Source organism: Acidovorax sp. 94, assembly GCF_003634645.1.
Lineage (GTDB): Bacteria > Pseudomonadota > Gammaproteobacteria > Burkholderiales > Burkholderiaceae_C > Acidovorax > Acidovorax facilis.
In genome coordinates, this window is record NZ_RBJA01000001.1 from 2132501 (window position 1) to 2591324 (window position 458824).

Consider the following 458824-nt stretch of genomic DNA (forward strand, 5'->3'; position numbering starts at 1 on the left):
GGTTGGTCGGCAGGAATTCCACTGAATAGTCTGGCGTGAACGTCGACAAGCCCTTTGTCCAGATCACAGCGCTGCGCAGTTCGGTGATGGGCGCATAGTTGGTCTTCAACATGTTGATCACCGCATGCAAGGTGTGACCCGAGTCCGCAAGGTCATCCACCAGTAGCACCTTGCCTGCGATCTCACCCTTGGGCGTCGTGATAAACCGCGCGATATCCAGATGCCCCTGCACCGTTCCAGCCTCGGCACGGTAAGAGCTTGTGGACATGATGGCCAAGGGCTTGTCAAAGATGCGGCTCAAAATATCGCCAGGACGCAACCCCCCCCGAGCAAGGCACAGGATCGTGTCGAACGCCCAGCCCGATTGGTGCACCTTGAGCGCCAGCTTCTCAATAAGACTGTGGTACTCGTCATAGCTGACGTAAAGGTGTTTGCCGTCTTCGGTCAACATGCGGTAGCTCCTGGATAGATAGCTGTGGGTGCGGAAGTCACTGGCAATTTCAAATCATCAACCAGCGACATAAGGGTGACGCATCATGATGGTGTGATCACGATCGGGGCTCGTGGAGATCATATCGATAGGCACACCCGTAACCTGTTCAATACGCTCCAGATAACGGCGAGCGCTCTGTGGCAGTTTGACGTAGTCAGTCACGCCAACGGTGGACTCACTCCAGCCTGGCAACGTCTCGTAGACAGGCTTGCAGCGTGCGATATCTTCCGCGCCCATGGGCAGAAGATCGATGTGCTCACCGTCGAGTTCATACCCGGTGCAGAGCAATAGTTCTTCCAGCCCGTCCAGAACATCCAGTTTGGTGATACACAAACCGGAGAGACCGTTGACCTGAGCACTACGCTTGAGCAGCGCAGCATCGAACCAGCCGCATCGACGACTACGCCCCGTGGTCACACCCTTCTCAGCGCCCACCGTACTCATGTGATACCCAGGCGTACCAGGCACTTCCCAGTCCAGCTCCGTCGGGAAAGGGCCGCCGCCAACGCGGGTGCAATACGCTTTGGTAATACCGAGTATGTAATGCAACATGCCGGGACCGACGCCCGAGCCGGCCGCTGCGTTCCCGGCTACACAATTGCTCGATGTGACATAGGGGTAGGTCCCATGATCCACATCGAGTAGCGTACCTTGAGCGCCCTCAAACAGAAGATTGGCACCATCTCGATGGGCGTCGTTGAGCTCGCGCGATACATCAGCCATCATGGGCTTGAGCAACTCTGCATGCCGCATCGCTTCTGCATACACCACATCGAACTGAACTTTGCCGTCCTCGATATAAGGCTTGAGTGCATCACCAAACGCAAAGGTGCCCGAGCGCAGATAGGTCGTAAGGATATGGTTATGCAGATCCAGCAATTCACGAAGCTTGGCAGCAAACCGCTCGGGGTACTTCAAGTCTTGCACCCGCAGGGCACGACGGGCAATCTTGTCTTCATACGCGGGGCCAATACCGCGACCAGTAGTTCCAATTTTTTCCGTTCCACCCTGTTCACGTGCAGCTTCACGCGCCACATCAATGGCTGCATGGAACGGAAGAATCAGCGGGCAAGCTTCGCTAATTCGCAAGCGTGAACGCACTTCGACGCCCGCTTTTTCAAGGCCTTCGATTTCCTCAAACAGCTTGGCTGCCGACAAGACAACACCATTGCCGATGTAGCACTTGACGCCTGGGCGCATGATGCCACTAGGGATCAGATGCAGCGCCGTCTTGACGCCATTGATGACCAGTGTGTGGCCCGCGTTGTGCCCACCTTGAAAACGGACGACACCTTGTGCACTTTCGGTCAGCCAATCAACCAGCTTGCCTTTGCCTTCGTCACCCCACTGGGTTCCGACCACCACTACGTTGCGACCTTTGGTTGCTTTCATCTCAAACCCAATTCAATTGTCAATTGCTTAAACAGCCTGCACGACCCAGCGGCCCGCAATCTGCACCAGTTCCCGATCACAGTGGAACTCGTCCACTTCGCTCTCATGCCCCGGCAAAACACAAACCACCGTCTCACCAGACGTGCGGAGTTCCGCGATGGCTGCATTCACTTCATCCGACTCTCCCCAGGGAGCACGGATAGCAGCTTTCAATGCCCGTGGAGAGACCACGCCCACTACCTGCTTGATATCCAGACTAAACCCAGCTGCGGGACGATTGCGGCCGAACACAGCCCCCACCTCGTCATAGCGGCCACCTCGAACGAGCGCATCGCTTGCGCCCGGGGCATAGATCGCAAAACGCGCACCGCTGTAGTAGGCATAGCCACGCAGATCGGCCAGATCAAAAGTGACAGCAGCCCCCTCAAGGCGGGATGCCAGCCAATTCAAATTTGATAGCACTTGAGATATACCAGGAAAGCGCTGGAAGGCTTTTTTAGCTTCAATCAACACACCCTGATCACCGTAGAGCTGAAGCAACGCCAACAAACCCTCGCGCGACTCCACAGGGAAATCTCGGGTCAATGCCGCGAGTTCAGCCGCGTCCTTGGCTGCCAGTGCCGCATGGATACCGCTCAACACCTGGGCATTCACGGACACGCCCGCCAGAAGATTGCGCACGATGCGCACATCCGCCAGATCAATCGTGGTGCTGGGCACATTGGCAATGCGCAAGCATTCCCGGGCGAGCTGCAACGCCTCAAGATCAGCCTCCAGCCCCGCATGTCCGAAGATTTCTGCGCCGAACTGGAGCGGCTCGCGGGTGGCATGCGGACGATCAGGCCGGGTATGCAACACTGGCCCGCAATAGCAGAGGCGAGTCACGCCCTTGCGATTGAGCAAATGCGCGTCAATTCGAGCGACCTGGGGGGTAGTGTCCGCTCGAAGCCCCATGGATCGCCCTGAGAGCTGGTCCACGAGCTTGAAGGTCTGGAGATCGAGGGCCTCTCCCGTACCTGTCAGCAGGGATTCAAGATGCTCCAGCAACGGGGGCATGACCAGCTCATAGCCGTAGCAGCGGGCTGTATCAAGCAGCCCGCGACGCAATTCTTCGATGTGCCGTGCTTCGGACGGCAAGACATCGGCAATGTGATCCGGAAGGACCCAAGCAGACATGGAAAAAAGGGGAGGCTGTTAAAACCGTGATTCTACTGGGAGCGGCGAAGAGCCCAGAGAGACTCCACCCGCTACCGGCTCTGGCGCTGTTCAGAACCAGAGCATCAACACGCCAGCAACGATTGCCAGCAAACCGAAAAACCGAATCTGGCCATCCTGCATCAGCGCAATCTGAGCGACTGCACGTCGCCAACTCTGAGGCGAAAGAAATGGCAGCAGTCCCTCAATCACCAGCACCAAGGCGAGCGCTGCCCAGAGGCTTTCCGAATCCACAGCGGCAGGATGTCGAAAATCAGCAGGGGACTACTTCCGGGGTGCTGCAGGCATAGCCGCAGAGTTTCCACCTCGGAATGTCTTGAAAAACTCTGATGACGAGGGGTCCAGAACCATTACATCGCTCTTCTTGTTGAAGCTGGATTTGTAGGCTTCCAGGCTCCGGTAGAACTGCGCAAACTGCGGGTCCCGCCCAAACGCATCGGCATAAATGCGCGCGGCTTCGGCGTCACCTTCGCCTTTGATCTTCTGAGCATCCCTGTAGGCATTGGCAATAGTGATCTCACGCTGGCGGTCTGCATCAGCACGAATTTTTTCACCTTCCGCCGCACCCGTAGAACGGAGTTCATTGGCCACGCGTTTGCGCTCGGCCTCCATGCGCCGATACACCGATTCCGTAATCGCCTCTACGTAGTCGACGCGGGTAATGCGAACATCGACAACATCCACACCCCACGGTTTGGCGCCGCGAACGGTCTCCAGCACTTCACGCTTCACATCCGCCATCAGCGCTTCCCGCTTCAGGGAAAGAAGCTCCTTGACGGTGCGCTTGTTGATTTCCTCCTGGAACGCATTGCGCACCACGCGATTGAGTTGCATCGCTCCGGCACTCTCATCCAGTCCAACGTTGCGGATGTACTCCGTTGGCTCGGAGATTCGCCACCGCACATACCAGTCGATGACCACCCGTTGCTTCTCCGCAGTCAACATGGGCTCCGTGTCACTGCTATCCAGTGTCAAAAGGCGTTTGTCGATGTACGACACGTTTTGAAAAGGCGGGGGCAGCTTGAAATTCAAGCCTGGCTCTGTGATCACTTCCTTGATCTGCCCCAATGCGTAAAGCACACCAAACTGGCGCTGGTCCACCACAAAAAGCATGGAGCTCATCAGGGCCAGCACCACCAAGAGGGTAGATGCAATAAATCCGACTCTGTTCACGAGTTGCTCCTAGCGAGATTCACGATCGCGTGTGCGACTGCTGTCACGCGCGCGGGGGTCATTCGAAAAAGTGGTCGAAGGGGCTGCAGGGACTGCAACGGGGGCCGTCGTATTTGCAGCGGGAGCATCCGATGCCCCCCCTCCGCTGGCGACACTTTGCATGATCTTGTCCAGTGGCAAATACAACAGGTTAGAACCCTGCCGTGATTCAACCAGCACCTTGGTTACGTTGCCATAAATCTGCTGCATCGCCTCCAGATACATGCGGTCGCGGGTCACCTGTGGAGCCTTCTGATACTCTGCCAGAATCGAAGAAAACCGCTGGGCATCACCTTGTGCCTGGGCAACAATCCGAGCTTTGTAGGCTGCAGCTTCTTCGTTCAAGCGCGATGCGGACCCCACTGCACGTGGAATCACATCGTTGGCATAGGCTTGGGCTTCATTCTTGGCCCGCTCACGCTCCTGCCCCGCTTTGAGGACATCGTCAAAGGAGGCCTGCACCTGCTCAGGTGGACGGACACCACCTTGCTGCAGATTGATACCCACCACCTCGACACCTACCTTGTAGCGATCCAAGATGGTTTGCATGAGTGTGCGGACACGGGGAGCGATCTGATCACGCTCTTCGGCCAATGCCGTATCCATGCGCATCTTCCCGACCACCTCCCGAACTGCCGTCTCCGCAGCTTGCACCACCGCATCCGAAGGGTTCTTGCTTTCAAACAGCCACGCGCGGGCGTCACTCAAGCGGTACTGGACCGCGAACTTGATCTCGACGATATTCTCATCTTCCGTGAGCATGGCCGACTCACGCAGACCGGTGCTCTTGATGATGCTGTCTCGCCCCACATCGGCAGACCGAATCTGGGTGACAAATACCAGTTCGTGGCGCTCGATGGGGTAAGGCAAACGCCAATTAAAACCTGCACCCACGGTGCTTTTGTACTTGCCGAACTGGGTAATGACCGCCTGCTGACCTTCCTGAACAATAAAAAATCCTGTTCCCATCCAGATCACAAAGACGATCCCAGCGATCAGCCCCACGCCCACACCAGCGCTCTTCATATCTGGCTGGAAGCCCCCCCCCGAACTACCACCGTTGCCCGGACCACGGCCACCGCCGTTCTTGGAGCCAAAAAAACCTCCGAGCTTCTTGTTGAGGTCGCGCCAAAGTTCATCAAGATCGGGCGGCTGTCCATTGCTAGGCCGCTGATCGCCGCCCCGATTTCCGGCTGGAGGAGGCGCAGCAGGACGCTCCTCCGGACGTGAACCGTCGTCTGCCTTGTTATCGTCGCCGCGCCCCCACCGAGGGTCATTCAGATTGAACATGCCCCGAATACGTTCTGGCAGCGAAGCCCAGCGTAGGGTGCGATTTTGAAAATTCATGCGCAAAGTCTCTGGTTCTCTGGATGGCATTGGTAATGCTGGCATTGTGCCCAATCAGGGCGCGGCCCCTGGCAATTCAATGGCGGCATCAGGGGTCATGCATTTTTGAGCGGCAAGTACCCTTAGCGAGAGCGCATGGCGCAGGGCATCCAACCCCTCACCAGAACGAGCACTCACGAACAAGCGCGGGAAGACATGCCCATCCACGTCGTACTGGTCTTCAAGAAGCGGGGGGCGCTGCTCAGCCTGTAGAGAATCCAACTTGTTGAACACAAGTATCTGGGGGATGTCAGCTGCACCAATCTCGTTCAAGACCTTTTGAACCTGAGCCATTTGTTCAGGAAAGCCCGGATTGGAGGCATCCACTACGTGGAGTAAAAGGTCCGCATCAATGGCCTCTTGCAACGTTGCCTGGAATGCATCCACCAAGCCATGAGGAAGGTCCCGAATAAACCCTACGGTATCCGAGAGGGATACCGATCGCCCAGCATCGCCCAAATAGAGTTGCCGTGTTGTGGTGTCCAGTGTTGCAAACAATTGGTCTGCAGCGTAGGCGCGAGCCTTCACCAGCGCATTAAAGAGCGTGGACTTACCAGCGTTGGTGTACCCCACCAATGAAATATTGAACGTATCGCGTCGCTCACGCTGCCTTCTCTGGGTGGTCCGCTGGCGCTTGACCTTCACGAGGCGCTCACGCGTGCGCTTGACAGCGTCGCCAATCATCCGACGATCCAGTTCAATCTGTTTTTCACCCGGGCCGCCGCGCGCACCAATGCCCCCTGTCTGGCGCTCGAGATGCGACCAGCGGCGCACAAGGCGGGTGCTGAGATACTGCAATCTTGCCAACTCCACCTGGAGTTTGCCCTCGTGGCTGCGGGCACGTTGCGCGAAGATTTCCAAGATCAACAACGTTCGGTCATTGACTGGAAGCTCAAGATGACGCTCCAGGTTTCGCTGCTGCGCCGGACTGAGAGACTGATCGAACAAGACTTCCGCCGCGCCATGCATTTGTGCCAACGTACGGATTTCATCCGCCTTGCCACTACCAATAAACAAGGCCGCATCCGGTGCCTTGCGTTTGCACGTCAAGCGGGCGACAGGCTTCATACCAGCTGTCTGGGCAAGCAATCCCAACTCTTCGAGATCGGCGTCGAAGTGAGGAAGACCAAAATCAACCCCAACCAGAAGCACCGGGGTGCCATCTCCCGACGAAGCGGTCATCGATTGCAAAGTGGATTGCCCCCTCGCCCGATCAGGGCAAGACGCGAAAACGGCAACACAAACAACAACTTAAGCGTTGTTGCTATCTGCATCAGAGGTGTCGGCAGTAGAGAAGTTGACCGCGCGGCCCGGCACGATGGTGGAAATGGCATGCTTGTAGACCATCTGGGTGACTGTATTGCGCAGCAACACCACGTACTGATCAAACGATTCGATCTGCCCCTGCAGTTTGATTCCGTTCACGAGATAGATGGAAACAGGAACATGCTCCCGACGCAAAGCGTTGAGGAAGGGGTCTTGCAAAAGCTGGCCTTTGTTGCTCACGATATTCTCCGTGTTCAAAAATGTTGTTGTAAACCAGCACCTTACCACAGCACGGAGCACAACCCCGCCTCAGGATGCATGGCCCTTTGGAAACCCAGCCTTTGACTTACGCTTCCTCTTTATCAGCGAAAGGGTTGTGCGATGTCTTCATCTCTATCCGGAGCGGTGTACCCACCAAGTCGAATTCTTTGCGGAAGCGGCCCTCCAGAAAGCGCTTGTAGGCATCTGTGACGTGTTCCAACGAATTACCATGGATGATGATCACCGGGGGATTCATGCCCCCCTGATGGGCATATCGCATCTTTGGTCGGAACATGCCTGCGCGTTTCGGACTCTGAAATTGAACAGCTTCTAGCAACAGGCGCGTCAATACTGGCGTTGACATCTTGCAGGTTGCCGCCTTGTGGGCTTGGGCAATCGATGCCCACACCGGCCCCAAACCCTGCCGTTTTTTTGCAGAAATGAAATGCAAGGACGCAAATTTCAGAAATGCGAGCCGGGTCTCGATAGACCGCTCCAGCAACTGACGCTGGTAGTCATCAACGGCATCCCACTTGTTTACTGCAACAACCACGGCTCTCCCGCTCTCCAAGATGTACCCCGCAATGTGCGCATCCTGATCAGTGACACCCTGGGTAGCGTCGAGCAACAGCAGCACCACATTGGCCGATTCAATGGCTTGGAGCGTCTTGACGACCGAGAATTTCTCTATCGCCTCGAAAACTTTGCCCTTGCGGCGCAATCCCGCCGTATCCACCAATTCAAAGCGCTGCCCATTGCGTTCGAAGGGTACCGTGATCGCATCACGGGTCGTTCCCGGCATATCAAACGCAACCAGACGCTCTTCGCCGAGCCAGGTGTTGATCAGCGTCGATTTGCCAACATTCGGCCGACCTGCCACAGCAAGTTTGATGATGCCTTTCTCAGATTCAACATCAGAGTCGTCGGGGTCAGGAAGCTGAAGCGGCTCCAGCGCAATCTCCACCAGGCTTCGGATACCCTGCCCATGGGCAGCAGACACAGGGTAAACCTCGCCCAGACCCAACTCATAGAACTCGGCGAGTTGCACGCCTTCCAGCATGCCTTCTGCCTTGTTGGCAACAAGTACACAAGGTTTACCAAGGCGGCGCAAATAATTGGCGATGTCATGGTCTTGCGCAGATACACCTGCGCGCGCATCCACCACAAAAATGACCACATCAGCTTCGGCAACGGCCTGCTGCGTCTGCTTGGCCATTTCCTTGTAAATTCCGCTCGATGCATCAGGCTCAAAACCGCCGGTATCGATAACGATGTACTCGTGCTTGCCCTGCTTGCCATTGCCGTAATGCCGGTCACGCGTAAGCCCTGCAAAGTCCGCAACAATGGCGTCGCGGGACTTGGTCAGGCGGTTGAAGAGCGTGGACTTGCCGACATTCGGACGCCCCACGAGGGCGATAACTGGCTTCATTAAATAAAATCCATCAATCTGGACGGAATCCGTAGACACCACCATTGCGAGTAACTACCACCAACGTATCTGCGGCCACAGCGGGTGCTGCGGCGATGCCAGATCCGTCCGTGGCGATGCGGTTGAGCGGAGAACCATCCGTGCGGGATAGCAGGTGAACGAGGCCTGTGTCGTCCCCGACTACGACGGAACGACCCAACAACAAGGGCGCCGTCAGTTTGCGGTGTTTGAGCCTGTCGGTGGCCCACAGACGCGAACCATCGCTGCGACGCCACGCCATGACCGTGCCATTGCCCTCGGCACCGAACAGGGCCTCCCCGTCTCCATGCACGCCATCAGCACCACTGGCGGGTTGCGTCCAAGTCACTGCGCCTCTGGCAGCATTGACACAACCCACAGCCGCCTGGAAGGCACGTGCACAGATGGAATCACCTACTCTGCTGGTACGCCCAACCAACTCCACCAGTCTCTCAACATCGTTGGTCCCCCGCGCACTCGCCAAAGGAGCCTCCCAACGAACGCTGCCATTGTCTGGATTCAGACCTACGACACGGCCGGAAAACCCCGCAACCAAGGTATCTCCAACAGCCAGCAAAACGCCCGCCTGGCGCAAAACCAGAGGCTCACCGGGGCGCTGCTGACTCCAGAGTTTGCGGCCCGACACCGCATCAAATGCCGCCAAAGAACGATCGGCCGAAAGCACAAATACGCGCCCACCCGCAACGAGCGGGGGGGTGAATACTTGCGCAGCCAACGATTGACGCCACCGCTCGCGGCCAGTATCCAGAACGATCAAGGTATTGCTGCGGGAAACAACCGCAGCCGATTTTCCGTCGCTACCCACCCCCGCAGACAAAGGCTCTGAAAGCGCTACACGCCAAACGTCGCCACCGGTTCGGGCGTCGATGGCCGCCACAACCCCATCGGAGGAGGCAACAGTCACCACATTGCCTGCGGAATGGACATCAAGCGGCAATCCAGCAACGCTGCCAATGCGCGCAGTCCAAGCCTGCCGCACACCCAGCACCGCAACATTGGCCCCCAGATCTGCCGGCATCGGCTTGGAGCTCCCGCTGTTCCATAGCGAGCATCCAGCCAATGTGACAACCAGGACCGCTGAAGAAATGCACCGCAGGCCGAACACCCTGCCCTTTGCGCCGTCTTCACAAATGAATGCCATGGCTATTTCACCCCATCAATGGATCCGGCGGCAGCTACTGCAACACCTTGTGGAGAAACACCCAGAGCACCGAGCTTTACCTCCACAAGACGACGGTACTCCACCCCCTCCTCGAAGGACTTATAGGCCTTGGCATACTCCGCAATAGCTTCCGCACGCTTATCCTGCAACAGATAAATGTCTCCCTTGCGATCTGCAAAGACCGCTTCAAACTCCAAAGGAGCGCTGCCAGACAACTGCTTGAGTGCGTCGTCGTAGTTTTTTTGATCCATCAGCACGCTGGCCAAGCGCACCTTGGCCAATGCCTTGAGACCATCATCTCCCGACTGAGCAGCCACCCAGGCAAGAGCCTCCTTGGCGCCATCAGCATTGCCTGCCTCAACCATGGTCTTGGCCAATGCAAGCCCCGCCTGACTGGCCTGGGTAGTGCCCGCATACTTGGCCTTGAGGTCGGCAAACGCCTGAGCCATGCGCGCCTGGTCACCCGCTCGGGCAGCCACGTCTACAGCATCGTAGAGCGCTGCGGCCTGGCTTGCCTGCCGGTTCTGCCAATACTGGTATCCGTTCCAGGCGACCAAGGAGCCTGCCACCAAAATCAGCACGGAGCTGATGAGGGTGCCCCAGGTGTTCCAGAAATGCTTGAGCTGATCAAGCTGCTCTTGTTCTTCGAGATCAAGGTGATTTGCCATGGAATGTGTTCTGTTTAGCGGTTGGATTGTAGGTTGGAGGCCCAATCGGCCAGGGAATCTAGCGGATGGTCAGACTGCGCACCCACACCATCGCGCAATGACTTGACGACAACCATCCCCCGGGACAGCTCATCCTCCCCAAAGACCAGCGCATGCTGCGCGCCACTCCCATCTGCCTTCTTGAATTGGGATTTCATGCTGCCCATACCCTCGCCCCCTGCAGGCGCAGCATGCATCTGCACACTGAGGCCCAACTGTCGCAGGCGCTCGATGGTGGTCACAGCCACGGGCAGCGCCGCCACAGAGGGGATCACGGCATAGACATCAGGTACAAGGGCTGAGACCGTGCTGGTCTGCTCCTTGAGCAGTTCAAGCACACGCTCAACCCCTAGCGCCCAACCCACCGCCGGGGCTGCCTTGCCACCGATCTGCTCTATCAGATAGTCGTAGCGACCACCGCCACAAATGGTGCCCTGCGACCCCAGCTGATCAGTGACAAACTCAAAGACCGTAAGGTTGTAGTAGTCCATGCCCCGAACCAGCCGGGGGTTCACGGTCCAGGCCACATCATTGGCGCTCAGAATGGACTTCACTGCATCAAAGTGCGCGAGCGACTTTGGCCCCAGAAAATCAATCAATCGAGGCGCAGCCTCCACCACGGCCTGCATAGCGGGGTTCTTGGTATCCAGAATGCGCAACGGATTGCTATGCAAACGCCGACGCGCCTCCTCATCCAGCACCTCGACATGCTGTTCCAGGTACGAAATCAGCGCCGCTCGGTGCGCCTTGCGTTCATGCGGTTCACCCAGGCTGTTCAGTTCCAGGCGCACGTTCTGCAACCCCAGTTCGCGCCACAGCGAGTGGGCCAGAAGAATCAACTCCGCATCGACCTCCGCACCAGGAAAGCCGAGCGCTTCAGCGCCAATCTGGTGAAACTGGCGATACCGCCCGCGCTGCGGACGCTCATGGCGGAACATGGGCCCCATGTAGTAGAGGCGCTTGCCTCCGTCATACAGCATGGAATGCTCAGCAACTGCGCGAACCACCCCTGCAGTCGCTTCGGGACGCAAAGTGAGATGCTCGCCATTGAGACGATCCTCGAACGAGTACATCTCTTTTTCGACGATGTCCGTGACCTCACCGAGGCCACGAACAAACAGCGCCGTGGGCTCAACAATCGGCGTACGGATGTTGCGATAGGCATATCGAGCCATAAGGGTGCGGACCTTGGACTCCAGCCACTCCCATCGGGCGGATTCAGGAGGCAGGATATCGTTCATGCCTTTCACGGCCACCAGCTTTTCCGGCTTGGTCGACGAAGCGCTTTTTTCGTTACTCACAACTGTTCTTTTCTCTATCTGGCAACTATTCGAAGGACATCACCCACCATCTCAAGATAGCGGCTCAGTATCAATCAGGGTAAGGCGAGCAACGCTCAGGCCAAAGTCACAGCAGCGGCGCCAAAACGCTTTTCGATGTACTGCTCGACAATTTGGTGGAATTCATGGGCGATGTTGTCACCCCGCAGCGTCATCGCCTTCTCGCCGTCAATGAACACAGGGGCTGCTGGCGCCTCCCCCGTACCAGGCAGGCTGATGCCGATGTCCGCGTGCTTGCTCTCACCAGGCCCATTGACAATGCATCCCATCACCGCAACACGCAAGTTTTCGACGCCAGGATAGCGAACGCGCCATACAGGCATCTGGGCACGCAGAAAATCATCAATCTGCTTGGCGAGGTCCTGGAACGTGGTGCTGGTAGTGCGACCACAGCCAGGACACGCCGTGACACTGGGAACAAATACACGCAACCCCAGAGCCTGCAGTATCTCGGAGGCCACCACAACCTCCTGCGTGCGCGCTTCACCGGGCTGGGGCGTCAGAGACACGCGAATGGTGTCACCAATACCCTCCTGCAGCAACACAGACAACGCAGCAGCCGACGCTACTGTGCCTTTGGTTCCCATGCCTGCTTCCGTGAGTCCCAGGTGCAAAGGGTAGTCGCAGCGGCGTGCCAGTTCACGGTATACAGAAATCAGGTCCTGCACACCGCTAACTTTGCAGGACAAGATGATTTGGTTGCCATCAAGGCCCATTTCTTCGGCCCGGCGCGCAGATTCAATGGCCGAGGTAATCAACGCCTCGTACATCACTTGGCGTGCTTCCCAAGGAGTAGCACGGCGGCTGTTGGCATCCATCAAATCAACCAGCAAGTCCTGGTCAAGGCTGCCCCAATTCACACCAATACGCACGGCTTTGTTCCAGCGAATGGCTGCATCGATCATCTGGCCGAACTGCCGATCCCTCTTGTCGCCCTTGCCTACGTTGCCGGGATTGATGCGGTACTTGGAGAGCGCCTGTGCGCACTCAGGAAAATCCGTAAGAAGCCGGTGCCCGTTGTAGTGAAAGTCCCCCACCAAGGGGACGCTTTCTCCCATACGGTCCAATTGTTCACGAATGTAGGGTACTGCCGCTGCGGCCTCAGGGGTGTTCACCGTAATACGGACGAACTCCGAACCGGCCTGCGCCAGTTCCTTGACCTGAATGGCCGTGCCAATGGCATCCACGGTGTCTGTGTTGGTCATGGACTGCACTCGCACCGGAGCATCCCCGCCCACGGTCACCACGCGCGATCCCCACACAATCCTGGCTTGGCGGGACCGTCGTGGCAAGGGGGACGCTACCGCAATGGGCTCCATCTCACAAGGTAACCGTTCCATTATTTCACCTCGAAGCGAGCTACGTTCTCACGGGACACAGGCGTCAAGTCAAAAGGCTTTCCGCGCACGAATACCTCTGTCACGTCGGCACGACCAATCACCACGGCCAGCGGCATTTGGCCTGCGACAGACACCGACTCACCCGCCGCAAGATTCCTTTGCAACGCCACGGTGCCTGCGGAATCACGCACCTGCACCCAGGATTCGCTGCGCGCGCGCAGCACCAATGCCCCGGCCGGTGGCGTTGTAGCGCTTGCCGCCTCCACTGGAGCTGACGCAGCGTTGTTAGTAGCGGCAGCTGCAACGGCGGGAGCCGCGTCTGTGCGACCTGCCACTGACGGCAGAGAAACGTCGGGGATGCGCTGGGCAGCAGCGGGGATTGCATCCGACGCACCCGTGACAGCAGGGGCGGCCTGCTGCTCGACCACATTGGCCGGCGGTTGGATCGACGCGGGGGCAACAAGCGGGCTCGTTACACCGTCCTGCTGCCTGGGGAAAAAGACCAGGATCAGTGCCCCCACCAGCAGCGCCAAAACCACCACCGTTACGGACCGTGAGGTGGACCCGGAGGAAAAGGAAGCCGATGAGGAAGACGACTTCCCGATACTGCCTTTCACCGGAGCGTTCAATCCCGCACTGTCTGTAGCCAAGCGAGGGCTTTTACTTTGTGGCAACAGCGACAGAATGGGGGCTGGGTCCAACTTGAGCGTTCTGCACATGCTGGAGGCAAGCGCACGCACAAACACTGTATCGGGCAAGGCCTCATAGTTATCCGCCTCCAGCGCCTCCAGCTTGCTGACTGGCACTTTCAGTGCCACAGCCAAGGCAGCGATGTGCATACCAGACGCTTGTCGCGCCTCCCTCAGCAAACTACCCGCTGTTACCCCACCACTTTCCAAAACCTCACTCATTGAAAGCCCCACGCTCGTATGCACCCAACTCCCGTGAGTCCGGGAAACGCTTGCGCAACTGATCAGCCAGTTGCTTCATGGCCACGGAATCACCCAAAGCGCGCTCAACCTTGATCCCCAGCCACAACGACTCGGAATTGGCGTACTGGCTGTTGTTGAGCCGCCGGATATAGAACTGAGACCGGGTCAATTCATTGCGACGCAACAAAAGTGCCGCGAGGTGATAACCGACCACAGGGTTTGCCGCATCCAGTTCATAAGCTTTCAGCAGCGACTGCTCGGCCTCCGCAAACTGGCCAGCGCCTGATTGGCACAGGCCTTGGGCCATCAAGGTCTTGCTGCGTGCTGTGTATGCAGGATTTGCGAGAGCCCGACCAAAATGCTGATTCGCCTCGGCGTACTTTTGCTGCTGGCACAACAACCAACCGTAGTTGTGCAGCAGATTGGGATCTCCGCCCCGCAGCGCCAATGCTCGGCGAAAACTGTCGTCCGCCTGGGCAAAATCGCTCAACCTCATGTAGATGAGGCCACGAAGATTGAATGCATCGGCGTAGGTGGGATCAGCTGCAAGCGCCTGCTTGACTTCATCGAGCGCCACGGCCGTCTGACCATTCTCAAAATAGTTGGAAGCAAGCTCCAGACGGATACGGGCGCGGCGCCGCGTCTCTGGCTCATCAGACGGGGTGATCATTCCCGCGTTGGCGTCGGCGGTCGGCATGCCACTATTGGTTGCACACCCTTGAAGCGCAGCCACGCAGGCCACCACGCCACATGCCGTGAGAGTCCAGCGGCCCCATTGCTGCCAGCGTCCAACCAATCTCACCATGTAGAGCCTCCTTGAAGTATGCCGATTGCTTGTTGATCAAGTCACCGGTTTGAGCACGATTGTCCGCTGCTTTGCCATGCGCTCGGCAGCCCTTGTGCGGTCCTTGACATCGCCTGCGAGCTGACCACAAGCAGCGTCGATGTCATCTCCGCGGGTCTTGCGCACGGTCGTGACGATACCCGCTTCGCTCAAGACTTTGGCGAAAGCCAGCACCTGATTTTGTGGCGAACGCAACAGCCCTGACGCGGGAAACGGATTGAAAGGAATCAGGTTGAATTTGCAGCGCACACCCACACCACGGGCGGGCTTGACAAGTTCGATCAGCTGCCGTGCGTGATCAACCTGGTCATTGACACCATCGAGCATGCAGTATTCAAACGTAATGAAGTCGCGCGGCGCATGCGCCAGATATCGATTGCAGGCAGCCAGCAATTCTTCAATGGGATACTTGCGGTTCAGCGGCACCAGGTTGTCGCGCAAGGGGTCATTCGGCGCATGCAGAGACACCGCGAGAGCCACAGGACAATCCACGGACAAGCGGTCCATCATCGGAACCACACCCGACGTTGAAACGGTGACCCGCCTGCGCGACAAACCATACCCATGGTCGTCCAGCATGACGCGCAAGGCCGGAACGAGGGCCGAGTAGTTCTGCAGCGGCTCTCCCATTCCCATCATCACCACATTCGAAATGACGCGGTCCTCGGATTGGAGGCGCTGGCGCAGGGAATGTTCAGCAAACCAAAGCTGTGCAACGATCTCCCCTGTGGTGAGATTTCTGCTGAAGCCCTGGTGCCCCGTGGAACAGAAGCGGCAACCCACGGCGCAGCCAGCCTGCGAGGATATACACAGGGTTCCGCGATCATCTTCGGGAATAAAAACCGCCTCGACCGCATTGCCATCCCCCACGTCAAACAGCCACTTGACCGTGCCGTCTGAGGAGACATGTTCGGAGATGACGGGCAAGGCCTCGACGCGAGCACAGCCCTTGAGCTTGTCGCGCAAGGCCTTTGCCAGATCACTCATGGCGTCAAAGTCACTGGCGCCGCGCTGATGAATCCAGCGAAACAACTGCGTGGCGCGAAACCGCTTTTCACCCAACTGCTGGCAGAAAGCCGCCAGACCGTCGAGATCAAATTCTAAAAGATTGGTGGTCACTGCGCCCTCCCCGGGGTGGGCCGAACGCAGTCGTCCCCATGGCGCAGGTATCCCACGTGTGCGGGAACAGGCATGGGGACACCCATATCAGCGCGAGTAAATGTTCAGACCAGGGAAGAAGAAAGCCACTTCTGCCTGGGCAGTTTCCGCAGCGTCGGAGCCATGCACTGCATTGGCATCGATGCTGTCCGCGAAGTCGGCGCGGATGGTGCCAGCTTCTGCCTTCTTGGGGTCCGTGGCGCCCATGAGTTCGCGGTTTTTCAGAATCGCGTTTTCACCTTCCAGGGCCTGGATCATCACAGGACCGGAGATCATGAAATCCACCAGGTCCTTGAAGAAAGGACGCTCTTTGTGCACGGCGTAGAACTGCTCGGCCTCCAGGCGCGACAGGTGAGCCATACGTGCAGCCACGACCTTGAGACCAGCCGCTTCGAAGCGTGCATAGATCTGACCGATGACGTTCTTTGCCACTGCGTCGGGCTTGATGATGGAGAGAGTGCGTTCGATTGCCATATTGATTTCCTGAATTGATGTTGCTGTGATTCGTTTGTCCACCGGACAAAGCCCTCGATTCTAACCGGGGAGCCCCGGGGTAGCACAGCGCCTAGCGCCCGCCCCCGCCCCGACGTGGACCTCCGCCACCAGGGCGGCGTTTGTCCTGGCGATGCCGCGAGAGACTGTCCATGCCGATATAGCCCACCGATGTTTTCATCGGATCGGGCTGCGCCGCGCCGCGCGGGCGGTCTCCACCACCTGCATTGTTGCCACGGTCGAACCCTTGCCCCCCATCACGGCGGGGTTTCTGCCCTCGGGGACCACCGGGCGCACCCTGCGACATGTCGCGGCGCGGCCCGTCGCCCACGCGGGGACCATTGCGCCCCCGGTTGCGCTTGTTGCCACTCCGTCCGCCGCCAGCCCCCGACCCTTCATCCGAACGAGCTTCCGCTGCTTCCGGACGCCCGGCGCCCGCCGCCTGCACCAGGGCCCGGATGTCGCCCTCATCCAGTTCCAGCCAGGCACCGCGCTTGAGACCCCGTGGCAGCACCATGGCACCGTAACGAATGCGGATCAACCGACTGACCGCATGGCCCACAGATTCGAGCATGCGGCGCACCTCGCGATTGCGCCCTTCGGAAATGGTGACCCGGTACCAGCAATTGGAACCTTCGCCTCCACCATCTTCGATGGAACCAAACGACGCCATGCCATCGTCCAGGCGCACGCCATCGAGCAGCTTCTGCTTTTCCTCATTGCTGAGGGCGCCGAGCACACGCACAGCGTATTCGCGCTCCAGCCCAAAACGAGGATGCATGAGCTTGTTGGCCAGCTCTCCCGAGCTGGTGAACAGCAGCAGGCCTTCGGTATTCAGATCCAGGCGCCCGACCGACTGCCATTTGCCCTGCATGAGCCGGGGCAGCTTGCGAAAGACGGTGGGCCGGTTCTGGGGATCGTCATGGGTCACCACCTCCCCCACAGGCTTGTGGTAAGCAATCACCCGCGCTGGCGGCGGGTCGATGCGGTAGCGGATGGGTTTGCCATTGACCTTGACCTGATCGCCGAACTGGATGCGCTGGCCGATGTGGGCTGGCTCGTTGTTGACGGAGATGCGCCCTTCCAGAATAAGTTGCTCCATCTCCAGGCGCGAGCCAAGTCCCGCCTGCGCCAGCACCTTGTGAAGCTTGGGGGTTTCCACCTGGGGCAGAAGCACCCGCTTAGCCGGAACCATCTCTGCGGAGGCATCATCCTCATCGAAGCGGCCCGACACCACATCTTCAAACTGGTATCCCTGAACCGCAGGAGCTCCCACCTTGCGCTTATCGCGCCCAGCGCCGTCGAGGCGCGGCTGCCGAGCCCGCCCGTCCCCACGATTCTGGCGCTCGCCATGGCGAGGTTCGGGGGTGGCGTCAGACGCCCCCGCCTCTGCCTCTGGAATTGCAGGCTCATGCGCAACCACAGGAGCGACAGGTACATCCTGCTGGCTCAACCCATGCGGCGACTCCCCGGCCAGGGCAGGTGCCTCAGCAGCATCCAAAACGCGCACGTCCACAGCATCCTGCACTTCCACGGCTTGCGCTGGCTCGACTTTTTTCTTGCGCGGGGCACGTTTGACAGCGGCTTTTTTGGGCGCTGCGGCTGTCGCTGAAGGATCAGCATCCGGCAGATCGGCCGGGATTTCGGGGGTCGAATCGTTCATCAAGTATTTCCCTGGATACCACCCGGGGTATCGGCATCGTCATCACGGAGATCCGTCTCCGCACTCTGAAAAAAATCATCCACACGCAGCAACTGCCCACTGGCGGCAACAGCCTCCAAAGACTCTGATGGCTGACTATCCATCGCCACAGCCAGCAGTTCAGCCTCGGCCTCAGGCGTTGATTCCGGCTCTATCACTCCTTGCGCTGCAGCGGCCATTGCTTCCAGCACATTCGCATTGCCTGAGGGGTCGTCAAGCACCGGCAATTGGTCCAACGACTGCAATCCCATGTCATCCAAGAACTGCCGGGTGGTTGCAAACAGCGCGGGGCGCCCCACCGTTTCCCGGTGACCAATGACCTCGACCCAGCCGCGGTCTTCCAACTGCTTGACGATCAGGCTATTGACCGTTACCCCCCGGATGTCCTCGATGTCGCCGCGCGTAACCGGCTGGCGATACGCAATGATCGCGAGTGTCTCCATGGTGGCCCTCGAATAGCGCGGAGGCTTTTCGGGGTGCAACCTGTCGAGGTATTCACGCATTTCGGGACGGCTCTGAAAACGCCAGCCCGTGGCCACCTGCACCAGCTCTACACCCCGCTGCGTCCATTCAAGCTGCAACTCCTGCAACAGCAACTTGAGCGTGTCCGACCCCAGAGCGTCATTGAAAAGCACCCGCAGCTCGCGCAAGGGCACAGGCTGCTGCGCGCAGATCAGCGCAGTTTCGAGGACCCGTTTGGCATCCACCGTGTTCATGGTTCAGCGATTCCTGGAAAAGTGCCACGCGTTGCAACGGGTGGCACATCAACAGCAGGGGCAATCAATGGCGCGCTGTGCAAGGGCGCTGGCGCGACGCAGAAGCCCGGCGGGATTCCGTCTTCGGGCTGGGGCCAGTCTGGCCGTCAGGGCGCATTGTAGCCCAGCCCCCACAGGGAGAGGGCTTGGCGCATGTCTTCGGGCACAGGAGCATCGAATTCCAGCGCCTGGCCCGTGACGGGATGCACAAAGGCCAGGCGGTAGGCATGAAGGGCCTGCCGCTGCATCGCCCCGAGCGGAGCTCCCCCATAGAGGCTGTCCCCCACCAGTGGGTGCTTCAGAGATGCCATGTGCACCCGGATCTGGTGGGTGCGCCCCGTGTGCAGGGTGCATTGCACCCAGCAACCGTCATCAGTACCAGCCAGGCAGCGGATATCGGTCCGTGCCAGCTTGCCAGCATGGAGTGCCAAGTCCACCACCGCCATGCGCAGGCGGTTGCGTGGATCCCGGCCGATGGGAGCATCCACCGTTCGCGTCTTGGGACCCGACCAGGCGCCGTGGGCCATGGCCAAATACTGGCGCTGTACCTTGCGCTCCGCAATCAGTGCAACCAACGCGTCCATGGTGGCACGATCACGGGCAACCACCATCAAGCCACTCGTATCCTTGTCGAGCCGGTGCACGATGCCAGCGCGTGGCACGGTCAATGCCTTGTCGTCGCGGGCGAGCAAGCCGTTGAGCAAGGTGCCACTCCAGTTCCCCGGCGCGGGGTGGACCACCAGACCAGCGGGCTTGTTCACCACCAGCAGATGCGCATCCTCATGGACGACCTCAATGTGCATGGGCTCGGGCCGAAACGCCTGGCTCTGCAGCGTGGGCCGCATTTCCAGCACCACCTGATCGCCCACCTTCACCCGGGTCGCCGACTTCGTGACCGGTTTGCCATTGAGACTGACCAACCCCTGCACCAGCAATTGCTGCAGATAGCTGCGGGAGAACTCGGGCACCAGATCGGCCAGCGCCTTGTCCAGCCGGGCGGCGTGCTGCCCGGCGCCGATCTGCGTGGAGCGAAGCTCGCTCCCGGATTCGTCCGCCAGTCCTTCAGACTCCTCGCTCAGCAAGTCATCTGCGGCTCCGGCCGGTTCATCCGCACTGCCAGATCCGTCCAGAGGCGGTTGAGCCACAGCCGGGCTCAACGGGGAGGCAGGTAACGCGATGGATCCACCGGCTTGCCCTGGCGGCGGATTTCAAAGTGCAGCTTGACGCGATCGGCGTCGGTGCTGCCCATCTCGGCGATTTTTTGCCCCTTGCGCACGGCCTGATCTTCCTTGACGAGCAAGGTCTGGTTATGGGCATATGCCGTCAAAAACGTGTTGTTGTGCTTGAGGATGACAAGGTTGCCGTATCCGCGCAGCCCAGCGCCCGCATACACCACGCGGCCATCGGCGGCGGCCAGGACCGGGTCACCGGCCTTGCCAGCAATGTCGTAGCCCTTGTTGCGTGCCTCGTCAAAACCGGCAATCAACGAGCCAGGCGCAGGCCAGATGAACGCCATGTCATCCTCGGCCGCTGCAGCGGGTGCGGCAGGCGTGGCGGGGGCAACGGCCACCACAGGGCCAGAAGCCGCCGATGTTGCAGGTTTCGCGGCACTGGCCGCAGGGGCTGGCGTGCTCGCAGGTGCTGCAGGCGTGATGGAGGAAGACGTGACAGGACGGGTGACCACGCCGCTGTCCGACGCGACCGCCTGCGAAGCAGCAACCGGTGGCGCTACGCGCAGAACCTGGCCCACTTCGATCAGATTTGCGTTGTCAAGGTTGTTCCAACGCGCGATGTCTTTCCAGCTCTGGCCTGACTCCAGCCCGATTCGGATCAGGGTATCTCCAGGCTTGACTGTGTAATAGCCAGGCTTGCCCGCATTTTCGGCACCTGGCAGTGGCTTGATGGGGGTGCCAACCACCACACCTGGCTGTGCAGAGGATGAAGGAGCGGAGGAGGAGGATGTGCCTCGGTCTTCCACTGGAGCCTTGTTCAGCCGGGTGCCGCAGCCACTAAGCGCCAAACCCGCCAGTGCCACAGTAAACCCAACCACAAGACCACGCGATACGAACATAAGCAATTCCCTTCAGGCAATCCCCGATTTTAGAGGGACAAAATGCACAGGCTCCAGCACGCTTTGTTTCAATCCGTGTGGGGTTTTGTCGATCACAAGCAACATCTGCTGCCCCCCCGCAAGCGCCATGGGCGCAACCAGCCTGCCGCCCACGGCCAATTGGTCGCACCAGGCCTGGGGCACAGCGTCACCACCGGCTGCGGCAATGATGGCCGCGTAAGGCGCACCCTTGGCATAGCCCAGCATTCCGTCACCGAACAGCAGGTGCACATTGGCCAGCCGAAATGGGCGCAGGTTGTTGCGCGCCTTGTCGTGCAGGCCACGCAGGCGCTCCAGGGTGTAGACCTCGCGCGCCAGGTGGCTCAGCACGGCGGCCTGGTAGCCGCAGCCCGTACCGATTTCCAGCACACGCCCCAGCCCATCGGTGCGTGCGCCTTCGGCGCCCAGGAGCAATTCGCACATGCGGGCGACGACATTGGGCTTTGAGATGGTCTGCCCCAGACCAATGGGCAGACTGGTGTCCTCATACGCCTGGTTGACCAGGGCGCTGTCCACAAAACGGTGGCGTTCCACGGTGCCCATGGCCTGCAGCACCGCAGCCGATGTGATGCCCCCTGCCGCCAGCTTTTGCACCATGCGCGCGCGCACCGCCGCAGAATCCAGCCCAACGCCCACAGGGGGTGCCGCCACTGGATTGCGCGCAGCGGGAGCCACCGGCGTGGGCCGGACTGCCGCAGGACCCGATCCGGGCAGCCGGGCCGGGAATCCAGGGCGGCGCTGCATCAGAGCTCCGGGGCGCCAGCCGCCCCTGCCGCAAGCCGGGACGCCGTTTGCGCCCAGTAGCCAAGGTTGTCATGGTCGGTCAGGTCCACCTTCAGTGGCGTGATGGACACATGGCCCTGCGCCGTGGCATGGAAATCCGTGCCCTCCGCATCGTCCTTGGCGGCTCCCGCGCCACCAATCCAATACATCGCCTCACCCCGGGGGCTTTCCTGCACGATCACGCGCTCGGCCGCGTGGCGGCGTCCCAGGCGGCACAGCTTGATGGGCTGCAGCGCCGCAAGCGGCATGTTGGGAATGTTCACATTCAGCAGCCAGGGTGTATCGGTCACCAGGTTCTGGGCGCGCATCTGCTCCACAATCTCCCGCGCCTTGGCCGCTGCAGCCTCGATCTCGCCCCAGCCCTTGTCCACCTGCGAGAAGGCAATGGCCGGAATGCCAAACAGATAACCCTCCATCGCGGCGCCCACGGTGCCTGAATAAATGGTGTCGTCGCCCATGTTGGCGCCATTGTTGATGCCCGACACCACCAGATCGGGCCGGTAGCCCAGCAGCCCCGTCAGGGCGATGTGCACACAGTCGGCCGGCGTTCCGTTCACATAACGGAAGCCGTTGTGGGCCTTGTGCACATACAGCGGCGAGTGCAGGGTCAGCGCATTGGACTTGGCACTGTTGTTGTGCTCGGGCGCGACGACTTCAACCTCCACCCCGTCGAGGGTTTTCAGGGCATCGTGCAGCGCCACGATGCCCGGAGCCTGGTAGCCGTCGTCGTTGGAGATCAGAATTTTCATGGGTTGCGGTAGAGCTTGCAACGGATTGTAGGTGGGGCACCCGTCCACACCCAACGGCCCGCCCTCCGTCGCTCGTGGGACATCGTGCGCCCGGGTGCCCCGCCTATCATGCAGACCACATTGACAGGAGACTTTTCCCATGCACGCTTGGCTTTGCACCAACCCCACCGGCGTTGACGCCCTGGCCTGGACCGAACTGCCCACGCCCACGCCCAAGGCGGGCGAGGTGCTGATCGAAATCAAGGCGGCCAGCCTGAACTTCCCCGATCTGCTGATCGTGCAGAACAAGTACCAGATGAAACCGCCCCTGCCTTTCGTCCCCGGCTCGGAGTACGCAGGCGTGGTGGCAGCCGTGGGCGAAGGCGTCACCCACCTCAAGGTCGGCCAGAACGTGGCCTGCCTGTCGGGCACCGGCGGTTTCGGCACCCACACCATCGCCCCGGCAGCCCTGTGCATGCCGCTGCCGGATGGCTTTTCGCACGTGGACGCTGCGGCGTTCATCATGATCTACGCCACCTCGCACCATGCCCTCGTAGACCGCGCACAGCTCAAGGCGGGCGAGACCGTGCTGGTGCTGGGCGCCGCCGGGGGCGTGGGCACGGCCGCCATCCAGATCGCCAAGGCCATGGGCGCGCGCGTGATTGCAGCGGCCTCCAGCGATGAAAAATGTGCGCTGTGCGCCTCCATCGGGGCCGATGCCACCATCAACTACAGCAAGGACAACCTGCGCGACGCCATCAAGGCGCTTACCGACGGCAAGGGCCCCGACGTGATTTATGACCCTGTGGGTGGCGATTTTGCCGAGCCCGCGTTCCGCTCCATTGCCTGGCGCGGCCGCTACCTGGTGGTGGGTTTTGCCTCCGGCCCCATCCCGGCCCTGCCCTTCAACCTGGCGCTGCTCAAGGGCGCCTCCATCGTGGGCGTGTTCTGGGGCGACTTCGCCAAGCGCGAGCCCAAGGCCAACGCCGCCATGATGGGCGAGCTGGCGCAGTGGTACGCCCAGGGCAAGATCAAGCCCGTGATCGACCGCACCATGCCCATGGCCGAGCTGCCCGCCGCCTACGCGCACATGGGTTCACGGGGGGTGATGGGCAAGCTCGTGATGGTGAACTGACGCCTGCGCCTGCCAGGCCACAAGGCTTGGCAGAGCCAGCCCCTGAGAAAGCGGCCGCTGTGTCACACTCGCACCTCCTGCTCTCCTCTGACACTGGTGTCCGCACATGGCCGACCGACCACCTTCCGAAATTGCGCGCGAGACGCTCAAGCAGCTAGCCACCCGCCGCCTGCCCCCAACGCCCGACAACTACCTGGCGCTGTACGACGAGATCGCAGGAACCCGTAGCCCCCAGCCGTTCCCGGACGGCCAACTGCACCACATCCTGCGGGTGCTGCCAGGGCAGACACCGGCCCAGAAGCGGCTCTTGGGGCAATTTGAGCGCGCCGTCAACAACAAAGACTGGACTTCGCTACAAAGTGTGCTGGTCGGTTACGCCAACCTGGGGCTGAGCCCGGCGGCGGCTGCAGCCCCGGTAGAGACCGCTGCAAGCACCACCGCCCCCGGCAACCCCGGCGTCCTGCCGGACGAGTTTGCGCAAATGCTCGCCCGCCTGATCGACAACACGCTGCCCGCGCTGGGCGAAGACGATGCCCGCGTGATCGAGATGGCGCAAAAGCTCATCGCCTTTCTGAAAGAGCCCGCACCGCCCATCTCCACCGTCCAGCTCATGCTGGGGAACTTCACCTACCGGCTGTCTTTTGCCACCGAAGACCAGGCCGCCATCCGCTCCAGCCTGCTGGAGCTGTTGCACATGGTGTTCGAGAACATCGCCGTGCTCAGCGTGGAAGACCGCTGGCTGCACGGCCAGGCCGAGGCGCTGATGGCAGCATCCACCCCGCCGCTCACTTTGCGCCGCCTGGACGATGTGCAGCGCCGGCTCAAGGACGTGATCTTCAAGCAGACCGAGGCCAAGGCGCGCACCGTGGAAGCGCAGGAGCAGATGAAGGACATGCTGGCCACCTTCATCGAACGGCTGGCCAAAATCACGGCGTCCAGCACCACCTACCAGGGCACCATGGCACGCTGCGCCGACCTGATCGGCAAGGCCAACACCCTTGAGGAAATCGCCCCCGTGCTGCAAGAGGTGATGACCGCCACCCGTTCGATGGCGCTGGACAGCCGTGTGGCCCACGACGAGCTTCACGACCTGCGCGAGCGCACCGAAGCCAAGCGTGCCGAAGTCGCCAAGCTGCAGGAAGAGCTGGACCGCGCCAGCGCCCAGGCCCGGCACGACCCGCTCACCGGCTCGCTCAACCGCAAGGGCCTGGACGAAGCCATGGAGCGCGAAATCGCCCGCGCGCGCCGCCTGGGCTCGCCGCTGTGCCTGGCGCTGCTGGACGTGGACAATTTCAAGACCATCAACGACCGCCTGGGCCACTCGGGCGGGGACGCGGCCCTGGTGCATCTGGCCCAAGTCACACGCGAAGTCATGCGGCCACAGGACCTGCTGGCGCGTTATGGCGGCGAAGAGTTCGTGCTGGTGCTGCCCGACACTTCGGTAGAAAGCGGCGTGGCCGCGATGACGCGGCTGCAGCGCGAGCTGACCACACGCTTCTTCCTGCAGGGCAGCGAGAAGGTGCTCATCACGTTCAGCGCTGGTGTGGCCCAGCTGCACGACAGCGAAGGCAGCCCCGACGCCATCCGCCGCGCCGACCAGGCGATGTACCTGGCCAAGCGATCGGGCAAGAACCGGGTCATGGCGGCATAGGGTGAAGCACCCCCTGAGTCGCCTTCGGCGCCTTCCCCCTCTCCTTCGGGAGGGGGACGCCACCAGCGCACGCAAGCGAAGCGCCGCATCCGCAGCTTGGCGGCCCTTGCGCGGTGGCCGCTGGCCTGGGCCGCGCCGGTTCTAAGCGCAGCGCACCTATCCAGCGCCCCGCAATGAATCCAGAGCAGAGACGCGCATTTTTGCGGAAGGCCATCCTGGCCGCCGCTGCCACCCAACTGCCCCGCTGGGCATGGAGCAACGCACCAGCACTACAGAGCAACACCTTCGCGCTGGGCGTGGCCAGTGGAGACCCGGCGCCCGACGGCGTGGTGCTGTGGACGCGGCTGGTGCTGGCCGACCCGGCGCTGATGCAGGCCACCCACACCGTGCGGTGGGAGGTGGCGCACGATGTGCGTTTTTCACAGATCGTACAAAAAGGCGAAGCCACCGCCCTGCCAGCGCTCGGCCACAGCGTGCATGTAGAACTGCGCGGCCTGGCGCCCGGCCGCTGGTACCACTACCGCTTCATGCTGGGCAATGCCGTCAGCGCCACGGGGCGCACGCGCACCGCGCCAGCGCTCGGCGACTTGCCCGCCACGCTGCGGCTGGCCTTTGCCTCGTGCCAGCGCTGGGAACATGGCCACTACGCCGCCTGGCACCATCTGGTGGCCGACCAGCCCGACCTGGTGCTGTTCCTGGGCGACTACATCTACGAATACGCGACGCCGAAAAACACCACAGACCTGGCGCGCACCCACAACCTGCGCCACGCCACCACGCTGGCGGATTTTCGAGACCGCTACGCCCTGCACAAAAGCGACCCCGCCCTGCAAGCCGCCCACGCTGCCTGCCCCTGGGCCGTGACCTGGGACGACCACGAGGTGCAGAACGACTACGCCAGTGGTACCGGTAAGGGCGACGATGGCAGCTTTCTGACGCTGCGAGGCGCCGCATGGCAAGCCTTCTACGAAAACATGCCGCTGCGCGCCGCCAGCCTGAACGGCCCCGCCTCCGGCACCCGCTGGGATGCCCTGCAGGTCTACCGCCGCCTTCGCTGGGGGCGCCTGGCCCACATCCACCTGCTGGACAGCCGCCAGTACCGCACTTGGCAGGCCTGCCGCACGCCCCAGTCCACCAGCGCGGGCGCTGTGCGCGCGGCAGACTGCGCCGACCTGGCCAGCCCCGCCCGCACGCTGCTGGGCGCAATGCAAGAGCAGTGGCTGGACACCGGCCTGGCCGCCGACGCACACACCAAAGACACCACCCACTGGAGCGTGCTGGCACAGCAAACCCTGTTTTCGCCGCGCCACTACCCTTCGGGCGTTACGTCCGCCGACAGCTGGGACGGTTACCCCGCAGCCCGCGCGCGCCTGCTGCAGGCCTTGGCACAGCACGCCCCGCGCAACACCGTGCTGCTAGGCGGCGACATCCACCAGAACTATGTGTGCAGAGTGCACGCCAATCCCGATCGCCCAGAGTCGCCCGTGTTGGCCAGCGAGTTCTGCGGCACGTCCATCAGCTCGCGCTCGGGCACCACACAAGACAAGGTGGACGCCATCGCCCGGCACAACCCGCATGTGCTGCTGGCCCGCTGCGACCAGCGCGGCTATGGCCTGGCAGACATCACACCCACACGCTGGACCACCACCCTGCGCGCGCTGGACGACCCGCTGCGCGCGGACAGTGCCGCCGCCACGCTCGCCCGCTTTGTGGTGGAAGACGGGCGGCCCGGGCCCAAGCCAGCATGACGGCTGCTTGAATGCTATGCTATTTATAGCTATTAGCGCTTTATGGATAAGCGCTAGAGGCTAAAAACATCCAAATTTTCGGAGCCTGTAGCGCGATGTAACGCCCCGGCGTCGCTCCGGCTGGTCCGCGTACCATGGCCACTTCTTCGCCCCTTCGCTTCTCGCCACCCAGGAGTTGTCCATGCCCAAAACCACCACACACCCCCTGCCCTCCCCTCGTGCCATCACCTTCAGCCTGAGCCTGCTGGCCTCGGCCGTGCTGCTGGCAGGCTGCGCCAGCGCCCCGTCACAGTTCGCCTACACCGTGCCCGCCCAGCCCGAAGGCTCGTCCGGCTACACCGAAAAGCCCGGCTGGGCCACCGAGAAATTTGCCGTGGCCGCCGCCAACCCGCTGGCCACGGATGCGGGCTACCAGATCCTCAAGGCCGGGGGTTCCGCCATCGACGCAGCCATTGCCGTGCAGATGGTGCTGACCCTGGTGGAGCCGCAATCGAGCGGCATCGGCGGCGGCGCCTTCCTGCTGCACAGCACCGGCAAAACCGTGGAGGCCTACGACGGCCGCGAGACTGCCCCCGCCGCTGCGGACGAAAAACTCTTTCTCGGCGCCGACGGCAAACCCGTGCAGTTCTACGATGGCGTGGTGGGCGGCCGCTCGGTCGGCGTGCCCGGCACCGTGCGCATGCTGGAGATGGCGCACAAGCAGCACGGCAAGCTGCCCTGGGCCACGCTGTTCCAACCCGCCATCACCCTGGCCGAAGGCGGCTTCAAAATCAGCGCACGGCTCAACACCCTGGTCAAGGCCGACCAGCACCTCAAGAAGGACCCGGTGGCTGCCGCCTATTTCTACAAGGCCGACGGCGACGCACGCGATGTGGGTGTGAACCTGCGCAACCCCGAGCTGGCCGCCGTGCTGCGCAAGATTGCCGTCGAAGGCAGCAGGGCCTTGCACGAAGGCGAAATCGCCCAGGCCATCGTGGACAAGGTGCAAAAACACCCCACCAACCCCGGCAAACTCAGCATGGCCGACCTGGCCGGCTACCAGCCCAAGAAGCGCGAAGCGCTGTGCCACGACTACCAGGTGCAGGCCAAAGACTTCCGCATCTGCGGCTTCCCGCCGCCCAGCTCGGGCGCCATTGCCATCGGGCAGATCCTGGGCATCCTGAAAAACACCGACGCTGCCGCCAAGCCCCTGCAAGACGGCATTCCATCGGCCGACTGGCTGCACCTGTACACCGAGGCCGCCCGCCTGGCCTTTGCCGACCGCGCGCTCTACGTGGCCGACCCTGACTTTGTACAGCCCCCCGGCGGCAGCTGGACCAGCCTGATCGCCCCCGCCTACCTGGCCGAACGCGCCAAGCTCATCGGCACGCAAAGCATGAAGGTCGCCCAGCCCGGCAACCCGGCCGCCGTGAAGACCAGCTACGCCCCCATGCCCGACCAGCCCGAGTACGGCACCAGCCACATCAGCATCGTCGATGCCTTTGGCAACGCCGTGGCCATGACCACCACCATCGAAGACCAATTCGGCGCACGGCAAATGGTCAAAGGCTTTTTGCTGAACAACGAGCTGACCGACTTCAGCTTTGCCCCCACCGACGCCCAAGGCCAGCCCATTGCCAACCGCGTGCAGCCCGGCAAACGCCCCCGCTCGTCCATGGCCCCCACCCTCGTGTTCGACAAGGCCACCGGCGAGCTGCTGATGAGCGGCGGCAGCCCCGGTGGCGCGGCCATCATCCACTACACCGCCAAGACGCTCTACGGCGTGCTCAACTGGGGCCTGATGCCCCAGCAGGCCATCAACCTGCCCAACTTCGGCTCGATGAACGGCCCCACACTGCTGGAAGAAAAGCGCTTCCCCGCCGCCACGGTGGAAGCCTTGCGCGCCCGCGGCGCCGAGGTGCGTGAGATGAATATGACGAGCGGGTTGCAGGCCATCACGCGCGGGCAGGCGCATGGGAAGAAGCTGTGGATGGGCGGGGCCGACCCCAGGCGTGAGGGGGTGGTGATGGGGGATTGAGCGGCATCGTCTGACCTGGGTCCTTCAACCAGAGTCAAATCGGCCGCCTGCGCTTATCCATAAAGCGCTGGTAGCTATTAATTGAGGAGCGCCGCTGGCGGCGCGGCCGGTCACCGCGCTACAGTCCTGCCCATGGACCTGAGAAGCCTGCGCTATTTCATCGCCGTGATCGAAGCCGGCAGCCTCTCGCGCGCGGCAGGCAGCCTCTACATTGCGCAGCCCGCGCTCACGGCACAGATCAAAAAGCTGGAGTCGGAGCTGGGCGCGCAGCTGCTGGAGCGCTCCCACGCGGGCGTAACCCCCACGCAACCCGGCGTTCAGCTGTACCAGGACGCGCGGCGCCTGCTCAGCGATGCGGCGGCCATGCGCGAGCGCATCCAGCGCCTGCCCCAGGGGCCTGAAGGCTCGGTCACCATCGCCGTGCCGTTTCTGCTGTCGTCGCTGCTCATGGGCCCGCTGCTTGCGCACCTGAAGGACACCCATCCGCGCATCCGCGTGTTCGTGCTCGATGACCTCAGCCTCATGGTCAAGAAAGCCATGCTCGACCGGCGCGCAGACATCGGCATCCTGGTCGACACACCCCATGTCGAGGGCCTGGCGTGCCGGCCCTTCGCGCGCGAGTCCATGTATTTCTGCGGGCATGATGCGAGCGGCCGCGTGCGTGCGCTGCTGCAAAGCCCTTCGGCGTCTACACCATCCGCGCGCCCCGATATCGACTTCGCAGCTGCCGCAGAGCAGCCCCTGGTGCTGCAGTCGCGCCGCTACTCGATCCGCCAGCAGGTGGAAGACGCTGCGGCCCAGCGCGGCACTGCGTTGAACATCGTGCACGAACACGACTCGGCCCGTGTGATCCGCTCGCTCTACGCCTGCGGCGCGGGCTTCACCTTCACGCCTGCTTGCGCCATGGGTGACACGCCCGCCATAGGTACGGACTGGCTGGTCGCACGCGTGGTGAACCCGCAGATGACCCGCGCCTACACCCTGGCCACGGCGCCCGGACGGGACGGAGACGCTGGCGGCGATGGCGTGATGCTCGCTGTAGTGCAAGCCTTGACCGAGGTTGCACAGCGCCTGGTGTCCACAGGCCGATGGGACGCCGAAGTTGCCGACGACCCTGGCCCTGGGCGCGACAACCATCAACCGGATTAGCCATCAACCTGACTAGCCATCAATCGGATTGATGGCCACCGATCAGCAATCGGTATTTCCCTGATACCCCGTCTTCTGGAACAGTGACCCCATGCCCCCCGCTCGACGGGGTCTGTGTTTCAGGAGACAGCCATTACCACCTCGCCCCCCATTTCCCCGTGCGTGGTCGCCAACGTCGGCGCCCTCGTGGCGCGCAGCGCCCGTGCCCATGCCCGCCGCATGGCGGTCAAGAGCCCTGCGCGCAGCATCACCTACGCCGATCTGGAGCAGCGCTCGAACCGCCTGGCCAACGCCTTGCTGGGCCTGGGCCTGCAGCGCGGCGACCGCGTGGGCATCTACCTGCCCAACTGTGTCGAGGGGGTCGAGATCGAGATCGCCTGCTACAAGGCCGGGCTGATCAAGGCGCCGTTCAACGCCCGGCTCTCGCCCACCGAGGTCGGCGCCATTGCCGCCAACAGCGGCGCGGCGCTGATCGTGACCACCACCGAACGCGCCGAGACCATCCGCCCGCATGTGGCGCAAAGCATGCCCGACGCCATGCCCCAGCTGCTGCTGACCGACGATGCGGGCCCCGCAGGCTACGAAGCGGCACTGGCCCAGGCCAGCGACTCGTTCACCCCGGTGGCCGTTTTCGAGGACGAAGTCGCCGTGCTGCACTACACCTCGGGCTCTTCGGGTGTGCTCAAGGCGGCCATGCAGACCTTCGGCAACCGCCTTGCGCAGCTGCGCAAGTTCCTCACCCGCTCGGACGGGCAGCAGCCCGGCCACATCCTGGGGCTGGTGGGCCCGATCACCCACGCATCGGGCATGCAGATGGTGCCAGCGCTGTGCCAGGGGGTCACCATCCGCCTGTTCAACGGCTTCGAGCCCCCGCGCTTCATCGCCGACATGCGCGCCGACCGGGTGACCCACACCTTCATGGTGCCCACCATGATCAACATGCTGCTGACCGAGCTGGAGGGCCAGTACCGCCCCCTGCCCGACCTGCTGCGCCTGGGCTACGGCGCCGCCCCCATGGCGCCCGCGCGCATCCTGCAGGCCATGGATGTGTTCGGCCCCATCCTGCAGCAAGGCTATGGCGCGGGCGAGACGACCTCGGGCGTGTGTGGCCTGTCGGTGGAAGACCATCTGTTTGCCCGCGCCGCGCGGCCAGAGCGGCTGGCATCGTGCGGACGCCCGTTTCTGGAATGCGATGTGCAGATCCTGGGCGACGACGGCCAGCCCGTGGCCACCGGCGAGATCGGCGAGATCGTGGTGCGTGGCGACGACATCTTTGCGGGCTACTGGCGCGCCCCCGAGCTGACGGCCGAGGTGCTGAAGGACGGCGCTTACCACACGGGCGACCTGGCCCGCATGGATGACGAGGGCTACGTCTACATCGTGGACCGCAAGAAGGACATGGTGATCAGCGGCGGCTTCAACGTGTACCCGTCGGAGGTCGAGGCCGTGCTGTGCCAGCACGACGCCATTGCCGATGCCTGCGTGTTCGCCGTACCCGATGACAAATGGGGCGAGGCCGTGGCCGCGCACGTGGTGCTCAAGCCCGGCCGTGCGGCCGGTGCCGACACCACCGCTGCGATCGACGCGTTCTGCGCCCAGCACCTGGGCGGGTTCAAGCGGCCCCGGCGCATCGAGTTCGTCACCACCCTGCCCAAGAACCCCAATGGCAAGGTGATGCGCCGCGCCGTACAGGCCCCGTACTGGGAAGGGCGTGGGCGGATGGTGAATTAGAGGGCATCCCCCTGAGCGGCTTTGCCGCTTCCCCTTTCTCTCTTAGCGCTTCGCGCTGCGGGAAGGGGGACGACGCCCTCGCTGCGGGGCGGCCCTTGCTCGGCGCCCCTGGCACAGGGCGCGCCAGTTTCCAGCGGCAGCAGGTAGCCGCCAACCACAAGGAATACCGACCATGAACAACGACATCACATCCCCCCTCCCCGCGCCGCTGTTTCCCGGCATGCCTTTTGAAGGCTCGCCACAGGCGGCCGAACTGATCGCGCGCATCAACGAGTTTCTGTATGGCGAGCTGGCGGCGCTGGCGCGCGAGCATGGCATCGACCACGAGAACGCGCCCGACAAGGCCTTGCTGCAGCAGGTGTGGAAACGCTCGCACGCTTTAGGCTTTTACGGCATGACGCTGCCGCAGAAGATGGGCGGCCTGGGCCTGTCCACGCTGGACCATGTGCTGGTCAAAGAAGCCATCTACGCCAGCGGCTCGCCGTTCGCTCCCCATGTGTTTGGCGAGCTGAGTGGCCCGCCACGCGTGGGCGCGCTGGCGCGCATGGCCACGCCGCACCAGATGCAGCAGTTCATCCTGCCGGTCGCGCGTGCCGAAATGGCCATCTGCTTCGCACTGACCGAGGCCGAGGCTGGATCGGACGCTGGCAACGTGCAGACACGCGCCGTGCGCGAGGGCGACGACTACGTGATCACGGGCACCAAGCGCTTCATCTCGGGCTCGCCGTTTGCCGACTACGCGGTGCTGATGGCGTCCACCGCCACACACGTCGACCCCGACCCGAAAAAGCGCGAGGTCACGGCCTTCTTTGTGGACCTGCATGCACCCGGCGTGCGTGTGGAGTCGGGCTACAAGACCATGGCCGGCCAGACGAGCACGGGCAACATCGTGCTGGACGGAGCGCGCGTGCCCGCCGCCAACCTGATCGGCGAGCCCGGTCGCGGCCTGGCGCTGGCGCTGGGCCGCATCAGCGTGAACCGCTTGCTGCACTGCCCGGCCATGCTGGGCCTGGCGCAGGTGGCGCTGCGCGATGCACGCGACTACGCGCAGCAGCGCCACCAGTTCGGCCGCGCCATCGGGCAGTTCCAGGCCATCCAGCACATGCTGGCCGACATGGCGACCGACTGGGCCGCCGCGCGCGGGCTGATGCTGGCCACGGCCCGCGCCATCGACGCGGGCGCCGAGCCACGCGCCGAATCGTCCATGGCCAAGCTGTTCTGCTCGGAGGCAGCCTTCCGCATTGCCGACCGAGCGGTGCAGATCCACGGCGGCGAGGGCATCGTGCAAGGCCGTCGCGTGGAGTTCCTGTTCCGCATGCTGCGCATGTACCGCGTGCTCACCGGCACGAGCGAGATCCAGCGCAACACCATCGCGAAAGAGCTTTTGGCATCCCCCTGAGCGGCTACGCCGCCCACCGCGCGCCAAAACAACCCTCATAGAAAATGACAAGGAGACAAGACATGACCAAGCAACCCATCCCCCACCTGCGCCGCCGCGCACTGATCGCTGCGGGCTTGCTGCCGCTGCTGGCCGGCGCCCCCGCGCTGGCCACCGAGGCATGGCCTGCGCGCCCCATCAAATGGGTCGTTCCCTACCTCGCGGGCACGGGCCCGGACACCACGGCCCGCATCGTGGCCGAGGCCGTGTCGAAGGAGCTGGGCCAGCCCGTGGTCATCGAGAACAAGGGCGGCGCAGGCGGCAACCTGGGTGCGCGCCAGGCGGCCAAGGCGGCGCCGGACGGCTACACCTGGGTCTACGCCGGGTCGCCCATGGCGGCCAGCATGCGCATGTACAAACAGCCGGGCTACGACGCACTCAAGGACTTTCGCCATGTGATCGGGCTCACCAGTTCAGACACGGTGGTCATCGTCAACGCGCAAAGCGACATCCGCAGCTTGGCCGACCTGCTCGCGCGCCTGCGTGCGCAGCCCGGCAAGCTGGACTACGCCTCGGGCGGTGTCGGCACGCCCTCGCACCTGGGGGTGGAGATGGTGCTCAGCGTCAGCCAGGCGCAGGCCACGCATGTGCCGTACAAGGGCGCGTCGGAAATCGTCAACGCGGTGCTGGGCCAGCAGGTGGCCTTTGGCGCACCCATCACTGCGGTGGCGTACTCCAACATCGTGGCGGGCAAGCTGCGCCCGCTGGCCGTGACGGGACCCGCGCGCAACCCCAAGCTGCCCACCGTGCCCACGCTGGCCGAGGCGGGGCTACCGGGCGTGGAGCTGACCTCGTGGGGCGGCGTCTCCGTGCCCACCGGCACACCCGATGCCATCGTCTCGCGCGTGCGTTCCGCATTCGAAGCCGCCCTGCGCCAGCCCGCCGTGGTGGCGGCGCTCGAAGAGCAAGGCGGCATGGTCCACCCGCAAGACAGCGAGACCTTCACACGTGCCTTCGGCAAGGAAATCGGCTTCACCGAGGCCATGATGAAGCGCATCAAGCTCGAACCGATGTGACGGCGCCGGGTATGCGCCAGCAGATGACTCGCTTCAATTTTGATAGCCGTCAGCGCATATCCATCAGGCGATGGGGCCATTTTTAATTCTCAAACAGTTAGCTTCTCCATGCGAACCCTCTCCCTGTGCGCGGCACTCGCCCTGCCGCTTTGGCTGGGCCTGGCCCCTGCAACCTTTGCCCAGGTGGCCGACGTCCGGCAGGACGCAACCGCCGCTACGCGTGCGCGCCAGACCACATCCCTGGGCACGCTGGACGTGAATGCGCCCGCCAGCTTTGAGGACGCTCGCCGGGGCCTGATCGCCACACCCAGCGGCCAGGTGCGCAACGCCCAGGGCCAGGTGGTGTGGGACTTCGACGCGCTGCGGTTTGCGCAGGGCGAGGCGCCGCCCACCGTCCACCCCAGCCTGTGGCGCCAGGCGCGCCTGAACCAGACGCCCGGCCTTTACCAGGTGCGCGAGGGCATCTGGCAGCTGCGCGGTTTCGATCTGGCCAACCTCACGCTCATCCAGGGCCGCACAGGCTGGATCGTGGTGGACCCGCTCACCACGCAGGAGACGGCGGCCGCCGCCCTCGCGTTCGCACGCCAGCACCTGGGCGCACAGCCGGTGTCGGGCCTGGTGTTCACGCACAGCCATGTGGACCACTTCGGCGGCGCCCTGGGCGTGCTGACCGCGCAGGACGCCCACGCGCGCGGCGTGCCCATCGTGGCGCCCGTGGGTTTCATGGAAGAGGCCACCAGCGAGAACGTGCTGCTCGGCCCCGCCATGTCGCGCCGCGCGGGCTTCATGTATGGCAGCCAGTTGCCACGCGATGCGCGCGGCGTGGTGGACAACGGCCTGGGCATGGCCGTGGCGGCCGGGCGCATCGGCATCCTGCCGCCCACGGTGCTCATCGACCAGCCCACACAGGCGCTCGACATCGACGGCGTGCGCTTCGTGTTCCACAACGTGCCCGGCTCCGAAGCCCCGGCCGAGATGGTCTTCGAGCTGCCCGACCTGCGCGCATTCGGCGCGGCCGAGCTGGTCTCGCAGACGCTGCACAACCTCTACACCCTGCGCGGCGCCAAGGTGCGCGATGCGCTGGCGTGGTCGCGCTACATCGACGGCGCCATTGCGCACGCCAGCCGTGCGGATGTGGTCTTTCTGCAGCATGGCTGGCCGGTGTGGGGCCGCGAGCGCATCGACACCTTCATGACCACGCAGCGCGACACCTACCGCTACCTGCACGACCAGACGGTGCGCCTGCTCAACGCCGGGCTGACCCCCGGCGAGATCGCCGAAGCCGTGCAACTGCCCTCCACGCTCGCGGCGCAATGGGCGTCGCGCGGGTACTACGGCACCGTCAAGCACAACGTGCGCGCGGTGGCCCAGTTCTATCTGGGCTGGTTCGACGCACACCCCGCCACGCTCGACCCGCTGCCGCCCGTGGAGGCCGCACGCCGCTACGTGGCCCTGGCGGGCGGTGCAGACGCTGCGGTGGCCGCCGCGCGCCAGGCCTACGACGCGGGCGACTACCGCTGGGCGGCTGAATTGCTGCGCCATGTGCTTCTGGGGGACAGCAACAACGCAGCGGCCAAGGACCTGATGGCGCGCAGCTTCGAGCAAATGGGCTACGCCGCTGAATCTGCGCCGTGGCGCAACTTCTACCTCACCGGCGCGCAGGAGCTGCGCCAGGGCCCAGCCCCACGCAACGCGTCGGCCCCGCGCTCTGCCGTGGCCGACATGCTCATGCAAACGCCCATCCCGCAGTTTCTGGACGTAATGGCCGCCTCGCTCAACGGCCCGCGCGCCGACGGCCTGCGCCTGGCCGTGGCGCTGCGCTTCACCGACGCGCGGGAAAACCACGGCCTGTGGATCGAGAATGCGGTGCTGCACCACCACCCGGGCACACCGCCCTGGCCAGCCGCCGCCACACTGGTGCTCACCAAACCCGCCTTTCTGCGCCTGATGAACGGCCAGGCCACGCCGCAAGAGCTGGCTACCGCCGGCGCGCTGCGCATCGAAGGCGACCCTGAGGCCCTGCGGCAGCTGATGGCGCTGCTGGACAAGCCAGCGCGCGACTTTCCGATCATGACACGGTGATGTGGATGAAAAGGGGCTCTTCTAGCGAATGCTAGTGATGCCTCTTTAATCGCGCCCCATGGCCCTGATCTTTAAGGTACGACGCCTTTGCGTCTGCCCCAGGAGAAGGCCATGCGACAGCAACAGATGACGCGCTTGATCCACAGCTTGCCCCAGCTGACGCACCACCAGCGCCAGCAACTGGCAAGCTCCCTGCAGGTGCTGCTCGATCACAGTCAAGCCATCGCCGTTGTAGAAGCGCACAGCGGCGGTTCCCGGGCTTGCCCGCATTGCAACAGTTCCCTGCTTGTCAAGAACGGCTCGGCCAATGGGCTTCAACGCTTCAAGTGCCGCCATTGCGCGCGCACCTTCAACGCCTTGACTGGAACACCGCTGGCGCGTTTGCATCTGCGGGACAAGTGGATGGGTCAGACACAAGCTTTGGGCGAAGGCCTCTCGCTCAATCAGGTGGCCCAGCGCCTGGGCGTGGCACAAAGCACCGCCTTTCGCTGGCGTCACCGCTTCCTGGCCTGCCCAAGCAACCAGCAGGCTCGCCAGCTTGTGGGCATTGCCGAGGCCGATGAGTCCTACTTCCTGGTCTCCTGCAAGGGTCAAAGAGGGTTGCTGCGCAAGGCCCGTCGCCGGGGAGGTAAAGCGCTGGCTGGCTGCAAGGGTTCGGAGTACACACCCGTACTGATGGCGCGAGACCGTGCGGGAGCAACGGTCAACCTCATCCTGGAGACGAACAAGGCCGTCAGTGTGCAAGCGGCACTCAAGCCCTTGTTGCCACCGGACACCATCCTGTGCACCGATGGCAGCGTCACTCTGGCCAGTGCAGCGCGGCTCTTGGGTGTGCAGCACCAGGCAGTGAACGTGAGCCGGGGCCAGCGGGTGAGCGGCCCCTGGCATGTGCAGAACGTCAATGCCTATGTCAGCAGGCTGCGCGGCTGGATGCAGCACTTCAAGGGCGTTGCAACGAAATACCTTGATTCGTACCTGGGGTGGTTCAGGTTGTTGGACCGATCAGGCCCGATGGGCCCACAGCCCGCGCTGGTGCTGGGTGCGGCCATGGGGAATCAAGACGTCACTAGCATTCGCTAGAAGAGCCTGAAAAGGCCTCCAGCGCCCGTATGCAAAGCGCTTTCCGCTCCTGAATCAGGAGCACCTGCAACACGAGAAAACCCAACGCCAGCCGGTCGTGCCCGCCCGGTGGGCCTGCGCTTCACTCGGCCAGCGGGCTGGGCGTTGTGTCGGTGCTGAAGCGGTTCTTGCCCGCCTGCTTGGCGGCGTACATCGCGGCATCGGCCTGCGCCAGCAGCGCTTCGGCATCGCTGCCGTGGCGCGGGTACAGCCCCGCCCCCACGCTGGCCGACACCTGTGCAACCGCACTATCCAGCACAAAAGGCTGCGCCATCGCGGACAGCACCTTGTCCGCCACAACCTCGCAGTCCTCCACCTGGTCGATGGCCGCCAGCACGATGCCGAACTCGTCCCCACCCAGCCGCGCCACAGTGTCTTCGGCGCGCACGCAGTCCTCCAGCCGCCGGGCGACCTGCTGCAGCAGCTGGTCGCCCGCTGCGTGGCCCCACTGATCGTTGACGGACTTGAAGCCGTCGAGGTCCACGTAGAGCACGGCGGCACGCCGTCCGTAGCGGCGGGCCGATTCGAGCACACGCGCAAAGCGGTCGTTGAACATCACGCGGTTGGGCAGGCCGGTGAGAGCGTCGTGCAGCGCGTCGTGCGACAGGCGCGTCTCCAGCTCCTTGTGCGCGCTGATGTCCTGCGTCACCACCACCAGGAAGTCCGGGCGGCCCTGCGCATCCTTGACCAGGCCCAGGGCCTCATACACCCACAACAGGCCGCCATCCTTGCGCCGGTAGGCCTTCTCCATCTCGGGCGATAACACGGGCGAGTGCGCCACCAGGCGCTGCGCCAGAAAGCGGCGCACGGCTTCGCGCTCGCCCTCATCGCTCAGCGCAAACAGGTCGCGCTGGCGCAGCTCCTGCAGCGAGTAGCCCAGCATGCGGCAGAACTTGTCGTTGGCCCGCAGGATGCGGCCCTCGGGCGTGATGTGGGCGATGCCCGTGGCCGCCTGGTGGAAGGTGGCGCGGAACAGCCCCTCGCTGGACGCGAGCGCATCGGCCACGGCCCGCTGGCGCGCCAGCACCACGATGAGCAGCGCGCCAAAACACAGCAGCGCCACGCTCGCGCCCGCAGCCAGGGCCAGGTAGCCCGCACGCCGCTGCATCACGGGTTCCAGCACTTCGCTGAAGGCCGAACCCACGGTCACCATCAGCGGATGGCCCACCATGCTGCGGTAGCTGAGGATGCGCGGCACACCGTCCACCGCACCGTGGGCGTCGATCAGATCGTCCTCGGGCGCTGCCGCCTGGCGCTGGAACCAGGGCAGGCTGCGCGCGTCGGCGCCAAAGCTCACCTTGCCGCCAGACTTTCGGCCCCGCACCACGCCATCCAGCCCGGTCAGCTCCAGCAGCCCCTGGGCGCCCAGGTCGGCCTGCCGGTAAAAGTCCGTGAAATTCGTCGGGTCCACCGACATCACCACCACGCCACCAAAGCGCCCGCCCTCCCTCACGATGCGCAGCGCCATCGGGATGCGCCACTGCCCCGACACACGGCCCAGCACGGGTTCGCTCACGAACAGCTCGTCGCGCTCGCTGCGCTGCAGCGCCTGGAAGAAACTGCGGTCGCTGTAGTTGACGGCTCCGGTCTCCTGGCTGCTGCTGACGATGTCGCCTTGCTCGTTGACCACGCTGATGATGGTGAACATGGGCTCACGGATCACGCCGCGCGCCACCCAGTCGCGCAAGTTGATGTCGGTTCCCTGCTGCAGGTACTGCTCGCGCACGAAGGCCGCCACCTGCTCGGCCGCCTTGAGGGTGCGGACCACCTGCTGCTCAAAGGCAATGGCCAGGTTGGCGTTGGACTGCATGGCCGAAGCAACGGCCTGTTCGCGCTCGAACGCCACACGCTGCAGCGTGACCAGCCACAGGCCCGCAACGGCCGCGATGCAGCCCAGCGCAATCGCCAGGCTCAGCGGCGTGGCGAGCCGATAGCGGCGGCGCGGCGCCCCGGCTTCAAGACGGTCGTCCGCGTCCGGTGGCCGCGTGGTGTCATCTTTTTGGTGCATGCCCCTCCCAATGTAACGGGGCATGTGCGGCAAGTCGACAACAGGATGGCCACCGGGCGCGGCCCACGCAAAAGGAACCCTACGCGAGCCGCGCCAGCACCTTGGGCAGGCTGGCCACCAGCATCGCCACGCCCGACAAGGTCAACATGCCCAGCACGATCTGCCGAAACCGCGCATCGCTGATACCGTGGTACAGCCGCGCTCCCAGCAGCACGGGCACCAGCATGGCGGGTACCACAATGGCCAGCAGTGGCAGCGCCTCGCGGGTGACCAGGCCGGTGGCCAGGTAGGTGATGAAGGTCACCAGCAGCATGGTCAGGTTGAAGTTCTGGATGATGGCGCGCTGCACGTCCTTGTCCAGACCGCGCAAGGTGCACCACAGGGTGGGCAGCACGCCGGTGAAGCCGCCCAGGCCACCCATCACCCCACCGGCCAGGCCCACCACCGCGTCGGCCACGCGGCCGCCCCGGGTAATGCGGGGCAGCTGTTTGGCCATCAGCATGGCTGGGCACCAAAGCACCAACAGCGTGCCCAGGATAACCTTGAACGCATCCATGTCCAGGCGGGGCAACACAGCCACGCCAATGGGGATGCCCGCCAGGCCGCCCAGCACAAAGGGCAGCAGGCGCGCCCGGTCAAAACCCCGGCGCACGGTGGCCGCTGCCACCAATTGGCCCGTGAGCGCGCCGCACACGGCCAGCACGGCGGCCAGGCGGGGTTCCAGTGTCCAGGCCCAGAACGACATGGCCACCATGCCAAAGCCGAAGCCCGACAGGCCCTGCACAAACCCGGCGGCCACGGCGCCCAGGGCTACGATCAACAGCACGGAATCCATTGCACCTCCACTGCTATCGGATGCGTTCAACAATCCGCTCACGCTGAGCTTGTCGGAGCGCTGCACAAGGCTTCGACGAACTCCGCCTGAACGGCTTCGGTAGATCGCAGACACGCAATTCGTTTTAAGGGGCTGCCGAGCCAGCCGGGTCCATTGTGCAGGTTGGTTCGCAGGCGCACTCGGGCACAGGAGCACCTTGGCCCGCACACACCCTGTCCATCAATACAACGTGGCTTGCTGGCGCGCGGGCAGTTCGCGGTCGTAGGTGGCGCCGTCAAACCGGCCCTGCGTGATGGACGCGAGAATGGCGCCGGGGGTCGGCACCGTGCGCGGGGTGCCAGGCGGTACAGCGCTCCACAGGCGCGAGCGCTGTATGGCGCGGGCGCACTGGAAGTACACGGCTTGCACATCAACGACGATCACGCATTTGGGCGACTGGCCGTTGACCACGAACCGCACCAGCAGGTCGGGCGCCACGCTGATGCGCGCGTGGCCGTTGACGCGCAGGGTTTCGCCCACGCCGGGGATGAGAAACAGCAGCGCCACGCGCGGGTCTGCCACGATGTTGCGCAGGCTGTCGGCGCGGTTGTTGCCGCGGCGCTCGGGCAGGAGCAGAGTCTTATCGTCCTGCAGCTGCACAAAGCCCGCCGGGTCACCACGCGGCGAGGCGTCCAGCCCGCCAGGGCCGGTGGTGGCCAGCACGGCAAAGGGCGACGCCGCGATCATGGCGCGGTAGGCGGGGTGCACATACGGGAGCTCTTTGTGGACGGAGGCGTCGCTGAGTGGGCCCAGCAAGGCCTCCAGGCGTGGCAGGGTGTCGATGGCATGCTCGTCGCGGGTGGGGGTCATGGCGGTAGCTTCCTTGGGGTAGGGTGGCAAGGGAACGGCCATGGTGCGGCAGGCCCGCCGCCCCGACAAACGACTTTGCGGCAGGTCACGCGTGCAAAAAGCGCACACATGGAGTCCGGCATTGGGAGTGCCGTGCCAGGGGCGGTGCGCAATCCGGCCCGTAGGCAAGACACGCGCCGCTCCTTTGTTCAGCGTGCGGGACGCAGCTTGACGCCGGGGAAATCCACCGGCACCGCGAGCGCCACGTTCACGTAGTTGGTAAACAGGTTGAGCGCCACATGGCCCACGATCTCGACGATGTGCTCGTCGCTCCAGCCGTGGTCGCGCAGCGCCTGCACATCGGTGGCATCCACCTGGCCACGTTCATTGACCAGCTTCAGCGCAAAGCGCAGCACGGCGGCGGTGCGCGGGTCGGCGGATTCGCCCGACTGCGCGGCGGCCAAATCGTCGCCGCTCACGCCTGCCTTGCGGCCCAGTGCGGTGTGGGCGGCCAGGCAGTAGTCGCAGGCATTGCGGTTGGCTACGGCCACGGCGATCTGCTCGCCCAGTGCGGCACCGATCACGCCACCACCCAGCGCACCAAAGGCGGCCCACATGCTTTGCAGCGCGGCGGGAGAGTTGGCCACCGCGCGGAACATGTTGGGAGTGGCACCGAAAGCGCCGTGGATCTGGTCGAGCACGGTGCGCACGGAGCCGGCGGCGGCGGTGCGGTCAACGAGGGGGACGCGGGCAACGGAGGAGGAGCTAGCGGACATGGTGTGGATTTCCTTGAAGGTCATGAAAGACGGTTTGGTTTAAAGGGCCGGTGCTTGGTTAAGGGGTTAAGCACCGGGTGCCTGTTCTCAGCACCCCTTCAGTGTCCAGCGTCAGCCCGTACCATTGGGCACATAAAATCCACCATTCATACCTAATCATCCAAAATCACCATGAATGCCCGCGACACTTGCACCACGCCTCTGCCAACGCAGGCACCCGCTCCGTTTGACCGGCTGTCGTCGCTGCTGGAGCGCTTTCGGGTGCGCGCCCACCTGTTCCACAGCGGCCCGCTGTGCGGCGTGACCCACTTTGCGGCGGCGCCCGGGCGCGGGTTTCTGCATGTGCTGCGCCGTGGCGAGATGGTGGTGACGCACCAGCCCCAGGCGGGGCCACCGGAGCGGCTGGAGGTAGCTGAGCCCAGCCTGCTCTTCTACGCCCGACCGCTGGAGCATTTTTTTCACAACGCGCCCACGGAGGGCTCGGACTTCACCTGCGCGGCGCTGGACTTTGACGGTGGTGCCAGTCACCCGCTGGCCCGCGCCCTGCCCCCGCTGGTGCTGCTGCCCCTGGGCAAGGTGGACGGGCTGCAGCAGTCCCTGGACCTGCTGTTTGCCGAAACCGACCGCCTGCGCTGCGGCCACCGCGTGCTGGCCGACCGGCTGTTCGAAGTGGTGCTGCTGCAACTGCTGCGCTGGCTGCTGGACCACCCTGAGCAGGCGCACATGCCGCCCGGCCTGCTCACGGGTCTCGCCGACCCTGCCCTGGCCCGCGCCCTCACCGCCTTGCACGATGCGCCGGGCCAGCCATGGAGCCTGGCGCAGATGGCGCAGCAGGCAGGCATGTCGCGCAGTGCGTTTGCGGCCCGCTTCAAGGCGGTGGTGGGCGACACCCCCGCCGACTACCTGGCGCACTGGCGGCTGACGCTGGCACAGGCCCATCTGCGCGGCGGACGGTCGTTGAAGTCGATTGCCAACGAGCTGGGTTACGCCAACCCCTCGGCGCTGTCGCGCGTGTTTGCGCAGAAGGTGGGCATGTCGCCACGGGTCTGGCTGGAGGGCCTTGCAGCATAGCTAGCTAAGCCGCCACCTCCTCTGCCCGGCTGGACGCGCGGCCCACGGGCCGCCACAATTTCCTGCGCCGGCTGCGCAGCGCCAGGATTTTGATAAAAACGGCTCTCTTCCATTTCGGGTGGAACGCCACATTCCCCACCAGAGCCATGGTCAGGCCCTTGCTTTTCGCAAAGGACTGCCTGGCAGGTGAGTGAGCTTGCCAGCAATCAAGAACGCCATGGCGATGAAGTGATCGGTGGTGCCATAGCCACGCGCCTTGGCCTTAGCTGCTTGCAACAGTGAGTTCACCGCCTCCACATAGCCGGTGTGCAGATGAGAAGCATCAAACGCCTGGAGTATTCCCGCCCAGTGTTGCTGGATGGTCTTGGCCAAGTCCTTGAAGGGCTGCAAGCGGCTGCGTTGCGCCCAGTGCAGCCATTTCTTGAGTGCCTGTGCACTGCTGGCGGCATCCGCGTCTGAGTTCCTGTAAACATCGCGCAGCGCCTCCTTCATCCGCCACGCCCTGGCGGTCTTCAATCGGGTGCGAGGCAGCCAATCCATCTTTGCCTGCTCTTTGTCCGTCCACTTGGCTTTGTCCTTGAGCCAGCACCAACGGGTCTTCTTGAGCCAGCGCTCGCCCCGGGCCTCTTCCCGCCGCACTGCGTCCACTGCCCGGTTGGCCATCTGCACCACATGAAAGCCATCAAAGGCAATGGCCGCCTGGGGCAAGTGCTGGCCTGCTCCTGCGATAAAGGCCTTGGACATGTCCATGCACACCACCTGGATGGCTTCGGGCCTGCCTTGGTGGCTCTTGAGGTCCGCCGCAAAGCGCTGCACGGTGCTGGCATCCTTGCCGGGTGTGGCGTAGATCAGTCGCGCCCGCTCAAGATCGTGCACCAGGGTGATGTAGCTGTGGCCTTTGGCGCAGCTGGTCTCATCGATACCGATGACCGCCACACCCGCGTAGCTCTCCTTGGCGCGCGCCAAGCTGACATGGGCATCGATCTGGCGCCACAAGGCGTTGTCCGCACAGCGCAGGATGCGTGCACACGCGGCCACCGGCATCTCACGGGCCAGCGTCAGAGCCAGAGCCTCGAACATGAGCGTGAAGCGGCTGCCCTCTCGCGCCCAGGGAACACTCAGCTGGGTCGTAGAGCTGCAGGCGCTGCATGACACGCGAGGCAGCGCGCAGTGCACGTAGGCTTCGAACTGAAAGAAATCAAGATGCCGCCAGCTGCGCTGGCGGTGGTCATGCAGTTTCTGCTCAGCTGCGGCGCAAACGGGGCAGGCGGCACTGCCCGATTGCCAGACCACGTACAGGTCGATGCGGCTGCGCTCGACATCCAGTGCAACACGCTCCACAGCCCAGGGCGCGGCCAGCCCCAACGCTTGGCAGAACAACGCTTCTTGCATCGGGAGGGCTCCTGTTCAGGGGGTGTCAATGGATTTATTTGAACTGTAGTGTTCCACCCGAAACGGAAGAGAGCCATAAAAACAGGCCCTGGCGCTTATCCTGATTGCGCAAACAGCTATTTAATTGATAGCAAAGCTCTGCAAATTAATCAGCCGCTGGAAAGGACTCACACCATGAACGCCGCTCTCACCCAACTGGCAACCGACTGCGGGCTGGCCAGCGACGCCCACACCCCGCTGCGCCTGGCCTTTGGCCTGGCCTGTGTGCAGCGCGTGCGCCATCTGCTGGAAGATCCGGAGGCCATCGCTGGCCTCGACGTGCTGGCCGCGTTCACGGCGGGCACGGTGGATGCGGCCACTTTGACCAACGCAGCAGAGCGGCTGAAAGCGGTGGCCTCGCACCACCGGGGCTCGCAGTCGCTGGACGGGTCGGCCCATGCCGCCGTGTCGGCCACCTACGCTGTGGCCAACGCGCTGGCGGGCCGGGCGCTGGAGGCCGCCAGCTACGCGGCCTATGCCACGGTGTATGCCTATGGCGGGTATGCGGTGCAAGACCTCTCGGCGTTTGAGCCGGAGCACCAGTGGCAGGTGCAGGCGCTGCAGCGGCTGCTGGACGATGCGGCGACCCAGCGGTCGGCGAGGCCCCTTGCCGCCAGCCAGCCCTGCGCATGAGCCGCCAGCAGGTTCTCGCCGCGCTGGCCGCCCCGCTGCGTGCGATCCTGGAGGCCGAACTGGCGCAGGGCAACGTTATCGACGAGGTGGCGGACTGGCCGCCCCGGTGCGAGTTGCTCGTGATCCTGCGCCGCCCTTTCGCGAAGGCCTACCCGACCGGGCCTGGCGTGGAGTTCACCGCCATCGAAGACCGGCACTACTGGAAGTCCGAATACAACCTCGATGGCGGCCGGCAGACGCTGGCGTGCGGTTTTGGCTGAGCCGGGTGATCAGACGTTGATGGCGGCCGCCGAGCCGGCCTGCTTGCGCAGCTCGAACTTCTGGATCTTGCCGGTGCTGGTCTTGGGCAGCTCGCCAAACACCACGGCACGCGGCACCTTGAAGCCCGCCAGGTGCTTCTTGCAATGCGCCACGATGTCTTCGGGCGTGGTCTGCGCACCGGCCTTCAGCTCCACAAACGCGCAGGGCGTCTCGCCCCACTTGGGGTCGGGCTTGGCCACCACGGCAGCGGCCAGCACGTCGGGGTGGCGGTAGAGCACGTCTTCGACCTCGATGGACGAGATGTTCTCGCCGCCCGAGATGATGATGTCCTTGCTGCGGTCCTTGATCTTGATGTAGCCGTCGGGGTACTGCACGGCCAGGTCGCCGCTGTGGAACCAGCCGCCCGCAAAGGCCTCGTCGGTGGCCTTGGGGTTCTTGAGGTAGCCCTTCATGGCGATGTTGCCCTTGAACATGATCTCGCCCATGGTTTCGCCGTCCTGCGGCACGGGCAGCATGGTCTCGGGGTCGAGCACGCGCACATCGCGCTCCAGGTGGTAGCGCACGCCCTGGCGGGCGTTGAGGCGGGCGCGCTCGCCGATGTCGAGCTGATCCCAGGCTTCGTGTTTGGCACACACGGTGGCGGGGCCATACACCTCGGTCAGGCCGTACACATGGGTCAGGTCGAACCCCATTTTCTCCATGCCCTCGATCATCGAGGCCGGTGGCGCGGCGCCCGCCACCATGGCCTTGACGCCTGCGGGGATGCCCACCTTCATCGCGTCGGGCGCGTTGACCAGCAGGCCGTGCACGATGGGCGCGCCGCAGTAGTGGGTGACGCCGTGGTTGCGGATGGCGTCGAAAATGGCCTGCGCGTCCACGCGGCGCAGGCACACGTTGACGGCTGCACGCGCTGCCACCGTCCACGGAAAACACCAGCCGTTGCAATGGAACATGGGCAGCGTCCACAGGTAGACGGCGTGTTTGGGCATGTCCCACTCCAGCACGTTGCTGATGGCGTTGGTGGCCGCACCCCGGTGGTGGTAGACCACGCCTTTGGGGTTGCCGGTGGTGCCTGATGTGTAGTTGAGCGCAATCGCATCCCACTCGTCGGCGGGCAGGCTCCAGGCAAAGGCCGCATCGCCGCTGGCCACAAAGGCTTCGTAGTCGGTGCCGCCCAGGCTTTGCACGGCGGGGCCGTAGAGCGCGTCCTGCACCTCGATCACGCGGATGGGGGTAGTGCCCGTGCGCAGGGCCAGTGCCTTGGCCATGGTGCCGGTGAACTCCGCGTCCACGATGACGGCCTTGGCCTCGCCGTGGTCGAGCATGAAGGCGATGGCCTCCGGGTCGAGCCGGGTGTTGAGGGTGTTGAGCACCGCGCCCGCCATGGGCACGCCAAAGTGCGCCTCCACCATGGGTGGGGTGTTGGGCAGCATCACGGCCACGGTGTCGTTCTTACCAATGCCGGCCTGGGTCAGCGCGCTGGCCAGCTGGCGGCAGCGCGCGTAGGTCTGTGCCCAGGTCTGGCGCAGCGTGCCGTGCACGATGGCCAGACGGTCGGGGTAGACCTCGGCCGTGCGTTCGATGAACGACAGGGGGGACAGGGCAGCGAAGTTGGCTTCGGTGCGGGGCAGGTGCTGGTCAAAGATGGAGGTCATGGGTCGGTGCTGAGAGGTAAACAGAACGCAGCCTACCGCCCCAGGCTGACTCAAACCCTTCGGCGGCGACTCTGCTTGATACGGTACATCGCCGCGTCGGCGCTGGCCAGCAGCGTGTGCGCGTCCTGCGCGTCGCGCGGGAACAGACTCACGCCGATGCTGGCTCGCACCGGGAAGGGCTGGCCTTCGATGTCGAGCGGAGACTCGAAGGCCTGCTCCAGCTTGGCAGCGATCTGCAGGGCCGCATCTTCGGAATCCACGTTCTCGCACAACACGGTGAATTCGTCGCCCGCAAGCCGGGCCACGGTGTCGGCCTGGCGCACGGCGCCTACGATGGTGCGGGCCACGGCCTGCAGCACCAGGTCGCCCACGGCGTGCCCCCGCCCGTCATTGATGGCCTTGAAGTCATCCAGGTCCACAAACAGCAGCGCGCAGTCACGCCCGCTGCGGCGCGATAGCTCCAGCGCCTGCGCCAGGCGCTGCTCGAACATGCGGCGGTTGGGCAGGCCGGTGAGTGCGTCGTGGTGTGCCAGGTGGGCCATGGCATCGCGGCTGGCGTTGAGTTCGTTCATCTGGCGCAGGATCTGCTGCTCCATGTCTTGAAAGCTGCGCGCCAGCTCACCCACCTCGTCCTCGCGATCCACCGGCAGCACGCCGTGGGGACGGCCCTGCGGCAGTGCCTGCGTGGCACGCACCATGGCTTTGAGGGGCTGGGTGACCACGCGTGAAACCAACGCCGCCAGCACCACCCCCACGGCACTCAGCACCAGCAGGATCTTGAGGATGCTGTTGCCCAGGTTCACCACCTCGCCCTGGACCGCCGCCAGTGGTTGCGAGAGCCCCACCACCATAAACCGCTTTTCCTCCTCGCGCCCGAAGGGCATGCGTACGAACGAGAAGACGCGGGCCTCTTCGTCGTCAGTGCCCGGCAGGCTGAGCACCACCTCTTCCTGGTGGCCCCCGACCAGTGCGGCCACGGGCGCAAAGCTGTCCTGGATCAGGATGCGCTGGCCCCGGTCGAACCCGAAGGTCTGGCTGGCGTCCGGGTGCACCAGAAAATCGCCCCAGCGGTTGCTGAGGAAGAAACCATAAGGCGCGGGCAGCGCTGTGTTGAAGCTACGCAGGAAATGCTGCGCCGCCACACGCACCACCACCACGCCACGCACCTGGCCACCCCGCACCACGGGCGAAGCCATGCTGAACACGGGCAGCGGCTCGGCATCGGCTGCGCCTTCGTGGTTGATGCCGAACTCCGATACATAGACCTCGCCCGGCGCCAACGCCAGGGTTTCGAACACAAAGGGGAAATGGGCCTTCTCCTGCAGTTCGTCCTCGCTGGCGCGGACCCAGGCGTCGCCAGTCCGGTCGATGCGTACGAGCTCCAGGCCAAAGTCCTGCACGCCGATGAAGCGGATCTGCAGGTAGCTCGGGTGGGTGATCAAGCTGGCACGGAACACATCAGCCAGCACGTTCTTGTCCTGCTCTATGGCCGCCACACTGGCCAGAAAAGCCGTGTCGCGCGCCACGGTGCCAAAGCCGGCTTGCATGTGGCGCGCCAGCACCTGCGTGGTGGCCAGCAACGCCTGTTCGGCCCGCCCCTGCAGACGCGCGCGGCTGGAATCAAAGGTGTAGTAACCCGCAAGAATGGCCGCAAACACACTGAAGGACGCGAGCAGCATCCCCAGCCGAAGCGCAATGCCCCATTTCATGCGGGTTTTCATGGCTCAGAACCGGTTCGGTCGGTCGCCCGACAGGATGCGCTGCCACAGCTGCGCGCGGCGGGCCTCGTCCTCCACGGGCTCCAGCCACACAATAGCGCCTGCGGGGGCATCGCCCGACAGCGCGGGCGGCTCTTCGAGCGTGTTGGCCAGGCCCTGGCGCCGGGTCAGTTCGCGGCTGACGGAGGGGTCGAGCATGTAGTTGATCCAATCGGTGGCCAGCGCCACCTGGGTGGACCGGCGGGTGATGGCCCAGCAGTCCAGCCAGGCCAACGCCCCTTCGCGCGGTACCACGTAGCCCACATCCAGCCCCGCATCCCGCAACTGCTTGAGCTGCTGCTGGCCATAGTTGGCATGCATGACCGCAATGCGGTGTTTGCGAAACAGCTCCAGCGACTCTTCGGGAAGGCTGTAAAACGAGCGCACGTTGCGGCGCAGGGCCACCAGATCCCGCGCCAGCGGGCCAAACTGCGCGGCGGGGATATGGAACGGCGCCATCCCCCGGTACATCGCAGCCAGCGAAAAACCGTGGCTGCTGCCGTCAAATGCCAGCACGCGCCCGCGCCAGCGGGGGTCCCACAGCACGGCAATGGAGGCAGGCGGGGTAGTGATCTGCTGGCGGTCGTAGATCAGCCCCATCTCTGAATAGGTGTAGGGCATTGCATACACATCCGAACCCTGCGCAATGCCAGCGATGGCATGCAGTTGCCGAAAGCGCGGCAGTTGCCGCTCGGTGTTGGGGATGTTGTGCACGGGCAACGGTGCGAGCAGCCGGCGGGCCACCAGCCGCGCAATTTCGGCCGTATTGGCGGCCACCAGATCAAAACCGGCTCCCTGGGGGTTGGCCAGCTTGGCACGCAGCACATCGTCAGAGGCGACGGTGGTGATCTCCACCTTGGCGCCATGGCGCTTCTCGAAAACCGCCACGATATCGGGATCGGCATACCCGGGCCAGGACAGCACACGCAGCACCGGCGCCGCATGCGCTGCCGTGGGCCACAGGCCTGTTGCCACCAGCGGCAGCAGCACAGCCACATCCCGGCGCCGCAGCATGTGCTGCGCCGAGGTGCCTGCCCCACCCACCGCCTGGTGCCGCAACGTGACTGCCATGCCGAAAGCCCCGCTTCTGCAATATCTGGTAACAAATAGTTTACGCGGACAATACGGGGTGTGACGATCCCACAGTCTTTCATTCAGGAGTTGCTTGCCCGCGTCGATGTGGTCGACATCGTGGGCCGCTACGTGCCATTGAAGAAAGGTGGCGCTAATTTCATGGGGCTGTGCCCCTTCCACGGCGAAAAATCCCCCTCGTTCAGCGTCAGCCCCGCCAAGCAGTTCTACCACTGCTTTGGGTGTGGAAAGAACGGCAATGCCATCAGTTTCCTCATGGAACACGCGGGTATGGGGTTTGTCGAGGCGGTACAGGATCTGGCCCAGCAAGTGGGCCTGCAGGTACCGGACGACGACATCTCCCCACAGGAAAAAGAGCGCGCCGCCGCCGCCCGCCAAAAGCAGGCCACGCTGACCGATGTGCTCGAAAAAGCCGCCGACGCCTACCGACGCCACCTGCGCGAGTCACAGCGCGCTATCGGTTACTTCAAAGGCCGCGGCGTCTCGGGCACCGTGGCCAAGCGCTATGGCCTGGGCTACGCACCGGAGGGCTGGCGCAGCCTGGCCAGCGTGTTCCCGCAATACGACGACCCGCTGCTGGAAGAGAGCGGGTTGGTCATCGTCAACGACGAAGATGGCGGCAAGCGCTATGACCGGTTTCGCGACCGGGTGATGTTCCCCATCCGCAACGTCAAGGGCGAATGCATCGGCTTTGGCGGGCGGGTGTTGGGCGATGACAAGCCCAAGTACCTCAACTCACCCGAAACCCCGGTGTTTCACAAGGGGCGCGAACTGTATGGCCTTTTCGAGGCGCGCACCGCCATCCGCGAGCACGGCTACGCGCTGGTAACCGAAGGCTACATGGACGTGGTGGCGCTGGCGCAGCTGGGCTTTCCGAATGCGGTGGCCACGCTGGGCACGGCCTGCACACCTGAACATGTGCAAAAGCTTCTGCGCTTTACGGAATCGGTGGTGTTCAGCTTCGATGGCGACGCGGCAGGTCGGCGCGCTGCGCGCAAGGCACTCGACGGCGCCCTGCCCCACGCCACGGACACGCGCAGCATCAAATTCCTCTTCTTGCCTGCAGAGCATGACCCCGACAGCTTCATCCGCGCCAACGGCACGGACGCTTTTGCCCGGCACGTGAGCGAGGCCGTGCCGCTCAGCCGCTTCCTGGTTGAATCAGCAAGTGATGGCTGCGATCTGGCCACCGCCGAGGGCCGCGCCCACATGGCCAGCAACGCCCGCCCGCTGTGGACGGCACTGCCCGATGGCGTGCTCAAGCGCCAGGTGCTCAGCGATCTGGCGGACCTGACCCAGCTCAAGGCCCAGGACCTGGCCGACCTGTGGGGCCAGGCCACGTCGCGCGAGGCACCCCGGTCCTCTCACTCTGGCCACCCTGGCGCAGGCAGTGCGCCAGCCCGGCAGGCCCCGGCGGCCTACGATCACGAACCGCCGTCCTGGGACGCCCCGCCCGATGCCGGAGCGTGGCCGCCCCAAGGGGAACCGGCCGGAGGATATCCAGGCAGCTATAGCAATGGCAGCGGCTACGGCAACAACAGGCCCGCATTCCGCAAGGGTGGCGACTGGAAGAGCAACTGGAAGAAAAAGGACAAGGACTCCCCCTGGCCACCCCAGCCCCGCCTGCCACGCACCCCCACGGCCAGCCGAGCGGACCATGCTGCGCGCCTGCTGCTGTCGCACATGGCGTTTCTGGAGGAGCTGACCCACGACGACCACACCACCCTGTGCGCGCAGCCCGCCCCCCACGGCCCGCTGTTCAGCTGGCTGGAAGCGCAGTTTCATGAACATGGCCCCTTGGCCTGGGCTGTGCTGCGCGAAAGCCTGCGCGAGCACGAATGCGAAGCGCTGGCCGTCAAGGTGATGACGGGCTCGCACGCCCAGACCGAAGGCGCAATGCAGGAGCTGCGACTGGAACTGCGCGACCTGCTCAACCGCATGCAGATTGAGGACATCGAGGCACAGCAAAAGCTATTGATGCTCCAAGCGGCTGATGACCCGACGGCCCTGGAGCGTTACCGCGGCTTGGAACAAAAGCGCAGGGTTTTACTCGGCGTGGCTGCAAAGGCGGCTTGAAATCAGCGCCAAAGGTATAATGTAGGGTTAGTTATTGGCAAGAGCGACAGCAGCACCTCCGAGCCGGACCACCGTGACAAACGCGCACAACCGTCCAACCATCGCAAGGACTGCACACCAAATGATCGCCCAGACATCTTGCCCCTGAGGGCCTCCCCTCAAAGCGCAAAGCCCTCGTAGCTTTGCGTTGCCACCCGCGCCGGGACCTGAGGCGCTTGCGTTTTCTTTGTGTCCGTTTTTGATCCTGAGGTTGTTCCATGCCCGCTCAAAAGTCCGCGAAGCCACTCAAGTCTGCTCCAGGTACCGCCGCAAAGGCTGCCACCAAAACCGCTGCCAAAGCCCCGGCCAAGGCTGCTTCTCAAAAAGCTGCCGCCGCGCCCGCCCCGGTTGCCAAGAAAGTGAAAACTGTGCCTGTGAAAAGTTCTGCCGAGCTGACCAAAGCTGCCGATGAATTGCTGAAGAAAAAGCCTGCCCGCGCCAAGGCTGCAGCATCCGACGACGAAGAAACCCCGAAGAAGCGCCCAGGCCGCCCTGCCAAGGCCGCTGGTGCCGCCGAAGCCAAGGCCCCCGCCAAGCGCGGACGCAAGCCCAAGGCTGCGGCCGCTGGCGACGAAGGCGGTGACGACACCGACCTGTCCGACATCGAGGCCGACCTGGAAGGTGAAGTCGAAGAAACCACCGAAACCGCAGCCACGGTTGAGAAGGTCAAGCCGCTGCGCATGAAGATCAGCAAGGCGAAGGAACGCGCCTTGATGAAGGAATTCGGCCTGGACGAAACCGTCCTGTCCGAAGAGGACATGGCCAAGCGCCGTGCGCGCCTGAAGGCCCTGATCAAGCTGGGCAAGACGCGCGGCTACCTCACCCACGTTGAAATCAACGACCACTTGCCCGACAAGCTGGTCGATGCCGAAACCCTCGAAGCCGTCATCACCACGCTGAACGACCTGGGTGTGGCGGTGTACGAGCAGACGCCCGACGCCGAGGCGCTGATCATCACGGACAACGCCCCCGCAGGCGCCACCGAAGAAGAAGCCGAGGAAGCCGCTGAAGCCGCGCTGTCCACGGTGGACTCGGAGTTCGGCCGCACCACAGACCCGGTTCGCATGTACATGCGCGAAATGGGCACCGTAGAGCTACTGACCCGCGAAGGCGAAATCGAAATCGCCAAGCGCATCGAAGGCGGCTTGATGGCCATGATGGAGGCGATCAGCGCATCGCCCGCCACCATCGCCGAGATCCTGAACATGGGCGAAGACATCCGCGAAGGCAAGGTCGTGATCTCGACCATCGTGGACGGCTTCTCCAACCCCAACGAGGCCGACGACTATGTGGCCGAAGAAGACTTCGACGAATTCGACGAAGCCGATGACGACGACGGCAAGGGCGGCTCCAAGGCGCTGACCAAGAAGCTCGAAGAACTCAAGAAGCAGGCTCTGGAGCGCTTCGACAAGCTGCGCGAGCTGTTCGAAAAAGTGCATAAGGTGTACGACAAGGAAGGCTACGGCACCCCTGCGTACGTGAAGGCGCAGCAGGCCCTGTCGGCCGAGCTGATGACCATCCGCTTCACCGCCAAGACCATCGAAAAACTGTGCGACATGGTGCGTGGCCAGGTGGACGATGTGCGCAAGAAGGAACGCGAGCTGCGCCGCATCATCGTGGACAAGTGCGGCATGCCCCAAGAGACGTTCATCAAGGACTTCCCGCCCAACCTGCTGAACCTGCAGTGGGTCGAAAAGCAGGCCACTGCTGGCAAGCCCTGGTCGGCCGTGATTGCGCGCAACATCCCGCCCATCCAGGACCTGCAGCAAAAGCTGATGGACCTGCAGTCGCGCGTGGTGGTGCCACTGGCCGAGCTCAAGGGCATCAACAAGCGCATGAACGAAGGTGAAGCCACCTCGCGCGATGCCAAGAAGGAAATGATCGAGGCCAACCTGCGCCTCGTGATCTCGATTGCCAAGAAGTACACGAACCGTGGCCTGCAGTTCCTCGATCTGATCCAGGAAGGCAACATCGGCCTGATGAAGGCGGTGGACAAGTTCGAATACCGCCGTGGCTACAAGTTCTCGACGTATGCCACCTGGTGGATTCGCCAGGCCATCACCCGCTCGATCGCCGACCAGGCGCGCACCATCCGTATCCCGGTGCACATGATCGAGACGATCAACAAGATGAACCGCATCAGCCGCCAGCACTTGCAAGAGTTTGGTTTTGAGCCCGATGCGTCCATCCTGGCGGCCAAGATGGAGATTCCCGAGGACAAGATCCGCAAGATCATGAAGATCGCCAAAGAGCCGATCTCCATGGAAACGCCGATCGGGGACGACGACGACAGCCACCTGGGCGACTTCATCGAAGACGGCGCCAACACCGCCCCTATCGAAGCCGCCATGCAGGCCGGCCTGCGCGACGTGGTCAAGGACATCCTGGACGGCCTGACCCCGCGGGAAGCCAAGGTGCTGCGCATGCGCTTTGGTATCGAGATGACCAGCGACCACACGCTGGAAGAAGTGGGCAAGCAGTTTGACGTGACGCGCGAACGCATCCGCCAGATAGAAGCCAAGGCGCTGCGCAAGCTCAAGCACCCCAGCCGCTCGGACAAGCTGCGCAGCTTCATCGACTCGCTGTAATCCCTGCCCAGCCAGCGGCACACTGAACCCCAGCATTCGTTCAGTACAACGCCCTGCCCCGCAATTGCGGCGCAGGGCGTTTTTCATGGCCAATCCGTTGCGCAAGGCCCAGCGCGTTTACCCTGATACTCCCGACAGCAGACTGACAGCTTGGATGGTGACCATTGCCACCACGTCCAATCAAAAATTGGGAGACTTCCCTGCAGCGTTGCAAGCCGCCCTCTTGCGGCGAGGCTGCGCAGAGAAGCCGACCCTGCTGTCCGGTTGCGTGAAGGACATGCTTTTCACCCCCGCGTTTTCACGAGGTACCCCATGACCCCCCTCAGCCGCCGCAAGGCACTCGCACATGCTGCACTCGCCGCTACGGCGTGGACCGCTTTGACCCCGGCCGCGTGGGCGCAAGCCAGCACCACCGCAGCCCGCCCCACCGCCCCCAAGGCTCCCAAACTGGCGGGCACACTGCGCATCGTGATCCCGGCCAACCCCGGGGGCGGCTGGGACCAGACGGGCCGCGCGCTGGGAGCGGCCCTGGCTGCGGTGGGCGCGGCGGACCAGATCGAGTACGAGAACATTGGCGGCAAGGGCGGCACCATCGGCCTGGCCAAATACGCCGAAAAATACGGCAACGACCCCAACACCCTGCTGATGGGCGGCATGGTGATGGTGGGTGCCGTGGCGCTGCAAAAGCCCGCCGTGGACATGGGCCACATCCAGCCCATTGCCCGGCTCACCAGCGATTACCTGGTGGCAGCGGTAGCCGCCAAATCCCCCATCAAGAACACCAAGGACCTGGCCGATGCCATGCGCGCCGACCTGCGCGCCCTGCCGGTGGCGGGGGGCTCGGCCGGTGGGGTGGACCACATCTTCGCCGGGGTGCTGGCCCGTGCCTCCAAGGCCAAGCCGGAAGACCTGGTCTACAAACCCTTCCCCGGTGGCTCTGAGGTGGTGGACGCCCTGGTGTCGGGCAACGCGGCGGTGGGGCTGTCGGGCTACAGCGAATTCAGTGATGCGATAGCCGCAGGCAAACTGCGCGCCATCGGCGTGTCGTCCCGCCGCAGCGCCTTCGGCCTGCCCGCCTTCCGCGAGCAGGGGCTGGATGCCACCATGGCCAACTGGAGGGGCGTGTTCACCGGCAAAGGGGTGCCCAGCGCCCGCATGGCCGAGATGCTGGCCGCCGTGGAGGCCGCCACCGCCCATGAATCCTGGCTGCGCACGCTCAAAAGCAATCGCTGGGAACCCTCTTGGCTGACAGGCAAGGATTTGGCAGAGTTCATGGAACTGGACCTCACCACGGCACGGGTGATGGTGTACCTGCTCAAGCTGAAGGCATGAAGTGCAACAAGGCCTCTGTGCGGCTGCGGGGCGCCACCCTCGGGCCATACCGGTTTGAGGTTGCAGGCGACGTGCAGCAAGATGGAAAACCGAGATCAACCTTGGGAGCTGACCGATGAAAATGTCCAACCACTCCATCGGCGCACGCATGGCCACCGCACTGGGCCTGGTGCTCGCGCTCCTGCTGGGCGCTGCCCTGTTCGGCATTGCGGCGCTGTACCGCAGCCTGGGCACCTACGAGACCACGGTGCAGGAACGCGTGGCCCAGGAACGTGCAGTGAGCCGCATGGAAAACGAGTTCAAGACCCAGGTGCAGGAGTGGAAGAACACCCTGCTGCGGGGTGAGGATTCGCGCAAGCGCGAACTGCACTGGGCAGCGTTCCAGGCCAGTGAAAAGCGGGTGGCCGACGCCGCCAAGGCGCTGGAGCCGCAACTGACCGATGCGCAGGAAAAGGCGGCGCTGCAGAAATTCACCCAAGCCCACGCGCAGATGGCACAGGGCTACCGCAAGGGTTTTGAGGTGTTCCAGTCGCTCGGTTTTGTGCCCTCTGCGGGTGACGCAGACGTGGCCGACATCGACCAGGGCCCGGCCAAGCTGCTCACCGCACTGAGCGAGCAGGTGGCCGCCAGCAGCGCGACCATTGCAGAGCAGGCGGCCCTGAGCGCGCGGCGTGCGCTCATCAGCAGCCTGGTAGCGCTGGCACTGGTCACGGCCCTGGGCGGCTGTGCGGGCTGGCTGCTCACACGCTCGGTAGTGCGCCCGCTGCGGGTGGCGGTCTCGGTGGCCAACAAGGTGGCGGCCGGCGATCTGACCACCACCATCGAGGTCGATGGCAAGGACGAACCTGCTCGGCTGCTGGAAGCCCTGCGCACCATGCAGGAGAACCTGGAAAACGTGGTGTCGGGCGTGCGCAGCAACGCCGAGGGCGTGGCCAGTGCCAGCGCCGAGATTGCCCAAGGCAATGTGGACCTGAGCATGCGTACCGAAGAGCAGGCCTCGTCGCTGGACGAAACCACCTCTTCGATGCAGCAGCTGCAGGCCACCGTGCAGCAAAACGCCTCCAACGCCCAACGTGCCAGCGAGCTGGCCAAGAGCGGCGCATCGGTGGCCCAGCGCGGTGGCGACGTGGTAACGCAGATGGTGACGGTGGTTCAGGGCATTCAAGACAGCTCACGCCGCATTTCCGACATCATCGGCGTCATCGACAGCATCGCGTTTCAGACCAACATCCTGGCGCTCAATGCTGCCGTGGAAGCAGCACGCGCCGGCGAGCAAGGGCGCGGCTTTGCCGTGGTGGCCAGCGAGGTGCGCAACCTGGCCACCCGCAGTGCCAGCGCCGCGCGCGAGATCAAGGCGCTGATCCAGACCAGCGTGGAGCGCGTGCAGGCCGGCTCTGACCTCGCCCGCAACGCGGGCAGCACCATGGGTGAAGTCGTCTCGTCCATCCAGGGCGTGAGCGCGCTCATGGACGAAATCAGCCAGGCGAGCGCGGCCCAGACCGCCGACATGCTGCGCGTCACCCAGGCCATCGTGCGCATGGACGAAACCACCCAGCAAAACGCCGCCCTGGTGGAAGAAAGCGCCGCCGCCGCCGGCAGCCTGAGCGGCCAGGCCCGCCAGCTGGTGGAGGCCGTGGAGGTGTTCCGCCTGCGCCACCAGCAGCCGCAGCTTCAGAACCTTCACCACCACCCGGCAGGGCAGCGCGCCCTGACGGCACCGCAGGGCTGATGAATAGCTATAAAAAACATAGCTACCAGCGCTTGTCACATAAGCGCTAGCGTCCAAAAATATTCAAATTGCGGCTCGGCCGAGCGCAGCCTGACCCGGCAGACGACCTCATGCGGGGCGACGGCGCGTTACGCCCTTCGGGCAACCGCACCCCACACGGCGGCCCCGCGTCAATCCATCGTCACGTTGGCGTTTTTCACGACCTGCGCCATGCGCGCCACCTCGGATCGAAAGAACGCGGCTGCTGGCTCCGCAGGGGTGAGCTTGATTTCGTAGCCCTGGGCGATGAGCGCGTCGCGCGCCTCGGGCATTTCCATCGCGGCCTTGAAGGCGGCATACAGGCGTTGCAGCTCGGCCTTGGGCAGGCCGGCAGGCCCCACCGGGGCGATCCAGCCGTCGAGCTCGTAGCCCGGCAAGCCCTGCTCCGCAATGGTGGGCACACCGGGCAACGACGGCACGCGGCTGGCCGTGGTCACGCCCAGGACGCGCAGCGCTCCCGACTTGATGTGCGCTGCCGCAGGCGCTACCGCCACCACGGCCAATTGCACTTGGCCGCCCAGCACATCGTTCATGAGCGGGCCCATGCCCTTGTAGGGAATGTGCTGGATCGACACCTTGGCCTGGTCCACGAACATGGCTGCGGCCAGGTGCAGGATGGTGCCGTTGCCCGACGAGCCGTAGTTGAGGACGCCGGGTTTGGCCCTGGCCAGCGCGATCAGCTCCTGCACGGTCTTGACGGGCACCGAGGGGTGGGCCACCAGCACGAAGGGCGTGGCGCCCAGGATGGTGATGGGCGCGATGTCGGCGAGCGAGTCGAACGGAATGTTCTTGTACACGCTGGGGTTGACCACGTGGTTGTTGGACACCACGCCGATCACAGAGCCGTCCTTGGGCGCCCGCACGATCTGCGTGGTGCCGGTGATGCCGCCTGCGCCCGGCAGGTTCTCGATGACCACGGGCTGGCCCAGCGCCTTGGCCAGGCTGGTGCTGATGGCGCGCATGGCGCCGTCCACCCCGGAGCCCGCCGACAGCGGCAGGATCACGCGCAGCGGCTTGCCATCGCCCTGGGCACGGGCCAGGCGGGGCAGGCCCCAGGCCACAGCCCCCAGCGCGGCGGCGCCGGTGGCGAGGGCCTGGCGGCGCGTGAGCACGCTGCGGGCGGCAGGCGTGTCGTGGGGTGAAGCGGGGGCAGTGGTGGTGCGTGGCATGGGTTTGTCTCCGGTCGTGGTCAGGGAACCCTGGGCGGTGGTCTGCGCCACATTGCTATGCCCGGGGATGGTTTCAAAAAATCAGGCGATGGCCCCGGCGGCGTGCAACGCCGCCACCTCATCGGCCGTGTAGCCCAGGCCCTGCAGCAGCTCGGCCGTGTGCTGGCCCAGGCGGGGCGGGTCGCAGCGCACATCGAGCCGCTGGCCGTCCATACGCAGCGGCATCAGCGTGATCTGCGCGGTCTGCCCGGCACGTTCGCCATCGGGCAGCGTGATGTCTGCCAGTCCGCCCGTGGCTTGCAGGTGCGGGTCGTCAAACAGTTCTTCGGGCCGGCGGATGGGTGCAAACGGCAGGCCGTGGCGTTCGAAGATCGCGGCCAGTTCGTCGGCCGTGTGCTGCGCCAGCCGCTCGCGCAGCACGGGCATCAGCGTGGGGCGGGCGCGTACGCGGTCGTTGTTGGTGGCCAGGCCGGTGTCGGCCTTCAGGTCGGCATAGCCCATGGCGTCGCAAAAGGTCTGCCACTGCGCGTCGCTCACGGCGGCCAAAAAGATCTGTCCGCCGTCCTTCACGCTGAACACGTCGTACACGGCCCAGGACGAAATGCGGTCGGGCATGGGGGCCGCAGGTTTGCCGGTGACGGCGTACTGCATCATGTGCTGGCCGACCAGGAACACGTTGTTCTCGAACAGGGCCGAGTCCACCTCCTGCCCCCGCCCGGTGATGCCGCGCTGCATCAGCGCCGCCATCGCGCCAATCGCGCCGAACATGCCGCCCATGATGTCGTTCACGCTGCTGCCCGCGCGCAGCGGGTCGCCGGGGCGGCCAGTCATGTAGGCCAGGCCGCCCATCATCTGCACCACTTCGTCGAGCGCTGTGCGGTGCTCGTACGGGCCGGGCAAAAAGCCGGTGTGGTTGACGTAGATGAGGCGCGGGTTGAGCTGGCTCAGCGCCGCGTAGTCCAGGCCGTATTTGGTCATCACGCCGGGCTTGAAGTTCTGCGCCACCACATCGGCCGATGCCGCGAGCTTGCGCGCTGCCTCCAGGCCCTCGGGGCTGCGCAGGTCGAGCGCGATGCTCTTCTTGTTGCGGTTGAACATGGGGAAAAAGCCCGCGCCCGCACCCAGCAGGTGGCGCGTGCGGTCGCCGTCCACCGGCTCGACCTTGATGACCTCGGCACCCAAGTCGGCCAGCACCATGCCGCAGGTGGGGCCCATGACCATGTGGGTGAACTCCACCACGCGCAGGCCTTCGAGCGGCAGGCGGGGGGACGAGAGAGGGGGGGATGTGTCGTGCATGTTCAGAGCGTTCAGAAAGGGGTTCAGGCCGTTGCTGCTTCGCGCAGCACTGCAGGTGCGGCATTCTGCGGCAGCCCGGCCTGCCATAGGGTGCCATGCAGGGTCTCGCCCGCCAGCCATCCGGCCACGCGCTGGCGCAGCGCGAGCAGCGCAGTCACATCGATGCCGGTGGCAACGCCCATGCGCTCCAGCATGAACACCAGGTCTTCGGTGGTGACATTGCCGCTGGCGCCCGGCGCGTGCGGGCAGCCGCCAATGCCGGCCAGGCAGGCGTCAAAGCGCGTGATGCCTGCCTGCCAGGCGGCAACCACATTGGCCAGGCCCATGCCGCGCGTGTCGTGGAAGTGCGCGCAGGCCAGGCGGTCGCCCACCAGCGCACGCGCTTTGCCAAACAGGCGGGCGACCGAGGCCGGGTCGGCATAGCCCACGGTGTCGGCCAGGCTCACGCGGTCGGCGCCCGCATCCAGCAGCGCTTGCATCAGGCGCAGCACCTCGCTCTCGGCCACCTCGCCCTGCAAGGTGCAACCAAAGGCCGTTCCCACGCCACCTTCGATCAATGTGCGGCTGCCGCTGGCATCGCGCAGCGCGCGGATGTGGGCCACCTCGGCCACCACCTCGTCGGGCGTCTTGCGCAGGTTGGCCAGGCTGTGGGCGTGGCTGGCAGACAAGGGCACCACCATCAAGTCAGCGCCCTGCTCCAGCGCGCGTTCGGCGCCTTTGTAGTTGGGCACGAGCACCGAGGCCACCAGGCCCGGCAGGGTTTTGGCGTGGGCCAGCACCTCGGCCGTATCGGCCAGCTGGGGCAGCAGCCGGGCGGGCACGAAGGAGCCCACCTCGATCTCGCGCTGGCCGGCGGCGTAGGCGGCGTTGAGCCATTCGATCTTGTGCGCGGTGGAGACCACGGTGGCAATGCTTTGCAGGCCGTCGCGCAGACCCACTTCGCGGACGGTGGCACGCGCCGGGGTGGTGGAAGCGGTAGAGGGGGTCAGCACTGGTTGTCTCCGGCGGGTGGTGTTCTGCCGTCGATTCTAGAAATTCCCAACAGAATCAGAAAATACATTTTGGAAGCCATATGATTCCAAACAGGAATATCAAACACCTGGAGACAAGCCCATGCGCGATCTGGACCTGCAGACCCTGCGCCTCTTTGCCGCCGTGTGCGAGCAGCGCAGCATCGCGCGCGTGGCCGAGCAGGAGTCCATCGTGGGCTCGGCCATCAGCAAGCGGCTGGCGCAGCTGGAAGACACGGTGGGCACGGCGCTGCTACTGCGCAAACGCCGTGGCGTGGTGCCCACCCCGGCGGGCGAAACCCTGCTGGAGCACGCGCGCACCATGCTGGCCAGCGTGGGCCAGATTGAACGCGACATGGCGGCCTATGCCACCGGCACGCGGGGCCATGTGCGCATGCTGGTCACGGCCTCGGTGATGGCCGAATCACTGGCAGACGACGTGGCCGCTTTTCTGCAAGACCCGGCGCACCGCGACATCCAGGTAAGCCTGGAGGAGCGCGTGAGCCCGGACGTCGTACAGGGCATCCGTGACGGCAGTGCCTCCATCGGCATCTGCTGGGACGCGGCCGACCTTACAGGCCTGGAAACCTGCGGCTACCGTACCGACCACCTGGCCGTGGTGGCCCATGCGCTGCACCCGGTGGCCCAGCACCAGAGCGTGCGTTTTGCCGACGTGCTGGACCATGAATTCGTCAGCATGCCCGCGCTGAGCGCCGTGCAGGTGTTGCTGGCGCGCGCTGCGGCCGTGGAGGGGAAGATGCTGGCGCACCGGGTGCTGGTGTCCAACTTCGATGCGGCACTTCGGGTGGTGCGGGCCAACCTGGCCATCAGTGTCGTGCCGCGCGAAGTGGCCCTGCCTTTTGCCCAGACTGCGCCCATCCGGGTGGTTCCACTGAGCGACCCTTGGGCCCGACGGCGCTTCGCCATCTGTTACCGCAGCGCCCAGATGCTGGCCCCGGCCGCACAGTTGCTGGTCAGCCACCTGGCAGGGCTGGGCCGTCAGGAATGACCGTCCAGGAGCCTGTCAGGCTTGGCAAATGGACCGCAGCGGTCCATTTTTGGCTTAGCCGCTCTTCGAGAACACCGCCTTTTTTGCCCCACAGCCGGGCTATGGGGCTGCAAATCCGGCAAAAACTGTCCTCGCTGGGGCCAGTTTTCACTTTCTACGCTCCAAGTCCTACAGGCTCCTAGAACCGTGGCCCTACCGCAACAGTTTGACTTGTAACACAGGTTTTTCGGGGTGTAGCGCATGTGTGGTGTGCGTTCTGAGCTACCAAACTTGTAGCAAAATGGGTTCCGCGCTATAGTCTCAGCGCATCACCGGGCCCGGCATTCGCCCACCCGAATGAATATTTGATCCAACACTTGCGCGAGGAGAAGCGTCCATGAGCTCCAAAGAAAATGCCGCCATCAACCAGTTGTTCGAGCGGCTCGAATGCCGTTACGCACTGCGCGTGCTGTGGGCCCTGAAGGACGGTCACCCCCAGACCTTCCGCCTGCTGCAGGACAGCGTGGGGGGCATCACCCCCAACACGCTCAACACCCGCATCAAGGAACTGCGCGAAGCCGGTTTTGTAGACCACGGCAGCGACGGCTACACCGTCACCCCCTCGGGCGCCGACCTGCTCAAGCGCCTGTCGGACGTGCAGGCCTTCGCCACCCGCTGGGTCGCTGGCCGCGCCAAAAAAGCCTGACGCTAAACAGCTCCCCTGCCCCACTCAGGGAAAAGCCCCGCCGGACCTCCGCGCGGGGCTTTCGTTAAAATAGGGGTCAAAAATGCTGCTAGCGCTTAACCATCAAGCGCCAATAGCTCTTTTTTTAATAGCAAACAAGGAATTTCACCCATGGCACTGACCACCACCGCATCCGGCCTGCAATACGAAGACACCACCGTGGGCGAAGGCACCGAAGCCACCAAGGGCCAGAACGTGTCGGTGCACTACACCGGCTGGCTCTACAACAACGGCGAGCAAGGTGCCAAGTTCGACTCCAGCCGCGACCGCAACGACCCCTTCGAGTTCTCGCTGGGCGCGGGCATGGTCATCAAGGGCTGGGACGAAGGCGTGCAAGGCATGAAGATCGGTGGCCAGCGCACCTTGATCATTCCTGCCGCCCTCGGCTACGGTGCACGCGGCGCGGGTGGCGTGATTCCACCGAACGCCACGCTCAAGTTCGATGTGGAACTGCTCAAGGTCGGCCGCTGAGCGCTGCGCCCTGTGACGCACCAAACACAAAGCGGCCTGGGGCCGCTTTTTTTGTGCCAACACTTCACGCATGAACCTGGTGCGCCTCTCGGGGGAGAGGATCCGGGCGCCTCAATCAAAAAGCGCTTCGTCCAGCCGCTTGAATTTGGCGTCACCCACCGCCTCGCGGATCTTGGGTGCCAGCGCCGCCAGATCCTCAAAGCTGCCCGCCCCTTCAACCGCCAGATTCAACCGGAACCCGCGCAACCCCAGCCCCGCTGTCAGCTCGGTGGCGATGGGGTAGGCCGCCTGGTAACGCTCCTTGGGTGAGCGCCCGGAGCCCTCCAGCGGCGACGCCACCGTCCCCAGATCGATGGCCGGTGCAGGCTCTGCCGTCGCATCATGCGGGGTGGCAAAAGCTGCAGGCAGAGACTGCCCCGGCAGCGGAGCCAGCAGTCCCTGCGCAATCATGGCCTGGACATCCTCCTGCGTGATCCCCATGGCTGCCGTGGCCGCCAGTATTTCGCCCGTGGAGCGCTTTCCGTCAAAAAGAATAAAAGCCGAGCGCTGGCGTGAGCTGAGGCTACCGCGCCGATCCTTGAGCGCTTCCTGCCCTGCCTGCGTTTTGACGAGAACCATGAATCTCCTTGAGCTGAACCATTGTGGTGTGACCGAAGCTCACCCCGACAGGTGAGCTTTCACGCCCCAGATTCTCACGTTTGCGCAGGCTTGGTAATCGGGGTTTACGCATAACCCATTAGCAGGCGCACGGGCAGGGCACTCCAGTCTGCCAACCCAAGTCCCCCTACATCTCGGACCGGATGCGCGGCAGCGCCGGGGCAGGCCGGGTCAGCCAGCTCACCACCACCGTCGCTACCAAGCCGGTGGGCACGCCAAACACCCCGGCCGAGACGGGCTGAATACCAAACCACAGCCCGTCTGCCAGCAGCCAGCTGGGCAGCGCGCGCATGGCGGGCACATGCGACAGCAGGTAGTACACCGCCACGCCAAGCCCTGCCAGCATGCCCGCCACTGCCCCCTGCCGCGTGGTACCGCGCCAGAAGATACCCAGCACCATCACCGGCACAAAGGCCGAAGCCGCCAACGAGAACGACGCCGACACCATCGGCAGAATCTCAGAGGGTTTGAGCGCCGCTACAAATGCCGCCGACAGGGCCACGGACAGCAAGGCAAACTTGCTCAGAATCACACGCTGCTCCGGCGACGCCTGGCGCTTTGCGTCCTGAAAATACAGGTCGCGCACCAGGGCGTTGCTGATGGTGAGCAGCAGCCCATCAGCGGTAGACAGCGCCGCCGCCAGCCCGCCAGCCGCCACCAGGCCCGACACCACATAGGGCAAGCCCCCCAGCTCCGGCGTGGCCAACATGATGAGGTCGGCCCCCAGCCGGATCTCTCCAAACTGCACGATGCCGTCAGCGTTCACGTCTTCCACCGACAACAGCGAGCTGTCCACCCGCGCCCATTGGGCCATCCAGGTGGGCAAAGCCTCGAAACTGCTGCCCACCAGGTTTTGCATGACCTCGAATTTCACCAGCACCGCCAACGCGGGCGCACTCAGGTACAGCAAGGCGATGAAAAACAGCGACCACGCCACCGATGCCCGCGCAGCCGACACCGTGGGCGAGGTGTAGTAGCGCGTGAGCAGGTGCGGCAAGCCTGCCGTGCCCACCATCAGGCAGAACATGAGTGCCAGGAAGTTGCGGCGCGTCAGCTCGTAGTCACGTTGCTCGTCGGGCGTGCCCTGCGGGTCACCCACATACGCCTGGCTGTGCAGGGGCAAGCCGCCCAGGGGACGCGCACGCTCGTAGTTCTCGCGCATTTCGCGGGTCCAGCGTTCGCGCGCCGCTGCGGCATCGCGCGGCAGGGCCGCCAGCTCGCGGCTGGCCGTGACGATCAAACCTACATCGGCGTTCTGGGTGCGCAGCGCGCGAATGCGCTCCCGCCCTTTCTCGCGCTCACGCTCCAGGGCGCCTTCCACATCACGCAGCCGCGCCTCAAAATCCTGGGCGCGCCGCAGGTAGGTCTGCACCACCTGATGCTCTGCGGGGGAATCGAGCAGCTGCGCTTCCAGGTCGGCGATCTTGCTGATCTGCGCGCCATAGACTGCGGGCGCCAACGGGTTGCCCAACTGTTTGTACGCCAGCCAGGACACTGGGATCAGGAACGCCAGCAGCACCACCACATACTGCGCCACCTGCGTCCAGGTGATGGCGCGCATGCCACCGAGGAAGGAGCACAGCAGCACCCCGCCCAGGCCCAGCATGATGCCGATCTCGAACTGCACACCGGTCAGGCGCGAAGCGATCAGCCCCACACCGTAAATCTGCGCCACTACATACGTGAACGAACAGAGCACCGCCGCCAGCGCCGCAATCACACGCGGCCACCGGCCGCCAAAACGCACGTGGAAAAAATCGGGCACGGTGTACAGGCCCATGGCGCGCAGGTGCGGCGCGATCAGCATCGCCACCAGGCAAAAGCCTCCCGTCCACCCCAGCAGATAGGCCAGCCCCCCGGCCTGCCCCGGTGTGCCGGAAAAACCCTGCAGGTAAAGCGCCCCCGACAGACTGATGAACGATGCGGCACTCATCCAGTCTGCCGCTGCCGCCATGCCGTTGTACATGGGCGGAATGCGCCGACCCGCCACGTAGTATTCCTCGGGGTCGGTGGTACGGCCATAGACACCGATGCCCGCGTAGACCATCACCGTGAGGAACAGAAAAATCGGCCCGATCCAGTGCCGCGAAAGCCCCTGGTGCTCTGCCCAGGTCATCAGCGCCAGAAAGGCCAGCACCCCGGTCACATACAGCGCCAGGATGCGGTGCAACCGCCACAGATAGGCCCGATCGGTGTCGGAAGAATTGTTTTCAGCCATGGTCAGCCGTGGGGGCGGTCCGCGTCGTCCGAAAGGGCGACGGCATCCGCTGCGAGGCGCTCCGCATCCTGCCGTTCGAAGCGGTTCATGGCCCAGCCATAGACCACCACAATGCCAATGAACACCAGCACTGCCCCCTGCGCCGCAATCCAGTAGCCCAGGGGCCAACCGCCAAAGACCAGCACTTGCAGGTCCCGGGCGAAATAGGTGGCACCAAACGACACCAGCGCCCATAGCAGCAGCAAGCCGGCCTTGAGCTTGAGGTGCCGCACATCGTGCAGATCGGGCGGGAACGGGCCCGCCATTTCGGCGTCTGCAGAACGCCGGTGCTGCTGCGGGGGCTGCATCACAGGCACAGCATCAGGGACGCAGTGGCGGGTGGTGCAGTTGGCACATGGCAGCCCGGTCGGTGCGTCAGCCTGCCAGTTGCTGCCAGGTGGCAATCACGCTGTCGGGGTTGAGCGAAATCGACGAGATGCCTTCCTTGGCCAGCCACTGCGCAAAGTCAGGGTGGTCGCTGGGGCCCTGGCCGCAGATGCCGATGTACTTGCCCTGGGCCAGGCAGGCCTTGATGGCCTGATGAATCAGTGCTTCGACAGCGGGGTCGCGCTCATCAAAGTCCTGCGCCAGCAGCTCCAGGCCCGAATCACGGTCCAGGCCCAGCGTGAGCTGGGTCAGGTCGTTGGAGCCGATGGAGAAGCCGTCGAAGAACTCCAGGAAGCGCTCGGCCAGGATGGCGTTGCTCGGCACTTCGCACATCATGATGACCTTGAGGTCGTCCTTGCCGCGCTGAAGGCCGTGGGTGGCCAGCAGCTTGGTCACGCGCTCGGCCTGGCCCAGCGTGCGCACAAACGGCACCATCACCTGCACGTTGGTCAGGCCCATGTCGTTGCGCACGCGCTTGAGCGCCTCGCACTCCATCGCAAAGGCTTCGCCGAACTCTGCGCTGATGTAGCGGGCTGCGCCACGGAAGCCGAGCATCGGGTTTTCTTCCTCGGGCTCGTAGCGGCTGCCGCCGATCAGCTTGCGGTACTCGTTGGACTTGAAGTCAGACAGGCGCACGATGACGGGCTTGGGCCAGAAGGCGGCGGCGATGGTGGCCACGCCTTCGGCGACCTTGTCCACATAGAACGCGCGGGGCGACGCATGGCCCCGGGCCACGGATTCGACCGCCTTCTTCAGGTCGGCATCAATCTGCGGGTAGTCCAGGATGGCCTTGGGGTGCACACCAATGTTGTTGTTGATGATGAACTCCAGGCGCGCCAGCCCCACGCCTTCATTGGGCAGCTGGCAGAAGTCAAAGGCCAGCTGGGGGTTGCCCACGTTCATCATGATCTTGGTCTTGATGGGGGGCATCGCACCGCGCTGCACTTCGGTCACTTCGGTTTCGAGCAGGCCGTCATAGATCTTGCCCGTGTCGCCCTCGGAGCAGCTCACCGTGACCAGCGTGCCGTCCTTCAGCCGCTCGGTCGCGTCGCCGCAGCCCACCACGGCCGGGATGCCCAGCTCGCGCGCAATGATGGCGGCGTGGCAGGTGCGGCCACCCCGGTTCGTGACGATGGCGCTGGCGCGCTTCATCACGGGTTCCCAATTGGGGTCGGTCATGTCGGTCACGAGCACATCGCCGGGCTGGACCTTGTCCATCTCGGAGATGTTGTGCACCAGGCGCACGGGGCCGGTGCCGATCTTCTGGCCAATGGCGCGGCCCTCGGCCAGCACGGTGCCGTGGCCCTTGAGCTTGTAGCGCAGCTCGGCCTGGCCCTTGGACTGGCTCTTCACCGTTTCAGGGCGCGCCTGCAGGATGTAGAGCTGGCCGTCGGTGCCGTCCTTGCCCCACTCGATGTCCATGGGGCGGCCATAGTGCTGTTCGATCACCAGCGCATAGCGGGCCAGTTGTTCCACGTCGGCATCGGTCAGCGAGTAGCGGTTGCGCTGCTCGGTGGGTACATCAATGGTCTTGACCAGCTTGCCGCTGGCGGCCTTTTCTTCCGCGCTGGAGAACACCATCTGGATCAGCTTGCTGCCCAGGTTGCGGCGGATCAGCGCCTTCTTGCCCGCCTGGAGCATGGGCTTGTGCACGTAGAACTCGTCGGGGTTCACGGCGCCCTGCACCACGGTCTCGCCCAGGCCGTAGCTGCTGGTGATGAAGACCACGTCTTCAAAGCCGGATTCGGTGTCGATGGTGAACATCACGCCCGCAGCGCCCAGGTCGGAGCGCACCATGCGCTGCACGCCGGCAGACAGGGCCACCACGTCGTGCTCAAAGCCCTTGTGCACGCGGTAGGAGATGGCGCGGTCGTTGTACAGCGACGCGAACACTTCCTTCATCTTGTGCATGACTTCGTCGATGCCCACCACGTTCAGGAAGGTTTCCTGCTGGCCTGCGAAAGAGGCATCGGGCAAGTCCTCTGCCGTGGCGGACGAGCGCACGGCAAACGAGGCAGCGGGGTTGCCAGCGCTCAGCTTGGCAAATTCGTCGGCAATGGCCTTTTGCAGGTCGGCCGGGAAGGGCTGGGCCTCAACCATGGCGCGGATCTCGGCACCCACCTGCGCGAGGGCGCGCACGTCTTCGGTATCCAGGCTCTTGAGCTTGGCGCTGATCTTGTCGGCCAGGCCGTCGTAGGCCAGGAACTCGCGGAACGCGTGGGCGGTGGTGGCAAAGCCCGTGGGCACGCGCACGCCCTGGGGCAGCTGGGAGATCATCTCGCCGAGGCTGGCGTTTTTACCGCCAACGGCCTCGACATCGGTCATTCTCAGGTTTTCAAACGGTACGACCAGGGCGGTCGGGCTGAAAAGTGCAGACATGGGAAAGCTCCAGAAGTTGAAACCGGGTCTGCGTGCCGGGCCCTGGATGGCTCCTGGCAGGCGGCCATGCACGGCCTGAGGCTTTGTCGTTGTGGTTGTGGGCCGACGCGGTGCATGGTGAGAATTGGATAATTGTGACAATTGTAGGCCCGAGCATCTGGCAGCGGGCTGACGCTTTCACGCGACTTACGCAAATCGGGCAATCACCACTTCTTTGTGGTGGCAACCCGGCTGGCGCAAGCCGCATCCAAAAAAAGGGGCTCCATGCACTCGCGCACCGTATTTTTTGTCTCTGACGGCACCGGTATCACCGCCGAAACCTTCGGCAACGCCATCCTGGCCCAATTCGAGATGAAGCCGCGCCATGTGCGCCTGCCCTTCATCGACACCGTGGACAAGGCCCACCAGGCGGTGCGGCAAATCAACCACACCGGCGAGGTCGAGGGCAAAAAGCCCATCGTCTTCACCACCCTGGTCAACATGGAGGTGCTTAAAGTGATCCAGGACGGCTGCAAAGGCATGCTGCTGGACATGTTCGGCACCTTTGTGCACCCGCTGGAGCAGGAGCTGGGCATCAAGTCGCACCACCGGGTGGGGCGCTTCAGCGACGTGAGCCGCAGCAAGGAATACACGGACCGCATCGAAGCCATCAACTTCAGCCTGGCCCATGACGACGGCCAGAGCAACCGCGACCTGGCCGGCGCCGACGTGATCCTGGTGGGCGTGAGCCGCAGCGGCAAGACCCCCACCAGCCTGTACCTGGCCATGCAGTGCGGCCTGAAAGCCGCTAACTACCCGCTGATCCCCGAAGACTTCGAGCGCCGCCAGCTGCCACCGGCGCTGGTGCCGTTTCGCAGCAAGATCTTTGGCCTGACCATCAGCCCCGACCGCCTGGCCGAGATCCGCGCCGAGCGCCGCCCCAACTCGCGCTACGCCAGCCTGGAAAACTGCCGCATGGAGGTCTCCGAAGCCGAGGCCATGATGCGCCGCGCAGGCATCCGGTGGTTGTCCACCACCACCAAGTCGATTGAAGAGATTGCCACCACCATCCTGCAGGAGATTCGGCCGGAGAGGCTGGTGTATTGAGCAGCGTTGCATGGCAAGTACGACCCAACCTCCCTCGGGGGCCATGGCGGATTTATGCAAAAACAGGCTCTACCGCCCTACTGACAAGCGCAAAACGCTATAAATAATATAGCAATGTTCTCACAGGACCGGTGGTGCAGTCTGGCTTGCGCCGCAAGCCCCGCCCGCAGATCACGGCAAATCACCGCCAGCGGGGCCATCGCCCCCAAACAATTCAAACACCATGCTGCGCAGCCATTGGTTCACCGGCTCGCGGTGCACCTTGGCATGCCAAAACACGCTGATGGGCGCGTCAGGCAGTTTGACGGGGTGTGTGCGCAGCACCAGGCCAAAGGGCTCGACCAGCTTGAGCGCCAGCCGCTCGGGCACCGTCGCCACCAGCGCCGTGCTTTGGAGGATGTGGCCCACGCTCACAAAGTGCGGCACGCTCAGCCGCACCAGGCGGTCGATGCCAGCCTTCTGGATCAATTCATCTACCTTGCCGTGCCCCGTGCCCGCCGACACGATCACCAGGTGCTCTGCCGCTTTGTAGTCCGACAACAGCAGCTTGGGCCGGTCCAGCGCGTGGCCCTTTCGGAACAGGCACACATAACGCTGGCGGAACAAGCGCCGCTGGAAGAACCCGGCTTTCAGCTGCGGCAGCAGGCCGATGGCCAGGTCCACCTTGCCAGCCTCCATGTCTTCGCGCAGATGGGCGGCGTTGTTGCGCACGGTGTTCAGCGTGACGCCCGGCGCCTCCCGCCCCAGGCGCTCCAGCAGCGCGGGAAGGAAGACGATCTCGCCAATGTCTGTCATGCCGATGGTGATGGTGCGCTTGAGCGTTGCGGGCGTGAACTGTGTGCGCTGGTTCAGCCCGCTGTGGATCATGCCCAGCGCATACCCCACGGACTCGCCCAATTGCTCGGCAAAAGGCGTGGGCACCATGCCGTCCGAGGTGCGCAAGAACAGCTCGTCGCCAAAAATGCGCCGCAGCTTGGCCAGCGCGTTGCTGACCGCAGGCTGCGTCAGCCCCAGGTTGTCAGCCACCTTCGACACGCGCCGTTCGACCATGAGTTGCTGAAACAGCACCAGCAGGTTCAGGTCGATATCCGATAGCTCCATCGCCACTCCATCAGCTCGGGTGATATGAAGTGGCGATGGTATTGCAGCCAGTGATTCGCAGGCGCTTTCGTGGGCACAATGGGCTGGATGAAATCGAACGCAGCCCGCCATGGACATCCTCGTTCAGCCGCTTAACCGCGTGATCCGCGCCGAGCCCGGCGTGAACCTGCTCGACGCCCTGCGCGCGGCGCAGGTTCCGATGTCGTATTCGTGCCTTTCTGGGCGCTGCGGCATCTGCCGCTGCCGGGTGCTGTCTGGTGAGGTGCTCGATGGCGGGCGCGAGCAGCAGCGCCCGCTGGACGGCGTGGACGGCGCCGTGCTGGCTTGCCAGACCTATGTGACCGAGCCCTGCACCATCGAAGTGCCCGCCCCCGGCGAAGCCGTGGTGCACCGTGCGCGCGTGGCCAAGGCCACCGTGGTGGCCATCGAACCGCTGGCGGCAGACATCCGGCGCCTGCTGCTCAAGGTGGCAAAGCCCATTGCGTACTCGCCGGGCCAGTACATGCAACTGGGGTTCACGCCGACGCATGTGCGCCCCTACTCCATGGCAAACCTGCCCGGCGAGCCGCTGCTGGAGTTCCATATACAGCTCATGCCCCAGGGCCGGGTCAGCGGCTACATCGCCGGGCAGCTGAAGGTGGGGGACAAGGTCAAGGTCAGCGGGCCGCTGGGTGCGGCCTATTTGCGCCAGCAGCACACGGGGCCCATGCTGTGCGTGGCCGGGGGCACCGGGCTGGCGTTAGTGCTGTCGGTGGTGCGCGGCGCCATGGCCGCCGGGATGCGCAACCCCATTCACCTGTACTTCGGCCTGCGCTCCCCGCGCGAGCTGTATGGCCTGACGTGGCTGGACCATCTGCGCAGCGTGCACCCGGCGCTGCAGGTGCATGTGGTGGTGGCCTCGGGCGCCGACCCTGCCACGCAGCGGCGCGGGCTGGTGACCCAGGCCATCGAGCAGGACCACGCCAGCCTGCAAGGCTGGCAGGCGTATCTGTGCGGATCGCCGCCGATGGTGGAGACCACCACACTGCTGGCGCTGGGCAAAGGCCTGGAGGCGGCGCACCTCCATGCCGAGGCTTTTTACATGCAGGGCGACTGATTCCGTCTCCAAATCATCCGTGTCGTTGTTGCTTCGCCTTGCCGTGCTACAGCACTGTCTGCGGCTTCGCGCCTAGACACGAATGATTTGGAAACGGAATGAGGTTCGTGGAGTCTTCTGAATCCACTTGAACCGCTCACTCAGCGCGGTCGAAGCGCCGCGAGGGGCTTCGACAAGCTCAGCCCGCATCCGGCTGCGCACTGGGCGCCGCCTTGCGGAACGCTTCCAGTTGCCCGCAGGCAGCGTCCACTGCCTGGATTAGCGGCCAGCGTGACAAGTCCACCTTGAAGCGGCGCGCGCTCTCCACCTGCGGAACCAGGTACACATCGGCCAGCGTGGGGGTGCTGCCAAAGCAGAAATCACCGCGCTGCGGGTCCTTCGACAGCAGCGCCTCGATGGCGTCAAAGCCCGCGCTGATCCAGGTGCCGCACCAGTCGTTCACCGCCGCCTCGTCGGCACCAAAGCGATGGCGCAGCGCCTCCAGAATGCGGCGGTTGTTAATGGGATGGATGTCGCAGCCCACGATGGCTGCCAGGGCGCGCACCTGGGCGCGATCGCCTGCATCGCCGGGCAGCAGCGGTGGGGTGGGATAGCGCTCTTCGAGCCACTCGATGATGGCGGGCGACTGAATCATCAGGCGCTCGTCGGCCTCCAGCACGGGCACGAACTGCTGCGGGTTGATCACCTTGAAGGCATCGCCCAGATGCTCCTCACGCCGCAAATCGACCGCGACCTGCTCGTAGGCCAGCCCCTTGAGGTTGAGCGCAATGCGCAAGCGGTGGGAGGTTCCGCTGCGGAAGAAGGAATAGAGTTTCATGCTCAGTCTCTGTATAAGTCTCTGTCTCTGTCTCTGTCTCAGTCCAGGGCAATCTTGGCGCGCTTGACGACTTCACCGAACGTGCGCGAATCGCGTTCGATGGCCTTGGTGAGTTCGGCGGGCGGGCCGATGTAGGGCTCAAACCCGAAGGTCGCCAGGCGCTCCTTGACCTCAGAGGTGGCCAGCACCTTGCCCACGTCGGCATTGATCTTCTCGATGGCCACCTTGGGCGTGCCTGCGGGCGCAAACAGGCCCACCCAGGTCTTCACTTCAAACCCGGCCGGGCCGCCCGCTTCGCCCATGGTCGGAATGTCGGTGAAGCCCGCCAGACGCTGGGGCGCAGCCAGGGCCAGAAACTTCACCTTCTTGGCCTGGAACATCGGCCCGGCCGTCGCCGCCGTGCCAAACGCCCACTTGATGTCGCCCGTGGCCACCGAGGTGTAGACGCTGCCCATGTCCTTGTACGGCACATGCATCATCTTTGTGCCCGTTGCTGCCTCCAGACTCGCCGCGCCCACATGGGCCACGCTGCCGATGCCCCAGGAGCCGTAGGTGATGTCGCCCGGCGCCGCCTTGGCCGCCTTGATCAAATCGCCCACATCCTTCCAGGGCGAGTTGGCCGCCACCACCACAAAGAAGTTCGTGAAATACACCGGCGCCACGGGCTCAAAGTCCTTCAACGGGTCATAGGGCAGCTGCTTGAACACATGCGGCTGCAAGGCCATGTGCGTGTTGTCCACCTGCAGCAAGGTGTAGCCGTCTGGCGCTGCGCGCTTGGCATCGCCGATGGCGATGAACCCGTTGGCGCCGGGCTTGTTGTCGATGACAAGTTGCTGCCCCCAGTTGCGCGACAAGCGCTCGCTGAGGATGCGCATCACCGCGTCCGGGCCGCTGCCGGGCGAATACGGCGCGACGGAGCGAACGGGTTTGGCAGGGAAGGTCTGCGCCACGGCGTTGGGCACGCTCGCGGCGGCCACAAGGGCCAGCGCGCAAAGCGCCAGAGCGGGTTTAAAAATCTGTGAACGAATGGCGGTCAGCATGGGGGGTGTCTCCTTTGTTTTATGAAAGCCGAATCCGGCTTGGTGAGTGATGGATCAAACAGTGACTTGCACACGGTGGCTGTGCAGCGCCTCAAAAATCGGCGCGTCGCTGAAGCGGAACAGGTCGAGTGCGCCAGCAGCAGATGCCTGGGCCGAGAACGGCTGCCAGGACGGCACCACAAACAAGTCGCCCCGCGCCACCTGCCAGGTGCGCTCACCCACCGTGACGGTGCCGCTGCCGTCAAACACCTGGAACACCGACGACCCCACCTCACGCTGAACCCGCGTTGCGCCGCCCGCGCGCACGCGGTGCATTTCGGTGCGCATGGTGGGCAACACATCGGCGCCGGTAGTGGGGTTGGTAAAGCGCACCGCCGCGTGCCCTGGGCTCAGCGTGCCCGGCTGGCCTTCGTCTTCCAGCGCCAGCTGATCGGCCAGCGCGCGGTCGGTATCCACCCAGCGGTAGGCCAGCAGGGGCGTGGCAGGCTGGGCCTGCACCATCGACACCGGGCGCAGGCCGGGGTGGCCCCACAGCCTTTCGGAATAAGAACGCTCGGCGGTGGTGCGTTCGGCGGGTGGGAGCTTCTCGCGCCCCACTTCAAAAAACTGGCTCTCGGTGTAGTACGAGAACGGAATGTCCAGGCCGTCGATCCAGGCCATGGGCTCGGTGGCAGCGTTGTGGTGGGCATGCCAGTTCCAGCCCGCTTGGGGCAGAAAGTCGCCGCGCGACATGCGCACGGCATCGCCATTGACCACGGTCCACACGCCCTCGCCTTCCACCACAAAACGAAACGCGTGCTGCGTGTGCCGGTGCTCGGGCGCGTCTTCGCCGGGCATCAGGTACTGAATGGCAGCCCACAGCGTGGGCGTGGCAAAGGGGCGCCCACCCAGCGCCGGGTTGGCCAGCGCAATCGCACGGCGCTCCCCGCCACGGCCCACGGGCACGATGGCGCCCGCCTGTGCGGCCAGGGCTTTCAAGCGGTCCCAGCGCCACAAGTGCGGCACGGCCTTGGATTGGGGTTGGCGGGGCATCAGGTCGCCAATCTGCGTCCAGAGCGGTACCAGCAGCTCTTGCTCAAAGCCCCGGTACAGCTGCTCCAGCTCGGGCGTCGGATCGGGCTGGCCCTTGCCCGCAACGGCGTGCAGCCGCACGGGGGAAGGCGTGAGGTCGGTGGTCATGGTGGGGTTGTCTCCTGGATGTGGTTTTTTCTTATTCCGCCGAGCCAACGTGGAGCACGATGCTGCCCACGCCTTCAATGTGGCCTTCAATGCGGTCGCCTGCCAGCACGGGGCCTACGCCCTCGGGCGTGCCGGTGAAGATCAGGTCACCCGGCTGCAGGTGGTAGAACTTGGACAGGTCGGCAATCAGCTCGGGGATGTTCCAGATCAGCTTGGACAGATCGGACTTCTGGCACACAGTGCCGTTGACCGACAGCTCCAGGTTGCCCTGGCCCAGCACCACCTCGGGCAGGGGCACGACCTCTGAGACCACGGAAGACTGCTCCACATCCTTGCCCAGATCCCAAGGCCGGCCCTTGTCGCGCGCTACCAGCTGCAAGTCGCGGCGCGTCATGTCCAGGCCGCAGGCATAGCCGTAGATGAGGCTGGGCGCATCCGCCTCGCTCACTCGAAAACCGGGCGCACCAATGGCCAGCACCAGTTCCATTTCGTGGTGGTAGTTGTGGGTGCCGGGTGGGTAGGCCACGGTCGCGCCAGACTCGACCAGCGTGGACGGCGCCTTGGTGAAGTAGAACGGCACCTCCACCGCCTTGTCCACCGGGCGCCCCATCTCCACCGCATGCGCGTGGTAGTTGCGGCCCACAAAGAACAGCCGGTGGATGGGCAGGCGCTCGCTGCGGCCACGCACAGGCAGCGAATAGACGGGGGGCGGGGTCCAGAGGTAAGTGGTTGACGTGGTTGCGGTCATCGGTGGTTTCCTTAGCGGGTTGTCGTGTTCGGTTTCTTGTGGGCTTTGGTGGGGTGCGGGCCTCGGTGCTGCGCGGCATCCAGTTGGGTTCACAGCTTTGCCATCGGCGTGTTCAGGTCGGCCAGCCGCTCGGCATCCACCGGCTTGCGCTGCTCGATCAGCCTGCGGGCAAAGCGCAGGTCGCGCGCTGCGTTGGCCCCTACGGCGGCCTGCACCACATCGCCCGCCAGGTAGAACAGCACAAAGCTGCCGATGGCCGGGTCGCCGCGCTGCACCACGCGGTGCGCAGGCGTGGGCATGCCGTAGATCTGCAGGTTCATGCCGTACTGGTCGGACCAGAACCACGGCAGCGGTTGGTAGTCCACGGCCTGGCCCAGGGCCGAGCGCGCAGCGGCCATGCCCTGCTCTTGCGCGTTCTGCCACGACTCCAACCGCAGGCTGCGGCCCGCCCAGGGGTTAGGCGCCACGGCCACATCGCCTGCGGCCAGGATGTGGGGGTCAGACGTGCGGCATTGGGCATCGACCAGCACGCCACCTTCGCAAGCCAGGCCCGCCGCGCGCGCCAGCTCGTCGTTGGGCACCAAGCCAACGCCCAGCACGATGGAGTCGCACGCCAGCGCGCTGCGATCGGCCAGCAAGACCTCCGAGCGGCTATCTGCAGCGCGGGCAAAGCCCCGCACACCCGCGCCCAGCAGCACGCGCACGCCCTGGGCGCGGTGCAGCGCCAGCAGATACGCCGACACCTCAGCGGGCACGGTGCGTTCACACAAGCGGCTTTGCGTCTCCACCACCACCACTTCCGCGCCCTGCTGGCGTGCGGTGGCCGCCACCTCCAGGCCGATCCAGCCACCGCCCACCACCACCACGCTGCGGCCAGGCCGAAGGGCCGGGGCCAGCGCCTGCGCATCTTCAATGGTGCGCAGCGTGTGCAGCGGCACCTGGTCAGCGCCCGGCACGGCAAGCCGCCGGGCGCGCCCCCCGGTGCACAGGATGAGCTTGTCGTAGGGCTGCGCTGCGCCATCGGACAGCAGCACCTGCTTGGCAGCGCGGTCAATGCGGTGCACCTGCACACCGGGCCGCCATTGCACCGCCAGGGCGTCAAAGGCCTCGGGCTTCATGAGGCGCGTGCTCTCAGGGTCGGCTGCGCCCGATAGCACCGCCTTCGACAGCGGTGGCCGCTCGTGCGGCGGGTGGACTTCGTCACCGATCAGCACCACGCGGCCCGCAAAGCCTTCGCTGCGCAACGTTTGCGCGGCCCAGCCGCCCGCCTGGCCTGCACCGACGATCACGATGGTGGAAGCCGGGTCGGTGCTGGTGCCTGCATGCGGCCATGCAGCGGCCTCGACCTGGGGTCGTTCGGCAGTCATGGGGGTCTCCTTGAGAGGGGTTGCTGTGCTCAGCGGCGTTCAGTCCAGGGCCAGCCACACGCGGCCGCCCTCGATCTTCACGGGGTAGCTGCGCAGCGGCTCGGTCACCGGCGCACAGGTGGGCTGGCCTGATCGCACATCAAACTTGCCCTGGTGCAAAGGGCATTCGATCTCGTGCCCTTCCAGAAACCCATCGCACAGGCGTGCATGGCCGTGGGTGCAGATGTTGTCGGTGGCAAACACCTCGCCGCCCACGCCATACAGCGCAATGTCGCGCCCGGCCACGGCCAGGCCGATCACGTCATCCTGCGGCACATCGCCGTGCGCGGCGGCGTCAATCCAGTTTGTCGTCATCGTCGTCATGGCGGCTCCTCAGATGGGGTAGATCAGCGAGTTGGGGATCATCTCGCTGTCGTAGACGACGAGGCGCGATGCGAACTTCAGCCCCTCGGGCGTGGGCACAACTTCATCGAGCGTGCGCCCCACGTTGAACACCGTCGATTCCTTCGACAGGCGCGTGCGCAGCACCGCATAGTTGGCCTCGCAGTGGATGCGGCCATCGGCATCCACCTTGTGCACCAGCGGCGCGCCCACCACATGGCGCTGGTAGTAGGGGTCGTGGAACAGCGTCTCGCGGATGCCGTAGACGCGGTCTTTCAGCATGCCCTTGCTGTCAAACGCCAGTGTGGCCAGCGGAAACCCGCGCTCGTGGTTCTCGCGCGGCTGCAGCTTGTACACGCAGTGGTCGATAAAAAACTCAGGCCACGCCTCCCAGTCCGCCGCGTCGAGTGCGCGGGCGTAGCGGGCGTAGAGCTGGTTCAGTTCAAAGTAGGTCTGGAAGTCCATCATGGTCAAGCCTCCGCCTCCATCACCTTGCGCCAGTATTCATACATGCCCCGGATCAGCGTCTCGGTCACCATGTGGTCCGTGTCGCCCACATCGCGCCCGCCCAGTTCGGCCAGCGTGCGGTGCGCGGGCTTGGTCTCAAAGCCTTCTTGCGACCACTCGATCACCTCGCCATCGTCGGCCGACACAAAGCCCGCCGGGCCGAACAGATTGGCTTGGCGCAGGCGGCGCTGCGTCATCTCCTCGCTGTCGTCCTCAAAGCCGAAATGCGTCCACACAAAATCGAACGCTCCCTTGCCATCCGGCTGGATGTGGCGCGTGGACACGCTGTTGACCTGCTGCTGAAAAATCACGCTGGGGAACACGGTCATCATCACCGCCGTGGGCACCGATGCTGGCACGCTGGGCGCCGCAGCATCACCACCACCACTGCTGGCAGCCGGGGGCGGCCCCGCCCACCAGTCCTCCTGCGCAATGTCCAAAAAGCGCGGGTCGTTCAGCGACATGCTGGCCTTGAAGCTGGACACCTGCGTCACATCCTCCGCCTTACCCGCCGCGCCACGGGTCGAGACCATGGCCGCATGGCGGTGCTGCGCGTCCATCAGCAGTTGCGACTTGTTGTCGGCACGCCAGAGCCCAAACGTGACGAACCAGGTGTGCAGCAGGCCGGGGTGGTACGGGTCCTTGATGTTCTCTTGCATCAGCTTCCAGTTGCCCGGAATGCGCTGGCGGTTGTAGCCCAGGATGGTGAGCTTGCGGCCATTGAACAGCCGGTCAAAGTAGCCCAGGATGGTGGGGCCCAAGAATTCCTCCAGCGGCTCCACGCTGTGGTCAAACGACGCAAACACCACGCCGCCACGGGTAGCCACCTTGAGCTTGGTCAGCCCGTGCTCTGCCGGATTGAAATCCGCAGGCATGCCGCCATTGACCTTGCCATCCTGCTTCACGCCACGCCGAAACGGCACGCCCTGCAAGTCGCCCGACAGGGTGTAGTTCCACTGGTGGTACGGGCAGGTCAGGCTCTCGCGGTTGCCATGCCGCACGCGGCAAAACGCCATGCCCCGGTGGGCGCAGACGTTTTCCACCACATGGATCGAAGCATCCTTGTCTCGCACCAGCAGCACCGAACGTTCGCCGATCACGGTGCGCTTGAAATCCCCCGCGTGGGGAATCTCAGCCTCCAGGCCAACATAACACCAGTGCCCGTTGTAGAACAAACGGTCCAGCTCCTTGCGGTACAGCGCCTCATCGGTGTAGGCCTGAAAGGGAATGCGGCTGGTGCCGTCCGTCTCCCAGCGGATCTGCTGCGGGAACACGGTCACGGGGCATTCATGCATGGGCGTCTCCTTTGTTTTTTGTCATCGCGAGTCAATCGGTCGATCCATCGATCCATCAGTCTTTCGGGGCCGGTGCGGATGCATCCAGCGCCTGGGAACCGATCATTCGCTCTGCAGCAATATCAGTCAATGGAACGCTGGTGATGTTTCACATCACTCAGGTGAATATGACTTTGACGGCGGTGTAGGAGACTACTGCGCCATGCGGGGGTGCGAGGCGCGCAAGGCCACGCCGCACGCAGGTTGCGTGAGCGGGACAAACGGGAGCGGGTACTGGGGCGGTCGGCCGAGAGCCTCTACCGATGGGTCTGGGCCGGGCGGACAGCCTGCGTGGCAGGGAGGCCGTTGGGGACAATGCTCAGCCGATGGGTGGCTGGGCCATGCGAGGGCATTTCAGATCAGCTCAGATCAGCAGGGGCTGCTTTGCAGAGATTGCCATCATCCCGACTTGGCCGTTGAACACGTACCACCGGCCAGTAGCAGCCGATGACCACAAGAAAAAACATCGAGTAAACGGCCAAGCCAACCGATCTGCCGTAGGCGGGGCCGGTTGAGCGAAGGGCTCCGCATCACTACGCTTCCGTGCGCGGCTTAACAGCAGCGGATTGTCTAGCGATGACTCTCTCAACGACTCGAGCCAAGGTTACGGCCCCACTCCATTGGATATGCTTAAGGAATGAATCGCCGGAAAACCGGTGATCGACCTTTAGCAGGAAGGAGTCGATCCATGCGTGATAGTCCCAGCCAGTCCGAGTCAACAGCGCAAACGGTTTGAACTCAACGTTGACGGAGATTCCTACTTGGTAGACAGACACGTCGGGAAATTCGACCTCTCCCAAGTAGAGCTCTTCAAAGCCACGAGGAAGGACTGAGGCGAACCCGTCGAAGACTACCGACAGGGTCATTACAAACTTTGGCGCGTTTATTAGGATCGACTTCGAGTCAACACGAGAGACGGTAGCTTCTTTGGGTAGCACAAGGTCGAACTTGTGATACGCGATGCCGCCTGGGCCATAGGATGAAACTGTTTGATCCTGCCAAGGTTGCTCCGAAAGCGTTTGGTCAATGAATGCTGCGCGTTCACGCATCGGGCGTGAGAAGGTATCCAAGAAGCGATTCTTGAACAGTAGCGTCGGAACGTCTTCCCGCCCGAATTCTCTGAGCCTCGCCGCATCGAGTCCGGACTGATTGAAGTAGTCAGTCAAATGAGTCGAGAGTGTTTCTAAGACGAAGTACTCGGTTGCCTCGACCAGAAGTTGGCCCGCTGCTGTGACCCGCTTCTTCGCACTCAGCGTCTGTACGTCTACCTCAATGGACTTATGAACCGGATCACTTTCCCAGAGCTTCTTGGGTGCCTCGTTCTCGGAGAAGAGTGCGGTGACATGGTCTATGAGTTCTTCGACATACTCGTACCGAGGAACCGGAATCAGCTCCGATGTACCGCGACGAAAACAGACAAAACCTTCAAACTTGCGTTCGATTTTGCTGGCGCCAAAAAGTCGGCGTGCGGTGACTTAGATGCCAAGCACTACCAGGGAAGCGCCAAGAAGGGTAAGGGGCCAGACAGAATCTTGAAAGTAGACACCGACTGCGGTGGCAAGGAGATTGACGCCTAACCCAAGAACAACCGCTGCGAGAACCAACTCGACGATTGAGTTGCGGTCCTTGAGGACAGATTCTAGGAGCGGACGAGACGACATAGTTGGTTGTTGTGATATCTAACAATTTAGACCGAAAAACCTGCAGGACCAATTGGACCGAGCGGGATATTTCCGACACTGCTTTCTCCTGAAAGTGGCTTGCAGCTTAAGTCTGCAAGCGCCGTTCTGTTCAAACATTCAGGTATAAAAATTCCGGGAAGCTCAGCAAACTATAGCTTGCTCGCAGGCAAGGGCCGTGCTGTCTAACGGCTGTTTCGGACTGCGAGTAAGCGGGTAATGAGTCGATGACTACGTCGGGGATGTATCGTATTTACCGTCGGCTTCGGGCCCGTTACGGTCCAACTGCCTTCACAAGTGAATGACCGGTCCGCAACAATTGCGGTAATTGGATTTATCTGTTCCAGGCTTACGAAGCGCCTGTCTCAGCAATCGGGGATTCAAGCAATGGCTAAATGCACAGCACCAGTTCGTGGACACAATTCGGCAGCAGCTGCGGCCGCCTGTCCTGCGTGTCGATACAGCTACGGCCGGGGTTATGGCTATAGCGGCGGGTACAGCACCCCCTCCCACCCTTCGTATTCGTCATCCACCACGACCGGGAGCAGTAGCAGTCGCTCAAGCGGCGGTTCCCGCCCGCGTTGGTCGCGCACAGGCTCCACCGTCTTGTACACCCCGGCACAAGTGCAATCCCTCACGCCAATCCGTGAGGCCGTCGAAAGAGTGGCTGTCCAACAGCCCGATCTACGTGACTGTTTCCTTTGCCATGCATGGCCCGACCGGCAGGGTGCAGCCAAGGACCTTGACGACGCGCTCAAAGCAGCTGGCGTCAAAACATGGTTTAGTGAATTGGACCTAGGTCTGGGTGTGCCGATGATGCGAACTATTGACCGGGGGTTGGCGAATTCGCGCATCGGTCTTGTGCTGGTCACGCCGAACTTCATCAAGGGACTTCCAAATCAGGGTGTCGCCGACAAAGAACTCTCCGCCTTACTTGCCGGCAATCGTCTGGTCCCCATCGTGCACGAGACAACCTACGACGACTTGCGAAACGTGAGTCCTTTGCTTGCATCCCGGTCTGGTCTAGACACCAAGGAAGACACACTGGCCCAGATCGCCGACAAGATTGCCGAGTTGGTCAAGATCTGGACTTAGCGCAGCCAGAAAGAACGTCAGCATTGCCGGGAAAGAATCAATAGACAGTAGTCCGCCTAAAAAGCCAGGCACTGCGCGCCCAAAAATCCAACTTTCCCCGCCCACTGACGCTCAGAACCTTGCGCCCGGCATCAATCACATCACTACTAATTTGATAGCTATAAGCGCTTTATAGACAAGCGGTAGAGCCCAATTTTTCTTCAAATTTCAGTACACCTCACCACTGACACCACGCGCGCACCCACCTCGCCCGCGCTCATGGCGCACTGCAACTGGGACAGACCACACACCGCCACGTCAGCAAAAGCCAACGCAGCGGCGCGTGGCGCACAACGCTTTCTTTCTCTCTCCGGCAGCGGCTTACTTCACCGCAAACCGCACATTCGCCACCTTCTTCCCCGGCAGCGTCACCAGCGCCACCACCTTGGTGCCCGGCGCCACCTTGAAGATGCCTTTGGTTTCGAGCCTGCCCTCGCCTGCCGGTACAAGCACAGCCTCGGATTTTTCGGTGCCGTTGAGCAGGGTGAGCTTGGCGCTCACGCCCTCGGTCTTGGCGGGTTTGCCGTGGTCGCGCAGGTGCAGGGTGATGGTGTCGGGTTTGGCGACGAGTTCGTAGTCCATGTCGTTGGCTTCGGCCACGATGCCACCGTGTTGGGGCTTGTGGTCATGGCCTGCGCCGTGGTCGCCAGCGGCATGGACGGCGGTGGTGGCCACAGCTGCGAGGGCCAGGGCGGCGAAAAGTTGGCGGGTGGTTTTCATGAGAGTCCTTTCAACAGGTGAGTGAAAAAGCAAACGAACAAATAAAGAGAACAAGTACAAAACAAGAAAAGCTCAGAACGCCTCGGCGTTCTTGTCGTCCAGCAGGCGTTCGGCATCCTTGCGGCCAAACAGCCAGAACAGGGCCGGGGTGAGGAAGGTGTCGAGCAGCGTGGAGCTAATGAGGCCGCTGAAGATGACTACGGCCACCGGGTGCAGGATTTCGGTGCCGGGGCGTTCGGCCTCCAGCAGCAGCGGGGCCAAAGCAAAGGCGGTGACCAGGGCGGTCATCAGCACGGGGCTTAGGCGCTCCAGCGAGCCGCGCACGATCATGGCGGTGTCAAAGCGCTCGCCTTCCACGCGCATCAGGTTGAGGTAGTGGCTCACCTTCAAAATGCCGTTGCGCACCGAAATGCCCGCCAGTGTGATGAAGCCGATCAGTGCCGCCACCGACAGCGGCTGGCCCGACACCCACAGCCCCAGCACCGCACCCACCAGCGCCAGCGGGATGTTGGCCATGATGAGCGCCGACAGCGTGGCCGAGCGGTAGCGGGTGTACAGCACCACAAACATCAGCACCAGCGAGACAATGGCGAGCAGGCCTACCAGGCGGCTGGCTTCTTCCTGCGCCTGAAACTGGCCGCCGAGGGTGATGAAGTAGCCCTCGGGCAGGCGCGTGTCAGCCACAGCCTGGCGGATGTCGGCCACCACGTCGGACAGCGCCCTGCCCTGCGCGTTGGCCGAGAGCACGATGCGGCGCTTGCCGTCGTCGCGGCTGATCTGGTTGGGGCCGTCGCCCTCTTCGATGGTGGCCAGGCGCGACAGGGGCACGGGGCCACGCGGCGTGTCGATCAGCACACGCGCCAGGCCGTCGATGGAGCGTGCGCTGTCGGGCAGGCGCACCACCAGTGCAAAGCGGCGGCTGCCTTCCACCACCTGGGCCACTTTCTCGCCCTCCACCAGCGTCTGCAGCGCGGCCAGCACCTGGGGTGCGGGCACGCCCATTTGCGCAGCGGCGGCGTAGTCCACGCGCACGGTGATCTGCGGCGCCAGCACCTGCTTTTCCACCTCCAGGTCGGCCAGGCCGGGGATGCCCGCCAGCCGCGCGCGCAGGGCTTCCGCCTGGCCCCGCAGCGTGTCCAGGTCGTCGCCAAAGAGCTTGATGGCGATCTGCGAGCGCACGCCCGAGAGCATGTGGTCGATGCGGTGCGAAATGGGCTGGCCGATGGCGATGGCCGCAGGCAGGTGCGCGAGGCGGCCGCGGATGTCGGCCTGCACCTCGGCCATGCTGCGCTTGAGCTCGGCCGCAGGCAGCAGGCCCACGTCCAGCTCGCTCACGTGCACGCCTTCGGCATGTTCATCGAGCTCGGCGCGGCCACTGCGCCGGCCCACGTGCGTGACCTCGGGCACCTGGCGCACCAGCACCTCGGCCTGGCGGGCCAGCGCGCTCGATTCGGCCAGCGTGACGCCGGGGTTGAGCCGCATGCCGACGAGCAGCGTGCCTTCGTTGAACGGCGGCAGAAAGGTGGTGGGGAAAAACGGCACCGCCGCTGCCGAAAGCGCCACCGCCACCGCGCTCACAGCCAGGGCCGTGCGCGGGCGCGCCAGCACGGCCGCAAGCCCGTTGCGGTAGCGCGCTTTGAGCCAGGCCACCACGCGGGTGTCGCCATGGTCCAGGTTCTTCATGCGCGGCAGCAGGTAGAACGCCAGCACCGGCGTGACGGTGACCGACACCAGCAGCGATGCCAGCGTGGACACGATGAACGCAATGCCCAGCGGCACAAACAGCCGCCCCTCGATGCCAGGCAGCGCAAACAGCGGCAGGAACACCAGCACGATGATGGCCGTGGCGTAGAGGATGCCGGAGCGCACTTCCATGGACGCGAGCTTGACCACCTCGATGGGATGCAGGCGGTGGTGGGGGTGCTTGGCGCGGTCCATCTTCAGGCGGCGCAGCACGTTTTCCACATCGACCACCGCGTCGTCCACCAGCCCGCCAATGGCAATGGCCAGGCCGCCCAGCGTCATGGTGTTGATCGACAGGCCGAAATACTTGAACACCAGCGCCGTGATGAAGATGGACACCGGGATGGCCGTGAGCGCAATCACCGTGGGCCTGAGCGTGCCGAGGAACACGAACAGAATTACCGCCACAAACACCGAGGCGCCCATGAGCTTGCCCTGCAGCGTGGTGACCGAGGCCTCGATGAAGCTTGCCTGGCGGAAGGTGACGCGCGGTGCCTCCATGCCTGCGGGCAGCGAGTTCTTCAAATCCACCAGCGCGGCCTCGATGCTGCGCGTGAGCCCGATGGTGTCGGCCGTGGGTTGCTTCTGGATGCCCAGGATGACGGCGCCCTGCCCTTCAAAGCCCGCGTCGCCACGTTTGGTGGCGGCGGCAAAGGTGGCATCTGCCACTTGGCGCAGCAGCACGCTCTGGCCGTTTTTGGCGGTGAGGGCCAGGTTCTGCAGGTCTTCGAGCCGCGAGGTGCGGCCCAGGTGGCGGATGAGGTATTCGCGCCCGCCCAGCTCCAGAAACCCGCCCGAGGTGTTGGCCGCAAAGCCCTTGAGCGCGCCCGTGAGCTGGTCGTGCGTGATGCCCAGCGCTGCCATGCGCGCCGTGTCGGGCAGCACCTGGAACTGGCGCACCTCGCCACCGATGGGGATCACCTGCGCCACGCCAGGAATGGCCATGAGGCGCGGGCGCAGCACCCAGTCGGCGTACTCGCGCACGGCCATGGGCGTGGTCTTGCCCGCGTCAATGGGGATGGCCACCTGCATGATCTCGCCCATGATGGAGCTGATGGGCCCCATGCGCGGCGTGATGCCGCTGGGCAGGCCCTCTTCCATGGACGACAGGCGTTCGGACACCATCTGGCGCGCGCGGTAGATGTCGGTGCTCCAGTCAAAGGTGACGTAAATGAACGACAGGCCCGCGCTGGAGGTGGAGCGCACGCTCTCCACACCGGGCAGGCCGTTCATCGTGGTCTCCAGCGGGAAGGTGATGAGCTGCTCCACCTCTTCAGCGGCCATGCCGCCCGCCTCGGTCATGAGGGTGACGGTGGGTTTGTTGAGGTCAGGGAACACGTCCACCGGCGTGCGCGAGAGCGTGAAGGCGCCATAGGCCATTAGCACGGCGGCGGCGATGAGCACCAGCAGCCGGTTGACCAGGCTGTTTTCGAGAAGCCACTTGAACATCGTGACTCCTTAGCGGACCTGGTTGATGAGCGTGGCGCCCTGCGTGGCCACGCGGTCGCCGGGCTGCAGGCCCGAGGTCACGGCCACCGAGGCGCCGTCCAGCGGCACCGCAGTGACCACCCGTGGCGCAAAGCGCTCGGGCGACTCCTTGACCCAAACGATGGTCTGGTTGGCCGGGTTGCGCAGCAACGCAGCGGCGGGCACTTGCACGCCATCGACCTTGTCGGTGGACTGCACGAACACGCGCACCGGCTGGCCCAGGGCCAAGGTGCCAAGCGCAGACGAGTCGCCCGCAAACTGCAGCGGCTGCGCCTGATCACGCAGGCTGCGCGCCGCGCCCAGAAAGCGCAGTGGCACGCGCTGCCCGGCCACGGCCAGCGTGGCACCGGCCACGCTCTGGGCCTGTGCCGGGTCGTAGGCCAGGGCCTCGATGCGCAGGCGCGATGGGTCTACCACCTCGAACACCAGTTCGCGCGCATCCACCACCTGCCCCGCCACGGCATTGGCCGAAGCGATCACCCCCGAAACGGGGGCCACCAGCGCATCGCGTGTGGCCAGGCCCGCGCCCACGGCGCCCAGGCGCTGGGTGAGGCTTTGCAGCTCGCTCTCGGCGGCTTCGATGTCCTTGCGCGGCACGGTGTCGGCCAGCTCCGTCAGGCGCGCCACGCGCCGTGCGGCCAGGTCGCGTGCAGCGCGCAGCTCGGCCTGTTGGGCCAGCTGGTTGGAACGCTCGATGGCGCCCGCCGTGGGCACCACATAGGCCAGCACCTCGCCCTTGCGCACCGCCTGGCCCACACCGGGCAGGCCCTTGGGCCCGGCCTCCAGCCGCCCGGCCAACACGGCCTGCACCTTGCCGCCTGCGTTGGGGTCCATCACCACGGTGCCTGCCAGTTCAAAGGCCTTGGCGTGCTGCCCCGTGGCTGCCACCACAGTGCGCACGCCCAGTTGGCGCTGTGCGGGTTTGGGCAGAAACACGCTGCCATCGGGCTGGCGGCTGGGGCCGTTGCCGCTGGGTGCGGGCGGCGCGTCGCCATGGTCGTGGCCGGGGCCTGCCGAAGCAGGCACAGGGGCGCTGAGCGCGGCAGCCATGAGCAGGGCCAGCAAGGAAGGCATGGGGTGGAAGCGCTTCATGCGGCACCTCCCACGCGCTGGGTGTTGCCCATGCGGGCAGCACGGCCTCGGCGCAAACCCCACGCGGCGACCAGCGCCAGCAGCACGGCGGCCACGGCGCCTGCAATCAGCACAGTGCGGCGTGCCAGCCCTGCCGGTGCGGCATCGGTGTGGGCGGCGGGGTGCAGGTCGATCTCGCCTGCGAGCAGGTCGGTGTCAATGCCTGCGGCCACGGTGGCGGTGATGGGGCTCACACCCTCGGCCAGCGGCGCGGCCAGGGTGGCCTGGAACTCGCCCTCGGCCACGCGGGTGACGGGCACGCTGGTGCCTGCGATGTCCAGCTCCAGCCGGGCGTCCTTCACGGGGCTGTTGTCGCCCGCGTGGTCCAGGTAGAGCGCGATTTTTTGCCCGTCGAGCACGCCCACCAGTTCAAACAGGTCGGAGGTGGCGGCAAAGCGCGGCAGGGCCGTGCCCGTTGCTGCGGCTGGGGTTTCGCCGTGGTCGTGGCCAGCACCGGCCAGCGCTGTCGGCGGTAGCAAGCCCAGCAGCAGGGCCAGGCCCAGTGTGGAGAAAGTGGAAGAGAGTTTCATGGTGTTCAGCAAAAGTGGTGAGGGCCTCAAGGGCGTCATTGCGGCAGCAGGCCCAGGGCTTGGCGCAGGTGGGAGATGGCGGCCGCCGCGTCGATGCGGGCGCGGGCCAACTGGCGTTCGGCCTGGGCGGCCTCCAGCTCCACACGCAGGCGCGTGGGGCCATCGGCCTCGCCCAGGCGGAAGGCCTTGTCGATAAAGCCGCGTGTGCCCTGCGCCAGCGCCGCGTGCCGTGCCAGCGCATCGCGCTGGGCCTGCCTGGCCTTCACGCGGGCCACGGCGGCGGCGATGTCGGCGGCCAGGCGCCTCTGCTCCACGGCAGCACGCGCCTCGGCATCGATGGCATCGGCGCGTGCTGTAGCCTGTTTTGCCTGCGCACGGTCGCCCCCGCCCAGGGGTATGCGCAGACCCACGGTGAAGGTCTGCTGGTAGCGGTCGCCCGCCTGCTCGCGGCCGCGCGTGGCGGCCACCGTCAGCTCGGGGTTGGCGCGGGTTTGCACAGCGGCCAGGTCGGCGGCGCGGCGGGCCACCTCGGCCTGGTCCTGCCAGTCGGTCGCCGCAGGGTGCTGGGCTGCGGCTGCCGTGGCATCGGGCACGGGGGGCTCGGGCTCTGCCCCGTCCGCCAGCGCCAGGGTGGGCGCGGCCTGCACGCCCCAGGCAGCCAGTGCGGCCTGCGCTGCGTCCCCTGCGCCCTGGGCCTCGGCCATGGCGGCTTCGGCCTGGGCCACGGCGCCGTCGGCCTGCGCCTGGTCGGCACGCGCCAGGTCGCCTGCACGCACGCGGCGCGCCACGTCGGCGGCCAGGCGCTGGGCGTTCAGCAGCCGGTCTTGCGCCAGTGCCTGATCGGCCTGCGCGCGCTGCGCGGCCCACCACGCTTCGCGCACGGTGGCGGCCAGTTGCAGCTGCGCGGCGCGCTGGCGGCTGTCCAGCGCCTGCGCTTCGGCGTCGGCCAGCGCGGCCTTGCGGGCGCGCTCGCCCGGCAACCACAGCGGCAGGGCCAGGCCCACTTCGGCTTCGCGGCTGCCCTGGTTGCTGCCGGGGCGGTCGGTTTTGGTGGACAGCTCCAGTGCCATGGGCTCGGCCGTCCAGGCTGCCGCCGCGCTGCGTGTGGCATGCGCAGCCTCGCGCCGCAAAGCTGCAGACTGCGCTTCGGGCTGACGTTGCCAGGCCTGCTCGAACAGGGCCTGGAGTGTGAGCGGCGCTGTGCCGGGGTTGGAGGTCTGGGCCTGTGCGGCACTGCCCAGCAGTGCCCAGCCCAGCGCCATCACCACCAGCGCGGCGATGGGCGTGTGTTGTCGTTGTTTCGTTGCTTGCATCCGATTCCTCTGCAGTGGCCAGGGCCACAGGTTGAAATCGGCGAGGCGCGATGGATGGAGGAGACGGTCAGCAGTGCACGCACGCCAACAGCAAGACGCGCACCGCTACTGCCAGGAAAGGCAGGGCTCCAACACCATCAGGATAAGAAACGGAGCCACCCAAGCCCCCGCCTCGCCGCTCAGGCGAGGACGGACCAGTTGGGGCGTTCGGGGCGCGTAAGGGGTGCGGGTGGCCAGGCGGGTGCGGCCTGGCCCGGCGGGTGCGCCACGGCCACCACGATGGCCTGGGCGCTGGCACTGTGCGCCAGGCCGCCGCCTGTGCCGTGGCAGGCATGGCAGTCCATGTCGGCCAGGGTGCTGGGGCTGGCGCTCGGGGCCGAGTGGTCGGCCCCTTCGTCGCCATGGTGCTCGTGCACATGGTGGCCAAAGTGTGAGGCTTGCGGCGCCGTTTCATGCCCGCAATAAGGCGAAGCAGCCGCCCAGATGGACTGGAGCGGCATGAACACCAACAGGAAGAGCAACAGCAAGCGGCGCATGGGCAGCCGGATTCTAGGGAGGTTTGTAGAACCCCTACAAAAACAGCGGATCGCCCAGACCGGGTTGAAGGACTTTGGGTGATTGAGTGGCAAAGGGCCCCAGGCCTGAATCCGCAGCTGGATTCATTCTGCAGGCGGCCCTGCCTACACGGACGAGGGCAGCATCCGCCCCCATCCCCTGCACGACATCAAGCAGCAACGGCCTCGGGCTGCGCTGCCTGCGCCTTGGCCCCTTCGGCCACCACGGGCATGCGGATCAGGTGGTCAAAGGCGCTCAGCGCTGCCTTGGAGCCATCGCCCGCTGCAATCACGATCTGCTTGAAAGGCACGGTGGTGCAATCCCCCGCCGCAAACACGCCGGGGATGTTGGTGCGACCGTGGGAGTCGACAATGATTTCGCCGAAGCGCGACAGCTCCACCGTGCCCTTGAGCCACTCGGTGTTGGGCACCAGGCCGATCTGCACGAACACGCCTTCGAGCGGCACCAGGTGCTCCACGTTGGTGGCGCGGTCCTTGTACTTGAGGCCGTTGACCTTGCCGTCGGCACCGGTGATTTCGGTGGTCTGCGCGTTGGTGTGGATGGTCACGTTGGGCAGGCTCTTGAGCTTGTTGACCAGCACGGCGTCGGCCTTGAGCTGGTCGGCAAACTCGATGAGCGTGACGTGGGCCACGATGCCAGCCAGATCGATGGCAGCCTCGACACCCGAGTTGCCGCCGCCGATGACCGCCGTGCGCTTGCCCTTGAACAGCGGGCCGTCGCAGTGCGGGCAGTAGGCCACGCCCTTGTTCTTGTACTCGGCTTCGCCGGGCACGTTGACATTGCGCCAGCGGGCGCCGGTGGACAGGATCACCGTCTTGGACTGCAGCGTGGCGCCGTTGGCCATCTGCACGCTGATGAGGCCACCTGGCTCGGCCGCGGGGATGAGCTTGTCGGCGCGTTGCAGGTTCATGATGTCCACGCCGTAGGCGCGGGTGTGGGCTTCGAGTGCGGCGGCAAACTTGGGGCCGTCGGTTTCGAGCACCGAGATGTAGTTTTCAATCGCCAGCGTGTCATTGACCTGACCGCCAAAGCGCTCGGCAGCAACGCCGGTGCGGATGCCTTTGCGGGCGGCGTACACAGCGGCCGCGGCGCCTGCTGGGCCACCGCCGACGATGAGCACGTCGTACGGTGCCTTGGCGCTGAGCTTGGCGGCTTCGCGGGCGGCGGCGCCGGTGTCGAGCTTGGCGACGATTTCTTCAATCGTCATGCGGCCGGAGCCGAAGACCTGGCCGTTCAAAAACACCATGGGCACGGCCATGATTTCGCGCTCGGTCACTTCCTGCTGGAAGGCGCCGCCTTCGATGACGGTGGTCTTGACCTTGGGGTTGACGATGGCCATGAGCGACAGCGCCTGCACCACGTCCGGGCAGTTGTGGCAGGTCAGGCTCATGTAGACCTCGAAGTTGAAGTCGCCATCCAGCGCTTTGATGGAGTCGATCACGTCCTGCTCGACCTTGGGCGGGTGGCCGCCGGTCCACAGCAGGGCCAGCACCAGCGAGGTGAATTCATGGCCCAGGGGCAGGCCGGCAAAACGCAGGCTGTTGGTGGCACCCACACGCTGCAGGCTGAAGGATGGCTTGCGCGCATCGTTGCCGTCGGTGCGCAGGGTGATCTTGTCGCTGCGCAGGGATTGGATGGTTGTCAGCAGCTCGCGCATGTCGCGCGCAGTCTCGCTGTCGTCCAGGGATGCCACCAGCTCAAACGGCTGCTGCACGCGCTCCAGGTAGGCGGCGAGTTGGGTCTTGAGTTGTTCGTCGAGCATGGTGGTGTCCTTTGAATTTGGAGTTGTATGTGGGGAGCGTGATGGCAAGCGGGATTCAGATCAAGCCTGCGGGTCAAACTCCGGGCGTAAAAAAGCCGGACGGCACGGCGCACAGGCGCTATGACGCTGTCCGGCTTCAGAGGCCGAGAAAAGCGAATGCTTAGATCTTGCCGACCAGGTCCAGCGAAGGCGTCAGGGTCTTGGCGCCTTCCTTCCACTTGGCGGGGCAGACTTGGCCAGGGTTGGCGGCGGTGAACTGGGCAGCCTTGAGCTTGCGCAGGGTTTCCGACACGTCGCGGGCGATTTCGTTGGAGTGGATTTCCAGGGTCTTGATCACGCCATCGGGGTTGATCACGAACGTGCCGCGCAGTGCCAGGCCTTCTTCAGGGATGTGCACGCCGAAAGCGTTGGTCAGCTGGTGCGTTGGGTCGCCAACCAGGGGGAATTTGGCCTTGCCCACGGCGTCCGATGTTTCGTGCCACACCTTGTGCGAGAAGTGGGTGTCGGTGGTCACGATGTAGACCTCGGCGCCGGCCTTCTGGAACTCAGCGTAGTTGTCGGCAGCGTCTTCGATTTCGGTGGGGCAGTTGAAGGTGAAAGCTGCGGGCATGAAGATCAGCACGGACCACTTGCCCTTGAGGGACTGCTCGGTCACTTCGATGAATTCACCCTTGCCGTCACGGTTGACGAAAGCGGTGGTCTTGAAGGGCTGAACTTGCGTATTGATCAGGGACATTGCTGTTTCCTTAGTGGTTGGTTAACTGAACAGGACTGAAGTCTAGGCCTTTCGAGACCATCAATCCAATTAATTGATTTGATTGAATCAATTGCCTGTGACTATACAGTGACACCCTGCCCTCAGGCCGGGGCGGGCATTTTGCCCCCTTTTAAACCCCCAAAGACCGCAAGGAAGCCGCTGCAAGAACCACCGCCCACCCGGTCAACCCTTGCGGCATATCAAACATTCAAATACAACTGATTCGCGTTTAGTTTTATCATCTACTGCACTGCAGCAACGCCGCCCAGGCCACTTTGCTGCAGTGGGCCAGCCAAAGCTCGACGCCTCTGAAATATTGGTCAAAACGGCCTGCAGCGCTTTATTGATAAGCGCAAGCAGCTCATAAATTTATAGCAAAGACCTCAGACACCATGTTCCAAACACTTCTGATCTGTTTCCGCGAAGGGCTGGAAGCCCTGCTGGTGGTGGCGATTGCCACCCTGTACCTGCGCAAGACCGGGCGCCTGCACCTGTTGCTGCCACTGCGCGCGGGCGTGGGCGTGGCAGCCCTGCTCTCGCTGGTGCTGGGCTGGGTGCTCTCGCAGGTGGGCGCGCTGTCGCCCGCAGCCGAGGGTGGCATGGCGCTGGTGGCTGCCGCCACCGTGGCCTGGTGCGTGGTGCACATGCGCCGTGCGGGCCAAGGCATGGGCCAGGACATTGCCCAGCGCATGGACCGCGCCAGCGTGCTGGAAGGCCCGCGCGCCTGGGTGGCGGTGTTCCTGTTTGCCCTGTTCATGGTGGGCCGCGAAGGCGTGGAAACCGCCACCATGCTCGCCGCTCTGGCCCGCAGCGCCGAGCTGGGCTACATGGCCTGGGGCGGCTTGGCGGGCCTGGCGCTGGCCATTGCCATCGCCTGGGCCTGGACACGCTACGGCCGCGCAGTGAACCTTGCGCGGTTCTTCCGCGTCACGTCGTGGTTCATGGCGGTGTTTGCGGTGCAACTGGTGGTGTATGCGTTCCATGAGTTCACCGAAGGCGCAGCGATACCCGGCATCGACAACGCTTACTGGCATGCGGCCACCGAAGACCTGGCCGAAGGCACCATTGCCCAGGCCATCTCGCTGGCCCTGGTGCTTGTGCCCACGGTATGGCTGGGCCTGGCGCACTGGCGTGAGCGGCGCACGGTGCCATCGTCTGCAGCCGCAACCGCCATGGGCACACAGGCTGCCGCGCCACGCGCCGCACAATAGCCCCGCGCACGGCCTGCGCAGCCCCATCGGGCCTACCGGGCCGGACGGGGCCAGCCGGGGTGAACGCGAACGCCTATCAACCTCACACGCAGCCAGCGCGCTGTAGCAGGGATATGCCTTGCGCGTGTTGATATGGCTCACGACAATCGGGGCCGAATCAACACAACACAACAAGGAGTCCCCATGAAAGGTGACGCACAGGTCATTGGCCATCTGCAGGCCCAGCTCAAGAACGAACTCACGGCCATCAACCAGTACTTCCTGCACTACCGCATGCTCAAGCACTGGGGCTTCGACAAGCTGGCCAAGAAGGAGTATTCGGAATCCATCGGCGAGATGAAGCATGCCGACTGGCTCATGGACCGCATCTTCACGCTGGATGGCCTGCCCAACCTGCAGGACCTGGCCAAGATCCAGGTCGGCGAAGACGTACCAGAGATCCTGGCCTGCGACCTGCGCGCCGAACAAGGCGCCCAGGCCACCATCAAGGATGGCATCGCCCACTGTGAAACGGTGCGTGACTATGTCTCGCGCGACCTGCTGCAAAAGATCCTGGACGACACCGAAGAGCACATCGACTTTCTGGAAACCCAGATCGATCTGATCGGCAAGGTGGGCCTGCAGAACTACCTGCAGTCGCAGATGGGTGACGTGGAGTAACGCCTAGGCTGCATCAAAGCGCTCCACGAAAAGTACCAAGAAGAACAACAAAAAACGGGCCGAGGCCCGTTTTTTTGTGCCCACGCCATCACCAAGTTCCGCCGATTGCACGGGGCTGCGAAGCACAGCCCTACCCCCATGTCACAAGCTGTTGCAAGCACACATCAAACCAGTGCAAATAGCATTTTTATAAATGCGAATGCTTCTCAACAAAAGTAGAATGCGTTCTTACGACCAAGGCCATTCCTTCTTGCAGCTCCCGATCTGCAAGGGCAGGTCCCGTGATTCCCTTTAACACCTAGCCAGCCAGTCAGCCGGGCTCTCCGCCGCTGCAGCCAGCGTTTGTACGTTTGCCGTACGACACCTACTGCCTGGAGCCTTTCTGATGCCGCGCAGCACCGCCAGCCCCTGCTCTGCAGGAGTTCTGCTTCTCTCCTTTTTTGAAGGCCGCACCGCCCTGGGTGCCGCCGCAGATCGGCCATGAAGGCAGCCCGCGTTGACTGGCGCTACCGCCTGGCCATCACCTCCCGCGCCGTGGCGGCCATTGGGGGTGGGTATGCACTGGCCGCAGGGTTCACGGCTGCGCTTTCGCTGGTGTTGGCGCAGTGGATGCCGCGCGTGGAGGCCGTGCTGACCGCCACCATGCTGGCCTGGCTGGCCTATGCCATGGCGGCGGGATGGGCGTTTTATGCGCGCACGGCCTGGGGCGCCTGGGGCGGCACACTGCTGCCCGCCCTGGCAATGGGCGCGTGCGCCATGGCGCCGCAATGGATGAGGGGCGCGCCATGACAACAGCGACCTCCACCGTGCGCAAGAGCGCCGACCGCGAAGGCTTTCGCCAGGCGATGTCGTGGCTGCACACCTGGGCAGGGCTCATCCTGGGCTGGCTGCTGTTTGCGATCTTCCTCACGGGCACGCTGTCGTTCTTCAAGAACGAGTTCAACCTGTGGATGCGGCCCGAGATGCACGGGCTGCCGCGCACCGACGCGGCCGATGCGCAGGTGGCCCAGAAGTCCGTGGACGCGCTGGTGCGCAAGGCCCCTGACGTCACCCAGTGGATCCTGCACCTGCCCGATGACCGCGACCCAGCTGTCAACATGCTCTGGCGCGGCACCGGCAACGGGCGCTTTGAAACGCTGCGCATGAACCCGCAGACGGGCGAGCCCATCGAGGCGCGCCAGACCATGGGCGGTGATTTTTTCTACCGCTTTCACTTCGAGCTGCGTACCGCGCAAAAAGGCCGCTGGACTATCCAAGGCCGCTGGGTGGTGGGCGTGGCCACGATGCTGATGTTTGTGGCGCTGATCACCGGCGTGATCACGCACCGCCGCATCTTCAAGGACTTCTTCACCTTCCGCCCTACCAAGGGCGGGCAGCGTGCCTGGCTGGATGCGCACAACGTCAGCGGCGTGCTGGTGCTGCCGTTCTATCTGATGATCACCTTCAGCGGGTTGATGATCTTCCACACGCTGTACATGCCCGCAGGCATTGCCGCCAACTACAAGAACGAGAAAGGCGTGGACTCCAACGCGTACTTTGCCGACCTTCAGGGCGAAAAGCCCGAAAGCCGTCCCCGCCGGGGTGCGGGCGACAAGGTGGAGCCCCTGCCCGCCATCACCCTGCAGCCCGTCATCGACGCGGCCACCACCCGCTGGCAGGGCGGGCGCATCGGCAGCGTGCAGGCGCGCCGCGATGCCAACGGCCGCGCCGTGGTGGAGGTAACGCGCCACGAAGGCGACCGCCTGCAGTACCGCCCGCCGCGCCTGCTGTTTGATGCCACCACCGGCCAATGGCTGGACCAGGCCGACGCCACCAGTCCCGCCGTCAAGACCTATGGCGTGCTGTATGGCCTGCACATGGCGCGGTTTGCCGATGTGGGCCTGCGCTGGGCGCTGTTCGGTTTTGGGGTGCTGGGCAGCCTGATGATTGCCACGGGCATGGTGCTGTGGTCGGTCAAGCGCAGCGCCAAGTCGCAGACACAGGCCAGCCGCAAAGGGGCAGCCACAGCCACCGCCACCAGCACCGCGCCCGCTGCGCACCCCAAAGCGCCGTTTGGCGAGCGCCTGGTGGCTGGTATCAACATCGCGACACTGACCGGGCTGCCGCTGGCGTGTGGCGTGTATCTGGCCGCCAACCGCCTGATCCCTGTGGGCATCGAGGGCCGAGCGGATGCAGAGCTGGCCTGGTTCTTCAGCGCCTGGGGCATCACGCTGCTGTGGGCGCTGGCCTGCGCGGTGGTGCGCCCGCACCGCCTGGGCTGGACAGTGCCGCTGGCCGCTGCGGGCCTGGTGTGGGTCGCGCTGCCGCTGATCAACGCGCTGACCACACACACCCACCTGGGCGTGAGCCTGCCCGCGCGCGAATGGGTGTGGGCCAGCATGGACCTGTCGTTTTTGGCCACCGGGCTGCTGCTGGGCTGGCTGGCGTGGCGCGTGCGCCCCGGCCGCGTACCCCGTCGCGGTGCGCCTGCAAAGAATGCGCGGCCTGCCCCGTCGGTGCCCGTGGCGCCCGCCGAAACCTCCACCTCGGGAGCCTGAGCCATGTCTGCCTTTCTTCTGTGCTTTGCCGCCTGGTCGGCCATTGCGCTGGGCATGGATCGCCACCACGAAGACGCACTGGGCCAGGAAGGCGCCGCGCGCCGCCTGGTGGCGTTGCGCCGCTCGGGCTGGCTGCTGCTGGTGCTTTCGCTGTGGCTGGCAGCGGCGCACCCGCCGGGGGGCGTGCCTGCATCCCTGGGCGTAACGGCATGGTCCGTGGCCCTGTCGGTGGCCGCCGTGGCGGTCACGGCCACCGTCACCTGGCAGCCCCGGCGCACGCCCGAACTGGCTGGCGCCGCCCTGCTGGCGGGCCTGCTGGCGCGGGCGCTGGGGTGGTGATAGCCAGGCTCCACGCTCCCGCAGCCGTGCGCTGAGCCGCTCGGGCTCGAACTCGCTTTTCTGTTTTCACGGCCCCACCACATCCCAGACAGCGGGCCTTTGCGGCGCGCGCCAGGCCACGAGGTGCAAGGGCTTTTCGCCAACCGCGTTGCGCTCACTCCAAGGAAAACCATGCACGCTTACACACCAACCCCCTATCGCCTCCACCCGCTGGTGGCCGCCCTGCTTGCCACGCTGTGTGGCACGGCACTGGCGCAGACGACGGCGCCGCCCCCTGCAGTTGCGCAGACCACGCCGCAGACGCTGGGCGAGGTCACCGTGCAATCCAGCGCGGACGACGACGGCTATTCACCCGCCGCCGCCAGCACGGCCACCAAGGGCAGCGCGCCGCTGCGCGATGTGCCCCAGGCCGTGAACGTGGTGCCCGCGCAGCTCCTGCGCGACCAGGGTGCGCGTTCCATGGAAGACGCGCTGCGCAACGTGCCCGGCGTGGCCATGAGCCACGGCGACGGCCAGCGCGACCAGGTGGTGATACGCGGCTTTACCGCCATCGCCGACCAGTTTGTGGACGGCGTGCGCGACGACGCGCTGTACTTCCGCGACCTGGCCGACATCGAGCGTGTGGAAGTGCTCAAGGGCCCTGCCGCCGTGCTGTACGGGCGCGGATCGTCGGGTGGCCTGATCAACCGCGTGACCAAGAAGCCCAAGTTTGGCGAGACCTCGGGCGAGGCATCGCTGGGCCTGGGCAATTTCGACTACCGCCGCGCCACGGCCGACGTGAATGTGGGCATCAGCGACACCGCCGCCTTCCGCATCAACGCCGCAGTGGAGGACTCCGGCAGCTACCGCGACCAGCAGTTCGTCAAGCGCCACAACTTCGCACCGTCGCTCGCGCTCAAGCTCGCGGCGCAGACCGACCTGCTGCTGCAGTACACCAACGCGCGCGACAAGCGGCTGACGGACTTCGGCATCCCTGCGCTCAACGGCCGCCCCGTCAACGTGCCCGCGAGCACCTACTACGGCTCCAGCAACGCCGCGCAGGACGACACCACCACCAGCACCATGCAGTCGTTCGCGGCCACGCTGAACCACCGCTTCAACGACGACTGGTCGGTGCGCAACGTCACGCGCCTGTACGACTACGCGCTAGACCGCTACAACACCTTGCCCGGCGGCACCACCGACCCGGTGAACCTGACGGTGGGCCGCACGCGCTCGTTCATCCTGCGCGATGAAAAAGGCTTCTTCAACCAGACCGACGTGACGTGGCGCAACCAGCTCGGCGGCTTGAAGCAGGAGTGGCTGATGGGTGTGGAACTGGGCCAGCAAAAGAAACGCTCCGAGTCCGTCACCGGTGGCGCAGACCGCGTGCCACTCTTCAACCCCGGCAACCGCCCTGCCCCCGCCATCCCAGCGGCCAACTACAACGCCGACAGCGCCATCCCCAGCCACACCACGCAAGACACAGCCGCGCTGTACTGGCAAAACCAGATCACGCTGGCGCCCCAATGGAAGGCGCTGGTGGGCGCCCGCTACGACGTCTTCGGGCAAGAGACCACGTTCGACCGCAAGCTCGCAACGCTCTCGCACACCGACAAGAAGTTCAGCCCTCGCGCGGGCCTGGTGTGGCAGCCGAGCGATGTGGTGTCGTACTACGTGTCGTACAGCAAATCCTTCCAGCCCTCGGCCGAAGCGTTTGCGCTGGCCGCCAACAACACCGGCGCCGAACCAGAGATCACCGAGAACAAGGAAATCGGCGTCAAGCTCGACCTGCTCGATGGCCGCATGAATGTGACCGGCGCGCTCTTCAACCTGGAGCGCACCAACATCAAGAACACCGACCCCGCCAATCCCGGTCGTCAGATCAACGTGGGCACCCAGCGCACCAACGGCCTGGAGCTGACTGCCAACGGCCGCCTGCCCGGCCGGTGGGACGTGAGCACCGGCTACGCCTGGCTGGACGGCCGCATGACGAAGTCACTGGCCACCACCACATCCACACAGCTGCCCACCGCCGCCATCGCCGCCCAAGGCAAGGTGCCCGCGCTCACGCCGCGCAACTCCGCCTTCCTGTGGGCCATGAAAGACCTGGGCCACGGCCTGCGCGTGGGCGGCGGCGTGAACTATGTGGGTGCGCGCTTCACCTCGCTGACCAATCTGGTCACCCTGCCCGGCTACACCACGCTGGACGCGGCCCTGCAGTACACGCTCGGCCAGTGGGATGTGGACGTGAACATCAAGAACCTGGCCAACCGCAAGTACTACGTGTCGGCCCACGGCAGCAACGACAACCTGATCCTGCCCGGCTCGCCGCGCGCGGTGCAGGTGACGCTGCGCACGCGGTTCTGACGCTGCGCCTGCAGGCGCAGCACGCAAATTTGAAGAATTTTGGCTGCTAGCGCTTGATGGATAAGCGCTAGAAGCTATTAATTTAATAGCATATATCAAACACCGAGGAGGAGAAGCACCATGCAAATGCACCCACTGGCCCTTGCCGCCCTGCTGGCCACCGTGGCAACGGCGCAAGCACAGACCAGCTCCGGCCCCACCACGGGCACCCCCACCACGACAGCGCTGCCCGAAGTGAAGGTGACCGACGAGGCCAACAGCGCGGCGACCGAAGGCTCGGGCCAGTACACCGCCCGCGAAGTCAGCGTAGGCAAGCTCCAGCAGGCACCGCGCGAGACGCCGCAGTCCCTCAGCGTGGTCACGCGCCAGCAGCTGGATGACCGCAACCTGACCAAGGTGGAAGACGCTATCAAGCTGAGCACCGGCATGACGGTCACGCGCTTTGATGGTGCGGGCAACTACAACACCTTCCAGGCGCGCGGGTTCGATCTGGGCTCCATACAGCTCGATGGCGTTCCGATCCCCCAGGGCAACTACAGCACGCTCGACACGGCCATGTATGACCGCATCGAAGTGCTGCGCGGCCCGGCCGGCCTGCTGCAGGGCGCGAGCGAGCCCGGCGGCACCGTGAACCTGGTGCGCAAGCGCGCCCCGGCCAAGCTGGCCATTGGCGCCGATGCGGCGGTGGGCTCCTTCGGCCTGCGCCGGGGCACCGTAGACGTGGGCGGCGGCCTCAATGCCGAAGGCACGATCCGCGCGCGCGCCGTCGCGGTGGTGGAAGACAAAGACAGTTTTGTAGACACCCTGTTCAACAACAAGCGCCTGGGCTACGGCACGCTGGAATGGGACATCGCTCCCTCCACCACCGTGTCGGTGGGCGGGGCGCAGCAGCGCGTGCGCGCCGCCATCGACCAGGGCCTGCCCACCTATGCCGATGGCCGCCTGGCCGACCTGCCCCGCAGTGCCTTTGCTGGCCTGCGTGCCAACCGCCAAGACCTGGAGACCACCGACGTTTTCGCAGAGCTGGAGCACCGGCTGGATGGGGGCGGCTTGGTGCGCCTGTCCGCGCGCGACATCGACCGCACGGCGTTCTACCGCTCGGCCCGCGCCAACAGTGCCCTGGCCGCCGACGGCAGCTTCACCATGGAAACCGTGGACGGCGACTTTCACGTGCGCACCCGCAACTACGACGCCTTCCTGGCCACACCGGTGCAGATGGCAGGCCGCACCCACAAGCTGCTGGTGGGCGCGAGCCACAACGAGGGCAAGAGCTGGGACGGCAACTACGCCTACGGCCCCAGCGTACCGTTCAACCTGCTGCAGCCCCACTACGACCTGGCCTACCCAGACATCCGGCTACCGGGCTTCACCTCGATCGTCACGCGCCGCGAGAACGCGCTGTACGGGCAGGCGCAGATCGGCCTGACCGACACGGTCAAGCTGCTGGCAGGCGGGCGTCTGTCGTGGGCGGAGGTGGTGACGCGCAGCACCAGCACGGGCGCAGTCACCGCATCGGCAGACCCTGGCCGCCAGTTCGTGCCGTCGCTGGCTCTGATGTGGGACTTCCACCCGCAGTACACCGGCTACGCCAGCTATGCAGAGACCTTCGTGGTGCAAAGCCAGCTCAACGCGGCCAAGCAGTTGCTTGCCCCACGCACAGGCAAGCAGGTGGAGCTGGGCGTGAAGGGCGAGTTTTTGCACAAGCGCCTGCAGGCCCATGCAGCGCTGTTTCGCATCATTGACGAGAACCGCGCCATCGCCGACCCGGTGGTGACAAACGCCTACATCGCCGGCGGCAAGGTGCGCGCACAAGGCTTCGAAACCGAGGTCAGCGGCCAGCCCCAGCCCGGCTGGGACATCGTGGCGGGCTACGCCTACAACGACACCCGCTACCTCCAGGCCCCCGTGGCGCAGCAGGGCCAGGTGTTCAGCCCCATCACGCCGCGCCACAGCGTGAACCTGTTCACCCGCTATGCCTTCACCAGCCCGGCGCTGCGCGGCTTCAGCGTGGGCGGCGGCATGACCTACCGCAGCGAGTTCTTTGCGCAAAGCGGTGCGTTGCGCATCAACGCACCGGGCTACGCAGTGTTCAACGCCCAGGTGGGCTACCAGATCAACGACCACCTGTCTCTGAACCTGTCGGTGGACAACCTGCTGGACAAGACCTACTACGAGAAGGTATCAGGCATTTCGCGCCAGAACTTTTATGGCGAGCCGCGGCGTGTGACGGTGGCGCTCAAGGCGCGGTATTGAGGCGGGACGAGGGAAAAGACATAGGCATCGGTGAAGATGCCATGCACCTTGAGCCGATTCCGCGCGAGGCACTCTAGCACTGCGCCCGACTGCTCGGCCAGGCTGAGACTGGGTGTGTTGTGCTGGGCCACGACGATTTCAACGCGGCCCAGCTTGAGCTCTGCAAAGGCGAACTGACTGAGTGCCTGAACGGCGGCGAGCGCTGCGCCTTGGCGCTGCCAGGACTGGCGGACCCAGTAGCCCAGGTTGCAGAAGCCGTTGACTAGGTTGAATTGATTGAGGCCGCAGCCGCCCACAAAGGTATCGGACCCGGCGTCGAAAATGCCGAACTCGTAGCTGGAACCGCGCTCCCACTCGGCCTCGCAATGCGCAAACCAGGACGCAGCATCGGCGGTTGAGTAATTGGGATGGGCCCAGGGCATCAACTTCCCGACGGTGGCAGTGGACTCCAGAACGGCCTCGACGAAGGCGGGGAGATCGGATTCAGCGAAGGGACGGAGCTCGAAACGACCGGAGGCAAGCATGGGGCAGGAACTGCAGAGGTTTAACGTCGAAGCTGACCGGAACGCAGCGCCTTGCGATAGCGCTTGAGGTTCTTCGCCTTGCGTCCCGTCGGAAACTGAGTTAACTCCATGCCGCAGCCAGCGACCGCCAGCGCCGCAATCAGGTCGGCGGGGAAATGGTCAGACTGTACGACCACATCGCGCATAGCGATCCCAAAGTCCAAAGTCGCGTGCTCCACGCCTGCGACTTCGCTCATGTTCTTCAAAATGCTTGAATGGGCACGGAGAAACTGGATTGCGTCGGCCTACTGCTACTCCAGGTCTTCAAACTCAGCGTCACTCACCACCAAGGTCAGCCCAGAAGTCACTGCAGGCCGACTATTCGGCCGGGAACTGCGCGGCACACCGCGCCGCCAAACGTTGCACGGTTCAACCGGACTCAGCGCGACGAGGCTTTCCACATCAGCCTCACGGCCCACAAAGTGAAGGATGCAACCCATACGATTTAAGGTTTGAGAAGAGCGCTGGCACTGGGGACTGAAAAATTTGGTGCCCAGCGATTGACTACACGGATTTCACAGGTCTTCCATCGTAAGAAGATGGTTGATGTGCGCAAAAAATACCCACGGCTACCCATCCACATCTTCGTCACGCACAGCAGCAATCTCGCCAAACTCGGACTGCAACGCATTGCGAATCAGCGCGGGATAAGCAAACCAGTAGTGCCGACGAACCGCATCACGAACGAACTCCGCTCCAAACATCTCACTGAAATGGCGCTGCTCCCACACGGCAAGCCGGCTGCGATCATCCGCCAACAACGACCTGCGGTGCCGGGTCATCAGGCGTTTGAGAGTACCTCGGTCTGCTATCCCAAACCTGCGTAGCTCTGGCAACAAGTCCTCGTACAGCACCATGTCCTCCACGTAGTCGTTTTTCGGCGGAAAGATGCCACTCATGACCTGTCGCACCAGTTCAGCGTTCAGCAACTGAAGCGATGCTCTCTTTCTTGCGGAAACGTGCTTTTTCATGGATTCGGCAACTTACTTTTCAGGATTGGATGAATCGGAGAGGGCGACGCGTGCTCGCGAAGCCTTGCACAACAAGCTGCGGGCTCCTTCGACGAACCCGCTCCGCATCATGGGGGCGTCCCGCCTTTCTTGTGCACCTTGAAACTTTCATCAAGGTAGACCGTAGAACTCGTCATGCCGTAGCCTTCGCAGACAAACCCGTTCAAAGGCAGCACGCCAGGCGCATCGGTGAGCCGGCCTCTCACTTCCTTGTACTTCTTTCCCACACGCCGTGAATGAATGGCGGCGTTGGTCAGGTAGTTGAGACTCACTCGGTAATAGGAGTTGCTGGAATAGTCTTCGTCATCCTGTTGCTCGCCGATGTGTTCCAGGTCTTCGGTCTTGGCGTTGTAGCGGAACTGCAGCGTGAAGCCCGAGAACCGAGCGGCGTCTGCGTAGTAGACCGCCTGAACGAACAACGAATTGTTTTTGATGTCCAGGTTGTAGAACTTGCTGGGGTGGCAGAACTCGCCGGACACCGAGAGCACCTGATAGCTGCCATCTGCCCTTCCGGTCAGGACAAGCAACCGCTCCTCTCGCTGGCCTTCTCCTTTGTGCCTTGTCAGCAACAGGGCCAGGTCGGGAACGCCGTCGCCGTTCAAGTCGCCTTCTGCAGTGGTCCAGACAAAATCGGAATGCCGAAACTCGAGGGGTATTGCGAGCCGGGCCCTTTGCTCTGCGGATGTGTTTCCGTCTGCGGCATGTGCATTGCCCGTGCACAGCATGGCCAGAACAGCGGGCCCGAGCAAGGCAGCCCTGTGCAGCGCCCGACACAAGGCACCCATGCAAGCCGCAGATGCGTGCGCGGCAGGCTGAACGGCGCGGGATATCGTGGACACGGAACTCTCCTGAAAGCGGCTCGCAGCCTGGTTTTGAAGCCGATGCACTGGTTTCAAACGCATGTGTGAATGCCTGCAAAACCAACGCGTTGTGGCGATGGGAATATAGCCTGCAGACTCAAACCACGCCCTGCATCCGCAGCCCCTGTGCGCAAAGCCATCCCTCCCACAAAGCGCCTGATGGGCAGCAGGCGGAGCCGATTTCGCAACATCCTTACCCCCCACGTAGTCACGAATAAAAACAATTCCCATTTGCAATGTAAAATTAGGTTTCCGCAAGCCACAGCCCTCCCCCGGAGCCTTTTTTGAACAGGCCTCCCGGCTGCAGCCAGCACCCACCGTCTTCCGATGTTTCCGGGTTGTCTGGCTTGATGAACCACTTTTTCGCCTTTTCTGTTGCGACAGCGCGCTCCGTGCCGTGGGCGGCGCTAGCGGTGGTGCGACTGCCCGACTGCCCTTGCCACCTCGCCCCCACGCCATGCTGAGCCCCACCGCCCTGCGCCGCTGGAGCTGGACCCACAAGTGGTCCAGCCTGGTGTGCACCGTCTTCATGCTGCTGCTGTGCATCACCGGCCTGCCGCTGATCTTTCACCACGAAATTGGCCACCTGCTTGGCACCGAGGTGGAGGCGCCTGCGATGCCCGCCAACACGCCGCGCGCCAGCCTCGACAAGGTGCTGGCCACTGCGCAGGCGCTGCACCCGGATCGTGTGGTGCAGTTCGCGTCGCACGCGGAGGACGATGACAACGTGTGGTTCGTCACGCTCACGCCCACACCGGCGCCCACGGACGATTTCCGCTCCGTGGCGGTGGATGCGCGCACGGGCCAGGTGCTGGCGCAGCCACGGTTTGACGAGGGCTTCATGTACGTGATGTTCAAGCTGCATGTGGACCTGTTTGCGGGGCTGCCGGGCAAGCTGTTTCTGGGCTTCATGGGCTTGCTGCTGCTGGTGGCCATCGTCACGGGGGTGGTGCTGTATGCGCCGTTCATGCGCAAGCTCGCGTTTGGCGAGGTGCGGCGTGATCGCTCGACCCGCGTGAAGTGGCTGGACCTGCACAACCTGCTGGGCATCGTCACGCTGGTGTGGGCGTTTGTGGTGGGCGGCACGGGCATGATCAACACGTGGGCCGATCTGCTCATCAAGTACTGGCAGTACGACCAGCTGTCAGTGCTGCTCAAGCCCTATGAGGGCCAGCCCATCGTGCCCGCCGCAGAGCGCGGGCCGCTGCAGCAAGCGCTGGAGGTGGCGCAGGCCCAGGCGCCGGGCACCAAGCTGTCGTTCATTGCGTTCCCGGGCACGGCGTTTTCCAGCCCGCATCACAACACATTCTTCCTGCGGGGCAACGAGCCGCTCACCTCGCGCCTGCTCAAGCCCGTGCTGGTGGATGCGCGCACGGCGCAGGTCACAGCAGCGCCCCAGCTGCCGTGGTACCTGACTGCGCTGCTGGTCTCGCAGCCGCTGCACTTTGGCGACTACGGCGGCATGCCGATGAAGATCCTCTGGGCGCTGCTCGACATTGCCACCATCGTGGTGCTGGGCAGCGGGTTGTACCTGTGGTTGCGCAAAGGTGCGCAGGCGGGCAGCGCCAGCAACGCCAGTACCAGCACCGCCACGGCGGCAGCCACCGTGCACGGCCACACCGGCCTGCCGCCAACGGCTGCCGCACGCACTGGCGGCGCGCTGCCAAGCACGGAGGGCCGCGCATGAAGGCGAGCCCTTTCTGGTCGCTGTGGGGCTGGCCCATCGTGATGGGTGTGCTGACCACCACCGGCCTCATCACGGCACTGGTGTCCGACACCTGGGGCGACTGGTGGTCGTGGGTGGGTCTGGGCATTCCGGTGGCGGTGATGGGCTGGACCTGCTGGCCGCGCACCACGCCAAGGGCCACTGCGCAACGCGCCCATGACAAACCCCGCACCGATGCCGACGAAGCGGGCACCAACGCCAACGCCACGCCACTCTGAACATTCCCCGCACCTTCACCACGCCATGCGCAATCCCCATTCCCCTCGCCGCCCTGCCCTGACCCCAGCCGCACTGGCCGCCGCCCTGCTCTTCACACTGGGCGCGCCTGCCGCTTGGGCGCAAGCGACGGCCAGCGGCACCGAGCCCGACGGCAAAACCCTGTCCACCGTCACCGTCAACGCCAGCGCTGACGCATCGGCGCAAGGCCTATCGCCCGCCTACCCCGGCGGCCAGGTGGCCCGTGGGGGCCGTGCGGGCATCCTGGGCACCAAGGACGCGATGGACACGCCGTTTTCCATCACCAGCTACACCAACGAACTGATCCAGGACCGCCATGCCCGCAGCGTGGGCGATGTGCTGCAGAACGACCCCACGGTGCGCGTTGCACGTGGCTTTGGCAATTTTCAGGAGGCGTTCTTCATCCGGGGGTTCATCCTCGATTCGGACGACACGGCCTACAACGGCCTGTACAGCCTGCTGCCGCGCCAATACATTGCCACCGAGCTGTTCGAGCGTGTGGAGGTGCTGCGCGGCGCATCGGCCTTTTTGAACGGTGCCAGCCCCAACGGCGGCGGTCTGGGCGGCAGCATCAACCTGCTGCCCAAGCGCGCGCCCAACGAACCCTTGAGCCGCGTGACCTTTGGCGTGGCCAGCGGCGGCCAGACGCAGGTGGCGGCCGACATTGCCCGGCGCTTTGGGCCCGATGGCAATACGGGCATCCGCGTGAATGCTGCTGGCCGCAATGGCGGTACGGCGGTGGACCACGAAGACGTGCAGCTCGGCCTGCTGGCCGTGGGCCTGGACTGGCGCAGCCGCGATGTGCGCCTGTCGGGCGATATCGGCTGGCAGGACCACAAGCTCAAGAACACCCGCACCAACGTCACGCTGGGCAGCGCTGTGACCACGGTGCCGAGCGTGCCCGACAACCAGACCAACTTTGCCCAGCCCTGGAGCTACTCCAACGAGCGCGATGTGTTCGGCACGCTGCGTGGCGAGTGGGACCTGTCGCCCAGCACCACGGCCTGGGCTGCGGCGGGCGCGCGCCGTGGCGAAGAAGCCAATTCACTGGCCAACCTCACGGTGACCAACGCCGCCAGCGGAGCCGCCACCACCTACCGCTTTGACAACACCCGCAAGGACAGTGTGAACACCGGCGAGCTGGGCCTGCGCGGCAAGCTGCAGACCGGCAGCGTGGGGCATGAATGGGTGGCGGTGGCGTCGCACTACGACTTCGAAAAGAAGAACGCCTACGCCATGGATTGGCGCAACACGCACGCCACCAATCTTTACAACCCCATAGCCACCAACCTGCCCGGCTTCAGCGCCAACACCCTGTTTGGCGGCGACCTGGCCAATCCCCTGCGCACCGGCAGCACGCGCCTGTCCAGCTTTGCGCTGGGTGACACGATGGCGTTCATGGACAACCGCATGCTCTTCACCGTGGGCTTGCGCCACCAGAAGATGGAGATCGCCAATTACGACTACGGCACCGGGCTGCAGACCGACCGCTACGACCAGAGCCGCACCAGCCCGCTGCTGGCGGCTGTCTACAAGGTGGACAAGGGCCTGTCGGTGTATGCCAATTATGTGGAAGGCCTGAGCCAGGGCCAGACCGCGCCCAGCACGGCGACCAACCGTGGCGAGATGCTGGCGCCGTATGTCTCCAAACAAAAGGAAGTGGGCATCAAGTTTGACGCCGGCCGCGTGGGCGGCAGCGTGGCGCTGTTTTCCACCACCAAGCCGCGTGCGTTTTTGAACGCGGCCAACCTCTTCAGCACCAGCGGCAAGGACCGCCACCAGGGCATCGAGCTGGCCGTGCAAGGCGAGGCCACCAAGGGCCTGCGCCTGCTGGGCGGCCTGACCTGGCTGGATGCCAAGCAGCAGACCACCGGCGCTGCCGCCACCGACGGCCAGCACGTCATCGGTGTACCCAAGCTGCAAGCCAACCTGGGGGCGGAATGGGACGTGCCCGGCGTGCCGGGCCTGGCCGTGGACGGCCGCTGGGTGCACACCGGCGCCAGTTATGCGAACGCGACCAACACCCTGCGCGTGCCCGGCTGGAACCGGCTCGACGTGGGTGCCCGCTATATGACGGAAGTGCAAGGCAAGCTCGTCACACTGCGCGCCCGCATCGACAACCTGACCAACCGCAACTACTGGGCCTCAGTCGGCGGCTACCCCGGCTCGGGCTACCTGGTGGTGGGTGCGCCGCGCACCTTGTCGCTGAGCGTGAGCGTGGACTTCTAGAGCGGCACCCCGCGCCACACAGGCACTGCCAAGACCCGTTTCAGGGTCAAAAAGCCACCCAGCGCTTATCCAACAAGCGCAGGCAGCTATCAAAAAATGAGTTTTTTCCCCCGTAGCGCCGGGGGTGTGGAGCACTGCGCTCCGCTGTTTTTTGCTGTCACTAAAACCACCGAAAGGAAAACGTCCATGTCCTCGAACCAACGCCTCCAAGCCCCGCTGCTGTCCGCCCTGCTGGCCTGCGGCGCCCTCACCGCGGTGAACTCCGCCCAAGCCCACCAGGTCTGGCTCGAAAACGCTGGCGGCCAGGCGCGCCTGCACTTTGGCGAGTTCAACGAGAACCTGCGCGAGACCTCGCCCGGCCGGCTGGACCAGTTCAAGGGTGTGCCCGCACTGGAACAACAACGCGCAGGTGCCGCCGCCCAGCGCGTGGAAGGCCAGCTCGCCAAAGACGCTTTTGTCTACACCACCACGGGCACGCCCGACACGCTGTTCGCCGCCGCCACCTACCCGCTGATCGACCGCAGCAAGCGCAACCTGCCTGCCATGATCTGGCAGCCCTCGGCCCGCTGGGTGGCCAGCCTGGCCAAGCCCGTGGCACCCACCGCGCCGCTGGACCTGGTGCCCACCGGCAAGCCCGGCGAGCTGAAGGTGGTCTACAAGGGTGCGCCGCTGCCCAAGGCCAAGGTGCAGCTGGCCGCCCCGTCGGGCTGGACGCGCGAGGCCGAGGCAGGTGAAGACGGCACGGTGACCTTCGTCACCCCCTGGAAGGGCCAGTACGTGGCCGAGGTGAAGCACAGCGACAAGACCCCCGGCGAAGTGCAAGGCGAGAAGTACGGCGAAGCCAGCTACGTGACCACGCTCACGTTTGTGCTGGCCGACGGCATGGCGTCGCCCGCCCTGCCCGAGCCGCCCAAGGCCCACTGAGCCCCGGCTGCCGCCACCGCCGATTCGCTAACCGCACAAATCACCGCCCTCTCGCGGCGCGTGGTACTGCCTTGGCACGCCCCGGCGGTCGGCATTCATATCAAACAAAAAGGGCTGCAGCGCTTTACCGACAAGCGCCAACAGCTATTAATATGATAGCACCATGATTCACCCCAATCTCTTGCGCACCGCTGTGGCGCAAGCCGCACTGCTGGCTGTGTGCGGCACCGCGTTCGCGCAGAACAGCACAGCACCCGCACCTATACCCTCCGACGCTCCAGCAGCCGCCCCCTCCTTGCGCCAGGTCGATGTCATCGACTCCACGGCAGGCGAAGCCGCCACGCCCGCACGGCGCGCGCAAAGCAGCTCGCGCCTGGGCCTGTCGGTGCTGGAGACGCCGCGCTCGGTCAGCGTGATCGACAACGCGTTGCTGGAGCAGCAGATGGCCACCACCGAGCGCGATGTGCTGCGCAATGCCTCGGGCGTTTCGTCGCGCAGCGAGTACTACGGCTCGTACTCGCAGTTCTCCATCCGGGGGCTGTGGGCCAACAACACCTACAACTTCCTTCGCGACGGCGCCAAGTTCATCCACCTGCTGGACCCACCGCTGTTCAACATCGAGCGGGTGGAAGTCATCAAGGGCCCCGCCGCGCTGGAGTTTGGCCAAGTCGCGCCCGGCGGCCTCGTCAACTACGTGAGCAAGCGGCCACAAGCCGATCCGCTCCGCACCGTGAAGATCGGCGCCGGCAGCCATGGCTGGCGCAGTGCCGAGTTCGACCTCACTGGCCCGCTCAACACCGATGGCACGCTACGCTACCGCCTGGACGGCGGCGCCAGCCGGGGCGGCAGTTTTGTGGATGGCAACACCCCGCGCAAGCAAGGCATTGCGGGCAGCCTGGAGTGGCAGATCACGCCCGACACCGTTTGGCGTGCGCAGGCCGAGACCCAAAGCATCGACGGCACTTCGACCTCCGGTTTGGCCGTGCCCGACCCCAAGAATCCACGCAGCGCGGATGTGCTGCCGGTGGGCGCGTTCTACGGCGAGCCCTGGTTGAAAACCGATGGCCATCTGCGCTTTTATTCCACCGAGCTGCAGCACCGCTTTTCGGACCAGCTGGAAGGCCGCGTGCACCTGTCGCGCAACGAGACCTTTCGCAACGTGAACATCGTGTCGCCCATGGGCCCAGTGACCAACGGCCGCGTGGCGCGCGGCTACTGGATGGCGCCGGGGCAAAAATACACGTCGGACACGGCTCTGGCCGAACTGCGCGCGCAGCTGCAGACCGGCGCGGTCAAGCACACGGTGCTGGCGGGCCTGGACTGGCGCGCCATTGCGGGCTTCTATGGCGCGCGCACCACAGGCAACCTGGGCGCTATCGACCTCTACAACCCCGTTGCAGGCCTGGTGCCACCCGTGGCCTCCACGGGCGTGGGCAAGCTCTCCTCCGACGCCCGCAACACCGGTGTGTTTGTGCAAGACCGCATGGTGCTGGGCGATTTCGGCCTGTTGCTGGGCCTGCGCCACGACCGCTTCAAAGACGCCTACACCACGCCCGTCACCGACGTGACCAAGACACAGCCGAGCGCGGCGATCAGCTGGGAGCCCCGCCCGGGCAGCATGCTCTACGCGAGCCATGCGCGCTCGTTCCAGGCCAACTCGGGCACGCTGGTGTGGGGGGCGCAATCGGCCCCGCCCTCGGAGGGAAAGCAGCTGGAGGTGGGCTGGAAGCAGGAATGGCTGGACCAGCGCCTGATGACCACCGTGTCGGCCTTTGACCTGGAGCTGACCAACGCCCCCGCCACCGACCCGGCGCGCCCCGGCTACTCGGTGCTCACCGCGCGCCAGCGCATCAGGGGCATCGAGCTGGAGCTGCAGGGCCGCATCACGCCCGGCTGGACGGTGACGGCCAACACCAGCTTCCACGACCCCAAGGTGCTGGCCGACACCACGGCCGGTGCCAACGTGGGCAACCGCGTCGAGCGGGCCACGCGCCGCACCGCATCGCTGTGGACGCAATACCGCCTGCCCCAGCTGCCAGGCCTGTGGGTGGGTGGTGGCCTGGTGCACCAGGGCGACAAGTTCACGGCCAACGACAACAGGTGGCGCCTGCCCGGCTACACCGTGGCCGACCTGGCCGTGGGCTACCAGTTTGCAGGCGGCGTGCGGCTGCAGGCCAACCTGAAGAACGCGGGCAATCGCCGCTACTACATCGACGGCACCACCACCGCCGCCGGTTTTGGCGCCGTGGTGCCCGGCACGCCACGCAGCCTGCAGGTGTCGCTGGACTACACGTTCTGAAGACCTGCGCCAAGGCTGCGCCTGTCCCATCGCCAGCCCCAAAGCCAAGCGTTCCAGGCGCGCCACGCGCCGTGCCTGGCCTTCGGGCCCGCCCCCTTTTTTCAACCATCGGAGAAACAGCACCATGCAATCTGGCATCACCGTTTGCCGCACCGCCATCGCGCACGCGGCCCTGCTCGCCCTGTGCGGCGCCGCCCATGCGCAGCAGGCCACACCCACAGCCCCCACCGCTCCCACGGCGCCCGCTGCAGAGAAAGCCCTGGCCCCCGTCACCGTGAGTGCGGGCGCCGAGCAGGAAAGCCCCACCGCGCCGGTCACCGGCTTTGTGGCCAAGCGCGCCCTCAGCGCCACGAAGACCGACACCCCGCTCATCGAAACCCCGCAGGCCATCAGCGTGATCACCCGCGACCAGATGGAGGCCCAGGGCGTGCAGACGCTGCGCCAGGTGACGGCGTACACGGCGGGGGCCGTGTCCAACTATTTCGACAGCCGCCAGGACACCTTCAAGGCGCGCGGCGGTGACGTGACGCAGTACCTCGATGGCATGGTGCGCTTCATCGGCTACTGGAACGACACCCGGCCCGACCCCTACACGCTGGAGCGTGTCGAGTTCCTGCGCGGCCCCTCGTCGGTGCTGTATGGCCAGGGCAGCGTGGGCGGTGTGCTCAACCTCACCAGCAAGCGCCCGCAAGCCGAAACGCAGCGCGAAGTGCAAGTGCAGCTGGGCAGCAACGCACGCAAGCAGCTCGCCGCCGACATGACCGGCAAGCTCACGCAGGATGGCGAATGGCTCTACCGCCTGGTGGCCGTGGGCCGCGACAGCGACACGCAGGTGGACCATGTGCGCGACGACCGCGTAGTGATCGCCCCCACCGTCACCTGGAAGCCCAGCGCCGCCACCTCGCTCACGCTGCAGCTCACGCACCAGAAGGACAAGAGCGGTTCGCTCATCGGCTTCTTCCCCTGGCAGGGCACGCAGCTGCCCAACCGCTACGGGCAGATCCCGACCAACACCTTCATCAGCGAACCCGGCTGGGACCGCTACAACTCCGAAAGCACCTCCTGGGGCTACCTGTTCAGCCACCAGATCGACAGCGCCTGGACCGTGCGCCAGAACCTGCGCCGCAGTGTGAGCGACGTGGACTACCGCACGCTGTACACCAGCTTTGCCGCCAATGCCGCACTGGGCCGCCCCGCGCGCCCCGTGTTCAACGCCGACAACCGCACCGTGCTGCGCGACGCCTCGTGGACGCTGGGCAACGCGCGCATGCTGCTGGTGGATACGCAAGTCGAAGGCAAGCTGCGCTGGGGTGAAACCGAGCACACCGTGCTGGGTGGCCTCGATGTGCAGCGCAACCATTGGGGCCAGCAAAGCTGGCGCGCCGTGGCACCGGCCATCGATGTGTACAACCCCGTGTACGGCAACTTCACGGCGCCATCGGCATCGGCCCTGGCACGCGTGCCCAGCGTCGAGCAGCGCCAGCTGGGCTTCTACGCCCAGGACCAGATCAAGTGGGGCCGCTGGACCGCCACGCTGGGCCTGCGCCACGACAACGCCAAGAGCGACACCGAAGGCCGACCCGCCGCTGCAGCCGACGACAAGGCCTGGAGCAAACGCGCGGGCGTCACCTACCAGATGGATGGCGGGTGGGCACCGTATGCGGGCTACTCCGAGTCGTTCCAGCCCCTGGGCGGTGTGGACGCCTATGGAACGCCTTACAAGCCCCAGCGCGGCGAGCAGTGGGAGGCCGGTGTGAAGTGGCAGCCGCCTGGCCAGGGCATCAACGCCTTCGCCGCCGTCTACCAGCTGCGCGAAAAGAACCGCAAGACCACCGACCCGACCAACCCGCTCAACAGCCTGCAGATCGGCGAAGTGAAGGTCAAGGGCTTCGAGGCCGAGGTGCAGGCCAGCCTGGCACGCAACTGGGACTTCACCGTGGGCTATGCCTTCACTGACGCCAAGATCAGCCGCAGCAACGCCGGCGACCAGGGCACCCCGGTTGCTAGCGTGCCCAAGCACACAGCATCCGCGTGGCTGAGCCACCGCTTCGCCAGCGAAGGCCGTGGCGGCTGGACGGTGGGCGCTGGCGTGCGCTACACCGGCTCGCAGTGGAGCGGTACCAGCGCCATCAGCACCCCGGCCGCCACGCTGGCCGATGCCATGGTGGCCTACGACGCAGGCGACTGGCGCGTGGCCTTCAACGTGGTGAACCTGGCGGACAAAGTGCACATCACGCAGTGCCTGGCGCGAGGGGATTGTTTCTATGGGCAGGCGCGGACGTACACGCTGACTTCGACGTATCGGTTCTGAAGAAGCCACGGGCCGCATCGGTGCCTGCCGCCCGCTGGGCTCGCTCCTCTTTTCAACAGGTTCTTGCCTCCGGGGCATGGCCCAGCGATGCTCAACCGACCCACACGGCGGCGCTCAAGGGGCAAATTTTCAGATTTGTTGCACAGCACCAACACCCCCACGGGTAAAAGGTGTTTACCCCTGTGGCGGACATACAAATAGGCCATTAGCATCCCCCTCCGTTGCAAAGTGCAACGATCACATCACCACAGGCATCAAACTTGCTTGTAGCGACGGCCCGAAAGCATCACCCCTGTGCGTTTTTGGCCGGTGATTATTTGTCATCAAACAAAATTTGATTTAAGGAAACCTTGCTAATGAAAACGATTAACCACTGCGCCCTCGCCGCGCTGGCCCTGGTGGGTACGTCTGCTGCCTTTGCACAGAGCAGCGTCACCCTGTACGGCCGGGTCAACACCACGTTCGAGCACCAAAAAGAAGGCAATGTGTCCAAGACCGGCCTGTTCAACAACTCCTCCCGCTTCGGCTTCAAGGGCCAGGAAGACCTGGGCGGCGGTTTGATGGCAGGCTTCCAGCTGGAAAGCGGCTTTGACTCCAGCACCGGCGCCACAAGCTCCACTTTCTTCGGCCGCCAGAGCGAAGTGAACCTTGCCGGTGGCTTCGGCATGCTGCGTCTGGGCAACTTCACTTCAGAGTCCTACTACGCCACCGCTGACTTCATCAGCAACCACAACCACGACACCGGTTCGTCGTCGGATGCGCTGTACGCCTACCCTGCCCGCGACGCAAACAAGATCGCCTATCGCGCCCCCAGCCTGGGCGGCGCCACGTTCGAAGCCGGCTGGGCCATGCATGAGCAAGCCAGCGGCACCGGCGGCAAGAACAGCCTCGACCTGGCTGCCAACTACGAGATCGGCAAGCTGGGCCTGGGCGCCGGTTACTCCAAGCTGGACGACCAGAACCAGTTCGCGGTGCGTGCTTCGTACTCGACCGGCCCCTTCGTGGTGGGCGCCTACGTGCAGCGCGACAAGAACGTGTTTTTCGCCAACGGCGGCAACCGCACCAACGTGCGCCTGTCGGGTGCCTACATCATGGGCGTGTCGGAATTCCACCTGAACGTGGGCCGTGCCGGCAAGTACTCCAACGTGGCCGACAGCGCCGCCACCCAGTACACCGTGGGCTACAACTACAACCTGAGCAAGCGCACCAAGATCTACACGTACTACACCCGCATCAACAACAACCACAACGCCAGCTACGGCGTGGCCACTGCGGGCAACGACTTCAGCTCCTTCGCGATGGGTGTGCGCCACAACTTCTGATGGCCTGATCCCGCTGCTGCCCTAACTGGTGGGAGGGCAGACATACAGCTATTTACCCCCGCACTTCTTCGGAGTGCGGGGTTTTTTTACGCTACAGCATCCGGCCTTTTGGCAGCGGTTTTATTTGGCAATATTCTGCCGCACGAGTTTCGACGTTACGGGGTCGAAATAGGCCTCGACCATATTGCCACTCTTGAATCCGTATATTTCGTAGCAACTGCCATTGGCGATTTTGAATGTGGCGATTTTGTAGCCACGAAACTCCGCCAGCAGGCGCATTTCCGCCTCAGGCAACCACTGGCTTCGCGGCTCCCGCGTACACACATCTTCAGCGCGCTCGCGGCTGAAACTGGATGGCCCCGCCGACTGGACGGGCGGCTTATCGGCCTCCGCCGCCAGCGCGGACACAGCCAAGGCCAAGGCTCCCACCGCACTCGCAGCGACGTTTCTCACAGCATGGTTCATCGACAGGCCTCCAATGGAATGATGGTTTCATGCTAGCCATGCCAGATTAATTTTTGCTTAACTCAATTGATCCTGCAAAAAATATCAATGGTTCGGTGCATTTTATTTTCACTCTTCAGAATTTTATTATCTCAAGTCCGCTTAGCCCCTTGAGATGGTCAGCATAAAATGCGGCGGTCTGGGATGGCGTGTCCTCAGCCGGTCTACTGCCTTATTTTCCCAAGACAGTCACCTGCACCTCCGTGCGGATTTCAAACCCCAGGCTCTCGTACAAGGCAATGGCGGCTTCATTCGTGGTCCAGGCATGCAAAAAGGGCTGGTCCCCCCGCTGTTGAATGGCGTGGGCCACCACGGATGAAAGCCGGCGGGCATAACCGCGCCCTCGAAACTCGGGGTGGACACACACGCCGCTCACTTCGGTGCCGCCTTCAAAACGCATGCGTTCACCCGCCATGGCCACCAGCACACCTTCGGACCGGATGCCCACAAAGCGGCCCATGGTGTGGGTGCGCACAAGGAACGGGCCGGGCTCAGTCAACTGCGCCAGGGCCACCATGGCAGCAGCATCGGCATCCCCCAGCACGACGACGGCCTCCGCGCCGGGCTCGGCTGCGATAGCCCGCCCGGCCACCATCTGCACGCCCACGGCGCGGCGAAGGGCCTGCAGCCCCTGGGGCACCGGCATGGGCTGCGCTTGCAGCACGAAGACCGATTCCCCCTCGGCCACCAGACCGGCCAGCGCGGCAAGGCTGGCGTCATCGGCGTCATCCCGGGCCGAAGCAAACAGGTTGACGTCCCGCCGGTAGCGCTTGGCCAGGTCGCCACCTTCTGCCAGGCCGGGCGTGGAGGTCAGCGATGCCCAGACGGGCCGGTCGAAGGGGTTGGTGGTGGTCATCGTGCTGTTTCCTTTCCTGGGGCACGGGGAGTTTTTTGGCGACGGCCTGTGGCGTGCTCTGCGGCGATGGTGGCAGCCGAGCGCTGCAGCAGCGAGGTGCGCGCAAGCCCCGCCTCCAGCGCCTCCAACTGGTCCAGCAAGGGGCCTTCAAGCGACGCACACACCTGGGCTACGGAGGCTTCCAGCACGGGCCAGACATCGCGTTGCGCCCGCTGCACAAGTGCCTGGCCTTGCGAGCTGAGCGCCACGCGGCGCACACGCCGGTCACCCTCCACCGCCTCCGACTGCACCAGCCCGCTGTCTTCCAGCCCTTTCAAGGAGCGCGTGACCACCGGCTGGCTGACGCCGACGGCCTGGCTCAGCTCGCCCACCCCCAGCGCACCATGCCAGTCCAGCGCCGCCAACAACGGGAAGTGCGCTGCAGGCATGTCGATGCCGTGCTGGGTCAGCAGTGCCTGCGTTTGCGCCTGCAGCGCCTCACCAATACGCTTGAAGCGGGTGCCGAGGGTGAGGAATCCGAGTTCCTTGACGACATCTTGGATCATGTTTTTTCCTTAGATATATATCATGATATGTATTTGACAGGCCACGTCAATCGATTTCTTCGCGGCTGCCCTGGCACTGCTTGCCAGACTGGTTCAGCGCGCAAAAACAAAAGCCTGCGGACGATCTCGCAGGAAGGCTCCTGAAAGATCGCGCGCAGGCTTTGACTTGGCCACACCCGCAGCCGGGCTGCGCGCGACAGCCCTGCCGCGCCAGCTCTCCGGCGTTTCGTCCTTACACGTTCATGATCGAGACCAGGCGCGTGTTCAGGTGCGCCTCGATGGCCTCGGGGCCGCCTTCCGAGCCATAGCCCGAATCTTTCAACCCGCCAAACGGCAGCTCGGCCGCGGGCGCGGCGGCCTGGTTGATCCACAACATGCCCACTTCCAGGCGCTGCGCCAACAGGTGCGCGTTCTTCAGCGACGAAGTGAAGGCATAACCGGCCAGGCCAAACGGCAGGCGATTGGCTTCGGCAATGGCGTCTTCAATCTTTTCAAACCCGCGAATCGCGGCCACGGGGCCGAAGGGCTCTTCATTCACGATGCGGGCCGACAGGGGCACGTCGTTCAGCACCGTGGGCTGGAAGAAGTTGCCTTCGCTGCCAATGCGCTCGCCACCCGTCACCAGCGTGGCGCCCTGCTGCACGGCGTCGGCCATCAGGTCGGCCATCGCCGTGATGCGGCGGGGGTTGGCCAGCGGGCCCATCTGCGTGCCGGCCGTGAGGCCATCGCCCACCTTCAGGCCCTGCGCGTACTTGGCGAAGGCAGCCACGAAATCGGCACGGATGCTCTCGTGCACCAGATAGCGGGTGGGCGAGATGCAGACCTGGCCTGCGTTGCGGAATTTGGCCCCGCTGCCGATCTTGATGGCCAGTTCCAGGTCGGCGTCTTCCGCAATGATGACCGGTGCATGGCCGCCCAGCTCCATCGTCACACGCTTCATGTGCTTGCCAGCCAGCGCGGCCAGTTGCTTGCCCACGGGCGTGGAGCCGGTGAAGGTGACCTTGCGGATGATGGGGTGCGGGATCAGGTAGCTGGAGATTTCAGCGGGGTCGCCATAGACCAGGCCCACGGTGCCTGCGGGCACACCGGCATCGGCAAACGCGCGGATCAGCTCGGCGGGGCTGGCGGGGGTTTCTTCGGGTGCCTTGACCAGAATGGAGCAACCGGCGCCCAGCGCGGCGGCCAGCTTGCGCACCACCTGGTTGATGGGGAAGTTCCAGGGCGTGAAGGCCGCCACGGGGCCCACCGGGTCCTTCAGCACCATCTGCGTGGCCTTGAGGTTGCGCGAGGGCACGATGCGGCCATACACACGCAGCGATTCGTCGGCAAACCATTCGATGATGTCGGCAGACGCCATGGTCTCGACCTTGGCCTCCGCCAGGGGCTTGCCCTGCTCTTGCACCATGATGGCGGCAATGGCCTCGGCGCGCTCGCGCATCAGGGCCGCTGCGCGGCGCATGGTCTTGGCGCGCTCGGCGGCAGGCATGTCACGCCAGGCTTCAAAGCCCTTTTGTGCGGCGTCCAGCGCGCGGTCCAGGTCGACCTTGGTGGCATGGGCCACGCGGCCGATTTCCTTGCCCGTGGCGGGGTTGAACACGGCAAGGGTCTTGCCTTCAGCGGCGTCTTGCCACTGGCCTGCGATGAAGAGCTGGGTGTTGGGATAGGTCATGAGCGTTGGTTGGTCAGCCAAGGTGGTGAAAAAATCAAAAAAACGACTATACGCCTGCGATGATGGCTGTGTATTTCAAGGAGATTGCATGCGAGAAGTAGTCCAAAGCCTCGAAGAGTCGCGCATCCGCGAAGTGGCCAACGAAGGCCTGGGGCGCAGCGATGTGCTGAAGTTCTGGTTCGGCGAGAGCGACGAGGTGACGCCCGATTTCATCCGCGACGCGGCCATTGCCTCACTGCAAAAGGGCGAGACCTTTTACGCCCACAACCTGGGTCTGCCCGAACTGCGCCACGCTATTGCGGGCTACATGCACGGCCTGCACCCGCAGCAGCACACCGATGCGTGGTTTGACCGCATCGCAGTGACGTCCGGCGGTGTGAACGGCCTGATGGTGGCCGTGCAGGCGCTGGTGGACGCGGGCGACGAGGTGGTGCTGGTCACCCCCGTGTGGCCCAACCTGGTGGCGCAGCCGCGCATTCTGGGTGCGCAGGTGCGCACCGTGCCACTGGTGGCCGACGTGCACGGCGCGTGGCAGCTGGACATGGATACGCTGCTGGCCGCCATCACACCTGGCACGCGCCTGCTGGTCGTCAACGCACCCAACAACCCCACGGGCTGGACGCTGACGCGCGAGGAGCAAGCCACCATCCTGGCGCACTGCCGCCGCACGGGCACATGGATCCTGGCGGACGAGGTGTATGAGCGTCTGTACTACGCGGGCGACACGGCCAATGGCGCGGCCCCCAGCTTTCTGGACGTAGCCGAGCCGGAAGACCGGCTGGTGGTGACGCACAGTTTTTCCAAGAGTTTTTTAATGACCGGCTGGCGCCTGGGGTGGCTGGTGTTGCCGCCATCGCTGACGCATGCCGTTGGCAAGCTGATCGAGTTCAACACTTCGTGCGCGCCGGTGTTCGTTCAGCGCGGGGCCACGGTGGCGCTGCAGCGCACGGAGGAGGTGACGCCTGCGCTGGTGAACCATCTTCGCAACTGTCGAGACACGCTGGTGCCGCTGCTGGCCGATGTGCCGGGAGTGTCGGTGGCCACGCCGCGTGGGGGCATGTATGCGTTCTTCCGCATCGACGGTTACGACGACTGCCTGACGCTGGCCAAGCTGCTGGTGCGGGAGGCGGGGTTGGGGTTGGCGCCGGGCAGTGCGTTCGGGGGCGAGGCACAGGGGTGGTTGCGGTGGTGTTTTGCGAGCCGGGATGTGGGGAGGTTGGGGGAAGGGGTGGGGAGGTTGAGGGGGTGGTTGAAGGGGTGATGGAAAGGGATTTTTGAACGATTTTGGCTGCTGGCGCTTTTGGAATAAGCGCTAGCAGCTATTGTTTTTATAGTTATTGGGGCTCTCCTTCCCGTTCGCGCTGAGCTTGTCGGAGCCGGTGGAAGCTCGTTCTCTAGTTTGGGCGGCGTGCTTGGGTTGAGGGCAGAGGCCGGGATGTCGCCCCGGCGGGCGAGTCCCTTTCTTTCGCGTCGCCGAAAGAAAGGAACCAAAGAAAGGGCGACCCTACTGTCTGCGACCCCTTCGCTGCGCTGCGGGGCAACCTGGGGTGCTCGGTCACGGGGTGCACCGCAGAACTCGCTGCGCGCCTGCGGCGCTCCGCTCGGACAACTGCGGTGAGTCAGTTCACGAAGCATGCGCGCTCCGACGCCCATGCCACCCCGCGCCCTGCGCGCCCCAGGCGCATCCAGAAGGGAACCCGGGGGAGCGGACATCCACACGGGCCATTGCTTCGCTCGGCCCCATCTCGCGGGCGCAAGCGCCACGCGCTGCGACGGCAGGGCCGAGCGCAGCGATGGCCCGAAGGGCAGTTTGGCTGTTCGGATGTTCTGCTGCCCCACCCCTGCTGGCTGCGCCTGCGGCGGGGCGGTTGCGGGGTGGCATGGGCGTCGAAGCGCCCATGCCTTGTTAACTGACTCGCCGTGGTTGTCCGAGCGGCGCTGCGCAGCAGCAAAGCGAGTTCCACGGCGCACCCCGCAACCGCCCCGACGCAGGTTTGCCCCGTAGCGAAGCGCAGGGGCCGCAGACTGGGGGTCGCCTTTCTTTGGCTTACTTTTCTTTGGCGAAGCAAAGAAAAGTGAGTCGCCCGCCGGGGCGACAACCCGGCCTCCGCCCTCAACCCCAGCATGCTTTTCAAACCAGCACGCCAAGGCTTCGACAAGCTCAGGCCGAACGGGTCCCCAAGAACAAAGAACTACAAAAACAATAGCTGCCAGCGCTTTATAGATAAGCGCCAGCAGCCGAAATCACTCAAAAAAACTACTGCGACACCTGCGCCACCTTCACAGCAGGCTGATCCCCCCACCCGCCTCCAAGCGCCCGAATCAACCCCACCGTCGCCACATACTGCGCCGTCCGCACCTGCAACTCCTGCCGCCGATTGCGCAATTCGCTGCGCCGCGCGTCCAGCAACTCCAGCTGACTCACCAAGCCATTGCGATACCGCACATCCGACAACTGCGTGGCCCGCCGCGCCGCAGTCACCGCACGCCCTTGCGCCTCGGCCTGGCCAGACAACAAGCGCAGCGAGGTCAACTGGTCCTCAACGTCACGAAACGCGTTGAGCACCTGCCCCCGATGGTCCGCCAGCGCAGCCTCCAGGCGGGCCTTGGCGCCCTCGATCTGTGCATCGCGCTGGCCGCCGTCAAAGATCGGCAGCGACAGCAGCGCACTCACGCCCCAAGCACGGGCCGACCACTTGAACAGGTCACCCAGCTCGGGCGACGCATGCCCCGCATTGCCGGTGAGCGTGACGGCCGGGAACCACGCCTTCTGTGCCACGCCCACGCGTGCCTGCGCGGCCAGCACGGCAGTTTGCGCGGCCGACACATCGGGCCGGCGCGCCAGCACCGTGCCGGGCACGCCCGGCGGAATCACCGGCAACGCGGCATCGCCCGTTGCGGGCGGCAGCACAAAGCCGCTGGCCACCTCGCCGGCCAGCACAGCCAGCGCGTTGGTCAGCAAGGCCTGCTGGCGCTGCAAGCCCAGGGCATCGGACTCGGTGGCCGCCACCTCGGTCTGCACACGGGCCACGTCCAGCTCGGCCACATCGCCGGCTTGCAGGCGGCGCTGTGTCAGGCGCAGGGTGTCCTGGTAAGCGGCCAGACTCTCTTGCACCAGCACCTGCTCGGCCTGCACGGCGCGCAGTTGCAGGTAGGTTTGCGCCACATCAGCCTGCACCATAAGGCGCGTGCTCTGCAGCAAAGCCTCGCGCGTGTCGGCGTCCAAGCGCGCGGCGTCGCTGGTTTGCGAGAGGCGGCCGAACAGGTCCAGCTCGTACGAGGCATTGAGCCCCGCCGTGCCCAGCGTGGATGGCACCACGCTGCCCGTGCTGTTGGCACCGGCCTGGCGCGCAACGCCCGCCGAGGCGCCCACTTGCACCGAGCGCGCGGCGTCAGCAGAACGCAGCAGCGTGCGCGCTTCGGCCAGCCGCGCGGCGGCCTGCTGGATGCTGGTGTTGGCCTGGCCCGCGCGCTGCACCAGGTCGGCCAGCACCGGGTCTTGAAAGCCCAGCCACCACTCGCCGCGCGGCTGCGCCTCGGCGGGGACGGCCACCGTCCAGGGGGCCGTGGGCAGCGCGTCGCCCCCTGCCGTGAAGCTGGCGGGCACGGGCACACCCGCATGCGGCGCGGGGGCCACGGGCTGGGTCATGCAACCGGCCAGCACCAGGGCGGCGGCCAGGGGCGCCAGCAGGCTGCGCTTGCGCACGCCAAAGGCAGCACCCTCGGTGGAGTTTTTCTTCAATAGCAAATCGGTCATGGTTGTTCTCCTGCCCCAGTCGTTACGCCCGCTGCATTCGGCAGCGCGGAGCACGTGGCGAGGGCCACAAAGATTTTTGTTGTCACCGTTTTCAAAAGCATCATTCGTGCTCCTTGCGCGGCGCTGCCAGCACCGGGTGGGCAATGCCGCCGCTGCCCGGGGTGTGCGAGATGGGCGCCACATGCGCGCCATGCTCCACCAGCGGGCGGTTGCCTGCCAGTTTGCGCAGCAGCACGTAGAACACGGGCGTGAGGAACAGGCCGAAGGCCGTCACACCAATCATCCCGGCGAACACCGCCACGCCCATGGCGCTGCGCATTTCGGCGCCGGCACCGGTGGACAGCACCAGGGGCAGCACACCCATGACGAAGGCCAGTGAGGTCATCAGGATAGGACGCAAGCGCAGACGGCTGGCTTCGATGGCGGCCTGCACGGGGGTGCGCCCGGCAAACTCCAGTTCGCGCGCAAACTCCACGATCAGGATCGCGTTCTTCGCTGACAGCCCCACCAGCACGATGAGCCCGATCTGCGTGAACACGTTGTTGTCGCCGTTGCTCAGCCACACGCCGGTCATGGCCGCCAGGATGCCCATGGGCACGATCAGGATGATGGCAATCGGCAAGGTGAGGCTTTCGTACTGCGCGGCCAGCACCAGGAACACCAGCAGGATGGCCAGAGGGAACACCAGCACGGCAGAATTGCCCGCCAGGATTTCCTGGTAGGTCAGCTCGGTCCACTCGAAGGTGATGCCCTGGGGCAGCGTCTCAGCCGCGATGCGCTCGATGGCGGCCTGCGCCTGGCCCGATGAATAACCGAGTGCAGGGCCGCCGTTCACATCAGCAGCCAGGTAGCCGTTGTAGCGCATGGCACGTTCGGGGCCGAAGCTCGGCTCCATCTTCATCAGCGCCGACAGCGGCACCATCTCGCCGGTGCTGGAACGCACCTTGAGCAGGCCCACATCTTCAGCCCGCGCGCGGTAGGCCGCATCGGCCTGCACGCGTACGCTGTAGGTGCGGCCGAACTGGTTGAAGTCGTTGGCATAGAGGCTGCCCAGGTAGATCTGCAGCGTGTCGAAGATGTCCGTCACGGGCACGCCGAGCTGGCGTGCCTTGGTGCGGTCGATGTTGGCGTACAGCTGCGGCACATTGACCTGCCAGCTACTGAAGATGCCGGTCAGCTCGGGCGTCTGGTAGGCCTTGGCCATGAAGGCCTTCACGGCGCCGTCCATGGCTTCGTAGCCCAGCGAGGCACGGTCTTCGATCTGCAGCTTGAAGCCTCCCGTGGTGCCCAGGCCCGCCACCGGGGGTGGCGGGAACATGGCGATGAACGCGTCCTGAATGCTGCCAAAGGCCTGGTTCAGCTGGCCTGCCACGGCGCCGCCGCTCTGGTCGGCGCGGGTGCGCTCGGCAAAGGGCTTGAGCGTGGCGAACACGATTCCGGCGTTGGAGCTGTTGGTGAAGCCGTTGATCGACAGGCCCGGGAAGGCAATCGCGTCTTCGACGTTGGGGTTCTCCTTCATGATCTCGCCCATGCGGCGGATCACGTTCTCGGTGCGGTCCAGCGTGGCGCCGTCGGGCAACTGCGCAAAGCCGATGAGGTACTGTTTGTCCTGCGCGGGCACGAAGCCGCCGGGCACGATCTTGAACAGGCCCATGGTGGCCCCCACCAGCGCGAGGTAGATCACGAACATCAGCGCCTTGCGGCCGATCACGCGCTTGACGCCGCCGCTGTAGGCCTCGGAGCCACGGTGGAACAGGCGGTTGAAGCCGCGGAACAGGCCACCGAACACTTTGTCCATGCCGCGCGTGAGCGCGTCCTTGGGCTCGTTGTGGCCCTTGAGCAGCAGTGCTGACAGGGCGGGCGACAGGGTCAGCGAGTTGATCGCCGAGATCACCGTGGAGATCGCGATGGTCACCGCGAACTGCTTGTAGAACTGGCCTGTGAGGCCACTGATGAAGGCCAGCGGCACGAACACGGCCACCAGCACCAGCGCAATCGCGATGATGGGGCCGGACACTTCACGCATGGCGCGGTAGGTGGCCTCGCGCGGGGTCAATCCCGCCTCGATGTTGCGCTCCACGTTCTCCACCACCACGATGGCATCGTCCACCACAATGCCGATGGCCAGCACCAGGCCGAACAGGCTCAAGGCATTGATCGAGAAGCCCAGCAGGTGCAGCACCGCAAACGTACCCACCACCGACACCGGCACAGCCAGCAGCGGGATGATGGACGCGCGCCAGGTCTGCAGGAACAGGATCACCACCAGCACCACGAGGGCGATGGCTTCGAGCAGCGTGTGGATCACGGACTTGATCGAGGCACGCACGAACTGCGTGGGGTCGTACGCAATGCGGTACTCCACACCTTCGGGCATGTTCTTCTGGATCTCGTCCATGGTGGCGCGCACGTTCGACGAGATGTCGAGCGCGTTGGAGCCCGGCGCCTGGAACACGCCCATGCCCACGGCCGGGTCGTTGTTGAGCAGCGAACGCAGCGAGTAGTCGGCCGCGCCCAGCTCCAGGCGGGCGATGTCGCGCAGGCGCGTCACCGCGCCGTCGGCACCGGTCTTGACGATGATGTCGCCGAACTCTTCTTCGGTCTGCAGACGGCCCTGCGCGTTGATGGACAGCTGCAGGTCCACGCCGGGCAGTCCGGGCGATGCGCCCACCACCCCGGCAGCGGCCTGCACGTTCTGGCCGCGGATGGCGGTCACCACGTCGCTGGCCGACAGGCCGCGCTGCGCGACCTTTTGCGGGTCGAGCCAGACACGCATGGAGTAGTCGCCGCCGCCGAAGATCTGCACCTGGCCCACGCCGCCGATGCGGGCGAGGCGGTCCTTCACATTGAGCACCGCGTAGTTGCGCAGGTAGTCGATGTCGTAGCGGTTGTTGGGCGAGACCAGATGGACCACCATGGTCAGGTCCGGCGCGCTCTTCACAGTGGTGACGCCCAGGCGGCGCACTTCCTCGGGCAGGCGCGGCTCGGCCTGCGAGACGCGGTTTTGCACCAGCTGCTGGGCCTTGTCGGGATCAGTGCCCAGGGCAAAGGTCACGGTCAGCGTCATCACGCCGTCGGTGGTGGCCTGGCTGCCCATGTAGAGCATGCCTTCCACGCCGTTGATGGATTCCTCCAGCGGCGTGGCCACGGTCTCGGCGATCACCTTGGGGTTGGCGCCCGGGTACTGGGCGCGCACCACCACGGACGGCGGCGCGACTTCAGGGTATTCGGAGATGGGCAGACCGCGCAATGCGATCAGCCCCCCGAGGAAGATGAGCACCGACAGCACCCCGGCAAAGATGGGGCGGTCGATGAAAAAACGGGACAGGTTCATGGATGCAAATTCCTGGTGTCCAGCGCGCTCAGGCGGCTGGCGACTTGGCGGCGTTCTTGGCTTCCTTGCGATCACCCGCAATCTCGGCCTTGGCGGTCATGGGCACAGGCTGTGGCGCCACCACGGCGCCGGGGCGCACGCGCTGCAGGCCGTTGACGACGATGTTCTCGCCCGCCTTCAGGCCCGAGGTGACCACGCGCAAACCGTCAATCGGCGCGCCCAGGGTGACCTCGCGGTACTCGGCCTTGTTGCCCTCGCCCACCACCATCACGAACTTCTTGTTCTGGTCGGTGCCCACCGCACGTTCGTTGATGAGCAGCGCCTGCGTGTTGCGGGCCTGGCCCATGCGGACGCGGGCAAACTGGCCGGGGATGAGCGAGCCGTCTTCGTTGTCGAACACGGCGCGCACGCGCACGGTGCCGCTCTTGGCATCGACCTGGTTGTCGATGAGCTGCAGGCGACCGGCGTGCGGCGTGCCGCCCGCAGTGCCGGTGCCCATCTGCACAGGAATGCGCTCGATGAGCTGGCGGGCGCTGTTGCCGCGCTGGCCGCTTTGCAGGTCGGCCAGGGCCTTCACCACGATCTGCTCATCGGTGTCGAAGCTCGCGTAGATGGGGCTCACGGAAACCAGCGTGGTCAGCACGGGAGCGCCCGGACCGGCCGCCACCAGGTTGCCCACGGTGACTTCGATGCGGCCCACACGGCCCGCCACCGGGGCGCGCACCTGGGTGTAGCCCAGGTTCAGCTTCGCGGTCTGCAGCGCAGCCTGGGCGGCGCGCAGGTTGGCATCGGCTTCGCGCTGGGCGTTCAGGCGCTCATCGTGCTCGCGCTGGGCGATGGCTTTTTCTTCGAGCAGGCGCGTGGCGCGCTCCAGTTCGCTGCGGGTGTACGACACGCGTGCCTGTGCAGCCACCACCTGGGCTTCGGCGCGGTCCACTTCGGCGGCGTAAGGGGCGGGGTCCACCGTCACGAGCAGCTCGCCCTGCTTGACCAGCGAGCCTTCGCGGAAGTGCACGGCCTGCACGGCGCCCGAGACGCGCGGGCGCACGTCCACGCGCTGCACGGCTTCGAGGCGGCCGGAGAACTCGTCCCACAGGGCGATGTCTCTTTGGAGCACGGCCGCCACCGACACCGGCATGGCCGGGGGCGCAGCAGGGGTGCCATCGGCCTGGGCGGCGGGCGCCTGGAACACAAGGATGATGGCGGCCACGGTGGCCGTCACAGCAGTGGCAAGGGTGGCCAGTCCCAGCGGGCGGCTCTTGGAGAGAGGATTGGAGTTCATGGTCGTTTCAATCGTTAAGGCCGCCCTTGTGGAGCGAGCCGGTGGAGGTTTTCTGCCGCGCCCCGGTAGGTGGCGTTGTGCCGACAAGAGTCAAAAAAGGTGTCACAACCGTGGGCAGATGGGCAGTCTCGGCAATGACACCGTGGCAAAGTCAAGGCCCCGGCAGCACACCGCCGGGACACTGAGAACCGACGTCAGAAGACGCGGCAACACTGTGTGTTGTGACAGCCGTGGCTGCAGACAGGCAAGTCGCCCAACGGGTTGTTCATGGTGTGATTTCCTCCGTATGTATCGTTGACATCAATGGCACCTGCCCGCCGTCTGCGCCCTGATGGGCTCGGCGTGCAGAAATACGTGGGCAAAGCTTCTCCCTCCGGCACGTGTGGGCCGGAAAAATCAGCGTTGATAACCAGGTGGTTGGCGGTAAGGCCGCAGTATCAAACCTCAACCAAAGTTGAGGTCAATGACTTTCTGGAGACAGCCTTGCCGGGTTCAGGGTCTCAGGAAGGCACCGGACATCGGGTGGCTTCAAAGAACAGGCGGAACTGTTCCTGCGCACCGGTTGCGCAAGGGCATTCGTGGGGGCCGGTTTGCAGCAAGGCATCGGGCCACTGCGCCGTTTTCGAGAAAACATGGCGGGTCACCTGCAGGCCCGCCGCCTCCAGCCGGGCGGCATAGGCCAGTGCCTCATCGTGCATGGGGTCGGTGTCGCCCACCAGCACCAGCGTAGGCGGCAAGCCGGCCAGACGGTGTGCTGCGGCAGGCACTGCATAGGGGTGCTCGGCATCGCGCGGGCAACGCAGAAAATTGCGCCAGCCTTCGGCCCATTTGCAGCCAGTGGCATTGCCCGTGGCTTCGCGCAGCGAGGCTGTGCCCACACACGGGTCCAGCATGGGCGAGAGCAGGATCTGCCCGGCCAGCGGCGGGTGCGACTGGTCGCGCGCCATCAGCCCCACAGCCGCAGCCAGATTGCCGCCCGCTTCTTCACCCGCCAGGTAGACCAGTGCACCTTGCCCGCCGAGCTTGGTGCGGTTGCGGTGCACCCACTTGAGCACGTCATAGCCCGTGTCCACCGGCTGCGGGAACGGGGTGAGCGGGTACGCCACCGACACCACAACGGCCCCCACACCTTCCAGCAGCGAGGCCACGGTGCAGCCGTTGTCCAGCCCCCCCGAGGTAAATGCGCCTCCATGAAAATGCACCACCACCGGCGACGCCTGGCCCGTCTTCTTGCGCCCATACATGCGCACGGCCACATCCTGCCCCTTGGTCACTTCAATAGTGGAGTCGGAGCACACGGAGGCGGCCTTGCCCCCTTCGGTGGGTTTGGCAACGGGTGGCAATGTGGAAGATAGCGAGGACGGCTGGTCGGGCTGCATGGCATGTACCCATTGGATTGACGATGGATGAAATGTAGTGGCTCGGGCCTTTCAGATAAACAGGTCAAACACCACCGCACTGTTTCCAAAAGCTCAACAATCAAACGACAGTGCCCGTGTGAGAATTCCGCAGCACCCACTGGTGGGTGCTGACGTTCCAGATTCAAGGAGAAGCCATGGACCAAATACAGGCCATGCGCATATTCGTGCGGGTGGTGGAGGCCGGCACGTTTACCCGGGCAGCGGATTCGCTATCGCTACCCAAAGCCACCGTGACCAAGCATGTGCAGGCGCTGGAGGAGCGCCTGCGCGTAAAGCTGCTCAACCGCACCACGCGGCGCGTGACAGTGACGCCCGACGGCGCCGCCTACTACGACCGCACCGTCCGACTGCTGACCGACCTGGATGACATCGAGGCCAGCATGACCAATGCACGCGCCAATCCGCGCGGTCGCCTGCGCATCGATGTCGGCACGTCGGTGGCACAGCTGCTCATCATTCCGAACCTTGCAGAGTTTCATGCACGGTACCCGGACATCCAGGTGGACCTGGGGGTGAGCGACCGCATCGTGGACCTGATCGGAGATAACGTGGACTGCGTGATTCGCGGTGGCGAGCTCAGCGACCAGTCGCTGGTGGCGCGGCGGGTGGGCAACCTGGAGTTCATCACGGTGGCATCGCCCGACTATCTGGCGCGCAAGGGCACGCCCACCCATCCGCTGGAGATCGAGGAAAAACACGCCAGCGTGATCTATTTTTCTCCGCAAAGCGGCCGGCACTACCCGCTGGAGTTCGTCAAGGGCTCCGAATCCATCGACATCACGGGTCCCTACCAGTTGAGCGTGAATGAAGCCAATGCCTATGTGACGTCCGTGCTGGCGGGGCTGGGTATCGGGCAGATCACCAGCTACCAGGCGCAACAACACCTGCAAAATGGCGCCCTGGTGCGGCTGATGCCCGAGTGGACCCAGCCGCCACTGCCTGTGTACGTGGTGTATCCACCCAACCGCCACCTGAGCGCCAAGGTGCGTGCGTTTGTGGACTGGGCGGCCGAGCTGTTTCAGCGCGAGACCCACCTGCAACGCACGCAGTGAAGGCATTCCACAAAGGCAGGCAGGGGCCTTTATGCTTGGGCCCATGAACGCTACCGAGTCCACCCCCACCCCTGACGCGCGCACCACCGAGGGCAGCCACACCGCGCAAGCTGCTGAACCCACACCTCCAGCAGCTTCTGCCAAACAGCCCCGCAACCCCCTGCACGGCGTAACGCTGGAAGCCATGGTAGTGGGCCTGGCAGACTATTTTGGCTGGGACGAGCTGGGCCGACAGATCCCCATCCGCTGCTTTCAGATCGACCCCAGCGTGGGCTCCAGCCTCAAGTTTTTGCGCAAAACCCCCTGGGCACGTGAGAAGGTCGAGAGCCTTTACCTCTTCATGCTGCGCGACCAGCGGCGCAACGCGCAAGAATGACTGGTAATGCGCGCTACCACGCCCCAAACATCGCCAACCCCGAATGCGTATTCGGCACGGCTGAGCGCACGGTATCGCAATTTTCTGGTCCCCCTGCTGACGCTGGGCGTCATCGGTGGGCTCAATGCTTTGCTGGCGGCTCAGTCCGGAAGGGGTGATGCGGGATGGTGGCCTGTGGCGTGGCTGGCAACCATGTTCTTGGGAGTTTTCTTCAGTGCAGCCTTCATGGCCATGGCGGGTCGCCGCAAGCTGCCGGTGGCCTACGGCATCGCTCTGGGTGCGACTGTAGGTCTGGGGCTGACGACCTATGGGTTTCTGCAGACGAGCCTGCACGCCCCTTGGGGCGCAGTGATGCCCGACTGGCTGCGTGGCGCGCAGGCAAGAGCCTGGCTGGGCTCTCCCTGGGCACCGCTCATTCCCTACGCAGCGGGGCTGGCCTTGCATGGCGCGGCCATGCTGGTTTTCAATCGCCGGACGTCACCAGAAAATCGCGGCTGATGCCGCCACCCAGGTCGTTGACCCGGTCCAGGAACTGCGTGAGGAACGCGTGCAGGCCCGTGGCCAGGATCTCGTCGATGCGACCGTACTGCAGGTCGGCCAGCAAGCGCCCTGCCCTGCGGCTGGTTTCGGCGGACTGCCCGTTGGCCAGAACGGCCAGGTTGTCCACCACCTCGCGCAGGCAGGCGTGCAGCGATCGGGGCATATCGCGGCTCAGGATCAGCAGGTCGGCCACGCGCCCCGGCGTGATCACATCGCGGTAGACCTTGCGGTACACCTCGAACGCCGACACGCTGCGCAGGATGGCGCTCCAGTGGTAGAAGTCGCTCTCCTGGTTGCGGTCGCTGGGGCGGCCGAAGAAGTCGTTCTTGACCGCGTGGAACTTCACATCCAGCAGGCGCGCGGTGTTGTCCGCGCGCTCCAGGAAGGTGCCCATGCGCAAAAAGTGAAACGCCTCGTCCTGCAGCATCGTGCCGAGCACCACACCGCGTGAGAGGTGCGAGCGGTACTTCACCCATTCAAAGAACTGGCCTGGGTCGCGCTCAAAGGCGCCACCCTCCAGCTGGCGGTGCAGCTCCAGCCAGGTCTGGTTCTGCGTTTCCCACACCTCGGTGGTCAACGCACCGCGCACGGCCCGCGCGTTCTCGCGCGCGGCACGCAGGCACGACAGGATGGACGACGGGTTGTTGCCATCGTGCACCATGAACTCCAGCACGTTGGCGGGCGTCACTTCGCCATGCTTGGCGGTGTAGGCAGGAATCAGCTCGCTGATGGACAGCAGGCCCTCCCAGCCTTTCTGCGCCACATCGGCAGCCTGGGGCAACAGGGAGGTCTCGTAGCTCACATTGAGCATTCTTGCGGTGTTCTCAGCCCGCTCGGTGTAGCGGGACATCCAGAACAGATGGTCGGCGGTGCGGCTCAGCATGCGCCCTCCTTGATCGAGCAGGGCTGAGAACCCCGCACGTGCTGCGCACGCACGCGGTGTTGTGTCGAAAGCCCCATGGCATGGGGCTTTTCAGCCCGCTCGGTGTAGCGGGACATCCAGAACAGATGGTCGGCGGTGCGGCTCAGCATGTTCAGAGGCTCCCTTGCGATTGACTTTGCGACTGGCCCTGGGATTGCGATTGCGACTGGGATTGCACGGCCTTGGGTTGCGCGGCAGGCGCACCCTCGCCCAGCACCCAGGTGTCCTTGGTGCCGCCGCCCTGCGACGAATTCACCACCAGCGAGCCCTCTTGCAGTGCCACGCGCGTGAGGCCCCCTGCGGCCATCTGCACCTCGCGACCGCTGAGCACGAAGGGGCGCAGGTCGATGTGGCGCGGGGCGATGCCGCTTTCCACATAGGTCGGGCAGCTCGACAGGCTGAGCGTGGGCTGGGCGATGTAGCCCGCCGGGTTGGCCAGCAGGGCACGGCGGAAGTCCTCGATCTCGGCCTGTGTGGCGGCCGGGCCGATCAGCATGCCGTAGCCACCGGCACCGTGCACTTCCTTCACGACCAGGTCCTTCAGGTTGGCCAGCACATGCTGCAGATCCTCCTGCTTGCGGCACATCCACGTGGGCACGTTCTTGAGGATGGGCTCCTGCCCCAGGTAGAAGCGGATCATCTCGGGCACGTAGGGGTACACCGACTTGTCGTCGGCCACGCCCGTTCCCACGGCGTTGCAGATGCCCACGTTGCCTGCGCGGTAGGCCTCCATGAGACCGTGGCAGCCCAGCGTGGAGTTGCGGCGGAAGACCTGCGGATCGAGGAAGTCGTCGTCCACCCGGCGGTAGATCACGTCCACCCGCTGCAGGCCGCGCGTGGTGCGCATGTAGACGAACTTGTCCTTGACGACGAGGTCCTGCCCTTCGACCAGCTCCACGCCCATCTGCTGCGCGAGGAAGGCATGCTCGAAGTACGCGCTGTTGTGCATGCCGGGCGTGAGCACCACCACCGTGGGCTCGTCGGCCGCTGCGGGCGCGCTGGCGCGCAGGGTTTCGAGCAGCATGTCGGGGTAGTGGGCCACGGGCGCCACCTTGTGCAGGCTAAACAGCTCGGGGAACAGCCGCATCATCATCTTGCGGTTTTCCAGCATGTAGCTCACGCCGCTGGGCACGCGCAGGTTGTCTTCCAGCACGTAGTACTCGCCCTCGCCCTGCGCGTTGGGCGCGCGCACGATGTCGATGCCGGCAATGTGCGCGTAGATGTTCTGCGGCACATGCAACCCGGCCATCTCGGGCCGGTACTGCGCGTTGTTGAGGATGAGGTCGGCGGGCACAATGCCGGCGCGGATGATGTCCTGGCCGTGGTACACGTCGTGGATGAAGCGATTGAGCGCCGTGACCCGCTGCACCAGCCCCTGCTGCATGCTGCTCCACTCATGGGCCGGAATGATGCGCGGAATCAGGTCAAACGGAATCAACCGTTCATTGCCCGCGCCGCCCTCGTCCTTTGCGCCGTAAACTGCGAAGGTAATGCCCACGCGCCGGAAGATCATCTCGGCTTCGGCCCTGCGGGCCTGCATCACATCAGGGGGCTGTTTGCTCAACCACTGCGCGTAGCGCTTGTAGTGTTCCCGCACATCGCTGCCATCAAAAGGCAGCATGGCGTACATCTCGTCAAATTTCTGCATGAACTGGCCTCCTGAAGACAGGATAGCAAGTTGCGCGCCCACACTCTGCAAACGGCCCCTGGTGGCACTACGGCATCGCGCCTGCTGAGTCCGCCCGGGGCGCCATCTGGTGCTGCCAGTAGCGTCGGCCCGCATCGCGTTCACACCCTATCGCTGCGGGTTTGACAGAGGCCCAGGTCGCGGCGCCGCAGCGCGAAGACTCCACCACCTCGATGTCGCGAAGGCGATAGCGCTGCAACACCTGCGGGGCTGGATGGCCAAAGCGGTTGCGGTACCCGGCTTGCACCAAAGCAGTGCGCGGCTGGACGGCATCCAGAAACGCCGGGGATGACGATGTCTTGCTGCCGTGGTGGGGCACCAGCAGCAGGTCGGCCTGGAGCGCCGCACCGCGCGCCAGCAGGGCCTGTTCCTGCGGGGCTTCGATGTCGCCCACCAGCAAGGCCGACACGCCCTGCGGCCCGGCGGAGGTGATGCGCAGCACACAGCTCAGCGCATTGGGGCGCACGCTGCGCACCGCCGCGTCGTCCGGCTGCGGGTGCAGCACTTCGAAGGCCACACCATCCCACTCCCAGCGCTGGCCCGCCAGGCAGGGCTGGACTGGGCGCAAGGCCTGCAAGGTGTTCTCTGCCTCGATCGAGCCCAACAGCTCCGCATGCGGCTGCTGCGCCAGCACCGCGGCCGCACCGCCGGTGTGGTCTGCATCGCGGTGGCTGAGCATGAGGGTGTCCACGCGCTCCCCCAGTGCCCGCAGCAACGGCACCAGCACGCGGTGGCCCGCGTCGCTCTCGCGGCTGAAACGCGGCCCTGCGTCGTACAGCAGCGTGTGGGTGGCGGTGCGCACCAGCACCGCATTGCCCTGGCCGATGTCTGCGGCCAGCAGTTCAAACTGCCCTGCCGCCGGGCGCACCGGCTGCCACCACAGCGCGGGCCACAGGAGGGGAAATGCCAGCAGCCGCAGCCGCCAGGGCAGGCGCGTGGCCAGCAGCGCGCCTCCGGCCACGGCCAGCATGCCCGCCCACAACGGCGCGGCAGGCAGGAAGACCACGGCCCAGGGCCACAACGCCAGCCATTGCAGCAGGGCTGCCAGCGGCTGCAAACTGAGGGCGGCCAGGCTCCACAAGGGTGCCCACAGCACGCCGCCCAACGCCAGCGGGGTGACCACCAGGGTGACCCAGGGAATCGCCACCAGGTTGGCGGCAAAACCCACCACCGACACCTGGCCAAACAACAGCAGGGTCAGGGGCGTGAGCGCCAGCGTCACCACCCACTGCTCCCGAATCAATGCATAAAAATGGTGCCTAGCGCTGGATGGATAAGCGCTACCAGCTATTGAATTAGTAGCAAACAGAATACCCACCGCCACAAAGCTCAGCCAGAAGCCCGCCTGCGCCAACGCCCACGGGTCTGCCACCACCACGGCCGCACACGCCCACAGCCACACCTGCGGCCAGGGCCAGCGGCGGCCGCTGAGCTGCAGCACGGCAATGGCCGCCAGCATGATCACCGTGCGCTGTGCAGGCACGCCCCAGCCGCTGAACAGCGCGTAGGCTGCCGCCAGCACCACCCCGGCAGCCAGTGCTGCAGAGGGCGCGGGCACCGCCAGGCACAGCCGGGTGGAACGCCGCCACAGGGCACCCACCACCAGCGCGGCCAGCCAGGCAAACAAGGTGATGTGAAGCCCGGAGATGCTCATGAGGTGAGCCACGCCCGTGGCGCGGAACACATCCCAATCGGCACGGTCAATGGCGCGCTGGTCACCCGTCACCAAAGCCGCCACCACGCCCGCAACGCGCGTGCGGGCCGGGTCACTGCCATCCTGGTCGCCCGCCAGGCGCTCCAGGATCGCATCGCGCACCGACTGCCGCGCCCGCTCCACCGGATGCAGCCAGGTTGCAGCCACAAACTCCGGCGGCTCGTCCTTGGGCCCTGCACGCACGTAGCCTGTGGCCTGCACGCCCTGCTCCCACATCCACAACTCGTAGTCAAAACCATGGGGGTTGCGCAGCCCGTGCGGCGCCTTCAGGCGCACCGTCAACGCCCAGCGGTCGCCGGCTTTCAGGGCGGGCGGTGGGCGCTGCAGGTCCACGATTCCGGCCGCATCGCGGAACGGGCCGCCGTACCAGGCCACATCGATGCGCGGCGGCAGCGTCACCGGGGCACCGTTCAGGCGCGCGGCCTCCACGTCCACGCGGATGCGGGTGCCAGCCTCGTTGGTCTGCGGCATGGCCGCCACCACGCCGGTCACCCGGATGTCCTGGCCCTCCAGCGCGGGCGCGAGACCCTGGGCCGCATAGTCCACAGCGCGCAGCCCACACAGGGCGAACATCACCAGCACTCCGGCGCCCACCGCCAGCGCGGTGGCGGCATGAGCGCCCCATCTGCGTCGCCTGGACGCTGCCCGCGCGCACCCGCCCACCACACACGCCGCCACCAGAACCGCCCCGTAGACCACCCCGGGCCACAACACCGGCTGCTGCAGCTGCAGCGCGGCCCCCAATACGGCCCCCAGCAGCCACGCAGGCAAGCGCCAGGGAACGGCGGCGACCATCGCGGAGCTTTCGCTGGCCACGGCGCCATCCAGGCCCACAGGGGCGGAGGGAATGGCATTAGGGGCGCTTATGGCGGGCATGGGCTGATGCTAATGCGATGCCTGAGGGCTGGCCGCTGGATTCTGCACACCAGGCTGTGTAACACTCGCGGCCATCCGGGTGCCGCCGGACCGCGAAGCCACCGCGCTGACCAGCAGGCCGTGCCGGCGCACCTGCACCGGCAAGCCCCCGCCATCCACCTTCACGCCAAACCGAGGAAAGACCATGAGCGTTTACGACAAGCTGAAAGAACTCAACATCACCCTGCCCCCCGTGTCGGTGCCCGCTGCCGCCTATGTGCCCTATGTGCAGACGGGCAACCTGGTGTTCCTGTCCGGCCACATCGCACGCAAGGACGGCAAGCCCTGGGCCGCGCAGTTTGGCCGCGATATTGGCACCGATGAAGGCAAGGAAGCTGCACGCTCGGTAGCGATTGACCTCATGGGCACGCTGCAGGCGGCCTGTGGCGGCGACCTCAACCGCGTCAAGCGCATCGTCAAGGTCATGAGCCTGGTGAATTCCACGGGTGATTTCACCGAGCAGCACCTGGTGACCAACGGCGCCAGCGAACTGCTGGGCCAGGTCTTTGGCGAAAAAGGCGTGCACGCCCGCAGCGCTTTTGGCGTGGCGCAGATCCCCCTGGGTGCCTGCGTGGAAATCGAGCTGATCGCCGAGCTGGCCTGACAGACCCCACCCCTCACCAAAAAACCCATGGCATGGCTGCCATGGGTTTTTTGTTTTCTGCGCAGGGCGGCGACGGATGCGCCCCTCCCAGCCGCCATGACACCATGGCCGCCAGTTGTCAGAGCGTCAGAAAGACTCCCAGTCCTCTTCCGATCCCTGGGCCACCGCGGGCTTGCGGCTGGCGGGTGCAGGTGCCGCAGATACCTTGGAAACAGCGGCCGCTGCAGCCGGAGCCTTGGCCACCGCAGCGGGCGTGCCGTGGAGTGCCTTCGCACCAGAACCCGGTGCGGGCCGTGCGGGTGCCGAGGGGACAGCGGTGGCGGCGGGTGCCTGTGGCCGCTGGGCAGCCGTGGCGCGCGCCGCACCAATGGCCGCCTGCGCGGGCCCATAGCTGGCGGCATTCACCTTGAACATGGACACCTCGCGCGCCAGGTGGTCTGCCTGCTCACGCAGGCTCTGGGCGGCGGCGGCGCTTTCTTCCACCAGCGCCGCATTCTGCTGCGTCATCTGGTCGAGGTTGCTGATCGCCTTGTTGACTTGCGACACCCCCGCACTCTGTTCGGACGATGCTGCGGTGATCTCGCCAATCATGTCGGTCACGCGCTGCACCGACTGCACGATGTCGGTCATGGTGGTGCCTGCGTCCGACACCAGGCGCGAGCCCGTCTCCACCTTCTCGACCGATGCACTGATGAGCAACTTGATCTCCTTGGCGGCCTCGGCGCTGCGCTGGGCAAGGCTGCGCACCTCGCTGGCCACCACCGCAAAACCCCGGCCCTGCTCACCCGCGCGGGCAGCTTCCACAGCGGCGTTCAGCGCGAGGATGTTGGTCTGAAAGGCTATGCCATCAATCACGCCAATGATGTCCGCGATCTTCTTGCTGCTGTGGTTGATGTCCTCCATCGTGGCCACCACCTGGTTCACCACCTCGCCGCCCCGCCGCGCCACGCCCGTGGCGCCCGCCGCCAGGCTGCTGGCCTGCTGCGCACTGCCTGCGCTTTGCTGGATGGTGCTGGTGAACTGCTCCATGGCGGCCGCCGTCTCCTGCAGGTTGCTGGAGGTCTGCTCGGTGCGGGCCGACAGGTCGTGGTTGCCCGTAGCAATCTCGGCGCTGGCGATGGCGATGCTGTCGGTGCTCTGGCGCACCTGGTGCACCATGCGGCCCAAGGCGCTGCTCATGGCATACAGCGAACGCAGCAGATCGCCAAACTCGTCGCCCCGGGTCACGGATTCCTGCATGCTCAGGTCTCCCCCCGCAATGCGTTCGGCCAGCCCGTTGGCCTGCTCCAGGGGCCGCTGGATGCTGCCGATCAGGTAGTAGGCACCCACAATGATGGCCAGCAGCAGCAGGCCCACAGCCACGGCAGCAATCTTGACCGTCAGCATGCGCTCTGCCGCCATCTGCTTCTGAACGGCCTCGGCACCTTGCTGCTGCTGCTGAACGAACTCACGCAGCGTGGTGGTGTAGGCCGCCACCGAAGGGTTGTACTTCTGGGTGATCAGCGTCACCGCCTGTTCTTGCTGCCCATCGCTCTTGAGTTTGCGGGCCTCGCCGCGCAGGTCGATCATGGTCTTGCGCGCAGCGGCGATCTTGGCCATCTGCTGCTTGTCGGCCTCTGACAGGGCCATGGATTCCAGCGACTTTTGCACTTCGCTGATCTGCGCCGATGTGGCCGCAATCACATCCTTGAACTCGGCTTCGACGGCCGGGTCGCTGCTGACGATCAGGGCCTGGGTTCTGGCGGCATTGGTCTCGGTAAGACCCGACCAGCGCAGTGCCGCCTGCACGCGCGACTCCATGTCTTTGCTCACCGCATCAGCATGGGCCTGTACCTTGGCAGACCGGTAGGCCGCAAAGCCCACCACCGCCACCAGCATGACCACAATCAAAATCACCGCCAGCCAGAGCTTGTGAGCCATCCGAAGATGCTTGGGCATGGTTGTCTCCTGAAGCGTTGTGTTTGTGTACAGATGTTGCACGCTTTTTCACGATTGCACAAACTCCGTCACTGCACATCAGGGTCTGCCCTGCCTGCATGGGCCCCAGCACATCTCCCGGGGTGCACGTCATTGCGCCGCCAGAGTTCGGCCACGGGGTTTCAGCAGGTCGTGTCGCTCGGGCAAATGCCCCATTCGCATGCCATCTGTACGCCCATCGTCGACAAAAGCGTGGTGCCAGCGGCCCCTGTTGCCCGCTGCAACACCCTGAAAAAAACTGGCGACAGGTGCTAACTCGCAGGCCCGGGGTGCCGGGTGCGTGAGCGGGCTGTCAGGCTGCGGAGCCGAGGAAGGCCTCAAAACGCGCCAGTTCGTCGCCCAGCGCGCGCCGGAACCCCGCGTCGCGTGGTGGGCGCCCGGCCACAAAACCCAGAGCATGCTGCAGCCGACCGCGCTCCACGCGCAGGTTGGCCCAGCCCACCATCTGTTCGCCCCACAGCACCGGCAACGCATAGTGGCCCATGGTGCGCTTGGGTGCCGGTACATAGGCCTCGAACCGGTACGCCCAGCCCCACAGCATCTCAAAGCGGCGTCGGTCCCACACCACGGGATCGAACGGTGCCAATAGCCGCACGCCGTTATGCGGCTGGTGGCGGCGCGATGCCGGGCTTTCAGCGACAGGCCAAAACCAGGTGGTTCCATCGACCACCGCATGGCCGTAGCGTGACGGTGCGGCCTTGGCCACCGCGCGCGCCTCGGCAGCCAGCTGCGGTGCGCCGTAGCGCAGCAGCGTGACCAGGTAGCCCAGGCTGGGTGCAGGCAACGGGGCATACAGCGCCACGATGCGATCCACCAGGGCTTCGGCGCGCGCCATGCGTGCGGCAGGACTGGCATCCTGCTCGGGGTGCGCCACCGGCGCATACACCCGGGTACCCGATTCGCGGCGGCACACGCGCAACCAGCCGTGGTGGTGCATGGCGTCCAGCAGGCGCGTGCTCGCGTTGAGTTCTCCGCCCCAGTAGCCTGCCACGCGGCCATGGTGCGCAAACGCCTCGCTGACCTCACGTGGATGCACCGCGCCCCGCTCCCGCACAAACGCCAGCACCTCGCGCGCACGCTCGGTCGTGGCTGCGTCCCACGGCCTGCGCGGCGTGCGCGGGTGCAGCAGCGCCAGCATCTCGCGCGACACAAAACCGTAGTTGACGAAAGCGTCTTCCTCAATGCCCAGCCGCTCGTAGCGGCGTTCCAGGTCACCGGCACGGTAGTCACGCACCCGTAAACGCAAAATCAGGTCCTGTGCCCGCGCGGGCGCCCGCATCGGATCGGCCTGCACAAAACCCAGCGTGCGGATCGCACCGGGCAGGGTCTGTGGTTTGAACAGGCTGCGCGCAATCGCGTAGCGGCGCAGCTCATCCAGCGTGGGTGAGCGCGACGCCACACCCTTACTCCACGCGCGTCACGGCGTTGGGCTTGAAGCCCAGGTCCGCCGCCTTGCCCTTGCGGCCGCGTGCGGCGCGGGCGTTGTTCAGGCTGCGGATCTCGAGCGTCTCGTCGCGCTGCTTGCCGCCCCGGCCAATGCCATCCAGGCGAATGCTGCGCGTGTAGGCTGCGGCTCCCGCCAGCTGGTCCTTGTCTTCGAGGTCGATCAGCATCAGGCCGCGACCGCCGTTGACCATGGTTTTCAACTCGGTAATTTCGAACGTGAGGATGCGTCCGCCCGTGGAAGCGCAGGCCACGTGCGTGGCAGGCAGCACCGGCTTGCTGCCTGTACTGCCTGCGGCATGCGAAGGCACACACACGGTTTCGCCCTCGCCCAGCGTGAGGAAGGCCTTGCCGCCCTTCTGGCGCGAGACCATGTTCTCCACCGCCGCCAGAAAGCCGTAGCCACCGGAGTTGGACAGCAGCAGCGTGGCGTTGGCGGGCCCTGCAAAGTAGTGGAGCAGTTGTGTGCCCGACTCCAGCTCGATCAGCGTGGTCACCGGCTGGCCGTCACCGCGTGCGCCGGGCAGCAGCGACACCGCCACCGAGTACACGCGGCCATTGCTGCCAAAGGCCAGCAAGGTATCGACCGTACGGCATTCAAACGTGCCATACAGGCCATCGCCCGCCTTGAAGGCAAAACTGGCAGCCTCGTGGCCATGGCCGGTGCGAGCGCGCACCCAGCCTTTTTGCGAGACGATCACCGTGACGGGCTCGTCCACCACCTTCACTTCGGCCACAGCCTTTTTCTCGGCCTGGATCAGCGTGCGGCGCGCATCGGCAAAGGTCTTGGCGTCGGCCTCGATCTCCTTGACCATGGTGCGGCGCAGCGAGCCGGGGTTGTTCAGAATGTCTTCGAGCTTGCCCTGGCTTTCGCGCAGCTCTTTCAGCTCCTGCTCGATCTTGATGGCTTCGAGCCGCGCAAGCTGGCGCAGGCGAATTTCGAGGATGTCTTCGGCCTGCCGGTCGCTGAGGTTGAAGCGTGCAATCAGCGCGGCCTTGGGCTCCTCGGCCGCACGGATGATGGCGATCACCTCGTCGATGTTGAGCAGCACGGTCTGCCGCCCTTCGAGGATGTGAATACGGTCCAGCACCTTGTCCAACCGGTGCTGGCTGCGGCGCGTGATCGTGGTCTGGCGGAAGGCGATCCACTCTTCCAGCATCACACGCAGCGACTTTTGCACCGGCTTGCCGTCGAGCCCCACCATCGTCAGGTTGATCGGGGCCGAGGTCTCCAGGCTGGTGTGCGCCAGTAGCGCGGTGATCAGCTCCTGCTGCGGGGTCTTGCCCGTCTTGGGCTCGAACACCAGGCGCACAGGGGCGTCTTTGCTGGATTCGTCGCGCACGACATCCAGCACGGCCAGCATGCTGGCCTTCAGTTGCGTCTGGTCCTGGCTCAGCGCCTTCTTGCCGGCCTTGACTTTGGGGTTGGTGATTTCCTCGATCTCTTCGAGCACGCGCTGCGTGCTCACGCCCGGTGGCAGCTCGTTCACCACCAGTTGCCACTGGCCACGCGCCAGTTCCTCGATCTTCCAGCGTGCGCGCACCTTGAGGCTACCCCGGCCGCTGCGGTAGGCGTCGGCAATGTCGCCGGGGCTGCTGATGATCTGGCCACCGCCGGGGTAGTCCGGGCCGGGCACGATGGCCAGTAGCTCGTCCTGGCTCAGCGAAGGTGTCTTGATGAGTGCAATGCAGGCGTCGGCGATCTCGCGCAGGTTGTGGCTGGGGATTTCGGTGGCCAGGCCCACGGCGATGCCGCTGGCGCCGTTGAGCAACGCAAACGGCAGGCGGGCGGGCAACTGGCGCGGCTCCTCGGTGCTGCCGTCGTAGTTGGGCATGAAATCCACGGTGCCTTCGTCGATCTCGTCGAGCAGCAGGCTGGTGATGCGCGACAGGCGCGCCTCGGTGTAGCGCATGGCAGCGGCGCCATCGCCATCGCGGCTGCCGAAGTTGCCCTGGCCGTCGATCAGCGGGTAGCGCTGGGCAAAGTCCTGCGCCATGCGCACCAGCGCGTCGTAGGCCGACTGGTCACCATGCGGGTGGAAGCGGCCCAGCACATCGCCCACCACGCGGGCGCTCTTGACCGGCTTGGCGGCAGTATTGCGCGTGGGGCCGCTGTAGCCCAGGCCCATGCGGTCCATCGAATACAGGATGCGCCTCTGCACGGGCTTGAGACCGTCGCACACATCGGGCAACGCGCGGCCCTTGACGACCGACAGTGCGTATTCAAGGTAGGCGCGCTGGGCATAGCCTGCCAGGCCCAGGGAGTCGCCCCCGTCATCGCCTGCGGTGGTGAAATCCAAAGTCGGTTGGTCGCTCATTCGTTAACTACAGGTTCTTGATTCAGGTTCTGGTCGCGTGTCTGCGCGACGCGGGTGGGCGGCAGGTTGCCCCTGTTGGTGGCACCGCCCGAGAGCTCCATGCGTACGCGGCCAGGCGCTGCACGCTGTGCCAGCACGGGTGCCGGGGGCTTGAGCTGGGCATACAGGCCCAGCACGGTGCGCACATAGTTCTGCGTTTCCTTGTACGCGGGGATTTGGTTGCCCGCGCGCTGCACCGCACCTTCACCGGCGTTGTAGGCTGCCACGGCCAGGTCCATGCGGCCGGGGAACAGGTCCAGCAGGTGGCGCAGGTAGCGGGTGCCGGCGGGCACGTTCACCGCTGGGTCGGCCAGTTTTTGTTCCACCGTGCGCTTGGCGTCGCTGCTCACGCCAAAGCGGTTGGCGGTGGCAGGCATCACCTGCATCAGGCCCACGGCGCCCTTGGGCGACACGGCGGTGGCGTCAAAGCCGGATTCGGTCGCGATCACGGCCTGCAGCAGCTCGTAGTCCACACCGTGTTTGACGGACGCAGCGCGCAGGTGGTGTTTGACGCGTTTGTAGTCGGGGGCGATGTCAAAAAAGGCCAGCAGGCGCGCGCCCGCTGCGGGCAGCGCGTAGGGCATGGGCGACGCATTGGCAGGCGCGTCGCGGGTGGAGTCAAAGTCGTTGCCGCGAAAAAACAGCTGGTAGCGCGCATCGACCTGCTCGGCCGCAAAGTGCGTCACGCCACGCTCGTCCACATGCGCCCACAGGTCCGCATGGGCCATTTGCTGCACAAAACATAGCAGCAAACCCAATACAGACAAGCGCAGGGCACTGTTTTTATTCATATTTTGATCACAAACACCGGGCGGAGCGCGTCGATGCGGTCAGATATCGATCTCGACCGCATCGCCATGCAACTCCATCAGCTCGCGGCGCGCGGCGGCTTCGCCCTTGCCCATGAGCTTGGTGATGAGGCCTTCGGTGGCGGCAAAGTCCATGTCGCCCAGTTGCACGGGCAGCAGGCGGCGGGTGTCGGGGTTGAGCGTGGTTTCCCACAGCTGCTCGGCGTTCATCTCGCCCAGGCCCTTGAAGCGGCTGATCTGGCACTTCTCTTTGGGCACACCGTCCTTGGCGCACTTGTCGAGGATGGCAGTCAGTTCGCCATCGTCCAGCGCATACATCTTGGCGGCGGGCTTCTTGCCGCGCGCGGGTACATCCACGCGGAACAGCGGCGGGCGCGCCACGTAGATGTGGCCGGTTTCGATGAGCTTGGGGAAGTGGCGGAAGAAAAGCGTGAGCAGCAGCACCTGGATGTGCGAGCCGTCCACGTCGGCGTCGCTCAAGATGCAGACCTTGCCGTAGCGCAGGCCCGACAGATCGGGCGTGTCGTTGGGGCCGTGCGGGTCTACGCCGATGGCCACCGAGATGTCGTGGATTTCGTTGTTGGCAAACAGGCGGTCGCGCTCCACCTCCCAGGTGTTGAGCACCTTGCCGCGCAGCGGCAGGATGGCCTGGCTTTCCTTGTCGCGGCCCATCTTGGCGCTGCCGCCAGCCGAGTCGCCCTCGACCAGGAAGACTTCGTTGTGGGCGATGTCCTTGCTTTCGCAGTCGGTGAGCTTGCCGGGCAACACGGCCACGCCCGAGCCCTTGCGTTTTTCGACCTTCTGGCCCGCCTTCTGGCGGGTTTGCGCGGCCTTGATGGCCAGCTCGGCGAGCTTCTTGCCGTATTCAACGTGCTGATTGAGCCACAGCTCCAGCGCAGGGCGCACGAAGCCGCTGACCAGCCGCACCGCGTCGCGCGAGTTCAGGCGCTCCTTGATCTGGCCCTGGAACTGGGGGTCGAGCACCTTGGCACTGAGCACATAGCTGGCGCGCGCAAACACGTCCTCAGGCAGCAGCTTCACACCCTTGGGCAGCAGGCTGTGCAGTTCGATGAAGCTCTTGACCGCATTGAACAGGCCGTCGCGCAGGCCGCTCTCGTGCGTGCCGCCTGCGCTCGTGGGAATCAGGTTGACGTAGCTCTCGCGCACGGGCTGGCCGTCTTCGGTGAAGGCGACACACCAGGATGCGCCCTCGCCTTCGGCAAAACTTTCGTTGTTGCGGTCGGCAAAACCCTCGCCCTCAAACAGCGGGATCACCGGGTCGCCGTTGAGCGTCTGCATCAGGTAGTCGCGCAGGCCGCCTTTGTACTGCCAAGTTTGTGTATCGCGGGTTTTCTCGTTCACCAGCTGCACCGTCACGCCGGGCATCAGCACCGCCTTGCTGCGCAGCAGGTGGGTGAGCTCGCCCATGGGCAGCACGCTCGACTCGAAATACTTGGCGTCGGGCCACACGCGCACCGACGTGCCCTGCTTGCGCTCGCCCGCCTCCAGCGGTCGGGCCACCAGGGGTTCGATCACGTCACCGGCCGAGAACACCAGGCGTGCCGCCTTGCCTTCGCGGTAGCTCGTTGCCTCCAGCCGTGTGGCCAGTGCGTTGGTCACACTCACGCCCACGCCGTGCAGGCCGCCCGAGAAGCTGTAGGCACCACCCTTGCCCTTGTCGAACTTGCCACCCGCGTGCAGCCGGGTGAACACCAGTTCGATCACCGGGGCGTTTTCCTCGGGGTGCATGCCAAACGGAATGCCCCGGCCGTCGTCCTCCACGCTGACCGAGCCGTCGGCATGCAGCGTGACGCGGATCTTCTTGCCGTGCCCGGCCAGCGCCTCGTCGGCCGCGTTGTCCAGCACCTCCTGAACGATGTGCAGGGGGTTGTCGGTGCGGGTGTACATGCCCGGGCGTTGCTTGACGGGCTCCAGGCCCTTGAGCACGCGGATCGAGCCTTCGGAATATTCGCTGGCGGATGCAGAAGACGGTTTGACAGACATGGGGCGGATTGTAGTGCGGCAACGCAGCAATAGCTGGATATAAAACCAGCCCCACCTTCGCCCCTGCTGCCAACTGTATTGGTCCCCGGTGTATCAGCACGTTTCACGCAATCTGGCTACATTCCTGCGCATGCATACGAATCCTCCCAAACTGTCCATGTTCCAGGTGCTGGCCTGCGGCGCGGCCATCGTGACACTGTCGATGGGCATCCGCCACGGCTTCGGGCTCTGGCTCTTGCCCATCACCCAGGAGATGGGCTGGACGCGCCAGTCGTTCGCACTGGCAATTGCCATCCAGAACCTGTCCTGGGGCCTGATCGGCATTTTTGCGGGCATGGTGGCCGACCGGTTTGGCGCGTTCCGCGTGCTGATGGGCGGTGCCGTGCTGTACGGCCTGGGCCTGGCGGGCATGGCTTTGTCGCCCACGCCCACGCTGTTTGCGCTGACGGCGGGCGTGCTGATTGGCGCGGCCCAGGCAGGCACCACCTACGCCGTGATCTACGGTGTGCTGGGGCGCCAGATTGCACCCGAACGCCGGTCCTGGGCCATGGGTGTTGCTGCTGCGGCAGGCTCGTTCGGCCAGTTCCTCATGGTGCCGGTGGAAGGCTGGCTGATTGCCGGACTGGGTTGGCAGCAGGCGCTGCTGGCGCTGTCCTTGATGGTGCTGCTCATCGTGCCGCTGGCCTTTGGGCTGCGCGAGCCCAACTTCGCGGGAGCGGCCCCGGTCAAGCGCGAGCAGACGATCCTGCAAGCGCTGGGCGAGGCGTTCCGCTACCCCAGTTTCAACCTGTTGATGGCGGGCTACTTCGTCTGTGGATTCCAGGTGGTGTTCATCGGCGTGCACATGCCCAGCTACCTCAAGGACCACGGCCTGTCGCCCCAGGTGGCCAGCTATGCACTGGCGCTGATTGGCCTGTTCAATGTGCTTGGCACCTATGTGGCCGGCACACTGGGCCAGCGCATGCCCAAGCGGTTCATCCTGGCTTTTATCTACTTTGCGCGGGCTGCGGCGATCAGCGTGTTCTTGCTGGTGCCGCTGTCGCCGCTGTCGGTGTATGTGTTCTCGGCGGTGATGGGCACGCTGTGGCTGTCTACCATCCCGCCCACCAACGCCACCATCGCGCAAATCTTTGGCGTGCAGCATCTGTCGATGCTGGGCGGCTTCGTGTTCTTCAGCCACCAGATCGGCAGCTTCCTGGGCGTGTGGCTGGGGGGCTATCTGTATGACGCGACGGGCAGCTACGATATCGTCTGGTACATCGCCATCGGCCTGGGTATTTTTGCCGGGCTGGTAAACCTGCCGGTCCGGGAAAGCCCCATCCAGCGCGGCGCAGCCCAACCTGCCTGACCATCCCCTGCAAAGAACTTCTTCATGCCCACCGTCAGCGCATCCACCACCCCGCCCGGCAGCAGCGTGCCACGGGTATGGCGCTGGCTTGGCTGGATCACGGCGGTGGTGCTGTGCCTGGCGGTGTTTGGCATGTACACGGTGCCGGACTTCATGGTGATGCTGGCCGACCAGATGTGGGCGTGCTTCTGAGCCCGCGCCTTCCTCTTTCAAGTTTTTTGGCCGCTAGCGCTTGATGGACAAGCGCTGATAGCTATATTTTCAATAGCACATGCACGGTAACGAAGCTCCCTCCGACTGGGTCCGCCGCTGGTCCCACCTGATTGCGCCGGGCAGCACGGTGCTCGACGTGGCTTGCGGCGCCGGGCGCCACCTGCGCTGGCTGCGCGGCCTGGGGCACTCCGTGGTGGGGGTGGACCGCTCTGCCGAGGCTCTGGCCGCTTGCGAGGGTCTGGGTGAACTGGTACTGGCCGACATCGAGAGCGGCCCATGGCCCTTTGCAGGCCGCCAGTTTGGTGCCGTGGTGGTCACCAACTACCTGTGGCGGCCCCTGCTGGCCACCCTGGCGGAAAGCGTGGCCCCAGGCGGTGTGCTGATCTACGAGACCTTTGCATACGGCAACGAAACCGTGGGCCGCCCGGCCCGGCCGGAGTTCCTGCTGCGGCCCGGAGAACTGCTGACCGCCTGCACGGGGCTGCGCACGCTGGCCTATGAAGACGGCTTCCAAAAAAAACCCGACCGTTTTGTGCAACGCATCACGGCCGTGCAGGAACTCCCGCCGCCTGGGGGACCCTCACGACATCTTCTGCCCATGTGGGCTAGTTAGAATGCTCTTTTACCGTTTACCACTGCGGACATGACCTCTTCCTCCGTCGCTCTCACCGGCAGCATCGTCGCCCTCGTCACTCCCATGCACGAGGACGGTAGCGTGGACTACCCGGCCCTGCGCAAACTGATCGACTGGCACATTGCCGAAGGCACCGACTGCATCGGCGTGGTGGGCACCACGGGCGAGTCGCCCACCGTCAACGTCGAAGAACATTGCGAGATCATCCGCGTGGCCGTGGAGCAATCTGCCAAGCGCGTGCCCATCATGGCGGGCTGTGGCGCCAACTCCACCGCCGAAGCCATCGAGCTGGCCAAGTTCGCGCGCGGCGTGGGGGCCGACAGCCAGTTGCAGGTCGTGCCGTACTACAACAAGCCTACGCAAGAGGGCCAGTTCCAGCATTTCAAGGCGATTGCCGAAGCCACGGGCGACCTGCCCATCGTGCTGTACAACGTGCCCGGCCGCTCGGTGGCCGATATGCAACACGACACCGTGCTGCGCCTGACCCAGGTGCCCGGCATCATCGGCATCAAGGAAGCCACCGGCAACATCGAACGCGCCCAGTGGCTCATCCGCGACGTGCCCAAGGACTTTGGCGTGTATTCGGGCGACGACCCGACCGCTGTGGCGCTGATGCTGTGCGGAGGCCACGGCAACATCAGCGTGACGGCCAACGTCGCCCCGCGCCTGATGCACGAACTGTGTGTGGCTGCCCTGGCGGGCGATGCACGCCGGGCCATGGAAATCCAGTTCAAGCTGATGTCGGTGCACAAGAACCTGTTTGTCGAAGCCAACCCCATCCCGGTCAAGTGGGCCATGGCCCGCATGGGCCTGTGCGGTGGCACGATGCGCCTGCCCATGACGCCGCTGACCACCAGCAACGAGGCTGTGGTCGAATCTGCGCTGCGCACCAGCGGCCTGATCTAATCCGGGCTGCGCCCGCTCCCCGAGACACTCTCCAAGGATTTCCGCGTGAAAGCTGCTACCACCCGCCTGAGCCTGCTGGCCCTTGCCATGGCCCTGTCTGCCTGTGCCGCCCTGGAGGGCGACAAGATCGACTACAAGAGCGCGACCAAAGGCTCGACCCTGGAAGTCCCGCCAGACCTGACCCAGCTGTCGCGTGATTCACGCTACAACGTCCCAGGCGGCGCCGTCTCGGCCGCCGCCATGCAGGCCGGCCAGGCTGCTCAGCCATCGGGCACCGCCAACGCCGCAGCCCTGCAACTGGGCGACGTGCGCATCGAGCGCGACGGCAACCAGCGCTGGCTGGTGGTCAACCGCCCGGCCGACAAGCTCTGGGAACCCGTGCGCGACTTCTGGCAGGAAAGCGGCTTCAACCTGGCGCAGGCAGACGCCAACGTGGGCATCATGGAAACCGACTGGGCCGAAAACCGCGCCAAGCTGCCGCAGGATTTCATCCGCTCGACCCTGGGCAAGCTGCTCGACTCGCTGTACTCCACCGGTGAACGCGACAAGTTCCGAACGCGCCTGGAGCGCAACGCCAATGGCGGCACCGAGATCTACATCACCCACCGCGGCATGATTGAGGTCTACGGCAACGTTTCCAAAGACAGCACCGTGTGGCAACCCCGCCCCTCCGACCCGGAACTCGAAACCGAATTCCTGCGCCGCCTGATGGTCAAGCTGGGCGTGAGCCAAGAGCAGTCCAAGGCAGTGGCTGCAGCCCCCGCCCCACGCGCTCAGTCGGCCCGCATGGCCACGGTAGACAACAAACCCGTGGTCCAGCTTGACGAGGGTTTTGACCGCGCCTGGCGCCGCATCGGCCTGGCCCTGGACCGCACCGGCTTCACGGTGGAAGACCGCAATCGCAATGAAGGCACCTACTTTGTGCGCTATGTGGCGCCCAATGCCGAGAAGAAGGAGCCAGGGTTCTTCGGCAAACTCTTCAGCTCGTCCAACGCCACACCTCCACTCAAGTACCGCATTCTGGTGCGCAGCCAAGGGGAGTCCACCACGGTATCGGTGCTCAACGAAGCCGGCGTCCCCGAATCGTCCGCCAATGCCGAGCGCATCGTCCGCGTGATTGCCGACGATCTGAAATAAGCGACGAACCGCGCGCCTCTTCGCTCCCCCTGACTGGGCCCGGGATCCAGGCTACAGAGGCGCTGCGCGGCAAGCGCCTTCAACCACGACATGCTGCGTTTCAAGAACCTGGGTAGCGGCAGCACGGGCAATGCCACGGTGGTGGAAGGCAGCAGCGGCACACAGGTACGCCGCCTGCTGATCGATTGCGGATTCGGCATCCGGCAACTGCAGACCCGCCTGGCGCAAGCGCAGTTGCAGATCGAAGACCTGGATGCCGTCTTCATCACCCACGAACACTCGGACCACATCGGCTGTGCACTGGCCGTGGCCGTGCGCTACCGCATCCCGGTATGGATGAGCCAGGGCACCTACGCCGCCCTCGGAGCCCCCGACTTTGATGGCATGCTGCGCATCGCACACGACATGGAGGCTCTGGACCTCGGCACCTTCAGCGCCCTGCCCTTCACGGTGCCCCATGATGCGCGCGAGCCGCTGCAGCTGCGCTGCTCGGACGGCGCATCCCACCTTGGCGTGCTCACCGACCTGGGCCACGCCAGCGACCATGTTCTGCAGCAACTACAAGGCTGCCATGCGTTGATGATTGAAGCCAACCACGACCCCGCAATGCTCGAAGCATCCCGGTATCCGACCTTCTTGAAACGCCGCGTCGGGGGACCGTATGGGCACTTGGCCAATTTTGCGACAGCCGACATCCTGCGTGCCGTGCGGCACCCTGGCCTGCAGCGTGTGGTGGCCGCCCACCTGAGCGCACAGAACAATGCACCCAGCCTCGCTCAACAGGCGCTAGGCCTTGCACTGGAGTGGCCCGCCGAGGAAATCACCGTCGCCAGCCCAACGGTGGGAACGCCCTGGCTGGCAGTTGCAGGATGAAGTGACTCCGGTCACGCCGCAAACGACCAACTCCGGGGAAGGAAAACGCCCCCAAAAAGAAAAAGCCCCGACCTTGCGGTGCGGGGCTCTCGGTCGATAGCAGGTTTTGCAACCTGCTGCGGCCTGCAGCGAATTACTTGGCTGCGGAAGCGCCAGTAGCAGCGGTGGCAGCAGCGTCAGCGGCAGCCTTGGCAGCATCGGCAGCAGGAGCCGAGGCAGCGTCGGAAGCGGCAGGAGCGGCTTCAGAAGCGGCAGGAGCTGGTGCGGGTGCTGGAGCTGGGGCTTCCACGGCAGCTGGTGCTGGAGCAGGAGCGGGCTCTTCCTTCTTGCCACAAGCGGCGAGTGCAGCAGCGGCGATCAGGGCGGCCAGAACGAGAGAGTTCTTCATTTCGATTTTCCTAGTTGGACAGACAGAATCTTGAAAAGCCACGGCGTCAGGCTTTTTGGAAGCCCCGGTACGCTTTGGCACAATGCGCTTGGCTTGCACCTTTTCGGCGCAGCCGCTGATTATATTGGTATTTAGTCAATACAGACTAACACTGACGAAACCTTTACGCCCAATTGACAAGGCGCAAAGCGCGCATTTGGCTCATAACCCCAGCGTCGATGCGGGGAAACCGGGCGTGCTTTTGCTACGAACCCACTCATTGAGCGTCTCGCGCAGCAGCACACGGCGATCTGGTTCAAAGCCTGCAACCCCCACGCACCGCTCCGGGTCCAGCCGTTGCATCACCCAGTGCGGGGACCACAATGCGCTGGGAATATCCAGGGGATCAGCCGCCGGGCTGCGACGGCAATTGATGATGTGGTCCCAGGTGCCCCGCCAACGCACAAAACGCGCGTGCCGACGGATCACATCATCGTAGCTGCACGCCAGCATGGTGAAACGCCGACTTCCATGGGCCCAATCCTGCAAGGCCTCCACCACACTGCGTTCGCCCAGGGGCCAGTCATGGAAATTCGCATCGCTGATCACAATTTCCTTCCAGCCATCCCGGGCGGCTGTGGCAATCGCGTCGCGCACCATTTGCTGAAACACTTCACGGCTGCTGAAACGACCCACCGGGAGATCGGGCCGCGAATCGGCGGAACTGGCAGAAGTCTCGGTCATGGCGGTGTCTCCTGGGGTGCCTCGATCTATCCAGCCCAGACGTGGGCCCAGCCCGCATCACACCAGGACGACAGCAGCTCCAGCGCGTCGTCACTGGCGCGCGCAAGCTCGCGGGCGGTCAACTGACGTTCATCAGCCAGGCGGCGCATTAGCGTCGCATCGCGGCCTGCTGCGCGGTAGCTCTCGCCATTGATGAACACATGGTGCGTGTCGTACATCATGCGGCTGCGGCGGTCCAGGCGCACCCCTTCCAGCATCACGCCTGTATCGCCAGGTTCGAACCACACATTCGGCTTGGGCTCAGTCAGATACTCCCCCAGTGCGCGCTCCAAAACAAGGGGCTGCGCCAGTGCGCGGCTCAAAGCATCCCGCGCGAAGTCCTGCAAACCCGCCGGAATGGCCGCGGGTTGAGACACAGCTTCCTGCTGGGCATCGCGGTACAGCAGGGGCTTGTCTTGATCCGCAGCATCCTCGGCCAGGCGCACCAACAATTCCTGGCCCAGTTCGGCGCGGGACGGCACCTTAAAGCCGATCGAATAAGTCATGCATTCGCCCTCGGCGATGCCATCGTGGGCATATCGCGGCGGCAGGTACAGCATGTCGCCCGGCTCCAGCAGGTACTCCTCTTCAGGCTCGAACTGCGCCAGCACTTTGAGGGGAATACCCTCGCGCAGCGTGAGATCCTTCTGGCGGCCAATGCGCCAACGACGCGTTCCGTGGGCCTGCAACAGAAAGACGTCGTAACTGTCGAAATGCGGGCCCACACCACCGCCGTCGGACGCATAACTGATCATGAGGTCATCAAGCCGCGCCTCCGGCACAAACCGGAACTGCTGCATCAGCGCATGCACGGCGTCGTTGTGCAGGTCAACGCCCTGCACCAGCAAAGTCCAATCGGGCTGCTGGAGCGCAGGCAGGGCACGCCTTTGAAAGGGTCCATGGCGCAGCTTCCACGCCCCTTTGGCCAGTTGCACGAGGCGGGACTCCACGCCCTCCTGGGCGGCAAGCGCGAACAGCTCCGACCGCAACACAGGGGGAGCAAACTGGGGAATGGCCTGGCGCACCAGCAAGGGCTTCTTCTGCCAATGGCGGCGCATGAACTGGGCGGGGGTCAGGCCACCGAGCAGGGTAAGGGGTTGCTGGATATCCATGGGAACTGGTCTGCCCCTTTGCGGAGCCGTTGGTCAAACTGCGACAATTCTCCTATGGAAATTACCCAACAATGTGTGGTCGCACTGACCTGGACACTGAAAGACACCCTTGGCGAAGAACTGGATGTGCTCGACGATCCCGTAGAGTTTCTGGTGGGGGGCGACGACCTTCTACCCCGCATCGAAGAAGCCCTGCAAGGCCACGGCCCCGGTGCCACGCTGGCGTTGCACCTGGAGCCCGAAGATGCGTTTGGTGACTTCAACGACCAACTGCTGTTCCTGGAGCCACGCGATCTTTTTCCGGCAGAGATCGAAGAGGGAATGACGTTTGACGGCGCCGCGCTGCCCGAGGGCTGCAATCCCGATGCCCCCCGCACGGGGCTCTACACGGTCACGGAGATCTATCCGGAGCATGTGGTCCTGGACGGCAATCACCCGCTGGCGGGGATTGCGCTGCGCTTGCAGTTGACCGTACAGGCCGTGCGGGAAGCCACCGAAGAGGAAATTGGCCGGGGCAGCGCCGGCACAGGCTTTTTTCGGGTACAGCCGCAGGCGCCTGGCAGTAACCTGCTCCACTGAGCTGGGCGAAAGGAAGGCCCTGAACGGTTTTCAGAGCCTAGCCAAGCCCGAATGGTCGATTAAAGGCGTGAAATCTGGCCGTTGTACAGGCGTACACGGTCGCCAATGCGCAAATCGCCGGGGCTGCTTACGTCGTAGACGCGGTAGCCGCCGTGATCGAGTTGCACCGACAGGCGGTAGCCCTGTACTTCCTGGCTGTTGTTGCGGCCTTCAATGGCATTGCCTGCTACTGCGCCTCCAACAATGCCCACGCCGGTTGCGGCGGCACGACCGGAGCCCTTGCCGATCTGGTTGCCCAGAACACCACCGACGACAGCGCCGATCACAGCACCAGCCCCGGAGGTCTGGCCTTGCGACCGCCCCTGCAGCACTTCGATATTGGAAACCCGACCGTACTCCGTGCCGGCCGGATTGTTCGGGTAGGCCGGCGCCGTTTGGTAGCCGCCCGAGTAGCCCCCCGAATATTGTGGCGCAGGGGCCGATCGGTTGTGGCCGCAGGCGGCCAACGAGCCCACAAGGACCACGGCGCCAGCGATGGCGAAAGAACGGGTAATTTGCAGCATTTTCGTACTCCTAAAGTCAGGGGGTGCACACGGCTTGCAGGGAATCCGGCCTAGGTGCGCATACCTAGATTGGAACAACGCCCCAGCCCCCTGTCCCGTAGACGCAGGGGCTGCGCCTGCGTCAGTAACAAACCCATCCAAAGGTAAGCGGCGTCTTACAACCCCAACCTCCCCCGACCCCATTCAGCCCGGTGCTCAGGCCTTCCCGGTTGACCCGTAGCCACCCTCGCCCCGCTCCGTCGCTGCAAACTCAGTCACCACACTGAACTGCGCCTGCACAACCGGAACGATCACCAGCTGTGCGAGCCGCTCCATGGGCTCCAGCGTGAATGCGGTGCTGCTGCGGTTCCAGGCGCTCACCATGAGCTGCCCCTGGTAGTCGCTGTCAATCAGGCCCACGAGATTGCCCAGCACGATGCCATGCTTGTGGCCCAGACCCGAGCGCGGCAGGATCAGCGCGGCGTACCCGGGGTCTTTGAGGTAGACGGCAATGCCCGTGGGCACCAGTTGCCAGGCATTCGGCTGCAGGGTGAGCGGAGCATCCAGGCAAGCGCGCAGGTCCAGGCCAGCACTGCCGGGGGTGGCATAGGTGGGCAATTGGTCCGCCATGCGCGGATCCAGAATCTTCACATCAATCTTCACGGCTATTTCTTCTTTCCAGTTGTGCGCTGCTGGGCCACTTGCCGCAGCCGCTCCTGCAAGGGCTCCACGCCAGACGCGGCCCCGAAGGCTGCGGATGATAGGGCCTTGGGAGCCACGTCAATCAAACGCCCCAACCCCCACCAGGTGGCCGCCATGACCGCGAGCCCCGGCAAAGACCCTTGACTGAACATGAACAGCGCCACCCCGTGCAAGGCAATCAACACCAGCAGCACGGCGCGCACCGCACGCACAACGCCCAGCAAAGGCTTCAGAACCAGAGCGAGATCCGGCGGACCGGACTGGGGCGCCGGGCGCACCCCACCCGCCCCAGCGGGCTTCTGGGCGGTGGTGGAGCCAGGGGCTGGAGCCTGTACACCTCTGGCAGGTGCAGGCGCGGTCAGCCGTTCCACGTAGCGTGCAAAGTCGCCATCGGGCGGCGTATCCCATTCAGGCTTGGTGGCACCAGTCTTCATACGGCCTCCCGGCAAAGACCTCTAGGAACCCACAGGGGACAACCGCGCCGCAATCTCCCCGATCAGCTGCTGGGCCAGCACCCGCTTGGAAGCCCGGGGCAGCTCGCGGTGCCCTTGGGCGTCCACCAACAGCAGGGCATTGTCATCCTGCCCAAAGGTGGCAGGGCCAATGTTGCCCACCAGCAGCGGCACCCCTTTGCGCGCACGCTTGGCCGTGGCGTGGGCCAGCAGATCATGGCTTTCAGCAGCAAAACCGACGCAAAAGAGATCACCCTCCAGGGCATGCGATGACTTCGCGACCATGGCCAGGATGTCGGGGTTTTCCACGAAACCCAGGGTCGGTGTCTGGCCCGAGCCGTCTTTCTTGATTTTCTGGGAGGACTGGCTGGCGGGTCGCCAGTCCGCCACGGCAGCGGTGGCAACGAACACCGACGCCGCCTGCACATGGCGCTGTACAACCGCCAGCATCTCCTGGGCCGACTGCACATTCACACGCTGCACCCCACGTGGCGTGGGCACATGCACAGGCCCGGCCACCAAAGTGACTTCGGCACCGGCCTCGCGGGCCGCACGGGCAATGGCAAAACCCATCTTTCCGCTCGAGAGGTTGGTGATGCCACGCACAGGATCGATCGCCTCAAAAGTGGGCCCCGCCGTCACCAGCACCTTGCGCCCCGCCAGGACCTTGGGCGCGAAGAAGGCAATCAACTCTTCCAGCAGCTCCACAGGCTCAAGCATGCGGCCATCGCCAGTCTCGCCACAAGCCTGGTCTCCGTTGCCCACGCCCAGCACCACCGCGCCATCCTGCGCAACCTGGGCCAGGTTGCGCTGCGTGGCCGGATGGGCCCACATCTCGCGGTTCATGGCCGGAGCCAGCAGCAACGGCACCCGCTGCGCAGGGCGGGCCAGGCACAGCAAGCTGAGCAGCTCATCCGCCCTGCCCTGCACCAGCCGCGCGATGAAATCGGCGCTACATGGGGCTATCAAGATCGCGTCGGCCTCACGGCTCAGGTTGATGTGGGGCATGTTGTTGGGCTCGCGCGCATCCCATTGCGAGCCGTACACCGTGCGGCCAGACAGCGCCTGCATGGTGACCGGGGTGATGAACTGCTCTGCCGCCTCGGTCATCACCACCTGCACGGTGGCGCCCTCCTTGATGAGCTGGCGGCACAGATCGGCCGCCTTGTAGCAAGCCACGCCCCCACTCAGACCCAGAACAATGTGTTTGCCAGCAAGCTCATTCATGGCGCGAATTTAGCAGACGGGGGTGACCCTGCCCTCGGGGGTGTCGCCGGGGTGCCATCTATAATCCCAATTTCCCACCACCAAAAAAGACATGACCAAATTTGTCTTCGTCACCGGCGGTGTGGTGTCTTCCCTCGGTAAGGGAATCGCCTCAGCCTCCCTTGCCGCGATCCTCGAATCGCGGGGACTCAAAGTCACCCTCATCAAGCTTGACCCCTACATCAACGTAGACCCGGGCACCATGTCGCCGTTCCAGCACGGCGAGGTTTTCGTGACCGACGACGGCGCAGAAACCGACCTGGATCTGGGCCACTACGAGCGTTTCATCGAAACGCGCATGAAGAAAACCAACAACTTCACCACGGGCAAGATTTACCAGTCCGTGCTGGAGAAGGAACGTCGCGGCGACTACCTGGGCAAAACCGTGCAGGTCATTCCCCACGTCACCAACGAAATCCAGGAATTCATCAAGCGCGGCGCCGGCATCGCCACGCCGGATGCCGTGGATGTGGCCATTGTCGAAATCGGCGGCACCGTGGGTGACATCGAATCGCTGCCGTTCCTGGAAGCCGTGCGCCAGATGAGCCTGCGCATGGGCCCGAACAACGCAGCCTTCGTGCACCTGACCTACCTGCCCTGGATCGCTGCAGCGGGGGAGCTGAAAACCAAGCCCACCCAGCACACCGTGCAAAAGCTGCGCGAAATCGGCATCCAGGCCGACGCGCTGCTGTGCCGCGCCGACCGCCGCATCCCTGAAGAGGAGCGCGCCAAGATCTCGCTGTTCACCAACGTGCCCGAGTGGGGCGTGATCAGCATGTGGGACGTGGACACCATCTACAAGGTGCCCCGGATGTTGCACGAACAGGGCCTCGATGGCCTGATCTGCGACAAGCTGCGTCTGAACACCCCACCCACCAGCCTCAAGCGCTGGGACGACCTGGTGTACGAAACCGAACACCCCCAGGGCGAAGTCACCATCGCCATGGTCGGCAAGTATGTGGACCTGTCGGACAGCTACAAGTCCGTCAACGAGGCCCTGCGCCACGCGGGCATGCGCAACCATGTGCGCGTGAAGATCGACCATGTCGATTCCGAGACCATCGACAGCGCCGACGCGGCCGCCAAGCTCGCCAAATACGACGCCATCCTGGTGCCCGGCGGCTTCGGCCAGCGTGGCGTGGAAGGAAAGATCGCCACGGCGCAGTTTGCCCGCGAGCGCAAGGTGCCCTACCTGGGCATCTGCCTGGGCATGCAGGTGGCCACCATCGAATACGCCCGCCATGTGGCAGGCCTGGCCAACGCCAACAGCACCGAGTTCGACCCCTCCACGCCTCACCCCGTGATCGCGCTGATCACCGAGTGGAAGGATGCAGACGGCACCATCAAGAAGCGCGATGAAAACTCGGACCTGGGCGGCACCATGCGCCTGGGCGCGCAGAGCTCGGACGTGTCCAAGGACACGCTGGCCCACAGCATCTACGGCGACGTGGTGACCGAGCGCCACCGCCACCGCTACGAAGCCAACGTGAACTACCTGGACCAGCTGCGCAAGGCGGGCTTGGTGATCTCGGCGCTGACCCAGCGTGAAGAACTCACCGAAATCGTGGAGCTGCCGCAAACCGTGCACCCCTGGTTCATCGGCGTGCAGTTCCACCCCGAGTTCAAGTCCACGCCCTGGAACGGCCACCCGCTGTTCAACGCCTTTATCAAGGCCGCAGTGGAACACCAGCAAGCCGCAAAAAAAGCATAAGGGGACTCAAGCATGCAGCTGTGCGGATTCAACGTTGGCCTGGACCAGCGCTTTTTCCTGATCGCGGGCACTTGCTCCATTGAAGGCCTGGAAATGTCGCTCGACGTCGCAGGCCAGCTCAAGGAAGCCTGCGCGCCGCTGGGCATTCCGCTGATCTACAAGGGCTCGTTCGACAAGGCCAACCGCTCCTCCGGCACCAGCAAGCGCGGCGTCGGCATCGACGCTGGCCTCAAGATCCTTGATGAAGTGCGCCGCCAGCTGCAGCTGCCCATCCTGACCGACGTGCACGACACCTCGCACGTGGCCGAGGTGGCCAGCGTGGTGGACGTGCTGCAAACGCCTGCGTTCCTATGCCGCCAGACGGATTTCATCCGCGCGGTGGCGCAAAGCGGCAAGCCGGTGAACATCAAGAAGGGCCAGTTCCTGGCGCCCTGGGACATGAAGAACGTCATCGACAAGGCCCGGGCTGCAGCGGCCGAAGTTGGCCTGTCGGAAGACCGCTTCCTGGCCTGCGAGCGCGGTGTGAGCTTTGGCTACAACAACCTCGTGGCCGACATGACCAGCCTGGCCGAGATGCGCAACTCCGGTGCGCCCGTGGTGTTTGACGTCACCCACTCGGTGCAAAAACCCGGCGGCCTGGGTGCCGTGAGTGGTGGCGCGCGCGACATGGTGCCCGTGCTGGCCCGCGCCGGTGTAGCCGTGGGCGTGGCGGGCCTGTTCATGGAAACCCACCCCCGCCCTGCTGAGGCTTGGTCGGACGGCCCCAACGCCGTGCCGCTCAAGCACATGAAGGCGCTGCTCGAAACCCTGGTGGCACTGGATGACATCACGAAGAAAAGCGGATTTCTCGAAAACAACTTCAACTAACAGGACGACCCCATGCCAGCTGCCTACATCATCGTGGACATGAAAGTGTCCAACCCCGAACAGTACAAAGACTACATGGCGGCCGCGCCCGCAGCCGTGAAGGCCCACGGTGGCGAATACCTGGTGCGCGGCGGAAAGTTCGAGACCCTGGAAGGCAACTGGACGCCCGCGCGCGTGGCGATGCTGCGCTTTCCCAGTTTCGATGCCGCCAAGGCTTTCTACGACGCCGAGCTGTACCGTGCCGCGCGCAGCAAGCGCGCCGGTGCGACCGAGTTTTTCAATATGGTGCTGGTCGAAGGCGTTGACGCCCCGGTCTGACCTCTATCTATCCAAAGGAAAAAAATGAGCGCAATCGTTGACATCGTAGGTCGCGAAATTCTGGACAGCCGCGGCAACCCCACCGTCGAATGCGACGTGTTGCTCGAATCGGGCGTGATGGGCCGGGCCGCCGTGCCGTCGGGCGCCTCCACCGGCAGCCGCGAAGCCATTGAAATGCGCGACGGCGACAAGAGCCGTTACCTGGGCAAGGGCGTTCTCAAGGCTGTGGAATACATCAACACCGAGATCAGCGAAGCCGTGCTGGGCCTGGACGCCTCCGAGCAGGCCTTCCTGGACAAGACCCTGATCGATCTGGACGGCACCGAGAACAAGAGCCGCCTGGGCGCCAACGCCATGCTGGCTGTGTCGATGGCCGTGGCCCGTGCTGCCGCCGAAGAGTCCGGCCTGCCCCTGTACCGCTACCTGGGCGGCATGGGCAGCGTGCAACTGCCCGTGCCCATGATGAACGTGATCAACGGCGGCGCGCACGCCAACAACAGCCTGGACCTGCAAGAGTTCATGATCATCCCGGTGGGCGCTCCCACGTTCCGTGAAGCCGTGCGCTGGGGCGCCGAAGTGTTCCACGCGCTCAAGAAGATTCTGCACGACAAGGGCATCAGCACCGCCGTGGGCGACGAAGGCGGCTTTGCCCCCAGCGTTGAAAACCACGAGGCGGCCATCCGCCTGATCCTGCAAGCCATCGAAGCCGCTGGCTACACGGCGGGAGAACAGATCGCCCTGGGCCTGGACTGCGCCGCGAGCGAGTTCTACAAGGACGGCCACTACGTGCTGGAAGGCGAAGGCGGCCTCAAACTCACCGCCCAGCAGTGGACGGACATGCTGGCGGCCTGGGTGGACAAGTACCCGATCATCAGCATCGAAGACGGCATGCACGAAGGCGACTGGGACGGCTGGAAACACCTGACCGAACGCCTGGGCGACAAGGTGCAGCTGGTGGGTGACGACCTGTTCGTGACCAACACCAAGATCCTGAAGGAAGGCATCGACAAGCGCATTGCCAACTCGATCCTGATCAAGATCAACCAGATCGGTACGCTGACCGAAACCTTTGCCGCCATCGAGATGGCCAAGCGCGCAGGCTACACCGCCGTGATCTCGCACCGCTCGGGCGAAACCGAAGACAGCACCATTGCCGACATCGCCGTGGGCACCAACGCAGGCCAGATCAAGACCGGCTCGCTGAGCCGCTCGGACCGTATCGCCAAATACAACCAGCTGCTGCGCATTGAGGAAGACCTGGGTGAAATCGCTCAGTACCCCGGCCGCGCTGCGTTCTATAACCTGCGCTGATCCCCATCCAGCCCGAGCGAGCCATGGGCTCCCGCCTTGTGCCTGTGATCCTGCTGGCTCTGCTGGCAGCGCTGCACGCCCAGCTCTGGCTCGGGCGGGGCAGCGTGCCGCGCGTCAACGAGATGCAGCGGCAAATCGATGTGCAAAAGGCTGCCAATGACCAGGCCAAGCTGGCCAACGAGCGCTTGTCGTCCGAGGTGCATGACCTCAAGGAAGGGCTCGACATGGTGGAAGAAAAGGCGCGCAGCGAACTGGGCATGGTCAAGCCCAACGAGGTCTACGTGCAGTTCACGCCACGCTGAGTCCTTGTGCTCACCCCTCCGGGGGTCAGTGCCCCGGCCCCCAAAAACTGCCCTTCGGATGTCTTGATGGTGGATTGGGGACGACGCCCCACCTTCTGCCCCCCTGCCACCGTGCCCCTCCCGCCCACAATTGTTCTCCTCGGCGCGCCCGGCACCGGGGCCCAGGCGCTGCGCGATGCGCTCCACGCGCAACTTGCCCCCGGCTCCGCGCAAATTCTCTGCAACCATGGCCTGCCCTCTGAGGGGGTCGTGGATGCCAGCCTGATTCTGCTCATGGGGCTGGATCTGCCCTGCCCCACCAGCGAGCGGGCCGCACAGGAAGCCGCCGATGCACGTTTGCGTGCGGATCTGACCCAGGTGGGTATGGGCTATCGCGTTGTGTATGGCCACGGTGAGCAGCGCATAGCCAATGCGCTGAATGCTATAAAAAACATAGCATCTAGCACATACCCATCAAGCGCCAGAGGCAATTTCGATTCAGATTCTGGCTCCAGTACCCGGACAGCGCCCCGCCTGCGCGCCTGGAACTGCGAAAAATGCAGTGATCCCGAATGCGAACACCGACTCTTCACTGCACTGATGGGGCGGGACACAGGCTCCACCTAAAACCCGCGACCCGAGGCATATCCCCAAAAAACGTGGAGGGGATGGAGGCAGAGGGATGAGATCAGGCCTGCTGCACCAGACCGCGCTTGAGCTCCTTGAGCAGCAGCACCACCTGGCTGGAGCCATAGCGGTAGCCGCCATGGAGCACCTGCACGGCCTTGTCCCACTCGCCCTGCTGGGCCAGCTCCACCAGCATCGCGGCCTGTTCGTGGAAATACTGGTGGCGTGCCATCAGCACCGCATACGCAGGCTGGTCGCCCAGCAATTCACCGCCCACCCCATGCAGCCAGCGCCCGAGGGCACCCCGGTCACTGCGGCGCACCTCCGCAGGGTCCAGACCCTCGGTGGTACGGCCTTCCAGGTAGTCCATGAGATGGGTTTTCCAGCGCTCGTGGGCATTGATGGCGGCGTCGATGTCGAGGGCCGCCAGCACGGTGTCCGCGCGCAGCGAATCCTGCGTGCCGGAAGCCCGGCTGCTGTCGCACAGCTCCAGGGAAGGCACAGCCTCTTGCCCCCGGGCACCCCCAAACACACGGCGTAGTAACCCCATAGCTCCTCTTGCACTTGCAGCACCACACCAAGAAAGCGGTGCGACTGCGGGCCTGCCCCTGGGGTGGCCTTGCAGAGAACCTGCCGTGTGGAAGGCGACATCTTAGGGGCGCACAGCGTGATAAAGCGCGTGCGATTGTCAACGATGGTCATCCGCCCGGCACGTCGGCTGGCCCGTGGAGCGCAGGCAGCCGTGGCTGCGACGGGCGCCGGAAGACCTACCAGATGCCCTACTGGATGCCGGTGGGTCCCGGCGGCTGGCTGACGGTGGGTGGCACAAAAATCTGCGCGGCATCGACCGCGTCAAAGCGGTACTGCTGCCCGCAGAACTCGCAGCCCACCTCGATGTCTTCGCGTTCGGAGAGGATGCTCTCGGCTTCTTCGACGCCCAGGTTGCGCAGCATGTTGCTCACACGTTCACGGCTGCAGGTGCAGGCAAACCGCGGGCCGCTGGCGCCCTGCTGGGGCTCGAAGCGCAGCAGCTTTTCCTCCCAGAACAGGCGGCGCAGGATGGTATCGACGTCCAGGGTCAGCAGCTCTTCGCGCGTGAGGCTGGCAGCCAGGTGGGCGATCCGGTTGTAGTCTTCGTTGTGGCCGATCTGGTCTTCGTTCTCGCGGTGCGTGAGGCCTGCGGCCAAATTGCCCTCGCCCTTGATCGGCATGCGCTGGATCAACAGGCCCGCAGCCACCTGGTCATTGGCGCCCAGCACCAGGATGGTGTCCAGCTGCTCGGACTGCAGCATGTAGTGCTGCAACACGTCGGACAGACGCTCCAGCTTCTCGTGGCGGTCGCCATACAGCGGCACCACGCCCTGGTAGGGCTGCTGGCCTGGGTGGCGGTCCTTGGGGTCGAGCGTGATCGCGCAGCGGCCGCCACCGCCCACATTCACCATCTGGCTCAGGGCTGCGCCCTCTGGCACCTCGCTGTTCACGGTCGCCGTGGCTCGCAGGCTCAGGTCCGACTGCACTTCGGCCACGGCGAGCTTTACGGGGCCATCGCCAAACACCTGCAGCACCAGTGCTCCGTTGAACTTGATGTTGGACTGCATGAGCACACCGGCGGCGGCCATCTCGCCCAGCAGCTCGCTCACGGGCGCAGGGTAGGCTCCCGTGCTGGTGTTGCTGGCGCGGCGGCGCAGGATTTCGGTCCAGGCATCGGTCAGGCGCACGATCATGCCGCGCACGGGCAGGCCGTCGAAAAGAAACTTGTGGAGTTCAGACACGCAGGGGTTCCAGGAGAAAAGTGGACGGCAGCAACGAAAAAAGTGGCCGCCGCTCAGGCGAGCTTGTGCAGGCCGTTGTGATAGCGGCGCGCGTTGTCGATGTAGTGCTGGGCGCTCTGGCGCAGGCCTTCGATCTGCTCGGGGGTCAGTTCGCGCACTGCCTTGGCAGGGCTGCCGATGATCATGGAGCCATCCGGGAACTCCTTGCCCTCGGTCACCAGCGCGCCCGCGCCCACCAGGCAATGCTTGCCGATCTTGGCGCCGTTGAGCACCACGGCGCCAATGCCGATGAGTGATTCGTCGCCGATGGTGCAGCCGTGCAGCATGACCTGGTGGCCCACCGTCACACGCTCACCCACCACCAGTGGCTTGCCGATGTCTGCATGCAAGACACTGGCATCCTGGATGTTGGAGCCAGCGCCGATGGTGATCGTCTCGGTATCGCCGCGGATCACCGTGCCGAACCAGACGCTGGCGTCTTCGCCCAGCACCACATTGCCCATCACTTGGGCACTGTCCGCCACCCAGGCCGATGCCGCCAACTGGGGCACCATGCCATCGAGTTCGTAAATCGCCATGCACCACTCCAAAAAAGAGGAAAGGCCAGCGTTTGCACAGGCCCAGGGAAGTCGCCAGACGTTACAAAGCGTGCGCCGTGTTCCGCATGGCAGGGCCTAGAATTGTAAGGATGGAGCTTCGCCACCGTGCACTGCAGGTCTTGTGCCTTGCAGACCCTGAACAAAAAGCGGCCGCAGCGCTTGACCTGCAAGCGCAATCAGCTACTCTTTCGATAGCAGAACAATCCCCCACTCCCCCATCCGACGCCAGTGCACTGCCTGGCCGTCCCGAGCGGCCGGAGCTGCTTCGCCATACCGACGTCGCCCGCCGTTCGCCGGCCACTCCACAGGGGCGCGCCATTTTGATCCACGCCATTGCGCACATCGAGTTCAACGCCATCAATCTGGCACTCGACGCGGTATGGCGCTTTGACGGCATGCCCCGCAGCTACTACACCGACTGGATGCTGGTCGCAGGGGAAGAGGCCCGGCACTTTCGCCTGTTGCGCGATCACCTGCGCCGCCAGGGCCATGACTATGGCGACTTCCCGGCCCACCAGGGCCTGTGGACGATGTGCGAGAAGACCCAGCACGACATCCTGGCCCGCATGGCGCTGGTGCCGCGCACCCTGGAGGCGCGCGGGCTGGACGCCACGCCGCAGATTCAGGCCAAGCTGCGCCAAGTGGGCACGCCCGATGCGCTGGCCGCCGTGGGCATTCTCGACACCATCCTGCGCGACGAGGTGGGCCATGTGGCCATCGGCAACCACTGGTACCGCTGGCTGTGCGAGCGCCAGGGGGTAGACCCTGAAGCCCACTATGGCACCCTGGTCAAGCAGTACGAAGCCCCCCGCCTGAAACCCCCGTTCAACGAAGCCGCCCGCCGCAAGGCCGGGTTCACTGACAACGAGCTGCGCTGGCTCCAGCAGATCTGACATGGCTTGCGCAAAACAAGGCTCTGTCAAGCGGCCAGTCCCCGGGCGAGAAGGCTGGCGCATCCCGATGTATGCAAGCACTGTCTGAATTCCTGGTTACAGCGCGCGCCCGCAGCGGCTCCTACAATTTGCCGCGCCAGCCCCGCCCGCTGACACTGGCCCCTCTTTCTTCGATACTCCCTCCATGACTTCACCCACTGCCCCCGGCACTCCCACCGCACCGCCCTCCGGCAACCAGTCCTCGGTCGCCATGATCGCGCGGCAGGCCATCGTGAATGCGCAGCAGGTGGTGGTCGGCTATGAGCTGTTCAACCGCTCGCGCAGCGGCGCCGCACACACGGCCGCCACCGACGTGATCCTGGTCTTCACCGCCCTTTCGCACGCTGGCACCGAAGAGCTGGTGGGCAAAAAGCTCATCTTCGTGAACTGCACGCATGAAAGCCTTTCCGGTGGCCACCTCGAACTCGTGGAGCCCGACAAGGTGGTGCTCGAAATTCCTCCACTGGGCCACACTGCGGCCGAAGAAGTCGCCACACGCCTGCCTATCTTGACCGAGCTGCGCGACCGGGGCTTTCACCTGGCGTTCAACCATACGGTGTTGCAGTCCGCGTATGCCCCGTGGCTGCCGCTGGCGGACTACATCAAGCTGGATCTTTCGGTGCTGGCGCCCGACCAGCTGGCCGTGCTGATCAGCTACGCCGGGCGCCACAGCCAGGCCGAACTGATCGCGGAAAAGGTGGAAACTGCTCAGCAGTACGACATGGTCTCCAGCCAGGGCGTGCAGATGTTCCAGGGCTACTGGTTCGCACGGCCCGCGCTGGTCGAGGCCAAGCTGCTGACCCCGTCGCAGGCCAGCATCATTGAACTCATCAACCAGGTGCGCAAACAGGCCAGCACCGATGACATCGAAGAAACGCTCAAGAAAGATGCTGGCCTGGCCTTCAACCTGATGCGCCTGATCAACTCGGCGGGTTTTGGCCTGTCGCGGGAGATCACGTCTTTCCGCCAGGCCGTGATGCTCATGGGCCTGAAAAAGCTGTTCCGCTGGGCGGCGCTGCTGCTCACTGCCTCGCGCACGGGCGGTACTCCGTCATCCGTGGGCCAGACCGCCGTGGTGCGGGGCCGCCTCATGGAGCTGCTGGCACTCGAAACCCTTCCCCCCGAAGAAGCCGACCAGGCCTTCGTCGTGGGCATCTTCTCGCTCCTGGACGTGATGCTGTCCATGCCCATGGAATCCGCGCTCGGCCTGCTCAACGTGCCCGAGCCCGTGGCGGCGGCGCTGCTCCGGCGAGAAGGCTTCCTGGGAGACCTGCTGACCCTGGCCGAAGCCTGCGAATCCAGCGACGATGTGGTGTTCGACCGCACGGCGGGTCTGCTGCACCTGACCAGCCAGCAGATCAACTTTGCGCACCTGCAAGCCCTGGCCTGGGCGGACCAACTCGCTGACTGAGTGGGCGGGCAACAAATTCACTCATAGGCAGGCACCACCCGCCGGTCTAGAATCGTTGCAGAGCCCAGCCCTTCACCACTGCGGACCCCATGTCGACCACACCTGAACAAGACGCCCCCGAAGCTGCATCGCCTGCGGTTGACCCTGTAGACGAGAACCTCGCCATCATTGCGCGCCAGGCCATCGTGGACGAATCCCGCGCTGTCTATGGCTATGAGCTGTTTGACCGGTCCACCGCCTCCGACGCCCACACAGCGGCCAGCGACGCTGCCCTGCTGTTCAACGCCCTGTCGTACGCTGGCACCGAGGCCCTGGTCGGCAAGAAGACGGTATTCATCAACTGCACGCACGACAGCCTCTCGGGCGGCCACCTGGAACTGATCCACCCCGAAAAGGTGGTGCTGGAAGTCCCCCCTCTACCCGAAGGCGCCACGCCCGAGGAGATCGAAGGCCGCATTCCCACGCTGGAAGCCTTGCGCACGCGCGGTTTTCGCCTGGCGTTCGACCAGCAGGCCCTCAAGCGCGCCTACACCAGCTGGTTGCCCATGGCCTCCTTCATCAAGCTCGACATGCAGGCCTTCAAGCCTGAACTGGCTGGGCCGCTGGTCAAGTTCTCCACCACCCACAGCAAGGCCACGCTGGTGGCCGAAAAGGTGGAAACCGCCGAACAGTACGAACTGATGCGCGGGCTGGGCGTCAAGCTCTTCCAGGGCTACTGGTTTGCCCAGCCTTCGCTGGTGAAGGCCACCACCATCCGCCCCTCGCAGGCCACGATCATCCAGCTCATCAACCTGGTGCGCAAACAGGCCAGCACGGCCGAGATCGAAGATCTGCTCAAGAAAGACCCCACGCTGTCTTTCAACCTGCTGCGCTTCATCAACTCCTCCGGTTTTGGCCTGTCGTGCGAGATCACCTCGTTCCGCCATGCCGTGATGATTCTGGGCCTCAAGAAGCTGTTCCGCTGGGCAGCCTTGCTCATGACCACGTCCCGTGCCGGCGGCGCGCCCCCCGCCGTGGGCCAGACCGCCGTGGTGCGCGGCCGCCTGATGGAGCTGCTGGCCGCCGAGCTGCTGGCACCCGAAGAATGTGACAACGCGTTTGTGGTGGGTGTGTTCTCGCTGCTGGACACCATGCTGGGGGTTCCGATTGAAAAGGCGCTCGAATCCGTGGCCCTGCCCGAGCCCGTGATGGACGCCCTGCTGCGCGGCACCGGTGTGTTCGCGCCCTTCCTGGAACTGACCAAGGCCTGCGAAAGCGGCGACGAAGTGGCCTTTGCCAAGAACGCCGATGCGCTGCACCTGTCCAATCGCCAGGTCAACTGGGCCCACCTGCAGGCACTGACCTGGGCCGAGAGCCTCAACGAAGACTGATTCGTCCCAGAAACACCTTTGCCTGCACGGGCCCTGGTCATCCAGGGCCCGTGGTTTTTCAGGCAGTCATTGATTTCCCTGGATACCCGCCGCGCGGATGATGCGCGCGTTGTTCTCCGACTCCTGCGCAATCTGGCGCGCGAATTCGGCAGCCGTGCCGCCGGTCGGCACGTTGTCCGTGGCTTCGAGCTTGTTGCGGATGTCGGGCAGAGCCAGCGCCTTGTTCACCTCGGTATTGATGCGCTCCAGCACGGCCACAGGCGTCTGCGCTGGCGCATAGATGCCAAACAGGGAAGACAGGTTGGCTGCAGGCTGGCCCAGCTCTGCCAGCGTGGGCACCTGGGGCAGCGAGTCGAGCCGCGCTGGTGCGCCCACCGCCAGCGGCTTGAGCTTGCCCGCCTTGATGTGCTGCAGCACGGCAGGGCCCGCGTTGGTGGACAACACCTCGTACTGGCCGCCCAGCGCGTCGTTCATCTGCTGGCCGCCGCCCTTGTAGGGGACATGGGTGATCTGCACCTGGCTTTTGCCCATGATCTGCTCCAGCATGATGTGGCCCAGCGACGCCTGCCCCGAGGTCGCCCAGCGCACAGCCCCCGGCTTGGCCTGTGCGGTGGCGATGAGGTCCTTGAAATCCGCCGCCTTGCTGGCGGATGTGCCCAGCAGCAGCACGGGTGAATACATCACGCTCACGACCGGCGCAATGTCCTTTTGGGGATCGAACGGCGACTTGCCCAGGTGCGGATTGAGCGCCAGCGGGCTCACCGCCGCAAAGCCCAGGGTGTAGCCGTCGGGAGCCGCCTTGGCCACCGCGTCCACGCCCAGGCTGCCACTCGCACCGGCCTTGTTCTCGATGACCACGGGGGTGCCGAGTTGCACAGCCAGCTTGTCGGCCAGCGCTCGGGCCACCGTGTCGCTCACGCCGCCAGCGGGGTAGGCCACCACGATGCGAATGGGTTTGGCCGTGGGCCAGGCCTGCGCCATGGCCAGGGTGACCGTGCTCAGCAGCAACGCGCCGACAAATAGTTTTTTCATGAGTGTTTCCTTGGGTGAAGGGGGGTGTATCCGCAGGGGCACCACAACCAGGGCGCCTGCGCTACCCGCGCGGATGGTGTTGCGCATGAAGCGATTTGAGCCGCTCGCGCGCCACGTGGGTGTAGATGGTGGTGGTGGAAATATCGGCGTGGCCCAGCAGCAACTGCACCACCCGCAAATCTGCACCGTGGTTGAGCAGATGCGTGGCAAACGCGTGCCGCAGCGTGTGGGGCGACAGTGGCACGGTGATGCCCGCCACCTGCGCCCATTTCTTCACGATGACCCAGAACATGACCCGCGTCATGCCGCTGCCCCGCTGGGTAACGAACAGGTCGTCTGTCTGCTGCCCGCCCAGGATGGCGCTGCGGCCCTCCTGCAGATAGCGGTCCAGCCACTGGCGGGCCACTTCGCCAAACGGCACGAGCCGCTCCTTGCTGCCCTTGCCCATGACCCGCAGCACGCCCTCGTTCAGGCCCAGCTGAAAGGTCTTGAGCGTGACCAGCTCCGTCACGCGCAGGCCGCTGGCGTACATCAGCTCCAGCATGGTGCGGTCACGCAGCCCAAGCGGGTTGCCGACGTCTGGCGCATTCAGCAGGGCTTCCACCTGCGCCTGCGACAAGGTCTTGGGCACGCGCAGGGGCCGGCGTGCTGCCTGCAGCCGCACCGTGGGGTCGACCGTGATGCGCCGCTCCCGCAGCGCCCAGTGAAAGTAGCGGCGCAGCACCGTGAGGCGCCGGTTGGCAGACGTAGCGCGGGTCTGCGCATGCCGGGCAGCGAAGTAACCCTGCAGATGGTGCTCGGCCGTGCCGTCCAAAGCCAGCGGAGGCTGCTGGTCGGCCAGCCACTGCGCGTACAGCGTCAGGTCGCGCCGGTAGGCGGCCAGCGTGTTGCGCGAAAGCCCGTCCTCCAGCCAGAGGGCGTCCACAAAGGTGTCGATGGCGGTCAGGCTGGTGGCAAGCATGCAAAAAACGATAGCACGTAAAAAAGCCGCCCGTGGCAACGGGCGGCTTTGACTGAGAAGTATGGAATACGGCGCTTGCTTATTCCAGCGTCAGCTTCTGCTTGACGACCACTTGCTTGTAGACCGCGAACTCGGCCTTGATCTGCTCGGCAAACTGCTCGGGCGTGTTGCCCACCACGATGGAGCCGGTGTCTTCAATGCGCTTTTTCACTGCAGGGTCTGCAAGTGCCGTGCGCACGGCGGCGTTGATTTTGTCAACGATGTCCTTGGGCAGTCCCTTGGGGCCCAGGATGCCGTAGTAGGCCATGCGGTTCACGGGCTCCAGGCCCAGTTCCTTGAACGTGGGCACATTGGGCAGTGCGGCAACGCGCTGTGGCGCGGCCACGGCAATGGCCACCAGACGGTTGTCCTTGATGAAGGGCAGCGCGGATGGAATGTTGTCAAAGATGATCGGTACCTGGCCGGCCACGGTGTCATTCAGCGCCGGACCCGCACCGCGGTAGGGGATGTGCGTGACGAAGGTGTTGGACAGGCTCTTGTACAGCTCCATCTGCAGGTGGCCGATGCCGCCCGTGCCCGACGATGCATACGAGTACTTGCCGGGGTTCTTCTGCACTTCGGCCACAAACGACTTGTAGTCCTTGGCGGGGAAGCTGGGGTTCACGGCAATCAGATTGGGCGTGGCCGCAATGTTGATGATGGGCGTGAAGTCCGTCAGCGGGTTGTACGGGGTCTTGGGGTTGATGGCGGGGTTGGCGGCCGTGGTGGACACGGTGGCCACGCCCAGCGTGTAGCCGTCTGGTGCCGAGCGTGCCGTTTCTGCCGCACCCACGATGCCGCCGCCACCGGCCTTGTTCTCCACGATCACGCTCTGGCCCAGGGCCTTGCCCAGCGGGTCGGCGATCACGCGCGCAATGATGTCGGTGGTGCCACCGGGTGCAAACGGCACCTGGAGCTTGATCACCTTGTTGGGGTAGCCCTGGGCGGCTGCGGTGCCTGCGGCGGCAGCCAGTACGGTCAGCGCGAGCCATTGACGACGATGCATGGGGTTCTCCTTCGAGCGGGGGTAACAAACAGCGCTGATGGTATGCGCAATGGCTGCCTTGGAGCCCTGCGGATTCCACATAAGGGCTAACCCGCAGAGACTGACACGGATCAAGTATTCTCGGCACGTGAATTACGCCCAGCTCCTGATCCCGGACTTCTCCCTCATCCTCTGCGGATACCTCATCTGCCGGTACACCGCCCTCAACCGCTCGGTATGGCAACCCGTGGAGAGCCTGGTGTACTACCTGCTGTTCCCTGTGCTGTTGTTCCAGTCCATCGTCAAGAGCCCGGTGGACATCGGCGCCGCGTCGGGCCTGGTCGCTGCGGGTTTGACCATGGGTGTCACGGGCATTGCACTGGCCTACAGCCTGCCGCACTGGCCGTGGCTGGGCAAACACATCGACGCACGCGACCACGCTGCCAGTGCGCAGGTGGCGTTCCGCTTCAACTCGTTCATTGGCCTGGCCATTGCCGAGCGCCTGGCGGGCGCTGAGGGCTTGCTGATGATTGCCGTGCTGATCGGCGTGTGCGTGCCGCTGTTCAACGTGGCGGCCGTGTGGCCCATGGCGCGGCATGGCCAGCACAGCTTTGCGCGCGAGCTGGTGCGCAACCCGCTCATCGTCGCCACGGTGTCGGGCCTGGTGGCCAACCTGCTGGGCTTTCAGATTCCGGAATGGGCCAGCCCCACGGTCAGCCGCATCAGTGCGGCGTCGCTCGCACTGGGGCTGATGGCGGCGGGCGCAGGCCTGCAATTTGGCCTGCTCTCGCGCGGCAAGGCGCTGAGCGTGGCGGTGTTGTCCATCCGGCACCTGGTGCAGCCCCTGCTGGCGTTTGCGATGGCGCGGCTGTTTGGGCTCAATGCCGTGCAGACCACCATGCTGCTCGCGTTCTCGGCCCTGCCCACTGCCTCTACCTGCTATGTGCTGGCGGCGCGCATGGGCTACAACGGGCCGTATGTGGCCGGGCTGGTGACGCTCTCCACATTGCTGGGCATGGTCAGCCTGCCGTTTGCGCTGGGGTTTCTCCGATGACCGATTCTCGCAGAGCCCTGGGTTCCGACGCCTTGGCAAGCCGCCGCGCGTTGATGGCAAGCCTGGGGGCACTGGCGCTGGCGTCGTTGGTGGGCTGCGGGCGCAAAACCCCGCGCGCGCAATCGTTGCCGCCCGATGCCACCGTGCTGGCCCTGGGCGACTCGCTGACATCGGGCGTGGGTGCCTCTGCCGACACCGCCTACCCGGCCGTGCTGGCACGCCTGACAGGCTGGAAGGTGGTCAATGGTGGCATTTCGGGTGACACCTCGGGCGATGCGCTGGCACGCCTGCCGGGCTTGCTGCAAAAGCACAAGCCGGCGTTGGTGATCGTGAGCATTGGCGGCAACGACTTTCTGCGCCGCCAGAGCGCCACCGCCACCCGCAGCAACATCCGCCAGATCTGCGCCGATGCTCAGGCCAGCGGCGCACAGGTGCTGCTGGTGGCGGTGCCCGAGCTGACGATGCTGGCGGCGGTAGGCCGCCTGAGCGACCACGCGATGTACGAAGAGATCGCCGGCGAACTGAAAGTGCCGCTGCACAGCAAAGGCTGGTCGGGTGTACTGGGGCAGGAGCGGCTGCGGGCGGACCAGATCCATGCCAATGCTGCGGGGTATGAAGAATTTACCCAGGGGCTGGTGTTGACCCTCAAAGACACAGGTTTGCTGGCGCGCTAGCCGCAAGAGCAAAAGCAACACGCCCCAGCAAAGCTGGCACCAATGCTCTTATTTTGATAGCTGTTTGCGCTTATACATCAAGCGCTAGATGCCAATTTCATTCAAATTCCAGCGCCCAGGCGACATGCTCGCGCACCAGCTCGCTGGTGTCGTCGGCGCGGGACTGCAATGCCGCACGCACCGCCTCGTCGCCCGTCGCCCGCAGCGCATTGCCCAGCGCCACAGCCACATTGCGAAGCCAGCGCTCGTGGCCGATGCGGCGGATGGGGCCACCTTCGGTCATGCGCAAAAAGGTGGGCTCGTCCCACGCAAACAAGTGCACCAGCTGCTGGCCCGCCAGGCCCTTGCGCTCGTCAAAGTCCGGCAGGCGGCTCACCTGGGCAAACTTGTTCCAGGGGCAAATCAGCTGGCAGTCGTCGCAGCCATAGATGCGGTTGCCCATCAGCGGGCGCAACTCCACGGGGATGGGCCCGGCGTGTTCGATGGTGAGGTACGAGATGCAGCGCCGCGCATCAACGCGGTGCGGCGCAATGATGGCCTGCGTGGGGCACACGTCAATGCACGCACTGCAGCTGCCACAGTGCGCGGTGACGGGCGCGCTTTCGGGCAGGGCCATGTCCACATAGATTTCGCCCAGAAAGAACATGGACCCCGCCTCGCGGTTGAGCACCAGTGTGTGTTTGCCGCGCCAGCCCTGCCCGCTGCGCGCGGCCAGCTCCGCTTCCAGCACGGGGGCCGAGTCGGTGAACACGCGGTGGCCAAAGGGGCCGATGGCCTCGGCGATGCGGTCGCTGAGTTTTTGCAGGCGCGCGCGCAGCACCTTGTGATAATCCCGGCCCCGGGCGTAGACCGAGACGATGCCCTCCTGCGGGCGCTGCAGGCGCGAAAGCTCCGCCGTCTGCCAGCCTACGGGCGCGTCCATGGCGGTATCGCGCGGCAAGTAATCCATGCGCGCCGTGATCACGCTCACGGTGCCGGGCACCAGTTCGACCGGGCGCGCACGCTTCATGCCGTGGGATGCCATGTAATGCATGTCACCATGGAAGCCCTGTGCCAGCCAGGCCTCAAGCCCGGGCTCTGCCGCAGACAAGTCCACCCCCGCCACGCCGATTTGGGAAAATCCCAGCTCGCGGGCCCACTCCTGCATTTGAGGAACGAGTTGACTGTTGCACCACATACCGGCCAGATTGTAGAAAGTGGCAACCATGCTGCTTCTGCCCACCATGCCGAAGCTTCACGCCACTTCACCTGGCACAGCGAGGACGACACCACCGCCTTCGCGCAGCGCCTTGCCGCGCAGCCCCTGCTGGCCAATGCCTTTGTAACCCTGCACGGCGACCTGGGCGCGGGCAAGACCACGCTGGTGCGCCACCTGCTGCGCGCGCTGGGCGTAGAGGGCCGCATCAAGAGCCCCACCTACGCCGTGGTGGAGCCGCACGAGGCCCCGGGCATCGCCATCTGGCACTTTGACTTCTACCGCTTTGACGACCCGCGCGAGTGGGAGGATGCGGGTTTCAGGGACATTTTTGCCAACCCCGGTCTCAAGGTGGCAGAATGGCCGGAAAAGGCTGCAGCGCTTACCCCGCTTGCGGACCTTGCTATCCACATTGAAGCAATCGACGACACCGAAAGGAAAGTCACCGTGCACGCCCATACCCCCATCGGGCGTGCCTTGCTGCAAGCACTCTGAGACGCCGTGAACGAACCCACCCTGCCCGCTCATCCCCCCGCTGCCCCCCTGCCCTCGCGCCGCGCTGTGCTGCAGGCAGGCAGCCTGGTGCTGTTGCTGGGCACGCAGCAGATTGCACGCGGCGCCACCATCCTGGCCGTGCGCGTGTGGCCCGCCCCCGAGTATTCGCGCGTGACCATCGAATCCGACGGTGCGCTGGTGGCCAAGCAGTTTTTCGTGACCACCCCGCCCCGGCTGGCGGTGGATATCGAGGGCATTGACCTGAGCCCCGAGCTGCGCGAGCTGGTGGCCAAGGTCAAGCCCGACGACCCCAACATCGCCGGCATCCGCGTGGGCCAGAATGCGCCCGGTGTGGTGCGTCTGGTGGTCGACCTGAAACAGGCGGCCATGCCTCAGGTGTTCACGCTGCCCCCCGTGGCGGCCTACCAGCACCGGCTCGTGTTTGACCTGTACCCCGCCGCACCGGTGGACCCACTGGAGGCGCTGATTGCCGAACGCCTGCGCGAGGTCCCCGCCAAGCCCGCCCCCGCACCCAATCCGCCGCTGACGGCCGCTGCTGCGGCCAACGCCGCCGCAGCGCGCGCCCCCGCAGCGCCCGAGCACGACCCGCTGGGCGACCTGATTGCGCAGCGCAGCCAGCGCCCTGGCCCGCCCGAGCCCCCACCCATGGTGGCCACCGCGCCGCCACCGCCAGAACCCGCGCGCCCCGGCAACCGTGCCACATCCACCCAGACCGACCGCATCATCATCGTGGCGCTGGACCCTGGCCACGGCGGCGAAGACCCCGGCGCCATCGGCCCCGCAGGCACGCGCGAAAAGGACGTGGTGCTGCGCGTGGCGCACCTGCTGCGCGATCGCATCAACGCCACCACCGTGGGCGGCAACCCCATGCGCGCCTACCTGACGCGCGACGGCGATTACTTTGTGCCCCTGGGCACCCGCGTGCAAAAGGCGCGGCGCGTGCAGGCCGACCTGTTCGTCAGCATCCACGCCGACGCGTTCACCACCCCCGCCGCCCGGGGCGCCAGCGTGTTTGCGCTGAGCCAGGGCGGCGCCTCCAGCACGGCTGCCCGCTGGCTGGCCAACAAGGAAAACCAGGCCGACCTGGTGGGCGGGATCAACGTGCAGTCCAAAGACCAGCACGTGCAGCGCGCGCTGCTGGACATGAGCACCACCGCACAGATCAACGACAGCCTGAAGCTGGGCACCGTGCTGCTGGGCGAGATCGGCGGCATGGCCAAGCTGCACAAGCCCCGCGTGGAGCAGGCAGGTTTTGCCGTGCTGAAGGCGCCCGATATTCCGAGCGTATTGGTCGAAACCGCCTTTATCAGCAACCCCGAAGAAGAAAAGCGCCTGCGCAGCAGTGCCTACCAGGAACAACTGGCCGATGCGCTGATGCGCGGCATCACACGTTACTTTGCCAAGAACCCGCCGCTGGCGCGCAGCCGTTCGGTGTAAGAACCTGTTCAAGACAGCCCAATGGTGACTCCCCCGCCTTGCGCGGGCCGCGAAGTGCAGGCACAGTAGCCTTCATCGTCCCAGCCCGGCGCGCATCGCGCACCGGCAGGAAAGGAGGAAGTCATGGCACTACCCCACGCCCAATCCGGCCAGATCGTCAGCATGCGCCCCCTGGGCGACCGCTTGCCCGAAACCGTCACCACCGCCATCCTCAAAGCAGGTCAGCTTGAAGTGATACGCGTGGTGCTGCCAGTGGGCAAATCCATGAAAGAACACCAGACCCCCGGCGAGGGCACCGTGTTGTGCATTGAGGGCATGGTGGAATTTGTCAGCGAGCACGGCGTTCAGCAACTGCGCGCGGGCGATTTTGTGCACCTTGCGCCCCGCGCACTGCACTCGCTCAAAGCCGTGGAGGATGCATCGCTGCTGGTCACCATGTGCCTCAAGCCTACCCAAGCAGCATAGGCCCATCCGCCGATCCGCCCCCGCTCAGCGCCCCAGCCGGAACACACTCACAATTTCGGCCAGCTTGGCAGCCTGGTGCTTGAGGCTGTCGGCCGCTGCGGCGCTCTGCTCCACGAGCGCCGCGTTCTGCTGCGTGACCTGGTCGAGCTGCGTGACGGCCTCGCCCACCTGACTGATGCCAATGGTCTGCTCGCCCGTGGCACTCGATATTTCGCCGATCAGGTCACTCACGCGTTTGACCTGGGCGACGATGTCTTCGATGCTCTGCCCCGCGTTGTCGACCAGGTGCGTACCAGCATCCACCTTCTCCACGCTGGCACCAATCAGCGCCTTGATTTCCTTGGCAGCCTCGGCACTGCGCTGGGCCAAATTGCGCACCTCGCTGGCCACCACGGCAAAACCCCGGCCCTGCTCGCCCGCGCGGGCGGCTTCCACAGCGGCATTGAGCGCCAGGATGTTGGTCTGGAACGCGATGCCATCAATCACCGCGATGATGTCGGTGATCTTGCGCGATGCGGCCGAAATGTCCTGCATCGTGGCCACCACCTGCCCCACCACCTCGCCGCCCTTCACGGCCGCAGCCGATGCGGTGCCCGCCAGCACGGCGGCGCGCTGGGCAGTGTCGGCATTGTTCTTCACGGTGCTGGTGATCTCCTCCATCGAGGCTGCGGTCTGCTCCAGGTTGCTGGCCTGCTCCTCGGTGCGCTGGCTCAGGTCGGCATTGCCCGAGGCGATTTCGCTGGAGCCGGTGGCAATGCTGTCGCTGCTGTGGCGCACATCGCTCACGATGCGCACCAGCGAGGTCTGCATGGCCTCCATCGCCCGCATCATCTCGGCCACCTCGCCCCGCCCGCTGGCATGGATGGGCTGCGACAGATCACCCTCGCCAATGCGCTGGGCGACGGCGCTCACTTCCCCCAGCGAGCGGCGGATGCGCTGTACCACCACCCACGACAACACCGCCAGCAGCGCCAGCCCCGCCACACCCGCCACCAACACGGTCATGCGGTAGGACTGGATCAAGCCCGCCGCCTCGGCCGCCTGCTCGGCCGAGCGTTGCACTTGGTAGTTCACCATCTTGTCGGCCACGGCGTTGTACTTGTCCAGCACCGGGGCAAAGCTGCCCAGCGCATAGGCGCGCGCCTGGGCCATGTCGCCCGCCTTCTTCAGCGCGAGCGACTTGTCGCGCGTCTCCAGGTAAGACTTGCGGATGGTGGCCAATTCCTCCTGGATGAGCAGCCCCTGCGGGCTGTTTTCCAGCTCGGTGTAGCGCTTTTGCACCTTGCTGGTGTCAGCGGTGGTGGCCGCCACGACGTCCTTGAAGTAGTTCTGCAGGTCATCGCCCTCCGTCTGGACGATGGAGAACACCCGCGTGGAGTTGACGGCAATGTTGCTGCGCCAGCGCAGTGCCAGCTGCAGCCGCTCGACCTGCTCGGTGGCCAGGCGGTCCACCGTATTGCCCAGGGTCTGCACCCGCACCAGGCTCAGGACCAGGATGAGCACCAGCGCAAAAACAGCCACCCCCACAATCAATCCAATCTGTTGCGCCACCGTCAGCTGCGCACCCATCCCCCGTGGTTGCTGGTCCATGGTGTCCCCTTTTGTAGATGTATGTGATGGGTTTGCAGAGAGAAGAAATGATCTTCCTGCGCCCGCCCGTTGGCAACCACCCCACGGGCCACGTAAACCCTGATCACCGGCCTCTGGCCCATGGGCCAAGGACGCCTTACGGCCAACCGCAGCGCCCGCCCCGCACGAGGCCCCATGTCCTACAGACGCTTGCCACAGCTGCCTACGCCGGGCCCCAGCCGCCGAATGGATAGTGAAGCCACAGGTCGAGCCCCGACGCACCCGCTGCTGGGACCCCAGGCCTGACTCCATTCACAAAGGACTCCTGCCATGAAAATCCGTCACATCCTTCTCGCCACCACCTGCACTGCAGCCCTTGCTCTGGGTGGTTGCGCTTCCAATCCGTCGGGCGCCCAAGTGGGCACCGGTGTAGGCGCCGTGGTCGGCGGTGTAGCCGGCAACGCTGTCTTTGGCGGCCCCGTGGGCACCATTGGCGGCGCGGCGGCCGGCGCCCTCATCGGCCATGAGATCGGCGAAGACCGCGATCAACGCAAGCCCTACCGCCGTTAACTCCCCCTCTGTGCCTGACCCCCTGGGAATCAGGCAAAAAATAGCTGCTGGCGCTTATTTTGTAAGCGCCAGCAGCTATATTTTTTATAGCATTTGCAATTGATAAATCAGGCCGCCTTGGCCTGCCGCCCAGCCCGCCAGGCGCCAAAAATCGCGATCAGGCCGGGCACAAAAATCATCGCCCAGATGATCTTGTCCAGGTTCTCCTTGACCCAGGCAAAGTTGCCAAAGAAGTAGCCAGCGGAGCAAATGCCCAGCACCCAGATGAGTGCCCCGGCCACGTTGAACGCTGTGAACTTGGCCCGGCTCATCTCGGCCACGCCCGCCACAAAGGGCGCAAACGTGCGGATGAAGGGCATGAAACGCGCGAGGATGATGGTGATGCCCCCATAGCGCTCGTAAAAATCGTGCGCCTGGTTAAAGGCCCGGCGGTTGAACCAGCGCGAGTCCTCCCACTGGAACACCTTGGGGCCAAAGAAGCGGCCAATCGAATAGTTGCACTGGTCCCCCAGAATGGCCGCCGCGATGAGCACCGCGCAGGCCAGCGGAAAACTCATCATCCCCGCGCCGCAGAGCGCGCCCACGATGAACAGCAGCGAGTCGCCGGGCAAAAACGGCATGACCACCACACCGGTTTCGACGAACACGATCAGGAACAACAGCGCATACACCCAGGCGCCATAGGTTTGCACAAAGGCTTCGAGGTACTTGTCGACATGCAGGATGAAGTCGATCAGAAAGGTCACCAGTTCCATGGGGTAGCCGGTGGGGGCACCGGACGCAAAAAAGTTGCGGGCATTATCCCCATCGGCCAATAGGCACCGGCCGATACCCCTGCGCGGCCCCCGCCCTAAAATTGGCCGGGTGAACGACACCACCCCCACCCTTGCAGCCGCAGAGCCGGCCTCTTTTACGCACCTCACCACCCGCCGCCCCATCCGCGACCTGCCGGACGAGCTGATCAGCCAGATCGCCGCCGGTGAAGTGGTGGAACGCCCCGCCTCGGTGGTGCGCGAACTGGTGGACAACGCGCTGGATGCAGGCGCCACGCAAATCACCGTGCGCCTGTCGGCCGGTGGCGTGCGCCTGATCACCGTGGAAGACGACGGCGGCGGCATTCCACACGAAGAGCTGCCCGTGGCCCTGCGCCGCCACGCCACCAGCAAAATCACCAACCTGAACGACCTGGAAACCGTGGCCACCATGGGTTTTCGGGGCGAGGCGTTGGCGGCCATTGCCTCGGTGTCGGAGATGTCGCTGCTCTCCCGCCCCATCGCCCAGTCCAACGCCTTTTTGCTGAACGCCCGCAGCGGCGAACTGCGCCCCGCCGCGCGCAGCACCGGCACCACCGTGGAGGTGAAAGAGCTGTTCTTCTCCACCCCCGCGCGCCGCAAGTTCCTGAAGACCGACGCCACCGAGCTGGCCCATTGCATCGAATCGGTGCGCCGGCACGCGCTGGCCCGGCCCGATGTGGGATTTGCCATCTGGCACGAAGGCAAGCTGGTGGAGCAGTGGCGCGCCACCTTCGTGCCTGGCCAGGGGGATGCACAAGATGCGCTGGCCCGCCGCCTGTCGGACGTGCTGGGCGAAGACTTCGTCACCCAGTCCGTCGCCGTGCAGCACCGCGTGGGCCCCGTCATCGTGACCGGCCGCGCAGGCCTGCCCGACGCTGCCCGCTCGCGCCCCGACCACCAGTATTGCTACGTCAACGGACGCTTCGTGCGCGACAAGGTGCTGACGCACGCCGCCCGGAGCGCGTATGAAGACGTGCTGCACGGCCACAAGCAGCCCATCTACGCGCTGTATGTCGAGATCGACCCGGCGCGCGTGGACGTGAACGTGCACCCCACCAAGATCGAAGTGCGCTTCAGAGACAGCCGCGAGGTGCACCAGGCCGTGCGCCACGCCGTGGAGAACGCGCTGGCAGCGCCCCGCGCCGCAGCGCTGGCGGCGGCTGCAGGGGCTGCCGCTTCAGCAGACACGGGCTCCACGGCACAGGCCCCCATTGAGAATTTCAAGCCAAATCAGCCTCTAGCGCTTAACAGACAAGCGCAAGCAGCTATCAAATTTGAAGAACGTGGCCACCATGTGGCGGACCTGCAGGCGCTGTGGGGACCAAGGAAAGAGGACGCAGCCACACCGTCTGCAGAGCTCACCGCACCGCTGGTGAACTGGGGCGCTGCGGCCAACACCGGCGAGGCAGATGCCATGCCGCAGCCCGTGACGCCCACGTCATTCGCCCCCCCTGCTGCGGCCTGGGCCAACAACAGCACCGCGAAAGAAACCACCTGGCCCCAGGGCCAGGGCGGCAACGACACCGCCTGGCCGCTGGGCAAGGCCGTGGCCCAACTCCACGGGGTCTACATCCTGACCGAAAACGCCCAGGGCATGATCATCGTGGACATGCACGCCGCACACGAACGCATCGTCTACGAACGCCTCAAGTCCCAGGTGGACAGCGGCGCCCGAATTGCCAGCCAGCCCCTGCTGATCCCCGCCACCTTTGCCGCCACCCCGCAAGAGGTCGCCACCGCCGAAGAATCGGCCGAGGTATTGGCCACGCTGGGCATGGAAGTCGTGCCGTTCTCCCCCAAGACCCTGGCCGTGCGCGCCGTGCCCACCACGCTGGCCCAGGGCGACCCCGTGGAACTGGCCCGCAGCGTGCTGGCCGAACTGGCCGCCCACGACGCCACCACCGTGGTGCAACGCGCGCGCAACGAAATCCTGGGCACCATGGCCTGCCACGGCGCCGTGCGCGCCAACCGCAAGCTCACCATCGACGAGATGAATGCGCTGCTGCGGCAGATGGAAACCACGGACCGCAGCGACCAGTGCAACCACGGACGGCCAACGTGGCGGCAGCTCAGCATGAAGGAACTGGACGCGCTGTTCCTGCGGGGCCGGTAAGGTACCCGCAAAAAGATCGGCCCGAGGGCCGATGGTCCACCTGCACATCAAGCCCAGGAGCCGCCACAACCAGCACAGCCCCAGGCCAGAGCACCCGTGGAACCGGGCTTGCCGGCCCACCGGGTACGTCCCCCTTTGGGGGAAGGCGCGCCGGGCCTCAGTGGGCTTCAGTTATCCCGCGCCGCCTTGGCATGGTCCGGGAAGTCGCTGAACACGCCATCCACGCCTAGCTGATAGAACAGCTTGTATTCCGCCTTGGGGTCGCCCTTGAAGTCCGACGCCAGGCGCTTGGCCTCGCTGCGGAAGGTGTAGGGGTGCACCAGCAGGCCTGCGGCGTGGGCGTTTTTCACCACGTCGGTGGCGGGCATCATCACGCGGTCGCGTTCGTCGATCTTGCCGTCGCCATTGAGGTCGTCGGCCTTGCCGTCCTTGTTGGCGTCCACCTGCTTGGAGGGGATCAGGTAGGGCTTCCAGGGGCCGATGCCGTCGGCGTAGGTCTTCACTTCCTTCAGGCCCGCAGGCGTGAGCAGGCTGGCGAAGGTGCGCGTGTCTCCCGCCACGGCAAAGTCGTACGGTTTGTCGTAGGGGGCGGTCAGGTCCATGCTGCCGTCGGGGTTCACGTCGTTCGCGTCCACCAGTTGCACCAGGCGGATCTGGGTCTTGGTGCGCAGGTACTTGAGGTTGGAGACCTCAAACGACTGCACGATGACCGGCGAGCTCTTGGTGGTGTAGCTGTACTTGGCCAGGATGGTGAGCAGGCGGTCTTCGAGTGGCAGGCCCAGGCGGACGTGGTAGGTGGGGTGCTTGGTTTCGGGGTACACACCCACGGTGCGGCCCGCCTTGGCGCCTTCGCTCTTGGCCAGGTCCAGCACTTCTTCGAGCGTGGGGATCTGGTACTTGCCGTTGTGCGACTGGTCGCGGTCGGCCAGGGGCTGGATGGCGCGCAGGGTCTTGATTTCGGCCAGGGTGAAGTCCGAGGCGAACCAGCCTTCTTCTTCCACGCCGTCGACCACTTTCTTGGTCTTGCGGCTGGCAAATTCGGCGCGGGTGGACACATCGGTGGTGCCGGTGATGTTGGGCTCGTGGCGTGCAATCAGCGCACCGTCCTTGGTGGCGACCAGGTCAGGCTCGATGAAATCGGCGCCCATCTCGATGGCCCGCTTGTAGCCTTCGAGCGTGTGGTCCGGCAGGTAGCCCGCGGCACCCCGGTGGCCAATCACGAGGGGCTTGTCGCCGCTCAAAGTGGGATAAGGGTTGTCATCGCTGCCACCGCAAGCAGCCAGCGTGGCCACCAGGGCCAGCGCACCCAACTTAGCACCGGAAATGTGCATGCTCTTCTCCTCGTTGTGTTTAGAACCGCCGAACTGTGGGCGCCCCCTGTGACAAGGCGATGACGCCCGTTTTGCGAATGGATGACAGCTTCACTGCACCATCCAAACGCACCAAAAAGTGGCAATCACCCTGCCACATTCCCCACCATTGTGCAGAGTCATGCGCATAAACGTATAACTTTTAGACATAATTCGATGTTGCAGCGCGCCATGGCGTGCCACCGCCCCTTGATCTTCAGAAAGTTTTTTGAAATATGAAACACGCGTCCGCAGGCAGCTTCCTCTCACACGTCGCCCTTCGCAACCCAGGGCAGCCCGAGTTTCTGCAAGCTGTCACCGAGGTGATGGAAAGCCTGTGGCCCTTCATTGAAGAACACCCCCGCTACGCCGAGCACGGCCTGCTGGAGCGCCTGGTGGAGCCCGAGCGCATCGTCATGTTCCGCGTGTCGTGGGTGGACGACCACGGCAGCGTGCAGGTCAACCGGGGCTACCGCATTCAGCACAGCATGGCGATTGGCCCGTACAAGGGCGGCATCCGGTTCCATCCGTCGGTCAACCTCTCGGTGCTGAAGTTTCTGGCGTTTGAGCAGACCTTCAAGAACGCTCTGACCACCCTGCCCATGGGCGGCGGCAAGGGCGGCAGCGACTTTGACCCCAAGGGCAAGAGCCCGGGAGAAGTCATGCGCTTTTGCCAGGCCTTTGTGTCCGAGCTGTTCCGCCACGTGGGTGCCGACACGGACGTGCCCGCCGGCGACATCGGCGTGGGCGGCCGCGAGGTGGGCTTCATGGCCGGCATGATGAAAAAGCTCAGCAACCGGGCCGACTGCGTGTTTACCGGCAAGGGGCTGTCGTTTGGCGGGTCGCTGGTGCGCCCCGAAGCCACGGGCTACGGCACGGTGTACTTTGCGCAGGAAATGCTCAAGTCCAAAGGCCGCTCGCTCGACGGCTTGCGTGTGTCGGTCTCCGGTTCGGGCAACGTCGCGCAATACGCCGTCGAAAAGGCCATGGAACTGGGTGCCAAGGTGGTCACGGTCTCGGATTCGAGCGGCACCATCGTGGACGAAGACGGGTTCACCCCTGCCAAGCTGGCCGAACTCATGGAAGTGAAGAACCATCTGTATGGCCGCGTGAGCGACTACGCAGCCCGCACCGGCGCCACCTTTGAAGCCGGGGTACGCCCTTGGCATGTACCAGTGGATGTGGCCCTGCCCTGCGCCACCCAGAATGAGCTGGACGCGAACGACGCGGCGGTGCTGATCAAGAACGGCGTGGTCTGCGTGGCCGAGGGCGCCAACATGCCGTCGACCATCGACGCAGCCAAGGCGTTTGAGGCTGCGGGCGTGCTCTATGCCCCGGGCAAGGCCAGCAACGCAGGCGGTGTGGCCACATCGGGCCTGGAGATGAGCCAGAACGCCGCGCGCCTGTCCTGGCCGCGCGAAGAGGTGGACGCGCGCCTGCTGCAGATCATGCAGGGCATCCACGCTGCCTGCCTGCACTACGGCAAACGCAGCGATGGCACGGTGAGCTATGTGGACGGCGCCAACATCGCCGGTTTTGTGAAGGTGGCCGACGCCATGCTGGCGCAGGGCGTGGTGTAACCCTGGGGTTTCGAGCCCTGCACACCAACAACGATGGGGCTGCGGCCCCATTTTTGTTTTTGGCGTACTGCGCGGCACAGGCTATGCTGTTCTTGCCGATCTTCGTGTCATCTGTTGGGAGTCCATCGTGGAAATTTTCAGCTTTCTGAACGTCATGGTTGAAAAAGGAGGCTCCGACCTCTTTTTCAGCGTGGGCGCGCCGGTCAATCTCAAGATCGAAGGCGTGACCCACCCCTTGAAGATGCCCGTGCTGCTGCCCGGCCAGGTCAAGCAACTGGCCTACTCGGTGATGAACGAAAAGCAGATCAGCGAGTTCGAGGCCAAGCAGGAGATGAACCTGTCGATCTCGGCCGAGAACCTGGGGCGGTTTCGGGTTAATGTGTTTGTGCAGCGTGGCGAAACCGGCATGGTGGTGCGCTACATCAAGAACAAGATCCCACCCCTGGCAGCGCTGGGCCTGCCCCCGGTGCTGGAAAAGCTGGTGCTGCGCAAACGCGGCCTGGTGCTGGTGACGGGCGCCACCGGCTCGGGCAAATCGACCACGCTGGCCTCGATGATCAACTACCGCAACGAGAACGTGACGGGCCACATCCTCACCATCGAAGACCCGCTGGAGTTTTTGCACGCACACAAGCGCTCGGTGGTGGACCAGCGTGAGGTGGGAATCGACACGCAGTCGTACGAAGAAGCTCTCAAGAACGCGCTGCGCGAGGCACCCGACGTAATCATGATCGGCGAGATCCGCGACCGCAACACCATGAAGCAGGCGATTGCCTATGCCGAGACCGGCCACCTGTGCCTGTCCACGCTGCACGCCAACAACGCCAACCAAGCCATGGAGCGGGTCATCAACTTCTTCCCCGAAGACGCCCACCACCAGCTGCTGATGGACCTGAGCCTGAACCTGGCCGGCGTGATCTCGCAGCGCCTGATCCCCGGCCTGCACGAAAAGCTGGTGCCTGCGGTGGAAGTGATGCTCAACTCGCCCTACATCGCCGACCTCATCGCCAAGGGCGAGTTCTCGGGCATCAAGGAAGCCATGGGCCACAGCACCGAGATTGGCATGTGCACGTTTGACCAGGCGCTGTACCAGCTGTACAAGGACGACCGGATTTCGCTGGAAGAAGCCCTGCACAACGCCGATTCGCGCACCGACCTGGCGCTGCGGGTGCGCCTGGCAGCAGGCGTTTCTACGCAGGACGCGGGGGATCTTTCCATCGACACGTCTTCGCCCATGCAGTCGGCCTCGCGGCTGTCGTGACGGCCGCCGCGCGCATGCAGCAGTGGCCGTTTCCGCCGTTCTTTCGGGACGCCCGGCCGGCCGACGCCGTGGCGCCGGCCGAGGCCATCGTGTTCACCACCACCGGAGACACCCACCACGGCGTGCTGGAGCGTTTTGATCCGCAGGCAAAGCTGGCGCTGCTGGCACCGCATGAAGGCGCCGCCGCTGTGGCGCTGCCTTTTGAAGCCATCAAGAGCATCCAGCTCATGCCGCCGATTGCACTGACGGCCGATGCCGAGCTGGCCCTCCGCTACCAGGCCCCCGGAGGGCACGAGGTCAACACCACGTCGCGCCCCTTCACCGTGCAGTTCATCGACGGAGAACACCTGCGTGGCGAGACCAAGGGTTTTGTCAAAACCCGCCAGGGCCTGTTCTTCTATCTGACCACCGACGCCGAGCACTGTGTGCGGATTTTTATCCCCACCACCGCGCTGCACAACTACCAGGTGGGGGGCCTGCTGGGCCAGCACCTGATCCGGTCGCATCTGGTCAGCGCCGAGACTGTGCAACAGGCCCTGACGGAGCAGGAGCGGCGTCGGCAGGAACTGCCCGCGGGCGGCCCAAACGGCCCGGCCACCCACGACGCGGCGCAGCCCATCGACAACCCGGCGCAGTTGGCCGGGCAGATCACGCAGATCGGCAGCTTTGTGCCAGTGCGGCTGGGCGACATCCTCATCAACCAGGGGCTGGTGAGCAACGACCAGATACGCCAGGCACTCACGCTGATGCAGCGGGGCCACAAGCACCTGCTGGGCAACATCCTGGTGGAGATGGGAGCGCTGAGCCGGGCCCAGCTGACCGAGGTGGTAGCACAGCAGTTCAGCATTCCGCTCGTGGCGCTGGATGGGTTTGTGGTGCAGCCGGAGGTGCTGCGCATGGTGCCCAAGGAATATGCAGTGGAGCACCAGGTGCTGCCGCTGCTGGTGAGCGACAAAAGCCTGGTGGTGGCGGTGGAAAGCCCGGTCGATGCCGACTACCTGGACGAACTGCGGTTCTCGGCCCAGAAGCAGGTGGTGCCGGTCATCGCCAACCCCGAAGAACTGGCCGCGCGCATCACGCTCGAATACTCCAAACTGGGCATGGACCGCACCGATCTGTCGATCGAGGAAGAGCTGCGGCAACTGTCGCAGCGGCTCAGCGCCAGCGATTCCGCTCCCGGCTACCCCGATCTGCAGCGGCAGGTGTCCGACAACGACAGCCTGGTGGTCCGGCTGGTCAACAAGACCATCCTGGATGCGCAGGCGCGCGGCGCCTCCGACATCCACATCGAGGCCTACCCCGAGGAGCAGCCCACACTGATCCGCCTGCGCGTGGATGGCGATCTGACGGAGTACATGCGCATCCCTTTCGTGCTGCGCGCGGCGCTGCTGTCACGCGTCAAGATCATGGCCAACCTGGACATCTCCGAGCACCGGCTGCCGCAGGACGGCAAGATCGACTTCTCGCGCTTTGGCCACACCAAGCTGGAGCTGCGCGTGGCCGTGCTGCCCACCACCAATGGGCTCGAAGACATCGTGATGCGGCTGCTGGCCTCGTCCAAACCTATCCCCCTGGCCAAGCTGGGCATGGATGCGGCCCTGGTCGGGCAGCTGCAGCAGATGGTGCACCGCAGCTATGGCCTGATCCTGGTGTGCGGGCCGACCGGGTCGGGCAAGACCACCACCCTGCACTCGCTGCTGGCCGAGGTGAACCATCCGGACACCAAGATCTGGACCGCCGAAGACCCGATCGAGATCACGCACCAAGGCCTGCGGCAGATCCAGATGCACCCCCGCATCGGGCTCACCTTTGCCACCGCCATGCGCGCGTTCTTGCGGGCGGACCCGGACGTGATCATGGTGGGCGAGATGCGCGACAGCGAAACCGCACACATCGCCATCGAGGCCTCGCTGACCGGCCACATGGTGATGTCCACCCTGCACACCAACAGCGCCCCCGAGAGCGTGATCCGCATGCTGGACATGGGGCTGGACCCATTCAACTTTGCCGATGCGCTGGTGGGGGTGCTGAGCCAGCGCCTGGCGCGCCGCCTGTGCCCCGACTGCAAGCAGCCCTACACCCCAGGTGCCGACGAGCTGCAGCAGATCGCCACCGACTACACGGCTGGCACCGGGCTGGCGCCGGACGCACTGCTGGCCACATGGCGCACCCGCTTTGTGCCCGCTGGGGCCACCGGCTGGGTGCTGTATCGCGCACAGGGCTGCAGCCATTGCGACCACACGGGCTACAAAGGCCGCGTGGGCATCTACGAGCTGATGGCCGCCTCGCCGGGCATCAAGAAGCTGATCCAGACCCGCGCGCCGGTGGACCAGTTGTTCGAGGCCGCCACCGAACAAGGCATGCTGCGGCTGCTGCAGTATGGGCTGCTCAAGGTGCTGGAGGGCGTGACCGACCAGCGCAGCGTGCGCGGTGCGTGTTCGTGAGGCTGGGCCTGGCCCAGTCCACTGCAGCAAGCACAACCGCCCGTCGAACTTTGTCGCGCTGAACGACTCAGTCGGACGATGAAAAGAACCGCCCTCCTCCTGTCCCTGACGCTGGCCGTTGCTGTCAGCGTGGGCTGCGCCACCCTCGACGCCAAGCAGCGCGAATGGATCTTCCAGCCCAGCGACCGCAGCTGGGGCGGTGCGCAGTCCACGGCAGACATGCAGGATGTCTGGATCGACTTCCAGCCCGACGCCAGCGGCAAGACCGAGCGCCTGCATGGCCTGTGGCTGGCCCATGAACGTGCCGATGCGCCGGTGCTGCTCTATTTGCACGGTGCACGCTGGAACGTGGCGGGCTCGGCGGCCCGCATCCGGCGCATGCAGGAGCTGGGCTTTTCGGTGCTGGCCATCGACTACCGGGGCTTCGGCCAAAGCAGCGCCGGGCTGCCGTCCGAGGCGACCGCCAGCGAAGACGCCCGCGCCGCGTGGGACTGGCTGGCCCAGCAGCAACCGGGCAAGCCCCGCTACATCTTCGGCCACTCGCTGGGCGGCGCCATTGCCATCGACCTGGCCCGCCAGGTGTCCGACGAACAGGGCACCATGGTGGAAGGCACGTTCACCAGCATCCCCGATGTGGTCAGCACCTTTAAGTGGGGCTGGTTGCCCGTGTCGGGCCTGATCACGCAGCGATTTGAGTCCGTCCGCAAGGTGGCCGAGATCGGCTCGCCCCTGCTGGTGGTGCACGGCAGCCAGGACAGCCTGATCCAGCCCGCCCTGGGCCGCAAGCTCTTCGAGGCGGCGCAGGAGCCCAAGCAGTTTGTGTTGGTGGAAGGCGGGTCGCACCACAACACCAACTCGGTAGGGCAACCCGCGTATCGGCAAGCCATGGCATCGCTGTTCAAGCTGAGGTAGAGACACCCCCCTGAGGCGCTGCGCGCCTTCCCCCCGCTCTCGCAGCGCTGCGCGCTGTGGGCAGGGGGACGCAGCCCTCGCTGCGGGGCGGCCCTTGCTCGGCTGCCCTGGCCTGGGTCGCGCCGGTATCGAAGGCCCTGTCTGGTACGCTCCAGCGGTTATGTCCGCTCCCTCTACCGCAGCTGCTGGCGCTGCTCCCCCTGCCTCCATCAACCCAGGCATGGCCATCCTGGTGCTGGCCATGCTGCTCTCCATTCAGCCCGTCACCACTGACCTGTACCTGCCCGCATTGCCCGCCCTCACGCGCAGCCTGGGGGCTCAGATGGCCGCTGCACAGCTCACGCTCAGCGGGCTGCTGCTGGCGTTTGGCTGCTCGCAAATGGTGTGGGGGCCGTTGTCAGACCGCTTTGGCCGCCGCCCCATCCTTCTGGCGGGGCTGGGCATCTACACCGTAGCTTCGCTGGGTAGCGCCTTTGCGCCCACCATGACACTGCTCATCGTGTGGCGCATTGCCCAGGGTGCCGCCATGGGCGCGGTGGTGATGTGTGCCCGGGCCATCGTGCGCGACCTGTACACCCCGCTCGATGGCGCGCGCGCCATGTCCAAGGCACTCACCGGGCTCGGGATTGTGGCCTGCATCTGCGCACCACTGGGTGGGGTGCTGAGCGAGTGGCTGGGCTGGCGCGCGGCGCTGATGGCGCTCACGGTGTATGCCGTGGCCACGCTGGCACTGGTGGCGCTGCGCTTGCCCGAGACCCTGGCGCACCGCAACCCGAAAGCCCTGCAGCCCCGCGCCCTGGTCGGCACCTGGATGCATGTGTTGCGCAGCCCCACATTCTGGGCGTTCTCGCTGCAGACCACAGCCACCTATGGCGGGCTGTTCACCTTTCTGGCCGCGTCGTCGTTTGTCTTCATCGACGTGCTGGGTCTCACGCGCACGCAGTTCGGGTGGACGATGGCGTCGGCCTGCGTGGCGTACCTCGCGGGCACTTTCCTGTGCCGGCGCCTGCTGGTACGCCAGGGCCTGCTGCGCACCGTGGCCATTGCTGGCGCGCTGAGCGTGAGCGGCGGCACGCTGATGGCGGCCGTGGCCTTCATGGGCTGGCACCAGCCGTGGGCGCTGCTGTTGCCCTTTTACCTGTTCATGCTGGGCCACGGCATCCACCAGCCCTGCGGGCAAAGCGGTGCGGTGGGGCCGTTTCCCAAAGCGGCCGGCGTGGCGTCTGCGCTCAATGGTTTCATGATGATGCTGGCCGCGTTCGGGATTGGCGGCTGGCTGGGCATGCGGCTGGACGGCACGGTGTGGCCGCTGGTCAACGGCATCTGGTTCTGGTCGGTGGTGCTGGCCCTGATCTCGTGGACGCTGGTGCAAAAATTTGGAGCGCCGCGTGAGCATGCCTGAGCCCCTGCTGCACGCCGCTCTGCCCGCCATCGCACTGGCAGGCCCCACAGCCTCGGGCAAGACGGCGGGTGCCCTCGCGCTGGCGGCTGTGCTGGGCAAGCAGGGCACGCCGGTGGAGATCATCAGCGTGGACTCGGCCCTCGTGTACCGGGGCATGGACATCGGCACCGCCAAGCCCACGCCCGACGAGCTTGCCGCTGTCCCGCACCACCTTATCGACATCCGCGACCCGCTGCAGGCCTACAGCGCGGCCGAGTTCGTGCAGGACGCCACGCGGCTCATCGCCGAGATCCGTGCGCGCGGTGCCCTGCCGCTGCTGGTGGGCGGCACCATGCTGTACTTCAAGGCGCTGTTTGACGGCATTGACGACATGCCCGCCGCAGACCCTGCCGTGCGCGCACAGATCGAAGCCCAGGCCGCAGAGCAGGGCTGGCCCGCACTGCATGCCGAGCTGGCCCGCGTAGACCCCGTGACGGCCGCACGCCTGGCCCCGGCCGACAGCCAGCGCATTCAGCGCGCGCTGGAGGTGTGGCAAGTGTCCGGCCAACCCCTGTCGAGCTTTCACACTACTAAAAAGATAGCTGGTGGCGCTTGTGGGATAAGCGCTAGAGCCTTATTTTCCTTAGAACCTCACGACCGCGCCTGGCTGCACGGCCGCATTGCCCAGCGTTTTGACGCCATGCTGGCCAGCGGCTTCATCGACGAAGTGCGGGCCCTGCGCGCGCGCGGCGACCTGCACCCGGACCTGCCCTCCATGCGCTGCGTGGGCTACCGCCAGGCGTGGGAAGAGCTGGACTTCCAGGCGGCCAAGGGCCCCGACGCGCCGCTGAACCTCGCCTTTTTGCGCGAGCGCGGCATTGCGGCCACACGCCAGCTGGCCAAGCGCCAGATCACCTGGCTGCGCAGCATGCACGAGCGCCACACCATCGCCTGCGACCAACCCCACGCCGTCGCCCAGCTCGTGCAGGCCGTGCTGCAGCGGCTGCAGCAGCAGCCGGGCGGACAAGAGCCCCCCACCCCATGACACTGCTGCGCGCCGAACAGCTGGGCAAACACTACGGTGAAACGCCGGTGTTCTCGCACGTGAACTTCACTGTCGAGCCGGGCGAATTCGTGGCCATCGTGGGCGATTCGGGCGTGGGCAAGTCCACCCTGCTCAACTGCCTGGCCGGGCTCGACACCTGGGACACCGGCCGCATCACGCACGGCGCCACCGACCTGGGCCAGCTAAGCGACACAGAGCGCGCCCTGTGGCGCCGCGCCCATGTGGGTTTTGTCTTCCAGGCTTTTCATGTGCTGCCGCACCTGGACGTAGCGCAGAACGTGACCCTGCCGCTGATGCTGCTGGGCCAGAAAGACCCGACGCGCGTACAGCAGATGCTGGACGCCGTAGGCATGGCCGACCTGGGCGCGCGGCTGCCGCAGCAGCTCAGCGGGGGGCAGCTGCAGCGCGTGGCCATTGCCCGTGCCCTCGTGCACCGCCCCGCCCTGCTGCTGGCCGACGAACCCACCGGCAACCTCGACCCCACCACCGCCGCTCGCGTGATGGACCTGCTGCTGGCGCAGACACGCGGGCATGGGGCGTCGCTGGTGCTGGTCACGCACTCCGACGCGGCGGCAGCCCGGGCCGACCGGGTGCTGCGGCTGCGCAGCGACGGCATCAGCGCGGGCGGCTGACTGAGAGGCCTGCCTGTTCAGGGCTCCAGGCGGGGCGCCTGGAAGCGCCCGTTCTGGTGCAGCACCACGGCACGCACCTCGCCGCCGGGATAGCGCTCAAACTCCAGCTCGGCCCGTACCGCGTCATACGCAAACCGGTCTGGCTGCCCCGGCAGCGGATAGACCGTGAAGCGCGGCTGCGAGCCCAGGCGCACCTGCAGGCGACCGTCTTCAGCCTGCACATCCAGCACATTGCCGCCGCGCAGCCTGTAGCGGCCCAGGTAAGGGGCCAGCACGCCCTGGGCCTGGGGTGGTACCAGGCCAAGCACCGGCTCTTCGGACCGGGTTGCCGTCAGGCGTGCCCCAAAGCGTGTGTAGTGAAGCACTGTGGGTCGGCCTTCCGTATTGCGCTCCAAGCGGAACTGGCGGCCGGTGGCTGGCTGCGTGAACGCATCCGGCCCCAGCACCTGCAGCGGCTCAAACACCCCACCCGTGGGGCGGGCTTGCAGTTGCCCATCCACCATGGCAAGGCTCAGGGCGACGGCAGGAGATACCCGGTACACCCCTTCGTACGGGGCAAGCACGGTCGCATCGGTGGCGGGCTGACCGGGCGGCACGGGGTAACGCTGCTTCAACAGTGGCGTCATCACATCCTGCTGCGCGGCACGCGCGTTGCCCACCAAGGCGATCACCGCCTCACCCCTGTCGGGCGCCAGCAACCACACGCTGCGAAAGCCTCCGGTGCCGCCGCCATGCAGCCAGGTGCGCAGCCCATCGCGCTCGCGCAGCATGATGGCGTAGCCGATCTGGCCACCGTCGTGGTCCGCAAGCGGTGTGAACAGGCGCTCGGCCGCTGGGCCCAGGGGCCCTTGCGCGCCCGCCAGCAGCGCGCGGCTGAGCACCAGCATGTCGGCCGTGGTCGAGCGCAAGGCGCCCGCACCGGCAAAGGCATCAAACTCCCACACCGACACCGGCGTCTCGCCCTCGTGCGGTGCAGCAAGGCGGGGTGCCTTGTCGCCCAGCGACTGCACCGTGTCCTGCATGCCCAGCGGGCCGGTGATGCGCTCGTGCACCAGCACCGCCCAGGGTTTGCCGTAGCGCTGGGCCAGCAGCTCGCCCAGCACCGCAAAACCGAGGTTGCTGTATGCGCCAGCGCACGGCGGCGACTGGGTCAGCCGTGCATCGGCCAGGGCTTGCCACAGGCGGGGGCGGTCGTAGCGCAGATAAGGGTTGGCGGGATCGGAATTGTGGCGGAAGTCCGCTGGCAAGCGTGGCAGGCAGGAGGTGTGGGTCACGAGTTGGCGCAAGGTGATGGCTACCACCGGGGCGGGCAAGGCGGGAGCCAGCGCAGATGAGCCATTGAGCAGCCGGCCCAGCGTGTCGTCCAGCGCCAGATCGCCGCGCTCTACGGCCTGCGCCAGCAGCAGGCCGGTAAACACCTTGCTGATCGAGCCCACTTCAAACAGGGCCTGCGCGGGTGCCTCCGCCACGCGGTTGCGGGCTGTGCCGAAAAGGGCCCGCCCCCCGTGCCACACGCCCACCTCAGCCGCGCCGCGCAACGGGCCCAGCGCTGCAGCCGCCATGGCGTCCGCAGGGCCCGACCAGTCGAAACGGGGTGGAGGGGCAGGCACAGCGGGTGTGGTTGCAGCGTGCCCGGCAAACGCTATCCACAGCGCCCCGGCAGCAAGGGCTTGCCACGCAAGGTGGCGTACCGGGGCAAGGATTCCATCACTGCAAACCATTTGATCGCCTCCCTGAAAGGCACCACGGTACGGGTGCCATGGCCGGCATGGTCGCATGCACTGGCTGTGAGCAGGCTTAAGAAGTAGTTCAACATCTATTGGGGAGCGCCATCCGGCGGCGCTCCGGACGGCCATCCGACGCTCCACGGGCCACAGAGATCCCGGCCACGCAGCCCCATGGATCTGCATGCGGCAGGCCGTTGGCGGGCGACCCAACCGCCGTTCGAGGTTCGTCTTGCGCCCACGGAATCAACCAACCCACTCGCCCTGGGAGGGGCGGTGGATTGCATTTTTTCGCGCAAGTCCGATGGAGTTACTCGATGTTCAACCGCTGCGCCGCCTTGTTCACCTTCTTGGGCAGGTTCAGCGTCAGAACACCGTTGTCGTATTTGGCCTTGGCTTGTGCAGCGTCCACATCGGCGGGCAACTGGAAGCTGCGGGCCACCGCGCCGTAGTAGCGCTCCGAGCGCAGCACCTTCTCGCCTTCGCGCTTTTCATCGTGCTGGCGCACCTCGGCGCGCAGGCTGACCACGTTGCCTTCGAGCGAGACATGGATGTCTTCCTTGGCCACGCCGGGCACTTCGGCCAACACGGTGTAGCCGTCCTCGGTTTCCTTCACGTCCACCTTGATCTGGCCGGGGCTGGGCAGGTTGTCGCCGTGCAGCGGGCGCACGTAAAAGCCCGGTGCAATGTCCTTGAAGAAGTCGTCAAACAGACTGCCGCGTGTCACAAGAGAGTTCATGGTTTTGCTCCTGAAAAGGGGTTGAGACAAACAACTGGGCCTGCGCAGGAGGGCGGGCCCCTGAGAAGGTGTGAACGAACCCCACATGCCCGCTCATCCCGCCAAAACGCTCCCGCTCGTTGTGGCAAATGCTCGCCATAGCCCGAGCTATGGCTGCGCTTTGCACCTAGATCGGAAACGTTTTGGCAGCCTGCTCGGGCACGCGGGGCTCATTCACACCTTCTGGCTCCAAGATAGGCGCAGCCTTTCGGCACTTCAAGAGGATGCAAAACGCAAGGTTGACCTGCATCAAACGCTGCTGGGACCAGCCCCTGCGGCCACAATGCAGGCCATGCTTGCATTGCTCCGCACCTTCTCCTGGCAGGACCTGCGCCACCACCCCTGGCGCAGCGCTGCGGCGGTGGCGGCGGTGATGCTGGGCGTGGCGCTGGCGTTTGCGGTGCATGTGATCAATGCGTCGGCGCTGGACGAGTTTTCGCAGGCGGTGCGCGCCGTCAACGGTCAGCCCGACCTGGAATTGCGCGCCATGCAGGGCGATCTGCCCGAGGCGTTGTATGGGCAGCTTGCCACGCACCCCCAGGTGGCGCGCGCCAGCCCGCTGCTGGAGCTGTCGGCCGTGGCGCGAGCCCTGCGGCCGCAGCCAGGTGCTGCAAGCGTGCCCTCCCCCACCAGCGCCCCGCTGCGCGTGCTGGGCGTGGACGCCCTGCTGCTGCCCACCATGGCGCCCGCACTTATGCCACGGCCCTGGGCGGGGGCCGACCGGCTGGCCCTTTTTGCACCGGCCACGGTGTTCCTCAATGCGGCGGCGTTGCAGGCACTGGGTCTGCCCACCACGCCCGCCTCATCGACTGAACCGGCACCGCAACTCCTGCTGCAGGCCGGGCTGCAGCAATGGCCGGTGCGCGTGGCCGGCACGGTGGCCGCCGGGGGCGCCCCCCTGGCGGTGATGGACATCGGCGCAGCGCAGGACCTGTTTGGCCGCGCAGGCCAGCTCAGCCGCATCGACCTGCAGCTGCAGCCGGGCACCGACCGCAGCGCGTGGGAGCAGGCCGTGCGCGCGCTGCCCGGCTGGCCGTCGCAGGTGGTGTTTGCGCAGCCGGGCGACGCGGCGCAGCGCATCAGCAATCTGTCGCGCGCCTACCGCGTGAACCTCACGGTGCTTGCGCTGGTGGCCTTGTTCACGGGCGCATTTCTGGTGTTTTCGGTGCTGGCGCTCAGCGTGGCGCAGCGTGCGCCGCAGTTTGCGCTGCTGGCCGTGCTGGGCGCCACACCGCGCCAGCGCCTGGCGCTGGTGCTGGCCGAATCCGCCATGCTGGGCCTGGTGGGCAGCGCCGCCGGCATCGCCCTGGGCACGGCCCTGGCCGCTGCCGCGCTGCGCTTGCTGGGGGGCGACCTGGGCGGTGGCTACTTTGCAGGGGTGCAGCCGGTTCTGCAGTGGAGCGCGCCAGCAGCCCTGGCCTATGCCGCGCTGGGTGTGCTGGCAGCACTGGTGGGTGGCTGGTGGCCCGCGCGCGCCGCGCAGACACTGCCGCCCGCGCAAACCTTGAAAGGCCTGGGCACCGTGTCAAGCCAGGCGGGCAAAGGCTGGATAGGTATTATTTTGATAGCTATTGGCGCTGTACTGACGAGCGCTCCGCCCATTTTTGGCATACCACTTGCCGCGTACCTGGCCATCGGCCTGTTGCTGGTGGGTGGCATTGTTGTACTGCCCTGGGCCATGGCCTGGCTGTTGCACCACCTGCAGCCGCTGGCCGCACGCCACGCCCTGGCGCTGCTGGCGCTGGAGCGCGCGCGGCGCATGCGTGGCACGGCCGCTATCGCAGTGGGCGGCGTGGTGGCCAGCCTGAGCCTGGCCGTCGCGCTGACGGTGATGGTGTCGAGCTTTCGCGGCTCGGTCACGCAGTGGCTGGACGCAGTGCTGCCATCGCCCCTGTATGTGCGCTCGGCCCTGGGTGTGCCGGGCAGCGAGGCTGCACTGCTGCCTGCGGGCTTCGCCGAATCCGTCGCGCAATTACCTGGACTGGCGCGTGTGCAAGCCCTGCGCGCGAGCCCGCTGCAGCTGGATGCCACGCGCCCCGCGCTCACGGTCATGAGCCGCCCACTGGGTAACGATCCGGCGCAAAGTCTGCCACTGGTGGGCGAGGCCCTGCGCGTGCCCGCGGGGCGCACCGGCGTCTACATCAGCGAGGCGGTGGTGGACCTGTATGGGCTACGCCCTGGTATGGAGTGGCCTGCACTTTCTGATGCTTTTAGCCCCCTGGCGCTTGATAGACAAGCGCAACCAGCTATCTTTTATATAGCAGGCGTATGGCGCGACTACGCCCGGCAGTCGGGCGCCGTGGCCATGGACCGCACCGTATGGCTGCGCCTGACCGGCGATGCCCGCACCAGCGACCTGGCGCTGTGGCCCGCCGAGGGAGCAGACATCGCAGAGTTGCAGGACTCGATCCGCGCAGTGGCAGCCGCGCAGGCGGGCCGTGTGCCCAAGGCCCGGAAGAGCGCCAGCGCGGTGGACGGGGCCCTGGTGGAGTTCGTCTCCGCAGGCGCTATCCGTGAACGGTCGCTGCGCATCTTCGACCGCAGCTTTGCCGTCACCTACTGGCTACAGGCCGTGGCCATCGGCATCGGCCTGTTTGGTGTGGCCGCCAGCTTCAGCGCCCAAATCCTCGCGCGCCGCAAGGAGTTCGGCCTGCTCGCCCACCTGGGCCTCACGCGGCGCCAGATCCTGGCTGTGGTGGCCGGCGAAGGCGCCGCCTGGACGGGCGTGGGCGCGGCCGCAGGCTTGCTGCTGGGCCTGGGCGTATCGGTGGTACTGGTGCACGTGGTCAACCCGCAGAGCTTTCACTGGACGATGGATCTGGCGGTGCCGGGGGGGAGGCTGCTGGGGTTGTGTGCTGCGGTGGTGGTGTCAGGCACGGTCACCGCATGGCTGGCGGGGCGGGCGGCGGCGGGGAGGGATGCGGTGATGGCGGTGAAGGAGGATTGGTGATAGCACCCAAAGGATCAGCAAGAGCCCTTCCGCGCTAGATGCCTCAAATACAGTCCATTCGCATGTAGAAATACTAACCAAGACGAGGCAGATGGTCCTGATGCAAGGCCCGCATGATCTACTTCGCACGTTTTGGGAGCTGCATCGTTGTTGAATGACAGGAGAAAAGGGTGCTTCAAAAGAAAGTTCTGGATTGGCTACATTCGACCGGATTCCCTTTGGAGATGGCGGTGGCGAACGCGTTCCGACGCGAGAAATTTGAGATCAGACAATCGACTCCTTATCTAGATCCCGAAACGGGCAAGGGAAGAGAAATGGATGTCGTAGCGATTGATCCTGACTACATTGGTGCAATCGAAATTAACTTCGTATTGGAGTGCAAATCATCGGCTAAACCATGGATCGTGCTTACCTCCGATGACGCTTTTGGGAACTACAACAGGTTCTCGGCCTTTGCTGCAATGACCAACTCAGCTCGCAACGCACTGGCCAACAAAGAGTCCAATCTTCTTGATTGCTGGCCATCTATCGAACGCGGAGACGAGGGCGGATACGGCTTTAGACAGGCATTGAGCGACGGAGGAGATGCGGCATACACGGCCTCCATCGGCGTTATGAAGGCATGCGTGGACATGGTCCGCTCCGGTGAAAACTGGCCCGCCAAGCCTATGGTTTTCGCGTTTCCCGTAATTGTTGTTGATGCGCCGCTATTCGAGTGTCGATTGCTAACAGATGGAAATCTTGAATTGAAAGAGGTGGCTGAGAGCGAGTTCCTGTTTAGAGCACATTTACCTAAGCCTCTTGGCTGTTCAATTCGAGTCCTAACAAAATCCCAACTACCTGCGTTCGCTGCACGTTCGCGTGAACTGGCACGCGCTTTACGCAAAGACCTCAAAGACGACGAGGCAAAGCTGCTCTCAGCACTTAAGTGACATTCAGGAACCAACTACGGTTGAGAGCGAGCCACTCAACGTGATATCTCCGCCACCTCAATACAGTCAGCGTTGCTCATGACCAGCAATTGCCCCTAATACAAAACGCCCCATGACCCTCCCCACCCCCTGGCTCCACGAAGCCATCGCCCGCATCGAAGCCGACTACCAGCGCAGCGCCGATACGCACCTGATCCCACTGCGCATGCCTGCCTTTGCCGTGCATGGCATTGACCTGTACCTCAAGGACGAATCCACCCACCCCACAGGCAGCCTCAAGCACAGGCTGGCACGGTCGCTGTTTCTGTATGCACTGTGCAATGGCTGGGTGCATGAGGGCTCGACCATCGTCGAGTCGTCCAGCGGCTCCACCGCAGTGAGCGAAGCCTACTTTGCGCGGCTGCTAGGGCTGCCGTTCGTGGCGGTGATGCCGCGCACCACGTCGCCCGAAAAAATTGCGCAAATCGAGTTCCATGGCGGGCGTTGCCACTTCGTGGACAGCGCGGGCGCGGTGTACGACGCGGCCCGCACCATTGCCGCCGAAACCGGCGGCCACTACATGGACCAGTTCACTTATGCCGAGCGGGCCACCGACTGGCGCGGCAACAACAACATTGCCGAGAGCATGTTCACGCAGATGGCGCGCGAGCCGCACCCGGTGCCGCGCTGGATTGTGGTGGGCGCGGGCACGGGCGGCACCAGCGCCACCATTGGCCGCTATGTGCGCTACCAACGCCATGCCACGCAGGTGTGTGTGGCCGACCCGGCGGGTTCGGTGTTCAGCGCCTACCACCGCTCAGGCGATGCCGCGCTGACAGCGCCGGGCTCACGCATTGAGGGCATTGGGCGGCCACGGGTGGAGCCGAGCTTTATCCGCACGCTGGTGGACCGCATGGTGGATGTGGCGGACTGCGAATCCATCGCGGCCATGCGCGCGCTGTCGCAGTTGCTGGGGCGGCGTGTGGGGCCGTCCACCGGAACCAATTTTGTGGCCATGCTGGCGCTGGCCAGCGAGATGCGCGAACGGGGTGAGCGAGGCTCCATCCTGTCGCTGCTGTGTGATGCGGGCGAGCGGTATCTGCCCACGTATTTCGATACCGAGTGGGTGGACCGCACGTTTGGCGATTGCACGGCCGCGCAGCAGAAGGTGGATGCGTTGATGGGCTGAGCGCCCTGCCCCATCCCACCATTCCATCCCGTACCTTGATCCCCACACCATGCACAGCTCCACGCGCCGCCAGTGGCTGATGGGGGCCAGCCTGCAGACAGCGGGGCTGGGCGCGCTGCTCTGGCCGGGTGCGGCGCAGGCGCTGCCTGCGCGCCCGCTGGCCTTTCCGCGCGACCACGGCAGCCACCCGGAGCTGCGCACCGAGTGGTGGTACATCACCGGCCATGTGCAAGCGCAGGGCCAGCCTTGGGGGTTTCAGCTCACGTTTTTCCGCTCACGGGTGGACGCCACACAGGGCCTGCAGTCGGCGTTTGCTGCCAAGCAGCTGCTGTTTGCGCATGTGGCCATCACCGATGTGAAAGGCCAGCGCCTGCGGCATGACCAGCGGATTGCGCGTGCGGGTTTTGGCGTGGCGCAGGCCAGCGAGGCGGACACGCGCATCCGGCTGCAGGACTGGACGTTGGAGCGCAGTGATGTGCCGGGCAGCACGCCCGGTGAGGCGCCGCGCAGCCGCTACACCACGCGCATCACCGGCAGCGAGCTGGGGCTGGAGCTGCAGTTCGACAGCACGCAGCCCGTGCTGCTGCAAGGCCAGCAAGGCCTGTCGCGCAAGGGGCCGGAAGCGACGCAGGCGAGCTACTACTACAGCCAGCCGCAGCTGGCCGTGAGCGGGCACCTGACAGTGGCGGGCCGCCGCATGGCGGTCGAGCCGGGCACCGGCCGCGCGTGGATGGACCACGAGTGGAGCGAGGCGCTGATGCACCCCGAGGCCCAGGGCTGGGACTGGATTGGCATGAACCTGGCCGATGGCAGCGCGCTCACGGCCTTCCGCCTGCGGCGCGCGGATGGGTCTGCGCTGTGGGCCGGAGGGTCGTGGCGGGCACCCGGGCAGGCCGTGCAGGTGTTTGGCGCGCAGGCCGTGGTCTTCGCCCCGCTGCGCACCTGGACCAGCCCGCACAGCGGCGCGCGCTACCCGGTGCAGTGGCGGGTGCTGACGCCGGTGGGGCAGTTTGAGGTGCGCGCGCTGTTGGACAACCAGGAGCTGGACAGCAGTGGGTCCAGCGGCGCGATTTATTGGGAGGGGCTGTCCGACCTGCTGGACGGCAGCGGACAGCCCGTGGGCCGGGGCTATCTGGAGATGACCGGATATGCAAAGCCGCTGCGCCTGTAAGGGCGGCAGCGGATTTTTGAGCAGCATCCAGGTAGCAGCCCGCCGTTGCGGGCCATGACGGGGTCAGTGCTTGGCAGTGTTGCCCGCGCGGCGCTGTGCCAGCCAGGCAATGATTTCGCCCATGATGCCCCGGCGGAAGGCCAGCACGCAGATCACGAAGATCAGCCCCGTGACCATGGTGACGGATTCGCCCAGGGTCTTGAACCACTCCACGCTGGTCAGCGCCGCCAGCAGGTTGCCGAATTCACCGATCTTGTTTTCGAGCAGAACCACCACGGCCGAGCCGATGAGCGGGCCCGACAGTGTGCCCAGGCCGCCCACCAGCGTCATCAGGATGACCTGGCCCGAGGCCGTCCAGTGCACATCCGACAGCGTGGCAAAGCCCAGCACAAGCGTCTTGAGGGAGCCCGCCAGCCCCGCCAGCGCAGCCGACAGCACAAAGGCCAGCAGCTTGAAGCGGTGTGTGTCGTACCCCAGAGAGATTGCGCGGGGCTCGTTCTCTTTGATTCCCTTGAGCACCTGGCCGAACGGCGAGTGGATGGTGCGCACGATAACCAGGAACGCAGCCACCACGATGACCAGCGCCACGTAGTACATGACCAGATCGTCCTTCAGATCGATCAGGCCAAAGAGCTTGCCGCGCGGCACGCCCTGCAAGCCGTCTTCACCCCCGGTGAAGGGGGCTTGCAAGCACACAAAGAACAGCATCTGGGCCAGCGCCAGCGTGATCATTGAAAAATAAATGCCCTGGCGGCGGATGGCCAGCCAGCCAAACAGCAGGCCCAGCAAAGCCCCCCCGGCCGTGCCCAGCAGCAGGCCCACCTCGGGCGTGAGGCCCCACACCTTGATGGCATGCCCCGCCACGTAGGCCGCCCCGCCCAAAAATGCTGCATGCCCGAATGACAGCAGGCCGGTGTAGCCCAGCAGCAGGTTGAACGCCGAAGCAAACAGTGCAAAGCACATGAGCTTCATCACAAAGATGGGATAGGCACCAAGGAAGGGTGCGGCAATCAGGCCCAGCAGTAGCAGGCCGTAGCCGATGGTGGCAGTGTTCTTGAGATTCATGCTGGCTGCCCCTTATTTTTCTTTGCCGAACAGGCCGGCGGGGCGGATGAGGAGAACGATGACCATGATGACAAACACCACGGTGGACGATGCTTCGGGATAGAAGACCTTGGTGAAGCCTTCGATGACGCCCAGGCCCAGCCCGGTCAGGATGGAGCCCATGATGGAGCCCATGCCGCCAATCACCACCACGGCAAACACCACGATGATGAGGTTCTGGCCCATGAGCGGCGTGACCTGGTAGACCGGGGCCGCCAGCACGCCAGCGAAGGCAGCCAGCGCGGCGCCAAAGGCGTAGGTCAGGGTCACCATCACGGGCACGTTGATGCCGAAAGCTTCCACCAGGCGTGGGTTTTCAGTGCCAGCGCGCAGATAAGCGCCGAGCTTGGTCTTCTCGATCACATACCAGGTGGCAAGGCACACCACCACCGAGGCCACCACCACCCAGGCCCGGTAGTTGGGCAGGATCATGAAGCCCAGGTTGGTCGCGCCTTCCAGCAGCTCAGGGGTGTCATAGCCCAGGCCCGACACGCCATAGATGGAGCGGAACACGCCTTCAATCAGCAAGGTGAGGCCGAGCGTGAGCAGCAGGCCATAAAGATGGTCGAGCTTGTAGATCCAGCGCAGCAGCAGGCGTTCGATCAACACCCCAAACAAGCCCACCACCAGCGGCGCCAGCACCAGCATCCACCAATAGTTGATGCCGAAGTAGTTCATCGCCATCCAGGTCATCAGGGCGCCCGTCATGAACAGCGCCCCGTGGGCGAAGTTGATGACGTTGAGCAGGCCAAAGATCACGGCCAGGCCGAGACTGAGGATGGCGTAGAACGACCCATTGACCAGCCCCAGAAGGAGCTGGCTCAACAGGCCCGGCAATGAGACACCAAAAATTTCCATGGGAGGCAGCGGCAGGTGGAGGGGGTTCAGGTCAGGGGGCACAACGCGCCAGGCCAGCCCATCTGGGCGGCTGAGCGCGTTGAGTCCGGCTCAGGGCTTTACTTCCAGAGCGCGCACTTGCTCTCAGCCTTGGTGGTGAACACCGTGTCGCCGGGCAGCTTCTTGACGAGCTTGTAGTAGTCCCAGGGCTTGGTGGACTCCGAAGGCTTCTTCACTTCCATCAGGTACATGTCATGCACGTAACGGCCATCGGGGCGCAGTTGGCCCGACGCAAAGAAGTCGTTCATCTTCATGCCGCGCCATGTGGCCATGACCTTGTCGGCATCCACCGTCTTGGCTGCTTCCACGGCCTTGAGGTAGTTCATCGTGGCGGAGTAATCGGCCGCCTGGATTTCGGTGGGCATGCGCTTGGTCTTCTCGAAGAAACGCGCGGCAAACTTGCGCGTGTCGTCGTTCAGATCCCAGTACCAGCTGGTGGTGAATTGCAGGCCTTCGGTGTTGCGCAGGCCCAGGCTGTGCACGTCGCTGATGAAGATCAGCAGACCCGCCAGCTTCATGCTCTTGCCAATCCCGAACTCCTTGGCAGCCTTGATGGCGTTGATGGTGTCGCCGCCAGCATTGGCGAGACCCAGAATCTGTGCCTTGGAGTTCTGCGCCTGCAACAGGAAGGACGAGAAGTCGGACGCGTTGAGCGGGTGGCGCACGGTGCCCACCACGGTGCCGCCCTTGGCCTTGACGACCGTGCTGGTATCGGCTTCGAGTGCATGGCCGAACGCATAGTCTGCAGTGAGGAAGTACCAGGACTTGCCGCCGGTATCCACGATGGCCGAACCCGTGCCCTTGGCCAACGCCACGGTGTCATAGGCATAGTGCACGGTGTAGGGCGTGCACTGGTCGTTGGTCAGCGCCGAACTGGCGGCGCCGTTGTTGATGTACACACGTTTCTTTTCGGCCGCCACCTTGGCCGATGCCAGGGCCGTGCCAGAGTTGGTGCCACCAAACAGCATGGTCAGGCCCTGGGTGTCGATCCACTCGCGGGCCTTGGAAGCCGCGATGTCGGCCTTGTTCTGGTGGTCTGCGGTGAGCAGCTCGATGGGCATGCCCAGCACCTTGCCGCCAAAATCATCAATCGCCATCTGGATGGCCACCGCACCGTTCTTGCCCTCCACGTCGGCGTACAGGCTGGACATGTCGGTGATGAAGCCGATCTTGACCTTGTCTTGCGCATGCGCGGCCGAGGTGGCCAGGCCAGCGGCGCCCAGCACCAGTGCCAGCGTTTTGAGTTTGTTCTTCATGGATTGTCTCCTGTGGGTGTGGTTGAAGAAAACGGGAAGCAAGACTTCGGGGCGCGTTCAAACGCCCAGCAGTTCGGTGAGCACGGGCATCTTTTCTTCCAGCTCCGACGCGCCAAATTTTTCGACGATGCGGCCGTGCTCCATGACGTAAAAGCGGTCGGCGAGCGGTGCGGCAAAGCGGAAGTTCTGCTCGACCATGACCACGGTGTAGCCTTTCTCGCGCAGCATCATGATCATGCGGGCCAAGGCCTGCACGATGACCGGCGCCAGGCCCTCGGAAATCTCGTCGAGCAGCAGCAACTTGGCGCCAGTGCGCAGAATGCGGGCCACGGCCAGCATCTGCTGTTCGCCGCCCGACAGGCGTGTTCCCTGGCTGTTCTTGCGCTCGGCCAGGTTGGGGAACATGGCATAGATCTCCTGCACCGACATGCCGGGCGTGCCGGTCTTCAGTGCCGGGGGCAGGAGCAGGTTTTCTTCGCACGACAGGCTGGAGAAGATGCCGCGCTCTTCCGGGCAGTAGCCCACGCCCAGGTGCGCAATGCGGTGCGTGGCCATGTGGATGGTCTCCACACCATGGATCTTGACCGAGCCCTTGCGCGCACCGGTCAGGCCCATGATGGCGCGCATGGTGGTGGTGCGGCCCGCGCCGTTGCGGCCCAGCAGCGTGACCACCTCGCCGGGCTGCACAACGATGTCCACACCATGGAGCACGTGCGACTCGCCGTACCAGGCTTCAAGGTTCTTGATTTCGAGGGCGGGAGCGGCAGCCATCAATGCGCTCCTTGGAGTTGACCGTCGGTGGTGCCCATGTAGGCTTCCATGACCTGTGGGTTGTTCGAAACTTCTTCGTAGGGCCCCTCAGCCAGCACTGCGCCGCGCTGCAGCACGGTGATGCGGTCCGCAATGGTGGAGACGACCTTCATGTTGTGCTCGACCATCAAGATGGTGCGACCGGCAGAGACCTTTTTGATCAGCTGGGTGACGCGGTCCACGTCTTCGTGGCCCATGCCCTGGGTGGGCTCGTCCAGCAGCATCAGCTCGGGTTCCATGGCCAGTGTGGTGGCAATCTCCAGCGCGCGCTTGCGGCCGTACGGCAGGTTGACCGTCACTTCGTCGGCCAAGTCTTCCAGGCCCACTTCTGTCAACAACTGCATCGCGCGGTCGTCCAGTTGCGACAGGGTGCGCTCGCTGCGCCAGAAGTGGAACGAGGTGCCCAGCTTGCGCTGCAGGCCCAGGCGCACGTTCTCCATCAGCGTGAGGTGGGGGAACACCGCCGAGATCTGGAACGAGCGGATGACGCCGCGGCGCGCGATCTGTGCGGGCTGCTCTCGCGTGATGTCGTGCCCGTTGAACCGGATGGTGCCCGAGGTGGGTGTGAGAAACTTGGTCAGCAGGTTGAAACACGTGGTCTTGCCTGCGCCGTTGGGGCCGATCAGCGCATGGATGGAGCCCCGGCGGACGGCCAGATTCACATCGCTGACGGCGGTGAAGCCCTTGAACTCTTTGGTCAGGCTGTGGGTTTCAAGAATGACGTCGCTCATTGCGCCTGGGTCGCTCCGTTGGGTGCTGGGGAAAGAAGCCTTGGCCAGCAAGGTCCTCATACATGCGTTGTGATCGCAGTGCATCGTATGCCCCCCTACCCCGCAGTAGATACTGGGACTAATGCCTATGTATAAACGCCTACGCTTTCGGACATCGCGACCTGCGGCGGTGCCCATGGCAACGGTGCACAGGCACGGCATCGCCCGCCCTTGCTGGTTTTGGAGGCGATACCCCGCACAAAGCGGTCTGTGGCTCGCCCCCGCTCACGCGTCAGCCCGCCAGGCAGAACACTGACTTTTTTCTTACATCTTGTCTTGCCAGTGCCACGATGGCGCGCCCAGCGGCGCATGGACGGTCCCTCTACACTGACCCCCATGGCTTCCACCCCCACTCAACCCTCCAGCGGCGCCCCACGGTCCCTGACGGGCCTCCTTCCCTTTCTGCGACCGTACCGCGCACGCATCGCGCTGTCGGTGGTGTTCCTGGTACTGGCAGCGCTTGCCACCCTGGCCTTCCCCCTGGCCTTGCGCAACCTGGTCGATGGTGGCCTGGTGAACCCCGACAAGGGGGCCCAAACCATGGCACTGCGCAATCATTTCGAGGCGCTGTTTGCCGTGGCGGTGGCACTGGGGGTGTTCTCCGCCGCGCGGTTTTACATGGTGAGCTGGCTGGGCGAGCGGGTGACCGCCGACCTGCGCAACGCGGTATACGGACATGTGCTGCAACAAAGCCCGCAGTTCTTTGAGACCACCCAGACCGGCGAAGTGCTGTCGCGCCTGACCACCGACACCACGCTGGTACAGACCGTCGTCGGCTCCTCCCTGTCGATGGGACTGCGCAACGCCGTGATGGGGGTCGGGGCGCTGGCCATGCTGGTGTGGACCAACCCCTACGTCATGTCGGTGGTCATGGTGGCCGTGGTGCTGGTGGTGCTACCCACCATGTGGATCGGCAGGCGCGTGCGGCGCCTGTCGCGCGACAGCCAGGACCGGGTGGCCGATTCCAGCGCCATAGCGGCCGAGGTGCTCAATGCCGTGCCGGTGGTGCAAAGTTACACGGCAGAACCCCGCGAGACCACCCGCTTCATGCAGGCCACCGAGAACGCGTTCCAGGTCGCCATCAAGCGCACCGGGGCCCGCGCCCTGCTCGTGGCCTTCATCATCATTGCAAACGCCGCACTGCTGCTCTGGGGGCTGTACCGGGGCACGGAGGCGGTGTTGGCGGGCAAGATGACAGCCGGGCATCTGGGGCAGACCGTGGTGTATGTGATCTTGCTGGCCGGTGCCGTGGCCGTGCTGGGCGAGGTCTATGGCGATCTGCTGCGCGCTGCGGGCGCCACGGAGCGGCTGATGGAATTGCTCGCGACCCGATCGCCCGTGGCAGACCCGATCGCGCCGCAGGACCTGCCTGTATCGGAACGGGGGCTGGAGGTGGAGTTTGAGAGCGTGTGGTTCCACTACCCCTCGCGCCCCGACCAGCCCGCGCTGCACGACTTTACGCTGCACCTGGCGCCGGGCGAAACGGTGGCGCTGGTGGGCGCCAGCGGCGCGGGCAAAACCACGGTGTTCCAGCTGCTGCAGCGCTTTTACGACGTGGACACCGAGGCACAGGGCCAACCCCAGGGCGCCATCCGCCTCAACGGTGTGGACATCCGCCAACTGCGCCTGGAAACCCTGCGCTTGCACACGGGCACCGTACCGCAGGACGCCGTGATTTTCTCGGCATCGGCCATGGACAACATCCGCTACGGGCGCCCCCAGGCGACAGACGAAGAAGTCATGGCAGCCACACGTGCCGCCTTTGCACACGACTTCATCATGGCGCTGCCCGAGGGCTATGGCACTTTCCTGGGTGAACGGGGCGTGCGGCTGTCCGGCGGCCAGCGACAGCGCATTGCCATTGCCCGGGCCATGCTCAAAAACCCGCCCCTGCTCCTGCTAGACGAAGCCACCAGCGCGCTGGACGCAGAGAGCGAACGCATGGTGCAGGCGGCGTTGGATACCGCCATGCAGCGCCACACAGGTCGGCGCACCACGCTGGTCATTGCCCACAGGCTGGCCACGGTGCAGAACGCGGACCGCATTGTGGTGCTGGAACATGGGCGCATCGTTGAGCAAGGCACCCACACGGCCCTGCTGGCGCAAGGCGGCGTCTATGCCCGCCTGGCGGCGTTGCAGTTCACGGTGTAACGCCCGCACTGTCAGATCGCGGCCAACAGTGGGGGTTTACGGAGGGTTTCCGGCTAATCCCAGGCCGCCCGTCATATTGATATCAAATTGATAGCAATACTGTCTTACCCATCAAGCGCCAGCAGCCTAAAACATTTAATATTTTGGGCCCAAGCATCGATGGCCTACTGGAGCGTTTCCTTGGCGGCGGCGGGCAGAGGCAAGGGCATGACGGCGATCCCCTCCTCCAGCAACTCCATCGCCTCATCCGGAGTGGCCTGCCCGCGAATCGCGCGCTCCTGCACCTCACCGTGGTGCATGCGCCGGGCCTCCTGCGCAAAGCGCGCACCCACATCCTCGGTATTCGCGACGATCTTGCGGGCAAGGTCCAGCCAGGCAGCCTGTAATGCGGGGGGAAGTGCCGGAGAGTTTCCGACCTGGAGACTGCCGCCCTCGGGTGCGGCAGACGGTGTAGGCACGGCTGACGGTGCAGATGGCTCGCGCGCCCCCAGGTTCAGCCGGGGAGCACTCAAGCGTTTTTCAATGTGATCGTCCGCGCACAGCGGGCATTGCACCAATCCACGTTGCTTCTGGCCCTGGAAATCGTCTTCCGAAGCGAACCAGCCTTCAAAGACATGGCCCTGCCGGCATTGGAGATCAAGCACCTTCATGGCAAACCTTGGGCACGCTGGCCATCAGCCGTGGCGGCGCAGCAGGTAACGATAAACAAAACCTGGAAAGGCGAGTGTAAGGAACAGCGTCCCGGTGATCGCATAGAACTCCCAGCCTTGCGAAGCAATCTGCCCGGCCCTGCGCTCCAGCAACAGCGCCAAGCCACCCACCAGAAAGTACAGCAGGATCAGCTCGCCCAGGCGGCCCACCAGCGGCTTTCTCGGATTGGACTGTGGCCCTACCGCCAGCCAGCGGTGGTTGACAAAAGGCAGGTTGGCAGCAATGAACGCTGCCACGATGACCAGCCAGACGGACCCGGTAAGCGACACAGGAACAGCAGGCAGTGGGGAACGCTTAGGTGGCCAGCGCGCGCACGACAGCGTCAGCGCAAAGGGCCATCAAGCCGCCGGGCAGAAGGCCCAGCACCAGCAGGAGCGCGCCGTTAAGGGTCAGCACCACACGCACATCCGCCGGGGCGGACACGTTCGAGGCCGTCAACGGTGCGTCGAAGTACATGACCTTCACCACCCGCAGGTAGTAGAAGGCGCCGATCAGCGACATGATCACCGCGAACACCGCCATCGCGATGTACAGGGTCTGGCCTGAGGCCACCAACGCCTGCAGCACGGCCAGCTTGGCGTAGAAACCCACGAGCGGCGGAATACCGGCCATCGAGAACAGGCAGACGGCCATCACACCGGCGTACAGGGGGCTACGCTGGTTGAGGCCAGCAAAGTCCGAAATTTCCTCGCTTTCGAAGCCTTCGCGGGCCAGCAGCAAGATCACGCCAAAGGCTGCCAGCGTGGTGAGCACATAGGTCACCACGTAGAACATCGAGGCGCTGTAGGCGTTCTCAACGGCCGTAGCATCCACATTGCCGTTCACCACACCCGACATCAGACCCAGCAGCACAAAGCCCATTTGCGAGATGGTGGAGTACGCCAGCATGCGCTTGAGGTTGGTCTGCGCGATGGCGGCCAGGTTACCCACGAGCAGCGAGCCAATCGCCAGCACTGCCAGCATCTGCTGCCAGTCGATGGCCAAGGGCAACAACCCGTCCACCAGCAGGCGGATGGTGATGGCAAACGCTGCCAGCTTGGGCGCACCACCGATCATGAGCGTGACCGCCGTGGGAGCGCCCTGGTAGACGTCGGGAATCCACATGTGGAAAGGCACGACACCCAGTTTGAAGGCCAGGCCGGCCACCACGAACACGAGGCCGAAAACCAGCACCTGGTGGCGAATCTGGCCTGAATTGACGGCCTTGAACACCTGACCGATATCGAGCGAACCCGTGGCGCCGTAGATCATGGACAGGCCGTACAGCAGGAAGCCGCTGGCCATGGCGCCGAGCACGAAATACTTCATGGCCGCTTCTGTGGCCGTGGCATTGTCACGGCGCAGGGCCACAAGCGCGTAGCTCGACAGGGTCAGCAGCTCCAGACCCAGGTAGATCACGAGGAAGTTGTTGCCCGAGATCATGATGAACATGCCCAGCAGCGCAAACATCGACAAGGTGAACATCTCGCCGCCACGCATCATGCCGCGATCTGCCGCGTAGGGTCGGGCATAGACCAGCGTGATCATCATGGCCACCGTGGCGAAGCACTTGAGCCAGTTGCCCATGGCATCGCTCACCACCATGTTGCCAAACCCATAGAAGGTGTTGCCGCTGCTGGCGTACATGGCCTGCAATCCAGCCACCACGGCGAGCGTGAGCAGGGTGAGCACGTAGGTGGCGGTGCGGCGGGCGCTGTGCACGCCCAGGTCGACCAGCGCGATCACGCAGGCCATGGTCAACAGCACGATTTCGGGGTAAATCGCGAGCCAGCTGATGTTGTCAATCATCTTCTTGAATCTCTTAGTTCAGCTTGGACAGCGCAACATGCTTGAGCAGTTCCGCCACCGAGGTGTCCATCACGTCCGTGAACGGACGGGGATACAGGCCCATGGCCAGAACGGCAATGCCTAGCAAGGCAAGCACCAGGAATTCGCGGCTGTCGATGTCGGTCAGGCCCTTGACGTTGTCATTGCCCACGGGCCCCAGGTATACGCGCTTGAACATCCACAGCGTGTAGGCGGCACCAAAGATCAGCGCAGTGGCGGCGGCCAGACCGATCCAGAAGTTGGCCTTGACAGCGCCAAGGATCACCATCCACTCGCCCACAAAGCCGGCAGTGCCTGGAAGGCCGCAGTTGGCCATCGCAAACAGCAGCGCAAAGGCCGTGAAGTTGGGCATGGTGTTGACCACACCGCCGTAAGCGGCGATTTCACGCGAATGCACGCGGTCATACAGCACGCCAATGGACAGGAACATCGCGCCCGAGACAAAGCCGTGGGCAATCATCTGCACCAGACCGCCAGACACGCCCAGATCGTTGAAGATAAAGAAGCCCAGAGTCACAAAGCCCATGTGCGCCACAGACGAATACGCCACCAGTTTCTTCATGTCCTTCTGGACCATGGCCACCAGACCCACATAGATCACGGCAATCAGCGACAGGGCAATCATCAGCCAAGCCCACTCGCGCGAGGCATCGGGGGCGATGGGCATGGAGAAACGCAGGAAGCCGTATGCGCCCAGCTTCAGCATGATGGCGGCCAGCACGGCGGAGCCTCCGGTGGGCGCCTCCACGTGCACGTCGGGCAGCCAGGTGTGCACCGGCCACATCGGCACCTTCACAGCAAACGCCGCAAAGAAGGCAAAGAACAGCAGCGTCTGCGCCGTACGGCTCAACGGCAACTGGTGCCACGTGGCAATGTCGAAGCTGCCGCCTGACTGGTTGTACAGGAAGATCAGTGCGATCAGCATCAGCAGCGAACCGAGCAGCGTATACAGGAAGAACTTGAACGCCGCGTAGATCTTGTTGGGGCCACCCCAGATACCGATGATCAGGTACATCGGAATCAGCGTGGCTTCGAAGAACACGTAGAACAGCATGCCGTCCAACGCCGTGAATACGCCAATCATGAGGCCCGACAGGATCAGGAAAGCCCCCATGTACTGGTTGACGCGCTCGGTGATGGACTCCCAGGAAGCCACTACGACGATGACCGTGATGAATGCCGTCAGCGGCACGAACCAGAACGAGATGCCATCCACACCCAGGTGATAGTGGATGTTGAAGCGTTCGATCCAGGCTGCCTTCTCGACAAACTGCATCGCCGCCGTGCCCAGCTGGAACCCATCGTACAGGGGTAACGTCACCAGGAAGCCAACCACGGCCCCCACCAGCGCCAGCCACCGCACCGCGCGGGCATGCTCATCCCGCCCAATGGCCAGCAGCAGTACACCGAAGGCAATCGGTGCCCAGATTGCAAGACTCAACAGACCCATTTGTTGTTTTCCTTATTTGATGAGCTGCAACAGAGCATCGCCCCAGACAAACCAGGTCATCAGCGCGAAGACACCCAGGATCATCACCAGCGCGTAGTGGAAGATAAAGCCCGACTGCATCCAGCGCACGATGCCGGAAACTCCACGCACCAACTTCCAAGAACCGTTCACGAGAGCGCCGTCGATGATGGCCTGATCGCCTACCTTCCACAGCCCGACACCCAGCGCACGAGCACCACGGGCGAGGATGTTCTCGTTGATCCAATCGAGGTAATACTTGTTCTCCAGCAAGGTGTACAGCGGCTGGACACGTGCCTTGATGCCCGCAGGCAGCGCAGGATTGACCATGTACATGTAGTACGAAGCAGCCACCCCCGCCAAAGCAAGCCAGAAAGGCGCTGTCTGCAGACCATGCAGTGCCATCCCCACCGGACCGTGGAAGATTTCTGCCAGCTTCGCCATGGCCGGGTGCTTAGCCGCATCGACAAAGATCACGTCCTTGAAGAAGTCACCAAACAGCATGGGCTGGATGAACATGAAGCCCACCACCACCGAAGGAATGGCCAGCAGCACCAGCGGCACCGTCACCACCCAGGGGGATTCGTGTGGCTTGGCATCGTGCCCGTGGTGATCATCATGACCATGATGGTCGTCATGGTGCGCATCCGGGTTCTGGTCGTAGCGCTCCTTGCCATGGAAGACCAGGAAATACATGCGGAACGAATAGAACGCCGTGATGAACACACCTGCGAGCACGGCAAAGTGCGCAAAACCGGCTGCGGGCAGTTGGCTGAAGTGCACGGCCTCAATGATGCTGTCCTTGGAGTAGAAGCCCGAGAACAGCGGTGTACCGATCAACGCCAGCGAACCCAGCAGTGAGGTGATCCAGGTGATGGGCATGTACTTGCGCACGCCGCCCATCCAGCGGATATCCTGGTTGTGGTGCATGCCCATGATGACCGAGCCGGCCCCGAGGAACAGCAGCGCCTTGAAGAACGCGTGGGTCATCAGGTGGAACACGGCCACCGAGTAAGCCGATGCGCCCAGCGCTACGGTCATATAACCCAGCTGCGACAGCGTGGAATAAGCCACCACACGCTTGATGTCGTTCTGGATGATGCCCAGGAATCCCATGAACAACGCCGTGATGGCACCAATCACGAGGATGAAATTCAGGGCCGTATCAGACAGTTCAAACAGGGGCGACATGCGCGCCACCATGAAAATGCCCGCGGTCACCATGGTTGCCGCGTGGATCAGCGCCGAGATAGGGGTTGGACCTTCCATCGAGTCGGGCAACCACACGTGCAGCGGGAACTGGGCCGACTTGCCCATCGCACCAATGAACAGGCAGATGCAGATCACGGTGATCAGCATCCAGTCGGTGCCGGGGAATGGCAGACCACCCAGCTCACCCGTCTTCGCGAACACTTCGCCGTAGTTCAACGTGCCAGCGTAAGCTGCGATCAGGCCAATGCCCAGGATGAAACCGAAGTCGCCCACCCGGTTGACCAGAAAGGCCTTCATGTTGGCAAAGATCGCCGAAGGCTTGTTGAACCAGAAGCCGATCAGCAGGTAAGACACCAGGCCCACGGCTTCCCAACCGAAGAACAGCTGCAGAAGGTTGTTGCTCATCACCAGCATCAGCATGGAGAACGTGAACAACGAGATGTAGGCGAAGAAACGGTTATAGCCGTCGTCCTCTTCCATGTAGCCAATGGTGTAGATGTGCACCATCAGCGACACGAAGGTCACCACGACCATCATCATGGCGGTGAGGCTGTCCACCAGGAAGCCCACTTCCATCTTCAGACCACCAACAACCATCCAGGTGTACAGCGTCTCGTTAAAACGCGCGCCATCGATCGCAACGCTCTTGAGCGTCATCGCAGACAACACGAACGCCACGAGCACGCCCAGGATCGTCAGGGTATGGCTCAGGCGTCGGCCTATCCAGTTACCACCAAAGGTCGTACCAAAGATGCCGGCCAGCAAAGCACCCGCCAGAGGAGCCAGTGGCACGGCCAGGAGCGTTGAAGCAGAGAGGGTTTGACTCATTCTTGAGAACCTTGGGAATACGGGTAGCCCATCAACCCTTGAGGGTGTTGAGGTCTTCCGCGTTGATGCTGGACTTGTTGCGGAACAGCAGCACCAGGATGGCCAGGCCGATGGCCGATTCGGCTGCCGCCACGGTCAGGATGAAGAACACAAACACCTGGCCGTGCATGTCGCCCAGGTAGTGGGAGAAAGCCACGAAGTTCATGTTCACCGCCAGCAGCATCAATTCGATGGCCATCAGCAGCACGATCAGGTTCTTGCGGTTCAGGAAAATCCCGATCACCGCGAGCGCGAACAACATCGCACCCAGCGAGAGAAAGTGTCCCAATGTCAGCGTCATGCTTTTTTCTCCTCGACGGCCGGCTCTGCCTGTGCTTCGTCCACCGGCTTCTGGGTCGCTGCGACCTTCACCACTTCCAGGCGGTCCGCAGCACGGACGCGGATCTGCACCGAAGGATTGATGGCCTTGCTGTCCTTGCGCTGGCGCAGGGTGAGCGCAATGGCGGCAATCATGGCCACCAGCAGAATCACAGCTGCGATTTCAACGGGATAAAGGTATTCGGTGTAAAGCAGCTTGCCCAACGCCTTGGTATTCGAATACGGGACCACCTGCCCCGCAGCATCCACCATGGTGGCGACGGCCTTGGGCTCGTCCATGCCACGAAACCCGCCCATCAGCACAGCGGCCATTTCCAGCGCAATCAAAGCGCCTACCGTGGCGGCCAGGGGAAAGTGCTTCCAGAAGCCTTTGCGCACCGTGTCGATGTGAATATCAAGCATCATCACGACGAACAGGAACAGCACCATCACCGCGCCCAGGTACACGAGCACCAAGGCAATGGCGAGGAATTCGGCTTTGAGCAGCAACCACACCGCTGCCGCCTGCGAAAACGCGAGGATGAGATAGAGCACAGCATGCACAGGATTGCGCGCAGTGATCACCCGGAAGGCTGCAAACAGCAGCACAACCGAGAAGAGGTAGAAGAAACCAGTCTTGGCGTCCATGAATCGGGTCTTTATAGAAAGTCTGGCAAAGAGGCTGAAGCCTGCACCGCTCAGCGGTACTTTGCGTCCGCAGCCTTGGCTGCCGCAATTTCACCTTCGTACCGGTCGCCCACGGCCAGGAGCATGTCCTTCGTGAAATACAGATCGCCACGCTTTTCGCCGTGGTATTCAAAGATGTGCGTCTCCACGATGGAATCCACCGGGCAGCTTTCTTCACAGAAACCGCAGAAGATGCACTTGGTCAGATCGATGTCATAGCGAGTGGTGCGGCGGGAGCCATCGGCACGGACGTCTGACTCAATCGTGATCGCCATGGCGGGGCAAACGGCCTCGCACAACTTGCAGGCGATACAACGCTCTTCCCCGTTGTCATAGCGTCGCAGCGCATGCAGACCGCGAAAACGGGGTGAAAGAGGCGTCTTCTCTTCCGGGAACTGCACAGTCACCTTGCGGCGAAAGGCATAGCGGCCCGTGAGGGCCATGCCCTTGAGCAACTCCACGAGCATGAAGCTCTTGAAGAAATCCTTGAACGAAAAAGGTGCAGCAGCAGCAACAGCAGTCATTTGTGTCCCCGCTTATTTCCAGATATTCCAAGGCGAGAGCAACCACCCGCCGACAAACAACAAATACACCAGCGTGACTGGAATAAAGATCTTCCAGCCCAGACGCATGATCTGGTCATAACGGAAACGGGGGAAGGTCGCCCGGATCCAGATGAACATGGACACCACAAGGAAGGTCTTGATACCCAGCCAGATCCAGCCGGGAATCCAGTTGAACAACGCACTGTCGATGGGGGGCAGCCAGCCGCCAAGGAACATCAGTGCAGCCAGGATGGAAACGAGCCACATGCTGGCGTACTCAGCCAGGAAGAAGATCGCAAAGCCCATGCCGGAATACTCCACCATGTGGCCGGCCACGATTTCCGCCTCGCCTTCCACCACGTCAAACGGGTGGCGGTTCGTTTCAGCAACCCCAGAGATCAGGTAGACCAGAAAAATGGGCAGCAGCGGGAGCCAGTTCCAGGACAGGAAGGTCAGGCCCTTATCCGCAGCCATGCCACGCCCCTGCCCCATCACGATTTCGGTCAGGTTCATGCTACCGGAGACCATGATCACGACCAGGAAGCAGAAGCCCATGGCAATTTCGTAGCTCACCATCTGTGCGGAAGCACGCAGCGCACCGAGAAAAGCATACTTGGAGTTCGAGGCCCAGCCAGCGATGATCACACCATAGACCTCGATCGAGGTGATGGCCATGACCAGCAGCAGACCTGCATTCACATTGGCCAAGGCCACATCGGGGCCAAAGGGAATAGCCACCCAGGCAGCCAGTGCCGGCATGATGGCCATGACAGGTCCCAGGACAAACAAGCCCTTGCTGGCCGCCGTGGGCTGGATGATTTCCTTGGTCAACAGCTTCAGCGCGTCAGCGATAGGCTGCAGCAACCCCATGGGACCCACGCGGTTGGGTCCATGGCGCACCTGCATGAAGCCCAGGAGCTTACGCTCCCACAGCGTGAGGTAGGCCACCGCACCCATCAAAGGCGCCAGGATACAAACGATCTTGATCAGGATCCAGAGCACCGGCCAGACGATGCCAGTCCACCACCCAAAAGAAAGCAGGTTCAGGCCCGCGTTGTAGATCGCGTCGATCATGCGGCCACTCCTTCACGTGCCATGCGCGCGTCGGCAGTGAGCTGCAGCGACGTGGAACGGCGCACCAGGCCGTCCAGTTGATAGATGGATGCGACCACGGGTTCACCTGCTGCGGCTGTCGCAGCGACTGGCACCGTCCTCACAGCGTTCGACATCTGAGCAGCCGCCAATTGCGTGACCGTGCCCGCTGGGGCATTCGTGGCACGGGCCAGCACGTCCTGCGAGGTTTCAAAGTCGAAGCCCGGCACACCCAGCAGATTGGCCAGAACGCGCAGAACCTTCCATGCAGGACGGGCGTCACCCAGAGGGCGCACCACGGCGTGGAAGCTCTGCAGACGGCCTTCCGCATTGACGAAGCTGCCAGACGTTTCGGTGAACGGGGCAATTGGCAACAAAACGTCACTGAACTCCATGTTGGCCTTGAAGGGGCTCAACGTGATCACCATGTCTGCACCAGACAGCGTGGCAGCAGCGCTGGCGCCCGCAGCGGAGTCGTACACCGGCTCAGTATTGAGCAACAAGGCTGCCTTCAGACCACCGGAAAGCATCTGGCCCGCATTCAAGCCACCATTGACAGGATGAGCCCCCACGAACTGAGCACCCACCGTATTGGCGGCTTCCGTCAGGTAGCCGACGGATGCCCCCGTGTTCTCACCAATCCAGTTGGCCAGCGCCAGCAATTGCGTAGCCTGTGCATGGTGCGCAGCTGCGTTGCCCAACAGCAGCGCCTTGCGTTCGCCACCCAGCAGGGTACGGGCGATCGCCAAGGCACCCTCGGTCACGGCACCTGCCCCCGCAGGCGCAGAAGCACCCTTTTCCTGCGCCACCGCAGCAGCGATGCCGCCAAGCGCCGCCACCCATTGGGCAGCAGGCTGCAGCAGGGAGTGTTTCACCGGCATTGCCCAGTCAGCCAGGGCCGAATCGACCACACTGACCTGACAGCCGTGGCGTGCTGCCTGGCGAATGCGCTGGGCGAACAACGGATGGTCCTTGCGCAGGTTGGAGCCCACCACAAGCACACTCTGCAACGTGGACAACGAGGCAATGGACGTGCCAAGCCAGCGGATACCTTCGGGCGCTGCAAATTCAGCATTGCGCAGGCGGTAGTCAATGTTGTCACTGCCCAGACCACGCACCAATGCAGAAGCCAAGTACAACTCTTCGACCGTGCTGTGCGGACTGACCAGAGCGCCAATGCTGTTGGCGCCGTGGTCATTCTTGATGTTCTTCAAACCGTTGGCGACGTATTCCAGTGCGGTCTGCCAATCGACCTGCCTCCACACCCCGCCCTGCTTGAGCATCGGCTGGGTCAGGCGTTCGTCGCTGTTGAGCGATTCGTACGAGAAACGGTCACGGTCGGCAATCCAGCATTCGTTGACAGCCTCATTCTCGAACGGCACCACGCGCATGACCTTGTGGTTCTTGACCTGAACAATCAGGTTGGAACCGGTCGAATCGTGGGGGCTCACCGAACGGCGGCGCGACAACTCCCAAGTACGGGCGCTGTATCGGAAAGGCTTGCTCGTGAGCGCACCGACGGGGCAGATGTCGATCATGTTGCCCGACAGCTCGGAGTCCACCGTATCACCGGTGACCGTTGTGATCTCCGAGTGCTCGCCGCGATGGATCATGCCCAGCTCCATCACGCCAGCCACTTCCTGGCCAAAGCGCACGCAACGGGTGCAGTGGATGCAACGGCTCATTTCCTGCATGGAAATCAACGGGCCAACATCCTTGACAGGTACCACGCGCTTTTCTTCTTCGTAGCGAGAAGAAGAGCCGCCGTAGCCCACGGCCAGGTCCTGCAACTGGCATTCACCGCCCTGGTCGCAGATGGGGCAATCCAGCGGGTGGTTGATCAGCAGGAACTCCATGACCGACTGCTGGGCTTTGATAGCCTTGTCGCTCTTGGTGCGCACGATCATGCCCTGCGTCACCGGCGTAGCGCACGCTGGCATGGGCTTGGGAGCCTTTTCCACATCCACCAGGCACATACGGCAGTTGGCGGCGATCGAAAGCTTCTTGTGGTAGCAGAAATGCGGAATGTAGGTGCCCGCCTTCTCGGCCGCATGCATCACCATGCAGCCTTCGGCGACTTCCACTTTCTGACCGTCCAGTTCAATTTCAACCATATGTTTTCTCGCGATCAGACGGAGGTCGCGGCCTGCGGGGCCTTGTTCCGGATCAGTGCCTCAAACTCGGGACGGAAATGTTTGATCATGGCGCGCACAGGCATGGCAGCGGCATCGCCCAGCGCACAGATCGTGCGCCCCTGGATGTTGTCTGCCACAGAATTGAGCAGGTCCAGATCGCCTTCGCGCCCCTGACCGTGCTGAATACGGTCGATCACGCGCCACATCCAGCCCGTGCCTTCACGGCATGGCGTGCACTGGCCACAGGATTCGTGGGAATAGAAGTACGACAGGCGCAGCAGACTCTCGACCATGCTGCGGGAATCGTCCATCACGATCACAGCGCCCGAACCCAGCATGGAGCCAGCCTTTGCAATGGAGTCGTAATCCATCGTGCATTCCATGATGATGGAGGCAGGCAGCACCGGGGACGAGGACCCACCGGGAATCACTGCCTTGAGCTGGCGCCCCTTGCGCACGCCACCGGCCAGTTCGAGCAACTTGGCAAAAGGCGTGCCCATGGGCACTTCGTAGTTGCCGGGCTTTTCCACATCGCCCGAAACCGAGAAGATCTTGGTGCCACCGTTGTTGGGCTTGCCACACTCCAAGTAGGCTTGGCCGCCATTGCGGATGATCCACGGCACGGCCGCGAAGGTCTCCGTGTTGTTGATGGTGGTGGGCTTGCCGTACAGACCGAAGCTGGCAGGGAACGGCGGCTTGAAGCGCGGCTGGCCCTTCTTGCCTTCGAGCGATTCGAGCAGCGCAGTTTCTTCGCCACAGATATAGGCACCGAAGCCATGCGCCGCATGCAGCTGGAAGCTGAAGTTGCTGCCAAGGATCTTGTCACCCAGGTAACCGGCTGCGCGCGCTTCTTCCAACGCTTCTTCAAAGCGGTCGTAGGTCTGGAAGATTTCACCGTGGATGTAGTTGTAGCCCACAGAGATGCCCATCGCGTAGGCCGCGATGATCATGCCTTCGATAACGATGTGTGGGTTGAACTGAAGAATGTCGCGATCCTTGCACGTGCCAGGCTCGCCTTCATCGGAGTTGCACACGAGGTACTTCTGGCCTGGGAACGAGCGGGGCATGAAGCTCCACTTGAGGCCGGTGGGGAAACCCGCACCGCCACGGCCGCGCAGGCCGGATTCCTTGACAGTGGCGATGACCTGGTCCTGCGTGAGCGGTTCACCGCCATCGGTGCCCAGGATCTTGCGCAGCGCAGCATAGCCGCCGCGCGCTTCGTAGTCCTTGATGTTCCAGTTCGCACCATCCAGGCCCGCGTAGATCTGCGGGTTGATGTGGCGGTCGTGGAAGCAGGTCTGGACGCCCGTGGCCTGGAACTGCGAGAGGATCTGTGCAGCGGTGGTCATGCTTGTCCCTCCGCCGCACGCAGGCCGTCGACCAACTGGTCGAGCTTGTCGTTGTCCATGAAGCTGCACATCGTGCGGTCGTTGACCAGCATCACGGGCGCATCGGCGCAGGCGCCCAGGCACTCACACTGCTGCAGGGTGAACAGGCCATCGGCCGTGGTCTCGCCCATGGTCACACCAAGCTTCTTTTCAAGGTGGTGCAGCGCCTTCTGTCCGTCGCGCAGCTGACAAGGCAAGTTGGTGCACACGTTGAGCTTGTACTTGCCCACCGGCTGCTGGTTGTACATGTTGTAGAAGGTCGTGACTTCATGCACGGCGATCTGGGCCATGCCCAGATACTCGGCAATCACCGCTTCACTTTCAGCACTGACAAACCCCTGCTCCTGTTGCACGATAGACAGGCAGGCCATCACTGCAGACTGCTTCTGCTCGGCGGGGTACTTGGCCACTTCACGCGCAAAACGCGCGCGGGTCGATTCGGTAATCATCGGTCAATCTCTCCGAACACGATATCCATGGTGCCAATGATGGCCACGGCGTCCGCAATCATGTGGCCGCGAGCCATTTCGTCCAGCGTGGCCAAGTGCGCGAAACCAGGCGCACGGATCTTGAGGCGGTACGGTTTGTTGGCGCCGTCGCTCACCAGGTAGATGCCAAACTCGCCCTTGGGATGCTCCACCGCAGCATAAGCCTCACCCTCGGGCACGTGAAACCCTTCAGTGAAAAGCTTGAAGTGGTGGATCAACTCCTCCATGTTGGACTTCATGGATTCACGAGCGGGCGCAGCCACCTTGTGATTGTCAGTAATGACAGGACCCGGATTGGCTTTGAGCCAATCCACACACTGCTTGATGATGCGATTGGATTCGCGCATTTCCTGCACGCGCACCAGATAGCGGTCGTAGCAGTCACCTGTCTTGCCCACGGGTACATCGAAGTCCACACGGTCGTAAACATCGTACGGCTGGGTCTTGCGCAGGTCCCAGACAATACCGGAGCCACGGATCATGGGGCCGGTCATGCCCAGGTTCAGCGCACGCTCTGGCGGCACCACACCAATACCCACGGTGCGCTGCTTCCAGATACGGTTGTCGGTCAGCAGGGTCTCGTACTCATCTACGCAACCGGGGAAGCGCTTGGTGAAGTCGTCGATGAAATCAAGCAAAGAACCTTGGCGGTTCTGGTTCATGGCCTCCAGGGCCTTGGCGTTCTTGATCTTGCTGACCTTGTATTGCGGCATGGAGTCCGGCAGGTCACGGTACACACCGCCTGGACGGAAATACGCTGCATGCATACGCGCGCCAGAGACGGCTTCGTACATGTCGAACAGGTCTTCGCGCTCGCGGAAGGTATAGATCAGGATGGTGGAGCTGCCGCAGTCGTTGCCATGCGAACCCAGCCACATCAGGTGGTTCAGCAGGCGCGTGATTTCCGAAAACATCACGCGGATGTACTGCGCACGCAGGGGCACTTCCAGGCCCAGCAGCTTTTCGATGGCCAGGCAGTAGGCGTGCTCATTGCACATCATCGAAACGTAGTCCAATCGGTCCATGTAGGGCAGCGACTGGATGTAGGTCTTGTGTTCGGCCAGCTTTTCGGTGGCACGGTGCAGGAGGCCGATGTGCGGGTCGGCGCGCTGTACGACTTCGCCATCGAGCTCCAGCACCAAGCGCAGCACACCGTGCGCCGCCGGATGCTGCGGACCAAAGTTCAGGGAATAGTTCTTGATTTCAGCCATGGTGGTTCACATGGGGCGCGGGCGCCTTAGTGCAGGCCTCCGTACTTGTCTTCGCGGATGATGCGCGGCGTGATCTCCCGCGGCTCGATCGACACGGGTTCGTAAACCACCCGGCGCAGCTCTGCGTCGTAGCGCATCTCAACATGACCAGACAGCGGAAAGTCTTTGCGGAAGGGATGGCCAATGAAGCCGTAGTCGGTCAGGATACGGCGCAGGTCGTTGTGGCCGTCGAACACAATGCCGAACAGATCAAACGCTTCGCGCTCGTACCAGTTGGCGGAGTTCCACAGGTCGGAGACCGAGGCCACCACCGGAAAATCATCATCGGCGCAGAACACCTTGACCCGCACACGCTGATTCAGACTGACGGACAACAGGTGCGAGACCACGCAGTAGCGGGCTCCTTCACGCACGGCATCGGCATATGCCGAATAGTCCACGCCACACAAATCGATCAGTTGCTCAAAGCGGCAACCTTCAGCGTCACGCAACACGCGCATGGATTCGAGGTAGTCAGCCGCATCAACGACCAAGGTGACCTCATCCAACGCCACCGTGATCTGACGCACCATCGCCCCCAGGGCGGCGGCAATATTGTCTTTGAGTTTTTCAGGCCGAATGGCAACAGCGGTCATCATCAACCCTTCAGACACGAGCAATGGTGTTGGTACGGCGAATCTTCTGCTGCAGCTGGATGATCCCGTAGATCAACGCCTCCGCCGTGGGCGGGCAACCTGGCACGTAGACATCCACCGGAACAATGCGATCGCAACCACGCACCACGGAGTAGCTGTAGTGGTAGTAACCGCCGCCGTTGGCACACGAGCCCATCGACAACACCCAACGCGGCTCGGACATCTGGTCGTACACCTTGCGCAACGCAGGCGCCATCTTGTTGCACAGCGTGCCGGCCACAATCATGAGGTCAGACTGGCGCGGGCTCGCGCGGAACACTTCCGCCCCAAAACGACCAATGTCGTAACGCGCCGCCGCAGCATGCATCATTTCGACGGCACAGCAAGCCAAGCCAAATGTCATCGGCCACAGAGAGCCGGTCTTGGCCCAATTCACCACCGAGTCGTAACTCGTGGTGATGAAGCCTTCCTTCATCACGCCTTCAATCATTGCATCATCCTTGTTGAGGCTCGCTCATTCCCAATCCAGGGCACCCTTTTTCCACTCGTAGGCAAAACCCACAACCAGAATGGCCAGGAAAATAACGACCGCCACGAAACCAGCGATCCCCACCTCATGCAGCGTCACCGCCCACGGGAAGAGGAATGCAATTTCGAGATCGAACAGAATGAAGAGAATGGCCACAAGGTAGTAGCGCACATCAAACTTCATGCGCGCATCCTCGAAGGCTTCAAAGCCACATTCGTAGGGAGAGTTCTTCGCGGCATCCGGGCGGTTGGGGCCCAGTATGTAGCCGAGTACAAGGGGGACAACGCCTACGGCGATGCCGACCAAGATGAACAAAAGGACGGGGAGGTACTGATCGAGGTTCATCTTGAGGATGTGCTCACCGCTGTGGCCTTGCCCGTCAGGACCCGAGCCGGGTCATGCAGGCAGGCCTTTGTTTTGGTGCCGTCGGCGAGACTCGAACTCGCACAGCTTTCGCCACTACCCCCTCAAGATAGCGTGTCTACCAATTTCACCACGACGGCTGATTTTTGCATCTGGATGGCATGAGGAACCTTGCGGTTTTGGCTTTCCAGACAATCCAGAATTCTACTCCGGAAAAACCCTGCTTCGGCTTACGGAGCCCAATTTAGTGCAGATTATTTGGTGGGGATCTGCGCTGCACCCGAGGCGGGCACGGCAGGAGCCACAGCAGCATCCGAAGCCGACAACGAAGGCGCACCTGCAGGCACTGCAGCAGCGGGATTTTCCAGCACGCTACCCGAACTGGCAGGACGCGCATTGCCGAAATAGGCCAGTGCCAGCGTTGCCACAAAAAACACCGCAGCCAGCACCGCCGTAGTGCGCGACAAGAAGTTGGCGCTACCGCTGGCACCAAACAGACTTCCGGAACTGCCACTGCCAAACGCTGCGCCCATATCGGCACCCTTGCCATGCTGGATCAGGATCAGGCCAATCATCCCCAAGGCCGTCAGCATCTGCACAGCCAACACCACATTCACGATCACGTTCATTCTCTGTTCACTCCTGATTGAATAGTTTGAAGGGCAGCCTCACCGGGCGGCCGCAATGATTTGAAGGAAATCGGGCGCTTTCAGCGAGGCACCGCCAACAAGGCCGCCATCGATATCCGGCTGGGACAGCAACTGGGCGGCATTGGCCGCATTCATGCTGCCGCCGTACAGCAGGCGGATTCGATCCGCATGCTCGCTGGCCGCAGACAGCTGTGCCCGCAGCACTGCATGCACTGCCTGCGCCTGCTCAGGCGACGCCGTGCGGCCCGTGCCAATGGCCCAGACCGGTTCGTAAGCCACCACCACTTCGCTGATGCAGTGACCATTGAGGTGGATCACAGCCGCCAATTGACGCTTGACCACAACCTCGGTCTGCCCAGCTTCGCGCTCCTGAAGGGTCTCGCCCACGCAGACGATAGGCGTGATACCTGCCGCCAGTGCGCGTTGCGCTTTCTCGGCGACCATCACATCGGTTTCACCATGGTATTGGCGGCGCTCTGAATGCCCCACCAGCGCGTACCGCACACCAAACTCTTTCAACATGGCGGCCGACACCTCTCCGGTGTAGGCACCTGCTTCGTGCTGCGATACATCCTGGGCAGCCACAGCCACCAAAGACCCCAACGCAGCAGCCTGCACCTGCGCCAGATAGGGCGCCGGCACCGCAACGGCCACGTCACAAACCGCGTCAGCCAGCCCCGCCAAGATGCCTTTCAGCAAAGCATCGTTGGCAGCCAGACTGCCGTTCATCTTCCAGTTGCCTGCGATGAGTTTTCTCTTGTTTTTCATGATCACCACGTCAAAACAATCTTGCCAATGTGCTGATTTGACTCCATCAGCGCGTGGGCCTTAGCAGCCTCTGCCGCCGCAAATGTGCTGTGAATGACAGGCCGCACACGCCCCGCCACCAGCAGAGGCCACACATGCTCGCGCAATGCACGCGCAATCGCCCCCTTGAATGCCACAGAGCGCGGACGCAAGGTGGAGCCAGTAATGGTCAGCCGGCGGCGCAGCACCAAACCCGCATTGAAGTCGCTCTTGATGCCACCCTGTACCGCAATGATGACAATGCGGCCGTCCTCAGCCAGGCACTGCACCTCGCGCGCCACGTAGTCACCTGCCACCATGTCCAGCACCACATCCACGCCTTTGCCCTGCGTAATGCGATTGGCTTCTGCCACAAAATCCTGCGTCTTGTAGTTGATGGCCTCGTGGGCCCCCAGCTGCAGGCATGCCGCACACTTTTCGTCGCTACCTGCAGTTGCAATGACCGTTGCGCCAAAGGCCCGCGCCAATTGAACAGCCGTCACACCAATACCACTGGTACCGCCTTGCACCAGCAAGCTTTCACCCGCCTGCAGATGCCCCCGGTCGAACACATTGCTCCACACGGTGAAGAACGTCTCGGGCAGTGATGCAGCCTCAACATCGCTAAAGCCATCAGGCACCGGCAGGCACTGCACCACAGGCACCACGCACCATTGGGCATAACCACCACCCGCCACCAGCGCACAGACGCGGTCACCCACCCGGATACCCGCCTCGGCCATGGCTGCGGCATCCCCCGACTCCACCACTCCCGCAACTTCCAGGCCCGGCAGGTCAGACGTGCCAGACGGAGGGGCATAGTGCCCCATCCGCTGAAGCACATCGGGGCGATTGATTCCGCTGGCAGCGACACGGATCAGCAGCTCACCGACACCCGGCTGAGGCACGGGGCGTTCACCCAGGCGCAAGACCTCGGGCCCGCCAAAGGAAGTGATCTCGACAGCACGCATATTGCGATTCATGGGACGGTTAATTTTTGAGTGATTTTGGCCGCCGGCGCTTTATTCACAAGCGCAAGCAGCTACAAAATCAATAGCAAACAACCCAATCAGCCAACGATCTGCCCGGAACCGCTGTCCGAGGGCAAGGATTGTTGCTGCTGCTGATCCGCGGGCTGACGGCCCCCGTCACGACCATGGTCACGGCGTGGTTCGCGGTCGCCGCGCTCTGCTGGAGCAGGGCGGTCGCTGCCGCCGGCAGGACGATCGGCCAGCACCTTCATCGACAGCTTGACGCGGCCCTTCTCGTCGGTTTCCATGACCTTGACCTTCACGATCTGGCCTTCGGTCAGGTAGTCACCCACGCGCTCAACGCGCTCGTGGGCAATCTGACTGATGTGCAGCAGACCATCCTTGCCGGGCAGCAGATTGATCAGTGCGCCGAAGTCCAGGATCTTGGTCACAGGGCCTTCGTAGATCTTGCCAATTTCGACTTCCGCCGTGATCTGCTCGATGCGCTTCTTGGCCTCGTCGGCCTTGGCCGCATCAGTGGCGGCGATGGTGATGGTGCCGTCTTCCTCGATGTTGATCTGGCAGCCGGTTTCTTCGGTCAGCGCACGGATCACCGCACCGCCCTTGCCGATCACGTCACGGATCTTCTCGGGGTTGATCTTCATCGTGTAGAGCTTGGGCGCAAAGTTCGACACCTCAGTCTTGGCTTCACCCATGGCCTCTTGCATCTTGCCCAGGATGTGCATGCGCGCTTCCTTGGCCTGGGCCAGGGCGACCTGCATGATCTCCTTGGTGATGCCCTGGATCTTGATGTCCATCTGCAGCGCGGTAATACCAGCCGTGGTACCCGCCACCTTGAAGTCCATGTCACCCAGATGATCTTCATCACCCAGAATGTCGGTCAACACGGCAAAACGGTTGGCATCCTTGATCAGGCCCATGGCGATACCCGCCACATGCGCCTTCATCGGAACGCCCGCATCCATCAGCGACAGGCAGCCACCGCAGACCGATGCCATCGACGACGAGCCGTTGGATTCGGTGATTTCGGACACCACGCGCATGGTGTAGGGGAATTCTTCCTTCGTCGGCAACACGGCAATCAGAGCGCGCTTGGCCAGACGACCATGGCCGATTTCGCGGCGCTTGGTCGAACCCATGCGACCCACTTCACCGGTGGCAAAGGGAGGCATGTTGTAGTGCATCATGAAGCGGTCTTCATACTCGCCAGCCAGCGCATCGATGCGCTGAGCGTCGCGCTCGGTCCCCAGCGTGGTCACCACCAGCGCCTGGGTTTCGCCACGCGTGAAGAGCGACGAGCCATGGGCGCGGGGCAGTACGCTGCCACGGATTTCGATAGGGCGCACGGTGCGCGTGTCGCGGCCATCGATCCGGGGCTCGCCGGCTAGGATCTGGCTGCGCACGATGCCAGCTTCGATATCGAACAGCATGCCTTCAACCTTGACAGCGTCGAACTCGACACCCTCAGCCTTCAAGGCTGCCATCACGGCCGCATAAGCTTCGCGGCAAGCCTGCGTGCGGGCTTGCTTGTTGCGGATCTGGTAGGCAGCGCGCAGCTTGTCGTCAGCCAGGGCCACCACTTTGGCGATCAGGGTTTCGTCCTTGGCAGGGGCTTCCCACTGCCATACGGGCTTGCCAGCATCGCGCACCAGTTCGTGGATGGCGTTGATGGCCACATTGCCTTGCTCGTGGCCAAACACCACGGCACCGAGCATGATTTCTTCGGACAGTTGCTGTGCTTCGGATTCCACCATCAGCACGGCGGCCTCGGTACCCGCCACCACCAGATCCATCTGCGAGTTTTTGCGGGCAGTCTGACCAGGGTTGAGCACGTATTCGCCGTTGATGTAGCCCACGCGTGCGGCGCCAATGGGGCCATTGAACGGGATGCCGGAGATGGCCAGGGCTGCACTGGTAGCGATCAGGGCTGCGATGTCAGCGTCCACCTCTGGGTTCAGCGACACCGTGTGGATCACCACATGCACTTCGTTGAAGAAACCTTCGGGGAACAGCGGGCGGATCGGACGGTCGATCAGGCGGCTGGTAAGGGTTTCGTGCTCGCTGGGCTTGGCTTCGCGCTTGAAGAAGCTGCCAGGGATCTTGCCTGCAGCATAGGTCTTCTCGATGTAGTCCACCGTCAGGGGGAAGAAGTCCTGTCCTGGCTTGGCACCCTTGGATGCCACCACGGTGGCCAGCACCACGGTGTCATCAATGTTCACCAGCACAGCGCCGGAGGCTTGGCGGGCGATCTCACCCGTTTCCATGATGACGGTCTTGTCACCCCATTGGAAGGTCTTGGTGACTTTGTTGAAAATGCTCATGTTCAGCTCCTTTTTTAATAGCTGGTAGCGCTCTACCAGATTGGCTTGGAGAGCAATTCAGAACACGATGCCATTCCAGGGAACCTGCACACCAACCCATGGCGGCAACTTCATTGGAATGACACAGCTTCGCTCTGTTTTGCGACTCCGAAGTAAAAAACGCCTGAGCTAGCGGACTAACCCAGGCGTTTTCGCATGCGATTGCAATTACTTGCGCAGACCCAGCTTGGCGATCAGCGCGGTGTAACGGTCAGCGTCCTTGGCCTTCAGGTAGTCCAGCAGCTTGCGACGACGGCTCACCATGCGCAGCAGGCCACGGCGACCGTGGTGGTCCTTGGCGTGTGTCTTGAAGTGGGGGGTCAGTTCGTTGATGCGGGCGGTCAGCAGGGCCACCTGCACTTCTGGGCTACCAGTGTCATTGGCAGCACGGGCGTTCGCCTTGACGACTTCGGCCTTGATGGAGGATGCGATCATTGTTTTTCCTTGATAAGGCCCGCGAAGGAAGCTGGGCCGTGGTTTTTACTTGCGCCAGCGGCTGGAACGGCTGCAGGCGTGCGTCTTGCACCATGCAAAACCAGTCGAGTATAACCCAGCCGCATTTTCACCTTGCCAAGCACAACCCGATCCGGAAACACTACACACATTCATTTTCGATCGAAAACCGCATGATGCAATCTCAGCGCACTCCCCACCGCACCACTCCTCACACCCTGCATCAGAGTCTGCCTGCCTTGCTGGCTGCAAGTATCGCGCTAACACTACTCACAGGTGTCGGCGTCGCGCAGGCCAAAGGCTCCACAGACAACAAAACCCATGCAGCCAAAACCTCTCCCAAGAAAAAAAGCGTGAGCAAGGTCACCTACCAACGCAGCGCCTCTGAAGAGACGGCGGCTGAACGCGACCGTCGTATGTTCCGGGAGTGCCGAGGCTTACACAACGCCGGGGCCTGCAGGGGATACACACGCAAGTGACAGGCTGAAGCCCGCCTCTCGTCGGCGTGTAGGCGCCACCTGTCACCTGACCTGACTACCACGCACCTCATCTTCGTAGGATCACGATATGCAAGTACTACCCCCATCTCTTCCACCGCAAATGCAGACACGCTCTAGGCCAAGTCGTGGATTCACGGCGATCGAATTGATGATTGTTGTAGCCATTGTGGCCGTTCTGGCAGCTTTGGCTGGACCAAGCTTTAGAGACTTGATGGACGGCTTCAGGGTCAGGGCTGCGACCGAAGAGATAACAAACAGTATTTATTTAGCCCGCTCAGAAGCAATCAAGCGGGGAGGGCTTGTCTCTGTGAGAAAGAATTGCGCCACCGGGACCGTCCAACAATGGGAATGTGGATGGATTGTTTTTACGGATGCAAATAATGATGGGATTCTGAATGGAACAGATACAGTCCTGCAGACGTTTCCCAACTTGCCCAATGTCAACGTTAACCACCTTTTCAATGGTGCATTTTACAAAGTGGATCGCTGGGGACAGATCAACGGACTTGGGGCTGCCAGTTTCAGCGTCACACCCCAGCCGCTGGGCGTAGCGTCGAGGCATGCAACAGCTCTGTGCATTTCTTCAGGTGGCCGCATTAAAGCAACGAAAGGAGCAACCACATGTCCGTGAAAAATAATCGACAACGCGGTGTTAGCCTGATTGAATCGCTTGTTGCTATTGTCGTTACAGCGCTAGGCATTTTGGGAATTTTGGGGGTACAACTTCGCACACTCGCGGACACACAGACAGGGGTACGGCGTGCGCAAGCCATTCGACTGATTGAAGACCTGAGCGAGCACACCAAGGTGAACCCCAATGCCCTAGGAAATATCAACAGCTATTTAATGAATTGGGGCGCAACACCTACAGCACCCGTTGATTGCAAAACGGCACCCTGCAACTCTCAACAACTAGCTCTCTATGACGTCTCACGCTGGCGTCAGGCTGTTACCAGCGCACTTCCCAATTCGGATGTCAATGTCTTTATTGTTCCAGATGAAACCGTTGCAAACAACAATCGACAATTGGGGGTTATGGTTAGCTGGCGAGAAAACGAGAAAGATACGGGAACAGGCGCTGTTTTCAAAATTACAAACACAGAAACAGGCAGTGTTTCCTGCCCCGCAAACAGCATCTGCCATCTTCAATACGTTCAACTGACAGCCCGTTGCGCGCCCTACACAATGGGAGGCCCGACCTTGCCGCAGACTTTTTGCCCTGGAGTCTGAACAATGAAAAAAAACTATCTCCCAAGATCTGAAAATCTATCCACTCAACATGGCGCCACACTCGTGGAGTTATTGGTTGGAATTACCATTGGCCTTATGACGATTGCCGTTGCTGCCAGTGCACTAATGATTTCGCGCGGGGTATCTGGCACTGTGAGTGATGCCAGCCAAATTCAACAACAAGCCTCTTATATCTTCCGCATTATTGGACAGCAACTGCGGCAAGCAGGGTCGATGCGCCTGGATCTGGCTGCCAATAAGGGCCCTGCTGATCCCATTGACGCAGCAGATGTTGTTGCCTTCACTCCAGATATATCACTTCACTCGCTGACAGCATCTACACCGCCAATCTCTGGAAAAGACTCACCAACAGCGTCTGAATACAAACTCTCTGTCGCTTATCAGAATTATGCTGAACCGAGTTTCACCTCCGCATCCAACGTTTCTTTTTTCCGCGACTGCCTCTCCAACGCACCGAATTTACCGGTAGCCCCTCTTGAACAGAACATCCTCCAGAGCCAGTTCATTCTACAAGGTGAGGAATTTCGCTGTGCCGGAACAGGCATTGGATCACAAGCGCTGGCCCGCAATATCGCAGACTTCCAAGTCAACTACCTTCGGCAAACGGATAGCACTACAGGCGCTCCGAAAATTCAAACTGTCAATGCAACCACGATTGGAACTGCCTGGAATACTGTTTATGGAGCAGATGTATGCATCGTACTTTATGGCGATGAACCCATCGATATGCCCGCCGGCAGCTCCTACACTGGCTGTGATGGCACTGCCGTCAATATGAGCAGTACCGGCACACTTCCGGCCAATCGAAAAAATCGCCTTCACATGACCTTTCGCACCACATACCAGTTGCGAAGCCAAGGGCTGACGGGCTGATTACGGACAATGACCATCATGCAAAGCATGTCAAAAAAAAACCCTCAATTACAACGTGGCATTTCTCTATTCGTAGTAATAGTTATTGTCATGCTCTCAGCTTTATTGGCAATGTGGGGTTCCAGAACCTCTCTGTTCAATGAAATGATTGTTGGCAACGACGCCGACTACCAGAGAGCTTTTGAAGCAGCGCAAGCGCTCGTCCAGGATGCAGAATTCGACATCCGTGGTGAGCGACCAGATGGGACCGCCTGCGTCCCGGCCGCAGGTAAACCCGAGGTATGCAGAGTTCCTGACGCGGTAGTAAATAAAGTATGGATACCCACTGAAGACAAGGAAATTGGGAACATTTTGAGCGAACTGGATGGTGCAACTACAAAATGCATCAAGGGAATATGCCTGAAACGCACAGGCAACCAGGATTTCTGGAATGACAAGACCACATTGACTGCACTAATGGTGGATGGTGTTGGTGCGCGCTATGGCCAATTTACTGGCGCCGAGGCAGGTAGCAAAAGCAACCCAATCCTGAAATTAAATCAGCCAGGAGATGATGCCACCAAAGGCGGCTGGTACTGGATTGAAATTCTTCCCTACGATAACAATGCAGGGAATACTGGCCTTATCACCAATGGCTCCAACAGCCTTGCACTAAACCTCCTTCCAAGCGTCGCATATCGCATCACTGCCGTAGCTCGAGGGCTTAAGCCGAGTACGCAGGTTGTACTGCAGTCAACTTTTGTTCGTCAGAAAATGAAAAACTGACAGGAGAATTTTTATGAAAAAATCGCCATTATTCAAAAAAACGGCCATCGGCGCTCTGATTGCTGCAGTCTGCACCCCTCAAGTAACGCTAGCTGACCCCCTGGATTTTTCAACACTTCCCCCGGGTTTGGTATCCATACCCCCGACACCGAATGTCATTCTGTCTGTAGATGATTCCGGGAGTATGAGCGAACAAGTAGGAGGCGGGGATACCAAGACCAAGATGTTCCGCTTGAAAGAAGCTCTCGCAACAGTATTTAATGACAAACTGCTGCTGCCCGATGGGAAGATTCGCTTGGCATGGCAGGTGATGCACAACAATGGTGGATCCACTGGGGCAGGCAATCTGACTGCAGGTGCTGTCAACTCCATGAAAGTTCTTGACGACACCCATCGGACCAATTTTTTGAGCTTCGCAGGCAGCCTTTCACCAAATAGCGGAACCCCATCTCACCGGATGATGAAACAAGCCTACAACTATATGAAAGTGGGTAAGAGCTTGAATAGTCCTTGGGCCTATACACCTGGGACAAAGGAAGAACCCTACTTGGGTTGCCGCCGCTCCTACCACATTTTCATGACCGATGGCGGCTGGAATGGCTATGCCGCCAGCGAACTGCCTGGAGAGGCAGACAATGTGAATTACACACTCCCAGACGGACAGATTTACGATACAGCATCTGATCAAACCAACGTCTATCGGGGTGCACAAGGTGATTTGTTAGCAGATTGGGCCATGAAAATGTGGCGAGAAGATTTGCAGACAGGCATTGACGACTTGATCAAGCCCAGTACAACTGATGGAGTTCCCTCTACAGAAACTTTTGGTTCAACCACATTACAACGGTACTGGAATCCGAAGCACAACCCTGCTAAATGGCAGCACATTGTAAACTATACCATCGGATATGGCACCGGTGCTTATTCGTGGCCAAACGCACCCAAATGGTCGATGGCAGATGATGACAACTACGGTGCGGGCGGAGATTACTCAAAGCTCGTCGCAGGCACAACGACCTGGGTGCCCACAGTACTCCAAAATCTGAATGCCAACAATCCTGCCGAACTTTGGCACATCGCAATTAATAGTCGCGGAAAGTTTTATCCTACGGGCCCCGGTCGTAAATATGATTTAAAAGAAGCCTTCAAAAAGATTCTTGAAAATATCAACTTAGAAAATACAGCAGATGTTGCCAGTATGGGAAGCAGCTCTACGACAATTATACGCAATGATCTCCAAGCATTTACATCTGGCTATGACCCAAAGAAATGGTCAGGATATGTAAGAGCTGATAAATTTCTAACGACTGGCGGCATAATTCCCGATCCGGGCTGGGGTGTCGTAAGTGGCTCTACCCACAAAACGACAGCAAATAAACTGGACGCCAGGGACATTTCGACGAGAGTCATCTTAACTACAAACGATGATACGAACAAAGGCGTTTCTTTCGAATGGGAAGCTGGTACGACGAAATTGAGTGCAACTCAAAAGGCGCTCCTTGACGGGGGCAGCCTTGGGGAGAAGCGTACCAACTTCATACGGGGTGAACGGACCTATGAGGAAGGAACCGTCAGCAAGCCGTTCCGCGTGCGCGACTCAAGACACGGGGATATTGGAAACTCAGGAATCTGGTATGTGGATCAACCCGCTAGCAACTATTCTTTCAAAGGCTATAAATCCTTTGTCTCTACGCATAAAAACCGCCTGCCCATGATTTATGTAGGTGGTAACGATGGCATGCTACATGGTTTTTCAGCCGTGGATGGGGAAGAAAAAATTGCGTATATTCCCAAAGCCGTTGTTCCAGAACTCGCCAAGCTAAGCGATCCTAGCTATGTCCATCGTTATTATGTTGACGGATCTCCATTTACTGGTGATGTCAACCTTGCAGACAACGCTTCGCCTTCCGATTGGCGAACCATGCTGGTCGGTACCCTGGGAGCGGGCGGCAAAGGCTATTTCGTGCTCGATGTCACCCAGCCCGGCGGGAAGTCAGGCACGCCTGCAACGACGTTTTCTACCGTGAATGCCAAAGACTTGGTATTTATGGACAAAACCCTGCATCCCAGCGCACCGTTGGCGGCAAATAGCGATGACGAGGACATTGGACATATTTTTCATCCACCTGTTGTTGATGACAATAATCCATTCAAAGCCAGCCAAGTCGCAATGATGAACGACAATCGGTGGGCTGTAATTATGGGCAATGGTTATAACAGCAAAAATGAGCGCCCTGTTTTACTGATTCAATATTTGGATGGCCTCAAGGAATTGGTGAAAATTGTTGCCACAGGCAACCAAAAAATCAGCTCTCCAATTGATGCTGCTCTCGACACGAATGTCATTGCCAACGGCCTTTCGGCACCCAAACCGGTGGATATCAACAGCGATGGTAAAGTAGATATCGTTTACGCTGGTGATCTGAAAGGCAATCTCTGGAAGTTCGACCTGACCAGCACTAATGCCAGCGTCTGGTCAGTCGCGTCGTGGGGAAGCACCGATGCCACACCTTGTGCCTGGAAAACTTCTATTTGCAAGCCTTTGTTTACCGCAGAGTACTCAGGAAAGCGGCAGCCCATCACCGCACCTCCCACCATCAAGGCGAATGACCGTGGTGCGGGCGGCATGATGGTGGCCTTTGGCACCGGCGCTAATCTCACTGATAATGATCGGAGCAGTACGGATGTGCAATCTGTTTATTCCATTCTTGACAACACACACTACAAAATCGATTCTGGCAAGCTTGTCATCAATACAGATATATCCGACGATGGTGTGATTCCTACTGCCGTCAGTGGAACCAGCGATCTGGTCAAACAAGACATGGTGAATACCACGGGTATTGCGGGTCAAGGAGTGAGCTCTGCTCGGCGCTTCTGGCAGATGACGCAGAATAATGTCAACTACGATGCTACCAAAGGCCCAGTGAAGAAAGGCTGGTACTTCAATTTCCAGGTAACCAGTGAGCGTGTGCTGCGTCCGATGAGTTTCTTCGATGGAAGCAACAACCTGATGGTGTATTCAGTTACTCCAGCGTACGGTGGCAACGGTTCTACTGACGAAACCTGTGAACCAGCAGGCACGCCGGAGAAAGCCTACCTTACCTTGCTCAATATCATGGATGGCAAGAAGCCAGGCGTGCAAGTTATGGACCGCAATGGGGATGGCTTTTACAACACGACAGATGACGGCGTGTCACGGATGACACTGCCACCCGGAGCGGTCAGCGTCGTTTCCAGCAAGAAAGGCATTACGATTTCCGGTGGAGACAAGAAGCCCGACACGCTTGCACCCATGCCCGAACAACCTGCACGCCCCAGCTGGCGCCAGCTGCAATAATCGGTGCTTCAACCAGGGAGCAAAACCATATGCACAAAAAGCACCAAGGCTTCACGCTGATCGAGGTGATGATTGTGGTGGCCATCATCGGCATCCTCACCGCAATTGCAATTCCTTCGTACAGCGAGTACATCCGGCGTGGGCACCGTGCAGACGCCCGTGCTGGGTTGCTGCAGGCGCAGCAGTGGTTGGAGCGAGCCTCCACTGCCACCGGTAGTTACCCAACCGCGCTGCCAAGCACGCTGACTTGGGCTGGGGATGCCACCAAGCGATACACCATAGCCATTGGGGGCCCTGCTACGACCTCATCATTCACGTTAACGGCGACGCCTCGGGCAGGCACGCCCCAGGTAGGTGACAAATGCGGCAACTACACATTGACCCACACAGGGATACGAGGTGCCAACGGGAAAATCCAAAGTGATGCTGGCTTTGATGCCACCTGCTGGAACAAATAGCCACTAAGCTACCATCTTGGGCGCCATGATTCACAAAGCGCCCCCTCACATCCACCAAGCGCTTGGGCTCGCCACCCAGGCGCTTTTTGTTTCCAACCCCAACCCGCGTGTTGGCTGCGTGCTTGTCTCTCCAAGCGGCGAAGTGATAGGCCAAGGGTTCACGCAGCGTGCGGGTGGGCCGCACGCTGAAGTGGTGGCCTTGCGCGACGCCAGCGGCAAGGGGTTCGGTACGGCAGGCGCCACAGCCTATGTCACGCTGGAGCCCTGTTCCCACCATGGGCGAACTGGCCCCTGCTGCGATGCACTCATTCAAGCTGGTGTTGCCAAAGTGGTGGCCTCGTTGGCGGACCCAAACCCTTTGGTGGGCGGGCGCGGGTTTGACCGGCTGCGTGCGGCAGGGGTGGAGGTCGTGGTCGGCCCTGGGGCTGAAGAATCCCGAGAACTCAACATTGGTTTTTTCAGCCGCATGATCCGGGGTACACCCTGGGTGCGGCTGAAAGTAGCAAGCTCGCTGGATGGCACTACGGCCCTGAACAATGGCGCCAGCCAGTGGATCACGTCCCGCGCTGCGCGGGCGGATGGACACGCGTGGAGGGCCAGGGCGTGCGCTGTATTGACGGGCATTGGCACAGTGCTGGATGACAACCCCCGGCTAGACGTCCGCGAAGTTCCCACGCCACGCCAGCCCCATGTGGTGGTGGTGGACAGCCAGTTGCAGTTGCCGACCGACGCCAATCTGCTGATGAAAGGGCGCGATTGTTATGTCTACACAGCCTCTGACAACGAAACCAAGAAGACAGCTTTGCAAGCCTGTGGTGCTACGGTGATCCACCTGCCCAACGCGAACGGCAAGGTCGATCTTTCGGCAATGCTCCAGGACCTGGGCCAACGGGGCATCAACGAGCTGCATGTAGAGGCTGGGCACAAGCTCAATGGCTCTCTGGTCCGAGAAGGCCTGGTCGATGAGCTGTTGCTGTACCTGGCACCACGGCTTTTGGGTGCGGGACGGGGAATTGCAGACTTTGGCCCGTTGACGGCCTTGGCCGATGGGCTGGCGCTGGAATTCAAGTCCGTAGAGACCTTGGGCGCGGACTTGCGCGTTGTGGCACGGGTGCAGGGACGCGACAGGTTCTAACACCTCCACCCTGCCCGCAGGCACGGGCTTCGCAGTGCGGATGGTGAAAGACAAACGGGTGAGGCGAGGCTGAACAGCAGCAGGTGGACTCTCACGGCGTAGCCCAGTGGGAATGCCTGCAAGACAATGCTCTGCGCCATAGGCCCTCATCTGCGCAGCACGAAGATATGCCAGATAGCTACCGTCACCCAGCTCACCCACCTGTCCCGGCAAATCCCATTGCCCCCTACCCCTCCACATCACACCAAAACAGTGCAAAACAACGCACCATCCTTTGGCGCGATTTTTGCTTCAACTTGGTGCAAATCTGGTAGCTAGGCTCGAAACGCACCAGAACAGATCAACCAATCGCGCGAGGACGTTATGGAAGCACTCAAACAGGGCAATGATGCCCTGTTCATTCTTCTGGGGGCCATCATGGTGCTGGCCATGCATGCAGGGTTTGCCTTTCTGGAACTGGGCACGGTTCGCAAAAAGAACCAGGTGAATGCGCTGGTCAAGATCCTGGTGGACTTTTCGGTGTCCACCGTGGTGTATTTTGTGGTGGGATACAGCGTGGCCTATGGCACGCATTTCTTCGTGGGCGCTGAATCGCTGGCGCAGCAGAACGGCTACGCATTGGTCAAGTTCTTCTTCTTGCTCACTTTTGCGGCTGCCATTCCGGCGATTGTGTCGGGCGGGATCGCGGAGCGGGCCAAGTTCTGGCCCCAGCTGATGGCCACGGCGGTCATTGTGGGGTTTGTGTATCCGTTCTTTGAAGGCATTGCCTGGAACCAGCACTTTGGGGTGCAGGCCTGGATCAAGGGACTAACGGGCGAAGAGTTCCACGACTTTGCGGGCTCCATCGTCGTGCATGCCATGGGCGGGTGGATCGCCCTGCCGGCCGTGATCCTGCTGGGCTCGCGCGCCAACCGCTACCGCAAGGACGGGGCCATCTCTGCACATCCGCCTTCCAACATCCCGTTTTTGGCGCTGGGCGCCTGGGTGCTGGTGGTGGGATGGTTCGGCTTCAATGTGATGAGCGCACAGACCGTGGACAAGCTCTCCGGCCTGGTAGCGGTGAACTCGCTGATGGCCATGGTGGGCGGCACGTTGGCGGCGTTGGTGCTGGGCAAGAACGACCCGGGCTTCGTGCACAACGGCCCGCTGGCCGGGCTGGTGGCTGTGTGCGCGGGGTCGGACCTGATGCACCCGCTGGGAGCGCTGGTGGTGGGTGCCGTGGCAGGAGCAATCTTTGTGGTGATGTTCACGCTCACCCAGAACCGCTGGAAGATCGATGACGTGCTCGGCGTGTGGCCGTTGCATGGCCTGTGCGGCACATGGGGCGGGCTGGCAGCAGGCATTTTCGGCAGCAAGGCGCTGGGTGGGCTCGGTGGTGTGAGCTTCTCGGCCCAGTTGATCGGCAGCACCCTGGGCGTGGCCTGGGCGCTGGTGGGTGGCCTGGTGGTGTATGGCATTCTCAAGAGCACGGTGGGCCTGCGGCTCACGCAGGAAGAGGAATTTGACGGGGCTGACCTGTCGATCCACAAGATCAGCGCCACGCCAGACCGCGAAGTGAGCTGGTAAACCCGGTAAGACGCTGAGGAGGCAGCTGCCAGCCTGGGCAGCCACTGTGGCGGAGTTGGCGCCGCGTCTGACAAGCGCGGCCACCGCCACACGGTCACAATCGCGCCATGCTTTTATCGACCCCTGCCATTCCAGCGTTTCTGGGCACCACCGCCCGCTACGGCTGGCTGGCGCTTTTGGCCCTCACCATCGCAGGCACAACCAGCGGCTGCGCTGGCCTGCCCAAGGATGTGGAGCGGCCGGTGTCGAGCGCTCTGGCCTCCCCCGCAGGGACACCCCTAGGCCAACTCGTCGAGGAGCGCCGGGCATCGGCAGGCGGCCGCCACCCCTCGGGGTTCCTGCTGCTCAGCGGGCCACAGGCGGCCTACAGCAGCCGCTTGGCGCTGGTGGATGCCGCGCAGAAAACGCTGGACCTGCAGTACTACGCCATCCACGCCGACGCCAGCACCGAGCGCCTGCTGCTCAGTGTGGTGGCCGCAGCCCGGCGCGGTGTGCGTGTGCGGGTGCTGCTGGACGACTTTCACAGCGTGGGCCGGGATGCGCAGGTGATGCGCCTGGCCTTTGTGCCCAACATCGAGATGCGCATGTTCAACCCGCTCACCGGGGCACGGGGCTCGCCGCTGGGGCGCATGTTCAGCGCGCTGAGCGACTTTTCGCGGGTGCAGCAGCGCATGCACAACAAGCTCTTCATCGCCGACAACGCCATGGGCGTCACCGGGGGCCGCAACCTGGGGGACGCCTATTTCGGCAATGCCGATTCCGGCAATTTTGTGGACCTGGACGTGCTGGCAGCAGGGCCTGTGGTGCAGGATCTCTCCCACAGTTTCGACAGCTACTGGAACAACGAGCGCGCCTACCCCGTGCAATCGCTGGTCACGCGGGAGGAGCTGGACACCCTTCGTGAACGCATGCGCAACTCGGATGCCGTGCAGCGCGAGCGTATCGCAGGCCAGGGTGGCGCACTGGCACCGGACAGTCAGCCCGTGCAAGATGGCCGGCGCACCACCGCCGCCCAGCGTGCGCGCATCTGGGACTACCAGCCCATGGACCTGGCGCAAGCGCAGTTCACCTGGGCCCCGGCGGCGGTGCTAGTGGACAAGCCTGCCAAGATTCCGCCCGATGGCACCTCCCTTGCCGCGCTGCCTGAACAGCCCCCGTCCCGGGCAACCCCCCTGGCCGTCGTGTCGCGGGGCGCTGCGCGTGCGCCCGCCAAGGCCTCCACCGAAGCCCTGACCGTTGCTGCCGGGGCCGCTGCCCCCCCCGAATCGTCAGCGTCCAACACCACCAACGGCATCCCATCGGCCACCGCAGCAGTGTCTACCCCCGACCCTGCAACTCTTGATGCCCAGACCGATACCGTGGTGGATGGGCTGCTGCACCTCATGGGACAAGCGCGGCGCGATCTGCTCATCATTTCGCCCTACTTCGTGCCAGGGCCCGACATGAAGCAGGCCTTTGCAGCCGCGCGCGCGCGGGGCGTTCGGGTGCGGGTGCTCACCAACTCGCTGGCCTCCAACGATGCACCCATTGCCCACGCAGGCTATGCGCGCCACCGGCCCGATCTGCTGGCCATGGGCGTCGAGCTGTACGAAATGCGCAGCGAGCTCACGGGCGTGCTGCGCGGGGCACTGGGCTCCACGGGCAGCACGGGGGGGCGTGATGGGCTCAGCGGTGCGGCCAGTTCTGTCGGCAGCTCACGCGCCATGCTGCACTCCAAGATTCTGATCATGGACGGCCGCCTGCTGGTGGTGGGTTCGATGAACCTGGACATCCGCTCGCAACGGCAGAACACGGAGATCGCGCTGCTGATCCGCAGCAGCGACCTGTCACGCCGCGCCACCACGCAGATCGAAACCGCGTTGCGCGAAGCCGCCTGGCATGTGCAGTTGCGCGACGGTGGCAAGCTGGTGTGGCACGCCCCCGAGGGCAGCGGCCTGCCAGATGCCACCACCGAACCTGATGCCAGCGCACCACTGCGGCTGATGCTGCAACTGCTGGGCCCGCTAGCGCCGGATCACCTGCTTTAGTCTGCGTTGGAAGCACCGCCGGGCAGCGCCGCCACCCACGCGGTGATCGCCCGCTGGTCCGTCATCGTGCGCACGTGGTGGTAGGCCACCTCAGCCTCCGGGAAGCGCCTGCGCAGGAGGTTGAGCCATTGTTTGAGCCGCCCCGCGCGCTGGCGTGGTTCCAAGTCGTCACACACCAGTTGCCAGAAGGCCGCCAGGTGCGGCAGCAGGTCGGCCCACGCCACCGTGTCCACGCCGGGCTGCCCCGCATCCGAAGCGCGGATGGCCCGCGCCAGGCCGGGGTCAGCCACCATGCCGCGCCCGAGCATCAGCGCATCGCAGCCCGACACTTCGCGGCAGCGCTGCGCGTCGGCCACGGTCCAGATCTCGCCATTGGCCACCACGGGGATGCCGACCGCCGCGCGGATGGTGGGGATGTGCTCCCAATACGCTGGGGGCCGGTAGCCGTCGGCCTTGGTGCGGGCATGCACCACCAGCTCAGCAGCGCCGCCCGCCTGCATGGCCTGCGCACATTCGCGCATCAGCCCGGTGTCGTTGAAGCCTAGGCGCATCTTGGCGGACACGGGCAGGTGCAGAGGCACGGCGCGGCGCACAGCGGCCACCACGGTGGCGATGCGTTCGGGCTCCTGCAGCAGCGCCGCGCCCCCGCCGTGGCGGTTGACTACCTTGGCCGGGCAACCAAAGTTCAGGTCGATCCCCTCGGGCCCCAGGGCCGCCAGGCGTGCGGCGTTCTCAGCCATGCAGACGGGATCAGAGCCCAGCAGCTGCGCACGCACCGGCACACCGGCCAGCGTGCGGCTGCCGTTGTGCAACTCCGGCACGTAGCGCAGAAACACCTTGTCCGGCAGCAGCGTGCCGGTGATGCGGATGAACTCCGAGACGCAGCGGTCCACCCCGCCCACGCGGGTCAGCACATCACGCAGCACAAAATCCAGGAGCCCCTCCATGGGGGCAAGCAGCAAGGTCATCACGAGAAAGGCCACCGGGCCCAGCACCCCAGCACAGGGCGCGGCCCGCACACAGCCAAAATATGAATCAAAAAGGGCCCTAGCGCTTGATGGATAAGCGCAAGCAGCTATTAAATATATAGCAAATACTGCTTTTGCAGCCATGCTACGACCAGGGGCAGCCCGCCATTGTGCGGCAGCGAGGTCATCACAGCGTCATGGCGGCTTGCTGCAATCACCGCCATTCACCCGTGAATGGAGAACCCCATGCTGCTACAAAAAACCGAAAAAGCCCGCCTGGAACTCTTGCCCGGCGTCCGCACCCTGAGCCTGCGGGAGCGTTCTCTGCTGCTCCTGGTGGATGGCAAGCCGCTGTCCGACTTGCAGGCCATGTACAACGGCATCGGCGCGCAGATTGTCGACAACCTCATGCGCCAGGGTTACCTGGCCGGCCCGGCCGAGCTACCTCCGCCCTCCGCCGCGCAAACCGCTGCACACAACAAGCCATCCATCCAGCGCCCGGAGCCCGGCGATGCCCTGCGCTCGCTGGCCGGCGCACGCATGTACCTGTTCGACACCTGCGAGCGTCTGTTTGTGCGCCGCGACCCCGTGCTGGCGCAGCAGTTTCGCGAGGCGCTGCGCGCCGCCAAGGACCGCGCGAGCATGCTGGACGTGGGCGAAGCCATGTTTGAAGAAGTAGCGATGACCGCGGGGGCCGAACGTGCTGCCAGCCTGCGCGAAAGGTTCGAGCAGTTGCTGCCTTCTGCGCCTTCGGCCTCCGAGCCGTTTGATTCGACCCAACCCTCAGCACTGGCTTGAGGGGTAGGTTTTTTGAAACGTGTCTTGCGCAAAACAGGGTTCAGGCAAGCGGTTCACCCCATGCCGAGGCGGCTGTTGCATCCCGACTTGCGTAGGTCCTGTGAAAATGATGCCGTGATCAGGCCGCAGCCAGCCGCCACAACGAAGTGACCTCCGCCGCGCGGGCAGCGTGCAGGGCGTCACCCGCATCGGCCGCCTTGGCGTGGTGCGGTTTCACATCGTGCCGGCCACGCACCACCAGCCCCGCATCGGCAATCCATTCGAGCAGTTGCGCGCGCGGGCGCAGGCCCAGGTGTTCTGCCAGGTCCGACAGGATGAGCCAGCCCTCGCCATCGGGCTCCAGATGGTCGGCCAAACCCGCGAGAAATCCCTTGAGCATGCGGCTGCCTTCGTCGTACACCGCGTGCTCAATGGGCGAGCTGGCGCGCGCGGGCACCCACGGGGGGTTGCACACCACCAGCGGCGCGCGGCCGGGCGGAAACAGGTCGGCCTGCAGCAGCTCGACCTGTGGCATGACACCGAGGCGCTGCAGGTTCTCCCGCGCGCAGGCCAGGGCGCGCGGGTCCTGGTCGGTGGCCACCACGCGCTGCACCCCACGGCGTGCCAGCACGGCAGACAGCACCCCCGTGCCCACACCAATGTCAAAGGCCAATGTCTTGCTAGGCAGAGCCGTGTCGGCCACCAGGCCCACGTATTCGCCGCGCACGGGCGAGAACACGCCGTAGTGCGGGTGGATGCGGTTGAGCGGTGGAGCGCCAAGCGCTTGCACTTCTACCCCCTTTTTGCGCCATTCGTGCGCGCCCACCAGGCCCAGCAACTCACGCAGCGTGGCCACCGAGCGCTCGCCCGTGGCCGTGCCCCAGGCTTCGGTACAGGCCTGGCGCCAATCGGGCGCGCGGCGCAGGTCAATGGTGTAGTCGCCTTCGAGCGGGATGAGCACCGACGCCAGCACCCGCGCGCGCTGCGCCTGCGCCTGGCGGTACAGGTGAAAGGCCTCGGCGGGGGTGGCGGCAGCGGCTTTTTCGGCGGCCTTGGCAGCGGACTTGCGGGGTTTGGCCGATTTGCCCGCCTTGCCTGATTTGGCATCGGCCCGGCGCATCAGCGCCTGTAGCAGCATGCGGGCGTTCTGGAAGTCGCCCTGCCACAACAGACCCGTGCCTTCACAGGCCATGCGGTAGGCCGTGTCGGCGGCCAAGGTATCGTCGGCGATGACAACCCGGCGCGGGGCCGGGGCACCGCTCTCGGAGCGCCACTGGGCTTGTTGAATCTGGCCCTGGAGGCTCCATTCGATCATTGAGTGCCTTTGCGTGATTACGCGTTGATGGGGCGCTTCAGGCGCACTTCTTCGATCTTGACGCCCCCCACCACAGCCGTCTTGGCGGTGGAGAGTTCGCGCTTGAAGCCCGCCAGTTCGTGGAACCGGATGGCGCGCTCGTTGCGCAGCGGCACCCACGCCGTAACGTTGGTGCAACCTTCTTCCTGCAGGCCGTCGCGGGCAGCATCCCACAGAGCCAGACCCACGCCTTGGTTCCAGTGGGTAGGTGCGGCGTAGATGGCCCAGATTTCACCAGTGGTGGGGCGGGATTTTTCATCGCGCGAGCGGTCGTAGCCGACAAAACCGACGATCTTCTCGCCGTCCACGGCCACCTGGACCTGGGGCTCGCAATATTCAATGGCCTCGCGCCAGTAAGCCTGGCGCTTTTCGACCGACATGGATTTCAACTGCTCGTCTGGCACCAGCCCTTTGTAGACCTCTTGGGCTGAGACGGTATGGATCTGGGCAATGGCTTTGGCATCGCGAAGCGTGGCGGGACGAACCTGGATACTGGACATGAAAAAACCGAACGAAAACAGGGAAAGAAAAAACGAAAGGACCGGCATTGTCGCCGCAAACGGTTTTTCCCCCTGTCCGGCCCCCTCGCAAACCCTCTGGGGGCCCTCTCAAATGCCTGTGTACATAGCATTGCGGCGCCGGTAAAGCGACTGCCGCTGCGGGCTGCGCCGCAAGCAACACCCAGCAGCGGGCGCCAAGCAGGATCTCAGGCCAGCGCCATGGAGCCCGAGAGCGAAGTCCCCGCCGCACCGGCTGCCGCCGCAGCACGCTGCACCAGCGCGCGCTTGTTACGGGGGCGCGGCACATGCACGGCAGGAGGCGCGCCGTTGATGGCCGAGAGCCCCAGCACCAGCGTGACGGTGCGCGAACACCCATCCTCGCGCTCGTCGCTCGCGTAGGCGCGGTAGCTGCCGTTGCCTTGCCCGTGGCGACGCTGCACCGTGTGGAAAGCCACACGCACGCCGCTGACGCGGTGGCCCCCGAAAGGCAGCACGCGCAGCCGCGCATCGCAGTCCAGCGCCAGCCCCAGATTGCCGTCGCGGTTGATGAGATCGGTGCGGATGGCACGCCATGTCTGCCCCTCGTCCATCGAAAACTGCCAGGTGCCTGCCTGGGCGTCCAGGTGCTCGATCACCACGCCAGCCGACGCCTGCGTGCCCGGGCAGTTTTCTTCCACGATCTGGGCCAGCGTGTTGCCCCCCAGCCCCGTGCTGCCCTGCGGCGAAGCGATAGCCCCCGGTCGTCGTTCGCCGTGGTGGCGGGACACATCGGAAGCGGCTGAACCTGGGTGAAGTGCATTGGCAGTCATGGGAAACCCTTTGAAAAACGAAGGTTGCGCATTGATGGATGGTTGGTACGCACCCCCTCAGGTGCTTTTCAATGCTTGACGGAAAGTCTAGAAAGTGCACAACGGAGCGTCCATCGCACAAATGGACTAGTCCGCAACAGTGTGTTGTGCGCAATACTTGCTCATGACTTACGCAAAACAGAGCTCAGGCAAACGGTTCATCCCAAGGCAAGGCGGGTGTTGCATCCCGGTTTGCGCCGGGGCTGTTGCTGTATGACTGCCCGCCTTTTGCTGGTGGACGACCACAACCTGTTTCGCACCGGGCTGCGCCTGATCGTGCAGGACCACCCCCGCGTGGGCACGATTGCCGAGGCGGGCTCGATTGCCGAAGCCTGCGCACTGCAACTGGCCGATGCCGACCTGGTGCTGCTGGACATCCAGCTGCCCGGCATGAGCGGCCTGGATGGGCTGCGCCTGTTGCGCCAGGCCTGCCCCCGGGCGCGCATCGTGCTGGTCTCGGCCAGCGTGGCGCCCGATGCGATCCATGAAGCGCGCGCCCGTGGCGCCGATGGTTTCCTGCCCAAATCCGCCAGCGCCGAAGACATCCTGGAGGCCATTTCGTGCGCCTTGTCGGGGCAGCCGTGTTTTCCGATCAACAGCGGCAACAGCGCCACCACGCGCGGGCCGGACACGCCGTCGCTGACCGCTCGCCAGCTCGACGTGCTGTCGCTGCTGTGCACCGGCAAGCCCAACAAGGTCATCGCACGCGACCTGGGCCTGAGCGAAAACACCGTGCGTGTGCACGTGGCGGCCATCTTTGCGCAGCTGGGCGTCAACAGTCGCAGCGCCGCCTTGCTGGCGGCCCAGCGCCTCGGCCTGTCCACCCCCCAGCTCCATGACTCCCTCTGAGGCCCTGCCGGTGCAGCCGGATGCCGCCCAGCCCCCCACCCGCTGGGGGTGGCCGGCGTGGGAGCGCGATGAGGTGCTGCGCGAGCAGGTGGCCCTGCTGCGGCACAACTTTCCGATGACGCTGCTCGCGTCGCTGGCCACCGCGCTCGGCACGTTGTGGGTCATGGCGCGGGTGGCCGAGCCCCAGGCCATCACGGTGTGGCTGGTGTCCCACGCACTCGTGGTGGCCGGGGTGTACCTCACGCTGCGCAGCATTGCGCCTTTCACCGACCCGGCGCAGCAGGCGGCGCGCAAACTGATCGCCTGCATGGCCGCCATGGGGCTGAGCTGGGGCAGCCTGGGGTATGTGGTGCTCTACTGGGGCACCCCTGAAAGTGTCATCTACGCCATCGGCATCATCAGCACGGTGTCGTCGGGCGCACTCGGGCTGGGGGCCCCGCTGTACCGCGCCTATGTCACCTACCTCACCTGTGCCATCGGCGGCGTGATGATGGCGGTGGCGCTGGCTGGCGGGCCTGTGATGTGGCCCGCGCTGTTTCTCACCGGTGTCTACTACGCGCTCACGGGCATGCAGGCGCGCACCGCCGACCGGGCCACACGGCGCAGCATTGCGCTCAAGCTGGAAAACGACCGGCTGGTGAGCCAGCTGCGCGCCGAATCGCAACGCGCCCTCGCGGCCCAGGAGGCCGCCGAGAAGGCCGACCGCGACAAATCCCGTTTCCTGGCCGCTGCCAGCCACGACCTGCGCCAGCCCTTGCACGCGATGGGCCTGTTCCTCGAATCGCTGCAGCGCAGCCCGCTCAACGACCACCAGCTCACCGTGCTAGGGCATGCCCATGCCGCCTCGGGCGCGGCGGCCGAGATGCTGACCACCCTGCTCGACTATTCGCGGCTGGAAGCCGGTGTGGTGAAGGTGCGGCCCGATGCCTTTGCCGTGCAGCCGCTGCTGACGGCGCTGGAGCAGGAGTTCGGCGTACAGGCCGACACGGCGGGGCTGGTGTACCGCACACGGGAGACTTCGGCAGCGGCCTTTGCCGACCGCTCGCTGGTCGGGCTGGTCATGCACAACTTCATCTCCAACGCGCTGCGCTACACGGCCAAAGGCGGTGTGCTGATTGCGTGCCGCACGCGCGGCAAGCGCCTGGCGCTGGAGGTCTGGGACACGGGGCCGGGCATCCCCCGGAGCCAGTGGGACAACATCTTCAAGGAGTTCCACCAGCTCGGAAACCCCGAGCGCGACCGCCGCAAAGGTCTGGGGCTGGGGCTGGCCATCGTGCAGCGACTTGCGCGCGAGATGAACACCTCGGTCGAGGTGCTGTCGCAGCCGGGGCGGGGTTCGGTGTTCCGGCTGTGGCTTGACCGCTGGCAGGGTGCACTGGAGGACGACACCGCGCCTGCGCCCGATACCGTCAGCCTCGTGGGCCTGAAGGTGCTGGCCATTGACGACGATGAGGCCGTGCGCCTCGGCATGCAATCGCTGCTGCACAGCTGGGGCTGCCAGTGCATCACCGCCGAGTCGAGCGCCGATGCGCTCGAATGCCTGGAAGACATCACACCCGACATCATCATCACGGACTTCCGCCTGCGCCACGAAGAGACCGGCAAGCAGGTGCTGCAGGCCCTGCGCGCCTACCTGGGCACCAGCGTGCCCGCCATCATCATGACGGGGGATACGTCACCCCAGCGCCTGCGCGATGCGCAGTCCACCTCGGCCCTGCTCCTGCACAAGCCGGTGTCCACCGGCCAGCTGCGCGATGCCATGGTGCAGCTCATCACCCAGCCGCAGCCCGTGCCACCGGACAGCATGCCGCAGGACGACGACGAGGGGACGGCTACAACCAGCGCCGCAGCATCCCCATGACCTGGTCAAACCGGGCGCCATAGGGAGGGTAGAACAGCGAGCCCATGGACCAGCGCGACTGCACCAGCACCGACTTCTGGTGGCAAAAACGCAGGAAGCCTTGCTCGCCGTGGTAGGCGCCCCAGCCGCTGTCGCCCACACCACCAAAGGGCAGGTTGTCGTGCGCAATGTGCATCAGCGTGTCGTTCACCGTCACGCCGCCGCTCACGGTGCGGCGCAGCACATCGTCGCGCACGGCCTCGCTCTGGCCAAACCAGTACAGCGCCAGCGGGCGCGGCCCGGCATTAATGTGGGCGATGGCATCGTCCAGCCGTTCGTAAGAGATCACGGGCAGGATGGGGCCAAAAATCTCTTCCTGCATGAGCTGCATCTGCGACGTAGCGCCAAACACCAGCGTGGGCAGCATCTGGCGGCTGGCGCCGTCGCCCAGGGTGCCCACCGTGTTCACAACGGGCTTGCCAGCAGCGGGGTCAATGGTCTGCACTTCGGCCCCCTGCGTCTGTGCCTGCTGCAGCATGGTGCGCAGGCGGGCGTGGTGGCGCGGCGTGATGATGGACGCGTAGTCAGCGTTGCCCTCGATGGTGGGGAACAGCCGCGCTACCGCGGCCCGGTAGGCCTGCGCAAACTCGCCCTCGCGGCCGCGCGGCAGCAGCACATAGTCGGGAGCAATGCAGGTTTGCCCCGCATTGAGCAGCTTGCCGTGCGCAATCTTGAGCGCCGCATCCGCCATGTCGCAGTGGCCGTCGATGATGCAGGGCGACTTGCCACCCAGCTCCAGCGTGGTGGGTGTCAGGTTCTGCGCCGCCGCTTGGGCCACCTTGCGGCCCACGGCGGTCGAGCCGGTAAACACCAGATGATCGAACGGCAGGGAGGCAAACAGGGCCGACAGGTTGGCATCGCCCTGCACCACACAGAACTCGTCGGGTGAAAAAAACTGGGCCACCAGCAACGCCAGCTGGGCCGAGGTGTGGGGTGTCAGCTCGCTGGGCTTGAGCATCACGCGGTTGCCCGCCGCCAGCGCCGTGATGGCGGGCGCCAGGGCCAGCTGCACTGGGTAGTTCCACGGGGCAATCACGCCCACAACGCCCAGCGGCTGGCGCTGGATGTGCGCACTGGCGGGCTGCAGGAAGATGGGCGTGCGAACCTTGCGGGGCTTCATCCACTTCGCCAGGTGACTCAGCGTATGCGACAGCAGAGTGCGCAGCACAAAGAAGTCGGCCACCTCGGTCAGGCGCGGAGAACGCATGCCAAAGTCGGCCTGCACGGCCGCTGCCAGCACCGGGCCATGCTCATTGAGCATCTTGGAGATGCGCAGCAGCCGCTCGCGGCGCACCAGCAGTGGCACATCCACATGCGCGCGGCTGGCCTGGCGTTGAAGATCGAAATGGGCGTGGATATCGGCGGGTGTCATGGTTGGATCATAGAAGACACCCCGACAGGCGCGTCACGAAAAAAACGGAGGTGACACCGGTGCAGGCTCCCTGTGGCTCCGCACTGGATGGGGCATGGTGCGGGGCAGTGCCCGGTCAGAAGCGCCCCTTCAGCGCACTTCGCGCGCCTCGACGTCCGTGACCTCAGCGGCGCCAGGCAGGATGCCACCTCGGCGCGATGCTGCGGTCTCTTCGCTGGCATCAGGCGCCGCTGGCGCGGCGCCACGGCGGCCCGAGGACCAGCGCTCGGTAGAGCGAAACACCGTGCTGAAGCCCGTGCGCGGGTCCATGCGCATGACCCACGGGGTCACGGGGCGGCCAGTCAGGCGAGCCCAGCCCGCCCGCAACGCCCAGACCAGCGCGAGCACCATCACCGCCACCAGCAGGCTGGCAAACAGCACCAAGCCCATGGCGACGACCACTACCCGAAGCAAAAGGCGCACAACGCCCGCAACAAAATCATTCAAACGTCACCTCTCCTTCACATCTGGGAAGAGGGAAAAAGGGGTTACCCCCTTTTCCCCTGGTCCCGATCAACCCTGCGGCGCGGCGCTGAACTGGAACACCCCCGGTTCCAGCACCGGGTTCACGCTCACTGCGATCACGCTCTTGGGAGGGAACTGTCCTTCCAAGAGCAGCTTGGACAGCGGGTTCTCAATGCGCTGCTGGATCGCCCGCTTGAGCGGCCGCGCACCAAACACCGGGTCGAACCCCACCTTGGCCAATTCTGCCAAGGCAGCATCGGACACCTGCAACTCCAAATCCATCTTCGCCAGCCGGGTTTGCAGCAGTTGCAGCTGGATCTTGGCGATCGAGGCAATGTGCTGCGCATCGAGCGCGTGGAACACCACGGTCTCGTCGATGCGGTTCAAAAACTCGGGCCGGAAGTGGTTCTTGAGCTCGCCCCACACCGCTTCCTTGATGTCGTCCGAGTCCTGTCCCACCATGGCCTGGATCAGGTGCGAGCCGATGTTGCTCGTCATCACGATCACCGTGTTCTTGAAGTCCACGGTGCGGCCCTGTCCGTCCGTCAGACGGCCATCGTCCAGCACCTGCAGCAGCACGTTGAACACATCTGGGTGGGCCTTTTCCACCTCGTCGAGCAGCAGCACGCTGTAGGGCTTGCGGCGTACGGCCTCGGTCAGGTAGCCACCCTCTTCATAGCCCACATAGCCGGGCGGCGCGCCGATCAGGCGGGCCACGGAGTGCTTCTCCATGAACTCGCTCATGTCGATGCGGATCAAGTGGTCCTCGCTGTCGAACAGAAAGCCCGCCAGCGCCTTGCACAGCTCGGTCTTGCCCACGCCCGTGGGGCCGAGGAACAGGAACGAGCCCGTGGGCCGGTTGGGATCGGACAGGCCCGAGCGCGAGCGGCGGATGGCGTTGGCCACCGCAGCAATCGCCTCTTGCTGGCCCACCACACGGTCGTGCAGCTTGGTCTCCATCTGCAAGAGCTTGTCCTTTTCGCCCTGCATCATCTTGGCCACGGGGATGCCCGTGGCACGACTCACCACCTCGGCGATTTCTTCGGCACCGACTTGTGTGCGGAGCAGGCGGCGCGCGGCAGGGGCGCCGTCCTTGCCCGCCTCTTGCGCCTGCGCTTCCTTCAGCTGCTTTTCCAGCTCGGGCAGCTTGCCGTATTGCAGCTCGGCCACCTTGTTGAAGTCGCCCTTGCGGGTGAATTCTTCGATTTGGAATTTGAGCTTGTCGATGGCCTCGCGCACATGCGCGCTGCCCTGCGCCTGGGCTTTTTCGGACTGCCAGATTTCGTCGTAATCGGCGATTTCCTTTTGCAGCTTGGTGATCTCTTCCTCAATGAGCGCAAAGCGTTTTTGCGAGGACTCATCCTTCTCGCGGCGCACCGCTTCGCGTTCGATCTGCAGCTGGATCAGGCGGCGGTCGAGCTTGTCCATCACCTCGGGCTTGGAGTCCATCTCGATCTTGATCTTGGACGCGGCCTCGTCGATCAGGTCGATCGCCTTGTCGGGCAGGAAGCGGTCGGTGATGTAGCGGTGGCTCAGCTCGGCCGCGGCCACGATCGCCGGGTCGGTGATGTCCACGCCATGGTGCACTTCGTACTTTTCCTGCAGGCCGCGCAGGATGGCAATGGTGGCTTCCACCGTGGGCTCGCCCACCAGGATCTTCTGGAAGCGGCGCTCCAGCGCAGCGTCCTTTTCGATGTATTTGCGGTACTCGTCCAGCGTGGTCGCGCCCACGCAATGCAGCTCGCCGCGCGCCAGGGCGGGCTTGAGCATGTTGCCCGCATCCATCGCGCCTTCGCCCTTGCCCGCGCCCACCATGGTGTGCAACTCGTCGATGAAGACGATGGTCTGGCCTTCGTCCTTGGCCAGCTCGTTCAGCACGCTTTTGAGGCGCTCTTCAAACTCGCCGCGGAACTTGGCGCCCGCGAGCAACGCAGCCATGTCGAGCGACAGCACGCGCTTGCCCTTGAGGCTCTCGGGCACCTCGCCCGCCACAATGCGCTGGGCCAGGCCTTCGACGATGGCGGTCTTGCCCACGCCGGGCTCGCCGATGAGCACGGGGTTGTTCTTGGTGCGGCGCTGCAGCACCTGGATGGCGCGGCGGATTTCATCGTCGCGCCCGATCACCGGGTCGAGCTTGCCAATGCGCGCGCGCTCGGTCAGGTCCAAACAGTATTTGGCCAGCGCGCCACGCTGGCCTTCGGCCTCGGCACTGTCCATCTTCTGTCCGCCGCGCACGGCCTCAATCGCAGCCTCCAGGCTCTTGCGCGTGAGGCCGTTGTCCTTGGCGATCTTGGCGGCTTCGCCCTTGCTATCGATCACGGCCAGCAAAAACAGCTCGCTGGCAATGAACTGGTCGCCGCGCTTGATGGCCTCTTTCTCCGTGGCTTGCAGCACGCGGCCCAGCTCGGGGCCGCCCTGCACCTGGTCGTTGCCCTGTACCTGGGGCAGACGCTTGACGGCGGCTTCCGCCGCTGCCAGCAGGCCGGGCACGTTGGCGCCCGCACGCTGCAGCAGCGCCTTGGGTCCGTCGTCCTGCTTGAGCATGGCCACGAGCATGTGCACAGGCTCGATGTAGGCGTGGTCGTTGCCCAGCGCAATGCTCTGTGCATCGCTCAGGGCTTCCTGGAACTTGGTGGTGAATTTGTCGAGACGCATGTGGATGTCCTCCGAATTGCGCTGCACTTGGGGCAAATCTTCCGGAATTTCAAGACGACGCCCCAGCGCAGGCCTTGCGCCAGATCAATCTTCGCCCAGGCGCCCTGATGCCTTGAACAGATTCATTTGATCACCGCCGGCTCAGACCGCCTGCGCCGAGCCCGCAAAGCAAAAAAGCGCAGGCGGAATACCGCCTGCGCTTTTTTTAGGGTCCGCGAGAAATTACTTGGCGGGAACGACGATCACGGTATCGCCCTTTTTGCCATCGGCTCCCGTATCGCCCGTGGCACCGGTAGCGCCAGTGGAACCCTTGGCACCGTCATAACCGGGAGCACCCGAGGAACCGGTGGCGCCAGTGGCACCCGTCTCGCCCGCAGGACCGGGAACGGCCACCGTGGCACCGGTCGAGCCGGTTGCGCCCGTAGCGCCAGCAGGGCCTGCCGGGCCCGGGACCACGACCACGGGGGCAGTAGCGGGAGGGGTCACAACCGTTTTCTCGCAAGCGGCAAGACCAAAAGTAACGATAAGTGCAGCGAGCAGCAGGGATTTTTTCATGGGAAGCCTTGTAGGAGATGAAGCGCACGCGATGATGAAACTGTGCGGAGAGTTTCTTTCTGGCTGCAACTGTGGCGTTCAACAGTCACTGCCAGCGGTAGCGCTAATTTATCGATGCCCCCCCTGCCGCCTTGTAGGACGGCCCGACGACTGCTTGTGGTTCCTGACGATGCCTCACCGCAACCCAGTGAGCCGACGAAGTCCTGGTGCAGATGAAACCTTCCATCCGCCCCATTCACAATCACTACAAAATTTATAGCTGCCAGCGCTTTACCAATAAGCGCTAGCAGCCAATTTTGCTCAAAATCTTGTTTGAGCCACCGCTCCAACAAACCGCGCAGACGTGCGTCGGCCGCTCCGCAACGCCAGCAGCCCCAGCAGCGCGGCCAGCCCACCCAGGCCCCATGTCGACAGGGTGGGGATGGCCGCCGGGCTGGGCGCCAGCAGCACGGGGACCACCGGGTCGTTGATGGTGCCGTCTTGCGCGCCAAAGCTGTTGTCGCCCCAGCCACCGTCCGTCACGTCGTAGGTCACGGTGTTGCCGCTGATCTGCAGGTTCACGGGGTCGTAGTAACGGCTGGACAAGGGGCTGTCGGGTGTGGGGCCGTACTTCTTCACCGTGAAGCCCGTGAGGTCTGGAAAGGTCACCGCCACACGCACCGTCTCACCCGGCTGGCAGTTGATGAGCCGCAGGCGGAACGCCCCGTGCGGCATAGTGGCGCCGGGGTACGGCGCCGGTGCCGCCACCGGGCCGGTGCCCGCCAGGTCCAGCTGGCAACCCGCGCTGCCATCCACCACGCCCACGTTGACCGGCCCCGACCCGGTGTTCGTGGGTGTGGGCAGGGTTTCAAAACGCGCCTGCACAGTGCAAGCGGCCGTCACCGCTGCCGTGGTGTAGGTGCTGCCCGCCAGCGTGCCGCCGCAGCCCGTGACGGCCGCAATGCGGTAGCCCGCAGCGGGCGTGACGGTGAAGGCGCCCGTTTGGCCTTCGGCCACGTTGACGGCCCCAGCCGGATTGATGCTGCCGCCCGCCCCCGCTGTGGCGGTGACCGTGTGCAGGGCGGGTTGACTCCGTTCCACGGTGACGGTGTAGGTGCGCCGGGCCACGCCGTTCTCAGCCACCACGTCCACCTGGATGACATTGGCACCGACCGCAAGCGGCAGCGGCGCAGTCACCATTCCGCTGGTCACCACCACACCGTTGACCGTGATGGACGCCCCGGCCTGCGCCGCCACCGGTGTCAGCGACAGCTGGGCCACCCCATGGGGCACCGTGGCGGTATACGCCGTCACGCCACCGGCAAATGCCGGGCTGAGCGCCACCTGCGACAACGCCAGCGACGCGAGCGCGGCATTGGGGGATGGCGAGGCATTCACCAGCACGGTGATGCCCCCCAGACCATTGGCGATGGCAATGTCCAACAGGCCGTCCCTGTTGAAGTCGGCAACCACCATCTGCTCGGGCGTGCCGCCCACAAACCGCAGGAGCGGCGCACCCAGCCCACCGGGGGCGCCCTGACCACGCACGATGGCAAGCTCGCCCGAAGCTGCGTCAGCGGCCACCACATCGGGCCCGCCATCGCCATCAAAGTCAGAGGCGGCAAGAACGCTGGCAGAGATTCCCGCGCCGTAGGTGTCGACCATGCTCAGCGCCTGCCCGGGCGCGGCAGCCAACGAGGCAATCTGCACTCCTGCGGAGGCAAACACCCCTGCCCGGCCCGTCTGGCTCCAACCGGCAATCGCGCTCAGGGCGCCTACGCCCGCCGGCACATAGACGGGATCGCCCGGATACGAGGCTGAGGACAGCGAGGTGCCCACGGTGCCCACGGACGTTGCGGCCACGATGTCGGCACGGCCGTCCTGGTCGACATCCAGCGGGGCAAACCCCTTCACGTCATCCCACGACGCCACATCCAACATTTCGATGGAGCCCTGCGGGCTCACGCCGACCCACTGGATGCCTTCGTAAACACCTGCCGTCTCTGGCGCCCACACGGCCGCGTACGCGGGGTAGCCAGCCCCCCGGAAATTGCCAATCACCACTGACCGCGGGGCCAGGCCGATGAAGGACCGCTGCCCGGCCACCGTGAAGGTGCCCCGGCCATTGCCGAGGAAGACCATGATCGTCTTGTCAACCTCGTTCACCACGGCCAGGTCCACATGCCCGTCCCCATTGAGATCGCCAGCAGCCACGGATCCCGCGCCCGCACCGGCATCAAGCCGGGTGCTGAATTCAAATCCACCAGCACCATCGCCACGCATGATCCAGACAGCATCATCGTCACGGTGCGTCACGGCGACGTCGGCGCGCCCGTCTTCATCAAAATCGGCGACGGCTATCGCCTGGGTGTAACGCTCTGGGATTCCGTAGGCACGTGCTGCAGCGAATCGGCCCGCGCCGTCTCCCCGCAGGTTGGCCAGGTAGCCACGCTGGTCGTCCAGTACGACGATGTCTGGATGCCCGTCGCCACTGAAGTCCGCCACTGCCGGGGGGCTGGCAGATTCGCCCACCGGGTATTCCAGCCCCTGGGCACTGAATCCGCCGCCGGCAAGGCCCGGCACAACCACCACCGTGCCGCTAAAGCGGGACAGCACCACGTCGGCCCGGCCATCGCCCGTACCGTCCACGATCTGCCCGCCGCTGAAGCGCCCAAAGGCAGGGCCCACCCCTCTGCGCGAAAAGCCACCCTGCCCATCTCCGAGCAGGAGGACAGGGCTGGCGGAGGTGTTCTGCACAAGTGCCAGGATGTCCAGGTGGCCGTCGCCATTGGCATCCCCTGCGGCCACAAACGGGACGTACTCGTCACCGGTCACGCGCTGGGCCGCCGCAAAACCGCCCGCGCCATTGCCCAGCAGCAAAAACACACCGTCGCCCGACCCCGCAACAATGTCCACATGACCGTCCTCGTTCCAGTCGCCCGAAACAACATGGCGCCCTGCAACACCCAAACCGATGTCAGTGCGGGGGCGACCGTCAAACCGCCCGTCACCATCACCCCACAAGACGGAGACGCCTTTTTGCGCCCCGGAAAAGACGGCAATGGCCAGGTCGAGCCGCCCGTCACCGTCGAAATCCGCCACTGTCAGATCGCGCGGATTGAGCCCCGCACCAAAAGTGACCGGAGCAGACAAACCACCGCTGCCATCCCCCAGGTGAATCGTGGCGGTTCCGTTGTTGAAGCTGGTCACGGCAACATCCAGATGCCCGTCACCATTGAAATCCGCCGCCGCCACGCCATAGGGAGCAGAGCCCACGCTGAATGCTCCCGCCTCGGAAAAACCTGCAACCCCGCCTGTGTTGAGCAGGATCTTGACGGTACTGCCCAGGCGATCCACCACCACGAGGTCGGGCCGGCCGTCTTCATTGAAGTCTCCCGTCGCCATCTCACTGGGAAGCCCACCCAGGCGCAAACTGGTCGCGGCCCCGAAAGCCAGATCAGCACGGGCCTGCCCAGAGACCGCCAGGCACAAACCGACGACGGCCAGGCTCAGCCTCCACGCGCGCCACAGCGCTCGTGCTACAGATTTCATGAAGAATTCCTCCCTGTTCAGGCCCTATCTGGGCAGGAGGCGATTCTCGAAATGGACGTGGCTGCGCACAAGTCCAAACATTGCATGGATGTGAATGACGTGCCCGGCAGGATGCGTATCCGCAACGCCGCAGGGCGCCCGCTGCAGCGACTGTCTAGGCGTTGTTCGCCACAATGCCCCAGCGCGCCAGCGCCGCGTCGTCAGACACGCGGGCATCCACCCAGCGCGCGCCCTGGGCGGTTTCTTCCTTCTTCCAGAACGGCGCCTGGGTCTTGAGGTAGTCCATCAAGAACTCGCAGGCCTGAAAACTCTGGCCCCGGTGGGCACTGGTCACCGCCACCAGCACGATCTGGTCGAGCGGCTGCAGCAGGCCCACGCGGTGGATCACGCGGGCGCCAAAAATATCGAAGCGCCGAAAGGCCTCGTCCAACATGGCTTCGATGGATTTTTCGGTCATGCCGGGGTAGTGCTCCAGCTCCATGGACGACACCTGGTCGCCCTCGTTGCGATCCCGCACTGTGCCCACAAAGCTGCACACTGCGCCGATGCCTTTGTTTTCGCGGCGCAGCGCAGCGACTTCGGTGGACAGGTCGAAGTCCTCGGTCTGGATGGAAACGCGGGGCAGGGTCATGGCAAAAAACTCTCTACGGGGCGTGTGGAAGTCAGACAAAAAGAGTCTTCAGGGCGAGCGGTGCAACCGGGGCGCGGCCAGCAGGGCACGCTCTTCTTCCACCACCTTGTTCAACTGCGCCAGTGCGGGCGACGGAGGCAACTGGGCCAGCAGGGTCTGCAGGCGCGTGACGTCACCGACGGTGGGCGCGACCTTGATCTGTGCGATGGCGGCGGGCAGGTTGCCGCCCCGGACCAGCGCCAGCACCTTGGCGGGCCATTCACTTTTGTTGCGTGCCATAAATAGGTCAAAAGGTTTGTCTGTACGATTCGCCCGCACTGTACCCGTACTTGCTCGCACCACAGCCACCCCTGCACCTTAAGCCCATGGCCACACAAACGATTCAGACCGCTCATTACAAGCTCTACCCGTCCCCGCGCAATACGGTCCGCAACGTGTTCGAGCACCAGGTGTTCGTGCCCCACCCCTACGCCCTCATCGACCTGGATGTGATGGAGCTGGCGGGCAAAACCACCCTGTTTGGCGCCTGCCGCCTGTCGGACATGAAAATGGGCCAGGTGGTGACCTTTGAGTTGGCGTCAGACCAGGCCAAGTTCGAGCGCCTGTTCACGCCGGACTGAATCAGCAACCCTGCACCGCAACACGCCCCATGGACCTGCAAGAATCCTTCGAGGCGCTCGACTCCCGAGCCCCGGACACCTATGCCCAGGCCGTAGAGGCCTATTGCGACGGCATTTTGCGGCTGCACTGGAACGAGCGCCTCATCAACAAGATCTTTGGCCGGGCACTCCAGTCGCATGCGGCGGGGCGGCTGGTGGTGCAGCACTACCAATGGCAATTGCGGGGGGCCCCCCGGCCCACACTGGCACTGCTGCAGCGGCGCATGCCCGGGGGCGCGCGCACGCTGGCCACGTTCTTTGCAGTGCTGCGCCTTGCCGGTATGGTGGCGGTGGACATTGACCCCGACGACCGCCGGGTGCGCTACCTGGTGCCCACCCCCCGGCTGCTGGACGGCCTGCGCACCTGGGTGCGGCACCACCTGCACTGCGCTGAGGCCCTGGGCGCCCTGCCCCCAGGCCATGCACAGCGGCTGGACAGCGATACGGACTACTTTGCCGCCTTTCTGGCCGGGGCCGACCACATCCTGGATCGCCTGGCCGAAACCCGGGGCCGGTTTGGCGGCTGGGACTGGTTTGACCAGCGAGACGGCGGTGGCCGTATTGCCATGCTGCTGTTGCGCGAACACTGCCGGGTGCACCGCCCTGGAGAAGAAGGGTCCACGCCGTTTCCCCTGCGGGCCAGCGAGCTTGCGCAGCGCCTGGGTTTTTCGCACTCGCATGTGCGCAACCTGGTCAATGAAGCCACAGCGCAGGGCCACCTCACCCAGGACGCGCCCCGGGGCCTCGTCGCGCTCACACCCCGCTTTCAGGCGGAGCTGCAAATCTGGCTGCAGCACCTGCTGGGCTGGTTTGCAGAGACAGCGGCCATGGCGCAGCACCACCTGCAAGCCCGCTCACAAGCACCCACGCACAATAAGGCCGCTGGTGTGCACAACCCCTGACTGCACCGCTCTGGCGGGCTTTTTAACTGCCCCCGAACCGCGCCCACCACCCAACAAGCCATGTACGACGACAACCAGATCCACGTGCCGCCCTCCTTCATGGCGGTGTACACCGACACCCGAGGGCGCCTGACGGAAAAGGCGGACGGCGTGCGCGCCCGCTACGAACTGTGCGAAGACCTGGCAGGCCACCTGGTGGAGCACGCGCAGACGCTGTACCACGTGCAGGCGCCTTCCGAGACCGAGATCCTGCAGCGCATCCACGCGGGGCTGTGCACGGCCGAATCTGGCGTGGCGGTGGCCGAAGCGACATGGATCGTCACCCGGCTGGCCGAGCTGCTGGTGTGGCAATGCCCCGTGCTGGTTCCGCCGCAGCCTGAATCTGCAGCCGACGCGGCCCAGCCACCGCAGGCAGGCTGACCAACTTTGGGACACGGTGGGCGCTTGGCTATACTGCGGCCCATGTCCACGCACACCCCCTTTGCCATGACCGCCGCACTTGCGGTGGCGTTGCAGTGCGTGGGCAAAACCAAAAAACCAGAGCTCATCTGACCGGAGCTGTGGTTCCGTCCGGATGAGCGACGGAACCACCTGGTAGAGAAATTTCCTTTTCTCTTTTCACTCCCCGGCATTCCGCGCGCGCTCCCTCCGGACGGTTCTTCCCCTGGTCGAACCCTAAAAGGACGCTTCGCATGTCTGCCACCGATACCGCTACCTCCCACCAGCCGCTGTTCAGCGGGCTCTGGATCGCCTTGGTCACACCGTTCAAGGACGGCGCCGTGGACCACCCGGCCCTTGCCGCCCTCACCACCCGGCTGCGTGCCGACGGCGTTGCGGGCTTCGTTGCCTGCGGCTCGACCGGTGAGGCCGCAGCCCTCGACAAGGCCGAGCAACTGCAGGTACTGGAGACCGTGCTCAGCGCCGCCCAGGGTTTGCCCGTGGTGATGGGCGTATCGGGCTACCACCAGGGCCAGGTGCTGGAACAGGTGCGGACCCTTGCACACTACCCGGTTGCAGGTCTGCTGGTGTCCGCCCCGCACTACATCCGCCCCTCGCAGGAGGGCCTGCTGCACTGGTTCCGCACCCTGGCCGACGCCAGCGCGGTGCCCCTGCTGATCTACGACATTCCGTACCGCACGGGCGCCACGCTCACCACCGAGACGCTACTGGCGCTGGCGGCGCATCCGCGCATAGAGGCCATCAAGGACTGTGGCGGCAACACGGCCAAGACGCAGGCCCTGATCGCCGATGGACGGCTGCAGGTGCTGACCGGTGAAGACGCGCAGATCTTCCATACGCTGGCCCTCGGCGGTGCAGGCGCCATCTCTGCCTGTGCACACTGGCAGACGCCGCGTTTTGTGGAGTTGATGGCATTGCTGCGCCTGGGCGACCTGCCTGCAGCCCGCCACTTGTGGCAGGCCTTGCAACCCTGGGTGGAAGCGTGTTTTGCAGAGCCCAACCCTGCCCCGCTCAAGGCCATGCTGGCGCATGCAGGGTGGATGCGCAGCGAACTGCGCGCGCCGATGATGCCGGCCTCGGAGGCGCTGCAGGATCGTTTGAAGGCGCTTTGAGGTGACGTGCCAGAGCGCGCGAGAGCGCCCCGGCTAACCGCCCGTCACAGGCGGGAAAAACGCCACCTCAGCCCCATCGGCCAGGGTGGCGGACTCATCGCTCAAGGTCTGGTTGAGCGCCATGCGCACGGCCCGGCCCCGCGCCAGGCTGCTGGCATGGGCGCCACCGCGTGCGATGAGTTCATCGCGCAGGGCACCCAGCGTGGTGGCAGCGGTATCGACCGCCTCGCTGCCTTGCCCAATGGCCTCGCGGATGGAGGCAAAGTAGCGCACGGTGACCGTCATGACAAAAGCTCCGAAAAGGCAATGAACCGCACCGTGTCGCCGGATGCAATCGTCTGGCCCGCCGGGTTGTCCACCACACCATCACCCCAGGCGGCCGAAGTGAGCACGCCCGAACTCTGGTTGTGAAACAGATCCAGCCCACCTGCCGCATTGTGGCGCACGCGCAGAAACTCGCGGCGTTTATCGGCCTTGGGCCAGGCAAAATCAGCGCGAGCAGCTATGGGTTGAGGAGCAACGTCCACCACACCCTGCAGCCGCAGCACAAACGGGCGCACCAGCAGCGCAAAGGTCAGAAAGCTCGACACCGGGTTGCCGGGCAGGCCCATGAAGTGGGCGGCGCCACCGTCACGCGGGATCTGGCCATAGGCAAACGGCTTGCCGGGCTTCATGGCGATCTGCCACAGGTCGAGCGTGCCCAGCGACTCGACGGCGGGCTTGATGTGGTCTTCCTCGCCCACGCTCACGCCGCCGCTGGTGAGGATGAGATCGTGCGCTGCGCTCGCGCTGCGCAGGGCGTCGATGGTCGCGTCGCGCCGGTCGGGCACGATGCCAAAGTCCGTCACCTCGCAGCCCAGGCGCAGCAGCATGGCGCGCAGGAAGAAGCGGTTGCTGTTGTAAATGGCACCAGGGCGCATTTGCTCAGGCGGCACCTCGCCGGGCATGACCAGTTCATCGCCCGTGGAGAACAGCGCCACGCGGGGGCGGCAGGCCACCTGCAGTTCGTGCAAGCCGATGCTGGCGGCCAGGCCCAGCTCGGCCGGGGTCAGGCGTGTGCCGGCCGACAGCACCACGGCACCACGGGTGATGTCCTCGCCCGCGCGGCGGATCCACTGGCCCTGTGGGGGCACGGCGTTGATGCGCACCAGGCCCAGGCCGTCGCCCGTGGCGAGGGCTTCGCAGTCTTCCTGCATCAAGATGGCATCCGCCCCCTCGGGCACTGGCGCGCCGGTGAAGATGCGAGCGGCGGTGCCCGGCAAGAGCGGATCACCCGCGCTGCCCGCAGCAATGCGCTGCGAAACAGGCAAGGTGATCGGCAGCGCCACACCCACGGCCGCCACATCGGCGCAGCGCACGGCGTAGCCGTCCATGGAGCTGTTGTCCTGCGGCGGCACCTGCAGGGCCGAAACACAGTTTTGCGCCAGCACGCGGCCGTCCGCGTCAAACGTGGTAACCGTCTCAGCCTCTGGCAACGGCGTGGCCTTGGCCAACAGGTCGGCCAGGGCCTCGTCGAGCGGCTTCAGGGGCTTCATTGGGGGGCGCATGGCACCAGGCCTCCGTGCAGATCCCAGTTGTACTCAAAGCGGTGTTCGTATTGGAGCAGCCAGTCCACCACCTGCGCCGGGCTGTTGAGGTCCAGCAGGGGCAACTGTGTGGGCACAGGCAGGCCCTGCGGTGCATCGGTGGCCACGGCGACCACAAAATCGTCTTCGGGGTAGCGCACGGGCTTGGCCACCTGGCCGGGTTCGGGGGCACGCCAGACCTCGATCTTGAGCAGGTCGCTGTCCTTGAAGCCCTCCACCAGCACCCAGTCCACGCCCTGGTACAGCTCGGCCAGCAGGTGGTGCACGCTGAGCGTGGCGGGCTGCTCGAACTCGCGCACCAGCATCAGGCGCTTGTCCGATGCCGCGACCACCTCGAAGGCCCCTGCCTCGCGGTGGCGGTAGGTGTCCTTGCCCGGGTGGTCGATGTCGAAACTATGGTGGGCATGTTTGACCACCGACACGCGCAACCCCCGCAGCCGCAGCTCGGGGATCAACTGCTCGACCAGCGTGGTCTTGCCACTGCCGGAAAAACCGGCAAAACCGACAACCTTCATCCACTGCTCCTTGGTTAGCTATTTTATTTATAGCTGCTAACGCTTACCAGACAAGCGCCAGGGGCATTTTTAGTTCAAACCCAGTATCCTGAGCCGCTCCCGCATCCGCAGCGACAGAGCGGCTACGGATTGCCCACCCTAGAGGGCGGGCGTGCAATGGCGCTCGATGTATTGCTTGACCAACTGCACGTTGGCCGGCATCACCTGCACGCGCTTGGGCAGGTCTTCGATGCCCGCGAACTTGGCGGGCCGCTCGGGCGCATGGCCCAGGGCTTCGACGATGGTCTCGGCAAACTTGATGGGCAGCGCGGTCTCCAGCACGATCATGGGCACCTTGGGGTCCTGGTGGTGTTCGCGCGCCACCTTCACGCCGTCGGCCGTGTGGGTGTCGATGGTGACGCCGTGGCGCTCGAAGTTGTCCTTGATGGTGGCCAGGCGGTCGGCGTGCGTGCTCTTGCCGCTTTCAAAACCGTATTTGGTGGCGGCATCGGCAAACAGCGGTTCGGCGCTCAAGTCGAACCTGCCATAGGCGGGCAGCGCTTTGGCAAACAGCGCGTTCGTGCGCTGGCCGTTGCGGCCCAGCAGGTCAAAGATGAACCGCTCGAAGTTGCTGGCCTTGCTGATGTCCATCGAGGGGCTCGATGTCTCGTGCGTGTCGGCAGCCGCGCGCACGCGGTAGGCGCCAGTGCGGAAGAACTCGTCGAGCACGTCGTTCTCGTTCGTGGCCACCACCAGCTTGTCAATGGGCAGGCCCATCATGCGCGCCACATGGCCTGCACACACGTTGCCAAAGTTGCCGCTGGGCACCGTGAAGCTGACCTTCTGGTCGTTGGTCTCGGTGGCCTGGATGTAGCCCGCGAAGTAGTACACCACCTGCGCCAGCAGGCGCGCCCAGTTGATGGAGTTGACGGTGCCAATCTTGTACTTGCGCTTGAAGGCCAGGTCGTTGCTGACGGCCTTGACGATGTCCTGGCAGTCGTCGAACACGCCTTCGATGGCGATGTTGTGGATGTTCTCGTCCTGCAGGCTGAACATTTGCGCCTGCTGGAACGCGCTCATTCGGCCGTGCGGGCTGGTCATGAAGACGCGCACGCCCTTTTTGCCGCGCATGGCGTACTCGGCCGCGCTGCCGGTGTCGCCGCTGGTGGCGCCCAGGATGTTGAGTTCTTCACCGCGGCGGTTCAGTTCGTATTCGAACAGGTTGCCCAGCAATTGCATCGCCATGTCCTTGAAGGCCAGCGTGGGGCCGTTGGACAGGGCTTCGAGCCACAGGCCGTCTTCGAGGTGGCGCAGGGGCACGATCTCGCCCGTGCCAAACACCTCGGCGGTGTACGTCTTGGCGCACAGGGCCTTCAGATCAGCGGCGGGGATGTCATCGATGTAGAGCGACAGGATCTGGAACGCCAGCTCGGCGTAGCCTTGCTCGTGGTAAGCCTTGCGCAGCTTTGTCAGCATCGCGTCGCTGACCTGCGGGTAGTGCTCGGGCAGGTACAGGCCGCCATCGGGCGCCAGGCCTTCGAGCAGGATGTCGCAGAAATGCTTGCGGTCGGCGTGGCCGCGTGTGGAGATGTACAGCATCAGTTCAGTTCCTCCTTGCGGATGCGCGTGATGGGCGCCAGCACCGTGGGCAGGGCCTGCATCTGGGCGATCACGGCGTCCATGGTGCCTTCGCGGGTGTCGTGGGTCAGGATGATCAGGTCCGTTTGCGTAGATCCTTCACCACCGACTTCGTCAGCCTCACGCTGCAATACTGCGTCGATGCTCACACCGGCCTCGGCCAACAGGCCGGTGACCTTGGCCAGCACACCGGCCTGGTCGGCCACGCGCAGGCGCAGGTAGTAGCTGGTGACAACTTCGCTCATGGGCAGCACGGGCAGCGTGTCCATGGCATCGGCCAGCGTGTTGGCCTGGAAGGCCAGGTGCGGCACGCGGTGCTCAGGGTCGGCCGTGTGCAGGCGCGCAATGTCCACCAGGTCGGCAATCACGGCGCTGGCGGTGGGCTCGCTGCCCGCGCCCTTGCCGTAGTAAAGCGTAGTGCCCACGGCATCGCCCTGCACCACCACGGCGTTCATGGCGCCTTCGACGTTGGCGATCAGGCGCTTGGAGGGCACGAGGCTCGGGTGAACGCGCAGTTCGATACCTTTGTCGGCGCGCTTCGTGATGCCCAGCAGCTTGATGCGGTAGCCCAGTTGCTCGGCGTACTTGATGTCGGCCGCGCCGAGCTTGGTGATGCCTTCGACATAGGCCTTGTCAAACTGCACGGGGATGCCGAACGCAATGGCACTCATCAGCGTGACCTTGTGCGCGGCGTCCACGCCTTCGATGTCGAAGGTGGGGTCGGCCTCGGCGTAGCCCAGGCGCTGTGCTTCCTTGAGCACCACATCAAAGTCCAGCCCCTTGCTGCGCATCTCGGACAGGATGAAATTGGTAGTGCCGTTGATGATGCCGGCGATCCACTGGATGCGGTTGGCGGTGAGGCCTTCGCGCAGCGCCTTGATGATGGGGATGCCCCCCGCCACGGCCGCCTCAAAGGCCACCATCACGCCCTTGGCCGATGCAGCCGCGAAGATCTCGGTGCCGTGCACGGCCAGCAGCGCCTTGTTGGCGGTGACCACATGCTTGCCAGCGGCGATGGCTTCGAGCACCAGCGCGCGGGCAATGCCATAGCCACCAATCAGCTCGATGACGATGTCGATGTCGGGGTTGGCAATGATGGCGCGGGCGTCGTTGACGACCTGGATGTCAGCACCCACTACCGCCTTGGCGCGCTCCACGTCCAGATCGGCCACCATGGTGATCTCAATGCCACGGCCAGCGCGGCGGCTGATCTCGTCCTGGTTGCGCGCGAGCACGTTGAACACGCCGCTGCCGACGGTGCCGATGCCCAGAAGGCCTACTTGGATGGGTTTCATGGGATTTTTATCAGTCAAAATGGGCTCTGGCGCTTATCCATAAAGCGCTAGCAGCTATGAAAAAATGAGTTTCTGCACCGCTCAACGTGCAAGTTACGCAGCCGCCGCCATTTGCACGCGCTTGCGGTATTGCTCCAGGAAGCGCGCCACGCGGCCAATCGCGTCGCGCAGATCGTCTTCGTGTGGCAGGAACACGATGCGGAAATGGTCCGGCGCCGCCCAGTTGAAGCCTGTGCCCTGCACCAGCATGACCTTGGTCTCCTGCAGCAGCTCCAGGAAGAACTGCTGGTCGTCCTCGATGGGATACACGGCAGGGTCGAGGCGCGGAAACATGTAGAGCGCCGCCTGGGGCTTCACGCAGGTCACGCCCGGGATGGCCGTGATCAGCTCGTACGCCAGATCACGCTGCTTGCGCAGGCGGCCGCCCTCGCCTACCAGCTCATTGATGCTCTGGTAGCCACCCAGCGCCGTCTGCACCGCCCACTGGCCGGGCACGTTGGCGCACAGGCGCATGTTCGAGAGCATGTTCAGGCCCTCGATGTAGTCCTTGGCGGGCTTCTTGTCGCCCGACACCACCATCCAGCCCGCGCGGTAGCCACACGAGCGGTAGCTCTTGGACAGCGAATTGAAGGTGAGTGTGAGCACATCCTCGCTCAGCGAGCCAATGGCCGTGTGCTTGGCGCCGTCGTACAGCACCTTGTCATACACCTCGTCGGCAAAGATGACCAGGCCATGCTCGCGTGCAATGGCGACGATGCCCTTGAGCAATTCGTCCGAATACAGCGCGCCCGTCGGGTTGTTGGGGTTGATGACCACGATTCCCTTGGTGCGGGGCGTGATCTTGGCGCGGATATCCTGAAGGTTGGGCATCCAGCCGTTGGCTTCATCGCACACATAGTGCACGGGCGTGCCGCCCGACAGGCTGGCGGCGGCGGTCCACAGGGGGTAGTCGGGCGAAGGCAGCAGCAGCTCGTCGCCGTTGTCCAGCAGCGCATTGGTGGCCATCACGATCAGCTCGCTGGCGCCGTTGCCCAGGTAGATGTCGTCCAGCATCACACCCTTGATGCCCTGTTTTTGGGTCTCGTGCATGACGGCCTTGCGCGCCGCAAAGATACCCTTGCTGTCCGAGTAACCCGCCGAATTGGGCAGGTTGCGGATCATGTCCAGCTGAATCTCTTCCGGCGCATCAAAACCGAACACCGCCAGGTTGCCGATGTTGAGCTTGATGATCTTGTGGCCGTCTTCCTCCATCTGCTTGGCCGCGTCCATGATGGGCCCCCGGATGTCATAGCAGACGTTGGCGAGCTTGGCGGATTTTTGGACGGTTTTCATGCGCTGACGGTGGTGCAGTGGGGTCAGGTGGCGGCCAGAGCGGCTGGCACCTTGGCGAAACCTATAATTTGACCACAGATCACAAGCGCGCCCAGGCCCTGCGCCGGGCCTACCCGCAGCGCCACCGCCTGCAACCGACGCCAACACCCATGAAATTCCAGCCCGACCGCTCGAACGCACAAACCATCAGCGGCTACGGCCCCGGCTGGATCGGCGTGGATGCCGAGAAGATCACGCACAGCGTCATCATCGGCTCGTCGGGGCTGCGCCAGGCCTGGCCCTGCACGCGCTTTGAAGACCTGACCCCCGAACATTTCGCGCAATTGGCAGCCCTGGAGACAGAGCTCGTCATTTTTGGCAGCGGCACACGCAACCGGTTCCCGCCACCGGCGTGGCTGGCGCCGCTCATCGCCCGCCGGTTGGGGCTGGAAACCATGGACACCCCTGCCGCCTGCCGCACGTACAACATCCTGGCCAGTGAAGGGCGCAACGTGGTGGCAGCACTGATTCTGGAAGCCTGAGCTGCAGGCCCGCAACCGCCGCGGCAAGCTGCAAATCCGGCGCTTGCACCTATGCAAGGCCTTGCCTAAATGCCCGCCACTGCGGGCCGGACACACTGTCTTACATTTGGCCGAAGAGTGAATTCGGGGTAAAATCGCCGGTTGCGGTCGGGGGCACCACCAAGAGCAATAACACACTAGCTCCCCCGGCTTACCAACGACTACATCCTGAGAGATTGAAGTGATATGGCGATCGTTGTCAACAAACCCCTCCCTGAATTTGAAGCCAACGCTACCGGTGGACTCAAGGTCTCCAACACCTCCCACCTTGGCCAAATTCTGGTTCTCTACTTCTATCCCAAGGACAACACGCCTGGCTGCACCACGGAGGCCATGCAGTTTCGCGACAAGTACAAGGACTTCGTGAAGGCAGGCGCTGCCGTTTTCGGCGTGTCCCGCGACAACATGAAGTCGCACGACGAATTCAAGGAAAAGCTGGAACTGCCCTTCGAACTCATCGCCGACACCGAAGAAAAGATGTGCCACATGTTCGGCGTGGTCAAGAACAAGATCATGTACGGCAAGAAGGTCAAGGGCATTGAGCGCAGCACCTTCCTGATCGGCCCCGATGGCCTGCTGGTGCAAGAGTGGCGCGGCCTCAAGGTTCCCGGCCACGTGGACGAGGTCCTGAAAGCCGTCAAATCCATCAAGGCCCTGAAAAAGGCCGCCTGATCTGCACATTGGGGCATCGGCGCGACACCCCGCTTGTTTTGCCCAGGCAAGACATCCGGAGTAGGCATAATGGTTTTATGCCCCTGGTTATCGCAACGTTTGCCCTCCTCCAAAAAGCCGCCTTGGCCTCCAGGCGGCTTTTTGCTTTCTGACCCACCCGTTACCCCTTTACCGACCGAGGCCCTGCCACCATGCCCCTGCCCCCCGCCCCCAGCCGGCGCGCTGCACTCCTCGCGCCAGAAGCCTTTGAAGTCGCAGCCCGCCCCCGCGTAGCTACCACCTCGGCCAACGAAGCCGTTGCTACGCCCCAGCGCACCACCACCGCTACAGCCCCCACCCGCGCCGGACGCAAGGCAGACAGCGTGGCCTCGTCGCTGGCAGCGCCTGACACAGCTCCATTGGTCCAGATTGAGACCCGAGCACGTACACCTCAACCCTCCGCCGCCCCCGTGGCCCGCAGCACCGGCACGCGCAAGGCACGCAGCACCGGCACACCTGCCGCCGTCACCGCCAGCGCCGCCCCGGCCACGGCGACCACCACACGCACCCGCAAATCCGCACCGCAAGGCCCGACCAAGCTCTTTGTGCTGGACACCAACGTGCTCCTGCATGACCCAACCAGCCTCTTCCGCTTTGAAGAGCACGACATCTTCCTGCCGATGATCGTGCTGGAAGAACTGGACGGCCACAAGAAGGGCATGACCGAAGTGGCCCGCAACGGCCGCCAGGCCAGCCGCACGCTGGATGCCCTGGCTGCCGCCCAGGGCGCCGACATGGCCAAGGGCCTCAAGCTTGACTCCACCGGCCAGCGTGCTGCGGGCGGCCACCTGTTCTTCCAGACGGTGCCACTGGACTACAGCCTGCCCACCAGCCTGCCCCCGGGCAAAGCCGACAACCAGATCCTGGGCGTGGTCGAAGCCCTGCGCAAGCTGCACGCACCGCGCGAAGTGGTGCTGGTCTCCAAAGACATCAACATGCGCGTCAAAGCCCGCGCGCTGGGCCTGACTGCCGAGGACTACCAGAACGACAAGACGCTGGAAGATGGCGACCTGCTCTACGCTGGCGTGCTGGCCCTGCCCCCCGACTTCTGGGCCAAGAGCGGCAAGAACGTGGAAAGCTGGCAAAGCGGCGCCCACACCTATTACCGCATTGGCGGCCCCATCGTGCCGCAGCTGATGATCAATCAGTTCGTGTACTTCGAAGCCCCCGGCGAGCCCAGCCTGTTTGCGCGCGTGAGCGAAATCCGCGAGAAAACAGCGGTACTGCAGACCCTGAAGGATTACGGTTCGGCCAAAAATGCCGTGTGGGGCGTGACCACGCGCAACCGTGAACAGAACTACGCCATGAACCTGCTCATGGACCCCGAGATCGACTTCGTGACCCTGACCGGCACGGCCGGCACCGGCAAGACCCTGCTCGCCCTGGCTGCAGGCCTGACCCAGGTGCTGGACGATCGCCGCTACACCGAGATCATCATGACCCGCGCCACGGTGAGCGTGGGCGAGGACATCGGCTTTTTGCCCGGCACCGAAGAAGAAAAGATGGGCCCCTGGATGGGCGCGCTGGACGACAACCTGGAGTTTTTGGCCAAGGGCGACGGCGGCAATGCTGGCGAGTGGGGCCGCGCTGCCACCAACGAGCTGATCCGCAGCCGCATCAAGATCAAGAGCATGAACTTCATGCGCGGGCGCACCTTCCTGAACAAGTACGTGATCATCGATGAGGCGCAGAACCTGACGCCCAAGCAAATGAAGACGCTGATCACCCGCGCCGGTCCCGGCACCAAGATCATCTGCATGGGCAACCTCGCGCAGATCGACACGCCGTACCTGACCGAAGGGTCATCCGGGCTTACCTACGCCGTGGACCGTTTCAAGGGCTGGCCGCACAGCGGGCACATCACGCTGGCGCGCGGCGAACGCTCGCGCTTGGCAGATTTCGCCAGCGAGGTGCTCTGAGTTGGCTGCAGGCTGGGTTGCAGCACTGAAGCTGGTGCCCTGGGGCGACGTCATCGAGGCAACGCCCCAGATTCTCCAGGCGGCCAAGAAGCTGCTGGGCACCACCCGAAAAGGGAACGCTGAAGCTGCTGCGGGAGCACTCGAAGGCGCTGGGGTCGAACCCGACATTCCCGTGGCCTTGCAGCTGGAACATCTGCGCGACCGGGTGGCAATGCTGGAGCAGGAGCAACAGGAATCCGCCGTGCTGATCCAGTCACTGGCCGAACAGAATGCCCAGGTGGTGCAGGCGGTAGAAGTGCTGCGCCAACGCCAGCAACGGCTCACTGTGGCTGTGGGTGTTCTTGCAGTGGGATGTGCGGGTTTGCTGGTGTGGGGGCTGCGACCGTAACGGAACTCCGACCAACACCATCTACCCCGAACAAAAACCCCTAATTTGATAGCTACTTGCGCTTACCCAATAAGCGCTAGTGGCTATTTTTATTAGAAATCGTCGCCCGAACCCATGGCCAGGTTCTCGAAGCGCGTCTGGTTCTTCTGGAAGAACAGCTTCACGGTACCCGTGGGGCCGTTCCGCTGCTTGCCGATGATAACCTCGGCCACGTTGGGCTCCTTGGAGTCCTTGTTGTAGTAGTCGTCGCGGTAGATGAACATGATGATGTCGGCATCCTGCTCGATGGCGCCCGACTCGCGCAGGTCGGACATCATGGGGCGCTTGTCGGTACGTTGTTCCACCGAGCGGTTGAGCTGCGACAGCGCGATCACCGGGCACTGCAGCTCCTTGGCCAGCATCTTGAGGCCCCGGGAAATTTCACCCAGCTCGGTCGCCCGGTTGTCCGAACTGGCCGCCGAACCAGAGCCGCTCATCAGCTGCAAATAGTCGACCACGATCAGGCCCAGCTTGCCGCACTGGCGCGCCAGGCGCCGCGCGTTGGCGCGCAATTCGCCGGGTGTGAGGCCCGGGGTTTCATCAATGTGCAGCGAGACGGTGCGCAGTTTTTCAATCGCCTCGGTCAGGCGCGGCCACTCATCATCGGTGAGCTTGCCGGTGCGCAGATTGCCCTGGTTCACCCGGCCAATCGAACCCACGATACGCACCGCCAGCTGGGCGGCGCCCATTTCCATCGAGAAGATGGCGACCGGCAGGCCCTCATTGAGCGCCACGTGCTCGGCAATGTTCACCGCGAACGAGGTCTTGCCCATGGAGGGGCGCGCTGCCAGCACCACCATGTCGCCCGCTTGCAGCCCACTGGTCATGCGGTCCAGGTCTGCAAACCCGGTGGGCACACCCGTCACATCCACAGGGTTGTCTGCCATCTCCTGCACGCGATCGAGCAGGTCGATCACCAGCGTATCCAGCGACTGGAAACCTTGCTTGGTGCGCGAGCCTTCCTCGCCAATAGCAAAAATCTTGGACTCGGCCTCGTCCAGAATCCGTTCGACCGTCTTGCCTTGCGGGTTGAACGCATTGGTGGAAATTTCGTCGCTGGCCGTGACCAGCTTGCGCAGGATGGCACGCTCGCGCACGATTTCCGCATAGCGGCGGATGTTGCTGGCGCTGGGCACGTATTGCGCCAGATTGTTCAGATAAGCCAGCCCACCCATCTCTTGCACCTTGCCCTGGTTCTGCAGGTGCTCGAACACGGTGATCACGTCGGCCGGCTTGCTGGCGTTGATCAGTGCGCCGATGGCCGAGTAGATCATCTGGTGCTCATGGCGGTAGAAATGGCTTTCTACCAGCAGGTCGCCCACGCGGTCCCAGGCGTTGTTGTCCAGCAGCAACCCGCCCAGCACGCTGGACTCCGCTTCTATCGAGTGCGGCGGCACGCGCAACTGGGCGATTTCACGGTCGGGCACCGGCGTGAAGCCATCGTCAAGGGGCGGAAAAACAGCAGACATGGAATCCTCGGAGCTAACCCGGCATGCTAGCGCCCGTGCGGCGCGCCGTCATGGCACAAGTCTGTGGATAAAGTTGGGGCAACCAGTGGGTAACCATGTACAACCCAGAGCCGCACAAAAACAAAAGCCGCCCGAAGGCGGCTTTGCGTGAAACACCGAAGTGAATCTCAGGCGGTTTCGCCGTAGACCGACACGGTCACGTCCACCACCACATCGGTGTGCAGAGCCACACTGACAGTGCTTTCGCTCACAACCTTGATCGGGCCGTTGGGCAGGCGGATTTGCGACTTGGCAACCTTGTAGCCTTGCTTGCTCAGCTCTTCGGCGATGTCGTGGTTGGTCACGGAACCAAACAGACGACCGTCCACGCCAGCCTTTTGCGTCAGCTTGACGGTGGTGCCAGCCAGCTTTTCGCCTTGGGCTTGAGCTTCTGCCAGCTTGGCAGCTGCGGCCTTTTCGAGTTCAGCGCGCTTGGCCTCGAACTCTGCCTTGGCGGCTTCCGTGGCGCGACGGGCGCGGCCAGCGGGGATCAGGAAGTTGCGGGCGTAGCCGTCTTTGACCTTGACGATTTCACCGAGGTTGCCGAGGTTCACAACCTTGTCGAGCAGGATGATTTGCATGGGTTGTGCTCCTTAGATCTTGTGCTGGTCGCTGTAAGGCACCAGGGCCAGGAAGCGGGCGCGCTTGATGGCGGTGTTCAGCTGACGCTGGAAGATGGCGCGCGTGCCGGTCAGGCGTGCGGGGATGATCTTGCCGTTTTCGGCGATGAAGTCGCGCAGCGTATCGACATCCTTGTAGTCGATTTCTTCAACACCGGTCACCGTGAAGCGGCAAAAGCGCTTGCGCTTGAACAGCAGGGACTGGGTGTTGCGCTTTGGGCGCTTGTCTTTGTTGAACTTCTTGAACGTGGCCATTGCGGACCCCTTGAAAATTAATTTTGTTGAATATCCTGGATGTGCAGCACTGCGGTCTTGCCATTGCGCGGGTTGGCCAGAAATCCATGGAAAGTCCAGAGACTTCCGATGTTCTGCCGTGCCAGTCGCTCGGCCATCGCTCCAAAGGCGATGGCTTTCATGGCAGCCTTGACTTCGCGGGGGTGGCCTGCCTCGGTTTGCTGGGACTCGTGTTCGAGACGCAGCGTAAGGGCAGGCAATCCGGCGGGCGTGTAGCGCAGGGGTTCAGCCTCTGCGATACAGGCGGTCAAGGCAACGCGGTTCTCCACTCCAACGGGCTAGATCAGCGCTCGGCGCGATCTGGGCGCTCGCCGCGCTCACCACCGGCCGCTGCATATTCAGCTTGGCTGGCCTTGCGGGCTTCTTCGCGCTCGACGGTCTTCATCATGGAAGATGGGCCCGTATCGGCCTTCTTCTTCTGAACCGTCAGGTGGCGCAGCACGGCGTCGTTGAACTTGAAGGCGTGCTCCAGTTCAGCCATCACGGCCTGATCGGCTTCGATGTTCACGCACAGGTAATGGGCCTTGGCCAGCTTGTTGATCAGGTACGCCAGTTGACGGCGGCCCCAGTCTTCCACGCGGTGCACCTTGCCACCGCCAGCGGTGATCATGCCCTTGTAGCGCTCCAGCATGGCTGGAACTTGCTCGCTTTGATCCGGATGGATCAACAAAATGATTTCGTAATGACGCATGCATACTCCTTTTGGGTAAGACCACCCACTGCGTCTTGAAGTGGTGTGGCAAGGGAAAGCCTGCGATTATAGCCCGGCCTGCGTCGCTTGTACACTCAGTGCTTCGCCGTCCCTGTCCAGGCGTACAAAAAGATGCCATAGATGCGTTCAGCCCCTTGCAAAAGCAGTGGCTGGGCCGACATGTACTACAACAAACCGCGATGCATACGGGGCCCGAGAGACCATACCCCTGGTACAGACCTTGATTTGTGGTGACACGCCCCCAGATCCCGCGCGTACCGTTCATTTACTTCCAGACCAAGACATGTCCGACACCAGCCAAACCACCCCCGCACAGAGCGCCCCCGCCCCCGAAGAAGTCGAAGCCGCCATGGCTGCCCACGCCTCTGACGAGCTGGCACGCCTGCAGGGCGAGTTGGCCGAGCTCAAGGCCAAAAGCGCTGATCTGGCCGACCAGTTCCTGCGCGCCAAGGCCGAGGCCGAAAACGCCCGCCGCCGCGCCGAAGACGAGGTTTCCAAAGCCCGCAAATTCGGTATCGAGAGCTTTGCCGAGAGCCTGCTGCCCGTGGCCGACAGCCTGGATGCCGCCCTGGCCATCAAGGAAGCTACGCCCCAGCAGCTGCGCGAAGGCGCCGACGCCACCCTGCGCCAGCTGACGTCGGCACTGGAGCGCAACAAGGTGATTGCCATCAACCCGGCCGCTGGCGCCAAGTTCGATCCGCACCAGCACCAGGCCATCAGCGTGGTGCCTGCCGAGCAGGAAGCCAACACCGTGGTGGCTGTGCTGCAAAAGGGCTATGTGATCGCCGAGCGCGTGCTGCGTCCGGCCCTGGTCACGGTGACGGCTCCCAAGTAAGCCTCAAAAAAATCGACCCGGAAGACTTGAACCACACCAAGTTATCCACAAGTTACTAGCCATCCAAACCATTCAAGCATTCGGAGAAAAATCATGGGAAGAATCATCGGCATTGACCTGGGTACGACCAACAGCTGCGTCTCCATCATGGAGGGCAACACGACCCGCGTGATCGAAAACAGCGAAGGTGCACGCACCACGCCCTCCATCGTGGCCTACCAGGAAGACGGCGAGATCCTCGTCGGTGCCTCGGCCAAGCGCCAGGCCGTGACCAACCCCAAGAACACGCTGTACGCCGTCAAGCGCCTGATCGGCCGCAAGTTCACCGAAAAAGAAGTGCAAAAGGACATCGACCTGATGCCCTACAAGATCGTGGCCGCCGACAACGGCGACGCATGGATCGAAGTGCGCGGCAACAAGCTGTCGGCCCAGCAAGTGTCTGCCGACATCCTGCGCAAGATGAAGAAGACGGCTGAAGACTACCTGGGCGAGCCCGTGACGGAAGCCGTCATCACCGTGCCCGCGTACTTCAACGACGCACAGCGCCAAGCCACCAAGGACGCTGGCCGCATTGCGGGCCTGGACGTCAAGCGCATCATCAATGAGCCTACCGCTGCAGCCTTGGCCTTCGGCCTGGACAAGCAGGAAAAGGGCGACCGCAAGATCGCTGTGTATGACCTGGGTGGCGGCACGTTCGACGTGTCTATTATCGAAATCGCCGATGTGGACGGCGAAAAGCAGTTCGAAGTGCTGTCGACCAACGGCGACACCTTCCTGGGCGGCGAAGACTTCGACCAGCGCATCATCGACTTCATCATTGACGAGTTCAAGAAGGAGTCGGGCGTCAACCTCAAGAACGACGTGCTGGCCCTGCAGCGCCTGAAGGAAGCGGCCGAGAAAGCCAAGATCGAACTGTCGAACTCGGCCTCGACAGACATCAACCTGCCCTACATCACGGCAGACGCATCGGGCCCCAAGCACCTGAACATCAAGCTGACCCGCGCCAAGCTGGAACAACTTGTGGAAGAGCTGATCGAGCGCACCATCGCTCCTTGCCGCATGGCCATCAAGGACGCTGGCGTGTCGGTGTCTGACATCCATGACGTGATCCTGGTCGGCGGCATGACCCGGATGCCCAAGGTGCAGGAAAAGGTCAAGGAATTCTTCGGCAAGGACCCCCGCAAGGACGTGAACCCTGACGAAGCCGTGGCCGTGGGCGCCGCCATCCAGGGCCAGGTGCTGTCGGGTGACCGCAAAGACGTGCTGCTGCTGGACGTGACACCCCTGTCGCTGGGTATCGAAACCCTGGGCGGTGTCATGACCAAGATGATCACGAAGAACACGACCATCCCGACGAAGTTCGCACAGACCTTCTCGACGGCCGATGACAACCAGCCTGCCGTGACCATCAAGGTCTACCAGGGCGAGCGCGAAATCGCTACCGGCAACAAGCTGCTGGGCGAATTCAACCTGGAAGGCATTCCACCGGCAGCCCGCGGTGTTCCGCAGATCGAAGTGTCGTTCGACATCGACGCCAACGGCATCTTGCACGTGGGCGCCAAGGACAAGGGCACGGGCAAGGAAAACAAGATCACCATCAAGGCCAACTCGGGCCTGTCGGAAGAAGAAATCCAGCAGATGGTGAAGGACGCCGAGCTGAACGCAGCCGACGACAAGAAGAAGCTGGAGCTGGTGCAAGCCCGCAACCAGGGTGAAGCCGCCGTGCACAGCGTGAACAAGAGCCTGGCCGAACACGGCGACAAGCTCGACGCAGGTGAAAAGGACGCGATCACTGCCGCAGTCAAGGCACTGGAAGAAGCCTTGAAGGGCGAAGACAAGGCCGCGATTGACGAAAAGACCACGGCGCTGATGGCTGCCAGCCAGAAGCTGGGCGAAAAGATGTACGCCGAGTCCCAGGCAGCGCAAGCTGCTCAGGCAGCCGGGGGTGCTGAGGCCGCAGGCGCGTCGGCTGGTGGCGCGTCCGCCAAGCCCGCAGACGACGACAACGTCGTCGATGCCGAGGTGAAGGAAGTCAAGAAGGGCTGAGCACGCCCCCGTTGACCCCAGCCGCCGCGCGGGGCCCTTGACGGGGCTTGCGCGGCGTTCCTGTTCCAACCGGGCTCAGAATGACCATGTCCAAAAGAGACTTTTACGAAATCCTGGGCGTTCCCAAGAACGCCTCGGACGAAGAAATCAAGAAGGCCTATCGCAAGCTGGCGATGAAGCACCACCCTGACCGCAACCAGGGTGACGCAGCCAAGCCTGCCGAAGAGAAGTTCAAGGAGGCCAAAGAGGCCTACGAGATGCTCTCCGACCCGCAAAAACGCGCGGCCTACGACCAGTACGGCCACGCCGGGGTGGACCCCAACATGCGCGGCCCCGGCGGCGCGGGGGCGGAGGGCTTTGGTGGTTTTGCCGAGGCCTTTGGCGACATCTTCGGCGACATGTTTGGCCAGCAGGGCGGGCGTGGGCGCGGTGCCGGCGGCCGACAGGTGTACCGGGGCAGCGACCTCAGCTACGCCATGGAGATCACGCTGGAAGAAGCCGCCCGCGGCAAGGATGCTCAGATCCGCATCCCCTCGTGGGAGAGCTGCGACACCTGCCACGGCAGCGGTGCCAAGCCCGGCACCAGTGCCAAGACCTGTGGCACCTGCCAGGGCGCAGGCACGGTGCAGATGCGCCAGGGCTTCTTCAGCGTGCAGCAGACCTGCCCCCACTGCCGCGGCACGGGCAAGATCATTCCCGAGCCGTGCACGACCTGCCATGGCCAGGGCAAGCTCAAGAAGCAAAAGACGCTGGAAGTGAAGATCCCTGCGGGCATCGACGACGGCATGCGCATCCGCTCCACCGGCAACGGCGAGCCGGGCACCAACGGCGGCCCACCGGGTGACCTGTACATCGAAATCCGCCTGAAGAAACACGACATCTTCGAGCGCGATGGCGACGACCTGCACTGCCAGGTGCCCGTGAGCTTCATCACGGCAGCACTCGGCGGCGAGATCGAAGTGCCCACGCTGGCTGGCAAGGCAGCGATCGACATTCCTGAAGGCACCCAGGCCGGCAAGCAGTTCCGCCTGCGTGGCAAGGGCATCAAGGGCGTGCGTGCCAGCTACCCGGGCGATCTGTACTGCCACATCGCAGTCGAGACACCCGTCAAGCTGACCGAGCACCAGCGCAAGCTGCTGCGCGAACTGGAAGATTCGCTCAAGAAGGGCGGCGCCCGCCACTCGCCCAGCGGCGAGAGTTGGACGGACCGGCTGAAGAACTTCTTCAGCTGACCGCGCACCGGCATCCCATCGAAAACCGCTTGTGGCCTTTTGGCCCAGGCGGTTTTTTCTTGACGCAGGGCAAGAAACTCCCTAAGGCCTGTGCGATGCACGCACAGCGCAGTAGGATGGGTCTCATCGATGATCACCCGGGAGCTTGGGCACATGAACGTCAACATCACCTTCCTGGGCGGCTCCGGCACGGTCACCGGCTCCAAGTACCTGGTGCGTTACAACGGAAAGAGCCTCCTGGTCGATTGCGGCCTGTTCCAGGGCTACAAGCAGTTGCGCCTGCGCAACTGGCAGCCTCTGCCCGTCACGCCGCACCAGATCGACGCCGTGGTGCTGACCCATGCCCACCTGGATCACAGCGGCTACCTGCCGCTGCTGGCGCGCGACGGCTACACCCACGCCATCCACTGCACACCGGGCACACGCGACCTGTGCACCATCCTGCTGCCCGACAGCGGGCACCTGCAGGAAGAAGACGCGGCCTTTCTCAACCGCCACCAGCTCAGCAGCCACAGCCCCGCCCTGCCCCTGTACACCCGGCTCGACGCGCTGCACTGCCTCAAGCAGTTCCAGATCCACCCATTTCACAAGGCGTTTGAGCCCCTGCCCGGCTGGCGTGTGACGTTTTCGCCCGCAGGCCACATCCTCGGAGCAGCCAGCGTGCTGCTGGAGGTGGGAGGCAGGCGCATTCTGTTTTCGGGCGACCTGGGGCGGCCCGATGACCTGCTCATGAACCCGCCTGACGCGCCGCCCCAGGCCGACACCGTGCTCATCGAGTCCACCTACGGCGACCGCGAGCACCCACCCGAAGGCTTGCTCGATGAACTGGGCCCCGCCCTGCAGCGCTTGGCAGCGCGCGGCGGTATTGCCGTGGTGCCGGTGTTTGCCGTGGGGCGTGCGCAGGTGGTACTGCACGCCATCGGCCTGCTCAAGGCGCAGGGTGTGGTGCCTGCATCGCTCAAGGTGTTTCTGGACAGCCCCATGGCCGTCAGCACCACGGGGCTGTTCCAGCACCACATGCAGGAACACCGCCTGAGCGGCCGCGAAGTGCAAGCGCTGGAGCATGGCGCCACCATGGTCCAGACGCCCGAGCAATCCAAGGGGCTGGCCAAGCTGCACGGACCCATGGTCATCCTGTCGGCCAGCGGCATGGCCACCGGGGGGCGCGTGTTGCACCACCTGGCACTGCACGCGGGCGACCACCGCAACATGATCATCCTGACCGGCCACCAGGCCCCGGGCACGCGCGGCGCGCGGCTGGCAGAGGGTGAGAAGACCATCCGCATCCACGGACAGGACGTGGCCGTTCGCGCCGAGGTGGTACGGCTGTCCTCTGCATCAGCCCACGCCGATGGCAACCAGCTCATCGCCTGGCTGCGCAGCATGGGCCACGCGCCCGACCAGGTGTATGTGGTGCACGGCGAAATGGGCGCCTCGGACCTGCTGCGCCAGCGCATTGAGCATGAGCTGCGCTGGCGTGCCGCCGTGCCAGAACACGGCAGCACCTGCGCCGCCTGAGCTACGGTAGCTTTCTGGGCCTCAGCGGTTCTACCCTCGCGCAGAAGGGCAGTGCCGCCATCGCGTATCGCGATGTCAAAGCGGTAATAATGGGGAGAAAATAGGCAACCTTCTCATTTCGAGAAGTTAAAACCCCATGAAAAGCTCCGAGCGCAGTTTTGCGCGCCGTATCGACCTGACCTCGCTGCAACTGTTTGTGGCGGTGTGCGAGCTCGGCAGCATTGGCCGCGCGGCTGAGCGCGAATTCATTGCGGCATCGGCCGTCAGCAAGCGCCTGTCGGACCTGGAAACCGCCGTGGACACCGCCCTGCTCTACCGCCACAGCCGGGGCGTCACGCTCACACCCGCAGGCGAGAGTCTGCTGCACCATGCGCGCACCGTGCTGTTTGGCCTCGAACGCATGCAGGGCGAGTTGAGCGAATACGCCGACGGCGTGCGCGGCCATGTGCGCATGCACGCCAACATCTCGGCCATCTTCCAGTTCCTGCCCGAAGACCTGGGCGCCTTCGCGCGCGAGCACAGCCAGATCAAGATCGACCTGCAGGAGCACCTCTCCAGCGACGTGCTGCATGCCGTGCAGGAGGGCGCCGCCGACCTGGGTATCTGCAACATCGGCATGGCCAGTGGCAACGGTGCCCTGGAATTGCAAAGCCGCCCTTACCGCGCCGACAATCTGGTGCTCGTTGTACCCCTGGCGCACGACCTGTCTGCGCTGAATGCTATCAATTTTGAAGAAGTTCTGGACTGGGACATCGTGGGCCTGCATGCCAACAGCAGCATCAGCCTGGCCATGCGCGCCGCCGCCGCCGCCGCCGGGCGCCCGCTGCGACAGCGCATCCAGGTCACAGGGCTCGATGCCATGTGCCGCATGATCGACAACGGCCTGGGCGTGGGCCTGCTGCCCGACCGGGCGTTTGCACTGATGCGCGGCGTGGGCAACCTGCAAGCCATCCCGCTGACCGATGCCTGGGCCCACCGCGAGCTGCGCGTGGTGGCTCGCGACTTCGACGCCCTGCCCGTCACGGCCCGTTTGCTGGTGGAACACCTGTCACCCCGGCCAGACCCCGACACTAAAATCCAATCACCCACCTGAAAAGCAGAAAGAAAGCCACGCCATGGGACGCACCCTGTACGACAAGATCTGGGACGAGCATGTCGTCCACACCGAAGAGGACGGCACCTCCATCCTCTACATCGACCGCCATCTGGTGCACGAGGTGACCAGCCCCCAGGCGTTTGAAGGCCTGCGCGAGGCGGGCCGCAAGGTCTGGCGCATGAGTTCCATCGTGGCCACCGCCGACCACAACACGCCCACCACCGGCTGGGAAAACGGCTACGACGGCATCACCGACCCCATCAGCAAAGAGCAGATCACCACGCTGAACGACAACATGGCGCAGATCTCTCCCGCTGCGTTCTTCCCCTTCATGCACAAGCGCCAGGGCATCGTGCACGTCATCGGCCCTGAAAACGGTGCCACCCTGCCCGGCATGACCGTGGTGTGCGGCGACAGCCATACCAGCACGCACGGCGCGTTCGGCGCACTGGCCCACGGCATCGGTACCTCCGAGGTCGAGCACGTGATGGCCACGCAGACGCTGCTGGCCAAGAAGGCCAAGAACATGCTGGTGCAGGTGGACGGCACGCTCGCCAAGGGCGTGACGCCCAAGGACGTGGTGCTGGCCATCATCGGCAAGATCGGCACGGCCGGCGGCACCGGCTACACCATCGAATTTGCAGGCTCCGTCTTCCGCGCGATGAGCATGGAAGGCCGCATGACCGTGTGCAACATGGCCATCGAAGGCGGCGCGCGCGCTGGCCTCGTGGCGGTGGACGACAAGACCATTGAATACGTCAGGGGCCGCCCCCTGTCGCCCACGGGCGTCGAATGGGACCAGGCCGTGGCGTACTGGAAGACGCTGCACTCCGATGCCGACGCGAAGTTCGACACCGTGGTGAAGCTCGACGCCTCCGAAATCGTGCCGCAAGTCACCTGGGGCACCTCGCCCGAGATGGTGCTGGGCGTGGACGCCCGCGTGCCGGACCCCGACAAGGAAAAGGATGCCAACAAGCGCGGTGCAATCGAGCGCGCCTTGACCTACATGGGCCTGCAGCCCGGCAAGGCGATCAACGACATCACCATCGACAAGGTGTTCATCGGCAGCTGCACCAACAGCCGCATCGAAGACATGCGCGAAGCCGCTGCTGTGGTGAAGAACCTGGGCCGCAAGGTGGCCAGCAACGTGAAGCTGGCCATGGTGGTTCCCGGCTCGGGCCTCGTCAAAGAGCAGGCAGAGCGCGAAGGCCTGGACAAGATTTTTGTGGCCGCAGGCTTTGAGTGGCGCGAGCCCGGCTGCAGTATGTGCCTGGCCATGAACGCCGACCGCCTGGAGCCGGGCGAGCGCTGCGCATCCACCAGCAACCGCAACTTCGAAGGCCGCCAGGGCGCTGGTGGCCGCACCCATCTCGTCAGCCCCGCCATGGCAGCAGCCGCTGCCGTGCACGGTCATTTTGTGGACATTCGCCAATTCGCCTGAAGGAGCCCGCCATGAAGAAAATCGCCGCCATCCTCATCGCACTGTCTGCCGCCTTGCTGCTGGGCGGATGCAACACCGTCAAGGGCGTAGGCCAGGACGTTCAACGGGCAGGGGGCGCGCTCGAACGCGCCGCCAACAAGTAACAAGGCACCCATGCAGAAATTCACCTTACTCAAGGGCCTGGTGGCCCCGATGGACCGCGAGAACGTCGATACCGACGCGATCATCCCCAAGCAGTTTCTGAAGTCGATCAAGAAGACCGGCTTTGGCGTGAACCTGTTTGACGAATGGCGCTACCTGGACCACGGCGAACCGGGCCAGGACCCGGCCAGCCGCAAGCCCAACCCCGACTTCGTGCTGAACCAGCCGCGCTATGCAGGCGCCTCCATCCTGCTGGCACGCAAGAACTTCGGCTGCGGCTCCAGCCGCGAACACGCGCCCTGGGCACTGGACCAGTTCGGCTTTCGCGCCGTGATCGCGCCGAGTTTTGCCGACATCTTCTTCAACAACTGCTTCAAGAACGGCCTGCTGCCTATCGTGCTGCCCGAGGCAACGGTGGCCCAGCTGTTCGATGAAGTGCACGCCTTCCCCGGCTACCAACTCACCATCGACCTGGAGCGCCAAGTCATCGTGCGTCCGCAAGGAGAAGAAATTCCGTTCGAGGTGCAGGCCTTCCGCAAGTACTGCCTGCTCAACGGCTTCGACGATATCGGCCTGACCCTGCGCCAGTCCGACAAGATCAAGGCGTTTGAAGCGCAGCGCCTGGCGACCAAGCCCTGGCTGGCGCACACCATGGTGTCGTAAGACACCGCAGGCATCCAAAAATATCATTTAAATTAGCCTCTAGCGCTTTATCCATAAGCGGTAGCAGCTATCAAAATCAAAGCAAATTCAATGAAAATCGCAGTTCTGCCGGGTGACGGCATCGGTACCGAAATCGTCTCCGAAGCCGTGAAGGTTCTGGAAGCCCTGGACCTGAAGTTCGAGATGGAATCTGCCCTGGTCGGCGGCGCCGCCTACGAGGCCCACGGCCACCCGCTGCCCGAATCCACCCTGAAGCTCGCCAAGGAAGCCGACGCCATCCTGTTCGGCGCTGTGGGCGACTGGAAGTACGACAAGCTCGACCGGCCGCTCCGCCCCGAGCAGGCCATCCTGGGCCTGCGCAAGAACCTGGGCCTGTTCGCCAACTTCCGCCCCGCCATCTGCTACGAGCAACTGGTGGGCGCATCGAGCCTCAAGCCCGAGCTGATCGCGGGCCTCGATATCCTCATCATCCGCGAGCTGACGGGCGACATCTACTTTGGCCAGCCGCGTGGTCGCCGCGTGGCCACCGATGGCCACTTCCCCGGTGCCGAGGAAGCCTTCGACACCATGCGCTACAGCCGCCCCGAGATCGAGCGCATCGCCCACGTCGCCTTCCAGGCTGCCCGCAAGCGCAACAAGAAGGTCACCAGCGTGGACAAGGCCAACGTGCTGGAAACCTTCCAGTTCTGGAAGGATGTGGTCACCGACGTGCACAAGGAATACCCCGACATCGAGCTGCAGCACATGTACGTGGACAACGCGGCCATGCAACTGGTCAAGGCCCCCAAGGCGTTTGACGTGGTGGTGACCGGCAACATGTTCGGCGACATCCTGTCGGACGAAGCCTCCATGCTCACCGGCTCCATCGGCATGTTGCCCTCGGCCAGCCTGAACAGCAGCAACCAGGGCCTGTACGAACCCAGCCACGGCAGTGCGCCCGACATCGCCGGCAAGGGCGTGGCCAACCCGCTGGCCACCATCCTGTCGGCCGCGATGATGCTGCGCTTCAGCCTGAACCAGGAAGCCGCCGCCCAGCGCATCGAAGCCGCCGTGCAAAAGGTGCTGGCGCAGGGCCTGCGCACGCCCGATATCTACAGCGAAGGCACCACCAAGGTGGGTACGGCGCAGATGGGCGATGCAGTGGTGAAGGCGCTGACCGCCTGATCCCCCGCTCAGCGGTCACAAAAAAAGCGCCGGACACTCCCGGCGCTTTTTTATTGTGGAGCCGGGGTACTGCCCGTACCGCCTACAGCCACCCGTTGTCGATGAATTCGATGATGGCGTAGCGCCGGTTCTCCAGCGGCCGCTCGCGCACGGCTGCCACGATGTGCGCAACGCCCTCCGCATACGGCGCATCGCCATAAACACGGGTTTCCAGCGTCACGCTGCAAGCCCCATCCTCTATCAGAACCTGGTGGTAGGCATGGCGGCCAAGATGTTCTGGGGGAATCTGCAGCACGCGCTGCTGAACCTCGGCATCGCGCACAGACCGGATATCACTGGGCACCAGACCCAGCGCCTGCGCCATGCTCACGGCCGTGCCCGGCACCGACGACTTCTGAGCCTGGTGCGACTCGGTCAGCCCGATGCGATAGCCACGGAACAAGTGCCCACTGCGCTCCAGCATGGCCATGAACTTGAGCATGAGAAGGTTGGTGTTGGGACACAGGACCACCGGAAAATCTGCTGCCACGTGTTCCAGCGCTGATCCCGTGGCCAGCTCCACCAGGGGAGAGCATGTTGATTCACAGAACGCGCTCACCGCTTGCAGCTCCCGGCCCGAGCCTGCATGCACCACCACCGATTTTTCTGCAGGCAGCCCCTCGGCAGCCCAGGGCACAACCTGCCCTGCGTCCCCAGAGGGCAGCGCCCCCAACAGCTCCCTGGCCAGCTTGCCAGACCCCACAACGATGACTTGCATTTTTCCACTCTCGATGAATCGCAGACAAAGCGATAGGCAGGACTGTAGTGCGGTGCAGACCATGGGCGCAGGCTCTCCCCCAAGTCATTGGCTTTTTTCTACCGTCTATCCCGCCGATCGCTCCCCAGAAATGCCTGTTGGAACAACGGCACAGAGCCCAAAGCCCGCATCCGCTACAATCTTCGCCTATGTTTGCCGCCCACACGTTCGCCCTGAACATTGCACCCGCCGCCACGGCCGGTGTGGCTGCGCGCGCAACCATCACCAAAACCACGACCATTAAGGGCTGACTCAGCCTGGTTCGTCGTGCGCCCTTCCTGGCCAGACGAGCCAGGCGAGCAGTCCGGTCTGGCACTGTTTCTTACTTAGAAAGGGCGTTGAAATGAGCAAGTTGGTAGGGTTGGTCGGCTGGCGCGGCATGGTCGGCTCGGTCCTGATGGACCGTATGGAACAAGAGAAGGACTTCGATCTGATCGAACCCATGTTCTTCTCCACCTCGAACGCAGGCGGCAAGGCCCCTGCCCAAACCAAGAACGAGACTGCACTGCAGGATGCGTTCAACATTGAGGCTCTCAAGCGCTGCGAAATCATCATCACCGCCCAGGGCGGTGACTACACCTCTGAAGTGTTCCCAAAGCTGCGCGCCGCCGGCTGGAACGGCCACTGGATCGATGCCGCCTCCACCCTGCGCATGGACAAGGACGCCGTGATCATTCTCGATCCGGTCAACATGCCCGTCATCAAGAACGCCCTGGCCAACGGCGGCAAGAACTGGATCGGCGGCAACTGCACCGTGAGCTGCATGCTGATGGGCGTGGGCGCTCTGTACAAGGCAGGTCTGGTGGAATGGATGAGCACCCAGACCTACCAGGCAGCATCTGGGGGCGGCGCGCAGCACATGCGCGAGCTGCTCACGCAGTACGGCACGCTGAACGCCGAAGTGCGCGCACTGCTCGACGATCCCAAGAGCGCCATCCTGGAAATCGACCGCAAGGTCATCGCCAAGCAGCGCAGCCTGTCAGCCGCTGAAACCGCCAACTTCGGCGTACCGCTGGGCGGCTCGCTGATCCCCTGGATCGACAAGGACCTGGGCAACGGCATGTCCAAAGAAGAGTGGAAGGGCATGGCCGAGACCAACAAGATCCTGGGTATGGGCGAGGGCTTCAACGCCTCCGCCATTCCCGTCGATGGTTTCTGCGTGCGCGTGGGCGCCATGCGCTGCCATAGCCAGGCGCTGACGTTCAAGCTCAAGAAGGATGTGCCCGTGGCCGACCTCGAAGCCATGATCGCCGCCGATAACCAGTGGGTCAAGGTGGTGCCCAACACGCGTGAAGCCACCATCCAGGACCTGACCCCCGTGGCGGTGACCGGCACCATGAACATCCCCGTGGGCCGCATCCGCAAGCTGGCCATGGGCCCTGAATATGTGGGCGCCTTCACCATTGGCGATCAGCTGCTCTGGGGCGCCGCCGAGCCCTTGCGCCGCATGCTGCGCATCTTGCTCGACGCCTAAGCCGGCAATCCCCAAAAAGCGCGCACGGCCCTCGCCGTGCGCGCTTTTTTACGCCGGGCGCCTTGACACACTCAGTTACGCCACGTTGGCAATTGGCAACATTTGAATGCCCCAATCTGGTGCGTCTGAACCTCGCTCAAAGCTTCGGAGCCACCTCAGCTTGTCAGTGCAAAACATTGATGCTATGGTGCTTTTTACATATTTTCACGCGCCGGGGCGGGACCAGACCATGAGAAAAAAAGCACCGCTCGACCGAGCCGCACAAAAACCTAATCAGTTGTTGGCAAACATGCATCGTTGGAAATTTTCTGTCCTGGCGGCTGCGGCCGTAGCGTCGGCTGGCTTTTACGCTGGCGACGCCTCGGCCCTGGCGTTGGGCCGCATCACCGTGCAGTCTGCCTTGGGCGAGCCTTTGCGCGCCGAAATTGACCTGCCCCAGATCACCCCCGCCGAAGCCGACACCCTGCGCGCTACGACGGCTACCCCGGAAGTTTTTCGCGCCCAGGGCATGGAATACACGCCCGCGATCAACAACCTGCAAATCCAGCTGCAGCGTCGCCCAGACGGCACCGCCGTGCTGCGTCTGACGAGTGATCGCCCGGTGAACGACCCCTTCCTTGATCTGGTGCTGGACGCCAACTGGGGCTCGGGCCGCATTGTGCGCAGCTATACCATGCTGTTTGACCCGCCAGCACTGCGCCGCGCAGCACCGAATGTGACGGCGTCCCCTCAGATCTCGGCACCTGCTGCCCCATCGGCGCCCGCCGTGCGCGCACCGGTTGCCCCGCGCGCCACCGAATCCTCTGCCGCTGCTGCACCGCCAGCACCACGCCCGGCAGCAGCTGCCTCTCGTCCAGCCCCCGCAGACGGCGTCAAAGTGCAGGCCGGTGACACCGCTGGCCGCCTGGCGAATGCCTACCGCCCCGCCAGCGTGTCTCTGGATCAGATGCTGGTTGCCATGATGCGTGCGAACCCGGACGCATTCATTCAAGGCAATGTCAATCGCCTCAAAGCTGGCGCGGTACTGCAGATGCCCGATGAAGTTGCGGCGCAGGCAACCCCAGCCCCCGAGGCACGCCAGATCCTGGCAGCCCAGGCCAAGGATTTCAACGAATTCCGCCGCAAGCTGGCAGGTGCCGCCCCGACCACGGCAGTGGCCGCTGCCGAGCGCTCTGCGTCGGGCACGGTGCAGACCCGCGTGGAGGACAAGAAACCTGCCACGACCGCACCCGACAAGCTGACGCTGTCCAAAGGCTCCGTGAAGGGCCAGAAGGCCGCCGAGGACCAGCTCGCCAAGGACAAGCAAGCCAGCGAGGCCGCCACCCGGATGGCCGAACTGTCCAAGAACATTACCGACCTGAACAAGCTGGGCGCAGCATCGGCCGCTGCTGGCAGTGCCGCGCCCGCTGGCGGTGCCAGCGCCCCCGCTGGCGTGGCCGTGCAGGCCCCCGCAGTCCCCGCCACGCCTACAGCACCCGCCGCGCCTGAAACACCTGCGTCGGCCCCCGTGCCCCCAGCCAGTGCCCCAGCGGATGTTGCCGTTCCTGCCGAGGCGGCCTCCGAACCCGCCTCTGCACCGGCTCCCGTCGCATCCGCACCCGCAGCCCCCGTACGGATGCCTGCGCCAGCACCAGCCCCTGTTGAAGAGCCGAGTTTCCTGTCCGGCCTCATGGACGATCCGATCCTGCCCCTGGCCGGTGGTGGCCTGCTGGCCCTGTTGCTGGGTTATGGCGCTTACCGTGTGGTGCAGCGTCGCCGCCAGAACGCTGGCGTAGACAGCTCGTTCCTGGAAAGCCGCATCCAGCCTGATTCATTCTTCGGTGCCAGCGGCGGACAACGCGTGGATACCGCCAACAGCGAAATGACGACCGGCTCGTCCATGGCCTACTCCCCGAGCCAGCTCGATGCTGGCGGCGATGTGGATCCCGTGGCGGAGGCAGACGTTTATTTGGCCTATGGCCGCGACCTTCAGGCCGAGGAAATCCTGAAGGAAGCGATTCGCCACAATCCGGCCCGCGTGTCGGTCCATGTGAAGCTCGGCGAAATTTACGCCAAGCGCCAGGATCGCAAGGCACTGGAAGCGGTGGCAGGGGATGTGTTCAAGCTGACGCAGGGCGAAGGCCCGGACTGGAACCGCATTGCCGAACTCGGCCGCGACCTGGACCCCGAAAACCGCTTGTACCAGCCTGGCGGCCGCCCCGGCATGGCCGAGGACGAATCTCCATCGCTGCCCCCAGGTGGCTTCCCGAGCACCTTCACGGGCGGTGCTGGCAATGCGGCGGCCACAGCGGCACTCCCCCCCGATCTCGACCTGGATCTCGATCTGGACCTGCCAGATGACGCACTGACCGACGCTCCCTCGGTGGCACCAGCACCCCCAGGCGGGTTTGCAGCGGCTGCCGCTGCAGCAGCGGCCGCAGGTGGCACCCGTCGCACTACGGACGCCGATGCCAGCGATGAACCACAAACACTGCGCCCAGAACTGGATTTGCCAGAGCTGCCCTCTGCAACGGCACCAGCCTGGGGTGGTCAAGATACAGCCCCCGGCCCGATGATGGCCCCTCCGCCCGTCGCCAACCTCGACTTCCCGAGCGCAGACGACCTGAGCATGGCGCCATCTGGCCCCATGCCGCTGGCAGGCGACGCCAAGGATTCCGGCCCCATGGAATTTGATCTGGGCGAACTGTCTCTGGACCTGAACGCACCGTCCAAGCCCATGGCAGCCCCTGCGGTCAAGGCACCCGCTCCGGCACCCGAGTTCGTCGATGACGGCTCGGCTGCGGCGCAGGATGATCCGCTGGCTACCAAGCTGGCATTGGCCGAAGAGTTCAACGCCATTGGCGACACCGACGGTGCTCGCACGCTGATCGAAGAAGTGGTGGCCGAATCCAGCGGCGCCCTCAAGACCCGCGCCCAGCGTATGCTGGCCGAACTGGGCTGATGCAGCCGGGTTCTCTCACGGCGCGCTTTCCCCACCCCCAGGCCGCCCCATGATGCGGGTGGCGCTGGGTGTCAGCTACAACGGACAGGCCTACAGCGGCTGGCAAAGCCAGTTGTCGGGCAACACGATTCAGGACAAACTCGAAGCGGCCCTGGGCCGCTTTGCCACGCACCCTGTCAGCACTTTGTGTGCAGGCCGTACCGACGCAGGTGTGCATGGATTGATGCAGGTGGTGCACTTTGACACGCCGCTGAACCGCCCGCCCTCCTCCTGGGTACGGGGTACCAACACCTTTCTTCCTGCCGATATTGCCGTGCAATGGGCGCAGCCCGTGCCGGACGGCTTCCATGCCCGCGCCAGCGCGATCGCGCGGCGCTATGCCTATGTGCTGCTGCAGTCCCCCGTGCGGCCGAGTGTGGACGCCGGTCGCGTGGGCTGGATTTTCCATCCGCTGGACCACCAAGCGATGCGGCAAGCTGCGGACTACCTGCTGGGAGAGCACGACTTCACCTCGTTTCGTGCGTCGGCGTGCCAGGCCAAGTCCCCCGTCAAGACCCTGCAGCGCATCGACATTACGCGCCGGGGTCTGGGAGAACCACACCCGGAGCTGGGCTGGAGCCCCTGCTACTGGCGCTTTGAGTTCGAAGCCAACGCGTTTTTGCACCACATGATCCGCAACATCATGGGCTGCCTGATTGCCGTGGGCCAGGGCAACCAGCCTCCTGAATGGGTGGCGCAGGTGCTCGCCGCCAAATCCCGCGATGCGGCAGCGCCCACGTTTTCGCCGGATGGGCTGTTTTTTCAAGGCCCGGTCTATGACGCCGCCTGGGGCTTGCCCCAGCGCACGGCTGCGTATGATTGGTTGCCATGAACGCACAAGACATCTCCAAGCTGCCGCATGCACGCACCCGCATCAAAATCTGCGGCCTGACCCGCGAGCAGGACGTGGATGCCGCCGTGGCGGCAGGCGCCGATGCAGTGGGTTTCGTGCTGTATGCCCCCAGCCCGCGTGCGGTAACACCCGAACGCGCAGCACAACTGGCCAGACGCCTGCCGCCCTTTGTCACACCAGTTTTGCTGTTTGTGAACGAGTCCGCTATCAATGTGATAGCTACCAGCGCTTTGATAGCAGGCGCTACGATCCAGTTTCACGGTGATGAATCTCCCCAGGATTGCCTAGCCGCCACCCACCAAGGCGCACGCCCTTACCTGCGAGCCGCCCGAATTCCCCTGGGCGACGGTGCGGCCAGCTTTGACCTCGTAAAATACGCCCACGATTACTCTCACGCCCAGGCCATCCTGCTCGACGCCCATGTCGAAGGTTTTGGCGGCAGCGGCAAGGCATTCAATTGGTCACTCCTTCCACCAAGCGTCAGCTCTCACCTCGTTTTGTCTGGTGGACTCACGCCTGCAAACGTGACCGATGGCATTTTGCAAGTCCGTCCGCGGGGTCTCTCGCTGGCGGTTGATGTCAGTTCCGGCGTCGAAGCCGATGGCCCCGATGGAAAGCCCATCAAGGGCATCAAAGACGCACTGAAGATCCAACGCTTCGTTGCCGCCGTGCGGGCGGCCGATGCACAACTTGCAAAGAATCCCCATGAATTCCTATCAGCAACCTGATACTTCCGGCCATTTCGGCCCCTACGGCGGCAGCTTCGTCAGCGAAACCCTGACCCACGCCATCCAGGAACTGCGCGAGGCCTACGCGCGCTACCAAAACGACCCCGAGTTTCTGGCCGAGTTTCACTACGAACTCAAGCACTTCGTCGGTCGCCCATCACCCATCTACCACGCAGCCCGTACCAGCCGCGAAATGGGTGGCGCGCAGATCTACCTCAAGCGCGAAGACCTGAACCACACCGGCGCCCATAAGATCAACAACGTGATTGGCCAGGCCATGCTGGCCAAGCGCATGGGCAAGCCCCGCGTGATTGCAGAAACGGGCGCAGGTCAGCACGGCGTGGCCACGGCCACCATCTGCGCGCGCTATGGCCTGGAATGCGTGGTGTACATGGGTGCAGAGGACGTCAAGCGCCAAAGCCCCAACGTGTACCGCATGAAACTGCTGGGCGCCACGGTGGTGCCCGTGGAATCGGGCAGCAAGACGCTGAAAGATGCGCTCAACGAGGCCATGCGCGACTGGGTGGCCAATGTGGACAACACCTTCTACATCATCGGCACGGTGGCAGGCCCACACCCCTACCCCATGATGGTGCGTGACTTCCAGAGCGTGATCGGCAAGGAGTGCATCGACCAGATGCCCGCCATGTTGGCAGAGCAAAAGGTGCTGGGCGACCAGCCCGATGCCGTAATCGCCTGCGTGGGTGGCGGCAGCAACGCCATGGGCATCTTCCACCCCTACATCCCGTTCGAGAAAACGCGCCTCATTGGCGTGGAAGCGGCAGGCGAAGGGCTGGAGTCGGGCAAACACTCGGCATCGCTGCAAAAGGGCAGCGCGGGCGTGCTGCACGGCAACCGCACCTTCATCCTGCAGGATGACAATGGCCAGATCACCGAAACCCACAGTATCAGCGCAGGTCTGGACTATCCGGGCGTGGGCCCGGAGCACGCCTGGTTGCAGGAAATCGGGCGTGCCGAATACGTCGGCATTACCGACAAGGAAGCTCTGGAAGCCTTCCACTACCTGTGCCGCACCGAGGGCATCATCCCCGCGCTCGAATCCAGCCATGCCGTGGCCTACGCCATGAAACTGGCCAAAACCATGCGCCCTGACCAATCGATCCTGGTCAACCTCTCGGGCCGTGGTGACAAGGACATTGGCACCGTGGCCGACCTGAGTGGCGCCGATTTTTACTGCCGACCCAGCTGCCAGGGGCAGTCCGTCAAGGGCGGCGAGCAATCCATCAAGGTGGTGAAGTAAATGAGCCGTATTGCATCCACCTTCTCTGCCCTGCAAGCGCAGGGCCGCAAAGCACTGATTCCCTATGTGACCGCTGGTTTCCCGTTCGCCGACATCACCCCTGCACTCATGCACGGCATGGTGGAGGCCGGTGCAGACGTGATTGAGCTGGGCGTGCCCTTTTCCGACCCCATGGCCGATGGCCCGGTGATTCAAAAGGCGGGCGAAAAAGCCCTCAGCCTGGGCATTGGCATGGTGCAAGTGCTTGACCATGTGCGCGAGTTCCGCAAGCGCAACAGCACCACACCCGTGGTGCTGATGGGCTATGCCAACCCCGTGGAGCGCTACGACCAAAAGCACGGTGCAGGTGCCTTTGTGCGCGATGCAGCGGCCGCTGGCGTGGACGGCGTGCTCATCGTGGACTACCCACCCGAAGAGTGCGAGACCTTTGCCGCCAGCCTGCGTGAGCACGGCATGGACCTGATCTTCCTGCTGGCCCCCACCAGCACCGATGAGCGCATGGCCCAGGTGGCGCGCGTGGCCAGCGGCTACGTGTATTACGTGTCGCTCAAGGGCGTGACCGGCTCGGGCGCGCTGGACACCTCGGCCGTGGAGCAAATGCTGCCCCGCATCCGCCAGCATGTGACGATCCCCGTGGGTGTGGGCTTTGGCATTCGCGACGCAGCCACCGCCCAGGCGATTGGCAAGGTGGCCGACGCCGTGGTCATTGGCAGCCGCATCATCCAGCTCATCGAAGATCAGGAGCACGCCAAGGTGGTGCCCCTCACGGTGGACTTCCTCCGTGGTGTGCGCAAGGCGCTCGACGCATAATGCTGCCCGGCGCGCACTTCGCGGTGCGCGCCCTCATTTCACTCCAGGCCGCAGCCGGGACGTCTACCGACCCCGCTTGCAGGTCTTGCCATTGAAGAGGAAAACACCATGTCCTGGCTCGAAAAACTTCTGCCCTCCAAGATCCAGCAAACCGACCCTACCGAGCGCCGCCAGGTGCCTGAAGGGCTGTGGATCAAGTGCCCGAGCTGCGAAACGGTGCTCTACAAGGCCGATCTGGAGCAAAACCAGAACGTTTGCCCCCATTGCAGCCACCACCACCGCATTGGCGCGCGCGCGCGGCTGGACGCCTTTCTGGACGCCGAAGGCCGCTATGAAATCGGCCAGGAAGTGCTGCCTGTGGATGCCCTCAAGTTCAAGGACAGCCGCAAATACCCCGAGCGCCTCAAAGAAGCACTGGAAAACACGGGGGAGACCGATGCCCTCATCGTCATCGGTGGCGCGGTCAAGAGCATCAACGTGGTGGCAGCGTGCTTTGAATTCGACTTCATGGGCGGCTCGATGGGCTCCGTGGTGGGCGAGCGTTTTGTGCGCGGCGTGGAGACCGCCATCGAGCAGAAGGTGCCCTTCATCTGCTTTACCGCCACCGGCGGCGCACGCATGCAGGAAGGCCTGCTGTCCCTGATGCAAATGGCCAAGACCAACGCAGCGCTGACCCGCCTGGCCAAGAAGGGCCTGCCCTACATCAGCGTGCTGACCGACCCCACCATGGGCGGCGTGAGCGCAGGTTTTGCCTTCGTAGGCGACATCGTGATTGCCGAGCCCAAGGCCCTGATCGGCTTTGCCGGCCCGCGCGTGATCGAATCCACCGTGCGCGTGACCCTGCCCGAAGGCTTCCAGCGCGCCGAATTCCTGCAAACCAAGGGCGCCGTGGACTTCATCTGCGATCGCCGTGAACTGCGCAACACCGTGGCCAGCAGTCTGGCCATGCTGCAGCGTTTGCCTGCTGACGCAGTGATGTAACACCACCGGGTGGGTGCGTGCGCAAAGCCTCGTGCTGAGGTGATGCGCCCGCCAAAGCCGCGAAAACACTATTATTTTGATAGCTGCTAGCGCTTTATGGATAAGCGCTAGGGGTCGATTTCACTGATATTTTGGTATCAGATATCTATTGCCGCGCATCATGCGCAGCCGCCGAAACCGGCGCGGCCCCAACCAGGGACGGCAAGCAAGGGCCGCCCCGCAGCAAGGCCGTCGTCCCCCTGGGGGGAAGGCGCCAAAGGCGACTCAGGGGGGCTACTTCATTACGCTGGCCTGCAAATGGCCCAGCACGATCATCGCCACCTGCAGCAACACCAGCACGGCCAGCGGCGACAGGTCGATACCGCCCACCAGCGGGATGATGCGGCGAAACGGCCGCAGGATGGGCTCGCACAGCCGGGCAATCACATCGGCCAGGGGTGACCGCGCCTGCACCCACGACATCACGGCATAGACGATCAACAAGCCAATCAGCCCCGACACCGCCACCCGCGCGAGGCCAAACAATGCCAGCCACGGCAGCCAGGCCCATGCCGAGGCGGCGCCCAGCAGCAGGGTCAGCAAAAAATACTGCGCCAGCTGCAGCAACACGGCTGCCACCAGGCTCGACACATCCCAGCGCCCCACCGGCGGGATCACGCGGCGCAGCGGCATGATGAGCCAGTCCGTCAGCGCAAAAACCAGTCCGCCGACGGGGTTGGAAAACGGCACGCGCTGCCACTGCATGTACAGCCGCAACAGGCATGCCCCGGTGAGCAGGCCACCAACAACGTCGAGCAGGAAAGAGGCGATCTGGTAGAGCATGGATGAGACAAAAATAAGGGGCCGCCGCGAAAGCAGGCTGCGCCATGGGATGATAGCGAGCCAAGGTATCCCCCCTTTCATGACACAACCCCTCACCCTGTCATCCTTGCCCCTTTTCCCTCTGGGCTCCGTGCTGTTCCCAGGTGGTCTGCTGGCCCTGCGCGTGTTCGAAGTGCGCTACCTGGACATGGTGCGCAAGTGCCATCAGGCGGGCGCCCCCTTTGGCGTGGTCGCCCTCACGCAAGGCCGCGAAGTGCGCCAGGCGGGCGCGCCTGAAGAACAGTTCAACGATGTGGGCACCCTGGCCGTCATCGAGCAGATCGACACCCCGCAGCCTGGCCTGATCACACTGCTATGCCGTGGCAGCCAGCGCTTTCGCATCACCCAGCGCAGCCACCTGCCCCATGGCCTGTGGATCGCCGATGTGGGGCACATCGACCCGGATCTGATGGTGCCAATCCCGCAAGACCTGAGAAAGGCATCGACAGCCCTCGCCCAGGTGCTGCACACCCTAAAGCAGCGTGACCCCGAAATTCCGACTGCGATTGTCCCCACGGCAGCCCAGCTGGACGACTGCGGATGGGTGGCCAACCGCTGGTGCGAGCTTTTGCCCGTGCCCCTGGAACTCAAGCAGCGCCTGATGGAGCTGGACAACCCGCTGGTGCGGCTGGAACTGGTGGGAGATATCCTTGAGCGGACCGGGATTGCGCCCACGCAATGAGCCGCCGAATCGCAACTACCCCCTCTTCTTCTCATAGCCCATGCTGAACCGCATCCTGGGCTGGTCACGCGCAGCCAAGCGCCTCGTGGTGGTGGCCATGGACATCTGTCTGGGCCTCATCGCCATGTGGCTTGCCTTCACGCTGCGGCTGGAGACGCCCCACTGGCCTGAGGGCATGCAGTGGCTCGCGTATGCACTGGCGCCCGCCCTTGCGTTTCCGATTTTTGCCAAGCTGGGGCTGTACCGCGCCATCTTCCGCTACACGGGGATCACGGCGCTCATCACTACCGGCAAGGCCGTGGCCATCTACGGCGCGCTTTTGCTGGGCTGCCTGCTGGCGGCTCAGTGGGAGGGCGTACCACGCAGCGTCGGCATCCTCCAGCCGCTGTTGTTCATGCTGCTGGTGGGTGCCAGCCGTGCACTGGGGTGGCTGGCGCTGGCGGGGCGCAGCAGCCATGCGCCGTACCGCCTGCTGATCTACGGCGCTGGCAGTGCGGGGGCACAGACGGCTGCAGGGCTGGGCAGCATGCGCCAGTACCTGCTAAAGGGGTTTGTGGACGACGATGCCAGCAAGATCGGGCGCAGCATCAACGGCGTGCGTGTGCACGCCTCCAACGCGCTGCCCGAGGTGGTACGCCGCCTTGGCATCACCGACGTGCTGCTGGCGCTGCCCAGCACCACGCGCGAGCGACGGCGGCAAATCATCGAAAGCCTGCGCGAGCTGCCCGTGCGGATCCGCACGCTGCCGGGCCTGTCGGACCTGGCCAGCGGCCGGGTGACCGTCACGGACTTCCAGGACCTTGAAATCGAAGACCTGCTGGGCCGGGAGCCGGTGGCGCCGGACCCAGGTCTGCTGGGGCGCAATCTGGCGGGCACCGTGGTTCTGGTGACCGGCGCGGGCGGCAGCATTGGCAGCGAACTGTGCCGGCAGATCGTGCGCGAAGGGCCGTGCCAGTTGCTGCTGGTGGACCATAGCGAATACGCGCTGTACTCCATCCACCACGAATTGGCGGCGCTGGTGCACCAGGGCGAGCATGCATGTGCGCTGGTGCCCCTGCTCGCCAGCGTCACCCACAAGGCGCGCATGGCAGACATCTGCCGACAATACCGGCCCACATCCATCTACCATGCGGCCGCCTACAAGCACGTGCCCATGGTGGAGGCCAACGCGGGCGAAGGTATTTTGAACAACGTGTTTGGCACCTTGAACATGGTGCAGGTGGCGCTGGAGTGCGGTGCCAACCATTTCGTGCTGATTTCCACCGACAAGGCCGTGCGCCCGACCAACATCATGGGCGCCACCAAACGTGTGGCAGAGATGGTGCTGCAAGCAATTGCAGCGTCGCCCCGAGCGCCTTTCCCGCAGCTTGCCGACAGCTCACCCGCCTGGACTTGCCCCACCCGCCTGTCGATGGTGCGCTTTGGCAATGTACTGGGCTCTAGTGGCAGCGTGATACCGCTGTTTCGCAAGCAGATCGCGGCCGGTGGCCCCCTTACCGTGACGCACCCGAACGTCACGCGCTACTTCATGACCATTGCCGAAGCCGCCCAGCTGGTACTGCAGGCAGGGGCGATGGCCGAGGGCGGCGACGTGTTCCTGCTGGACATGGGCGAGCCTCTACAGATTCTGGAATTGGCAGAGCGCATGGTGGCCCTGTCGGGATTGACGGTGCGCGACGATCTGCACCCCGAAGGAGACATCGAAATCGTTTTCACCGGACTGCGCCCGGGTGAAAAACTTTTCGAGGAACTGCTGATTGGGGACAATCCCTTCCCCACCGACCACCCCCGCATCCTGCGGGCGCGTGAAGAATACCGCCCCTGGGAGGAGCTGCAGACCTTGCTCCAGGCATTGCAGAAGGCAGCCCATGCCGGCGACCCCATCGCCATGACCGCTCTGCTGCGACAGCTGGTGCCTGGCTACCACCCCGAAACGCAACCCGTACTGCCATGAAGTCGGGACTTGTACGGGCAACGCTGACCCTGCTCACGGGCAGCGTTGCAGCCCACGCCATCCCGCTGGTGCTGGGCCCCGCACTCACACGCCTCTACAGCCCTGAGGACTTCGGACAGTTTGCACTGCTGTGGGCGCTGGCCACCAACCTGGCGGTGGTGGGCTGTGCGCGCTATGAATTCGCACTCCCCCTCGAAAGCACCGAGCCGCGCGCCGCCCAGCTCATGGCGCTGTGCGCTCGCATCTTGCTCGCTGTCACCACGGCATCTGCTGCAGCCGCAGCCGTGCTTCTGCTGTGGCGCGGCATGCCGATGGTGTGGGCGCTGCCATTGGCGGTGTTCGCAGGCGGTGCTGTGCAATGGCTCACGCTGTGGGCGACACGGTCCCAACGCTTTGGTCTGCTGTCGGCGGCCAGGCTGCTGCAACAAGGCGGTGGCGCCATCCTGCAATTGCTGTTCGGATTCATGAAGACCGGCCCGCTGGGTCTGGTGCTGGGCGCCACATTGGCCAGCCTGGGCGCGGCATGGATGCTGGCCAGGCCTGCCCCTGCGGGTGGCTGGGTGGGTCTGTGGCGCCAGCCGTTGGCCACACTCCGGTCCATGGCCCAACAGCACCGGGACTTTCCGTTGCTCAACACACCCCACGCTTTCATGGGGGCGCTGCAGGACACCCTGACTCTGGTGTTGGTGGCGGCCTGGACCGGAGATGCCGCAGCGGGATTCTGGGCGCTGGCGCTGCGCTACCTCAAGGCCCCTGCGACCCTCATCGGCGGGGCCTTGTCGCAAACCCTGTACCCCCGCCTTCTGAAGGCGCAGAGCCCCAACGAAGCGCGCACCCTGGTGCGCCAGGCCCTGCTGGGGCTGGCCGCCCTGGCCTGCCCGCTGGCGGCAGTGCTGCTTGTCTGGGGCCCGGACATCTTTTCCCTGGCCTTTGGCGACCAATGGGCGCAGACCGGGGAACTGGCCCGGGCCATTGCGCCGTACATCGCCGTGCATTTCATGGCATCGCCCCTCGCGGTGGTCACCATGGCCTGGGGCGCGCAGGCCTGGGCGCTGCGCCTGGCGTTGATTGGACAATGCCTGTTTTTTGCGGGCCTGCTGCTGGGCCTCCATCTGGGCGGGCTGCCCGGCGCCGGATGGGGCGTGTCAGCGAGCATGCTGGCCTACTTTGCCTACTATTTCTGGGCGTTGGCAAACTGGAAGGACATCCCCCATGAGAGCCGTGCTTAACCGCTGGCGCCGCCGCCTCTGGCAGGCGCTGTTCTACCGCATGGTGTTCGGGGAAAGCGACCACCTGGGCCGCAGCCTGCCCCACACCCGCATTGCCCCCAGCACCTGCATCGAAGGCGCCGAGGGGCTGCTGCTTTCCGACCACGTGTTCATTGGGCAATTCAACTTCATCGACGCCACGGCAGGCCTGCAGATTGGGCACGGGGTACAGATCACCAACTTCGTCAGCATCGTCACCCACAGCTCCCACCGCGCCATTCGCCTCCTGGGCAGTGGCTACGCCGTCCACGAGGGCCCCAAGCCTGGCTACATCAGCGCGCCCGTGGAGATCGGCGCCTACACGTTCATCGGCCCCCACAGCCTGATCGAAGCGGGTACACGCATCGGCAAGGGGGTGGTGGTGTGTGCCTACGCGCAGGTGCGCGGCGAAGTGCCCGACTTCGCCATCATGGCAGGGGCCCCAGCGCGCAAGATTGGCGACGTGCGCGAGCAGGATGAGCGCCTGCTGTCGCAGCATCCGGAACTGCGCCCACACTACGAATCCTGGACACGGGCAAGCTGACATGGCCACACACCTGTGCCTGCTGGGCGATGCCACCAGCCCCCATGTCCAGCGGTGGGCGCGGGAGATGCTCCAGCGTGGCTACCGCGTTTCGCTGATCACGGCCCGCCCCGCAGCCATCGATGGCGTCACCGTGCGGGCCATCCGGCCTGTGCACCGATCGCTGGACTGGCTGTCCCGCGTTCAGGAAACGAAGCGCCACGTGGCCGAACTGGCTCCTGACCTCCTGCATGCCCATTACGTCACCTCCTACGGCTATCTGGCCGCACGTTGCGGCAAACATCCGCTGGTGATGACCGCCTGGGGCAGCGACCTGTTGGTGACCCCAGGCAAAAGCGCCTGGATGCGCTGGCTGACCGGCTGGATACTGCGCCAGGCTGACCTCATCACGGGCGACTCAGCGAGCCTGATGAGCGCGGTGGCAGACTTCCGCCCGCCCGGCGCCGCCGAGGAAATCCATTGGGGTGTGGAACTGCAGCGCTTCCACCCCGTTCCCTGGAGTCACAAGCAAGGCAGCCAGCTGGTGAGCCTGCGCGCCTGGGAACCCAACTACAACATCGACACCGTCATCGAAGCGTTCGCCCTGCTGCAGGCGCGATTGCCGGGCGCCGATCTGCGCTTGCACCTGCTCGGCGGAGGCAGTCTGGAAGGTGCCCTGCGCAGCCAGGTGCACAAGGCGCAGCTGGACAACAAGGTGCAGTTCCACGGCCGACTCGATGACGCTGGCATGACCCGGGTACTGGGCGAAAGCAAGATATCTGTGTCGGTGCCCAGCAGCGATGCAACATCGGTCGCCATGCTGGAGAGCATGGCGTGTGGCCTCGCCGTGGTGGCCAGCGAACTGCAGGCCAACCGGCACTGGATCGACGCTGAGTGGCTGGTTGCAGCCGGAGATGCCACAGCGCTCGCCGCCCGGCTCGAAGCCCTGATTGCCAATGACGCCATCGCGGAACAAGCCGGACTGCAAAATGCTGCCCGCATAGCGCAAGACGGCGACCGCGCGGTGCAGATGAACCGCATGCACGCGCTGTACCAGCAACTGCTCCGTACACCTTGAACCCCATGCCCCAAGGCCTTGAATTGGACAACCTGATCAGCGTGATCGTGCCGTGCCGCAACGAGCGCCAGCACATTGACGCATTCTGCGACTCCGCCCTTCGCCAGCAACTCCCGGCGGGCTGGCGCATGGAAGTGCTGATTGCAGACGGTGACAGCGATGACGGCACGCGCGAACACCTGATGCAGCGCTGTGCTGCAGACCCCCGGCTCGTGCTGGTGGACAACCCCGGCCGCATTGTGTCCACCGGGCTCAACGCCTGCATTGCCCGCGCACGGGGCAGCACCATTGCCCGCATGGACGTGCACAGCCAGTTTGCCCCCGACTACCTTGCGCAGTGCATCCAGGCGCTTGAACGCACCAGCGCTGACAACGTGGGCGGCCCATGGGTCGCCCACGGAACGGGCCCCACCGGGGCCGCCATAGCCGCCGCCTTCCAATGCCGCTGGGTGGTAGGTGGCGCACGGTCGCGCGATGTGCAGTACGAAGGCGAGGTGGATACCGTCTACCTCGGATGCTGGCCCCGCAGCGTGTTTGACCGATTCGGGCTGTTTGACGAAACGCTGGTGCGCAACCAGGACGACGAGCACAACCTGCGCATGCGCCTGGGGGGTGCACGCATCTGGCAGAGCAGCCTCATCCATTCCACCTACCACCCGCGCAATTCGCTCAGGCACCTGTTCGCGCAACAACGGCAATATGGCTACTGGCGGCCTTTTGTGATGCGCAAACATGGGCAGCCGGGCTCCGTGCGACAACTGGTGCCCGCAGCTTTTGTGGCCGCAGCAGTGGGAGCCTCCGCTGCCTCGCCGTGGTCCGCCTGGCCCCTGGCTGCACTGGGCATCGCCTACGCAGGGTATCTTCTGGCGGCATCAGTGGCGGCAGCCCGGTCGGCCCGCAACGGGGGACTGCTGCCCCGCCTCCCGGGGACGATTGCAGCGTTTCATGTGGGCTACGGCCTGGGTACCTGGCGAGGACTGTGGGACATTGCGCGCTCGCGCGCCCCTTCGTCCGACTTTGCACGCATCACCCGATGACCGACAACGAACCCCAGGCCGTCAAGGCCCGCTACGCCCGGCGCGACACAGTGGCCGACGAAGCGCGCTACAGCCTGTATGCCAACGCTGCGGCGCTGCAGGCACAGCAGGAGCGCCTGCGCGCCATGGCACGCATCTGGCGGGCCCACGGCTGGAGCAGCCTGGCCCAGCGGCCCATGCTGGAGGTTGGCTGTGGGAGTGCGGGCAATCTGCACGATCTGGTGCGGCTGGGCGCCACGCCCGCTTTCCTGACGGGCCTGGAGCTTCTTCCAGAACGTGCCGCCGCAGCGCGCGCCTTGCTACCAGCGGGCGTGGCCATTGCCGAAGGCGATGCCGCCTTGGCCCCGGTGCAGCCCGCCAGCCAGGATGCCGTGCTGGCGTTCACACTCTTCAGCTCCTTGCTCGACGAGGGCTATCGCCGCCATCTGGCCGACGTGATCTGGCAATGGGTCGCGCCCGGCGGCGGTGTTCTCGTCTATGACTTTGTCGTCAACAACCCCGCCAACACCGATGTACAGGGCATTCCACTGCGCGAACTGGGCATCCTGTTTCCCGGGGCCCAGATACACTCCCGCCGCGTTACGCTGGCACCTCCGCTGGCACGGCGCCTGCCCGCGCCAGCGATTACGCCAGCATCCGCACTGCTGTGGTTTCTGCGCACCCACCGCCTGACCTGGGCCGTGAAGCCACGCTGAGCGCGGCCTCGCTCTGGCCCTTTTAGCACTCACCACAACGCCCATGAACTCCCCCGCCGACCTACCCTTTCTCCCGTTCGCCCGCCCCGACATCGGGCCGGCAGAAATCGATGCCGTCAGCGCGGCCATGCGCTCGGGATGGGTCACGACCGGGCCCAAGACCAAAGAGTTTGAGCAGGCATTCACCGCCTTCCTGGGCGGCGGTGGTCTGCAGAGCATCGCCGTCAACTCCGCCACGGCGGGCCTGCACCTCGCGCTGGAGGCCCTGGGCATCGGCCCCGGCGATGAAGTGATCGCGCCCACACTGACCTTCACCGCCACCGTGGAGGTGGTGCGCTACCTGGGTGCGGACCCGGTACTGGTGGACGTGGACCCGGTGACCCTCAATATCGACCCGGCCAAGGTGCGCGCAGCCATCACGCCCCGCACCAAAGCCATCATGCCCGTGCACTACGGCGGGCTGGCCTGCGACATGGACGCCATTCTGGCCATCGCCAAAGAACATCACCTGAAGGTGGTGGAAGACGCGGCCCATGCCTTGCCCACCACCTGGCGCGGCACCCTGGTGGGGCAATTGCAATCCGATGTCACGGTGTTCAGTTTTTACGCCAACAAGACCATCACCACCGGCGAAGGAGGCATGGCCGTCACGCACGACCCCGCGCTTGCGCAACGCATGCGCACCATGCGGCTGCACGGCATGAGCCGCGATGCGTTTGACCGCTTCACTTCCAAAACCCCGGCCTGGTACTACGAGGTGATCGCGCCCGGCTTTAAATACAACATGACGGACGTTGCAGCCGCCATGGGCGTGGAGCAGCTGGCACGGCTGCCGCAGTTTGTGCAGCGGCGCCAGGCCCTGGCAAACCGCTACCACGAACAGCTGGCGCCCCTGCCCCTGAACTTGCCAGCCAATGCACCCCAGGGCGACATCCACGCATGGCACCTGTATGTCATCCGGCTGCGTGCCGATGCACCGCTGGGGCGAGACGAGGCCATCCAGGCCCTGTCGGACCGGGGCATCGGCACCAGCGTGCACTATGTGCCGCTGCACCGGCACCCGTACTGGCGGGACCGCTATCAGCTCACGCCGGAGATGTTCCCCCAGGCCGATGCAGCCTACCAGGCCATGATCAGCATCCCCCTGTTCACCGCCATGGGTGACAGCGATCAGGACCGTGTGATTGCCGCGCTGCACGAGGTGCTGGGCTGACATGCCCAAGCGGCTGTTCGACCTGTTCTTGGCCGCCCTCGGGCTGCTGCTGCTCGCGCCCGTTCTGCTGGCCGTGGCACTGTGGGTGGTGTGGGATTCGCCCGGCCCGGCATTCTTTCGCCAGCAGCGCGTAGGCCGCGCGGGCAGGTTGTTCCGCATCGTCAAGTTCCGCACCATGCACCCGCGTGCAGAAGCTGCGGGCCCGGCGATTACCGTGGGGGCCGACGCCCGCATCACCCGGGCGGGCCACTGGCTGCGGCGCACCAAGATCGATGAATTGCCGCAGCTTTTCAACGTGCTGCTGGGCCATATGAGCCTTGTCGGCCCCCGGCCCGAGGTGCCGCACTATGTGGCACTTTACCCGGACTCTGTGCGAGACCTGGTGCTCAGTGTGCGGCCCGGCATCACAGACCGCGCCTCCATCGAGTTCCGCGACGAAAGCACTTTGCTGGGCCAGAGCAGCGATCCGGAGCGCACTTACGTGGAGCAGATTCTGCCCATCAAGCTGCGCTATGCCGCGGAGTACGCCCGCTCGCACACGCTTTGGAGCGACCTGAAGATCATCGTGAGGACGGCATCCGCGCTGTGGGGCGACCGGCCGTCCAGGGGATAAGAACCTGTTCTAAATCTTTTCGGGGTCGCACAAGGTCCTTGCCGGGATGGGATGCAAGGCGCGGAGCGCAGTGGATAGCCCGGCTATCCACAAGCGCCGCAACGCCGCAGACCGCCCGGCAAGGCACTTGCCCGAAGGGTTTGAGTGAAATCGGGCGATTGGAAGCCTCGGCTGCTTGCATGGGCGTGCGCCCATGCGGCGCATCCGTTGCGTCCACTCATCCCGATTGCACTCCAATGCGATCCCCGAAAAGATCTTGAACAGGTTCTTAGGACCTGTCGGCAACACATAGCCGATAAAATGAGGGGTTTGGCTGAACCCAGCCCCCATTTCACGCCCCCGCACCGACGGCACCTATGTCAGACCAAAACCACGCCCCCGCTCCCCAGGACGAAAACCAGCTCATCGCCGAGCGCCGCGAAAAGCTCCGCGCTCTGCGCGAAGTCCAGGCCACTGGCGGTGGGGTTGCCTTCCCCAATAACTTCAAGCCCGGCCACAAGGCTGCCCAGTTGCACCTGGAACACAGCACTGCCACGAACGAGTCCCTCGAAGCCACGCCGGTGAACGTCTCGGTCGCTGGCCGGATGATGCTCAAGCGCGTGATGGGCAAGGCCAGTTTTGCAACCGTGCAGGATGGCTCGCTGGGCGACGTGGGCGGCCGCATTCAGCTCTATGTGACCCGTGACGCCGTGGGCGAAGACCTGTATGCCGCCTTCAAGCACTGGGACCTGGGCGACATCGTGGGCGCCGAAGGCACGCTGATGAAGACCAAGACGGGCGAGCTGTCGGTCAAGGTGACCAGCCTGCGCCTGCTCACCAAGAGCCTGCGCCCGCTGCCCGACAAGTTCCACGGCATGGCCGACCAGGAGCAGAAATACCGCCAGCGCTACGTGGACCTGATCACCGACGAGCACGCCCGCAAGCGCTTCATGGCGCGCAGCAAGGCCGTGAGCGGGCTGCGCGAGTTCATGGTGAGCCACGGCTTCCTCGAAGTCGAAACGCCCATGCTGCACCCCATCCCGGGCGGCGCGAATGCCAAGCCGTTCGTGACGCACCACAACGCGCTGGAGCAGGAGATGTACCTGCGCATCGCGCCCGAGCTCTACCTCAAGCGCCTGATCGTGGGCGGCTTCGAGCGTGTGTTCGAGATCAACCGCAGCTACCGCAACGAAGGCATCTCGGTGCGCCACAACCCCGAGTTCACCATGATGGAGTTCTACGCGGCGTACTGGAACTACCTGGACCTGATGGACTTCACCGAGACGCTGATCCGTGAAGTGGCCCTGAAAGCCACGGGCTCGCTGCAGATGACCTACCAGGGCCGTGCGGTGGACCTGACCCAGCCGTTTGCCCGCCTGACGATCCGCGAAGCCATCTTCCAGCACACCGAAGCAGGCGCCCATGTGGACGATGCCGCCTGGCTCATCAGCGCATTGAAGAAGCTGGGCATGACCGAAGAGAAGGACAAGCTCTCGGCCCGCACGCTGGCCAGCCTGCAGGTGCTGTACTTTGAAGAAACGGTGGAAGACAAGCTGTGGCAGCCCACCTTCATCATGGAGCACCCCACCGAGATCTCGCCCCTGGCGCGCGCCAACGACGCGCGCCCCGAGGTGACGGAGCGCTTTGAGCTGTACATCACCGGCCGCGAGTTCGGCAATGGTTTCAGCGAACTGAACGACGCCGAAGACCAGGCCGCCCGCTTTCACGCCCAGGTGGCCGCCAAAGACAGCGGCGATGACGAAGCCATGTTCTACGACCACGATTTCGTGCGCGCGCTGGAATACGGCATGCCCCCCACGGGGGGTTGCGGTATCGGCATTGACCGTCTCATGATGCTGCTGACTGACAGCCCCAGCATTCGCGACGTGATCCTGTTCCCCGCGCTGCGCCGCGAGTCCTGAGTCGCGCGCCCCGGATGCGCTCGGGGCATCCCGGACCCGCCCTTTGACGGCCCCAAGGAGACACTACCGTGCCCTTCAGTTCCAGCAACGCCCCCTACCCGGCCAGCCAGCCCTTGCCCTCGGGCAACGCTTTTTCGGTGCTGGTGGTCGAAGACCAGGGATCCGTGCGCGCAGCGCTGGTGGCCGAGCTGCGGCGGGCTGGGGTGTCAGACATCTTTGAGGCGCCCGAGGGCAACGCAGCGCTGCACCTGTTCAAAACCCACCGCCCCGATCTGGTGCTGCTGGACATCCGGCTGCCCGGCCAGGACGGCTACTGGGTCGCCCAGCAGATGCGCGAAAGCGAAGCGGGCGACTGGACGCCCATCATCTTCCTCTCGGGCCTGGACAACGAACTCGATGTGTGGCGCGGTATTGAAGTGGGTGGTGACGACTACCTCGTCAAACCCGTCAAGCCTATCGTGCTGATGGCCAAACTGCGCGCCATGCGCCGGCTGCTGGACATGCGCCGCAGGCTCGTCTCCATGTCGGCCGAGTTGCATCTGGCCAACCAGCGGCTCAACGAAATGGTGGAAATCGATGCGCTCACCGGCCTGGTCAACCGCCGGGGGTTTGACCGCATTTTGCACAACGAGATCCTGGCTGCGCGCCGGGACGGTACGCCGCTCACGCTGATGCTGTGCGACCTGGACCACTTCAAGCTCTTCAATGACGCCAGCGGGCATGTGCAGGGCGATGCCTGCCTGAAGGAAGTCGGCCGCCTGTTGCGCGAGGTGTGCGTGCGCCCGCGTGACATCGCCTCACGCTACGGTGGTGAGGAATTCGCCCTCATCCTGCCCAACACGCCACGCTCGGGTGCCATGACCTTCGCGCGGGCCCTGGGACAGCTGCTCAAGGTGCGCGCCCTTCCACACGCAGATTCACCGCTGGGCAACATCCTCACGCTGTCAGGCGGCATCACCACCTGCGTGCCTGACGACAGCACCAACGCCGAAAGCATGATCATGCGTGCCGACCAGGCGCTTTATGCCGCCAAGGCCCAGGGCCGCAATCGCTTCTTCAGTTTCGAAATGCAGATGGACACCGTGGAGCAACTGCGCAATTGAGTTTCTTTTCTGCCCTCACGTTTGACGCCACCGAGCGCAACGCCCGCACCGCCGTTTCGCGCATGCAGCTGCTGAAAACCCGCCTTCCCGACTGGGTACAAGACTGGCTCGAAGTCATCATCCCCGGCACGCAGATCCTGCTGATCCTGTTTGTCGCCTGGCTGCTGCAACGGGTGCTGCGCCGCATCGTGCGCCGCGCCAGCGCGCACTACCAGGTGCCCGACGAACTGGTGGTGCCCATGAACGGGCTGATCCGCTGGCTCATCATTGCCAGTGCGGCGCTGCTGGTGCTGGAACGCATGGGGGTGTCGGCCACCGTGCTCTGGACCGCGTTCACCGGGTTTGCCACTGTCGGGGCCGTGGCCTTTTTCGCGGCGTGGAGTGTGCTCTCCAACCTGTTTTGCGCGCTGCTCATCTTCACCGTGCGACCCTTCAAGATTGGCGACTACATCGAGGTGCTGGACACCGCCGAAAAGCCCGGGGCCAAAGGACGTGTGGTGGACATCAACCTGCTCTACACCACGCTCGAAGACCATGGCGCTGCGGCGGACCAGGTCGCCTGGCTGCAGATTCCCAATGCGCTGGTGTTTCAACGCGTGGTGCGCAGGTTTCAGGGGGTGCCACCACCGCCGGCACTTCCCGCCAACGCTGCAGAGGCCGCAGAAAGTGCCCCGGCAGCCCCGCCTCCAGTCACGCCAGGGCCTTTCAACACGCCCTAGTCCACTGAAGCCGAGAAATCGGCTGTGCGTGAGGGTCTGGCAGTGTCGCACGCTAGGCGGCGGGCGCAGGCGGGTTGCACACCCGGCGAGCACGGCAACGACGAGGGCGCCGAACCAGACTCCAGGCCACGGGCTCTCACGGCGTTAGGGCAACAGGTCCAAGGCCTGCAGATAGGCGGGCTGGTACATCAACTCATCCCAGGCCTGGGGCAGGGTTTCGGGCAGCAGCGCCAGGCGGCGGGATTCGCTGTCCACACTCGGCTGCCAGCGGCCTTGGTTCTGGGCCTGTTCCAGGCCGTCGATGAGTTCATCCACGGCCTTGCCATCGCCCACGCTCTGGTTGCACAACAGCACCAGGTCGCAGCCTGCCTCCAGCGCTGCAACGGCTGCGTCGGTGTAGCTGACGACCTGGCCGTCCAGACGCCGAGCGCCTTCCATGCTGAGGTCGTCGCTGAAGATGGCGCCGTCAAAACGCATCTGGCGGCGCAGGATGTCCTGCAGCCAGCGCCGCGAGAAGCCTGCGGGGCGGCTGTCCACCTTGGGATAGATCACATGGGCCGGCATCACGCTGGTGAGCGTACTGCTGAGCCAGGGGTATGGCGCGGCGTCGTCGGCCAGGATGGCCTTCAGGCTACGCTTGTCCACCGGCACCTCGGTGTGCGAGTCGGCTTTGACAAAGCCGTGCCCCGGGAAGTGTTTGCCGCAGTTGGCCATGCCGGCCTGCAGCAGACCGTGCATGAGGCTCTTGGCGAGCAGCGCCACCACACGCGGGTCGCGGTGAAAGGCACGGTCGCCGATCACACCGCTTTCACCCCAATCGAGATCGAGAACGGGGGTGAACGAGAAATCAACCCCACAGGCGCGCAACTCCGCACCCAGCACGTAGCCCGCCGCCGTGGCCGCATTGGTGGCGCGCAGCGCGCCGCTGCCAGGCACGGCCTTGGCGCCCTTGCCATCGTCCATCCACATCTCGCCGAGAGCGCGCATGGGCGGCAGGTGGGTGAAGCCATCGGTGCGAAAGCGCTGCACGCGGCCGCCCTCATGGTCCACGCAGATCAGCAGGTCGTCACGCACGGCCTTGATACTGCTGGTCAGCTGCAGCAGCTGCGCGCGGTTTTCCCAGTTGCGGGCAAACAGGATCACGCCACCGGTCAGCGGGTGGGCCAAGCGGCGGCGGTCGGCGGCGGTCAGCTCTGTGCCTGCCACGTCAAGGATGAGGGGTGCGTGTTCGGTCATAGGGTGTCAAACATCAGGTTGCTATTACAAACATAGCTGCTAGCGCTTATCCATCAAGCGCCAGAGGCCATTTTTAATCCAATTTCTCTACCACACAGAAGCTGGCGGCGTAGTCGGTCTCGTCCGTCACGCTCAGGTGCGCTTTCAGCCCTTTGGCGTCAAACCATTCCTTGAGTGCGCCGTGCAGCACGATCACGGGCTGGCCGCTCGCAAGCTTGGCCACTTCGCAGTGGCGCCAGGTCATGGGCATGCGCATACCCAGGCCGATGGCTTTGCTGAACGCTTCCTTGGCAGAGAACCGCGTGGCCAGGTAGCGCAGGCCGCGGTCGGGCCAACGGCCACTCCTCTCGTGCCAGGTGGCCAATTCACCGTCGGCCAGCACCTTCTGGGCAAAGCGCTCGCCGTGGCGTTCCAGGCTGGCCGCGATGCGGCGCACGTCGCAGATGTCGGTGCCAATGCCGTAGATCATGGTATTTGAATAAAATTAGGCTCTAGCGCTTATCCATCAAGCGCTAGCAGCTATCAAATCAGGAGTTATCAGGTTGTGCGGCACAACCCGACTGGATGCAGCCCAGGTAGGCCAACACCGTGGCGGCGTAGCCCAGCTCCAGCGCGTCGGCAATGAGGGCGTGGCCGATCGAGACTTCGAGCACACCGGGCACCTCGCGCACAAAGGCGGCGAGGTTGTCACGGTTGAGGTCGTGACCCGCGTTCACGCCCAGCCCCACATCCAGCGCGGCCTGGGCGGCGGCGGCGTAGCGCTTGAGCTCAACGTCTTGCTGCGGCGTGCCCCAGGCTGCGGCATAGGGCTCGGTGTACAGCTCCACCCGGTCAGCGCCCACCGCCTTGGCGGCGGCCATCTGCTCGGGCACGGGGTCCATGAACAGGCTCACGCGCACGCCCAATGCTTTGCACTCGGCGATCAGGGGCGCCAGGCGCTCGGCATCCTGCGGAAAGCTCCAGCCGTGGTCGCTGGTGAACTGGTCTTCGCTGTCGGGTACAAAGGTCGCCTGGTGCGGGCGAACCTTGCGGATGAAGTCCATCAGGTTCTGAGATGGATTGCCCTCGATGTTGTATTCGCGGTCGGGCCAAGCCTTCATCAGCGTGGCCAGCTCGAACACGTCCTGGCTGCGGATGTGCCGCTCGTCGGGCCGGGGGTGCACCGTGATGCCCTGGGCCCCCGCCTGCAGGCACAGCTCGGCCGCCCGGGTGACACTGGGAATGCCCAGGTGGCGCGTGTTGCGCACCAGGGCGACTTTGTTGACATTGACCGAGAGGGCCGTGGCGTGGGGGGTGCGTGAGGTCTGGTTCATAGGGCCTGCAGATCGATCATGAGCTGGCGGGTGCGCAGCATAGGGCTGCCGCAATGGTATTGCAGCAGGGCGCGCAGCTGGGGTTTGAGTTCTGCAGCCACCGGCGCGCAGGCACGCAAGGTGGCGGTGTAGGTGGCTGCGTCGTCCAGCGCGCGTTGCAACGTCTGCCACTGGACGCCGAGCAGGCCCGCGCGGTCGGCCGAAGAGGAGGCGCGCAGGCCGCCTTCGGGCACCAGCGTGTAGCGCGTCTTGGGTTGCAAGACCTCCAACGTCATGGTCTGGACATCCAGGCCAGGAAGCAAGCCAATCTCGCGCAGCAGCAATAGCTCGAAGCTGCGCAGCACGGGCTCTAACGCATCGCCGTGTTCGCTGGCCAACACGCGCACCACACCGGCATAGGCATCGAACAGGGCCGCATGCGGATCAGCGCGCGCCAGCAGGCGCAGCAGTAGCTCGTTGAGGTACATGCCCGACAGCAGGGCATCGCCCGTGGGCATCACATGGCCGCCCACCCACTCCGCCCCCTTGAGGGTGTGGATGTCTGCGCTGCCATCGCCGGTGAGCGTGTAGGTCACCAACAAGGGCTGGAGCGGCAGCAGCACCGGGCGGAAGTTGGAGCTGGGCTTCTTGGCCCCCTTGGCCACCAGCGCCACACGCCCTTGCTGACGGCAGAAAACCTCCAGGATCAGGCTGGACTCGCTCCAGTCGTAGCTGTGCAGCACGAAGGCGGGTTCATCGGAGATGCGCTTGGCGACAGCCATTGGCTTCAGGCCCGCACAAATGCATGCGGCTGGCAAGCGCCAGACAGATTGTGCCGCCCGGGCAAGACAGGGTCACGGGCGGGCACGGAATTATTCGTAACCGAACGAGCGCACGCGCGCCTCGTCGTCGGCCCAGCCGGAGCGCACCTTGACCCACAGCTCCAGGAACACCTTGGCATCCATGAGCTTTTCCAGTTCCTGGCGGGCTTCGGTGCCAATACGCTTCAGGCGCTCGCCCTTGTCGCCGATCACCATCATCTTGTGGTTGTCACGCTCGACCACGATGGTGGCAGCGATCTTGACCAGCCGCTTGTGCTGCTTGCTGGCTTCTTCCTCAAACTTGTCGATCACCACGGTAGAGGTGTAAGGCAGTTCGTCGCCCGTGAAGCGGAACAGCTTCTCGCGCACGGTTTCGGACGCCAGAAACTTCTCGCTGCGGTCGGTCAGCTCGTCTTCGCCGTACCACCAGCCCTGCTCGGGCAGGTACTTGGCGCAGATGCCAAACAGGCGCTCGATGTCGCCCTTGTTCTTGGCCGACATGGGCACAAACTCGGCAAACGGGTGGCGCTCCTGCATGCTCTTGAGCCAGGGGGCCAGCTCGGCACGGCGGTGCACCATGTCGAGCTTGTTGGCCAGCAGCAGCGTGGGTATGCCGGGCTTGAACAGCGACAGCACCTTGGCATCGGCCAGCGTGAAGTTGCCCGCCTCGACCACGAAGAGGATTAGGTCCACATCGCCAATCGCGCCCATCACGGTCTTGTTCAGCGACTTGTTGAGTGCGGTGGCATGGCGCGTCTGGAAACCCGGTGTGTCCACAAAAATGAACTGAGTCTGCTCGCGCGTACGAATACCGGTGATGCGGTGCCGCGTGGTCTGCGCCTTGCGCGAGGTGATGCTGATCTTCTGCCCCACCAGCGCATTGAGCAATGTGGACTTTCCCACGTTGGGCTTGCCCACGATGGCGATCACACCACAACGCTGGCCGGGCACGGCGGCCGGGGAGCCTGCTGCCGCCAGCATGGCTTCGAGGTCATTTTGCGCTCCAGCGCTTGCTGGATCGTCTTCATTCGCTACATCTTTGGTAGCATCATTCATAATTTCTTTGCTTTCAATGTAGCCAGCATGGCAGCAGCGGCTGCCTGCTCGCCCGCCCGGCGGGAGCCGCCGATGCCGCGTTCGGTGAGGCCCAGTTCAGGAATATCGCACTCGACGTCGAAGGTCTGACGGTGCGCAGCGCCCACTGTGCCGACGACCTTGTACTGCGGCAGCTTCATTTTGCGGCCCTGGAGCAACTCCTGCAATGCAGTTTTCGCGTCCTTGGATGCAGCCTGCATCTGCGGGTTGATCTCCACGCCCTGAAAAAGGCGGTGCACCAACGCTTCGGCACTCGCATAGCCGGCATCTAGGTACACGGCGCCAATCAGCGCTTCCAGCGCGTCGGCCAGAATGGATGGACGTTGCTGTCCTCCCGATTTGGACTCGCCCTCACCCAATCGCAGCACGTCGGAGATCTTGAGGCCCAGCGCCAGCTGGTACAGCGTGTCCTGCTTGACGAGGTTGGCACGCACGCGAGAGAGATCGCCTTCCGGCAACGCCGACAACTGCCGATACAGCAGGCTCGCAACCGCCAGATTCAACACGGAATCACCCAGAAACTCCAGCCGCTCGTTGTGGTCGGCCGAAAAACTGCGGTGCGTGGTGGCGCGCTGAAGAAGGGATGGATCGGAGAAAACATGCTGCAGACGGGTCTGCAGCGCTTGAAGGCCGGGATGCACTAGTTGGTCTGTCCTTCAAAGCGATAGACAAGGTAGGCAGGGCCTGCCAGCGCTATCTCGCGGGAATACTTGAAGGAAACCACGATCTTGTTGTCCCCCCGTTTAGCAACCTCCAGATCTTTTCCCTGGATGGAGTTGATGGTGTCAATCGCAGCAGAGCGGTCGAAGTTCCCCCGGACATCCGCGACAGTGGAGGCTTCCTTGGCAGCTTTGCTCGCAGCCTTCTTGATCGCCTGATACTCCAGGAAAATCGGGACAGACTGTCCGCCAATAGCAAATGCAGCCACGGCGATCAAACCCACAAAAATCACCCCAATGAATGACAAACCGCGTTGGCGAAATGGGCTGGTAGAGCGATTGATATGCATGTGTTTCCCCCTCAGTGTCCAAAAAAGCTGGTCATCCATCAATGGAACGACCCAATGCGCTTGAGATTACCGAAATTCATCCAGACAAAAAAGGCCTTCCCGACGATATTGCCCTCAGGAACAAAGCCCCAGTAGCGCGAATCGAGCGAGTTGTCCCGGTTGTCCCCCATCATGAAATAGTGGCCCTCGGGCACCTTGCACACAACGCCCTCAACACTGTAACGGCAGTTCTTGCGATAGGCAAAATTGCTGGCGCCTTGTACAAAAGCGGGCACATCCGGGTTGTTCAACAAACGGTGGGGCTGTGCACCCAGTTGCTCTTCAAACTGTTTGAAGTAGCGCATCGAGTCTTCTTCGAAAAAGTCTGGCAGCGCCTTGGTGTCAATGGCCTGGCCGTTGACCGTGAGGCGCTTGTTGATGTAGGCCACCTCGTCACCCGGCACACCCACCACCCGCTTGATGTAGTCAAGGCTCGGCTGGGGTGGATAGCGGAACACCAGAACATCACCGCGCGCAGGCTTGGCGCCCTCGATGATCTTGGTATGGATCACCGGCAGGCGGACGCCGTAGGTGAACTTGTTCACCAGGATCAGGTCGCCCACCAGCAGGGTGGGAATCATCGAACCCGACGGGATTTTGAAGGGCTCGAAAAGAAACGACCTCAAAACAAACACGGCAACAATGACCGGGAAAAGCCCCGCCGTCCAGTCCAGCCACCAAGGCTGCATGAGCAGCCGCCCCTTGGCCTCCTGCACATCCACATCGACCTTCTGGATGCCCATGCGGTCCAGCTCCGCACGGCGTGCGGTCGCCGCATCTTCGACGGCCTGGGCGGCTCGGCGGCGTTGGGGCAAAAAGTAGAAACGCTCGGCCAGCCAGTACGCGCCCGTGACCACCGTGGCCAGGAACAACAGCAAGGCGAAATTGCCTTCGATGGCACCAAAGTACCAGGCCCCGATATAGCCACCAAATGCGGCCAGTACCAGGGATGTGAAAATCTGCATGAACTGGAGCATCAGTCTTCCACCTGCAAAATGGCCAGAAATGCCTCTTGTGGCACTTCGACCGATCCGATCTGTTTCATGCGTTTCTTGCCCGCTTTCTGCTTCTCAAGGAGCTTGCGTTTGCGGCTGACATCGCCGCCGTAACATTTTGCCAGCACGTTCTTGCGCAATGCCTTGATGGTCTCGCGCGCAATGATGTTGGCGCCGATGGCGGCCTGAATGGCCACGTCATACATCTGGCGGCTGATGATCTCGCGCATCTTGGCAACCACTGCGCGGCCACGGTACTGCGATTGTGATCGGTGCACGATGATGGACAGCGCGTCGACCTTTTCGCCGTTGAGCAGGATGTCGACCTTCACCACATCGGACGCACGGTATTCCTTGAACTCGTAGTCCATGGATGCATACCCGCGCGACACCGACTTGAGCTTGTCGAAGAAGTCGAGCACGATTTCGCCCAGCGGCATTTCATAGGTGAGCATCACCTGGCGACCGTGGTACGCCATGTTCATCTGCACACCACGCTTTTGGTTGGCCAGCGTCATCACGGGGCCGACATAGTCCTGGGGCATGTACAGATGCACCGTGACGATGGGCTCGCGGATTTCCTCAAGCCGCCCCTGATCGGGCATCTTGGAGGGGTTCTCGACCATGATCACTTCACCATCGGCCTTGACCACTTGGTAGACCACGCTGGGCGCGGTCGTGATGAGATCCTGGTCAAACTCGCGCTCCAGGCGCTCCTGCACGATTTCCATATGCAGCAGGCCGAGAAACCCGCAACGAAAACCGAAGCCCAACGCTTGGCTCACTTCCGGCTCGTAGTGCAGCGAAGCATCGTTGAGCTTGAGTTTTTCAAGCGCGTCACGCAGCGAGTCATATTCGCTCGCCTCGGTCGGGTACAGACCGGCAAACACCTGGGGCTGGATTTCCTTGAAGCCGGGGAGCGCCTCGGCGGCAGGGCCCGCATTGTTGGGCAATTTCTTTTCGAGCGTGATCGTGTCACCCACCTTGGCAGCCTGCAGCTCCTTGATACCAGCGATGATGTAGCCCACCTGCCCTGCGTCAAGCGAGTTGCGCGGCTCGTTGGCGGGCGTGAACACACCGAGGTTGTCCGCGTTGTACACCGCACCACTGGCCATCATCTTGATGCGCTCGCCCTTGAGCAAACGGCCATCGACGACACGCACCAGCATCACCACGCCCACGTAGCTGTCGAACCAGCTGTCGATGATCATCGCGCGCAGCGGCCCATCGGCATTGCCGCGCGGCGCGGGCACCTTGGCCACGATGGCTTCGAGGATCTCGTCGATGCCCATGCCGGTCTTGGCAGAACACGGGATGGCATCGGTCGCATCAATGCCGATCACATCTTCGATCTCAGCCTTGGCATTGTCGGGATCGGCATTGGGCAGATCCATCTTGTTGAGTACCGGCACCACCTCGACACCCAGATCCAATGCGGTGTAGCAGTTCGCAACGGTCTGAGCTTCCACGCCTTGCGAAGCATCCACCACCAGCAACGCGCCCTCGCATGCCGACAACGAGCGGCTCACTTCATACGAGAAGTCCACATGCCCCGGTGTGTCGATCAGATTGAGGTTGTAGACCTGCCCATCCTGCGCCTTGTATTGCAGCGCTGCGGTCTGCGCCTTGATGGTTATCCCACGCTCTTTTTCGATATCCATCGAGTCCAGAACCTGGGCCTCCATCTCACGGTCCGCAAGGCCTCCGCAGCGCTGGATCAAACGATCTGCAAGCGTCGACTTGCCATGGTCGATGTGCGCAATGATGGAAAAATTTCTGATGTGGTTCATCAACGGAAAGCGTCAAGTGATTGAATTAAAACGGAGCACACAAGAAAAAAGGGCGCGTCGAATGGCGACGCGCCCTGAACCAACAATCATTGGCAACTGCGATAGTTGGAGCTTCATTGTAGGCAAAAAGCCCGCAGTAAAAAGCCCATCCGACTGCATCCAAGGGGAGTTGCCAGGGTGCAACAGGGATCTTATCAACAACTTATACACAATCTGCACAACTACAACGCTGGACAACTTGTGGGTGAGCTGTGGATCGGCTGTGCATGACACCGTCACATCCCGCATCGTGAATCAACGTCCAGCTAATATATGAATTAGCGTTGAACAGGGACCTCTATTCTATCGAAATCAGTTGATAGACCTTCATAAAGTTAGCCAAGGCTAACTTCCAACATCGAAAGAAGGAAAAGACAAAAAAACCAAAATGCCCACACCTCCGGCAAAGGCCTGCTGCAAATGTGGGGAAATGGGACAACCCATCCCCCCACATCTGCCACAACGCCGCTCGTCATCGGCCGGGACGGATCAAGGCATATTGGGCCCACTCGCCGCGCCGATACAGCACATTGATGGGCTTGTTCTTGTCGGCCTTGGCGAGCACAGCCTCAAATTCCTTCACACCAGACACTTCCGTGTTGGCAATCGCGAGAATCACATCGCCTTCGCGCAGGCCGGCACGTGCTGCGGCCTCTGTGGCGGTCGCGACCAGCACACCGCCCTTGATCTTGAGTTCCTTTTTCTGGGCGTCCGAAAGTTCCGTGACCGCCAATCCCATTTGCTGTGCAGCAGCCGAAGCCTTGGGTTTCTCCTCACGCTCCGCCGTTTTGGCAGCTGGCTTGTCGGGCTCAATTTCGGCAATGGTGATGCCCAGGTCCCGCGAAGCGCCACGGCGGAACACGGTCATCGTGCTCTTGGTACCAGGCTTGGTATTGCCCACCAGGCGAGGCAGGTCCGCAACCTTCTCGATGGACTTGCCGTCAAAGCGGGTGATGATGTCACCAGCCTCCACGCCCGCCTTGTCTGCGGGTGATCCCGCCTCTACCCCGGTCACCAACGCACCCTGGGCCTTGCCCAGGCCAATGGACTCCGCAACGTCCTTGGTGACCTGCCCGATCTGCACGCCGATACGGCCCCGTGTCACCCGGCCGGATGCGCGCAACTGCTCACTCACGCGGATGGCCTCGTCCATCGGAATCGCGAACGAAATGCCCATGAATCCACCCGAGCGCGAATAGATCTGGCTGTTGATCCCCACCACCTCGCCACGCATGTTGATGAGCGGACCGCCCGAGTTGCCCGGGTTGATGGCCACATCGGTCTGAATGAACGGGAGGTAGTCCCCAGTATCGCGCTGCTTGGCACTCACAATGCCCGCAGTCACCGTGTTCTCCAGCCCAAAGGGCGATCCAATCGCCATCACCCATTCGCCCACCCGCAGACGCCCCACATCACCCACCTTGACGGCAGGCAAGCCCGTGGCCTCGATCTTGACCACCGCCACATCAGTACGCTTGTCCGCACCAATGATCTTGGCCTTGAATTCGCGCTTGTCGGTCAGGGTGACGATCACCTCATCAGCGCCGTCCACGACATGCGCATTGGTCATCACAAACCCGTCCGCAGTCAGGATGAAGCCAGAACCCACGCCGCGCGGCTGCTCATCGTCTTGCGGCCGCTGAGGACGTTGCTGCCTGGGCACATTGGGGATCGGCACGCCAAAGCGGCGGAAGAACTCCATCATCTCCTCGTCCATGCCGTTTGCACTTGCACGGCTCGACGCTTTTTCTACCGTCCGAATATTGACCACCGAGGGCCCCACCTGATCCACCAGATCCGTAAAGTCTGGCAAACCGCGAACCGCTGCAGCAGGTTGTGCCAAGGCCGCTTGGGGCAAACCCATGCCTCCAGCAGCCCCTGCGAACATGCATGCAAATGCCAGGGAGCGCAGCGCATTTCCATCGAACTTCGACATCATCGACCTTTCGTGATTGGTAGCAAATACAGTCATCAAACGGTGTATAACTGTGAAGAGTGTGCGGCCATTTGGTTCCCGCATCGCAAATGCACTTCGCATGCCCCTGCAAACGGCCCCGCCACAGCGCTGGCTCAGAGACAGCAGCCGCCAGCGTCACGGCCACTGGCCTCAGTGTCAGTGTCAGCGTGTGCGCTCCAATTGACCCGCAAACAGGCGAAGGGTCTGCAAAGGAACCTCCCCCACCGCTGTGAGCCATACATCGGGCAAGACCCGTTGCGCAAGAAGCTGCGTGGCCCCCATACCCGAGACCTGGGGCTGGGAGGGGTGTCGCTGGGGATCAAAGGTCTCGATGAACAGCGATACCGATGCAAGACCATCGGAGTACAGGCACTGCAAGACACCCTGCGCACCGTCGTCAGCAGACACAGCGCGCCGATGGCAGCTCACCGGAACAAAGCCAGCAACCGGCTGACGAAGCACCCAGCCCTCGGCCGTGGCCGTGGTCTTGACCACAACCGGCGCCACCACCTTGTAACCAGCGGTCGCGTCCATCAGCCGTGAAAGCTGCTCCACGCGAACGGGGGCGTTCAAGTCCAACTCCGAGAATGCAGCCTGCTCCAGAACGCGTCCGTTCGCGCCCAAGGTCTGCAGCTTCACAACCAGACCGGTCTCCCGCTCGCTCCACAGCTTGTAGCCAAAACGCAGCGAGTCCACGGGCTTGAACCACACCACGTCGGCAACAAATCCGGCAACGCGCTCTTGGCCCACAGGGCGTGCGGCATAGAACTGGGATATGGAAGTGCCCTCAACCAGCGGAACTCGTGGAAACAGCCCAGAGGCATCCCGTCGATCCGACCGCACCACACGCGACTGGGGCCAGAACGTACGTACCTCGTCGTTGCGCCGAAAAATGGTCCGGGGAGTGCCACTGAGAGCCTCCACGCGCTCCATCTGCTGCGCCCCTTCACAGGCGTGCCAGATGCGTGAACTGGCCATCGCTCCGGAAGCAGCCAGCACCACAAAGGTACCGGCATACGGGCGCGCGCAGGGCGCGCTGTGCATGCGCTCGATCCACTGCAGAATACTGCGCTCCACAGGCGCGGGAGCCGCCTCTGCTGCAGAAGAAACGCCCCCCTCTGCCGACGAGGCCCCTGCCGATACGGAGAGTCCTGTCACACACAGGGCAGCAATCACCCCGTGTTTAAAATGCTGCGGCAGTGCTTTCAACCAAACGCACAAAACTCCCGGGTAGCTCATCACACAATCTCACCACGCCAGCAAGCCACTCCCGGCTCAGCGGCTGGGCGTCTCAAAGGTGGCATTGCGCAAAAATCCTGCAGGCATCTGCAATGCGGATGTGCTGCCAAACTGCTTGTGTGCCGCCAGCAACTCGTCCAGGCGGGGATCCCGAATCATCACCTGCGCGCCACCATCGGCATCAGCCACTGCGACCACAGGGGCACCGGAGCTGGGGCCATTCGCACCCGACTCGGGAGAGATGGCCAGCTGGGCTCCACCCGTGGCGCCGGGTGCACCATTGCCTTGCAACGTGGCCAGAGAGGTCCAACCAATCGCCGCAACTGCCGCCAAAGACGCAAAACCCGCGACCATTTTCCAGCGAAAGACCGACGCATTGGCAGCTTCCGCCATTGCCGGGGCCACCACATCGACCCGCGGCACAGCAGCGGCCGCAGGACGTACAACAGGCCCTTCCTTGGCCAGTTCATTACGCAACCGCGCTATGAAAGTCGGATTGGCAGGTTGCGCGAGGTCGGAAGAACGCAATACATCTCCCACCAAATGGTAGAGCTGCCAAGTGGCATGGCCTTCGGCTTGCGCCGCATAGGCCAGGGCGTCCGCCACCTCGTCTCCATGCAACTGACCATCCGCCAGTGCCGACAATTGCTCGCGCCTGCTTATCTCAGCCACCACAGCACCGCCCACCAATCCATCACTTCGTACAGCGTTGTTCATTTCATTACCTCACCACCGTTTGCCTGACTGGTTCTCAAGCAGAGGACGCACTTTTGCCGAAATGGCCTCTCGCGCCCGAAAAATCCGTGACCGCACCGTGCCGATGGGGCAATCCATGGCCGTCGCAATCTCTTCGTAACTCAGCCCTTCAATCTCGCGCAACGTTACCGCCTGGCGCAGATCGTCGGGCAACGCCTCCATAGCCGCATTCACGGCTTGCGCGATTTCTCGGGCAGCGAGTACGGTTTCGGGGGTTTCGTCGCTGGTTAGTTCGTGTCCGAGGCGGGAAGTTTCATCTTCGTCCTCGTTCCCCCGCAAAGCGTTCTCCGAGATGACCGGATTGCGTTTCATGTCCATGAGCGCCTTCTTGGCGGTATTGACAGCAATCCGGTAGAGCCAAGTGTAGAACTGCGCATCCCCCCGGAACTGGTGCAGCGCGCGGTAGGCCCGGATGAACGTCTCCTGCGCTATGTCTTGAACGATGTCGGTGTCCCGCACCATCCGGCCAATGAGACGCTCGATACGGCGCTGGTACTTGATGACCAGTAACTCATAGGCACGCTGATCGCCCGCTACCGCGCGCTCCACCAGTTGGAGGTCGCTATCTTCGGAAGGGGAAGGCGGAATTACAGTCATGGATACTCAGGATTCACGCCCACGGCTGCTGGCCGGGGCGGTTTCGTCAGCGTTGTCAGCGCCCGGTCTGGCGCGCGAATATACCGCACGCCGCAGATCCAGCCAACGCTCGGGCTGCGCGGAACACGCCAGCCACAGCCAGGTGCGGCGGTGCCCCACCGGAATGACATGCAGCCACAGATGTGACTGCAAATCGAGAAGGACTTCAGGAGGCCCGGACAATGCCATCCAGGCCGCCCCGGAGTTCGGAGCCACCAGTGTCCAGGCCTGGCCATCCCAGTGGATACCACCAGAAAATTGACAGAACCAAAAATGGAATGCGCTGGCGGCAGCCAGACACCAGAGACCGCCCGCCATCGCTGCGGGCCATGGGGATGCAGCACCACCACTTCGCAAGAACCAAGCAACCAGCCCCGCTGCGCTGATCAGCAACAATGCCCCCAGCAAGCCCCCGAACAGGCGGCTGCGCCGCAGGGGGTAAAACACCGAAGGTGGTCGCTGTGAAGTTACACCCACGAAACGCTACCAAGGCTGTGCCGCCTGCTTAGCACGGAACATAGGCCCGTGCTGAGCAACCAACGATTGCAGGACCGCAACAAGAACCACGGCCTCGCCAAGTCGGGCGGCAGAGCACCTGACCCAATGATCAGACGCGCTTGAAAACCAGCGTCCCGTTGGTGCCACCAAAACCGAAGTTATTCTTGACTGCAACGTCGATCTTCATGTCACGCGCCGTGTTGGCGCAGTAGTCCAGATCGCACTCGGGGTCCTGATTCGCCAAATTGATGGTGGGTGGTACCTTTTGCTCATGCAAGGCCAGCACTGTAAAAATGCTCTCAATACCGCCCGCACCACCCAGCAAATGACCGGTCATGGATTTGGTGGAGCTCACCACAGCCTTGTAAGCATGGTCGCCCAAGGCCGCCTTGATGGCATTCGTCTCATTAATATCACCCAGCGGCGTGGAAGTGCCATGGGCGTTGAGGTAGTCAACTTGATCGGCATTCATGCCGGCATTGCGCAGGGCGTTGAGCATGGCACGGCGCGGACCATCCATACTGGGGGCCGTCATGTGGCCTGCATCGGCGCTCATGCCAAAACCACCCAGTTCCGCATAGATCTTGGCACCACGGGCTTTGGCATGCTCGTATTCCTCCAGCACCATGACCCCGGCGCCCTCACCCAAAACAAAACCATCTCGGTCCTTGTCCCAGGGGCGGGAAGCGGTCTTGGGGTCATCGTTGCGGGTAGACAGGGCGCGCATGGCCGCAAAACCACCAATGCCCAGCGGCGACACCGTGGATTCAGTGCCACCCGCCACCACCACATCCGCATCACCGTATTCGATCATGCGGCCAGCCTCGCCAATGCAATGCAGGCCGGTTGTGCAGGCCGTCACGACCGCAAGGTTCGGCCCCTTGAAGCCAAAGCGCATGGACACATGGCCCGCCACCATATTGATGATGGACGCTGGCACAAAGAACGGCGTGATGCGCCGCGGACCGCGACTGACCAGTTCCGCGTGGGTATTCTCGATCAGTGGCAAGCCACCAATCCCCGAACCGATCACGCAGGCTATGCGTGTCGCAAACTCTTCACTGAGCGCTTCACCCGTGGGCAGACCGGCATCTTCAACCGCCTGTGCAGCAGCTGCAATGCCGAAATGGATGAAGCTGTCCATCGCGCGCGCATCCTTGGCGCTGATGTACGACTCCAGGTCAAGACCTTTGACCTCCCCTGCAATCTTGCAGGCAAAGTTCGAAGTGTCGAACTTGGTGATGAGGTCAATACCGGATTTTCCGGCAAGGAGATTGGCCCAGGATTCGGCCACCGTGTTGCCCACGGGGCTGACGCATCCCAGGCCGGTCACGACAACGCGACGACGGCTCATGCGTAAAAACCTTCTGTTGATCGCTTGAGTCAGGCGCAGTGCGCCGCTCAGGCCTTCTGGTGGGTGTTGGCGTAGTCGATGGCGTTTTGCACCGTCGTGATCTTCTCGGCGTCTTCGTCAGGGATCTCGATGCCGAATTCGTCTTCCAGTGCCATCACCAGTTCCACCGTGTCGAGCGAGTCGGCACCGAGGTCTGCCACGAAGGCCTTTTCATTGGTGACTTGGGACTCTTCCACACCGAGTTGTTCGGCAATGATTTTTTTGACGCGTGCTTCGATATCGCTCATGGTTTCCCTCTGGGGGTTGTGAATGAATCCGCGATTCTAGCCGCTTAAGGAGAAGCCCCTCAGCAGCCCGCCGTCCGGATGAACCGGCGTTAACTTGTCTCAATTACATGTACATGCCGCCATTGACATGCAACTCCTGCCCGGTCACGTACCCTGCTTCGCGCGAAGCAAGGTAGGCCACGGCATGTGCGATGTCTTGCGGCTTGCCCATATGCCCCAAAGGGATCTGGGCGTTGAGGGCTTTTTGCTGTTCTTCGGGCAGCACCGACGTCATATCCGTCTCGATAAATCCCGGCGCTACGCAATTGACCGTGATGCTGCGGCTGCCCAGTTCGCGGGCCAGTGCACGGGTCATTCCCGCCACTCCAGCCTTGGCTGCCGCGTAGTTGGCCTGACCGGGATTGCCCGATGCCCCCACCACACTGGTGATGCTGATGATGCGCCCGAATCGCTGTTTCATCATCGGGCGAATTGCCGCGCGGCTCACGCGGAAAACCGCCTTGAGATTGGTGTCCAGCACCGCATCCCAGTCATCGTCCTTCATGCGCATGGCCAGGGTGTCGCGGGTGATGCCCGCATTGTTGACCAGCACATGCAGACCACCCTGCTGCTTGACGATGGAATCCATCAACGCCTCGATGGCAGCTCCGTCATTCACGTTCAGATTGGCGCCACGGCAGCCGGGGTAGGCCGCCAGGGCCTGGCTGATGCGCTCGGCGCCATCGTCCGTCGTGGCCGTGCCCACCACCTGGTAGCCACGTACCGCCAGCTCGAGCGCAATGGCCGCACCAATGCCGCGCGATGCGCCAGTGACCAACGCCACTTGCGCGGCCGATGAGGATTGCGTCATGCCAACAACTCCCGGGTTTCGGCCAGCGTGGCCATATCAAACAGTGTCGCACCCACCAGCTCAGGATCGATGCGCTTGGTCAGACCCGCCAGCACTTTGCCAGGGCCACTTTCAATAATATGGGTGACCCCCCGGGCCTTGAGGGCCTGCACACACTCCACCCAGCGCACGGGGCCAAAGGCCTGGCGGTAGAGCGCGTCTCGGATCGCCTCAGCGTCCTGCTGCACCGCGACATCCACATTGTTCAGAACCGGAATCTGGGGCGCAGCAAGCGCCACATCCGCCAGCGCCAAGCGCAGCTTCTCAGCGGCAGGCCTCATCAGGCTGGAGTGAAAAGGGGCAGACACCGGCAATGGCAGTGCGCGCTTGGCACCTGCCGCCTTGAGCATTTCGCAGGCCTTTTCGACGCCGGCCTTGGTGCCTGCAATGACCGTCTGGACGGGGTCGTTGAAATTGACAGCCTCAACCACTTCTGCCGTTCCCACACCGAACGAGGCCACGGCCTCGGCACATCCTGCGATGACCTTGGAAGCCTCCATCCCCAAGATGGCAGCCATGGCGCCAGTGCCGACCGGCACGGCCTCCTGCATGGCAGCTGCACGCAGGCGCACCAGCGGCGCCGCCTGGGCCAGCGTCAACACACCTGCGGCAACCAGCGCCGAATACTCGCCCAGAGAATGCCCCGCAACAGCGACCGGGGCAGCACCACCTTCTGCACGCCAGACACGCCATGCAGCCACCCCAGCCACCAGCATCACCGGCTGCGTGTTGGTGGTCAGGGCCAGCGCCTCCTTGGGACCTTCCTTGATCAACAGGCCGATGTTTTCACCCAGGGCATCCGAGGCTTCCTGCACGGTCTGGGCCACCACCGGGTGATCACCCCATCCGTCGAGCATGCCCACCGATTGCGAGCCTTGTCCCGGAAAGACAAATGCAAAAGACTTCATGAAAAATCCAGAAATATGATTGAAATTGATGCCTAGCGCTTATCCAGCAAGCGCCACAAGCTATAACTTCAGGAGCACCGCGCCCCAGGTAAAGCCGCCGCCCACACCTTCGAGCAGCAGGGTCTCACCCTTTTTGACCTGGCCCGTACGCACCGCATGGTCCAGCGCCAGGGGGATAGAGGCTGCCGAGGTGTTGCCATGCTGGTCCACCGTGACCACCACCTTGTCCATGGACAGCTTGAGCTTGCGGGCCGTGCCCTGCATGATGCGGATATTGGCCTGGTGGGGAATCAGCCAGTCAATATCGGCCTCGGTCAGCCCCGCCTTGGCCAGCACCGCATGCGCGGCCTTCTCCAGCACGCCCACCGCCAGCTTGAAGACAGCCTGCCCGTCCATCTTGAGGACGGGGTCCCCCAGGACCTTGCCACCCGACACGTTGCCGGGCACACACAGGATGCCGACATGCTTGCCGTCGGCATGCAGGTCGCTGGACAGGATGCCCGGCGTTTCCGACGCCTCCAGCACCACGGCACCCGCACCATCACCAAACAACACGCAGGTCGTGCGGTCATTGAAATCCAGAATACGGCTGAAAACTTCTGCCCCAATGACCAGCGCGCGGTTGGCAGCACCCGTCTGGATCATGGCATCCGCCACGGACAGGGCATAGACAAAACCGCTGCACACCGCCTGCACATCAAACGCAGGGCAACCATTGGCTCCCAGCTTGTTCTGCAATATGCAGGCAGCCGAGGGAAACACCATATCCGGGGTGGACGTGGCCACGATGATCAGGTCAATGTCGGTCGGCAGAAGGCCCGCCGCCTGCAAGGCATTGCGCGCAGCCTCCAGGCCCAGATCGCTGCAGGCAACATCAGGCGCCGCAAAGTGGCGCGCGCGGATGCCGGTGCGCTCCACGATCCACTCATCTGAGGTTTCGATGCCGCGCTGGGCCAGTTCAGCCACCAGATCAGCGTTGGTCAGCCGGCGCGGGGGCAGGTAGCTGCCGGTGCCGGTAATGCGGGAGTAGCGTCTCATCAATGTGTCATCGTCGCCGCAACGCCAGGCTGGGGCTGGGCATCCGCAGGCACCAGAAGCGGCGCTGCGTGCGCAATCCGGGTCCGGACGCGGTCGAGCAGGTTGTTGCGGGCTGCATCATACGCCCGGTTCAAAGCCTGCTCGAACGCCATTGTGTCAGCCGACCCATGGCTCTTGAACACCAGCCCGCGCAGCCCCAGGAGCGCCGCGCCGTTGTAGCGGCGGTAGTCCATGCGCTTCATGAGCGCTTTTAAGATCGGATACGCGGTGATCGCAGCGATTTTAGTGAAGATGTTGCGGGAGAACTCCGTTTTCAGGGCGCCAATGATCATTGATGCCACCCCTTCACTGGCCTTGAGGGCCACATTGCCCACAAATCCGTCACATACCACGATGTCAACAGTGCCCTTGAAAATGTCATTGCCTTCAACATTTCCATAAAAATTCAAATCACCGGAATTGGCTGCAGATCGCAGCAATTCACCGGCTTTTTTGATTACTTCACTACCTTTGATCGCCTCTTCACCGATATTGAGCAAACCGACGGTGGGCTCCCCGCCATCCCGAAGGACCGATACCAAGGCAGAGCCCATCACGGCAAACTGCAGCAAATGTTCGGCGGAACAATCCACATTCGCCCCAAGGTCCAGCACCGTGGTGGCACCACCTGCGGCGTTGGGCAATTGCGTCGCAATGGCGGGGCGGTCGATGCCGTCCAGCGTCTTGAGGAGATACCGGGCAATAGCCATCAGCGCGCCGGTATTGCCTGCCGAAACGGCCGCAGAGGCCGCGCCATCCTTGACCTGCTGAATCGCCACGCGCATGGAAGAATCTTTCTTCTTGCGCAGAGCCACCTCGACAGGATCATCCATGGCCACCACTTCGGTAGCAGGAATGATCGTGGCACGGTCGTGCGAAAACGATTGCAGACTATCCACCAGACCGACGAGCAGCAGGCGGGCATCAGGGTGTGTATCGAGAAACTGGCGGCACGCCGCGAGCGTGACGCGGGGGCCATGGTCGCCCCCCATGCAGTCAACAGCCAGTGTGATCATGGGCGACTTGTCCGGCCGGCCAGGAGGGCCGGAAAAATAAATACGACGGTCAAAACAAAGGCCCGCGCTACGGTTTCAGTAGCAACGGGCCTTTGGATGGGGCGAAGATCAGGCTTCAGACTTGTTCTTCAGCACCTGACGGCCACGGTAGAAACCGTTGGGGCTGATGTGGTGACGCAGGTGCGTTTCACCGGTGGTGGGTTCCACAGCAATGCCTGGCACATTCAGGGCATTGTGCGAGCGGTGCATGCCGCGCTTGGAGGGGGACTTTTTGTTTTGCTGAACGGCCATGATGGCTCCTGATCTGGAATAGGTTGGTAAAAACGCGATCAGCCCAAAAAGACACGATGGGGTTCGCGTGAAGCCCACGATTATAACCCAAATGATTTTTGGGTCGTCCAATCAGCCCTTGTTGTCTTTGCGCAGTGCGGCCAACGCCGCAAAAGGATTGGGCTTTTCGTCGTTGGCTTCCTCAAAATCGTCGTCCGAAGAAGCCAGTGGTACTGCGGTAGGGCACTCGTCGTGTTTGGGCACCACGGGCAAGGCCATCAGCAACTCATCCTCAATCAGCTCGTGAAGGTCAAACTCGCGGCTCATGGCCAGCAGGTCTTCTTCGCTTTCGTCGTCCAGAGCCTCTGCGGTGGCCTCGTCGGCCACGAAGCGAAACTCACGGTCCACCTCCAGCGGCACATCCACCGGCGTCATGCAACGCTGGCATTCCATGGGGAAGCTCGCAGTAACCTTGATATGCAGCCAGACTTGGCCCATGCCGCCCAGCGCCGTGCGCACTTCGCCCACAGCCTCCCAGTCCACCATCAGGTCCGGGTGCAGGCCCTTGGCCTCCTGGGCCAGGCGTTCGTACTTCAGCAGTGAATCGTGGCCCGCCAGCCGACCGCCCGCCTGTGCAAAGGCTTTCACGTCGAGGCGCTGGGGGGAGAATTCCTTGGTCATGGCGGCAGTGTAAGAGAATCGGCGCATGCATCAATCCCCCCCCCTGAAACGCCCTCTGGTATTGGGCTCCACATCGCGGTATCGGCGTGAATTGCTAGAGCGGTTGAACCTGCCTTTTGACGTCACGGCCCCGGAGGTGGATGAGACCCCCCTGCCGGGCGAAGCCCCTAGCTCACTGGCCTTGCGCCTGGCGCTGGCCAAGGCACGCGCCGTGGCGCAACTCCACCCCGATGCGGTGGTAATCGGCTCCGACCAGGTTGCCGACCTCGCTGGCGAGCCCCTGGGCAAGCCCGGCCACCACGAGCGTGCGGTGGTGCAACTGCGCCAGATGAGCAGCCAAACCGTGGTGTTCCAGACCGCCGTGGCCGTGGTGTGTGCCGCTACGGGTTTCGAGCAGATCGACCTGGCCCCGGTGGAGGTGAAATTCCGTGAGCTGTCTGACGCGGAAATCGAGCGCTACCTGCGCGCCGAGCAGCCCTACGACTGCGCTGGCAGCGCCAAGAGCGAAGGCCTGGGCATTGCGCTGCTGGATGCCATCCACAGCGACGATCCCACAGCCCTCATCGGACTGCCTTTGATCCGCACCTGCCGCATGCTGCGCGCGGCAGGCTTGGTGCTGCCATGACAAATCCCCCCACCGAACCGCACTCAGGCGCTCGCAAGGGCACGCTTTATCTCGTGCCCGCCCCCCTCGACTTTGGCTGCGACGCCCAGGTCCCGCTGCAGAATGCCTTGCCCTCGGCCACCCTTCAGACGGCTGCACGGCTGACCCAATGGGTGTGCGAGAACGCCAAGAGTACACGCGCCTACCTCAAACGCATCGACGCACTACACCCCCTGGCAGCCCCCCTGCAGCAGCAGCAGATCACCGAGCTTCCCCGCGAAGTCCACAAAAAAGGCGACCATGGCGACAAAGGATCAGCCCCGTTCGACGCACGCCCGCTGCTCGCAGCGGCACTGAATGGGCACGACATGGGGCTGATCAGCGAGGCGGGCATGCCTGCAGTGGCCGACCCGGGTTCGTCCGTGGTGCGCGCGGCACACGACCTTGATATCCCCGTTGTACCCCTGGTGGGCCCTGTGTCGCTGCTGCTGGCGCTGGCGGCCAGCGGATTGAACGGGCAACACTTTGCGTTTGTCGGCTACCTGCCCCAGGACAGCCAGGAGCGCACCCAGCGTATCAAGGAGCTGGAAGGCCTGGCCCTCAAGACAGGACAGACCCAGCTTTTCATCGAAACTCCTTACCGCAACGCCGCCCTCTGGCAGGCCCTGGTGCAAACGCTGCAGCCCCACACCCGCCTGGCGCTGGCCAGCGGGCTGACGCTGCCCGACGCACGCATCCGCAGCCAGCTCGTGCGGCAATGGCGCCAGCAACCCACGCCCCCCGACAACCGCACCCCTGTCGTGTTTGCGATGGGCCGCTAAGCATGAACCGTCTATTCACTATATTTTTTATAGCTGTTAGCGCTTATGGTTCAAGCGCTGAGGCCATTATTCGTTGTGAATTGAATGGCAAACCCATCAATATTTCCAACGGTGCCGAAACCGCCGGCCAGTCCGGGCTGGTGCGCTGCCGCGAAGAAGACACCGGCCACCTCCAGCGCGAGCAGGAACTGCGCGACGGAAAGTTCGTGGGCCTGGAGCGCATGTTCGACCGCGAAGGCCGCCTGCAGCGCGAACGCACGGTCAACGAACGCGGCAACAGCCACGGCCGGGTGGCCGAGTTCTGGCCCAACGGCCAGGTGCGGCGCGAAGAAACCGCCGACAACGGCCGCACCCAGGGGGCCGTGAGGCGCTTTGACGCCACCGGCCGCGTGGAGCGTGTGTCGTTCCACGGCGGAGGGCAGGAGCTGTTCTATGTGGAAACCAACAGCAAGGGCCAGCCCACACGCCTGTTCTGCCCGCGCACCAACGTGCTGCCCGAAGACCGCAAACTCTGCGGCTTTGACGGTGCCACTGACACCCTGCTCCATGCAGACAACGGCGCCAAAACCGCGCAGCTGCACTACGACCAGGGCCGCCTGCTGAGCGCGACCGAATGGACCCGCGACGGCATCGTCGCCGCCCAGCAACTCGTGGTGGACGGTCGGCGTGTGCACCGCAGCTTCACCACCGAGGGCGGCAAAAGTGTGCTGCGCGAGGAACGGGTGTTCGCGCCGGACGAGCGCACACTGCGCGATACGCGGGGATCGCTGTTCAGCGCCAAGCGCTACGGCGCATCCGGCCAGCTGATCGAGCAGCGCAGTTTTGCCGATGGGCGGGAGGTGCAGGTCGAGCGCTGGTACCTCAACGGATCGGTGCGAGAGCGCAGCACCTGGACCGGCACCGGTGAGCAGGGGCGCGTGCAGCGCGAGATGTACCGTGACGATGGCAAGCTGGCGCGGCGCGAGCAGCTCAATGCCGAGCAATGGCCCGTGGGCACGCAGCAGGCCTTTCACGACAACGGCCGGCTGGCGATTGAAGAACAGTATTCAGCCCCCGATGCCCGGGGACGCACGCGCCTTACGGCCCGCAAGCAGTGGGACGAGACGGGCAAGCTGGTGGCCGACGACACCATCCTGGAAGACGGCTCGCGCCAGCGCAAGGCGGGCGGGCTGGACAGCTAAAAACCACCCTCCTGCCAGCCCTCGGAGGCCGGCACGGCCGACTGCGTCACACCACGTACCGCCACGCAGGCCCAGACGCAAAAAAGCCCCGTGTGGAATCTCCACCCGGGGCTTTTTTTGTGCATGGCCCAAAGGCCGCGTCGGACGGTGTCAGCGCAGCTGAGGTCCAGCCACGGCCAGTGACTTCACGGCGCCCACACCAATCGCCGCGCCAAAGCGCTTGACAAGCCGTTCCGCCACATTGTCGCGGCGGGTGTAGTCGATGATGTCTTCGGCCTTCACCACCTCGCGGGCCACATAGTCCAGGTTGCCCAGCTTGTCGGCCAGGCCCATTTCCACGGCCTGCTGGCCGGTCCAGAACAGGCCACTGAAGGTGTCGGGCGTGGTCTTGAGGCGGTCACCACGCCCGGCTTTCACCACGGCAATGAACTGCTGGTGGATCTGGTCGAGCATGGTCTGCGCGTAGGCACGCTGCTTTTCGGTCTGCGGGCTGAACGGGTCGAGGAAACCCTTGTTCTCGCCAGCGGTCAGCAGGCGGCGCTCCACACCCAGCTTTTCCATGGTGCCGGTGAAGCCAAAGCCATCCATCAGCACGCCGATACTGCCCACGATGCTGGCTTTATCCACGTAGATGTCGTCGGCTGCTGCGGCAATGTAGTAAGCCGCCGAGGCGCAGGTTTCTTCAACCACGGCGTAGATCGGCTTGTTGTGCTTGGCCTTCAAACGAACAATTTCGTCATTGATGATACCGGCCTGCACCGGGCTGCCGCCGGGGGAGTTGATGAGCAGCACCAGGGCCTGCGAGCCTTCGTCCTCCAGTGCGCTGCGCATGGCGGCCACCACGAACTCGGCACTGGCCTCGGCGCCGCTGGCGATCTCACCTTTGATGTCCACCACCGCCGTATGGGGCATGCTCTTGCTAGCGCTGGGCGATGCCTGGCGCAGGGCCGCAAAGGCAACTGCGGCAATCAGCACCAGCCATGCCAGGCGGAAGAAGATCTTCCAGCGGCGGGCGCTGCGCTGTTCTTGGAGGGCGGAGAAGGCCAGCTTTTCCAGCGTGGCGCGCTCCCAGCCGGGTTCACGCGATGAGTCGCTCACAGATGCTCCTGAATTTGTAGCTGCTTGCGCCCACAGGTCGGGCGCGGGATTACTTTTTGGGTCAAAACCCGAAGAGCCGGGCTGCTGGGGGTCTGTCATGTCGTACGTCCTGGGCACTGCAACACTGCCGCCCGCGCACCGCGCTGGCTGGGACCAGGCGACAGCACATAAGGGTAATTCATCTGGATTTTCTAGAACTCTACGGGTTGCAGGTTGTAGGCAGTATGCCAGTGCACCACACCATCGCTTTCGGACAAAGCAATTTTCACCAGCCCGCCGCGGCACGGTCCGCCCGCGCATTGGCCGGTGCTCGGCAGGTAGGCGGCCCCGTGGGTGGCACACAGCAGCCAGTGGCCCGTGTCGTCAAAAAAGCGGTCCGGCTGGTAGTCCATCTCCATGGCCACATGGGTGCAGCGGTTCAGGTAGGCATGCGGCAGGCCCTGGTAGCGGATCGCAAAGGCCCGGCAGGTCTGACCTGCGTAATGCACATCAAACGGAACCGCCAAGCCCCCATCGACGAGGTCGGCACTGTTGCACAGCGCAACGGGCTGATCGGGTGGTGTGGTCATGGGATCGTCCCGCTCCAATATCCGGCGTCACGCGTTGTGCAGCAGCCAATCGTGCAGCTCGCGCACCGAATGCACGACCGCCAGCGGCTGGAGCGCGTGAAAGGCGTCGGGCTCGTGGGCGCCATAGCTCACCCCCACGCTCGCACAGCGCGCGTTGACCGCCATCTGCAGGTCGTGGGTGGTGTCGCCAATCATCAGCAGGCGCTCCGGCGCCACGTCAAATTCGGCCATCAGCTCCTGCAGCATCAGCGGATGCGGCTTGCCAGCGGTCTGGTCGGCGGTGCGCGAGCCGTCAAACACGCCGCGCAAGTCCACCGAGTGCAGCGCATCGTCCAGCCCGCGCCGGCTTTTGCCCGTGGCCACGGCCAGCAGGTGGCCGCGTTCACGCAGGTCGTTCAGCAGCGGTAACACGCCGTCGAACAGGCTCAGGTCGTCCTGGTGCTGGATGTAGTGGAAGCGGTAGCGGTTGCCCAGCTCGGTGTACTTTTCGGGCGGCACATCCGGCGCGGCATGGGCCAGGGCCTGCATCAAGCCCATGCCAATCACATAGGCCGCCTCCTTGTCGGCGGGCACGGTGCCACCCACGTCACGCACCGCCGCCTGGATGCAGCGCACGATGATGGCGGTGGAGTCGAACAGGGTGCCATCCCAGTCAAAGGCGATGAGGTCGAAGCGGCGCGGACGGAAGTTTTTGGCAGACATGGAGGGGGTTCTTCGCGCAGGATCGTCAGGCAGGGGACACAAAATCAGCCAGCTCGCGGGGCAGCTCGGCAATCAGCTGCACACGCTCGCCCGAAGCGGGGTGATTGAACTGTAACCGCCATGCGTGCAGGAACATGCGCTTCATCGAGAGCTTCTGAAGGCGCTTGTTGAGGTCAAAGTCGCCGTATTTGTCGTCCCCGACGATGGCGTGGCCCTGGCTGGCCAGGTGCACACGAATCTGGTGGGTGCGACCGGTCTTGATGGTCACCTCCAGCAACGACATGGCGGGCAGGCCCTGCGCAGCGCGCGCGGGCACGGTGCTGCGCACCTTGACCAGTGTGATGGACCGCATGCCATCCGGGTCGTCGGCCGTGGTCACACGCACGCGGCGCTCGCCGTCGGCCTGCAGGTATTTGTGCAGGGGCAGGTCGATGACTTTTTTATTGGCAGGCCAGGTGCCCGTGACCAGTGCCAGATAGGTCTTTCCCGTTTCTCGCTCGCGGAACTGGTCCTGCAGGTGGGTAAGCGCTGACCGCTTCTTGGCCACCAGCAGGATGCCCGAGGTGTCGCGGTCCAGCCGGTGCACCAGTTCCAGGAACTTGGAGGCCGGCCGCGCCTGGCGCAGCTGCTCGATCACGCCAAAGCTCACCCCGCTCCCGCCATGCACCGCTACACCGGCAGGTTTGTCGATGGCGATCAGGTGCTCGTCTTCGAGCAGGATGGGGAATTCGCGCGCGGGCGCCGGGCGCTCGGCCTTCTCGGCCACCTTGTCTGAAATTCGAACAGGAGGCAGGCGCACCACGTCACCGGCTTCCACGCGGGTGTCGGCACTCACGCGGCCTTTGTTGATGCGCACCTCGCCGCTGCGGATGATGCGGTAGACATGCGTTTTAGGCACACCTTTCAAGTGGCGTATCAAAAAGTTATCGAGCCGCTGGCCTGCGGAGTCAGCATCCACTTCCACCAGGCGGGCTGCGGGAAGCCCCCCAGGGGCGGCGGGCGGTTTGGCCCCTATAATGTGTTTCACCTGCGCGTTGTTATGTAAGTGGTTGATTTGTCTGGAGTTTAGTCCACACAGCCCTTGCCCCTCGTGCAGGCAGGTCGATGCCAGCGGGCGTCGTGCGCGCAGATTGCAGGCCAGATGCCTGTGGTGGCCAGCACGCCGTGCGGCGGGCTGACAGATTGAAACACTGATACGGAATCCCCCAAGCTGGCAGATGTTCCCTACCCGGGCGCAGCCTGCCAGCGGATCAAAGCGAGCATGTGGTTGTTGATGGCATGGATGGTGACCCTGTGGCGGAGGCTGCGGCCTTTGGCTGCATGCTCAAAATCGCCCTCAGCGCACAGCCAGCAAGCGCAATCAGCTACTTTTTTGCTAGCAAAACTGCGTTCCTACCACTCGCCCCCATCCACGCGCCCCTGCCTCCCGATGCTGCGCTAGAGCGCGGCAGATCATTGGCATCCCCGGCAATTCCCTTCGTTTCGATGCGTCAGTCCAGGCATTCACAGCTCCTGTAGAGCTTGTTGTATTGGTTTGGAAACTGTGGGCGGCAGCCCGCGCAGCCCTCTCCGTGGGTCACGGTTGGCTGCTCCGCTGCTGTCCGCGAAACACTGAAGGAATCGCATCATGAAGCGGATGCTCATCAACGCCACGCAGCCCGAAGAACGGCGCCTGGCCATCGTCGACGGACAAAAACTCCTCGACTACGAAATCGAAATCGAAGGGCGCGAGCAGCGCAAGGGCAACATCTACAAGGCCGTCGTCACGCGCGTCGAGCCCTCGCTGGAAGCCTGTTTTGTGGACTACGGCGAAGACCGCCATGGCTTCCTGCCGTTCAAGGAAATCTCGCGCAGCTACTTCACCCCCGGTGTCTCGCCCAGCCAGGCGCGCATCAATGAGGTGATCAAGGAAGGCCAGGAACTGCTGGTTCAGGTTGAAAAGGAAGAGCGCGGCAACAAGGGCGCGGCCCTGACCACCTTCGTCTCGCTGGCCGGCCGCTATGTGGTGCTGATGCCCAACAACCCCCGTGGCGGTGGCGTTTCTCGCCGCATCGAGGGCGAAGACCGCGCCGAGCTCAAGGAGGCGATGGACCAGCTCGAATACCCGAACGGCATGTCCATCATCGCGCGCACCGCCGGCATTGGCCGCACCGCGCCCGAGCTGCAGTGGGACCTGAACTACCTCCTCAAGCTGTGGAATGCCATCGACGGCGCCGCCAAGGGTGGCAAGGGGGCCTTCCTGATCTACCAGGAATCGAGCCTGGTGATCCGCGCGATCCGCGACTACTTCAACAACGACATCGGTGACATCCTCATCGATACCGACGACATCTACGAACAGGCACAGCAGTTCATGGCGCATGTCATGCCCGAGCATGCCGCCCGCGTGAAGCGCTACCGCGACGACGCCGCCCTGTTCAGCCGCTTCCAGATCGAGCACCAGATCGAATCGGCCTACGCCCGCACCGTGCAACTGCCCTCGGGTGGCGCCATCGTGATCGACCACACCGAAGCGCTGGTGTCCGTGGACGTGAACTCGGCCCGCGCCATCAAAGGCGGCGACATCGAGGAAACCGCCACCCGCACCAACCTGGAAGCCGCCGACGAAGTGGCTCGCCAGATGCGCCTGCGCGACCTGGGCGGCCTGATCGTCATCGACTTCATCGACATGGAGGAGAGCAAGAACCGCCGCGAAGTGGAAAACCGCCTGCGCGACGCCTTGCGCCAGGACCGCGCCCGCGTGCAGTTCGGCACCATCAGCAAGTTTGGCCTCATGGAAATGAGCCGCCAGCGCCTCAAGCCCGCATTGAGCGAAGGCTCGTCCATCCCCTGCCCCCGCTGCGGCGGCTCGGGCCACATCCGCGACACCGAATCGTCGGCCCTGCAGATCCTGCGGATCATTCAGGAAGAGTCCATGAAGGACAACACGGCCGCCGTGCACTGCCAGGTGCCGGTGGAAGTGGCCTCGTTCCTGCTGAACGAGAAGCGCACCGAGATCGCCAAGATCGAACTCAAGCAGCGCGTGGCCGTGCTGATGGTGCCCAACAAGACGCTGGAAACCCCCAACTACCGCCTGGAACGCCTCAAGCACGACGACCCGCGCCTGGACCACATCGAAGCCAGCTACAAGCTTGCCGAAGAAGTGGAAGACCCCACCGCCGTGACGCGCCGCTCGCAAGAGCCCACCAACAAGCAGACGCCGGTGATCAAGGGCGTGTTGCCCGACGCACCCGCCCCTGTGGCCGAGCCCCGTGCCGAAGGCGCCGCCCGCCCACCACGCGCCGGCCAGCGCCCCGCCGCTGCGACCGCGCCAGCACCCGCCCCCGTGGCAACCCCGGCCCCGGCTGCGGCCGCCCCCCAAGAGCAAGGCTTCTTTGGGTGGATCAAGAGCCTGTTCGGCGTTGGCACCACACCGGCAGCCCCTGCCCCCGTGGCCGCGCCCGCACCGGCAGCAGCCCCGGAGACCACCGCCCGTGGTGAACCCCGCCGCGATGGCCGCAACGGTGAAGGCCGTGGCCGCCGTGGTGGCCGCGATGGCAACCGGGACGGCCAGCGCGAAGGCGCACCCCGTGACGGCAACCGCGAAGGCAACGGCGAAGGCCGGGGCCGCCGTGGCGAACGCTCGGCCGAAGGCCGCGCACCCCGCGACGCCGAGCGCCGCCCCGAAGGCGAGGCCCGCGAAGGCCAAGGCCGCGACGGTGGCCGCAATGGACGCGAAGGGCGTGAAGGAGGCGGCCGTGGCCGCCGCGACAACACCGAGCCGCGCAACCAGAACGCAGGCTTGAACGGTGATAACAACACCGCCGTGACCGCACAGGTGGAAGGCCCCAACGCTGGCAATCCCGGCAACAGCACAGAAGGCCAAACCACCCAGCAGCCCCGTGGCGAACGCGGCCCACGCCGTGAACGTGGGGATCGCGGCAACCGTGGCGAACGTGGCGAGCGCGCCCCCCGCGCGGTGGAAGCCCAGGAAACGGCCGCTGCCGCAGCGCCTGGCGACTTTGCCGACACAGCGCCACTGGCTGCCTTGCCCGATCTGGACCTGTCCGGCAACGACGCTCAGCCCAACGGCAATGGAGCCGCTGCAGAAGAACAGCGCCGCGAGCGCCGTTCGCGCGACCGCTACGGCCGTGACCGCCGCGAGCGTGGCGAACGCGGTCCGCGTGACAACATCGGCAATGCCGAAGCCGCCGCACCGGCGATGCTGGATTTCGACCCCACGCAGGCCGAGCCAGCACCCGCGCAGGACGAAGCGCCACGCCGCAGCTACTTCACGGCCCCTGCAGCGGAGCCAGCGGCAGCGGCACCCGCGCCAGCGCCTGTGGCAGCACCCGTGCCCGCCCCGGCCCACGCACCGGCCCCCGTTGCTGCACCTGTCGCCGCGCCGGTAGCAGCCCCGGTGGCGGCCGCGCCAGCACCTGTGGCGGCACCAGCGCCTGTTGCAGCACCTGCACCCTCTGCGGCACCCGTCGCACCGGTGGTACCCGCTGCGAACGGTCTGCCCCGCGTCCAGGCGTTCGCACTGCCCATCGACGAGCTGCAGCAAGTGGCTGCCGCGTCGGGCCTGCAGTGGGTCAACTCCGACATGGACAAGATCGCTGCTGTGCAAGCTGCGATTGCCGCCGAGCCCAAGCCCATCCGCGTGCCGCGCGAGCGCCCACCTGCAGTAGTGCTGGACGAAGGCCCGCTGGTGCTGGTGGAAACCCGCCGCGACCTGTCTGCCATGAAGCTGCCGTTTGAGCAGACTCCCTCGGCCTGATGCGCTGAAAACAGCTGCTGCCCCTCAGGGAGCCGCAGCTATGCAAAAAGAAGGCGGCCCAGGCCGCCTTCTTTTTTTGCGGGAGCCTGCGAATGCCCGCAAGCGCCCGAAGACAGTCCTTCAACAGGTACCATTTCGAGCCACCGCCTCCCCAGAATCGCAGCAGCCCACCCGGCCACCTGCTGCACCTTCCGAGATCCACGGACCTTCTGCCTCCATGCTGTTCCTGCTGTCTCCCGCCAAATCGCTCGACTACGACACGCCCTTGCCCGAAGGCCTGCCACACACCACGCCCCAGTTTGTGGCGCAATCCACCGCGCTCATTGAGGTGCTGCGCGAGCAATCTCCGCAGCAAATCGCTTCGCTGATGGACCTGAGTGACAAGCTCGCCGCGCTGAACGTGGCGCGCTACCAGGCCTGGCGCCCCCGTTTCACGGCCGCCAACTCGCGCCAGGCGCTGCTGGCCTTCAACGGCGATGTGTACGAGGGACTGGACGCCCGCACGCTCGCCCCGCAGGAACTGGACTGGGCACAAAGCCATGTGGCCATCTTGAGCGGCCTCTATGGCGTGCTGCGGCCGCTGGACCGCATGCAGCCCTACCGCCTGGAAATGGGCACGCGCCTGGCCACCAGCGCAGGCAGCAACCTGTACCAGTTCTGGGGCAGCCAGATTGCCGAGCACCTCAACACCCGCCTGCGCGCCGACACGACCCCCGTGGTGGTCAACCTGGCGTCGCAGGAATACTTCAAGTCCGTCGACCGCAAGGCGCTCAAGGCCCGTGTCATCGAATGTGTGTTCGAAGACTGGAAAGGCGGCGCTTACAAGATCATCAGCTTCCATGCCAAACGTGCGCGGGGCCTGATGGCGCGCTATGCGATCACGCACCGCGTGGCCACGCCGCACAAGCTCGAGGGGTTTGATCTGGACGGCTATGCCTTTGCCCCGGCATCATCCGAGCCCGAGCGCTTGGTCTTCCGGCGCAAGACCCTGCCCACCGCCTGAAACTGCTAACCCCATTCACGTTGAAGGACCGCCATGGCATCGCGTTCTGAGCAGCACCCCGACAGCAGCACCACAACCACCCACCAGCGCGCCAGCACCGCGCGGCAGGCCATCACGCCCGAGCTGCGCCGCTGGATCATCGAACAGGCCCAGGCCGGCTACGCCGCGCCTGTGGTGCTGCAGTCCATGCGCGATGCGGGCTGGGATGAAGACGTGGCCGCCGACGCCTTGGAGGTCACGCTGCAAGACCACCTGAACGAACTGGCCGTACAACAAGGCCAGCCCGCCGCCGTGCCTGTGCCCGAGCCCCAGCTGGATGCATCGCCCGCCCAGGTGGACTGTGGCGACCGCACCGTGAATGTGCTGCTGGCCATGGCCCAGCCGCGCATCGTGGTGTTTGGCAACCTGCTCTCGCCCGAAGAATGCGACGCCCTCATCGCGGACGCTGCGCCGCGCATGGCGCGCTCGCTCACCGTGGCCACCAAGACGGGCGGCGAGGAAATCAATGACGACCGCACCAGCGACGGCATGTTCTTCCAGCGCGGCCAGAGCCCGCTGATCCAGCGCATCGAAGAACGTATTGCGCGCCTGCTGAACTGGCCCATCGAGAACGGCGAGGGCCTGCAGGTGCTGCACTACCGCCCAGGCGCCGAGTACAAGCCTCACTACGACTACTTCGACCCCGCCGAGCCCGGCACGCCCACCATCGTCCAGCGCGGCGGGCAACGTGTGGGCACACTGGTGATGTACCTGAACACCCCCGAAAAAGGCGGCGGCACCACCTTCCCCGACGTGCACCTAGAGGTCGCGCCGCAGCGCGGCAATGCGGTGTTCTTCAGCTATGAGCGCCCGCACCCGTCCACCCGCACGCTGCACGGCGGTGCGCCGGTGATCGCGGGCGAGAAGTGGATCGCCACCAAGTGGCTGCGCGAACGGGAATTCAAGTGAAAACAGGCTCTAGCGCTTATCCATAAAGCGCTATTAGCTATAAATTTAATAGCATCCATGAACACCCCGGAACAATCCCAACTCGGCAAGTCCTCCGCCTACGTGGACCAGTACGACGCATCGCTGCTGTTCCCCATCCCCCGCTCTGGCAAGCGCGCCGAAATCGGGATCACCGGCGCCGCGCCGTTCTTCGGGGCCGACCTGTGGACGGCATTCGAGCTGTCGTGGCTGAACCTGCGCGGCAAACCGCAGGTGGCGCTGGCGCACATCACCGTGCCGTGCGAGACGCCCAACATCGTGGAGAGCAAGTCGTTCAAGCTGTACCTCAACAGCTTCAACAACACCCGTTTTGCCGATGCGGCCGAAGTGCAGGCCCGCATCCGCACCGACATCAGCGAAGCCGTGTGGCGCGGCGCCGACCACCCGGCCACCGTGGGCGTGAAGCTCATCGCCCCCGAGCTGTTCGACCAGGAACCCGTGCACGAGCTGGACGGCCTGAGCCTGGACCGCCTGGATGTGGAATGCACGCAGTACCAGCCAGCCCCCGAATTGCTGACAGCCACGTTCAACGAAGCACCCGTGACCGAAACCCTGACCAGCAACCTGCTCAAAAGCAACTGCCTGGTGACCGGCCAGCCCGACTGGGGCAGTGTGCAGATCAGCTACAGCGGCCCGCAGATCAACCAGGAAGGGCTGCTGCAGTACCTGGTGAGCTTTCGCAACCACAACGAGTTCCACGAGCAGTGCGTGGAGCGCATCTTCATGGATGTGTGGACGCGCTGCAAACCCATCAAACTGACTGTGTACGCGCGCTACACGCGCCGGGGCGGGCTGGACATCAACCCGCTGCGCACCAGCCACCCGCAGGGCCTGCCGCGCAACGTGCGCACGGCACGGCAGTAGGCCCAGCCGCCGTCAGTCGCGTCCATCAGCTCCGCGCATCGATCCAGTCGCACCGCAGGGTGTGGCGCAGGTGTGCACGCGTTCGCCAGGTGACATAGAGGCTGGGCCCGAAGATACCCATCAGGCACAGCGGCGCAGTCCACGGCTCGCCAAAAGCGATGATGGGAAACCAGCCCACCCAGCCCAGCATCCAGACCGTCAACACCAGGTCCCACAGGTGGTATTCGAGCGGGTGGTCTGCCTTGTGCGCGACATGCCACTGCTTGATGCGTTGCAGCTCGTTGATGGTCATGGTGATCTCCCGGAAAACGGGAAAATCACTGTAAGTTACGAGTAAGCATTCGTCAAGGTCTGCGTGGCTGGCGGTCGCTCGCCACAGCACCCGTTACCCGTTACCCCAGCCGGAACACATCCACCGAGCGGCCCAGCGACACCGCACTCTCCTTGAGCCCCTGCGCCGCCGCCGCAGACTCCTCGACCAGCGCCGCGTTCTGCTGCGTCACGGTGTCCAGCTGCGTCACCGCCTCGTTGACCTGGGCGATGCCTTGCGACTGCTCTTTGGTGGCACTGCTGATCTGCTGCACCAGCGTGCTCACGCGCTCCACTGCATCGACCACGCCCTCAATGGTGGTGCCTGCATGGCCCATCTGCTGGGCACCGCTGGCGATCTGGTTCACCGTCACGCCGATCAGACCGCTGATCTCCTTGGCGGAGCTGGCGCTGCGCTGGGCCAGCGCCCGCACCTCGCCCGCCACCACCGCAAAACCCCGCCCCTGCTCACCGGCACGGGCCGCCTCGACGGCGGCGTTCAGGGCCAGCAGATTGGTCTGGAAGGCAATGCCCTCGATCACCCCCACGATTTCGCTGATCTTGGTGGACGACAACTTCATCTGCTGCATGGCGGTGCCCACCTCTTGCACCGCCTGGCCGCCGCGCTTGGCGATGTCGCTGCTCTGCGCGCTCTCGCGCGAGACCTTGGCGGCAGTCTCGGAGGTCTCCAGCACCGTGCTGGCCAGTTGCTCCATGGCCGCAGCAGTCTCTTCCAGACTGCTGGCCTGCGATTCGGTGCGGGCCGACAGGTCGAGGCCGCCGCGCGAGATCTCGTCGGCCGATTCAATGAAGTTGCGCACCTCGGTGCGCACATCGCCCACCACTGCGCGCAGGTTGACCTGGGTCTGCAGCAGGCGCTGCATCAGCGCGCCCAGGGGTTGGGGATAGTCAGTGCCCACCGACGTGGCCAGGTTGCAGGCCGAGATGTCGGACGCGAAGCGGGTGGCATCGTGCACGCCCTGCAACACGGTGGCCTGAAAGCGCCACAGCGTCCACCCCGCCCCCAGCAACAGCAACACCAGGCGGGCTACCCAGGCGGTGGTGCCTTGCAGACCCATCACATCGGGCAACAAGGCCAGCAGCACCGTTACCAGCAGCAGGATCGCCATGCGGGGCAGCAACGCCATCTGCGCCAGGTGCTGCTGCCAGCCACGCACTCCCCGGTAGCGCACGTTGCCCGAGTCCAGGTAGAAGCTGCTCGCGCCCGATGCCGCCTCGCTGCGCATCTGGGCATACAGGGCTTCGGCAGCAGAAATTTCTGCCGCGCTGGGCTTGGTGCGCACCGACATGTAGGCACGTGGCTTGCCGCCCTCCATGATGGGGGTGACATTGGCGCGCACCCAATAGTGGTCGCCGTTCTTGCGGCGGTTCTTGACCAGGCCCGTCCAGGGCTCCCCCCGGCCAATGGTGCGCCACATGTCCTTGTAGGCCTCGGCGGGCATGTCGGGGTGGCGGATCAGGTTGTGCGGCTGGCCAATGAGTTCGTCGTAACTGTAGCCGCTCACGCGAACGAACGCTGGATTGCAGTGGGTAATCTCGCCCTTGGTGTTGGTGCTGGACACCAGCAGTTCATCGCCGGAATAGTCGAAGTTCTGCTGGGTCACGGGCAGGTTGATGCGCATGTTGGCTCCTGATGGGCCTGCAGCATGGGCAGGCAGCGCGGCACGCTTTTCGTTACCGCTTGATACCAATCAAGTCTAACGGGCCAACAGAACCTTACACACCAAAAAACTCAGGCGCCTGAAAACGATATAGAGCGGATAACAAAACCCAGCGCATCGGTTCTGGCGAGGCGCCACGTCGCAGGCAGTACGGGTAGTACGACCAGACGCAGCAACGACGCCAGAAGGGTTTTTTAGCCGCTCTTACTGCGCCGGCTTGTAGGCCGCAATGGCCTTGGCGAGATCGGTGGTCTCCTCGCACTGCGCGCAGATGGCCTGCAGCTTGGCGAGCTGGGCTTCGGCCTGCGCCTTCTGGCCAACCTTGAGGTAGCCCATGCCCGAGTACTCCAGCGCTCCCTTGTGGCGGGGGTCCAGCGCCAGTGCCTTGTTGTAGGCCGCAAACGCCTCGTCGTATTTGCCGAGCCAACGGTTGGAGTAGCCCAGCAGGTTATAGGCATCGGCGTTCTGCGGATTCTGGGCCACCACCTTGCTGAAGCTGCTGGCCGCCAGCGCCCAGTTCTTGGCTTCGATGGCTTTTTTGCCCACGGCAAAGTCGTCAATGCGTGCGTTCTCCACTGGCGTGGTGGGCATATCGGCCGCGTGGGCCATGGGCAGTGCCAACACGGGCACCAGCACCAGCGCCAGGCTCAGCAGGGGCGCAGACATCAAGGGGCGAACAGGGAATGAAGGCATGGGAGGCTCCTGAAAAACGTGAAGTGGGAAAGGTAGGAGGCCGCGCTGGCCCCATGCCGGAGACCGGCACCTCAGATAAACGACACGGAATGCAAAACGGATGCAGCGCCGGACAATTATTTTTGCAAAGCCGACGGGAGCCTTGCGCCGCTCACCACAGCTTGGCGCAGTTGCCGGTGAAAAGCACGGTGCTGCTGGGCACCTGCGGCGCTCCCGATGTCTCCAGCGCCACCATGAGTTTGCTGACCTTGAGCAGCAGCTTCTCCGACGTATCGGGCAACACCGACACCGCAGAACCTGCCACCGGCACCGTGCCCAGCACAAACGGGGCACCGTCAGCTGGCACCGCCCACAGCACCAGCTGGGGGGCTGCACCCGCCATCGTCGATGAAGTCGCTGGCATCGCTGGAAGCGTGATAGGCCCGATGACCTTCACCGTCAGCGTGCGTCCATGGCGCAGCGAACTCACCAGCACCTTGCCGTTGCCCGCCTCGTCCGTCAGCAGGCCCACATAGGCCTGCGGCAGTTTGTCCCCTGCGCGCAGGGCCACCTGGTCGCTCGACACAAACAAGGTTGGCACCGCAGCCACCAGGGCCACGGTAGCCACCACACCCAACACCACACCCGCCAAGCCCTGCAACACACCATGGCGCCGCCACAGCACACCGGCCCAACCGCCCTGCGGGGCTGCGTCTTTCACATCGCGCGGCCGGGTGCGCGCCTCAATGGCGGCCCACACGCGCTGCGGTGGCTGTTGCACCGGCACCGAACTGGCCAGCATCCCCAGCCGCCCTTCCCACTGCGCCACCAGCAATTGCACGTCGCTGCGATCGCGCAGCAGCCGCTCGAAGCGGCGGCGCGCGCCACCGCCCAGCGTGCCCAGCACGTAGGCAGACGCCAGGTGGTCCAGCAGCGCGGGGTGGGTGTACCTCATGCGCTCACCCCTTGCGCGGCCAGGCAGCTTTTCAGGCGCTCCAGGCCCCGCCGGATCCACGCCTTGACCGAACCTAGCGGCGCGCCCATCTGCGCTGCCACCTCGGAATGCGACAGGCCCTGGTAGTAAGCCAGTGCCAGGCTTTGCCGGTAGCTCCCCTCCAGCGCATTCATGCAGCCGTCGATGCGCAGCGCCTGGGTGGCCTGCTCCAGCAGATGCATCGCGCTGGGTGCGGGGGCCAATGCAGACGCAGCACCCATCGCGTCGCGGCCATCCCCATCGCTGCCTGCAAGCTCCGTGGTGTCATTCCAGGCGCTTTCAGGCCGCCGGGCGCGGGCACGCAAGGCGTCCAGCGCCTTGTTGCGCACGATGGCAATCAGCCATGTCATGGGCTGGATGGGCTGCCCGCCCACTTCGCTGCGGTAGCTTCCAGCGTTTTTCCAGATGCTCACATACGCCTCTTGCAGCACATCCTCGGCCGCCTGTCCTTGCCCCAACATACGCACGGCAACGCCGAACAGATGCACATGGGTGCGCTGGTAGACCTGCGCGAAGGCGGCATGGTCTCCCCCGGCTGCGGCATGGATCAACGCTTGCAGGTTGGCGGAGGAGGCATCGGTGGCAGTGGCCATATGCGGGCGAGTATAGGAACGCAACAGGCGGTACAGGCAGGTCTCACTCTGGGTGTTTACGCCGATTGCCACGACCCCACCGGGCCGTGAACTGGCGGAAACAACATCAACCCGCGCTAAAAAAGCTGCGCCGTGCCACCCGCACCCTCTGCGCCATCTGCGGAGCCTGGCTTGCGTCGGCGTGCTTCTGCCGTTGCCCCAGCCCGTGGCTCCAGCACGGGCTCTTCGCCCCGCCGCGCCAGCGTGCTGGCCCGCACGCCCAGCAGCCGCAGGCGCTTGTCCAGCGGCACGCGTTTGAGGCACTGCCCGGCCAGCTGGCGGATGGTGGCGCCATCGGCCGTGTAGAGGTTCGCCGTGTGGTCGCGCGTGGCGATCTTGAAGTCGTCGTAGCGCAGCTTGATGCCGATGGTGCGCGCCACATAGCCCTTGCGCTGCAGGTCTTCTGCCAGGCGCATACACAGGTCGGTGAAGATCGCGCCCAGTTCAGCGCGGTCGCGCACCGCATGCAGGTCGCGGTCGAACGTGGTCTCGCGGCTCATGCTCACCGGCTCGCTCTCGGTCACCACCGGGCTGTCGTCGCGGCCCCAGGCCACCCGGTGCATCCACGCCCCGGTGGACTTGCCAAAGTGGCCCATCAGCCATTGCTCATCCTGCGCCGCCAGCTGCCCGATGGTTTCGATGCCCAGCCGTGCCAGCTTTTCGCCGGCCTTGGGGCCAATGCCGTTGATCTTGCGCACATTGAGCGGCCAGATCCTGGTCTGCAAGTCTTCCTCGTAAACGATGGAGATGCCGTTGGGCTTGTTGAACTCGCTGGCCATCTTGGCCAGCAGCCGGTTGGGCGCCACGCCAATCGAGCAAGTCAGCCCGGTCACGTCAAAGATGCTCTTCTGGATAAGCCGCGCCAGCACCCTGCCCCCTTCGCGCTGGCCGCCGGGCACGTCGGTGAAGTCGATGTACACCTCGTCCACGCCCCGGTCTTGCATCACGGGGGCTATCTCCATGATGGTGCTTTTGAACAGGCGTGAAAACCGCCGCACCTCGTCAAAATCCACCGGCAGCACGATGGCCTGCGGGCACAGCTTGGCGGCCTTCATCATCCCCATGGCCGAGCCCACACCAAACTGCCGCGCGGGGTAGGTGGCGGTGGTGATCACGCCCCGGCCGACATAGTCCTTGAGCAGCGGAAAGTCCTCCACCGGGATGAAATGCCGCTCCCGCAAGCCCGTGCCATCCGGGCCTTGCAGCAACAGTTCATCCACCTTGCGCCGCCCGCCCCCAATCACCACGGGCAGGCCCTTGAGCTGCGGGTAGCGCAGCAGTTCGACAGATGCGAAAAAGGCATCCATATCGAGATGGGCGATGCGGCGCAGCCGCTGCCCCTGGCGCTGAGGCGGGGCTGCAGTTGCGGGCTCGTTATCGGGGAAATCAGGCGCTAAAACGGTCACGCCCGCTATTGTGCGCGGCAGAGTGACAGACTGCTGCCACCGGGCATGACGGTGCTATCGCTTGGCTATCGCTTGGCCATCGCCGCGCTGCGAATGCCCTGCAGCGTGCCCGTGGGCGTGATCGCCTCGGGGTCGATCAGGCAGTGCAACACGCTGGGCAGACCGCTCGCGCGTGCACGGGCAAGTGCCGGGGCGAAGTCTTCGGTGCGCTCTACCCGCTCTCCATGCCCGCCAAAGGCCTGGGCGTAGGCTTTGAAGTCCGGATTCTTGAGCTGGGTGGCGCTGATGCGGCCGGGGTACTCGCGCTCCTGGTGCATGCGGATGGTGCCGTACATGGCGTTATCGAGCAGCACCACGATGATGGGCAGGCCGTACTGCACAGCGGTCGCAAACTCCTGTCCGTGCATCAAGAAGTCGCCGTCGCCCGCAAACACCACCACCTCGCGCTGCGGCCACAGGCGCTTGGCACCCACGCCCGCGGGGAGGCCGTAGCCCATGGAGCCACTGGTGGGCGCCAGCTGGCTGGCATAAGTGGTAAACGGCCAGAAGCGGTGCACCCAGGTGGCAAAGTTGCCTGCGCCGTTGCAGAAGATGGTGTTGGCCGGCAGCGTGGACTTGAGATGCTGCATGACCTGGCCCATCTGCAGCTCGCCGGGGATCTGGATGGGGTTGGTGTCGCTCCACAGGATGTACTCGGACCGTGCCATCTCCGCATGGGCATGCCAGGCCACAGCCCCCGCAGGCCGCACACCCGCAAGCGCCGCCGTGAATGCCTGCGGCGTTGCGTGGATGGCCTGCGCGGGCCGGTACAGCTTGCCCAGCTCATCGGCATCGGCATGCACATGCACCAGCGGCTGCGTGGGGTTGGGGATGGCAAACAGCTCGTAGCCCTGCGACGGGATCTCTGACAGGCGCCCGCCCACCACCAGCACTAGGTCGGACTCGCGGATGCGCGCCAACAGGCGCGGGTTCACCCCCAGGCCCAGGTCGCCGCCATAGCAGGCGTGGTTGGCCGGGAAGAGCATTTGTCGCCGGAACGAGCAATACACCGGCAGCGACCAAGCCTCGGCAAACGCCACAAACTCGCGCACCGCCTGCTCGGACCAGCGGCTGCCGCCCAGAATGGCCACGGGCTGGTGCGCGGCCTTCAGGCGTTGGGCCAGCTCGGCCATCTGCGCAGCCCCTGGGTGCGTCTCGGTCACCTGGTAGGGCAACGCATCGGCCACGCTGGCGGCTTCGGTCAGCATGTCCTCGGGTAGCGCCACCACCACGGGGCCGGGGCGGCCCGAGGTGGCCACATGGAAGGCGCGCGAGATCAGCTCCGGCACGCGTGCCGGGTCGTCAATCTGCACCACCCACTTCGCCATGGTGCCAAACACCGCGCTGTAATCCAGTTCCTGGAACGCCTCGCGCCCCATGGCACCGCGTGCCACCTGGCCCACGAACAGGATCAGGGGGGTCGAGTCCTGGTGCGCGATGTGCACACCGGCCGACGCATTGGTGGCGCCCGGCCCGCGTGTCACAAAGCAGATGCCGGGCTGGCCCGTGAGCTTGCCCTGCGCCTCGGCCATCATGGCCGCACCGCCTTCCTGGCGGCACACCGTCACGGCAATGTCGGCATCGTGCAGGGCATCGAGCACGGCCAGATAGCTCTCGCCCGGCACACAGAACAGCTGCTTCACGCCGTGGGTGATGAGCTGGCGGACCAGGATCTGGCCGCCCGTGCGGGAGGTGGTGGGTGCGGTAGTCATGTCAGACGGTCATTTCACAAAACAGAACAAGAACTCAGAACAGTGCCTTGCACGCGCGCTGGATGCGCGCGCAGGCCTCTTGCAGGTCGGCCATGCTGGCAGCGTACGAGATACGGAAGTACGGCGCCAGCCCCAGCACGCTGCCTGGCACCACGGCCACATGGAACTCGCGCAGCAGGTAGTCGCAAAAATCGGCGTCGGTGCGCAGCAATACACCGCCCGGCGTGGTGCGGCCCAGCACACCTTCGCAACTGGCAAAGGTGTAGAACGCGCCCTCGGGCACGCGGCAACGCAGGCCCGGCGATGCGTTGAGGGCCGCCACCACCAGGTCGCGCCGCGCCTGAAACGCACGGCAGCGCTCGGCCACCACGTCCTGCGGGCCGGTGAGTGCAGCCACCGCAGCGGCCTGGCTGATGGACGACGCGCACGATGTGGCCTGGCTTTGCACCACTGCCATGGCCGCGATCAATGCCTTGGGCCCGGCACCGTAGCCCAGGCGCCAGCCCGTCATGGCGTACGACTTGGAGACACCGTTCACCGTCAGCGTGCGCTCGCGCAGTGCGGGCAGCACGGCTGCGGGGGTGGCAAACGCGAGCCCGTCATACAGGATGTGCTCGTAGATGTCATCCGCCAGCACCCACACCTGCGGATGGTGCAGCACCACCTCCAGAATAGGCCGCAACTGCTCGGTGCTGTAGGCCGTGCCGCTGGGGTTGGAGGGGGAATTGATGAACACCCAGCGCGTGCGCGGCGTGATGGCCGCGTCGAGCTGTTCGGGCGTAATGCGAAACCCGTTGGCTTCGCTGCAGGGCACCACCACAGGCACGCCACCGGCAATCAGCACCATGTCGGCGTACGACGTCCAGTACGGCGCGGGCAGGATCACCTCGTCGCCGGGATTCAGGCTGGCCATCAGCGCGTTGTAGATGACCTGCTTGGCGCCCGCACCCACCGTGATTTCGTTGGTGGCGAACGCAAGGCCGTTGTCGCGGCGGAACTTGAGCTGGATGGCCGCCTTGAGCGCGGGCGCTCCGTCCAGCACCGTGTAGTGCGTGTCGCCCTGCGCCATGGCCTGCTGCGCGGCTTCAATCACGTGGGCGGGCGTATCAAAGTCGGGCTCGCCCAGGCCCAGAACAATGACGGGCTGGCCCTGGCGCTTGAGCTCGTTGGCTGCCTGGGTGATGCGCACGATGTCGGACACACCGATGGCGCTGATGCGGTCGGCCGCGCGGAAGGCCGTGGCAGGAACGGCGGCGTTCATTGCTGGTAGGTCTCCAGGGGCTTGTCGTTGGGCGTGGCAAACAGCTGGCGCAGCGTGGTGCCCAGCGGCAGGTTCAGGCTCATGTTCTTGGGCGGAATGGGGTTCACGAACCACTTGGTGTAGATCTTTTCCATCTCGCCGCTTTGCATTAGCTTGGTGAGCACACCGTCCACCGCCGTTTTGAAGGCGGTGTCGTCCTTGCGGAAGAGCAGCGCAATTGGCTCGGCGCCCAGCGGCTCGCCCACGATGCGGTAGGCCGACGGGTCCTTGGAATTGGCGATCATCCCGGCGAGCAGGTTGTCGTCGAGCACAAACGCATCGGCACGGCCTGTTTCCAGCAACAGGAAGCTTTCGTGGTGGTCCTTGCCCAGCACGGTCTTGATGGCGCCGCCGCCCAGTGCGCGCTCTTGCTTGCGCAGCAACTGCACGGCCGTGGTCCCGGTGGATGCCGCGATGGTGCGCCCGGCAAGTTGGCTGATGGACTTCAGGTCCGAATCCTTGCGCACTGCCATGCGCACTTCGCTCACGTAGGTGGTCACGGCAAAGGCCACCTGCTGCTGGCGCGCAGTGTTGTTGGTGGTGGGGCCGCAGCCGATGTCCAGCGTGCCGTTCTGCACCAGCGGGAGCGTGTTCTGCGCCGTCACGGCCATGTATTCGAGCTTGGCGTCGGGCGCGACTTCTTTCAGCACGCGCTCGCACAGCTCCACGTGGTAGCCCACATATTTTTCGTTGGCGCCGAGTGCGTAGGCCATGGGCGGCGAAGTCTCGCGCACGCCAAGCACCGCCTTGCCAGATGCCTTAATTTTCTCCAGCGTGGGGGTGGATGGGGTCTGTGCCTGAGCGGGTGCAAAAGCCGTGCAGGCCAGTGCCAGCCCTGCGGCGAGCGCGGTGAATGTCTTGCGGGAAATTGCCATGGTCGTTGTCTCCGGTGGTGTTGTGATTGGCAGGTTGGAAAGCGTCGAAAGCAGAAATACCAAAAAAGGAAAAATCGAACGGGCGGTGCGCCGGGGCATCGCCGCAGGGGGCTCAAGGCTCAGATGACGTTTTTCTCCAGCAACGGCTGGTTGCGCGCAATGCGCTCGATGGACAGCGGCGACAGGTCCAGGCTCTGGTAGCCGCCCGTCAACATCCACTCCGCCAGGCCGCGCCCCACCGCCGGGCACTGCTGCAGGCCGTGCCCCGAAAAGCCGTTGGCAAACACCAGGTTGTCGCACGCCGGGTGCAGGCCCACGATGGCGTTGTGGTCAAACGTGTTCATCTCGTAGTAGCCCGCCCAGGCGCCCTGCATGCGCAGTGCCTCAAAGCCCGGGATGCGCTCGGCCAGCGTGGGCCAGATGTGGTCCTCGAACGCTGCGTACTCGGGCTCCAGCGGGGCAAAGTCGGCGTCGTTGCCCACCTCTGGCGCAAAGCCGCAGATAAAACCCTTGCCCTCAGGCCGCAGCCAAATGCCACTGGTGTCGATGAGCAGTGGACAGCTCGGCAGCGCTGCGGGGCTGGCCAGGTTGAAGACCGTACGGCGCTTGCCCACCACCGGCAGATCAATGCCAGCCCAGCCCGCAATGGCAGCCGCCCACGGGCCGCCCGCGTTCACGGCGTAGCGGCAAGGCAGCACGGCGCCGCTTTGCAGGCGTACTGCGTTCACATGCAACACGCCGTCGCTGGCCGCAGTGTCCAGCCCCACAGCCTCATCGGCCACATAGCGCACGCCCTGGCTCTGCGCCTTTTTGCGCAGCGCCGTCAGCAGCAGGTAGCCGTCAAACCAGCCCTCGCCCGACAGGCCCAGCGAGCCCAGCGCCACGTCCTGCAGCGCCAGCCAAGGAAAGCGCTCTGCCAGTTGCTGCGGGCTCAGCAGCGCCACATCGGCGCCGTACTGCTTTTGCAACGCATGGTTCTCGCGCAGCGTGGCCTCGCCTGCCTGGGTGGCCAGGTACAGGTAGCCGCCTTCGTGCAGACCGATGTCGGGCACATCGCCGTTGCAGGCCAGCAGCGTGCCCACGTTGCGCAAGAAGCCGATGCCAAACGCCGAGATCTGGATGTTGATGTCCGTCGAGAACTGCTGTCGGATGGAGCTGGCCGACAGCGCCGACGATGCTCGTGCATAGGTCGGATCGCGCTCGACCACCACCACCTCGCAGCCCGGTTGCTGCAGCGTGAGGAAGTACGCAATCGCACTGCCGATGACACCACCGCCGATGATGACGATGGGGTGTGAGTCCTTAGCAATCAACATGAACGGAGCAACCAGCGCGTGGGTTACACGTCAAACGTCACGCCTTGCGCCAGCGGCAATGCGGTGGAGTAGTTGATGGTGTTCGTCGCGCGGCGCATGTAGGCCTTCCAGCTGTCCGAGCCCGCTTCGCGGCCACCGCCCGTTTCCTTCTCGCCGCCAAATGCGCCGCCAATCTCGGCGCCGCTGGGGCCAATGTTCACATTGGCGATGCCGCAGTCCGAACCAGCGGCAGACATGAACAACTCGGCCTCGCGCACATTGAGCGTGAAGATGGACGACGACAGGCCCGCTCCCACGGCGTTGTTCATGGCGATGGCTTCGTCGATGCCGCTGTAGCGCACCACGTACAGGATGGGCGCAAAGGTTTCGTGCAGCGCGGGGCCTTCGTGCTTTTGCAGCTCGACCAGCGCGGGGCGCACGTAGTACGCATCTGCACCGTCCAGGCCTTCCACGCGTCCACCGCCGTGCACCGTGGCACCCAGCGCGCGGCTTTGCTCCAGCGCCTTTTGCATGCCGTCAAACGCAGGGCGGTCAATCAGCGGGCCCACCAGCGTGCCAGCGGTGCGCGGGTCGCCCACCTGCACGTTGGCATACACCTTGGCCAGCTGGGGCACCAGCTGGTCGTAAATGCTCTCGTGCACAAACAGGCGACGCAGCGTGGTGCAGCGCTGGCCCGCCGTGCCCATGGCGGCAAACGCGATGCCGCGCAGTGCCAGGTTCAGGTCCGCCGTAGGCGCCACGATGGCCGCGTTGTTGCCGCCCAGCTCCAGGATGCCGCGCGCAAACCGCGCTGCCAGGCGCGGGCCCACGGCGCGGCCCATGGCCGTGGAGCCGGTGGCCGACAGCACGGGCACACGGGCGTCGTCCACCAGTACTTCGCCAATGTCGCGCTGGCCCACGATCAGCTCCAGCAGGCCTTCGGGTGCGTCGGTGCCAAAACGCGCAATGGCGCGCTGGGCAATCGCGTGCGTGGCCAGGGCCGTGAGCGGGGTCTTTTCCGAAGGTTTCCACACCACTGAATCACCACACACCAGTGCCAGCGCGGCGTTCCACGACCACACAGCCACAGGGAAGTTGAAGGCAGAAATGACACCGCACACGCCCAGCGGGTGCCAGGTTTCCATCATGCGGTGGCCGGGGCGCTCGGTGGCAATCGTCAGGCCGTACAGCTGGCGCGACAGGCCCACGGCAAAGTCGCAAATGTCGATCATCTCCTGCACCTCGCCCAGGCCTTCGGACGGGATCTTGCCCGCCTCGATGGTCACCAACAAGCCCAGGTCCGCCTTGGCGGCGCGCAGCTCTTCGCCCAGCAGGCGCACCAGTTCGCCACGGCGCGGTGCGGGCACATTGCGCCACGCCAAAAAGGCCGCATGCGCGCGGCCGATGGCGGCCGTGGCCGCGGCCGGGCTTTGCTGCGGCACCTGGGCCAACACCTCGCCCGTGATGGGCGAACGCGCCGCCAGCGTGCCGCCAGTGTAGGCAGCGCGGGGCACGCCCAGGCGTTGCAGCAGTTGATCGACTTCAGACACAAGGGGGGTGGCAGCAAGGGTGGCAGACATGACGGCTCGCAAAGGTGAATGGAGGCAGAGAGATGGCAACAGCGTGGGAGAACACACGCAATGAATGCGCCAATATCCGCCAATCGCGCCGTGCTGGATAGCAAAAAAATGGAACTACTTGATCACAAATCAGCATGAAGTGCCTGAAAATTGCAGAGCTGCCGACGCTTGATGTACCAGCGCTACACCCCAAAACCATGCACAAGGTGACGGCGTCGCTCATTCCCCCTGCGCATGATCGACCCCATTTGCCACTATGACCCTGCTGCGCCGCGCCTTCCTGCCCTCCACCGCCGACCTGCTGGCCTTTGAGGCGGCGGCGCGCCACCAGAGCGTGTCGCGCGCGGCCGAAGAGCTGCACCTCACCCAAAGTGCCGTGTCGCGCCAGATCCGCCAGTTGGAAGAGCAAATCGGCACCGCTCTCTTCCACCGCGTGCGCCAGCGCGTGGTGCTGACCGACGCGGGCCGGGTCTACGCGGCCGACGTGCAAAACGTGCTGCAGCAACTGTCGGCCAGCACACAAAAAGCCATGGCGTTCTCCAGCACCGACGGCCTGCTCAACCTGGCCGTGCTGCCCACGCTGGGCACCCGCTGGCTCATCCCGCGCCTGGGCGGCTTCATGGCACTGCACCCCGCGGCCATGGTCAACTTCTCGGCCCGCACCGAGCCGTTTGACTTTGCGGGCACACCGTTTGACGCCGCCATCCACTTCGGCACCCCGCATTGGGCAGGCGCCGTGTGCGAATACCTGATGCACGAAGAAACCGTGCCCGTGTGCAGCCCCACCTACCGCGACCGCAACAACATTCACACACCGCAAGACCTCACGCGCGTGGTGCTGCTGCAGCAAAGCACCCGCCCCACCCAATGGGCCGAATGGTTTGAGCTGGTGGGCGTGCCCACGGCCCTGGCCCTGCGCGGCCCGCAATCCGAACACTTCGCCATGATTGCGCAGGCTGCGGTCTCCCACCTGGGGGCGGCGCTGCTGCCGCGCTTTTTGATTGCGCAGGAACTGGCTGCGGGGAGCCTGGTGGAGCTGTCGGACCAGGTGCTGACGAGCACCGATGCGTACTACTTGGTGTACCCGGAGGCACGGGCGCAAACACCGTTGGTGAAGGCGTTCAGGAATTGGGTGGTGGGGGAATGTGAGGGGCAGCGGCAAGGGTGAGGACCTATCGCTCATACCGAGAGACCGGGGCATATCGCCAAGAGGATGAGGCGGCAATCAAAATGGCCTGTAGCGCCATATTGCAAAGCGGCCACAGCTCATCAAAATTGGCACAAAACACCTGATGATCCATGCCCGGACCGGGAGCTCGCTCGGTTGCTATCGGCCAGAAGCGAAAGTTGGCAAGACGGTGCTAACGTCATATTCATGCTTGAAGACTATTTCTCCCTGCAATTGAAATTTGCCACGCACTATGCAGCGAAAGCGGCAGTGCCTCTCGACGTCGCCATTGACCGTTGTACCAACTTGCGACGCAGGCTGAATCTGTGGGGGGACACTGGCGCAAGTAGGTGGAAACTCTTTCTGAACAAGGTAAAAAGCGCGGTTGATGACCGTGTCGAGCAAGTCGCTTTGTGTGCCGATTTCCAACAATCTCTTTCCTACATCGAAGTCAAACGGTCGTTCGGCTGTTTTTCTTACGATCCGCCCGATGCATACGGTACCTTGCGCATCCACTTTGTTGCGCCAGATGGAATCAATTCCAGTCCGCTTGCTATTGAGAATTCCAGCGCAAGGAGGGCCGATTTACAAGAACTGATATCGCATGTTCAGCGCACGGAGCCACGCGCTACAACCGTGCGCGGCGTTTCTTGGCTCTACAACCTGCAGGCATACAAGCGACTCTTTCCAACGGCCTATAGCGCTTCAGTTCAGTCCGCATGGTTTCCCTTGCACTTGAACGGAAGTTCGACCTGGGGCCAAGTGCTGAACTGGCGGCAGCAGGTGAAACCGGATGTGCGAGATCAATTGTTAGTTCGCCTCAATGACATGGAGGTCGCAACTCCTTGGCTGGTCTTTCCGCTCCAAGCTTTGGTCGCTACCAGCCAGATTGAGGTGTTTTATGACCAGTTCACATGAAGGTTGTCGAATGTCGGACATGGGCCCAAAGCAGCCGGGCGTTGTCTCCTAAATCAGTCGTTCAGAATTGCGAAACGCCCTTGCTTCTCAAGGAAACTGGTCGGCTGGCCCCAGCGTAATGCCGTAGAACGTCGCACCAACAAAGTTCGTTCCGACTAGCACAGCACCATCCAAGCCTATCGACTCGATAGCCGCATCTTCGAAAGTCGCGTTGGTCAGATCGGCTCCAGTGAACGTCGCGCACTTGACGTTGCAGTTGCTAAAGCTGGTCCCGCGAAGGCTTGCGCCAGTGAAGTCTGCACTGGAAAACCAGGAATGCGGCCCGAAGCTTGCCCCATCAAGGGTAACGCGAGAAAGATTGGCCTCAGACAAATCTACGTTCGGGAAATGCCGTTCACCCAGCGCGTATCGCTGCATCAGTTCTTGAAGCGTTGACGGAGGGGTGTAGTTGTCTGTAGTCATCACTGAAGGCAGCTTCTGGCCGAATTCTGCCCTACGGTGAAGTGCGCCAGCGTGCACGAGGCAGCGCCCTATATCGAATTCGTTCTAACCAACCTCTCACAAATGCCTCAGCAGATACCCCAGGCCGGTATTCGCCACCAGCCCCATCAACACCAGCCCTCCAGCCACCACCGCTGAACGGCCTGCGCCTAACCCCGCCCGCTCGCGCACCCAGTGCCACTCGGCGACAAAAAACCAAAGCAGGGCCAACAGTGCAAGCCCCACTCCGAATGCAGAGAGCAGCCCACCCGACAGTGCGAACGTGGTGCTGACCGACATGGCCATTGCAAACGGTGCCACCAGGTAGCACTGCTCATAAAACGGGTTGCGCAGGTTGACGCGGTGGATGGGCTGGCGGCTGTGGCACATGTACCAGACGGCGCCCGCCAGAGACCAGATTCCAAACGCCATGGTGCGGTACAGCAGCAGGTTTTGCTCGGACTTGAGCAGTGCGGCCGCGAGCGTTCCCATCTCTTGCGCCGGTTGTTTGCGCAGGGCCAGGTCGAACACATGGGACACCAGCACGCACAGGATGAGCAGCAGCGGCGGGCTGATGGCGTCGCCGTAGCGGTCGTCGCCTTCGCGGGTTTGCTCGGCCTGCACGTAGGCCACCATCTGTCGCGGGCGCAGCACGATGCGCACCAGGGTTTTGGGCAGCAGGATCAGCCAGATCAGTGCCTCGTACACAAAGTCTTCAAATGACTTGAGGATCTTGAGAAAGTCCACAGGAACTCCTTGCGGCGGTGGGCAGGGTCAATGGGTCAGGCAATGGTGCGGGTAGAGGCCAGCACAAAGGCCATGATCGTCCAGTCGTTGGCAATGTGGGCGATGGTGCTGGCCCACAGGTTGCGGGTGTAGATGAAGACTGCCGTCAGCGCCAGACGAGCGGCTCCTATAACGAGCAAGGCCTGGCCCAGATGCCATTGGTAGGTGGGCAGGTGCAGTGCGCCAAACACCAGCGCCGTAACCATCCATGCCAAGGCCACGGCCCAACGGGCGGGCATGCCAGCGCTGTGCAGCAAGGCCACGGTGGCCAGCAGTGGCAGGATGGTGACCAGCTCTTCGCCCAGCAGCTGCACGGCAACCAGTGCGAACCGCCCAACCAGCTGCGCTGGGGACAAGTCCGCAACAGCATCGATGCTGGCGTTGGCGCTGAGGTGAGACATGCCCAACCCATATGCAGCCACCAGCGCGGGCAAGCCGATCACCAGCGGCACTGCGGCCAGCCCCAGCGCCACATCGCGCCAGCGGGGTCGCCTGAACAGCGCCACCCATGCCGGGCCCACCGCCCATCGCAGCCCCGCCCACTGAACGCCCACAAACAGCAGCGCGGCCAAAGCGCCACCCCACTGGTCGGGCAACCAGCGCGGCACCGCCAGCAACAGGGCGAAGGCGATTGCGCTGGCGGCCCACAGCATCACGCTGCTGCGAGTGCTCAATGGCACGGGGTTGCCAAAGCTGAAGGGCAGACCGGATTCGATCGGCGACTGTGAATGAGGAAGTGGGTGGGGAGGCGACGTTGATGCGGATGGTGTGCGTTGCAAGGCAGCCTCCGTGGGTGTGCAGCAAGCATGCAGGCAAAGGCAAGACGGCAAAAGCGTTTTCGGGCGTTAGGTTACATGGGCTTGGCAACAGCGGCGCCGTGAACGCTGGCTACCTGCCAAGCACGGCGGCACCGCGCACCAGCAGCCAATAGGTGCTGCCGGTGATTGGCTCCACACATTCCACCGACCGCGTGAAACCCAGGCGGCTATAAAACGGCACGCTCAAGGGGTTGAAGGTTTCCAGAAAACACGATGCACCGGCCTGGTCGGCCTTGGCCAAGGTGGGCGCCAGTAGCCGCTGCGCCAACCCGTGGCCACGCGCGGCGGTGTGCATACCCAGTATCGACAGGTACCACGCGCTGTGCAGATCGGCAGGCACCTGCGCTTCCATGGCGGCGCAAATGCGCTGGTAGTGGTCAAACCCGAGCGGACCCAGCAACTGGCGCAAGCTGCGGGTGCGCTGGGCGCTGTATTGCGCCTTGTCTGCGGCTGGCGCGTGGAGTGTGATCCACAGTGCGGCGCCGTGGAGGTCGGCCACCTGCACGTCGCCCACGGCGCGGGCTTCGTCCATGGCCAGCGCGCAGTAGTGGGCCAGCACCTGCAGGCGGCGAACAGTGTTGGCCGCGTGGTCGATGGTGACGGCTTGGTAGAACGGATCGTTGAACAATGCCTCGGCCAGTGCTGCGCAAGCGTGCGGGTGGGCGTGCAGCGACGGCGAATTCAGTTGCGTTGTGGCGGACATGGGGTGTGGGCCTGCGTGTCGTGTCTAACTCTTCAATCCTGCTCTGCGGGCTGAATGGCGTGGTCGTTGCGCACGCTCGACAGGCTTTGCGCGGGCCGCCGCAGGGTGGCATCAAATGGATTGATCTTGGGCCCAATGGCTGCTGCCTCGCGCTTGAGCAACTCCACCACCGTGGGAAGTCGGTCGTCGTTCAGTCGCGCAGAGATGGTGCCCACGCTCAGCGCCGCCACTGCACGGCCCTCACGGTCCAGGATAGGCACAGCCACACCAGCCATGCCTTCGAGCAAGCCGGTGTTGCGGCCGGCGTAGCCCAGCTGGCGCACGCGCTCGATCTCGGTGCGCAGATAGACCTCGTCAAACACGCCGTACTCGCGCACGCGGGAGAGGTTGAAACGGATGACCTCTTCGCGCTCGGCCTCGGGCAAGAAGGCCAGGATGGCCAGCGCACCCTGCCCAACGCCCAGGGCCACGCGGCCACCGATGTCGCCGGTGAAGGAGCGGATGGGGAACGGGCCTTCGCTGCGGTCCAGGCACACCGCATCGAACCCGCTGCGCACCAACAGAAAGATGCTGTCACCCAAGCTGGCGCACAGGCGCAGCAGCGCGGGGCGGCACAGGCTGCGCAGGTCGCCGGGGTTGCCCGCTTTGGCAGCCAGGGCGAAGAAATCCATGCTCAGGCGGTAGAGCTTGCTGCGCTCGTCCTGCTCGACCATGCCCTCTGCCACCAGCGATTGCAGCAAACGGTGCGTGGTGCCTTGCGTGAGGCCCACGGCACGCGCCAATTGGGTGACTCGCCCGCCCTCGGCCTGCACGGCCGACAGGGCCCGGATGACGGCAAACACCCGGGGTACGCCGCCGGTGGCGGTGGATGCGGCTTCCATACCTCGCTCCTGTGGAATTCGTTGATCAAACTGAAGGCATCATATTTCATTGAACGGAATAAATTCAATAAAAATTCTGTTTAATGGAATACCCGAAGCATTCTGGTTTGTTTATTGCAATAGATTCAATTGAATCGAGCGGCTGTTCCAGCTTTTGCATGGCACTTGCACCACCCCGGTGCAAGCACACCGAAGGCCCGCAGCCCGTCCATGCAACTCCACAGCAGGTGGCACGCACGGCCCCCAGGCAAACCGTGCGATGCCACTACCGGAAAGGCTTTCGCGATGTCGTTTCTCAAGCTCACGGATGTGACCAAGTTCTATGGCAGCACCTGCGCGGTGCAGTCCATGAACCTCACGGTGCAAAAGGGTGAATTTGTGTCGTTGCTGGGCCCGTCGGGCTGCGGCAAGACGACCACGCTGCAGATGGTGGCGGGGTTTGAAGCGGTGACCAGCGGGCGCATCGAACTCGATGGCAAGGACATCACCCACGCCAAGGCCAACACGCGCGGGCTGGGCATCGTGTTCCAGAGCTATGCGCTCTTCCCGCACATGACGGTGGCGGCCAACGTGAGCTTTGGGCTGGAGATGCGCAAGGTGCCCAAGGCCGAGCGCGCCGAGAGGGTGGCCCAGGCGCTGGCCCTGGTGCACCTGGAAAAGCATGCCACGCGCTACCCGCGCGAGCTGTCCGGCGGCCAGCGCCAGCGGGTGGCGCTGGCCCGTGCGCTGGTGATCGAGCCGCCCGTGCTGCTGCTGGACGAGCCCTTGTCCAACCTCGACGCCAAGCTGCGTGAGGAGATGCAGTTTGAGCTGCGGCAGATTCAGCGCAAGGTGGGCACCACCACCATCATGGTCACGCACGACCAGAGCGAAGCCATGTCCATCAGCGACCGTGTGGTGGTGATGGAAGCCGGCCGCGCCACGCAGATCGACCACCCGCATCGCGTATACGAGCACCCGCGCACGCGCTTCATCTCCACCTTTGTGGGCAAGGCCAACCTGCTACCGGGCCAAGTCGCCCATGCGAGCGGCACACACACGCAGGTGAAGGTGGGCGCCCTCACGATGGCGGTGGACGGTGCCCGCTACCGCCCCGGCGCCGCCGTGCTGCTGAGCGTGCGGCCTGAAAAAGTGCAACTGGTGCCCGCCGTGCAGGGCCGGATGGATGGTCAGGTGTGCGAGCGGTTCTTCCTGGGCAGCCAGTGGCTGTACCGTGTGGGCACCCCCGTGGGCGACCTGATGGTGCTGGTGCCCAACGACGGCCGCGCTGCGCTGGCCGAGGGCGAGCGCACGGGCGTGGACTGGCCCGACCACTGCATGCGCCTGCTGCCCGCCGATGAAACCGCCATGGCCGAGCTGGAGGCCGAAGACGCCGCCGAGGTGGCGCCATGAGCCTGGCCACCACCTTGCTGCACAAAAAGGCCGTGCCCTGGTGGTTGTCCGGCCCGGCGCTGCTGCTGTTCACGGTACTGCTGCTGGTGCCGCTGGCACTCACGGCCGTGCTGTCGTTCAACGCGTTCGACCCGGCCACAGGGGTGAAGGCAGGCGAGTTCACGCTGGAGCACTACGCCCATGTGTTCACCGATTCGTACTACCACACGATCTTCTGGCGCACGTTCTGGATTGCGGGGCTGGTCACGCTGATCTGCGTGGCCATTGGCGCACCCGAGGCCTACATCCTGAGCCGCATGGGCAACCCGTGGCGCTCCATCTTGCTGCTGGTGGTGCTGGCACCGCTGCTGGTATCCGTGGTGGTACGGGCCTTTGGCTGGAGCATGCTGCTGGGGCCTGAGGGGCTGGTGAATGGGCTGTTCGGGCTACTTGGATTTGGCCCCGTGAAGATGCTTTACACCGAGATCGCCGTGGTGATTGCGCTGGTGCATGTGATGCTGCCGTTCATGGTGATCCCGGTGTGGACCTCGCTGCAAAAGCTCGACCCGGGTGTGGAGAACGCCGCCCTGTCGCTGCAGGCCACACCCTTCACCACGCTGCGGCGCATTGTGTTGCCGCAGGTGCTGCCCGGCATCCTGTCGGGAAGCCTGATCGTGTTTGGGCTGGCGGCCAGCTCGTTTGCCATCCCCGGCCTGCTGGGCGGGCGGCGGCTGAAGATGGTGGCCACGGTGGTGTACGACGAATACCTGCACGAGCTGAACTGGCCCCTGGGCGCAGCGATTGCGCTGACGCTGCTGGTGGCCAACCTGGTGGTGATGCTGAGCTACAACCGGCTGGTTGAGGGCCGGTACAAGAAAGCGTTGGGCTGAAGTTATGCAGAAGAACGGACCTTTGGCCCTCGCGTTCAACGCGCTGGTCATCACCTTCATGCTCGCCCCGCTGCTGGTGGTGTGCATCGTGGCGTTCACGCCGCACAACACGCTGACGCTGCCCACCACTGAGTTCTCGCTGCGCTGGTTCAAGGCAGTGTTCGCGCATTCGGACTTTGTGCAGTCGTTCTGGAACAGCCTGTGGCTGGCACTGGCATCGGCCACGCTGGCCACGCTGCTGGCAGTGCCAGCGGGCATTGCCATCACGCGCTATGACTTTGCGGGGCGCGGCTTTTTGAACGGCCTGTTTCTGTCGCCACTGATCATTCCGCATCTGGTGCTGGGCGTGGCCCTGCTGCGGCTTTTTGCGCTGCTGGGCGGCACGGGCAGCTTTGGCTGGCTGGTGTTTGCGCACGCGCTCATCGTCACGCCTTACACGCTGCGGCTGGTGGTGGCTGCGCTGGTGGGGTTTGACCGCAGTGCCGAGCATGCAGCCCTGTCGCTGGGCGCCAGCCAGGCCACGGTGTTCACGCGCATCACGCTGCCGATGATCCTGCCCGGCGTGACGGGCGGGTGGATGCTGGCCTTCATCAACAGCTTTGACGAAGTGACGATGTCGATCTTTGTCACCTCGCCCAGCACGGTGACGCTGCCGGTGCGCATGTACATGTACGCCACCGAATCCATCGACCCACTGATGGCTGCGGTGTCGGCACTGATGGTGGCCCTGACGGCCTGCGCGATGGTGATTCTCGACCGGGTGTACGGCTTGGACCGAGTCCTGGTCGGTCGGAAATAAATGAGTACCGCAACCATGGTTTCCAGCCAACCTCTGCTCCATCGCGTGGCCGAAAAAGACCGGGCCTCCGTGCCCTTCATGCTCGATGGCGAACCCGCCGCTGCGCTCGAAGGCGACACGGTGCTGACCGCCATCCTCACCCACCGCGCCCAACTGCGCCGCAACGAGTTCAGCCACGAGCCGCGCGCAGGCTTTTGCCTGATGGGCGCGTGCCAGGACTGCTGGGTGATGACGGCTACCGGCGAACGCCTACGGTCTTGCGCCACCTTCATCCAGGCGGGCATGCAGCTGACCACCGGAGGGGCCGCATGACCGCCCCCGCCTTACAACCCGTGATCGTGGGCGCTGGCCCTGCGGGCATTCGCGCTGCGAAAACGCTGGTTGCGCATGGCGTGCGTCCTGTTGTGATTGACGAATCCTCGCGCGGCGGCGGGCAGATCTACCGCCGCCAGCCCCCCCACTTTGCCCGCAGCCCGCAAACGCTGTACGGCACCGAAGCATCACGCGCCACGGCATTGCACAGCACGCTGGATGGCTTGGCCGCCCACATCGACTACCAACCCAACAGCCTGGTGTGGAACGCCCAGGGCGGCCAGCTCGATGTGCTGCACGGCCCCACACAGACCACGCGCACGGTGCCCTACGGCCAACTCATCGTGGCCAGCGGCGCCACCGACCGCGTGCTGCCCATGCCGGGCTGGACGCTGCCCGGCGTGTACACGCTGGGCGGCGCGCAAGTGGCGCTCAAGTTCCAGGGCTGCACCATCGGCCGCAACGTGGTGCTGATGGGCACCGGGCCGCTGCTGTACCTGGTGGCGTACCAATATGCCAAGGCGGGCACCAAGGTCGCGGCGGTGCTAGACACCGCCCGATTTGCCGACCAGCTGGCCGCCCTGCCCGGCATGCTCACCCAGCCTGCCGTGCTGGCCAAAGGGATGTACTACGTGGGCTGGCTGCGCGCGCATGGCGTAGCGGTGCACACCGGCGTGCGGCCTTTGCGCGTGGAGGGCGAAACACGGGTGAATGCCGTGGTGTGGACTGACGGCCAGACCGAACACACCGCGCCCTGCGATGCCGTGGGCTTTGGCTATGCGCTGCGGTCCGAAATCCAACTGGCCGACCTGCTGGGCTGCCGCTTTGCCTGGGCCCCCATGCACCGCGCCCACCTGCCTGAACGCGACGCAGCAGGCCGCACCAGCGTTGCCGGTGTGTACCTGGCGGGCGATGGCGCGGGCATCATGGGCGCCGATGCGGCCGAGTGGGCGGGCGAGCGCGCTGCGCTGGCGCTGCTGGCAGACCATGGCGTGAAGGTCGATGCGGTACGCACTACTGAGCTGGAACGCAAGCTGATGAAGCTGATGCCGTTTCGGCAAGGGCTGGAGCGCGCCTTTCCCTTCCCCAGCGACTGGGCCGCCCACGCACCCGATGCGCTGGTGGTGTGCCGCTGCGAGAACATCACAGCCGGCGAGCTGCGCGCATGTGCCCGCGATGCGGGAGCCGATGAGATGAACCGCCTCAAGGCCCTGACCCGCGTGGGCATGGGCCGCTGCCAAGGCCGCATGTGCGGTGTGGCCGCTGCAGAAATTCTGGCCCACGCCACAGGCAAGCCGATTGACACGGTAGGACGGCTGCGCGGACAGGCGCCGATCAAGCCGATTCCCATCCACCTGCAACCCCAGGCGGAGGCCCGCGCATGACCGCCACCCCAACGATCGACACCGACGTTGCCATTGTGGGCGGCGGCATCATGGGCGCATCGACCGCGCTGGCACTGCGCCGCAAAGGCGTGGCCGTGGTGCTGCTGGAACGTGACCTGTGCGGCTCGCGCTCCAGTGGCGTGAACTATGGCGGCGTGCGCCGTCAGGGCCGCCCGGTGAGCCAGCTGCCGCTGGCGCAGCGCGCTCACGAGGTGTGGGCCGACCTGCCCGCGCTGATTGGCACCGATGGCGAATACCAGCGCAGCGGGCACTTCAAGATTGGCCGCAGCGAGGCGGACATGGCTGCACTGGAGGCCTATGCAGCAATGAGCCGCGACTTTGACTTGGGGCTACAGCTCATCTCCGGCACCACACTGCGCGAGCGCTGCCCCTGGCTGGGCGGGCGCGCTGTGGGGGGATCACTCTGCCCGGATGACGGCCAGGCCAACCCGCGCCTGGTGTCGCCCGCGTTTGCACTGGCGGCCAAGCGCGCGGGCGCGCAGATTCTGGAGCGCACTCCAATGACCTCGGTGGAGCACGACGGGCAGCTGTTCACCGTGCGCTCGGGCACCACCGTGGCGGTGCGTGCACCCGTGCTCATCAATTGCGCAGGAGCCTGGGCCGGTGCGCTGGCCGCGCAGTTTGGCGAGGCCGTGCCCATTCACTCCGGCCACCCCGCCATGGCGGTGACCGAGCCCCTGCCCTTCTTCATGCACTGGAGCCTGGGTGTGGAAGGCGGCGGCATCTACTGCCGACAGGTAGCGCGTGGCAACCTCGTGCTGGGCGGCGGCGCAGGTGTGGCGCTGGATGCCGACCGCGCCCGCTCCGAGCGCAGCGCCATCGCTACCTTGGCAGTGCAGGCCGTAGAGCTGTTGCCCGCCCTCAAGAATGCGCATTTCATTCGCACCTGGAGCGGCACCGAAGGCTATCTGCCTGACCGCCAGCCGGTGCTGGGCAAGAGCCACACCACGCCCGGCCTGATCCATGGCTTTGGCTTTGCGGGTGCGGGCTTTCAGATCGGCCCCGGTGTGGGCGAGGTGCTGGCAGAGCTGGCACGCGATGGCCGCAGCACCACGCCGATTGATGCCTTTGCGATTGAGCGATTTCTCCCAACGACGGTGGCTGACGTGGCCAGCACTGCCGCTGCCCACTGACCCCGTTTGCCACCGAAAAAACTCCCCTCCCCACCAGAAAGGAAACCACCATGACCTTCTCCCCCCGCTTTGCCAGCCGCACCCGCCGCGCCCTTGTGGCGGCCGCTGCACTGGCCACCGTGGCCGCCACAGGCACTGCCACCGCGCAGACCAAAACGCTGTACATCGGCATGAACGGCGGCACCATGGAGAAGGCGTACACGCAGTACGTGTTCCCGGCGTTTGAAAAGCTGCACGGCGTGAAGGTGGTGGTGGTGCCCGGCACGTCCTCGGACATCCTGGCGAAAGCCCAGGCCAACAAGGACAAGCCGCAGATGCACGTGATGTTTCTGGACGACGGCATCATGGTGCGCGCCATGGGCATGGGCCTGTGCGAAAAGCAAAAACCCAACCAGCATCTGAACGACATCTACCCCGCCGCCCGCTTCAAGGACGACCTGGCCAGCGGAGTCAGCGTGGGCATGACGGGCATCGCCTACAACACCAAGATGTTTGCCGAAAAGGGCTGGGCCGCGCCCACCTCGTGGATGGACTTTGCCGACCCCAAGTACAAGGGCAAGGTGGTGTTCCAGTCCATGCCCTCCTCATCGTTCGGGCTGCACGGCTTCTTGATGTTCAACCGCATCCAGGGCGGCAACGACAAGAACGTGGAACCCGGCTTTGCCAACTGGGCCAAGACCATCGGCCCGAACGTGCTGGAGTACATCCCGAGCTCGGCCAAGATTTCGGAGATGGTGCAAACGGGCGAGGCCGCGATCTTCCCGCTCACGCCCACGGCCGTGGCTGCACTCAAATCCAAGGGCATTCCGGTGGAATACGCCCAGCCCAAGGAAGGCTCGGTGGTGCTGATGACAGGCCAGTGCGTGATCGCCAAGAACAGCGAGCCCGAGCTGGCGCAAAAACTGGCCGAATTTCTGCTGAGCCCCCTGGCCCAGGCCAATGTGCTGCAGTTTGGCGCGCAGATCCCCACCAACCCCAAGGCCCCGGCCGTGGGTGAAGGCGCCGAGCAGGTGGCCAAGATCAACCAGTGGATGAAAAACGCCGTGACCCTGGACTGGGACAGCGTCAACGCCAACCGCCCGGCCTGGAACACGCGCTGGAACAAGACCATCGAGCGCTGAGCAACGGGGCCGTTGACGCGCGCCACACCACACTGGCGGCGCGTTTGTGACAAATGTCACCGGCTGCGCCACGCCCTGCGGCAGGAGGGTGTCACAAACCGCTTCTTCGAATCCAGAATCCGGCGCCTGAACACGCTGATTCGTTCAGTTGCCATTCATTCGAAGAAGAGGGATACCACCATGAAACGCTGGATCAAATGGACCGCAGGCGGCGCGCTGCTGCTGGGCGTGGTCGTTGTGGCCACAGCCACCAGCGGCCTGTACCTGGCCGAGCAAAAGCGCAACCGCTACATCGACATCAAGCCGCGCCCCGTGGCCTACACCACCGACGCGCAGACCATTGAGCGCGGGCGGTACCTGTATGCGTCGCGCGGCTGCACCGACTGCCACGGCGCGCAAGGCACGGGCCGCGAGTTTGTGAACGACGGCAAGGGCACGCGCATCGTGGGCCCCAACATCACCCCCGCTGGCGTGGTGGCCCGCTACCAGCCCGAAGACTGGAACAGCGTGATCCGCCACGGCGTCAAGCCCAATGGCCGCCCGCTGCTGGTGATGCCCAGCGAGGACTACAACCGTTTTACCAACGACGACCTGAATGCCCTGGTGTCTTACGTGCGCCAGTTCAAGCCGCAGGAGGGCACGCAGGCCGTGGTGGAACTGCCCCGCCCTGCCTGGGTGCTGTACGGCTTGGGCGCGATCCCCGACGCAGCCGCGCGCATCGACCACCAGCTGGCGCCATCGCGCCCCGTGCCTGCGGGCGTGACGGTGGCCAACGGCCAGTATGTGGCCAACATGTGCATCGGCTGCCACGGCGCAGACCTGTCGGGCGGCAAGATCCCGGGCGGCCCGCCGGACTGGCCCGCCGCTGCCGACATCCGCCCCGGCGCCAACAGCGCCATGGCCCGCTACCCCAATGCCGCCAGCTTTGTGGCGATGCTGCGCACTGGCAAGCGGCCGGATGGCACGCCGATCCAGGTGATGCCGTTTGAGTCGCTGGGGCAGTTGAGTGATGTGGATGCGAAGGCGCTGTATCTGTTCTTGACAGCCCCTGGTGCCCTTGCCAAGGCGGGGGGCGCCGGGGCGGGCGTGGGCCATGCACCGGCGAGTGGGGAGGTGGGGCTGAACGGTGGAGTTGCGGACGCGCATGTGGTGCGGGTGGAGCAGCCAAAGGGGCCGCAGCATCGGCCGTCGAACGTGCCTTCGGTGTCTTCGGGGTTGCGGATGCCGGGGTGATGTTTGGTCTTGGATTTTTTGATGTTTTAGGCCGCTAGCGCTTATTCATCAAGCGCTAGCAGCTACTATTTTTGTAGTGGACGTGGGGTTTTTGCCCCACCCGCTCGGGCCGAACTTGCCGAAGCCTGGGCTGGTTTGCTGGCTTGCTGGTGTGTGAGGCATGCCTGTTCAGAGAAGAGGCCCGGCCGGTTCATGGAACACTCGGCAATCACTATCAATACCATAGCATCTCGCGCTTGATGGATAAGCGCCAGGGCGCCAAAATCCCCGAAACCCCTTAAGGATGACCTGCATAACTCCCTGCGGTCTGTGATAGCGCGGTCTCGGGCGGGCCACTGCGTTGCTTTTCTTGCCAATAGCGCGGCTATTGGCTGCAAAAAGACGCCTTGTGCCCCATCCCGATCCGCACTACCACCGCCTCGCGAGGGTTATACAGGTCATCCTTAACCCCCCGCAGCCCCCTGCGGCACATGGTTGCGCAGCAGCCACCGCGTTTCCCGCGTGGCCTCGGTGTCCGGGTGGCGGGACTCCAGCGTGGCCAGCACGCGCAGGGCCATGTCGGCGCGGTTCATGCCTTGCAGCAGCACGCGGGCCACCAGTTCATAGGCGGCGGGCACGCTGTCGTGGTTTTTGAAGCGGCGGTCAAAGCCCTGCAGCAGGGCCAGCGCGTCTTTGGCGTTGTTGGCATTCCAGGCGGCTTTGGCCAGGTTGAGGGTGGCGTTGGCGTCCTGCAGCGCAAACTGGGCGTCCTTGGCCCGGCAGGTTTGAAAGACCTTGAGCGCTTCGCCGCCCTGGCCCGAGCGCAGCAGCAGCGGGATGTAGCGCTGGGCATGGTCCAGCAGGGTGGCGGTTTTGCCTTCGGCCAGCGTCAGCACACGGTGGTAGCGGCGCTGTGCGGGCACTTCGTCGCTGCGGGTGCGCTGGTCTTCGTAGGCTACGCCCAGGGCGCCGACCATGTCGCCCGCGGTGATCAGCGCGGCTACGTGTGCGTCGGTGGCGTCTTGCTCGATCTGGCGGGGGCTGCGGCGGTCCACAGGGGTGCCGTCGTCGTCCAGGCCTGCGCCGGGCAGCAGGTCAATGCCAAAGGCTGCATGGTTCTGGTACATCGCGTAGCCCAGCAGGCTGGCCATGACCCAGCTGAAATAGATCAGCAGCCAGTTGACGATGGGCAGCAGGATCCAGCCCTTGAAGATGGGCACCAGCATGCCCAGCGCAATGAAGGTGCCCTGGCTCAGCAGGAAGAGGAACAGGCACAGCAGCAGGTAGGGCCAGCCAATGGTGCGCACGGCGTTCCAGGCGTTGGCGGGGTTCAGGGTTTCGGTAAAGCTGCAGGTCTGCACCAGCACGATCTGCGTGGCGGGCAGCAGGAAACACATGGCCAGCCAGGCCAGCGTGCCCAGCACGGGGTTCAGGCGCTGCAGCCAGCCCACGGCCATGGCTTGCACGATCAGGATGGCGAACAGCTTCCAGGGAAGGTTCTTCCAGTCAGGGTCCAGCTCGGAAGGGTAGTCTTCGGCCTTGTAGATGCCGCGCGAGCCCAGGGCCGTGACTTTGAATCCGTAGCGCGATGCGGCCAGCAGGATGCCGATCTCCACAATCAGGATGCCCAGGGCGTCGGGCACAAAGAAGATCAGCTTGAACAGCAAGCTGGAGAGCGCCAGCAGCACGCTGTACATCAGCGGCTTGGGTTGCAGCGGAAACGCGAAAAAGGTGTTGATCTGGTGCCAGAACGGACGGGGCGTCTTTGCGGTTTCGCGCTGCATGGGGTGCCCCGGGCTTATTTGGAGAAGAAGTCGGACTGCGACATCCCGCGCCCGCCCGCCATGCGCACCACGGTGCGCTGGTCGGAGCGCAGGAGCTTCATTTGCCCCATTTCGCGCACGAGTTGCTCGTTGAAGGTGGAGCTGAACTGCATGACGGTTTCCCCCATCTTCAGCAGGCTGGTGCCTTTGACCTTGGCGCTTTTGCGGCCCGGTTCGATCTCGATGCTGTCGATGTGGAACTCGAACTCGACCGTCAGGATGCCGCCCATGCGGTCACCGATCTGCTCGAACATCTGCATGCTGGCCTTGAAGGCCTCGCACTGCTGGTCGTGGTTGAGTGTGCTGCGCTGCGTCTGGCCGTTCATCACCGTCTCGTCCTGGATGATGGCCTTGCTGCTGAGCTGTTTGCACATCAGCTCAGCGTCTCGCTTGTAGAGGGCGTGCGCGCTCTGGTCGTAGTAGGCGCGCACCATTTTTTCGTCCAATGTGCGCCCACCGACAAAGTAATACCAGGCGCCCGCGCACAAGGCCGCCAACAAGACGATCTTTTTCATGATTCCCTCTCTCCCGCTTTATTTTGCGGCGCAGTATACCGGTGGGGTTTGTGCGCACTGCCCGCCAGCCTTGGCGCGCGGGGGCTGCGAACGAGTTGTTACCTTCCGTGTCATCGCAGCAGGGGGCGGTCTCCGGCATATCGGCTACCCTCGCGGTCGAGTCGGATAGAGGGATGTCAAAAATGAATGTCTTGCAACGTGCCCTGGTGTTGTTGTCGGGGGCTTTGGTTTCGATGGGCGCACACGCCCTGCAGATCACCAGTTTTTCACCGCAGGGCGAAGTGGCCCGGGTGCGGCAAGTGGTGGCCAAGTTCGATGCGGCGGCCGTCAACTTCGGCGACCCCAAGGCGCCCGCGCCCATCAACCTGAGCTGCAGCGATGCCAGCGCCACCAAGGGCACGGGCCGCTGGACAGGCGAGCGCGAGTGGGTTTTCGACTTTGAAAGTGACCTTCCACCCGGCGTGCGCTGCACCGCAACGGTCAAACCCGGGTTCAAATCGGCCTCTGGCGCAGATCTGACGGGCGCCAAAAGCTATCAGTTCAATAGCGGCGGGCCGTTTGTGCAGACCATCCGCCCCAACCCCTACCAGGCCATCGACGAAGAGCAGTTCTTCGTGCTGCAGCTCAACGGGCCCGCCACCACCGCCAGCGTTCAGGCCAATGTGTGGTGCACGGTGGAAGGCGTGGGCGAGCGCGTGCCGGTGCGGCTGATTGAAGGCGCGCAGCGCGCCGAAATATTGAAGACGCTGGGCCTGGAAAAAAGCGCGGCGAAAGAACCCCTGCAGTACGCCACGCTGGCCTGCAACCGGCGGTTCACCTCGGGCTCGCGCATGCAGATCGTGTTTGGCAAGGGCGTGGCCACGCCCAGCGGCGTGGCCACGCCCAGCGGCGTGGCCAACACGGTGGAGAAGCGCTTTGACTTCAAGGTGCGCGAGCCGTTTGCGGCCGAGTTCAGCTGCGAGCGAGAGAACGCGCAGGCGGCGTGCCTGCCCATCCGGCCGATGCAGCTGTCCTTCAACGCCCCGGTGCCGCGCAGCCTGGCCACGGCCATTCGCCTCAAGTCCGCCAAGGAAACCCTGAAGCCCCAGACCGATGGCGGCATCGAGGGCCAAAAGGGGGATGCGCTGGTCAACAGCGTGCAGTTTGCGGCGCCCCTGGCTGAAAACACGGCCTTCACACTGGAGCTGCCCAAGGATTTCAAGGACGCCTCGGGCCGCCCGCTGCGCAACGCAGACAATTTCCCGCTCAAGGTGGCCACCGGCGGCATGCCGCCCCTGGCCAAGTTTGCGGCAGCGCCCTTTGGCATCGTCGAGCGTTTTGCCGAAGGCCCGCGCTCTGACAACCCCCCAGCGCTGTTGCCCGTGACACTGCGCAACGTGGAAGCCGCCCTGCGCGTGCAGGGCCTGCAGCCGGGCACCGTGAGCACGCTCAAGCCGCGCACCGACGCCGACATCATTGCGTGGTTCAAGAAGGTGCAGCGCTACGACAGCTACGTGGTGGATCGCAAGCAGGCGCGGCGCGACGTGACCGGACCGCTGCCCAAGGTGCTGGACGAAGACAAGGAGTATGTGCAGTCGCGCATGCTTTCGCTGCTGGCGGGCAAGGGGGGCGTGAAGACGCTGGACTTGCCCAAGCCAGCGAGCAACGACCCGCGCCCGTTCGAGGTGGTGGGCATTCCACTGCCGCCCGGCTTCCATGTGGTGGAGATCGCCTCGCAAAAGCTCGGCGCTTCGCTGCTGGATGAGCGCCACGGCGACGCCCGCACAATGGTCGTGCGCACCTCGGCCCTGGTGACCAACCTGGGCGTGCATTTCAAGCTCGGCCGCGAAAACGCCATGGCCTGGGTGACCACGCTGGACAAGGGCCAGCCGGTGCAGGGCGCCACGGTGCGTGTGAGCGACTGCAAGGGCAATGAGCTGGCCAACGCACTGACCGATGCTCAGGGCGTGGCCCGCATCGAAGGCCTGTCGTCCGACCCCACCCGCTGCGGCGATGGCGGCGACTACGGCGACGGCGGCAACGCCTACTTCGTGAGCGCGCGCCACAAGGACGAGGGCGGCGTGGAGGACATGGCTTTTACCTGGAGTGACTGGCAGCGCGGCATCGAGCCCTGGCGCTTCAACGTGCCCACGAACAGCGACCCGCGCCCCAGCGAACGCGCCCACACCATTTTTGACCGCACCTTGTTTCGCGCGGGCGAGACCGTGTCGATGAAACACGTGCTGCGCTCGGAAACCCGCCAGGGTTTTGCGCTGCCCAAGGCACGGCCCGAAACCCTGGTCATCACCCATGTGGGCAGTGGCCAGCAGTTCACCCAGCCCGTCGCCTGGCGCGACACGGCCACGGGTGGCATCAGTGCGCTGAACAGCTTCGCCATCCCGCCCGCCGCCAAGCTGGGGGTGTACCAGGTGGAGCTGCGCAAGGATTCCGGTGATGAACGCAGCTTCGGCTCCGGCGAGTTCCGGGTGGAGGAGTTCCGCCTGCCCGTGCTGGAGGGGCGCATCACCCCGGTCGAGAAGAAGGCCCTGGTGCGCGTGCGCTCGGTGCCCACCGATGTGCAGATCAACTACGTGGCGGGCGGCGGGGCCGCCAACCTGCCGGTGCGCGTGTCGGCCATGGTGCGCGGCAAGGCGCTGCAGTACAGCGACTACGAGGCCTTCCGCTTCACACCACCCCGCAAGCGCGAGCAGGAAAGTGCGAACAGCGACGACGAAGAAGCTGCGGCCCGCCAGGATGCACGCGTGATTGCCGACAAGCTGCCGCTCACGCTGAACAAGGACGGTGCGGGCAAGGTCACCATCGACAACGTGCCCCAGGCCCGCCAACCGCAGGAGCTGCTGCTGGAAGCCACCTACGCCGACCCCAATGGCGAGGTGCAGACCATCCGCAGCACGCAAGCGCTGTGGCCCGCCGGTGTGGTGGCGGGCATCAAGACCGAGGGCTGGGTGTCTGCCCGACAGAAGATCCGCTACCAGGCGCTGGCCTTGCAGCACAACGGCAAACCCGCCGCCGACACCTCGCTGCAGGTGCAGGCCATTGCCCGCATCACCACCAGCACGCGCAAGCGCATGGTGGGCGGCTTCTACAGCTACGACAACCAGACCGAAACCAAAGACCTGGGCACGCTGTGCAGCGGCAAAAGCGATGCACGCGGCCTGCTGCTGTGCGAATCCAAGCTCGACGAGCCCGGCGAGGTGGAGCTGGTGGTGACGGCCACCGACAAGGACGGCAACACCAGCGTGGCCGCCTCGTCAGTGTGGGTCACGCGCCAGGGCGAGCTGTGGTTTGGCGGTGAAGACCACGACCGCATCGACCTGCTGCCCGAAAAGAAAAGCTACCAGCCCGGCGAGATCGCCAAGTTCCAAGTGCGCATGCCGTTCCGTTTTGCCACGGCCCTGGTGGCCGTGGAGCGCGAAGGCATCATCGACACCCAGGTGGTGCAGCTCAACGGGCAAGACCCCACGGTGAGCCTGAAGGTGCAGCCCGACTGGGGCCCCAATGTGTACGTGAGCGTGCTGGCCCTGCGTGGCCGCCTGCGCGAAGTGCCGTGGTACAGCTTCTTCACCTGGGGCTTCAAGGCGCCGCGCGAGTGGTGGACCTCGTTCTGGTACGAAGGCAAGGAGTACCAGGCGCCCACGGCGCTGGTGGACTTGTCCAAACCCGCGTTCCGTCTGGGCATGGCCGAGATTCGCGTGGGCACAGCGGCCCATCAGATCGACGTGAAGGTGACGGCCGACAAGGAGAGCTACGCCGTGCGCGGCAAGGCCCAGGTCACCATCACCGCGACCCTGCCGGGCGGCAAGCCCGCTGCCAATGCAGAGGTGGCTTTGGCCGCTGTGGACCAGGCCCTGCTGGAGCTGATGCCCAACACCAGCTGGAACCTGCTCGAAGCCATGCTGCAGCGGCGCAGCTGGGGCGTGGAGACATCGACCGCGCAGATGGAAATCATCGGCCGCCGCCACTACGGCAAAAAGGCCGTGCCTGCAGGCGGTGGCGGGGGGCGCGCGCAGACGCGTGAGCTGCTCGACACGCTGCTGCTGTGGGAGCCCTCCATCCAGCTCGACGCCAACGGCCAGGCCAAGGTGACGGTGCCGCTGAACGACGCACTCACCACCTTCAAGATCGTGGCTGTGGCCGATGCCGCCACGGGCCTCTTCGGCACCGGCAGCACCAGCATCCGCGCCACGCAGGATTTGCAGATCATCAGCGGCCTGCCGCCGCTGGTGCGCGAGGACGACAAGTTCCGCGCCCAGATCACGCTGCGCAACACCACCAAGACGGCGATGAAGGTGGAGGTATCGCCGCGCGCCACGCTGCTGGACTTGAAGCCGCAGACCATCGACATCCCGCCCGAAGAAGCGCGTGAAGTCGCCTGGAACGTGACGGCGCCAGCGCAACTGGCGCAGACCCGCGCCGAGACCATCCTGTGGGAGATCGAGGCGAAGGACACGGTGGGCGGCGCGCGCGATGCGCTCAAGGCCCGCCAGCGCATCATCCCGGCTGTGCCACTCACGGTGCAGCAGGCCACGCTGGTGCAGGTGGACGGCAGTTTCAACCTGGATGTGAACCCGCCAGCGGACGCCATCCCCGGCCGGGGCGGCCTCAAGATGTCGCTGCAGCCCAAGCTGGCCGAAGGCCTGCCGGGCGTGCGCGACTGGTGGGCCCGCTACCCCTTTGCCTGCCTGGAGCAAAAGACCAGCAAGGCCGTGGGCCTGCGCGACGGCGCGCTGTGGCAGACCGTGGTGGCGCAGTTGCCCACCTACCTCGACAGCGACGGCCTGGCCAACTACTTCCCACCGCGCGATGGGGATGGCAACCGGGGCAGCGACACGCTGACGGCCTACGTGCTGGCCGCTACGCACGAGGCCGCCAGCATCAACCCCGCGTTTGCATTGCCCGACGCCGCCCGCGCGCCCATGGAGCGTGGCCTGATCGCGTTTGTGGAAGGCCGCATCCAGCGCAGCTTCTGGAGCCCCCGCAAGGACCTGGACATGCGCAAGGTGGCCGCGCTCGAAGCCCTCTCGCGCTACGGCAAGGCCCAGGGCCGCATGGTCAGCAGCATCACCATCGCGCCCAACCAGTGGCCCACGCACACGGTGATCGACTGGGTCAACGTCTTGAAGCGCGTGGCCGATGTGCCGCAGCGCGACCAGCGCCTGGCCGAGGCCATGCAGATCCTGCGCAGCCGACTGTCGTTCCAGGGCACCAAGCTCATCTTCAGCACCGAGCAGGACGACTACTGGTGGTGGCTGATGCAAAACGGCGACGTGAACACCGCGCGCCTGATGCTCGCGGTGATGGACGACCCCACCTGGAAGGACGACATGGGCCGCCTCGCCAACGGCTTCATCAGCCGCCAGCAGGCGGGCGCCTGGCACACCACCACCGCCAATCTGTGGGGCGGGCTGGCGCTGGAAAAATTCAGCGCCAAGTTCGAGGCCGTGCCAGTCTCGGGCACCACCAAAGCCGCGATGTCTGGCAACACCGCCAGCGTGGACTGGAGCAAGGTCGAACGCTTGAAGGCCAGTGACGCCACGGGCGCCGCACACCAGACCACCTGGTTCGGCGCGCCCGCATCGCCCGGCAACCTCAAGAACAACGACATGTTCCTGGCCTGGGGCAAAGCGGGTGGCAAGGAGAACCTGGCGGTGACCCACCAAGGGCCCGGCAAGCCGTGGCTCACCCTGCAATCCGTCGCCGCCATCCAGCTCAAGGCGCCCTTTGCTGCGGGATATGCCATCACCAAGACCGTGACACCCGTGGAGCAGGCCAACAAGTCACTGCCCGCAGGCCAGTACACGCGCGGCGACGTGCTGCGTGTGACGCTGGAGGTGAACGCCAGCGCCGACATGACCTGGGTGGCCATCACCGACCCGATTCCGGGCGGTGCCACCATCCTGGGCAGCGGCCTGGGCCGGGATTCGCAGATCGCCACCCAAGGCGAGAAGCGCAGCGGCGCGGGCTGGCCCGCGTTCGAGGAGCGCAGCTTCGAGGCCTTCCGCAGCTACTACGAATACCTGCCCAAGGGCACGGTCAAGATGGAATACACCGTGCGCCTGAACAACGTGGGTGACTTTGCCTTGCCGCCCAGCCGGGTGGAAGCCATGTACGCCCCCGAGATGTTTGGCGAGGTGCCCAACGCGCGGGTAAAGGTGGAGGCGGCTCGGTAAACCGCAGCGCCATGCAACCTTCCGTTTTGAGCCTGCCCTTCAGCACAACGCCATGAGCCTCAGTGTTTTTGTGGAACTGCGGTTCTGGGTGCTGGTGGCGTTTTCGCTGGTTTTGCCTGCGGGCATTTACGGGTTGCTGCTGGCGACCCGGTCCATCTCCCGCGTGGCCGTACTCGGCTTTGGTGTGGCGCTGGTGCTGATCGCAGGGGTGGACGTGTACCTGCTGCAGTCGCTCGCGTCCCTGGCCAAAACCACGCCGTCGCTGGCCGACGACGCGGTGTTCATCTCCGAGCTGTCCATCGCGCTCTATGTATTGCCCGTGGTGTTTGGTGGCATTGGCGTCAACCTGATTTCGCACGTGCTGCTGCGCCACCTGAGCGAAGCCGAAACCCGGTTTGACCGGGAGCATCCCAATGGCTGAGCGCCAGGGGGGCGGCGTTCGCCGCTGGTACGCTGGCTGGACTCTCTGGATAGTCAGCGCATCGGCCGCCTGGGCTATTCCGGCGTTTGACGAGGTGCGAGCCGACTTCAAGCCCTCCGACACCCTCATCCTCTCCCGCGAAGGCGAGGTACTGCAGCGCCTGCGCACCGACGCCACCGTGCGACGCGGCCAGTGGGTGCCTTTGGCGGAGGTGTCGCCCGCCCTGCGCACGGCCCTGGTGCTCAGCGAGGACAAGCGTTTTTTTGAGCACAGCGGCGTGGACTGGCGCGCCGCATCGGCCGCTGCCTGGGGCAACCTGTGGAATCAGCGCACGCGCGGGGCCAGCACCATCACCATGCAGCTGGCGGGTTTGCTGGACGGTGACTGGCGCCAGGGCCCTGGCGGGCGCACCGTGGTTCAAAAGCTGGGGCAGACGGTGGCCGCACAGGTGCTGGACCGGCGCTGGCGCAAAGACCAGATCCTGGAGGCCTACCTCAACCTCGTGCCGTTTCGCAGCGAGCTGGTGGGCATTGATGCCCTGAGCCGCACGCTGTTTGGCAAGGCCGCGCACGGGCTGGACGACCGCGAGGCGGCGGTGGCTGCTGCGCTGGTGCGCGCGCCCAATGCCCGGCCCGCGCTGGTGGCGCAACGGGCGTGCGGGGTGCTGCGCGATATGCAGGCCACCAGCGGCGCGCGCCCCGCGCAGCGCGCCACCCCAGCCCTGGCCCGTGTGGATTGCGATGCGCTGGACCTCTTCACCACCGCCGCCCTGCAGCGCCGCGCATTTGATGCGAGCGAAGGCGTGGCGCCGCACTTCGCCCGCTACCTGCTTCGCCAGCGCTCTGGCAAAGACGGCGCAGTGCCCGAGCGTGTGTCCAGCACCCTGCGCGCGCCGCTGCAGCGTTTTGCCGTGCAGAGCCTGCAGCAGCACCTGCGCGAGCTGCGCGGGCGCAATGTGGAAGACGGCGCCGTGCTGGTGCTCGACAACGCCACGGGCGCGGTGCTGGCCTGGGTGGGGTCTTCAGGGCAACTGAGCCAGGCCAGCGAGGTCGATGGTGTGCTGGCGCTGCGCCAGCCGGGCTCCACACTCAAGCCGTTTTTGTACGCGCAGGCGATTGCCGAGCGGCGCCTCACGGCGGCTTCGCTGGTAGAGGATTCGCCCGCGCAGATCACCACTGCCAGCGGCCTGTACATCCCGCAGAACTACGACCGGCAGTTCAAGGGCTGGGTGTCGGTGCGCACGGCGCTGGCCGCGTCGCTCAATGTGCCGGCGGTGCGCACGCTGGTGATGGTCACGCCCGACGCATTCCACCGCCAGCTCGGCGCCGTGGGCTTGCCGCTGCGCGAAAGCGGCGATTATTTTGGCTACAGCCTGGCGCTGGGCAGCCCCGAGGTGCCGCTGCTGCACCTGACCAACGCCTTCCGCACGCTCGCCAACGGCGGACGGTCGAGTGCTGTAGCGCTCTCGGATGTTGCCAAGCCGCGCTTTGCCCCTGCGCTGGACGCCCGTGCCGCCTTCATCGTGGGCGACATCCTCTCGGACGGCAACGCACGCGCCCGCACCTTCGGCACCGACAGCGTGCTGGCCACCCGCTTCTGGACGGCCGTGAAAACCGGCACCAGCAAGGACATGCGCGACAACTGGGCCGTGGGCTGGTCAGAGCGCTACACCGTGGGCGTGTGGGTGGGCAACGCCAGCGGCGCGGCCATGCACGACGTGAGCGGCACCAGCGGCGCGGCACCCATCTGGTCGGCGGTGATGGGGTTTTTGCATGCCCGCGAGCCCAGCCGCGCCCCCAAGGCCCCCGTGGGCCTGGCCCGCACAGCGGTGCAATTTGGGCCCGTGGCGCCGCAGCCCGGCAGCCCGGACCCACGCGGCGGCGGCCAGCCGCTGGAGGCCGCGCGGGAAGAGTGGTTTGTGCAGGGCACCCAGCAGGCGTTTTTTGCTATTAATTCGGTAGCTATTAGCGCTTACCCATCAAGCGCTAGTGGCCAAAATGATGCTAAAAAATCTGCGCCCGATGCGGCCGTATCTCCTGCGGGTCTGCCCCCGCGCATCACCGCCCCCGCCCCGGGCACCATCATTGCGCTGGACCCCGACATCCCCCCGGCGCGCCAGCGCCTGCAGTTCACCGCCACGGGCAATGCGGTGCAGTGGCGGCTGGATGGCAAACCCCTGGGCCGAGGCCCTCGGGTGGCCTGGTTGCCCTGGCCCGGGCGCCATGTGGTGCAGCTCACCGACGCGCAGGGCAAGGTGCTGGACGAGGTCCGTTTGGAGGTGCGTGGCGCAGGTGTGGTGGCCCAGCCTCTCCGGGCAGGTGCGCATTGACGCTGACAAGTCCGAGGAATACGGTGTGACTTGGGGCCAAGTCCCTGTTAAGGCGGCTGTTTAAAATAGTTACAAACTATCCCTATGCCCTCCCTTCGCCAGTTTTTCTCTCACCGCCTCATATGGCTGGCTTTGCTGGTGGCTCTGGGCATTGGTGCCTTGTTTGCCCGCACCATCTGGACCATTCGCAACGACGAATGGAGCTACGCGGTGCAGACCAACTCCAACCTGGCCCGCACCATGGAGCAGGGCCTGGCCTGGTCGCTGGACTCGTTCGACAAATCCCTGGAGGGCGTGGCCCGCGAGGTGGCACGGCCCGAGGTATGGGCGCTGCCCCCCGACCTGCGTGCGCGGGTGGTGTTTGACAACTCGCTGCGTGCGCGCGGCGCGGGCGATGTGCTGGTGCTGGACGCTCAGGGCAACGTCATTCTGGACTCGGGCTCCCTGACCCCTCGCCGCACCAACTTGGGCGACCGCGACTACTTTCTGGCATTCAGTGAGCGGGGCGAGCGGGAGCTGTTCTTCGGCAAGCCCGTGCCTTCACGGGTGACGGGTCTGAACATCCTGCCCATTTCTCGTCCGTACTTCCATGCAGACGGCAGCTTTGCCGGGGTGGTGGTCGGCGCTATCCGCCTGAGTTATTTCAACGAACTGTTTGGTTCGCTGGACCTGGGCTCCAACAGCGGGGTCAACATGTTTCGGCGGGACGGGGTGGTGATCTCCCGCTTTCCGTATGGTGATGCTGATGTCGGCAAAACCATCGCTGGTACGCCTAACCTGCTGCGTTTTCAGGCCGAGGGCACAGGCTCTTTTGTCGGTAAGGCCGCGCTCGACGGCGTGGAGCGCCTCTACTCCTTCCGGCCTGTGGGCAACTACCCGCTGATTCTGAACGTGGCCCAGTCCACCGACACCATCTTGGCCAAGTGGAGGAGCAGTGCCTGGGTCCTGGGTGGTTTTGCTGCGCTGTTGATGGCTGGCTGCCTTGGGTTGGCGCTGCTGTTCGTGCGTGAGCTGGTGCTGCGCCAGCAGGTTTCGGCGCGTTTGGCCGAGGCTGAGCATGACCTGCGCACCATCCTCGACAACGTGCCTTCGATGATTGCCTACTGGGATGCCAGTATGCACAACCGCTTTGCCAACCGGGCGGCACTCGAGGAGTTCGGCACCTACCCGGTGCCTGTGCGCGGCCGGCATATCAGCGAGCTGCTCAGCGAATCCCGCTACGCGGCCAGCAAGCCCTACTACGACCTGGCGTTGGCGGGTGCACCGCAGCGCTTTGAACGTACGGACCAGAACCCGAAAGGCCAGCCGCGGCACAGTATCGTCTCCTACCTGCCCGACGCAGACGCGCGCGGCGTGGTCACCGGGCTCTTCGTGCAAGTGACGGATATTACCGAGCGCAAGCACATGGAGAACGAGCTGTTCGACGAGAAAGAGCGCGTGCGCCTGATGCTGCAAGCCATTGGCGACGCAGTGGTCTGCTCGGACGCGAAGGGCATGGTGACCTACCTCAACCCCGTGGCAGAACGCCTGACGGGCTGGCAGGCGTTTGATGCGGCAGGCCACACCGTGGACGAGGTGGTGAGCCTGCGCAGCCCTGACAACGATGAGCCTTTGACCAACACGCTGCGTGCGGCCATCCAGTGCGGCATGGCGACTCCCCCCGTGCGGGGTGTGCTGTTGCACCGCACCAATGGTCAGCGCTTTCAGGTGGAGGAAACCGCCAGCCCCATCACCGACCGCCATGGCACGGTGACCGGCGCCGTGGCCGTACTGCGCGACGTGACCGAATCGGTGGTCATGGCCGAGCGCATGGCCCACCTGGCCCAGTACGACGCACTGACCGACCTGCCCAACCGCGTGCTGCTGCAAGACCGCGCCCAGCTGGCCATCTCGCAGGCCCGCCGCGAAGGCAAGTGCCTGGCCGTGATGTACCTGGACCTGGACGGCTTCAAGGACGTGAACGATACCCTGGGCCACGATGTGGGCGACCTGCTGCTGGTGCAGTTTGCGCAGCGCCTGAAGGCTGCCGTGCGCGCGTCCGACACCGTGTGCCGCCAGGGCGGGGATGAGTTTGTTGTGCTGCTGCCGGGGCTGGACGGCGCCGAGGCCGCCTGCCACGTGGCGCGCAAGATCCTTGCGTCGTGCGACGCGCCCTTCGCGCTGGCGGGGCGTTTTCTGCAGGTGGGGCTGAGCGGCGGCATCGCACTCTTCCCTCAGCACGGCGATACGTTCGATGCGCTCTCGCGCCATGCCGACAGCGCCATGTACGCCGCCAAACGCGGCGGGCGCATGCGCTTCATGCTCTACCGGGGCCCGGACGCCGAGCCCGAGGTGGTGCTGGCCGCTGTGGACGCTGGGCAGGATCCATAAGCCGCCAGAGTTCTGGCGCGGTATATTGCTATAAATTTTATAGCAATTTGCGCTTTCCAAATAAGCGCTAGCAGCCAATTTACTTGGAATTCTTGCCCCTCCAAGGCCCCCGTTCTCCCACCGCCTTGGAAATTTGTTGCAGCCCGCACAAATAATTTTGATGGCCCACCCGCAGGCAAGTGCCTACCATTCGGCGCAGTCCTGTCTGCCCCCTGTGCAACCCCTTTCTGGAGTGTCCGCGTGCCCGATCTGTCCAAAATCACCTGCATTGAAGACCTGCGTGTCATTGCCCAGCGCCGTGTGCCGCGCATGTTTTATGACTACGCCGATTCGGGTTCGTACACCGAGGGCACCTACCGTGCCAACGAAAGCGACTTTCAGCGCATCAAGCTGCGCCAGCGCGTGGCCGTGAACATGGAGGGCCGCAGCACCCGCACCACCATGGTCGGCCAGGACGTGGCCATGCCCGTGGCCATTGCGCCCACGGGTCTCACCGGCATGCAGCATGCCGACGGCGAGATCCTGGGTGCCAAGGCGGCCAAGGCCTTCGGCATCCCGTTTACGCTCTCGACCATGAGCATCTGCTCCATCGAAGACGTGGCCCAGCACACGGGCAACTACCCGTTCTGGTTCCAGGTGTACGTGATGCGCGACCGCGACTTCATCGAGCGCCTGATCGACCGCGCCAAGGCCGCCAACTGCTCGGCGCTGCAGCTCACGCTGGATCTGCAGATCCTGGGCCAGCGCCACAAGGACATCAAGAACGGCCTCTCGGCCCCGCCCCGCCCCACCATTGCCAACCTCATCAACCTGGCCACCAAGCCGCGCTGGTGCCTGGGCATGCTGGGAACGCCGCGCCGCAGCTTTGGCAACATCGTGGGCCATGCCAAGGGCGTGGGCGATCTGTCGTCGCTGTCGTCGTGGACGGCCGAACAGTTCGATCCGCAGCTCAACTGGGGCGATGTGGAGTGGATCAAGAAGCGCTGGGGCGGCAAGCTGATCTTGAAGGGCATCATGGACGCCGAAGACGCGCGCCTGGCCGTCAACAGCGGCGCCGATGCGCTCATCGTCAGCAACCACGGCGGCCGCCAGCTCGATGGCGCCCCATCCTCCATCGCCGCGCTGCCCGGCATTGCCGCTGCGGCGGGCAAGGACATCGAGGTGTGGATGGACGGCGGCATCCGCAGCGGGCAGGACGTGCTCAAGGCCCGCGCGCTGGGCGCGCAGGGCACGCTGATCGGCCGCAGCTTCCTGTATGGCCTGGGGGCCTTTGGTGAGGCAGGCGTGACCCGCGCGCTGCAGATCATCCAGAAAGAGCTGGACATCACCATGGCGTTCTGCGGCCACACCAACATCAACACGGTGGACCGCTCCATTCTGTTGCCAGGCACCTATCCGACCTGAGTCTTGCCGACTCGCCCTTGCAAAGGCCGCGCTGCGGCCTTTGTTGTTTCTGGCTTCCGGGTGAATCCATCCTCCCTTTTGTGGCGTATTCAGCTACAGCAAAGCCCCGCAAGTCCTTGAAACCCGATCCATCCCAGAGAATGGGCGCATGAGCACCCCCCAACCAGACCGTGAACTGATGGAACTCCTTGACCGCATCGCCGCGCAGGAAGACTCTGCGCTCAAAAGGCTGTACGAGCGCACCTCGTCGCCGCTTTTTGGCCTGGCCTTGCGCATTGTGCGCAACCGCGATGTGGCCGAGGACGTGCTGCAGGAGGCCTTCCTGAGCATCTGGCGCGGCGCCGGCAACTACCGCGCATCACTCAGCCCGCCCATGGCGTGGATGGGGCTTATCGTACGCAGCCGGGCGCTGGATGCGCTGCGCAAGCGCAGCAGCGACCGGGCCGACCTCATGAACGAGCTGGACGACGAGCTGGCCCAGACGCTGGAGGGCGATTCGCCCAACCCCATGGACACGGCCGATGCCAGCGAGCAGTCGTTTGCGCTGCACCACTGCCTGGGCAAGCTCGACCACAAACAACGCGAGGTGGTCAGCCTGGCCTATCTGCGTGACCAGAGTCACGGCGAACTGGCCGAGCAGCTCAAGTTGCCGCTGGGCACCGTGAAGACCTGGATCCGCCGGGGGCTGGAGCAACTGCGCACCTGCATGGCGCGTTACGCCTGAGCACGGAAGGTCCACCATGAACATCACCCAACACCCCGACCTGCTCGACCGCCTGGCCGCCAGCTATGCCCTGGGCACGCTGCGCGGCGGCGCCCGCCGCCGCTTTGAAACACTGGCACGCGAACATGCCACCGTGCGCGCCGCCGCCCTGGTGTGGCAGACCCGCTGGTCGGGCCTGACCGAGCTGCAACCTGCCATCGACCCCGCCCCCGCCGTGTGGACCCGCATCGACAACCTCGTGCAGGCCGACAAGGCTGCGGCGGCCATGCAGGCTGCGCGTGTGCCCCCGGCTGCTGCGGCCCCCGGTGGCTGGTGGCGCAACCTGCTGGTGTGGCGCGGTGCAGCCGCTGCGGGGGCCATCGCCACGCTGGCGGCCGTGGTGGTCGGCGTGCAGGTCAATGGTGGCCTGCGTGCCACCACCGGCGCGCAGATTGCCACGCTGCAGCAGCAACTGCAGGCCACACCCCAGATCCAGTACGTGGCCGTGCTGGCCGACGACAAGGCGGACGCGTCGATGCTGGTCACCTTCGACCCCAAGAACAACCAGCTGGTGCTGCAGCGCGTGGGCGGCTTTCAGGAGGGGGCGGACAAGTCGCTGCAACTGTGGGCGCTGCCACCCGGCCAAGGCCCACGCTCGCTCGGTGTGCTGGGGCATGACAAGCTGCTCAAGCTGGTGGCCCAGGAAGGTGATGTGAAGGAAGTGCCCACACTGGCCATCAGCCTGGAGCCGCTGGGCGGCGTACCCAGCGCCACAGGCCCGACCGGGCCGGTGCTGTTCAAGGGCGCACTGATCCGCAAGGCCACCTGAACGGCACACAGCGGGCTGCCGCGTGGGATTGCCGCATGGGGTTGCCGGATGGGGCGGCGGGACGCCTCCCACAAAGAATCGTCGCAGCCGCTGAATCCAGAGGGTTCTCTTCGCCGTATAGGTGGTGGGGTGCTTGGCACCTCTCTATCCACCTACGAGGAGATCTTCATGCCATTGAGAAGAATCAGTCTGGCCGTGCTGGCTGCCCTGGCGGCCAGCGCAGCGGGCGTCAGCCTGGCGTCCAGCCACCGCGAAGCACCGTTCATCACGACCCAGCCCAAGGTTGACGGCGCCGATTTCTACCTGTTCAACAGCTACGAACCGGGCCGCGCGGGCTTTGTCACCATGATCGCCAACTACCTGCCGCTGCAGGATGCCTATGGCGGCCCCAACTACTTCAGCCTGGACCCGAATGCGCTGTATGAGATCCACATCGACAACAACGGCGACGCGGCAGAGGACATCACCTTCCAGTTCCGCTTCAAAAACACGCTGAACAACGGTGGCAACGGCACCACCCTCGACATCGGCCCTGACGGTGCCCGCAAGAAGGTAGCGATCCCGCTGCGCAACGCCGGGGGCATCAGCGGCGCGGCGGCCGACCCGCTGGCCTACCGCGAAGAGTACGAGATGTTCATCGTGCGCGGTGACCGCCGCACCGGCAAGCGCGAGCAGATCAGCATGGCTGGCGGGGGCACCACCTTCACCAAGCCCATCGATTACATCGGAGAAAAATCCCTGGGCAATGCCGCTGCCTACGACGCCTATGCCAGCAAATATGTGTATGGCATCAACATCCCCGGCTGCTCCACGCCCGGCAAGGTGTTTGTGGGCCAGCGGCAGGACCCGTTCCCTGTGTCGCTGGGCACCATCTTTGACCTGGTGAATGCGCCCGCTGCGGTCATCACCAGCGAGTCGAATGCAGCGGCTTTTGGTGCCGGCCAGATTGCCGACAAGAACGTGACCTCGCTGTCCGTGGAAGTGCCCACCAGTTGCCTCACGGCTGCATCGGGCGAGAAGGTCATTGGCGGCTGGACCACTGCCAGCCTGCGCCAGGCCCGCCTGCTCAACAGCAAGCCGGACTCGGGCCTACAGGCCAGCGAGAAGGCCGGTGGCGCATGGACGCAGGTCTCGCGCCTGGGCATGCCGCTGGTCAATGAGGTGGTGATCGGCCTCAAGGACAAGGACAAGTTCAACGCGTCCAAGCCCAAGGACGATGCCGCCAACTTTGCGGACTATGTGACACACCCCACGCTGCCCGCGCTGGTCGAGACGCTGTTTGGCGCCAAGGCCCCCACCAACTTCCCGCGCACTGATTTGATGACGGCGTTCCTCACGGGCCTGCCCACGGTGAACCGCCCCGGAAACATCACCGGCCTGGGCGCAGGCGGGCCCCTGGCCGAAATGCTGCGCCTGAACACCGGCATTGCGGCCACGCCAGTGGCTGCACAAAGCTCCCTGGGCGTGGTCGCCGGCGATGCGGCAGGCTTCCCCAACGGGCGCCGCCTGGGCGACGATGTGGTGGACGTGTCCCTGCGTGTGGCCATGGGTGCGCTGTGCACGGTGACCGGTGCCTCGGACGCACTCAAGGTGGGCTGCAAGCCCGGTGACGCCCCGGCAGGAGGCGTTGCATTTGTCGATGGCTCACGCACGAAAGCCACCGACTACCGCACAGCCTTCCCCTACGTGAACCCACCACTGCCCGGTGCCAAGAACTTCTGATCCGAAGGAGACACACCATGCAAAAGAACTTTCGGATTCAGCACCTGGCGCTCACCTCGGTGGCGGCATTGGCCATCACCGGTTGCGGCGGGGGCGGAGGCGGTGACAACACGGCAGACCCTGGCAATGGGGGCCCCGTGATGGTGAACGCGTTCGCGTACGTGCAGCCGATTGTGGCCAGCGGCGCATCGGACAACACCGAGCCTCAGGCGGTGGACCAGTTGGTGCTGTCCAGCACCGAGACCGAAGAGCCCGATTCGCGGCTCTGACCTTCCGCGATGCCCCTGGCTGCGCCCTGAATGGGCGTAGCCAGGAGCGTCCGTGGGTGAGTTTGCCTCCTCCCATACCCCTTGTTATCACGAGCCCATGAAGAAACCTTCTCACATTTTGTGTGCGGCCATGTGCCTTGTGTTCTGGGCTGGCACGGCCCTGGCTGCCTTGCCGCAGGACTTGCCCCCCGGCCTGGATGCCGATGTGGTCGAGCGCCTGCCCGAGCGTGTGAGTGCAGCTCCCGCCACCCCCCAGGCCGCCGCCGCCATCGCCCGGCGCTGGATCAGCTTGTCACGCGAGACGGCGGACCCGCGTTACCTGGGCCGGGCTCAAGCGGCCCTGGCACGCTGGTGGGGCCAGGCCGATGCCCCCGCCGATCTGCTGGTGTTGCAGGCCACCGTGGAACAAGGGCGCCATGAATTTGCAGCAGCGCGCGCCACGCTGGAGCGTGCCTTGCAGGCCAACCCCGCGCAGGTGCAGGGCTGGCTCACGCTGGCCACGCTGGAGCGTGTGGCCGCGCGCTATGAGGCCGCCGAGGCCGCCTGTCGCAACGTGGCGCGCTACGGCGCCACGCTGTATGCCACCGCCTGCCTGCTTGAAACCCGTTCACTTCAAGGTCAGCACGATGCTGCGCGCAGCGGTCTCACCGCCCTGTGGCAGCAGGCTGCGGGGGATGCCACCCAGCGGGCCTGGATCGGGTCACTACTGGCCGAAAGCGAAGAGCGCGCAGGGCGCGATGATGCCGCCGACGCTGCCTACCGCCGCAGCCTGGCCGATGCCCCCGACGGCTACACCGCGCTGGCCTATGCCGACCAGCTGTTGCGCCGCAACCGTGCGAGCGCCGCGCTGGAGGTACTCAGGCACCAGCCCGACAGCGATGCCGTGCTGCTGCGGCGCGCACAGGCCCTGCGGCTGATGGGGGACGCCGCGTGGCAACCCCTGGCGCGCGACCTGGAAGCGCGGTTTGCCGCCATCGCGGCGCGCGGCGAGGGGCTGGATGCCCATGCCCGGGAGCGTGCCTTGCTGGCGCTGTGGTTGCAAGGGCAACCCGCCGCCGCATGGAAGGCGGCCCGCACCAACCTTGCCCTGCAGAAAGAGCCACTCGACTGGTGGCTTGCACTGCAGACCTCTGAACAATCGGGCGACGCTGCCGCCCACCAAGCGGTGCGGCAGGCCCTCCTGCAAACCGGGCTGCAGGACGTGCGCCTGGCGCGCTGGCAACCCCGGGGAGGCCAATGATGCGCTGCGAACACTGGACAACGGCCCCCCTGCGAGCCATGGTTGCGGTCGTGTTGCTTGCCGCGGCGCTGGTGCCCAGCGCACGGGCCCACAAGGCCAGCGACGCCTATCTGCGGGTGGCGGATGCCCCGGCACCCCAGGGCGCTGCAGGGGCAGGCGCATCGGTAGGCCTGGTGCTGTCGGTGGCGTTGAAGGATGTGGACGCCGCGCTGGAGCAGCTCGATGCCAATGGCGACCGCCAACTCACCTGGGGGGAGGTGCGGCAGTCCGCGCCCGCCATGGCCCAGTGGGTGGGCCAGGGCATGTTGTGGCAGTGCGATGGAACGGCGACGGCCCCCGCCTGGCGCTTTGAAGCACTGGAGCAGCGCACCGATGGCCGTTACGCGCGACTGGCTGCCACGCTCCCCTGTGCGCCCGCCCAGGCAGTCACACTGCGCTACGGGCTGATGCAGGGCATCGACCCCACGCACCGTCTGCTGGTGGGCGGTGTGCTCGGCGGCCAGCCGCTGGCGGCCGTGCTGGCCCCCGATGGGCGCGCCAGCACCGACCTGCGATCCGCAGGCAGCGGTGTCGCACCCCAAGGGGAGCCAGGTGCGCAAGGGGCTGGAGGTGCAGACGCCCAGGAGCCCGCATCCCCACGCAGTGGTGTGGCAACACTGCTGCAATTTGTGGCCGAAGGGGTGCACCACATTCTGCAAGGCTATGACCACCTGGCCTTTTTGCTGGCGCTGTTGCTGCCCATTTCGCTGGTGCTGCAGCCTCTGCCTCGCAGCCCGCAACCGATGACAAAGCAGCTGCCTGCGTCCCGGACGACTGACGCTCTGGATCGCCGTACCGGGATGAAGACGCTTTTGCTCACCGTCACGCTCTTTACCCTGGGCCACTCGGTCACGCTGGCACTGGCGGGCCTGGGCTGGGTGACGGTGTCGGGCAATTGGGTGGAACCTGCCATTGCGATCAGCATTGGTATCTCGGCGCTGCTGAATCTGTTCCCCGTCCGGGGCCTGCGCGGCCACTGGCTGGCGCTGGGCTTTGGCCTGATCCACGGCCTCGGCTTCTCGGGGGTGCTGGTGGAGGCAGGGATTTCAGGCAGCTCGCTGGTGTGGGCGTTGGCGGGGTTCAACCTGGGGGTCGAGGCGGGGCAACTCCTGGTGGTGGCCCTGTGGTGTGCTGCATCCTTGGTGCTGGCGCGTTGGGCGCTTTACCGCACGGTGGTGGTGCGGGGGGGCTCGGCGGCGCTGCTGGTGTTGTCGCTGTACTGGACGGTGCAGCGGATCGCTTTTTCGGGCTGAGCCACCGCGCCAGCGGCGGCGTGGTTCAAAGACCCTCGGCAGCGCTCTGGAATATGCATCCGCTGGTGGCGCCCTGACGTACCTCCATCGGTGTAGCATTTATTTACAACCCAGGAGCGACCCCATGAAGAATCCACGCTGGCTTGCGGTGTCCGCCACGCTTGCCTTGGCCGCCACCGTGGCCCATGCCGACACCGGCAAACTGCTGCTCACAGGGGGCGTCAGCACCATCGCCGGGTCGGCCGGTGGCGGGCTCACCCCCTGGGCGGTGATCGGCAGCAACGCCACTGAAGGCGAGGTGGGCTTTTCCGGCTACGCCACGCGCGCCGCCACGCAGGACTACGGCCTCAATGGCTACGGTGTTGCGGTGGGTTTGCATGACCGGGTGGAGCTGTCGCTGGCGCGGCAGGACTTTGACGCATCACCCGCCGTCGCGCTCAATGGCATTGCGCCGTTTGGCGTGAGCCCCGGGCAGCACATCCAGATGGATGTCGTGGGCATCAAGGTCAAGGTGGCAGGCGATGCTGTGCTGAACGCCGACAGCTGGATGCCGCAGATCGCCGTGGGGCTGGAGCACAAGCGCGTGCGCCCTGGCTCCATCGGGTCGGTGCTCGACTTTCTGGGCACCCAAACCAGCGGCACCGACGTGTATGTGAGCGCCACCAAGCTGCTGCTGGCGCAGAGCCTGCTGGTCAACGGCACGCTGCGCTCCACCAACGCCAACCAGAACGGCCTGCTGGGCTTTGGCGCTGCCGCACCCGGCAAGAACCGCCGCAGCCTGCAGCCCGAGTTCTCGGTGGCGTACCTCATCAGCAAGAACCTGGCGGTGGGCGCCGAAGTCCGCTTCAAACCCAACAACCTGCAGGCGCTGGGCGCCGCCGCCGGCCTGGGCGCCGCGTTGCGCGAGGACGACTGGAAAGACATCTTCATCGCCTGGGCGCCCAGCAAGAACCTGTCACTGACGCTGGCCTATGTAGACCTGGGCCGCATCGTGCCCGGCATCACCAACCACCGCCGCCAGACGGGCTACTACCTGTCGGCCCAAGTCGCTTTCTGAAGAGACTTTTCCATGACCCACCCCAAAACCCTCATTGCCCTTGCACTCGCCCTGGGCGGCCTGCTGGCCCAGCCAGCGTTGGCCCAGACCGGCGCCGCCAATGCCACGGCCCCGGCAGGCCTCTACCAGGCACTGGGTGAAAAGCCCGGCATCACGCGCCTGATGGACGATTTTGTGAACCGTCTGGTGGTGGACCCACGCATCGGCGGCCACTTCAAGGACACCAAACCCGCCGCGCTCAAGGAAAGCCTGACCGACCAGATCTGCCAGCTCAGCGGTGGCCCTTGCAAATATGAAGGCGCTGACATGAAATCAGCCCATGCCGACATGGACATCACCAAGGGCCACTTCAACGCCCTGGTAGAGGTGCTGCAAAGCGCCATGGATGCCCAGGGCATACCGTTCGCACAGCAAAACCGCCTGCTGGCCTTGCTGGCGCCCATGCACCGCGATGTGATCACCATCCGCTGAGAATGTACCTATGAAAAATACTATGATTTTTGTAGCTGCTAGCGCTTTGTGGGCAAGCGCTAGCGCCGGAAATGTTCAAATCCAGGTGCTGGACCGCGACGGCAAGCCCGTGCCCGAAGCCGTGGTGGTGGTGTACCCCGGTGGCACGGGCGGCACATCGCCCAGCCTGCTGCAGGCCAACCCCACCATCGAGCAGGAAAAGATGCGTTTTGTGCCCGCCGTCACGGTGGTCGAGCCCGGTGCCACGGTGCGCTTTACCAACCAGGACCGCTGGGACCACCACGTGCGCGGTGCGGCGGCGGGCCTGGCGGCTGCGGCGGGCACAGCCAACAGCGGTTTTGAACTGCGCCTGGCGGGCAAGGCCGACGGCAAGCCTGCCAACTCCTTTGAGGTCAAGCTCGATACGCCGGGGGTGGTGCTGTTGTCATGCCACCTGCACGGCTCCATGCGCGGCCATGTGTTTGTGACGGATTCGGGCTGGACGCTGAAGACCGATGCCGATGGCATTGCCCGCTTTGCGGGCGTGCCGGATGGTGCCGCGCAGGTGCGGGTGTGGCATGCCGAGCAGTTGATTGATTTGCCGCGCAAGGCACTGAACGTGGTGCCGGGACCGGTGCTGGACACCGTGCAGTTGAGCGTGGTGCCGCGCGTGCGGCGGGCGCCACCGGCTGCGCCTCCTACTGCACCTGGAGGGCCGATGGGGGGATACAGCCAGGGGCCTGCCGGGCATCTGCAGCAGGTGGCGCATCGGCATTGATGGGCCGGTGGACCAGGCTCCGACCAGCTCAGCCCAACCGATAGAAATTAGCAGTGCGATTTCGGAAATTGCTACTAATTTAATAGCTGCTTGCACCTACTCAATAAGCGCTAGCACCAAATTTACCAACAACAATCCTCACGCCAGGCCCCGCAGCGCCGCACTCCCCGGTGCCAGCTGCTTCAGCTGCGGTCCCAAAGCAGCCGCCTGCTCGCGCCGCCCCGCATGGCACAAGGCCGACACCAGCATGCCCAGCGTGTCGCCCAGCTCGGGGTGCGTGGGGGCAGTCATGTGCAAGGCGTTGAACAGCTTTTCGGCATCGCCCCATTGCTGCGCACGCGCAAAGCGGCGTGAGAGGCGGGCCATGTCGTCCGGCTGCAAACGGGCACCGGGCTTGGCCTTTTCAAAATACCTGCGGTAGCTGGCGTGCTGAAACTGCAGCGTCTGCTCGTCGTGGGCGTGCAGGCGAAAGATGCGGCGCGCGGCACGGTGGAAGTCTTCGCCGTCGGGCCAAAGCGATGCCGTTTTGAACCAGGCGCTAAGCACCGCCTGGTCTTGCGGGCGCAGCTTGGCTGCAGCGCGCCACTGGGCCAGGGCCTGTTCGAACTTCATGCCCTGCGCCAGGCGCTGGGCGTTGGCCACATGGGCGTCAAAGCCGTCGTCGAGCGCGGCGTCCTGCGTCACCGGCACTACCATCGGTTTCTTGCGCAGCAGCATGGCCAGCGCCATCAGCGATGCGCCGGTCACCAGCCCGCCCAGGTGGGCCATGTAGGCCACGCCCTTTCCGCTCAGCCAGTGCTGCAGCAACTCGTTGGCAATCCACGCGGGCAACAGCAGCAACGCCGGTGCGGTCACGTAGTTGAAGTAGAAAAACAGCTGGTAAAAAAACCGCACGCGCCGCAGCCGGTACAGCACCGCGTACATGCCCATCAGGGCCGACACGGCGCCCGAAGCGCCCAGGCCGTAGCTGCCCATGCCCGCATAGGCCCAGCCCGCCAGCAGCGAGCCGCCCAGGCCACCCAGCAGGTAAAACGCCAGGTACCAGCCCCGGCCCAGTGCCAGCTCCACCGAAAAGCCGAACAGAAACAAAAACACCATGTTGCCGATGAGGTGCCCGGTACTGCCGTGCAAGAAGGTGGCCGTGAGCCAGGTGACGGGGCGCAGCTCCGCGTCCTTTTCAAAGTTCTGCGCCCACTTGCGGGTGAAGGGGGCTGGCATCCGGGCTTCGTACTGGGCGCGCGCGGCCTTCCAGTCGGTGTACTGCGGGTCTTCGGGTGGCACAAAGCGCGGGCTTTTCAGCCGCTGCTGAAAGCCGTCTTCCTGCTCCATCCAGCGCAACAGCATGCGATGGTCGCCCGCCTTTTGCAGGGCGCGGGCCTCTTTGAGGTGCTTGTCGCCGGTTTCTTCCAGCCAGGCCACAAAACGCGGGACTTCGATGGCGGGCAAGGGGCTGGCCACGTAGAAGGCGGCAGCCCGGTCCTGCGCCTTTTCTTCCGAGCGCTGCGGGCCCCAGAACACGAGCATGTTCACCAAGATCAGCAGCACCGTCATCCAGGGCGGGTTGCGCCAGGTGGGCCGGTTTTCGAGGGGGATGGCGTAGAACATGGATCAGTCTGGCAAGGGCAAAGGAGAGGGTCGCGCCACAAGGCAATGGGCCCTGCAGGATGGGCGCAAGCGTAGCAAACACCGAGAGGCTTTAGCGCACAGGCAACGGGCCATTGCCTGACGACGACGACGCCCGGATGGGGCGGCGTCCTACTCCTCGAAAAGCACGGGGGTCCAACGATGTTGGTTGGTCTTGTTTCATTACCCAGAACCCCCAGGAGCGCCCATGGCCCAAACCCCCACTTCGCGCGGCGCGGCAAAAAAATCGCCGTCTGCCCTGCCCTCTTCCACCCAGTCAGACACCTTTCGCGGCAACGCAGGCGAGTTGCAGCAGCAAGCCGGTGGCAAGCACCCGGTGCTGACCACGCAGCAGGGCATCCCGGTGGCAGACAACCAGAATTCCCTGCGCCCGTCGCCACGCGGCCCCACGCTGCTCGAAGACTTCATCCTGCGCGAGAAGATCACGCACTTTGACCACGAGCGCATCCCCGAGCGCATCGTGCATGCGCGCGGCTCGGCAGCCCACGGTTTCTTTGAACTCACGCATTCGCTCAAGCAATACACCACTGCCAAGGTGCTGACGGAAGTGGGCGTGCAGACGCCCGTGTTCACGCGCTTTTCGACCGTGGCAGGCGGCGCGGGATCGGTGGACACACCGCGTGACGTGCGCGGCTTTGCCGTCAAGTTCTACACGCCCGAAGGCAACTGGGACCTGGTAGGCAACAACATCCCCGTGTTCTTCATCCAGGATGCGATGAAGTTCCCGGACCTGGTGCACGCGGTGAAGATGGAACCCGACCGCGCGTTCCCCCAGGCGGCCAGTGCGCACGACACCTTCTGGGACTTTGTCTCGCTGATGCCCGAAACCATGCACATGATCATGTGGGCCATGAGCGACCGCACCATCCCGCGCAGCCTGCGCATGATGGAGGGGTTTGGCGTGCACAGCTTCCGGCTCGTCAATGCTGTGGGCGACAGCACGTTCGTGAAGTTCCACTGGCGTCCCAAGCTGGGCATCCAGTCCACGGTCTGGGACGAAGCCGTCAAGCTGCAATCGGCCGACAACGACTTCCACCGGCGCGACCTGTTCGAAGCCATCGAGGCGGGCGACTTCCCGGAATGGGAGCTGTCGGTGCAGCTCTTTACCGAAGAAGACGCCGAGCGCTTCCCGTTCGACCACCTGGACCCCACCAAGCTCATCCCCGAGGAACTGGTGCCCCTGCAGCCCGTTGGCCGCATGGTGCTCAACCGCTGGCCCGACAACTTCTTTGCAGAAACCGAGCAGGTGGCGTTTTGCCCCGCCAACGTGCCGCCTGGCATCGACTTCAGCAACGACCCGCTGCTGCAGGGCCGCCTGTTCTCGTACCTGGACACGCAGCTGTCCCGCCTGGGCGGGCCCAACTTCACGCAGATCCCCATCAATGCGCCCAAGTGCCCGTTCCACAACATGCAGCGCGACGGTCACATGCAGATGCAGGTGCCCAAGGGCCGCGTTGCCTACGAACCCAGCAGCCTGCAGGGTGACACGCCACGCGCCTCACTGGCACAAGGCTTCCGCCACTTCGCTCAGGCCGACGACGGCGACGGCCGAGGAAAAGGCCGCATCCGCCCCGAGAGTTTTGCCGACCACTACAGCCAGGCGCGCATGTTCTTTCGCAGCCAGAGCCCGCTGGAGCAGGCCCACATGGCGTCGGCCTTGGTATTCGAGCTGTCCAAGGTAGCCACCGTGCATGTGCGTGAAGCCGTGGTGGGCCACCTGCAGCATGTAGACCACGACCTCGCCCAGCGTGTAGCCGACGGCCTGGGCATGCAGGCGCTTCCCCCCGCCCCGACTGCCGCCGAGCCAGTGCAGGACCTGCCCCCTTCACCCGCGCTGCGCATCATCGACCGCATGAAGCCTACGCTGCAGGGGCGCTGCATCGGCATCCTGGTGGCCGATGGCTCCAACGGCAACACGGTGGCCAACCTGCGCAAGGCGCTGGAGAAGGTCGGCGCCACCGTCAAGATCGTGTCGCCCAAGGTGGGCGGAGCCGTGCTGAAAGACGGCACGCTGTTGCCCGCCGACGGCCAGCTGCAAGGCACGCCATCGGTTGTGTTTGACGCTGTGGCCTCCATCCTGTCGCCCGACATGGGCGCAATGCTGGCCAAAGAGGCCGCCGCCGTGGACTGGTTCCGCGACGCGTTCGGCCACCTCAAGGCGATTGCCGCCTGCAAGGGCACCCAGGCCATCCTGCAAGCCGGTGGCATCGAGCCCGACGCAGGCGTGGTGGATCCCGCCGACGCGCAGGGCTTCATCGCCGCCGCACAGACCCGCCAGTGGGAGCGCGAACCCAAGGTCCGCACCCTCGCATGACGCATCCATCCCGTTCCCAACCCCCCCACCCAAGGAGAAACCATGCCCAAAGCCCACTATGACAGCCACCAGCTTGATGATCTTGTGCTCCAGATGATGGAAACCGAACTCGGCGGCGAGCAGGTGTACCGCACCGCGCTCACCTGTGCCGTGAACCCCGATCTCAAGAAGGAATGGGAAAGCTATCTGGAAGAAACCTTGACCCACCAGGATGTGGTGCGCAGCCTGTGCGACACCCTGGGGCTGGACCCCGATGCGCAGTCGCCCAGCCGGGCGGTGGTCAAACACATCGGCGAATCCCTGGTCAAGGCCATGCTGCTGGCCAAACAGGGGGGCAACCCCGCCGCCGCCCAGTTGGTGGCCTGTGAATGTGTGGTGCACGCCGAGACGAAAGACCACGCCAATTGGGAACTGCTGGGCAAGGTGGCCGAGGTGGCCACGGGCGACGTGGGCCAGACGTTGAAATCGGCCCACAAGGCGGTGGAGAAAGACGAAGACCACCACCTGTACCACACCAAGGGCTGGTGCCGCGAGCTGGCCCTGGAGGCGCTGGGCCTGCCTGCCGTGCTGCCCCCTCCCGAAGAGGTCAAGAACGTGGAAACCGCCATTGGCGCATCGCGCGCAGAGCAACAGCGCGAAACCATGCTGTGACCACAGCGATGCCGCAAGGTGGTGCACACCGCCCGGCATTCGCTATTAAAACTATAGCTGCCTGCGCTTTACTGATAAGCGCTGGCAGCTATTTTTCTTTGGCACTTGTACCCTTAGTCCTAATTCCTGTTTGCCTCAACGGATCGTGGCTGGGGGCGCCGACGCCAGTTGGCCCAGTGCAGCCACCCCCACCGGCGGCGTAGCCAGCCAGGGCAGCACATAAGTGCGCTGCGCCAGGCCGTTGGCAATGCGCGCGGCCTGCTGTTGCTCGCCCACCAGGCGGGCCTGCAGCAGCGGGTCGCTGGTGCCCGTGGCCGCCACGCTTTTGTTGATGACCCAGGCCCAGGGCTCGATGTGGGCGCGGCGCAGGTCGTCCTGCAGCGCTGCCGCCTGGCTCACGGGGGTGACTTCGGGCAGCGTGACGATGACCACATGGGTCATGTCAGCGTCCTGCAGCCGCATGAGCGGGGTGATGATGTGTTTGGAGTTTGCGCTGCCTTCGTACTGCTGCGTCATCTGCCGGTGGTAGGCGCCGGTGGCGTCCATCAGCAGCAGGCTGTGGCCGGTGGGTGCCGTGTCCAGCACCACAAAGGCGCTGCGGGCCTCGTTCACCACGCGGCTGAAGGCATGGAACACGGCCACCTCTTCCGTGCAGGGCGATTGCAGGTCTTCCAGCAGCAGGGCGCGGCCCGCGTCGTCCAGGGCCTTGCCGCGCGTGGTCATGATCTTGTCGATGTAGGCCTGGGTTTCTGCCTGCGGGTCGATGCGCCCCACCTTCAGGCCGGGCAGGCTGCCGTCGAGCTGGGCTTGCACATGGGCTGCCGGGTCGGTGGTGGTGAGGTGGACGCTGTGCCCGCGCTGCACCAGGCCCACGGCCAGCGCGGCAGCGATGGTGGTCTTGCCCACGCCGCCCTTGCCCATCACCATGATGAGGCCGTGGCCCTTGGCGGCCAGTGCATCGGCCAGGGACGAGAGGGGTTCGGCCTGCAACGACGCGCCGACAACGGCAGAGGGCGCGCTCAATGGCACCGCGCCACCCGCCAGCAACGCCCTCAGCGCAGGCAAACCCACGGTGTCGAAGGCGCGCAGCGGCACCTCGTCGCGGGGCAGGTGCGCCAGCGCATCGGGCATCTGGTCCATGGCCTGACGGCCCAGGGCCTCGATGGCATCGGCCACGGCGTCATGCCCCGGCTGGCTGGCATGGAACACGCCGTTGATGGCCAGGCGCTGGTTGGCCAGGCCCAGGGCGCGCAGCTCCAGCGCGGTGCGCGCAGCCTCTTGCATGGGGCGGGGGTCGGGGCGGGTGACCAGCACCACGGTGGTCAGGGCCGGGTCGCTCAGCGCGGCCAGGGCGGCGTTGAAGCGCGCCTCCTGCATCTTGAGCCCCGAGTGCGGCCCGAGGCACGAGGCGCCCCGGTCGTTGCCCGCCAGGAATCCGGTCCAGGCCTTGGGCAGGCTCAGCAGGCGCAGCGTGTGGCCGGTGGGCGCGGTGTCGAACACCACATGGTCGAACACGTGGCCGATGGCGCTGCCCTCGCTGGCCAGCAGCGCCGCAAACTCGTCAAACGCAGCGATCTCGGTGGTGCAGGCGCCCGAGAGTTGTTCGCGCACTGTCGCGCGTTCATCGCTGCTGGCCGTGGCCTCCAGCTGCGCCAGCACACGCTGGCGGTAGGCCTCGGCGGCCGTGTCGGGGTCGATGTTGAGCATGTGCAGCCCCGGCACCCCGGGCACGGCCACTGGCTGGTTGGACAGCGGCACGCCCAGCATTTCATCGAGGTTGGAGGCTGCATCGGTGCTGACCAGCAGCACCTGCCGACCGGCGTCTGCCAGGGAAATGGCCGCAGCCGTGGACAGCGAGGTCTTGCCCACGCCGCCCTTGCCGGTGAAGAACAGGAAACGAGTGGGCTGGGCTAGCAGGCCCAGGGTGACGGTAGCGGCGTGGGGGGAGGTCATTCCACCAGAATGGCACAACAGGCGGGCTCAGGCTTGAGGCAGGTCAAGCTTTCTTGGGGCTTCGCCAAGTGCGTACGCCCCAAACGCGGCACATCCGGCGCAGTGCGCCACACGGTCTTTCATTTTTTGGCGCCCATCCCACCCTCCCACCGCGCCTGCCCCGGCGTCATCCCATAGTGCTGCCGGAACGCCCGGCTCAGCGCCGACGCTTCTGAAAAACCGCACGCATGCGCAATGGCCGTGATGCTCAGGCCCGCGTTGCGCGGCGCTTGCAACAAGGCCCGGGCGGCCTCCAGACGCGCATGGCGCACGGTGTCCTGGTAGCTGGTGCCCTGGGCAGCCAGCAGGCGCTGCAGGTGCCGGGCTGAGATGCCCTGGCGGGCGGCCAGCCATTCCAAGCTGAGCCGGCTGGTGCTCAGGTGGGCGGCAATGTCAGCCCGCACGGCCTGCAGGCGGGCCGCCGCCAGGCTGTGCTGCTCGGCCCAGGCGGCAAAGTCGGGAGACTGGCCCACCGCCACCGCCAGCATTTCCTGCAGCTGGCGGGCGGCCAATTGCTGGCTGGCAGCGCCCTGCAGGGGGTCGGACTCCAGCAACCGGCCAAAGCGCTGCAGCAGCTGCAGCATCGGCGTGCCTTGGCGCAGGGCCAGCACCGGCGCACTGGACAGGCGCGGCAGCATGCGCGCCATGTCGCGATGCGGCACGCGCAGCGCCCAGGACTCCCCCGTTTCCTCCAGCATGATCTGCAGGGGCCGCGCCTGCGACAGCAGCACGGCGTCGCCAGACTGAATGCGCAGCGCGCTGTGCCCCGGCTGCTCGATGGTCATCGGGGCGGAGGACATGACGAGCATCAGGTCGTCCTGCCCGTCCTTGCACAGCGCTGCCGTGCGGGTAGTGCGCACGGGGCTGGCCTGCGAGCTGCCCCAGCTGGCGCCCGGCACCATGCGCAGCGCAGCGCGGTAGTGCAGGGGTTGGTCGGGGTGTAGGGGCGACAGGTCTACCCTCATCATTTCGGCCAGGTACTCGCGCATGCTGTGCAGTTGGCTGTCCCCTGGCAACGCGCTCAGGCTCAGCGCCGCCGTGGGCGCGGCATCCGCCGCAGGCGCGGCTTGGGTGGTGGGGGCCGGTACGGGTGCCTTCACGCGCTGCTCCTTTTTCCCTCGTTGTTGTGCTCAGAAAAGAGTGTTGCAGATTGCGGATCAAGTCGCATGGGGTCAATGGCAGGTCGTGCAGCGTCAAGACAACAGCGGGGGCTTTCCCAAGAATCACCGACGGAGGGCACCCTGCGCGCCGCGTTCGCGGCAGAGCCGCCATTCGCTATCAAAAATGGAGCTGCTAGCGCAATACCTATAAGCGCTAGAGCCCAAAAACACTAAAACCTCAAACAGCACCATGCCGCACAACCCGTCTTTCCCCACAGCACCGCTGCGCCCCCTTGCCATGGCCCTGGCCGGGCTGCTGTTGTCCAGCGCCTCCTGGGCAGCCACTTTTGTGGTCAATGATCTTGGCGATGCCCCACTGGGCGGCGCCATGTGCACCGGCGTGCCCAACCCCTGCACCCTGCGCGCCGCCATCCAGGCCGCCAATGCCAATGCGGCCCCCGACACCATCCAGTTCGATTTCAGTGGTGGGCAGGTCACGATCTCGCCGACATCAGCACTTCCTCCCATCATCAATCCGGTGACCATCGACGGCTATGCCCTGGGCGCAGGTAACCCGAACACGCTGACTGTGGGCAACGATGCGTCCATCAGTATCCGTATCGATGGCCAGAATGCGGGGCCCAACGTCCCTGGGCTGGTGTTTCTGAGCGGAGCCTCCAACTCCATACTGCGCGGGGTAGCTATCACGCGTTTTGGAGCACACGGCGTCATGCTGTCCGGTCAGAACACTGCCAATAGCCTCATAGAAGTATCAGTGACCGGCAATTTCATCGGCACAGATGGCACGGGTGTGGGCGATGACGCCACCGGTTTGCTGGCCAACGCAGGCAGCGGCATCTTCATCAATGACCTGGCCCGCAATGCCATGGTGGGCGGCGGCCTGCCAGCGGAGCGCAACCTCATCGTTGCCCATGACACCCAGGCCGGGGTTGCCCTTTTCAACGCCCCTCAGAACCAAATCCGGAACAACTACATCGGCACCAACCGTGCTGGAGACAGCCGACGCGCCACCGCTGTGGGCGTCAGCCTCCACTCCAGCAACAACGCCCTGGTCAATGACAACACCATCGGCGCCAGCAACCGGGGTGTCTTCATCACAGGCGATTCGGGCGCCAATAACTACAGCTTTCTGCAACGCAACCGCATTGGCGTGGGCACCAACGGCACACCCATCGCCGCGCCCGGCAGTCAGCACGGCATCTACATCATCAACTCCGGTACGGCCAGTCCCCAGCGCGTCGAGGTGGGTGGCTCCGACCCCGGGGAGGGCAACCTCATTGCGCACTGGGGGGGCGACGGCATCCGTGTGGAACGCAACGCTGCCGCTGCGCCTGCCATGCGGTACCACCAGTGGTCAGGCAACAACATCCACAGCAACGGCGGTCTGGGCATTGAGTTGATCGACACGGCCACGGGTCTGGGCGCCGGCCCGATGGCCGCCGCCCCCACCACGGTGAATGCCAGCCCAAGGTACCCGCTGATCCTTGGCGCCACGGGCAACGCTGCAGGAACCGTGGTGAACTTTGAATTCGCGGGCGCGAGCAACGCGTCCTACCGCATGGAGTTCTTTTCCAACACCACCTGCGACGCAAGCAACTTTGGAGAAGGCCAGATCTACCTGGGTGCCGTGGACATCAGCACCGATACTGGCGGCGCCCACACCGGCACGGCCGCCATGCCCGCCGTATCGGCAGGCAGCCGACTGACGATGACTGCCACACGCGACTACCAAGATGGCAATGGCACGAAGGAAAGCTCAGAGTTCTCGCCATGCGTCCCTTTGGCGGTAGGCCCTGGCGGTGGTTCCGTCACCGCCGTACCCACCCTGGGTCATCTGGGCCTGATCCTGCTGAGCACGCTGCTGGGCGCCATGGGCCTGCGCGCGCGGCGGCGTTCGCGCTGAATAGCGCGGGCGCCGTGGGCCATGGCCTCAATGGCTGTGCGCCGCCCCGCTCACCAGCGTCACGATGACCATTCCCGCAATCAGCCAGGCGATCTGCGCAATGGTTTCGCGCGCCGTGAGGCGCTTTTGCAGCTGGGGAATCAGGTCGGCCAGCGCCACATACACAAAACTGCTCGACGCCACGGCCAGGAAGTAGGGCAAGAAGTCTTGCAGCTGCCCCACCAGGAAGTAGCCCACCACGCCGCCCAGCGCCGTCACGGCGCCCGCCAGCGACACCTTGACCAGCGCCATGCGGCGGTTGGGGCTGGTCTGGCGCAGCACCACCAGGTCGCCCATGTGGTGCGGCACCTCGTGCGCCAACACTGAAACGGCGGCGATCACGCCCAGGCGGATGTCGGCCATGAAGGCGGAGGCGATCAGGATGCCGTCGCCAAAACAATGCACGCTGTCGCCCGTGAGCACCGCCCATCCGCCAGAGCGCGGCCCGTGGTGATGGTGGTGCGCATGGCCGTGGTCATGGGCGTGATCGTGGTCTGCATGGACGTGGCCGTGGGTGGAGGGCTGTGCGTGGCTGTGCTCATGCCCGTGGTGCCACAGCTCGGCCTTGTCCAGCAAGAAGAAAAACACCACGCCCACCAGCAAGGTGGCAAACAGGTCGTGAGCGCCCGCCTGGCTCTCGAACGCCTCGGGCAGCAGATGCATGAAGGCCGTGGCCAGCAGGGCGCCCGCCGCCAGGCTCAGCAGGTGCTGGGGGCCCACGCTGTCGGTGCGCCCGCCCAGGCCCAGCCGCATCAGCAGTGCGGCCAGCCACACGCTGCCAATGCCCGCAGCCAGCGTGGCCAAGATGATTGCTACTAAAGTCATAGCTTCTTACGCTTTATAGATAAGCCACAGAGCTTATTTTCGTTCAAATCCCACGCCCCGGACGCGAGATTAAAAAAGCCGCCCCGGTGAGGGGGCGGCTGCGGGCGGATTGCAGGGTACCGGCTCAGAGGCCGAGAGTTTTTTGCCCGAGCCCGAAAGGTGCGTCAAAACGCAGCTGATCGAGGCGCAAAGCGCAGCCATAGCTCGGGCTATGGCGAGCATTTGCAACGACGAGCAGCGGTGTTTTGGCGCGCAAGGCGGGCATAGGCAAAAGACTCTCAGCCTCTCAGACTACGCCGTGCGTCTTGAACCAGGCCAGCGCCCGCTTCCAGCCGTCTTCGGCGGCTTCCTTGCGGTAGCTCGCGCGGTAGTCGGCATGGAAGGCGTGGGGCGCGTCGGGGTACACCACAAATTCCGATGCCTTGGCCTGCGGCGAGCCACTGGCCAGGGCAGCTTTCATCTTATCAACCGTGTCAAGGGGTATTCCGGTATCTTTTTCGCCATACAGGCCCAGCACGGGGGCCTTGAGGATGGGGGCGATTTCCACAGGGTGCTTGGGCGTGAGCTCGCTGGCCTGGCCCACCAGCCTGCCGTACCAGGCCACGCCCGCTTTCACGGGGCCATGGGCTGCGTACAGCCAGGTGATGCGGCCGCCCCAGCAAAAGCCGGTGATGCCCATGCGCGCGGCATCGCCGCCGTTGGCAGAGGCCCATTGCACCGCACCATCGAGGTCGGCCATCACCTGGGCGTCAGGCACCTTGGAGACCACTTCGGCCATGAGCTTGGCAATGTCGGTGTACTGCGACGGGTCGCCCTGGCGCGCATACAGCTGGGGCGCAATGGCCAGGTAGCCTGCCTTGGCAAAGCGGCGGCAAGTGTCGGCGATGTACTCGTGCACGCCAAAGATTTCCTGGATCACCAGCACCACGGGCAGACCGGTCTTGCCGGCAGGTGCCGCGCGGTAAGCGGGCACCTTGAAGCCGTTGACCGTAAAACTCACCTCCCCGGCCGTCAGGCCGTCGCTGGGCGTGGCGATGGCCGTCTGCGCCATGATGGGTGCGGCTGCCGCCGCATAGCCCAGGCCAAGGGCGGTCTGTAGCGCCGTGCGTCGGGTGGCGCCCGCCTCGGTGGTGCGGCCAGGCAAAAGCGCGCGTGCGTCGGAGTGGAGGTCTTCAGTGAGCATCGGTTTCTCCAGGGTGAAAGAAGAGGGGGCCAACAAGGGCGGTAACGGGCGGAAGCCGCAGTCTAGGCGGTTTGGAGCCTTGCCGCATTTGCCGGTACCGCAAACAGGGGCGCACTGCTAGACTTTCTGCGAACCTGGGACCTACCAACCATGCCCCCTGCTCCACCGCCAGCGCGCGAAGAACCTCCGGCTCTGCTGACGGCGGTCGTGTGTGGGGTCTGCGGCATCGGTGGGCTGGGGCTGCTGGCCTGGGCGCTGGCCAGCCATGTGCTGGAGGCGCCAGTGCGCGCGGCGCTGGTGGCTGCCGGGCTGGCGCTGTGGGCCATGGCCGGCCTGCACTGGCAGCTTGCACGGCGTGCGCAGCGCTGCCAGGTGGCGGCAGAGGCTGCGCAGCAGGCAGCCCAGCAGGCCAGCGCACAGCTGTCGGCCACGCTCGACATCCTGCCCGACGGCCTGGCCATCTACGACGCGGACGACCGCCTGGTGCTGTGCAACACACGCTACCGCGAGGTGGCCCCGGGCATCACGATGGCGGTGGACTATGGGACACGGTTTGAAGACGTACTGCGCCGGGCCGCCGCTTCGGGCGAGATCCGGGACGCGCGGCCAGACCTGGAAACCTGGCTGGCGGGGCGCATGGAACGCCACCGATCACCGTGCGGCCCCGAAGTGCAGGAGGTGCGGGGCGACCGCTGGATGCAGCTGACCGAGCGCACGCTCGACGGTGGCGGCGTGGTGGTGCTGCGCACCGACATCACGGACACCGTGCACAAGGAACGCGCGCTGAAACAGGCGCTGGCCGACGCCGAACGCGCAGAACGCCGCCTGCACGAGGCGGTGGACGCCATGCCCGCCGGCCTCGATATCTATGACGAGAACGACCGGCTGGTGCTGTGCAACAACTTCATGGCCAACCTGCGCCCGCACCTGCCCGTGCAGACATCGCTGGGCAAGACCTATGAAGAACTGCTGCGTGAAGGCCTCCAGCACGGCATTCCCGAAGAAGCGCGCGGCCAGGAAGAGCTGTGGCTGGCCCACGAACTGGCCCTGCGCGGCCACCGCCCTGGCCCCGAGGTGCGCCACTACCCCAATGGTGCATGGATGCACATGCACGAAAGCCGCACCCCCTCGGGCATGACCGTGGTGGTGCGGCTGGACATCAGCGACCTGATCGAGCAGCGCCAAAAGGCAGAGGAAGCCCGCCAGGAAAGCCAGCGCATGCGCCAGTTGCTGGAGCGCGCGGTGGAGGCCCTGCCCGTCAGCATCGAGATCTTTGACGAGCAGGACCGGTTGGTGCTGTTTAACCAGCAGCTCTCGCGCATGTACCCCCACATGAACTACGCAGAGCATCTGGGCAACAGCTTTGCCGACATCCTGCGGTATTCGGTGCAGCGGGGGCTGGTCCCCTCTGCCAACGGCCGCGAAGAAACCTGGATCGCCGAGCGCCTGTCAGAGCACGGCAGCCGCACGTCCAACCTGGTGCAGCGGCTGGCCGATGGGCGCTGGATCAACATTTACGAAACCCGCACCCCTGAAAACTATGTGGTGGCGGTGCGCCTGGACATCACCGACCTTATCGAGCAGCGCCAGGCACTCGAAGCGGCGCAGGACGAAGCGCAGCAGGCGCGGCAACTGCTGCAGGACGCCATCGAATCGCTGCCCGAGGGGTTTGCGCTGTTCGATGCCGACGACAGGCTGGTGGTGTGCAACGCGCAGTACCGACGGCTGTACCCCATCTCGGCACCCATGATCGTGCCCGGTAGCACCTTTGAGCAAATTGCCCGCTACGGCGTTGAGCGCGGGCAGTACCTGGACGCAGTGGGCAACGAAGAGGCCTGGCTGGCCCAACGTGTGGCCGACCACCAGGCCGCCATCCAGTCCGTATTGCAGCACCTGACCGACGGCCGGTGGGTGCAGGCCGACGAACGCCGCACCCCCCAGGGCGGCATTGCCGGTGTGCGCACCGACGTGACCCAGCTGGTGCGCAAGGAGCAGGAGCTGGCCGCCGCCAACGCCAAGCTGGCGCTGCTGTCCACCACCGACGGTGTCACCGGCATCGGCAACCGGCGCCGTTTTGACGACCGGCTGGCCACGGAATGGATGCGCTGCGGCAGGCACGGCCTGCCGCTGACCGTCATCCTGATCGACATCGACCACTTCAAGCTCTACAACGACCACTACGGCCACCTGGCCGGCGACGAATGCCTGCGCCGCGTGGCCCAGCTGCTGCAAGCCACCATCCGCCGTGCAGACGAAGTGGCCGCACGCTATGGCGGCGAAGAGTTTGTGCTGCTGCTGCCCGACGTGCCGTTGCCCGAGGCCGTGACCGTGGCACAGCGCTGCATGGACAGCCTGCGGGACGCCGCCCTGGCCCACCCCCGCTCCCCCACGGCGCCCATCATCACGTTCAGCATGGGCATTGCGAGTGTGGTCCCACGCCCGGAGGCCGGGTCTGACACACTGGTGCAGGCGGCCGATGCAGCCCTGTACCGCGCCAAGTATGGGGGCCGCAACCGCTTTGAGGTGTTTGACCCGGGCGCATGAACAGGCCCGGCGCCGCTGGCAGCAGCGGAGCACTCAGCGTTTTTTTTCGTGCACCGCTCCAAGAACCCGCACCCGCCGATGACCTTCTTTTCCTTTCAAAGGCACTGTTGATGCACATCCTGCTGACCGGCTCCACCGGATTCATTGGCCACACCGTGGCAGCGGCACTGACCCGCGCAGGGCACACGGTGCACGGCGGGGTTTCGCCCCGCCAGCGCACCGCGCAGCCGCTGCAGATCCCCATAGACTTTGCCCGCGACACCACGCCCGATGCGTGGCTGCCACGCCTGGCGGGGATCGACGCCGTCGTCAACGCTGTGGGCGTGCTGCGCGACAGCAGCGCACGCCCTATCGACGCCGTCCACCAGCACACCCCCGTGGCCTTGTTCAACGCCTGTGCTCAGGCGGGTGTGAGGCGGGTGGTGCACATCTCGGCGCTGGGCATTGAGGGCAGCACCACGCGCTACGCCAGCACCAAGCGCGCGGCCGACGTGCATTTACAGGCCCTGGCCGCGCGGGGCGCCCTGAACCCCGCCATCCTGCGGCCCAGCGTGGTGTTTGGCAAAGGCGGCGACAGCAGCGCCCTGTTCATGAATCTGGCCCGCCTGCCCGTGGCGCTGTTCCCCGGCCCGATGCTCACGGCGCGCGTGCAGCCCGTGTCGGTGCACGACCTGGCCGCTGCCATCGTTGCCCTGCTGGGCCCAGCCATGGCCACCCAGGGCCTCATTGAATGTCCGGGGCCGGAAGCGCTGACCATGGGAGATTTCGTCGCCAGCCTGCGGCAACAACAGGGCCACGGCCCCGCCCGCGTGCTGCGCCTGCCCGACGCGCTGACGCAGCTCAGCGCCCGCATGGGCGATGCGGTGCCCAGCGTGCCCTGGTGCACCGAAACCCTGAGCATGCTGGGCAGCGACAACGTGGGCAATCCGGCCGTGTTCGAGCAGTTGCTTGGGCGCAAAGGCGTGCATTACAGCCAGCTGGTGGCTACGGCCTGGCGTTGAAGGCCCACCCCGCGCGCCACCGTGCCTACTGCGGCACGTAGTCCGACGGGTACTTGAGCGAATCCACCAGCAGGTGCGGCATGCGCATGCCCAGGTTGATGCCTTGGGGGGGAATCGGCTGAGTGAACCACTTGTCATACAGGCGGTGCAGCTCGCGGGTCTGGATCAAACGGCGCAGCTCGGCATCCACCACGGCCTTGAGTTCGGAGTTGTTGCGCTCAAACGCCACCGCATAAGGCTCGATGGTCATGGGCTTGCCGATGACCTTCAGGTCCTGCGGCCGGGTGTGGCTGGCGCGCAGGCCGTACAGCAACACGTCGTCCATCGCAAAGCCTTGGACCTTGCCGCTGACCACCCAGCCAAAGCCCTCGGCGTGGTCCTTGGCGGGCTCGATGCGCACGCGCACCGACTTGGTGGCAGCCTCGCGCGCCAGCGAATCAATGTTGGTGGTGCCCGCTGTGGATGCGAGTGTCTTGCCGTCCAGGTCTTCGATGCGGGAATACGGCTTGTCGCTTTGCACCACGATGCGCGACGAGGCGATGAAATGCGCAATGGTGAACGCCACGCGCTCACGGCGCGCGGCCGTGTTGGTGGTGGAGCCACATTCCAGGTCCACCTCGCCTTTTTCGATGGCATCGAAGCGGCTGCTGGAAGTGACCAGGCGGTAGGCCACCTTGGTCTCGCGCAGCTTGAGATGGCGCCCCAGCGCCTGCGCAACCTGAAGGCAAACATCCACGCTGTAACCCATGGGTGTTCCGTGGGCCACATAGGACATCGGCATGGACGATTCGCGGTGGCCGATGACCACCACGCCGCTGGACTGGATGCGTTGCAGCGTCTTCCCCAGGGATGGTGACGACGGCGCCGCCTGCGATGGTGCCGCCGCCTGTGCCAGCACCTTGCCGCCACCCGCCATGCCGAACGCAAGCGCAAGCACGGCCGCGCTCATGCTCCCGCCCAGCCTTTTACCGACCGTCGCAACTGTCATGGTGTTCACCTTCAATCAAGAAGTCGCCACCCCAGGCAGACTGAGGACATGGCAAGAAAAAGGATTCGGCCGCTCACCAAGCCGACGGCAGTGCGCTGGGCTCAGCCCGCAGGATGGATGTGCCAGTAGGCATGCCGGGCCAGGGCCGAGGCCAGCACCACCGAGGGATTCACCAGCGAGAGCCCTTCGAGCCGGGGGTGCTCCGCCAGCGCCAGGGGAATCTCGGTGCAGCCCATGATCAGCGTGGACACGCCGTAGCGCTCCTGCAGCGCAATCGACACGGCCTCAAAGCGCTGTCGCGCCAGCGGATAGTTGCCCGCCTTCACGCCGTCGTAGATGCCCTGCATCAACTGCTCGCGCTCATGGTCGTCGGGTACAAAGCAGGCGATGCGCGCACGCTCCAGCTCACGCTGGTACAGGCCCGCGTCGTAGGCGCCGCGTGTGGCCAGTAGCCCCACGCCCTGCACCTTGCGCGCCGACAGCTCGGCTACCACCTCCTGCACGCCGTGCAAGACCACCATCTGTGGAAACCGCTGCTGCAGGATGCCGTGCCAGGCATGGGCCGTGTTGCAGGCAATCGCCACCACTCGCGCGCCCAGCGCAGCCAGCCGCCCGGTGGCCTGCAGCATGGGGTCTGCGGGCTGGTGCGCGCCGGGGCGCGTGTCGTTCAGCGCGGCCGTGCGGTCCGGTATGGGCACCTGCGCCAGCCAGTGCTCGGGGTAGGCCTGGTCGTGCACCGGAATGCCCAGCACCTCCATGCGGTCGGTGCAGGCCTGCACGAACAGGCGCACAAAGTCAGCCCCGGCGGCCGGGCCCATCCCGCCCAGAATCCCCACCACCTGCGGGGCGTGGGGGTGGCTTGCAGACACTAAAGACATGCGCGCTCCGGCTTACTGTGCGGGCTTGTCGCTTTGGGCCACCAGGTTCTCGCGCAGCTCCTTGCTCATAGCCAGGTTCAGGTTCTGGTTGCGCGGTGGCACGGGCGACATGAACCACTTGGTGTAGAGCTTTTCGAATTCGCCCGACTTCATCATCCCGCCGATCACGCCGTTGACCAGCGCCTGGAACTGCGGGTCATCCTTGCGCAGCATGCAGGCATAGGGCTCCACCTGCAGCGAATCACCCACCACCGTCCAATCGGCCGGGTTGCGCTGGTTGCCCATCAGGCCGAACAGCAGGATGTCGTCCATCGCAAACGCTTCCGCCCGTCCCGTTTCCACCAGCAACACGGAGTCGTCATGGTCCTTGCCCAGCACGATGTCCATGTCGAGGTTGTTGTCGCGGTTGTACTTGCGAATCACCTGTGCGTTGGTGGTGCCCGAGGTGCTGGCCACCTTCTTCTTGGCCAGGTCTGCGTAGTTCTTGACGCCCGATGTCTTCTTGGTCAGGAGGCGCGTGCCGGTGTAGAAGTAGTTGATGGCAAATTGCACATCCTTGCCCCGCGCCGTGTTGTTGGTGGTCGATCCGCACTCCAGGTCGATGGTGCCGTTGGTCAGCAGCGGAATACGGTTCTGCGATGTCACCGCCTGCAGTTCCACCTTGAGGGCGGGGTTGTTCACACGCTTTTTCACGGCATCGACCACCGCGTTCGAGATGTCCACCGCAAAGCCCACCGGGGCACCGGGGCCCGACAGGTAGCTGAAGGGCACCGACGACTCGCGGTAGGCCAGCGTGATCTTGCCCGACTCGGCAACCTTCTTGAGGGTGTCGGCACTGGCCATGGTGCTGGCCAGCAGGCCGGTGAGCACGATGGCGGCGGAGGTGACGGCGGAGAGCTTCATGGGAATCCCTTTGCGAAAAATCAGGTGGACGGTTGAAAAAGCGAGACGCAGGGGCACTGTAAAAATTCGCGCCGCACTTGAACAATTCATTTGCACGGGTACGTTATGACCAAAAGTTATGCCGCCGATCTGGTGCACACCGCCGCACCATCCAAGTGCCATTTTTCCCATTCCGCGCGGCAGTTCCGTGCTGTGTGCCTTCCATCGGTGCACACGCATAACTTCTCGGCATGGCTGCGCATGGCATTGGCATTGTTCAAAGGCCCGCCCTCACCCTACATTGACTTTCAGTCAACCAACAACGTAGAACACACAAGATGCAGGTATGTGTCCTTGGCGCGGGCATCGTGGGCCTGGCCACCGCCTATGAGCTCCACCAGCGTGGCATGCAGGTGACCGTGATCGACCAGGCTCAGCCCGGTGCTGGCGCCAGCGGCGGCAACGGCGCGCAATTGAGCTACAGCTATGTGCAGCCCCTGGCCAATGCCGGCCTGTGGCGCCAGTTGCCCGAACTGCTGCTGTCGCCCCGCTCGCCGCTCAAGATGCGCCCGCAGTGGGACGTGCACCAGTGGCGCTGGGGCCTGGAGTTTTTGCGGGCCTGCAACCGGCGCACGTCCGAGCGCAGCACCCAACACCTGCTGGCCCTGGCCGCACTCAGCCGCCAAGCTTTTGAAGCAATGCTGCAGGCCGAGCAGCTGGACTGCAATTTCTCCAACACTGGCAAGCTCGTGCTGTACAGCACCCCTGCGGGCCTCGCCGCAGCGCAGCAGCAGATGGAACTGCAGCGCGCCTGGGGCAGCGAGCAGGAAGCCGTCTCGCCCCAGCGCTGTGTGGAGATCGAGCCCGCGCTGCAGCACTACCACCGCAGCATTGCAGGCGCCATCTACACCCCCAGCGAATGCGCGGCCGATTGCCTGGCCGTGTGCCAGGGGCTGCACAGGCTGCTGGCGGCACGCGGGGTGCGCTTTGTGCTGGGCACGCGCGTGGAGGGCTTTGTGCACCATGCGCGGCGCATTGCAGCCGTCCAGACCAGCGCTGGCGCCATCGAGGCGCAGCAATTTGTGCTGGCCCTGGGGAGCGCCAGCCACCAGGCGGCAAAGACCCTGGGCTTTCGCCTGCCCATCTACCCGCTCAAGGGCTACAGCGTCACGCTGGATACGACGGACGCTGCCGGTGCAGCGCCCCGCGTGAACGTGACCGATGCTGCGCGCAAGGTGGTCTTCGCACGCATCGGCCAGCGCCTGCGCGTGGCCGGCATGGCCGAGCTTGTAGGGCACGACGACCACATCCCCCCCGCCCGCATCCAGAGCCTGTGCGAGGCCACCCGCGCGTTGTTCCCCGGCTGCAGCGACTTCAGCGAACTGCGCCCCTGGACCGGCATGCGCCCAGCCACGCCCGCGGGCGTGCCGCTGGTGGGAAGGCACACCCACGCCCCAGACAACCTGCTGCTGAACACGGGCCACGGCGCGTTGGGCTTTACGCTGGCGTTTGGCACGGCCGCGCAGGTGGCCGAGCTGGTGGTGCCGACAGCCTGAGCAGCCCTCCCCACACGGCGCTATTCGGCCTCCCGCAGACCCACGGACTCCAGCGTCTCGGCCACCGCTTGGCGCATGCACTGCGTCATGGCGCTGGCCAGCAGCGAGCTGGGCCGGTTCACGGTGCGCAATGACTTGATGGGCACGGCAATGTGCGGCGCCAGCGCCAGCACATCCACCTTGCTGCGGTCGGCCGAAGCAGCCGTGCAGGTGTCCACCACCGCCACCGCATGGCCGTGGTGCGCCAGGGCCAGCGCGGCGTGGTAGGTCTGCACCGTGATCGCCGTCTGTAGGCCAACGCCGGCTTCACGGCAGGCATGGCTGACCACCGTGCCGATAGGGTCGCGCACGTCGAGCCGCACGACCGGCGTGTCGGCCAGATCGGCCAGGTGCGCCACGCCCGCATCCACCAGCGCCGCACCCAGCATGCCCTTGGGCGCCACACACACCATGCGGCCATCTGCCAGGTGCTCCTGCGTGAGCGCAGGGTGGGCGATGGCGCTGAACACAAAGCCCACATCCGCCTCCTGCAACACCAGGGCCGACACGATCTGCGGAGAATGGAGCGCGTCGATGGTGACCTTCACATCCGGGTGCTTCTGCCGAAAGAACCGCAGCGCGCGCGGCAGCACCTCGTAGCTCAGCGCCAGCACGCTGAGGATGTGCAACTCGCCCTCGCGCTGGTCGCCCTTCAAGCTGTTGGCCAGGCGCTGCACATCATCGAGCTGGGTGAACAAACGCTCGATGTGCGGGTACAGCGTCTGCGCCTCGGTGGTGGGCACCAGCTTGCCCTTGAGGCGATGGAACAGCGGAAAGCCCAGCTGCAGCTCGGCATGCGCCAGGATGCGGCTGACCGCAGGCTGCGTGACGTTGATGAGGCGGGCCGCCGCACTCACGCTGCCGGTGAGCATGACGGCGTTGAAAACTTCTATGTGGCGAAGGCGCATCACCTAACAATGCAAGGAACAGGCCCGATGCGCAATCCTTGCATCCACCCATTGCGACTAAAACGGGGACTGGAGCAGCGCGATAGTTAGAGCGACATCGACAGCCGCTGCGCCATGGCCGCACGCCAACGCAGCAAGTGCGGGTGCTGCTCGCCGGGCTTGTGCTTGACCACGCGCGCAAAGTCCACCGCCACCACCGCCGTGATGTCGGCCACGCTGAAGCGGTCGGTGGCAATGAAGTCGCGGTCCGCCAAGCGCTCGTTAAGCAACTGAAAGAATTGCCCCACGCGCACCAGCCCCCGCTCGGCCAGCGCCGGTATTTGCGGGTAGTCCACCGCGCCCGGCAGCGCCCGGTTGGCCATGGCGGGTGCGCTGTTGCGCAACGCCTCGGCAATGGCCAACAGGCCCTCGAACTCCATGCGCCAGTTCCAGCTGGCGATCTCGGCCTTTTCGGCAGGCGTCTCGCCCAGCAATGCAGGCTGCGGGTAGCGCGCCTCGACATACGCGGTGATGGCCGCGTTGTCGGTCAGCAGCAAACCCTCTTCGGTGCGCAGCGCGGGCACCGTGCACTGCGGGTTGATCTGGCGGTAGGCATCGCCCAGTTGCTCGCCGTTGCGCAGGTCCACCTGCACGGTGTCGTGGGCCACACCCTTTTCTGCCAGCAGGATGCGCGCGCGGCGCGGGCTGGGCGCCGTGGCGCAGTCATACAAAGTGGTCATGGTGACGCCTTGCAAAAACACTCAGCGTGCGGGTGAAGAAGCTGCTGCCGCAGCCTCGATCTTGTCCTGCGTCTTGGTGTCAAAGTCGCTGGCGTCATGCCGCTCGCGCAACTGGCTGGCCAGGTCGCCCTGAACACGGTTCACCTTGCGCCCACGCTGCACCGCCGGGCGCTTGGCCACCTGCTCGGCCCAGCGCACCACATGCGTGTATTCATGCACCTGCAAAAACTCGCCCGCGTTGTAGGCCTGCCCTTTCACCAGCAAGCCATACCAGGGCCAGATCGCAATATCGGCCACCGTGTACTCATCGCCCGCCACGTACTCGGTCATAGCCAGGCGCTGGTTCAGCACATCCAGCTGGCGCTTGGCCTCCATCGCATAGCGGTCGATCGCGTACTCGATCTTGACCGGCGCGTAGGCATAAAAATGCCCAAACCCGCCGCCCACAAACGGCGCACTGCCCATCTGCCAGAACAGCCACGACAGGCACTCGGCACGCGCCGCGCCGTCTTTGGGCAAAAAGGCGCTGCCAAACTTCTCGGCCAGGTACATCAGGATGGCGCCGGACTCAAACACGCGCACCGGGTTGGCGGGGTCGGTGCGGTCCAGCAGCGCGGGGATCTTGGAGTTGGGGTTCACAGACACGAAACCGCTACCAAACTGCTCGCCCTCGTTGATGCGAATCAGCCACGCGTCGTACTCCGCCCCGCTGTGGCCCAGCGCCAGCAGCTCTTCCAGCATCACCGTCACCTTCACGCCATTGGGCGTGCCCAGCGAATACAGCTGCAGCGAGTGACGGCCTACGGGCAGTTCCTTGTCATGCGTGGCACCGGCAACGGGCCGGTTGATGCTGGCGAATTGACCGCCGTTTTCTTTGTTCCATTGCCAGATGGCGGGGGGGGTGTAGGGGGTGGTAGACATGCGAGAGTCCTGGGTAAAAAGGGGTTTCAGGCTAGTTGCGAGAGCTATACACAAAAACTCTTTGGCCGCCTAGGCTACGATGCTAACTAGAGCAATCTAGCAAGGACGCCATGAGCTTCACACCGTTTGACCCACTTGAGTTTAAGAATACCAAGATCAACAGCGCTGCTTTTGGAGCGCTGAAGCGGGAGATTAGTAACATTCTGAGTTCCTACGTCGGATGGTATGACCCTTTCTGCGAACTAATTCAAAATGCGCTCGATGCAGTGGAAGCTCGCGCGACAGCTGAAAAATCCGCAGGAACAGGCAATGAATATAAGCCAAAAATCAATATTCGGATCGATATCGACGAGAACTCACTGACAGTAAGTGACAATGGCATCGGCCTTGACAAAGAGAAATTTGAACAATTCCTCGCGCCAAACTTCTCATTCAAGTCTGGCAATACACGCGGCCACAAGGGCGTTGGAGCCACATATGTTGCGTACGGCTTCAACTATATGCGGGTAACGACAAAGGTACCAGGCTTTGAGGCTTCTGGTCGAATCATCAATGCACGCAACTGGCTCAAGGATGATACAAGCGGCGCAAACCCAAAGGTTGAGCCCGACTCTTCAAAAATGGCAGACGACGCATTCGCCGCGTTTGACAGAGGTGTATCAATAACTGTGCGCTTTGACGGAACAACCCACCCTCGACAATTAGGTTGGCTACAAGCAACTACTGCACCGACTTGGCAAAAAATACTCTATGTAAAAACTGGGCTTGGCTCAGTTATCGCTGACCCACTGGTTTCAGTAACAATTACCGTTATTGCAAAAGGTAAAATCTCCACCCTGACGCAGATGGGAACCAAGTACCCGTGGCTGCACGAGAACGCATCGAAAAAGTCTTCGTACAACACCCTCACAAAAGCACAGGACGATCTCTATATCAAATATGGGCCTGGCAGAAAGATGCCGGACAAATACAGTAATCTCGACTTCATTTATGAAACATGGACTGCGAGCCAACTAAAGGCGCTACTGGGCAACGCTCTTGATGAAGAAGAGCTTGAAGTTCTTGAGCGATACACCCCGACAACCAGTGTTGAGTTCGGATACACAGCAAAGCTCTGGACTCAATTCAATGATGAGTTGGGGCTCCGCTCCCGAGTCCTCTCAAGCGGAATACAGCTAGCGGCTAACAACATGCCGCAAGGCGAAACAATGCTGATACCGCTCACGCGAAACATTGGTCGACAGCACCAGGTTCACTTTCTTATCCACTTCGATAACTACACGCCGGATCTCGGGCGTAAAGGGTTTCATCGCGAACTCACTGACTTCGCCAAGAGCGTTGCGCGCCACATCGTCGAGACGCATCTCTCAAAAATGCGATATTTGCTCAAAGCAAATACAGGTACTTCGCCTGATCTTGTGAGAGAGCTTGCTATTGACGATTGGAAAAAGGAAATGCTCTCCCATGAGCTTCAGCAACCACTAAAACTCCAAAGCAAGCACTTCTTTTTACCAGTGGAGCGTGTATCAATAACATCAGTACCTACACGTGAACAAGACGTAATTGCACTTTTTCATCAGTTGATTGCCGGAGGGGTGATTCGCGGACTTAATATGATGTCTACGAACGAGCGATTTACATATGATGGCTTATTCAAGATTGCATTTGACTTATCTCCTCAGCTATACATTTACGACGAGGGGAAAAACCCACTAGGTGTACCCAAAGAGACCGCAAACGCTCTTAGTGGCAAGGTCACTACCCCGCGTATTCTGGAGTACAAATTTTCCTTGGATGGACTAGTCGAGGACTTTGACAGTCAGGACAAAAATATTAAGGACATTGACCTATGCGTCGCATGGACTACAGGCGAGACGTACAGAGAAAAGTACGGTATCGTATCGCTCTTGCTGCCAGAGAATGCCGATCAGCGTCAGTATCATGGCGTTACGCATGTACTAGTTGACCTGGAGACTGGTGCGAAATTTTGCGACCTAATCATCCTCAGCGAGCTGATCGAGTTCTTAAATAATGCGGATGAGACAGCAGAGGCCCAACGCATCAAATACGAGTAGCAATTTGCCAAATAAATGCTGCGCGTTTGACGCCTGGTATCGCCATAGCAGCCGCCCAGCACAGAGTTGGACACCTCGGGCTAGTCCCCCCGATCACCGGGGGGGGGTATAAACGGCACGGTTGGCCACTGAGGATTGATTACAAACGCTAAAGGCCAAATGCGTTCAAAATTTTTATCATTCTCGGCTCAAATTGCGCTCAATGCGCCTTATCCCAATTAGCCCCCACCCCCACCTCGGCCAGTAACGGCACCTTCAGCGCAGCCACCTCCGCCATCAGACGTGGGATGTGGGTCTTGAGCCAGTCCACCTCGCCCTCGGGCAGCTCGAACACCAGTTCGTCGTGCACCTGCATGATCATCTGGATGCTGGGTTTGTGGGCATCCAGCTCCTTCTGAACCGCCACCATCGCCAGCTTGATCAGATCGGCCGCCGTACCTTGCATAGGGGCATTGATGGCGGCGCGCTCGGCTCCGGCGCGGCGGGGGCCGTTGGGGGAGTTGATTTCGGGCAGGTACAGGCGGCGGCCAAACACGGTTTCGACATAGCCCATGGATTTGGCGGCTGCCTTGGTCTCGTCCATGTACTGCTTCACGCCGGGGTAGCGCTGGAAGTACTTGTCGATGTACGCGGCGGCGGCCTTGGTTTCGATACCCAGGTTCTTGGCCAGGCCAAAACTGCTCATGCCGTAGATGAGGCCGAAGTTGATGACCTTGGCGTAGCGGCGCTGCTCGCTAGTGACCTGATCGACCTCCACCCCAAACACTTCGGCAGCGGTGGCGCGGTGCACGTCCAGCCCGGCGTGGAAGGCGTGCAGCAGCGAGTGGTCGCCGCTCAGGTGGGCCATGATGCGCAGCTCGATCTGGGAGTAGTCGGCGCTGGCAATCACGCGGCCTGCGGGGGCCACAAAGGCCTCGCGCACACGGCGGCCTTCGGGGGTGCGGATGGGAATGTTCTGCAGGTTGGGGTCGTTGCTGGACAAGCGGCCAGTGACAGCCACAGCCTGCGCGTAGTGGGTGTGCACGCGGCCGGTGCGTGGCAGGGCCAGTTGCGCCAGCTTGTCGGTATAGGTGCCTTTGAGCTTGCTCAACGAGCGGTGCTCCAGCAGCTTGGCGGGCAGGGGGTAGTCCTCGGCCAGCTTTTCCAGCACTTCTTCGTCGGTGCTGCGGGCGCCAGTGGCCGTCTTTTTCACCACCGGCATGCCCAGCTTGTCGAAGAAGATTTCGCCCAGTTGCTTGGGGCTGCTCAAGTTGAAGGGCTGGCCTGCAATTTCATATGCCTCGGTTTCGAGCTGCAAGATGCGCTGGCCCAGCTCGTGGCTTTGTGCGGCCAGCGTGGGGGCGTCGATGAGCACGCCGTTGCGTTCGATGCGGTACAGGGCCTCGCTGCTCTGCATCTCCAGTTCGTAGATGAAGCGCAGTTTGTCGTCGGCCTGCAGCAGGGGCCACAGGGCGTTGTGCACGTCCAGAGTTTGGTCGGAGTCTTCGCACGAGTAGGCGGCGGCCTTGTCGACCGGCACTTGCGCAAACGGAATCTGGTGCGCCCCCTTGCCGCACAGGTCCTCATACGTGATGCCCTTGCGGCCGGTGTGGCGCTCGGCCAGGCTGGTCAGGTTGTGGGGCTTGTGCACTTCCAGCACGTAGCTTTGCAGCATGGTGTCGTGCGCGTAGCCCTGTACCTCGATGCCGTGGTTGGCGAACACATGGCGGTCGTACTTGATGTGCTGACCCAGCTTATGGTGCTTGGGGTTTTCCAACCAGGGCTTGAGGCGGGCGAGCACGTCATCCAGCGGCAGTTGCGCAGGCGCGTCGGGGCCTTCGTGCCGCAGGGGGATGTAGGCGGCTTCACCGGGCTGCACGCTAAAAGATATGCCGACGATTTGCGCGCGCATTTCGTCGAGGGAATCGGTCTCGGTGTCGATGGCCGTGAGCGGGGCTTTGTGCAGGCGCTCCAGCCACTGGTCAAAGTCGGCCCAGTTGAGGATGGTGTCGTACACCACCGTGCGGTGCTGGGCTTCTTCGGCCACGGTGCTGGCGGAGTGGTCGGCAAACAGATCGCCGCTCTGGCCGGGCATTGCGACAGTGGGGGCTGTAGCCGCTGGGGCGGCTGCACCCTTGATGGCAGCGGCCAGGCCCTTGAAGCCGTATTGTTCGTAAAACGGCAGCAGGCCGGCGTTGTCTGGAGCGTCGAGCGTGATGTCATCAAACGCGGGCAGGCCGGGGATGTGGTCGGCCAGCGCGCAGTCGGTCTTCATGGTGACGAGCTGGCGGCTCAAGGCCAGCTGGCCGCTGGCAATGGCCTCGCGCAGGTTGTTGCCTGCCACGCCTTTGATGGCGTCGGCGTTGGCAATCAGGTTGTCGAGCGAGCCATATTCTTCCAGCCACTTGGCGGCCGTCTTGGGGCCCACCTTGGCAACGCCGGGCACGTTGTCCACGGTGTCGCCCACCAGCGCCTGGTAGTCCACCATCAGCGTGGGTGGCACGCCAAACTCTGCTGTCACGCCCGCCACATCGCGGCGCTTGCCGCTCATGGTGTCGATGATGGTAATGTGCTCGTTGACCAGCTGGCTCAAATCCTTGTCGCCGCTGGACACGATGACCTCAATGCCCTGTGCGGCCGCCACGTGGGCCAAGGTGGCGATCACGTCGTCGGCCTCCACGCCGGGCACGGCCACCACCTTCCAGCCCAGCAGGTCCACCACCTGGTGGATGGGCTCGATCTGGCTGCGCAGGTCGTCGGGCATGGGTGAGCGCGTGGCCTTGTATTCGGTGTACAGGGCATCGCGGAAGGTGGGGCCGCTGGCGTCGAACACGCAGACGGCGTAGTCGGCAGTCACCTCTTTGCGCAGGGCCTGCATCATGTTGATCATGCCGCGAATGGCACCGGTGGCAGGGCTTGTGGGGTCGCCCGGCACCGCCCGCAGGTCGGGCATGGCATGGAAGGCGCGGTAGAGGTAGCTGGAGCCGTCCACCAGCACCAGGGTCTTTTTGTCAGTCATGCACGGATTGTGCACGGCCGGACTCCACCCAGGCAGCGCTCTACAATCGCCCGATGCGCGCTCTCTACCTCCTTTTGCTGCTGGGCATTGCCTCCGGCACCGCCCTGGCCCAAAACCCAAGCCAAAATGCCCCTCAGGGCACGACGGACAAGCGCGAAGCGCTCTCAAATCAAGAGCAACCTGCAGGCCGCACCAACCAGCGTACCGAGCGCATCCAGGTGGAAGACGCGGGCAGTCGCGTTGATGAGCTGCGTGTGGGCGGGCAAACACAGACGATTTCGGTGCAGCCCAAGACCGGCAACATGCCCGGCTATGAAGTGCAATCGCCCGATGGCGCACGCAGCCGCGCAGGCAGCAACAGCGGCGCCGAGACCACCACCGCCCCGCGTGTCTGGAACGTGCTGAAGTTCTGAGGCCCCGGCGGCGACTGCGGTATTTGGCAGCGCCACCGCGCTGCCCCCAAGAAGCCGCTGCACGCCCTGCCCTTCTTCTGCCAGTTTTTCATTTCTTTGTAACCCCCCTGAGCGATGGCCGTTTTTACCGAAGTCTCCAACACCGAGGCGCGCGAGCTGCTGCGCCGTTTGCAACTGGGTGAGCTGGTAGAGCTGCGCGGCATTGAGGGTGGCATCGAGAACACCAACTACTTTCTGACCAGCGATCAGGGCGAGTTCGTGCTCACGCTGTTCGAGCGCCTCACGGCGGCACAACTGCCGTTCTACCTGTACCTGATGAAACACCTGGCGCACGGCGGCGTGCCCGTGCCCGACCCGCGTGCTGACAAGAACGGCGACATCCTGCACACCGTGTGTGGCAAACCCGCTGCGGTGGTGAACAAGCTGCGCGGCAAAAGCCAGCTCGCACCCCAGGGCGTGCACTGCGCGGCCGTGGGCACCATGCTGGCCCGCATGCACCTGGCGGGGCGTGGGTTTGACCGACACCAGCCCAACTTGCGCGGCCTGCCCTGGTGGAACGAAACCGTGCCCGTGGTGCTGCCCCACATCGATTCGGCCCAGGCCGCCCTGCTGCGGTCTGAGCTGGCCTACCAGAACCATGTGGCGGCCAGCGCAGCGTATGCCGCACTGCCCAGGGGCCCCGTGCACGCCGACCTGTTCCGCGACAACGTGATGTTCGATGGCGAGGAGCTCACGGGTTTCTTCGACTTCTACTTTGCGGGCGTGGACACCTGGCTGTTTGACCTGGCGGTGTGTCTGAACGACTGGTGCATCGACCTGGCCACCGGCGCGCACGACGCCGAGCGCGCCACCCGCATGCTGGATGCCTACCAGGCAGTGCGCCCGCTCAACGCGGCCGAACGCGAACTGCTGCCTGCCATGCTGCGCGCCGGTGCCTTGCGGTTCTGGATCTCGCGCCTGTGGGACTTTTACCTGCCGCGCGAAGCCTCGATGCTCACGCCGCACGACCCCACCCATTTCGAGCGCGTCTTGCGTGCTCGCCTTGCACACCCAGTGCACGCCTGAGCCCTTGTGCAGTGGCCGGAATGGGCCGCTGGGGTAAATTCCAAGCTATTGCACTGCCATGGGCGGCCTTCTGGCTGCCGGCAATGCCCGGGCGCAGGCCCCACCTTTCTTCAGCAGCACCTTCATGAAACTCCACATCGTCCCCGCCCGCACTGGCATGACCTGGGTCAAGCTTGGTATACGGACGTTCTGGAAGCAGCCCATGGCATTGGCAGCGCTGTTTTTCATGACCATGGCGTCCATGTCGCTGGCCTCCATGATTCCGCTGGTCGGCCCTGCGGTGGCGCTGATGCTGCTGCCATCGGCCACCCTGGCCATGATGGTGGCGGCAGCGCAAGCCTCGCAGGGGCGGTTTCCCACACCGGCCGTGCTGCTGGTGGCGTTTCGCACCGGGCAGCAGCGCCTGCGTGACATGCTGGTGCTGGGCGCCCTGTATGCGGCTTGCTTTCTGGCGGTAATGGGCCTGTCGGCCCTGATCGACGGCGGGCAGTTCGCCAAGGTGTACCTGGGCGGTGCCCAGCTCAGCAAGGAAGTGGCCGAAGACCCGGCGTTCCAGAGCGCGATGTGGCTCTCCATGGTGCTGTACCTGCCGCTGTCGCTGCTGTTCTGGCATGCCCCGGGGCTGGTGCACTGGCATGGCGTGCCTCCGGTCAAGGCGCTGTTCTTCAGCATCGTGGCCTGCGTGCGCAACTTCAGCGCATTCCTTGTCTATGGGCTGGGCTGGCTGGGCGTGTTTCTGCTGGGGGGGCTGGTGGTGGCGCTGGTGTCGGCACTGCTGGCTACGGCGGGGCTTGCGGCATCGGCGGCTGGCGGCATCATGGTGGGTGCCGCGTTGATGATGGCGGCGATGTTCTTCACGTCGGTGGTGTTCACCTTCCGTGACAGCTACGAGCCCCCTTCAACCCCAGAACCCGAGCCGCCCCATGACACACCACCACCTGACTCCCCTGCTCCTGGGCCGGACTGACAACGAGCTTCTCTGGCACCGGCGGCGCAGCCTGTTGCAGGCCGCCGCCGCGTGGGTGGCCGCAGGCGGGTGGATGGCCGCACAGGCGCAATCGGGCAGCAACATCGTCGAAGTGCGCGGGGATGTGCTGCGCAATGGGCAGGCGCTGACGGCACAGGGCAGCATCGCCGCCGGTGACCGCATCGAAACGGGGCCGGGCTCCACCGCCATCTTTGCCGTGGGCAACAGCGCTTTCATGGTGCGGCAGAACACACGCCTTGCGCTGGAGGGCGACACGCCGACCGCCGTCAAGGTGCTGCGGGTGCTGACCGGCGCGGTGGCCAGCGTGTGGGGGCAAGGCACCGACCGGCAGGTGATTTTGCCCACCGCCACGGCGGGTATCCGGGGCACGGGTGTGTATGCCGAGGTGTTCCCCGAGCTGGACCACCGGGGCTACTTCTGCAACTGCTATGGAACGGTGGACCTGGCCGCTGGCAACGAAAGCGTGGTCAGCCAGTCGGTCTACCACCAGTCGTTCTGGGCCGAGCCTGCGCCGCGCGACGGCCGCCTTCTGACCCCTGCAGGTGCCATCAACCACACCGACGAAGAGCTGGAGTTTCTGGCCGGCCTCATCGGCCAGCGCACGGCCTGGCAGATTGCCGGGCGCAAGGGCACCAAAGACGGCAGCGGGCAGATAAACTACCCCGCGCCCGGCGGCACAACGCCAGGAACAACACCGCCGGCACCCACGGCCCCCACCCGCGCCGTTCCACCGCCCCCCGGCGACACCAGCACCTACTGACCCGCCGACCACACCCCTGGCAACGCGCCCACCGCAACGGACAAGGCCCGCCGGCCAGTGGTTTGCCCTGTTGGTGGCAACCCTCTGGCCAGCGGGCCGGGTCGGTCAAAAAACGAACTAGCGGGGGATCAGGTCCCGATCACGCCGCCGTCGTTCTTGGTGATCACAATGGTGGCAGAGCGGGGGCGCTTGCCTGCGCCGTAACCTGCGTTGGCGGGCCACTGGCTCTGGTACTTGGTGGCGTCGCCCACATTGGCCAAGGCGGTGCCTTCACCGGGGTGCTGAATGTTCACGAAAATGGCCTTGCCGTCGGGCGTTTCGGCCACCCCGGTGATTTCGCTGCCCTTGGGGCCGACCAGGAAACGCTTGAGCGTGCTTTCAGTGGCAGCCTTGCCCACGGGGGTCACGATGTCCAGCTTGGTGCCGTCGGTCTTGGTGTAGCTCAGCGTCTTCTTGCCGCCGTCACCCACCTGGCCGGGCACAGCGGCCAGCATCATGCAGTTGGTCACGTCGGTGTAGGCGCCGTCGTCCGTCTGGATCCAGCAGATGCCGGTGGCCTTGCTGAAGGCCAGGCCATCGGGGCTGGAGAAGTCCTGGTCAGCAGTCAGCGACGAGATGTTGACCAGCGCCTTGTCGGCCCCGGCTTCGGCGCCGAACAGGTACACGTCCCAGGTAAAAGCCGAGACCGAGGCGCCTTCTTTCATGCGCACCAGGTGGCCGTTGGGGTTACCGGTCTGTGCCGAGGTGCCCTTCATGTCGGTGTAGGCACGTGGGTTGGCGGCGTCTGGCAGGTACTGGCTACCCGTGGGGTTCACACTGCGGTTGCTGTTGTTGGTCAGCGTGAAGTAGATCTCGCCGTTGGCGGGGTTCACGGCGTTCCATTCGGGGCGGTCCATCTTGGTGGCGCCCACGGCATCCGCCGCCAGGCGGGTGTTGATGGCGATGTCGGCTGCATCGGCAAACTTGTAGGCTGCATAGCCGCTGATGGCGGTGTTGGCCAGCGCCAGCTCGACCCAGGTGCCCGTGCCATCGGCATTGAACTTGGCCACATACAGCTTGCCGCTGTCCAGGTACTTGTCGCCCACGGCCATGCGGTCGGCGGCATTGGCATCGGCGGCATTCCACAGCGCGGTGGAAACAAACTTGTAGATGTATTCGCCGCGCGAATCGTCACCCATGTACACCGACAGCGGCTTGCCTGCCTCAACCTTGCCAAACGCCGCGCTTTCGTGCGCAAAGCGGCCCAGGCCCGTGCGCTTCTTGGCCATGCGGGTCTTGTCGTAGGCATCGATCTCGACGATGTAGCCCATGCCATTCATCTCGTTGCGGTAGTCGTCGCTGCCGTCCACCGAGGTGCCGGTCTTGCTGTTGTTCCAGCGCTGGTACTGGTCGGCGGCGCCGCCACTCTCCCAGCCGTGGCGCGATGCAGCACCCTGGTTGCGGCCATAGCGCTTGAGGGCCGTGACGCTCTTGTCGTTGCCGCGTGCGGCATCGTCGGCAGCGCCACGCGTGAAGTAGCCAAACCAGTTTTCCTCACCGGTGAGGAACGTGCCCCAAGGCGTCTTGCCCGTGCCGCAGTTGTTCAGCGTGCCGCGTGTGGTGGTGCCCGTGGGGGAGAATTTGGTGATCATCTGCGCATTGCCACGCGCAGGGCCCGAGATCTCGATGGGGCTCAGTGCCGTGAGGCGGAAGTTGAGCGCAGAGTTCTGCACGTAGGCCCACTTGCCACCCGACTTGGCGACTTCGATCACGGCAATGCCGTGGATCGCCGTTTCCTTGTCGATTTCGGCCGCAGGGCGTGGCAAGGTGGTCGTGCCGCCGTTGGCATGCAGGAAGTGGGACGACAGCTTCTCGTCGGTGGTGGCTTCGTGGTTGATGGCCAGCAGCCCGCGCTCGATGGCGTTGTCGTTGCGCTTGCCGTCAGCACCCAGGCCAAACCATTCCATGCCGTCGTGGTGATCGCCACCGCGCTTGTCGAAGTCACCATCGGTGCCATCGTTCTTGTAGGCAGCCACGCCTGCTGCAATGGGGTCGCCCAGCGCAAACAGCACACTGGCGGTGTAGCCTGCAGGCACGGCCACCACGTCGGCCAGGCTCTTGGGCACCGCGCCAAAGCCCAGCAGCTTGGGGCCGGCAGGGGGTGGAGTCACTGCAGGGTCGTCGCTGCCGCCGCAGGCCGACACGCCAAAGCCCGCCAGCAGCGTGGTGCCCACCGTGCCCACGCTGCCCCGCAGAAGGCCACGGCGCGACAGGCGAGCGCCCAGCACCGCATCAAAGCTGGGGTTGGCAGAGGTGTTGGAGTTCTCGTTGTTGAAGTCAATCGCCTGCTCTGGCGCAGCCACACGGTGGTTCATGGGGTTCCTCGGGTTGTTGGTTACAAAACCCATGGAGCGTAGAAACCGTGGGTGACATCGCCGTGAAGCTTTTGCGGCGGTTTGATGACAGTCGGTCCCTGCAAGCTGGTGGTCGCACCAGAGTTGGATATACACAAATACGAATCACTACTATTTGTATAATCAAAACCTGCCCTCGCCCACCCAGCCACGCCCTCGCACCTTGTGGTGCACAGGCTCCCTCAGCCAGTGCGGCCCCTTCGTTGACCACCGCAGCGCCCTTGCAGGCCCACCCGCCTTCCATGCCATGGCCTGCGCGCCCCTTTGCCCCGGAGACCTCTGCATGCCCCATTCCTTTCTGAAGACCTCGGTCCTGGTGGCCGCTTTGGCCCTGTGCACCTATGGCACTCACGCAGCAGCGCAGACAGGTGGGGCGCCGGCCCCGTCGGCCAACGCACAGGCGGTGAACACCAACATGGTGGCCGCGCACTACGGCCACCTGGTGCATGCCAACTACACCGACACGCTGAATGCCGCCAAGGCCCTGCAGACGGCTGTGCTGGCATTCACAGCCAAGCCCTCTGCAGAAACGCTGGCCGAAGCCCGCAAGACCTGGCTGGCCGCACGCGAGTTCTACGGCCAGACGGAGGCCTTCCGCTTCTACGGCGGCCCCATTGACAACGACAACGGCCCTGAAGGCCGCATCAACGCCTGGCCCATGGACGAATCGTTTGTGGACAGCGTGCAAGGCAAGGCCACGGCCGGGCTGGTGAACAACCGCAAGTTCACCATCAACAAGAAGAACCTGTCCGCGCAGAACGAGCGTGGCGGCGAGGAAAACATTGCCACTGGCTGGCACGCCATCGAGTTCTTCCTGTGGGGCCAGGACCTGTCAGACAGCGGCCCGGGCAACCGCAGCTTTGAAGACTTTGTGGATGGCAAGGCCCCCAATGCCGACCGCCGCCGCCAATACCTGAACGTGGTGACAGAGCTGCTCATTGACGACCTCACCACGCTGGTGAAGGCCTGGGCGCCAGATGCCAAGAACAACTACCGCGCCCGCTTCGTCAAAGGCGGCCAGGAATCGGTGCGCAAGATGCTGGTGGGCCTGGGCTCGCTGTCGCGCGGCGAACTGGCCGGCGAACGGCTGGAAGTGGCGCTGAACAGCCAGGACCAGGAAGACGAGCACTCGTGCTTTTCGGACAACACCCACCGCGATGCGGTGACCAACGCACTGGGCATCCAGAACGTGTGGCTGGGCCAGTACAAGCAGGCCAACGGCACAGTGCTGCAAGGCCCGTCGCTGCGTGACCTGGTGGCCGCCAGGGACGCTGCGCTGGCCGACAAGACCACGCAGCAGATCGCCGCATCGGTGGTCGCCGCAGAAGGCATTCAGGCCCCGTTCGATCGCGAAATCATCGGCGGCAAGGACGCCCCGGGCCGCCAGCGCATCCAGAAGACCATCGACAGCCTCACACAACAAAGCAAAGACCTGGTCGCTGCCGCCAACGCCATTGGCATCACCAAGTTGACGCTGGTCCAGCCTTGAACATGCAGATCTCGCGAGCCAAACGCCGCCAGCGCGCTGTGCGCCTGGCGGCTGCCAGCACCGCCATCGTCGCGCTCGCCGGCTTCGGCAGCCTGGGCATTCCATCGCTGACGGCGACCCCCCAACCCGACCCGCAGGGCGAAAAAACCGGCGGCGAGACCACCGTATTCGCCACCGGGCGCAATGCCTTCTCGTTCCCAGCCGCCAACCTGACCGATGAGGAACGCACGCGCTTTGTCATCGGCAACTCGTTCTTTCGCCGCAACTGGGTCGAGGCCCCCGCGTCCACCAAGGCCCGTGATGGCCTGGGCCCGCACTTCATCGCGCGCTCGTGCGGTGGCTGCCATGTGCAGGACGGCCGGGGCGAGCCGCCAGCGATCTTCAACCGCCTGGGCGAGACCAAGGACCCGACCGTGGCCCTGCTGATCCGCCTGTCCATCCCCGGCAAAGACGCGCATGGCGGGCCCAAGCCCGACCCGGTGTATGGAGACCAGTTCAACAACGCAGCCATCCAGGGCGTCAGCCCTGAAGGGCGCGTCACGCTGCGCTACGAAACGATCAAAGGCCAGTTTGCCGACGGCACGCCCTACACGCTGCAAAAGCCCGTGTATGGCTTCGCCGACCTGGGCTACGGCCCCATGCACCCGGACGCGATGAGCAGCCCGCGCATTGCGCCGCAGATCATCGGCGTGGGCCTGCTCGAAGCGATTGCCGAGGCCGACATCCTGGCCAACGCAGCCGACCAGGCTGCGGCGCCCGGCACCATCAAAGGCCAAGCCAACAAAGTGTGGGACGCGCCCTCGGGCAGCATGATGACAGGGCGATTTGGCTGGAAGGCCAATGTGGCCACCATCGCGCACCAGACGGGCGGCGCCTTTCTGGGCGACATGGGCATCACCTCGCGCCACTTCGCGCACGAGACCTGCACCCCCGCACAAAAGGACTGCCTGGCAGCACCCAGCGGCAAAAGTGGCAAGGAGGGCGCCAGCGTGCAAGGCCAGCCGGCTGTGGAGATCGACGAGAAGACCCTCGCCGACGTGATCTTCTACCAGGCCACGCTGGCACCGCCCGCGCGCCGTAACGTCAACGACGTGCAGGTGCAACGCGGTCAGGCCTTGTTTGCCCAGGCCCAGTGCGCCACCTGCCACCGGCCCAGCTACGTGACCAAGGAAGGCCCCTTCCCCACGCTGACCAGCAAAGCCCTGAACGGCCAGCGCATCTGGCCCTACACCGACCTGCTGCTGCACGACATGGGCGAACGCCTGGCCGACAACCGGCCCGACTTTGGCGCCAACGGCCGCCAGTGGAAGACTCCCGCACTGTGGGGCACCGGCCTGATCAAGGATGTGAACGGCCACACGCGCCTGCTGCACGACGGGCGCGCGCGCGGCGTGCTGGAGGCGGTGCTGTGGCACGGCGGCGAGGCCGAAGCAGCCAAGGACCAGGTGCTGAAAATGAAGAAGGCCGACCGCGATGCGCTGGTGAAATTTGTGGAGTCGCTATGAGTATTGACCCCCACGCTCCGCCGCTGCGCGGGTCGCTGCCCCCCGAGGGAGCCGCGTTTTCATCTTGGGGCGGCCCGGCGATGAAAACATCCCTCCTTGCTGCCGCCCTGCTGCTGACCGCACTGCCCCCCATAGCGACGCAGGCCCAGACAGCGGCTGTCGCCCCCGCCTGGCAGCGCGAGGCAGTGCCGTTCTACGACACCGTACACGCGCTGCAGGGCATCTACGGGCATTGGGCCCTGCCCCGCGCCAAAGACTTTGACCAGAGCGCCCGCGCCCTGGCGCCCGCCGTGGCCGCACTGTGCCAGGCCCCGGCCAGTGACAGCAAGACGGCTCTGGCCGCCGCGCGCACAGCTTGGCAGGCCACAGCGCGCGCATGGGAGCAGCTGACCGCTGTGTCGATAGGCCCCGTCATCGCCCGCCGCAGCCAGCGCGCCATCGACTTCACACCCACCCGCCCCGCGCTGATCGAAAAAGCCATCGCCGCCCAGCCCCAAGGCGCCAAGGCGTTCGAGCGCATCGGCACCCCCGCCAAGGGCCTGCCCGCGCTGGAATGGCTGCTGTGGACCCGCCCCGTGCAGCCCGGCAGCCCTGCCTGCAGCTACGCACACGAAGTGGCGCAGGACGTGGCCCGCGAATCCGCCGCCTTGCAAGCCGCCTTCACCACCGCCGCAGGCACCGACTGGGGCGCCGAGGACGAACAAGAGCAGTCCACCCAGGCCATCAGCGAGTTTGTGAACCAATGGGTGGGCGGCATCGAACGCCTGCGCTGGGCGCAGATGGAAAAGCCCCTGCGCGCCGCTGGATCGGGATCTGGCAGCCGCACGCCCGACTACCCCCGCATCGCCAGCGGCGACACCCTGGCCGCCTGGGCCGCCACCTGGGTAGGCCTGCGCAGCGTGACCGCCCTGCCTGCGAACGCCGCCACACCCGCGCCCGGCGAGGCGCTGGTGCCGCTGGAGATGTATTTGCGCGGCAAGGGCCTGAACCCGCTGGCCGACAAACTGCACCAGGCCACCGGCAAGGTCGATGCATCGATGGCGCAGGTGCAAAAAGCGGGCGTGCAGAACAAGGCCACCATCCAGCAGACCGCGAAGGATCTGGCCGCACTCAAGTATCTGGCCGAATCCGAAGTGGCACCGGCGCTGCAGGTGAGCATTGGATTCTCGGACGCCGATGGTGATTGACCCCCACCGCCGCAAAACGCTGGCAAGGCTGGCGGGCCTGGGCGCGTGGGCGTTCGCTCCAGCCGCTGCGTTCGCCAGAAACAACGGCACCGTGCAATTGGCTGCCGCCTGGGAGCGCGAGGGCAGCTTTCACATCGGGCTGCTATCTACCCAACTCGGCGCCGGGCAGCCGTTGCATATCCACGCGTCGCTCGAAGTCCCCACCCGCGCCCACGGCCTCTTTGTGCTGCCCGATGGATCGGTACTGGCCACCGCGCGCCGCCCCGGCGACTGGCTGGTGCGCTGGTGGCCCGGCCAACGCGCGGAACCGCAATGGCTCTGGCAGGACGGCGAGCGCAGCTTCAACGGCCACGTCCTCGCCAGTCCCGACGGCACTCGCCTGGTCACCACCGAAACCGATGTCGAAACCGGCGCCAGCTGGATCGGCGTGCGCGACGCCCGCACCTTGCAAAAAACCGCCGAGTGGCCCACCCACGGCATCGACGCCCATGAGTTGACCTGGGACACACGCACCACCCACAACGGCGCGCCCACCCTCATCGTCGCCAACGGCGGTGTGCCCACCGCACCCGAGACTGGACGGGCCAAGCGCGACCTGCCCACCATGGACTCGTCCATCGTGCGGCTGGATGGCCACACCGGCCGCCTGCTGGGCCAGTGGCGCCTGCAAGACCAGCGCCTGAGCCTGCGTCATCTGGCCTGGAGCCCCGATGCTCGGACCCTGGGCATCGCCCTGCAGGCCGAACACGACGACAGCAACGCCAAAGACGCCGCCCCCGTGCTGGCCCTGTTCGACGGCACGGCCTTGCGCGTGGTGCCGACGCCCGAGCGCATTGCGCAAAGCATCCACGGCTACGGCGGCAGCATGGCCGCCACGCCCCCAGGCTGGGCCGTGAGCTGCCCCCACGCCAACGGCATTGCCACGTACACACCGCAAGGCGAATGGCGCGGGCTGGTGCCGCTGCCCGACGTCTGCCCGCTGGCTGTACACGGCGGCGCGCTGTGGGCGGGTGGCCTGGGTGCCAGCCTGCAGAACGCCCAGGCTACGGCACCCGTAAGCCACCCGCATGGGCGCAACCTGCAAGGTGTGCGGCTGGACAACCACTGGGTGGTGGCCTCTTGAAACTGCGGCTGCGACTGTTTTATTGGCCTTGCGCGGGGTCCGTGTTCCTTGTCGACACGCTGTGCCGCTGACGCAGAGTTTCTGACGGCTTGCGCAGGGGACAAAGAGCCAACAGCATCAGTGCAACAGCCCGTCGCGCAACACATGCCGGGGTCGCGCCACACGCCCAATCTCACAGCGTCAATGCTGTTCTAGTTCACCCTGTGCTGCGACCCAGCCAAAATCGATTCGAGGAGATCTTCCCTATTGACGATCAAGGGAGAAGTATTTTGAGAATAATCCAAACGAGTCCGTTAAAAATCTCTTGTGATTTTTGATACTTCGAGGCGAAAACCTTCTTCGTTCAACTCGCAATCGTCCCAGCCATCCGAAGGATTGAACAAGTCAATCAAGCAAAAAATACTGGTCAACGCATCGCTTGTGCTTGAGTCATCTTTCAACAACTCACCACTGTCCCTTTCATTTTTCCAACGCTGGGCGTATTGATCGCAAAACGCGGAGCAATCAATGCTGTCGTGTTCAGACCGGACACATAGTTAACAGGTGTGCGAGGACATGGTTAACACTTTCGGCGAACTTCGCCGGAGGTCGCTATGCCATGGAAGGCTTGCAACACCATGAACCTGAGACAGGAATTCGTTGCGCTGGCAAGGCAAGAAGGGGCCAACGTGCGCCAGCTGTGCCGACGCTTTGGCATCAGCGCCCCAACCGCGTACAAGTGGCTCAACCGCTTTGAAGAGCAAGGCAGCGAGGGGCTCGTAGACCGATCGCGCAGGCCCCGCAGCAGTCCGAGCAGCTCCTCACCGCAGGTGGAGGCGGCCGTCATAGATGTGCGCATCGAGCATCCCTCGTGGGGCGGGCGCAAGATCAGCTGGCGCTTGCAGCACCTGGGTGGACCCAACGTGGCCCCCAGCACCATCACTTCCATCTTGCGCCGCCACAGCTTGATCACGCCCGAGGCCAGCGAAGCGGCCAAGCCCTGGCAGCGGTTCGAACGCGAGGAGCCCAACGCACTTTGGCAGGCCGACTTCAAGGGCCACTTCCAGACCGTTGAGGGTCGGTGCTCGCCGCTGACCATGCTGGACGATCACTCGCGCTTCAACCTTGCGCTTCAGGCCTGCGGCAAAACTGCCACTGAGATCGTGCAAGCGCACATGACGGAGGTATTCAGGCGCTACGGCCTGCCTGCGCAGATCAACTTCGACAACGGTGCTCCCTGGGGCTCACCGAGTGCGCCTGGCCAGCTCACAGCGCTGGGCGTGTGGCTGGTACAACTGGGCATCCACGTCAGCCACAGTCGGCCCTACCACCCGCAAACCAATGGCAAGGACGAGCGCTTTCACCGAACGCTGGAGATCGAGGTGCTCAAGGGAAGGTGCTTTGAGAGCCTGCAGAAGGTCCAGCAGGCGCTGGACCGCTGGCGTGTGGTCTACAACCACCAGCGCCCCCATGAAGCACTGCACGGAGCCACCCCGGTCACATGCTACCGGCCCAGCAAGAGAGCGTTCCCTGAGCGATTGAGCCCGCCGCAGTACAGCAGTGAAGACGAGGTGCGCACGGTCGACTGGAACGGCATCCTGAAGTTCAGAGGTAAGCGCTACAAGCTGAGCAATGCCTTGCACCGCCACAAGGTGGGTATCCGGCCCAAGCAGGACAAGGACGGCTGCTTTGAAGTGTTCTTCGCGCATCACCGCTGCCTGGTGATTGACCTAACTGTCACATCCCGGACGATTGCATAGACTCCAAACGCTATCCACTCTTCATGGCGCGAGCGGTTCTAAAGGAGTTGATAGAGTCCTTGCAATCCACCCAGGGAGTGAAGCCATGTTGATAGCCCTGCACAAGAACGCCCGCACCACGCCCGCCGTGCGTGCCGAGATCGCAGCCAGCGATGAACCAGCCAGCGTCTTGGCCCAGCGCTTTGGGATCACTGAGCAGACGGTCTACAAGTGGAAGAAGCGTTCCGTCTTTGCAGACCGCTCTCACACTGCCCACCACCTGCAGACCGTGCTCACGCCAGCACAAGAAACAGTGGTGGTTCACTTGCGGCGTACCTTGCTGTTGCCTTTGGATGACCTGCTGGCCGTGACACGGGAGTTCATCTGTCCCCATGTCTCGCGCTCCGGGCTGGACAGGTGCTTGCGCCGCCATGGAGCGGGCAACCTCAATGCTCTCTAAGGCCCCAGCAGCCTGCGCTGGCCTACAAGGCCTTCAAGAGCTACGAGCCAGGCTACGTGCACATGGATGTGAAGTACCTGCCCCAGATGCAGGATGAGAGCAGCCGGCGCTACCTGTTCGTGGCCATCGACAGGGCCACGCGATGGGTGTTCGTGCAGTTCAAGGCCAACAAGACAGCTGCCAGTGCACAGGCCTTCCTCAAGGCATTGCACAAGGCCTGTCCGATCAGGATCAACAAGCTGCTGACCGACAACGGCAAAGAGTTCACGGACCGTCTGTTTGCCAGAAAGGAACGCGAACCCAGCGGCAACCATGAGTTCGATCAACTGTGCCAGGAACTGGGCATAGAGCACCGATTGACCAAGCCCAGGACGCCCAGAACCAACGGCATGGTTGAGCGGTTTAACGGCCGCATTGCGGACGTTTTGAAGACCCACAGGTTCAACAGCCGCGAAGACATGGAGCAAACCCTGCTGCGCTATGTGGCCCTGTACAACCACCAGTTACCGCAGTCAGCGCTCAAGAGCAGTACGCCGATGCAGGCGATGAAAGAGTGGTACCAGACCCACCCGCGCCTGTTTCACAAGCGACCATATGATCGTACGGGATGCGACACCTAACCGACACCGAAGCCGTTTAATCAAATCTGTAAACCATGTCCTCGCACACCTGTTAACTATGTGTCCGGTCTGAACACTGTCGTTAAGAAAATCTTTTACCACCATCAGCGAAGCATAACTCTTCTGAGGACCCCATCCTTTAGACAATTTTTTCGAATTGTGTGTTTCAGGTGCAAGCTTCCAACCAGTCACAAAGGCTAGGACTTTTCCAACAACCACTACGTTGCTTGTAATCGGATTGAAGTGAAATGTTGACCCTGGGACGTACTGATATGTTCCATGATAATAGATTCCTCCATTACCAATGGTGCGCTTCAATCGCGGACTGGTATTGCGACAGGTTTTCTGTATATTTCTTTGTGATCGATAGCCCAAAGCCATCCGCGCCCTTGAATTTCTTATCAAGCTGGGAGCTCAAGAACGTCGCGTTTACCTCCGCCTCGGTCTTGACTCCTTCATTCGCAACACCTATTCAAGGGCAAAAGAAAACCTGTCTGCCCAACCAAATTTCTCATCCTGCAACTCAACTCGTCGAAGCACATCAACAATTGCATCAAAGTCAGCCCCTAACGCCTGTTTTGACTTATCAGACCGCTTCCAAGTCAGCGTCACGGGCCTTTCAATACTAGCGCTCAAAACATCCCATAACGCGTGAAGATTTTCACCATAAAAACTTTCAATTCCAAGCGCAGACGCAAATGCGCGGTGAAAATCACTCGCCGTTTCAAGCGCATCACCATCAATGAGTATTTCCATGCTTTCCCCTATTTTTTCCAAGAACCGATTGGCGTAACCGTTTTATAGTGGTTAGTTGTTATGTACAGAAGACCATCATTGGAATAAAGCAACCGTGTACCAAGTTGATTGCTTCTGGACATGGTATTACTCATTCCAATATCCACTTCCTGCCAAGTCCTGTTTGCAGCTTGCGGTAGCCCGTTGACAGGTGGAACGTTATTGAAGACATCACCACCCAATTGTCCACCCGGCACAAAGTTGTTTAACGCCTTGCCCGGTTGCCATCCTTGTTGAGCTGCTTGCGCTTTATCGACGTAGTTTGGAGGCAATTTCCCAGTAGTCTGGAGGCTTTCGACTACCTCGTTTGCAGCCTGGGTCGTCTTTAGATCCAACTTCAAGCCAGCATAGGTCGCAGCGTTTGCAGTACCTCCCGCTGTCGCTGTCCCTCCATTGGCCCCATTGGTCGAAACACCACCCACACCCGACCCAGCCGCAGGCACAGCCCCATCCGGCTTCGTGCCCGCAGCCTCGACCACATTGTCAACGCTGCCACCCAGCCTGTTTCCAATACCCCGGCCCAGCGCACCGCCTATCGCCACCCCTGTCTGTGCATGCAGCCCTTCTTCCGTTGCAAAGCCGGTGATGTCATTCATCACCTCTTGCCCCCATCCGCCGCCTGCAGCTGCGTCCAACGCTGCGGCTCGGGTCCACAGGCCGTTGTAGATGCTGTCCCGCCGGAAGTCCTCTCCCATGCTCGCTCGGTACTGCGCGGCGGCGTCCCGGTACTCCTGGGCACTGTAGCTGTCAACGGGGCTGTGGGACATCTCCACCAGTTCCGTGAAGCTGTACTGTGGTGGTTGTACCTCTGTGCTGTTGCGATACTCGATCTCTTGTCTGCGAAAGTCCTCTGGCAGCATCGGCTGCGCAGTCTCACGCACCTCGGTCTCTGACAGCATGGGCTCGCCATTGCTGCTTTGTGCCAGCGTGCTGGTGGTGCCGTCAGGCCAGATCAGTTGGGCGGGCTCTATGTAAGCGCCACTGTCATCAAAGTAACCCGCATCACCCACTGTACCGTTGGGGGCTGATGCGACCTGGATGCCTTGCGACGATGGCAATGTGGCGGGGTTGGCAAATGCCTCTACCCACTGCGCCGTCTGCGCATCCACCTCACTGGCCCCCAGGTTCTTCACCCAGTCGCTGGAGGGCCTGTCTCCTGGCTGTGCAGCTTGTCCCGGTTGTCCCTCATTCCCCACCTGGCTCTGTTCCTGCCCTTGCCCCGTTCCTTGCGCCCCCTGGAGCCCGTCGCCCAGCACTCCGCTCAGAAACTCGCTCGCAAACCCCGCCGCCGGGTCGTTGGTGCCCGCGATCTTCAATGCGCTGCTGGCAGCTTTGCTCAGGAGCTTGAGCACGCTGACCTGCTCGGGGCTGATGTCCTGGAGCTCGCCGATCTGCTGATTCAGATGGTCTCCCACCCCTTGCGCGATGCTGGCCAGGGCGCTGTTCATGAAGCCGTCTTTGAATTGGCCGCCCGTGGCTTCTTGCAATAACCCCGTGAGGCCCGCCTTGCCCAGATGTGCGAGGCTGCTCTTGGCCAGGTCGGCGCTGTCGAGCATGTCCTTCAGGCCTGTGTATTGCATGACGCTGCCTGCAATGCCTCCCGTCAGGGCCGAGCGCAGCAGGTTGCCGAAGTCGATTCCGCCGGTCATCACCGTCTGGGAGATCGCGCTGCCCATGGCCCCCATGGCAGCGCCTTGAACGAAGGTGCCTGCCCCTGCCTGTGACAGCAGGGTGCCCACAGGCGGCAAGGCCACCATGCACATCAGTGCGCTGAATGCGACGGGCAGGGCTTTGTCCAGAAAGCCCGTCGGGGCCTGGATGTTGTCTGCGCTGGTGCTCCAGCCGTTGACGGGGTCAAACCACAGGTATTCCTTGTTGATAAGGTCTGCGCTGTGTTCTGGGCTGAGTTGGGTGTAGTCCCGCAGCAGGCAGGCGTCAGGCAGGCTGGAGTCGCTGCCGTAGGGCTGGCCTTGGGCCAGCCTGAAGGGGCCTAGCGTGTGGTAGCTGGGTTCGCTGTGGGCGTCACCTTCCCTGCCCTCATGGAACACCAGGGGGTCTTGGCCGTGCATGTCGGCAAAGGCGCGTTGGGCCAGGCTGTCGCCTTGGGCGTAGTGGCGCGAGAACGCTGCGGGGTCCAGTGTCCAGCGCCCAGGCTCGGCGGTCTCGCCTTGCCCGGTGCCAGGGACCCATTGACTGCCCGGGGTGTCGGGGCCGGGGCTCTGGGTGGCTTGGTCGAGTGCGTGCAGGTATTCGTTGCGCACGCCATCCTGGGCTTCTTGCAGCTGGGTCAGGCGCGCGCCCAGGTCGGGGCCAAAGCGCGCAAGGATGCCTTGGCCGACGTTGGTGTCGGTGTTCAGCGGGCGCAGGGGCGGGCCGTACTGGGCAATGATGTCCTGGTTGGCGGGCTCGGCCAGCAGCAGTTCCAGGGCGGCGATCTCGGTGGGGCTGGCGTTGGGGGCTGCTGCCTGGGCGCCGACGGTGCCAATGGCTGGGTTCTCGGGGGTGATCTGCAGGGGTTTGGTCTGCACCAGCTCGATGCCGAGACCTGCTGCGTTCTCCGGGGTGACGGTCAGGGGCTTGGTGCTCACCAGGTCGATGCCCAGGCCCGCTGCGTTCTCAGGGGTGACGGTCAGGGGCTTGGTGCTCACCAGGTCGATGCCCAGGCCCGCTGCGTTCTCAGGGGTGACCAGCAGAGGCTTGGTCTGTGCCTGCACCATCAGGGCCAGCGTGGTACTGGGGGTGTGGTCGGTGGGGGCGAAGAGGGAGGTGCTGGCCAGGGCGTGGTCAGCCTGGGGGTACTGAGGATCGGGCTGGGCGTAGCCGCCTGGGCCGCTGTCGGTGAAGGCGCCAGCGTTGTCCTGGGGTTGGTCTGTGTAGCTGTTGAATGCGCTGCCAGGGGCGGGCTGGCTGGCCAGGTCGCCAGGGGCGGGAGCGTAGGTGGAGGCTGAGGGGGCGACTTGCATGGCGCGCGACTGTGCCTACAGGCATCAGCGCGCGAAACTGGGAAGGCTCCTAGCTAGGAATGACCCCTATAGGGGATGAGTCGGCGTGTGCTGATGGCGAAATTCGGCCCCATGGCATATGTGCCAAGCGCAAACAGCTATTAAATAAGGAGCATCTGTGCAGCCAGAGTGAAGGAAGGGGTTGCACAGGTTACGGATTTTTACGCGCGTTGGAGGCAGTGGGCGCGGTGCAGATGGAGCCCGTCAGCAATTTAGTGGCGGAGGCGTGGCCTGACAAACAGGCGTATACCTGCCAAGCAAGATAAAGCCGACGGCAGGCGGCACACCGGCTCAAATGCCCTGGGTTGTGATTGCTGTGCGCTCGCGCAATGCAGACAGTATGTGCCGCGCTGCCTCAGCGGCGCTGCTGCGCGCAGTGTCCACCACGAGCCGCTCCTGACCCCAGTGCGCGTAATCGTGCTGCAACACGGCCTGCCAAGTCGGCACCAGCAGCCCTGGGACTTCCATGGCCCGCGTTTCCACCCGCCGCTGGTGCTCTGCGGCATTCGAGCAAATCACTTCCACCTCCAGCAGGGGCACCCGCGTATCACGCGCCACGGTACGCCAGGCTTCGCGCGTCACCGGCAGCGGGTTGACGCAGTCCGCGAGCACCGGCATGCCCAGCGCAAGCTGGGTGCGCGCCAACGCATAGGCCACCCGGTAGCCCGCCGCGCCCACCTCTCCTGCCATCAGCACGCCGGAATCCCGCAGCGCCTGCTCAATGGTGTCGATACGCAGGTACACCGCAGGCCAATGCGCCAGCAGCGCGTGGGCGACCGTGCTCTTGCCCACGCCGGGCAGCCCGCCCAGCACCACAAGGATCGGGGCGGGAGCAAGGGTGGGAGCAGGGGCAATGGCTGCGCTCAATCCACCACCGTCAACTTGGCCACGCTGAGCGCCAGCCACTTGGTGCCGTGGCGCGGGAAGTTGACCTGCGCACGCGCGTCGTCGCCCGTGCCCTCGATGGCCAGCACCTTGCCTTCGCCGAACTTGGTGTGGAACACGTTGATGCCTGCGCGCAGGCCGTGGGACGGCGCGGTCTTCTGCACCGGGACGGGTGGGCTGGCAAAGGTCTCGGATTTAAAGCCAAATTGACCTCTAGCGCTTGATGGATATACGCCACCAGCTCCTGAATTAGGAGCATACGATCCAAACCCTTGCTGCTTGGGCGTAATCCACTTGAGCGCGGCCTCAGGCAGCTCGTCAAAAAAGCGGCTCTTGATGTTGTAGCGCGTCTGCCCATGCAGCATGCGCGTCTGCGAATGGCTCAGGTACAGGCGCTTGCGGGCACGGGTGATAGCCACGTACATCAGGCGGCGTTCTTCCTCCAGGCCGTCGCGGTCGCTGGCGGAGTTCTCGTGCGGGAACAGGCCCTCTTCCATGCCACCGATGAACACGCCGTCAAACTCCAGGCCCTTGCTGGCGTGCACGGTCATCAGTTGCACCGCGTCTTGCCCGGCCTGGGCCTGGTTGTCGCCCGCTTCGAGCGCGGCGTGGGTCAGGAAGGCGGCCAGGGGCGAGAGGGTTTCGCCGGTGTCGGCGTCCACGATGCCCGGCACGGCGGGCTTCAGGGGTTCGTCCAGCACCGGTGCGTTGGGGTCCAGCCCCTGGCTGACAGCGCTTTGCGTGAGCGGCGTGCCATGCTCGTCCAGTGGCAGGGCCACGGCGTCGCGGCCAAATCCTTCCTGCGTGACAAAACTCTCGGCAGCGTTGACCAGTTCCTGCAAGTTCTCGATGCGGTCGGCACCTTCCTTCTCCGTGCGGAAGTGCTCCACCAAGCCCGTGGATTCGAGCATCTGCTCGATGATGCCGCGCAGGTTCAGGCCTTGGGTCTGCTCGCGCAGCACATCGACCATGGCGACGAACGCGCCCAGGTTGGCGCCCGCCTTGCCGGGCACGGCGCTCACCGCGTCGTGCAGCGAGCAACCTGCGGCGCGGGCCGCGTCCTGCAGCACTTCGATGCTGCGCGCGCCAATGCCACGCGGCGGAAAGTTGACGACGCGCGTGAAGCTGGTGTCATCGTGTGGGTTCTCCAGCAGGCGCAGGTAGGCCAGCGCATGCTTGATTTCGGCGCGCTCGAAGAAGCGCAGACCGCCGTACACGCGGTAGGGCACGCTGGCATTGAACAGTGCCGATTCGATCACCCGGCTTTGCGCATTGCTGCGGTATAGCACGGCGATTTCCTTGCGCTCAAAGCCGTCGTTGCGCACGAGTTGCTTGATCTCATCGACCATCCACTGCGCCTCCGCCAGGTCGGAGCTGGCTTCGTACACGCGCACGGGCTCGCCCGCACCCTGTGTGGTGCGCAGGTTCTTGCCCAGGCGGCGGCTGTTGTGGCTGATGAGGGCGTTGGCCGAATCAAGAATGTTGCTGTAGCTGCGGTAGTTCTGCTCCAGCTTGATCTGGCGCTGCACATCAAACTCGCGCACAAAGTCGGTCATGTTGCCCACGCGCGCACCGCGAAAGGCGTAGATGCTCTGGTCGTCGTCGCCCACGGCAATCACGCTGCCGCGCGCTTCAAAGCGCCCGCCCACCTCGTTGCCCGCCAGCTGCTTGAGCCAGGCGTACTGCAGCTTGTTCGTGTCCTGAAACTCGTCCACCAGGATGTGCTGAAACCGGCGCTGGTAGTGCTCGCGGATCGGGTCGTTGTCGCGCAGCAGCTCGTAGCTGCGCAGCATCAGCTCGCCAAAGTCCACCACGCCTTCGCGCTGGCATTGCTCTTCGTACAGCTGGTAGATCTCGACCTTCTTGCGCGAGTCGCTGTCGTGCGCCTCCACGTTGGCGGGGCGCAGGCCTTCTTCCTTGCAATTGGCAATGAAATACGCCAGCTGTTTGGGCGGAAAACGCTCGTCGTCCACGTTGTGCTGCTTGCACAGGCGCTTGATGGCCGAGAGCTGGTCTTGCGTGTCCAGAATTTGAAAGGACTGCGACAGGCCCGCCGCCTTGTGGTGCGCGCGCAAAAGGCGATTGCACAGGCCGTGGAAGGTGCCGATCCACATGCCACGCACGTTCACTGGCAGCATGGCGGACAAACGCGCCACCATCTCCTTGGCGGCCTTGTTCGTGAAAGTGACAGCCAGAATGCCACCGGGCGTGGCATAGCCGTTTTGCAGCAGCCAGGCAATGCGGGTGGTGAGCACACGCGTCTTGCCCGAGCCTGCGCCCGCCAGTATCAGTGCGTGGCCTGCGGGCAGCGTGACGGCCGCCAGTTGCTCGTCGTTCAGATTGGCCAGGAGGGGCGATGCAGCCGAGGCCGCAGCAGCGTGTGGGGGCACCAGGGCTTCGGGTGCACCCGGGAACGGGTCTTGTGGGAACATGCGGCCATTGTAGAAAGCGCCCCGGCACCCTCCCCCGCCCGACCATGAAAAACATTGCCCGCACCCTGGCCAGCGTCCTGGTCCTCACTTACACAGCCTCAGCGCTGGCCCAGGCCAGCTGCAGCAGTGACGGCTTCCCACAGCCCGTGGCCATTTTCGAGCGCTTCATCAGTGCCGACTGCGAAGTCTGCTGGAGCGATGCGGCCACCCCCGCGCCCTCTGCCACGGCGGGCGTGGCGGTGCTGGACTGGATCGTGCCGGGCAAGGCCGGTGACGAAGCGCCCTTGTCGGCCGCCGCCACCAACGACGCCCTGGCCCGCCTGCAGACCCTGGGCCGCAAGCCCCCTGTCACCACCGATGTCCACACTGCGGCCATCGAGGCCGCCACGCCCGCCCGCCTGCGCGTGGCCCACGGCATGCCGTTTAACGACTACCTGGGCGCGGCCATCGCGTTCACGCCCGTGCAGCGCAACGTCGCAACGCCCGGAGCCATGGACTTTTACCTGCTGCTTGTCGAATCCGTGCCTGCAGGCACCGAAGGCACGAAAGTGGCGCGAAATATGGTTCGAAACATGCTCCACGGCACGTGGGAAAAGCGCGACAAGCTATCAAAAAAAGAGCAAATGAAATGGATGGAAACCCGGTCCATTCGCATCCCGGAAGGCGCAGAGGCCGAGCGGCTGCGCATGGTGGGCTGGGTGCAGGACGCCCAGGGCAGCGTCCTGGCGGCTGCGCAGTCCACCTGCCGATGACATCGGTGATACCGGTCATACCCGCACGGTTATAGGGTCTGCCAGGCAGGCGGGTAGAATCAATCACCGGGCCCAAGTTTCTTGACGCCCGGTTTTTTGTGCCCGCGCAATCTGCGGGGTTCGGAGCTGGCCACCACGCCAGTGCCCACAAAGCCGGTCCCAAGCCAAGCGCCCACGCCCGCGAAATCCTTCGCAGGCGACCTTTTCAAAGGAGCTTGGAATCTCATGGAAATCTTCGACTACGACAACGTTTTGCTGCTACCCCGCAAATGCCGCGTGGAAAGCCGCTCGGAATGCGACGCCAGCGTGGAGCTGGGCGGCCGCTCGTTCCGCATCCCCGTGGTACCCGCCAACATGAAAACGGTGGTGGACGAAAAGATCTGTACCTGGATGGCCCAGAACGGCTACTTCTACGTCATGCACCGGTTTGACCTGGACAACATTCAGTTCGTCAAGGACATGCACGCCAAGGGCTGCTACGCCTCGATCTCACTGGGCGTCAAACAACCCGACTACGACACCGTGGACCAGTTGGTGGCACTGGGCCTCACGCCCGAATACATCACCATCGACATCGCCCATGGGCATGCCGACAGCGTGAAGAACATGATTGGCTACCTCAAGCAGCACCTGCCCAAGGCGTTTGTGATTGCGGGCAACGTGGCCACGCCTGAAGCCATCATCGACCTGGAAAACTGGGGCGCCGACGCCACCAAGGTAGGCGTAGGCCCGGGCAAGGTGTGCATCACCAAGCTCAAGACCGGCTTTGGCACGGGCGGCTGGCAGTTGTCGGCCCTCAAGTGGTGTGCCCGCGTGGCCACCAAGCCCATCATTGCCGACGGCGGCATCCGCAGCCATGGCGACATCGCCAAGAGCATCCGTTTTGGCGCCAGCATGGTGATGATCGGCTCGCTGTTCGCTGGCCATGAAGAATCCCCCGGCAAGACGGTGGAAGTGGACGGCGCGCTGTTCAAGGAGTACTACGGCTCGGCCAGCGACTTCAACAAGGGCGAGTACAAGCACGTGGAAGGCAAGCGCATCCTGGAGCCTATCAAGGGCAAGCTGGCCGAGACGCTGATCGAGATGGAGCAGGATGTGCAAAGCTCCATCAGCTACGCCGGCGGCACCAAGCTGATGGACGTGCGCAAGGTCAACTATGTGATCCTGGGCGGCGACAACGCGGGTGAGCACCTGCTGATGTAAACCAGCACCCGGGCCGAGGTCAACGCGAGGTCAGGCCCGCAGCAGGTTTTGCGCCATGTGGTGCAGGTCATGCCCCGGCTGGGCCAGGGCATCGACGATGCTGAAGTGGTGCAGTCCGGGTAATGCCACGCTACGGGGCACGAAGTGGCTGCCCCAGGCGTTCTGCATCAACTGGTTCTGCCGTAGGAACTCGGTGCTTTCATCCGCCCCTACGGCGCAATAGAGCGTACCGATGGCGGGCTCCAGCAGGCGCGCCGGGCTGTACTGCAGCACTTGCTGCTCCGTCAGGTTCAACACCGTCTGGTACATGGGGGTGTGCATGATGGGCTCCAGATCGTGGACCCCGGAGATCGACAGCGCATTGCGCACCAGCCCATCCGGCAGACCGTCACCGATCAGCGGCCACACACTGGTGAGCAGCAGGGCCGCCAGGTGGCCGCCCGCCGAATGCCCGGCCACGGTAATCCGCTTCGGGTCGCCCCCATGGGCGGCAACGTGGTGCCACACCCAACCCAGTGCTTTCTCCATTTGCCGCACGATGTGCGGGATGGTCACCGGCGCCTCGGGGGTGCCTGGGCACAACGCGTAGTTCACCACCACCACACAAAACCCGGCCTGGGTAAAAGGCGGCGCAATGAACGAGTGATCGGATTTGTCGAGCGACCGCCAGTAGCCGCCATGGATGAACACCAGCACAGGCACCGGCCCGCCCGTGGTACGTGCAGACGGAAACACGTCCAGGGTTTCCCCTGCACCGCTGCCATAGGCCACATCCAGCACACACGGGACGTTGGCCCGCACCTGCGCAGAATCCCGTGCCCAGCGCTGCAGGTAGTCCATGTGGTCGGGCACCAGAGCACGGTTGTTGTACATGCGCTCCAGCCAGGCGGGGTCATGCAGGGGCAAGGTCATGGGTAGGGTCTCCTGGGGCTGTGCGGCATCATCATTCCAATCTAGCCATGCTGCAAGCTCCGTGACAGGGTGATGCACCAAAAAGGCACATGATGCACACAGAGACAACGATCCCGGATGAATGACGCCATGACCACCACCCCGCTTCGCATTGCAGTCCTGGGCATTGGCATGATGGGCCGCCCCATCGCACGCCGCCTCAAGGAAGCCGGCCATCAGGTCCAGGTGTGGAACCGTACCCGAGCCAAGGCGGAGCCCCTGGCAGCGTTTGGCATCACCGTCCATGCCTCGCCCACCGAAGCGGTCCAGAACGCCGATGTGGTGATCAGCCTGCTGGAAAACGGCCCTGTCGTAGGACACGTCCTGTTCGAATCCGGAACGGCCAAGGCGATGCGCAAAGGCGCCCTCTTCATCGACATGGCCTCCATCCAGCCCCGCGAAGCACGGGACCACGCCGCCCGCCTGGGCGAGATGGGCCTGGCCCACCTGGATGCACCTGTATCAGGTGGGACGGTGGGAGCAGAAAACGGCACGCTCGCCATCCTGGTGGGCGGGCGCCCTGAAGACTTTGCGCAGGCCCAGCCCGTGTTCGCCGCCTGCGGCCGCGCCACCCATGTGGGCCCGCACGGCGCGGGCCAGCTCACCAAGTTGGCCAACCAGATGATCGTGGGCATCACCATCGGCGCGGTGGCCGAGGCATTGCTGTTTGCAGCCAAGGGCGGCGCAGACATGGCCAAGGTGCGCGAAGCCATTCAGGGAGGTTTTGCAGACAGCCGCATCCTGCAACTGCATGGCCAGCGCATGGTGGAGCGTGACTTTGCCCCACGCGGCCGCATGGCCGTGCAGCTCAAGGACATGCGCAACGCCCTGGCGACGGCCGGCGAGATCGGCTTCGACGCGCCCATCACAGCCCTGTTCGAGACCCTCTATGCAGAAGGCGTAGATCATGGCCTGGGCGAACTGGACCACAGTGGCCTGTTTGTCGAACTCGCCAGCCGCAATGCCATGCAATAATTTTCTGGGTTGCTTGCCAAGCCACAAAAAACTAGTGCATAATTCGAGGCTCTGCAGCAATGCAGAAAGATTTATAAAAAGTTTGGGTTCTTAGCTCAGTTGGTAGAGCAGCGGACTCTTAATCCGTAGGTCGAGTGTTCGAGTCACTCAGGACCCACCAAACAAAAGCCGCAAGGCGCACAAAGCCGGTGCTACTTCAACGTAGCGTCGGCTTTTTTGTTTTTCTGGCTACGACAGAGGCGCAACACACCCCTTCCTCGGCTGGCTCCGTTCTCAGCAGCATCTTCAGGTTACAAAATAACCTCATCTTGCTCGCACATATGCGCTGTGCACCATACGCTATCCAGAAGAACCCGTTCCCGTTGGTATTGCGACACGAGGATTTTCATGACTCCAATACTCCTGAGGCGGACAGCACTTCTCACAGGACTGAGCCTGCTCGCGCCCGCCACGCTGTCACGCGCACAAGGGCAGGAGCGAGCAGTGGCAGGCTTGGCGCGCGGCGGCCAATGGCCTGCCTGGGATACCTTCAAGTCCCAATTCACCAGCGAGGAAGGCCGGGTGATCTCGGACGACGGGGAGGGAGGGCGCACCTACTCGGAAGGCCAAGCTTACGGACTTTTCTTTGCCCTGGTCGCCAATGACCGCAAGGGTTTCGACACCCTCCTGCGCTGGACCGAGAACAACCTGAGCGGCGGAGACCTGGGCGCACGCCTGCCCGCGTGGCTGTGGGGCCGTCGGCCGGACGGAACCTGGGGCGTTATTGACAGCAATGCGGCCTCCGACGCCGACATCTGGATTGCCTATGTCTTGGGCGAGGCGGCACGCCTGTGGAACGCCCCGCAATATCGCGCCTTGGGGGCTCGTCTGGCCGCCCGCATCATCGCAGAGGAGACCGCAGACCTCCCTGGCCTGGGGCCGAGTCTGCTCCCCGGGCCAAGCGGCTTTGTGGAGCCCGAAGGCCGATGGAAGCTCAACCCAAGCTATATGCCGTTGCAGGTCATGCAACGGCTGGCCACGCTCTACCCCCTCCCTGCCTGGAGGCAGCTCACTCAAAGTTCTGAAAAAATCATCATGGGAGCCTCCCCCAAAGGCTACACCCCTGACTGGACTTTGTACGACGCACGGCAAGGCTTTCTCATTGACGAAAAAGGCAAGGAAAAAGGCCAGGGCGCCTACAACGCGATTCGCGTCTACCTGTGGGCAGGCATGCTGCACCCTGCCGCACCTGGCCGCAAGCCCTTGCTTTCTGCATTGGCCCCCATGGCGAGATACGTGCGCGAACAGGGGTACCCACCTGAATCGATTGATGTACTGACAGGACAGGGCTCAGGCCCCGGTCCGGCAGGCTTTACGGCAGCGATGCTGCCCTTTTTGCAGGCGCAAGGCGATAGTGCTGCATTGAAAGCGCAGCTCAGCCGCCTCATCGCAAATCCCGTGCGATCCACGGCGTACTATGAACAGACTCTGGCCCTGTTCGGACTGGGCTGGATGGAGGGGAGGTACCGGTTTTCATCCGGGGGTCAACTCCTGCCGCAGAAAACCAAGCCCTGATAGCGGCTCTTGCCGCAACGGCCGTCATCGGCCCTGCCCGAGCCCCCCCCTGCCCGATGTTCTACCCGTTGCCCACCCGATGAATCCCAACGCCCACACACTTTGGCGCGCGCCCCAATGGACCCTCGCCGCCCTCCTCGCCGTACTGGGCATGCTGGGGCCTTTCTCGATTGACACCTACATACCTGCCTTCACAGGCATTGCCAGTGCTCTGGGCGCCACCCCGGTGGAGATGCAACAGACCCTTTCGGCCTATCTCTTTGGTTTTGCGTTCATGAACCTCTTCCATGGAGCACTCGCAGACAGCTTTGGCCGGCGACCGGTTGTCCTGTGCGGGATTGCCATGTTCACGCTGGCCTCGGCTGGATGCGCGCTGTCACAAAGCATCGGCCAGCTCATAGCGTTCAGGGCATTGCAGGGCTTGTCTACGGGCGCAGGCATTGTGGTGTCGCGTGCGGTCATCCGCGACATGTTTCCCCCAGCGCGCGCGCAGCAGGTGATGAGCCAAGTGACGATCTACTTTGGCATAGCCCCAGCCATCGCTCCCATCGTGGGCGGCTGGCTCTTTGTACATGCAGGCTGGCACAGCATCTTCTGGTTTCTGACCTGTGTGGGCGTGGTGCTCTGGGTCGCAAACTTCAGGCTCCTGCCCGAAACATTGCAGGCCGAGCATCGCCAGCCGTTCAATGTGCCCCATCTGATGCGGGGGTACTGGCAGCTGGGGTCAAGCCCTCGATTTGTGCTGCTGGCGCTCGCAAGCGGCGTTCCTTTCAATGGGATGTTCCTGTACGTACTGGCAGCACCTGCCTTTCTGGGCGAACACCTTGCACTAGCCCCCACGCAGTTCTTCTGGTTCTTTCTACTGACCATTTCCGGCATCATGGGCGGCGCGTGGCTGAGCGGGCGTCTGGCCGGCAAGATCGCTCCAAAACGACAGATACGGCACGGCTTTGTGATCATGTTCACCGTAGCCGTCTTCAACCTGGGAGCTAATCTGCTCTTTCCCGTGCACGCAGCCTGGTCGCTGCTGCCGATTGCAGTCTTTGCGTTTGGCTGGGCACTGATGGTGCCGGTAGTGACCCTGCTGGTGCTGGACCTTCACCCCGAGCGCCGCGGCATGGCCTCGTCCATGCAAGCGTTTGTCGGCTCTACTGCGAACGGCATTGTGGCGGGCATCCTGGTCCCTTTGGTGATGCACTCAACGGTTTTGCTGGCCTTCGCATCGCTGCTCATGATGTGCGTGGGCATGATGGCTTGGATCTATCTGCACCATCGCTGGCCCGATATTGGCAGGACTGCAACGCCAGGTTGAGCCCCTGGCGTTTGTGAATTGCCCTGCGTGCTGCAACGATGAGACCTCACTCTACGCCCCGCCAAGTCAGTGCGCACCAGCGAGAGTGGGATTCCAGGCGCCCGAGTACAACGCCCAGCCTAACTGGAAGCTTGGCAAGTTTGTCGATGTCGAAGCGTTCAAGGCGGTAGAGGCACAGTAGGCACCCTGGTGAAGCCTCTGAAAGCCGCTATTACCACCAGGCACTGGGGCCATCGATGCCTCGGAGCGCAACTTTCTAGCCAGGGCGCCAACCGAGCGGCTCCACCGCTACGCAGTTCACGCCGGCTGAGTTCTGAAGTGCACCCCACGGCACCTGACGCCAAGCTTCCGTGCAACCCGGAGGGGGTCCTATGACAGTTGCCGCCGGTCCACCCCTTTTTCCTGGTAGTACCGGATTTTTTCGGCATACATGGCCTGGTCGGCGCGATGGATGGCCGCTTCGACCATGTCGCCCGAACGGCACGAAGCGACGCCCATGGCCAGGCTGATCGGCTGGCCCGGATAGAACTGGTTGTTCAAGTCCAACATGGAGAGAATGCGCTCTTGCAACGCAAAGGCGCTGCGCTCGTCCATGCCGGGCAGCAACACCGTGAATTCGTCTCCGCCAATGCGCGCGGCGCAGGCTGGCGGGTCCACCGCCTTGGCCAGTACTTCGCCCACCCTGCGCAGCATGGAATCGCCCGCAGCATGGCCCTGCTCATCGTTCACAACCTTGAGCCCGTTCAGATCAATCGCAATGATGGACAGAGGCCACGGCCCCTTGCGGGTGACACGATTGAGTTCTTCCGCATAGAAGGCCCGGTTGCGCAGCTGCGTCAGGACGTCATGCTTGCCAAGGTACTCCAGGTAGGCTTCGGCTTTTTTGCGCGCCGTGATGTCCACCAGCGACAGCAGCACCAGCCCCCAGTCCGCAAGATGGTCTGCCAACACGGAAAACTGCATGTGGATATGCACCGCATCCCCCGACAGCGCGTAGTTGACCACTTCGCGCTGCTGAAAGGTCTTGCCCTCCCACAGGTCCAGCAACTGGTCCGCGAAGGACTCATGCATCTCACCCCTAAACACCCGCCCGATGTTGTTCAGAAGCATCTCCTTGCTGGACGCACCGAACATGCGCAACGTCTGCTGGTTGACATCGATCACGCGAATCTCCTGCATGCAGCGCGTGACGAATTCAGGGTGCACCGTGATGAAGGTCTTGAAATCGTCAATGCCCTGCGCGCGAACACCGTCGAGCAGGCTTTTCACGGCACTGAAATCCTCGACCCACAACGAGACCGGGGAGTGCTCGAACAAATCCCGTGCATATTGTTCGCTGCGCCGAAGTTGGCTGGCACTCCGCACTTGGGCCGTGATGTCTTCCAGCGAAAGCAGAACGCGGCTCCAGTCCGCTTCATACCCTGGAAGGATGCGTGCGCGAATCTGAACGTCAAGACGCCGGCCATCCAGCGCATAGTTGACCGTCTGGTTCGAAAACTCCAGCTGCCCGGACCACAGTGCCGCCAGCTCATGGAAGACCGCATCGTGCATGTCATCCCTGAAGACCTGGTCCAGATTCGCTTCAAGCACCTGTTGGTTCTCGGCCGCAAACAGCTCCAGCGTGCGGCGATTGACTTTCAACACCTTGAGGGCAGCGCTGCATTGCCGCACCCTTGCGGAGTCCTGAGCAAGGTGGGCACGAAGATCGGAAACACCCGCAGCGCGCCAGCGATCAAAAAGTTGCTTCAGGGCGCTGTAGTCCTCCAGCCAGAGAGACACAGGCGCCAGTTCGAACATGTGTTCGAAGTCTGCCTCGGAAGATAACGAAGACGACACTGCAGATTCCTCCCTGGGCAATTATTGTCGAGCTACTCTGCGTATTCTTGGTCCAGGGTCCCCACAACAACAAAAAAGGCCAGCACCTTGCGGTACCGGCCTTTGCAACAGGGGTGGCGCTAGCGCCACAGACCTGTCAGCGATCAGCGCGCGGGGCGCGCAGGGCGCTTGCGGGCATCGTGTGCCACGAACGGCTTGCCGCCACCACCAGCTGGCTTGGCAAACGCTGGCTTGCGGGGAGCGAAATCACCACGCGGTGCACCTGCATCACCACGGGGCGCAAAGTTGCCACGGCCTGCGTCACCAAAACCAGGTTTGCGGCCATAGCCTTCACCATCACGACGCGGCGCAAAACTACGGTCACCACCACGCTCATCACGACCCGCAAAACCGCCAGCGCCTTCACCACGTGCAGGAGCACCACGGTTGTCACGGCCAGCGAAACCACCGCCAAAGCCACCACCGAAACCACCACGGTCATTGCCACCACGTGCAGGACCACCGAAGCGGCCACGCGACTGGTTGTCACGGTTGTCGTACGAACGGCCCGGGGCGCCACGGCCACCACCAAAATCGCCACCGCGAGGTGCCTGCGGCGCGCGCTGCGAGGGCTCCATGCCGGGAATCACTTCGGCCTTGAACTGCTGGCGGCTGTACGACTCAATGTCGTAGATCTTGCGGCGATCGCGGAACTCGGCAAACGTGATGGCCAGGCCATCGCGACCCGCACGGCCAGTACGGCCAATGCGGTGGGTGTAGTCCTCGGCCTTCATGGGCAGGCCGAAGTTGAACACATGGGTGATCGTGGGCACATCGATACCACGTGCTGCCACGTCGGTAGCCACCAGAATCTGCACCTGGCCAGCGCGCAATGCCATCAAACGGCGATTGCGCAAACCCTGGCTCAGGGCACCGTGCAATGCAACGGCCGAAAAGCCTTCTTGCTGCAGGTCGTTGGCCAGGCCATCGCACTCCACCTGGGTGCTGGCAAAAACGATGGCTTGGTTGATCGTGGTGTCACGCAGCCAGTGGTCCAGCATCTTGCGCTTGTGCTGGGCGTTGTCGGCCCAGTACAGCATTTGCTTGATGTTGGCATGCTTCTCTTGCGGAGAGTCAATGGTGACCTTCTGCACAGACGAACCTCCGTCGTGCATCACGCGCATGGCCAACTGCTGGATGCGGGGCGCGAAGGTGGCGCTGAACATCATGGTCTGCTTGCGCTGGGCGGTCAGCTGGTTCAGTTCGGCCAGGTCGTCCGAGAAACCCAGGTCGAGCATGCGGTCGGCTTCGTCAACGACCAGGAACTGCACCTTGTCGAGCTTGATCTGCATCGAGCGCTGCAGGTCCAGCAAACGGCCAGGGGTGGCCACCACCAGGTCGGCGTTTTGCAGCTTGGCGATCTGCAATTGATAAGGCATGCCACCCACCACGTTAGCGACACGCAGGCCACGGCAGTGCTTGACCAGGTCGATAGCATCGTGCGCGACTTGCTGCGCCAGTTCACGCGTGGGGCACAGAATCAGAGCACCAGGGGTGGCGGCCTTGAAATTGCGCGAGCTGGTGGGGTCCTTGCGCTTGGCGCGCTTGGGGGCAGGTTCACCACGGGCGGCAGCTTCGGCCACAGCGCGCTCGAAAGCAGCGCGTTCTTCGGCTTCGGCAGCAGCCTGCTGGTTGATCAGCGTGTGCAGCACGGGCAGCAGGAAGGCGGCAGTCTTGCCGCTGCCGGTCTGGCTGGAAACCATCAAGTCGATGAACTTGGTGGAGTCGTTGCCACCGCCCATTGCCAAGGGAATGGCCTTGAGCTGCACGCTGGTGGGCTGGGTGTAGCCCAGGTCAGCTACGGCTTGCACGAGTTCAGGGGCCAGGCCCAGTTCGATAAAGCCGTTGGGTTCAGCGGTCACGGCAACGTCGGCCTCGGTGGCAGCTGCTACCACGGCGTCCAGAGGGGAAGACTGCACGGAAATGTCGGCAGCAAAGGAAGTGTCGGCAGGCGCGAATTCGCCCTGCACCAAAGAGGTGTCGGTCATGATTTTTCTCTCACGAAGACGATCGCAAGCGTAGCCTGCGAGTGGCTTCGTCAATGGTTAAAAAACATCAACCATCAAACGAAACCTGCATTGCTCTGGGCGGATGCTGGTGGGCGTTGTTCGCTAGTCCTGCACTGCGTTGAAAACAGTCGGCTGGCAAGCCCGGTGTGTGAGGGGAGATGCACAATCTGCGAGGAATGGATTCCTGCGCAGCCGCTGATTATGGCATGGATAGGTATTTTCCCGCAAGCCCCTCTCAGTTCTTGCGATACAAACCCACAAGGTCTTCAGCCGCCCTCCCCGGAATCCGTCACACCGAAAGCAGGTGCTTGCGGTAGTGCGCCAGTTCGTCAATGGACTCATGCACGTCTGCCAGGGCCGTGTGCTTCTGCGCCTTCTTGAAGCTGGTGTAGGCCTCGGGCTTCCAGCGCTTGGCCAATTCCTTAAGGGTGCTCACGTCCACGTTGCGGTAATGGAAGAATCGCTCCAGCTTCGGCATATAGCGCACCAGAAAGCGCCGGTCCTGGCCGATGCTGTTGCCGCACATAGGCGCAGTCCCTTTGGGAACGTACTTGCTCAGGAAGGCAATGATCTGCTGCTCTGCCTCCTCCTCCGTCACGGTCGAGACCTTCACCTTGTCGATGAGGCCGCTGCGACCGTGGGTGCCCTTGTTCCAGGCATCCATCTTGCCCAGCAGTTCATCGGACTGGTGGATCGCAAAAACTGGCCCCTCGATGCGCGGCTCCAGGCTCGGTCCCGTCACGATGACGGCGATTTCCAGCAGGCGGTCGGTATCGGGCTCCAGGCCTGTCATTTCGCAATCGAGCCAGACCAGGTTCTGGTCGGATTTGGCAAGTGCGTGAGGGGTGGGGTTGTTGGCTTCTGACATGGCGCGCATTGTCGCCGATGGCCTAAACTCGCCGCTCATGCCCACTTCCAACGCCTTCTCTCCCGCCATGGCGCTGACGCTTGCGTTTGCCGCAGCTCTCACCCTGGGCCTTGTGCTCAAGTTCTGGCTGGCTACGCGCCAGATCCGGCATGTGGCGCGACACCGCAGCGACGTTCCCGCACCATTTGCCGAACGCATCGCGCTGGCGGCGCACCAGAAGGCCGCGGATTACACGATCACCAAGGCGCGCCTGGGCTTGCTGGAAATGGCACTGGGTGCGGCCGTGCTGCTGGGCTGGACACTGCTGGGTGGACTGGATGTGCTGAATCAGGCCCTGCTCAGCGCCCTGGGCGGCGGGATGTGGCAGCAGTTGGCGCTGCTGACCGCCTTCGCCGCCATCAGCGGCCTGATCGACCTGCCGCTGTCGCTGTACCAGACCTTCGTCGTGGAAGAGCGCTTTGGTTTCAACAAGATGACCTGGCGCCTGTGGCTTGCCGATGCGCTCAAGGGCCTGCTGGTCGGCGCACTCATCGGCCTGCCCATCGCCGCGCTGATCCTGTGGATCATGGGGGCAACCGGCCCGCTGTGGTGGCTGTGGGCCTGGTGCTTCTGGATGGGTTTCAATCTGCTGCTGATGGTGGTGTATCCCACCTTCATCGCCCCGCTGTTCAACAAGTTCCAGCCCCTCGAAGACGAATCGCTCAAGGCCCGCGTCACTGCCCTCATGCAGCGCTGCGGCTTCTCAGCCAAAGGGCTGTTCGTGATGGACGGCAGCCGCCGCAGCGCGCATGCCAACGCCTACTTCACGGGCTTTGGCGCAGCAAAGCGCGTGGTGTTTTACGACACCCTCTTGCGCCAGCTGGCCCCGGGCGAGGTCGAGGCGGTGCTGGCCCATGAGCTGGGGCATTTCAAGCACCGCCACATCATCCAGCGTATCGTGACCATGTTCGCATTGAGCCTGGCAGGCTTTGCACTGCTGGGCTGGCTCTCCAACCAGGTGTGGTTCTACACCGGCCTGGGCGTGCGGCCGAGTATCTCGCTGGACCCCACCCTGGCCGCAGCCCCCAATGACGCATTGGCCCTGCTGCTTTTCATGCTTGTGGTGCCAGTCTTCACGTTTTTCATCTCGCCGCTGTTCTCGCAACTTTCGCGCCGCCACGAATTCCAGGCAGACGCCTACGCCGTCGCCCAGGCCAGCGGCGCCGACCTGTCCTCCGCCCTGCTCAAGCTCTACGAAGATAATGCCTCCACGCTCACACCCGACCCGGTGTACGTGAAGTTCTACTACTCGCACCCACCCGCCACCGAGCGGCTGGCGCGCATGCACAACCCCTCCCATCCATGACTACCATGTTGAAGAAAAAAGACTGGTCAATGCTTACCCGTCGTGCGTTGACAGCTACCGAAGTTGTAGCAAACCTGGCCAAACTCGAAGGCTGGAGCCTGACGGGCGATGGCGCTGACGTCGCCATTGAGAAGACCTACCATTTCGCCAACTACTACGAGACCATCTCGTTCGTGAACGCCTTGGCCTTCATTGCCAATGCCCAGGATCACCACCCCGATCTGTCGGTGCACTACAGCCGCTGCGTGGTGCGCCTGAACACGCACGACGTGCATGGCATTTCATCCACGGATTTCGAGTGCGCAACGCAGTTCGATGCCCTGGTGGCCTGACCCCATGACCTTGCGCACCACAGGCTCCCATGGCTGAACGCAGCGCGCTCATGGACGGCACCGTGGTCGCCAGCCATGGGCGCCACTGCATGGTGGAGACGCCCGACGGCGAACGCCGCATCTGCCACCCACGCGGCAAAAAGAGTCAGGCAGTGGTGGGCGACCATGTGCTGTGGCAGGCGCCCCCGCCCGGCCAGGGCGAAGAGGGCACCATCGAAAAGGTCAAGGAACGGCGCAACCTCTTTTACCGACAGGACGAGATCCGCACCAAGTCGTTTGCCGCCAACCTCGACCAGGTGCTCATCCTGATCGCGGCAGAGCCGGTGTTTTCGGAAAGCCAGCTAGCCCGCGCCCTGATTGCCGCCGAGGCCGAGGGCATCAAGCCCATCATTGCACTCAACAAGAGCGATCTGGTCGAACCTTTCGCCCGCGCCTGGGAGCGCTTGCTGCCCTACCGGCACATGGGCGCCAGCAAGCACTATGGCGTGCTGCCGCTGTCGCTGGCGCTCTCCAGCGACGTGGACCGCGCGCTGCTGATGGAACATCTGCAGGGCAAGACCACGCTGGTGCTGGGGCCCTCAGGGTCCGGCAAGAGCACCCTCATCAATCTGCTGGTGCCAGGCGCTTCCGTGCTCACCGGTGAAATCTCGCAGGCGCTGAACTCGGGCAAACACACCACCACCAGCACGCACTGGTACTGGATGGACAAGGCCCGTACCACCGCGCTCATCGATTCACCAGGCTTCCAGGAGTTTGGGCTGCACCACATTGCCCCCATGCAACTGGCAGCCTGCATGCCCGACATTGCAGCACATGCGACAGCCTGCAAGTTCTACAACTGCACACACCTGCACGAGCCGGGATGTGGCGTGCTGGATGCAGTCAAACTGGGCCCCAGCGCAGGCGGTATAAGCGCAACACGCTATAAAATTTATAGCGATCTATTTGAAGAACTGCGCCACACCCGGTACTGAGCCGGGCGCGGCCTTCACTCCTGGCGCGGCGGAAACCAGCGCACCCGTGGAACTGGCTTGCATGGTTGAGGGTGCGCCCCCTCCTCCGGGGGCAGCCGCATTGCGGTCCAGGGGGCTTGCCAGCTACCCCAGCAAACGCGCCAGCGTGAGCAACGCCAGCAGCAGCATCCACACCACCACCGAGCGCCACACCAACCCCACAACGCTGCGCAGGTGGCCCACCTCGGGCTCGCGGCCGGGAGTGGAATCGCTGTCGCCCATGTCAGCGTCGATCTCTAGGCCCTGTGGCGCGTGCAATTCAGTGCGCGCCTTCAGTGCCTCGCCCCCCAGGCGTACATTGATGGCACCTGCCGTGGCGGCCAGCACCACGCCGTCGTTGTCATTGGGGAAACGCTGTGCGTGAAACCGCCAGCCCTCAATCGCCTCTTCAAAGCTGCCCACCACCGCAAAGCTCAGCGCGGTGAGCCGGGCCGGAAGCCAGTCGATGGCAGTCCACGCCTGCGCAGAAGCCTGCTGCAGGGAGGCGCTGGCAGGCTGGGCGCCCGTGCGCTGCTTGTAATGCCAATAGCGCGATACAAACTCAGCCAACCGGTACAGAACAGCCCCGGTCGGCCCCAGGCCCAGGGCAGCCAGCACGGAGAACCATGCCAACACGCCGAACACATGCCGGTGGGCCGCCAACACTGAATACTCGATCACATGGCGCACGATCTCGCTGCGCGGTAGCGCCCCCACATCCACCTGCTGCCAGTGGGCCAGGCGCTCGCGGGCAGCATCTTCATCGCCCTCCTCCAACGCGTCGCGGATGCCCGTGAAGTGGTGGCTGAACTGCCGAAACCCGAGCGTGATGTACAGCACTGCCACACTCCACAGCACTGCAAAGGGCCACCCCAGCCCCCAAAGCAACAGCCAGTGAATGGCCAGGGTCACCAGGGCCGGAACCAGCACCGCAAGGCTCCAGGCCACCCAGCCGTGGTGCGGCTTGCCCGCATCAAAATTGCGGCTCACGGACAGCGCCCACGCTCTCAGACCTGCATGAATGGGATTGCTGCGTGCCAGCGGGCGGGCCTGCTCGATCAGCAGAGCGAACAGGATGGCGAAGAAACTCATGGGGGGCAATGATACTGGTGCTTTGCCCCGATGCACCCTATCGCACGCGGACCCGGTTTACGCCTGCATGAAACGGTAGAAGTTGCGCAGCATGCCTGCTGTCGCACCCCAGATGTAATGGTTCTTGCCGCCGTCCTGGTAGGGCATCGAGAACCACTCCCGGTGTACGCCATCCCGATCGAACACATGGCGCCGGTGGTTGGCGGGGTTGAGCAGAAAATCGAGCGGCACCTCGAAAAGGTCGGCCACTTCATACGGATTGGGTTGGAGCACGCAGTCCGGCTGCACCAGCGCCACCACGGGCGTGATGATGAACGATGAGCCGGTGACATAGATTGGTAACGTGCCGAGCACTTCGACAAAATCCCGAGCAAGCCCCACCTCTTCCTGCGCCTCGCGCAAGGCCGTGTCGGCAGGCGTTGCATCTCCCGCGTCTGCCCGCCCCCCGGGGAAGGCCACCTGCCCCGAATGGGTGGACAGGTGGGCCGTGCGTTCGGTCAACAGCACCATGGGCTGTTCGCGCAGCACGATGGCAATCAGCACCGACGCACGGGCGGGCTCGCGGTTCATGAACTTCTTTTCCAGCAGCACCTCAGGCTCCCACTGCGGCGGGTGCGCAAAACGCGCCCGCAGCGCTTCAGCGGTCTGCGCCTGAACCGGCACCGCAGGCAGGTGCGCATCCACCCCCACTACCGGAACAAGGCGGGGGTCAAAGTCGGGCAGGCTCGACAAAGGAGCGATCACCGACGAGACAGCAGGACTGGAAGAAGGGTCCACAAGAAGGGGGAGGTGAACAAGCCGAAAAACAAAAAGCCGCTACAGGCAGACGCTGTAGCGGCTTGTGAGGTCGAGCCTGCGCCTTATGCGGCGGTGGCGGCTGCAGCCTTGTTGACACGTGAAGGCAGCTTTTCCTTGATACGTGCCGACTTGCCGCTGCGGTCACGCAGGTAGTACAGCTTGGCCCGGCGCACATCACCACGGCGCTTGACTTCAATGCTGGCGATCAGGGGGCTGTAGGTCTGGAACGTACGCTCCACCCCTTCGCCGCTGGAGATCTTGCGCACGGTGAAGCCGCTGTTCAGGCCGCGATTGCGCTTGGCAATCACCACACCTTCGTAGGCCTGCACGCGCTTGCGGGTACCTTCCACCACGTTCACGCTCACGATGACGGTGTCACCAGGGGCGAATTCGGGGATGGTCTTGTTCAAGCGGGCGATTTCTTCCGCTTCCAGGGTCTGAATCAGGTTCATGTTTGATATCCAACGATCTTGTCCGCGCCAAAAATGGCTGCGTCGGGATTGACGTCTCAGTGTTTTGCGGGAGAACTCCCTGTCAAAACGGCCGGCCAGAGGATCGAAAAGCCTTTGATTATAGCAATTCAGCTGAGCTTGGCCAATACTGCTTCATCCGCAGCGGCCAGATGCCCTGCTTTGCGCGCCGCCTCGATGAGATCGGGCCTGTGCCGGGCCGTGGTGGCCAGGCGCTGGTCGCGCCGCCAGCGCTCGATCTGCGCATGGTGGCCAGACATCAGCGCGGCAGGCACCTGCTGCCCTGCCCATTCTTCAGGGCGCGTGTAGTGCGGGCAATCGAGCAGGCCATCGAGCGCCGGGTTGAAGCTGTCGAGCTGGTGGCTGCCCTCATCATTGAGCACACCGGGCTGCAAGCGCGCCACAGCGTCCAGCAGGGCCATGGCGGCGATTTCGCCACCCGACAGCACAAAGTCGCCCAGACTCATCTGCAGATCGACATGGGTATCGATGAAGCGCTGGTCAATGCCTTCATAGCGCCCGCACAGCAGGATTGCACCCGTACTTGCAGACCAGCGCTCCACGGCAGCGTGGTTCAGCGTTTCGCCAATGGGCGAAAAAAGGACCAGCGGCGCCTCACTACTCTCGGCCTCACCACGCTCCACCCGGATAGCTGCAAGACACCGGGCGAGGGGCTCAGCCATCATCACCATGCCCGGCCCGCCGCCAAAGGGCCGATCATCAACACGACGGTAGTTGCCATCGGCGTAATCGCGCGGGTTCCACAGGCGTACATCGACCTGGCCGCCGGCATACGCGCGGCGGGTCACGCCGCTGGCCAGGAACGGCGCAAACAGCTCGGGGAACAGTGTGATGATGTCAAAGCGCATGGTGGGCGGCGCCAGGGCGGGAGTTCCGATCAGTAGTCCGGCTGCCAGTCCACCGTGATGCGCTTTTCGGCCAGGTCCACGTTGTCAATGAAGGCCGAGACAAAAGGGATCATCCGCTCCTGTGCCTTGCCGTCCTGCTCATAAGTCAACACCAGCACCGTCTGCGGACCGGTGGACATCAATTCCTGCACCTGCCCCAGCGCCACACCTTCGCGGTTGACGACCGCAAGACCGATCAGATCGATCCAGTAGTACTCGCCCTCCGTGGTGGACGGAAAGCTGGAGCGCGGCACAAAGATGCGCGCACCGCGCAAGGCTTCGGCGGCATCGCGGTCATCAATGCCCTGCGCCCAGGCAACCACGGTGTCCGAATGGTCCTTGGCCTGGCGGATGGACAACAACACGGTGCCCGCAAAGGTCTTGGCGCCGCGTTCGGAAGGCTGCAGGTACCAGCGTTTGGATGAAAACAGCGCCTCAGGGCTGCTGCTGTGCGACAGCACCTTGAACCAGCCCTTGACACCCCAGGCATCGGCAATGCGCCCCACTTCAACGGCGTCTGTGGGCAGCTCTGCGGGTTCGAGGGTCAGGTTGGTAGCCATGGCGGGGGATTCCAGAATAGGAAAAGGGCGGGTTTCGCCAGGCATGCCGACGAAACCCGCCCTTTTCAGGGAGCTTTAAGCAGCCTTCTTGGCGGCTTGCTTGATCAGGCGGTCCACGGTAGGCGAGGACTGGGCGCCCACGCTCTTCCAGTACGTCAGACGGTCTTGCACGATGCGCAGGCCTTCTTCGGATTCCTTGGCGGTGGGATTGTAGAAGCCGATGCGCTCGATGAAGCGGCCATCACGGCGCACGCGCTTGTCAGCAACGACGATGTTGAAGAAAGGGCGGCCCTTGGAGCCGCCGCGGGAGAGTCGAATGACGACCATGATTTATCCTTCGGGTGGTGAACTCCGGCAACATTTGCCTTGAGCCACTGTGTTCGCAACCATATTCGCAACGCTTGAGACACGCGACATGGCCACCCGGCCAGCGACACGCTGCAAAGCCCGCGATTATATCCATTTCCCTCTTCCATGCCCAAAATTCGTTCCAGCACCGACAGCGATATTCCCGCCATCACGGCCATTTACCAACACCATGTGCTTCACGGTACAGGTACCTTCGAGATCGATCCACCATCTGAAGCCGACATGGCAGGCCGCCGTGCCGACGTACTGGCCCGAGGCCTGCCCTGGCTGGTGGCCGAAAAGGACGGCCAGGTGCTGGGCTTTGCCTATGCCAACTGGTTCAAGCCCCGTCCAGCCTACCGGTTCTCTGCCGAGGACTCGATCTACGTGGCCGACAGCGCCCGTGGCATGGGCCTGGGCCGCAAGCTGCTGGCCGAGCTGGCGGCCCAGGCCGAAGCAGCTGGGGTACGCAAGCTGCTGGCCGTGATTGGCGACTCGGCCAACGCGGGCTCGATCGGTGTGCACCGGGCGCTGGGCTTCACCGACGTGGGTGTCATGCGTTCGGTGGGATGGAAGTTCGGCGCCTGGCGCGACATCGTGCTCATGGAGAAAACCCTGGGCGCGGGCGACACCACATCGCCCGAATGAAAACGGCCCCCATGCTCGCCCCGCAGCGCAGAGCGCAGCCCTCCGAAGCGGCCCCCTTGGAGACCATTTGTTCATCTTGGGGCGGCCCGACGATGAATAATGCCCCATGAAAAACAAAACTTTGGCGGCATGGCTTGCCTTCGTGGGCGGGCCGCTAGGCCTTCACCGCTTTTACCTGCACGGGATCACCGACATGCTGGGCTGGCTGCTCCCGATACCGACGGCCCTCGGTATCTACGGCATCCAGCGCGTGCAACAGCTCGGCCAGGACGACCACACCAGCTGGATGTTGATTCCTTTGCTGGGCTTCACGATTGCGGGCTGCGCCTTGCAAGCCATCCTGTTTGCACTCAAGACGCCCGAGGCGTGGAACGCGCGCTACAACCCCACGGCCGCACCCGACGCCCCGGCGGGCAGAACCCAATGGATCACCATCGGCGCCATCGTGGTATCGCTGTTGGTGGGCACGGCGGTGCTGATGGCCAGCCTCGCGTTCAGCTTCCAACGGTACTTCGAGTACCAGATCGAGGAAGCTCGCAAGATCTCGCAGTGACCGACACCCACCAAGCGAACGCCCCATTGAATTCACATTCAAATGGGGCGTTAGCGCTTTTCCATATTGCCTGATCAGCTATATATTCAATAGCAAATCAGGAATCAGGGCATTCAGAATATCTGCAGACTGATCCAGTACGCCACGGCAGCCACAAACGCACTGGCGGGGATGGTCAAGATCCACGCCCAGACGATATTGCCTGCCACGCCCCAGCGCACTGCGCTGGCGCGCTGCGTGGAGCCCACGCCCACGATGGCGCCTGTGATGGTGTGGGTGGTGGACACCGGAATACCCAGCGTTGTTGCCAGGAACAGGGTCAGCGCCCCGCCCGTCTCGGCACAGAAGCCGCCCACGGGCTTGAGCTTGGTGATCTTCTGGCCCATGGTTTTCACGATGCGCCAGCCGCCGAACATGGTTCCCAGGCCGATAGCCACGTAGCAGCTGACAATCGTCCAGGTGGGTGGCGAAGCATCGCTTGCCGACGAATACCCTGTGGCAATCAGCAGCAGCCAGATGATGCCGATGGTCTTTTGCGCATCGTTGCCCCCGTGACCCAGGCTGTAGGCCCCTGCGGACACGAGCTGCAGGCGCCGGAACCATTTGTCCACCCGGCTTGGCCGCGTTCGCCGAAAGATGTGCGCCACAGCCACCATCATGAGAGAGCCCAGCAGGAAGCCGAGCAAGGGCGAAACGAAGATGAACGCCACGGTCTTGAGGATGCCGGTGGAGATCAGCGCGCTGGCACCCGCCTTGGCGATCACCGCCCCCACGATGCCGCCGATGAGCGCATGCGATGAGCTGCTGGGGATGCCGTAGTACCAGGTGATGACGTTCCAGGTGATGGCGCCCACCAAGGCACCGAACACCACATGGGTGTCCACGATGCCGGGCTGAACGATGCCCTTGCCCACCGTGGCGGCCACGCTCAGGTGGAAGACAAAGATCGCTACAAAGTTGAAGAACGCGGCGAACAGCACCGCCTGTGCGGGCTTGAGCACGCCGGTGGACACCACCGTGGCAATCGAATTGGCAGCGTCATGGAACCCGTTCATGAAATCGAACAGGATCGCCAGTGCCACGAGCAGAACCACAACCCAGAGGGCCGTTTGTACGGTTTCCATACTGGTCAGCCTGCCGGATCAGGAGTTTTCGAGGACGATGCCCTCGATGCAATTGGCCACGTCCTCGCACTTGTCGGTGATGGTCTCCAGCAGCTCGTAGATGGCCTTGAGCTTGATCACCTCGCGCACATCGGGCTCTTCACGGAAGAGCTTGCTCATGGCGCTGCGCATCACGCGGTCGGCGTCGGATTCGAGCTTGTCGATCTCTTCGCAGGTCTTGAGCGCGGCTTCAGCCACGGCCGGATCGGCGATCTTGTCGAGCAACTTGACGGCATCACGCAGGCGTTCGCAGCACTTGAGGCTCAGGTCGGTCAGGCGGGTGATCTCTTCCGTCATGTGGCGCACGTCGTACAGCGCCATGGTCTCGGCAGAGTCCTGAATCAGGTCGGCCACATCGTCCATGGTGTTGATCAGCGTGTGGATCTGCTCGCGGTCGATAGGGGTGATGAAGGTCTTGTGGATGGCCTTGTTCACCTCGTGCGTCACGCGGTCAGCAGCACGCTCGGCGTTGTCCACATCCTGGTTGTATTTGTCGCGCAGGTGCGGGTCGCTGTAGTTGGCCACCAGTTGCGAGAAAGCCCGGGCCGCCTCGACGATGCGGTCTGCATGCTGGTTGAACATTTCGAAAAAATTGCCTTCGCGTGGCAACAGCTTGGCAAACAGCATGGAGGCTCCTGGATCGGTATCGATTTTTTGAAAATGAGACAAAGCCATGACAAAACCATGACTTTTAAGTGACAGGCGAGTTTAACCGGCCGCCCTCACCCGCAGCCACGGGCGCCCGGCGCGGATACCGGGCAACACGCACCATTCATCAGGCACTGCGGAAAATGAAATACACAGCCCCCACCAGGCACAGGCCTGCCCAGAGGTAGTCCCACTTCAGGGGCTGGCCCATGTAGAACACCGCGAACGGCACGAACACCGCCAGCGTGATCACCTCCTGCATGATCTTGAGCTGCCCCACGTTGAACTGGGTAAACCCGATCCGGTTGGCGGGCACCTGCAGCAGGTACTCGAACAATGCAATGCCCCAACTCACCAGCGCTGCGGTGTACCAGGGTGACGTGGCCAGGTTCTTGAGGTGCCCGTACCAGGCGAAGGTCATGAAAACGTTGCTGGCAATCAGCAGCAACACGGTCTGGAGTGATACGGGCAAGGATTGCAGAGCGGACATCGACATGCGGCGACAGGTGGTGGCGGGATGGGTGCAAATTATGAACAAAATTGGCATCTGGCGCTTGATACACATCCGCCATAAGCTATAGAAAATATAGCAATCACTTCATACAAACGCCAACGCCTGCGCCAAAAAAAAAGCACCGCCGTGTGGCAGTGCCTTGTGCGACGCACCATGCGCCTGCCCCACGCAGGGCGGGCCGGGCATGGGTGTTGCCTTATTCGCCCAGGTAGGCGGCGCGCACCTTGGGATCGTTCAAGAGTTCCTGGCCGGGGCCGGCCATGGTGATCAGGCCGGACTCCATCACGTAGCCACGGTCGGCAATTGCCAGCGCCCGGCTCGCGTTCTGCTCCACCAGCAAAATGGTGACGCCCAGGGCGTACACATCGCG

The 458824-nt window shown here is 64.1% G+C and carries 407 protein-coding genes, 2 tRNA genes and 1 pseudogene (2 of these 410 cut by a window edge); 186 read left to right on the top strand and 224 right to left on the bottom strand.

Annotated features, from left to right (window positions below; all coding sequences use genetic code 11):
- The 23 genes from C8C94_RS09875 to surE form a co-directional block, all read right to left on the bottom strand.
- Positions 1–451 carry the 5' portion of a phosphoribosyltransferase gene (locus tag C8C94_RS09875; RefSeq protein ID WP_121420591.1) on the bottom strand. The gene continues 74 nt to the left of window position 1, outside the view, so the window shows 451 of its 525 coding nt (coding positions 1–451); its start codon is at positions 449–451; the stop codon falls past the left edge of the window.
- 57 nt (positions 452–508) lie between these two features.
- The gene (locus C8C94_RS09880; RefSeq protein WP_121420592.1) at positions 509–1885 is read right to left on the bottom strand and encodes an adenylosuccinate synthase; all 1377 of its coding nucleotides are present in this window, start codon (positions 1883–1885) and stop codon (positions 509–511) included.
- Positions 1886–1912: 27 nt separating this feature from the next.
- On the bottom strand, positions 1913–3061 hold the full coding sequence (locus tag C8C94_RS09885) for an ATP phosphoribosyltransferase regulatory subunit (protein WP_121420593.1): 1149 nt from the start codon (positions 3059–3061) through the stop codon (positions 1913–1915).
- Positions 3062–3151: 90 nt separating this feature from the next.
- Entirely contained in the window at positions 3152–3334 is a 183-nt protein-coding gene (locus C8C94_RS09890) for a DUF2065 domain-containing protein (RefSeq protein WP_121420594.1), read from the bottom strand.
- Between the two features lie 30 nt (positions 3335–3364).
- Positions 3365–4273 (bottom strand): protease modulator HflC, encoded by a 909-nt coding sequence (hflC, locus tag C8C94_RS09895; protein ID WP_121420595.1) that lies wholly within the window; start codon positions 4271–4273, stop codon positions 3365–3367.
- A gap of 9 nt (positions 4274–4282) precedes the next feature.
- Complete coding sequence (hflK, locus tag C8C94_RS09900; protein ID WP_121420596.1) at positions 4283–5659, bottom strand: FtsH protease activity modulator HflK; 1377 nt, start codon at positions 5657–5659, stop codon at positions 4283–4285.
- A gap of 54 nt (positions 5660–5713) precedes the next feature.
- Positions 5714–6880 (bottom strand): GTPase HflX, encoded by a 1167-nt coding sequence (gene hflX / locus C8C94_RS09905; protein WP_121420597.1) that lies wholly within the window; start codon positions 6878–6880, stop codon positions 5714–5716.
- A gap of 69 nt (positions 6881–6949) precedes the next feature.
- Complete coding sequence (hfq, locus tag C8C94_RS09910) at positions 6950–7204, bottom strand: RNA chaperone Hfq (protein ID WP_010464175.1); 255 nt, start codon at positions 7202–7204, stop codon at positions 6950–6952.
- A gap of 106 nt (positions 7205–7310) precedes the next feature.
- The gene (gene der, locus C8C94_RS09915) at positions 7311–8654 is read right to left on the bottom strand and encodes a ribosome biogenesis GTPase Der (RefSeq protein WP_121420598.1); all 1344 of its coding nucleotides are present in this window, start codon (positions 8652–8654) and stop codon (positions 7311–7313) included.
- A gap of 13 nt (positions 8655–8667) precedes the next feature.
- Positions 8668–9834 carry an outer membrane protein assembly factor BamB gene (gene bamB / locus C8C94_RS09920; RefSeq protein ID WP_121420599.1) on the bottom strand — a complete coding sequence of 389 codons (1167 nt, stop codon included), beginning with the start codon at positions 9832–9834 and terminating at the stop codon, positions 8668–8670.
- A 2-nt stretch (positions 9835–9836) separates the two neighbouring features.
- Positions 9837–10523 (bottom strand): tetratricopeptide repeat protein, encoded by a 687-nt coding sequence (locus tag C8C94_RS09925; protein WP_055398657.1) that lies wholly within the window; start codon positions 10521–10523, stop codon positions 9837–9839.
- Between the two features lie 14 nt (positions 10524–10537).
- A complete protein-coding gene (gene hisS / locus C8C94_RS09930; RefSeq protein ID WP_228899738.1) occupies positions 10538–11803 on the bottom strand; it encodes a histidine--tRNA ligase in 1266 nt (421 codons plus the stop codon).
- 155 nt (positions 11804–11958) lie between these two features.
- On the bottom strand, positions 11959–13221 hold the full coding sequence (gene ispG / locus C8C94_RS09935; RefSeq protein WP_199726978.1) for a flavodoxin-dependent (E)-4-hydroxy-3-methylbut-2-enyl-diphosphate synthase: 1263 nt from the start codon (positions 13219–13221) through the stop codon (positions 11959–11961).
- 20 nt (positions 13222–13241) lie between these two features.
- The gene (locus C8C94_RS09940; protein ID WP_233573442.1) at positions 13242–14081 is read right to left on the bottom strand and encodes a RodZ domain-containing protein; all 840 of its coding nucleotides are present in this window, start codon (positions 14079–14081) and stop codon (positions 13242–13244) included.
- A 64-nt stretch (positions 14082–14145) separates the two neighbouring features.
- A complete protein-coding gene (gene pilW, locus C8C94_RS09945) occupies positions 14146–14979 on the bottom strand; it encodes a type IV pilus biogenesis/stability protein PilW (protein ID WP_055398660.1) in 834 nt (277 codons plus the stop codon).
- Between the two features lie 36 nt (positions 14980–15015).
- Positions 15016–16137 (bottom strand): 23S rRNA (adenine(2503)-C(2))-methyltransferase RlmN, encoded by a 1122-nt coding sequence (gene rlmN / locus C8C94_RS09950; protein ID WP_121420602.1) that lies wholly within the window; start codon positions 16135–16137, stop codon positions 15016–15018.
- Between the two features lie 87 nt (positions 16138–16224).
- Positions 16225–16650, bottom strand: coding sequence for a nucleoside-diphosphate kinase (gene ndk / locus C8C94_RS09955; RefSeq protein ID WP_008905954.1), 426 nt, complete (start codon positions 16648–16650; stop codon positions 16225–16227).
- 91 nt (positions 16651–16741) lie between these two features.
- Positions 16742–18331: a pseudouridine synthase gene (locus C8C94_RS09960; protein WP_121420603.1), complete on the bottom strand. Its 1590-nt coding sequence runs from the start codon at positions 18329–18331 to the stop codon at positions 16742–16744.
- The gene (scpB, locus tag C8C94_RS09965; protein WP_055398663.1) at positions 18331–19086 is read right to left on the bottom strand and encodes an SMC-Scp complex subunit ScpB; all 756 of its coding nucleotides are present in this window, start codon (positions 19084–19086) and stop codon (positions 18331–18333) included. Before scpB ends, C8C94_RS09960 begins: the two co-directional genes overlap by 1 nt.
- A 146-nt stretch (positions 19087–19232) precedes the next feature.
- Positions 19233–20183, bottom strand: a complete 951-nt coding sequence (locus C8C94_RS09970) for an RluA family pseudouridine synthase (RefSeq protein WP_233573589.1) — start codon at positions 20181–20183, stop codon at positions 19233–19235.
- 95 nt (positions 20184–20278) lie between these two features.
- Entirely contained in the window at positions 20279–21196 is a 918-nt protein-coding gene (locus C8C94_RS09975; RefSeq protein WP_121420604.1) for a peptidoglycan DD-metalloendopeptidase family protein, read from the bottom strand.
- A 12-nt stretch (positions 21197–21208) separates the two neighbouring features.
- Positions 21209–21979 (bottom strand): protein-L-isoaspartate(D-aspartate) O-methyltransferase, encoded by a 771-nt coding sequence (locus C8C94_RS09980; protein WP_121420605.1) that lies wholly within the window; start codon positions 21977–21979, stop codon positions 21209–21211.
- A complete protein-coding gene (gene surE / locus C8C94_RS09985) occupies positions 21979–22767 on the bottom strand; it encodes a 5'/3'-nucleotidase SurE (protein WP_055398666.1) in 789 nt (262 codons plus the stop codon). Before surE ends, C8C94_RS09980 begins: the two co-directional genes overlap by 1 nt.
- A gap of 139 nt (positions 22768–22906) precedes the next feature.
- On the opposite strand from surE, the gene C8C94_RS09990 reads away from it, so the two are divergent.
- The 10 genes from C8C94_RS09990 to C8C94_RS10035 all read left to right on the top strand — a co-directional run bounded on the left by C8C94_RS09990 (position 22907) and on the right by C8C94_RS10035 (position 37793).
- Entirely contained in the window at positions 22907–23881 is a 975-nt protein-coding gene (locus tag C8C94_RS09990) for an NADPH:quinone oxidoreductase family protein (protein ID WP_121420606.1), read from the top strand.
- A gap of 106 nt (positions 23882–23987) precedes the next feature.
- Positions 23988–25532, top strand: coding sequence for a GGDEF domain-containing protein (locus tag C8C94_RS09995; protein ID WP_121420607.1), 1545 nt, complete (start codon positions 23988–23990; stop codon positions 25530–25532).
- A gap of 173 nt (positions 25533–25705) precedes the next feature.
- Entirely contained in the window at positions 25706–27280 is a 1575-nt protein-coding gene (locus tag C8C94_RS10000) for an alkaline phosphatase (RefSeq protein ID WP_121420608.1), read from the top strand.
- 181 nt (positions 27281–27461) lie between these two features.
- The gene (locus C8C94_RS10005; protein WP_199731231.1) at positions 27462–29297 is read left to right on the top strand and encodes a gamma-glutamyltransferase family protein; all 1836 of its coding nucleotides are present in this window, start codon (positions 27462–27464) and stop codon (positions 29295–29297) included.
- Positions 29298–29429: 132 nt separating this feature from the next.
- A complete protein-coding gene (locus C8C94_RS10010) occupies positions 29430–30446 on the top strand; it encodes a LysR family transcriptional regulator (RefSeq protein ID WP_121420609.1) in 1017 nt (338 codons plus the stop codon).
- A 162-nt stretch (positions 30447–30608) separates the two neighbouring features.
- Positions 30609–32177, top strand: coding sequence for an AMP-binding protein (locus C8C94_RS10015; RefSeq protein ID WP_199731233.1), 1569 nt, complete (start codon positions 30609–30611; stop codon positions 32175–32177).
- A 172-nt stretch (positions 32178–32349) separates the two neighbouring features.
- Positions 32350–33576, top strand: a complete 1227-nt coding sequence (locus tag C8C94_RS10020; protein WP_121420611.1) for an acyl-CoA dehydrogenase family protein — start codon at positions 32350–32352, stop codon at positions 33574–33576.
- Between the two features lie 62 nt (positions 33577–33638).
- Positions 33639–34631 (top strand): tripartite tricarboxylate transporter substrate binding protein, encoded by a 993-nt coding sequence (locus tag C8C94_RS10025; RefSeq protein WP_199731235.1) that lies wholly within the window; start codon positions 33639–33641, stop codon positions 34629–34631.
- Between the two features lie 108 nt (positions 34632–34739).
- Entirely contained in the window at positions 34740–36713 is a 1974-nt protein-coding gene (locus tag C8C94_RS10030) for an alkyl/aryl-sulfatase (protein WP_121420613.1), read from the top strand.
- A gap of 111 nt (positions 36714–36824) precedes the next feature.
- Positions 36825–37793, top strand: coding sequence for an IS1595 family transposase (locus C8C94_RS10035; RefSeq protein ID WP_082437481.1), 969 nt, complete (start codon positions 36825–36827; stop codon positions 37791–37793).
- Between the two features lie 121 nt (positions 37794–37914).
- On the opposite strand, the gene C8C94_RS10040 is transcribed toward C8C94_RS10035, so the two are convergent.
- From C8C94_RS10040 to C8C94_RS10055, 4 genes are all read right to left on the bottom strand, one after another.
- Positions 37915–39840, bottom strand: coding sequence for a diguanylate cyclase domain-containing protein (locus C8C94_RS10040; protein WP_121420614.1), 1926 nt, complete (start codon positions 39838–39840; stop codon positions 37915–37917).
- A gap of 79 nt (positions 39841–39919) precedes the next feature.
- Entirely contained in the window at positions 39920–40675 is a 756-nt protein-coding gene (locus C8C94_RS10045; protein ID WP_121420615.1) for a sulfite exporter TauE/SafE family protein, read from the bottom strand.
- A 219-nt stretch (positions 40676–40894) separates the two neighbouring features.
- Positions 40895–41524, bottom strand: a complete 630-nt coding sequence (locus C8C94_RS10050; protein ID WP_121422789.1) for a pyridoxamine 5'-phosphate oxidase family protein — start codon at positions 41522–41524, stop codon at positions 40895–40897.
- Between the two features lie 188 nt (positions 41525–41712).
- A complete protein-coding gene (locus tag C8C94_RS10055; RefSeq protein ID WP_121422790.1) occupies positions 41713–42279 on the bottom strand; it encodes a carboxymuconolactone decarboxylase family protein in 567 nt (188 codons plus the stop codon).
- A 171-nt stretch (positions 42280–42450) separates the two neighbouring features.
- Between C8C94_RS10055 and C8C94_RS10060 the strand changes: the two genes are divergently transcribed.
- A complete protein-coding gene (locus tag C8C94_RS10060) occupies positions 42451–43350 on the top strand; it encodes an AraC family transcriptional regulator (protein WP_121420616.1) in 900 nt (299 codons plus the stop codon).
- 150 nt (positions 43351–43500) lie between these two features.
- On the opposite strand, the gene C8C94_RS10065 is transcribed toward C8C94_RS10060, so the two are convergent.
- Positions 43501–44742, bottom strand: coding sequence for an ISL3 family transposase (locus tag C8C94_RS10065; RefSeq protein WP_121419550.1), 1242 nt, complete (start codon positions 44740–44742; stop codon positions 43501–43503).
- A 174-nt stretch (positions 44743–44916) separates the two neighbouring features.
- On the opposite strand from C8C94_RS10065, the gene C8C94_RS10070 reads away from it, so the two are divergent.
- Together C8C94_RS10070 and C8C94_RS10075 are read left to right on the top strand one after the other, a co-directional pair.
- A complete protein-coding gene (locus C8C94_RS10070) occupies positions 44917–45414 on the top strand; it encodes a hypothetical protein (RefSeq protein ID WP_121420617.1) in 498 nt (165 codons plus the stop codon).
- Entirely contained in the window at positions 45411–45674 is a 264-nt protein-coding gene (locus C8C94_RS10075) for a hypothetical protein (RefSeq protein ID WP_108497552.1), read from the top strand. Before C8C94_RS10070 ends, C8C94_RS10075 begins: the two co-directional genes overlap by 4 nt.
- Before the next feature lie 9 nt (positions 45675–45683).
- Here the strand turns inward: C8C94_RS10075 and C8C94_RS10080 are convergent, their stop codons facing one another.
- The 3 genes from C8C94_RS10080 to C8C94_RS10090 are packed head-to-tail and all read right to left on the bottom strand — an operon-like array spanning position 45684 to position 50158.
- Positions 45684–47330: an acyl-CoA synthetase gene (locus C8C94_RS10080; RefSeq protein WP_121420618.1), complete on the bottom strand. Its 1647-nt coding sequence runs from the start codon at positions 47328–47330 to the stop codon at positions 45684–45686.
- Between the two features lie 50 nt (positions 47331–47380).
- Positions 47381–49051 carry a diguanylate cyclase domain-containing protein gene (locus C8C94_RS10085; RefSeq protein ID WP_233573443.1) on the bottom strand — a complete coding sequence of 557 codons (1671 nt, stop codon included), beginning with the start codon at positions 49049–49051 and terminating at the stop codon, positions 47381–47383.
- Between the two features lie 3 nt (positions 49052–49054).
- Positions 49055–50158, bottom strand: coding sequence for a PotD/PotF family extracellular solute-binding protein (locus C8C94_RS10090; RefSeq protein ID WP_121420619.1), 1104 nt, complete (start codon positions 50156–50158; stop codon positions 49055–49057).
- Positions 50159–50218: 60 nt separating this feature from the next.
- Between C8C94_RS10090 and dnaG the strand changes: the two genes are divergently transcribed.
- The 4 genes from dnaG (at position 50219) to C8C94_RS10110 (ending at position 57943) form a co-directional block, all read left to right on the top strand.
- On the top strand, positions 50219–52255 hold the full coding sequence (gene dnaG / locus C8C94_RS10095; RefSeq protein ID WP_121420620.1) for a DNA primase: 2037 nt from the start codon (positions 50219–50221) through the stop codon (positions 52253–52255).
- 257 nt (positions 52256–52512) lie between these two features.
- Entirely contained in the window at positions 52513–54882 is a 2370-nt protein-coding gene (gene rpoD, locus C8C94_RS10100; protein WP_055398678.1) for an RNA polymerase sigma factor RpoD, read from the top strand.
- Between the two features lie 312 nt (positions 54883–55194).
- The gene (locus C8C94_RS10105) at positions 55195–56214 is read left to right on the top strand and encodes a tripartite tricarboxylate transporter substrate binding protein (RefSeq protein WP_121420621.1); all 1020 of its coding nucleotides are present in this window, start codon (positions 55195–55197) and stop codon (positions 56212–56214) included.
- 115 nt (positions 56215–56329) lie between these two features.
- Positions 56330–57943 carry a methyl-accepting chemotaxis protein gene (locus C8C94_RS10110; RefSeq protein ID WP_233573444.1) on the top strand — a complete coding sequence of 538 codons (1614 nt, stop codon included), beginning with the start codon at positions 56330–56332 and terminating at the stop codon, positions 57941–57943.
- A gap of 170 nt (positions 57944–58113) precedes the next feature.
- Here C8C94_RS10110 and C8C94_RS10115 read toward each other — a convergent pair whose 3' ends face one another.
- The 3 genes from C8C94_RS10115 to C8C94_RS10125 all read right to left on the bottom strand — a co-directional run bounded on the left by C8C94_RS10115 (position 58114) and on the right by C8C94_RS10125 (position 61436).
- Positions 58114–59151: a tripartite tricarboxylate transporter substrate binding protein gene (locus tag C8C94_RS10115; RefSeq protein WP_121422792.1), complete on the bottom strand. Its 1038-nt coding sequence runs from the start codon at positions 59149–59151 to the stop codon at positions 58114–58116.
- A gap of 81 nt (positions 59152–59232) precedes the next feature.
- Positions 59233–60447, bottom strand: coding sequence for a CaiB/BaiF CoA-transferase family protein (locus C8C94_RS10120; RefSeq protein ID WP_121422793.1), 1215 nt, complete (start codon positions 60445–60447; stop codon positions 59233–59235).
- 23 nt (positions 60448–60470) lie between these two features.
- Entirely contained in the window at positions 60471–61436 is a 966-nt protein-coding gene (locus tag C8C94_RS10125; protein WP_121422794.1) for a hydroxymethylglutaryl-CoA lyase, read from the bottom strand.
- A 124-nt stretch (positions 61437–61560) separates the two neighbouring features.
- Between C8C94_RS10125 and C8C94_RS10130 the strand changes: the two genes are divergently transcribed.
- From C8C94_RS10130 to C8C94_RS10140, 3 genes are all read left to right on the top strand, one after another.
- Positions 61561–62466: a LysR family transcriptional regulator gene (locus C8C94_RS10130; RefSeq protein WP_121420622.1), complete on the top strand. Its 906-nt coding sequence runs from the start codon at positions 61561–61563 to the stop codon at positions 62464–62466.
- A 376-nt stretch (positions 62467–62842) separates the two neighbouring features.
- Positions 62843–63151, top strand: a complete 309-nt coding sequence (locus C8C94_RS10135; RefSeq protein WP_010464095.1) for a helix-turn-helix domain-containing protein — start codon at positions 62843–62845, stop codon at positions 63149–63151.
- Between the two features lie 150 nt (positions 63152–63301).
- A complete protein-coding gene (locus C8C94_RS10140; protein ID WP_121420623.1) occupies positions 63302–63661 on the top strand; it encodes an FKBP-type peptidyl-prolyl cis-trans isomerase in 360 nt (119 codons plus the stop codon).
- A 111-nt stretch (positions 63662–63772) separates the two neighbouring features.
- Here the strand turns inward: C8C94_RS10140 and C8C94_RS10145 are convergent, their stop codons facing one another.
- The 4 genes from C8C94_RS10145 to ppsA form a co-directional block, all read right to left on the bottom strand.
- Positions 63773–64279, bottom strand: a complete 507-nt coding sequence (locus C8C94_RS10145) for a hypothetical protein (protein ID WP_121420624.1) — start codon at positions 64277–64279, stop codon at positions 63773–63775.
- A gap of 166 nt (positions 64280–64445) precedes the next feature.
- Complete coding sequence (locus C8C94_RS10150; RefSeq protein ID WP_121420625.1) at positions 64446–66536, bottom strand: VC_2705 family sodium/solute symporter; 2091 nt, start codon at positions 66534–66536, stop codon at positions 64446–64448.
- Between the two features lie 2 nt (positions 66537–66538).
- The gene (locus C8C94_RS10155) at positions 66539–66883 is read right to left on the bottom strand and encodes a DUF4212 domain-containing protein (protein WP_121422795.1); all 345 of its coding nucleotides are present in this window, start codon (positions 66881–66883) and stop codon (positions 66539–66541) included.
- Between the two features lie 67 nt (positions 66884–66950).
- The gene (gene ppsA, locus C8C94_RS10160; RefSeq protein WP_121420626.1) at positions 66951–69341 is read right to left on the bottom strand and encodes a phosphoenolpyruvate synthase; all 2391 of its coding nucleotides are present in this window, start codon (positions 69339–69341) and stop codon (positions 66951–66953) included.
- Positions 69342–69605: 264 nt separating this feature from the next.
- Between ppsA and C8C94_RS10165 the strand changes: the two genes are divergently transcribed.
- Positions 69606–70427: a pyruvate, water dikinase regulatory protein gene (locus C8C94_RS10165; RefSeq protein ID WP_055398690.1), complete on the top strand. Its 822-nt coding sequence runs from the start codon at positions 69606–69608 to the stop codon at positions 70425–70427.
- Between the two features lie 171 nt (positions 70428–70598).
- Here the strand turns inward: C8C94_RS10165 and C8C94_RS10170 are convergent, their stop codons facing one another.
- Positions 70599–71528 carry a LysR family transcriptional regulator gene (locus C8C94_RS10170; protein WP_121420627.1) on the bottom strand — a complete coding sequence of 310 codons (930 nt, stop codon included), beginning with the start codon at positions 71526–71528 and terminating at the stop codon, positions 70599–70601.
- Positions 71529–71637: 109 nt separating this feature from the next.
- On the opposite strand from C8C94_RS10170, the gene C8C94_RS10175 reads away from it, so the two are divergent.
- Positions 71638–72624 carry a 2Fe-2S iron-sulfur cluster-binding protein gene (locus tag C8C94_RS10175; protein WP_121420628.1) on the top strand — a complete coding sequence of 329 codons (987 nt, stop codon included), beginning with the start codon at positions 71638–71640 and terminating at the stop codon, positions 72622–72624.
- A 178-nt stretch (positions 72625–72802) separates the two neighbouring features.
- On the opposite strand, the gene maiA is transcribed toward C8C94_RS10175, so the two are convergent.
- The 9 genes from maiA to C8C94_RS10220 form a co-directional block, all read right to left on the bottom strand.
- Entirely contained in the window at positions 72803–73441 is a 639-nt protein-coding gene (maiA, locus tag C8C94_RS10180; protein WP_121420629.1) for a maleylacetoacetate isomerase, read from the bottom strand.
- Between the two features lie 38 nt (positions 73442–73479).
- Positions 73480–74481, bottom strand: coding sequence for a tripartite tricarboxylate transporter substrate binding protein (locus C8C94_RS10185; RefSeq protein ID WP_121420630.1), 1002 nt, complete (start codon positions 74479–74481; stop codon positions 73480–73482).
- 54 nt (positions 74482–74535) lie between these two features.
- Positions 74536–75660 (bottom strand): cupin domain-containing protein, encoded by a 1125-nt coding sequence (locus C8C94_RS10190; RefSeq protein WP_121420631.1) that lies wholly within the window; start codon positions 75658–75660, stop codon positions 74536–74538.
- Positions 75661–75691: 31 nt separating this feature from the next.
- Complete coding sequence (locus tag C8C94_RS10195) at positions 75692–76408, bottom strand: fumarylacetoacetate hydrolase family protein (RefSeq protein ID WP_121420632.1); 717 nt, start codon at positions 76406–76408, stop codon at positions 75692–75694.
- Positions 76409–76497: 89 nt separating this feature from the next.
- Positions 76498–77775, bottom strand: a complete 1278-nt coding sequence (locus C8C94_RS10200; RefSeq protein ID WP_121420633.1) for an NAD(P)/FAD-dependent oxidoreductase — start codon at positions 77773–77775, stop codon at positions 76498–76500.
- Positions 77776–77814: 39 nt separating this feature from the next.
- A complete protein-coding gene (locus tag C8C94_RS10205; RefSeq protein WP_121420634.1) occupies positions 77815–78138 on the bottom strand; it encodes a non-heme iron oxygenase ferredoxin subunit in 324 nt (107 codons plus the stop codon).
- A 9-nt stretch (positions 78139–78147) separates the two neighbouring features.
- Positions 78148–78621 carry an aromatic-ring-hydroxylating dioxygenase subunit beta gene (locus C8C94_RS10210; RefSeq protein WP_108499844.1) on the bottom strand — a complete coding sequence of 158 codons (474 nt, stop codon included), beginning with the start codon at positions 78619–78621 and terminating at the stop codon, positions 78148–78150.
- Positions 78622–78626: 5 nt separating this feature from the next.
- Positions 78627–79958 (bottom strand): aromatic ring-hydroxylating dioxygenase subunit alpha, encoded by a 1332-nt coding sequence (locus C8C94_RS10215; RefSeq protein ID WP_121420635.1) that lies wholly within the window; start codon positions 79956–79958, stop codon positions 78627–78629.
- Positions 79959–80530: 572 nt separating this feature from the next.
- Positions 80531–81163, bottom strand: a complete 633-nt coding sequence (locus C8C94_RS10220) for a hypothetical protein (protein ID WP_121420636.1) — start codon at positions 81161–81163, stop codon at positions 80531–80533.
- Positions 81164–81277: 114 nt separating this feature from the next.
- Here C8C94_RS10220 and C8C94_RS10225 point away from each other — a divergent pair, with 114 nt between their 5' ends.
- Together C8C94_RS10225 and C8C94_RS10230 are read left to right on the top strand one after the other, a co-directional pair.
- Positions 81278–81574: a hypothetical protein gene (locus C8C94_RS10225; RefSeq protein WP_121420637.1), complete on the top strand. Its 297-nt coding sequence runs from the start codon at positions 81278–81280 to the stop codon at positions 81572–81574.
- 726 nt (positions 81575–82300) lie between these two features.
- On the top strand, positions 82301–82771 hold the full coding sequence (locus C8C94_RS10230; RefSeq protein WP_233573445.1) for a toll/interleukin-1 receptor domain-containing protein: 471 nt from the start codon (positions 82301–82303) through the stop codon (positions 82769–82771).
- A gap of 360 nt (positions 82772–83131) precedes the next feature.
- Here C8C94_RS10230 and C8C94_RS10235 read toward each other — a convergent pair whose 3' ends face one another.
- The 8 genes from C8C94_RS10235 to ahpC form a co-directional block, all read right to left on the bottom strand.
- Positions 83132–83530, bottom strand: a complete 399-nt coding sequence (locus C8C94_RS10235) for a hypothetical protein (protein WP_121420639.1) — start codon at positions 83528–83530, stop codon at positions 83132–83134.
- Between the two features lie 72 nt (positions 83531–83602).
- Entirely contained in the window at positions 83603–86722 is a 3120-nt protein-coding gene (locus C8C94_RS10240) for an efflux RND transporter permease subunit (RefSeq protein ID WP_121420640.1), read from the bottom strand.
- 9 nt (positions 86723–86731) lie between these two features.
- Positions 86732–87853, bottom strand: a complete 1122-nt coding sequence (locus C8C94_RS10245; RefSeq protein WP_121420641.1) for an efflux RND transporter periplasmic adaptor subunit — start codon at positions 87851–87853, stop codon at positions 86732–86734.
- On the bottom strand, positions 87850–88422 hold the full coding sequence (locus tag C8C94_RS10250) for a hypothetical protein (protein WP_121422796.1): 573 nt from the start codon (positions 88420–88422) through the stop codon (positions 87850–87852). Before C8C94_RS10250 ends, C8C94_RS10245 begins: the two co-directional genes overlap by 4 nt.
- Positions 88423–88457: 35 nt before the next feature.
- On the bottom strand, positions 88458–89735 hold the full coding sequence (locus C8C94_RS10255; protein ID WP_121420642.1) for a TolC family protein: 1278 nt from the start codon (positions 89733–89735) through the stop codon (positions 88458–88460).
- A gap of 179 nt (positions 89736–89914) precedes the next feature.
- Positions 89915–90271: a hypothetical protein gene (locus C8C94_RS10260; RefSeq protein ID WP_121420643.1), complete on the bottom strand. Its 357-nt coding sequence runs from the start codon at positions 90269–90271 to the stop codon at positions 89915–89917.
- A gap of 188 nt (positions 90272–90459) precedes the next feature.
- Positions 90460–92073 (bottom strand): alkyl hydroperoxide reductase subunit F, encoded by a 1614-nt coding sequence (gene ahpF, locus C8C94_RS10265; protein WP_121420644.1) that lies wholly within the window; start codon positions 92071–92073, stop codon positions 90460–90462.
- A 160-nt stretch (positions 92074–92233) separates the two neighbouring features.
- Positions 92234–92809, bottom strand: a complete 576-nt coding sequence (gene ahpC, locus C8C94_RS10270; RefSeq protein WP_055398629.1) for an alkyl hydroperoxide reductase subunit C — start codon at positions 92807–92809, stop codon at positions 92234–92236.
- 413 nt (positions 92810–93222) lie between these two features.
- Here ahpC and C8C94_RS10275 point away from each other — a divergent pair, with 413 nt between their 5' ends.
- The 7 genes from C8C94_RS10275 to C8C94_RS10305 all read left to right on the top strand — a co-directional run bounded on the left by C8C94_RS10275 (position 93223) and on the right by C8C94_RS10305 (position 102179).
- A complete protein-coding gene (locus tag C8C94_RS10275) occupies positions 93223–94041 on the top strand; it encodes an FTR1 family protein (RefSeq protein WP_055398628.1) in 819 nt (272 codons plus the stop codon).
- Between the two features lie 183 nt (positions 94042–94224).
- A complete protein-coding gene (bfr, locus tag C8C94_RS10280) occupies positions 94225–94701 on the top strand; it encodes a bacterioferritin (protein ID WP_055398627.1) in 477 nt (158 codons plus the stop codon).
- 480 nt (positions 94702–95181) lie between these two features.
- Positions 95182–95490, top strand: a complete 309-nt coding sequence (locus tag C8C94_RS10285) for a DUF3649 domain-containing protein (protein ID WP_121420645.1) — start codon at positions 95182–95184, stop codon at positions 95488–95490.
- On the top strand, positions 95487–97238 hold the full coding sequence (locus C8C94_RS10290; protein ID WP_121420646.1) for a PepSY domain-containing protein: 1752 nt from the start codon (positions 95487–95489) through the stop codon (positions 97236–97238). Before C8C94_RS10285 ends, C8C94_RS10290 begins: the two co-directional genes overlap by 4 nt.
- A 3-nt stretch (positions 97239–97241) precedes the next feature.
- Positions 97242–97577, top strand: a complete 336-nt coding sequence (locus tag C8C94_RS10295; protein ID WP_055398625.1) for a DUF3325 domain-containing protein — start codon at positions 97242–97244, stop codon at positions 97575–97577.
- Positions 97578–97748: 171 nt separating this feature from the next.
- Entirely contained in the window at positions 97749–99926 is a 2178-nt protein-coding gene (locus tag C8C94_RS10300; protein ID WP_121420647.1) for a TonB-dependent siderophore receptor, read from the top strand.
- A gap of 120 nt (positions 99927–100046) precedes the next feature.
- A complete protein-coding gene (locus tag C8C94_RS10305; RefSeq protein ID WP_121420648.1) occupies positions 100047–102179 on the top strand; it encodes a TonB-dependent siderophore receptor in 2133 nt (710 codons plus the stop codon).
- On the opposite strand, the gene C8C94_RS10310 is transcribed toward C8C94_RS10305, so the two are convergent.
- The 4 genes from C8C94_RS10310 to C8C94_RS10325 all read right to left on the bottom strand — a co-directional run bounded on the left by C8C94_RS10310 (position 102131) and on the right by C8C94_RS10325 (position 104591).
- Positions 102131–102703, bottom strand: coding sequence for a GNAT family N-acetyltransferase (locus C8C94_RS10310; RefSeq protein ID WP_121420649.1), 573 nt, complete (start codon positions 102701–102703; stop codon positions 102131–102133). The two genes, C8C94_RS10305 and C8C94_RS10310, sit on opposite strands and share 49 nt — an antisense overlap.
- Positions 102704–102723: 20 nt before the next feature.
- On the bottom strand, positions 102724–102939 hold the full coding sequence (locus tag C8C94_RS10315; RefSeq protein WP_121420650.1) for a hypothetical protein: 216 nt from the start codon (positions 102937–102939) through the stop codon (positions 102724–102726).
- 372 nt (positions 102940–103311) lie between these two features.
- Entirely contained in the window at positions 103312–103713 is a 402-nt protein-coding gene (locus tag C8C94_RS10320; protein WP_121420651.1) for a hypothetical protein, read from the bottom strand.
- A 107-nt stretch (positions 103714–103820) separates the two neighbouring features.
- On the bottom strand, positions 103821–104591 hold the full coding sequence (locus C8C94_RS10325) for an FG-GAP repeat protein (RefSeq protein ID WP_147433246.1): 771 nt from the start codon (positions 104589–104591) through the stop codon (positions 103821–103823).
- A 478-nt stretch (positions 104592–105069) separates the two neighbouring features.
- On the opposite strand from C8C94_RS10325, the gene C8C94_RS10330 reads away from it, so the two are divergent.
- From C8C94_RS10330 to C8C94_RS10360, 7 genes are all read left to right on the top strand, one after another.
- Positions 105070–106299: a PepSY domain-containing protein gene (locus tag C8C94_RS10330; protein WP_121420653.1), complete on the top strand. Its 1230-nt coding sequence runs from the start codon at positions 105070–105072 to the stop codon at positions 106297–106299.
- A complete protein-coding gene (locus C8C94_RS10335; RefSeq protein ID WP_121420654.1) occupies positions 106296–106556 on the top strand; it encodes a hypothetical protein in 261 nt (86 codons plus the stop codon). Before C8C94_RS10330 ends, C8C94_RS10335 begins: the two co-directional genes overlap by 4 nt.
- Before the next feature lie 25 nt (positions 106557–106581).
- Positions 106582–108804, top strand: coding sequence for a TonB-dependent siderophore receptor (locus C8C94_RS10340; RefSeq protein WP_121420655.1), 2223 nt, complete (start codon positions 106582–106584; stop codon positions 108802–108804).
- A 186-nt stretch (positions 108805–108990) separates the two neighbouring features.
- Positions 108991–109728, top strand: a complete 738-nt coding sequence (locus C8C94_RS10345; protein WP_121420656.1) for a TonB-dependent receptor — start codon at positions 108991–108993, stop codon at positions 109726–109728.
- Between the two features lie 163 nt (positions 109729–109891).
- On the top strand, positions 109892–112027 hold the full coding sequence (locus C8C94_RS10350; RefSeq protein WP_121420657.1) for a TonB-dependent siderophore receptor: 2136 nt from the start codon (positions 109892–109894) through the stop codon (positions 112025–112027).
- Positions 112028–112151: 124 nt separating this feature from the next.
- Positions 112152–114338 (top strand): TonB-dependent siderophore receptor, encoded by a 2187-nt coding sequence (locus C8C94_RS10355; protein ID WP_121420658.1) that lies wholly within the window; start codon positions 112152–112154, stop codon positions 114336–114338.
- Positions 114339–114694: 356 nt separating this feature from the next.
- Positions 114695–115660 carry a porin gene (locus C8C94_RS10360; RefSeq protein ID WP_121420659.1) on the top strand — a complete coding sequence of 322 codons (966 nt, stop codon included), beginning with the start codon at positions 114695–114697 and terminating at the stop codon, positions 115658–115660.
- 120 nt (positions 115661–115780) lie between these two features.
- On the opposite strand, the gene C8C94_RS10365 is transcribed toward C8C94_RS10360, so the two are convergent.
- From C8C94_RS10365 to C8C94_RS10380, 4 genes are all read right to left on the bottom strand, one after another.
- Complete coding sequence (locus tag C8C94_RS10365; protein WP_121420660.1) at positions 115781–116125, bottom strand: PepSY domain-containing protein; 345 nt, start codon at positions 116123–116125, stop codon at positions 115781–115783.
- A 211-nt stretch (positions 116126–116336) separates the two neighbouring features.
- Entirely contained in the window at positions 116337–117020 is a 684-nt protein-coding gene (locus C8C94_RS10370; protein WP_121420661.1) for a GNAT family N-acetyltransferase, read from the bottom strand.
- Positions 117017–117565 (bottom strand): MarR family winged helix-turn-helix transcriptional regulator, encoded by a 549-nt coding sequence (locus tag C8C94_RS10375; RefSeq protein WP_055399548.1) that lies wholly within the window; start codon positions 117563–117565, stop codon positions 117017–117019. Before C8C94_RS10375 ends, C8C94_RS10370 begins: the two co-directional genes overlap by 4 nt.
- A gap of 232 nt (positions 117566–117797) precedes the next feature.
- Positions 117798–119234 (bottom strand): NAD-dependent succinate-semialdehyde dehydrogenase, encoded by a 1437-nt coding sequence (locus tag C8C94_RS10380; protein ID WP_121420662.1) that lies wholly within the window; start codon positions 119232–119234, stop codon positions 117798–117800.
- A gap of 88 nt (positions 119235–119322) precedes the next feature.
- Here C8C94_RS10380 and C8C94_RS10385 point away from each other — a divergent pair, with 88 nt between their 5' ends.
- Positions 119323–120495, top strand: coding sequence for a pyridoxal phosphate-dependent aminotransferase (locus C8C94_RS10385; RefSeq protein ID WP_121420663.1), 1173 nt, complete (start codon positions 119323–119325; stop codon positions 120493–120495).
- Between the two features lie 996 nt (positions 120496–121491).
- On the opposite strand, the gene C8C94_RS10390 is transcribed toward C8C94_RS10385, so the two are convergent.
- The 4 genes from C8C94_RS10390 to C8C94_RS10405 all read right to left on the bottom strand — a co-directional run bounded on the left by C8C94_RS10390 (position 121492) and on the right by C8C94_RS10405 (position 128986).
- Positions 121492–122991 carry an efflux transporter outer membrane subunit gene (locus C8C94_RS10390; protein ID WP_233573446.1) on the bottom strand — a complete coding sequence of 500 codons (1500 nt, stop codon included), beginning with the start codon at positions 122989–122991 and terminating at the stop codon, positions 121492–121494.
- A gap of 100 nt (positions 122992–123091) precedes the next feature.
- Positions 123092–126325, bottom strand: coding sequence for an efflux RND transporter permease subunit (locus tag C8C94_RS10395; RefSeq protein WP_121420664.1), 3234 nt, complete (start codon positions 126323–126325; stop codon positions 123092–123094).
- A gap of 28 nt (positions 126326–126353) precedes the next feature.
- Positions 126354–127607 (bottom strand): efflux RND transporter periplasmic adaptor subunit, encoded by a 1254-nt coding sequence (locus C8C94_RS10400; RefSeq protein ID WP_055400929.1) that lies wholly within the window; start codon positions 127605–127607, stop codon positions 126354–126356.
- Positions 127608–128107: 500 nt separating this feature from the next.
- Positions 128108–128986 (bottom strand): alpha/beta hydrolase, encoded by an 879-nt coding sequence (locus C8C94_RS10405; RefSeq protein ID WP_176886528.1) that lies wholly within the window; start codon positions 128984–128986, stop codon positions 128108–128110.
- 176 nt (positions 128987–129162) lie between these two features.
- Here C8C94_RS10405 and C8C94_RS10410 point away from each other — a divergent pair, with 176 nt between their 5' ends.
- From C8C94_RS10410 to C8C94_RS10420, 3 genes are read left to right on the top strand one after another with little or no spacing between them, the layout of a single operon-like run.
- Entirely contained in the window at positions 129163–130080 is a 918-nt protein-coding gene (locus C8C94_RS10410; RefSeq protein WP_055400927.1) for a LysR family transcriptional regulator, read from the top strand.
- Positions 130081–130123: 43 nt separating this feature from the next.
- Positions 130124–130456, top strand: coding sequence for a VF530 family protein (locus C8C94_RS10415; RefSeq protein WP_121420665.1), 333 nt, complete (start codon positions 130124–130126; stop codon positions 130454–130456).
- A gap of 6 nt (positions 130457–130462) precedes the next feature.
- Positions 130463–130954, top strand: a complete 492-nt coding sequence (locus tag C8C94_RS10420) for a hypothetical protein (protein WP_121420666.1) — start codon at positions 130463–130465, stop codon at positions 130952–130954.
- Here the strand turns inward: C8C94_RS10420 and C8C94_RS10425 are convergent.
- The 4 genes from C8C94_RS10425 to C8C94_RS10440 all read right to left on the bottom strand — a co-directional run bounded on the left by C8C94_RS10425 (position 130920) and on the right by C8C94_RS10440 (position 136114).
- Positions 130920–131879, bottom strand: coding sequence for an alpha-E domain-containing protein (locus C8C94_RS10425; protein ID WP_055400923.1), 960 nt, complete (start codon positions 131877–131879; stop codon positions 130920–130922). The genes C8C94_RS10420 and C8C94_RS10425 overlap by 35 nt on opposite strands.
- Entirely contained in the window at positions 131873–132028 is a 156-nt protein-coding gene (locus tag C8C94_RS10430; RefSeq protein ID WP_121420667.1) for an alpha-E domain-containing protein, read from the bottom strand. Before C8C94_RS10430 ends, C8C94_RS10425 begins: the two co-directional genes overlap by 7 nt.
- Before the next feature lie 2 nt (positions 132029–132030).
- On the bottom strand, positions 132031–133566 hold the full coding sequence (locus C8C94_RS10435; RefSeq protein WP_055400921.1) for a circularly permuted type 2 ATP-grasp protein: 1536 nt from the start codon (positions 133564–133566) through the stop codon (positions 132031–132033).
- A 67-nt stretch (positions 133567–133633) separates the two neighbouring features.
- Positions 133634–136114, bottom strand: coding sequence for a DNA internalization-related competence protein ComEC/Rec2 (locus C8C94_RS10440; protein WP_121422798.1), 2481 nt, complete (start codon positions 136112–136114; stop codon positions 133634–133636).
- 265 nt (positions 136115–136379) lie between these two features.
- Between C8C94_RS10440 and C8C94_RS10445 the strand changes: the two genes are divergently transcribed.
- Positions 136380–136838, top strand: a complete 459-nt coding sequence (locus tag C8C94_RS10445) for a RidA family protein (RefSeq protein WP_055400919.1) — start codon at positions 136380–136382, stop codon at positions 136836–136838.
- Positions 136839–136964: 126 nt separating this feature from the next.
- Here the strand turns inward: C8C94_RS10445 and C8C94_RS10450 are convergent, their stop codons facing one another.
- The 5 genes from C8C94_RS10450 to C8C94_RS10470 all read right to left on the bottom strand — a co-directional run bounded on the left by C8C94_RS10450 (position 136965) and on the right by C8C94_RS10470 (position 145428).
- Positions 136965–138776 (bottom strand): methyl-accepting chemotaxis protein, encoded by a 1812-nt coding sequence (locus C8C94_RS10450; protein WP_121420668.1) that lies wholly within the window; start codon positions 138774–138776, stop codon positions 136965–136967.
- 331 nt (positions 138777–139107) lie between these two features.
- Positions 139108–140214 carry a DNA glycosylase AlkZ-like family protein gene (locus C8C94_RS10455; RefSeq protein ID WP_055400915.1) on the bottom strand — a complete coding sequence of 369 codons (1107 nt, stop codon included), beginning with the start codon at positions 140212–140214 and terminating at the stop codon, positions 139108–139110.
- Between the two features lie 4 nt (positions 140215–140218).
- Complete coding sequence (gene parC, locus C8C94_RS10460) at positions 140219–142576, bottom strand: DNA topoisomerase IV subunit A (RefSeq protein ID WP_055400913.1); 2358 nt, start codon at positions 142574–142576, stop codon at positions 140219–140221.
- Positions 142573–143406: a lytic transglycosylase domain-containing protein gene (locus tag C8C94_RS10465; RefSeq protein ID WP_121420669.1), complete on the bottom strand. Its 834-nt coding sequence runs from the start codon at positions 143404–143406 to the stop codon at positions 142573–142575. The genes parC and C8C94_RS10465 overlap by 4 nt, the downstream gene beginning before the upstream one ends.
- A 39-nt stretch (positions 143407–143445) precedes the next feature.
- Entirely contained in the window at positions 143446–145428 is a 1983-nt protein-coding gene (locus C8C94_RS10470) for a DNA topoisomerase IV subunit B (protein WP_121420670.1), read from the bottom strand.
- Positions 145429–145558: 130 nt separating this feature from the next.
- Here C8C94_RS10470 and C8C94_RS10475 point away from each other — a divergent pair, with 130 nt between their 5' ends.
- The 6 genes from C8C94_RS10475 to C8C94_RS10495 all read left to right on the top strand — a co-directional run bounded on the left by C8C94_RS10475 (position 145559) and on the right by C8C94_RS10495 (position 150539).
- A complete protein-coding gene (locus C8C94_RS10475; protein WP_055400907.1) occupies positions 145559–146776 on the top strand; it encodes an MFS transporter in 1218 nt (405 codons plus the stop codon).
- A gap of 24 nt (positions 146777–146800) precedes the next feature.
- Entirely contained in the window at positions 146801–146968 is a 168-nt protein-coding gene (locus C8C94_RS25720; protein WP_176886539.1) for a hypothetical protein, read from the top strand.
- 79 nt (positions 146969–147047) lie between these two features.
- Positions 147048–147602, top strand: a complete 555-nt coding sequence (locus C8C94_RS10480; RefSeq protein WP_121420671.1) for a bifunctional 2-polyprenyl-6-hydroxyphenol methylase/3-demethylubiquinol 3-O-methyltransferase UbiG — start codon at positions 147048–147050, stop codon at positions 147600–147602.
- A gap of 30 nt (positions 147603–147632) precedes the next feature.
- Positions 147633–148529, top strand: a complete 897-nt coding sequence (gene dapA, locus C8C94_RS10485; protein WP_121420672.1) for a 4-hydroxy-tetrahydrodipicolinate synthase — start codon at positions 147633–147635, stop codon at positions 148527–148529.
- Between the two features lie 45 nt (positions 148530–148574).
- Positions 148575–149666, top strand: a complete 1092-nt coding sequence (bamC, locus tag C8C94_RS10490) for an outer membrane protein assembly factor BamC (RefSeq protein ID WP_082437569.1) — start codon at positions 148575–148577, stop codon at positions 149664–149666.
- Positions 149667–149756: 90 nt separating this feature from the next.
- Positions 149757–150539 (top strand): MBL fold metallo-hydrolase, encoded by a 783-nt coding sequence (locus C8C94_RS10495; RefSeq protein ID WP_121420673.1) that lies wholly within the window; start codon positions 149757–149759, stop codon positions 150537–150539.
- A 133-nt stretch (positions 150540–150672) separates the two neighbouring features.
- Here C8C94_RS10495 and C8C94_RS10500 read toward each other — a convergent pair whose 3' ends face one another.
- The 3 genes from C8C94_RS10500 to C8C94_RS10510 form a co-directional block, all read right to left on the bottom strand.
- Positions 150673–150927 carry a hypothetical protein gene (locus C8C94_RS10500; protein ID WP_082437568.1) on the bottom strand — a complete coding sequence of 85 codons (255 nt, stop codon included), beginning with the start codon at positions 150925–150927 and terminating at the stop codon, positions 150673–150675.
- A 201-nt stretch (positions 150928–151128) separates the two neighbouring features.
- Positions 151129–151650, bottom strand: coding sequence for a hypothetical protein (locus C8C94_RS10505; RefSeq protein ID WP_121420674.1), 522 nt, complete (start codon positions 151648–151650; stop codon positions 151129–151131).
- Between the two features lie 26 nt (positions 151651–151676).
- Positions 151677–152801 carry a JmjC domain-containing protein gene (locus C8C94_RS10510; protein ID WP_121420675.1) on the bottom strand — a complete coding sequence of 375 codons (1125 nt, stop codon included), beginning with the start codon at positions 152799–152801 and terminating at the stop codon, positions 151677–151679.
- A gap of 54 nt (positions 152802–152855) precedes the next feature.
- On the opposite strand from C8C94_RS10510, the gene C8C94_RS10515 reads away from it, so the two are divergent.
- Entirely contained in the window at positions 152856–153380 is a 525-nt protein-coding gene (locus C8C94_RS10515) for a peptidylprolyl isomerase (protein WP_121420676.1), read from the top strand.
- A 59-nt stretch (positions 153381–153439) separates the two neighbouring features.
- On the opposite strand, the gene C8C94_RS10520 is transcribed toward C8C94_RS10515, so the two are convergent.
- From C8C94_RS10520 to coaBC, 4 genes are all read right to left on the bottom strand, one after another.
- A complete protein-coding gene (locus C8C94_RS10520; RefSeq protein ID WP_055400893.1) occupies positions 153440–153943 on the bottom strand; it encodes a glycine zipper 2TM domain-containing protein in 504 nt (167 codons plus the stop codon).
- Positions 153944–154138: 195 nt separating this feature from the next.
- Positions 154139–154585, bottom strand: a complete 447-nt coding sequence (dut, locus tag C8C94_RS10525) for a dUTP diphosphatase (protein ID WP_121420677.1) — start codon at positions 154583–154585, stop codon at positions 154139–154141.
- 2 nt (positions 154586–154587) lie between these two features.
- A complete protein-coding gene (locus C8C94_RS25855; RefSeq protein ID WP_228899421.1) occupies positions 154588–155058 on the bottom strand; it encodes a hypothetical protein in 471 nt (156 codons plus the stop codon).
- Positions 155059–155079: 21 nt separating this feature from the next.
- Complete coding sequence (coaBC, locus tag C8C94_RS10535) at positions 155080–156303, bottom strand: bifunctional phosphopantothenoylcysteine decarboxylase/phosphopantothenate--cysteine ligase CoaBC (protein ID WP_121420678.1); 1224 nt, start codon at positions 156301–156303, stop codon at positions 155080–155082.
- A gap of 91 nt (positions 156304–156394) precedes the next feature.
- Between coaBC and C8C94_RS10540 the strand changes: the two genes are divergently transcribed.
- The 6 genes from C8C94_RS10540 (at position 156395) to C8C94_RS25455 (ending at position 161457) form a co-directional block, all read left to right on the top strand.
- The gene (locus C8C94_RS10540; protein WP_121420679.1) at positions 156395–158053 is read left to right on the top strand and encodes a CTP synthase; all 1659 of its coding nucleotides are present in this window, start codon (positions 156395–156397) and stop codon (positions 158051–158053) included.
- 12 nt (positions 158054–158065) lie between these two features.
- Positions 158066–158920, top strand: a complete 855-nt coding sequence (gene kdsA, locus C8C94_RS10545; protein WP_121420680.1) for a 3-deoxy-8-phosphooctulonate synthase — start codon at positions 158066–158068, stop codon at positions 158918–158920.
- 12 nt (positions 158921–158932) lie between these two features.
- The gene (locus C8C94_RS10550; protein WP_121420681.1) at positions 158933–159238 is read left to right on the top strand and encodes a DUF1330 domain-containing protein; all 306 of its coding nucleotides are present in this window, start codon (positions 158933–158935) and stop codon (positions 159236–159238) included.
- 24 nt (positions 159239–159262) lie between these two features.
- Positions 159263–160549, top strand: a complete 1287-nt coding sequence (gene eno, locus C8C94_RS10555; RefSeq protein WP_108626910.1) for a phosphopyruvate hydratase — start codon at positions 159263–159265, stop codon at positions 160547–160549.
- Positions 160550–160572: 23 nt separating this feature from the next.
- Positions 160573–160851 (top strand): septum formation initiator family protein, encoded by a 279-nt coding sequence (locus C8C94_RS10560; protein WP_121420682.1) that lies wholly within the window; start codon positions 160573–160575, stop codon positions 160849–160851.
- A 111-nt stretch (positions 160852–160962) separates the two neighbouring features.
- A complete protein-coding gene (locus C8C94_RS25455; protein ID WP_147433247.1) occupies positions 160963–161457 on the top strand; it encodes a hypothetical protein in 495 nt (164 codons plus the stop codon).
- Between the two features lie 61 nt (positions 161458–161518).
- Here the strand turns inward: C8C94_RS25455 and C8C94_RS10565 are convergent, their stop codons facing one another.
- The 3 genes from C8C94_RS10565 to C8C94_RS10575 all read right to left on the bottom strand — a co-directional run bounded on the left by C8C94_RS10565 (position 161519) and on the right by C8C94_RS10575 (position 163807).
- Positions 161519–162007, bottom strand: a complete 489-nt coding sequence (locus C8C94_RS10565; protein WP_121420683.1) for a CZB domain-containing protein — start codon at positions 162005–162007, stop codon at positions 161519–161521.
- A 229-nt stretch (positions 162008–162236) separates the two neighbouring features.
- Complete coding sequence (locus C8C94_RS10570; RefSeq protein WP_121420684.1) at positions 162237–163229, bottom strand: Hsp33 family molecular chaperone HslO; 993 nt, start codon at positions 163227–163229, stop codon at positions 162237–162239.
- Positions 163230–163282: 53 nt separating this feature from the next.
- Positions 163283–163807, bottom strand: a complete 525-nt coding sequence (locus C8C94_RS10575) for a gamma carbonic anhydrase family protein (protein ID WP_121420685.1) — start codon at positions 163805–163807, stop codon at positions 163283–163285.
- Between the two features lie 110 nt (positions 163808–163917).
- On the opposite strand from C8C94_RS10575, the gene C8C94_RS10580 reads away from it, so the two are divergent.
- From C8C94_RS10580 to C8C94_RS10590, 3 genes are all read left to right on the top strand, one after another.
- Positions 163918–164721 (top strand): ferritin-like domain-containing protein, encoded by an 804-nt coding sequence (locus C8C94_RS10580; RefSeq protein ID WP_121420686.1) that lies wholly within the window; start codon positions 163918–163920, stop codon positions 164719–164721.
- A gap of 184 nt (positions 164722–164905) precedes the next feature.
- Positions 164906–166171: an EAL and HDOD domain-containing protein gene (locus tag C8C94_RS10585; protein WP_121420687.1), complete on the top strand. Its 1266-nt coding sequence runs from the start codon at positions 164906–164908 to the stop codon at positions 166169–166171.
- Between the two features lie 89 nt (positions 166172–166260).
- Positions 166261–167541 (top strand): EAL and HDOD domain-containing protein, encoded by a 1281-nt coding sequence (locus tag C8C94_RS10590; RefSeq protein ID WP_121420688.1) that lies wholly within the window; start codon positions 166261–166263, stop codon positions 167539–167541.
- Positions 167542–167607: 66 nt separating this feature from the next.
- Here the strand turns inward: C8C94_RS10590 and C8C94_RS10595 are convergent, their stop codons facing one another.
- The 3 genes from C8C94_RS10595 to C8C94_RS10605 all read right to left on the bottom strand — a co-directional run bounded on the left by C8C94_RS10595 (position 167608) and on the right by C8C94_RS10605 (position 170579).
- Complete coding sequence (locus tag C8C94_RS10595) at positions 167608–168573, bottom strand: tripartite tricarboxylate transporter substrate binding protein (RefSeq protein ID WP_121420689.1); 966 nt, start codon at positions 168571–168573, stop codon at positions 167608–167610.
- 61 nt (positions 168574–168634) lie between these two features.
- On the bottom strand, positions 168635–169534 hold the full coding sequence (xerD, locus tag C8C94_RS10600; RefSeq protein WP_121420690.1) for a site-specific tyrosine recombinase XerD: 900 nt from the start codon (positions 169532–169534) through the stop codon (positions 168635–168637).
- A gap of 79 nt (positions 169535–169613) precedes the next feature.
- Positions 169614–170579 (bottom strand): tripartite tricarboxylate transporter substrate binding protein BugE, encoded by a 966-nt coding sequence (locus C8C94_RS10605; RefSeq protein ID WP_121422800.1) that lies wholly within the window; start codon positions 170577–170579, stop codon positions 169614–169616.
- 127 nt (positions 170580–170706) lie between these two features.
- On the opposite strand from C8C94_RS10605, the gene C8C94_RS10610 reads away from it, so the two are divergent.
- Together C8C94_RS10610 and C8C94_RS10615 are read left to right on the top strand one after the other, a co-directional pair.
- On the top strand, positions 170707–171612 hold the full coding sequence (locus C8C94_RS10610; protein ID WP_121420691.1) for an AEC family transporter: 906 nt from the start codon (positions 170707–170709) through the stop codon (positions 171610–171612).
- Positions 171609–172286, top strand: a complete 678-nt coding sequence (locus C8C94_RS10615; RefSeq protein WP_121420692.1) for a GDSL-type esterase/lipase family protein — start codon at positions 171609–171611, stop codon at positions 172284–172286. The genes C8C94_RS10610 and C8C94_RS10615 overlap by 4 nt, the downstream gene beginning before the upstream one ends.
- A 97-nt stretch (positions 172287–172383) precedes the next feature.
- On the opposite strand, the gene queG is transcribed toward C8C94_RS10615, so the two are convergent.
- Complete coding sequence (gene queG / locus C8C94_RS10620; RefSeq protein WP_121420693.1) at positions 172384–173433, bottom strand: tRNA epoxyqueuosine(34) reductase QueG; 1050 nt, start codon at positions 173431–173433, stop codon at positions 172384–172386.
- Between the two features lie 12 nt (positions 173434–173445).
- On the opposite strand from queG, the gene tsaE reads away from it, so the two are divergent.
- The 3 genes from tsaE to C8C94_RS10635 all read left to right on the top strand — a co-directional run bounded on the left by tsaE (position 173446) and on the right by C8C94_RS10635 (position 175899).
- Positions 173446–173976, top strand: coding sequence for a tRNA (adenosine(37)-N6)-threonylcarbamoyltransferase complex ATPase subunit type 1 TsaE (gene tsaE / locus C8C94_RS10625; protein WP_121420694.1), 531 nt, complete (start codon positions 173446–173448; stop codon positions 173974–173976).
- 6 nt (positions 173977–173982) lie between these two features.
- Positions 173983–175434 carry an N-acetylmuramoyl-L-alanine amidase gene (locus tag C8C94_RS10630; protein WP_199731237.1) on the top strand — a complete coding sequence of 484 codons (1452 nt, stop codon included), beginning with the start codon at positions 173983–173985 and terminating at the stop codon, positions 175432–175434.
- 123 nt (positions 175435–175557) lie between these two features.
- The gene (locus C8C94_RS10635) at positions 175558–175899 is read left to right on the top strand and encodes a cupin domain-containing protein (RefSeq protein WP_055393289.1); all 342 of its coding nucleotides are present in this window, start codon (positions 175558–175560) and stop codon (positions 175897–175899) included.
- Between the two features lie 24 nt (positions 175900–175923).
- Here the strand turns inward: C8C94_RS10635 and C8C94_RS10640 are convergent, their stop codons facing one another.
- Complete coding sequence (locus C8C94_RS10640) at positions 175924–177489, bottom strand: methyl-accepting chemotaxis protein (RefSeq protein WP_233573447.1); 1566 nt, start codon at positions 177487–177489, stop codon at positions 175924–175926.
- A 309-nt stretch (positions 177490–177798) separates the two neighbouring features.
- On the opposite strand from C8C94_RS10640, the gene C8C94_RS10645 reads away from it, so the two are divergent.
- A complete protein-coding gene (locus tag C8C94_RS10645) occupies positions 177799–178038 on the top strand; it encodes a glycine zipper 2TM domain-containing protein (protein ID WP_082437237.1) in 240 nt (79 codons plus the stop codon).
- Positions 178039–178145: 107 nt separating this feature from the next.
- Here C8C94_RS10645 and C8C94_RS10650 read toward each other — a convergent pair whose 3' ends face one another.
- Positions 178146–178793 carry a DedA family protein gene (locus C8C94_RS10650; RefSeq protein WP_121420696.1) on the bottom strand — a complete coding sequence of 216 codons (648 nt, stop codon included), beginning with the start codon at positions 178791–178793 and terminating at the stop codon, positions 178146–178148.
- Positions 178794–178902: 109 nt separating this feature from the next.
- On the opposite strand from C8C94_RS10650, the gene mutL reads away from it, so the two are divergent.
- A complete protein-coding gene (mutL, locus tag C8C94_RS10655; protein ID WP_199731239.1) occupies positions 178903–180945 on the top strand; it encodes a DNA mismatch repair endonuclease MutL in 2043 nt (680 codons plus the stop codon).
- A 167-nt stretch (positions 180946–181112) separates the two neighbouring features.
- Here the strand turns inward: mutL and C8C94_RS10660 are convergent, their stop codons facing one another.
- On the bottom strand, positions 181113–182276 hold the full coding sequence (locus tag C8C94_RS10660) for a glycerophosphodiester phosphodiesterase (RefSeq protein WP_121420697.1): 1164 nt from the start codon (positions 182274–182276) through the stop codon (positions 181113–181115).
- A gap of 254 nt (positions 182277–182530) precedes the next feature.
- On the opposite strand from C8C94_RS10660, the gene gdhA reads away from it, so the two are divergent.
- From gdhA to C8C94_RS10695, 7 genes are all read left to right on the top strand, one after another.
- Positions 182531–183874 (top strand): NADP-specific glutamate dehydrogenase, encoded by a 1344-nt coding sequence (gene gdhA, locus C8C94_RS10665; protein WP_055393279.1) that lies wholly within the window; start codon positions 182531–182533, stop codon positions 183872–183874.
- A gap of 127 nt (positions 183875–184001) precedes the next feature.
- Positions 184002–185135 (top strand): PilT/PilU family type 4a pilus ATPase, encoded by a 1134-nt coding sequence (locus tag C8C94_RS10670; RefSeq protein WP_121420698.1) that lies wholly within the window; start codon positions 184002–184004, stop codon positions 185133–185135.
- A complete protein-coding gene (locus C8C94_RS10675) occupies positions 185132–187579 on the top strand; it encodes a GspE/PulE family protein (RefSeq protein ID WP_121420699.1) in 2448 nt (815 codons plus the stop codon). Before C8C94_RS10670 ends, C8C94_RS10675 begins: the two co-directional genes overlap by 4 nt.
- 78 nt (positions 187580–187657) lie before the next feature.
- Positions 187658–188491, top strand: a complete 834-nt coding sequence (locus C8C94_RS10680) for an alpha/beta hydrolase (protein WP_121420700.1) — start codon at positions 187658–187660, stop codon at positions 188489–188491.
- Positions 188492–188651: 160 nt separating this feature from the next.
- Positions 188652–189893, top strand: a complete 1242-nt coding sequence (locus C8C94_RS10685) for a multidrug effflux MFS transporter (protein WP_121420701.1) — start codon at positions 188652–188654, stop codon at positions 189891–189893.
- Positions 189886–190917 carry a tRNA (adenosine(37)-N6)-dimethylallyltransferase MiaA gene (gene miaA / locus C8C94_RS10690; RefSeq protein ID WP_121420702.1) on the top strand — a complete coding sequence of 344 codons (1032 nt, stop codon included), beginning with the start codon at positions 189886–189888 and terminating at the stop codon, positions 190915–190917. Before C8C94_RS10685 ends, miaA begins: the two co-directional genes overlap by 8 nt.
- Complete coding sequence (locus tag C8C94_RS10695) at positions 190914–191570, top strand: ABC transporter ATP-binding protein (protein WP_121420703.1); 657 nt, start codon at positions 190914–190916, stop codon at positions 191568–191570. The genes miaA and C8C94_RS10695 overlap by 4 nt, the downstream gene beginning before the upstream one ends.
- A gap of 17 nt (positions 191571–191587) precedes the next feature.
- Here C8C94_RS10695 and C8C94_RS10700 read toward each other — a convergent pair whose 3' ends face one another.
- Positions 191588–193180 (bottom strand): serine hydrolase, encoded by a 1593-nt coding sequence (locus C8C94_RS10700; RefSeq protein ID WP_158603816.1) that lies wholly within the window; start codon positions 193178–193180, stop codon positions 191588–191590.
- Between the two features lie 424 nt (positions 193181–193604).
- On the bottom strand, positions 193605–194033 hold the full coding sequence (locus C8C94_RS10705; protein WP_055393269.1) for an Hsp20/alpha crystallin family protein: 429 nt from the start codon (positions 194031–194033) through the stop codon (positions 193605–193607).
- A 322-nt stretch (positions 194034–194355) separates the two neighbouring features.
- Between C8C94_RS10705 and C8C94_RS10710 the strand changes: the two genes are divergently transcribed.
- The 4 genes from C8C94_RS10710 (at position 194356) to C8C94_RS10720 (ending at position 200293) form a co-directional block, all read left to right on the top strand.
- On the top strand, positions 194356–197022 hold the full coding sequence (locus tag C8C94_RS10710) for an ABC transporter permease (RefSeq protein WP_121420705.1): 2667 nt from the start codon (positions 194356–194358) through the stop codon (positions 197020–197022).
- 170 nt (positions 197023–197192) lie between these two features.
- Positions 197193–197954 carry a hypothetical protein gene (locus C8C94_RS25460; protein ID WP_147433248.1) on the top strand — a complete coding sequence of 254 codons (762 nt, stop codon included), beginning with the start codon at positions 197193–197195 and terminating at the stop codon, positions 197952–197954.
- Between the two features lie 112 nt (positions 197955–198066).
- Positions 198067–199122, top strand: a complete 1056-nt coding sequence (locus C8C94_RS10715; RefSeq protein WP_121420706.1) for a PLP-dependent cysteine synthase family protein — start codon at positions 198067–198069, stop codon at positions 199120–199122.
- 49 nt (positions 199123–199171) lie between these two features.
- A complete protein-coding gene (locus C8C94_RS10720; protein WP_121420707.1) occupies positions 199172–200293 on the top strand; it encodes a lipocalin-like domain-containing protein in 1122 nt (373 codons plus the stop codon).
- A gap of 63 nt (positions 200294–200356) precedes the next feature.
- Here the strand turns inward: C8C94_RS10720 and C8C94_RS10725 are convergent, their stop codons facing one another.
- The 5 genes from C8C94_RS10725 to C8C94_RS10745 all read right to left on the bottom strand — a co-directional run bounded on the left by C8C94_RS10725 (position 200357) and on the right by C8C94_RS10745 (position 205091).
- The gene (locus tag C8C94_RS10725) at positions 200357–201358 is read right to left on the bottom strand and encodes a branched-chain amino acid ABC transporter permease (protein WP_055393257.1); all 1002 of its coding nucleotides are present in this window, start codon (positions 201356–201358) and stop codon (positions 200357–200359) included.
- 12 nt (positions 201359–201370) lie between these two features.
- Positions 201371–202255, bottom strand: coding sequence for a branched-chain amino acid ABC transporter permease (locus C8C94_RS10730; RefSeq protein WP_010463953.1), 885 nt, complete (start codon positions 202253–202255; stop codon positions 201371–201373).
- Between the two features lie 98 nt (positions 202256–202353).
- Entirely contained in the window at positions 202354–203550 is a 1197-nt protein-coding gene (locus C8C94_RS10735; RefSeq protein WP_055393256.1) for an ABC transporter substrate-binding protein, read from the bottom strand.
- A 57-nt stretch (positions 203551–203607) separates the two neighbouring features.
- Positions 203608–204321: an ABC transporter ATP-binding protein gene (locus C8C94_RS10740; protein ID WP_055393254.1), complete on the bottom strand. Its 714-nt coding sequence runs from the start codon at positions 204319–204321 to the stop codon at positions 203608–203610.
- A complete protein-coding gene (locus C8C94_RS10745) occupies positions 204321–205091 on the bottom strand; it encodes an ABC transporter ATP-binding protein (RefSeq protein ID WP_055393252.1) in 771 nt (256 codons plus the stop codon). Before C8C94_RS10745 ends, C8C94_RS10740 begins: the two co-directional genes overlap by 1 nt.
- Positions 205092–205466: 375 nt before the next feature.
- On the opposite strand from C8C94_RS10745, the gene C8C94_RS10750 reads away from it, so the two are divergent.
- Positions 205467–207281, top strand: a complete 1815-nt coding sequence (locus C8C94_RS10750) for an ABC transporter transmembrane domain-containing protein (protein ID WP_121420708.1) — start codon at positions 205467–205469, stop codon at positions 207279–207281.
- Positions 207282–207445: 164 nt separating this feature from the next.
- Here the strand turns inward: C8C94_RS10750 and C8C94_RS10755 are convergent, their stop codons facing one another.
- The 22 genes from C8C94_RS10755 to rpsO form a co-directional block, all read right to left on the bottom strand.
- Positions 207446–207931: a DUF1178 family protein gene (locus C8C94_RS10755; protein WP_055393248.1), complete on the bottom strand. Its 486-nt coding sequence runs from the start codon at positions 207929–207931 to the stop codon at positions 207446–207448.
- A gap of 24 nt (positions 207932–207955) precedes the next feature.
- Complete coding sequence (locus tag C8C94_RS10760; protein ID WP_055393246.1) at positions 207956–208261, bottom strand: DUF2818 family protein; 306 nt, start codon at positions 208259–208261, stop codon at positions 207956–207958.
- Positions 208262–208286: 25 nt separating this feature from the next.
- A complete protein-coding gene (gene nuoN, locus C8C94_RS10765; protein ID WP_055393244.1) occupies positions 208287–209780 on the bottom strand; it encodes an NADH-quinone oxidoreductase subunit NuoN in 1494 nt (497 codons plus the stop codon).
- A 13-nt stretch (positions 209781–209793) separates the two neighbouring features.
- Positions 209794–211269 (bottom strand): NADH-quinone oxidoreductase subunit M, encoded by a 1476-nt coding sequence (locus C8C94_RS10770; RefSeq protein WP_055393242.1) that lies wholly within the window; start codon positions 211267–211269, stop codon positions 209794–209796.
- Between the two features lie 12 nt (positions 211270–211281).
- Positions 211282–213327 carry an NADH-quinone oxidoreductase subunit L gene (nuoL, locus tag C8C94_RS10775; protein ID WP_055393240.1) on the bottom strand — a complete coding sequence of 682 codons (2046 nt, stop codon included), beginning with the start codon at positions 213325–213327 and terminating at the stop codon, positions 211282–211284.
- Between the two features lie 31 nt (positions 213328–213358).
- Positions 213359–213667 (bottom strand): NADH-quinone oxidoreductase subunit NuoK, encoded by a 309-nt coding sequence (gene nuoK / locus C8C94_RS10780; protein WP_005793248.1) that lies wholly within the window; start codon positions 213665–213667, stop codon positions 213359–213361.
- Positions 213664–214332: an NADH-quinone oxidoreductase subunit J gene (locus C8C94_RS10785; RefSeq protein ID WP_055393238.1), complete on the bottom strand. Its 669-nt coding sequence runs from the start codon at positions 214330–214332 to the stop codon at positions 213664–213666. Before C8C94_RS10785 ends, nuoK begins: the two co-directional genes overlap by 4 nt.
- A gap of 50 nt (positions 214333–214382) precedes the next feature.
- Positions 214383–214895: an NADH-quinone oxidoreductase subunit NuoI gene (gene nuoI / locus C8C94_RS10790; RefSeq protein WP_010463942.1), complete on the bottom strand. Its 513-nt coding sequence runs from the start codon at positions 214893–214895 to the stop codon at positions 214383–214385.
- A gap of 12 nt (positions 214896–214907) precedes the next feature.
- Entirely contained in the window at positions 214908–215990 is a 1083-nt protein-coding gene (gene nuoH / locus C8C94_RS10795; protein WP_055393236.1) for an NADH-quinone oxidoreductase subunit NuoH, read from the bottom strand.
- A complete protein-coding gene (nuoG, locus tag C8C94_RS10800) occupies positions 215987–218122 on the bottom strand; it encodes an NADH-quinone oxidoreductase subunit NuoG (RefSeq protein ID WP_121420709.1) in 2136 nt (711 codons plus the stop codon). The genes nuoH and nuoG overlap by 4 nt, the downstream gene beginning before the upstream one ends.
- 14 nt (positions 218123–218136) lie before the next feature.
- Positions 218137–219492 carry an NADH-quinone oxidoreductase subunit NuoF gene (nuoF, locus tag C8C94_RS10805; protein WP_121420710.1) on the bottom strand — a complete coding sequence of 452 codons (1356 nt, stop codon included), beginning with the start codon at positions 219490–219492 and terminating at the stop codon, positions 218137–218139.
- Positions 219489–219980 carry an NADH-quinone oxidoreductase subunit NuoE gene (gene nuoE / locus C8C94_RS10810; RefSeq protein ID WP_055393230.1) on the bottom strand — a complete coding sequence of 164 codons (492 nt, stop codon included), beginning with the start codon at positions 219978–219980 and terminating at the stop codon, positions 219489–219491. The genes nuoF and nuoE overlap by 4 nt, the downstream gene beginning before the upstream one ends.
- Positions 219977–221230, bottom strand: a complete 1254-nt coding sequence (locus C8C94_RS10815; protein ID WP_121420711.1) for an NADH-quinone oxidoreductase subunit D — start codon at positions 221228–221230, stop codon at positions 219977–219979. Before C8C94_RS10815 ends, nuoE begins: the two co-directional genes overlap by 4 nt.
- Positions 221231–221256: 26 nt before the next feature.
- Positions 221257–221865, bottom strand: a complete 609-nt coding sequence (locus tag C8C94_RS10820; RefSeq protein WP_055393297.1) for an NADH-quinone oxidoreductase subunit C — start codon at positions 221863–221865, stop codon at positions 221257–221259.
- A gap of 10 nt (positions 221866–221875) precedes the next feature.
- Positions 221876–222355: an NADH-quinone oxidoreductase subunit B family protein gene (locus C8C94_RS10825; RefSeq protein WP_007849129.1), complete on the bottom strand. Its 480-nt coding sequence runs from the start codon at positions 222353–222355 to the stop codon at positions 221876–221878.
- Positions 222356–222379: 24 nt separating this feature from the next.
- Positions 222380–222739 carry an NADH-quinone oxidoreductase subunit A gene (locus C8C94_RS10830; protein ID WP_055393226.1) on the bottom strand — a complete coding sequence of 120 codons (360 nt, stop codon included), beginning with the start codon at positions 222737–222739 and terminating at the stop codon, positions 222380–222382.
- A 73-nt stretch (positions 222740–222812) separates the two neighbouring features.
- Positions 222813–222897 (bottom strand) — tRNA-Leu (locus C8C94_RS10835).
- A 114-nt stretch (positions 222898–223011) separates the two neighbouring features.
- Complete coding sequence (secG, locus tag C8C94_RS10840) at positions 223012–223386, bottom strand: preprotein translocase subunit SecG (RefSeq protein WP_055393223.1); 375 nt, start codon at positions 223384–223386, stop codon at positions 223012–223014.
- Between the two features lie 39 nt (positions 223387–223425).
- On the bottom strand, positions 223426–224175 hold the full coding sequence (gene tpiA / locus C8C94_RS10845) for a triose-phosphate isomerase (RefSeq protein ID WP_121420712.1): 750 nt from the start codon (positions 224173–224175) through the stop codon (positions 223426–223428).
- Positions 224176–224177: 2 nt separating this feature from the next.
- Positions 224178–225164: an NAD(P)H-quinone oxidoreductase gene (locus C8C94_RS10850; RefSeq protein WP_121420713.1), complete on the bottom strand. Its 987-nt coding sequence runs from the start codon at positions 225162–225164 to the stop codon at positions 224178–224180.
- A 98-nt stretch (positions 225165–225262) separates the two neighbouring features.
- On the bottom strand, positions 225263–227506 hold the full coding sequence (gene pnp / locus C8C94_RS10855) for a polyribonucleotide nucleotidyltransferase (protein WP_121420714.1): 2244 nt from the start codon (positions 227504–227506) through the stop codon (positions 225263–225265).
- Positions 227507–227713: 207 nt separating this feature from the next.
- Complete coding sequence (gene rpsO, locus C8C94_RS10860) at positions 227714–227980, bottom strand: 30S ribosomal protein S15 (protein WP_005793232.1); 267 nt, start codon at positions 227978–227980, stop codon at positions 227714–227716.
- A gap of 92 nt (positions 227981–228072) precedes the next feature.
- On the opposite strand from rpsO, the gene C8C94_RS10865 reads away from it, so the two are divergent.
- The 10 genes from C8C94_RS10865 to C8C94_RS10910 all read left to right on the top strand — a co-directional run bounded on the left by C8C94_RS10865 (position 228073) and on the right by C8C94_RS10910 (position 239913).
- Entirely contained in the window at positions 228073–228477 is a 405-nt protein-coding gene (locus C8C94_RS10865; RefSeq protein WP_147433249.1) for a hypothetical protein, read from the top strand.
- 88 nt (positions 228478–228565) lie between these two features.
- The gene (locus C8C94_RS10870) at positions 228566–229129 is read left to right on the top strand and encodes a GspH/FimT family pseudopilin (protein WP_233573448.1); all 564 of its coding nucleotides are present in this window, start codon (positions 228566–228568) and stop codon (positions 229127–229129) included.
- Complete coding sequence (pilV, locus tag C8C94_RS10875) at positions 229120–229728, top strand: type IV pilus modification protein PilV (protein ID WP_121420717.1); 609 nt, start codon at positions 229120–229122, stop codon at positions 229726–229728. Before C8C94_RS10870 ends, pilV begins: the two co-directional genes overlap by 10 nt.
- A gap of 3 nt (positions 229729–229731) precedes the next feature.
- Complete coding sequence (locus tag C8C94_RS10880; protein ID WP_121420718.1) at positions 229732–230622, top strand: PilW family protein; 891 nt, start codon at positions 229732–229734, stop codon at positions 230620–230622.
- A gap of 18 nt (positions 230623–230640) precedes the next feature.
- Entirely contained in the window at positions 230641–231387 is a 747-nt protein-coding gene (locus C8C94_RS10885) for a pilus assembly protein (protein ID WP_121422803.1), read from the top strand.
- Positions 231388–231400: 13 nt separating this feature from the next.
- Positions 231401–234727, top strand: a complete 3327-nt coding sequence (locus C8C94_RS10890; RefSeq protein WP_147433250.1) for a pilus assembly protein — start codon at positions 231401–231403, stop codon at positions 234725–234727.
- Between the two features lie 29 nt (positions 234728–234756).
- The gene (locus C8C94_RS10895) at positions 234757–235185 is read left to right on the top strand and encodes a type IV pilin protein (RefSeq protein WP_055393206.1); all 429 of its coding nucleotides are present in this window, start codon (positions 234757–234759) and stop codon (positions 235183–235185) included.
- Between the two features lie 25 nt (positions 235186–235210).
- Positions 235211–236320 carry a bifunctional diaminohydroxyphosphoribosylaminopyrimidine deaminase/5-amino-6-(5-phosphoribosylamino)uracil reductase RibD gene (gene ribD / locus C8C94_RS10900; RefSeq protein WP_121420720.1) on the top strand — a complete coding sequence of 370 codons (1110 nt, stop codon included), beginning with the start codon at positions 235211–235213 and terminating at the stop codon, positions 236318–236320.
- A 363-nt stretch (positions 236321–236683) separates the two neighbouring features.
- Complete coding sequence (locus tag C8C94_RS10905; protein ID WP_121420721.1) at positions 236684–237886, top strand: ammonium transporter; 1203 nt, start codon at positions 236684–236686, stop codon at positions 237884–237886.
- A 107-nt stretch (positions 237887–237993) separates the two neighbouring features.
- Entirely contained in the window at positions 237994–239913 is a 1920-nt protein-coding gene (locus tag C8C94_RS10910; protein ID WP_121420722.1) for a phospholipase D family protein, read from the top strand.
- Here C8C94_RS10910 and C8C94_RS10915 read toward each other — a convergent pair.
- Complete coding sequence (locus C8C94_RS10915) at positions 239910–240881, bottom strand: tRNA-dihydrouridine synthase (RefSeq protein ID WP_121422804.1); 972 nt, start codon at positions 240879–240881, stop codon at positions 239910–239912. The genes C8C94_RS10910 and C8C94_RS10915 overlap by 4 nt on opposite strands.
- Before the next feature lie 246 nt (positions 240882–241127).
- Between C8C94_RS10915 and C8C94_RS10920 the strand changes: the two genes are divergently transcribed.
- Complete coding sequence (locus C8C94_RS10920) at positions 241128–241679, top strand: hypothetical protein (RefSeq protein WP_121422805.1); 552 nt, start codon at positions 241128–241130, stop codon at positions 241677–241679.
- Positions 241680–241797: 118 nt separating this feature from the next.
- Here the strand turns inward: C8C94_RS10920 and C8C94_RS10925 are convergent, their stop codons facing one another.
- The 3 genes from C8C94_RS10925 to C8C94_RS10935 form a co-directional block, all read right to left on the bottom strand.
- Positions 241798–242973 (bottom strand): class I SAM-dependent methyltransferase, encoded by a 1176-nt coding sequence (locus tag C8C94_RS10925; RefSeq protein WP_121420723.1) that lies wholly within the window; start codon positions 242971–242973, stop codon positions 241798–241800.
- 17 nt (positions 242974–242990) lie between these two features.
- Positions 242991–243512, bottom strand: coding sequence for a GNAT family N-acetyltransferase (locus C8C94_RS10930; protein ID WP_055393295.1), 522 nt, complete (start codon positions 243510–243512; stop codon positions 242991–242993).
- A gap of 206 nt (positions 243513–243718) precedes the next feature.
- Positions 243719–244321 (bottom strand): hypothetical protein, encoded by a 603-nt coding sequence (locus tag C8C94_RS10935; RefSeq protein WP_121420724.1) that lies wholly within the window; start codon positions 244319–244321, stop codon positions 243719–243721.
- Positions 244322–244573: 252 nt separating this feature from the next.
- On the opposite strand from C8C94_RS10935, the gene C8C94_RS10940 reads away from it, so the two are divergent.
- Together C8C94_RS10940 and C8C94_RS10945 are read left to right on the top strand one after the other, a co-directional pair.
- A complete protein-coding gene (locus C8C94_RS10940; protein WP_055393190.1) occupies positions 244574–245209 on the top strand; it encodes a response regulator transcription factor in 636 nt (211 codons plus the stop codon).
- Positions 245196–247070: a hybrid sensor histidine kinase/response regulator gene (locus C8C94_RS10945; protein ID WP_121420725.1), complete on the top strand. Its 1875-nt coding sequence runs from the start codon at positions 245196–245198 to the stop codon at positions 247068–247070. Before C8C94_RS10940 ends, C8C94_RS10945 begins: the two co-directional genes overlap by 14 nt.
- On the opposite strand, the gene C8C94_RS10950 is transcribed toward C8C94_RS10945, so the two are convergent.
- From C8C94_RS10950 to C8C94_RS10980, 7 genes are all read right to left on the bottom strand, one after another.
- Positions 247042–248481: a coniferyl aldehyde dehydrogenase gene (locus C8C94_RS10950; protein WP_121420726.1), complete on the bottom strand. Its 1440-nt coding sequence runs from the start codon at positions 248479–248481 to the stop codon at positions 247042–247044. The two genes, C8C94_RS10945 and C8C94_RS10950, sit on opposite strands and share 29 nt — an antisense overlap.
- A gap of 129 nt (positions 248482–248610) precedes the next feature.
- Entirely contained in the window at positions 248611–248967 is a 357-nt protein-coding gene (locus C8C94_RS10955) for a hypothetical protein (protein WP_055393184.1), read from the bottom strand.
- A gap of 66 nt (positions 248968–249033) precedes the next feature.
- On the bottom strand, positions 249034–251640 hold the full coding sequence (gene clpB, locus C8C94_RS10960; RefSeq protein WP_121422806.1) for an ATP-dependent chaperone ClpB: 2607 nt from the start codon (positions 251638–251640) through the stop codon (positions 249034–249036).
- Positions 251641–251862: 222 nt separating this feature from the next.
- Entirely contained in the window at positions 251863–252195 is a 333-nt protein-coding gene (locus tag C8C94_RS10965; protein WP_121420727.1) for a collagen-like protein, read from the bottom strand.
- A gap of 300 nt (positions 252196–252495) precedes the next feature.
- Complete coding sequence (locus tag C8C94_RS10970; RefSeq protein ID WP_121420728.1) at positions 252496–255726, bottom strand: IPTL-CTERM sorting domain-containing protein; 3231 nt, start codon at positions 255724–255726, stop codon at positions 252496–252498.
- 154 nt (positions 255727–255880) lie between these two features.
- Positions 255881–256357: a molybdenum cofactor biosynthesis protein MoaE gene (locus C8C94_RS10975; RefSeq protein ID WP_121420729.1), complete on the bottom strand. Its 477-nt coding sequence runs from the start codon at positions 256355–256357 to the stop codon at positions 255881–255883.
- Between the two features lie 48 nt (positions 256358–256405).
- Complete coding sequence (locus tag C8C94_RS10980; RefSeq protein ID WP_055393176.1) at positions 256406–256636, bottom strand: hypothetical protein; 231 nt, start codon at positions 256634–256636, stop codon at positions 256406–256408.
- An 86-nt stretch (positions 256637–256722) separates the two neighbouring features.
- On the opposite strand from C8C94_RS10980, the gene C8C94_RS10985 reads away from it, so the two are divergent.
- From C8C94_RS10985 to dapA (C8C94_RS11000), 4 genes are all read left to right on the top strand, one after another.
- A complete protein-coding gene (locus C8C94_RS10985; RefSeq protein ID WP_055393174.1) occupies positions 256723–256977 on the top strand; it encodes a hypothetical protein in 255 nt (84 codons plus the stop codon).
- 29 nt (positions 256978–257006) lie between these two features.
- Entirely contained in the window at positions 257007–257918 is a 912-nt protein-coding gene (locus C8C94_RS10990; RefSeq protein WP_121420730.1) for a hypothetical protein, read from the top strand.
- Positions 257919–257978: 60 nt separating this feature from the next.
- On the top strand, positions 257979–258338 hold the full coding sequence (locus C8C94_RS10995) for a hypothetical protein (RefSeq protein WP_055393170.1): 360 nt from the start codon (positions 257979–257981) through the stop codon (positions 258336–258338).
- Positions 258339–258610: 272 nt separating this feature from the next.
- Entirely contained in the window at positions 258611–259489 is an 879-nt protein-coding gene (gene dapA, locus C8C94_RS11000) for a 4-hydroxy-tetrahydrodipicolinate synthase (RefSeq protein ID WP_121420731.1), read from the top strand.
- Between the two features lie 33 nt (positions 259490–259522).
- On the opposite strand, the gene moaD is transcribed toward dapA (C8C94_RS11000), so the two are convergent.
- From moaD to C8C94_RS11030, 6 genes are all read right to left on the bottom strand, one after another.
- A complete protein-coding gene (gene moaD / locus C8C94_RS11005) occupies positions 259523–259774 on the bottom strand; it encodes a molybdopterin converting factor subunit 1 (protein ID WP_055393166.1) in 252 nt (83 codons plus the stop codon).
- Positions 259771–261024: a gephyrin-like molybdotransferase Glp gene (glp, locus tag C8C94_RS11010; RefSeq protein ID WP_370449745.1), complete on the bottom strand. Its 1254-nt coding sequence runs from the start codon at positions 261022–261024 to the stop codon at positions 259771–259773. The genes moaD and glp overlap by 4 nt, the downstream gene beginning before the upstream one ends.
- A complete protein-coding gene (gene mobB, locus C8C94_RS11015; RefSeq protein ID WP_121420733.1) occupies positions 261021–261590 on the bottom strand; it encodes a molybdopterin-guanine dinucleotide biosynthesis protein B in 570 nt (189 codons plus the stop codon). Before mobB ends, glp begins: the two co-directional genes overlap by 4 nt.
- Positions 261591–261728: 138 nt before the next feature.
- Positions 261729–263168, bottom strand: a complete 1440-nt coding sequence (gene thrC, locus C8C94_RS11020) for a threonine synthase (RefSeq protein WP_121420734.1) — start codon at positions 263166–263168, stop codon at positions 261729–261731.
- Positions 263168–264502: a homoserine dehydrogenase gene (locus C8C94_RS11025; protein WP_121420735.1), complete on the bottom strand. Its 1335-nt coding sequence runs from the start codon at positions 264500–264502 to the stop codon at positions 263168–263170. Before C8C94_RS11025 ends, thrC begins: the two co-directional genes overlap by 1 nt.
- A 93-nt stretch (positions 264503–264595) precedes the next feature.
- On the bottom strand, positions 264596–265834 hold the full coding sequence (locus C8C94_RS11030; protein ID WP_121420736.1) for a pyridoxal phosphate-dependent aminotransferase: 1239 nt from the start codon (positions 265832–265834) through the stop codon (positions 264596–264598).
- A 149-nt stretch (positions 265835–265983) separates the two neighbouring features.
- On the opposite strand from C8C94_RS11030, the gene C8C94_RS11035 reads away from it, so the two are divergent.
- From C8C94_RS11035 to C8C94_RS11050, 4 genes are all read left to right on the top strand, one after another.
- Positions 265984–266355, top strand: a complete 372-nt coding sequence (locus tag C8C94_RS11035; protein ID WP_055393291.1) for an Mth938-like domain-containing protein — start codon at positions 265984–265986, stop codon at positions 266353–266355.
- A 225-nt stretch (positions 266356–266580) separates the two neighbouring features.
- Positions 266581–267066 carry a peroxiredoxin gene (locus tag C8C94_RS11040; RefSeq protein ID WP_055393154.1) on the top strand — a complete coding sequence of 162 codons (486 nt, stop codon included), beginning with the start codon at positions 266581–266583 and terminating at the stop codon, positions 267064–267066.
- 191 nt (positions 267067–267257) lie between these two features.
- The gene (locus C8C94_RS11045; RefSeq protein WP_121420737.1) at positions 267258–269024 is read left to right on the top strand and encodes a PhoH family protein; all 1767 of its coding nucleotides are present in this window, start codon (positions 267258–267260) and stop codon (positions 269022–269024) included.
- 1 nt (position 269025) lies between these two features.
- Complete coding sequence (locus C8C94_RS11050; protein ID WP_121420738.1) at positions 269026–269412, top strand: hypothetical protein; 387 nt, start codon at positions 269026–269028, stop codon at positions 269410–269412.
- Positions 269413–269504: 92 nt separating this feature from the next.
- On the opposite strand, the gene dnaB is transcribed toward C8C94_RS11050, so the two are convergent.
- From dnaB to rpsF, 5 genes are all read right to left on the bottom strand, one after another.
- Positions 269505–270920 (bottom strand): replicative DNA helicase, encoded by a 1416-nt coding sequence (gene dnaB, locus C8C94_RS11055; protein ID WP_055399383.1) that lies wholly within the window; start codon positions 270918–270920, stop codon positions 269505–269507.
- A 167-nt stretch (positions 270921–271087) separates the two neighbouring features.
- The gene (rplI, locus tag C8C94_RS11060; RefSeq protein ID WP_055399385.1) at positions 271088–271540 is read right to left on the bottom strand and encodes a 50S ribosomal protein L9; all 453 of its coding nucleotides are present in this window, start codon (positions 271538–271540) and stop codon (positions 271088–271090) included.
- Positions 271541–271552: 12 nt separating this feature from the next.
- Positions 271553–271834: a 30S ribosomal protein S18 gene (gene rpsR / locus C8C94_RS11065; protein ID WP_005795932.1), complete on the bottom strand. Its 282-nt coding sequence runs from the start codon at positions 271832–271834 to the stop codon at positions 271553–271555.
- Positions 271835–271851: 17 nt separating this feature from the next.
- The gene (gene priB, locus C8C94_RS11070; RefSeq protein ID WP_121420739.1) at positions 271852–272142 is read right to left on the bottom strand and encodes a primosomal replication protein N; all 291 of its coding nucleotides are present in this window, start codon (positions 272140–272142) and stop codon (positions 271852–271854) included.
- Positions 272143–272156: 14 nt separating this feature from the next.
- On the bottom strand, positions 272157–272564 hold the full coding sequence (gene rpsF, locus C8C94_RS11075) for a 30S ribosomal protein S6 (protein WP_055399389.1): 408 nt from the start codon (positions 272562–272564) through the stop codon (positions 272157–272159).
- Between the two features lie 304 nt (positions 272565–272868).
- On the opposite strand from rpsF, the gene grpE reads away from it, so the two are divergent.
- The 9 genes from grpE to leuB all read left to right on the top strand — a co-directional run bounded on the left by grpE (position 272869) and on the right by leuB (position 282721).
- Positions 272869–273420, top strand: a complete 552-nt coding sequence (gene grpE, locus C8C94_RS11080; protein WP_121420740.1) for a nucleotide exchange factor GrpE — start codon at positions 272869–272871, stop codon at positions 273418–273420.
- Between the two features lie 93 nt (positions 273421–273513).
- Positions 273514–275466: a molecular chaperone DnaK gene (dnaK, locus tag C8C94_RS11085; protein ID WP_121420741.1), complete on the top strand. Its 1953-nt coding sequence runs from the start codon at positions 273514–273516 to the stop codon at positions 275464–275466.
- A gap of 86 nt (positions 275467–275552) precedes the next feature.
- Positions 275553–276698, top strand: coding sequence for a molecular chaperone DnaJ (gene dnaJ / locus C8C94_RS11090; protein WP_055399485.1), 1146 nt, complete (start codon positions 275553–275555; stop codon positions 276696–276698).
- Between the two features lie 153 nt (positions 276699–276851).
- Positions 276852–278216, top strand: coding sequence for an MBL fold metallo-hydrolase (locus C8C94_RS11095; protein WP_121420742.1), 1365 nt, complete (start codon positions 276852–276854; stop codon positions 278214–278216).
- A 136-nt stretch (positions 278217–278352) separates the two neighbouring features.
- Positions 278353–279309 (top strand): LysR family transcriptional regulator, encoded by a 957-nt coding sequence (locus tag C8C94_RS11100; protein ID WP_121420743.1) that lies wholly within the window; start codon positions 278353–278355, stop codon positions 279307–279309.
- A gap of 22 nt (positions 279310–279331) precedes the next feature.
- A complete protein-coding gene (gene leuC / locus C8C94_RS11105) occupies positions 279332–280753 on the top strand; it encodes a 3-isopropylmalate dehydratase large subunit (protein ID WP_121420744.1) in 1422 nt (473 codons plus the stop codon).
- 11 nt (positions 280754–280764) lie between these two features.
- On the top strand, positions 280765–280896 hold the full coding sequence (locus tag C8C94_RS11110) for an entericidin A/B family lipoprotein (RefSeq protein WP_055399399.1): 132 nt from the start codon (positions 280765–280767) through the stop codon (positions 280894–280896).
- 10 nt (positions 280897–280906) lie between these two features.
- On the top strand, positions 280907–281557 hold the full coding sequence (gene leuD, locus C8C94_RS11115; RefSeq protein ID WP_121420745.1) for a 3-isopropylmalate dehydratase small subunit: 651 nt from the start codon (positions 280907–280909) through the stop codon (positions 281555–281557).
- A gap of 90 nt (positions 281558–281647) precedes the next feature.
- Positions 281648–282721, top strand: a complete 1074-nt coding sequence (gene leuB / locus C8C94_RS11120) for a 3-isopropylmalate dehydrogenase (protein WP_121420746.1) — start codon at positions 281648–281650, stop codon at positions 282719–282721.
- 82 nt (positions 282722–282803) lie between these two features.
- On the opposite strand, the gene C8C94_RS11125 is transcribed toward leuB, so the two are convergent.
- Positions 282804–283478 (bottom strand): dihydrodipicolinate reductase C-terminal domain-containing protein, encoded by a 675-nt coding sequence (locus tag C8C94_RS11125; RefSeq protein ID WP_121420747.1) that lies wholly within the window; start codon positions 283476–283478, stop codon positions 282804–282806.
- 382 nt (positions 283479–283860) lie between these two features.
- Between C8C94_RS11125 and asd the strand changes: the two genes are divergently transcribed.
- The 7 genes from asd to accD all read left to right on the top strand — a co-directional run bounded on the left by asd (position 283861) and on the right by accD (position 292604).
- The gene (gene asd, locus C8C94_RS11130) at positions 283861–284991 is read left to right on the top strand and encodes an aspartate-semialdehyde dehydrogenase (protein WP_055399408.1); all 1131 of its coding nucleotides are present in this window, start codon (positions 283861–283863) and stop codon (positions 284989–284991) included.
- 289 nt (positions 284992–285280) lie between these two features.
- A complete protein-coding gene (locus C8C94_RS11135; protein WP_121420748.1) occupies positions 285281–287932 on the top strand; it encodes a FimV/HubP family polar landmark protein in 2652 nt (883 codons plus the stop codon).
- Between the two features lie 52 nt (positions 287933–287984).
- Positions 287985–288803 carry a tRNA pseudouridine(38-40) synthase TruA gene (gene truA, locus C8C94_RS11140; RefSeq protein ID WP_121422807.1) on the top strand — a complete coding sequence of 273 codons (819 nt, stop codon included), beginning with the start codon at positions 287985–287987 and terminating at the stop codon, positions 288801–288803.
- Positions 288800–289552, top strand: a complete 753-nt coding sequence (locus C8C94_RS11145; RefSeq protein WP_121420749.1) for a phosphoribosylanthranilate isomerase — start codon at positions 288800–288802, stop codon at positions 289550–289552. The genes truA and C8C94_RS11145 overlap by 4 nt, the downstream gene beginning before the upstream one ends.
- Positions 289530–290813, top strand: a complete 1284-nt coding sequence (trpB, locus tag C8C94_RS11150; protein WP_121420750.1) for a tryptophan synthase subunit beta — start codon at positions 289530–289532, stop codon at positions 290811–290813. The genes C8C94_RS11145 and trpB overlap by 23 nt, the downstream gene beginning before the upstream one ends.
- Positions 290814–291623, top strand: coding sequence for a tryptophan synthase subunit alpha (gene trpA, locus C8C94_RS11155; RefSeq protein WP_121420751.1), 810 nt, complete (start codon positions 290814–290816; stop codon positions 291621–291623).
- Between the two features lie 108 nt (positions 291624–291731).
- The gene (gene accD, locus C8C94_RS11160) at positions 291732–292604 is read left to right on the top strand and encodes an acetyl-CoA carboxylase, carboxyltransferase subunit beta (RefSeq protein ID WP_055399419.1); all 873 of its coding nucleotides are present in this window, start codon (positions 291732–291734) and stop codon (positions 292602–292604) included.
- A 273-nt stretch (positions 292605–292877) separates the two neighbouring features.
- Here the strand turns inward: accD and C8C94_RS11165 are convergent, their stop codons facing one another.
- Positions 292878–293426 (bottom strand): YggT family protein, encoded by a 549-nt coding sequence (locus tag C8C94_RS11165; protein ID WP_055399421.1) that lies wholly within the window; start codon positions 293424–293426, stop codon positions 292878–292880.
- 79 nt (positions 293427–293505) lie between these two features.
- Between C8C94_RS11165 and C8C94_RS11170 the strand changes: the two genes are divergently transcribed.
- The 12 genes from C8C94_RS11170 (at position 293506) to C8C94_RS11230 (ending at position 306230) form a co-directional block, all read left to right on the top strand.
- Positions 293506–294147, top strand: coding sequence for an LON peptidase substrate-binding domain-containing protein (locus C8C94_RS11170; protein ID WP_121420752.1), 642 nt, complete (start codon positions 293506–293508; stop codon positions 294145–294147).
- A 40-nt stretch (positions 294148–294187) separates the two neighbouring features.
- On the top strand, positions 294188–296101 hold the full coding sequence (locus C8C94_RS11175; protein ID WP_121420753.1) for a nucleoside-diphosphate sugar epimerase/dehydratase: 1914 nt from the start codon (positions 294188–294190) through the stop codon (positions 296099–296101).
- Complete coding sequence (locus C8C94_RS11180; RefSeq protein WP_121420754.1) at positions 296098–297330, top strand: lipopolysaccharide biosynthesis protein; 1233 nt, start codon at positions 296098–296100, stop codon at positions 297328–297330. Before C8C94_RS11175 ends, C8C94_RS11180 begins: the two co-directional genes overlap by 4 nt.
- Entirely contained in the window at positions 297314–297892 is a 579-nt protein-coding gene (locus C8C94_RS11185; protein WP_121420755.1) for an acyltransferase, read from the top strand. The genes C8C94_RS11180 and C8C94_RS11185 overlap by 17 nt, the downstream gene beginning before the upstream one ends.
- 1 nt (position 297893) lies before the next feature.
- Complete coding sequence (locus tag C8C94_RS11190; RefSeq protein ID WP_121420756.1) at positions 297894–298949, top strand: glycosyltransferase; 1056 nt, start codon at positions 297894–297896, stop codon at positions 298947–298949.
- A gap of 5 nt (positions 298950–298954) precedes the next feature.
- Positions 298955–299986, top strand: coding sequence for a glycosyltransferase family 2 protein (locus C8C94_RS11195; RefSeq protein ID WP_121420757.1), 1032 nt, complete (start codon positions 298955–298957; stop codon positions 299984–299986).
- On the top strand, positions 299983–300681 hold the full coding sequence (locus C8C94_RS11200; protein ID WP_121420758.1) for a methyltransferase domain-containing protein: 699 nt from the start codon (positions 299983–299985) through the stop codon (positions 300679–300681). The genes C8C94_RS11195 and C8C94_RS11200 overlap by 4 nt, the downstream gene beginning before the upstream one ends.
- Before the next feature lie 43 nt (positions 300682–300724).
- A complete protein-coding gene (locus tag C8C94_RS11205) occupies positions 300725–301894 on the top strand; it encodes a DegT/DnrJ/EryC1/StrS aminotransferase family protein (RefSeq protein ID WP_055399436.1) in 1170 nt (389 codons plus the stop codon).
- Position 301895: 1 nt separating this feature from the next.
- Entirely contained in the window at positions 301896–302507 is a 612-nt protein-coding gene (locus C8C94_RS11210; protein WP_121420759.1) for a sugar transferase, read from the top strand.
- Between the two features lie 356 nt (positions 302508–302863).
- On the top strand, positions 302864–304408 hold the full coding sequence (gene lysS / locus C8C94_RS11220) for a lysine--tRNA ligase (RefSeq protein ID WP_055399439.1): 1545 nt from the start codon (positions 302864–302866) through the stop codon (positions 304406–304408).
- Positions 304409–304476: 68 nt separating this feature from the next.
- Positions 304477–305511 (top strand): diguanylate cyclase domain-containing protein, encoded by a 1035-nt coding sequence (locus C8C94_RS11225; protein WP_055399441.1) that lies wholly within the window; start codon positions 304477–304479, stop codon positions 305509–305511.
- A 62-nt stretch (positions 305512–305573) separates the two neighbouring features.
- Positions 305574–306230, top strand: a complete 657-nt coding sequence (locus C8C94_RS11230; protein ID WP_121422808.1) for a mechanosensitive ion channel family protein — start codon at positions 305574–305576, stop codon at positions 306228–306230.
- A 144-nt stretch (positions 306231–306374) separates the two neighbouring features.
- On the opposite strand, the gene nagZ is transcribed toward C8C94_RS11230, so the two are convergent.
- From nagZ to C8C94_RS11340, 22 genes are all read right to left on the bottom strand, one after another.
- Positions 306375–307466, bottom strand: a complete 1092-nt coding sequence (gene nagZ, locus C8C94_RS11235) for a beta-N-acetylhexosaminidase (protein WP_121420760.1) — start codon at positions 307464–307466, stop codon at positions 306375–306377.
- Positions 307467–307539: 73 nt separating this feature from the next.
- Positions 307540–307935: a holo-ACP synthase gene (gene acpS, locus C8C94_RS11240; protein ID WP_121420761.1), complete on the bottom strand. Its 396-nt coding sequence runs from the start codon at positions 307933–307935 to the stop codon at positions 307540–307542.
- A 58-nt stretch (positions 307936–307993) separates the two neighbouring features.
- Positions 307994–308779, bottom strand: coding sequence for a pyridoxine 5'-phosphate synthase (locus tag C8C94_RS11245; RefSeq protein WP_121420762.1), 786 nt, complete (start codon positions 308777–308779; stop codon positions 307994–307996).
- Positions 308776–309540: a DNA repair protein RecO gene (recO, locus tag C8C94_RS11250; RefSeq protein WP_121420763.1), complete on the bottom strand. Its 765-nt coding sequence runs from the start codon at positions 309538–309540 to the stop codon at positions 308776–308778. Before recO ends, C8C94_RS11245 begins: the two co-directional genes overlap by 4 nt.
- A gap of 90 nt (positions 309541–309630) precedes the next feature.
- Complete coding sequence (era, locus tag C8C94_RS11255) at positions 309631–310635, bottom strand: GTPase Era (RefSeq protein WP_121420764.1); 1005 nt, start codon at positions 310633–310635, stop codon at positions 309631–309633.
- Positions 310632–311315, bottom strand: coding sequence for a ribonuclease III (gene rnc, locus C8C94_RS11260; RefSeq protein WP_121420765.1), 684 nt, complete (start codon positions 311313–311315; stop codon positions 310632–310634). The genes era and rnc overlap by 4 nt, the downstream gene beginning before the upstream one ends.
- Entirely contained in the window at positions 311315–311683 is a 369-nt protein-coding gene (locus C8C94_RS11265) for a DUF4845 domain-containing protein (protein ID WP_121422809.1), read from the bottom strand. Before C8C94_RS11265 ends, rnc begins: the two co-directional genes overlap by 1 nt.
- A gap of 38 nt (positions 311684–311721) precedes the next feature.
- The gene (lepB, locus tag C8C94_RS11270; protein WP_121420766.1) at positions 311722–312699 is read right to left on the bottom strand and encodes a signal peptidase I; all 978 of its coding nucleotides are present in this window, start codon (positions 312697–312699) and stop codon (positions 311722–311724) included.
- Positions 312699–314507: a translation elongation factor 4 gene (lepA, locus tag C8C94_RS11275; RefSeq protein ID WP_055399457.1), complete on the bottom strand. Its 1809-nt coding sequence runs from the start codon at positions 314505–314507 to the stop codon at positions 312699–312701. Before lepA ends, lepB begins: the two co-directional genes overlap by 1 nt.
- Positions 314508–315018: 511 nt before the next feature.
- Positions 315019–316485, bottom strand: a complete 1467-nt coding sequence (locus C8C94_RS11280; protein ID WP_121420767.1) for a DegQ family serine endoprotease — start codon at positions 316483–316485, stop codon at positions 315019–315021.
- Positions 316486–316665: 180 nt separating this feature from the next.
- The gene (locus C8C94_RS11285) at positions 316666–317661 is read right to left on the bottom strand and encodes a MucB/RseB C-terminal domain-containing protein (RefSeq protein WP_255424237.1); all 996 of its coding nucleotides are present in this window, start codon (positions 317659–317661) and stop codon (positions 316666–316668) included.
- 117 nt (positions 317662–317778) lie between these two features.
- Positions 317779–318459, bottom strand: coding sequence for a sigma-E factor negative regulatory protein (locus tag C8C94_RS11290; RefSeq protein ID WP_121420769.1), 681 nt, complete (start codon positions 318457–318459; stop codon positions 317779–317781).
- A 9-nt stretch (positions 318460–318468) separates the two neighbouring features.
- Entirely contained in the window at positions 318469–319095 is a 627-nt protein-coding gene (rpoE, locus tag C8C94_RS11295; RefSeq protein WP_055399464.1) for an RNA polymerase sigma factor RpoE, read from the bottom strand.
- 6 nt (positions 319096–319101) lie between these two features.
- Positions 319102–319287 (bottom strand): hypothetical protein, encoded by a 186-nt coding sequence (locus tag C8C94_RS25860; RefSeq protein WP_233573450.1) that lies wholly within the window; start codon positions 319285–319287, stop codon positions 319102–319104.
- Positions 319288–319741: 454 nt separating this feature from the next.
- Complete coding sequence (gene fabF, locus C8C94_RS11305) at positions 319742–320986, bottom strand: beta-ketoacyl-ACP synthase II (RefSeq protein WP_055399467.1); 1245 nt, start codon at positions 320984–320986, stop codon at positions 319742–319744.
- A gap of 47 nt (positions 320987–321033) precedes the next feature.
- Positions 321034–321273, bottom strand: coding sequence for an acyl carrier protein (gene acpP, locus C8C94_RS11310; RefSeq protein ID WP_003058049.1), 240 nt, complete (start codon positions 321271–321273; stop codon positions 321034–321036).
- Positions 321274–321376: 103 nt separating this feature from the next.
- The gene (gene fabG, locus C8C94_RS11315) at positions 321377–322123 is read right to left on the bottom strand and encodes a 3-oxoacyl-ACP reductase FabG (protein ID WP_121420771.1); all 747 of its coding nucleotides are present in this window, start codon (positions 322121–322123) and stop codon (positions 321377–321379) included.
- The gene (gene fabD / locus C8C94_RS11320) at positions 322120–323070 is read right to left on the bottom strand and encodes an ACP S-malonyltransferase (RefSeq protein ID WP_121420772.1); all 951 of its coding nucleotides are present in this window, start codon (positions 323068–323070) and stop codon (positions 322120–322122) included. The genes fabG and fabD overlap by 4 nt, the downstream gene beginning before the upstream one ends.
- A gap of 60 nt (positions 323071–323130) precedes the next feature.
- Positions 323131–324108 carry a beta-ketoacyl-ACP synthase III gene (locus tag C8C94_RS11325; RefSeq protein WP_121420773.1) on the bottom strand — a complete coding sequence of 326 codons (978 nt, stop codon included), beginning with the start codon at positions 324106–324108 and terminating at the stop codon, positions 323131–323133.
- Positions 324108–325163 carry a phosphate acyltransferase PlsX gene (gene plsX / locus C8C94_RS11330; protein WP_055399475.1) on the bottom strand — a complete coding sequence of 352 codons (1056 nt, stop codon included), beginning with the start codon at positions 325161–325163 and terminating at the stop codon, positions 324108–324110. Before plsX ends, C8C94_RS11325 begins: the two co-directional genes overlap by 1 nt.
- 108 nt (positions 325164–325271) lie before the next feature.
- Positions 325272–325454, bottom strand: coding sequence for a 50S ribosomal protein L32 (rpmF, locus tag C8C94_RS11335; RefSeq protein ID WP_005794249.1), 183 nt, complete (start codon positions 325452–325454; stop codon positions 325272–325274).
- A gap of 111 nt (positions 325455–325565) precedes the next feature.
- On the bottom strand, positions 325566–326114 hold the full coding sequence (locus C8C94_RS11340) for a DUF177 domain-containing protein (RefSeq protein ID WP_121420774.1): 549 nt from the start codon (positions 326112–326114) through the stop codon (positions 325566–325568).
- A gap of 25 nt (positions 326115–326139) precedes the next feature.
- On the opposite strand from C8C94_RS11340, the gene C8C94_RS11345 reads away from it, so the two are divergent.
- From C8C94_RS11345 to C8C94_RS11355, 3 genes are all read left to right on the top strand, one after another.
- The gene (locus tag C8C94_RS11345) at positions 326140–326739 is read left to right on the top strand and encodes a Maf family nucleotide pyrophosphatase (protein WP_121420775.1); all 600 of its coding nucleotides are present in this window, start codon (positions 326140–326142) and stop codon (positions 326737–326739) included.
- On the top strand, positions 326736–327539 hold the full coding sequence (locus C8C94_RS11350; RefSeq protein WP_121420776.1) for an SAM-dependent methyltransferase: 804 nt from the start codon (positions 326736–326738) through the stop codon (positions 327537–327539). The genes C8C94_RS11345 and C8C94_RS11350 overlap by 4 nt, the downstream gene beginning before the upstream one ends.
- 80 nt (positions 327540–327619) lie before the next feature.
- The gene (locus tag C8C94_RS11355; protein ID WP_121420777.1) at positions 327620–328720 is read left to right on the top strand and encodes a toxin-antitoxin system YwqK family antitoxin; all 1101 of its coding nucleotides are present in this window, start codon (positions 327620–327622) and stop codon (positions 328718–328720) included.
- A gap of 150 nt (positions 328721–328870) precedes the next feature.
- Here C8C94_RS11355 and C8C94_RS11360 read toward each other — a convergent pair whose 3' ends face one another.
- The 4 genes from C8C94_RS11360 to C8C94_RS11375 all read right to left on the bottom strand — a co-directional run bounded on the left by C8C94_RS11360 (position 328871) and on the right by C8C94_RS11375 (position 332116).
- Positions 328871–329917, bottom strand: coding sequence for a S49 family peptidase (locus tag C8C94_RS11360; protein WP_121420778.1), 1047 nt, complete (start codon positions 329915–329917; stop codon positions 328871–328873).
- A gap of 92 nt (positions 329918–330009) precedes the next feature.
- Complete coding sequence (locus C8C94_RS11365; RefSeq protein WP_121420779.1) at positions 330010–330387, bottom strand: Rieske 2Fe-2S domain-containing protein; 378 nt, start codon at positions 330385–330387, stop codon at positions 330010–330012.
- Between the two features lie 27 nt (positions 330388–330414).
- The gene (locus tag C8C94_RS11370; protein WP_121420780.1) at positions 330415–331089 is read right to left on the bottom strand and encodes an HAD family hydrolase; all 675 of its coding nucleotides are present in this window, start codon (positions 331087–331089) and stop codon (positions 330415–330417) included.
- A gap of 25 nt (positions 331090–331114) precedes the next feature.
- Positions 331115–332116 (bottom strand): RluA family pseudouridine synthase, encoded by a 1002-nt coding sequence (locus tag C8C94_RS11375; RefSeq protein WP_121420781.1) that lies wholly within the window; start codon positions 332114–332116, stop codon positions 331115–331117.
- Between the two features lie 600 nt (positions 332117–332716).
- On the opposite strand from C8C94_RS11375, the gene C8C94_RS11380 reads away from it, so the two are divergent.
- From C8C94_RS11380 to queF, 4 genes are all read left to right on the top strand, one after another.
- Positions 332717–335848 (top strand): Rne/Rng family ribonuclease, encoded by a 3132-nt coding sequence (locus tag C8C94_RS11380; protein ID WP_121420782.1) that lies wholly within the window; start codon positions 332717–332719, stop codon positions 335846–335848.
- 217 nt (positions 335849–336065) lie between these two features.
- Entirely contained in the window at positions 336066–336851 is a 786-nt protein-coding gene (gene yaaA / locus C8C94_RS11385; RefSeq protein WP_121420783.1) for a peroxide stress protein YaaA, read from the top strand.
- A 33-nt stretch (positions 336852–336884) separates the two neighbouring features.
- Positions 336885–337799: a 2OG-Fe(II) oxygenase gene (locus tag C8C94_RS11390; RefSeq protein ID WP_176886649.1), complete on the top strand. Its 915-nt coding sequence runs from the start codon at positions 336885–336887 to the stop codon at positions 337797–337799.
- A gap of 57 nt (positions 337800–337856) precedes the next feature.
- Positions 337857–338702: an NADPH-dependent 7-cyano-7-deazaguanine reductase QueF gene (queF, locus tag C8C94_RS11395; protein ID WP_121420784.1), complete on the top strand. Its 846-nt coding sequence runs from the start codon at positions 337857–337859 to the stop codon at positions 338700–338702.
- A 25-nt stretch (positions 338703–338727) separates the two neighbouring features.
- Here the strand turns inward: queF and C8C94_RS11400 are convergent, their stop codons facing one another.
- From C8C94_RS11400 to C8C94_RS11450, 11 genes are all read right to left on the bottom strand, one after another.
- Positions 338728–338994 carry a hypothetical protein gene (locus C8C94_RS11400; protein ID WP_121420785.1) on the bottom strand — a complete coding sequence of 89 codons (267 nt, stop codon included), beginning with the start codon at positions 338992–338994 and terminating at the stop codon, positions 338728–338730.
- Between the two features lie 100 nt (positions 338995–339094).
- Positions 339095–340654 carry a PAS domain-containing methyl-accepting chemotaxis protein gene (locus tag C8C94_RS11405; RefSeq protein ID WP_121420786.1) on the bottom strand — a complete coding sequence of 520 codons (1560 nt, stop codon included), beginning with the start codon at positions 340652–340654 and terminating at the stop codon, positions 339095–339097.
- A 243-nt stretch (positions 340655–340897) separates the two neighbouring features.
- Positions 340898–341386, bottom strand: coding sequence for a tetratricopeptide repeat protein (locus C8C94_RS11410; protein WP_121420787.1), 489 nt, complete (start codon positions 341384–341386; stop codon positions 340898–340900).
- A gap of 151 nt (positions 341387–341537) precedes the next feature.
- Positions 341538–342320: an anti-sigma factor domain-containing protein gene (locus C8C94_RS11415; protein ID WP_121420788.1), complete on the bottom strand. Its 783-nt coding sequence runs from the start codon at positions 342318–342320 to the stop codon at positions 341538–341540.
- Positions 342317–342952: a sigma-70 family RNA polymerase sigma factor gene (locus tag C8C94_RS11420; RefSeq protein WP_121420789.1), complete on the bottom strand. Its 636-nt coding sequence runs from the start codon at positions 342950–342952 to the stop codon at positions 342317–342319. The genes C8C94_RS11415 and C8C94_RS11420 overlap by 4 nt, the downstream gene beginning before the upstream one ends.
- 116 nt (positions 342953–343068) lie before the next feature.
- On the bottom strand, positions 343069–344298 hold the full coding sequence (locus C8C94_RS11425; protein WP_121420790.1) for a DNA polymerase IV: 1230 nt from the start codon (positions 344296–344298) through the stop codon (positions 343069–343071).
- 164 nt (positions 344299–344462) lie between these two features.
- A complete protein-coding gene (locus C8C94_RS11430) occupies positions 344463–346148 on the bottom strand; it encodes a thiamine pyrophosphate-binding protein (protein WP_121420791.1) in 1686 nt (561 codons plus the stop codon).
- A gap of 34 nt (positions 346149–346182) precedes the next feature.
- Positions 346183–347409: a pyridoxal phosphate-dependent aminotransferase gene (locus C8C94_RS11435; protein WP_121420792.1), complete on the bottom strand. Its 1227-nt coding sequence runs from the start codon at positions 347407–347409 to the stop codon at positions 346183–346185.
- Positions 347406–348323: an amino acid ABC transporter substrate-binding protein gene (locus C8C94_RS11440; RefSeq protein WP_121420793.1), complete on the bottom strand. Its 918-nt coding sequence runs from the start codon at positions 348321–348323 to the stop codon at positions 347406–347408. Before C8C94_RS11440 ends, C8C94_RS11435 begins: the two co-directional genes overlap by 4 nt.
- Positions 348324–348442: 119 nt before the next feature.
- On the bottom strand, positions 348443–349639 hold the full coding sequence (locus C8C94_RS11445) for an FAD-binding oxidoreductase (protein WP_121420794.1): 1197 nt from the start codon (positions 349637–349639) through the stop codon (positions 348443–348445).
- A 23-nt stretch (positions 349640–349662) separates the two neighbouring features.
- Positions 349663–351198 (bottom strand): aldehyde dehydrogenase family protein, encoded by a 1536-nt coding sequence (locus C8C94_RS11450; protein ID WP_121420795.1) that lies wholly within the window; start codon positions 351196–351198, stop codon positions 349663–349665.
- A 256-nt stretch (positions 351199–351454) separates the two neighbouring features.
- Here C8C94_RS11450 and C8C94_RS11455 point away from each other — a divergent pair, with 256 nt between their 5' ends.
- Both C8C94_RS11455 and C8C94_RS11460 read left to right on the top strand, forming a co-directional pair.
- Entirely contained in the window at positions 351455–352366 is a 912-nt protein-coding gene (locus C8C94_RS11455) for a LysR family transcriptional regulator (protein WP_199731241.1), read from the top strand.
- A 207-nt stretch (positions 352367–352573) separates the two neighbouring features.
- Entirely contained in the window at positions 352574–353284 is a 711-nt protein-coding gene (locus tag C8C94_RS11460; RefSeq protein ID WP_233573451.1) for a hypothetical protein, read from the top strand.
- A gap of 87 nt (positions 353285–353371) precedes the next feature.
- On the opposite strand, the gene C8C94_RS11465 is transcribed toward C8C94_RS11460, so the two are convergent.
- From C8C94_RS11465 to C8C94_RS11485, 5 genes are all read right to left on the bottom strand, one after another.
- On the bottom strand, positions 353372–353746 hold the full coding sequence (locus tag C8C94_RS11465) for a pentapeptide repeat-containing protein (protein WP_121420796.1): 375 nt from the start codon (positions 353744–353746) through the stop codon (positions 353372–353374).
- 96 nt (positions 353747–353842) lie between these two features.
- Positions 353843–354511: a hypothetical protein gene (locus C8C94_RS11470; RefSeq protein ID WP_121420797.1), complete on the bottom strand. Its 669-nt coding sequence runs from the start codon at positions 354509–354511 to the stop codon at positions 353843–353845.
- A 35-nt stretch (positions 354512–354546) separates the two neighbouring features.
- The gene (locus C8C94_RS11475; protein WP_147433251.1) at positions 354547–355230 is read right to left on the bottom strand and encodes a CPBP family intramembrane glutamic endopeptidase; all 684 of its coding nucleotides are present in this window, start codon (positions 355228–355230) and stop codon (positions 354547–354549) included.
- Between the two features lie 208 nt (positions 355231–355438).
- The gene (locus C8C94_RS11480) at positions 355439–356071 is read right to left on the bottom strand and encodes an N-acetyltransferase (RefSeq protein ID WP_121420799.1); all 633 of its coding nucleotides are present in this window, start codon (positions 356069–356071) and stop codon (positions 355439–355441) included.
- Positions 356072–356103: 32 nt separating this feature from the next.
- The gene (locus C8C94_RS11485; RefSeq protein ID WP_055400641.1) at positions 356104–356952 is read right to left on the bottom strand and encodes an IclR family transcriptional regulator; all 849 of its coding nucleotides are present in this window, start codon (positions 356950–356952) and stop codon (positions 356104–356106) included.
- Positions 356953–357237: 285 nt separating this feature from the next.
- Between C8C94_RS11485 and C8C94_RS11490 the strand changes: the two genes are divergently transcribed.
- From C8C94_RS11490 to C8C94_RS11525, 8 genes are all read left to right on the top strand, one after another.
- The gene (locus C8C94_RS11490) at positions 357238–358344 is read left to right on the top strand and encodes an ABC transporter ATP-binding protein (protein ID WP_055400640.1); all 1107 of its coding nucleotides are present in this window, start codon (positions 357238–357240) and stop codon (positions 358342–358344) included.
- On the top strand, positions 358341–359213 hold the full coding sequence (locus tag C8C94_RS11495; protein ID WP_108499628.1) for an ABC transporter permease: 873 nt from the start codon (positions 358341–358343) through the stop codon (positions 359211–359213). Before C8C94_RS11490 ends, C8C94_RS11495 begins: the two co-directional genes overlap by 4 nt.
- Positions 359214–359217: 4 nt before the next feature.
- A complete protein-coding gene (locus C8C94_RS11500) occupies positions 359218–360012 on the top strand; it encodes an ABC transporter permease (protein ID WP_121420800.1) in 795 nt (264 codons plus the stop codon).
- Positions 360013–360324 (top strand): (2Fe-2S)-binding protein, encoded by a 312-nt coding sequence (locus C8C94_RS11505; protein WP_199726970.1) that lies wholly within the window; start codon positions 360013–360015, stop codon positions 360322–360324.
- Positions 360321–361709 (top strand): NAD(P)/FAD-dependent oxidoreductase, encoded by a 1389-nt coding sequence (locus C8C94_RS11510; RefSeq protein WP_121420801.1) that lies wholly within the window; start codon positions 360321–360323, stop codon positions 361707–361709. The genes C8C94_RS11505 and C8C94_RS11510 overlap by 4 nt, the downstream gene beginning before the upstream one ends.
- A complete protein-coding gene (locus C8C94_RS11515) occupies positions 361706–362863 on the top strand; it encodes an FAD-binding oxidoreductase (RefSeq protein ID WP_121420802.1) in 1158 nt (385 codons plus the stop codon). The genes C8C94_RS11510 and C8C94_RS11515 overlap by 4 nt, the downstream gene beginning before the upstream one ends.
- A 50-nt stretch (positions 362864–362913) precedes the next feature.
- The gene (locus tag C8C94_RS11520; protein ID WP_121420803.1) at positions 362914–363984 is read left to right on the top strand and encodes an ABC transporter substrate-binding protein; all 1071 of its coding nucleotides are present in this window, start codon (positions 362914–362916) and stop codon (positions 363982–363984) included.
- A gap of 180 nt (positions 363985–364164) precedes the next feature.
- A complete protein-coding gene (locus C8C94_RS11525; RefSeq protein ID WP_121420804.1) occupies positions 364165–365217 on the top strand; it encodes a c-type cytochrome in 1053 nt (350 codons plus the stop codon).
- A gap of 443 nt (positions 365218–365660) precedes the next feature.
- On the opposite strand, the gene C8C94_RS11530 is transcribed toward C8C94_RS11525, so the two are convergent.
- A complete protein-coding gene (locus C8C94_RS11530) occupies positions 365661–366980 on the bottom strand; it encodes a tol-pal system YbgF family protein (protein ID WP_121420805.1) in 1320 nt (439 codons plus the stop codon).
- A gap of 14 nt (positions 366981–366994) precedes the next feature.
- Positions 366995–367534, bottom strand: coding sequence for a hypothetical protein (locus C8C94_RS11535; protein WP_055400622.1), 540 nt, complete (start codon positions 367532–367534; stop codon positions 366995–366997).
- Positions 367535–367716: 182 nt separating this feature from the next.
- On the opposite strand from C8C94_RS11535, the gene C8C94_RS11540 reads away from it, so the two are divergent.
- From C8C94_RS11540 to C8C94_RS11605, 14 genes are all read left to right on the top strand, one after another.
- The gene (locus C8C94_RS11540) at positions 367717–373704 is read left to right on the top strand and encodes an MG2 domain-containing protein (protein ID WP_121420806.1); all 5988 of its coding nucleotides are present in this window, start codon (positions 367717–367719) and stop codon (positions 373702–373704) included.
- Between the two features lie 52 nt (positions 373705–373756).
- On the top strand, positions 373757–374125 hold the full coding sequence (locus C8C94_RS11545; RefSeq protein ID WP_055400618.1) for a hypothetical protein: 369 nt from the start codon (positions 373757–373759) through the stop codon (positions 374123–374125).
- Positions 374118–376454, top strand: coding sequence for a penicillin-binding protein 1C (gene pbpC, locus C8C94_RS11550; protein ID WP_121420807.1), 2337 nt, complete (start codon positions 374118–374120; stop codon positions 376452–376454). Before C8C94_RS11545 ends, pbpC begins: the two co-directional genes overlap by 8 nt.
- Before the next feature lie 84 nt (positions 376455–376538).
- A complete protein-coding gene (locus C8C94_RS11555) occupies positions 376539–378824 on the top strand; it encodes a diguanylate cyclase domain-containing protein (RefSeq protein ID WP_121420808.1) in 2286 nt (761 codons plus the stop codon).
- Between the two features lie 240 nt (positions 378825–379064).
- Entirely contained in the window at positions 379065–380228 is a 1164-nt protein-coding gene (locus tag C8C94_RS11560; protein ID WP_121420809.1) for an alpha-hydroxy acid oxidase, read from the top strand.
- Positions 380229–380376: 148 nt separating this feature from the next.
- Complete coding sequence (locus tag C8C94_RS11565) at positions 380377–380952, top strand: RNA polymerase sigma factor (RefSeq protein ID WP_121420810.1); 576 nt, start codon at positions 380377–380379, stop codon at positions 380950–380952.
- A 16-nt stretch (positions 380953–380968) separates the two neighbouring features.
- Positions 380969–381760, top strand: a complete 792-nt coding sequence (locus C8C94_RS11570) for an anti-sigma factor domain-containing protein (RefSeq protein ID WP_121420811.1) — start codon at positions 380969–380971, stop codon at positions 381758–381760.
- Positions 381761–381928: 168 nt separating this feature from the next.
- A complete protein-coding gene (locus tag C8C94_RS11575) occupies positions 381929–383482 on the top strand; it encodes a DUF4331 domain-containing protein (protein WP_121422814.1) in 1554 nt (517 codons plus the stop codon).
- Between the two features lie 17 nt (positions 383483–383499).
- Complete coding sequence (locus C8C94_RS11580; protein WP_121420812.1) at positions 383500–383751, top strand: hypothetical protein; 252 nt, start codon at positions 383500–383502, stop codon at positions 383749–383751.
- Positions 383752–383848: 97 nt separating this feature from the next.
- Complete coding sequence (locus C8C94_RS11585; protein ID WP_147433252.1) at positions 383849–384991, top strand: hypothetical protein; 1143 nt, start codon at positions 383849–383851, stop codon at positions 384989–384991.
- On the top strand, positions 384991–386283 hold the full coding sequence (locus C8C94_RS11590) for a HupE/UreJ family protein (RefSeq protein WP_158603817.1): 1293 nt from the start codon (positions 384991–384993) through the stop codon (positions 386281–386283). The genes C8C94_RS11585 and C8C94_RS11590 overlap by 1 nt, the downstream gene beginning before the upstream one ends.
- A gap of 124 nt (positions 386284–386407) precedes the next feature.
- Entirely contained in the window at positions 386408–387340 is a 933-nt protein-coding gene (locus C8C94_RS11595) for a DUF3034 family protein (RefSeq protein WP_121420815.1), read from the top strand.
- Between the two features lie 12 nt (positions 387341–387352).
- Positions 387353–387811, top strand: a complete 459-nt coding sequence (locus C8C94_RS11600) for a group 1 truncated hemoglobin (protein ID WP_121420816.1) — start codon at positions 387353–387355, stop codon at positions 387809–387811.
- A 10-nt stretch (positions 387812–387821) separates the two neighbouring features.
- Complete coding sequence (locus C8C94_RS11605) at positions 387822–388568, top strand: plastocyanin/azurin family copper-binding protein (RefSeq protein WP_199726968.1); 747 nt, start codon at positions 387822–387824, stop codon at positions 388566–388568.
- 138 nt (positions 388569–388706) lie between these two features.
- Here the strand turns inward: C8C94_RS11605 and C8C94_RS11610 are convergent, their stop codons facing one another.
- On the bottom strand, positions 388707–390173 hold the full coding sequence (locus tag C8C94_RS11610) for a rhomboid family intramembrane serine protease (RefSeq protein ID WP_121420818.1): 1467 nt from the start codon (positions 390171–390173) through the stop codon (positions 388707–388709).
- A 226-nt stretch (positions 390174–390399) separates the two neighbouring features.
- On the opposite strand from C8C94_RS11610, the gene C8C94_RS11615 reads away from it, so the two are divergent.
- The gene (locus C8C94_RS11615; RefSeq protein ID WP_121420819.1) at positions 390400–392526 is read left to right on the top strand and encodes a catalase; all 2127 of its coding nucleotides are present in this window, start codon (positions 390400–390402) and stop codon (positions 392524–392526) included.
- 42 nt (positions 392527–392568) lie between these two features.
- A complete protein-coding gene (locus C8C94_RS11620) occupies positions 392569–393177 on the top strand; it encodes a hypothetical protein (RefSeq protein ID WP_055400597.1) in 609 nt (202 codons plus the stop codon).
- Between the two features lie 135 nt (positions 393178–393312).
- Here C8C94_RS11620 and arsA read toward each other — a convergent pair whose 3' ends face one another.
- Positions 393313–395130, bottom strand: a complete 1818-nt coding sequence (gene arsA, locus C8C94_RS11625) for an arsenical pump-driving ATPase (RefSeq protein ID WP_121420820.1) — start codon at positions 395128–395130, stop codon at positions 393313–393315.
- Positions 395131–395249: 119 nt separating this feature from the next.
- Positions 395250–396269, bottom strand: coding sequence for an AraC family transcriptional regulator (locus tag C8C94_RS11630; protein WP_121420821.1), 1020 nt, complete (start codon positions 396267–396269; stop codon positions 395250–395252).
- A 250-nt stretch (positions 396270–396519) separates the two neighbouring features.
- Here C8C94_RS11630 and C8C94_RS11635 point away from each other — a divergent pair, with 250 nt between their 5' ends.
- Positions 396520–398193 (top strand): right-handed parallel beta-helix repeat-containing protein, encoded by a 1674-nt coding sequence (locus C8C94_RS11635; protein WP_121420822.1) that lies wholly within the window; start codon positions 396520–396522, stop codon positions 398191–398193.
- A 27-nt stretch (positions 398194–398220) separates the two neighbouring features.
- Here C8C94_RS11635 and C8C94_RS11640 read toward each other — a convergent pair whose 3' ends face one another.
- Together C8C94_RS11640 and C8C94_RS11645 are read right to left on the bottom strand one after the other, a co-directional pair.
- Positions 398221–399057, bottom strand: a complete 837-nt coding sequence (locus C8C94_RS11640; protein ID WP_121420823.1) for a ZIP family metal transporter — start codon at positions 399055–399057, stop codon at positions 398221–398223.
- Between the two features lie 286 nt (positions 399058–399343).
- The gene (locus C8C94_RS11645) at positions 399344–400240 is read right to left on the bottom strand and encodes a dienelactone hydrolase family protein (protein ID WP_121420824.1); all 897 of its coding nucleotides are present in this window, start codon (positions 400238–400240) and stop codon (positions 399344–399346) included.
- Positions 400241–400390: 150 nt separating this feature from the next.
- On the opposite strand from C8C94_RS11645, the gene C8C94_RS11650 reads away from it, so the two are divergent.
- Entirely contained in the window at positions 400391–402784 is a 2394-nt protein-coding gene (locus C8C94_RS11650) for a GGDEF domain-containing protein (RefSeq protein WP_121420825.1), read from the top strand.
- A gap of 110 nt (positions 402785–402894) precedes the next feature.
- A complete protein-coding gene (locus C8C94_RS11655) occupies positions 402895–403785 on the top strand; it encodes an NAD-dependent epimerase/dehydratase family protein (protein WP_121422815.1) in 891 nt (296 codons plus the stop codon).
- 25 nt (positions 403786–403810) lie between these two features.
- On the opposite strand, the gene C8C94_RS11660 is transcribed toward C8C94_RS11655, so the two are convergent.
- The 3 genes from C8C94_RS11660 to C8C94_RS11670 all read right to left on the bottom strand — a co-directional run bounded on the left by C8C94_RS11660 (position 403811) and on the right by C8C94_RS11670 (position 406554).
- Positions 403811–404773, bottom strand: coding sequence for an amino acid ABC transporter substrate-binding protein (locus C8C94_RS11660; RefSeq protein ID WP_121422816.1), 963 nt, complete (start codon positions 404771–404773; stop codon positions 403811–403813).
- A 101-nt stretch (positions 404774–404874) separates the two neighbouring features.
- On the bottom strand, positions 404875–405651 hold the full coding sequence (locus tag C8C94_RS11665; RefSeq protein WP_055401531.1) for an aspartate/glutamate racemase family protein: 777 nt from the start codon (positions 405649–405651) through the stop codon (positions 404875–404877).
- 12 nt (positions 405652–405663) lie between these two features.
- Complete coding sequence (locus C8C94_RS11670; protein WP_121420826.1) at positions 405664–406554, bottom strand: amino acid ABC transporter substrate-binding protein; 891 nt, start codon at positions 406552–406554, stop codon at positions 405664–405666.
- A gap of 317 nt (positions 406555–406871) precedes the next feature.
- Here C8C94_RS11670 and C8C94_RS11675 point away from each other — a divergent pair, with 317 nt between their 5' ends.
- The gene (locus C8C94_RS11675) at positions 406872–408089 is read left to right on the top strand and encodes a D-amino acid dehydrogenase (protein ID WP_121420827.1); all 1218 of its coding nucleotides are present in this window, start codon (positions 406872–406874) and stop codon (positions 408087–408089) included.
- A gap of 20 nt (positions 408090–408109) precedes the next feature.
- Here the strand turns inward: C8C94_RS11675 and C8C94_RS11680 are convergent, their stop codons facing one another.
- The 3 genes from C8C94_RS11680 to yghU all read right to left on the bottom strand — a co-directional run bounded on the left by C8C94_RS11680 (position 408110) and on the right by yghU (position 410676).
- Positions 408110–409036, bottom strand: a complete 927-nt coding sequence (locus tag C8C94_RS11680; protein WP_121420828.1) for a LysR family transcriptional regulator — start codon at positions 409034–409036, stop codon at positions 408110–408112.
- 86 nt (positions 409037–409122) lie between these two features.
- Positions 409123–409755 carry a glutathione S-transferase family protein gene (locus C8C94_RS11685; protein WP_121422817.1) on the bottom strand — a complete coding sequence of 211 codons (633 nt, stop codon included), beginning with the start codon at positions 409753–409755 and terminating at the stop codon, positions 409123–409125.
- Positions 409756–409776: 21 nt separating this feature from the next.
- Positions 409777–410676 (bottom strand): glutathione-dependent disulfide-bond oxidoreductase, encoded by a 900-nt coding sequence (yghU, locus tag C8C94_RS11690; RefSeq protein WP_121420829.1) that lies wholly within the window; start codon positions 410674–410676, stop codon positions 409777–409779.
- Positions 410677–410786: 110 nt separating this feature from the next.
- Here yghU and C8C94_RS11695 point away from each other — a divergent pair, with 110 nt between their 5' ends.
- The gene (locus C8C94_RS11695; RefSeq protein WP_121420830.1) at positions 410787–412751 is read left to right on the top strand and encodes an ATP-binding protein; all 1965 of its coding nucleotides are present in this window, start codon (positions 410787–410789) and stop codon (positions 412749–412751) included.
- Positions 412752–412950: 199 nt separating this feature from the next.
- On the opposite strand, the gene polA is transcribed toward C8C94_RS11695, so the two are convergent.
- Positions 412951–415749 carry a DNA polymerase I gene (gene polA / locus C8C94_RS11700; protein WP_121420831.1) on the bottom strand — a complete coding sequence of 933 codons (2799 nt, stop codon included), beginning with the start codon at positions 415747–415749 and terminating at the stop codon, positions 412951–412953.
- A gap of 53 nt (positions 415750–415802) precedes the next feature.
- Between polA and C8C94_RS11705 the strand changes: the two genes are divergently transcribed.
- The 4 genes from C8C94_RS11705 (at position 415803) to C8C94_RS11720 (ending at position 418975) form a co-directional block, all read left to right on the top strand.
- Positions 415803–416162, top strand: a complete 360-nt coding sequence (locus C8C94_RS11705) for a hypothetical protein (protein WP_121420832.1) — start codon at positions 415803–415805, stop codon at positions 416160–416162.
- A 114-nt stretch (positions 416163–416276) separates the two neighbouring features.
- Positions 416277–417227, top strand: a complete 951-nt coding sequence (locus C8C94_RS11710; RefSeq protein ID WP_121420833.1) for a homoserine kinase — start codon at positions 416277–416279, stop codon at positions 417225–417227.
- Positions 417228–417351: 124 nt separating this feature from the next.
- Positions 417352–418194, top strand: a complete 843-nt coding sequence (locus tag C8C94_RS11715) for a BPSS1780 family membrane protein (protein ID WP_121422818.1) — start codon at positions 417352–417354, stop codon at positions 418192–418194.
- The gene (locus C8C94_RS11720) at positions 418151–418975 is read left to right on the top strand and encodes an iron dicitrate transport regulator FecR (RefSeq protein WP_121420834.1); all 825 of its coding nucleotides are present in this window, start codon (positions 418151–418153) and stop codon (positions 418973–418975) included. The genes C8C94_RS11715 and C8C94_RS11720 overlap by 44 nt, the downstream gene beginning before the upstream one ends.
- A 128-nt stretch (positions 418976–419103) precedes the next feature.
- On the opposite strand, the gene C8C94_RS11725 is transcribed toward C8C94_RS11720, so the two are convergent.
- Entirely contained in the window at positions 419104–421329 is a 2226-nt protein-coding gene (locus C8C94_RS11725) for a PhoX family phosphatase (RefSeq protein WP_121420835.1), read from the bottom strand.
- 322 nt (positions 421330–421651) lie between these two features.
- On the opposite strand from C8C94_RS11725, the gene C8C94_RS11730 reads away from it, so the two are divergent.
- The 4 genes from C8C94_RS11730 (at position 421652) to C8C94_RS11745 (ending at position 426672) form a co-directional block, all read left to right on the top strand.
- Positions 421652–422857 (top strand): imelysin family protein, encoded by a 1206-nt coding sequence (locus tag C8C94_RS11730; protein WP_121420836.1) that lies wholly within the window; start codon positions 421652–421654, stop codon positions 422855–422857.
- A 2-nt stretch (positions 422858–422859) separates the two neighbouring features.
- A complete protein-coding gene (locus tag C8C94_RS11735; protein ID WP_121420837.1) occupies positions 422860–424362 on the top strand; it encodes a di-heme oxidoredictase family protein in 1503 nt (500 codons plus the stop codon).
- A gap of 80 nt (positions 424363–424442) precedes the next feature.
- Positions 424443–425549, top strand: a complete 1107-nt coding sequence (locus C8C94_RS11740; RefSeq protein ID WP_121422819.1) for an imelysin family protein — start codon at positions 424443–424445, stop codon at positions 425547–425549.
- The gene (locus C8C94_RS11745; RefSeq protein WP_121422820.1) at positions 425539–426672 is read left to right on the top strand and encodes a DUF1513 domain-containing protein; all 1134 of its coding nucleotides are present in this window, start codon (positions 425539–425541) and stop codon (positions 426670–426672) included. The genes C8C94_RS11740 and C8C94_RS11745 overlap by 11 nt, the downstream gene beginning before the upstream one ends.
- 293 nt (positions 426673–426965) lie before the next feature.
- Here C8C94_RS11745 and C8C94_RS26060 read toward each other — a convergent pair whose 3' ends face one another.
- A complete protein-coding gene (locus tag C8C94_RS26060) occupies positions 426966–427181 on the bottom strand; it encodes a colicin immunity domain-containing protein (RefSeq protein ID WP_082437576.1) in 216 nt (71 codons plus the stop codon).
- A gap of 84 nt (positions 427182–427265) precedes the next feature.
- Between C8C94_RS26060 and C8C94_RS11755 the strand changes: the two genes are divergently transcribed.
- A complete protein-coding gene (locus tag C8C94_RS11755; RefSeq protein WP_055401030.1) occupies positions 427266–428411 on the top strand; it encodes an IS481 family transposase in 1146 nt (381 codons plus the stop codon).
- Positions 428412–428496: 85 nt separating this feature from the next.
- A pseudogene (locus tag C8C94_RS11760) lies at positions 428497–429470 on the top strand (IS481 family transposase).
- On the opposite strand, the gene C8C94_RS26065 reads toward C8C94_RS11760, so the two are convergent.
- From C8C94_RS26065 to C8C94_RS11785, 5 genes are all read right to left on the bottom strand, one after another.
- A complete protein-coding gene (locus tag C8C94_RS26065; RefSeq protein ID WP_121420838.1) occupies positions 429363–429851 on the bottom strand; it encodes a colicin D domain-containing protein in 489 nt (162 codons plus the stop codon). The pseudogene C8C94_RS11760 and the gene C8C94_RS26065 sit on opposite strands and share 108 nt — an antisense overlap.
- A gap of 87 nt (positions 429852–429938) precedes the next feature.
- On the bottom strand, positions 429939–430226 hold the full coding sequence (locus tag C8C94_RS11770) for a barstar family protein (protein WP_082437703.1): 288 nt from the start codon (positions 430224–430226) through the stop codon (positions 429939–429941).
- A gap of 8 nt (positions 430227–430234) precedes the next feature.
- On the bottom strand, positions 430235–433228 hold the full coding sequence (locus C8C94_RS25865; protein WP_233573452.1) for a ribonuclease domain-containing protein: 2994 nt from the start codon (positions 433226–433228) through the stop codon (positions 430235–430237).
- A 330-nt stretch (positions 433229–433558) separates the two neighbouring features.
- Positions 433559–434134, bottom strand: coding sequence for an AAA family ATPase (locus tag C8C94_RS11780; RefSeq protein WP_121420839.1), 576 nt, complete (start codon positions 434132–434134; stop codon positions 433559–433561).
- Positions 434131–436584, bottom strand: a complete 2454-nt coding sequence (locus C8C94_RS11785; protein WP_121420840.1) for a UvrD-helicase domain-containing protein — start codon at positions 436582–436584, stop codon at positions 434131–434133. Before C8C94_RS11785 ends, C8C94_RS11780 begins: the two co-directional genes overlap by 4 nt.
- 44 nt (positions 436585–436628) lie before the next feature.
- Here C8C94_RS11785 and C8C94_RS11790 point away from each other — a divergent pair, with 44 nt between their 5' ends.
- Both C8C94_RS11790 and C8C94_RS11795 read left to right on the top strand, forming a co-directional pair.
- Complete coding sequence (locus C8C94_RS11790) at positions 436629–437336, top strand: hypothetical protein (protein WP_121420841.1); 708 nt, start codon at positions 436629–436631, stop codon at positions 437334–437336.
- 225 nt (positions 437337–437561) lie between these two features.
- Positions 437562–438539: a GMP reductase gene (locus tag C8C94_RS11795; protein WP_121420842.1), complete on the top strand. Its 978-nt coding sequence runs from the start codon at positions 437562–437564 to the stop codon at positions 438537–438539.
- Positions 438540–438569: 30 nt separating this feature from the next.
- On the opposite strand, the gene C8C94_RS11800 is transcribed toward C8C94_RS11795, so the two are convergent.
- Positions 438570–439451, bottom strand: a complete 882-nt coding sequence (locus C8C94_RS11800; RefSeq protein WP_121420843.1) for an alpha/beta hydrolase — start codon at positions 439449–439451, stop codon at positions 438570–438572.
- Positions 439452–439580: 129 nt separating this feature from the next.
- Between C8C94_RS11800 and C8C94_RS11805 the strand changes: the two genes are divergently transcribed.
- From C8C94_RS11805 to C8C94_RS11820, 4 genes are all read left to right on the top strand, one after another.
- Positions 439581–440465 (top strand): NAD(P)-dependent oxidoreductase, encoded by an 885-nt coding sequence (locus C8C94_RS11805; RefSeq protein ID WP_199731243.1) that lies wholly within the window; start codon positions 439581–439583, stop codon positions 440463–440465.
- A gap of 84 nt (positions 440466–440549) precedes the next feature.
- Positions 440550–440625 (top strand) — tRNA-Lys (locus C8C94_RS11810).
- 227 nt (positions 440626–440852) lie between these two features.
- The gene (gene bcsZ, locus C8C94_RS11815; protein ID WP_121420845.1) at positions 440853–442019 is read left to right on the top strand and encodes a cellulose synthase complex periplasmic endoglucanase BcsZ; all 1167 of its coding nucleotides are present in this window, start codon (positions 440853–440855) and stop codon (positions 442017–442019) included.
- Between the two features lie 79 nt (positions 442020–442098).
- The gene (locus C8C94_RS11820) at positions 442099–443331 is read left to right on the top strand and encodes a multidrug effflux MFS transporter (RefSeq protein ID WP_121420846.1); all 1233 of its coding nucleotides are present in this window, start codon (positions 442099–442101) and stop codon (positions 443329–443331) included.
- A 369-nt stretch (positions 443332–443700) separates the two neighbouring features.
- Here the strand turns inward: C8C94_RS11820 and C8C94_RS11825 are convergent, their stop codons facing one another.
- The 3 genes from C8C94_RS11825 to orn all read right to left on the bottom strand — a co-directional run bounded on the left by C8C94_RS11825 (position 443701) and on the right by orn (position 448083).
- The gene (locus C8C94_RS11825; protein ID WP_305000483.1) at positions 443701–445167 is read right to left on the bottom strand and encodes a sensor domain-containing diguanylate cyclase; all 1467 of its coding nucleotides are present in this window, start codon (positions 445165–445167) and stop codon (positions 443701–443703) included.
- A 143-nt stretch (positions 445168–445310) separates the two neighbouring features.
- Positions 445311–447194: a DEAD/DEAH box helicase gene (locus tag C8C94_RS11830; protein WP_121420848.1), complete on the bottom strand. Its 1884-nt coding sequence runs from the start codon at positions 447192–447194 to the stop codon at positions 445311–445313.
- Between the two features lie 310 nt (positions 447195–447504).
- Entirely contained in the window at positions 447505–448083 is a 579-nt protein-coding gene (gene orn / locus C8C94_RS11835) for an oligoribonuclease (RefSeq protein ID WP_121422821.1), read from the bottom strand.
- Between the two features lie 37 nt (positions 448084–448120).
- Here orn and C8C94_RS11840 point away from each other — a divergent pair, with 37 nt between their 5' ends.
- From C8C94_RS11840 to rsgA, 3 genes are read left to right on the top strand one after another with little or no spacing between them, the layout of a single operon-like run.
- Complete coding sequence (locus tag C8C94_RS11840) at positions 448121–449428, top strand: M48 family metallopeptidase (RefSeq protein WP_121422822.1); 1308 nt, start codon at positions 448121–448123, stop codon at positions 449426–449428.
- On the top strand, positions 449425–449760 hold the full coding sequence (locus C8C94_RS11845) for a 4a-hydroxytetrahydrobiopterin dehydratase (RefSeq protein WP_121420849.1): 336 nt from the start codon (positions 449425–449427) through the stop codon (positions 449758–449760). Before C8C94_RS11840 ends, C8C94_RS11845 begins: the two co-directional genes overlap by 4 nt.
- Before the next feature lie 29 nt (positions 449761–449789).
- On the top strand, positions 449790–450734 hold the full coding sequence (gene rsgA, locus C8C94_RS11850) for a ribosome small subunit-dependent GTPase A (RefSeq protein WP_121420850.1): 945 nt from the start codon (positions 449790–449792) through the stop codon (positions 450732–450734).
- A gap of 123 nt (positions 450735–450857) precedes the next feature.
- Here rsgA and C8C94_RS11855 read toward each other — a convergent pair whose 3' ends face one another.
- From C8C94_RS11855 to rpsP, 6 genes are all read right to left on the bottom strand, one after another.
- Positions 450858–451844: a CobD/CbiB family protein gene (locus C8C94_RS11855; protein WP_055403047.1), complete on the bottom strand. Its 987-nt coding sequence runs from the start codon at positions 451842–451844 to the stop codon at positions 450858–450860.
- 57 nt (positions 451845–451901) lie between these two features.
- Positions 451902–452621 carry a CoA pyrophosphatase gene (locus tag C8C94_RS11860; protein WP_055403048.1) on the bottom strand — a complete coding sequence of 240 codons (720 nt, stop codon included), beginning with the start codon at positions 452619–452621 and terminating at the stop codon, positions 451902–451904.
- An 83-nt stretch (positions 452622–452704) separates the two neighbouring features.
- Positions 452705–453094 carry a 50S ribosomal protein L19 gene (gene rplS / locus C8C94_RS11865; protein ID WP_055403050.1) on the bottom strand — a complete coding sequence of 130 codons (390 nt, stop codon included), beginning with the start codon at positions 453092–453094 and terminating at the stop codon, positions 452705–452707.
- A gap of 128 nt (positions 453095–453222) precedes the next feature.
- Positions 453223–453981 (bottom strand): tRNA (guanosine(37)-N1)-methyltransferase TrmD, encoded by a 759-nt coding sequence (trmD, locus tag C8C94_RS11870; RefSeq protein ID WP_055403052.1) that lies wholly within the window; start codon positions 453979–453981, stop codon positions 453223–453225.
- Between the two features lie 29 nt (positions 453982–454010).
- The gene (gene rimM / locus C8C94_RS11875) at positions 454011–454580 is read right to left on the bottom strand and encodes a ribosome maturation factor RimM (protein ID WP_055403096.1); all 570 of its coding nucleotides are present in this window, start codon (positions 454578–454580) and stop codon (positions 454011–454013) included.
- Between the two features lie 75 nt (positions 454581–454655).
- Complete coding sequence (rpsP, locus tag C8C94_RS11880; RefSeq protein WP_008904984.1) at positions 454656–454907, bottom strand: 30S ribosomal protein S16; 252 nt, start codon at positions 454905–454907, stop codon at positions 454656–454658.
- A 147-nt stretch (positions 454908–455054) separates the two neighbouring features.
- On the opposite strand from rpsP, the gene C8C94_RS11885 reads away from it, so the two are divergent.
- Complete coding sequence (locus C8C94_RS11885) at positions 455055–455576, top strand: GNAT family N-acetyltransferase (RefSeq protein WP_121420851.1); 522 nt, start codon at positions 455055–455057, stop codon at positions 455574–455576.
- Between the two features lie 106 nt (positions 455577–455682).
- A complete protein-coding gene (locus C8C94_RS11890) occupies positions 455683–456129 on the top strand; it encodes a TM2 domain-containing protein (RefSeq protein WP_055403056.1) in 447 nt (148 codons plus the stop codon).
- Positions 456130–456242: 113 nt separating this feature from the next.
- Here the strand turns inward: C8C94_RS11890 and C8C94_RS11895 are convergent, their stop codons facing one another.
- The 4 genes from C8C94_RS11895 to C8C94_RS11910 all read right to left on the bottom strand — a co-directional run.
- Positions 456243–457253: an inorganic phosphate transporter gene (locus C8C94_RS11895; protein WP_055403058.1), complete on the bottom strand. Its 1011-nt coding sequence runs from the start codon at positions 457251–457253 to the stop codon at positions 456243–456245.
- 18 nt (positions 457254–457271) lie between these two features.
- Entirely contained in the window at positions 457272–457919 is a 648-nt protein-coding gene (locus tag C8C94_RS11900; protein WP_055403060.1) for a DUF47 domain-containing protein, read from the bottom strand.
- Positions 457920–458067: 148 nt separating this feature from the next.
- Positions 458068–458430: a DMT family protein gene (locus C8C94_RS11905; RefSeq protein WP_055403097.1), complete on the bottom strand. Its 363-nt coding sequence runs from the start codon at positions 458428–458430 to the stop codon at positions 458068–458070.
- A 220-nt stretch (positions 458431–458650) separates the two neighbouring features.
- On the bottom strand, positions 458651–458824 hold the end of the coding sequence (locus C8C94_RS11910) for an ABC transporter ATP-binding protein (protein ID WP_055403062.1). It continues 555 nt past the right edge of the window; only the last 174 of its 729 coding nucleotides appear in the window; its start codon lies off the right edge, out of view; its stop codon occupies positions 458651–458653.

Excerpts from the sequence above, each read along its gene's own strand:
- C8C94_RS09880 (WP_121420592.1), bottom strand. The coding sequence starts at position 1,885 with ATGAAAGCAACCAAAGGTCGCAACGTAGTGGTGGTCGGAACCCAGTGG.
- C8C94_RS09885 (WP_121420593.1), bottom strand. The coding sequence starts at position 3,061 with ATGTCTGCTTGGGTCCTTCCGGATCACATTGCCGATGTCTTGCCGTCC.
- hflK (WP_121420596.1), bottom strand. The coding sequence starts at position 5,659 with ATGAATTTTCAAAATCGCACCCTACGCTGGGCTTCGCTGCCAGAACGT.
- hflX (WP_121420597.1), bottom strand. The coding sequence starts at position 6,880 with ATGACCGCTTCGTCGGGAGATGGCACCCCGGTGCTTCTGGTTGGGGTT.
- der (WP_121420598.1), bottom strand. The coding sequence starts at position 8,654 with ATGAAGCCAGTTATCGCCCTCGTGGGGCGTCCGAATGTCGGCAAGTCC.
- bamB (WP_121420599.1), bottom strand. The coding sequence starts at position 9,834 with ATGGCATTCATTTGTGAAGACGGCGCAAAGGGCAGGGTGTTCGGCCTG.
- C8C94_RS09925 (WP_055398657.1), bottom strand. The coding sequence starts at position 10,523 with ATGGCAAATCACCTTGATCTCGAAGAACAAGAGCAGCTTGATCAGCTC.
- hisS (WP_228899738.1), bottom strand. The coding sequence starts at position 11,803 with ATGAACGATATCCTGCCTCCTGAATCCGCCCGATGGGAGTGGCTGGAG.
- ispG (WP_199726978.1), bottom strand. The coding sequence starts at position 13,221 with ATGGAGCCCATTGCGGTAGCGTCCCCCTTGCCACGACGGTCCCGCCAA.
- C8C94_RS09940 (WP_233573442.1), bottom strand. The coding sequence starts at position 14,081 with ATGCACATCGCTGCCTTGGCTGTGGCACTGAAAGTGCCAGTCAGCAAG.
- pilW (WP_055398660.1), bottom strand. The coding sequence starts at position 14,979 with ATGGTGAGATTGGTTGGACGCTGGCAGCAATGGGGCCGCTGGACTCTC.
- ndk (WP_008905954.1), bottom strand. The coding sequence starts at position 16,650 with ATGGCAATCGAACGCACTCTCTCCATCATCAAGCCCGACGCAGTGGCA.
- C8C94_RS09960 (WP_121420603.1), bottom strand. The coding sequence starts at position 18,331 with ATGAACGATTCGACCCCCGAAATCCCGGCCGATCTGCCGGATGCTGAT.
- scpB (WP_055398663.1), bottom strand. The coding sequence starts at position 19,086 with ATGAACACGGTGGATGCCAAACGGGTCCTCGAAACTGCGCTGATCTGC.
- C8C94_RS09975 (WP_121420604.1), bottom strand. The coding sequence starts at position 21,196 with ATGTTCGTATCGCGTGGTCTTGTGGTTGGGTTTACTGTGGCACTGGCG.
- C8C94_RS09980 (WP_121420605.1), bottom strand. The coding sequence starts at position 21,979 with ATGCAGCGCCGCCCTGGATTCCCGGCCCGGCTGCCCGGATCGGGTCCT.
- surE (WP_055398666.1), bottom strand. The coding sequence starts at position 22,767 with ATGAAAATTCTGATCTCCAACGACGACGGCTACCAGGCTCCGGGCATC.
- C8C94_RS09990 (WP_121420606.1), top strand. The coding sequence starts at position 22,907 with ATGCACGCTTGGCTTTGCACCAACCCCACCGGCGTTGACGCCCTGGCC.
- C8C94_RS09995 (WP_121420607.1), top strand. The coding sequence starts at position 23,988 with ATGGCCGACCGACCACCTTCCGAAATTGCGCGCGAGACGCTCAAGCAG.
- C8C94_RS10000 (WP_121420608.1), top strand. The coding sequence starts at position 25,706 with ATGAATCCAGAGCAGAGACGCGCATTTTTGCGGAAGGCCATCCTGGCC.
- C8C94_RS10005 (WP_199731231.1), top strand. The coding sequence starts at position 27,462 with ATGCCCAAAACCACCACACACCCCCTGCCCTCCCCTCGTGCCATCACC.
- C8C94_RS10010 (WP_121420609.1), top strand. The coding sequence starts at position 29,430 with ATGGACCTGAGAAGCCTGCGCTATTTCATCGCCGTGATCGAAGCCGGC.
- C8C94_RS10020 (WP_121420611.1), top strand. The coding sequence starts at position 32,350 with ATGAACAACGACATCACATCCCCCCTCCCCGCGCCGCTGTTTCCCGGC.
- C8C94_RS10025 (WP_199731235.1), top strand. The coding sequence starts at position 33,639 with ATGACCAAGCAACCCATCCCCCACCTGCGCCGCCGCGCACTGATCGCT.
- C8C94_RS10030 (WP_121420613.1), top strand. The coding sequence starts at position 34,740 with ATGCGAACCCTCTCCCTGTGCGCGGCACTCGCCCTGCCGCTTTGGCTG.
- C8C94_RS10035 (WP_082437481.1), top strand. The coding sequence starts at position 36,825 with ATGCGACAGCAACAGATGACGCGCTTGATCCACAGCTTGCCCCAGCTG.
- C8C94_RS10040 (WP_121420614.1), bottom strand. The coding sequence starts at position 39,840 with ATGCACCAAAAAGATGACACCACGCGGCCACCGGACGCGGACGACCGT.
- C8C94_RS10045 (WP_121420615.1), bottom strand. The coding sequence starts at position 40,675 with ATGGATTCCGTGCTGTTGATCGTAGCCCTGGGCGCCGTGGCCGCCGGG.
- C8C94_RS10050 (WP_121422789.1), bottom strand. The coding sequence starts at position 41,524 with ATGACCCCCACCCGCGACGAGCATGCCATCGACACCCTGCCACGCCTG.
- C8C94_RS10055 (WP_121422790.1), bottom strand. The coding sequence starts at position 42,279 with ATGTCCGCTAGCTCCTCCTCCGTTGCCCGCGTCCCCCTCGTTGACCGC.
- C8C94_RS10060 (WP_121420616.1), top strand. The coding sequence starts at position 42,451 with ATGAATGCCCGCGACACTTGCACCACGCCTCTGCCAACGCAGGCACCC.
- C8C94_RS10065 (WP_121419550.1), bottom strand. The coding sequence starts at position 44,742 with ATGCAAGAAGCGTTGTTCTGCCAAGCGTTGGGGCTGGCCGCGCCCTGG.
- C8C94_RS10070 (WP_121420617.1), top strand. The coding sequence starts at position 44,917 with ATGAACGCCGCTCTCACCCAACTGGCAACCGACTGCGGGCTGGCCAGC.
- C8C94_RS10075 (WP_108497552.1), top strand. The coding sequence starts at position 45,411 with ATGAGCCGCCAGCAGGTTCTCGCCGCGCTGGCCGCCCCGCTGCGTGCG.
- C8C94_RS10080 (WP_121420618.1), bottom strand. The coding sequence starts at position 47,330 with ATGACCTCCATCTTTGACCAGCACCTGCCCCGCACCGAAGCCAACTTC.
- C8C94_RS10085 (WP_233573443.1), bottom strand. The coding sequence starts at position 49,051 with ATGAAAACCCGCATGAAATGGGGCATTGCGCTTCGGCTGGGGATGCTG.
- C8C94_RS10090 (WP_121420619.1), bottom strand. The coding sequence starts at position 50,158 with ATGGCAGTCACGTTGCGGCACCAGGCGGTGGGTGGGGCAGGCACCTCG.
- rpoD (WP_055398678.1), top strand. The coding sequence starts at position 52,513 with ATGCCCGCTCAAAAGTCCGCGAAGCCACTCAAGTCTGCTCCAGGTACC.
- C8C94_RS10105 (WP_121420621.1), top strand. The coding sequence starts at position 55,195 with ATGACCCCCCTCAGCCGCCGCAAGGCACTCGCACATGCTGCACTCGCC.
- C8C94_RS10110 (WP_233573444.1), top strand. The coding sequence starts at position 56,330 with ATGAAAATGTCCAACCACTCCATCGGCGCACGCATGGCCACCGCACTG.
- C8C94_RS10115 (WP_121422792.1), bottom strand. The coding sequence starts at position 59,151 with ATGCCACGCACCACCACTGCCCCCGCTTCACCCCACGACACGCCTGCC.
- C8C94_RS10120 (WP_121422793.1), bottom strand. The coding sequence starts at position 60,447 with ATGCACGACACATCCCCCCCTCTCTCGTCCCCCCGCCTGCCGCTCGAA.
- C8C94_RS10130 (WP_121420622.1), top strand. The coding sequence starts at position 61,561 with ATGCGCGATCTGGACCTGCAGACCCTGCGCCTCTTTGCCGCCGTGTGC.
- C8C94_RS10135 (WP_010464095.1), top strand. The coding sequence starts at position 62,843 with ATGAGCTCCAAAGAAAATGCCGCCATCAACCAGTTGTTCGAGCGGCTC.
- C8C94_RS10140 (WP_121420623.1), top strand. The coding sequence starts at position 63,302 with ATGGCACTGACCACCACCGCATCCGGCCTGCAATACGAAGACACCACC.
- C8C94_RS10145 (WP_121420624.1), bottom strand. The coding sequence starts at position 64,279 with ATGGTTCTCGTCAAAACGCAGGCAGGGCAGGAAGCGCTCAAGGATCGG.
- C8C94_RS10150 (WP_121420625.1), bottom strand. The coding sequence starts at position 66,536 with ATGGCTGAAAACAATTCTTCCGACACCGATCGGGCCTATCTGTGGCGG.
- C8C94_RS10155 (WP_121422795.1), bottom strand. The coding sequence starts at position 66,883 with ATGCAGCCCCCGCAGCAGCACCGGCGTTCTGCAGACGCCGAAATGGCG.
- ppsA (WP_121420626.1), bottom strand. The coding sequence starts at position 69,341 with ATGTCTGCACTTTTCAGCCCGACCGCCCTGGTCGTACCGTTTGAAAAC.
- C8C94_RS10165 (WP_055398690.1), top strand. The coding sequence starts at position 69,606 with ATGCACTCGCGCACCGTATTTTTTGTCTCTGACGGCACCGGTATCACC.
- C8C94_RS10170 (WP_121420627.1), bottom strand. The coding sequence starts at position 71,528 with ATGGAGCTATCGGATATCGACCTGAACCTGCTGGTGCTGTTTCAGCAA.
- C8C94_RS10175 (WP_121420628.1), top strand. The coding sequence starts at position 71,638 with ATGGACATCCTCGTTCAGCCGCTTAACCGCGTGATCCGCGCCGAGCCC.
- maiA (WP_121420629.1), bottom strand. The coding sequence starts at position 73,441 with ATGAAACTCTATTCCTTCTTCCGCAGCGGAACCTCCCACCGCTTGCGC.
- C8C94_RS10185 (WP_121420630.1), bottom strand. The coding sequence starts at position 74,481 with ATGCTGACCGCCATTCGTTCACAGATTTTTAAACCCGCTCTGGCGCTT.
- C8C94_RS10190 (WP_121420631.1), bottom strand. The coding sequence starts at position 75,660 with ATGACCACCGACCTCACGCCTTCCCCCGTGCGGCTGCACGCCGTTGCG.
- C8C94_RS10195 (WP_121420632.1), bottom strand. The coding sequence starts at position 76,408 with ATGACCGCAACCACGTCAACCACTTACCTCTGGACCCCGCCCCCCGTC.
- C8C94_RS10200 (WP_121420633.1), bottom strand. The coding sequence starts at position 77,775 with ATGACTGCCGAACGACCCCAGGTCGAGGCCGCTGCATGGCCGCATGCA.
- C8C94_RS10205 (WP_121420634.1), bottom strand. The coding sequence starts at position 78,138 with ATGACGACGATGACGACAAACTGGATTGACGCCGCCGCGCACGGCGAT.
- C8C94_RS10210 (WP_108499844.1), bottom strand. The coding sequence starts at position 78,621 with ATGGACTTCCAGACCTACTTTGAACTGAACCAGCTCTACGCCCGCTAC.
- C8C94_RS10215 (WP_121420635.1), bottom strand. The coding sequence starts at position 79,958 with ATGCATGAATGCCCCGTGACCGTGTTCCCGCAGCAGATCCGCTGGGAG.
- C8C94_RS10225 (WP_121420637.1), top strand. The coding sequence starts at position 81,278 with ATGAACCGGATCACTTTCCCAGAGCTTCTTGGGTGCCTCGTTCTCGGA.
- C8C94_RS10235 (WP_121420639.1), bottom strand. The coding sequence starts at position 83,530 with ATGAAAACCACCCGCCAACTTTTCGCCGCCCTGGCCCTCGCAGCTGTG.
- C8C94_RS10240 (WP_121420640.1), bottom strand. The coding sequence starts at position 86,722 with ATGTTCAAGTGGCTTCTCGAAAACAGCCTGGTCAACCGGCTGCTGGTG.
- C8C94_RS10245 (WP_121420641.1), bottom strand. The coding sequence starts at position 87,853 with ATGAAGCGCTTCCACCCCATGCCTTCCTTGCTGGCCCTGCTCATGGCT.
- C8C94_RS10250 (WP_121422796.1), bottom strand. The coding sequence starts at position 88,422 with ATGAAACTCTCTTCCACTTTCTCCACACTGGGCCTGGCCCTGCTGCTG.
- C8C94_RS10255 (WP_121420642.1), bottom strand. The coding sequence starts at position 89,735 with ATGCAAGCAACGAAACAACGACAACACACGCCCATCGCCGCGCTGGTG.
- C8C94_RS10260 (WP_121420643.1), bottom strand. The coding sequence starts at position 90,271 with ATGCGCCGCTTGCTGTTGCTCTTCCTGTTGGTGTTCATGCCGCTCCAG.
- ahpF (WP_121420644.1), bottom strand. The coding sequence starts at position 92,073 with ATGCTCGACGAACAACTCAAGACCCAACTCGCCGCCTACCTGGAGCGC.
- ahpC (WP_055398629.1), bottom strand. The coding sequence starts at position 92,809 with ATGTCCCTGATCAATACGCAAGTTCAGCCCTTCAAGACCACCGCTTTC.
- C8C94_RS10275 (WP_055398628.1), top strand. The coding sequence starts at position 93,223 with ATGTTCCAAACACTTCTGATCTGTTTCCGCGAAGGGCTGGAAGCCCTG.
- bfr (WP_055398627.1), top strand. The coding sequence starts at position 94,225 with ATGAAAGGTGACGCACAGGTCATTGGCCATCTGCAGGCCCAGCTCAAG.
- C8C94_RS10285 (WP_121420645.1), top strand. The coding sequence starts at position 95,182 with ATGAAGGCAGCCCGCGTTGACTGGCGCTACCGCCTGGCCATCACCTCC.
- C8C94_RS10290 (WP_121420646.1), top strand. The coding sequence starts at position 95,487 with ATGACAACAGCGACCTCCACCGTGCGCAAGAGCGCCGACCGCGAAGGC.
- C8C94_RS10295 (WP_055398625.1), top strand. The coding sequence starts at position 97,242 with ATGTCTGCCTTTCTTCTGTGCTTTGCCGCCTGGTCGGCCATTGCGCTG.
- C8C94_RS10300 (WP_121420647.1), top strand. The coding sequence starts at position 97,749 with ATGCACGCTTACACACCAACCCCCTATCGCCTCCACCCGCTGGTGGCC.
- C8C94_RS10305 (WP_121420648.1), top strand. The coding sequence starts at position 100,047 with ATGCAAATGCACCCACTGGCCCTTGCCGCCCTGCTGGCCACCGTGGCA.
- C8C94_RS10310 (WP_121420649.1), bottom strand. The coding sequence starts at position 102,703 with ATGCTTGCCTCCGGTCGTTTCGAGCTCCGTCCCTTCGCTGAATCCGAT.
- C8C94_RS10315 (WP_121420650.1), bottom strand. The coding sequence starts at position 102,939 with ATGAGCGAAGTCGCAGGCGTGGAGCACGCGACTTTGGACTTTGGGATC.
- C8C94_RS10320 (WP_121420651.1), bottom strand. The coding sequence starts at position 103,713 with ATGAAAAAGCACGTTTCCGCAAGAAAGAGAGCATCGCTTCAGTTGCTG.
- C8C94_RS10330 (WP_121420653.1), top strand. The coding sequence starts at position 105,070 with ATGCTGAGCCCCACCGCCCTGCGCCGCTGGAGCTGGACCCACAAGTGG.
- C8C94_RS10335 (WP_121420654.1), top strand. The coding sequence starts at position 106,296 with ATGAAGGCGAGCCCTTTCTGGTCGCTGTGGGGCTGGCCCATCGTGATG.
- C8C94_RS10340 (WP_121420655.1), top strand. The coding sequence starts at position 106,582 with ATGCGCAATCCCCATTCCCCTCGCCGCCCTGCCCTGACCCCAGCCGCA.
- C8C94_RS10345 (WP_121420656.1), top strand. The coding sequence starts at position 108,991 with ATGTCCTCGAACCAACGCCTCCAAGCCCCGCTGCTGTCCGCCCTGCTG.
- C8C94_RS10350 (WP_121420657.1), top strand. The coding sequence starts at position 109,892 with ATGATTCACCCCAATCTCTTGCGCACCGCTGTGGCGCAAGCCGCACTG.
- C8C94_RS10355 (WP_121420658.1), top strand. The coding sequence starts at position 112,152 with ATGCAATCTGGCATCACCGTTTGCCGCACCGCCATCGCGCACGCGGCC.
- C8C94_RS10360 (WP_121420659.1), top strand. The coding sequence starts at position 114,695 with ATGAAAACGATTAACCACTGCGCCCTCGCCGCGCTGGCCCTGGTGGGT.
- C8C94_RS10365 (WP_121420660.1), bottom strand. The coding sequence starts at position 116,125 with ATGAACCATGCTGTGAGAAACGTCGCTGCGAGTGCGGTGGGAGCCTTG.
- C8C94_RS10370 (WP_121420661.1), bottom strand. The coding sequence starts at position 117,020 with ATGACCACCACCAACCCCTTCGACCGGCCCGTCTGGGCATCGCTGACC.
- C8C94_RS10375 (WP_055399548.1), bottom strand. The coding sequence starts at position 117,565 with ATGATCCAAGATGTCGTCAAGGAACTCGGATTCCTCACCCTCGGCACC.
- C8C94_RS10380 (WP_121420662.1), bottom strand. The coding sequence starts at position 119,234 with ATGACCTATCCCAACACCCAGCTCTTCATCGCAGGCCAGTGGCAAGAC.
- C8C94_RS10385 (WP_121420663.1), top strand. The coding sequence starts at position 119,323 with ATGCGAGAAGTAGTCCAAAGCCTCGAAGAGTCGCGCATCCGCGAAGTG.
- C8C94_RS10390 (WP_233573446.1), bottom strand. The coding sequence starts at position 122,991 with ATGACCGATTTGCTATTGAAGAAAAACTCCACCGAGGGTGCTGCCTTT.
- C8C94_RS10395 (WP_121420664.1), bottom strand. The coding sequence starts at position 126,325 with ATGAACCTGTCCCGTTTTTTCATCGACCGCCCCATCTTTGCCGGGGTG.
- C8C94_RS10400 (WP_055400929.1), bottom strand. The coding sequence starts at position 127,607 with ATGAACTCCAATCCTCTCTCCAAGAGCCGCCCGCTGGGACTGGCCACC.
- C8C94_RS10405 (WP_176886528.1), bottom strand. The coding sequence starts at position 128,986 with ATGCAGCCCGACCAGCCGTCCTCGCTATCTTCCACATTGCCACCCGTT.
- C8C94_RS10410 (WP_055400927.1), top strand. The coding sequence starts at position 129,163 with ATGGACCAAATACAGGCCATGCGCATATTCGTGCGGGTGGTGGAGGCC.
- C8C94_RS10415 (WP_121420665.1), top strand. The coding sequence starts at position 130,124 with ATGAACGCTACCGAGTCCACCCCCACCCCTGACGCGCGCACCACCGAG.
- C8C94_RS10420 (WP_121420666.1), top strand. The coding sequence starts at position 130,463 with ATGCGCGCTACCACGCCCCAAACATCGCCAACCCCGAATGCGTATTCG.
- C8C94_RS10425 (WP_055400923.1), bottom strand. The coding sequence starts at position 131,879 with ATGCTGAGCCGCACCGCCGACCATCTGTTCTGGATGTCCCGCTACACC.
- C8C94_RS10430 (WP_121420667.1), bottom strand. The coding sequence starts at position 132,028 with ATGCTGAGCCGCACCGCCGACCATCTGTTCTGGATGTCCCGCTACACC.
- C8C94_RS10435 (WP_055400921.1), bottom strand. The coding sequence starts at position 133,566 with ATGCAGAAATTTGACGAGATGTACGCCATGCTGCCTTTTGATGGCAGC.
- C8C94_RS10440 (WP_121422798.1), bottom strand. The coding sequence starts at position 136,114 with ATGGTCGCCGCCGTTCCCTGGCGCTTGCCTGCGTGGCTGCTGGGGGCC.
- C8C94_RS10445 (WP_055400919.1), top strand. The coding sequence starts at position 136,380 with ATGAGCGTTTACGACAAGCTGAAAGAACTCAACATCACCCTGCCCCCC.
- C8C94_RS10450 (WP_121420668.1), bottom strand. The coding sequence starts at position 138,776 with ATGCCCAAGCATCTTCGGATGGCTCACAAGCTCTGGCTGGCGGTGATT.
- parC (WP_055400913.1), bottom strand. The coding sequence starts at position 142,576 with ATGAGCGACCAACCGACTTTGGATTTCACCACCGCAGGCGATGACGGG.
- C8C94_RS10465 (WP_121420669.1), bottom strand. The coding sequence starts at position 143,406 with ATGAATAAAAACAGTGCCCTGCGCTTGTCTGTATTGGGTTTGCTGCTA.
- C8C94_RS10470 (WP_121420670.1), bottom strand. The coding sequence starts at position 145,428 with ATGTCTGTCAAACCGTCTTCTGCATCCGCCAGCGAATATTCCGAAGGC.
- C8C94_RS10475 (WP_055400907.1), top strand. The coding sequence starts at position 145,559 with ATGCATACGAATCCTCCCAAACTGTCCATGTTCCAGGTGCTGGCCTGC.
- C8C94_RS25720 (WP_176886539.1), top strand. The coding sequence starts at position 146,801 with ATGCCCACCGTCAGCGCATCCACCACCCCGCCCGGCAGCAGCGTGCCA.
- C8C94_RS10480 (WP_121420671.1), top strand. The coding sequence starts at position 147,048 with ATGCACGGTAACGAAGCTCCCTCCGACTGGGTCCGCCGCTGGTCCCAC.
- dapA (WP_121420672.1), top strand. The coding sequence starts at position 147,633 with ATGACCTCTTCCTCCGTCGCTCTCACCGGCAGCATCGTCGCCCTCGTC.
- C8C94_RS10495 (WP_121420673.1), top strand. The coding sequence starts at position 149,757 with ATGCTGCGTTTCAAGAACCTGGGTAGCGGCAGCACGGGCAATGCCACG.
- C8C94_RS10500 (WP_082437568.1), bottom strand. The coding sequence starts at position 150,927 with ATGAAGAACTCTCTCGTTCTGGCCGCCCTGATCGCCGCTGCTGCACTC.
- C8C94_RS10505 (WP_121420674.1), bottom strand. The coding sequence starts at position 151,650 with ATGACCGAGACTTCTGCCAGTTCCGCCGATTCGCGGCCCGATCTCCCG.
- C8C94_RS10510 (WP_121420675.1), bottom strand. The coding sequence starts at position 152,801 with ATGGATATCCAGCAACCCCTTACCCTGCTCGGTGGCCTGACCCCCGCC.
- C8C94_RS10515 (WP_121420676.1), top strand. The coding sequence starts at position 152,856 with ATGGAAATTACCCAACAATGTGTGGTCGCACTGACCTGGACACTGAAA.
- C8C94_RS10520 (WP_055400893.1), bottom strand. The coding sequence starts at position 153,943 with ATGCTGCAAATTACCCGTTCTTTCGCCATCGCTGGCGCCGTGGTCCTT.
- C8C94_RS25855 (WP_228899421.1), bottom strand. The coding sequence starts at position 155,058 with ATGAAGACTGGTGCCACCAAGCCTGAATGGGATACGCCGCCCGATGGC.
- coaBC (WP_121420678.1), bottom strand. The coding sequence starts at position 156,303 with ATGAATGAGCTTGCTGGCAAACACATTGTTCTGGGTCTGAGTGGGGGC.
- C8C94_RS10540 (WP_121420679.1), top strand. The coding sequence starts at position 156,395 with ATGACCAAATTTGTCTTCGTCACCGGCGGTGTGGTGTCTTCCCTCGGT.
- kdsA (WP_121420680.1), top strand. The coding sequence starts at position 158,066 with ATGCAGCTGTGCGGATTCAACGTTGGCCTGGACCAGCGCTTTTTCCTG.
- C8C94_RS10550 (WP_121420681.1), top strand. The coding sequence starts at position 158,933 with ATGCCAGCTGCCTACATCATCGTGGACATGAAAGTGTCCAACCCCGAA.
- eno (WP_108626910.1), top strand. The coding sequence starts at position 159,263 with ATGAGCGCAATCGTTGACATCGTAGGTCGCGAAATTCTGGACAGCCGC.
- C8C94_RS10560 (WP_121420682.1), top strand. The coding sequence starts at position 160,573 with ATGGGCTCCCGCCTTGTGCCTGTGATCCTGCTGGCTCTGCTGGCAGCG.
- C8C94_RS10565 (WP_121420683.1), bottom strand. The coding sequence starts at position 162,007 with ATGGGGTTACTACGCCGTGTGTTTGGGGGTGCCCGGGGGCAAGAGGCT.
- C8C94_RS10575 (WP_121420685.1), bottom strand. The coding sequence starts at position 163,807 with ATGGCGATTTACGAACTCGATGGCATGGTGCCCCAGTTGGCGGCATCG.
- C8C94_RS10580 (WP_121420686.1), top strand. The coding sequence starts at position 163,918 with ATGGAGCTTCGCCACCGTGCACTGCAGGTCTTGTGCCTTGCAGACCCT.
- C8C94_RS10585 (WP_121420687.1), top strand. The coding sequence starts at position 164,906 with ATGACTTCACCCACTGCCCCCGGCACTCCCACCGCACCGCCCTCCGGC.
- C8C94_RS10590 (WP_121420688.1), top strand. The coding sequence starts at position 166,261 with ATGTCGACCACACCTGAACAAGACGCCCCCGAAGCTGCATCGCCTGCG.
- C8C94_RS10595 (WP_121420689.1), bottom strand. The coding sequence starts at position 168,573 with ATGAAAAAACTATTTGTCGGCGCGTTGCTGCTGAGCACGGTCACCCTG.
- xerD (WP_121420690.1), bottom strand. The coding sequence starts at position 169,534 with ATGCTTGCCACCAGCCTGACCGCCATCGACACCTTTGTGGACGCCCTC.
- C8C94_RS10605 (WP_121422800.1), bottom strand. The coding sequence starts at position 170,579 with ATGCATCGTCGTCAATGGCTCGCGCTGACCGTACTGGCTGCCGCCGCA.
- C8C94_RS10615 (WP_121420692.1), top strand. The coding sequence starts at position 171,609 with ATGACCGATTCTCGCAGAGCCCTGGGTTCCGACGCCTTGGCAAGCCGC.
- queG (WP_121420693.1), bottom strand. The coding sequence starts at position 173,433 with ATGCAGGAGTGGGCCCGCGAGCTGGGATTTTCCCAAATCGGCGTGGCG.
- C8C94_RS10635 (WP_055393289.1), top strand. The coding sequence starts at position 175,558 with ATGGCACTACCCCACGCCCAATCCGGCCAGATCGTCAGCATGCGCCCC.
- C8C94_RS10640 (WP_233573447.1), bottom strand. The coding sequence starts at position 177,489 with ATGGACCAGCAACCACGGGGGATGGGTGCGCAGCTGACGGTGGCGCAA.
- C8C94_RS10645 (WP_082437237.1), top strand. The coding sequence starts at position 177,799 with ATGAAAATCCGTCACATCCTTCTCGCCACCACCTGCACTGCAGCCCTT.
- C8C94_RS10650 (WP_121420696.1), bottom strand. The coding sequence starts at position 178,793 with ATGGAACTGGTGACCTTTCTGATCGACTTCATCCTGCATGTCGACAAG.
- C8C94_RS10660 (WP_121420697.1), bottom strand. The coding sequence starts at position 182,276 with ATGCACATTTCCGGTGCTAAGTTGGGTGCGCTGGCCCTGGTGGCCACG.
- gdhA (WP_055393279.1), top strand. The coding sequence starts at position 182,531 with ATGAAACACGCGTCCGCAGGCAGCTTCCTCTCACACGTCGCCCTTCGC.
- C8C94_RS10680 (WP_121420700.1), top strand. The coding sequence starts at position 187,658 with ATGAAAAGAACCGCCCTCCTCCTGTCCCTGACGCTGGCCGTTGCTGTC.
- C8C94_RS10685 (WP_121420701.1), top strand. The coding sequence starts at position 188,652 with ATGTCCGCTCCCTCTACCGCAGCTGCTGGCGCTGCTCCCCCTGCCTCC.
- miaA (WP_121420702.1), top strand. The coding sequence starts at position 189,886 with ATGCCTGAGCCCCTGCTGCACGCCGCTCTGCCCGCCATCGCACTGGCA.
- C8C94_RS10695 (WP_121420703.1), top strand. The coding sequence starts at position 190,914 with ATGACACTGCTGCGCGCCGAACAGCTGGGCAAACACTACGGTGAAACG.
- C8C94_RS10705 (WP_055393269.1), bottom strand. The coding sequence starts at position 194,033 with ATGAACTCTCTTGTGACACGCGGCAGTCTGTTTGACGACTTCTTCAAG.
- C8C94_RS10710 (WP_121420705.1), top strand. The coding sequence starts at position 194,356 with ATGCAGGCCATGCTTGCATTGCTCCGCACCTTCTCCTGGCAGGACCTG.
- C8C94_RS10715 (WP_121420706.1), top strand. The coding sequence starts at position 198,067 with ATGACCCTCCCCACCCCCTGGCTCCACGAAGCCATCGCCCGCATCGAA.
- C8C94_RS10720 (WP_121420707.1), top strand. The coding sequence starts at position 199,172 with ATGCACAGCTCCACGCGCCGCCAGTGGCTGATGGGGGCCAGCCTGCAG.
- C8C94_RS10725 (WP_055393257.1), bottom strand. The coding sequence starts at position 201,358 with ATGAATCTCAAGAACACTGCCACCATCGGCTACGGCCTGCTACTGCTG.
- C8C94_RS10730 (WP_010463953.1), bottom strand. The coding sequence starts at position 202,255 with ATGGAAATTTTTGGTGTCTCATTGCCGGGCCTGTTGAGCCAGCTCCTT.
- C8C94_RS10735 (WP_055393256.1), bottom strand. The coding sequence starts at position 203,550 with ATGAAGAACAAACTCAAAACGCTGGCACTGGTGCTGGGCGCCGCTGGC.
- C8C94_RS10740 (WP_055393254.1), bottom strand. The coding sequence starts at position 204,321 with ATGGCTGCCGCTCCCGCCCTCGAAATCAAGAACCTTGAAGCCTGGTAC.
- C8C94_RS10745 (WP_055393252.1), bottom strand. The coding sequence starts at position 205,091 with ATGAGCGACGTCATTCTTGAAACCCACAGCCTGACCAAAGAGTTCAAG.
- C8C94_RS10750 (WP_121420708.1), top strand. The coding sequence starts at position 205,467 with ATGGCTTCCACCCCCACTCAACCCTCCAGCGGCGCCCCACGGTCCCTG.
- C8C94_RS10755 (WP_055393248.1), bottom strand. The coding sequence starts at position 207,931 with ATGAAGGTGCTTGATCTCCAATGCCGGCAGGGCCATGTCTTTGAAGGC.
- nuoN (WP_055393244.1), bottom strand. The coding sequence starts at position 209,780 with ATGATTGACAACATCAGCTGGCTCGCGATTTACCCCGAAATCGTGCTG.
- C8C94_RS10770 (WP_055393242.1), bottom strand. The coding sequence starts at position 211,269 with ATGGGTCTGTTGAGTCTTGCAATCTGGGCACCGATTGCCTTCGGTGTA.
- nuoL (WP_055393240.1), bottom strand. The coding sequence starts at position 213,327 with ATGAGTCAAACCCTCTCTGCTTCAACGCTCCTGGCCGTGCCACTGGCT.
- nuoK (WP_005793248.1), bottom strand. The coding sequence starts at position 213,667 with ATGACGCTGACATTGGGACACTTTCTCTCGCTGGGTGCGATGTTGTTC.
- C8C94_RS10785 (WP_055393238.1), bottom strand. The coding sequence starts at position 214,332 with ATGGACGCCAAGACTGGTTTCTTCTACCTCTTCTCGGTTGTGCTGCTG.
- nuoI (WP_010463942.1), bottom strand. The coding sequence starts at position 214,895 with ATGACTGCTGTTGCTGCTGCTGCACCTTTTTCGTTCAAGGATTTCTTC.
- nuoH (WP_055393236.1), bottom strand. The coding sequence starts at position 215,990 with ATGATCGACGCGATCTACAACGCGGGCCTGAACCTGCTTTCTTTTGGG.
- nuoG (WP_121420709.1), bottom strand. The coding sequence starts at position 218,122 with ATGGTTGAAATTGAACTGGACGGTCAGAAAGTGGAAGTCGCCGAAGGC.
- nuoF (WP_121420710.1), bottom strand. The coding sequence starts at position 219,492 with ATGACCACCGCTGCACAGATCCTCTCGCAGTTCCAGGCCACGGGCGTC.
- nuoE (WP_055393230.1), bottom strand. The coding sequence starts at position 219,980 with ATGATTACCGAATCGACCCGCGCGCGTTTTGCGCGTGAAGTGGCCAAG.
- C8C94_RS10815 (WP_121420711.1), bottom strand. The coding sequence starts at position 221,230 with ATGGCTGAAATCAAGAACTATTCCCTGAACTTTGGTCCGCAGCATCCG.
- C8C94_RS10820 (WP_055393297.1), bottom strand. The coding sequence starts at position 221,865 with ATGACCGCTGTTGCCATTCGGCCTGAAAAACTCAAAGACAATATTGCC.
- C8C94_RS10825 (WP_007849129.1), bottom strand. The coding sequence starts at position 222,355 with ATGATTGAAGGCGTGATGAAGGAAGGCTTCATCACCACGAGTTACGAC.
- C8C94_RS10830 (WP_055393226.1), bottom strand. The coding sequence starts at position 222,739 with ATGAACCTCGATCAGTACCTCCCCGTCCTTTTGTTCATCTTGGTCGGC.
- secG (WP_055393223.1), bottom strand. The coding sequence starts at position 223,386 with ATGAACGTGATCGTGAATGTGGTGTTGGCTGTGCAGATGCTGACGGCC.
- tpiA (WP_121420712.1), bottom strand. The coding sequence starts at position 224,175 with ATGAAAAACAAGAGAAAACTCATCGCAGGCAACTGGAAGATGAACGGC.
- C8C94_RS10850 (WP_121420713.1), bottom strand. The coding sequence starts at position 225,164 with ATGCGTGCTGTCGAGATCACTTCCTTTGGCGGGCCCGAGGTCTTGCGC.
- pnp (WP_121420714.1), bottom strand. The coding sequence starts at position 227,506 with ATGAGCATTTTCAACAAAGTCACCAAGACCTTCCAATGGGGTGACAAG.
- rpsO (WP_005793232.1), bottom strand. The coding sequence starts at position 227,980 with ATGATCGCATCCTCCATCAAGGCCGAAGTCGTCAAGGCGAACGCCCGT.
- C8C94_RS10865 (WP_147433249.1), top strand. The coding sequence starts at position 228,073 with ATGCAAAACCAGTCGAGTATAACCCAGCCGCATTTTCACCTTGCCAAG.
- C8C94_RS10870 (WP_233573448.1), top strand. The coding sequence starts at position 228,566 with ATGCAAGTACTACCCCCATCTCTTCCACCGCAAATGCAGACACGCTCT.
- pilV (WP_121420717.1), top strand. The coding sequence starts at position 229,120 with ATGTCCGTGAAAAATAATCGACAACGCGGTGTTAGCCTGATTGAATCG.
- C8C94_RS10880 (WP_121420718.1), top strand. The coding sequence starts at position 229,732 with ATGAAAAAAAACTATCTCCCAAGATCTGAAAATCTATCCACTCAACAT.
- C8C94_RS10885 (WP_121422803.1), top strand. The coding sequence starts at position 230,641 with ATGCAAAGCATGTCAAAAAAAAACCCTCAATTACAACGTGGCATTTCT.
- C8C94_RS10890 (WP_147433250.1), top strand. The coding sequence starts at position 231,401 with ATGAAAAAATCGCCATTATTCAAAAAAACGGCCATCGGCGCTCTGATT.
- C8C94_RS10895 (WP_055393206.1), top strand. The coding sequence starts at position 234,757 with ATGCACAAAAAGCACCAAGGCTTCACGCTGATCGAGGTGATGATTGTG.
- ribD (WP_121420720.1), top strand. The coding sequence starts at position 235,211 with ATGATTCACAAAGCGCCCCCTCACATCCACCAAGCGCTTGGGCTCGCC.
- C8C94_RS10905 (WP_121420721.1), top strand. The coding sequence starts at position 236,684 with ATGGAAGCACTCAAACAGGGCAATGATGCCCTGTTCATTCTTCTGGGG.
- C8C94_RS10910 (WP_121420722.1), top strand. The coding sequence starts at position 237,994 with ATGCTTTTATCGACCCCTGCCATTCCAGCGTTTCTGGGCACCACCGCC.
- C8C94_RS10915 (WP_121422804.1), bottom strand. The coding sequence starts at position 240,881 with ATGACCTTGCTGCTTGCCCCCATGGAGGGGCTCCTGGATTTTGTGCTG.
- C8C94_RS10920 (WP_121422805.1), top strand. The coding sequence starts at position 241,128 with ATGCTGCTACAAAAAACCGAAAAAGCCCGCCTGGAACTCTTGCCCGGC.
- C8C94_RS10925 (WP_121420723.1), bottom strand. The coding sequence starts at position 242,973 with ATGATCGAATGGAGCCTCCAGGGCCAGATTCAACAAGCCCAGTGGCGC.
- C8C94_RS10930 (WP_055393295.1), bottom strand. The coding sequence starts at position 243,512 with ATGTCCAGTATCCAGGTTCGTCCCGCCACGCTTCGCGATGCCAAAGCC.
- C8C94_RS10935 (WP_121420724.1), bottom strand. The coding sequence starts at position 244,321 with ATGACTGCCAATGCACTTCACCCAGGTTCAGCCGCTTCCGATGTGTCC.
- C8C94_RS10940 (WP_055393190.1), top strand. The coding sequence starts at position 244,574 with ATGACTGCCCGCCTTTTGCTGGTGGACGACCACAACCTGTTTCGCACC.
- C8C94_RS10945 (WP_121420725.1), top strand. The coding sequence starts at position 245,196 with ATGACTCCCTCTGAGGCCCTGCCGGTGCAGCCGGATGCCGCCCAGCCC.
- C8C94_RS10950 (WP_121420726.1), bottom strand. The coding sequence starts at position 248,481 with ATGACACCCGCCGATATCCACGCCCATTTCGATCTTCAACGCCAGGCC.
- clpB (WP_121422806.1), bottom strand. The coding sequence starts at position 251,640 with ATGCGTCTCGACAAATTCACCACCAAGTTCCAGGAAGCCCTGAGCGAT.
- C8C94_RS10965 (WP_121420727.1), bottom strand. The coding sequence starts at position 252,195 with ATGAAAAAATCCCTGCTGCTCGCTGCACTTATCGTTACTTTTGGTCTT.
- C8C94_RS10970 (WP_121420728.1), bottom strand. The coding sequence starts at position 255,726 with ATGAAATCTGTAGCACGAGCGCTGTGGCGCGCGTGGAGGCTGAGCCTG.
- C8C94_RS10975 (WP_121420729.1), bottom strand. The coding sequence starts at position 256,357 with ATGACCCTGCCCCGCGTTTCCATCCAGACCGAGGACTTCGACCTGTCC.
- C8C94_RS10980 (WP_055393176.1), bottom strand. The coding sequence starts at position 256,636 with ATGGCACGCAACAAAAGTGAATGGCCCGCCAAGGTGCTGGCGCTGGTC.
- C8C94_RS10985 (WP_055393174.1), top strand. The coding sequence starts at position 256,723 with ATGGCCACACAAACGATTCAGACCGCTCATTACAAGCTCTACCCGTCC.
- C8C94_RS10990 (WP_121420730.1), top strand. The coding sequence starts at position 257,007 with ATGGACCTGCAAGAATCCTTCGAGGCGCTCGACTCCCGAGCCCCGGAC.
- C8C94_RS10995 (WP_055393170.1), top strand. The coding sequence starts at position 257,979 with ATGTACGACGACAACCAGATCCACGTGCCGCCCTCCTTCATGGCGGTG.
- dapA (WP_121420731.1), top strand. The coding sequence starts at position 258,611 with ATGTCTGCCACCGATACCGCTACCTCCCACCAGCCGCTGTTCAGCGGG.
- moaD (WP_055393166.1), bottom strand. The coding sequence starts at position 259,774 with ATGACGGTCACCGTGCGCTACTTTGCCTCCATCCGCGAGGCCATTGGG.
- glp (WP_370449745.1), bottom strand. The coding sequence starts at position 261,024 with ATGAAGCCCCTGAAGCCGCTCGACGAGGCCCTGGCCGACCTGTTGGCC.
- mobB (WP_121420733.1), bottom strand. The coding sequence starts at position 261,590 with ATGAAGGTTGTCGGTTTTGCCGGTTTTTCCGGCAGTGGCAAGACCACG.
- thrC (WP_121420734.1), bottom strand. The coding sequence starts at position 263,168 with ATGCTGTACATCTCCACACGCGGCCACGCCGACCGCAAGCATTTCTGC.
- C8C94_RS11025 (WP_121420735.1), bottom strand. The coding sequence starts at position 264,502 with ATGAAACCCATCCAAGTAGGCCTTCTGGGCATCGGCACCGTCGGCAGC.
- C8C94_RS11030 (WP_121420736.1), bottom strand. The coding sequence starts at position 265,834 with ATGAAAACCGTCCAAAAATCCGCCAAGCTCGCCAACGTCTGCTATGAC.
- C8C94_RS11035 (WP_055393291.1), top strand. The coding sequence starts at position 265,984 with ATGAAATTCCAGCCCGACCGCTCGAACGCACAAACCATCAGCGGCTAC.
- C8C94_RS11040 (WP_055393154.1), top strand. The coding sequence starts at position 266,581 with ATGGCGATCGTTGTCAACAAACCCCTCCCTGAATTTGAAGCCAACGCT.
- C8C94_RS11045 (WP_121420737.1), top strand. The coding sequence starts at position 267,258 with ATGCCCCTGCCCCCCGCCCCCAGCCGGCGCGCTGCACTCCTCGCGCCA.
- dnaB (WP_055399383.1), bottom strand. The coding sequence starts at position 270,920 with ATGTCTGCTGTTTTTCCGCCCCTTGACGATGGCTTCACGCCGGTGCCC.
- rplI (WP_055399385.1), bottom strand. The coding sequence starts at position 271,540 with ATGCAAATCATCCTGCTCGACAAGGTTGTGAACCTCGGCAACCTCGGT.
- rpsR (WP_005795932.1), bottom strand. The coding sequence starts at position 271,834 with ATGGCCACGTTCAAGAAGTTCAACAAAGACAAGCGCCCAAAGCGCAAC.
- rpsF (WP_055399389.1), bottom strand. The coding sequence starts at position 272,564 with ATGCGTCATTACGAAATCATTTTGTTGATCCATCCGGATCAAAGCGAG.
- grpE (WP_121420740.1), top strand. The coding sequence starts at position 272,869 with ATGTCCGACACCAGCCAAACCACCCCCGCACAGAGCGCCCCCGCCCCC.
- dnaK (WP_121420741.1), top strand. The coding sequence starts at position 273,514 with ATGGGAAGAATCATCGGCATTGACCTGGGTACGACCAACAGCTGCGTC.
- dnaJ (WP_055399485.1), top strand. The coding sequence starts at position 275,553 with ATGTCCAAAAGAGACTTTTACGAAATCCTGGGCGTTCCCAAGAACGCC.
- C8C94_RS11095 (WP_121420742.1), top strand. The coding sequence starts at position 276,852 with ATGAACGTCAACATCACCTTCCTGGGCGGCTCCGGCACGGTCACCGGC.
- C8C94_RS11100 (WP_121420743.1), top strand. The coding sequence starts at position 278,353 with ATGAAAAGCTCCGAGCGCAGTTTTGCGCGCCGTATCGACCTGACCTCG.
- leuC (WP_121420744.1), top strand. The coding sequence starts at position 279,332 with ATGGGACGCACCCTGTACGACAAGATCTGGGACGAGCATGTCGTCCAC.
- C8C94_RS11110 (WP_055399399.1), top strand. The coding sequence starts at position 280,765 with ATGAAGAAAATCGCCGCCATCCTCATCGCACTGTCTGCCGCCTTGCTG.
- leuD (WP_121420745.1), top strand. The coding sequence starts at position 280,907 with ATGCAGAAATTCACCTTACTCAAGGGCCTGGTGGCCCCGATGGACCGC.
- leuB (WP_121420746.1), top strand. The coding sequence starts at position 281,648 with ATGAAAATCGCAGTTCTGCCGGGTGACGGCATCGGTACCGAAATCGTC.
- C8C94_RS11125 (WP_121420747.1), bottom strand. The coding sequence starts at position 283,478 with ATGCAAGTCATCGTTGTGGGGTCTGGCAAGCTGGCCAGGGAGCTGTTG.
- asd (WP_055399408.1), top strand. The coding sequence starts at position 283,861 with ATGAGCAAGTTGGTAGGGTTGGTCGGCTGGCGCGGCATGGTCGGCTCG.
- C8C94_RS11135 (WP_121420748.1), top strand. The coding sequence starts at position 285,281 with ATGCATCGTTGGAAATTTTCTGTCCTGGCGGCTGCGGCCGTAGCGTCG.
- truA (WP_121422807.1), top strand. The coding sequence starts at position 287,985 with ATGCGGGTGGCGCTGGGTGTCAGCTACAACGGACAGGCCTACAGCGGC.
- C8C94_RS11145 (WP_121420749.1), top strand. The coding sequence starts at position 288,800 with ATGAACGCACAAGACATCTCCAAGCTGCCGCATGCACGCACCCGCATC.
- trpB (WP_121420750.1), top strand. The coding sequence starts at position 289,530 with ATGAATTCCTATCAGCAACCTGATACTTCCGGCCATTTCGGCCCCTAC.
- trpA (WP_121420751.1), top strand. The coding sequence starts at position 290,814 with ATGAGCCGTATTGCATCCACCTTCTCTGCCCTGCAAGCGCAGGGCCGC.
- accD (WP_055399419.1), top strand. The coding sequence starts at position 291,732 with ATGTCCTGGCTCGAAAAACTTCTGCCCTCCAAGATCCAGCAAACCGAC.
- C8C94_RS11165 (WP_055399421.1), bottom strand. The coding sequence starts at position 293,426 with ATGCTCTACCAGATCGCCTCTTTCCTGCTCGACGTTGTTGGTGGCCTG.
- C8C94_RS11170 (WP_121420752.1), top strand. The coding sequence starts at position 293,506 with ATGACACAACCCCTCACCCTGTCATCCTTGCCCCTTTTCCCTCTGGGC.
- C8C94_RS11175 (WP_121420753.1), top strand. The coding sequence starts at position 294,188 with ATGCTGAACCGCATCCTGGGCTGGTCACGCGCAGCCAAGCGCCTCGTG.
- C8C94_RS11180 (WP_121420754.1), top strand. The coding sequence starts at position 296,098 with ATGAAGTCGGGACTTGTACGGGCAACGCTGACCCTGCTCACGGGCAGC.
- C8C94_RS11185 (WP_121420755.1), top strand. The coding sequence starts at position 297,314 with ATGAGAGCCGTGCTTAACCGCTGGCGCCGCCGCCTCTGGCAGGCGCTG.
- C8C94_RS11190 (WP_121420756.1), top strand. The coding sequence starts at position 297,894 with ATGGCCACACACCTGTGCCTGCTGGGCGATGCCACCAGCCCCCATGTC.
- C8C94_RS11195 (WP_121420757.1), top strand. The coding sequence starts at position 298,955 with ATGCCCCAAGGCCTTGAATTGGACAACCTGATCAGCGTGATCGTGCCG.
- C8C94_RS11200 (WP_121420758.1), top strand. The coding sequence starts at position 299,983 with ATGACCGACAACGAACCCCAGGCCGTCAAGGCCCGCTACGCCCGGCGC.
- C8C94_RS11205 (WP_055399436.1), top strand. The coding sequence starts at position 300,725 with ATGAACTCCCCCGCCGACCTACCCTTTCTCCCGTTCGCCCGCCCCGAC.
- C8C94_RS11210 (WP_121420759.1), top strand. The coding sequence starts at position 301,896 with ATGCCCAAGCGGCTGTTCGACCTGTTCTTGGCCGCCCTCGGGCTGCTG.
- lysS (WP_055399439.1), top strand. The coding sequence starts at position 302,864 with ATGTCAGACCAAAACCACGCCCCCGCTCCCCAGGACGAAAACCAGCTC.
- C8C94_RS11230 (WP_121422808.1), top strand. The coding sequence starts at position 305,574 with ATGCAGCTGCTGAAAACCCGCCTTCCCGACTGGGTACAAGACTGGCTC.
- nagZ (WP_121420760.1), bottom strand. The coding sequence starts at position 307,466 with ATGACCGAACACGCACCCCTCATCCTTGACGTGGCAGGCACAGAGCTG.
- acpS (WP_121420761.1), bottom strand. The coding sequence starts at position 307,935 with ATGATCTACGGCATTGGCACCGACATCTGCGACGTGCGCCGCATCGCG.
- C8C94_RS11245 (WP_121420762.1), bottom strand. The coding sequence starts at position 308,779 with ATGAACCAGACCTCACGCACCCCCCACGCCACGGCCCTCTCGGTCAAT.
- recO (WP_121420763.1), bottom strand. The coding sequence starts at position 309,540 with ATGGCTGTCGCCAAGCGCATCTCCGATGAACCCGCCTTCGTGCTGCAC.
- era (WP_121420764.1), bottom strand. The coding sequence starts at position 310,635 with ATGAATGATGCTACCAAAGATGTAGCGAATGAAGACGATCCAGCAAGC.
- C8C94_RS11265 (WP_121422809.1), bottom strand. The coding sequence starts at position 311,683 with ATGCATATCAATCGCTCTACCAGCCCATTTCGCCAACGCGGTTTGTCA.
- lepB (WP_121420766.1), bottom strand. The coding sequence starts at position 312,699 with ATGCTCCAGTTCATGCAGATTTTCACATCCCTGGTACTGGCCGCATTT.
- lepA (WP_055399457.1), bottom strand. The coding sequence starts at position 314,507 with ATGAACCACATCAGAAATTTTTCCATCATTGCGCACATCGACCATGGC.
- C8C94_RS11280 (WP_121420767.1), bottom strand. The coding sequence starts at position 316,485 with ATGATGTCGAAGTTCGATGGAAATGCGCTGCGCTCCCTGGCATTTGCA.
- C8C94_RS11290 (WP_121420769.1), bottom strand. The coding sequence starts at position 318,459 with ATGAACAACGCTGTACGAAGTGATGGATTGGTGGGCGGTGCTGTGGTG.
- rpoE (WP_055399464.1), bottom strand. The coding sequence starts at position 319,095 with ATGACTGTAATTCCGCCTTCCCCTTCCGAAGATAGCGACCTCCAACTG.
- fabF (WP_055399467.1), bottom strand. The coding sequence starts at position 320,986 with ATGAGCCGTCGTCGCGTTGTCGTGACCGGCCTGGGATGCGTCAGCCCC.
- acpP (WP_003058049.1), bottom strand. The coding sequence starts at position 321,273 with ATGAGCGATATCGAAGCACGCGTCAAAAAAATCATTGCCGAACAACTC.
- fabG (WP_121420771.1), bottom strand. The coding sequence starts at position 322,123 with ATGACGCAATCCTCATCGGCCGCGCAAGTGGCGTTGGTCACTGGCGCA.
- fabD (WP_121420772.1), bottom strand. The coding sequence starts at position 323,070 with ATGAAGTCTTTTGCATTTGTCTTTCCGGGACAAGGCTCGCAATCGGTG.
- C8C94_RS11325 (WP_121420773.1), bottom strand. The coding sequence starts at position 324,108 with ATGAGACGCTACTCCCGCATTACCGGCACCGGCAGCTACCTGCCCCCG.
- plsX (WP_055399475.1), bottom strand. The coding sequence starts at position 325,163 with ATGATCACACTGGCTGTTGACTGCATGGGGGGCGACCATGGCCCCCGC.
- rpmF (WP_005794249.1), bottom strand. The coding sequence starts at position 325,454 with ATGGCCGTTCAGCAAAACAAAAAGTCCCCCTCCAAGCGCGGCATGCAC.
- C8C94_RS11340 (WP_121420774.1), bottom strand. The coding sequence starts at position 326,114 with ATGACCAAGGAATTCTCCCCCCAGCGCCTCGACGTGAAAGCCTTTGCA.
- C8C94_RS11345 (WP_121420775.1), top strand. The coding sequence starts at position 326,140 with ATGCATCAATCCCCCCCCCTGAAACGCCCTCTGGTATTGGGCTCCACA.
- C8C94_RS11350 (WP_121420776.1), top strand. The coding sequence starts at position 326,736 with ATGACAAATCCCCCCACCGAACCGCACTCAGGCGCTCGCAAGGGCACG.
- C8C94_RS11360 (WP_121420778.1), bottom strand. The coding sequence starts at position 329,917 with ATGACAGACCCCCAGCAGCCCGGCTCTTCGGGTTTTGACCCAAAAAGT.
- C8C94_RS11365 (WP_121420779.1), bottom strand. The coding sequence starts at position 330,387 with ATGACCACACCACCCGATCAGCCCGTTGCGCTGTGCAACAGTGCCGAC.
- C8C94_RS11370 (WP_121420780.1), bottom strand. The coding sequence starts at position 331,089 with ATGTCTGCCAAAAACTTCCGTCCGCGCCGCTTCGACCTCATCGCCTTT.
- C8C94_RS11380 (WP_121420782.1), top strand. The coding sequence starts at position 332,717 with ATGAAGCGGATGCTCATCAACGCCACGCAGCCCGAAGAACGGCGCCTG.
- yaaA (WP_121420783.1), top strand. The coding sequence starts at position 336,066 with ATGCTGTTCCTGCTGTCTCCCGCCAAATCGCTCGACTACGACACGCCC.
- C8C94_RS11390 (WP_176886649.1), top strand. The coding sequence starts at position 336,885 with ATGGCATCGCGTTCTGAGCAGCACCCCGACAGCAGCACCACAACCACC.
- queF (WP_121420784.1), top strand. The coding sequence starts at position 337,857 with ATGAACACCCCGGAACAATCCCAACTCGGCAAGTCCTCCGCCTACGTG.
- C8C94_RS11400 (WP_121420785.1), bottom strand. The coding sequence starts at position 338,994 with ATGACCATCAACGAGCTGCAACGCATCAAGCAGTGGCATGTCGCGCAC.
- C8C94_RS11405 (WP_121420786.1), bottom strand. The coding sequence starts at position 340,654 with ATGCGCATCAACCTGCCCGTGACCCAGCAGAACTTCGACTATTCCGGC.
- C8C94_RS11410 (WP_121420787.1), bottom strand. The coding sequence starts at position 341,386 with ATGCCTTCATTCCCTGTTCGCCCCTTGATGTCTGCGCCCCTGCTGAGC.
- C8C94_RS11415 (WP_121420788.1), bottom strand. The coding sequence starts at position 342,320 with ATGAGGTACACCCACCCCGCGCTGCTGGACCACCTGGCGTCTGCCTAC.
- C8C94_RS11420 (WP_121420789.1), bottom strand. The coding sequence starts at position 342,952 with ATGGCCACTGCCACCGATGCCTCCTCCGCCAACCTGCAAGCGTTGATC.
- C8C94_RS11425 (WP_121420790.1), bottom strand. The coding sequence starts at position 344,298 with ATGGATGCCTTTTTCGCATCTGTCGAACTGCTGCGCTACCCGCAGCTC.
- C8C94_RS11430 (WP_121420791.1), bottom strand. The coding sequence starts at position 346,148 with ATGACTACCGCACCCACCACCTCCCGCACGGGCGGCCAGATCCTGGTC.
- C8C94_RS11435 (WP_121420792.1), bottom strand. The coding sequence starts at position 347,409 with ATGAACGCCGCCGTTCCTGCCACGGCCTTCCGCGCGGCCGACCGCATC.
- C8C94_RS11440 (WP_121420793.1), bottom strand. The coding sequence starts at position 348,323 with ATGGCAATTTCCCGCAAGACATTCACCGCGCTCGCCGCAGGGCTGGCA.
- C8C94_RS11445 (WP_121420794.1), bottom strand. The coding sequence starts at position 349,639 with ATGTTGATTGCTAAGGACTCACACCCCATCGTCATCATCGGCGGTGGT.
- C8C94_RS11450 (WP_121420795.1), bottom strand. The coding sequence starts at position 351,198 with ATGTCTGCCACCCTTGCTGCCACCCCCCTTGTGTCTGAAGTCGATCAA.
- C8C94_RS11455 (WP_199731241.1), top strand. The coding sequence starts at position 351,455 with ATGACCCTGCTGCGCCGCGCCTTCCTGCCCTCCACCGCCGACCTGCTG.
- C8C94_RS11460 (WP_233573451.1), top strand. The coding sequence starts at position 352,574 with ATGCTTGAAGACTATTTCTCCCTGCAATTGAAATTTGCCACGCACTAT.
- C8C94_RS11465 (WP_121420796.1), bottom strand. The coding sequence starts at position 353,746 with ATGACTACAGACAACTACACCCCTCCGTCAACGCTTCAAGAACTGATG.
- C8C94_RS11480 (WP_121420799.1), bottom strand. The coding sequence starts at position 356,071 with ATGTCCGCCACAACGCAACTGAATTCGCCGTCGCTGCACGCCCACCCG.
- C8C94_RS11485 (WP_055400641.1), bottom strand. The coding sequence starts at position 356,952 with ATGGAAGCCGCATCCACCGCCACCGGCGGCGTACCCCGGGTGTTTGCC.
- C8C94_RS11490 (WP_055400640.1), top strand. The coding sequence starts at position 357,238 with ATGTCGTTTCTCAAGCTCACGGATGTGACCAAGTTCTATGGCAGCACC.
- C8C94_RS11495 (WP_108499628.1), top strand. The coding sequence starts at position 358,341 with ATGAGCCTGGCCACCACCTTGCTGCACAAAAAGGCCGTGCCCTGGTGG.
- C8C94_RS11500 (WP_121420800.1), top strand. The coding sequence starts at position 359,218 with ATGCAGAAGAACGGACCTTTGGCCCTCGCGTTCAACGCGCTGGTCATC.
- C8C94_RS11505 (WP_199726970.1), top strand. The coding sequence starts at position 360,013 with ATGAGTACCGCAACCATGGTTTCCAGCCAACCTCTGCTCCATCGCGTG.
- C8C94_RS11510 (WP_121420801.1), top strand. The coding sequence starts at position 360,321 with ATGACCGCCCCCGCCTTACAACCCGTGATCGTGGGCGCTGGCCCTGCG.
- C8C94_RS11515 (WP_121420802.1), top strand. The coding sequence starts at position 361,706 with ATGACCGCCACCCCAACGATCGACACCGACGTTGCCATTGTGGGCGGC.
- C8C94_RS11520 (WP_121420803.1), top strand. The coding sequence starts at position 362,914 with ATGACCTTCTCCCCCCGCTTTGCCAGCCGCACCCGCCGCGCCCTTGTG.
- C8C94_RS11525 (WP_121420804.1), top strand. The coding sequence starts at position 364,165 with ATGAAACGCTGGATCAAATGGACCGCAGGCGGCGCGCTGCTGCTGGGC.
- C8C94_RS11530 (WP_121420805.1), bottom strand. The coding sequence starts at position 366,980 with ATGCAGCGCGAAACCGCAAAGACGCCCCGTCCGTTCTGGCACCAGATC.
- C8C94_RS11535 (WP_055400622.1), bottom strand. The coding sequence starts at position 367,534 with ATGAAAAAGATCGTCTTGTTGGCGGCCTTGTGCGCGGGCGCCTGGTAT.
- C8C94_RS11540 (WP_121420806.1), top strand. The coding sequence starts at position 367,717 with ATGAATGTCTTGCAACGTGCCCTGGTGTTGTTGTCGGGGGCTTTGGTT.
- C8C94_RS11545 (WP_055400618.1), top strand. The coding sequence starts at position 373,757 with ATGAGCCTCAGTGTTTTTGTGGAACTGCGGTTCTGGGTGCTGGTGGCG.
- pbpC (WP_121420807.1), top strand. The coding sequence starts at position 374,118 with ATGGCTGAGCGCCAGGGGGGCGGCGTTCGCCGCTGGTACGCTGGCTGG.
- C8C94_RS11555 (WP_121420808.1), top strand. The coding sequence starts at position 376,539 with ATGCCCTCCCTTCGCCAGTTTTTCTCTCACCGCCTCATATGGCTGGCT.
- C8C94_RS11565 (WP_121420810.1), top strand. The coding sequence starts at position 380,377 with ATGAGCACCCCCCAACCAGACCGTGAACTGATGGAACTCCTTGACCGC.
- C8C94_RS11570 (WP_121420811.1), top strand. The coding sequence starts at position 380,969 with ATGAACATCACCCAACACCCCGACCTGCTCGACCGCCTGGCCGCCAGC.
- C8C94_RS11575 (WP_121422814.1), top strand. The coding sequence starts at position 381,929 with ATGCCATTGAGAAGAATCAGTCTGGCCGTGCTGGCTGCCCTGGCGGCC.
- C8C94_RS11580 (WP_121420812.1), top strand. The coding sequence starts at position 383,500 with ATGCAAAAGAACTTTCGGATTCAGCACCTGGCGCTCACCTCGGTGGCG.
- C8C94_RS11585 (WP_147433252.1), top strand. The coding sequence starts at position 383,849 with ATGAAGAAACCTTCTCACATTTTGTGTGCGGCCATGTGCCTTGTGTTC.
- C8C94_RS11590 (WP_158603817.1), top strand. The coding sequence starts at position 384,991 with ATGCGCTGCGAACACTGGACAACGGCCCCCCTGCGAGCCATGGTTGCG.
- C8C94_RS11595 (WP_121420815.1), top strand. The coding sequence starts at position 386,408 with ATGAAGAATCCACGCTGGCTTGCGGTGTCCGCCACGCTTGCCTTGGCC.
- C8C94_RS11600 (WP_121420816.1), top strand. The coding sequence starts at position 387,353 with ATGACCCACCCCAAAACCCTCATTGCCCTTGCACTCGCCCTGGGCGGC.
- C8C94_RS11605 (WP_199726968.1), top strand. The coding sequence starts at position 387,822 with ATGAAAAATACTATGATTTTTGTAGCTGCTAGCGCTTTGTGGGCAAGC.
- C8C94_RS11610 (WP_121420818.1), bottom strand. The coding sequence starts at position 390,173 with ATGTTCTACGCCATCCCCCTCGAAAACCGGCCCACCTGGCGCAACCCG.
- C8C94_RS11615 (WP_121420819.1), top strand. The coding sequence starts at position 390,400 with ATGGCCCAAACCCCCACTTCGCGCGGCGCGGCAAAAAAATCGCCGTCT.
- C8C94_RS11620 (WP_055400597.1), top strand. The coding sequence starts at position 392,569 with ATGCCCAAAGCCCACTATGACAGCCACCAGCTTGATGATCTTGTGCTC.
- arsA (WP_121420820.1), bottom strand. The coding sequence starts at position 395,130 with ATGACCTCCCCCCACGCCGCTACCGTCACCCTGGGCCTGCTAGCCCAG.
- C8C94_RS11635 (WP_121420822.1), top strand. The coding sequence starts at position 396,520 with ATGCCGCACAACCCGTCTTTCCCCACAGCACCGCTGCGCCCCCTTGCC.
- C8C94_RS11640 (WP_121420823.1), bottom strand. The coding sequence starts at position 399,057 with ATGACTTTAGTAGCAATCATCTTGGCCACGCTGGCTGCGGGCATTGGC.
- C8C94_RS11645 (WP_121420824.1), bottom strand. The coding sequence starts at position 400,240 with ATGCTCACTGAAGACCTCCACTCCGACGCACGCGCGCTTTTGCCTGGC.
- C8C94_RS11650 (WP_121420825.1), top strand. The coding sequence starts at position 400,391 with ATGCCCCCTGCTCCACCGCCAGCGCGCGAAGAACCTCCGGCTCTGCTG.
- C8C94_RS11655 (WP_121422815.1), top strand. The coding sequence starts at position 402,895 with ATGCACATCCTGCTGACCGGCTCCACCGGATTCATTGGCCACACCGTG.
- C8C94_RS11660 (WP_121422816.1), bottom strand. The coding sequence starts at position 404,773 with ATGACAGTTGCGACGGTCGGTAAAAGGCTGGGCGGGAGCATGAGCGCG.
- C8C94_RS11665 (WP_055401531.1), bottom strand. The coding sequence starts at position 405,651 with ATGTCTTTAGTGTCTGCAAGCCACCCCCACGCCCCGCAGGTGGTGGGG.
- C8C94_RS11670 (WP_121420826.1), bottom strand. The coding sequence starts at position 406,554 with ATGAAGCTCTCCGCCGTCACCTCCGCCGCCATCGTGCTCACCGGCCTG.
- C8C94_RS11675 (WP_121420827.1), top strand. The coding sequence starts at position 406,872 with ATGCAGGTATGTGTCCTTGGCGCGGGCATCGTGGGCCTGGCCACCGCC.
- C8C94_RS11680 (WP_121420828.1), bottom strand. The coding sequence starts at position 409,036 with ATGCGCCTTCGCCACATAGAAGTTTTCAACGCCGTCATGCTCACCGGC.
- C8C94_RS11685 (WP_121422817.1), bottom strand. The coding sequence starts at position 409,755 with ATGACCACTTTGTATGACTGCGCCACGGCGCCCAGCCCGCGCCGCGCG.
- yghU (WP_121420829.1), bottom strand. The coding sequence starts at position 410,676 with ATGTCTACCACCCCCTACACCCCCCCCGCCATCTGGCAATGGAACAAA.
- C8C94_RS11695 (WP_121420830.1), top strand. The coding sequence starts at position 410,787 with ATGAGCTTCACACCGTTTGACCCACTTGAGTTTAAGAATACCAAGATC.
- polA (WP_121420831.1), bottom strand. The coding sequence starts at position 415,749 with ATGACTGACAAAAAGACCCTGGTGCTGGTGGACGGCTCCAGCTACCTC.
- C8C94_RS11705 (WP_121420832.1), top strand. The coding sequence starts at position 415,803 with ATGCGCGCTCTCTACCTCCTTTTGCTGCTGGGCATTGCCTCCGGCACC.
- C8C94_RS11710 (WP_121420833.1), top strand. The coding sequence starts at position 416,277 with ATGGCCGTTTTTACCGAAGTCTCCAACACCGAGGCGCGCGAGCTGCTG.
- C8C94_RS11715 (WP_121422818.1), top strand. The coding sequence starts at position 417,352 with ATGAAACTCCACATCGTCCCCGCCCGCACTGGCATGACCTGGGTCAAG.
- C8C94_RS11720 (WP_121420834.1), top strand. The coding sequence starts at position 418,151 with ATGACACACCACCACCTGACTCCCCTGCTCCTGGGCCGGACTGACAAC.
- C8C94_RS11725 (WP_121420835.1), bottom strand. The coding sequence starts at position 421,329 with ATGAACCACCGTGTGGCTGCGCCAGAGCAGGCGATTGACTTCAACAAC.
- C8C94_RS11730 (WP_121420836.1), top strand. The coding sequence starts at position 421,652 with ATGCCCCATTCCTTTCTGAAGACCTCGGTCCTGGTGGCCGCTTTGGCC.
- C8C94_RS11735 (WP_121420837.1), top strand. The coding sequence starts at position 422,860 with ATGCAGATCTCGCGAGCCAAACGCCGCCAGCGCGCTGTGCGCCTGGCG.
- C8C94_RS11740 (WP_121422819.1), top strand. The coding sequence starts at position 424,443 with ATGAAAACATCCCTCCTTGCTGCCGCCCTGCTGCTGACCGCACTGCCC.
- C8C94_RS11745 (WP_121422820.1), top strand. The coding sequence starts at position 425,539 with ATGGTGATTGACCCCCACCGCCGCAAAACGCTGGCAAGGCTGGCGGGC.
- C8C94_RS11755 (WP_055401030.1), top strand. The coding sequence starts at position 427,266 with ATGCCATGGAAGGCTTGCAACACCATGAACCTGAGACAGGAATTCGTT.
- C8C94_RS26065 (WP_121420838.1), bottom strand. The coding sequence starts at position 429,851 with ATGGCTTTGGGCTATCGATCACAAAGAAATATACAGAAAACCTGTCGC.
- C8C94_RS11770 (WP_082437703.1), bottom strand. The coding sequence starts at position 430,226 with ATGGAAATACTCATTGATGGTGATGCGCTTGAAACGGCGAGTGATTTT.
- C8C94_RS25865 (WP_233573452.1), bottom strand. The coding sequence starts at position 433,228 with ATGCAAGTCGCCCCCTCAGCCTCCACCTACGCTCCCGCCCCTGGCGAC.
- C8C94_RS11785 (WP_121420840.1), bottom strand. The coding sequence starts at position 436,584 with ATGTTCCCACAAGACCCGTTCCCGGGTGCACCCGAAGCCCTGGTGCCC.
- C8C94_RS11790 (WP_121420841.1), top strand. The coding sequence starts at position 436,629 with ATGAAAAACATTGCCCGCACCCTGGCCAGCGTCCTGGTCCTCACTTAC.
- C8C94_RS11795 (WP_121420842.1), top strand. The coding sequence starts at position 437,562 with ATGGAAATCTTCGACTACGACAACGTTTTGCTGCTACCCCGCAAATGC.
- C8C94_RS11800 (WP_121420843.1), bottom strand. The coding sequence starts at position 439,451 with ATGACCTTGCCCCTGCATGACCCCGCCTGGCTGGAGCGCATGTACAAC.
- C8C94_RS11805 (WP_199731243.1), top strand. The coding sequence starts at position 439,581 with ATGACCACCACCCCGCTTCGCATTGCAGTCCTGGGCATTGGCATGATG.
- bcsZ (WP_121420845.1), top strand. The coding sequence starts at position 440,853 with ATGACTCCAATACTCCTGAGGCGGACAGCACTTCTCACAGGACTGAGC.
- C8C94_RS11820 (WP_121420846.1), top strand. The coding sequence starts at position 442,099 with ATGAATCCCAACGCCCACACACTTTGGCGCGCGCCCCAATGGACCCTC.
- C8C94_RS11830 (WP_121420848.1), bottom strand. The coding sequence starts at position 447,194 with ATGACCGACACCTCTTTGGTGCAGGGCGAATTCGCGCCTGCCGACACT.
- orn (WP_121422821.1), bottom strand. The coding sequence starts at position 448,083 with ATGTCAGAAGCCAACAACCCCACCCCTCACGCACTTGCCAAATCCGAC.
- C8C94_RS11840 (WP_121422822.1), top strand. The coding sequence starts at position 448,121 with ATGCCCACTTCCAACGCCTTCTCTCCCGCCATGGCGCTGACGCTTGCG.
- C8C94_RS11845 (WP_121420849.1), top strand. The coding sequence starts at position 449,425 with ATGACTACCATGTTGAAGAAAAAAGACTGGTCAATGCTTACCCGTCGT.
- rsgA (WP_121420850.1), top strand. The coding sequence starts at position 449,790 with ATGGCTGAACGCAGCGCGCTCATGGACGGCACCGTGGTCGCCAGCCAT.
- C8C94_RS11855 (WP_055403047.1), bottom strand. The coding sequence starts at position 451,844 with ATGAGTTTCTTCGCCATCCTGTTCGCTCTGCTGATCGAGCAGGCCCGC.
- rplS (WP_055403050.1), bottom strand. The coding sequence starts at position 453,094 with ATGAACCTGATTCAGACCCTGGAAGCGGAAGAAATCGCCCGCTTGAAC.
- trmD (WP_055403052.1), bottom strand. The coding sequence starts at position 453,981 with ATGCGCTTTGACATCATCACACTGTTCCCCGAGCTGTTTGCGCCGTTC.
- rimM (WP_055403096.1), bottom strand. The coding sequence starts at position 454,580 with ATGGCTACCAACCTGACCCTCGAACCCGCAGAGCTGCCCACAGACGCC.
- rpsP (WP_008904984.1), bottom strand. The coding sequence starts at position 454,907 with ATGGTCGTCATTCGACTCTCCCGCGGCGGCTCCAAGGGCCGCCCTTTC.
- C8C94_RS11885 (WP_121420851.1), top strand. The coding sequence starts at position 455,055 with ATGCCCAAAATTCGTTCCAGCACCGACAGCGATATTCCCGCCATCACG.
- C8C94_RS11890 (WP_055403056.1), top strand. The coding sequence starts at position 455,683 with ATGAAAAACAAAACTTTGGCGGCATGGCTTGCCTTCGTGGGCGGGCCG.
- C8C94_RS11895 (WP_055403058.1), bottom strand. The coding sequence starts at position 457,253 with ATGGAAACCGTACAAACGGCCCTCTGGGTTGTGGTTCTGCTCGTGGCA.
- C8C94_RS11900 (WP_055403060.1), bottom strand. The coding sequence starts at position 457,919 with ATGCTGTTTGCCAAGCTGTTGCCACGCGAAGGCAATTTTTTCGAAATG.
- C8C94_RS11905 (WP_055403097.1), bottom strand. The coding sequence starts at position 458,430 with ATGTCCGCTCTGCAATCCTTGCCCGTATCACTCCAGACCGTGTTGCTG.